We start from the raw sequence: 345,189 nt of genomic DNA on the forward strand, positions 1-345,189 counted from the left end.
AATAAAAGCGTGCTGAATAAAATGTGTAACGCTTGCGCATAAGGCGGCAGTGCAAGATTTGACAGCAATAAACCAGTAATGATCTGCAGGACCAAAGTAATTGCAATTGAATTTATGACCATCAATGCCCCAGACTTTCCGCTGAACCTGTCTTTTGTCACCTTATAAATAATAATATTCAGCAGGAGCACCGCTATGGCCAGATCACGGTGTAAGGAGAAAATTCTCCCCACCCTGCTTAACCAGTTGTCCCGGTCAGCATACATCAGACTTTTGGATACCGCATCGACCGCCTCCCTTACTTCGGTGCCCAAAACGATCTGTACCACTGTGACAACTATTCCCAGAAAGATCAGTAATTTGAGCCAGAATACCTGCGCCATAACCACAGTCGGTTGTTTGTGCATTTGCACTGCATAATGATATGTATAGATCAGGATTGCCAATATCACCAGTGCAAGGAGCATATGTACGGTAACGATCCAGGCGACCAGGTTAGTGGAGACCACAATAGAGCCAAGCCACGCCTGAAAACCCACGATGATCAGATTTAAAAAACTAAGTGCAATTATCCTTTTCGCTGTTCTGCGATAAGTAAAAGAAAAAATCAGCAGGCCCAATAATAAAAATCCCGTCAAAGCGCCCATCAGTCTGTTTACATATTCCGTCCAGGTCTTTGCTGCATTGAATGTCTCCGGCTGCAGGATCGATACATCATGCCTGATGCTGTCTGCAAGCTGGGATTTACCCATTTTGTCAAGCGTCTTTGCGAAACGTTCATTCTTTGCTACCCGTTCCGCTACAAATTTCTCTTTATAATCAGCAGGAAGCTGGCTGACAGAAGTAGGCGGCACATATTGATCAAAACACTTTGGCCAATCCGGACAGCCCATACCAGAACCTGTACTGCGTACGATCCCGCCTGCCAGAATTAGCAAAAGGGTTACTACAATTGTCGTAAGGTTTAGCCTGATAAATCTCTCTTCAGATTTAGGAACCATGTGTAAATGATTAAAAAAAATGAGGTATCTGTTGTAAGTATTTACCTACTGCAGATACCCCATCTTATTATAAACTATTGTACTAGTCTAATTTCGTTTTAGCTGCAGCAGCTTCTTCCTGCTCTTCCCACGCTCTCTGTATACGCTCAGATTCCGCATTTCCCTCAAAATCATGTGGCATATTTGAACTCATAGTTTGTGAAAAAGGTACAGTTTGCGGAATAAAATCTTCTTCAGCTCCAGGTTTACTGTAGTCATATGGCCAGCGGTAAACAGTTGGAATTTCTCCAGGCCAGTTGCCGTGCAGGTGCTCAACCGGAGCAGTCCATTCCAGTGTATTCGCTCCCCAAGGGTTTTGAGGTGCACGCTTGCCCTTAAATATGGAGTAAAAGAAGTTCCATAGAAATGCCACCTGTGCAAGTGCGCCGATGATCGCCGCCCATGTTACGAACACGTTTACCGTTAGCCATTTCTGCATAAACTCAAACTCTGTAAAGGCATAGTAACGGCGGGGTACACCATCCAGGCCTAAAAAGTGCAGCGGGAAGAATACCAGATAAGCCGCGATAAAGGTTAACCAGAAATGCAGATAACCCAATTTGTTGTTCATCATTCTTCCGAACATTCTTGGATACCAGTGATAAACACCCGCAAGCATACCAAAGATCGCTGCAGAACCCATCACCAGGTGAAAGTGGGCAACTACAAAATAAGTATCGTGGAGATTAATATCCAGTGCGGCATTTCCCAGGAATATACCGGTCAGACCTCCGGAAATAAAGAAAGAGACCAATCCAATGGCAAACAGCATCGCAGGGGTAAATTTGATATTACCGCGCCATAGCGTAGCCAGGTAATTAAAAGTTTTAACTGCTGAAGGTACCGCGATAATAAGGGTCGTGATCATAAATACACCCCCGAGCAACGGGTTCATGCCCGTCACAAACATGTGGTGACCCCACACAATAAACGATAAAGTAGTGATACCGATCAATGAATAGATCATCGCGTGGTAACCAAATATTGGCTTCCTTGAATTTATAGAGATGATCTCAGAAGAAATACCCAGAGCAGGCATAATTACAATATATACTTCCGGGTGACCAAGGAACCAGAACAAGTGCTGCCATAAAATCGGCGACCCTCCTTCATTCGGCAAAACCTGGGTACCCATTACAATATCAGAAAGATAGAAACTCGTTCCAAAACTACGGTCAAATATCAGGAGTACAACACCCGCTACCAATACAGGGAATGACAGGATACCCAATATGGCAGTCAGAAAAAACGCCCAGATCGTCAATGGCATTTTCCAAAGGTCCATTCCTTTAGTACGCATGTTTAATACAGTAGTTACATAATTGATACCGCCCATTAAAGATGAAGCCACAAAAAGCACCATACTGATCAGCCATAAAGTCATTCCAAGGCCGGATCCGCTAATTGCCGTTGGCAAAGCAGATAAAGGCGGGTATACCGTCCATCCCGCACTCGCAGGGCCCGTTTGAATAAAAAAGGAGCTCATCATGATCACACAGGCTGAAAAGAAAAACCAGTATGAAAGCATGTTCAGGAATGGCGACGCCATGTCCCTTGCACCCAGCTGAAGCGGGATCAGCAAATTACTGAACGTTCCGCTCAATCCTGCAGTTAACACAAAGAACACCATAATAGTTCCGTGGATCGTTACCAGCGCCAGATAAAAATCGGGTTTGATCCGTCCGCCTTCAGCCCACTTTCCTAAAAAAGTTTCCAGGATAGGGAAAGACTTATCAGGCCAGGCCAGCTGTAACCGGAACAATATGGATAAACACATTGCTATTACAGCCATGATAATACCAGTTATCAAAAACTGCTTGGCGATCATCTTGTGATCCTGACTAAAGATATACTTCGTTAAGAAAGTCTCTTTGTGATGCCCATGATCATCATGGCTATCGTGGTTATGTGTATCGTGTAATGATATAGTTGACATAATGTGCTATTCCAGTATTGTTATTTTTTTAAAGCTATTTGATTTGTATTAACCGCTGAAGTATCCGTTGCAGCCGGAGCAGCAGGCTCAGCTGCCGGTGCTGCAGTTACAGGCATGTTAAATTGCTTTCTCAAATCGTCAGTTAAATATGGAGCCTGTTCCGCAATCCAGGTATCGTATTCTTCCTGTGATACCACCCTTACCTCTTTCTGCATGTTGTAGTGGCCCTGACCACAGATCTTCGCACACAGGAACAAATATTGGAATTTAGGATCATTTGTTTTCTTTTTCATCTCCGCAGTGGTGATCGTCGGCGTAAATTCAAAGAAAGAGGTCATGCCGGGAACGGTGTTCAGCTGAACCCTGAAATGCGGCATATAAAAACTATGTAATACATCCTTACTGGTCAGGATCAAACGGACAGGCTTGTTCACCGGGATTACCATAACATCCGCTACCTGGTCGTCAAGAGATTTCTTGTCGTTAAAATCTATACCCAGTGCGTTGGTAGAATTGATCAGTTTGTAATTTTTAACACCTACCACACCATCGGCTCCCGGATAACGGATAGCCCAGGAAAACTGAGCAGAAGTGATCTCAATGCTGATCGGTTTGTTGTTCGGGTCTTCAACTTTATAGAATATAGACCTCCAGGTCAGGAAACCCATTAACACAAGCACGGTTAAAACCAGAGCCGGAATAATTGTCCATAAACGCTCCAAGGCATTATTGTGCGGATAATAGTATGCTTTTCGTTTACCGGTATTCTTATAAAGATAAGCGAACCCGAATAAAGCAATATGTGTAAGTATAAAAACGATCGTTGTGATGATCAGGGTGATGTTAAACATCTGATCGATCTTTTTACCATGTTCAGAAGCTGCTTCAGGCAACAACATGTTGCCATGAACCGTATATTCCCAGTATACTCCGTATAATCCTACGATCAGAAACAAAGCGAAAAGAAATCCATTTATAGCATTCCAGTTGATTCCTTTAGGTTTATCCTGTGCCTGTCTGGTCAGTTCATACACTTTCAGTGCTTTTCCAATTATTGCGATAAACAGGCACAGCACCAAAAAGGCCAGCACGTAAAAAATTGCCGACTTATAAACCGGGCCCATGTCAACTGGTTTTTCGGCGGTAGCAGCAGCAGCTTCTGCAGCCTGGGCAAATGCACCGGTATTTGCAAACGCAGTCAATATCACTGCCAGTCCCGCTATTGTTTTATTACTTATAAATTTTCTTAGACTCATTTCCTTAAAAGTAGTAACACTGTACTTCTATTATACTATTATTTATTATATGCTGTTCCACCCGTATTACAAGTGGTGATTTAAACTTTCCTGCAAGAAAGGATGATTTTTTGCGATCAGCGGCTTCTTGCTCAATGCCCTCAGAACTGTAAAGGTAAACAAACCTACAAAACCTAGCGCAGTTCCGATCTCAATAAATCCAAATCCGTTCTCACCCTTCTCCACCGCGCCCGGCATGATCATTTGATAATAGTCTACCCAGTGGCCGCACAGCACAACTATCGATACACCCAACAGCACATTTTCCTGTCTCTTATTGTCCCTGTCCATCAGCAGCAATACAGGTGAAAGAAAGTTAAGTACCAGGTTTAAATACCACCAGAATTCATAGTTTTCCCATCTGTTATAAAAATATACAGTCTCTTCCGGAATGTTCGCATAGTAGATCAGCATAAACTGGGCAAACCATACATAGGTCCAGAATATAGAGAAGCCGAAGATGAACTGTCCCAGATTGTGCAGGTGACTGTTGTTTACCCAGCTCATATAACCTGCTTTTCTCAGCAAGATCAGAATGATAGCGATAGCAGCCAGGCTGCTCACCCACATCGCAGCAAAGTTGTACCAGCCAAACATGGTAGAGAACCAGTGTGCTTCCAGTGACATCACGGTATCAAATGCAAATATCGGTGTAGTAAATCCGTAGATCACTAAAAATACACAAGAGTACTTAAAGCTCTTCCTATATGAATTCAGACCACCTTCCACATCCTCATTGTTTGACCATTTTGCCAGAAAATAGGCAAATACACTGTATACAGTCAGAAAAACAAACTGCCTGCCCATAAAGAATGGCACGTTCAGAAAAGACGACTTACCGTCTATCAGTTTATCATAGTTCTCGCTGTTTGGATCAGTAAGACCCTCTGCATGCCAGTGATGATATAAGTTATGTGTATATAAACCAAGTCCTATGACAACCAGTAAGATCACCACCGCAATCGGCAGTACTTTCGCCATGGCCTCAGGTACACGTAGTATCGAAGCAGACCAACCAGCCTGTGCTACAAACTGCACGGCTAAAAAGAAAGCGCCGGACATGCAAACACAAGCAAAGTAATAAGCCATTAATAACAGGTTTGCAAAAGTACGCTCATGCAGAGTCTCTTTAGAAAAACCAAAACCGATAGCCGCTATACCTATAACGATAGCGATTATGCTTAAAGTTTTTGCTTTACCTGTAAACTCAAACTGCTCAGTTAAATTATAATTATGAGTTCCCATTTATTTCTTCTTTACTATTTTGCTTTTTGTAATTCTTGTACGTACAATACCACTTTCCATCTCTCGTCAGGTGACAGCTGGGAGGCATAAGATCCCATCATGTTCACCCCGTATTTAATGGTATGGTAAATTTTTCCCGCAGTCAGGTCTTTCATCAGGCCGCCTCTTGAGGATGCCTTCTCCGGATCATGGAATGAAGGTACCCCGCTAAATTTCTCAATTTTAACCAGATGGCCTTGTCCGTCACCTTTTTCTCCGTGGCAAGGACCGCACATCACCACATAAAGGTGCTGCCCTTTCAGTAAGTTCTCTTCAGTCAGGGGCATTGTGTTTACCAGGTTCACACCTGCAGCCTCATACCCTTCCTTTGTATTCGGATAAATATCATCCTCTACAAACCCAACCGGTGCCGTATGAGCTGGAGGCGTTTGCGCAGTTTGTCCGTTTGCAAAGTTCTTATTTGGCTGGTCCGGATTGTAAGCAAGCGGATCATACATATTCCTTGCATATTCTAAGCCTGTGCTTTCCTTATCCCGGCATGCTGAAAATACCACAGCACTTGCCAGTATACAAAACGAGGCTAAAACTACTTTATTCTTATTCATAGCTAACATACTTCCTTTCATTGTACTTTACTTCCAAAGCACCGGCATCTTTTAATAAACCATCAATTACGCTGTGCTCAGCATTTTCTTTCGCGTCTATCGCAATAATGAACCTGTCATCAGTTGCCCTCAGGTCCATCACCCTTGGTGCCCTTCCGGGAAACAAGTGAGTAGAGGCATAGTAAGCACCGACCAGACTGAACGCGCAGAACAATACTGTCAGCTCAAACATAATCGGAATAAAATCCGGAAGTGCTAAAGCAGGTTTACCACCAATGTTATGCCTCCAGTCAACTACAGACGTCAAATAGATCAGTGCAAATGCAGATGCAGTACCCGTAAGTCCGCAAAAGAATGCGAGTACATCCAGTCTGGATCTTTTAATTCCCAATTTAGCTTCTATGCCGTGAATAGGCATTGGTGTATAAACATCATGTATCTTAATGTTATTCTCCTGCAATTTATCGATGCCGTGCATCATTTCATCAGGATCACCAAAACTGCCTAAAATATATTTGATATTACTCATTGTTATATTTTTGCGTATTCTTCTTGTTTAACACTATCAAACTTATCTAAAGAACCAATGTATTCCGCTACCTGTTCTTTATCTAAGTGACCTTCTTTAATTTGCTCCAGTTTAGCCTGCTCACTTGCGCTCTTCAACAGTAATTTCACCTCTGCTATTGCTATAGAAGGCAATACCCTTAAAAACAGCAGGAACAAAGTGAAGAATAATCCTATTGAACCTATGAACACACTCACATCAACCCATGTCGGATAGAACATCGCCCAGCTTGAAGGGATATAATCACGGTGCAGTGAAGTCACGATAATCACAAAACGCTCAAACCACATCCCGATATTTACTACGATAGACAGGATCCAGGTTGCAGCTATATTTGTACGGATCTTTTTGAACCACAGCAATTGCGGAGAGATCACGTTACAGGTCATCATCATCCAGTACGCCCACCAGTAAGGCCCGGTCGAACGGTTGATGAAGGCATATTGTTCATATTCAGAACCTGAATACCAGGCGATGAAGAATTCTGTCAGATAAGCCACACCAACAATAGAGCCCGTCAGGATGATGATCTTGTTCATCGATTCAATGTGGAACATGGTGATGTAATTCTCCAGCCCCAGCACTTTACGTGCAACCAACAGTAAGGTAAGCACCATCGCAAAACCCGAGAAGATCGCTCCCGCCACAAAATAAGGAGGGAAGATGGTCGTGTGCCATCCCGGAATTACAGAGGTAGCAAAGTCCATGGATACAATCGTGTGTACCGAAAGTACAAGTGGTGTAGAGATACCTGCAAGGATTAGAGACACCGCCTCAAAACGCTGCCAGGTTTTCACATTACCGGACCAGCCGAATGAGAATATAGAATAGATCCTGCGTCTCAGACCTGTAGCACGGTCACGGATCGTTGCGATATCAGGCAACAAACCGGTGTACCAGAACAATAATGAAACCGAGAAGTAGGTAGAGATCGCAAACATATCCCATACAAGCGGCGAGTTAAAGTTTACCCATAGTGAACCAAACTGGTTTGGCAATGGCAGTACCCAGTAAGCCAGCCATGGACGGCCCATGTGAGATACCACATAAGTAGCTGCACAGATAACGGCAAATATCGTCATCGCCTCAGCAGACCTGTTGATCGAGTTCCTCCAGTTCTGACGGAAGAGCAGCAGTACCGCAGAGATCAGTGTTCCTGCGTGACCAATACCCACCCACCACACGAAACCGGTGATGTCCCAGGCCCAGCCCACTGTTTTATTCAATCCCCATGATCCGATACCGAACCAGAAGGTATAGCTCACGGCAAACACCCAAAGCATAGCACCGCAAAGTGCGATTATAAATCCAATCCACCACGCCCTGTTAGGCTTGTTCTCCACCGGCAGCAGAATATCACTCGTAATCTTCGAATACGTGATGTTCTGACCGGTAATTAGTGGTTCTCTTAATATTGATTCCTTATGTCCTGACATAATTTATTTTCTTTTAATATCAGCTATCTGCTTACGCGTGTACTGTTGTATCTGTATTTCTAATTTTTGTCATATAACCTATACCCGGCTGTACGTTGATCTCTTCCAGCACATAGTAAGTACGTTCACTACGCAATGCTTTAGAAACTTCCGAATTAGGGTCATTGCCGTCACCAAATATGATCGCATTTGCAGAACAAGCTTGCTGACATGCCATTTTGATCTCGCCATCTTTCAATGGACGTTTTTCAATTTTGGCCTGCAGTTTACCAGACTGAATACGCTGAATACACATGGTACATTTTTCCATCACACCTCTTGAACGGGTAGTCACATCAGGGTTAAGTACCAGCTGTGTAAACTCATTGTTCAGGTAATTGTCAAAACGTGAATCGTTCCAGTAGTTGAACCAGTTGAAACGGCGCACTTTATACGGACAGTTGTTGGCACAATAACGGGTACCTACGCAACGGTTATAAGCCATATGGTTTAAGCCGTCTGAAGAGTGGGTAGTAGCCAGTACCGGACAAACCGTCTCACATGGCGCATGGTCACAGTGCTGGCAAAGCATCGGCTGATGCACTACGGATACATTGTCCATGTTGTCCAGATGCGCAATTTCCTTTTCTTTGGTCACCGAATTGATGCCATTGCTGTGTGCCCCGTGCTCGCCATGAGCGGCTTCTCCATGACCTTCACCCTCTACATTAAAGCTGTAGTAGCGGTCAATACGGATCCAGTGCATTTCCCTGCGCCTGCGTACCTCGTCCTTACCTACAACAGGAATGTTATTTTCTACGTTACAGGCAACAATACAAGAACCACAACCGGTACAGGCATTCAAATCGATCGCCATCACCCAGTTGTTACCCGGTTTTTCGTATTTATCCCACAGATCGTAAGTCTTATGTTTAGCGTGATCATTTCCGGATCCCGCAGCAGGGTTCTTTTTGTATGCAGTGAAACTAGCTTCACGAATGATGCTACGGCCTTCAAAAGAGTGGTGGGTCTGCGTTTGGGCAAGCTCATCTCTTTTTCCTGTCGCTTCTAATTTTACAGTAGTCGCATATTTAGAGGTACCGTTGGTAAAGCTTACAAAGGGGTAAGCATTGCGGCCTACATCGTTTCCAGCCTTACCGGCCTTGGTACGGCCATATCCCAAAGCGATAGAAGCCGTTCCCTGTGCCTGTCCCGGCTGGATCAGCACAGGCAGTTCAATGGAATAACCTTTATCATCCTTTACAGATACGATATCAAATTCTTTAAAACCTAATTTTTCAGCAAACTTAGGTGCCAGGGCAATGTAATTGTCCCAGGTTACCTTAGAAACCGGATCAGGAAGCTCCTGCAGGAATGCATTATTGGCATATTTACCGTTACGCATACCAGTACTTTCATAAACCTCAAGCTCGATGTCCTTAACCAAAGCCTTGCTGTTGCTTAAGATGGAAGGAATCACCGCTGCAAGAGACAATGAGAAAGCATAAGTCCCCGCTGGTTTAGGCGCCGAAGCAAATACCCCTGTTTGCAGTACGTCTTTCCAGGTCTTACCCAATACAGGAAGTATGGTCGCCTCCCAGTTGTTGCGCACATACTGATAGTATTCTTTAACTGGGGCATTAGACCAGATCAGCAAACTTTCCTCTGCCTGGCGTGAATTGAATACCGGGTTAATGGTCGGCTGTACGATGGAATAATATCCCTCATACGCGTTTGCATCACCCCATGACTCCAGGTAATTGTGGTTGATCGCAATCACATCACAAAGTGAAGACGTCTCGTCCTGTCTGTCAGAGAAAGAAACCTTTAATCCAACTTTAGCCAGTCCGTCAGTAAATGCTTTCGCATTTGCCACATCATAAGCCGGGTTGCTGTCCAGGAAAAATACCGCAGCCACTTCGCCTCTGTTCATCTCGTTGATGAACTCGGCAAATTCTGCGTCATTCCCCGCATAACGTTTATTCGGATTGTCCAGATCGATTGTAGTACCGTAACTACCAATGGCTGAGTTGATCGCGTTTACCAAAATCTGTGTAGACACATCATTTGAACCGCAAACCACCACAGACTTTCCTTTATTCTGTAATAACTCTTTAGCGACTAACTTTAATGCTTTATCCGCAATCACATTATTACCCAAAATACCGCCGGCCAGATTTGCACCGGTGATCGCATTGTATAAGGCAATCAGCGCCGGACCTTCTTCAGACAATTTTATTGGAACACGGGTATCCGCATTGGTACCTGTCATGCTCATACCAGCTTCAAACTGAAAGTGGCGGGACATTTTGCCCTGGCTCAATGACTTCTGGTTCCTGTTGGAAACATATTGCGCAGTAAATTCTTCACCGCTGATCCAGGTACCCAGGAAATCCGCGCCAAAGCTCACGATCAGGTCAGCCTTATCAAAATTATATTTTGGAACAACAGCCTTACCAAAGCTGTTCTCATTTGCCTTAATGATACCTGTATAAGAAATTGCATCATACTGAACATGCTTTGTAGTTGGATAAGCAGCAGTAAAATCAGCAATGACTGCTTTCGTCGAAGGACTGTTTACAGACGAAGAGACGATCCGGATCTTTTTACCGGAAGCCTGGGCTTTACTCAGTTCAGCCTGTACAAATTTGTCGATCTCGGCCCAATTACTTTTAGTCAAGCCATTGCTTCCGTCTTTCTTTACCGGAAACTGAAGTTTGGAAACATCATACAGATCTAAAACTGAAGCCTGTGCCTGCGCATCAGTACCGTTAAAAAAGCCGCCTGCATTGGGATTCGGTTCAATCTTAATTGGTCTTCCTTCCCTGGTTTTCACCAAAATACTCTGACCGTTAAAACTTGAAACATAATAGTTCGGGATGCCCGGAACTACCTCTTCAGGTTTAACCAGATAAGGAATTGATTTATGAATAGGGGCAGTCTGGCAAGCTGCCAGCGTAACTGCGCCTAACCCAAAGCCCAAAGCTTTCAAAAAGTCACGGCGCGGAGTTACTGTACTCAACCCTGCTTCATTTAAAACATCTTCAATTGGAAGTGACTCAGCAAATTCGTTCTTGTTGTTTTCAACAAAATCCGGAGTGTTTTTATACTCTTCTAAGCCTTTCCAGTATTTTTTATTGCTTTCCATTTAAGCTATATTACTGTTTATCGAACGTTCTTTTTATTAAACTCTAATTAATAGTGGCACTTACCACATTCCAAACCACCCAAAGCAGCCGGCGTAATCTTCTCGCCTTTTTTGATCTTCTCATGTGTTTCTATGATCTTGTCATAAAACGCATTTCCTTTCACTTCAAGCTTGGTGTCTTTATGGCAATTGATACACCATTTCATGGTCAGCGGAGAGAACTGATAGATCTCTTCCATGGTGTTTACCGGACCATGGCAGGCAAAACATACCGGCTCATTTGGCTTCAGGCCTTTTTCTTTTCTGATCGCCTCCTCACCTACAACAGTGTGTTGTGAGTGGTTGAAATAAGCAAAGTCAGGCAGGTTATGAACACGAACCCATTCAATTGGCTTCTCTTTTGTTTTATCGTAGGTCATGGTAGCCGGATCGTAACCTAACGCATTATAGATTTTCTGGATTTCAGGTGAGATCTCGCCATCGTATTTCTCAGTCGCCTGAACAGATTTGTGACAGTTCATACAAACATTTGCCGAAGGAATGGTTGCATTTTTCGATTTAAATGCGCCAGCATGGCAGTATTGACAATCGATCTGGTTGGTACCGGCATGGAGCTCATGCGAGAATTTAATCGGCTGTGATGGCTGATAACCAGTATGCACACCTGTATTCCACATACCCATCCAGCCATACGACCCAAGGGCAATGATCAGGCACAATATAAAGAAGAAGACAAACTTCTTGTTCTTAAACATTTTTCTGGTGCCCTCAGCGAAAGAAACCGACTCTTCTTCCGGTAACACAACACCTTGTTTTTGAAGGATAAGGCGCTCCAGCATTTTGATAGCGCGGCCCAATACAACCAACACCACTATAGAAAGAATGACAATGGCAATTACACCGGCAATAGAAAAGTCCGACACACCATCGGAGGCTCCAGTCGAAGCACCACCTGCAGCGCCGGCCGCATCTGTTTTTTTAGGCTCACCTGCTTTTGCATAGGCAATGATGTTTTTAATCTGCTCATCTGTTAAGCGCGGAAAAGCAGTCATCTCGGCGGGAGAGAATTTAGAAGCTTCTATAGCTTCCTTGTCTCCGGCATCAACTAACGCTTTCCAGTTTTTGATCCATTTGATGGCAAAAGCTTCATCCAGTTCGGTCAGTTTAGGGGTCAATGCCGGGCCGGTACTATTACTGGTTAACTGGTGACATGAAGCGCAATTATCCTTAAATAACTTACGGCCCTCCACTACATCTTGTGCCTGTGTTGCAGAAACGGTTAGAACAGAAAGAGCCGCAAACATGAATGCTGACTTCCAAACTCTCCTAACGATCAATGAGATATCCCTCATAATGAGTATTTTATACTATTTTTTAAAAAACTTAATAAACGGAATTGATGTTTAAACTCTGGTACTTCACCAAAACGTCCACAAAAGTAAAATTTATTGTCTTACCAATGACAAAGAAATGACAGTAAATACAATTTATAATCAATCTAAATAGTTCGTTTAATCTGCTTTAAACGAAGAAAATCAGCAATTTTTTAAAGATTGCTGATTCTCATTTTTGGTCAGGTTCCAGACCGCACTTGCGAATTTAAATTACATTTTTAATATCCATGCAAACATAAGCGGAGCTACGATTGTTGCATCCGATTCTACGATGAACTTCGGCGTATGGATATCCAGTTTTCCCCAGGTGATCTTCTCATTGGGTACTGCACCTGAATAGGATCCGTAAGAAGTGGTGGAATCTGAGATCTGACAGAAATAGCTCCAGAAAGGAATATTTTCCATTTCCATATCCTGGTAAAGCATCGGTACCACACAAATCGGGAAATCTCCGGCTATGCCCCCGCCGATCTGAAAAAAGCCTATTCCTTTACCCGCACTGTTGTTGATGTACCAGTCGGCAAGCCAGCCCATGTATTCGATACCGCTCTTCATGGTGGTGGCTTTTATTTCAGACTTCATCACATAAGAGGCAAAGATGTTGCCCATGGTCGAATCTTCCCAGCCCGGCACCACGATCGGCAGGTTCTTTTCTGCTGCGGCCAGCATCCATGAATTTTTAGGGTCTATCTCATAGTATTGCTCCAGATCCCCGCTCAGCAGCATCTTGTACATAAATTCATGCGGAAAATAACGTTCACCAGCAGTATCCGCATCTTTCCAGATTTTATGAATGTGTTTTTGCAATCTTCTGAAAGCCTCTTCCTCAGGAATACAGGTATCTGTAACCCGGTTATAATGGTTTTCCAGCAAGTCCCACTCATCCTGCGGACTCAAATCCCTGTAATTGGGCACTCTTTTATAGTGTGAATGCGCAACAAGGTTCATAATATCTTCTTCCAGGTTCGCTCCTGTACAGGAAATGATCGCGACTTTATCCTGGCGGATCATTTCTGCCAGAGAAATTCCCAGCTCAGCTGTACTCATAGCGCCTGCAAGGGTGATCATCATCTTACCGCCTTCATCCAAATGCGCTTCATAGCCTTTGGCGGCATCCATCATTGCTGCTGCATTAAAATGGAGGTAATTGCGCTCCATAAACTGAGATATTGGTCCTCTTGTTGTACTCATCTTCATCTAAATTTTTTGTTAGCGCAAAAATAGCATAAATTTATAAATCAGGGATTGCGGATACCTTATTTATGAATCCCTCTGGTCTGACCCACAAGTCCTTCAGCTCCCACTCAATCAAAATAAATAGGTTTCTATATCTTAATAAGATAATAATTATATCCACGACCCTGTTATCACCCTGTTAAGACCCTGTTATTACCCTGTCTGGATGTTGTTACTTCTAAACCGTGCTATGACCTTTCTGCCACCAAGGGTAAGGGTGGGTTCAATTATGGTCTCAAAATTGCCATTGAAACTTCCGAAATAAAAACTTTATACTATTTTAGGCAAATGAAGAGAATTTCGCTTTGCACAGTGATGGTCGTGATGGCTGCAAACGTATCCGCACAGAAAAAATTTATTGAACGATATTTATCAGATAAGACAGACTCCTCCCGCCGGGCCAGTTTTATGCCCGTTCCGGTTTTCCGTTATAGCCAGGAGATCGGTGTTGAATTTGGTCTTGGAGCACTTTTCTCTACTTATCTGGACCGCAAGGACCTGAGCAACCGCAGTTCCAATTTTTCAGCTGTATTGTCTGGTTCTACAAAGGGGCAGTACAACATTTCTTTAAAAAGTGACATCTGGACAAAAGGAAATACACACCATTATATAGCAGAGGTAAGATTTAAACGGATGCCGTTTGATTTTTACGGGCTGGGCAACAACACTGCCGAGGCTGACAAGGACAGACTGATCCAGGGGTATGTCAAAACAGCACTTGAGGCGGAAAAAATGCTGTTGCCCCACACGTACAGCGGGGTTTCGGTAGGATTTGAGAATTACCACTATACAGACAAGGAAGCAGGGGGGATTTATTCCACCGACAACACACTCATTCATAAGGTCGGCGGATCGGTGGTCTATGCCGGGATTTCCCAAAGTTACGACACAAGGAATTCGAACAATTACACCACAAAAGGCTTTATGGGCCGCCTTACTTATCAATACGCCCCGGATTTCTTCGGGGGCGAAAACTTCAGCGGAAGTCTGATCCGGGCTAATGTGCGCAGTTTCTGGTCACTGTCACCAAAATTTGTGCTCGGCGTAAATGCCTTGTTCCACAGTGTTCAGGGCAGGAACACCCCTTTTTATCTCTTACCCCAAATGGGAAATGACGAAATGATGCGGGGGTATTATACCGGACGCTACCGGGACAGGAATTTGCTGGCAGGACAGACAGAACTGCGTTACCGCTACAACAACCGGTTTGGTGTAGTTGCCTTTGCCGGAGCGGGACAGGTATTTGACAATGGCGATCTGGGCATTAAAAGTTTCAAGCCTTCTTATGGCGCAGGCGGCAGGTATTTCTTTGATCCGGAAAAAGGGCTGAGCGTAAGGGTGGATTACGGTATTGGCGAGAAACGGGCAAATGAAAAACGCCAGACCGGATTTTACATCAGTCTGGCGGAGGCGTTTTAAAAATTAAAAAGCCATTGCGGTTGACAATGGCTCTACTAATATCAGTATTGTAATTCCTTTTTATTTTTTGAGTTGAGCACGCACTTTTTGCACGAATTCTATCGAAACTTCTGCGATACGGGCAATTTGATCATCAGACAATCCCAATTCGGAAATCAAATTTTCAACGACATCGTGGCTTTTCTGCTGTTGGCCCCTCTTCTCCGCTCTGTCCAGCAACAATTCTTCTATACCCATGGTGGTACTCCTTTCTGTTAAAATTTCTACTTGTTCTTCAAATTTACTGTTTATATCCGGATTTTCAAAACGCACATAATACTTCAAAAAGTTCATCAAGATCCGGACTTTATTCTTTGCTATCTTTTTGACCAGCAATTGCTTTGCCAGGTTTAACTTTACATTCAGCAAAACTTCGTCCCGTGCTTTTGCATCCTTTATTTCTTTGCCTTGCATAGCCGCTCTGGCTGTAAGCACTACCAGGGCAAAAGGGTTCTCACTTGCCTCCAATTCCTGTTATGCTTGAGATGTTATCTTATAGGTGTTGAAAGTGTAACGTATACTGGTCCCCATAAAAGCTGACTCAAAGGTATCTGCTCTTTCTTTTAGGGAACCCTCTGTAAAAATAGCATAAGCAGTGATCGGCCTTTGGTATTTGTCCAAAATTCTGTAGAAATAAGTGAACATCCGGCGAGCAAAGTCTCGTTGATACTGCCCCTGAACCTCAACATGCACCAAGACCCATTCCTCCTGACCAGATCTTGTAAAAACCTTTACCAGCTTATCGATCACCTTTGGGGAATACTCATCATTTTCTGGCGGAAACACCTGTTCTAACTCTTTATCAAGAAATTCAAATCCCCTGCCCAGGTCAAGTTGTGATTCAGCCTCGGGACTTAGAAAACGGAGGAAATCCTCAAATACATCCTCCAAAACCCCCTTCCACAAAATGTCATCTTTTCTTCTCATGATGCAAATATTATCAAATATTGGCAGCAGGCGGTAAATCTATTGAAACAATTGTCTCTAAACATATTCCGTCATATCTATTATACAATAAAGAAGGTGTACTCATCAATAAGTTCACAGCATTTTCTGGAAATGAACAGGTACAGGAGATAATCTGGGCATTAAAAGTTTCAAGCCTTCTTATGGTGCAGGCGGCAGGTATTTCTTTGATCCGGAAAAAGGGCTGAGCGTAAGGGTGGATTACGGTATTGGTGAGAAGCGCGCAAATGAAAAACGCCAGACCGGATTTTACATCAGTCTGGCGGAGGCGTTTTAAAGATCTTTTGATTTTAGAACCATGGTATATCAGTTAAAATCTGGTAGCTCCCATCCTTGAGGTTAAACTTCATAAATTTTCCCGCAACCGGATTTTTCCACAGTTCGCTGGTAAAACTTACATTTTTTGCGTACACAATTTTGCTGGCATCGTCATACTTAAGTGTATCAGCAATGATGTTCAGCTTGGCTTGCACCAACTTCACTTCTCCATAAAGTGTGACGAACTTCTTGTCTTTGTCAAATACGACAGAATCTTTTGCACTATAGGAAACTTTAACATTAGCATCACTAACATTCCCGGGACTTCTAAACAAGCTAGTTTCCGTCACCTCTGGTTTAAAGATTTCGATCATTGAGCCATATCCCTTTCCATATTTTGCTTTTATTTCTTCATTTTCCGTATCTCTGCCGAAACTACTAAAACTCTGTACCCTATTTCTTAGCTGATCTGCGGTTAGGGCTTTAAATTTCCGTTCGGAATATTGTTTTCCTTCGTAAATGAGCAGCAACTTTTTTCCTCTATCGAGGCTTACCCCGCCACCACCGCCACCCGGCACTTTTATATTTATCCATTCGTATCGACTGCCGTCCTGATTTTTCTGGGGATAACGAACATAGATCTTACCTGATGCAAGCGCTTTCCTGCGTACCATCACATTTTCCCTGTCAATTTGAGTGGCGTACTCTATTTTGTTATGGTGGGTGGTGATCTCGAGCTTACCTCCAGCCCCTCTTGTAGTGCTTATAATACGTGGACTGATTTTGGTCAGGATGTCTATCTCATAAGATTTGCCGTCGATGATCACTTCAGAATACTTGCCTGGGGAAACGTCATCGATCATCCAGAGTGTATCGGGAAGGGCGGTTGTAGTGGTGGGTTTTTTGTCTTTTATTTCATTGCCCGGCACTGCAGCTTTTAAAGGAGCTTTTTCTGCCTGGACCGATTTAATCTGTATTTGTTCAGGCCTTTGTTTTGCTGTTGGTTCAAGAATGTTTGCATAGACAATTTGCACGGCAAATGTCCAGATCAGGGCCAGCCCAATGGGCAGCGCCGCGAGATACGTTAACTTCTTCATGTTTTTTGATGGGTTGCTGAAAAGCATCTTGATCCGACCTTTTAGCGGATTCCGGACAAAGCTGTGTGTTAAAGAGGGATTGTTCTTTTTTACTGCGATCGCCAGTAACATGCTGGCGTAGGATGTGCTGCCAATAGCTACAGAGGTTTCTCTGTCTGCTTCGTATTCGTGCACCTGCGCCAGGGCTTTTTCATACAGGTAGATCACAGGATTGAACCACAACAGGGCTTTGCAGACGGCGATGATCATTTTATCAGCGGAATGATAACGGGAAATGTGCACATTCTCGTGGTGCAGGATCACGGCCATCTCTTCATCGCTTAGCTCTTCCCTGTTTAAGAACACATAGTTTAAGAATGAGCAGTTGGTGAAACCTTCCTGTTTAAAAACGACCCTGAGCCTGCCTATCTTTTGATTTATCTGCCGGGTGTGCTTTAACAACTGTAGGGCCTGAGAGGCAGATATCGACAGCATAACGAAGGCGATGAGCCAGTAGGAAACAAAGAGCACTTGTGGCCATTCAATAGCAGAAAGCCATTCATCTTTTGGCGGAGCGGAGGTCTGAATGGCAACGCCAGGAGCAGGGAGATCCGTAAACGTGCCGGTATACACTGCTGTAACTTCTCTGGCCTGGCTGCGTTCATCTGCTGATCTTTCCACCTGAAGCTGCAGCGCAGGAATGACAAAGCTAATGGCCAGCGTACTGAGCAGATAGATCCTGTTGACATTAAAAAAGGTCAGCCGTTGCAGGCAGAAATGATAGAATATATAAAACAGGCCCGAGCAGGCGCTTACTTTTAGCAGGTAGGTGAGCCATTCCATATCATTTCTTGTTTTTGTTGATGAGCGATTGCAGTTCTTCTATATCGGCCGGGCTGAGCGCCTGTTCCTTTACCATAAAAGAGAGCAGACTGGCAGGGGAATTGTCAAAATAACTAGAGAACAATTTCGAAAAGGTGGTACGGGTATAGTCCTCCTTGCTGATGGCAGGAAAGTACTCATAGGTTTTGCCGTACGCTTTATAATGGAGGTAACCTTTTTTTTCTAAAAGTCTGACAATGGAAGAAATGGTATTGTAAGGTGGTTTTGATTCTTCCTCCATTTCCCCGATGATGTCTTTTACAAATGCTTTCTGCAGTTTCCAGATGATCTGCATGATCCGCTCTTCTGCCTTGGTTAATTCTTCCATAACCTAAAGCTATAACTTATATTTCAGTTTTACAACTGTAAAATCAGTTATACAACTTAATGTTCAGTTTATTTGTATAAGCGACTGATAATGAGTAGAAATGTTTTTAAAATAAAAGAAGCTGCTGAGGTTTATCTTAATATTTGATCTTAAAATGCTCCTTGACCTGACCCTTGCGGAAATACACCAGCCCTATCCAAAACAGATCTATGGTAACAGTGACCTCAGGATGAGCTTTGATCTCCTCCCAGGCTTCTTTCATCCCTTCACTCCAGTAGATGTCGTCAAAAATCAAAAGGGAACCTTCATGCACTTTAGGCAGGCACCATTTGAAGTAATCTAATGTGGCTTCTTTTCTGTGGTTGCCATCTATATATACGAAATCAAGCTGGCCTGCCTGGTCAACGACCTTTGGAAAAAGCACGTCAAAATTGCCAACCTGCAGTTCAATATTTTTCAGGCCGAGGTCTTCAAAGTTCCTGGCGGCCACTTTAGCCGTTTCCGGGCAGCCCTCTATGGTAATGATCTTCGCTTCCGGGCAGGCTTTGGACAAATAAGCTGTAGTAATGCCCAGGCAAGTACCCAGTTCAACGATACTTTTTGGCTGGTTTTCTTTTGCAAGGCGATAGATGAGCTGGGCAAGGCCGGGCTTTTTCAATGCGTTCTTTGCTATCTGACTGACCCGTTTTGTCCGGTTCTTATTGAGCTGTGAACCGGCGCCCAGGTCTGTAACCGTGATCACGGAATCGTCATTGAAAAGTTTTTTTCTCTGTTCCTCTATGCTTTTATAGTCGTTTTTGTACTTAAAATCGTAAATTACTTCATCCGTTAGCTTGTATACAAACGGCGAATGGGTGCCATGTCTGCTTTTTGCGGTCAGGCGGTGCTTGAGGTAATCACTGATAAAATTAAAAACCATAGCCGCAAAAATAGACATTCAGATTGTTATCTTTCACGTAAAAGGTTAAGAAATAGGTGGAAAATAGTAAAGAAATAAGTGCCCTGGTAAAATTGCTGGACGACCCTGATCTGGAGATCTATAAGCATGTGGAAGAGCGCTTGCTGGCGTATGGAAATGAGGTGATCGATTTTTTGGAAAATGCCTGGGAACACTCCCTGGATTCTTTGCTTCAGCAGCGCATTGAGAACATTGTCCATAAGATCCAGTTTACCAATGTTAAGGAGGACCTGAACCTGTGGTACCAAAGCGGCGCTTTTGATTTGCTGCAGGGGGCGCTTGTCATCAACCGTTATCAATATCCCGATCTCAATGAAGAGAAGATCATTCTTCAGATAGAAGAGATCAAGCGCGAGATCTGGCTGGGCCTCCAGTATGAAATGAGTTCTATCGAAAAAATAAAGCTCATCAATCATGTCTTTTATAATGTTTACGGTTTTAGCGGCAATACAAAAAATCACCATGACCCGCAAAATTCTTACATCAACCAGGTGCTGGAAAGTAAAAAGGGCAACCAGATCTCACTTGCAATTATCTATTCTACCTTAGCCCAGAAGCTGGACATTCCTGTATACGGCGTAAACCTGCCCCAGCATTTTATATTGGGTTATATTGATGAAAGTAAACGTGAAGAACAGGAATTTGGCGTATTATTTTACATCAACGCATTCAATAAGGGGGCTATTTTTGGAAAACACGATGTAGACCAGTTCCTCCGTCAGTTAAATCTCGACCCGCTGCCGGGCTTTTACGCCCCCTGCAGTAATGTCGAGATCATCAGAAGAGTGATCAGGAACCTGATCTCCGCTTATGAGAACCTGGGTTCCAGGGATAAGGTGGAGGAGCTGAAAGAACTGCAGGACATCCTCATTAACCCGGACTTATAACCATTTATTGGCGGTCATCCAATTTTTCAGTCTTTCAAACCAATCGTCTTTCGTGGTCTTGTTGTTCAGTCCAAAACCATGGCCGCCGCCCTGATAAAGGTGCATCTCTGCTTTTACTTTATTTTTGACAAGGGCCTGGTTAAACAGGATGCTGTTTTCAACCGGGACACCGCCATCGTCGTTGGCATGCACCAGGAAGGTAAGCGGGGTGTTCGCATTCACATGTTTTTCATTAGAAAAATATTCTCTTTGTTCTGCTGTGCCGTTTTTACCGATGAGGTTAATTGCTGATCCCTGATGAGCAAAGGTGCCAAAGGAGATCACCGGGTAGATCAAAATGGAGAAATCGGGGCGCAGACTTAACTTTTCGGGGTTTGGGATTTTTACGTCATCATAATGAACGGTAAGTGTGGAAGCGAGGTGTCCTCCTGCAGAAAAGCCCATGATACCAATTTTGGCGGGATCAATCCCCCATTTCACCGCATTTTTTCTAACCAGGTAAATGGCTTGTTCTGCATCCATCATCGGCCCGATGGATTTGTCTTCCATGATGGCGTCGCTGGGCAGGCGGTATTTCAGGACAAATGCGGCTACACCGGTTTCGTTAAATTTTTTGGCCACGTTAAAACCTTCATGATCTATCGCTAAAATTCCATAGCCGCCACCCGGGCAAATGATCACGGCTGTACCGTTGGCCTTTTCTTTGGCTGGCAAAAAAACGGTCATGACCGGCACAGATACTTTCGCTGTCCTGGTGATATGATCTGCGCCTACAGGCGACACCTCTTTATAATCTGCCGGAGTGGTCTTAGATCCGGGAATTTTTCCTTCGTAAAGACTTACAATTTCCTGGGCCATCAGGCCGCTCGCAGATGTTGTCACCATAAGCAGTGCGATAAAATGCTTCTTCATTAGAATTCCATTAAATATGCTTTTAAAAAGTCATTGATGTCTCCATCCAGCACTGCCTGGGGGTTTGAGGTCTGGTAATTGGTCCGGTGGTCTTTGACCCTTCTGTCGTCCAATACATAACTTCTGATCTGGGAGCCCCATTCTATCTTCTTTTTGCTGCCTTCTACCAGTGCGGTGGCTTCCATACGCTTGCGCATCTCAATTTCATACAGCTGGGATTTCAGCAAACGGATAGCATTCTCTTTGTTTTGCAGCTGTGAGCGGGATTCCTGATTCTTGATAATGATGCCCGACGGCTTGTGGTATAAACGTACCGCGGTCTCTACTTTGTTGACGTTCTGTCCGCCGGCCCCACCGGAACGGAAAGTCTCAAATTCAATTTCCGAAGGATTGACTTCGATCTCTATGGTATCGTCTACAAGGGGGTATACATAAACTGAGGCAAAAGAGGTGTGCCTTCTTGCATTGGAATCAAAAGGAGAGATCCGAACCAACCGGTGCACTCCGTTTTCGCCCTTGAGGTAGCCGTAGGCAAATTCCCCGAAGATTTCAATGGTGACTGATTTAATTCCGGCTACCTCACCCTCCTGGTAGTCCTGCTCGGTTACCTTATAACCATTTTTCTCTGCCCACATCAGGTACATGCGCATGAGCATATAAGCCCAGTCACAACTTTCTGTTCCTCCCGCACCCGCAGTAATTTGCATGACAGCTGGCAACTGGTCTTCTTTTGTCTTGAGCATGTTTTTCAGTTCAAGACCTTCAATGGCGTTTACGCACAGGTCAAACTGCTCATGCATCTCTGCTTCAGTGGCATCGCCGCTTTGCCAAAAATCAAACATGACCTGTGTATCCTCCAGCAGGCCGTTTACCTCCTGCCAGCCGTCTGTCCATATTTTTTTTGCATTGATCTGAGCGATGTGCTGCTCTGCTTTTTTTGGATCGTCCCAAAAATTTGGCTGCAGCGTAAGTTCCTGTTCTATACGGATATCTTCTAAACGGTTATCAACGTCAAAGATACCTCCTCAGCGACGTTACTCTGTCCCTTAAATCCTGAATTTGTTCTTTAGTCATAATGACAAACTTATATAAAATTGCTTTAGTTAAGTAAAATCTTTTCACAAATAGCTCCTTTATCTGTTAAATATGATAATATCGCTCCCCTTGATTATAATGGTAACAACAATTGAATTTCCGGAAATAAAATAAACCGCTACATTTACAAAAACACTTTAATATTATGCTTCCTACAGTAAACTTCACAGAAACCGACGCTTACAAATACCTGGCTGATCATTTCATCAGCATCAACGAAAAAGACTTAAAACAACTCTTTAAAGAAGACGAGGGGCGCTTCGAGAAATTCTCCCTGATATTTGAAGATATCCTGTTCGATTATTCCAAAAACAGGATTGATGATACCACCATTGCCCTGCTGATCCAGCTGGCCAGGGAATGCAAACTGGATGAAGCCATTAAGGCAATGTTCAGCGGCGATAAGATCAACCAGACAGAAGGCAGGCAGGTACTGCATGTAGCGCTCCGTGAACCCGCCAGCGGCGAGATCCTGGTAGATGGCAGAAACGTAGTAGAAGATGTACACCAGGTGCTGGCCAAGATGGAAAAATTCAGCAATGCCATCATTTCCGGGGAATGGAAAGGTTATACAGGTAAAGCGATTACGGATGTAGTCAATATCGGTATCGGTGGTTCTGACCTGGGTCCGGTAATGGTTACTGAGGCGCTAAAGGCTTACAAAAATCACCTGAACCTTCACTTTGTATCCAATATAGACGGTACACACATCGCGGAGACGTTAAAGACGGTTGATCCGGAGACAACACTGTTCCTGGTCGCTTCCAAGACGTTCACTACCCAGGAGACGATGACCAACGCAAATACGGCCCGGGAATGGTTTCTGAGCAAGGGCGCGAAAAAAGAAGATGTAGCTAAACATTTCGCAGCCTTGTCCACGAATGCCAGAGATGTTTCTGCTTTTGGAATTGATACCGCCAATATGTTTGAATTCTGGGACTGGGTGGGTGGTCGCTACTCGCTATGGAGCGCCATTGGCCTGCCGATAGCCCTGAGTATCGGATTTGACAATTTTAAGCAATTGCTGGCCGGTGCGCATGCAGCTGACCAGCATTTTGAAACTGCAGAATTTGAAATAAACATTCCCGTAATACTTGCACTGATCGGGGTTTGGTACATCAATTTCTTTGACGCCGAAACGCAGGCCATTTTGCCATATGATCAATATATGCATCGCTTTGCTGCTTATTTTCAGCAGGGAGATATGGAAAGTAACGGCAAGCACGTGGACCGCAACGGAAAAGATGTTGCTTATGAAACAGGGCCGATCATCTGGGGTGAGCCGGGTACAAATGGACAGCACGCTTTTTATCAGCTGATCCATCAGGGAACGCGTTTGATCCCTTGTGATTTTATAGCCCCTGCCCAAAGCCTGAACCCGATAGGTGACCACCACCCGATTTTGCTGTCAAATTTCTTTGCCCAAACTGAAGCACTGATGAACGGCAAAACAAAAGAGCAGGTAGTGGCTGAACTTCAAAAGGAAGGCAAGAGTGACGCAGAGATTGAAAAACTGGCGCCGTTTAAAGTTTTTGAAGGCAACAGGCCTACGAATTCTATTTTGTTGAAAAAGGTAACGCCTTTTAGTTTAGGCAGCCTGATCGCGTTTTATGAGCATAAGATTTTTGTACAGGGCATCATCTGGAACATTTTCAGTTTTGACCAGTGGGGAGTAGAACTGGGCAAGCAGCTCGCAAAAAGCATATTGCCCGAACTTGGAGATGATCAGGCTGTTTCTTCTCATGACGGCTCTACCAATGGCCTGATCAATCAGTACAAGGCCTGGAGATAGCTTTTGTTTCCAAGATATAATATAGCCCCCATAAATTAAACCTTATGGGGGCTAATTTGTTCTAATACAATAAACTACCAATATAATTTTGTATATTCATTTATGAATATATACTAATGAAAATCCATGTAATATGAACAATCTTAAAAGCTTTTTAATTGCCGCTGCAATGTTTACAGCGGTACAGGCATCAGCCCAGACTGATAAAGAAACTACTATCAAGTTAGTGGAGGCCAAAAATTTAGTGTTCAACGCGACTACCGCTTATCCGTTAGCGAGCGTTGACATCAATGCGATTTTGAGTAAAATGCCGGGAGGGCAATCGGGTTCGGCGATCCAGCTGAGCGGTTCGCGGTACCAGCTGAAGATAGACAAGGAGAGCATCGACTCTGATCTGCCTTATTATGGAAGGGCTTACACTGCCACAAGAGACCCAAATGAATCGGGCATCAAGTTTAAATCTAAAGATTTTGCTTATACGACCGAGAAAAAGAAAAAAGGAAACTACGTCATTACCATTAAACCGAAAGATGCCAAAGATGTACAGAGCATGACGCTCAATGTAACATTGAATGGCTACGCTACATTAAATGTAAATAGTACCAACAGGCAGCCGATTACCTTTTACGGGTACATCGCTGAGTCTCCCAAGCAAGGCGAACTGAGCAAGTAACGGCGAAGGGCTAAACGTTTATTGGCAGCCCGTCATAGCGAGGCACAAAGCAATCCCATCTGGTATGAGGAGATTGTTTCGTGCCTCGCCTATTTTTTACTCGTCAGATTTCTTATTGCTTGGGCACCAGTGCGATCTCAAACAGCTTAGGCCATTTTTTTCCGGTTACAAACAGACGCTTTCCGTCTTTATCCCAGGCAATACCGTTTAAAACATTATTGGATATGGAATAATCGTCCTTAAAATAATCGCCCGGCAGTAATCCGGACAGATTTATTCGCTTTTCTACAATCCCGGTATTGGGATCAATAACAATAACATCGTCCTTGGTGAACAGGTTAGCATACAGCTTACCATCAATATATTCCAGCTCATTGATCATGTCTACGGCACCTTTGTTGTCAAATACATCGATGACCTTTTCGTCTTTATAGGTGTCTTTGTTCATGAAATAAAGGCGGTTTGTGCCGTCAGAAGTGATCAAATGTTTGCCGTCAAAGCACAGGCCCCAACCTTCTCTGCTGGTCTGGTAATTAAATGAATCCAGTTGTTTAAAGGTTTTTGCGTCATATACAAGGCCTACATTGGTTTTATAGGTCAGCATAATGATTTTGTCACCAACCAGCGCAGATCCTTCTCCATAATATTTTTTATCCAGGTCCAGGCGCTTTAAGGCTTTACCCGTTAACGGATCCACCCATCTTAATGTAGAATGTCCCTCCTCGCCTGTGCTTTCTAGGAACCTGCCGCCATGGTAGGCCAGCCCTTCTGTGTAAGAGGTAGTGTCGTGCGGATAGGTCTTCACGATTTTATAAGTGTACTCCTGCGGTTTTATTCCGGAATTCAGCAATACACTTATCGTGGCGGTGTCTTTCAGTCCATCCCTGTCCACGATGGCTGTGATGATCTTATAACCAACAGAGAGTCCTGATGTTTTCAGGACAACCGGTTTGGCGTCACTGCTGCTGCCAGCCGGTTTGCCATCCAGTAAATAAATAGCTGAAGTCAGTTTTTCTCCTTCAGGAAGGTCAAGCTGGACTTTGATGTCTTCACCCAGGCTGATGCTCTGCCCCTGTTCAGGAAGCTTAAAGCTGATCGCTGAAATCTCAGGCTTATCCTTGCAGGACAACAGAAAAAGCATGCTGCACAACAGGAACAGCACCGGTATGATTTTAAAGAATGTGTCGGTATTTTTAACTTGGCCAGAATGCATCTTCTATGTGATTAATTTTATAAAGGTCTTTATTTTCAAAAACAATTGCAATAACGTCAAACCTGATCTCGCCCTGGTGATTGGTTTGTTCTATATAAGCGGAAGAAGCGTATTCAAGCTGCTGCTCTTTCTTCCTGCTGACAAAATCTTCGGGCATTCCGTAATCTATGGAGGAGCGGGTCTTTACTTCTACAAAGATGATGGTCCCTTGCTGGTTAGCAATAACGTCAACTTCAGCTCTTCCGTACTTCCAGTTCATCTTCAAAATGTGGTAGCCCAGATTTTCCAGGTAATCCCTGGCTATTTCTTCGCCGCGTCTGCCCAGATCGTTGTGACTCGCCATCTATTTTAATATAACTGAACCCAGGAATTTGGAGATCTCTTTTTCCACACCTTTGATGAATGAATAGCGCTGCATCAGGATTTCCTGGTTGGTGCTGTCCTCTTCTGTTTTGATTTCCTGCAGCAGGCTCAGGAGCATCCGGTCGACTTTACGCTTTTTTAGATGAAATATGCCGCCAAGGATGGTTGCCTTAAGATTTACCGTTTCGTCTCTGACATAGATCTGGTGCTTATTGTACCAGTTGTCGCTAAGTGTGTAAGGTGAAGTGGAAAGCGTTATGGCCAGGTCCTGGATCTCCCTGTCCTCACTTTTTATAAATTGATTGGCCACAGGCAGATGTCCGTTTTCAATCTCCTCTCTGTAAATATCTATGATCCGTTTGCACAGGGCATCTTCAAAGGTAACGTCAGACAGGTTCTGCATGATGAATGAACCGATGTACATGTTATCGATCTTGTCCCAGTTGACCAGTTCATGCCCGAAGGCCAGAAGCAGACGGACAATTTCTCTTTCCTGAATCTGGTCATTGTCGGGCGCAGCCTCAGGAGCAAGTGCTGCTCCGGGATCCGGATTTTCAAACAGGTTGTCTGGCGGGCCGTCCTGATAAGGGTTTTGAAACTGCTGGGATTGCGCATTGTTGGTATTGCTGCTTTTTTTGAACTTCGCAGCCCTGATCTTATTGAGCTCAGACAAAAGCGTTCTTTCCTCTATCTGCAGCAGACCGCTGCATTCCCGGATGAAAACTGACGCTTTAATGTCATCGGGTATTTTGGCGATGCTTTCGACAATATCGCGGATGATGCCAGCTCTTTTGATCGGGTCTGTACCTGCCTCTTTAAGGAGAATGCTGGCTTTATAGAGTATAAAATCCTTTCGGGTGTTTTCAATGTACTTCTTAAACTCACCGGAACCTACATGGTGCATATAGGAATCCGGATCATGGCCGTCAGGGAAAAGCACCACTTTTACATTGAGGCCTTCCTCAAGGATCATGTCCAGTCCCCGCAGGGAGGCTTTAATCCCCGCGGCATCCCCGTCATAAAGTATGGTTACGTTTTGAGTGAACCTGCCGATCAGCCGGATCTGTTCGGTGGTCAGCGAAGTTCCTGAGGAGGCGACGACATTCTCTATTCCAGCCTGATGCACGGAAAGGACGTCTGCATAACCTTCCACCAGGTAGCAATTGTCTGCATCCCTGATGGCCTTCTTGGCATGAAAGAGGCCATAAAGAACGTTTGATTTGTGATAGATCTCGCTTTCGGGAGAGTTTACGTATTTCGGAACGTTCTTATCCGTCTTGAGCGTGCGTCCGCCGAAACCGATAATGCGTCCTGTAAAATTGTGGATAGGGAACATAACCCGACCCCTGAACCTGTCATACAGTTTGCCCTTATCATTTCTGATGGCCAGTCCGGTCCTTTCCAGGTAGTCTTCCTTATGTCCCGCAGCAACCGAGCTCTGGATCAGCGCATCCCAGACGTCGGGTGAATAGCCCAGCTGAAACTTTTTGACAATATCCTCCCTGAACCCACGCTCTTTAAAATAGCTGAGGCCTATGGCACGTCCTTCTTCGCCCGTCCAGAGCTCATTCGCAAAATAATTTGCAGCATACTCAGAAACAATGTAGAGACTCTCCCTGGCGTTTTGCGCTTCTATATTCTGGGGCGACTGCGCAATTTCCTCGACCTCAATATTGTACTTGTTGGCCAGGTATTTCAGTGCCTCCGGATAGGAATATTTTTCATGGTCCATAATGAAATGGACAGAATCTCCACCCTTGCCGCAGCCAAAACATTTATAAATTCCCTTTGCTACAGAAACATGGAACGAAGGTGTCTTTTCATTGTGAAAAGGGCAATTACCGATTAAACTGGACCCACGCTTTTTTAAAGGCACAAAATCACCTACCACCTCCTCTATACGGGCGGTGTCCATGATTTTGCCTATGGTGTCCTGGTTAATCAACTTGCTTGTACATTAAAATCCGGTGAAACTTTTATTGGACCAGTGGAAGTAAATTGTCCGCCAGCGTCTGGTTTCCCTTAGCGTTCAGGTGCACGCCGTCGGAAGTGAGGATGCCTTTTTCTTTGTCTTCTATATTATTCTCCGCATTGTATGTTTTAAATATAGTCCTCAGGTCGCAAAGCGGCAGGTTGTTTTTTGCTGCGATGTCCCTGATGGCACCTGAATATTTATCGAGGTCAGCATCCATTTCATTGGCATTGTTTTTCTTCTCACCGATCACAGCAGGGGTACACAATACCACTTTGGCTCCGTTAGCGCGGATCTTTTTGATCAGCGCTTCGTAAAAACGGATGAATTTATCATAATCGGTACCGGTTCTGCTGGATTGCTTATGCCACACATCGTTTACACCAATATAGATCACGACTACATCGGGCTTTTTATTCAGCACATCATCTTCCATACGCAGGTACAGGTCATATACCTTATTTCCTCCGATGCCGGCACCTATCACCTCGTATTTGGACGAATCGAGTGCTTTTTTTATGAGATCCACATAACCTCCGGGCTTCACGCCTGCCTGGGTTATGGAATCTCCAAAAAAGATGATCTTTTTAGGCTTCAGGTTCATGGCAGACAAGAGCAGTATCATGGCAAATGCAGAAAATAAGGCTATAGGTTTCAATAAGGTTTTCATACTTATGTTTTTGATTTTATTTACCTCACGAAGTTAAAAAATTACTTGCCTTTTCCAAGATGGTAATCCTTATGTACAATTAAAAAACTTGCCCTTTCTTCTTTCTTGAAGGGATAATCCCAGTTGCCCTGGTAAGTAATTTTGGCTGGCAGTTTCTCTTCCCCAAAGTAGCTGGTTTCGATGTTCATCTGTACATCAAAATCAAACAACAGGTTGCTGTATTTCATATCCACATAACGCCCCAGGATCTCAAAAGTGCGCTTGTCAAAAATGGTCGTCAGCTCCTTGATCATCAGCCCTTTTTTTGTGCTGTTGCTCAGGTCTTTCTTTACCGTCACCTTAAACCAGTAAACCGGTATGGAATCCAGGTAGGTGCCGCTTTGATAAGCATAATCATAATATTGCCGCATATTGGCTGTAAAGATCTGTGTCTTGCTGCCAATGAAGGGCAATCCTTTAATTGGCCTGCCGGGCGCAAAGATCAGGGTCTTTAATTTATCCTTATAGCTTTCATTGGTATCTCCCGCTTTGCCCGCAATCATAGGGCCTTCAGCGACAAATCCGGTCTGGTAAGCATTCATAAAGATGTAGTCGAACATCTCCAGGGTGTACAGCTGGTATTTGCCATTCTTTTTATACACATTTCCCGTATCCCGTTTGGCCAGATACTCCATTTTCTTTACGCCTTCATTGGTATGCCTGATCTTACGGTAAATGCGCCCGTCGACCTTATTCCTTTTGTTGTAAGTATAGATATTGTTCTCTGCGATGAAGTTGTATTTTTTCATGTTCCTGAACGCCTGGTAAAAACTATTGTCGCTGATGATGGCATTGATAAAGGTTTCTACACCAAATTTCTGCGCTTTGATATTGATTACAGAGTCCAGTTGTATGGTTTTAATGGTATCAGGATTGAACCTGTTAATCTCCTGGGCTATACTACTCTGAATATAAAATATCATCAACGCCGCCCAAAGTAATTTTTTCATCTATTTTAATTTTGTATACGGTCGTCATCCCAAATTCATTTTACTGCGTAGCTTTCCGCTGCGCTACAGGTCAGGATGGCGTGTGTATTATCAGGATACATGTATATTCATAGAAAGCTTAATTGCCCAGCTGCTTCAGTGCGATATACGACATTAACCCGGTAGATACCTTTAGCGCATCCTCATCCACATCAAACCTTGGTGTATGTACGGAGTAACAAGTGTCCTTTTCTTTATTGCCGGTACCCAGCCTGTAGAAACAGGCATCGGTAACCTGCGAATAATAGGCAAAATCCTCAGCTGCCATCCAGATGTCCAGATCTATCACATTCTCTTTACCGAGGTAATCTTCGGCGTAAGCACGCGCACTGGCGGTCAGTTTTTCTTCGTTGATCAGGTATGGGTAGCCATCCATGATCCTGAATTCACAGCTGCCGCCCATACTTTCAGCTATTCCTTCTGCCATTTTTTTCATCAGCAGTTTGGCCTCTTTGCGCCATTCTTCGTTGAGTGTCCTGAAAGTACCTTCTATTTTTACTTCATTTGGGATGATGTTGGTCGCACCATTTGCGATCACTTTCCCAAAAGAGAGTACGGAAGGCAGACGCGGATCAGCGTTCCTGCTCACAATTTGCTGCAAAGCTATAATGATGTGCGATGCAATCAGCACCGGATCAATGTTCTGATGCGGCTGCGCACCGTGCCCGCCTTTGCCATGTACCGTCACATAAAGTTCATCAGTGGAAGCCATATAAATACCTGATCTGAAGCCTACTTTGCCGGCGTCGATCAGCGGCATGACATGCTGGCCAACAATGTGCTGTGGCTTAGGGTTTTCAAGCACGCCTTCTTTAATCATGATGCTTGCGCCACCCGGAAGCAACTCCTCTGCGGGCTGAAAGATCAGTTTGACCGTGCCGCCGAATTCAGCCTTCAGGCTGTTCAGTATAAATGCGGTACCCAGCAAAGAAGAACTGTGCACATCATGCCCGCAGGCATGCATCACACCATTATTCTTTGAAGTGTAAGGTTTTTCATTTGCCTCCAGTATGGGCAGGGCATCCATGTCTGCGCGCAGCGCAATGATCTTGTCTGAAGGCAATTCTCCTTCAATCAATCCCACCACACCTGTATTTGCCATTTCCGTAAAAGGAATCCCCCAGTCCGTTAATAGCTTCTTGATAAAAGCGGAAGTTTCATACTCGTGAAAGGACAGTTCCGGATTGGCGTGAATATGCCGGCGATACCCGACTACCTGTTCAAATATATCACTTGAAAGGTGCTGGATCTTATCTTTATTTATCATTTTCGTATTCTAAATTAGGTGCATTAATTTTCTCCCTGAAGATAAAAAGAGTGGGAAATTCGGGCCTGAGCTCATTCATCAGACGCTGCGCCTCCAGCCGGGTTCTGAAATCTCCTGCGCGCAGGTAATAATTGGGCTCCTTGTAGGTGATATAAGTATTTAAAGTCGGGTATAGGGATTTGAATTTGGCCTGCTGACTAAAAACCTCTCTTCTGTCAGAACCATAAAACACCTGTACCCGGTAGCCCACCTGAGAAACCACAGCTCCGGGTTTTACGGTTCCGCTTCCCGAAGGCATGTTGTTCAGCACGATCCTTTTAGCGATCAGGCTGTCTATCATCGGGTCTTTCACTATGGTGACCACTCCCCTGGACTGCGCGAACGCGCCAGCAGCAAAAAAACAAAACACACAGGTAATCGCTATTCTCATGAGCCGGGATTTAAAAAAGAATGCCGGGTTCTTTTTTACAAAACTCGGCATTCTATACGTTTATTACAAATTACAAACCTGCACCATGGCAATTTTTGTATTTCTTACCACTTCCGCAAGGGCAGGGTTCGTTTCTTCCGATCGTAACTTCCTTACGGACCGGCTGCTGAGGAATCGGTTCACGGGTATCTTCCATTTCCGGCATACCTGTCTGTGACGCCTGTGAAAACTCGGGTTTAGACATCTTCAATCTGCTTGGAGCGGGCCTCGGGGCCTGCGCTTCTCTTACGTCATTGGGATCTGTCTGTACCGGAATCCCTCCTTTGAACAGGAAGCTGACCACTTCTTTATTTACCGCATTCAGCATGTTTTTGAACAGGTTAAACGCTTCCATTTTATAAATGATCAAAGGGTCCTTTTGCTCATAAACCGCATTCTGAACAGACTGCTTCAGCTCGTCCATTTCACGCAGGTGCTCTTTCCAGGATTCATCGATCAAAGCAAGCACGATGGTTTTCTCAAATGACTTGGTCACTTCGCGGCCGCCATTATCTATCGCTTTTTTCAGTCCTACCGGAACCTGTATGTGACGCACACCATCGGTAAACGGAACGATGATCTGTTCAATCTGCTCACCACGCTCCGCAAATACCTGTTTCAGGACCGGCATGGCCTGGTCTGTGATCGCATCAGATTTTCTCACGTAAAATGAGGTTACCTCTTCAAATAACTTATCCGTCAGTGGATGAATTCCTTTCGACGCAAATTCATTCTCATCAATTGAAGTATCTGCAGAGAAATTCTTAATCACTTCCAGCTTAAATCCTTCATAGTTACCGGCCTCTTTGTATTCCGATACGATATCTTCAGCAACATCAAACACCATATTGCTCATGTCTACATCCAGACGCTCACCAAACAAGGCGTTTCTGCGTTTAGCGTAGATCACTGAACGCTGGGAGTTCATCACATCATCATATTCCAGCAAGCGCTTGCGGATCCCAAAGTTATTTTCCTCTACTTTCTTCTGTGCACGTTCTATGGATTTGGTGATCATTGAGTGCTGGATCACTTCCCCGTCTTCAATGCCCATTCTCACCATGATGTTAGAGATCCTTTCAGAACCAAATAACCTCATCAGGTTGTCTTCAAGGGACACGAAGAACTGGGACGAACCCGGGTCACCCTGGCGACCGGCACGTCCGCGCAGCTGCCTGTCTACACGACGGGATTCATGACGTTCTGTACCAACGATAGCCAGACCTCCGGCGTCTTTTACGCCAGGCCCCAATTTAATATCCGTACCACGACCGGCCATGTTGGTGGCAATGGTCACCTGACCTGCCTGACCGGCTTCGGCCACAATGTCTGCCTCTTTCTGGTGCATTTTAGCGTTCAGCACATTGTGTTTGATGCCACGCAGTTTTAGCATCCGGCTCAGCAATTCAGAAATCTCAACAGATGTAGTACCCACCAGTACCGGACGGCCCGCTTCTGTCAGTTTTACAATCTCCTCCGCTACCGCATTGTATTTTTCACGTACGGTACGGTACACATAGTCCTGTTCATCCTTTCTGGTGATGGCCCTGTTGGTAGGTATCTCTACCACGTCCAGTTTATAGATAGACCAGAACTCACCGGCCTCCGTAGTCGCAGTACCCGTCATACCGCAAAGCTTATGGTACATCCTGAAAAAGTTCTGCAAAGTAACTGTAGCGTAAGTTTGTGAAGCATCCTCTACTTTCACATTTTCCTTCGCCTCAATAGCCTGGTGCAGTCCGTCAGAATAACGGCGGCCATCCATGATCCGGCCTGTCTGCTCATCTACGATCTTGATCTTGCCTTCGTCAATGATGTATTCCACATCGATCTCAAACAAGGTATAGGCCTTCAGCAATTGATTTACGGAGTGGATCCGCTCAGCCTTGATCGAATAATCACGCATCAATGCGTCTTTCTGAGCGATCTTCTCCTCACTTTCCAGCGATGATTTTTCGATCTCCGCAATCTCGGTTCCTACGTCAGGAAGCACAAAGAAATTATTGTCTTCTCCCGATTTTGTGATCAGTTCAATACCTTTTTCAGTCAGTTCAACCTGGTTGTTCTTTTCATCAATATAGAAGTAAAGCTCAGCATCAACCTTCGGCATGTTCTTGCTCTGATCAGCCATATAATGGTTCTCTGTTTTCAACAAGGTTTGTTTATTACTTCCCTCACTCAAAAATTTGATCAGCGCTTTATTTTTTGGAAGACCGCGGTGTGCACGCAATAACGCCAGGCCGCCTTCTCCTTCTTCAGTTCCGGGCTTGCCTTCATTAATTAACTTTTTTGCTTCATTTAAAGCTTTGGTCACATACTCTTTCTGCGCCGTTACCAAACGTTCAATACGTGGTTTCAACTCATGAAACTCATGCTGGTCACCAAAAGGAACCGGACCTGATATGATCAAAGGAGTACGCGCATCATCGATCAGTACCGAATCGACCTCATCGACCATTGCAAAGTGCAGCTTGCGCTGTACGAGCTGATCAGGGGTCTGCGACATGTTATCGCGCAGGTAATCAAATCCAAATTCATTATTGGTTCCGTAAGTAATATCGGCAAGGTAGGCATCTCTGCGTTCCTGGGAGTTTGGCTCATGCTTATCTATGCAATCCACTTTCAGTCCGTGGAATTCAAACAAAGGACCGTTCCATTCCGAGTCACGTCGTGCCAGGTAATCGTTCACCGTTACAATGTGAACTCCCTGTCCGGCCAGCGCGTTGAGATATGCCGGCAGTGTACTCACCAGGGTCTTACCCTCACCAGTTGCCATCTCGGCGATCTTTCCTTCGTGAAGGACCACACCACCGATCAGCTGTACGTCGTAGTGGACCATATTCCACAATACTTCATTACCGGCAGCTTCCCATTTGTTGGCCCACAGTGCTTTGTCGCCCTGTATAGTGACATTCTTTTTACGGGCAGCGTAATCGCGGTCAAACTGGGTTGCAGTAACTTCGAGGAATTCATTTTCAGTAAAACGTCTTGAAGTTTCTTTTACCACCGCAAATGCTGCGGGTAAAATGCGCTTTAAGATCACTTCCAGTTCTTTATCCCGGTCCTTAGCCAGGACATCTATCTGATCGTACAAAGCAGTTTTTTCTGCCAGTGAGAGCTGGGCGCCCTCAGCTTCAGCCTTTAAACCACTTATTTTTTCATCAATCTCGGCTAAACCCTCAGCGATAACCGATTTAAAATGTACTGTTTTATTACGGAGCTCATCATTGCTTAATGCAGCGAGCTTTGCATATTCTTCATTGATCTGGGCGACTACAGGCTGTATCAGTTTAATATCCCGATCCGATTTGCTTCCAAATATCTTGGTTAAAAATCCTAACATCTCTTATGTTTGTTTATTAATATTATTTTTAAAATACGTTGATTTACAACAACCAGGCCAACAGGCGCTTAAGCCACATTGTCAGTTGTTGGTGTGCCTAATGTTTGTATCACGTCATCCTGAATTTATTTCAGGAGCCCGGAATAGCAGAGGCTAAGGCATGTACGAGATCCTGAAATAAATTCAGGATGACGATAGCATTAGATTAAGGGCTGTTGTTCTTGGGTTTCTCCCTTATAGCGAGGTTGGTAATGGATTGGTTGCAGGACCTGTATTTTGCGATGCGCATGACAGGCAATACTCCGATTGAGGTCAGCTCACTCGAAGATAAAAAGTAAGGATGGTGCTGATCATCAGGCTGGCTCGAACGAACATTTACCAGTTCTGTACCATTGTGCTGTTTATTGCAGTATTTTTCGGTAATGAGCCTTAACCCCTCCACCCGCTCTGCTTTTGCCAGATGGGTCAGACTAAAAAATACAAGGGATAAGGTAACAATATGTCTCATGTTGCGGGCAAATCTAATTTTAATCTTTTACATACCAAAATCTATGCGGTATATTTGCCACCTTATACCAAACTTTAAAATAACATACACTCATGAATATATTGCTATTGGGGTCAGGAGGAAGAGAAAGTGCCTTTGCGTGGAAGATCAGTCAGTCAGAGCTGTGCAGCAAGCTGATCATTGCGCCCGGCAATGGCGGAACTGCCGCATACGGAAAGAACGTCGTCTTAAATCCTAATAACTTTGAAGCAGTAAAAGCACTGGTGCTTAAAGAAAACATAGAGCTGGTGGTAGTAGGGCCGGAAGAACCTCTGGTGAACGGCATCCATGACTTCTTTACTGCAGATGAAGCACTATCACAAATTCCTGTGATCGGCCCTAAAAAAGAAGGCGCTATCCTGGAAGGCAGCAAGGACTTCTCCAAGCAGTTTATGGCCCGTCACAATATTCCTACTCCCGGATCAAGGTCTTTTACTAACGAAACTTTGGAGCAGGGGCTTGCATACCTTGAAAACCACAGCCTTCCCATTGTACTAAAGGCCGACGGACTGGCCGCCGGCAAGGGAGTCTTAATCTGTGAAACCGTTGCTGATGCGCAGGAAGAGCTGAAGCTGATGCTGGGCGGTAAATTCGGACAGGCAGGGGCCCTGGTTGTGATTGAAGAGTACCTTACCGGAATTGAACTTTCTGTTTTTGTACTGACCGATGGTGACAATTATGTCATTCTTCCTGAAGCAAAGGACTATAAGAAAATCGGAATGGGAGACAGCGGACTAAATACAGGTGGAATGGGATCAGTTTCTCCTGTTCCGTTTGCTGATGAAAAATTTCTTAAGGAGGTAGAGCAAAGCATCATCATCCCTACCATCAACGGGCTGAAAAAAGACAATATAGATTATACCGGTTTTATTTTCTTTGGCCTGTTTAAAGTAGGTGACAAGCCGATGATCATTGAATATAACTGCCGTATGGGTGATCCTGAAACAGAAAGCGTGATCCCGAGGATAGAAAACGATATCGTTGAGCTGTTCCTGGCGGTATCACAGAAAAAGCTGAAAGATTATAATCTAAAGATCAGTAAAAAAAATGCGGCTACTGTTATGATTGTAGCTGGCGGTTACCCTGGAGAATACGAAAAAGGAAAGTCGATCTCGGGCATCGATAATGTACGCCAGTCCATCGTATTTCATGCAGGCACTGCCCTTGAAGGTGGTATAGTCAAAACCAACGGCGGTCGGGTGATCGCTGTAACCAGCCTGCAGGACGGACAGTTTGAAGCCCTGCAATCGGCTACCGCAGATGCAGCGCGTATCTATTTCGATGGTAAGTATTTCAGAGAAGATATAGGATTTGATTTGATGTAAATCATCATTCTTTCTGCATAAGTCAGGCCTTATTTTCCTAAAAGCAATCTTGCCTGTGTACCCCACTGGCCAATGAAAAGGTCAGGTTTGCCATCTTTGTTTACATCGCCAACGGCAATTCCCCAGCTTCTGCCTGTTGTAGATTCGGGAATGACTTCATTGGTCACTGATTTAAAATTCCCTTTGCCATCGTTCTGCAGTGCCTGCATCTGCATCGGACCGAAAGGAGGAATTTTGAGCGCACTCAGGATAATGTCTGGATGTTTGTCATGGTTGAAATCAAAAACTGCTCCTGCATAAGTAGAATATTCCTGCTTTGGGATTCTTTTTGCCGTTTCGTCTTTAAAGTTCCCCTTGCCGTCGTTGATCAGCAAACGGGCAGTCGGGTCCTTTTCAAATGGGCCGCCATTGCTGGTCAGGTTAAGAAACAGGATATCTGGTTTTTTATCTCCGTTTGCATCAAACACCAATACTTCCCTGGTGTGTAAAGGAACCGGAAGCTCCAGTTTTTCTGCGTGTTCTGTAAAATGTCCCTTCCCGTCATTAAAGAATAAACGGTTAGGAGGAACCTCGTTTCCTGCAATTAAATCCAGAATTCCGTCACCGTTTAAGTCCGCTAACCTGACTGATTGTGTTTCCCAGCGCAAGGCCGGCAAACCCTCTTTTGTATAATCAATAAAGTATCCGGGTTTTTTCGGGTCGTTGAGCCACAGGAAATTCTGCGGTGTCGGACCGGTATTTCCAACGACAATATCCAGCAGGCCATCTCCGTTCACGTCCCCGATATCCAGGCCATTTGCTTCGCTTTTTGCGGGCAGCCGGTCACTCACATCTCTGAACGTTCCGTCACCATTTCCTAAATAGAACTCATGGTTCTGGTCGTCTTCTGCAACAAAGACCATATCCAGATTTCCATCTTTGTCAAAGTCTCCTGCACGTACGTGTTCTGTATCGTGCTTTTTTTCTGCAAAGACATCTTTCTGCCAGGTAAATTTTCCTGTACCGTCATTCAGGTACAAACGGTTAGGCAGGTTTTCCAGTGCCAATACCGCATCCAGGTCCCCGTCTTTGTCTACATCAGCCAGCACCACATCCAAAGGGTGCGATTCCGGATCAAGGGGTAAATGGGTCGTCGTAACGTCTCTGAAATATTTGCTTTCTGTCTTTTGTGAAAAGGCACTGCAGACAGCGGCCAGGGTCAGGACTGCAGTAATTGCATAGATTTTTCCGTATAAAGAAAGCTGCATAACTAGAAGATCTTATGGTATATAACAACCAAGATACAAATCAGTTTTCAATTCATTATTTCCCCCGCAACTTTTTACCCCTGAGTCTATTATTCAGGCAGTTCATCTACTAATTTTCTATATACTTTCCTTTTCGCCTAATATTGTCCTCAGATACTTACTGATCTTTTATTTAAAAAATTTCAATATGAAACACTCCACATTCAATCAGGCGTTTATGAAGCTATTTACCCTGATTACATTATGCTTTATTGCTTTTGGTTTTACCGGCAGTCTGGGCCTGGACACTTACGCGGTGTACCTCAATGACAAACTCATTCTGAAACACGCTGTAAACCAGCCATTGAACTTAAGAACACTCCAACTGGATAAGGCCACAGCAGATGACCAGCTCCGCATCATCTATACGCATTGCATGGTAAAAGGGGCAGGTACAGACAGAAGCATTGCAGTAAAAAATGAGCAAGGGACGGTGTTGAAAAAATGGGAGTTCCCTAATGCAACCAATGCTAACTTAAGTATGACCATACCAGTAAAGGAATTGTTCAAAATAGAAAAAGCCAATGCGAATCATGACCTCAGGATCTATTATACCGCACGGGAGCTGCCTAAAGGTGAAATGCTGGCACTGATCCGGACGGACCAAAAGTCTATTGCAGGAAATAAATAAAAAATATTTTGATCCGGATATAATAATCGGCAGTTAAGATCGTATTATATACCGAGAGCGTTAATTTAGATAAGCGGTGAAAGATCGGTATGATCGCTCACCGCTTTTTATTTAAATTGCCGTGCTTCCTTGACAGTCGACGTTCCATGAGATGTTAAACTAATTTGCCCTCATTACTACCGATTCAATATCCATTTTTTATATCCCTTGACAAGTGAAAAGCCACACCCTTTGCTCCATTTTGTATCGTATAAAGCTTCCAGTTATTATTGTCAACCTGCTCCAGGCGCCAGCTGTTTGCCGGATCCGCCAGCAGTTTTTTTACGCTCCGCGGAAAAGCGTTGGCAGCCCTTGCATTTTCCCAGGTTCTGATGACTTTGAAGATCGCATCTTTCTGGGGGCAGCTTTCCACATCTTTCTGATTGAGTGTCAGGCTATAGGTAGTTCCAACGCCAACTGAAATGGCCTGGACATGTTCATAATCTTCAAGTTTAGATTTCGCTTTGACCGGGAAATTACCGCCCATACCCACAGGAAAAAAATTGGCATAGGTTACATCTCTGAGGTCTTTGCCCTGGCTGGTAGTACTGCCCCACTCCCTGGTATCCACATCATATAAATTCTTTCCCCCGCCAACATTCCAGATGCTTTGATAATGCCATGAGCCTTCAGACAATGTTGCCCCGGTAAAACGAATATAGGGAACGCCCAGTTGCGCAGCTTTTTCAAACATTTTACTAAAGAAACGCTTGGTCGAATAATAGCCATGTCCATTATTAAACAAAAACTCCTGCCCGTCGAAATCATAATAAGCAAGGCCGTTGATTTTACAGATCTCCGCAAAGTGCTCCGCTATTTCATCCTGCAACTGCATATTTGGAACCACGCCATCGTACCCATAGTTGACCGTGACCTGGAGTTTATAAATGGTATCTCTGCCGGCATGATTTGACGGAGTTGTTTTCCAGTATCCCCGCTTTACATTTAAAAGCCGGTATGGTTTATCTTTGGATACCCCCATATAATGGATCAGTTCTTTACCGATTTTGATCATATTTAAGTTGGCGCAATGGCCTTCCCAACTCGCAATCTCGTCAAGATGTACCGGGTCATCAACAAGAATAACGGTATCTGTTGCACTGATGCTTTTCACCAGCAGACGCTTTTGCTGATAGCACAGGCTATCGCTTGGCATTGGGCTGGCGTCCATAGTGCCCGGTGCCAAAGCAGTGGTTATAGGGGTTCTGCCTATAGTAATGCCCCGTTTGGCCGCCATAGCTGAAAACTCGCTGTGTGAAACATTTCCGCTTGTTAATTTTATTGGTTTTTTCTCAAAATTCTTCCCGTCTATATAACCATTGTTGCCACGGTCAGCCCTTAAAAACCCCTGATCGTACAGACTTATTGCTTTAAAACCAAGTCTTGATGCATAAGAGATGATGCTGTCGTTTAAATTACCGGCGGTAAGTACATCAGGAACAAAAGCAGCAGGATCTTTTATCCATTTTCCGTTAATGGTCGGATGAGGAAGCTTTTCAGCTAAAACAATTTTTTGGATCACATCCAGCAAAGCTGTACTATCCGGACTTCCCCATAGTGCTACAGAGGATCCGATGTAATCCACAGGCAGTGGCTGCACTTGCAGGTGGTTTGGTTTATTGGCCTCCATATTGGGCATCAATGAGAAAAAGATCTCCCTTTCAAAAGACCTGTCCCTGGATTGATAAGCAATGGATATTTGCCCCTTTTTGTCTACCAGGGCTGCGTTACCATACATAATCCTGTACCATGGTTCTTTATGAGCGTAAAAAGCGACATCGCTGATGCCATTTCCGCCCAGTGTAAAAATCTGCCCTTCATAAAGGTCTTTAGGCAAAGGAAAACGCTTCGCATCCGGCGTGTGTATCATGTATTGGAACGGTGCGGCATCGCCGATGGTCTCAGCCAGTCCGCTTATGGTCTTGTCGTTCAGGGCAAGCATGCCAATGGCATAGTTTACCGCAGTACTGGTATCTCTTGCCACACCAATGATTTCACCCAGGAGGTTGTTAATATTGGTATGATAGTTTCCCCACTGGATGACATCGATACTTTTTCGGTTACTGAGCGACAGCAAGGTTAGTTTGAAATATTTCGTTTTGGGCACGATACTGATTTTGGCCACCGACCCATTCTGATATTTCAGCCGTATGGTCTGACTGGCCTTGTTATAGGTCGCACCAGTCGGCTGATAGTAAACTTTCTTTTTACTATCATACAAACTCATCAGTGGCGAGGGTTTGTCAGCAGGACTAAATTCACGCTCAGGCCTGACCGTGATGTTTTTCATGCTGGTGATAAAGCCTTTATTATTGATCCTGATCTTAAAATAATCAGTAGACAAATCTGTTTGACTATAACTTTGTAGCGAAGACCCGCAGGTAATCAGCAGTAAGAGTACCGCGGCTTTCGCCGTGATATTTAAAAAACTAGTTTGCATTTCAGGCATTTATTTGTGTGTATGTGATGAAATGTTTAAGGTACTTAAAAAGTAAAATAAAAGCAGGCGAATAGCTGAATTCGCCTGCTTGCGTTTCTCCTCCGGACCTTCTGCCCTTAAATGAACCTTTAACCGCATCAATAGCGCAGTTGCTGCACTACAAATGCGCAGAAGGACGGAGAAAAATCAATGGATTTTCTCTAAATTGCCTGCATGAACTTCATTTTGACACTACTCCTCAACGCTGGAGTACTATTGGGCATGACCTATATATTACCGACTGTAACCATTAAAAACTTTACAACAGCTGTGCTGGTGGCTTTGGTGATTGGTATACTGAACGCGACATTAGGCTGGTTTTTGAGGTTCCCGCTCAATATTGTCACCTTTGGGCTTTTGTCATTTGTTATCCATCTGGTGGTCACTGCCGTAATGATCAAAATAGCGGACATCCTGTTTTCGGATTTCCAGATCAAGGGCTTCATACCTGCAATCGTCATCGCTGTGGTGATGTCCATTGCCGGAAGTGTTCTGAACTTTGTTTTTTAAGAGATAAACCTGTCCAATTAGAGAATTGATGGCTGTAAACACGGCTCAATCTGGTTGCATTCCTAAACAAAAAAGCAATGGCAATTAAATTGCCATTGCTTTTTTTATACGCCATATTTTCCTTACATGTCTCTTCTCTGAAAAGGTGTATTTCGTTACCTGTCCCGAATTAACTTCGGGAGCTGTGTCCCGGCCTGAGAAGAGAACGGTTACTTTGTTTTACTTGCCAGCACTTCTGCCAGTTTTGTTTGCAGTTCTTCTCCTCTTATATTTTTAGCGATGATCTTTCCTGTCGGATCGATCAGGAAATTGGCTGGGATGCTACGGACACCATATTGTTTCGCAGCGGCATTGTCCCAAAACTTCAGATCTGAAACATGTGTCCAGGTCAATCCGTCCTTTTCAATCGCTTGAAGCCATAGCTCTTTTTTACCAGGCTGATCCAAAGACACACCCAGTACAGTAAAGTTTTTATCCTTAAAGGCATTGTATGCTTTTACTACATTCGGATTTTCGGCCCGGCATGGTCCGCACCATGAAGCCCAGAAATCAAGCAATACATACTTACCTTTGAAATCCGACAGCTTAACGGGCTTATCGTTCACGTCGTTTTGAGTAAAATCCATGGCCACTGCACCTATTGCAGTACTCTTTCCAGCAGCAAAAAGCTGCGCCAGGCCTTTTCCTGCTTTAGTCGATTTTAACTCAGGACTAAGCGCAGCGAATGCCTTCTCTGCCCCGGATGCTTGTTCGGGGTCGCCCGCCAGCTGACCGATAGCCGACAAACTGATATAAGATTTCGGATTATTTTTTGCATAACTCAGATAAATAGGCGGCAAACCCTTTACAATGGTTTCATATCGTTCCTGCAATGGTTTAACTATTGCTTCATCTTTCTTCTGCTCTGCTGACAGCTTTATGTAATCTGCATTTATAGCGTTCAGCTGATCAGTCACAGGTTTGGTCAGGGCTTTTAGTTTTTTATCATCATCATTGATCAAAGAGCCGCTCACGGTAACTTTTTTCAAGGAGTCCGTTCCGCTTAGCTTAATTACTGCAGGTTCAATGTATATCCCGGTGTTATCCAGTATTTCTCCAGGCATGGGAGGTGATACGAAAGGGTTTTTGTTCAGGAACAAATTGGCCCTGACCGGATCTGTAAGCGTTCCTTTAAATGCAAAAGTCCCGTCTTTAACCAAGGCGGAATCTGTGACATCAGCATCGTTGGCTTTGTAAACCAGGTAAACTTTATCACCTGTCTTCAGCCCTTTGATATTGCCGGTTACGCTAAAAGGCTTTTGTGCAAATACTGCTAAAGGCAATAACGCAGCAGCAGTGAATAATAATTTTTTCATTAATTTTAAGTTAGTTTCTATGATTGTTTCAAATGTATGTCAATAAGGACATATAACGTTAATCCGGGTGTAAAATTATAACAGTTTTTGATAGGTACGCCACCACAGATCGGGCATCTCCCCATTTACTGCGGTAGTATAATCATCGTAGCGGCAGGGCACGAGGTGAAAACGCTCGTTTTCAGAGATCCCCGCAGGGTAAGGCACCTGCATCCACCAGCGATCGGACTTCTTGCTTTTTACGAACAGCATTTCTCCTGTCCCGTCACTCAGGCTGGCCCTGTAAATCAGGTAGTGGGACTTTGGCGTTAAAGGGAAGTCCTTCTTGCGGTTATAAAACCCGTCCATAAAGTACCACACCATTTGTGCGAGCAGCATGGCCGTTTGTCCATTGGTATCAAAAGCGGGGTTAAACTCGTAAAAGCCAATGGAGCTGAGCTTATCACTCATCCCGGCATAACGTGCGATGCGGCAGGCCTGTTCTCCGTAAAACCCATTTGGGCCGGCATTGGCGTTGGCGCCTGCATCTGATGACCGGATCGCGCCGATATCGAAGCTGACCATATTCGCGTTGCGGATGACCGGCTCTGTCATGGAGATGTCCTGGGTACATTCTCCCAGGCGGTGCACATCAAAATATAATTTGCTCATAACCTTCAGGCTATCCTGATTCACAAAATAGGTTTGATAACCGATATTGCTAAAGTTAAAGAGGTAATTGGGCTGGTGCAAAAGGATCTTGTTCAGGTAGGTGTCGGATTTGGCGGCCAATCCCTCCTGATCTTCTTCGTCGAGATCAAATTTACTGTCGACAACAACCAGGTCCACTTTTTGTTCCAGCTCTTCATAACCGAGGTACTGTGCATAAGTAAGGTCCTGTCCGCCACCGATGATTACCGGCACAATATTGAGTTTCATCAGTTCGGCGACTACTGTTTTCACGGCCACGTAGGTGTCTGAGATAGTCGCCCCGGCTTTGATATTTCCCAGGTCGACTAACTTACTGTTGTACGCACCCTCATTGAGCACATAAAACTGTGAACGAAAGTAGTCCGGCCCGAGGCCGCAGCCTTCATTATTTACCGCGGCACGGTCATCCTGTACGCCGAAAATTGCGATATCATATTCGTTTTCCACCAGTTCCGGAAACGTATCGGCAAAAAACACAGTCTTCAAACCCAGCTGACTGGTATAAAAACCCGCCTTAGGACTGAACTTGTTTACGTTTAACGGCGAAAAAAAATCTGATAATGACATATCTTACTAAATGTATGGCATCAAATATCTATTTTTGGGCGCATATTTTAATTAACCGTCCTAAAAAAAATGAAATGATATTAGTTACCGGTGCTACTGGATTTTTAGGAGCAGAATTAATACATCAACTCAGCACTGCCAAATATAAAATAAGGGCATTAAAACGTAAGGACTCCTTAATTCCTCCGCTGATCGAAACCAATAAGGACATTGACTGGGCTGTTGCTGATATCAATGATATTTCTGCGCTCGAAGATGCATTTGACGGCGTTACCCAGGTTTACCATTGTGCGGCATACATTTCATTTAACCCCAAAGACAAATCAAAATTACTCAGGGTAAACATTGAGGGAACCAGCAATATTGTGAATTTATGCACCTCCTTTGGCGCAAGACTGGTTCATGTCAGCTCAGTGGCAGCATTGGGAAACGCAAAAAAAGGGCAGCTGATCACTGAAAAAGATTTCTGGGAATACGATTCTAAAGCGCACAGCTATGCCATTTCAAAATACGAAGGTGAAATGGAAGTATGGCGCGGCATCGCCGAAGGTCTTGATGCCGTAATTGTAAACCCTTCCGTAATTATCGGTGCGGGAGCGGGCTATACCGGCAGCGGCGCGATATTTAAACTGGTGAAAGACGGTTTATCCTATTATACAAAAGGAGCGACAGGAATTGTAGACGTTCAGGACGTGGCGAAAAGTATGATCGCGCTGATGAACAGCGGGTTAAGCGGAGAACGCTATACCCTCTCGTCAGAGAACTATCATTACCGGCAGTTCTTTGCCGAGATCGCAAAAGGTTTTGGGATAAAGGCACCTTCAAAAGAAGCCGCACCCTGGATGCTGGGCATAGCCTGGAGGGCTGCCAGCCTTGCTGCTTTGTTTACAGGCAAACCGGCAGCGCTGACCAGCGACGCCGCCCGCAGCAGCACCAACGAAAGTTTATACAGCAACGAAAAGATAAAGCGCACGATCGGGATACAGTTTAAACCCCTTGACCAAAGTATCGCAGAAGTGTGTGCAGCATTGAAAACCTAAATAACCTCATGAAACAAAAAAATATTTACATCATTGATTTTGACAGCACCTTTACCCAGGTTGAGGCATTAGATGAACTGGCACGGATCTCCCTGAGCAAGCATCCTGATAAAGAAGCGATTTTTCAGAAGATAGAAGACCTGACAAATCTGGCTATGGAAGGAAAGCTATCCTTTAGTGAAAGCCTGGCCCAGCGTGTGAAATTGCTTGAGGCCAATGAAGATCACCTGAAACAGCTGATCACCAGGTTAAAGAAAAAAGTATCTGCATCGTTTTCCCGCAATGCGGATTTTTTCAGGAAACATGCTGACGAAGTACTGATCGTTTCCGGTGGCTTTAAAGAGTTCATCACACCCGTAGTGAGCCGTTACCACATTAAAAAAGAAAACATTTACGCCAATACTTTTGTAACCACCGGGGATGGAAAGATCATCGACTACGATCACGCCAACCCATTGAGCGAAGAGGGCGGAAAAGTGAAACTGATGCAGCAGCTGAATTTGGAAGGCAATCTTTATGGCATTGGCGACGGATATTCTGATTTTCAGCTGCGCGAAAGCGGGCTGATCAAAAAATTCTATGCTTTTACTGAAAATATCTCAAGAGAGAGCATCGTCAAAAAAGCAGACCATGTGACGCCAAGTTTTGACGAATTCTTATATGTGAATGACCTGCCCAGAGCCATATCTTACCCTAAGAACAGGATCCTTTGTCTCATCGTCGGAGACGTTGACCCGAAAAGTGTGGAAATGCTGAAAAAAGACGGCTTTTCAGTCCGTCACAAAGATTCGTTTGAAGAAAAATATGTCGCCGACGTGCACATGATGCTACTGGCGGACGGAGAGAAAATGGATCAGGAGAAATTGAAAAGGGCTGTAAAATTAAAAACTTTAGGATACCTGGGCAGCGCAAAACAAAAAGTAGATATTGCTACCTGTACTGAACAGGGCGTCGTCGTGTTTGATGATGTGAAGCACAATCCGCACAACCTCACTTTCATCCCAAAACGGATGATCGATTTTATGAACACAGGCACCACCTACCTGAGTTCCAACTTCCCCAACCTGCAGTTGCCGAGGATCGAGAAATCACACCGGCTGATCCACATCCACAAGAATGTACCAGGTATTATGGCTAAGGTAAACACTATTTTTGCCAAACATGACATCAATATCGTGGGGCAATTTCTGATGACCAATCCGAGTATAGGTTATGTGATCACTGACATTAATGCACAATACGACAAACAATTGTTTAAATCCCTCAAAAAGATCGAGCATACGATAAAATTCCGTGTACTGTATTAACTCTTGAGCGGGGGTTTAGTTACCTTTGCAGGAACTAACTTACTTTAATGGAATTAACACCCCAAATAAAAGACAAACTGAACCAGCTGCAGGAGAAGTATGCAGCAATGGGCCAGGACATGTCTGCCTACCTGGATGGTTTGCTGTATGCTGATTTTTTAACCTATTGGGATTATATCCATCTCGATACGCTGTTGAGTCTTCAAAATCCCAAAACACCTTTCCCTGATGAAGAGATCTTTATCATGTACCATCAGATTACGGAACTGTATTTTAAACTCTCCCTGCATGAGTTCAGCCAAATTGCTGAACATGCTGAGCTGACGACGAAGTTCTTTACAGAACGTGTAAAACGCATCAATACCTATTTTAACGCCCTGGTCACCTCCTTTGAGGTGATGGTCAACGGGATGGAGAAAGAACAGTTTCTGAAGTTTCGTATGTCCCTGTTGCCGGCCAGCGGCTTTCAGTCGGGCCAGTACCGCATGATCGAGATCTGTGCCACCGATTTTGGCAGGCTCATAGACAAAAGCAAGCGGGAAGAACTGGCAAATGCAACTATTGAAGAACAGTTTGAGTACATCTACTGGAAGTTTGGTGCTACAGAACTCGCCAGCGGCAAGCAAACGCTTACCCTGAAGCAATTCATCAGCAAATACGCAGATCAGTTTCTCCAGCTGATCAAAGAACGCAGGGAAACCAATTTTGCAGCACTTTACCATAAACTTGCTGCAAAAGGCGAAGATGTTTCAACCCTGGCTGATGAACTCCGGAAACTGGATCTGTATGTGAATGTGGAATGGCCGCTTTCGCATTACAAATCCGCAGTGCGGTACCTGGAAAGAGATCCTGTAGATATTGCCGCTACCGGTGGTACCAACTGGCAGAAATATTTACCGCCGCGTTTTCAGAAAAGAATCTTTTACCCATTCCTGTGGACGGAAGAACAAATGGAAGAATGGGGCAAAAGCTGGGTACTTAGTGTTCTCAAAACACTTAGAAATGAGGCATAAGCAAATCTTTATTGCAAAATAAAAACACTTTTACAGCCCAATTATTCTTATTTTTACCATCATATATTTTTTACTAAAATGAACGAGACGTTGGACATTACGATCAGCAAGGCTGATCAGAGCAGATTAACGGTAACAGATTTTTCTCAGTTGCCTTTCGGAAAGGTTTTTTCCGATCACATGTTTATTGCGGATTTTAATAACGGAGAATGGTCGAACCTGCAGGTCCTGCCATACGGCCCCGTCCCAATGAGCCCTGCTATCTCTGCCCTTCACTATGGACAAGCTATTTTTGAAGGCCTGAAAGCTTATCGCCAGGCTGACGGCAAAATCAGCGTTTTCAGAGCAGATAAGAACTTCGAACGTTTCAACAAATCGGCACACCGCATGGCGATGCCTTCAATTCCTGAGGAAATTTTCATGCAGGGTATTGCTGCACTGATTGAAATAGATGAGAGATGGGTTCCGGCACAAGAAGGGTATTCACTATATATACGCCCTGTGATGTTTGCTACGGATCCTTACCTTGGAGTTAAGGCATCAGATTCTTATAAGTTTGTGCTGATGACTACGCCAACTGGCCCGTACTACAGCAAACCTCTTACAGTCAAAATCGAAACAGAATATACACGTGCTGACGATGGCGGAGTAGGTTATGCTAAAACGGCAGGGAACTACGCAAGATCAATATATCCTTTTCAGGAAGCAATGAAAGAAGGTTTTGATCAGCTGATCTGGACCGACGCCGCTACTCATGAATTTATTGAAGAAGCCGGAACAGCAAACCTGATCTTTGTGATTGATGGTAAACTGGTAACGCCTTCTGTAAGAAGCACTGTTTTGGACGGGGTTACCCGTGATACGATCATCACCCTGGCTAAAAAGGCAGGAATTGGAGTGGAAGAAAGACGTGTGAGCGTAAAAGAAGTGATCGCAGGAATAGAAAACGGCAGCCTGACTGATGCTTTTGCAGCAGGAACTGCGGCCACTGTCACCCCTATTGGCCAGATTGGCTATGAAGGCAAGCTTTATACTTTAACAGACCCTGCCACCCGTGCCATTTCTGCGGGTATTGCCAAAACTCTGAATGACATCCGCTACGGATTGATCCCTGATGAGTTTGGCTGGAACTGGACGGTGAAATAGTCTTTTATAGATTTTTTAAAAAAGGTGTCTTTTGTAAAGGCACCTTTTTTTATGCGTACGGATTTTTTGGAATATATATCAGCCGGTAGCCTGATTTCTCCAGTTTCTTTAAGAGCTGATCTTCCGGCAGCTCTTTAAACACCACCGCTGACAGAACCTGGCTGGGAATCAGCCTTAACTTAACGGCGAAATCAGTCAGCTTTTTTCTAAGATAGATCGACCTGAACTCCTTGTTTCTATAGGATCTCAGGCTGGTTTCCGCTCCTTTAAAATAAAAATTTGGATTGATTCCTTTGAATGCCACTAAGGGCAGATTTAAGCCCGCTGCAAATTTTTCCAGCTCCCTTTCAGATAATTTATAAACAAAGTTACCAACTGGTTCATAAGAAAACCTGTTCTTCCAGACCTTTGCGGTCAGGCCTTTGAACCCAGACAGGACATTCATTAAAAACAAAAGCAAAGGCATTCTGGAGACGGGATCTTGTGGTTCTATCAAAACTATACCTTTTTTAGCAACCCTGATCATTTCGTATAAAGCGGCATAAGGTCTTGGAAAATGGTGGTAAGACTCTTTACATAGTAAATAATCAAAAGTATTTTGCGGATATGATAGCTGCTCTGCATTTTGAGCACTAAAGTGCTGAATGAGCCCTTCCTTTTTTGCAATGCTTAAAAAATCTGTGTTCAAGTCGCTGGCCGTCACATGGCTGCCCATTTTAAGAATGTAACCGGCATCGAAACCATAGGCATCGCCAATCGTTAACCAGCTCTCATCCTTTGCTTCAAGAAGTGGGTCAATGCAACAAAAAAATAAATGCTGCAGCCACTTTTCAATATGATCAGCAGTGCTGTTTAACTTATGTTTCTGCAAGTACGCTGCTTTGCTCTGCCCTGTTGGAAATTGCCGGTTGTACCAGTCCTCATGCTTTTTATAACTTTCTTTGTTAAACATCTACGCCTGTCATTTTACTACATTACGCGGCAAAAACGGGTAATGCTGGGCAAAAAAAATAAATATTTTTTTCGCTGCGTTTACGCGTTCCGTTACGTAATAGGAGTAAGAAACTTATGTATATTCGTCGCCTGAATTATTTAAATGAGCCCCTCCGGAATGCAAACCACTAAACTGGTAAAAGGTTGTTTAGCCAACGACCGTTCTGCACAGGAAGGCCTTTATAGACTGTTTTATGCCGATACACTGAGACTTTGCATCAGATATTTAAAAACAAATGATCTTGCAAAGGAGGCGTTGAATGCGGGATTTTTAAAAGTATTTCAAAATATCGGCTCATTTGACATGCAAAAAGGGGAAATAGGTGCATGGATAAGGACCATTATGGTTAGAACGTGCATAGATCTTGGTCGTAAGGAACTCAGGTTTTCCACTGACATCAGTGACGACGGGATTGCCGAAAGGATGGCTGTTTCGCCGGAAGTACTGGACAAGTTATATGCGGAAGACCTGGTTTCCATAATCAGAGATCTGCCAAATGCGCTACAAGTGGTTTTCAACATGTACGTTGTAGACGGGTACTCACATAAGGAAATAAGTGAAAATTTAAACATAACGGAAAGTACATCGAGATGGCATCTGTCTGAAGCAAAAAGACAATTGAGAGCCCTGCTTGCCCCCAATGTGACGCCGAATGATCAGCCAACTGAACATAAACGATCTGCAAAATGAAAAATTCAGGATGGAACCATAGGCTTTGGCGCAAAAAACTGGACAGACTTCAGGTCAATGAGGATGCGGAATCATCATGGTCTGAGATGCAGTCAATTCTTGATAAGAATATGCCGGTCCTGCACCATGCCTCAGGCAATGCAGGCGGAAGTACCGTTAAAACCATTGGGAGTAAAATAGTTTCTTTGACCGGGTATATTTTGCCCGCAGCAGCGATGATCTCCATCATTACCTATCTTGCTGTAAAGGAACCCAAACCTGCAAAACCTGCTGCCAGGCCTGACAAAAAGGAGCTGCTACCGGAAAAGGAAACCATAGATACGGCCTTGGATTCTAAACCCGCACCCGAAGAGGGACCTTTCATTAATCCTTCAGGATCAAAAGAAGAAATGGTTATACTTTCAAAAAAAGGAATAACGACTGAACTATTAAAACACGGAGTCCGGGAAACATTGTCCGTAAATGTAGTGCAGAACACCACCGCCAAAAAATTCTTCCCGTCATTAAATGATATACAGCTGATAGTTCCGCTTCTGCCGGATACCTTTTTATATCAAAAACTTTTGATACTGCGGCAACCAAATATCATCGCTGTTAGCCAGAGCGGCAGTGCTGCGGCTGTATCCTCAACCGAGGAAACTATTCTGCGGGCAATAAAAGACCGGCGCAAAAAAAACCGGCCAGTCAAAATAGATAATAGAAAAACTGAACCCGGAAAGATCAAGAAACAACGTGGGTTGAATCTTGCGTCGGGGCTTTCTGCAGGTGCCGGAACAGGAGTAAATATTTACAGATCAGGTACGACTTTCTTTGTGGAAGGTGCGCTCGGCTATGCCCTTAATCAAAGGATCAGCATAAATACCGGTCTCAGAGGGAACACAGCGAGAGCAATCAATGGCGTATATAATTTTGAGAATTATAAGCCCACGGATTCTTCCGCCCAGCATTTGTCTGTTGCAGATTCCAGGAAACTTACAGTTGCCGATGTTCAGCTGAACCTAGAATATAAAATTTCTAAAAGCATAAGCTTCAAAGCAGGGCCGGTGGTCAGGTTTAAGATGAAAGAAACTAATGTGAGCAGTAAACTGGATACTTCTGTATATCATAAAGGTGTGATATATGATCTTCAAAAAATAAATAAAGAGATCAATGGCACACAGACAAGCGGGATCGCTATTGGATTTTCTGCGGAAGTGGGCATCCATATCCGGCAATTTGGTATCAACGCAGGTTATATAAAAAATCTCAAACCGTTCAAGACTGCTAATGCTCTGGGCTCCTACAAAAATGCTGATGGCAGTTTTCAGCTGGGCATTCGTTATAATTTCAAGTAATCGACCTGATTGAGTAACATATCGACAACATTTTTCTAAATTAGGGCATGAAAAACCTTTTACTTTTTTTCACCACCCTATCCTTGTCCATTGGCACAGGCGTCACACAAGCCCAGCTAAAAAAACTTTCGCAGCAGCAGATTTTCAATGGTCAGCCCTCATTGACCAAAAACATGAATTACATAACCGGCTGGGCCGATGACAGCCATTATATCGAAATGGATACTAAAGACCGCAAGGCTTATGCTGTTGATGTCAAATCAGGTGCAAGGTCGCCATATACCCCGCCTCCTAAAAGTGATGTGGACCTGACCATCAGGGACAATGACATTTACATACAATACGGTAAAACCGAACCAAAAAGACTGACCAGCGATACAATTCAGGAAAAGAACCCCACACTTTCACCGGATGGGAAATATGTGGCTTTTACCCGTCAGAATGACCTTTACGCAGTCGAAGTTAGCACAGGAAAGGAGATCAGGTATACCAGGGATGCTACTGATGTGATCTACAATGGCTGGTCTTCCTGGGTTTATTACGAAGAGATCTTAGGCAGGGCTACCAATTATAAAGCCTTTTGGTGGGCTCCTGACAGTAAACACCTTGCATTTATGCGTTTTGATGATACTAGGGTCCCAATGTTCCCGATCAACGGCTCGACAGGGCAGCATGGTTATACTGAAAAAACGAGGTATCCGAAAGCCGGTGACCCAAATCCCCGGGTACGTCTTGGATTTGTACCCGCTAGTGGCGGCAATGTGGTTTGGGCAGATTTCAATGAAAAGGAGGATCAGTATTTTGGTACACCTTACTGGAGTTATAATGGCAGCAACCTGATGGTGCAATGGATGAACCGCGGGCAGGATAACCTCAAATTTTATGCTGTTGATCCGCTCAACGGCGTTAAAAAGGAGATCTACGATGAGAAACAGTCTTCCTGGGTAGACCTGGATTATGATGGCAGAATTGAATACCTGAAAGACAATAAACACTATATATTAAAAAGCGACCGGACCGGATGGGCACACTTCTACCTGTACACACTCGAGGGAAAGCTGGTAAACACGGTAACCAATGGCAAATGGCAGGTGAGCAACCTGGTCCACGTGGATGAAAAAACCAGGACGATTTATTTTACTGCAAGAAAAGAAGCATCGACCCGTACCGATTTTTACAGGATAGGCTATGACGGGAAAAACCTAAAGCGTCTTACCTTCGGAAATTATTCCAATCAGATCCAGATGTCATCCAGCGGATCATATTTCATTACTACATATTCCAATGTATCCAGCCCTCCCAAAAGAACGCTTCTCGATCATAACGGCAAAATCCTTAAAGAACTGGGCGACAGCAAATCCGAAGATTTTGCAAAATATACGTTTGGCAAAACAGAGATGATTACCATTCCTACTGACGACGGGTATCAGCTCCCTGCTTTTATTACCTATCCGACAGATTTTGATCAAAACAGAAAATACCCGGTGGTCATGAGCATTTATGGCGGTCCTAATGCCGGTAATGTCACAGATACCTGGAAGGGTACGGGCATCCAGTGGTGGGCAAATGAGGGTATCATCCAGATCTCGGTAGACCACCGTGCATCCGGTCAGTTTGGCAAGGAGGGTGTTGCCTTAATGCACCGCAACCTGGGTAAATGGGAGATGAAAGATTATACTACCGCAGCCAGGTGGCTAAAAGCAAAACCCTGGGTAGATGATAAAAAACTGCTCATTACCGGACACAGCTATGGTGGTTATATGACTTGCCTGGCACTGACCATGGGTGCTGACGATTTTGACTACGGGTATGCCGGTGCCCCGGTGACCAGCTGGGAACTGTATGACACCAACTATACTGAGCGTTTCATGGACACGCCTCAGGAAAATCCGGAAGGCTACAAAAATGCCTCCGTACTCAGTTACGTAAATAACTACAAGGGTTTGCTGCGCATTATGCACGGGGATATGGACGACAATGTCCACATGCAGAATACCATCCAGCTGGCCGATAAACTACAGAACGCAAACAAGCATTTTGAACTGATGATCTATCCCGGTGGCAGACACGGCTGGGGCGGTGTAAAAACACCGCATGACCGGGCGGAACGTTTCCGTTTTTATTATCAGAACCTGTTGGACAAACCTGTTCCCGCCGAACTGCTCAATTAAACCACAACACATGAAAACACCGGGCTATTTTCTTTTGTCAATGATCATCAGTTTTGCCTTTAATGGACTTGCACAGACCACCTCATCCAAAAACAAATCAAAGAAGACACTGGTCTGGCGAGATGAATTTAAGGGCAAAGGACTTCCTGATTCAACAAAATGGGGCTACGAAGAAGGATTTATCCGCAACAGGGAAAGCCAGTACTATACCAGGGCAAGATTGGAGAACTGTTACATCAAGGGCGGAAAACTGATCCTGGAATCAATAAAAGAAAAATATAAGAATGCAGAATATACTTCGGCAAGTATCAACACACTTGGCAAGCAGCAGTTTGAAGGCGACTTCCGGATTGAGATCAGGGCAAAGATCCCTTCGGGCAAAGGCATCTGGCCCGCTCTTTGGATGATGGGCAGCAATATGAAACAGGTAGGCTGGCCCAAATGCTTTGAATTTGACATCATGGAATTTGTAGGCAAAGAGCCCAATACCATACATGGCACTTTTCACTGGTGGGAACCCGATACCGACCAGTCAAAGCAGCACAAAAGCAAGGGCAGCAGGATCATGTTTGATGACCTTCATAAAAAATACCATATATATGGCCTGGAGCGTAGGGGCGATACCGCAATAGTTTTTGTAGATGATAAAGTTTTTTTTACTATGGCTGCGCCTGCGAATGCATTTAAAGATTCGTTTACTTCACCCGTATACTTGCTTATGAATACTGCCGTCGGAGGGGAATGGGGTGGCCTGATAGATGATTCGATCTTTCCCCAGAAGTTCTATATTGACTATGTAAGGGTCTTTAAACTGGAATAAAGAATTACCTGCGCTGGTTTTGCCTGATCCGGCGTTTTTGCCGCTCTGCCCGTCGCTTTTCTCTGTCGATCTTCATTTTTTCAAATTTAGCAATCTGGCTTTTGATTTTATTTTCCTTTTCTGCGGTTACACCAACGCTGTATTTGATGCCCTGAAAAAGCGTCCGCCATACAAAATTAAAGAAAGAAGCAGTTTTTACCCGCTCATAATGAATTGGGACGCTCAGCAGAACACCGGCCTTGTTTGGATTATCAGAATTGATGACCATGGCGTTCGCGAGAAATGACATAAACCCCTTCTTAACCAGGCGTTCCCTTCCTTCCTCTTTTTTGAGCAGCGCTACTGAAAGCCCGTTAAAGGCAAATGTCAGATTTCCCCTGGCTACACGATCATTGGCTTTGATGTCAAATTCCAGTTTTTTTATCTTAGCCCGCTTCACTTCAACCATACCCAATGGTTTTGTAATGCGGTTGAGTACGCGGCCATCCATTGCCCCCAGCACTCCCTGATAAGAAAATGCACCGTCTGCGGCGTTCAGGTCAAACCTGAATTTCACATCCAGCCGGCCTTTTCCCATCATGTAAGATGTTAAATTGGCAAACATGTAAGGATTCTTCGATTTGGTTTTTTCACTATTGGTAATATTGGTAATGGTCCCTGATGTCTTCTCAAAAGTAATCCTGCCTTTTTGATGGCTCTGTTTATCGTATTCAGCATAGCTGATGTCAACATTGTTCAGATTGAGCTGCTTGACGGTTAGCTGGCCTTTCACTTTTTGCAGCAACTGTTGCGGATACTGCCCCGTCTTGACTACTTTTTCCCTTTCCAGCATATTGTTGTTAAACACTTCGACAAATCCATTGGCGATGTTCATTTCCTTCGCATAAAGTTCCTGTTTGCGCACATAAAGCGGCAGGTCTATCCCTTCCAGGCTCAGATCGCTCATCTCAATATTAAACCTGTCCCTGGCAAAACCGGCCGCCTGCCCAAACTGCAATTCAGGATAGCGGGGTACCACGCTGAAACTCTTAATGTTCAGTTTACCCGATGACCCTCTGAAGTCCAGCTGGTTCAGATTGATGTGGTACAGGCTATCCGGTGTCGCATAAGTATAGTTATTCAGGTTAATGATGATGTCCTTCAATAAATAAAGCCTGTTTTTGTCCCTGGCGGAAACAGAATCTATAAGCCAGTCTTTTAAAGTAATGTTGAGATTTCTGATCGAATCGACCGCGGGAACCGGCAAGTTATTGTTGACATATTTGAAACTGATGTTTTTCAGATCGATGGTTTTTACCCTCAATTCCTTCAGATATTTTGAAATGTAATGATACGGCGAGCTTTGATCATCTCTGGCTTTTGATTCGTTAAAATCAAAAGCCTGGTTAATCATTATCACATCCGGGTTGTCGAACAGCAGGACATCGACTTTTAGTTTTTTGTGCCTCAGTAGCCTCCCAGGATGGAAATTCTTAATCCCCAGCTTCTTCAGTGTAATGTAATATACATTATTTGGTGCTTTCCTTTTGCTGATCAGCCGTTTGAACACACTGGTATCCGGAATGATCTTAACATCACTCAATGAGGCCCTGCCGGTAATCAGATTCATATTGATCCCGGAAAATTCTATCCGGTAAAGACTGTCAGTGGCATCAAGCACAAGTTCCTTTATCTGCGCTTTGACTATGGGTTTCAATTTTGAACTAAAGTACCCGGCGGTGATCATCAACAGCAGGAAGGCAAAAAGCAGGAGACCTGCCACCCACTTCAGGGTATTATAATTCCTTCGCACTTTTTTGATCATAGCTGGACCTTTATCCCCAATATACGTCAATTTTTTTTCTTCAGTTTATCATTTACCTTTTTCATAGCCTGTTCAGGAGTTTTAACCGGAATAGCTCCCAGGCCCACAGTTTCCCGTATCCCGATAAAAACTCCTTTCCAAAGTTCGTTAAAGAACGAAGCCGCCGGAGTCCGGGTAAAGGTAGTTCTGGCTATCCTGGGCGCTTCCCCTTTGTCAGGATTGTTGTTTTTAATCAGAAGGGTATTTGCCAGAAAAGAAAGAAATCCTTTTTTCTTCGGCACCTTACCGTCTTCAGCTTCCGAGAGCAACTTTATTTTAAGGTCTGTGTAATAAAAATGAACAGTACCGGAAGAACCTTTGCTGTTGGCCCGGATGTCAAAATCCGTTTTTTGCATCTCCCCCTTTTCAATCTCTACCAGCCCCATGTTTTTTGCCATCGGATTGAGCACCAGCATGTTCATTGGCCCTACGCTGCCCCTATAATGAAAGGCAGCGTTCTTATCCGTGAGGTTAAAATTGATGCGCACATTTATCCTGCTGGTCTTCATGAGCAAAGCGCTCAGGCTGGCAATGGCATGATTGTTTTTCGCCAGCCGGGAACTGTCATTGGTGAGGTTAGTGATCCTTCCGGTCAGGTTCTGAAAATAGACGGTTCCTCTTTTTTCACTGATGGGATTGTATTCGGTATAGGCCACATCCACATTCCTGATGATCACACTGTCAATAATTGCAGGCACCGGAATCCTGTGGACAGCCACATGAGGAAAGTTTCGCACTTTATCAAAGTTGGGCGGTGGCGGCAATTCCCTGTTTACGAATATACCTGCTTTGGCCGGGCCAATCTTCAGTGACCTCGCATAGAAGCTTCCTTCATCATTCAGTTTCATGAAATCCACTCCCTTCAGGCTGATCTCATCAAAATTAAGGTCATAGCGGTCTTTCCCGTAGGTATACTTCCTGCTAAAAGCGAGGTCAGGATACATCGGGATGAGTTGAAACCCTTTTACCCTGATGGTCTTTTCTGCCACAGAACCCGCTATCGTATCAATCTTCATGGTATACATTTTATCCTTTCCCAAAGATCTGTACCCTGAGAGTACAAAAGCGATGTCCCTGGTATAATAAACCCGGGTACTGTCAAACTGGGACAAAGAATCGATCAGCAGGTCCTTTACATTTACAGAAAGATGCTTTACCGAATTCAGCGGTTTTAACGTACGTCCGTTAACATAGTCAAAGTCTGCATCCACTATTTTGATTGACTTCACATGAACAGACCTCAGCGTTTTCGAGATCAGCTGGTACAGCGTGCGTTCATCTTTTGCCGTATCTGTTTTTTTGGGCACCTGGTACCGGATCATATTGATAGAAGGCTGGTTCAGGAGGATAGAATTCATTTCAATCCTCTTTTTAAAATAAGCAGTCATTACACTGATCCGGTTCAGCTGCAGTTTTTTAAGTTTCAACTGAAACAAATGAACCGGCGCCCGCCGTAAAGACTTAAGCTTATTGAATACCACTGTGTCGGGGCTTAGTGAAACACTGTCCAAAACAGCAGTTCCGGTCAAAAGATTGAGCCTTATGTCCTGAAAATTAATTCGGTACAGATGTTTGGAACCCTCATATACACTGTCTTTTATTTTTTTTGTAAGGAGCGGCTTCCACCTGGCATTCAGGTATAGCGCCCCACCCAATGCCAACAGGATCAGCAAGGCCAGAATACCGCCTGTCCACTTTAATACCCTGTATTTTCCAGATCTCTTTAGTACCATAATAAATCGCTGTATTTGCCATACCCTTGCAATATCAAGGCCACAAATGCGCTTTATAGCTCTTTTGCCCTATACCTCCGCAGATCCACATCATTCACAGAAAAATATCCCTGGGCATTGCCTGATATATTTCCTTCAACATTGACGGGCACACTGGAAAAAAGACCACTCCAGTCGGTTTCCATAAAAACTGAATAAAGATAGGCCGCATATTTTTCAGAAAGCGAGATCTTAAAGATCGTCACAAAATCATCCGGCCCCAGCACAAAGTCCCGTTTTAAATTATTGAGCGGGTAAAGCGAGTTTGGTGACCCCAGATAATGAGTATAGCTGTAGTATTTTGTCTGGTCAAACATCGAAGGATGCCACAGCGGAATGTCCAGGTAAGCGATAAACCACTTATTGGGGTTGATGTATCCGAAAGTATGTTTCGGAATAGTTCCCTGAATGGCAGTTTCCGATAATGGCCGCGTAGACAGAGGAAGGAAATCATCGATGATGTTCACCACCTGCCTTAGCGTATCTACAGCAGTATAGGTCTTGTTGTCATAAATAATCGTAAGCTTATATGCTTTATTATAATTGGCGTCGTTCCTGTTCGTACCCATATATACTCCCGGCGTAGCAGTCTCTTTAAAAACTATATCAAACTTACTGTCGTTCACCACAACCGAGGCATTTCTGACTGGGGCAGGTGCGAGTTCGGGCGATGTCGCCGGCTTGGTAAGCCTGATGTACTGCGAACTCAGCAAAGTATTGATCCCGCCCTCAACAGCCAGGTCATAAACACGAACAGGCTTCAAAAAAGTATCCTTTTCAAAAGAATCCTTCACACAGCCCCCAGTCAGCAGCACTACCAAAATCACTATGCAGATTTTTACGCCGTTCATATTTATAATTTAAAACTATAAGCTACCCATGGGTAAAAGCCGAAGCCGTATTCCACATTACTTTTGCTGTTGCCGGCCGACGAATCGAGGTGATAATATAACGGATTTTTGCGGTTATAAAGGTTATAAGTACCTACCGAAATGACATGCAATAAATTTCTTTTTCCTAAACCCCTGGTCTGCAGCCTATATTGCGCCGAAACGTCAAGCCTGCTGAAATCTGGAAATCTCGAAGCATTTCGTCCTTCATAAATGGGGACGTTCAGTCCATCATGCTGATAATATCCAACAGGTAATGTCAGTGGCCTGCCTGTAGAATAAGTAAAGAACGACTGGAAAGATAATTTGCTGTTCATGTCAAATTTTCCAGTCAGTTTCAGCTCATGCGGGATGTCATAATTGGCCACAAACTTGTTTCCAAAATTAATGCCGGCAATCTTTCTGAAAACCCTGGAATAACTATAGGCCAGTGTGCCTGAAAATCTGCCCTCGGCCCTGGTCACTTCCATCTCCACACCATAAGCGTTTGATGTACCGGCCCTCAGCTGACTCCTAACCGCGGGATTTCGGATGATCTGAGAATGGCCGGTCAGATCCAGCTGATTGGACAATTTCTTATAATACGCATTTGCCTGGAAGGAAAGGCTGCCGGGGTCATACCGGTATCCCACCGAGAAGTGATTGGCGTATTGTGGTTTTATAGCTGCAGATGCCGGCACCCAGGGTTCCAGTGATGAAAAGGCCAGGGTGCTGTTTTGTATGAGCTGCAGATACTGAAAATTAAGGTTGTAGGTGAGGAATATCCGTTGGTCGGGGCTTGGCAGGTAGCTGATATTGATCCTCGGTTCAGGATTGACAAAAGTTTTAACCTCATACTTTTTAAGAGGGTTGCCATTTTGATCGTAAACGTTCCGCTGCTCTTCGGCATTTCCAAAAAATCCGATCCTAAGTCCATAATTCAGTTCAAACGACTTGCCGAGACCTATCTGCTGGGTATAATAAATGGCCGCTTCAACTGATTTGTCCCTGGATATGTTAAATTCAAAATCATCCTGGTCCTTCATTTCTCCGGGAATAAACCGGTGGTAGATTCCCGAGAGCCCAAACTTCATCTGGTTGCTCGGGCTTCTGTAGTAAGTATAATCTGCCTTTAGTGTCAGGTCTTTTATCCCTGTTCGCCACTGGCTTTTTTGGGAAAGCGTATCCGCATTGAGATCCAGCAGGTTGCTGTAATTGCTGTAAATGGCAGACACGTTCAAAAACACCCTTGAGTTAAATATGTGATTCCATCGAAATGTCGAGGTTAGATTTCCCCAGTTGTTGGTATAAGAATTTTCAGAAAGCAGGTTGTCTTTACCGACATAAACAGAGTAAAATATACTGTTGTTATTGTTCAGTTTAAAATTTGCTTTCGCATTGATATCATAATAAACAGAGCTTGGATTGAACAATTTAAACCTGCTTTGAAAAACATCCAGCAGGCTTCGGCGATAGGCGACGATAAAAGAACCCCTGTCTTTTACGATCGGCCCTTCTGCAGCTATCCGTGCAGACATGAAGTTTACACCGCCATTGACATGATACTCCTTGCTATTTCCTTCAGCCATCCGGTTTACAATCACTGAAGACAACCTGCCACCAAAATTGGCAGGCATATAATCCCGGTATACCTGAAGGTTGTTTACCGCATCAGAATTAAATACCGAAACCAGTCCATATAAATGTGATGGATTATAAATTATGGCCTCATCCAGCAGGATCAGGTTTTGATCAGAGTTCCCGCCCCTCATGAATAATCCCGAACTTCCTTCCGTAATGGCTTTTATTCCATTCTGCATCTGCAACCTCTTCATCACATCAGTTTCACCGGCATAATATGAGGCATGGCTCAATTGCTTCGCCGTAAAATTCTGTTCATTGAGCAATATCGGGTTTGGCGTCAGATTGGAGGGTTTGATGACTACTTCTTCCAGTATCTGGGGCTGCAATAACAGCTCCATTTCTTCCTGTATATTTTTGTCCAGGCGAACCATCTTTTGCAGCGTCTGATATCCGGAATGAGACACAAATATCTCGTAATTTCCCTCCGGCACCGAAATCGAATAAAACCCATATTGATTGGTGGTCACGCCTGCTTCGAGCCCCGGAATCTGGACTGTAGCTCCAATGATCTCCTCACCATTGAATTTATCCCTGATATGGCCGTGTATGGTCCAGATCTCAGGCCTGCCGGGGATGATGACAATATCATTTCCGACCAGTTTAAAACGGAGGCCCGTACCAAATAGCACCCTTGAAAGAATGGTCTCAAGAGGTGTTTGGACAAAACGGTAGCCCGTCGTCCTTTTTAAACGGAGCTGATCCGGATCAAATGCAAAGTTAGTGCCTGTTCGCTGTTCCAGTCTTTGCAATGTACCGATCAAAGAGTCAGCCGGAAGATTAATGGTATAGGCACGCTTCCGCGGATCTGTATGCTGGGCAAACAGAACATTGCTAAATAAGAGCGGAAGAAATAACGTTAATACGAGATACAGTCTATTAATTGGCCGATAAAACATAAACATTCTGCTCCTTAACTACCTTACATTGTAAAGATGCAGAAATTACTTCAAGAACGCTGTCTAAAGTTTGATAATGTAGTTTCGCAGTTAATTTTCTGGACTTAAGGTCATCTCCCTTAATGATCAGCGGTACTTTATACACTTTTTTTAACTGGGCAGCGACCTGTTCAAAAGGCATCGCCCGGAATGTAAATTTCTTATCTGCCCAGGCTTTATAATTAGGATCGGTATTGTTCATCCTGCTCAGTTGCTCAGTCTCCGAATTATAAACGCCAAGCATACCCGGGCTCAGCAATACCTGCTCAGCGGCAGTGCTGAGCTTCATAGCCACCTTTCCTTCTTCGACGATTACCGAAGACTGAGTTTCGTTTTTGATCACATTGAAACTGGTACCGATATCCCTGGCCTCAACATCTCCAAGATCTATCCAAAACTGGCTGCCGCTGTGCCTGGTCACCCTGATGAAAACCTCACCCTGCTCCAGTACCAGTTTGCGGTCAGTGTTAAAATTCTCTTTATCGTATTTTATGATGGTTCCCGCATTCAGGCTCAGTTCAGTTCCATCGGGCAGTATCACCCGGGAAACCACATCGCTTTGTGTGGTGCTTACTACTACATATTTACTGCCGGACATAAAATAATAACCTATTGAAATGATCACCAGCACCGCAGCAGCTACCCTATACCATAAACCTGTACTGCCCTTATGTTTTGGTTCCTTCAGCACTTCCGTATCTGCCTGTGACTCCAGTTTATTGTTCAGTGTATTCCAGGAAAGCTGCGGATCGAATCCATTTTTATGGTACAGCTTCTCGATGTTCAGTTGTACCTCAGCAAAATCCTGATAAAGTTTTTCATTGTTTTCTGTCGCTTTTCTCCATTCCTCCAATAACTGTTTATCAGTGTCAGAAATGGTTTGTTCCAGATCATCTATGATCAGGGAATAAATCAATTCTTCGTTTGTTCCGGATTTTTCCATAATGGTAATGGTTAGAGGGCGTTAAGGGTGAAAAGGATGAATAACTGTATGATTACTTTTTTGTTGTTCTCTAAATGTTCTCTGAGCTTCTGGAAGCCATATGTTAAATGATTCTTTACTGTTTTGATCGAAATATTCATCTGCCCGGCTATCTCCTTCTGTTTCAGCTTACCAAACCGGCTAAGGTACATCACCTGCCTGCACCTTTCGGGCAATAGCGCAAGGGCCTCTTCCAGTCCTTTCAGCATCGCTTCTTCGGCATCCTTACGGACTTCATCGTCATCACCAAGCTCTCCCGGGTGCACAGAAAGGTATTTCGCACGCTGCTGCGCATCGATCTTTTCCTTTTTGATGAGGTTTAGCGAGGAGTTCACTACCGATCTGAACAAATAACTTTTCATAGAGTACTGAATATTTAACTGATCTGCCTTATTCCATATGGTGATAAAAACATCATGCACTATTTCTTCTGCAGCCTGGGCCTGTCCGGCATATCTGTAAGCTACGGCAAACAGCTGCTTGTAATATTTTTTATAGAACAGTTCAAAAACCTTTTTATCGCGACCTATGATCGCGTGCAAAAGGCCTCTGTCCTCTTCTGTTAACTGTATCTGCTGCGCTATCGTTTCTTCCACACTATTTCTGCTTTAAGATAAGGACTCCCGATATCTCCGGACTCATGCTTATGGTACTTACCGCAACAAACCACTGTCCTTTCAGGAGATTTCGCTCCTGAAGCGGACTCAATGTCAATGATCCGGCAATCGGCTTATCTAATGCCGGAGACTCTTTTTCCCGGCTGTACAGTTCCTTTATAAAAGAACCCACCGACCCTTTAGCTCCGCTGCGCAGGGTGATCATCTGAGGGACTATGTTTTTGTATTCCAGAGAATAACTCAACGACTTTGATCCCTCCATATAATAACCTGTCAAAACTGCTGTACCTTCAGAATTACTGTTTGTCCCCTTTTTATCTATCCTCGCGATCACAATATATTCTCTTACAGGAGGTTTTATCCGGGCTTCCCCGGCAACTGTGTCCTTTTTACAGGCAAAGCAGCACAAGACAGACAAAACCACAATTTGCAGTGCAAATCCCTTAGCTATACGGTTACTCATTTTAGTATTTTAACGAGAAGCTAAAATACTAAATTCTAACATATTATCGCCGCCTGTTAAAAGGCGTTCATGACATCGATTACCCGGGCAATCTGCATTGGTGTATGGCAATAGGACACCGGCAGGCTCAAAGTAGTCTGATGTATGGCTTCTGATATTGGATAGGCCCCTTTTAGCCTGGTCTTTAATGCTTGTTGATGATGCGGAGGAACCGGATAATGGATCTCCGTTTTTATATTATTTTTCAGCAAATAATCTCTCAGTCTGTCCCTTTCCCGATGTCTTACTGTGTAAATGTGGTATACATCTTCATAATCGGGATGTATAACCGGCTTGATAAAATCATCTTTTAATCCTTCCTGATAGAGTTTGGCCAGTTTCTGTTTGTGGGCATTGATCTGATCCAAAAATTCCAGCTTAAGGGAAAGAAAGCCAGCCTGGATTTCGTCCAGTCTCGAATTGACGCCGATATAATTGTTATAATACTTTTCATGGCAGCCATAATTGCGCATGGCTTTTATTTTCGCGATCATTCCCGGTTCCGAAGCGATCAGTGCACCTCCGTCGCCCAGTGCGCCAAGGTTTTTCGTCGGATAAAAACTAAATGCTCCAAAATCGCCAAATGTACCCGTCTTTTTTCCCCTGAAACTTGCTCCGTGAGCTTGTGCACAGTCTTCGATCACCCGCAGTCCGTTGAGGTCAGCGATTTGCATAACCGCAGCCATGTCACAGGATTTGCCGTACAGGTGAACAACCATGACCGCTTTGGTTTTTGATGTTACCGCCGCCTCAATTTTTAAGGGATCAATATTATAAGTATGGATATCCGGCTCTACAAGAACGGGCACCAGTCCGTTATTGTAGATCGCAAGAATTGTAGCGATATAGGTATTGGACGGCACGATAACCTCTGAGCCTTCCGGAAAATCAAAATATTTCAGCGCAAGCACCAGGGCATCGAGACCGGAAGCAAGACCGGCACAATATTTCCCCCCGCAATAAGCAGCAAACTCCGTTTCAAAAGTACTTACTTTGTCGCCAAGTACAAACCAGCCCTTATCCAGGCTATCTGAAAAACTTTCCTTATAGCCCTCCATAAATTGCTGGTTCAGCAGAAACAGATTCTCATACTCTATCATCATTTATACTGCTACATTTAAACGCATAGGATACGGGGTGTGTATATAATCTTTGGCATCAAAGTATGCTGAAGCAAGCACCATCAAAATAGCGTCTTCACTAAAGCTGTGCATGGTATGCCAGTCTTCCGGATTAATAATCAGACATTTGTCCGGAGAGTCCAGTACAAAACTAGATTCGCCGTGACCATTATTGTTATAAATAACACAATGTCCCCGGATACAAATAGCCGCCTGAATGGTCTCCACATGTCTGTGGCCACCCCTTTCACTTTCATCCACACCATAGATATAAAATATCCTTTTGATGTCAAAAGGCACTACCTTTTCAATAACTGTCAGGTTGCCGCGGGGATCAGTAAATGTTTTCAGGTTAATTAAGGAAGCCATAGATCAGTGCGTTTTTCTTGTAAAAGTTTTTATAATACCCACGTAAGAAGAATAAGATCGTGCGGCCTGGAACTGCCTTTATCCATTGAATGTCATTGGTGAGTTCATAAGAGGGCCCGTGCTGGTTTACCATATTGATCACCTGTTCGGCCTTCGAAAGTGCATCAATGTATGGCCTGTAAATGTGTTTGACCGGGTTCCTTGCAAGGGTGTAATTTTTATCGGATAAGCTATAGCTGTTATCGAGCGTATAGTGAAATCCGTGATAATGAAAAAAAACAAGGTCAAACGAATTGCCACTTGCCAGATCTTTCCCCTTCACTGATTCGCCGCTGTTCTTAAAAGTATACTGCTGAACATTCCAGGGGGCAACGCCACCCCCCAGATGTTTCAGCACATGAACAGTATTGAACCTGTTATGCCAATCGTCAAGATATTTCTGATCTCCAAATTTTCCGTCCTCGAACTGGTTAAAGCACCATTCTATGCACCTGTCTATCCACCAGTTGAGTACTTCAAGCCCCCCGGCCGTGTTCTTGAATGTCATGAACTGCACACAGTAGATGCCGCTGCTGGCAGACTGATCATACCTTTCGGTAAACCGGTGCTCTGTGATGAGCACGGACTTCCCGCCCATTTCATCGATCAGCACCGCCGGATCGCTAAAAAACATCAGATCTGCATCTACATAAGTACAATGGTCCAGATCGTACGTTTCCAGACAGTACTTAATGGTTGAAGAGGCACAGGTCCAGCAATATTCACCCGGCGTCCGTTCAGATTTTATGGCCAGAAGCCGGTCGTTTTCAAACTGTTTCAGACTGATGATGGTGGCATAAGGCAGTCTGAGCCTGCTCAGGACATCAAAACAATGTTTGTCAAATGCAATGATATACAGGTGGAAAGCACCGCATTTTTCTTCCAGGGAATGGTACATGGCCAACCCCCTCGACAGGTACATCGTGTTGAATAAGGTGCAGAATTTAAGCATACTTCGATGAATTGATTAAGTAAAACCCTTTATTGGTTCCCTGGGGCCTGTCGTCTATAAACATTATAGCTTCGCCTTCTACATAAGAAGGAAATTCTGCCACTACCTTATAGCGATCAGAGAAATGACTCAAAAAAAACTCTTTATGAAAAAACCAGGCAGGATAGGATGCCGGGTATATTTCAGGCGGGGCAACCTGCAAGGTAAGCCTGTCATTTGTCGCATTGTTAAAAGCCGTCCTGTCAAACAGGATAAAATCAAAATTATATCCGGCGAGTTTCTCCAGAAAAACATGCGGCTCTTTTAAGTATTGAACGGAACTTGAAAGCAAAATAAAATCTATTTTTTTCCCGGCGAGGCAACTGTCTATGGAACTGTAGAATTTCAATGTATCATCCTCAAAATTTGCCTTCCCGCAAGCCACATAGTGGTCTTGCTCAACAATGTTCCAGCTTGCAAAGGTTTTGTCCGGCAAAAGATCCCTGATCTGGTAATAGGTACTGCCAAGTGAGCCCCCAAAATCAAGCACGTTTAATGGGCTCTTTTTTAAAGCAGCACTAAGCATCAAAAAGGAGGTTAACGCATAAGGGATTTCCTTTTGGTCGAAAATAACCGAATCACGCTCATAAACTGCTTCGCCGCTCTTCACTTTCAGTAGCGCATCGGTTGTTCTTTCCAAAATAATATGTTTATCATAGCCTCCTGCTTCAGCGCTTGCCTTTGCCCATGAGGTATAATCTCCAAACCACCCATATTTATCCTTTGGTATTCTTTTAGACGAGCGCAGGTTTTTAAACATATATTATTTTCAGTTCACTGCATACAGGACAAGGGGGAGCTCAGAAAGTCCTATACAATTCTAAGTTTTTTGTAAAATAACGAAGGCGTTTAACCCTCTGGCCGCTCAGGTCTTGATATCGCTGGTACATGTGTTCACACTGAGTACGCCATGAGTACGGGGTGAGTACGCCCTGAGTACGCCTTTTCCTTAGAAAAAGGGCGTACTCAGGGCGGATTTATTGCCTGGTCAATGCGTATTCATTTAAATGCATATATTATTCAGGCAACATACGAATTGGGCTGCAAGGAACTTGCTTCTCTGCCAATTTGTCATTTATAAATTAATTTTTGTATTTTTGAAGCCCCAATTACTAGGTAACCGTTATGATTGATTTACAGCTGACAGACAAGACACATGATGAAGCACGCCAGGGAGAGGCACTGATCGTTGAAACTCCTATGGTACGGAATGGCCGTAAACTATATATTGAAAGTTATGGCTGCCAGATGAACTTTGCTGACAGTGAGATTGTCGCATCCATTTTATTTGACCAGGGATTTGAGACCACCGGCGACTATAAAGAGGCTGATGTAGTATTCATAAACACCTGTTCGATCAGGGAAAATGCAGAGCAGCGCGTACGCAACCGGCTATCGCAGTTTGGCGTAGAGAAACGCAGAAACCCTAGCCTGATCGTGGGCGTACTCGGCTGCATGGCCGAGCGTCTCAAATCTAAATTCCTGGAAGAAGAAAAATTGGTGGATGTAGTGGTAGGCCCTGACGCCTACCGGGAATTGCCCCAATTGCTGGCCGAGGTAGAAAGCGGACAAAAAGCGATCAATGTACTGCTTTCACGCGAGGAAACCTATGCAGACATCAGCCCGGTACGTCTGAACGGCAATGGGATTACTGCATTTATCTCTATCATGCGGGGCTGTGACAACATGTGCTCTTTCTGCGTGGTGCCTTTTACCAGGGGCAGAGAAAGAAGCCGTGATCCGCATTCTATTTTAGCAGAGGCAAGGCATCTGTTTGAAATGGGTTACCGGGAAATCACTTTACTGGGTCAGAATGTTGATTCTTACCAGTGGAGCCAGCCGAAAGCCGAAAAGTCTGCAAACAATGACTTAGCTGATGACCTGAATACCTTAACCGGTGATGCCTTACTGGATGCTTTAAGCCGGGAAAGCGAATTACCGGCGCATCGTTTAAAAGCCGGGCTGGGCAACGCAGGTGTAAATTTTGCACAGCTACTGGCTATGGTTGCCGAAATTAATCCTGATTTAAGGGTACGCTTTTCTACTTCACATCCGAAAGACATTACAGATGAAGTATTGTATACCATCAAAAAATACGATAACATTTGCAATTATATACACCTGCCGGTACAATCAGGAAACTCCAGGATTCTGGCGTTGATGAACCGCACCTATACCCGTGAGTGGTATATGAACAGGATTGATGCCATCCGGCGCATTATTCCCGGCTGTGCCATTTCCGCGGATATCATTGCAGGATTTTGTACCGAAACCGAAGAAGAGCATCAGGATACCCTGAGCATTATGGATTACGCCAGATATAATTTTGCTTATACTTTCTCTTATTCGGAGCGTCCTGGAACACTGGCTGCGCGCAAATATAAAGATGATGTCCCCGAAGAGGTTAAGGCCCGTCGTTTAGCTGAGATCTTTAAGAAACAACAGGAAGATTCTCTTGCCTGCCTGCAAGAATTTGTTGGGAAAACCGTTAAAGTTCTGATTGAAGGTTTTTCCAAAAAGTCAGACCAGGAATACAGGGGGCGTAATGATGAAAATGCGATGGTAATATTCCCCGTTACAGATTTTGTAAAACCAGGGGATTACGCAAATGTTTATGTAGAACGGTGTACATCGGCAACGCTGATCGGAAGAGTTGTTTAAGAAATGATTAACCTTTCGTCATTGCTTCGTTGTTTCTCTCCGCAATGGCACAAAATATTAAAGAAGTATAAATGGATATACAAGATATAAAAAACCGCTTTGGAATAATTGGAGGTTCTCCCCTGCTTAACCGTGCGATAGATATAGCCAGGCAGGTTTCCCCTACAGATATGTCCGTATTGATTACCGGGGAAAGTGGTAGTGGTAAAGAAGTATTTTCTCACATTATCCACCAGATGAGTGCCCGTAAGCACGGTGCTTTTATTGCGGTGAACTGCGGTGCAATACCTGAAGGAACAATTGATTCTGAACTGTTCGGTCACGAAAAAGGCTCTTTTACAGGTGCTCACGAGGCGCGTAAAGGTTATTTCGAGGTGGCAAACGGGGGAACTATTTTCCTCGATGAAGTTGCGGAATTGCCTTTGGGCACACAGGCACGTTTACTGAGGATACTGGAAAGTGGGGAATACCTGAGGGTAGGCTCATCCAAAGTCCAGAAAACAGATGTGCGTATTATCGCGGCGACTAACGTAGATGTGTACAACAGGGTAAAATCCGGCAAATTCCGGGAAGATCTGTACTACAGGTTAAATACTGTTCCTTTGCGTATTCCTGCCCTGCATGAGCGAAAAGAGGACATCTACCTGCTGTTCAGAAAATTTTCCGCAGATTTTAGCGACAAATACCGGAGTCCGGGCATACAGCTTGAACCGGATGCCATACAGATCCTGAGCAATTACAGCTGGCCGGGAAATGTGCGTCAGCTGAAAAATATAGCCGAGCAGATCTGCGTTTTGGAAAAGGACCGGAACGTGACAGCGGCAGCACTGCTGAACTATATTCCGAATGAAAGCGCCAGCAATCTGCCCATGGCCATTAGCGGCAGCAAAGAGGACTTTTCAGAGCGCGATATTCTTTATAAGGTACTTTTTGACATGAAAAAGGACATGATGGAATTGAAAAAACTGGTAGCAGAAATCATTCAGAGCGGCGGAAATACTGCGCATATCATTGAAGATAATCCGCATTACATCAACCAGCTTTACCAGGAAATCGACCAGCCATCAGGCGGTGAGTTGTCGGCCTTTACCATAAAAAAACCGATCCAGAATAATCCTGTCGATTATAATTACACGCACGAGGCCGAGGAGATTGAAGAATCTTTATCTTTGGTGGACAAGGAATCTGATCTGATCAAAAAGGCCCTGAAAAAACACAAGGGCAAGCGTAAATTTGCTGCGCAGGAACTGGGAATCTCGGAAAGAACGCTCTACAGAAAGATCAAAGAACTGAACTTATAATGAATCTGGCTATGAAATATGTATGTATATTGATCTGTTTACTGACCCTTGGAGGCTGCAAGATCAGTCTAAACGGGGCTTCCATTCCGGATGCTATGAAAACTGTAAATGTAACCATTTTTGAAAATAATGCCCCTTTGGTAGTGGCTTCATTAAGTTCCCAGTTTACAGAAGAACTAAAAACAAGGATCCGTAACCAGAGCAAGCTGAGCATTACTTCAAATGATGCAAATGCGGTATTTTCGGGAAATATAACCGGCTATTCGATCAACCCGGTAGCTTTGCAGGACAGCCGGGGAACCCAGGGCAACAATCAGCCATTGTCAGGTGCAAACAGGCTTACCATCACGGTACAGGTAAAATATGTGAACAACCTGGACGCCACACAAAGTTTCGAGCAATCGTTTGAGCGTCATAAAGACTACAGACCTGCCGGAAGTCCGCAGGCCCAGGAAACTGCTCTGATTAAAGATGTAACGGCACAACTGACCGAAGATATTTTTAACCGGGCTTTTGCACAATGGTAGGTCAATATAGAGATCAATTATTAACTTAGCAGCGTGGAGCAGGAACTAGATACCAAACAGCAGCTGGCAGCATTGATGGCAAACCCTGAGAACATCAGCAGGGAAGACGGGGTTATGCTGGGTGTTCTTGCGGAGAAATATCCTTATTTTCAGCCTCTGCATCTTTTACTGGCAAAAGCTGTTTCTGCAGAGACTGAGCAGGGTACTGAGCTTGCTACGGCATCATTGTACAACAGCGGGCAACTGGCTTACCAGATCATCCACAATCCTGAAAATCTTTCACATACTGAATTTAATGTAGTTTCTTATGCAGCTGATGTCGCTGTGAACGAACCTGAATCCCTTGATGAAGCGGGTATAGATGAAGTTGGCGCCGAACCTGAAGAACTGGTTGATGAGCAGGAAATCTTTGAGGAGATCGGCGAGATCAATATAGACGATTATCGCGGGGAACCGGAAGATGACCTTGTTTTAGATAACATTGTTTCTACAGATTTCTTTGCTTTTCAGGATAATTTTAAAGTAGAAGAAGTTCCCGGCGAAGTACCACAGATCGAAGAATATTCTGAGCAGGCTGCTCTTGAGCAGGAAACTGTGATCAGTAAGTATGATGACGACAAGCTGCCTTATACTTTTTTGTGGTGGCTGGCAAAAACCCGTGCGGAGCACGAGCAGATCTTTCAGCCTTACGCTTCCCCTAAGCAGCACAAGACGACAGTACAGCCAGGCAGTCCGGAAGGTCAAAATGCACCTGCTGAACTTCAGCAGCAATATGTGGAGAATATCTTTCACATGCAGAGTGTCTTTGGCGATGAGGAAAACGGTGAATATGTTCCTTCTGGTTTAAAGCGAAATTCAAAAGGAGATGAGATTATCGAAAGCTTTATTAAAAATGAGCCGCAGATCAGCCCTCCAAAACCTGAACAGATCAACAATGAGAACAAGGCCAGGAAAAGTGCAGAAGACCATAGCGATCTGGTGTCAGAAACGCTGGCCAAAATTTATATAGAACAAATGCTTTACGACAAGGCGATAGAGACTTATGAAAAATTAAGTTTGATGTTTCCAGAAAAAAGCCGTTACTTTGCCGACCTTATTCAATCGATAGAAAAGAAAATTTAATAACCATAACCTCATATGCTTTTTTTAATTATACTGTTAATTATTGTTTGTATTGCCCTTTCATTGTTTGTTTTGATACAAAATCCTAAAGGTGGCGGCCTGGCGACAGGCGGAGCCGGCAGCAACATGTTTGGCGTTCAGCGAACCGGTGATGTTCTGGAAAAAGGCACATGGGTTTTACTGGCAGTTATTGTTGTACTTACCTTGTCGATTACTACCATTTCCAAATCCGGCGGACCATCAGCAGGTGCGGCAGATTCTAAAATACAGGAGCAGCTGGACAAAACACCTAGCCCTTCTCCGCTTGGCGGTGGCGCAACGGCTCCGGCAAATACGCCTCCTCCGGTTACAGACACGACAAAAAAATAAACGATCCGCAAAATATTGTAAAGCCCGGTAAGAATGAATATCTTATCGGGCTTTTTCATGTATTCTGCCACTCTGACACAAAAGCGGTTTACCACAATCCATTAGCTGACAAGGCAGTGTAAATTTGGCAAACAAGCGGGCTTGGCATAAAAACTGATACAGCTTAACTAAGTAGCAACTACTACAAATATTTATATAAACCTTAAAAAAATAAATTAATATCAAGTTATGGCTTTAAACCTTAAACCCATTTCAGGAACAGCAAACAGAGTTATTGTTGAGCCTGCCGCGGCAGAAGAAAAGACAGCTTCCGGAATCTATATTCCAGATACTGCAAAAGAAAAACCATCAAAAGGAACTGTGGTATCAGTTTCTGAAGAAGATTCAGAAGGTAAAAAACCAACAGTTAAGATAGGCGATGTAGTGATTTATGGCAAATATGGCGGCACTGAGCTTCCATATGAAGGTAAGGATTACCTGATTATGCGCGAAACTGACATTTACGCTGTAATTGCTTAGATCGCATCAGGATATTGGCATCAAATATCAAGACCTAATTAAAAACAGTAATTTAAATTTTTAAACCAATAGTATCTCAGTAAGTACCGGCATCAGGCCCTGATACTTAACACCAGATACTACCTTATTACTAAAAACAAAATGGCAAAACAAGTAAAATATAATGTAGAAGCCCGTGACGCCCTGAAAAGAGGTGTGGACATTTTGGCCAACGCAGTAAAAGTAACTTTAGGACCTAAAGGTCGGAATGTAATTATCGATAAAAAATTTGGTTCACCGGCAATTACTAAAGATGGTGTAACTGTAGCAAAAGAAATTGAGCTGAAAGACCCGATTGAAAACATGGGTGCTCAAATGGTTAAAGAAGTAGCTTCTAAAACTGCTGACATTGCAGGTGACGGAACTACAACTGCTACCGTTTTGGCACAGGCTATTGTTACTGCAGGCATTAAAAACGTTGCTGCCGGTGCAAATCCTATGGACCTGAAACGTGGTATCGACAAAGCGGTTACTGCGATTGTTGAAAATCTGAAAACACAGTCGCAAACTGTTGGTGAAGACAACAACAAGATCAAGCAAGTGGCAGCTATCTCAGCCAATAATGACGAAATCATCGGAGCTTTAATCGCTGAGGCAATGGGCAAAGTTGGTAAAGATGGTGTAATCACTGTTGAAGAAGCAAAAGGTACTGAAACCGAAGTTAAAACTGTTGAAGGTATGCAGTTTGACCGTGGTTATTTGTCTCCATATTTTGTAACCAATGCGGATAAAATGGAAGCGGAACTGGAGAACCCTTACATTTTGATCTACGATAAAAAGATCAGCAACATGAAAGAATTGCTGCCGGTATTGGAAAAACAAGTTCAAACAGGAAAACCTTTGCTGATCATCGCTGAAGATTTAGATGGTGAGGCGTTGGCTACTTTGGTAGTGAACAAGATCCGTGGCTCACTGAAAGTTGCGGCAGTTAAAGCACCTGGTTTTGGTGACCGCCGTAAAGCCATGCTGGAAGATATCGCTATCCTGACCGGTGGTACTGTGATCTCGGAAGAAAGAGGTTATAAATTAGAGAATGCTGACCTTACTTATTTAGGTACTGCTGAGAAAGTGGTTATTGACAAAGACAATACTACGATCATCAATGGTGCCGGTGAGTCTGAAGATATCAAGGCGCGTGTGAACCAGATCAAAGCTCAGATCGAGACGACTACATCTGATTACGATAAAGAAAAATTACAGGAGCGCCTGGCTAAATTGGCTGGTGGTGTTGCTGTTCTTTATGTTGGTGCGGCTTCCGAAGTGGAAATGAAAGAGAAAAAGGACCGTGTAGATGATGCTTTACATGCAACCCGCGCAGCGGTTGAAGAAGGTATCGTAGCTGGTGGTGGTGTTGCTTTCATCCGTGCCATCGAGGCGCTGGAAGGCATGAAAGGCATCAATGATGACGAAACTACTGGTATCCAGATCATTCGCCGTGCGATCGAAGAGCCTTTGCGCCAAATCTGCCAGAATGCTGGTATTGAAGGTTCGATTGTGGTACAGAAAGTTAAAGAAGGTAAAGCTGACTTTGGCTACAACGCACGTACAGATGCATATGAGAATTTAATTGCTGCCGGAGTTATTGACCCTACGAAAGTTGGTCGCGTAGCTTTGGAAAATGCAGCTTCAATCGCAGCCATGTTGCTGACTACCGAAGTGGTATTGGCCGATGATCCTGAAGATGCTCCTGCAGGTGCAGGTATGCCTCCAATGGGCGGCGGCGGCATGGGCGGAATGATGTAATATCATAACCCCCAGCTTTAAAAAATGCGAAAGGCCATAGATTTATCTGTGGCCTTTCGCATTTTATCGCTGCTTTGATTTTTATGTTTTAGCTTTGTATGATGCAAAGGGAACAAATATCGGTTTTTGACATCTTCAAAATAGGAATAGGCCCGTCCAGCTCACATACACTGGGGCCCTGGCGCGCGGCGCAGCAATTTACGGCCTCACTAAAAAAACAGGGCTTGCTGGACGAGGTTGCACAAATCAAGATCCTGCTTTACGGATCCCTGGCAAAGACCGGCAAAGGGCACGGTACCGATATTGCTATTTTGCTGGGCCTGAACGGCGCAGACCCGGTGACCTTTGACGTAAATGCCATCGACACGACCATTGCAGACATTAAGAAAGATCATTTATTGGTTTTGAACGGCGAAAAGATCATCTCATTCGACTATGATGAAGACCTGATCTTCCTGTTTTTTGAAAGTCTGCCCTTTCATCCCAATGCGGTTACCTTCCAGGCCTTTCTCGATTCGGAAAAAGCATTTTCTGAAACTTATTATTCGATAGGCGGCGGTTTTGTAGTAAAAGAAGGAGATGCCGGCAATGAAAAAGAACAGGTGGAGCTGCCGTTTCCGGTTGAAAAAGCAAGCGAGCTCCTGCACTGGTGCCTGACCACCGGACTGAAAGTATCTGAAATAGTGATGGAAAATGAGCTGGCCTGGCGTACCGAAACGGAAACCAGGAAAGGCATTGTGCAGCACTTTACAGTAATGAAGGATTGTATGTACAGGGGCTGCCATACTTCGGGTTTTCTGCCAGGCGGGCTGAACGTTGGGAGAAGAGCGGCAGCGCTAAACAAGAGACTGATAGGCAATCAGGTATATACCAATTATGAAAGCTGGATAATGGCGATCAGAAAAGGCGGAAACGGGTTCAATTACATTTTGGATTGGGTAAGCTGCTTCGCATTGGCCGTCAACGAAGAAAATGCTTCATTTGGTAGGGTAGTAACGGCGCCGACCAATGGTGCTGCGGGCGTGATCCCTGCTGTGCTCCAATATTACATTACTTTTTGCGACGGCTTTACTGAGGAAAAGATCATTCAGTTTATCGCGTGTGCGTCTGAGATCGGCAGTATATTTAAGAAAGGTGCAACCATTTCCGCAGCAATGGGCGGCTGCCAGGCAGAGATCGGAGTATCATCGGCAATGGCCGCAGCGGCGCTGACCGAATGTATGGGCGGTTCACAGAGACAGGTCCTAATGGCTGCGGAAATCGCCATGGAACACCACCTGGGGCTTACCTGCGATCCTATAGGCGGACTTGTCCAGATCCCCTGCATTGAACGCAACACCATGGGCGCGATCAAAGCCATCACCGCCAGCCAGCTTGCGCTCCAGAGCAACCCTGATAAGGCTAAAGTAAGTCTGGACGCCGTGGTCAATACGATGTGGGAAACGGCGCTGGACATGAATTCCAAATACAAAGAGACCTCTGATGGCGGCCTGGCAACCAATATCCCGATCAGTTTACCTGAGTGCTAGACATGCAAATGAAAGCCAGGCAGCCAGGCAGGTAAATAATGCGTGGTAATTTTGAACAGATAATGGATCAGCACAGTTGACCCTGTAATCAGGTACAGCACCTTAATGAAGCTGTCACTCAATTTCGCACTTCTGAATTTTGCTGTTAAAACAATTGCCAAAGTGACCAGTAACGGAATGGCCGGAGGGTAAAAGTTAAGGCTTTCTTTCAGATCGCCATGCGCAAGGGCTATAACGGATCGCTGAAAACCACAACCGGGACAATCTGCTCCTGTTAAATACTTGAAAGGACAGGGCAGTAAAAAAATATCCGCCTGATCTGAAAAAGACAGCCAGGCGGATAATACATATATTTTAAACGTCAGCAACTAAGCGTCGGGAGTAGTTGGCGGACTGTTAAAAAAGTCTCTTCTGTTTTGAGCCTCGGCGGCGGACGGCCCTACATATTTCGCATCTCCAAATCCCAGTAACGGGAAGAAAACCATTGGGAGGATGATCATTCCAACAGTATATCCTTCAGACTTGCCAAAGCTTTTGCTCAGCAGGTTGAGCAGCCAAATCCCGAATACAATGTTGACACAGGGGATCAGCAGCCAAAGTATCCAGATCACTGGTTTTCCAACGATTTCGATCATAACAATCGAATTGTAAATGGGAATTATTGCTGCCCAGCCCGGCTTCCCGGCTTTGACAAACATTTTCCATAATCCTGCGTAGGTGATAACAACTACTGCAAGCCAAAAAATCAGCATTCCGGCTCCAAGGCCCGTCCACCAATTGTGTTCTGCATTGTAATCCATAGTTTTAGGAGATTAATTTCTAAGTAAAGTTAATATTTATTGCCAGATATCAAAATTACAAGACATATTTATTCATCTGTTATTCAGCCTGCTACAATTAAATTGGAAGGACTTTCGGCTTTTTATTTGAATGCATCTAAAATCGCAGCGGCTGTATTTACCGCCCAATCCTTATACATTTTTGCCGAAGGATGTAAGCCGTCAGAAGCTACAAGGGTAGTGTCTGTAGCGGCCATCCGGGATGCGGGTGTGATGTCAATATAAGTAATACCCAAAGCCAGGGTCTCCTGTCTGTTCACGGCATTAAAAGCATTTATTTCCGTGGAAATTGCAGCCTGGTCACGGTCACTTGTTTGCGCAAAAGGCGTCACGCTCCAATCCGGTATTGATATCACGAAAACATGCGCTTTATCATTATTTGCAAAGTCTATAGCTGTCTGCAGCAATTGTTTGAACTCTTTGCGGTAGGCCTCAAGGGATTCGCCCCTGTACTGGTTATTGACACCGATCAATAAGGTCACAAAATTAAATTTACCGGCCACACCGCTGGAGCCAATGGCGCTGGTGAGCTCGCTGGTAGTCCAGCCTGTCCTGGCAATGATCCGGGGGGCAGCAACGGCCAGTCCATTTCCACTGAGCTGAGCCACCAGCTGGTTGGGGAAATTCAGGGCCGTCTCTACAGATTCCCCAATGGTATACGAATCACCCAAGGCAAGGTAACTGAGCTTCCCTTTTTCTTTGTTCACATTCAGGGTCGTATCATTTGTGTTGGTATTCCTATTCATTGACTCGGTTTTTTTACAGGCCAGTAATAAGAATAAACATACAAATACTGGAAAAGCTCTCATGTTGTGATATACGCAGCCGGAACCTGCGCAGATCTTAAAATAGTTCCATTTTAAACAGCGATGCGATATGGACTTTTAATCTGCCTTTAACCTCCTCCATATCCAGGGCATATCCCAGCTCCCGCTTCATAGAAGTTACGTCCTTATCGTCAATACCACAAGGGACTATGTTTTTAAAATAATCCAGATCAGCGTTTACATTAAACGCGAAACCATGCATGGTGACCCATCTGCTGCACCTCACACCCATCGCGGAGATCTTCCGGGCTTTCTCATTATCTGCATCCAGCCAGACACCGGTATACCCCGGATATCTCCCGGCCCTGATCCCATACTCATCAAGCGTCAGGATAATGGCTTCCTCAAGTGTTCTCAGATAAAGGTGGATATCCGTAAAAAAATTATCAAGGTCCAGTATCGGATAACCTACGATCTGACCGGGACCGTGATAAGTAATGTCACCGCCGCGGTTGATCTTGTAATAGGTAGCCTGTTTATCTTTCAATCCCTCTTCATCCAGCAGCAGATTTTCCGGACGGCCGCTTTTACCTAAAGTATATACGTGGGGGTGTTCGCAAAATACCAGGTAATTTGGCGTTTGTTTGCTGGTACCGTTCGTTCTGTTTTCAGTTTTAACAGCGACTGTCTGATCAAAAAGATGTTCCTGTTGTGTCCATGCTTTCTGATAATCTGTGAGACCCCAATCTATAAATTCAACATTCTTGTTCATTCATGGTAAAATTTGGGTTCATGGTTTAAGCCACGACATAGCCCAGCATATAATCATCCCCTGTTTTAAAATAATCTACAGTGAGTTCTTTTGTCCCTTCAGGCAGGTCGACCAATGCATTGAGCGAGCCCTGGCGCTTTAATTTGAATGGCCTGATGTGAATGTCCTCTTTAAATTCAAGTCCTTTTCTTCCATTCCATTTGTAAATGGCCTCTTTGGCGCACCAGCATACATAAAGCCCTTCTATATTATTGCCGATCTGTTTTTGTGCCAGCTCAGAATCAGAAAGAAACTTATGCCTGATATTTTTGATTTTATGTTTGATCAGCTCGATATCTACGCCAACGGGTTTGGTCTTGCCAACTATGACCGCAGCATAATCGTAAGAATGACTCAATGAGATGTGATAGCCCAGGTTTGGCAGGTACGGTTTGCCGTGTTCGTCCATCCTGCAGTCAATATATTCAGAGGTATTGAGCATAGTCCTGAGCAGCACCCTCGTACTCAGCCAGTGCAGCAGGCGTTTTCCATTGTTTAACGTAGAGATGATGTCGTGCTCATGCTGTTTCAACTGCAATCCTGCCATCAGCTGCGCTTCAGTCTCTTCGATTTTCCATACCGCAAGCATGGTATCATCGTCAATATTTTTATTAAAAATTACGGGCATCTCTATTTTAGAATACTATGCAAAAGTATCTTAAATTAATCATAATTTCGTCGAAATACTTATTACCTGCAAAACTAAACGCTTAGAACCATTAATGTGAAGGTTTAATAAGCTTCTTGACCCTTATATAACAATACTTACCATTTGAAAAATGATACTTTCCGACAAACGAATATTAGAAGAGATAGAAAAGGGCACAATCATTATTGAACCTTTTGATGCGGAATGCCTCGGCACCAACTCTTATGATGTTCACCTGGGGAAATACCTGGCTACCTACAAAGACCGGGTACTGGACGCTAAAGCCCACAATAAAATCGATCATTTTGAAATCCCTAAGGATGGCTTTGTATTGCAGCCCGGCACATTATATCTGGGCGTTACCCTGGAATATACCGAAACCCACGCACACATTCCTTTCCTGGAAGGCAAATCCAGTACCGGTCGCCTGGGAATTGACATCCATGCCACAGCCGGTAAAGGAGATGTCGGTTTCTGCAACACCTGGACACTTGAAATCTCCTGTGCGCAGCCAGTAAGGATCTATGCGGGTATGCCGATAGGTCAGCTTATTTATTTTAGGGTTGAAGGCGAGATCGCAACGATGTATAATGTTAAAAACAACGCCAAATACAATAACAAAACCACAAAACCTGTGGAAAGCATGATGTGGAAGAATAAGTTTTAGTATATTGTAGCCTTATTCATTAGTGCTCCACCATTATGAAATTCAGGCTGATTCTCCCCTTATTGTTATTAACTCTGTTGATTGCAGTTTTCGCATATAAAGCTGACGATGATCCGTTTAATGCCCTCCTTAAAAAACTGGAGGTATACAATGAGAAGTATCCGCAGGAGAAAGTCCACCTTCACCTGGACAAACCTTATTATGCAATCGGTGATGACATCTGGTTTAAGGCCTACGTGATCAACACCCAGACCTCAAAGCTCTCGGCCATCAGCAGCGCCTTGTACGTAGAACTGATCAATGAAAAAGATTCTGTAAAAAAACAGCTCAAGCTTCCGCTTGTTTCCGGGGTCAGCTGGGGTGACTTTAAACTCCCCGATTCACTGACTGAGGGAAATTACAGGATCAGGGCATATACGCAGTGGATGAGAAATGCCGGTTCCGATTTCTTTTTTGACAAAACCATAAAAATCGGGAACTCCTGGGCAAACAACGTATTCACCAGTACGAGCTATACCTATAGCAAACAAAACATCTCGGAAAAAGTGAATGCCGTGGTCAGATTCACAGATAAAAATGGTCAGGCCTACGCCAACAGCGAAGTAAGCTATGAGGTGATACTGAATTTCAGAAGCATCACTAAAGCCAAAGCAGTCACAAATGACAAGGGTATCGTCAATGTTAATTTTCAAAACAGCCAGCCTTCTCTGTATAAATCAGGTAAGATCGTAGTGACACTGAACCTGCCTGATAAGAAAAAAGTGATTAAGCAAATTCCAATTAAAGCAACCTCAAATGCTGTTGATGTCCAGTTCTTCCCTGAAAGCGGCAACCTGGTAGAAAATCTGCCCTGCAAGGTGGCTGTTAAAGCAGTTAATGCATCAGGGCTGGGAGAAGATATTGAAGGCGTGATCGTAGACAACACCGGCCTGGAGGTCTATAAATTCAGCACGACGCATCTTGGCATGGGCAGTCTTTTTTTAAATCCGCAGCCAGGAAAAACCTATTCTGCAAAAGTTAAATTTAAAGACGGGTCTGAAGGCATATTTAATCTGCCGAAGGTCTCAGCCAGCGGATATTTACTGGCGGTTACCCAAACCGCCGAAAATGTCGTTGCGAAAATTCTTGTAAGCCCAGGTCTGGTCGGTTCAGGAGAACTGAAAATCGTCGCCCAAAACAATAGCAATGTCTATTTCGTATCCAGGGCCGCCCCCAGTAAACAAATCATCACCACCTCTATTCCAAAAAAAGAACTCCCTGCCGGTATCATACAGTTTACCGTTTTTTCGGCGGATAACAGGCCCATTTGTGAGCGGCTGATCTTTGTCAATAACGGCGTAGGTAAAATTGACCTGAAAGTAGCCTCCGCCAAACAAAGCTATACCAAAAAAGAAAAAGTAGACCTGAACCTGGAGGCCGCTATAAACAACAAACCACTTGAAGGCACTTTTTCAATTGCCGTGACCAATACAGCGAGCGTCATTCCAGACGAAGAAAACGAAAGTAACATTTTTACCAGCCTGCTGCTCACTTCTGACATCATGGGCTACGTGGAAAAACCCAATTATTATTTTCTCAAAAACGACACAAAGACCCAGCAGGATCTGGACAACCTGATGCTCACTCAAGGCTGGAGAAGGATTTTATGGAAAAATGTGATCAGCGGCCTTCCGCCGAACATCAGATTTGAACCTGAAAAGACCTTAAAGATCAGCGGTACGATAACCACCTATGGTGGCAAACCCTCTCCAAACAGCAAAGTAAGTTTGTTCTCCTCATCCGGCGGCTTTTTTGCTACGGATACCATCTCTGACGCTCAGGGCAGGTTCAGTTTTGACAACCTCATTTTTAATGACAGCACCAAATTTATCGTCCAGGCCAGGAACGCCAAAAATAAAAAATCCGTTGACATCAAGATGGATGTGGTAGCAGGACAGGTTGTCACAAAAAATAAAAATACCGGAGACATAGAAGTCAATGTAAACGAAGCCCTGTCCTCTTATTTAAAACAAAGTGATAACTTTTTTGAAGAGCTGACCAGGAGAGGTTTACTGGAACGCAGCATTACACTCAAGGAGGTGAACATTGTCGAGAAAAAGAACCCTGCCAAAAATTCTTCCAACCTGAACGGTGGTGGAAATGCAGATGCAGTGATCACAGCTGAGCAACTGCAGAATTGCACAACTTTATCTATGTGCCTGCAAGGCAGGGTAGCCGGTCTGATGATTAGGGACGGAAAGGCGTACCTGCTGAGAAACGGCAATACGCCCATGCAGATCGTGATTGACGGGATGATGGTAGAACCTGATTTCCTCGATAACATAACCCCGTTTGACATAGAGACTATTGAAGTACTAAAATCCATCGGCAACACGGCAATATACGGAATGCGGGGCGGGGGCGGTGTGCTGGTTATCACCACCAAAACAGGTGGCGGCACTGCGGGACTTTCTTCTTTCACCCCGGGGATCATCACCTTCTCACCAAAAGGATTTTATACCGCAAGGCAATTTTATTCTCCTAAATACGAAGTGGCGACCAACACTCCCGATCTGAGGACCACCATTTACTGGACACCGCATGTAGCGACCAAAGACGGAAAAGGAACGGTTAGTTATTACAATGCAGACCAGCCTGGCACTTACAGGGTTGTGGCAGAAGGTGCAGACCTCGATGGAAACCTGGGCCGGGCAGTGTATACTTATGAAGTAAAATAAAAGAAATGAACACGATAAAAGTCACCATAAAGGACCGTCTAGCCATAATTACCCTTGACAGAGGGAAGTCAAATGCCTTAAACAGGGAAATGATCATTGAACTGGAAGATTTGCTGAAGAACATTTCAACAGATCCAAACATCGGCGGGGCAGTCATCACAGGAAAAGACCACTTCTTTTCGGCAGGGCTTGACCTGATCGAACTGTACAACTATTCTGAGGCAGAAGCGGAATCATTCTGGCACTTATTCCTTGGCTTTACCGCTACGATCACCTCATTTAAAAAACCACTGGTAGCGGCGATAAATGGCCATAGTCCTGCGGGCGGATGTGTCATTGCCCTGGCATGCGATTACCGCATTATGGCAGAGGGGAAATACATTATAGGGCTTAATGAGGTTCCGGTCGGGATCATTGTACCAAACAGCATTTTCAGCCTTTACTCATTCTGCCTTGGCCAGGCGGCCGCATCACGCAATCTGCTCGAAGGAAAGCTGTTTAGTCCGGAGCAGGCCCTCGAAGCGGGCCTTATAGACGAACTGGCCAATCCGGCAAGCATACTGACCGCGGCAGAAAGAAAGATCAGAAAATATATGGGCATGGAACAAAACACCTGGAGCCACAGCAAGCTGAACATCAGGAAAGACCTGATTGCTGCGACAAGCGCTGATCAAAGCGAAGAACTTGCCGCCATGCTGAAACAATGGTGGTCCCCCGCTACACGCAGTATCCTGAAAACAATTATTGAGAACCTTCAAAAGAAATAAGCCATGTTCAATCAGCCCATGTTAAGAGATGACGCGCTAAAAGGTAAGACCATAGTAATCACCGGCGGAGGAACGGGCCTGGGCAAGGCCATGGGCACTTACTTTCTTAAATTGGGCGCCAACCTGGTCATCACCAGCAGGAAAGCTGAAGTGCTGAAAAAAACGGCTTCAGAGATGGAAAAGGAAACAGGCGGCAAGGTGCTTGCCGTATCCTGTGACGTGCGGGAATATGAACAGGTGGAACATGTGCTGGCTGAAGCCATTAAAGCCTTTGGAAGGGTCGACAGTCTATTGAACAACGCAGCAGGTAATTTCATATCCCCAACTGAACGGCTGTCTGCAAATGCCTTTTCTACGATTATTGACATTGTGCTCAAAGGCTCTGTCAATTGTACACTTGCGTTTGGAAAACACTGGATCAAAGAAAAGCAAAGCGCCAGTGTGCTCAATATTGTAACCACATATGCCTTTACCGGTTCGGCCTATGTCGTGCCTTCCGCCTGTGCAAAGGGCGGTGTACTGGCGATGACCAGATCACTGGCCGTGGAATGGGGCAGGTATGGCATCCGTACAAATGCCATTGCACCCGGGCCATTCCCTACAAAGGGCGCCTGGGAAAGGTTATTACCTGGTGATCTTGCAGAAAAATTTGACTTTAAAAACCGGGTACCCTTAAAACGTGTTGGAGATCATCAGGAACTGGCCAACCTGGCCGCTTTTCTGATCAGTGATTTTGCTGGATATATCAACGGCGAGGTCATTACCATCGACGGCGGCGAGTGGCTGCAGGGAGCAGGTCAGTTCAACGGACTGGAAGCGGTCCCAGATGAAATGTGGGATGCTTTTGAGCAGATGACCCGATCGGCCAAGGGAAGCTAGGCCCTTACCACCTGATCAGTGCACTCGCCCAGGTAAACCCCGAGCCAAACGCAGCCAGACATACCAGGTCCCCGTCTTTAATTTTACCGGCTTCCCAAGCCTCACACAAGGCGATCGGAACAGAAGCGGCGGTTGTATTCCCATATTTTTGAATGTTGTTGAATACCTGTTCGTCACTTAAACCCAGCAATTGCTGAACATACTGGCTGATCCTCAGGTTGGCCTGGTGCGGTACCAGCAGGTCTATATCCTTTTCAGACAGGCTGTTTGCCGCCAGCGCCTCTCTGATCACTTCCGGAAATTTTACCACAGCCTTTTTAAATACTGCAGGTCCGTCCATATATGGCAATGCGGCGCCGCTCTCGAGCTGCTCTGTAGTCAGAAACAATCCGCCAAGCTCCTGATCGGGATATGCGGGCTTGTCTTTAAGCCATTTGTTGGCATGAGCTCCGGGATAGAACATTGCCAGGATCTCTGCCTCGGCACCATCGCTATGCAGGTGTGTGCTCAGTATTCCCTGATGATCTTTCTGTGCAGGCTGCAAAACTACGGCCCCCGCCCCATCTCCAAAGATGACAGACACATTGCGGCTGCGGGTCTCAAAGTCCATTGCAAAAGAATGCTTTTCACTGCCGACCACCAGGATGTTCTTGTACATTCCCGTTTTAACGAACTGGTCGGCAACGGAAAGCGCATAAACAAAGCCTGAGCATTGGTTACGGATATCCAACGCACCTATTTCTTTCATTTTCATTTCGCGTTGCAGGAGCACACCGCAGCCGGGGAAATAATAATCCGGGCTAAGGGTCGCAAAAATGATAAAATCTATATCCTGAGCTGTAATTCCCGCTCTGTCAATCGCTATTTTCGCAGCTTCAACACCCATAGTGGTGGTGGTCTCTTCCAGTCTGTCGGCAAACCGGCGCTCTTTAATTCCCGTGCGTTCCTGGATCCACTCGTCATTTGTATCCATAAAACGGGAAAGGTCCTTATTGGTATAAACATTTTTAGGCACATAGTGACCTATGCCTGCAATTTTTGAACGCTGCATTATATTTAGGAATTAAGTACAAATTTTAGTCAAAAATAACTTTAACTGCAACATTATTTGAAATTAGCTTATTTTTGCAGGATGTCTACAGAAACAAAAGAAGAAACATTTACACTGGAGGAGATCCTGACCTCGCTGAAAACCGTTCACCGCCTGATTCTCTGGAACGACGATGTAAATACTTTTGACCACGTTATTTATTGTATGATGAAATACCTGGACTATTCAGAACCTCAGGCAGAGAAGATTGCATGGGAAGTACACAACAAAGGAAAGTGTGCTGTTCTGGAAGGTTCTTTTACTGAAATGGAAATTTACCGTAAAATTTTACAGCAGGAAGGGCTGACAGTCTCTGTAGACTAACAAAATTGCTGTAATAAAATAGTTACGCCCGCTTTTTTTAAACTTACTGCACGTTTCTTTGTCCCTTTAATACAGAAATGATAAAAAGAGGAATCGAAATGATGAAATACCCGGGCTTGCTGCTGCTTTTAATACTTACTTTTTGTGCCGGCACGACTGCGCTTAAAGCCCAGACCCCGGGAACCGGAAAAATCAGCGCAAAAGTAGTTGATGCCCAAAACAGTGAGACCATCCCCTTTGCGACAGCAGTAGTGATCAACAGAAGGACGAAGGCCGTGGTCAAAGGCGCACAAACAGATGCAAATGGAAATTTATTGATCACCGGCCTGCCAAAGGGCGTTTTCACTTTTAAAGTAAGTTATGTAGGCTATCAGACCATGGTTAGAGATTCGGTCTCTGTAGCAGATGCTCCGGTAGACTTCGGCACGATCAGAATGAAAGTTTCAAAAGGCACCGTACTGAACGAGGTTAAAGTAACCGGTCAAAAGAGTACCATGCAACTGGGAATCGATAAAAAAATATTTTCAGTAGACCAAAGTTTAGTCAGCGAAGGCGGTTCGGCATCGGACCTGCTTCAGAATGTTCCTTCTGTCCAGTCGGACATAGACGGCAACATCAGCCTGAGGGGATCAGCCGGCGTGAGTGTACTCATAGACGGCAAGCCTTCCCTGATCGCGGGCGGAAACATTGCCCAGATCCTGCAGTCTATTCCTGCAAGTTCCATTGAAAGCGTGGAGCTCATCACCAATCCTTCGGCCAAATACGATGCCGAAGGACAATCAGGCATCATCAACATCGTACTGAAGAAAAACAAGAAACTGGGCCTGAACGGATCAGTTGCACTGACTGCCGGCAATCGTAACAATTACAATGCGAGCACCAATCTGAGCTTTCAGAACAGCAAAGTCAATCTCTATGGAAATTACAGCTACCGCTATGGCAACCGCAATGGAGGCGGGTTCAGCAACATCTTTTATAAGCAGCCAGCCTTAAACACAATCTACGCCAATCAGAATACCAACGGCGAATCACAGGATAAAGGGCACAATGCAAAAGCGGGAATGGATTATTTCATTACCGATAAAAGTGTATTGAGTCTTTCCGGAGGGTTTAACATCAGGGACAATGACAGGAATGAGTTTCTTTCCATAGATCAGCTCGATCAGTTTCAAAATCCCGTTAACCTCAGCAGAAGAAATAATGACAACCTGAGTTCCGGCGGCAGCTATGACCTCAACCTGGATTTCAGTCAGAAGTTCAAAAAACCAAAAGAAGAGCTGACTTTCAATTTTAGTTTCTCTGAAGGGAACAATGACAATAACCAGACCTACAATACCGATGTTTACAACATAAACGGCGAGCCAGTCAATTCATTCCCGAACATTCAGCGCACTGACGGATTCGGATTTAACAGGAATTACAACATACAAACAGACTATACACTGCCGGTTGGCAAGTCAGGAAAGATCGAAGCCGGTTACCGCAGTCAGATCCGGTTTTCGGAAAATAGCACCTATGCTGATCAACTCGATAACCTGAGCGGAGCATATTTTGTGAACCTTGCCCTGACCAACGAGTTTAACAACAAAGACCAGGTGCATGCCCTTTATATAAACTTCCAGAACCAGGTTAAAAATTTCGGATATCAGTTTGGTTTAAGAGCAGAAGACGCGACACTGGACACAAGGCTTGGAACCTATGATGCATTGGGAAACCTGGCCTATACACCGGGAAAAGTCGCTTACAAAAGATTATACCCAAGTGTGTTTCTTACCCAGAAATTTAAAGGGGAGCAGCAAGTGCAACTGAGTTACAGCCGTCGAGTAAACCGCCCGCGCGGCTGGGATACCAATCCTTTTCTGGATGTATCCGATCCGCTCAACTACCGCCGCGGCAACCCCAACCTGAAACCGGAAGATGTACACGCATTTGAGCTCAGCTATAGCAAATTCTGGCCAAAGGTGACCCTGACTTCCAGTGTCTATATGCGTCAGACCAACGACGTTATCCAAAGGGTAAGAACCGATCCGGATGCGCAGGGCATCACCATCACTACTCCTCAGAACCTCACCAGAAATTATTCAAGCGGCCTCGAGCTGATCAGCCGTGTAGATGTAGCCAAATCCTGGAACTTTACCGCCAATGTGAACCTCTACCAAAGCAAGATCATAGGGGTACCCGCATTCGGGGTGGTGGAAAATTCTGGTTTTAGCTGGAATGCCAACCTGACCAATAATATTGTTTTGCCCTATAACATTACCCTGCAGCTGAAAGGCGACTACCGCGCCCCTGAAGTGATGGCACAAGGCAAAAGGAATGCGATGTACGCTGTTGATGCCGGTGCCAAATATGATTTCAAAAACAAAAAATCATCCTTAAGCCTCAATATCAGAGACGTGTTCAATACCAGGAACTGGAGCATGACCACCAATACGAATAGCACAAGCATCGATTTTAAACGCAGGATGCAGGGAACTGTGGCCAACCTGACCTATAGCTACCGGTTCGGCAAAAATGACTTTTCTTTTAAAAAGAAAAGACCTGAACAAGAGTCCCGCGGTGACGAAGAACAATTTTAAATACTAAATGAAACGCTTTATTCTTGCGCTTACGCTCCTGATCTCTACCGCAAATGCTTTTGCATTGGATAAGGGTGCTATATTTGGCAAGGTTGTGGAGCAGGTGGGGGCATTGCCTGTCCCGGCGGCCATTGTCCAGGTTTACCAGGCTAGTTCAGAGCAGCCGCTGATCACCTCCCGTACTGATGATGACGGATCATTTAAGATTAGCCATTTAAAGTATGGGGTCTATTCCGTCAAAGTAAGCTATATAGGATTCGTTCCTTTGGTTGTGAATGACATTATACTTACTGAAAAGGCACCGGAGAAAAGAGTTGGCGTATTGAAACTGGCCGCAGATCAAACCAGCTTGAACGAGGTTACGGTGACCGCTGAAAAACCTCTTGTTCAGTTTGCCGCAGACATGATGACCTATAACGTCGAGAAATCGATCATGGCCGAAGGCAGTACCGCCTCTGATATCTTAAAGAACGTGCCTATGGTCGAAGTGGATCTTGATGGTAACGCTACCATATCAGGGAAGAGAAATACGAGGATCTTTATCGATGGCAAACCCTCTGATTACATGACCTCAAATATCGCCGACTTATTGAGTGTACTGCCTTCCGATGCCATTGAGAAGATCGAAGTAATGACCAATCCACCCGCAAAATATTCAGGAGATGGTGAAGGCATTATCAACATTGTCATGAAAAAGAATTTTAAGATCGGACTTGGCGGTAATGCCGGTACTACGGTTGGCCTGCAGGGCAATACCAATATGAATACCAACGCTTCTTATAAAGGCAAGACCTATTCTGTAAATGGCGGAGCAGCTTACCAGTATAAGATCCGCAAGAATTCCAATCAGAATTACCGCGACAATTTCTTTCCGGATACTGCCTTTTATTATAACAATTTTAATGACAACAGGAATGCGCTGGATGGCGGCAACTACCGGGCTAATTTTGACTGGAACATTACCAAAAAGCAGAATCTGAGGATCTCCACCAATTTTAACAACAACGGCAACAGCAACAACACCGGTGCTTTCAACCACTACCTTGATGAAGAACGTATAGAGCGCAATTTAAGAAACCAGCTGACACTCGGAACAGTGAAAAGCCACAATTTTGTTTTTGACTCTGACTATGAACTGAACATCGACACCAACGGCGGTCAGCTTTCCCTTGGCCTGACCTACAGCGAAAACGACAACATCAATTCAAGATCACTCAACCGGACATTTGAGCCTGCTACCAGGAACCCTCAGCTACAGGAAAATTATAACGGGATTACCAATGACGGACTGACTTTTAAACTGGATTTTAACAAGCCCGTTTTCAAGAAAAAAGACAATATAGAAGCCGGTTTCAGCTACAATTACAGGAACAACAACAATGACCAGCAAATTCAAAACTTCGATTTTGATACCCGGCAATACATCATCAATGATAAACTTAGCAATCAGTTTCTCTATAAAGAGGATATTTTTGCCGGCTATGCCGCCTATAACCTAAGGGGGAAAAAATGGGGTGCCAAAGCTGGTCTAAGGGCTGAACTGACCGATGTTAAATTTGATTTGTCCTCCGGGGAAAAGTACAACATTGATCCGTATTTGAATTTATTTCCGAGTCTTTCTGTTAACAAAAGCTTCAAACAACGCTATAACCTAATGGCCTCCTATAGCGTCAGGGTGAACAGACCGAGAGAAAACTCGTTAAACCCCCAGGTCAACAACAATGATCCGCTAAATATAAACTATGGCAATCCCGACCTTTTACCCGAACTGACCCAGCAGATGGACATGGCTTTTAGCATTTATGGCAAACGCTGGTCCTTCCTTCCCAGACTTGCTTATTCCCGTCGTCAGGCAGTAATAGAAAGGTACAAGACAGTCCTTCAAACCGGTGTAGGGGAAACCACATACGACAATGTTGCGTCAAACAGCGAATTTGGCCTCTTTTTAAATGGAAATTACCGCCCGTATAAAACCATTTCAACAAACGCCAATATCAGTTTCAGCCAGGCAACTTATAAATCCATACTGAACAACTCCTTAAGCAGGACCGGTAAAAACATCAGGGGCAGTTTCGGGATGTCAATGGAACTTCCCCTCAAAACAGCTTTTGAAGGTAATATCAATTATTACAACAACATTTCAGCACAAGGCAGGAATAAAGGCTCGGTCACCACATGGATGGGTGCAAGAAAAGTCTTTTTAAAGAATAAACTAAACGCCCGCATCAGCATTACAGATCCTTTTGGAAAAAGCAACAATTATTCCCTAAACGAGGGCATCAATTTCAGGTCTGAAAATTTCTATACGAGCAATTCGAGCAATGTTACCCTGAGTTTAAACTACCGTTTTACCAGGATCACCAGAACCAAACCAATTCCACCTCCGCCTCCGCCAAAACTTTAGCATAATTTGTATATTGGCGCTATGGAAGAGATCAACCCCTGGATAACTATCGAGAGCCACAAGATCTATGAAAATAACTGGATCGGATTAACCGAACATCAGGTAATAAATCCGTCCGGTGGAAAAGGGATCTATGGTGAGGTTCATTTTAAAAACTATGCAATTGGCATCTTACCTCTGGACGGGGAACTGAATACATGGCTGGTTGGGCAATACAGGTTCCCGTTAAAGGCCTACAGCTGGGAGATCCCTGAAGGTGGCGGCCCGCTGGAGTCCGATCCGCTGGAAAGCGCGAAGCGCGAACTGGAGGAAGAAACAGGCCTGACCGCCACTGAATGGATAGAAATTCAGAGAATGCACCTGTCCAATTCGGTAAGCAACGAACTGGCGATCATCTATATCGCCAAAGGACTAAGTCAGGGAGAAGCGGCTCCTGAAGAAACAGAAGAACTAAGCATACGCAAGCTCCCGTTTGAAGAAGCCTATCAGATGGTGGTCAATGGACAGATCACAGACAGCATGAGTGTGGCAGCGCTGCTGAGGGCCAAAATACTGTTACAGGAGGGCCATTTATGAATAAGTTTCTAGGGTACATCTTTAGCCCGCTGTTTTATTTTTCCTTCTTTTTGACCCTCATCATCTTCCAGCCAATACAGTGGCTGTGCTACAGGCTCGGAGGCTATAAAGCACACAAGATCTCTGTCGACATTCTCAATTTCTTCCTCACTTACTGTGATTTTTTCCTGGGCTCTTCCGTTACATTCATCAATCATCAAAGCCTTCCTGAAAACAGGTCCATTATATTTATTGCCAATCACCAGAGCATGTACGACATCCCCGCCCTGATTTGGTTTTTACGAAAATATCATGTAAAGTTCATTTCCAAGATTGAGCTGACCAGAGGCATTCCTTCGATATCCTTCAACCTGAAATATGGCGGCGGGGCCAATATCGACAGAAAAGACAGCAAACAGGCGGTGTCCGAGATCATTAAACTTGGCCGCAGAATGAAAGAGCATACCTGGTCCACTATGATTTTCCCTGAAGGAACACGGTCTAAAGACGGACGTTTAAAACCCTTCCAGGTAGGTGGTATTGCTACATTGCTTAAGGTTGTGCCCGACGCCCTGATCGTGCCTGTAGCTATTGAAAACTCCTGGAAGATCGTACAATACGGCAGCTTTCCGCTGAGTTTCGGAGAACAGTTAAAATGGACGGTACTCGATCCGATAGAACCGGCAGGAAGAAATGCTGAAGAAGTCACGGCCGCAGCAGAAAATGCCATCCGGACCCAGCTGAAACAAATACCCGCTGACTTACAGGATGCTTAAATATTCTTATTGTCAATGTGCTTAAAGAACTCATCCCTGTAGGTATCACCTATCGGAATGATCTTGCCGCAGATCGAAATCCTGCTGCGTTCTATACTCTCTATCTTATCCAGCGAAATAATATAAGATTTATGTACCCGGATAAACTGCCCGGCAGGAAGGGTTTCTTCCATTTTCTTCATGTTCTGCAGTGTGATTACGCGTTCCGCCCTGGTATAAATAGAAATGTAGTCTTTAAGCCCTTCAATATATAAGATATCATCCAGTTCAATCTTCTGGATCTTATGTTCAGTTTTCACAAAGATAAAATCCTGAACAGTATGATTAGTCGCAGAAAACGGCGATGAAGTAAGCACCGGCTGAGCCGCTGCAACAGGCTCAGTTGTTTTTACCAGGTTATTTACCTTTTCCACTGCTTTGTAAAAACGGTCAAAGGCGATTGGTTTCAGTAAATAATCCGAAACATTGAGGTCGTAGCTTTCCAAAGCATACTGAGAGTAGGCCGTGGTCAATATATAATGGGCTTTGGAATTGGCAATTTTCAGAAACTGTATCCCCGTAAGCTCCGGCATCTGGATGTCCAGAAACACAAGATCAATACCACCGGCCTGCACCAGCTGTAAAGCCTCGATAGCATTTTCTGTCCTCTTAACCAGCTCCAGAAAAGGCACCTTCGAGACATAATCTTCAATAATGTCCAGCGCTAAAGGTTCATCGTCGACTGCAATACATCTTAACTTTGTCATATATCAAGCATTAATTCACTGGTATAATGGGTAGCCGAATTTACAATATTTAATTTATACCTGTCGGGATAAAGTAATTGTAAACGGCGCTCTACATTGTTTAAACCTACTCCCCCCATTTCATCTTTATTGTATTTATTCTTTTTATTGGTGATACTGAAATGCAGTATCTTTTGATTGGCAATAATGTTTATTTTGATGGGATTGCTCGGGTCATTGGCGATTCCGTGTTTAAAAGCATTTTCAACAAAGGATATCAGTATCAGCGGAACAATCTGCTGATCATCTATTTCACCATTCATCGTAAACTCAACCGCAGCTCCATTTTTAAACCGCAGTTTTTGCAACTCTATGAAACTTTGCACATATTCTATTTCCTTCCTTAAAGACACCCAGCTGTCATTGCTTTCATAGATCATATACCTCATGATCTCTGAAAGCTTTAATATGGCATCAGCAGTCTTATCCGACTTTTGGTAGGCCAGCGAATAAATATTGTTCAGGGAGTTGAACAGGAAATGAGGATTTAGCTGGGATTTCAGAAATTGCAGCTCCATTTCTTTACGCTCCACTTCCAGGTTTCGCTGTACACGTTCGTTACCAAACCAGTCGATCGCAAATTTCAGCAATGCGCTTACTACAACAAAAAAACCGGAAAAGAACAGGGACTCCGCCGCGTATCTGGCTATAGAACTGTACTCCAGTGTACCTTTTCCGCTGGTGTAGGACAAAATGATTTCAGGATTCAAACTCGCGATGACGGTCTTGATGATACACATGACCACTATTAAAAGCATAATAGATACGATATAAAGACCATATCTTTTCTGCTCCTTGACCAACAGCGGTATCAGTAGGGTATAATTGATATAAAAGATGGAGATATTGACCAGCCCGGAATATCCATAGATAACAGCAAGTTCCTGCAAGCTGAAAGACCGCCTGTTGAAAATCACCTGTATAGTTAAGATAAGGCCAATAAGCACCCAAAAAATAACATGGACAATAAAAGGCCTCTTATTCTTCATTCCATTTAATATTCATCTATCCAAAATAAAATAATCCGGCCATTGCAGGGCCTTACATTCGACGAACTGGCATTTTTCTTCTACCAAACCGGCAAATAAAACAATCAATTACAAAACTATCCTTTTTAGGCGTTTATCTAGAATAATATACGCTTGGTCTAAAAGATTTTAGCAGGTTTTTTTTTATGATTCTATTTGTTTCATCAAACCGAGAGCAGCGAGTTCTTGAGAACAAAAAAAGACAATAGAATACCCGAAAAACCAAAACAATTATGAAAAAGTTAGCCAATATATCGCCATTTTTATTACTGCTGGTTCCTGTTTTTGTAATGATGTTGTTGACATTCGCTACCAGCAATACAAATAATCAGAATGAAGAAGTTGCCATGAAACCGTCAGCTCCTAAAGTTACTGTATCAAAGGTAACCAGCCTGTTTACAAAATAAAAAGCAGACCAGCTTCAGGGAAGCGGTCCCGATACCCATCAAAGAAAGTTTAGTTTTAGTTAATAGTTAAGATTTGGCAGGAGGATTCCTGCCATTTTTATTTAATTGATATTTAGCGTAAATTCAACTTTGAAGACCAACCGAATCACATGATAAAAATTTACACCATAATTGCCTTCCTTTTTGGATTGGTCCTGCCCCTTACAGCACAGGACAAAGCAGACCTGCAGGCCATTCAAAGAATTCGTAAAGAAGGCCTGGAGCACTCCAGGGTAATGGACATTGCATTTCAGATCACAGATGTGGCCGGCCCGAGACTTACCAACTCACCCGGACTGAAAAGAGCGCAGGACTGGGCGATGAAGCAGTTCAGCGAATGGGGCCTGAAAAATGTACAGCTCGAATCATGGGGGAAATTTGGTAAAGGCTGGCAGATTGACAAATATTATGCCGCCACAACTGTCCCTTACTATCATCCCGTCATCGCATCACCAAAAGCATGGACACCCGGAACCAACGGACTGATCAGATCAGAAGTGATCCTCATTAAGGCAGATACAGTTACTGACCTGGATAAATATAAAGGCAAACTGGCGGGAAAAATTGTCATGTTTGACCAGATGACACTACAACCGCTCCAAAATACTTATAAACCTGATGCAGTCAGACACACTGACTCTGTTTTAAATAAAATGGAGCAGGCCAGCGCCGGGACCCAAAGGCCCCGTCCTGCCGGTGATAACAATATGCGGGCGCAAATGATGAAGATAAGAGCTGTTCGTACTGCCATCAGCGCTATGCTTACAGAAGAAAAAGTTGGACTGGTCCTAACTTACGCAAGAGGCAGCTACGGCACATTCTTTACGAGCAACGGCGCCTCCTACGCACTTGATGCCGGGCCCGTATCTCCTGAACTGGAAGTATCTGCGGAAGATTTTCTGCACATCTTAAGGCTGCTGCGGGCTGGTCAGAAAGTAGAGATGGAAGCTGAAATTAAAACTTCCTTCTATGACCAGGATCCCAACGGCTATAATGTGATTGCTGAAATTCCCGGAACAGATAAAAAACTCAGGGATGAAGTAGTGATGATCGGTGGCCATTATGACTCCTGGCATTCGGCAACCGGCGCTACGGACAACGCCGCGGGAGCTGCCGTGATGATGGAAGTCATGCGCATCCTTAAAACCATAGATTTTAAACCAAAAAGGACAATAAGAATAGCCTTATGGAGCGGCGAAGAACAAGGGATATATGGCTCCAGGGGATATGTCACTAAGCATTTTGGTGATCCAAAGACCGGGGAAAACGAAAAAGTGAGCGCTTACTACAACCTCGACAATGGCACCGGTACGATCAGGGGCATCTATTTGCAGGGCAATGAAGCAGCACGCCCTATTTTCAAAGAATGGCTGGCTCCCTTCAATGATCTTGGTGCGGGGACCATTACCATAAACAACACAGGCGGAACCGACCACCTCTCATTTGACGCCGCTGGAATTCCCGGGTTCCAGTTTATCCAGGATCCTATGGACTACAATACACGAACCCATCATTCAAATCAGGACACCTACGACAGACTGGTTGAAGACGATCTCAGGAAATCCGCCACCATCATTGCCTCATTTGTCTACCATACTTCCGAAAGGGAAAAACAAATTCCAAGAAAGGCCCTGGTTAAGAAGTCAGACTGATGCCCTGATCAGTATTTGCGCCCTATGGATCAACCTTTCCCGACTTCTCTATAAACTCTTTTTGGGGGGCTGCACTGACCCCCAACCCTATCAACCATCTTGAAACCGTTAGAAAAACCGGGCTAAACCTCCCAGCTATCAGCAGATGACTTTAGACAGCCACGCAGACGATAGGCTACATGTCAGTAACTGTGTATGAGTTAGGGGTGAAAAAATAAATTATCAAATATTTTGAAAACTAAAATATTAGTTATAAGTTTATACTAAGATCTTAGTTATACCTGGATATTGCGCAGTATCCGGGATAACGCAAACACTAATACAAAAACTAAAACAAGAAAAATGGAGATTAAAGATTTAACAAAAGCAGAAGAACAGATCATGCAAATCGTATGGCAATTGGAGCGGGGATTCGTTAAAGACGTAATGGACCACTTACCAGAACCAAAGCCGGCATACAATACGGTTTCCACCATCATCCGCATACTTGAAGTTAAAGGGTTTATTGCCCATGAAGCTTTCGGGAAAGCCCACAAATACTACCCTGTTATCAGCAAGGAGGACTACAAACGCCATGCGACGGAAAAACTACTGGGAGGATACTTTGAAAACTCAGTGGAGAGCATGTTCTCCTTTTTCGTCAAAGAGGAAAAACTGGACCTGAGCGATGTGGATGAAATTCTTAAAATGATTAACAAAATTAAAAACAGACCAAGATGAACTGGGCACATTACATCCTGCAAGTCAATATTTACTTAATTGTATTTTATGGCTTCTATAAGTTGTTATTAGCTAAAGAAACTTATTTCATTCTCAACAGGATCTACCTGATCTCGGCCGGGATACTTTCTCTTGCCATTCCTTTTCTCAGGTTTGAATGGTTTATCACACAGCCGGTTGCACAACCGGTGTACATAGGTGTTGATCAGATGTCTGCGTTTATGAGCCAGGTAGCCATCATACAGGATGCTCCGGATAAAATCAGTGCCGGCAGTATATTGGTCACCCTGTATCTTTTAGGGGTATCCGTCTTTATTGTCAAGTTTATTGCCCAGTTATACGCTGTACGCCAGCTTTTAAAGAGGAAAGACAACGGTTCGGCTTTTTCATTTTTCAACAGGCAAGTGGTGGATGAACAGCTTCCTCAGTCGCAGACCATCCAGCATCATGAAGAGATTCACATCCGGCAGCTACATTCAGCAGACGTGCTGTTTTTTGAGGTCCTGGGTATACTGACCTGGTTCAATCCCATCATTTACCTTTACAAGACAACGATCAAGAATATCCACGAATACCTGGCAGATGAAGAAGCCGCCAGATTTCAGGGGGACAAAGAGCAATATGCCATGCTCTTAATGAGCAATGCACTCGGCGTAGCTCCAAGTACATTAATCAATGGATTTTTTAACAAATCACTACTTAAAAAAAGAATTTTCATGTTATATAAAGAAAGATCAAGAAAAGTCGCCATCTTAAAATATGGCCTTTTCGTACCACTCTTTGCGATAGCACTGGTGGCCTCCTCGGCTACCATCCGCAACAACAAAAATATTAAGGAGATTGCCAATGAAATTCCTTTAGGAACACCACTGGAGGCCGTAAAAGAGGTAGTAGAGCAGGCTATAACAGTACCTCATACAGATCCAGAACAATCCTCAATTAAACCACAACCTAAAAATGCATCACGGGAAACAACCGGGGAGCTTATATCCGGCACAGACTGGGAGCCATTTTATAAGTTCGTGATGCGTACTATCCGATACCCCGCAGCCGCACAGGAAATCGATCTGCAAGGCCAGACTGCTATTAAATTTACCGTAAAAAATGGCACTTTAGAGGGGTTGGGGACTGCGTCTAAACCGCTCGGATATGGTCTGGAACCGGAGGTCATGAGGGTTATAGCAAGCTATAAAGATTTTGCGGGCGGCCCTGACGGGAACTACATCATTCCCGTTTCCTTCCGGCTTTCGGACACACAATCTGAGCAAAAAGCAAAAAAAGCTGATGTGAAATTATCCGGATACACTGTGTTGAATGAAGTCGTTATACGTGGCTATAAGAGACAGGAGCCTGTTAATAAAACAGAGACCCTCCTAAACGAAGTAGTGATCACCACTAACGCAGACGAAAGCGGAAAAATTTATGATTTTGTATCCCTGGATGCTGCTCCCAGCTTTCCGGGAGGTATGGACCAGTTTTATGCTTATGTGCTTCGGAGTGTTAAATATCCTCAGGAAGCCAGGAATGCCGGGATCCAGGGAAAGGTATTTCTTTCATTTATAGTGGAAACTGATGGTGATTTGTCAGACATTAAAGTGGAAAGGAAGCTGGGCGGGGGCACAGATGAAGAAGCGATAAGGGTACTGGAAGAAAGCCCCAAATGGGTTCCGGGTGTTCAGAACGGGCAAAGGGTACGTGTAAAATACAACATTCCGATCAGTTTTACTTTTATGCCTAAACAGGATGTAAAGGAACAGCTGGAGGGCAAAGCGGCAGGTGTGCAAACCAATTCCCAAGGGGTCAGAATTGGCGTACCGGGCAAAAACCCGCCATTGTACATCATCGATGGTGTAAGAATGAAATCATCTGAACCCTCAGCGCTGAGCACCATAAAACAGGACGACATCGCAAGTATAGAAGTCCTCAAAGACGAAACCGCAACTAAATTATATGGCGCAGGAGGGAAATATGGCGTCATACTGATCACCACTAAAAAGGGAAAAACAGACAAAGTCTATGACTTTGTGAGCCTGGAGACACAACCCAGCTTTCCTGGCGGCATGGACAAGTTTTACCAGTACCTGGGTAAAGCAGTCAGATATCCTGTAGAAGCACAGAAGAACAACATCCAGGGCAAAGTCTTTCTGTCCTTCACCGTGGAAAAAGACGGCACGCTCAGCGATATCAAAGTCGAAAGAAAGCTTGAGCCCAGCCTGGATGCGGAAGCCGTACGGGTTGTCAAGACATCACCGAAATGGATACCTGGCAAACAGGAAGGAAAGCCGGTCCGTGTGAAATACAACTTACCGATCTCTTTCTCGCTCTCTAAATAATGCTCTTATAACGCAAAGGCCCCCGATATTCATATCGGGGGCCTTTGCGTGTAATTCCCTTGTCTCGTAGTATAAAACTATTAAATATCTTCCTCAGATACAAATTTTGCAGCATAAAAATCTCTGTTCATCCTGGCGATGTTTTCCAGTGATATCCCTTTAGGGCACTCTGCTTCGCATGCACCGGTATTCGTACAGTTACCAAATCCCTCAGCATCCATCTGGGCAACCATGCTCTGTACCCTCCTGTAACGCTCAGGCTGACCTTGCGGCAGTAATGCCAGTTGAGAGATCTTCGCAGATACAAACAGCATTGCAGATGCATTTTTGCAGGTGGCTACACAAGCACCGCAGCCGATACAAGCCGCCGCCTCAAAAGCAGCATCAGCCTGATTTTTTGGAATAGGCAGTGCATTTGCATCCTGGGCATTACCAGTATTGACCGAAATGAACCCCCCTGCGGCAATAACCCTGTCAAATGCGGTACGGTCTACCGTTAAGTCTTTGATGACCGGAAACGCTTTTGCCCGCCATGGCTCAACCACGATGGTGTCACCGTCTTTGAATGAGCGCATGTGCAGCTGACAGGTAGTCACCAGGTCCTTTGGTCCGTGCGGACGGCCGTTAATAAACATTGAACACGAACCGCAGATCCCCTCACGGCAATCGTGATCAAATACAATTGGCTCTTCGCTCTTATTGATCAGCTGTTCGTTCAGCACATCAAACATTTCCAGAAAAGACATATCAGGCGAAATATCCGACAGCTTGTAATCAACCAAAGCACCTTTGGTCTTGTTATTTTTTTGACGCCATACCTTTAGCGTTAAATTCATATTTCCTGTACTCATAATATTGAGATTTTAGTACTTGCTATTTATAACTTCTTTGTGCAACCTTAATGTTTTCAAACTTCAGCTCTTCCTTATGCAGCTCAAAGTTCACACCTTCTTTAAACTCCCAGGCCGCAACGTATGCATAGTTTTCATCGTCCCGCATCGCTTCTCCTTCTTCCGTTTGGTATTCCTCACGAAAGTGGCCCCCGCAGCTTTCATTGCGGTTTAAGGCATCAATACACATCAACTCACCGAGTTCAATAAAATCAGCTACACGGCCTGCTTTTTCCAGTTCAGTATTTAATTCATCGCTCGTTCCCGGTACGCGGACATCCCTCCAAAATTCCTCACGCAGCGCCCTGATCTCCAGTATGGCTTCGTTCAGGCCTTTTTCATTACGGGCCATTCCGCATTTTTCCCACATAATGTGGCCAAGTCTTTTATGAAAGTGGTCTACAGATTTAGTCCCTCTGATATTGATCAGGGTATCCAGAATTCCTTTTGCTTTAGCCTCCGCCTCAGCAAATGCCGGATGATCCGTAGGAATAGCCTTAACCGAGATCTCTTTAGACAAATACTGGCCTATGGTATAAGGAAGAACAAAATAGCCATCCGCTAAGCCCTGCATTAAAGCTGATGCCCCCAGACGATTGGCGCCATGATCTGAGAAATTGGCCTCACCGGCACAGTACAGGCCCGGCACAGTGGTCATCAGGTTATAGTCTACCCAAAGGCCACCCATGGTATAGTGAACCGCAGGATAGATCCGCATTGGCGTCTCATAAGGGTTTTCTCCGGTGATCTGCGCGTACATGTCAAACAGGTTACCATATTTCTCTTTGATCACTTCCGTTCCCAGACGCATACAGGTTTCCTTATCCGGGTTGTGAATACCTGATTTAGAAGCCTCAATACGTCCATAACGCTCTGTATTTGCTTTAAAGTCCAGATAAACCGCCAGTTTAGAGGCACCTACACCATAGCCGGCATCACAGCGCTCTTTGGCTGCCCTTGAGGCCACGTCACGCGGCACCAGGTTACCAAAAGCAGGATAACGGCGCTCTAAGTAATAATCTCTTTCATCTTCAGGAATCTCGGAAGCTTTACGGGTATCATCTTTCTTCTTAGGAACCCAGATCCGTCCGTCATTACGTAACGATTCAGACATCAGTGTCAGTTTACTCTGATGGTCTCCTGAAACCGGAATACAGGTAGGGTGGATCTGCGTGTAACAAGGGTTTGCAAAATACGCACCCTGCTTATGCGCTTTCCAGGCTGCAGTAACATTGCTGCCCATCGCATTGGTAGAAAGATAGAATACGTTTCCATAACCACCCGTTCCTAAAACCACGGCATGCCCGAAATGACGTTCAAGCTCGCCTGTGATCAGGTTGCGGGCAATGATGCCGCGTGCTTTACCGTCAATCTTAACTACTTCAAGCATTTCATGGCGGGTGTACATTTCTACTTTACCCATACCGATCTGACGCTCCAAAGCAGAATATGCGCCCAGCAGCAACTGCTGACCGGTCTGTCCGGCAGCGTAAAAAGTCCGCTGCACCTGTGTACCACCGAAAGAACGGTTGTCCAGCAAGCCGCCGTACTCTCTGGCCAAAGGCACTCCCTGTGCCACACATTGATCTATAATATTTGCACTTACCTCTGCCAAACGGTGCACATTAGCTTCGCGTGAACGGTAATCACCACCTTTGATCGTATCATAAAACAAACGATAAGTACTGTCGCCATCATTCTGATAATTTTTGGCTGCATTGATACCACCCTGGGCCGCTATCGAGTGCGCCCTCCTCGGTGAATCCTGGAAACAAAAACATTTTACTTTATAGCCCATCTCCGCTAAAGTTGCGGCCGCAGACGCCCCCGCGAGGCCTGAACCCACAACGATTACTTCTATGCTTCTTTTATTCGATGGATTAACCAAAGGCACAGAAGACTTAAATTTAGTCCATTTTTGGGTTAACTCGCCTTCTGGTATATTTGAATTCAATTCTGACATAATTCTTTCTTTCTAAAGTTATTTAATAAGCCCCAGGTACATCGCAACAGGCATAGCAGCAAAAATGATAGAGATCAGGATAGAAAACCATACTCCAACTGACTTAATAATTGGTGTATACTTTTTATGGTTCCAGCCTAAAGTCTGAAACGCCGAAGCAAACCCGTGCAGCAGGTGATAGGCAAGAGAGACCATTGCCAGCACATACAACAACACAAGGGCAGGATTTTGGAATGTCTCCACCATTACCGCGAAAAGGTCATGATTGCCATTTACATCCTGAGTAGGAATACCTGTAAACCTGGACTTCACCCAGAACTTAGAAATATGTACAATCAAAAAAATCAGCAGCAGTGTACCCAGCAGGCCCATTGAGCGGGAGTACCATTTGCTGTTCGCCGCTCCGTTATTTACCGCATATCTTTCAGGCCTGGCAGCACGGTTTTGCGCCCAAAGCCTGAAACCCTGGTAAATGTGAACCAGTAAGCCGGCAAACAACACAATTTCCATTGCCCGGATGATCCAGTTTGTGCCCATAAAATGCGCACCCATATTGAAAGTTAAACCACCATCATTGACAAAGATCAGTGAATTGATAAAACAATGCACCAATAAAAAAGAGATGAGAAACAGGCCGGTAATGCCCATTATTAATTTTTTTCCTATAGACGAGGAAAAAGCGTTTCCGAAACTAGCCATTCGTATTTTATTTTTTAATTCTGTTGTGCAAAAGTATTTAATTAAAGAATTAATTTGTAAATCCCAAACATAAAATGCACATAATTAACTTATTTAGAAACATTCTACGATTACACTGGGATGATAAATAAAAAAAGGGACAATTTACATTGTCCCTTTTCCTTAAATATCAATTAAACTTAGTTCACACTATAGGTGAAGGTACCCTGAGGGCCCACTCCCGTAATGGTTGTCATGCCATTTCTTGATTTCGGCAAAGCAATCTCTATATCTTTAGCACTATTTACCGGTTGTCCGTTTACAGTGGTGATCACCACTCCTTTGGGAACTTCCCAGGCATCAAACAATTTCCCTTGCTCAATTCCTGTAACGATCACACCGCTCTTTACACCATACTTGGCTTTAAGTGCCGCAGAAGCAGGGGCAAATGACGCCCCAAGTCTCTCAAAGCTGGCACCTGTAGGTTTATTTGCTGCAACAGCAGGTTTTGTCACGTCCTTGTTTTCCCCTTTCAGGGTAACATTTACGTTTTTCAACTGGCCATCCCTCAAATAAGTAAGCTGTACTTTATCACCAGGGCTTAACCGTCCGATTTTTTCCTGAAGATCAGGTGAATCATAGATCTCTACATCACCTACTTTTTTAATGATGTCACCTTTTTTCAAACCGGCAGCAGCTGCACCGCTGTTTGGCAGAACTTCCGATACGTATAGTCCAGAAATGTCTTTCACCTCCAGTTTTTCTGCCTGATCGGCATCAAGAGGAACAAAGGACACGCCGATATATCCACGTCTTACCGCACCGTACTTCCTGAAGTCATCGAGAATCTTTTTAGCCAGGTTCACAGGAATTGCGAAACCATAACCAACATTCATACCTGTCTGCGAAGCGATCGCCGCGTTGATACCGACAAGCTCACCATTGGCATTGATCAAAGCACCACCACTGTTTCCAGGGTTAATGGCCGCATCAGTTTGTATATACGATTCTATACTGCTATTGGTACGTGCCGGAATCTTACCCGTTCTCTGATACTCTTCATATTCTTCACGGGTTGGTTCACTGTTTCTGGCCAAAATACCAATGCTGCGGGCCTTTGCACTTACAATACCTGCGGTCACCGTAGTTTGCAGATCCAGCGGGAAACCTACTGCCAATACCCATTCACCAATCTGGACGTTGTCAGAATTTCCCATTTTTACAACCGGAAGGTTAGTCGCGTCCACTTTGATCAGTGCAAGATCCGTATTCGGGTCTTTACCGATCACAGTTGCAGTCACCTTACGTCTGTCAGACAGGATAACATCTATTTTATCTGCGTTTTCAACCACGTGGTTGTTGGTCACGATATAACCATCAGGAGTTAGGATCACCCCTGATCCCGATGCCGCTCTCGGAGTGCGCTGCATTCTCCGGCCGCCGCCACCAAAAAAATCTTCAAACATATCTCCGAACGGAGAAGCACCATCATCGCTTGATTTATTTCCATAAGAAGTCCTGATGTGTACCACGGCTGGAGAAACCGCTGCTGCCGCCTCCACAAAATCTACAGCACCTGCAGAAGATATCTTGGGGTTGTTCGCAAAAAGCACTTTCTGTTGTTCCGTAAAGGACAATCCATCGTCATGACGTTCCAGCATCTTGTAACCCCCAATCGCAGCTGCACCACCTATAAATGCAGCCAGCACAATTAATCCTATTCTTTTCATTTGCATTAAATTACACGTTTTACAATCTATCTACTGAAAATAACTAACTTATAAAGCACAGGCCTGGGTCCCGTAGGCTCATGCAATTCTCATATTTACAAGTACAGATACTTTCTTTTTAATCATTTAGTCAAATTTAATACCATATCACCGATATTTGCATCTGTAATACGTCACGAATACTGTTAAAATATGTTAAATGGCTATTACACAGACAAAAAATGGAAATTCACTTCTTCAAATACCAGGGTGCCGGCAACGATTTTATATTAATTGACCACCGGATGGGTCCTTTAAAGGACATTGACAACAACCGCATTAAAATGCTTTGTGACAGACGTTTCGGCATCGGAGCAGATGGTTTGATGTTTTTGACCGCCCATGATTCCTTTGATTTTGAGATGCACTATTTTAACGCGGACGGCAGGCCCGGCAGTATGTGCGGCAATGGCGGCAGGTGCATCGTCTCGTTCGCCAAACACCTGGGAATTATTGACACCGAAACTAATTTTTTGGCAGTTGATGGCCCTCACTATGCCAAAATTTCAGAAAAAGGCGACTGGGTAGACCTGCAAATGATTGATGTAGACACAGTTAATAACGACGGGCCAGCCTACGTACTCAATACGGGTTCCCCCCATTATGTTCTGCAGACCGAAGGGCTTAAAGACTTTGATGTCTATACCAATGGAAAAGCCATCAGGAACAACGAGACCTACAAAGAAAAAGGCATTAACGTTAATTTTGTGGAAGATAAAGGCGACCATCTGTTTGTACGCACCTTTGAACGCGGCGTGGAAGATGAAACTTACGCCTGCGGCACGGGTGTAACCGCAGTAGCCCTGTCAGTGGCAAAGCACAAAGGACAGAAAGGTCATATCGAAACCCCCGTTAACGTACTGGGCGGCGACCTGAAAATAAGCTTTGACTACGACGGAACGAAATTTACAAACGTCTTTCTATGTGGACCGGCCAAGCAAGTATTTGAAGGCGACGTGAATCTCTGATCACCCGCCTTCTGCCAGATGCGCAGCCACGCCGATCTTAATCTCACCAAAAGAATAGTCTCTGCCCAGGCGCTCACGTATCGGGTTCATTTGAAGGGTCTTTAATTCTTTAATGGCCGCCAATATCTGGTCCAGCTTACGGGACCCAATAACATCTTTTGCAGAAATTTCCTGTTTGGCCACATAATGCGCCAGGTGTCCTTCAATAGTACCGATGACCATTTTACGCTCCGCAGCGATCTCAGTAAGGGTCTTTCCGGCTTTGTGCAATTCCAGGGACAGCGCTTTAGTATCTGCTTTAGGCTCCTTGTCAATGGCCTTAGCTGATTTTTTTGGTTTTCCTCCTGTCCTGCCAGCCTTTCCGGCTTTCTTAACCGTAAAATCATGCGTATCTTCCATGGCAAAAACGCTTAACATCCTGGTGCCCCTTGCACCGGTATTGATCAGGCGCTCCACATCCTGCCGCTTAAATTCCCGGTTTTCCATAACAGCAGCAAGCAGTGCCGGTGCCTTCTTCATCTTTTTCAGCTGCTCAAAAAACAGCGACTCCATCTCCAGCAATTCATTTAAAAACTCAAGCACCTGCTTGTCCTGTTTCACCAGTTCCATCCTTTCAAAAATATTTTCGGAGAAAGCCGTAATCAGCGGTACAAAATACTTTTCCGCTGCAAGCACCCTTTCCAAAAGAGCCCGTCGCCCCTCTTCTGTGCGGTCCGCACTCAAACGGCCGATCTGGACCATAAATTTATCTGCGTTTGTCCTGACAGCGATCAGGTCCTTTGACAGCTGCTCTGCCCACTTATGGTGTTTTTGTTTGGCAGACCGGTTGATGTCTTTGGTATAAGAATGTACATGATCATATACATAATTGTCCAATGCGCTCAGATCAAAACACCGCTGCAGGTAAGTCCTTAAAAATATTTCGCTTTCCTGCTCTACCCATTGCTGCAAACTGGCAATTTCCGGTTTGCTTTTAGCAAATGAAGTCACATTCTGGTCCTGACGGATACCTGTACCCCCAATCTGCGACGTTAGTACCAGGCCGTCCAAAGACCTCAGGCGTGACAATGCCACATAGATCTGTCCCGGTGCGAAGGCACTTCCGATGTCAATAATCGCCTTATCGAAAGTCAGACCCTGACTTTTGTGCACCGTAATGGCCCAGGCCAGTTTCAGCGGATACTGCGTAAAGGTCCCCGCAAGATCCTCTTCAATCTCTCCTGTAACTTTATCCGTAGTATATTTTATGTTTTTCCAGGTATATTTTTCCAGCACGATCTTTTCTTTACTCCCATCTGCCCGGACTTCTATCCAATCTGATTTGAGTGAGACCACCGTGGCTATCTTACCGTTGAAAAACCGCTGCTCTCCTGTCGGATCGTTCTTAATGAACATCACCTGCGCGCCGACCTTCAGTTCCAGTACCTGTTCCGCAGGATAGGAAAACTCACTAAAATCATCTTCAATCCTGGCTTTGTACAAATACGAAGGACCACTGAGTTCATCCAGGCTCTGTTTATTCAGCGCATCAGCTTTATTATTGTGAGTAGTTAACGTAATGTACTTATCCTCAAGTGCGGGTTTAAAATCTGCCCTATAATAGGTTTCCAATAACGCAACATCTTCAGCGGTAACCTTATTGTTCCGCAGGTTATTCAGCAGGTCGATAAACACCTGATCGGCCTGCCTGTATATTTTTTCCAGCTCAATGTACACAGGCGGATCCTGCTGCAGGGCCAGGGCATCAAAAAAATACACACTCTTATAAAACTCAGCAAGCAGGTTCCACTCATTGCCTTTCACCACAGGCGGGAGCTGATGCATGTCCCCGATAAAAAGAACCTGTACACCACCAAAACTGGCCGTATTATTTCTCCTGATGTACCTTAGCACCATGTCTATCGCATCCAGCAGGTCAGCCCTGAGCATACTGACCTCATCGATGATCAGCAGCTCCATATCCAGCAGCACCTTGCGCTTTGCAGCATTCATGTTCAGGTGCCGTACAATAGATTTTGGCGTATTGTATTGCTGATCGAAGTGGCTTCCGCCCGCCGAGGGCTGTCTGGGCAAATAAGTCCCAAAGGGCAGCTGAAAAAGCGAATGAATGGTTACCCCGGCTGCGTTGATCGCAGCAATACCTGTTGGGGCAGCGATCACAGCCTTTTTATGGGTGAGGTCTGTCAGGTTCCTGAGAAAAGTTGTCTTCCCCGTCCCGGCCTTTCCCGTCAGAAATATATGTTTAGATGTATAGTTTACAAACCTCGCCGCAAGTTCAGCTGGATTGGACGTTTCAGAATTCAACATAGGCAAAGTTAATAAGAACATACTACTTTACTATAATCAGCGATCAGTCTAAAACTTGTTAAAATGAAAAGATTTTATTTTAACAAAATTTAACACACCTGGTATTTTATTACTAAAGATTTAGTTATACCTTCGGACTACCTAATTGTTCCAAATGAAACTATCCGCTCTCACAACGCTGATACTACTGCTGTGTGCCCCAATGCTGTTTGCCCAAAAGCAGTACATGATTAAAGGCAGTGTAACTGACAGTATGGCGACCTACAAACTGGTCAACACTACGGTCACACTCCTCCACCAAAAAGATTCTACTCTTGTAAAATACACCCGTGCCGATGCTGAAGGAAGTTTTGCGCTGAACAATCTGAAACCAGGTAAATTTATCTTACTGGTCACCTATCCGGGTTATGCAGACTATGTGGAAGAGTTTGCCCTGGACTCAGCAAACAGCAGCAGGGATTTTGGAAAACTTAACCTCATCCTCAAGGCCACCTTGCTGGCCGATGTCATCATAAAGGGCAAGGCCGCGGCCATTAAGATTAAGGGGGATACCACGGAGTTCAATGCCGGAAGTTACAACATCACCCCAAACTCTAAGGTCGAAGACTTGCTCAAACAGCTGCCCGGCATACAAGTGGATAAGGATGGTAAGATCACCGCACAGGGTGAAACCGTTAACAAGGTACTGGTAGACGGCGAAGAATTTTTTGGTGACGACCCCACACTGGTCACCAAAAACATCCGTGGTGACATGGTAGATAAGGTCCAGCTTTACGATAAAAAAAGTGATCAGGCTACTTTCACAGGGATCGAAGACGGCGAAAAAACCAAAACCATCAACATCAAACTCAAAGAGGATAAAAAGAACGGTTATTTTGGCAAAGCAGAAGCAAGCACGGGAACAGACAAATTCTACCAGAACCAGATCATGTTCAACGCATTCAAGGGCAAGCAAAGGATTGCCGGGTATGGTATTTTTGGCAATACCGGCCAAACAGGCCTGGGCTGGAGTGACAGCGACAAGTATTCAGGCAACAACAATATGGAAGTGATGGCCGACGGAGGCATCATGCTATTCAACGACGGCGATGAATTCAGTTCCTGGGACGGCCGCTACAACGGCCAGGGAATCCCTTCGGTAAATAACGGCGGCCTGCACTATGAAAATAAATGGGACAGCGACAAATATGCCTTAAATACCAATTATAAAGCAGGGCAGATGAATGTAGAAGGGACGAGAAATACTTTATCACAAAATATCCTGCCAAACGGGCTGATCAACAACAGCTCCGACCAGGAATTTGACAATCGCATTTTCAGGCAGAAGCTGGACGCCGCCCTTACGATAAAAATAGACTCGACAAGCACCTTAAAGATCAGTGCAGATGGTTCAGTAAACAATTCCAATACCAGCGACAGCTTTACTTCTTTGAGCCTGCGGGAAGACGGCACCAAAATCAATACCGGCGACCGCAGCCTGACAAACGAGACGGACAAACAGGCTTTCAACATCTCGGCATTCTGGACCAAAAAACTGAAAAAGAAAGGCCGGACTTTTTCCCTGATGATCAAAGAAACCATTACCAAATCTGACAGCGAAGGCTTTTTGAACTCAACCAATGAATTTTTCAATACCAGCAACATTTCTGACAGCACCAGGGTCGTCGATCAGCAAAAGATCAATAAAACTACAGGCAGTGTGCTAAACAGTAACCTTACTTATACCGAACCGCTCTCCAAAACTACTTCCCTGATCTTAAATTATGGATTGGGTATCAACAACAGCAGTTCAGACCGCAGGTCGTACAACAAATCAGCTTCCGGGGCTTACGATGACCTGGACCTGCAGTTCAGCAATGATTTTAAACTCGATCAGCTTTCCAATAAGGGCGGTATCAGCATGAACTATACCAGGGATAAAACCACGTTTAATTTTGGAACAAACGTCACCGCCGTCCGGTTCAATCAGCTTGACAGCTACACCGGCAATTCCTTCAAAAGAAATTTCATCAACTGGAACCCGCAGGCCAGGTATTCTTACCGTTTCTCCCAGCAGAAATCCGTCCGGTTCAGTTATTACGGCTATACCAATCAGCCCGGCATTGATGACATACAACCGGTGAGGGTAAATACAGATCCGCTGAACATCAAACTGGGCAACCCGGGGCTAAGACCATCCTACAACAATAGCTTTAACCTGAGCTACAGTTCGTACAAGATCCTGAGCGAGCAGTCTTTGTGGGTTTCTGGAAATTACAGTTTCACTTTCAACCCCATCACGAATAATACCACAACAGACCAGGCTTCCGGTAAAACCACCTATCAGTCGGTCAACCTGAGCGGCAAACGCCCATCAAATTATTATTTTGATCTTTCTACAGACAAGAAAATCAAAGCGCTCGACCTCAGTGTAGGTCTCGATCTGGGCTACAATGGTAGCGTCAACTATAGCCTCACCAACAATGTGACTGCCAATACCAGCAGTAATACTTACAGAGGGGGGTTGAATATTTCCAAATACAAAGAGAAAAAATACAATTTCCGCATTTCCGGAGGCCCTAACTACAACTCCATCACTTCCTCCCTGCAAAACACCAACAACAATGATGGCTGGGGTTTTAACAGCAACGGCAACATCAACATTTACCTGCCAGGTAAAATAGAGATCGGCACCGATGGAAATTACGAGTTTAAAGCAGGCACTGAAACTTTCAATCAGGACCTGAGCCGCTTTATATGGAATGCATTCATCAGCAAGAAGTTCCTCAAAGGAGAAAACCTTAAAGTTTCCCTGTCCGGCAAAGACCTGCTCAACCAGAATATTGGATTCAGCAGGTACGCCAGCTCCAACATGGTTACACAAAACAGTTACACCACCATACAAAGATATTTTCTACTCTCTGTAAGCTGGGATTTTAACAAAATGGGTGGCGCGGCTGCCAAATAATGCTCAGGATATGAAAAACACCATCATCACCATACTTTGTCTGCTTGCCCTGGCAAGCAGTGCATCTGCACAAAACGCCAGGTTCACCACCAGCGGAGTCATAGAATTTGAGAAAAGCGTCAATATGTTTGCGATGATGAAAAAAAACATCAGCGAAAACACAGGATCATTCTGGCAGGAAATGTACGACAGTTACAAAAGGAACCAGCCCCAATTCAAATTGTTAAAAAGTACACTCAGTTTTACCGGAGACAAAACCCTGTTTACGCCTATTGCTGAAAGTGAAGCCGGCGCAAGGAATTACTTTTCCAATGACCCGATGGTTACCCAAAACAATACCATTTATTCGGACCTGACAACTGGATTATTTACCGCCCAAAAGCAAGTCTATGAAGAAACTTTTCTGCAGAAAGACAGCATCCGTAAAATAAACTGGAAGCTCACCAGCGAAATGCGCACCATAGCCGGATATGAATGCCGCAGGGCAAATGCCATCATCCTGGATTCCATTTATGTGGTTGCTTTTTACACCGATAAAATTCCCCTATCCGGCGGGCCGGAATCCTTTACAGGACTGCCGGGAATGATCCTGGGCGTAGCCCTTCCCCATGAGAACATCACCTGGTTTGCAAAGACAGTAGCAGACAAGCCCGTATCGGCGGCAGAACTTAAAGCACCGGCAAAGGGCAAAGCCACAGACTACAAGGGCCTGAGAAAGATCATAGACGATGCCCTGAAGGGCTGGGGAAACTATGCGCGTTCCGCCTTAAAAGCATTTACATTATAGGCAGGGAAACCATCAGTTGACCAGCAATTTATAACCCTTGCCATGTACATTCAGTATTTCGACCCTGGGGTCTTCGCGCAGGTATTTTCTGAGCTTACTCAAAAACACGTCCATACTGCGGCCATTAAAATAATTGTCATCATGCCAGATGCTCAGTAAAGCCTCCTCCCGGGTCAGTACGGCATTCTTTTTCAGGCATAAAAGCTGCAGGAGCTCCGCCTCCTTGGTTGAAAGCTTTTGCTGCTGGCCTTTATAATGGATCATCTGAGTGGTATAATCAAAGGAATAGTCACCAATTTGAAACTGTGTCTGGACAGGTCCGCTATCAGCCGGCTCCTTCACCGCAACCCTTTTCAGCAAGGCATTGATCCTGAGCAGCAGTTCCTCAATTCTAAAAGGCTTAGTGATGTAATCATCCCCTCCAAGGTCATAGGCAGAGGCCTTATCTTCCATCATGGCTTTCGCCGTCGCGAAGATAATGGGCACGTTCTGATCTATCTTTCTGATCTCTTTGCCCAGCGTAAAACCGTCTTTCTTCGGCATCATCACATCCAGGATGCAAAGGTCAAATTCCTGCCTGGTAAATGCCCGTAACCCCTCATCACCATCCACACACAGCACCACATCAAATTTTCCTTTGATCTGCAGGTAATCCTGCAACAGCAGACCCAGGTTTGGATCATCTTCTACCAGTAGGATTCTTTTCATGCGTCGTTAATTTTGGTTTAGAGGTAAGCTGATTTCAAATTTAGTTCCTTTATCCTTCTCACTGTTCACTTTTATGGTGCCGCCCATTTGGTTGATGATGTCCTGAACGTAATTCAGCCCCAGACCAAACCCCTTTACATCATGCAGGTTGCCCGTTGGCACCCTGTAGAACTGATCAAAAATACGCCTGGTCTGGTCCCTGGTCATCCCGATACCCTCGTCAGCGATTTCAATATAAAGATGTCTGGCTGTATTCCTTGTGCTGATGGTGATCTTAGGAATACCGGCACTGTATTTATTTGCATTGTCGATCAGGTTATAGATCACATTGGAAAAGTGCAGCTCATCGCCAGATATGACCGGGTTGACCGCATTGAGCTGCAGGTCCACAATCGCATTTTTCTTTTGCAGCTGCAGGTCCATACTGTCTGTCACGACCAGGATCAGGTCATTTACGTTCAGTTCCTCCTGTTCCAGTTTCAGTTCTTTTTTCTCCAGGCGGGCGATGCTCAGCACCCGTTCTATATGATTGCCAAGCCTTACATTTTCATCATAAATAATCCCCGCCAGCCTGCTGATCCGTTTCCTGTCTTCAACGATCTCCGGGTCTTTCAGTGCCTCGCTGGCAATCATAATGGTAGCCACCGGGGTCTTAAACTCGTGGGTCATGTTATTGATGAAATCTGTTTTCATTTCAGAGATCTTTTTCTGCCTGATGATGGCGTAAATGGTGTAAGCAAAAATAAAGACAAGCACCAGCAGCAAACCTGCCGATGAAGCCATTGTCGCCCACATATTGCCCAATATCAGTGAATTTTTATTGGGGAAGCTGATGAAAAGCAAGCCCGGGTCCCGAAAAATGTCGTTGCCGAATAAAGGAATCTTATACACATTTTTGCCCAGGCCACCATCAGCAGTCTGATGGGCAGCCTGACTATACAACAATGAATCCTTGGTGGCCAGCTTTAGCCAAAAATCGTAGTCCAGATTGATGTTCCTATTCAATAACTCCCTCTTGATCAGCGTATCGAGATTGTCCTTAGGAATCCGCTGCTCAATAGGAACACTTGCCTGCCGCATTTCTTTGGCGACATCTTCCAGGTAATTCAGGCTGTTGTTCTCCAGTACCACAGTATCCTCCATCAGTGCCTCAAGCCCCAGTTTGTATCTTTGCTCGGCCAGCTGGTCTTCCCTTTTAAAACCCCGGGCCAGCTTGTCCGTCACCTGCTCCATCGTTATGGTGATGGGGGTTAAATTTTTCGGATTATAGGCGAGGTACCTGATGCTGTCCGGCAGCTTACCGGGTGCTAAAGAAAATGTTGTGGTTTTTTTGGAAAAGATCGTTGTTTTTTGTGGATATGCCGATGTTTTTGATGGAAATGTCCCCGTTTTATTAGCAGTAATGGTTTGGTTGACATCAATTATGTTGCCCTCCTGGTCAACTCCGTAATCGACCTGAACCTGCATAGATGACTCGCTTTTATTATTGATGTAAGTGATTTGCTGAAAGACATCCTCGGGAATCAGTTTAGGCATTGGAAAACTGACCCTTATCAGGCTGTCCCGCATATTCAGATCCGCAATGATCCTTTCCTGCTGACGCAGTTTACGCTGTGCTTCCTCCGCCCTGAAACGCTCCTTATAATCAACGATTTCCTGTGCCTTATCGCGCACAGCCCGCTCCCGCTCTTTCCTGAGCTCGTAATCCTTTTTTGTAATGTGATTGGCAGCGTACCGCTTCTGTACTTTGCTGGCCACATCATTCAGCGCTTCATTGACATTTTGCTCAAAAAGCTGGGATTTTAGATTGTATGCTTCCCTGATGTAATACAATTGCATTACAAACACACCCAGCAACGCTGCCGTCATCAGGGTGGTAATTATCCAGAGAATCCGCTTCTTCATTATATATAATTACTCAAAATTAACGAAGGAAGCAGAGAAAAGGTTTTATTTAACAAAATTTAACACGTCAGCGGGGTTTTATGAACCGGTATACCTCCAGGAGACAGCAATTGGAAAGGCACAATGAACTTACATACTTTCGCAGTGTGAACTTTATACTTGAATTTATGCCTGAACATACACGGTACATCAATCCGCTCGTCGACTTCTTGCATAATATACAAAATTGAGCAAGGAGGAACAAGCTATTTATAACCAGGATCTAAAACGCAAATGGGATAATGAGGCAGCGCGCATTAATAGTGTAGAGGAGGGAAGGGCTAAGGGGCTTGCTGAGGGACTTGCTGAGGGGGAACATAAAAAGGGAGCTCTCGCAGATACACACTGTCACCGGTCTGTTTTCCATCTGCCGAAGCAAAACTCATATAACAATGCACCGTGTCACCGCCAAAATCCTGCGGCAACCTGAACAGATAAGACAATGCGTACCGGTTGACAGCAGCGCTAACGATCATGGCTTTATTTTTCGAAGCATTATACACAAGAAAACTTGCCATATCGGTAAACTGGCAGGAAGCTGTCTGTTTTTGGAGCAGCCAGCTGAACAGGATCCCGGCATCTCCAACCTCCTCTTCCCCGGGTACCAGCACCGCTTCAGCTCCTTCCGGCGTATCTATATGTCCCCGGCTATAAACCATTTTCGGGAAATTGATGTGCCAGTCTTCCCCCTGTTTAACAAACGCATGCTCCACATTATAGGAATAAGCTGCATTTAAGGCAGATCCCACTTTAGCATAACGTTTAAAGCCGGGGTTTACCAATGGGACAATATTGCTCAAAAAATTATTGAGCAGGCCGAACTTCAGCCGTTCTTCCAGCTGGCTTTCAGACGGCGGCTTCTGACTGATTCTATGAAGCCCGGTCATTACATTCTGGCCTTTGCGCTGGCGCCCCACCACCGCGCCCGTTTTCTTTCTGAACGGGCCAAGCAGCCCGCCTTTTAATATCCCCATAATTTGTTGTTTATCAGCTTAAAATTAATTCATATGCAGGTCTACTGCTGGGTACCACCGGTCAGCAGACCCTTTAACAGGCCATTATTGAAGCTGCCGGTATACACGCTGTTGGCCAGCCGCTTACGGTCTGCGGACACAAAAGACATAAAGGTCTCCGCATGTTTCCCCTGCAGCCCCTCCGGTATTTCCAGCACATCACTCCCGGAAAGCCTGCTACTGCCAAAAAGCGTATAGATTACCTTTTGCTGTTCAGGAAAATAAGCCAGCATCATCACCTGGTCGGTCGACTCAGGCCATGCCATCTGCGGATCAGTACCCCAGTTGTACTGCATCCCCTGTCCTGTCTCGGTGACATGCCAGTTTTCCGCCGGCTTCAAAGTTCCGGCACTTAAAATTACCTTTTCATAATCGATCCCGAAATCAGGATATACCCCTTTAATAATGGTTCTGCGATTGTATTGAACCGCCAGGTTAAAAGCGTTTTTGACCGTCCCCGATGCCTCAACACCAAAACCCACGTTAATAAACTCTTTGAAACGGCTTAAAAATTCGTTGCAGGTCTTCGTCATCAGACGTGCGCTAAGCTGGGATGCCGTTGCCGGTTTAATGGTATAGCCCACCGTTCTGGATACCTGCTGCCCGTTCAGCATATAGTATACGATTTTTCCGACTTTGCCGGAATGTTCACCCTGAGGACCATTTCTTGATACTCCCATAACATAGTTTATAGTAAAGTTAAAGGCACATCTTGCGGCACCCACAATTAAATATAAGATATAAATTGCTAATAATCAATATTTAGCTAATAATAAACTCAGATTAATTTCAGTCAAATAACAGATATATTTCATAGTTAAGATATCATTGGTATATCCTTGGTATATCATTAAAATATCCTTCATATATCTGTAGATATAATAACTATATATCAATAATATTGCAATCATATCTTTAGGATAGGTTTAATATGAAGATTATCTGAATATTACTTGTAATTTATATGCAGTTATACTAAGCTGATGTGAATTAATGGCATAAAAAAAATGCCGCCCTGGTTCTAAGGCGGCATAGGTATTTAATTTGTTTATTTAAAAAAGATCTTTTTAGAAAGGAAGGTCGTCATCCTCACCCGGTGCACTGCTCAGGTCAGCCGGCGGGGCATATTGAGGAGTCGGAGCTGCTGCTGCAGAGGCAGTCAGGGCATTGATACGCCAGACTACAAGACTGTTGAAATAAGAGGTTTTACCCGCTTTATCTGTCCATGGACGTCCGCGCAGGTTAAAAGAAACTTCAACATCATCTCCAGGTTTTAAACTGTCAAACAAAGCTGTTTTATCCTGAAGGGCTTCAAACCTGATGTATTCAGGATAAGTTGGGTTCTCTGCGTATTCTATAATGAGATCGCGTTTTTTGAAAGTTTCACTTACTTGTTGTAAGGCGCCTATCTCATGCACTTTTCCTTTTAATTCCATACTATGTACTGTTTATTCTTGTTGACAACCCAAATCTCTATATTTTTATTGATAACTTCGCACTTTCAACTATGCAAGTTTTCCACAACAAATCGAAGGTGATCATCACCTGTAATAAACGCCTTTCTACTTATTTACAGGAGGAAGTAAAAGCACTTGGCTATACCATTGTAAGGGATTTCCCCACAGGGATTGAACTGGACATCACTCTTTCTGAGTGTATAAAACTGAACCTTAACCTGCGCTGTGCCAGCCAGATCTTATATAATTTAAGAAGTTTTAAAGCAAAAGATCCGGATGAATTGTATGCAGAACTTAAAGACATGCCCTGGGAGGAGCTGATCGATTTTGCAGGTTATTTTTCAGTCACTTCAAACGTGGACAACCCTACCATTACTACGCCGCTCTTTGCCAATTTAAAGGTAAAGGATGCGATTGTGGACCGCATCAAAGAGAAAAAGAACATCCGTCCGAATTCAGGCTCTGATGCCAATAAGGCAGTGATCCATTTGTACTGGAAGGATAGTGAAGCCGATATATTTATTGACACTTCGGGCGAAACGCTCGCTAAGCATGGCTATCGGAAGATCCCAGGAAAAGCCCCTATGCTGGAAGCCCTCGCTGCCGCAGCCGTTCTGAGTACCCAATGGGACCAGAAATCTCCTTTTGTCAATCCGATGTGCGGTTCGGGAACGCTTGCTATTGAAGCGGCCCTGATCGCTACCAACCGCAGGCCCGGCCTCTTTCGTATGAACTATGGATTTATGCACATTTTAGGATATGATGAGGAAGTTTTCTTTGCAGAACGGAGGATCTTAAAGGAACAGGTCATCAAAAATGTTGATCTGCAGATCATCGCTACCGACATTTCTGAGGATGCGATAGATGTAAGCCGCAAAAATGCGAAAACCGCTGGGGTGGATACCCTGATCACTTTTGAGGTCTGCGATTTTGAAGAGACCATCGTTCCTGAAACTGGTAAGGGCGTGGTGGTGTTTAATCCCGAATACGGGGAACGCCTGGGTGTGCATTCCAAACTGGAACTGACCTACAAACGTATGGGTGATTTTATGAAGCAGAAGTGCAAGGGTTATTTTGGTTATATTTTTACCGGCAACCCTGACCTGGCCAAGAAGATCGGGCTGAAGGCTTCACGCAAAATAGAATTTTATAACGGAAAACTGGATTGCCGGATGCTGGAATATGAACTGTATGATGGCACAAGAAGGCCCGAGGGCCTGAGGACGGCCGATTAACACGCAATTGCTCCAAAAGGAAATGCTATGGAACACCTTATAAATAGAACCATCCGGTTTGTACAGGAAAAGCTCAGAGGAGCTGAGGCCGGTCATGACTGGTTTCACATTGAACGTGTATATAAGAATGCACTAAAGATCAATGAGCAGGAAAATGGAGATGTGATGGTGGTTTCGCTCGCTGCCCTGCTCCACGATATTGCTGACAGCAAATTTCACGATGGCGACGAAGAATTAGGACCCCGTATAGCCGGTGAATTTTTACAGGGGATAGGCGTTGGTGATGTCATGATCACGCATGTGCAGCAGATCATTAAAAACCTGAGCTACAAATCCAGTTTAGGGAAGATTGATTTTCATTCAAAGGAGCTGGACATTGTACAGGATGCAGACCGGCTGGATGCCATAGGCGCAATAGGAATTGCACGTGCTTTTACCTATGGGGGCTATAAGAACAGGGTATTGTATGATCCGGCCATAAAGCCTGATCTCAACATGACAAAGGAAGCGTATAAAACTGCTGTAAACCCTACTATAAATCATTTTTATGAGAAGCTGCTCCTGCTTAAGGACCTGATGAAAACTAAAACGGGGACTGCAATGGCTTTACAGCGCCATGAATTTATGCAGCTGTACCTCGATCAGTTTTATTCAGAGATATAAGGGCTTTCGGTGATACTTTTTAATCAGCCTAAAAGCTAATATATTTAGTTTATTACTATATTTGTTAGCAAATTAGAGGGCTATGACGGAAAGGATCAGAAAAAAACTGAACATACTCGCTGATGCTGCAAAATATGATGTTTCTTGTTCATCAAGCGGTTCCAGCAGGAAAAACGACAACAAAGGTCTGGGAGACGCGCATGCCTCCGGCATCTGTCATACCTATACCGAGGATGGACGCTGCGTTTCCCTGTTAAAAATATTGCTCACCAATCATTGCATTTTTGATTGTGCGTATTGTGTGTCCAGAGCGAGCAATGATATAGAGCGGGCAGCGTTTACTATTGAGGAAGCGGTTTCGCTGACTATCAATTTCTACCGCAGGAATTATATCGAGGGGCTCTTCCTGAGTTCAGGCATATTTAAAGATGCCGATTTTACAATGGAACGCCTGGTCAGGGTGGTAAAAAAACTTCGTTTGGAAGAGCGTTTTAATGGGTATATTCATTTAAAGACCATTCCCGGTGCTAGTGAAGAGCTGGTCAGAGAAGCTGGTATGTATGCCGACAGGATGAGCATTAACCTGGAAATGCCTACTGAAGCGGGTCTTAAATTGCTCGCTCCTGAAAAAACGCATGCGGATGTGATCAAACCACTGGCTTATGTCCAGAACCAGATCCTGCAGTTTAGTGAGGAAAGGTCGCTGATCAAAAGCGTCCCCGATTTTGTCCCAGCGGGTCAAAGTACGCAGATGGTGATCGGTGCTACCGCTGAAACAGACAAGGACATCATGCAGACTGCGGATAAATTTTACAGGGAGTTTTCTTTAAAAAGGGTTTATTATTCTGGTTATGTGCCGGTAAGCAGCGACAACAGACTCCCCCTGATAGGCACACAGCCGCCGTTAATCCGGGAAAACAGATTGTACCAGACCGACTGGCTGATGCGGTTTTACGGTTTCCACATCAATGAACTGCTGAATGACGCCAACCCACATTTGGATATTGACATTGACCCGAAGCTAAGTTGGGCACTGCGCAATCTGCAATTTTTCCCCGTGGACATTAATGTCGCCGCGCACAGTATGATTATCAGGGTGCCGGGTATAGGAATAGGCTCGGCAAACAAAATTATAGCGGCGCGCAAATTTGGCAGGTTGCGTATTGACCAGCTGAAAAAGATCGGGGTGGCTTATAACAGGGCGCAATATTTCATCAGGTGTGCGGACAGCCCGTACCAATTGAAAGCATACCAGCATACACAGATCAAGTCATTCATTCTTGCGGAAAGTGAAAGTAAATATGCAAAATTGGGAACTGCGCAACTGACGATGTTTTGAGATGACCTACTTATTTGACGGAAGTTTGGAAGGGCTGCTTTGTGCGGTATTTGAATGGTTTGAGCGAAAGCCGGGAAAAGTGCAATTGAAAACATCAATACATTATCTACCGGATGCCTTTAATGTTCCATTTGATGTGGTCAACGACCGAAAAAAAGCCGACCGGGTATGGAAGGGTTTGCAGAGCAGGCTGCCTGCCGCCTGGCTGAGAAAGTTTTACGCTACCTTTTTATCTGAGCTGCCAGGTGCTTTTCAGCATCTTTTTGAATTTGCCTGTTATGTCTTTTCAAATCCTGCCGGGGCTGAGACCAATTATGGAAATGAGCATGTGCTCAAACTTTCGCAAACCGCAACTATGGTGGAAAGGGAAAAACATAGAATGGAAGCGTTTATACGTTTTCGGCAGCTGGCAGACGGGATATTCTATTGTGGCATCGATCCGGACTTTAACGTATTGCCTCTGCTTGTCAATCATTTTAAAAATCGTTATGCGGATCAGAAATGGATCATTTATGACCTCAGGCGGCATTATGGCTTTGTTTATGACCTGACAAAAGTGGAAGAGTTACACCTCGCCCCTGAGGGCGAAAAGAATTTGAAAAAACCCGGTACAGCCAGGATGTCTGACAAAGAGGAGGAATATGCCGCACTCTGGAAAAATTACTTTAACAGCACTAATATCCCAGCCAGGAAAAACACCAGGCTCCACCAGAGGCATGTACCCAAAAGGTATTGGAAATATCTTACAGAAAAGATTTAAATCTTAAATTTATCTTGTAAATTGCCTTCACCTGGAGGTTATCTGAACTGCGCTCTGTCATGCCGGATTTATTTCAGCATTCCGGCCTGCATAGCTAACCTGCTCATAAGGATAATAAATCTTCTAAAATGAAACTAAGTATATTGGTGCTAATCGCAGCGCTTGCTGTGGGCATAGCTATTGGGTTGGTGAACTTTTATTTCCAGCAAAGCTGGTATGATCTGGCGATCTCGTTTGGTGTTTCATTTGTAATCAGCTACCTGGTCTTTTATTATTTGCTGGAAAAGTATATCTATTCGAAGATCGTGCTCATTTATAAATTGATCCATAACCTTAAACTGGGCAAGGACCTGAAAGATGCGCTGGGGGAATATGTAAGTGCTGACCCGATCAATGATGTGGAACAGGAAGTTAAGGAATGGGCCGGTGCTAAAAAAAGAGAGATCGACATTTTAAAAAAGCAGGAACAGTTCAGGCGTGAATTCTTATCGAATGTATCACATGAGTTCAAAACACCGTTGTTTGCGGTTCAGGGATACATAGACACGCTGCAGGATTGTATAGCTGATGATCCGGAAACAGCCACAAAGTTTCTCAAAAAAGCAGCGGATAATGTGGAAAGGCTGAGCTACCTGATCAATGACCTGGATTCTATCTCTAAACTTGAATCCGGGGAGATACCGATCAATTATCAGAAATTTGATTTTGTGGGGCTGGCGAGGGAAGTCATGGAAGCGCTCGAGGACAAGGCGAAAGCCAGAAACATTAAACTGTCATTTAAAGAAAAATATACTTATCCTGCTTATGTAAACGCAGACAGGGAAAAGATCAGACAGGTTATGATGAATCTCATCGAAAACTCGTTAAAATATGGAAAACCCGATGGATCTACAGCCATAAAAATCTTTGAGCTGCACGATCAATATCTGATCGAGGTGACGGACAATGGCATCGGAATAGATGAAAAACACCTTCCCAGATTGTTTGAACGCTTTTACAGGATCGATACGCACCGGTCAAGACAGGAAGGCGGAACCGGACTGGGACTGGCTATTGTAAAACATATTCTGGAAGCGCACCAGCAAATTATATCGGTGAGAAGTACCCAGCAAATAGGCACCACCTTTGCCTTTACGCTCCAAAAGCTGGGCTAAAAGCCGGACCGCTAAACGAAAAAACTTAACAGTTAACATTAACTTAACATTGCACTCATACTTTTGTATCATATTTTATAAAAAAGATGAATAGCATTTTTAAGTTCTTCACCCCCAGGGACAAAAAATTTCAGCCATTATTTGAGCAGGCAGGAAGTAATGTATTGAAAATTTCAGAAGCTTTATTGCTGGCACTGAGTGCAGGCGATCTTGAAAAAAGGAAAGAACACATTAAGGAAGTAGAGCGGCTGGAACACGTTGGTGACGACATCACACATTCTATCTTTTTAGAACTCAGCAAAAACTTTATTACACCGTTTGACAGGGAGGATATCCATGCCCTGGCGAGTGCGATTGATGACATCGCGGATTACATACATGCTTCGGCCAGCAATATCGAATTGTACAACATTACCAATATCGGCGATGCGATGATCAAGCTTGCTGAGCTGCTGGTGGAAATGTGCACCGACCTGGAAAATGCAATCAGGGAACTGAGGAGCTTTAAAAACATCCGGGTCATTGCGGATGCCTGCGTAAGGATAAACAGCGGAGAAAATCAGGCTGATTATGTTTGTAACCTCGCTATTGCCCGTTTGTTTGAATTTGAGACCAATGCGATAGAGCTGATCAAACAAAAAGAAGTACTGCAGACTTTGGAGATGGCTACAGATAAATGTGAAGATGCCGCCAATGTGCTGGAATCTATTTTGGTAAAGAACGCTTAAACCTATATAAAATGGTAAGTACCTTATTGATTGTTGTAATTGTGCTGGCGATTGCCTTTGATTATATCAATGGCTTTCATGACGCGGCAAACTCCATTGCGACGATCGTTTCTACAAAAGTGCTGTCTCCATTTCAGGCGGTACTTTGGGCGGCAGTGTTTAATTTTGCTGCCTATTTTTATTTTACGGACCACAAGGTCGCCAATACTATAGCCAAGACTGTAGTAGAAAATTTCATTACGCTTGAGGTCATCCTTGCAGGCTTGCTTGCTGCCATTATGTGGAATTTATTTACCTGGTGGTTTGGAATACCGTCCAGTTCTTCTCACACCCTCATTGGTGGTTTTGCCGGGGCTGGTATGGCCAAGGCGGCAGCGTTGGGCGCAAACGTCATGTCTGCGATCAACCTTGCCCCGATCATAAAGGTTGTGGCATTTATAGTCCTGGCACCGGTCATAGGGATGATCATTTCTGTGATCATTTCCATTATTATCTTACACATATTTAAGTATGCGCGGCCTTCTGTGGCTGAAAAATGGTTTAAACGTCTGCAATTGATATCTTCCGCTGCGCTGAGCTTTACCCATGGTGGTAATGATGCCCAGAAAGTAATGGGAATCATCTATGTGGCGATGGTTGCGGGGAATGTACTGCATACCGGAGATGCTATGCCTGAATGGATACCGATCTCTTGTTATGCGGCGATTGCACTGGGTACCATGAGCGGCGGCTGGAAGATTGTAAAAACCATGGGCTCCAAAATTACTAAAGTAAATGCTTTTGAGGGTGTAGCGGCAGAATCTGCTGGCGCGGTGACCCTCGGTATCACTGAGCACTTCGGTATCCCGGTTTCTACTACACATACCATTACCGGATCTATTGTTGGGGTTGGCCTGCTAAAGCGGGTATCTGCGGTAAGGTGGGGAGTTACAGTAAGTCTGTTATGGGCATGGGTACTGACCATTCCGGTATCGGCCACATTGGCGGCCATCGTTTACGGTGTCATCCATTTTTTATTTTAGAATCTCAGAACAACATTCACATCGGGATGGGCCGGGTCGGATAATATCCAGCCTGGCCCGTTTTTAATTAAACGGATGGCCTCTTCGTCATAATCTTTAGAAATGCCTTTGACGGTAACGACGTTAGTTGGGCGGCCGTTCTTGACGATAAATTTGAACACGGCTGTCTGTCCTGGCTTGGTTTCGCCGCTGAAACGGTTGGTTTTGATCAGGTATGCCTTAAACTTATCCCAGCCATTGGAAGGCCGGGCAGAACTTGTATCGCTTATGGAGCTTAAGCCCCTGATGCTGATACTCCCTCTTTGTCCGGGAGCACCTGTATTATTCTGAATATTCAACCCCGCAACTTTGCCCTGAACCAGTTGCTCCACATTCGCAACTGGCACATCCTGTACTTCTTTACCGGTCACGACAAAGCGGCTTCCTGTTGTCTGTTCCCTTGATCTTTTCTGGTAACCACGAATGACAACTTCGTTGGGATTGCTTTTATTTTCCCTGAGGGTCAGGACATTGGATTCATTGACCTTTGCCTGCGCAACTGCATTGTCATAGCCGATATAGGCAGCGGTGATCTGCGGGTTTTTCAGCATGCTATCTGAAGTAAGGGAGAATTCTCCGGCATTGTTTGTAAATGCCCTGATATTGGTTCCTTTGACAAAGATAGATGCGTTTTCAAGCGGTTGTCCGTTTGCCTGGTCAATTACCCTGCCTTTAATCACCGTGCCCGGCGGGCCAATTGTTTTTGCCGGCAAGGAGCTTCTGCTGAGCTGTGCCGCTTGCGGTTGTGCAACTGTTACTGCATCGTTCAGTTCTGTCTTTTCTGAAACAACAGGGGCAGGATATTTAGTGACCATGTTTTTCCTCTTCGCTTTTACAGTTGACGCATATGCGTTGCTTTTCGCGGCTTTAATCGCTTCTTCTACCGCTTTCGATGGTGCTTCGGCTTTCGATGTTTCGGCTTTCGATGCATTCGCTGCTGCAACCTGTGCCCCGGCTTTGATCAGGCTGTCTTTAAATTCTCTGGAGGCAATGGTCACTTCAACTTGTTTAGGTTGTTTAGCCTGTTTGGCCAGCGTATCCTGATAGTTATTTTGTTTCATCCAGAAGATGATGCCGACAGAAACGAATAATACTGCTGCTGTGGCTGCGATACTCAGACGCTGCCAGGTGATGACAGTTGCTTTTTTACTATGATGGTGGGCCGAAACACGCTCCTGCAATTGTTTTTGCAATAAGGAGATGGACTCCAGCGAACGTTTTGGGGCCGTACTCAGACCAGCCAGCGCTTCGGCCACGAAAGGATCTTCAAGCGCTTCGCGCTCTACCTTGTTCATGGCTTTGGCATCCAGCTTACCGTCGAGGTAATCCTCTAAAACTGCAATATCGATCCAATCCTTATTCACTACTATTCCTTTCTATACAAATTTTCAAGTTCCGTTTTCCATTTTGTATGTAACTCTTCACCTTCTGCATATCATAACCGGTGAGGTCTGCTACTTCCTTATAACATTTTTCCTGCAAATAGAACAAGTCTACACTCACACGCTGTTCTTCAGGAAGTGTTTCCATACACTTTTCCATGATGGTGAGCTTAGTTTCTTTTGTATCATCGACATCAAGATGCACAAAATCGGTGTTTTCCACAAAAGAATCTTCAAGTGAAACTGTAGTGTGCCTGGAGTTTTTGCGCAATGCCATCAAACAGTGGTTGCGCGCCAGTACATGCAGCCAACTCTTAAAATTCTGCACTTCGTGAATCCTGAGCTTGACGACCAGTTCTTCAAAGATCTGCATGACTGCATCCTTGCTGAGTTCTTCATCCTTGAGGTAATTGAGGCAAACCCCGTATACCAGGTGCATATACTTGTTATAAAGTGTACCCAAAACAGTCAAATCGCCACTGCTTTTATAACTGGCGACCAAAGCAGCATCGTCCTGCTCCTGTATTTTGGTGTTGTTCTTTATAAACTTCAAGGGGTAGCGTTGTGGTAATTTTCTCAAGTATAAAAATTTTTTTTGAAAGCGCTATGGAATTTATGTCATGCTTACATCATTAGGAAAAACCAAACGTATGAAAAGGCTAATTTTATCGGTATGCATGTTGTTGATTCTGGCGGCTTTCAAGGCTGTTGAATACAACCCGATCACCATTACAGGTATTGTAACAGATCAAAGCAGCGGAGCACCGCTGCCAAACGCAGGAATCTATGTTCCTGTGGCTCCAGATAAGCCCATGAAAAACGCTGGAGTAACTGGTCAAAATGGAAAATACAAGATTACTGTACCCTCCGGAACAAAGGAGCTGACATTTACCGCCATCGGATATCATACTAAAAAGGTAAAAATCACCGGGCGGGTTATTGATGTCGTCCTGACGGCAGTACAAAATGAATTGGATGATGTTGTGATTCGTGGCTACCAGAAACGTGTTAAGGAAAAAACTACCGGAAGCAGTTATATTGTTACTGGAAAAGAGGTACGGGATGTGCCGGTTGCGAATGTGGAGCAACTGGTGCAGGGCAAAGTTGCAGGGCTGAATATCCAGAATAATACAGGTGCTCCCGGACAAAGAGGGAGTATCAGCATCAGGGGCTTAAGCTCCGTCTCACAAAATGATGAAAGCTACACAGCAAAGATCGAAAATGGTTTTAAAAATGCGCTGAACCATCCATTGTCTACTTTCTCCGTTGATGTTGATGCGGCATCCTATAGCAATTTGCGCAGATTCATCAATAACGGCGGTCTGCCTCCGGCTGATGCGGTAAGAATAGAGGAAATGATCAACTACTTTGATTATGACTATGCGCAGCCTGAAGGCGATGACCCGGTAAACATCAGCACAGAAATTTCCAGCGCTCCCTGGAATACCAGCCATAAATTGGTAAAGATTGGATTGCAGGGGAAGAAAATCACCACGGATCGTCTCCCTGCATCCAATCTGGTATTCCTTATCGATGTCTCCGGATCAATGAACCATCCCAACAAACTTCCGCTGCTGGTGTCCTCGTTCAAACTGCTGACTGAGCAGCTCAGGTCCTCAGACAAGGTCGCGATAGTGGTCTATGCCGGTCAGGCAGGAATGGTGCTCCCTTCTACTCCCGGGGACCAAAAAATTAAAATAAAAGAAGCTTTAAACCAATTGAGCGCTGGTGGTTCTACTGCCGGCGGCCAGGGGATTGAACTGGCTTATAAAATTGCTTCAGACAATTTTATAAAAAACGGCAACAACAGGGTGATACTGGCGACGGACGGAGACTTTAATGTGGGTCCAAACAGTGACGATGCGATGCAAAAGCTGATTGAGAACAAGCGCAAAAGCGGAATTTTTCTGACTGTTCTGGGTTATGGGATGGGCAACATCAAGGACAGCAAAATGGAGATCCTTGCTGACAAAGGCAATGGGAACTATGCTTATATCGATAACATTTCTGAGGCCAGAAAAGTATTGATCAGCGAGTTTGGCGGAACGTTGTTTACCATTGCCAAAGATGTAAAACTTCAGGTCGAGTTCAATCCTGCGAAAGTACAGGCCTATCGTCTGGTGGGTTATGAAAACCGCATGCTTAAGGCACGTGACTTTAATGACGATCTGAAAGATGCGGGGGAAATGGGTGCCGGACATACAGTAACTGCCTTATATGAGGTAATTCCGGTTGGTGTGAAAAGCAGCTTTTCGGGGAGTGTTGATGACCTGAAATACCAGTCCGAGAAAAAACCTGTAGTAAGGAACAATAGCCGGGAATTGCTGACGGTGAAAATGCGCTATAAAAAGCCTGACGGAAATGTTAGTAAACTGATCGTCCATCCGGTAACAGATCATATGCAGCCTTTTGGCAGAACATCTGAAAACTTCAGGTTTAGTGCTGCTGTAGCGGAATTTGGGATGCTGCTCAGGCAATCCGATTTTAAACAGAATGCCAGTTTTGATCATGTGATCAGTTCTGCTCAGAATGCGATCGGTAAAGACAATGAAGGTTATCGTGCCGAATTTGTTAAATTAGCAAAATCGGCTAAATTACTGGCCAGAGAATTGCTTACCATTGAGCAAACAAACAAGATTGATGAAAAGAATTAGCATTTACTTTATAGCGGCCACCCTGACGTGTCTGAGCAGCTGCGATGTACAGAGCCAGGCCCAGCTTGGAAAAATCCTGAACCAGATTCCGTCGGGCGGAAACCCGAGCGTAACTGAAATGGGGCTTGGTATTAAACAGGCGCTGGAAATCGGAACCTCAAATGGCTCGGACAGGTTGTCTGCCAAAGACGGGTTTTTGGGGAATCTTGCTGTGAAGATCCTCTTTCCTCCTGAAGCGCAAAAAGTGGAAAAGACTTTGCGCAGCATAGGTTTGGGCGCTTTGGCAGATAATGTGATCACTAGTTTAAACCGCGCAGCGGAAGATGCGGCCAAGGAGGCCAAACCTATATTTATTTCTGCTATAAAGCAGATGACAATTGCTGATGCAACAAATATTTTACTGGGAAGTAAGGATGCGGCTACCAATTATTTTAAACGGGTAACTACTGCTCAGTTAATGGAAAAGTTTAAACCCGTAATCACGGCCAGCCTGAGCAGGGTCGGCGCTACAAAATATTGGGGAGATGCCGCAGGCCAGTACAATAAACTGCCGCTGGTGAAACCGGTAAACACTGATCTTTCTTCCTATGTAGCCCAAAAGGCGATAGATGGGATGTTTATACAGGTGGCCCAGGAAGAACTGAAAATAAGAGAAAACATTGGTGCCAGGTCTACCACGCTTTTACAAAAAGTATTTGGTTATGCTGACCGTCAAAAGTAAATTTTGCTGAGAACTTTTATATGAAATTGAAAATCATATATTTGCATCCAGTAAATTTTATAACTCTTAAAATATGTCAAGGAAACGGGAGAAGACGACCATTATCTTTGTAAACAAAAACCAGAGTTCAAACAAGCCCATACAGGTTCCAAGCGGCCTTATACTGCATTGGAAAAAGTACCTGGGCGGCTTGATGGCGAGTTTTGTTTTTTTATTGGGCATTATATTTTATCTTACTTATAGCAAAGCAACAGTTGAGCTCAGCAAAGCACAACTGGCTGAGGAATTGCAGAAAAGTGCTGAGGAATTGCAGAAAAGCAAGAAGGAATCGGCATCAATTGATACATCTGCCCTTAAAAAGTATTACCTGTCAATAGACAAGAAGCTGCTTACCATAAACAAATATCTGAAGGCGAGAGGGATCAGACAAATCATACCCAATGTAGGGGGTGAACAAAACTCCGATATTCTTTCAACGGCGGAAACTGGTGAATTTTATGATACACATCTGGATAAGATGATCGATTATGTGGCTTTCACTCCTATGGGATATCCGCACACCGGCCTGATCACTTCCGGCTTTGGGCACCGTGAAAATCCGTTTACCGGCGGAGGCATAGAAAGACATAAGGGGCTGGACATTAAGGGAAGGTATGGCGAGATTGTTAAAAGTACGGCCAGCGGGAGGGTCGTCATGGCAGGCCGCCGGGGTGGGTATGGCAATTGCGTGGTGATCAATCATGGCAACGGATTTGAAACCTATTACGGACATCTTTCAAAGATTCTGATCAAGGCCGGCCAGCGGGTAAAAGCGGGGGACAAAATTGGCAGAATCGGGTCGACAGGCAGGTCCACCGGCCCTCATTTACATTATGAAGTACACAGATACGGCAAAATAATCAATCCCAGATCCTTTTTAACACTCGAATAATGTTCAAGAAAACCAAACAGGTAACCGACATCAATCAACAGGAAATATCTACCATAATCGGCGACGGTTTTATACTCACCGGAGAAATCAGCGGTAAATCAGTGATCAGAATTGACGGCAGGATAACCGGAAATGTAAAAGTTGCCAGCGGAGTGATCCTGGGAGAAAAAGGATTCATAGTTGGGGATATTGAAACGGCTTCTGCCATTCTCTACGGGACTGTAAATGGGAATGTTAAAGCCCAGCAACTGGAAATTAAAAAGACAGGGAGAGTTAACGGCGACATTAAAACGGAGACTCTTGAAATCGAAATGGGTGCGCAGTATAACGGCAAGCTGGAAATGAAGCAATTGATAAAAGCCGAAGAAAAAATGGCTGAGCATTAAAACTTTTTAATGCTGATTAAAAAGTCTACTTTTATGCGGTATTAAGTATTATATAAGTTATATTGGATTTTAAAGATTTTAATTTTAACCCTGATTTGTTTGAGGGTTTACAGGCAATGGGGTTTCGCAATGCCACACCTGTTCAGCAGGAAGCCATACCGCTCATTTTAAGCAAGAAAGATTTAATTGCCTGCGCGCAGACAGGTACCGGAAAGACAGGTGCTTACCTGCTTCCGATCATGAACATGATTGCCAATACCGAGATCCGTCACAACAATACGCTGATCCTGGCCCCGACAAGGGAACTGGCGCAGCAAATAGACCTGCAGGTGGAAGCGCTTTCCTATTTTACAAACATCAGTTCGCTGACGGTATACGGAGGCGGGGACGGAATTGCCTATGAACAGCAAAAGCGGTCTATGCGCGAGGGGGTTGACATCATCATTGCTACACCCGGACGGTTGATCTCCCATCTTTCATCGGGAGTTTTGAAACTGGATCAGCTACAGCACCTGGTTCTGGATGAGGCTGACCGAATGCTCGACATGGGTTTTTATGATGACATCATGAAGATCGTGAGCTACCTCCCCAAGCAGAGACAAACGGTTATGTTTTCGGCTACGATGCCGCCCAAGATCAGAAAACTTGCAGGCAACTTGTTAAACCATCCTGAACAGATTAGTCTGGCTATATCTAAACCGGCTGAAGGAATATCACAGCAGGTATACCTTATCGGAGATGAACAAAAAGTGCCTTTATTGACATCTATTTTGAAAAATGGTGATTATAAGAGCATCATTGTTTTTGCCTCTACAAAGGACAAGGTAAAAAATCTTGGTAAGGTTTTCCGGAACCTGGGCCTTAAAGCAGAAGCATTTCATTCTGACCTGGGGCAAAGTGAGAGGGAAAGTATATTGCTCAAATTTAAAAACAAGCAATTGCCCATCATTATTGGTACTGATGTCCTGAGCCGTGGTATTGATGTGGAGGGGATAGACCTGGTCATCAATTTTGACGCTCCCCATGATGCAGAGGATTATGTACACCGCATAGGACGTACGGCCAGGGCTGCTTCTAAAGGAACGGCCATTACGCTGGTCAACAACAGGGATAAGCGCAAACTTGTCAATATCGAAAAACTGATTGAAAAGCAAATTGAAAGGATGCCTTTACCTGAGCATCTTGGTGAAGCCCCTGCCGAAGGGACTGAAGTCTCATCTGCGGCAAGGCCAATGCGTAATGACAAGCCGAAGCGTAAATTCTGGAAGAAAAAGCCTGCAAAAAATACCGGCGCTTAGTCTGAAAACGCTATAATTTCAACGGGGGTTTTGTATCTTTACTTTTATGCAAAACCTACCCCCTTTAGCTGAACGTATGCGCCCGCAGAGCCTGGACGAGTATGTTGGCCAGCAGCATTTGGTTGGGCCTGACGCAGTACTCCGCAAAGCGATACAAAGTGGGCAGCTGCCTTCCATGATCTTTTGGGGGCCTCCGGGTGTAGGAAAAACTACGCTTGCTTATATTATTTCTCAGACCCTGGACAGGCCGTTCTTTAACTTGAGTGCGATAAGTTCAGGTGTAAAGGATATCCGCGATGTGGTCGATAAAGCGGCCCAGCTGAAGGACAGTTTTTTAGGTTTGCCGATCCTTTTTATAGATGAGATCCATCGTTTCAGCAAATCACAGCAGGACAGCTTACTGGGTGCTGTAGAGCGTGGCCTGGTGACGCTTATTGGTGCGACCACAGAGAATCCTTCTTTTGAAGTGATCTCCGCTTTACTTTCCAGGTGCCAGGTATACATTTTAAAAGCGCTGGATGAGGATGAGCTCTCAGGCTTGTTGCAGACCGCTATAAAGCAGGATGTACTGCTCAAAGAAAAAAAAATAGCCATAAAAGAACATGAGGCGCTGATCAGGCTTTCAGGCGGGGATGCAAGAAAACTGCTGAATGTGCTGGAAATCGCAGTGAATGGTATTGGCGGCAACAAAATTGTACTGACCAATGAGAATGTACTTTCCCATGCGCAGCAGAACCTTGCTTTATACGACAAGGCCGGAGAACAGCATTATGACATCATATCGGCATTTATCAAATCGATACGGGGCAGTGATCCTAATGCGGCGGTATATTGGCTGGCGCGTATGATTGAGGGCGGCGAGGACCCCTTGTTTATTGCCAGAAGACTGGTGATCCTGGCGTCCGAAGATATAGGAAATGCAAATCCGAATGCACTGCTCCTTGCTAATAACTGTTTTCAGGCTGTAAATGTAATCGGTTTTCCCGAATCAAGGATCATTTTGTCCCAGGCTGTTACCTATCTTGCCTCGTCTGCAAAAAGCAATGCGTCTTACGAGGCCATAAATAAAGCACAGGCTTTGGTGAAACAAACCGGTAATCTGCCAGTCCCGTTACATATCAGAAATGCACCGACAAAATTGATGAAGAACATCGGCTATGGCAAGGATTATCAATATGCCCACGGTTATGAGGGGAATTTTTCTGAGCAGGAGTATTTTCCGGAGGAACTTAGCGGAACAAAATTGTATGATCCGGGGAAAAATCCTGCTGAAGAAAAACTAAGAGAAAAACTGAAACAGAACTGGAAAAACAAATATAAATATTGATATGCTCTCTACCTTTTTAAATCATCAGTGGAAGGCCTTTTGGAGGTCTAAGAATAAAGGGGGGACCATCGCTGCCCAGATTTTCATGGGCTTTATGGTTCTTTATCTATTGGCCATAGCACTTTTTCTTGGCTTTATGCTGCAGGAAATCATACCTAAAGTCTTTCCGGGGAAAAATATGATGTTCGTTTTTAACGGCTTCATCCTGTACTATTTTGCGCTGGATTTTGCGATGCGCATTCAGCTCCAGGATCTCCCGACGCTAAGTATTGTTCCATATTTGCACTTGAATATTCCAAGGAACAAGATTGTAAGGTTCTTAAATGTACGCGCGGTATTTACGGCCTTCAACCTTTTTCCCCTGATCCTTTTCCTGCCGTTTTGCAGTACGGCCGTTGCCCGGTCCTATGGCCCGCTGACTGCTGTTATGTATTGTATATCGATTATAGGACTCTGCATTTTTAACAATTACCTCGCATTGTACATAAAAAGACTGGCTACTAGCAGCGCTTACCTGATCTTTGTTGTTATGGGCTGCATCGCTGCGGTAGCGTTAATGGAATACTTCAAAGTCTTTTCAATAGCCGGCCTGTCAAATAGCACTTTTATTTTTATTACCAGGAACCCTTTCGCCGCTCTTGTTTTCCCGGTGATGGCGGCTGTGGTTTTTTTGATCAATGCCAGTTACCTCAGAAGAAATCTGTATACTGAGGAACTGACAAACGGTGAAGAGAAAAAGGCCAGCACAGATTATCCTTTCCTGGATAGATTTGGAGAGACTGGTACCCTGATTGCGCTGGAGCTGAAATTGATATTCAGGCATAAAAGGCCACGTTCAGCTGTGATCATGAGTCTGGTCTTTGTCTTTTATGGCTTTCTCTTTTATAAAGAAAAACTTCTGGTTACTGATTCCTTTGCAATGATGATCTTCGCCGCTACTTTTATGACAGGAAGTAACATCAGTATTTACGGACAGTTCATGTTTGGCTGGCAGGGAGCCCATTTTGACGGGCTGCTGGTCAGTAAGGTAAACTTGAGGAAGTTCATTAAAGCCAAGTTTTTAATGTTTACTCTGGCTTCTAGCCTGATGACCCTGGTCGTAAGCCTGTATGGTTTTATCAGCTGGAAAATACTGCTGGTCCAATTTGCGGCGTATCTTTACAATATTGGATTTGGGACGGCGATCATACTTTATTTTGCTACGCGGAATTATAAGGCGATAGATCTTTCAAAAAGTTCAGGCTTTAATTACCAGGGTGTTGGCGCAAGCCAGTTTGTACTGCTATTGCCCTACTTCCTGACCCCTTACCTGTTCTATGCGCCGTTTGCCATTGCGGGCTTTCCTTACCTGGGGCTTGTCTGCATCGCGGTTGTTGGGTTGCTGCTGCTGATCACGCGAAGTTACTGGGTTGAATTTATACTCAGGGAGTTTGATAAAAGAAAATATAAAATTGCCGCTGGCTTTAGAGAAGTACCATGATTGTAGAGATTACGAATTTAAAAAAAGTATACGGCAACAAGACCGTAGTGAATGTTCCTGAGTTAACGATAAATGAAGGCGAGACCATAGGTCTGGTGGGAAACAACGGCGCCGGAAAAACAACCTTGTTCCGGATGGTTCTTGATCTGATCAGGCCTGACGGAGGGGAAGTGCGTTCCAGGGGTGAAAATGTATCTTTCAGTGACAACTGGAAAAACTATACCGCCTCCTACCTGGACGAGGGTTTTTTGATCGACTACCTTACCGCGGAAGAATATTTTATTTTTATCGGAAGCCTGCATAACCTGACTGCGGCCCATGTAATGGATTATCTCAAAAAATATGATGAGTTTTTTAACGGGGAGATCCTGAACAGGGGTAAATACATCAGGGATTTTAGCAAGGGAAATCAGAATAAAGTTGGAATTGCTGCTGCATTGATGCAGGACCCTGAGCTGCTTGTACTGGACGAGCCATTCGCCAATCTGGATCCGACAACTCAGATCAGACTTAAAACGATCATCAAATCTTTAAAACAGGAAAAGAATATGGCTACGCTGATCTCCAGCCATGACCTGAACCATGTGACGGACGTGTGCGACAGAATCATTCTCCTGGAAAAAGGCCAGATCATAAAAGACTTCATGAAAGATGAAAACACACTGAAAGAACTGGAAGAATATTTTTCTGAATAGCAAGCTGTCCTAATTTTGGGTCGATCATGGCCGGGTAATCCCATATCACATCAATTCGTGATGCTAACTTGTTGCTAAATTGTTTGTTGTAATCACAATGCGGCAGCAATTAAAACTGGCATTAGGTTTGAGTAGTGCTCACAGCAAATAAACTATAACATTATGATTACTTCAAAATTTAAAATAGCAACATTCAGCGTAGCACTGGCTCTTGGAGCAGTAACCTTCCAGGGTTGTGATAGCTTGACAAAAACACAAAAAGGAGCGGGAATTGGTGCTGCTACCGGAGGTGTAATCGGTGCGATTATTGGGAAAAAAGCTGGTAATACAGCTGTTGGTGCAATCATTGGGGCTGCTGTCGGTGGAACTGCAGGTGGTTTTATCGGTAAAAGAATGGATAAGCAGGCTGCTGAAATTCAAAATGCAATTCCTAATGCGGAAGTTATCCGTGAGGGTGAGGGTATCATTGTGAAATTTGACAGTGGAATTCTGTTTGGTTTTGACAAGTCAGATCTGACCGCCCAGGCAAAAGCAAATGTGAAATCGCTGGCGGGTTCGTTAAACCAGTATCCGGGAACCGACATTAAAGTGATCGGCCATACCGACAACAAAGGTACAGAAACTTATAACCAGGGACTGTCTGAAAGAAGAGCGGCCGCAGTTAAAGCCTATGCAGTGTCCCAGGGTGTTCCGTCATCAAGGCTGATCACATTAGGTAAAGGGTTCTCTGAGCCTATTGCAGACAATTCTACTGAAGAAGGAAGAGCTGCTAACCGCAGGGTTGAGGTAGTTATTGTTGCAAATGAGCAGCTGAAAAAAGAAGCTGAGCAAAAAAGTTAATAAAACAAGTACATTTACATCTACCTATATATAGAAAAAACCCGTTGTACGTTGTACTTCGGGTTTTTCATTTTTAAATCGTTACAGCACTATTCATAGATATCCTCAAAGTATGCTATTGCCAGCGACTTGATGAGCAGTTCCTGCTCCATCAGGGCATATGAGGGTATGGGTTTTACCAGGTTCCAATGCGGCCACCCATCCTGATCAAGGCCTTCCAGCTCATAAAAACCCATTTCACTCAACAAACGGCAAGTGGCGATGTGCATTAATTCTTCTTTCTGCCTTTTGCTGAATTTACCCGGCCCTTTTCCCAGTTCCTGGACTCCGATCAGGAACAGGATAACTTTCAGGTCAGGTGTATCAGAATCGAATTCCTGTGCTATCTTTTGTTGCAAAATTTTCCATTTTGCATGTATTTCTGCAGGTTTCATATTACAAAGATACGATTAGCGCATAAGCTTTATTGTAATAACAATCACAGTAATAAAAATATATACCCATGAAAATTTATGGTTTAGTAAAGCGATTTATTATTTTTAGCGCATGAAAGAAATCGTAACCGGCTTAATGGCCTATGGTATGTCAGGAAAAGTTTTTCATGCGCCGTTTGTAAATGCGCATCCGGGATTTAAACTACGTGCTGTAACTGAAAGAAACAAAAAAATTGCTGCTGCTGATTATCCTGGAGTGATCAGCTATGATACCATAGAAGACCTGATCGCTGATGAGGCTATCGAACTGATCATCATCAACACACCGAATTACACGCATTATGATTATGCGGAAAAATCTCTGAAGGCGGGAAAGCATATTCTGGTCGAAAAGCCTTTTACTGCAACCAGCACAGAAGCCAAAGCGCTGTTTGAACTGGCTGACAGTGTTGGAAAAAAAATATTCTTTTATCAGAACAGAAGGTGGGACAGCGATTTTACTACAGTACGTGAGGTGATACAAAGCGGGAAACTTGGAAAACTAAGCGAGGTACATTTCCGTTACGACAGATATAGAGCTGCCATAGGGCCAAAAACCTTTAAAGAGGAACCTTTGGCTGCCAGCGGCCTGATGTATGACCTGGCACCACATTTACTAGATCAGGCCATTAGTATTTTTGGGAAGCCGGATTCCTTCTATAAAATCCTTGGTAAAAATCGCAAAGACACGAAAGTTGATGATTATTTCTCCATACACCTGAGTTATCCTGACAGTGTTAATGTATTTGTTCATGCAAATTTATTACTGGTTGATCCGCTGCCTGCTTTCGTCGTAAACGGTTCATTAGGATCTTTACACAAAAGACGCACTGATATACAGGAAGAGCAGTTGCTGAAATACATGAAACTGGACAACCCAATCTATGGTATTGAGGCTGAGGGAAGTGAAGGAAAATTGACACTGATCGATGAAGAGGGCAACAAATCTGTTCAGCTGCTTCCATCTCAAAGAGGAAATTACCTGCCTTTGTTTGAAGCAGTTTACCAGAGTATAGTAAACGATGTGGAATTTCCGGTAAGCCGCGGGCAAGTCCTTACACAGTTGGAAATTCTCGAAGCTTAATGTCTTCAAAGAAAGTTAATTAGAAAAGGACCGGATACCACACCGGTCCTTTTGTAATTTTAAAGGCTGCCCAATAATGCTACAGTAAATTCTGTAGGAACTTCTATATGAGGGATGTGGCCGCAGCCATCAAATTCAATGATCTTGGCACCAGGGATCTTGGCTGCTGTCTGTTTACCTAATAGTTTGTATTGCCCATACAGCGCCTGCTGGTCCGGACTCAGCAACGCTTTGCCAATAACCGTCTTGTCTTCCTTTCCGATAAATAAAACTGTCGGCACCCTGACATTGTAAAATTCATAAACAACAGGCTGTTCGTAGATCATAGTATAGGTCATCGCAGCAACTCTTGCCCACCTGGAAAAATCCGGGCTGTTGGTGACACCACCGGGTATCCTTACCAGTTCTTCATAATTGGCTTTCCATAAGGTAAAATACGAGGACTGATAATATTTTCTGATGCTTTCAGACGTAGCTTTGAGCTCGGTTTTGTACTGCTCTTCTGTAGTAACATAAGGAATAAACCTCCGGTAATCTTCCAATCCAATTGGGTTCTCTAATAGTAATTTATCTGTTCTTTCGGGATAAAGCAATGCAAAACGCGTAGCCAGCATGCCTCCCATAGAATGACCGAGAACACTTGCTCTTTGAATCTTAAGGGTATCAAGCAGCGCTTTATTCCAGCGGGCCATCTGATGAAAACTATAGTGGATAAAGGCCTTTGAAGATTTACCAAAGCCAATCTGGTCAGGTACGATGACCCTAAAACCTCTGCTTGCCAGGGATTTGATCACCTCCCCCCAATAGTATCCTCCAAAATTTTTGCCATGAAATAAGACAACTGTTCTTCCATTTGACAGCTGGGTAGGTGTTACGTCCATATAAGCCATCCGCAAGTCCTGTCCTTCTGTATTGATAGGGAAGTACTTCACGGGATAAGGATACCTGACATTATCCAGTGTGATGGAAATGGTATCGGCTTTCTGAGCAAACACAGGTACAGAAAGGCAAAGAAAGAAAGACAGTGTTAAAAAGTTCCGGAACAAATTTTTTCTTAGCATATTGTTTTAATTTAATTAACAAACAGCGTTGCCTGCTGAAAGTTCTAAAGCTAGCCAATATATAAAACTAAACCCGTATTCCTTTAGCAAGAACACGGGTTTGCAGCTCCATTTTCACGGAAGTTATTTTTTTAATGAGAATGGTATATTTACGCCAAATGTAATGTTGCGTCCCTGGTTGTAAATTCCAAGTGACGGATCTTCATCGCTCAGTCTGCCTGGCTTAAAGCGGCTCAAATGATCATAATAAGCTTTGTCCAGTAAGTTTTTACCCGCAGCATATATGGTTATATCCTGGGTTTTACCGATTCTGAGAGTAGTGCCGATTGCGGCGTTAAGCAGGGTATAACCTCCTGTTGTCTGCTCAAAGCTGTCTATTTTGCTCTGTTTGAAAAAATTATCGATGCCAACTGAAAGGTATGAATTTGATGTGCCGGCAATTTTTGGTTCAAAACGCAGTTCATTTCGTAAAGTTGCGGCCGGTATAAATGGCAATGATTTTTTGGTTGCACGGTTGGTCGCTCTGGTATAAGAGAACCCGTTCTCAAAATGGATAAAACTCACAGGATGTAAAGTTAAGGAAGCTTCAACGCCACGTAAAAAAGCATTGTCCTGCACAAAATTATAGACCGGATAATCCTGTGTGTTTCCTTCTTCATCTTCAACAGGAGTCGTAGTGCCGTCGGTGCTGTAATAGATAAAGTTATCGATAATATTGGCAAAGCCTCCTATACTTGCGCTCAGGTATTGATTTTGATAGTCAAAAGAAGCATCGAACTGATAGCTCTGTTCAGGCTTAAGACCTGTATTCCCTATTTCATAGCGGAATACCCCTTCATGCACTCCGTTTGACGAAAGTTCCGCGATGTTCGGCGCTCTGAAAGCGCTTCCGGCATTGGCTTTGAAACTGAGTGCGTCACTGAATTCATGCGTATACCCTAAGGCTCCTGTTATATGGGAGAAGTCATTGGTAAAGGCATTGAATTCAGCATCTCCGCTAAAGGCTTTACCTGTCATTTTTCTGTAGTCGAACCTTGCTCCCGCATTAAAGGTATCGTTATTCCAGGTTTTTTTAATGAATGCAAATCCACCAAAAGCTTGTGAATCATAATCAGGGATCAGTTGCTCCGCACCTGTTGTATTTAAACTATGGATAAACTCGCCTGAAAGACCAATTACAGGGGCCCATCCCTCCATTTCTTTAAATGAGTATTTTAAATCATAGCTGTAAGTATGGCTGTTCAGAAACAAAGCAAGGCCGTCTGTCCCTGCAGCCTCCAGCTCCCGTCTCTGGTTATGCTGGTAGCCAAGGATTGTTCTCAGGCTACCGCTCCCTAAAAGAATATTGCTGTTTAATGCAATTTTGTAGTGCCTGACGTCCTGTTTTGGAAATGCTAAGGTGCGGTCTTTATTCTGTTCTTCAGTAAATGCGTTACCTGCTTCATCTATAAGCTGGCCGCTTTCATTTCTTGCGGGTTCATAAAAACCAATGTTTGTCCGGAAACTTGAAGCGTTTAAATGTGCGTATCCCCATTTCTTATTCAGGCCAATTTGTCCTTCAAAATTGGTCTCATTGAAGCCTGAATTGGGAACATATTCTGTTGCTGTCTGATAAGAATAGGCATTTTTATAAGAGCCCCGGACTTTATAGATCAGACCGTTTTCATTGCCCTGCAGCATTAATGAACTGCCGGTGAGGCCGTTATTAGTCGCGTAATTAGTTAAGAACTCCCCTCTTAAGGTGCCGTCCGGAGCAGGCAGCCCATCAAGGATATTAATGACTCCTCCAAGGGCGTCTGACCCGTACATTAGACTTGCGGGCCCTTTTAACACCTCAATATGGTCGGCACTATATTGATTAATTTCGATACCATGTTCATCTCCCCATTGCTGTCCTTGTTGTTTCACCCCATCACTTACAGTTACCACACGGTTGTAACTCAGACCGCGGATTACGGGTTTCGATATTCCTGCTCCGGTTGTGATTTGGCTCACCCCGGGCACCCGGGAAATTGCATCAATCAGGTTAGTGGATGGGTGGTATAAAAGCTGGGCCTTAGTTAAGGAAGAAACAGAAGTGCTGTTTTTCCGTTTGTCTGAACTCGAGGCAGAACCTGTAATGATTACTTCCCTGCCTTCAATTACACTGGCTTGTAAAGTAAAACTAAGTATACCGGGCCTGGCAAAATCAATTACTTGTGTGAGCGACCGGTAGCCTACATAACTTACCTGCACCAGAAAACGCCCGCTGGCTGGCAGGTTCTTCAGCGTAAATTCTCCGTTTGAATCGGTTATTGCAGATATACGAAGATCAGGAATTGAAATGGTGGCGCCAGCCAGTCCCGACTGAGACTTTGCATCGGTAACTTTGCCGGTTATCTCGGCTACATCAGCAGCAAAACTGCCGGAAAAAATAAAAAAAGACAATAATACAGCTAAAAAAAGTTGTATACGTTTCATATAATGAAGTATTCAGGGTACGGGTACCCGGTTAGAAAATTTTAGTTAATTGCAAATGGTGATCGGAGCTAGCAGACAGGGGGGCCGCGGAGAGATGTGGCAATTAAGACAATGTATGAGGCGCTGATTACCGGATGATCTTTTACCGTGGATCTGCTTTTCAACATTGTCGAATAACCGATTTGGTCGATATGGTAATCTTTTTCAAAATGAGCTGAGCAAACCAGGCATTTGTGGCTTTCATTTCCAACATGAACCTTATGGGAACATGATTTACCATCCTTATGGCAATAGATTTGTTTCTTTTCATGATGATGAAAAGAACTCCAGGGTGTCAGGGCAATGGCAAACACCCAAAGCAACACGGACGCTATAATGCGATTGATATGTAGGCTTCTATTTTTCAATACTTCACAAAAGTAATCAAATCGTGCTTATTCCTGGAATTGTTGAGTAACATTGCCTTTATATGACCCAAATAGCAAGGGTGCAGTCGCCACAACCGCACCCTCTCCTAACCTAAAACTAAAAACTTACTAATAAGACGTCATTTGACCGAAAAGGTTTCATCAGCTTTGCAAATATTTATCCTTGTAAAGTTGTGGTTTAAATACAAGGCTTCATTTGTTTATTTTTTTAAAAAAAAGCATAAACAAAGAGATTTCTTAAATATATTTGCAGACAAATAATTGTATCTACCTTGGCAAAAAGCTCCGCAGTTTACAAAAACATACTTGTTATCGAGGACAATCATGCAATATTGGATGTCATTACACTGATTTTGCAAAGTGAAGCCTATAAAGTCTACGGCATCAACAATAGTACTGACATGATGAGCAGTATTGAACAGTTTAAGCCTGACCTGATTATTCTGGACATCATGCTGCCGGACGGTGATGGCCGCGAGTTACTAAAGCAAATCAGATCAGATTCTAAAATACAGCATATCGCAGTTCTGATGATATCGGCACGTTATACTTCTGAAAATATTGAGCATGGAGAATATGTTCCTAACGGGTTCCTCGCGAAGCCTTTTGATATTGATGAATTATTGGATAAAATCGAAGGCATTTTATCCGGAAAACAATATTAAACGTTATGAATTCCAACGAGCAGCTCATCCGTCATTTCTACAGTAGTTTTCAAAATAAGGATATCAGAGCCATGCAAGATTGCTATGCGGAGCATACCAGTTTTAATGACCCCGTCTTTGTTGATTTGAATACGGAACAAGTGCGGGCCATGTGGGCGATGCTGCTGAAGAGCGGGAAAGACTTGCGTATTGAATTTAAAAATATCTGCGGAACTGAAACCGGCGGCACGGCGGAATGGGATGCATACTATACTTTTTCAGGCACCGGTAATAAAGTCATTAACCGAATTAAGGCTTCATTTATTATTGAAAACAATAAGATCACCAGTCACAAAGATCAGTTCAATTTTTACACCTGGGCCAGGCAGGCGCTTGGCCTTACCGGCATTTTATTAGGCTGGACAGGTTTTCTCAAAAACAAAATCAGGACAAAAGCAAGAAAGAACCTGGAGAAGTATATGGCTGCTAAAGATAATTAACCTTTCAGGAATTCAATTATAGCCGGTGCAGATAGTTTTTGCTGCTGGCCGTTATGCATATCTTTTAGCGTCAGGATACTGCTTTCCATTTCTTCACTGCCAATAAGTATCACATATGGAATACGTTTATCATCCGCATAGCTCATTTGTTTTTTTAGCTTTGCCGGTGAAGGATACAGTTCAGCGGCGATATTTGCTTTACGGAATTCCTGCAAAAGAGGCAGGGCATATTTTTCTGCCGCTTTATCAAAATTACTGATGAGAACTTTAGTGCCGGCAGCAGCCGATTCAGGAAAAAGATCCAGTTCCTCAAGCACATCATAAATCCTGTCCGCTCCGAAGGATATACCAACACCTGTTAAGCCCTTCAGTCCGAACATTCCTGTCAGGTCATCATATCTTCCGCCACCGCCTATACTTCCCATTGCAACCTCATTCGTTTTCACTTCGAAGATACATCCTGTGTAGTAATTTAATCCCCGTGCCAATGTGATGTCGAGCTCAACATTAACAGCTAAGGATTCGTCCCCAAGCAGCAGCCTCAGGTAATCAAAAGTCTGTTCTATCTCTTCAATTCCCCTTAGCCCGATTGATGAACCAGCAAGCACCTCCTTTAAATTCCCGAGCTTTGTCTTGTTTGATCCTTCTAACAGAATAACTGGTTTTAATTTATCAATATCAGCAGAAGTAAATCCTCTGTCGATCAGCTCTTTGATAACGCCTTCCAAGCCTATCTTATCCAGTTTATCAATAGCAACTGTCATATCAACGATCAGCTCCGGCTTGCCTACAATTTCCGCGATACCCGACAGTATCTTACGGTTATTGAGCTTGATTGTAAAATCTTTTAGCCCGAGGTTACTCAGGGCCTCCTGATAGATCAAAACAAACTCTGCTTCATTCAACAAGCTGTCAGAGCCTACCACATCGGCATCGCACTGGTAAAACTCTCTGTAACGCCCCTTTTGTGGCCTGTCCGCACGCCAGACCGGCTGTACCTGGAACCGTTTGAAGGGCAGTGAAATTTCATTCTGGTGCATGACCACATATCTTGCAAATGGGACGGTAAGATCGTACCGCAGTGCCTTTTCACTAATTGACGAAGTCAGCAAATTTGAATTGGCACTGACTAATAACTCTGGATTTACCTTTGATAAAAAATCTCCGCTGTTTAATATCTTAAATATCAGTTTATCTCCTTCATCTCCGTATTTGCCGGTAAGCGTTGCCAGATTTTCCATAGAAGGTGTTTGTATTTCGGCATAACCATACTTCTTAAACACCGTTTTAATGGTGTCAAAGATATAATTACGTTTTACCATTTCCAGTGGAGAAAAATCCCTGGTTCCTTTGGCTAAAGAAGGCTTGATGTTTGACATGTGCGCAAAAGTACAAAAACTAAAAGGCATAAAAAAAAGGTTGTCTGCATTATGGGCAGACAACCTTTTTTTATTATTCCATTTCTGGGTTAAACCAATAATCTTATCGGTTCTTCCAATAATCCTTTTAATGTTTGCAGGAAAGCAGCACCAGTAGCACCATCCACTACGCGGTGGTCGCAGCCTAAGCTTAGCTTCATGATGTTACCTGGCACAACCGCTCCGTTTTTAACCACAGGAACCTGTTGAATCGCACCAACTGACAGGATCGCGCCATCAGGAGAGTTAATGATTGATGTGAATTCATCAATACCAAACATCCCAAGGTTAGAAACCGTAAAGGTGGAGCCTTCCCAATCTGATGGCTGTAATTTCTTGGCTTTTGCTTTCTGTCCATAAGCCTTAACCTCAGCGGAAATGTGGGACAATGATTTACCGTCAGCAAAACGGACCACAGGAACCAGCAAGCCGTCTTCAACAGCCATCGCTACCCCAATGTTGGTATGTTCATTGAAGCGGATCTTATCTCCACCCCATGAAGAATTGACAGCAGGATGCTGTTTTAATGCAACAGCAACCGCTTTAATTACGATATCATTGAAAGAAATCTTAACCGGAGCAACTGCATTAAGTGCGGTACGTGCTGATATTGCATTGTCCATATCTATACTTATGTTTAAGTAGAAATGCGGAGCAGTAAACAAACTTTCAGCTAAACGCTTGGCAATCACCTTACGCATTTGCGAAACTGGCTTCTCCGTATATTTCTCTTCTCCAATATACTGGGGAATAACCGGAGCAGCTTTTTCTGCAGGGGCACCTGCTTCCGCAGCTTTCGTTACCGGTGCTGCAGCAGGCTTGAAGTTTTCTATATCTTTTTTAATGATGCGGCCGCCATCAGCACTGCCGGAAACCTGCGTAAGGTCAATTCCCTTATCCTTTGCAATTCGTTTCGCCAATGGGGATGCTTTTACGCGCTCACCGTTCCCAGACGAAGCCGGAGCTTCTTCCTTTATTTCGGGTGAAGCTTTTTCAGCGACAGGAGCATCAGATTTTTTATCCGCTGCTGGTTTAGCAGGAGCATCACCCTGGCTTAGGATGCCGCTTACATCAGTCCCTTCCGGGCCGACAATGGCAATGATACCATTTACTTTGGCTGCCTGACCTTTTTCAACGCCTATATGTAATAGCGTTCCCGTCGCATAGCCCATCACCTCCATAGTTGCCTTATCGGTTTCTACATCAGCAAGGATATCATCATCTTTAACTTTATCTCCAACTTTTTTATGCCATTCAGCGATCACACCTTCAGTCATGGTATCACTGAGCAAAGGCATACGGATAACTGTAACACCTTTTTTCTCCAGTTCAGCCTCCGAAAGACCTCCCGCTGATTCAGCAGGAGCATCCTTTTTAGTTTCAGGCTTATTTTCTCCGGCAGGTTTTTCAGCCGCAGGTGCAGCTGCACCTCCTTCTGCATCAAGTGCAGCTTTGTAATCTTCACCTTCCTTGCCAACTACTGCAATAACAGCATCAACAGGAACAGCTTTCCCTTCTTCTACTCCAATGTACAATACGGTGCCATCCCAATAGGATTCCAGATCCATGGTCGCCTTATCAGTTTCCACCTCGGCCATAACATCGCCGCTTTTTACCTTATCTCCAACTTTTTTATGCCACTTAGCCATGACCCCCTCGGTCATAGTATCGCTCATTTTGGGCATTCTAACTATTTCAGCCATTATATTTCTATTGAAAATGCGTTCTAAATTAATCTGTTACGTATGGGTAATCTTGCTGAACATAAACATCAGTATACAGTTCTGAGGCTTCAGGCCACGGAGACTCTTCAGCAAATTTTACAGATTCATCAACGATCTGCTTTACTTTATTTTCAACTTCTTCTATCCATGCTTCATCCGCATATTTCTCTTCCAGGATAACCTCTCTCACCTGCTCAATAGGATCTTTGGCTTTATACTCTTCCAGTTCGTCTTTTGTACGGTATTTAGCAGGATCAGACATAGAGTGACCACGGTATCTGTAGGTTCTCATTTCCAGGAAGGTTGGGCCCTCACCTGCTCTTGCACGCTGAATGGCTTCATCCATTGCATTGTGAACTGCAACTGGATCCATACCATCAACCGGGGCACATGGCATATCAAATCCTAAACCTATTTTATAAATATCAGTCATGTTTGTGGTACGCTCCACAGAAGTTCCCATCGCATAGAAGTTGTTTTCACAAACAAATACCACAGGAAGCTTCCAAAGCATAGCCATATTGAAAGTCTCATTTAGTGCACCCTGACGAACTGCACCATCGCCCATGTAGCAAATGTTAACATTGCTGGTCCCTTTATATTTTTCCGCAAATGCAATACCTGCACCCAATGGAATCTGTCCACCAACAATTGCATGTCCGCCGTAGAAATTATGCTCCTTACTGAACATGTGCATAGAACCACCTTTTCCTTTAGAGACACCGGTCGCTTTACCGTACATTTCTGCCATAATGCTATCGGCACTTACACCCAGGGCCAGTGCATGCGCATGGTCACGGTAGGTAGTGATCATAGAATCTCCCTGCTGCATCGCAGATATAGCGCCTGCTACCACAGCTTCCTGACCAATATATAAATGGCAAAAACCACGGATTTTTTGTTGTCCGTAAAGTTGACCGGTTTTTTCTTCGAACTTGCGCATCAGCAACATCGACTCAAACCACTTCAGATAGGTATCTTTATTTATTTCTACTGCACTCATTTTGGGGTGTTGATTTTTTTTACGAGAGCAAATCTACTTTTTTATTGCAACATATCGAAGCAATTGATTGTAAAAACAACACTAAGGTCAGAAAAATGTGGATAACTTTCAGCAATAACTCCATGACATTTGGATAACATTTGTAAAATGCATAAGTTTGCTACCCAAACAATAAGCCTTAGTGGCGTACGTTTAAGTGTAAGTGCTATTTTACCCAAACTTAACAGTATCACATGATAAAAAAGTTTTTGTTGTCTTCTGCAATTGTATTGTGCGCCGTTTTGGCATTAAACGCGCAAACTAAAACTAAAGAAACGAGTAAACTGGAAGATCCTGATAACTTAGCCTCACAATATTTTTCCCAGGTGATGGGGGTTGCGGTCGATGCGACATCCAATATCAAACTATATAAATTCATCTACGAATGGATAGGCACTCCGTACAGGTTTGGAGGTAACACCGAAAAAGGAATTGATTGTTCAGCCTTTACAAAGGCTATTTACGACAAAGTTTTCAACACTACCATACTCCGCAATTCACGTGATATTTTTAGCATGGTCAATCCTTTGCCAAAGGATGAACTTAAAGAAGGCGACCTTGTTTTTTTTAAGATTAAAAGCAGAAGCATCACGCATATCGGAATCTATCTGGGTGACAACCGCTTTGCCCATGCATCTTCAACCCGGGGCGTGGTGATCAGCAATTTAAATGAACCTTACTACTCGCGCTATTTTTATAAAGGCGGGAGAATCCTGGAAGGCGTTAAAAACGACCTTATGGAGGAATGAGCTTCTATTCTCCGGGAAAGGCCATATTGAACTGAAAAACTAATTAAGCCTCATCTTTAGTGTTTCTCACTAATCCTATACCGGCGAAAAAGAATATAACCCCGATCACTGCTGTAACAATAAGCCCCCGGGTTCCTGTGGATTGGTTCACAAAATTATAGCCGGCATAAATAAGTCCGATTATTCCTAAAACTGTAAGAATAGTTCCAAAGGTTCGTTTTACATTCATAATTTAGATTTTTAAGTAGATCTTCTAACCAATACAATATCTGTGCCTTATCTTATCACATCGTATATTTAGTTTGCAGAGGAATTCCAATTGCTTGCAAATTAGAGCGCCATTAAATTCAAAACAGATGAATTATCGTGCTTAGATGTGGATTGAATCCATTAAATAGTGATAAAATTCTCTATATAAAAGGGGGTGTCCAAAAAGTATGAACACCCCCCCCTTTTATATTTAAGCTGGTTGATTAGTTAAAACGCGGACTCGCCTTTACCAAACCCTTACTATTAGGATTTGCCAGATTTATAAAGTCCACCATGACCTGTAAGCTTTCGTTTTCTACAAAATCAACGCTTTCTTCTTTGGTGATTTTATCGCCCTTTTTAACAGCCGGTAGTCCTCTTGACGCCCTAAGCAGATTGGTTCTTTCCAGATTCTTTGCCTCGAGGCTATCACGCTCTGCTTTCAGTTTAACCTCGTTCAGCGTTACGGCAGTTTCTACCTCACGTTTTTTAAGCTCCGCAATATCCTGTTGCAGCATTTTATAATCCAATGACTTGGCCATTCTTTGTTCGTGAAGTTTCAGTAATTCGTTCCTCGCATTCACAAGATTCGCGACTGGTGTAAAGTTGGATTTTTTAACTTCATCCCATGGAAGGGCCGATTTCTCGGTATCTTCACCTATTTTATCTAAAGGGTAAAGTGAAGGGAACTGGATATCCGGCATCACCCCTTTATGCTGGGTACTACTTCCTGTAACACGGTAAAACTTAGCCATTGTTAAATTGATCTGGCCTAATTGAGGCACCGCATCTTTACCAGGGGCAACAGAACCATTCTTATTCACCAGCGCAGCCAGTCGCTGTATAATATTTGGGCTTACCAGCTGGGTCATATCTATAGAAGACTGCACCGTTCCTTTACCATAAGTCTGAGTTCCCATAATGATCCCGCGGCCATAGTCCTGTATAGCCCCGGCAAAAATCTCAGATGCAGAGGCACTCAATCTATCGACCATCACACCAAAAGGACCACTCCATGCGACTCCTGCATTTTTATCTTCCTGTACATCTATACTGCTTTTGAGGTCCTTTACCTGTACTACGGGGCCTTTATCAATGAATAAGCCCGTAAGATCTATAGCTTCTACCAGAGAGCCCCCACCGTTTGCCCTAAGGTCCATGACAATCGCATCAACTTTGTCCGTGTTCTTTAAAGTATCAATTAATAATCGTACATCCCTTGTGGTACTTTTATAATTAGGATCTCCCGCCCTTGCAGCTTTAAAGTCGGCATAAAAGCCAGGGACAGTGATTACACCTATTTTATAGGCTTTGCCATTAGACTGTATGGTTTTAACTTTTTTCTTGGCAGACTGGTCTTCCATCACTATACGTTCTCTTACCAGTTCTATAATGACTGGCTTGGCTGACATTTCCTGACCTGCGGGAATGATTTTCAATCTCACTTTTGTGCCCTTAGGGCCCTTTATTTTAGCAACGGAACTCTCTATCCTCCAGCCAATGATATCTTCGAACTCTCCGCTTCCCTGAGCTACACCGATTATCCTGTCGCCTGCGCTGAGCAACTTACTTTTGAAGGCAGGTCCTCCCGGTATGATCTCAGCAATTTTTAACACTTCGTTTTCCAGTTGAAGCCTGGCACCAATTCCCTCAAAAGAACGCGCCATATCTTCATTAAACGCTTGTGCATTCACCGGATTAAAATAATTCGTATGGGGATCAATAGTTTCAGTAAACGCGTCCATTACAGTCTGAAATACATCCTGGTTATTGACCTTTGCCGATTGAGATTTCAAATTGGTGTATCTTTTGGTCAGTGTTTCCGCATTCTTTTCTTCTGAAGTACCGGCGATCTTCAAATTTACCAGCTCATATTTTACCCTTTTTTTCCATATGTTGTTAAGGGATGCAGTAGAACTTGCCCATGGCATTTTTTCACGGTCAAAGGTATAGGAGTCTTCCTGATTAAAATTAAATTTAGATTTTGCCTGCACCAATGCAAAGTTTATAAACTCATTATAGCGTTTCAGATACACATTAAATATATAGAAAGGCGCACTCAGGTCCCCATTTCTGAAATCATCGTCCAGCTCAAACCGGAATTTCTCAAACTCCTTGATGTCAGAAGCCAGAAAATAATACTTATAGGGGTCAAGATCCTTGATATATTTGTCCAGAACCAATGATGATATAGAATCATTGATCTTTGATTTTTTATAATTATAGTTCTCGATTAATGTCACTATCTCTTTGCAGACAAGAGCTTGCTTTTCATCCGGCACAATATTGCTTACGCCTTTAACCAGCGGCTGAACCTTAGGAGAAGCTTGACAGGCAAGTACGGCAGCGGTAAAGGTTACCAATAATATTTTCTTCAACATCTCTTTTACTATTTTAAAATCCATTTTTTATAATCCATACTAATATGATACCAATTTCACAAATAAACAGAAAAGAGACAGTAATAATACTGTCTCTTTTCTGTAATCTTACCAAAGATAATTAAATTCCTATAAAAATACATCTGTCAAAAAAACCCTATTTACAACGGTTAGCTGCTGTATCAGGATTTACTCTTTTTTACAGGAATTAAGGCTCTGGCTTCCCTGATCTGGCTTTTAAACTGATTGGTATTAGCAGATTTGGCTAAAATCTCTGCTTTATTAATATCCTTTGAAGCCATTACATATTCTTTTTTTCTAATCTTTACATTGGCGATGCCCAATACAGATTCAATATTGGCAGTACTGCTGCCTATTTGTCTGGCCAGAATTCCCTGCTGGGTATAAAACCAAAGTGACTGCGTAAGTTTATTTGAAGCAAGGTATATTCTGCCGAGCTGGCCATAAGAATCCATTTGCCCTGCCCTGCTCCCTATTTTAGAATAATTTTTCAATGCTACGTTCAAAACCACCTGTTCTGCCTCTGTATAATGTGTAAGCAAATAATGGACATTGCTTAGGCGCATTAAAGCAGATCCGTATCTTGAAAATTGCCTCGCGCTATTGTATTCAAAAGCAGCCTTTCCAAATAAATTTAAAGCTTCGTTATAATCACCGCTGCGCTCATTTTTTTCAGCCTCTGAAAAATAAGTATTGCCGGCATTTTCATCTAAACTGGACACAACAATATTTACAGCACCCGAACCATCCGCGTCTGAAAGGCTATGACTGGTTTGCCCTGCTGCAGTACTCGCTATGATAACAAAAATAATAGCTAACAAACTCTTATTCATAGTGTAAAGATATAACAAAACTGTTAAACAAACACTATTCTATTGCAAACAAGCAATTTATCAAAAATTATATTTTAGGCTCCCAGCCTTTTTCATAATTGCGGGACCAAAGCTTTTGAGCACCGGCATCACCTATAATGTGTCCGTTTTTCGGATCTATTTTTAGATCCCGTCCAATACGCATAGATATATTTCCCAATTGCATAGCAACCACACTTTTATGACCGATTTCCACATCGCAGTTTGGTTTGCGGTTATTTCTTATGGCATCCAGAAAATCCATGACGTGGTAATTGTCCAGCCCAACACTTGGGCTGGCGGTATTACGCCCGTCAATTGCGTCTTCCTTCATTAAGGATTTTACCTCATTGATGAGCTTGCCATTAAGATCATAGATTTTATAGCTGTCTCCACCGGTATCCAGACTGCCTTTCTCACCATAAAAAATAATTCCGCGGTCCTGTTCTTCAACTTTTCTTCCATTTGCACTGCGTCCTTCCCATATCAATGTAACGCCACCGGGATATTCTATATTGGTTATCTGTGTATCCGGAGTCTCCCAATCATCCTTATAGTTGTATCTGCCGCCCATTGAAGAAACACGCACGGGAAAATCTGCTCCCAATCCCCACCTGGCCACATCCACCTCATGTGTCCCGTTATTTAAGGCTTCGCCTGTTCCCCAATGCCAAAACCAATGCCAGTTGTAATGGATCAGTCCGTCTTTATAAGGCATGCGTGGTGCAGGGCCCTGCCAAAGATCATAATCGAGCCAATCAGGAACTTCGGCCGCCTTCAAAAAAGTTGGTTTTCTTGCATTCGTATACCAGGTCTTGGCCATATACACCCTGCCTATTATTCCTTTATGCAATTGCTGTATACCCTGGGTAAGTACAGGAGCTGAACGTCTTTGTGCACCCATTTGTACCACCCTGTTGTATTTACGGGCAGCAGCAACCGCTATTTCACCTTCATGCGGATTATGACTTAAAGGTTTTTCTACATAAACATGTTTCCCTGCCTGACAACCCATGATCGTAAGCGGTGCGTGCCAGTGATCGGGTGTAGCAATATAGATTGCATCGATAGATTTATCTGCCAAAACTTTTCTGCAGTCTTTTTCTGACCGCGGAGTACTTTCCTGTTTGGCGTCCATTACAGTTTTAACAGCTTTTGGTATTGTTCTGGAATCGACGTCACAAACGCAGGAGACTTCTGTGTTCTTCTGACCTGCAAAAACTCCAGCCATTCCATTCCCACGTCCGTTCAGACCGATAACAGCGACGTGGATCCGGTCGTTTGCCCCGATAATCCGTTTATAACTTTTCGCAGTAAAACCTGTTGTACTGCTGCCAAAAAGCTTTTGTCCTACTGTCAAAGCAGCAGTTGTAATGCCCACTTTTTTAATAAAGTCCCGGCGCTTTTCCATACAATGATATTTGGTGTTTAATTTATGAGTTAAGATAAGGCTATTACCATCAATCTATTCAAAACTAACTTATCTGTTACACAAAAGGCTGATCCAGTTTCATATAACCGAGGTGTATCTGATCTTCAATTAAACCGGTCGCGGGACTAATCTGCAGTTTATATTTATTTTTCAAATCAGCCGGCAGCATGTCCGGTATCTCGAAGAAATCATCAATGTCAACACCAAATTTGTCGTCAATATGAGAATAGGCCCCGGTGAATCCTGTATGCTTGTAAAAAGCGGATTCTTTTGCCTGCTGAATGGCCATGGCCTTACTTTGGGCAATTACCAGCATTTTATAATGAAACTCATCAAACTCATTCTCTTTATAGCCGCCCAGATTGAAAAAGAAAAGCTTAAATGGTTGTGCTTCTGTTTGCTCATTTGCCTCAGTAACTTGTATCTGATAGCCGTCAACTGCTGTTACACAACGCCATGCATCCAAATGAATCTTCCCGTTTGCCTCCGGCCAAAAATCAATAATCTCCTGTTTCAAATCATTGATTGAAGTACTTATGCTAAAGAATATATCATGCTGCTCGGTGTGTCTGCCCTTGGGTGTACAGCCTAACATGATCATAAATAATTTAGGAGATGTTGTCATATCACTATTTTATATTTAGCGTTTTGTAAAAATAGAGCAAAACATTTAAAAAAACTGATTTGTTAATATCAAAATAAATTGCATTATGTCATTAATACAGATTCCTCCCGACGGCGGCTCGCTATATGCAGAAACAAATCTCAGCCGGCTTTTCCCTGAACCGCTGAACGCGATCACCTCCTTTCTCTTTCTTGGAATGGCTGTATTCTGGACATTAAAATTAAAGGGAAAGTACAGATCACATCTATTTTTAAGCGTGGCGCTTGGGCTTTTGTACATCGGTGGAATAGGTGGCACGCTGTATCACGGCCTGCGCCAATGGAGTTTCTTTATCCTGATGGACTGGTTACCTATTCTGTTATTATGCATATCCACAGGCGTGTATTTCTTATCCAAATTGATAAAGTGGCAATATGCACTATTGCTGGCGCTGTTCTATTTGATCATACAATTCCTTTTCAGGAATACGATGAAAGTCAATCCGCACCTTTTTATCAATATAAATTATGCAGTTATGGCACTCGTGGTACTACTCCCGGTTGTGGGCTATTTAAATCGTACCGGCTGGCTACATGGAAAGTGGGTTGGACTGGGTCTCATTACCTTTATAATTGCGCTGACTTTCAGAATTGCAGACAAATGGCACCTGTTTGATGTCGGAACACATTTCTTGTGGCATACCTTTGGCGCCGTGGCCTCGTTTTGTATGTTCAACTTCATTTACCTGGTCAATGCCGGAAAAGATGAACGTTGGCCCCGTTAATACCAGGGCAAACAATTAAGACCCTTATTACCTATAAGTGTCGTTTAAAATATTAGCCAGACAAATCCCCCCTTTTAACAACTGCTCATTTAAAAGTCCGACAAAATCAAAGTTGTATTTGTAACTTAATTTATCCTCAGCCTTCGTATTTGCGTAGATTTTGTTGCAGGCCACATATGACCCATAGACAAAATCCTTAAGTGACGTATTCTTCCAGGCGTTCAGCTGGTCCTTTGTCGGATGGTCGATTGCAGCAGCGTACTCTGTATAACTAAGTTCCTGGTACAGGATCAGCGATTCATCCCAGACCCTGTGTAAATTCGACTTCTCTCCAAACCAGGTTACGTATATTTTATTTCCTCCAAGATCGTCTTTTCGGGCCGTATGCATTGGCTGGTTCAGGTCACCTGCCAAATGGATTAATAAGCGCAGGGCCAGCTTTTTTTGATCAGCAGTACTTTTAGCGTCTTTTAGTATGGTTACCATCTCCGGTATCTTGTTATAAACATTAGGTGTCTTTTCTCCATCCAGAAAAGCATTAACTCCCTGTCTGTCCAATCCTTCAGGCAGGTTTACAAAATGCCAGTTATAGAGATAATTGTAAGTGGGATCTGACTTTATAAAATCTCCCCAGTTACTCGCCATAGCTATACTTTCATCACCCAAAATTGCCCTGAGCGCCTTCCTGGCCTTAGCACTTAAATGATTCTCTGCTATTTGTCCAACTATCCGGTGGCCGAGCATCCCCCAGGCACCAGCAGTCACCGGAATGTAAGTGAACACAATGGCAACGATTACAATTCTAAATATGCTGTTGATTTTCTTCATATCATTTAATTTGACCTATAATGGCTGTGGAATACACGTTATCTTTTGTTTCAGCTTCAGGCTGACCTCTCTTTGGTTCCCGGTACTCTCCAGCATCAGTTTCGTTTGCTCACTGTGGTCTATCTTAAAGCTTTTGATGTACTGTCCAATTTGATAACAGCCGGAAATCTTTTGTTTATAGTTAGCTTTGGTATAAGTTCCCGATAAAAAAAGAGTATCTGCCCTGACTACATAAGTTCCTTTTGCGTATTCTCTCCAAACACCCTTATTGTAACAGGAATCTTCATAATAATTAACCCTGGAATAAGTAGTAAGATCGACATAGAATGAATCACAGGTAAATTTGAATTTATGCTGTGTATAATTCAATAACCTGTCTGAATTTGCAATGCTGTCCTGATTCCACACACCCTGTAAAAATTCTGCGCCTTTACCCTGTATATCCGGCAGCCTCGTGCATGCGGTCAGGCTGCACAGCATTAAAAAGTAAAAGCATAGAATACGCATAGCCGGCTTTGCCTATTTCAAACTTCCCACCATATCTTCCGGACGGACCCACTCATCAAACTGATCCGGTGTCAGCAGGCCAAGTTCGACAGCAGCTTCCTTCAAAGTCTTACTTTCCTTATGGGCTTTTTTAGCAATTTTGGCTGCATTCTCATAACCTACATGCGGGTTCAGTGCCGTAACAAGCATCAGCGAATTTTGCAGGTGCTTTTTAATCTCAGGCAAATTTGGTAAAATACCTTCAGCGCATTTATCATTAAATGATACACAAGCGTCTCCGATCAATCTTCCCGACTGCAATACATTAGCTGCAATAACCGGCTTGAAAACGTTCAATTCAAAGTGTCCGTTACTAGCACCTATGCCGACCGTAACATCATTACCCATTACCTGTGCACAAACCATAGTCATCGCTTCAGGCTGGGTAGGATTTACTTTACCCGGCATAATTGATGATCCCGGCTCATTATCCGGAATAATGAGCTCTCCTATTCCGCAACGGGGACCCGAACTCAGAATCCTGATGTCGTTCGCAATTTTCATCAGTGAAACGGCGACACGTTTATACGCGGCGCTTAACTCCACCATGGCATCATGTGCAGCTAAAGCCTCAAATTTATTTGGAGCAGTTACAAAAGGAAGCCCGGTCAGCTCTGCTATCTTTTGCGCAACCAAAATGTCATATCCCTTAGGAGTATTTAACCCTGTTCCAACAGCAGTTCCACCCAAAGCGAGTTCACTCACCATCACCAGTGCATTTTTAATTGCCCGGATACCATTATCGATCTGTTGTACATATCCTGAAAACTCCTGACCCAATGTTAATGGAGTAGCATCCATAAAATGCGTACGGCCGGTCTTTACAATGCCGTTAAATTCAACTGCCTTTTTATGTAAGGTAATACGTAATTTTTCCAGACCGGGAATAGTGACCTCGACTGCCTGTTTATATGCTGCAATGTGCATCGCCGTAGGATAGGTGTCATTTGACGATTGTGATTTGTTAACATCATCATTCGGGTGCAATATCTTTTTGTCATCGCTGAGCTGACCGCCATTTAATACATGGGCACGATTGGCAATTACCTCATTACCATTCATATTACTTTGGGTCCCTGAACCTGTCTGCCAGATCACTAACGGAAACTGGTCGTCGAGACCTCCGTCAATTACTTCATCACAAGCCCTTGCTATCAAATCCGCTTTTTCTTTTGACAAAACTCCAAGCTCGTTATTCGCAAGCGCAGCAGCTTTTTTTAAATAGCCGAAAGCGTGGATGATCTCTTTTGGCATGGAAGCTTCCGGACCAATTTTAAAGTTATTCCTTGAACGTTCAGTCTGAGCACCCCAATATTTATCCGCCGGTACTTGCACCTCGCCCATAGTATCGTGTTCTATTCTAAAACCCATAGTATTCGTTTGTTGTAATTTTTGCAATAATTTATTTATATAACCTACCCGGCTTTATCTGAATATTCCGGGCTGAACTTTATCTTTATTGACAAATTTAGCTTTTTTGGGTTTAAAGCACTGGATTTATATCAGATATTTGGATTCGTTACATAAATCAGTTTTTGCCGTGACAAAACAAGCAATGTTTAAAACTCTTTTGCGTTAAAAGCGTTATAATCCTTAATTTTCGGGCTTCAAACTGTTTGTATAATTCATGACTTATCGCAAAATCTTAGCCGTGGCTGCATTGGCCACTTTTTTATTTATAGCTTGTTCAAATTCCAAAAAAGGAGACACTTTAAAAACTCCGTCCAAGGAACGAACAGCGGATGACGATAAGGCTGATAGCCTGCTTTTAAGATATGATCCGGCCAAAGGCGACAAATGGATTGCTGATTTCGTGTACAATCTGCACAAAAAATCTGGCTTCAACGGAAACATGCTCGTTGCCAGGGACGGAAAGATCCTCTATGAAAAAGCAATTGGCTGGGCAGACTATCTGCACAGGGACAGTCTCAGGATCAACTCTGAATTTGAACTGGCCTCCGTCACCAAAACATTTACAGGTACGGCAATACTACAGCTCATAGAACAAGGCAAGCTCTCCCTGACAGATGATGTTAAAAAGTTTTACCCAAATTTTCCTTATGACGGGATCAATGTTAAGCTACTTCTGACACACCGCAGCGGCATGATGAATTATGTATATTTTATTGATGACATCTGGCGCAAAGAAAGGCGCGATATGAAAAAAGGAGTGTCCAACCAGGATGTCATGCAGGTAATAGCAGACAAAAAACCGAACCCTTATGCCCGGCCTGATACCCGTTTCCATTACAATAATTCCAACTATATGGTGCTGGCCGCCATCATTGAAAAAGTAACCGGCAAATCCTATGCAGATTATATGATGGAGAATATTTTTAAGCCTGCCGGAATGAAGCATACACATGTATATTCCACGACAACCTACCCGAAGATCCCGGTTGATGTCGTAGGCCATGACCGCACCTGGAGGTATTCGGTAGTACAGAATTTCCTGGATGGCCCGGTCGGGGATAAAGGTATTTACAGCACCCTTCACGATCTTGTCTTATTTGACAAGTCACTAAAAAATGGCAGGTTATTAAAAAAACAGAGCCTGGACTCCGCCTACACAGGTCACAATAAAGCGATAAACGGTCATTTTAATTACGGTTATGGCTGGCGCATATTTGATGGGGATAACGGTCGCAAGGTAGTATACCATACCGGATGGTGGCATGGGTTCAGACATATTTACGTGCGTGATGTGCAGAAAAACATAGTAATTATATTTCTGGGGAATCTGACAAATGGCAGCCTGCTGCATTTGGACGAGCTGTATAAATATCTTAAAACACCGATTATTCGCAAAGGTGCTTATTCGGGTTCAGGATCACTGCCCGGAAGCGACGAAGACTAAGAAATTTTATCGAAGGCTATCCCTCTGCTCTTTTTTGAGAGGTAGGTTTTTAGCAGGCTGTTTTTAGGAAGCTCCAGCCTGGGATCTTCCCCCAATATCTCAATTACAGTATTCCGGGCTTCCTGCAAGATCAGCTGATCCTTTGCCAGGTCTGCAAGCTTCAGCTCAAGTACACCACTCTGTTGTGTCCCTGAAATGTCTCCGGGACCACGCAATTGAAGGTCAATTTCGGAAATCTCAAAACCGTTATTGGTCCTTACCATTGTTTCCAATCTTAATTTCCCTTCTTTACTTAGTTTATTTCCTGACATTAATATACAGAACGATTGTTCGGCTCCCCTGCCTACCCGTCCGCGAAGCTGATGCAGTTGAGACAAGCCAAACCGCTCCGCATTTTCTATAACCATTACCGAAGCGTTTGGAACATTTACACCAACTTCTATTACTGTGGTAGCCACCATGATCTGGCTTTTACCGTCAATAAATTGCTGCATTTCAAATTGCTTATCGGTATTGCTCATTTTTCCATGTACAATACTGATCTGATATTGCGGTCTGGGAAACTGATAACTCATTTGTTCTATTCCAGCCTCCAAATGCAGCAAGTCCAGCTTTTCGCTTTCTTTGATCAACGGATAAACAACATAGATCTGCCTGCCTTTTGCGATCTCTTCCTTCATAAAGCCAAACATCCTTAACCGTTGGCCCTCATAAAGATGTTTTGTTTCAATTGGTTTCCTGCCTGCCGGCAATTCATCAATCAGGGACACGTCCAGGTCGCCATATAGGGTCATCGCCAGCGTACGTGGTATAGGGGTGGCAGTCATGACGAGAATGTGCGGCGGGATTATATTTTTTCTCCATAATCTGGCCCGCTGCTCCACGCCGAAACGATGCTGTTCATCAATAACGACCAAGCCAAGATTTTTAAATACGACCCTATCTTCGATCAAAGCATGAGTACCCACCAAAATGTCAATCTCTCCCGATTCCAGCTTTTCATGCAGCTGCGTGCGCTGCTTCTTTGTTGTGCTGCCTGTAAGGATTGCCACATTGACCAGGCGGCCTTTCAGCAGAGCCGTCAATGACTCATAGTGCTGACGTGCAAGAATCTCCGTAGGAGCCATCATACAGGCCTGATAGCCATTGTCATTAGCCAAAAGCATACTCATCAAGGCAACCACTGTCTTGCCACTCCCTACATCACCCTGCACCAATCTGTTCATCTGAATTCCACGTTGCGTGTCCACTCTGATTTCTTTGATCACCCTTTTCTGCGCATCCGTCAATTCAAACGGAAGTATATCTTTATAAAAAGAGTTTAACCTGTCTCCTACCACGCCAAACAAATGCCCTTTGAACCGGAGCTCCCTTTGCTGTTTATTGTGCAGCATTTGCAGTTGGATAAAGAACAGCTCCTCAAATTTCAATCTGCGTTCTGCATGTTTTAATGCGCTGGGATTCTTTGGAAAATGTATGTTCAGCAAGGCCTCACTCCTAACCGGCATCTTATACTTTTCAAGAATATACAATGGAATAGTTTCCCTTATTTCCCTGAGAAATTGTCCGAGGATTGCGGCTTGTAATTTTTGTATCCCTTTACTATCCAGAAAAGATTTTTTCAGTTTATCCGTAGAATGGTAAACCGGCTGAAGCGTTAAATTGCCAGTGACCGTAGCAGGTCTCGGATAATTCTCGAGTTCAGGATGTGAAATACTGTAGGTCCCGTTGAACACAGCCGGTTTACCAAAAACAATATAAACCTTGCCCTTCATCACGTTTTCATCAACCCATTTTAGACTTTGAAACCAAACCAGGTCAATACTGCCGGTATCATCTGTCAGCCGCGCAACTATTCGTCTTTTATGTTTCTCCCCGACCAGCTCCTTGCTGGTAACCCTTCCCAATATCTGGACATAAGGAAGATCCGGGTCCAGTTCATTAATCTTGTAAAACCTGGTCCTGTCAATGTAGCGGAATGGAAAGTGACCCAGCAAATTTTCGCAGGTAAAAATACCGAGTTCCTTTTGGAGAAGTTCAGCCCGTTTAGGACCAACTCCCTTAAGGAATTCTATGGCTGTATCTAAGCTGGATGCAAACAAAGCTCTAAGTATTTTTTCTTTTAAATGTAGCTATATCTTTTATTACGCCCCAGTTAAACATGAGGACTGAAACCAGCAACAATCCATATGCCGCCAGCTTATAGGAATCAATATGCTCATTAAAATAAAAAATGGCAACAGTAAAAGCTATAATCGGATTGATGTAAATGATAATACCAAGCGTTGAAGAAGGAATTCCGATTAAGGCATAAAGACTCAGAAATAGCGGTATGATTGTAAAAACAACAGCAATCACTACAATGTTTCCCCAAAACCACATCGTCGACGGTATTGCGTCATGTCTGCTTAAATAAAAGGGCAGCATCATTAAAACGGCCAGTCCGATCTGGACTGCCAGTACATTCAACTTGTCCAAATGCCTCATCTTCCGCTGAAGAATGAGATAAAGCGCATACAACAGTGCAATCACCACGGACCAGAGCACTTCAACGAAAGATCCTGAACCCAAAAGAACGATACTCAGCAGTGCGATACCCAATGAAATGAGCTTCAACCCAGACAGCTCTTCCTTTAGAAGTATAAACCCCCCAAAAGCAGTAAGCAGAGGGCATACCATATAGGCAAAAGCGGCCGACTGTAAACTCACGTTGTTGACTGCGTAAATAAAAGTATACCAGTTCAATGTCAGGAAAACAGTAGATGCCAGAATTTGGAGAAGGATAGTTTGCTGTTCTTTTTTTGAGATGCCTTTAAAAAAGATCAGGTCTTTCTTAAGCTCTTTCTTTCTGAAAAGCAGAATCGATATCCAGATGAATGCCACGGAGGCAAATATGCGGTAGTACAGGATCTCTTCAGGGGGAAATGCTTTGAGATTTCGCAGCGGGATTGAAAAGAAGCCCCAGATGGACACCGACAATATTCCTGCAAAAAAATACCTGAGGTTAGATCCCGACAAAACTTATACTTTATAAGCTGTCATAGAAATTTCTACATTTACCCCTTTAGGCAGTCCTTTGACGGCAACGGTTTCCCGTGCAGGAAAATTGCTTTCAAAGTATGAGCCATACACCTCATTGACCTCCGCAAAAAGACTCATGTCCGACAAGAAAATAGTTGTCTTAACTACGTCCTCAAAACTATACGAAGCTTCCAGCAAAACAGCTTTTATATTTCTCATGACCTGGTGCGTCTCTTCATGGACGGAAGAGGAGATTATCTCACCATTAGACGGGTTAATGGCTACCTGTCCCGACATAAACAAAAAGCCATTGGCGATCACTGCCTGGCTATAAGGCCCAATTGGCGCAGGTGCATTTGTTGTATTTACAATTTCATTCATTTTAACAGGATCAGGTCAATTAGTTTCCATATTATTCCTGCCAGAAAGACGGTTATTGCCAGTACATTAATAAAATGCATTATTCTAATATTGGTATTAGTCGGCCTGTCTGGGTCGTTTTTTCTAAACAGATACATAATACCACAAACTTAGATAAAAAAAAGAGGGCTTCAAATCTGAAGCCCTCTTTTTTATTGATTTAAAAACTCTTAGTTTCTAGCAGTCTCAACACGACGGTTTTGGATACGACCTTCTTCAGTATCGTTTGAAGCAACTGGGTTAGCTTCACCATTACCTTTAGTTGTAACCTGACTAGCGTTAACACCAGTGTTAACTAAATAAGTTTTAACTGAATTAGCTCTGTCTTTAGACAATTTCAGGTTGTATGCAGCAGTACCTTCGCTAGAAGCGTAACCATTTACAGTTACTTTACCACCGTTTTCACGCAATACTGAAGACAATTTGTCTAGAGTTGGATAAGCTTCAGTTTTCAAAACTGATGAGTTAAATTCAAATTGAATAGTTTCAAAACCAGTTACATTACCAGCCGTAGCAGTAGGAGCAACAGGTGCTGGAAGCGGACATCCTGAACCATCAACAGCAGTACCTGCAGGAGTTCCAGGGCATTTGTCAAACTGGTCAGAAACACCGTCACCATCAGAATCTTTTTTCAAATCTTCGATTGATTTCTCAACGTTAGCAACACGGTTTTTCAAAGCCTCAACTTCCTGACGTAATGAAGGATCTTTCAATTCATCATACATCAAAGCAAGTGGGTTAGCCCAATCCATGTTTGGTTTAGAACTAGAACCTAAAGAGAATTCTAAACCAGCATAGCCGTAAGAGAATTTATCTTTAGAAGTTCCTTTAGCGTAAAGACCATCAAAGTTATCAGCATCAATGAAGTGCATGGTATAACCCAGGTTAAATGATACACGATCAGAAACTTTAAATTTAACACCAGCACCTACAGGAATGTATTGCTCTTTGATATAATCTTTGTCGCCGTCATCACCCCAAGTTCCTTTTTTGTCAACTCCGTTCAATTTAGGATTGTAAACAACCGCACCATAACCAGCAGTTACGAAAAAGTTCATTGCGTTCTCACGGTGTAAGAAATCAACAGAACCGATGTTCACAACACCTCTTAGATCAACAGCATAACCAATTTCAGTTTCGAAATTCTTGATTCCGTTTACTGTTCCTGAAGCGTTAGCATCTTCGTTATCTCCAGAAACTTTTCCACGGAATAAGTTACCTTCTAATCCAAATGCATGGCTTAATTGTTTTCTCAAAGAGATACCGTAACCCAATTCTGGTTTCCAGTTTGTGAAGTCATTAGATCCGCCTACGATGACAAATGGAGATAAAACACCACCATTTACACCTAGAGACCATGTCCTGTACTGCCCGCTACCACCAAATACCTTGGCAGAAGAAGAAGTCATAGTAGAATCCTGTGCGCTAGCGATGGAAGTAGCTCCCATCAAAGCAACAAAAGAAACTGCCAGACCCTTTTTTAAAGTAGAATAATTCATAATTTTCTTTTTTAAGGTTAAACAAATTTTAAATTGTATAATTTTTTTGTGTAGCAAAATTAAACAAATTTTTAATTTCTCAAAACACTTCTGCAAACTCCGTTCCAAAGTTATAAATCATCAATAATTAAACAATTTTACACAAAATCAGCTGCAAACTGCGGGGCTAACATCGGGTCTTTTTTTCAGAAGTCCTTTTTTTAAGACATTCTTGTCAATTATTGCTATACAGCTTAAAAAACAATACTTTTACCAATTCTACACATCAGGATATGCCTATACCAAAGATCATACATCAGACTTTCAAGTCTTCAAAATTACCCTTTTTAACCAGATGGCAGATCTCCAGATTGCGAAAAAAAAATTTAAATTATCAGTATGAATTTTACGATGACCAGCGTATTGAACGTTTTATTTCACGTGAATTTGACCAGAAAACCTTAAATCTCTATCAAAAACTGAACATTGGGGCAGCCAAGGCTGACTTTTTCAGATATGCGGTACTGCTGAAAAGGGGGGGGGTCTATATTGATATTGACAGCACGGTAAACGGAAAACTCGATGACTTTATCCTTCCCGGAGATTCTGCAATCATCTCTTCCGAAAAAAATCCAGGCCTGCTTGTCCAATGGGCCCTTATATTTGAACCCGGCCATCCTTTTTTAAAAAAGACTCTTCAGCTTGTGCTGGAAAACATCAGTAACAACACCTATCCCCATGATGTACATAAAATGACCGGGCCAAGCGTTTATACGAAAGCTGTTAATCAGTGTATCGCCGCGGATCCGGACATTGCATACCGCAGATTAGGTGTTGATTATAACGGGCACTTAAGATTTAAATATCCCTTAAGCAAACTGCTTTACCAAAAAGGTGAACATTGGAAAAAAATGCAATTGACCAGGCCTGTCCTCAAAGAGAATAATCCATAAGCTTTAACTAACCGATCTAAAAAACATGAAAGTTGCAGGCTTCACATTTATCAGAAACGCAGTAATCAACGACTATTCCATCGTCGAGGCCATCAACTCCATCCTGCCTGTCTGCGACGAATTTGTAGTGGCCGTTGGGAATTCTGAGGATGGCACCAGGGCACTCATAGAAAATATAAATTCTCCCAAGATCCGGATCATCGACTCGGTGTGGGACGAAACCCTGAGGTTGGGAGGCGCGGCCTTCGCCAAGGAGACGGACAAGGCATTTTCAAATATTTCCGAAGATGCAGACTGGGCATTTTATATCCAGGGCGATGAATGCGTTCATGAAAATGATTTGCCGCTGATCCGCAAAGAAATGGAAAAAGCACTTTATGAACCTGAGATTGAGGGCCTTTTGTTCAAATACAATCATTTTTACGGATCGTACGACTATATCGCAGAATCCAGGAGATGGTACAGAAGAGAGATCAGGATCGTTAAAAGACATCTGAATGTCCGTTCTTACAAGGATGCCCAGGGATTCAGAATTGATGACCGCAAGATAAAAGTCAAACTCATCGATGCGCACATCAATCACTACGGCTGGGTAAAACCCCCATATGGATTACTTAAAAAAAGGCAAAACTTCAATTTGTTTTACGATGAAAATGCAACTACCGAAACTATACCGGAAACAGCATCTTTTGATTATGGAAATGCCGACCGCCTTATTCATTTCGAAGGCACGCATCCTTCTGTAATGCTGGAGCGCATCCAGGCGGTCAACTGGAAATTTGACTTTGATCCTACCGTGGCTGCCAGGAAATTAAATTTCAGAAGACGTCTTTTAGAAAAGATATACCAGCTCACAGGGATAAGGATCGGTGAATATAAAAATTACAGGATAGTGAGATAACTATTTTTTTTCAAAACCCTGTACAAATTTATACAGATTGAAATCAGCTGATTCCATTTGCTGAGAAATCAGCAGCTGCAATTCTTCCTTACGGATATCTTTCATCCTGAAATTCTGGATTAACCTGAAAGCCTTTTCCGCATAGAGATGCGATTTCATATTGTTCTTTGCAGGCGCAAAATTTTCTATCCATTTCAACAGATCTTCTATTCCTTCATTTTTGTCTGCGACCGTTTTAAATACAGGAACTGCTGATGCGCGCTGATGAAGCATTTTTTTAAGGTTAGCGGCAAATGCCGATGCGCCCTCCCGGTCAGCCTTATTTACTGCAAAGGCGTCTCCGATTTCCATTAAACCCGATTTAATGTGTTGTATTTCATCCCCGGCTTCAGGCACAAGCACAACTATTGTCAGGTCTGCAAGCCCGGCAATCTCAATTTCAGATTGCCCGACCCCTACGGTTTCCACAATGATGTGATCAAAACCTCCGGCCTTCAATACATCTGTCATTTCAATGATCTTAGCCGACAGGCCACCTACCGACCCTCTGGTGGCAACAGAACGGATAAATACATTGGAATTATTAAAGTGAGCAGACATCCTGATCCGGTCCCCAAGCAACGAACCCAAATTAAATGGCGAGGTAGGATCAACAGCCAATATCGCAATCCGCTTGCCTTTCTCAGCAAGTTTTGCGATCAGGGCATTAACAAGTGTACTTTTGCCTGCTCCCGGCGGGCCGGTGACACCGATTATGGAAGTAATTGAGTTTGCCGGTAAACTGATCAGGATTTCCTTGCTCCCCTCCAGTTCATTTTCTACCAAAGTCAATGCCCTGGCCAGTGACAGAAAATCCCCTTTCCTGACTTCAGTTGTGAGTTGTCCGGCCATTTTCATTCTGCTTTTTTACCTGCAAAGAAGCAGAATATATATTCCCTAACAAAAATTAAATGATGTAAATTTGCCGATTATCGACAATAGCCGCAATAATGCATAAAAAAAATCTGACTGTTGCTTTATTAATTTCGACATACAACTGGCCTCAGGCTCTGGAACTGGTATTGCTTGGCATTTCCGAACAAACAAAAATGCCTGACGAGATCATTATTGCAGATGATGGCTCAAAAGACGCCACAAAACAACTTATTGAAAAATTCAGGTCCGACCACAACCTTCCCGTCAAACACATCTGGCATGAAGACAAGGGTTTTAGAAAAAGCCTGATCCTAAATAAAGCGGTCAAAGAGATCACCTCGGATTACATTATAGAGATCGATGGTGATATTATTATTCATCCTAAATTTGTTGAAGACCATATAAAAGCAGCACAGCCAGGATATTTTGTACAGGGAAGCCGGGCAATGATCACAGAAGAAAAAAGCAAGGAGATCCTGAATACAAAAGAAATCAGTTTTTCTGTCTTTTCTTCCGGTCTGTACAGCCGGTTCAATGCTTTGAGGGCACCAATTCTGACTCCTGTTTTTATTTTAGACCCATCCAATCCTTTTCATGTAAAGGGCTGCAATCTTGCTTTCTGGAAAAAAGATTATATCTCGGTAAATGGTTATTTTAACGGATTTGAAGGATGGGGAGGTGAAGATTATGAATTTGCTGCCCGCTTGCTGCACCTGGGTATTAAAAGAAAACGGTTAAAGATGGCTGCTTTGGCCTTTCACATTTACCATAAAATAAACTCAAGAGCCAATACCATTCCTAATGACATAATTTACCGGAAAACACTTGCAGAAAAGCGCACTTATGCAACAGATGGCTATCAGGAAACTTAGACGGTCAGTCCCTGTTTCTCAACCTGTCCTTAAGTCTTCTAAACAAATAGCGTATAAATAATTTCAGTCCCATTCCCTGTCGGATCAGCCTGGATTTATCCCGGGCGAAGGCTATGTCCTCATGCACAGATGAAAACCCACCCATGTTGTAACTCACAATCTCAATTGGGTGAAACTCTCTTTTGTAGCCTGCGTCTCCCCATAGCTTGATATTAAGCGCATAATCTGCAAGGATCTTATATTTCAGCCTGTATCTGTAGTTTTCAAATGTTTTCGCAGGATAAAAGATCGACTGATGATTCATACAATATTTTGCCAGCCTGTAAGGGCTGAATTCTCCCTGCAATAAACCATAAGGATCCGGAGGTATGTCCCTGTAAAAAGGTTTGCTGTTACCGTAGTAAATCGTATCCTCATCAACCAACCTGGATCCCAACTCAGAAAACCCAGGCAATAGTCTATCATCTGATCCTAAAAAATAGAGCCATTTCCCGGTTGCCATGGCCACACCCTTATTGAAAGCATCATAAATTCCCTGATCGGGCTCGCTGATCCATTTGATCTTAAAGGCCGAAAAACCAGACAACACAGACAGAGTCTCGTCCTGACTCCCACCGTCTATTACGATTATTTCGAGTGTTAAGGAAGTGTGCGGCTCAATTGACTTCAAACATGCTGCGATATCTTTTTCAGCATTGCTTGTTGCTATAATGATGCTGATCAAACAGCGTCGGTTCGGTTCGTTTAGCATTTATATATTGCCAGTACTGTCTGTCAGGCTCCCTACTCAAATCTACTTTTTAATTTTGATACCGTATCATTTTGTTACGACAATTCTATTTTAAAGCAAAATAGGTCAATAAATTAACTATGCGTAACTTAGCGGTTTAATTTTTTTGATGAAAACATACTTCAGATTACTTTCTTTTGCGAAACCAATAGAGAAATATGCTATTCCATATGTGATAGCCACCATCCTCGCTACCTTTTTCAATACCTTTAACTTTACATTGCTTTCTCCATTGCTCAATACCATTTTCCTGCAAAAGGACCAGCCCGTAAAAGATCCTTCTCAAACAAATGAAGGCACATCTTCCTGGGATCTGATGGCGACCTATGATAAATATGTGCATACCACTATCGCTAAATATGGTGACTGGTACACGCTTCAAGTCATTTGCGGAATTATTCTTTGCTCAGTATTGTTATCCAACCTCTTCAAGTACATTGCACAACGCTATATGGAGGACCTCCGTGTACACACCCTGTTGAATTTTCGCAAAAGTGTATTCAATAATGTAATGAACCTTCATCTGGGTTATTTCAGTAATGAGCGTAAGGGAGACATCATTTCCAAAGTTGCATCTGATGTACAGGTAGTTCAATTCACAGTTACTAATACCCTACAGGTAGTTTTTAAAGAACCCCTTCAGCTTATATTTTATATTGTTGTCCTGCTTGGAATATCAGTAAAACTGACCTTATTTTCACTTTTGGTCATCCCGATCTCCGGATACATCATTAGTAAAATAGTGAAACGTCTCAAGCACCAGGCCAGGGAAGCACATGAGAGCTTTGCCAAAATGATTGGCTTTCTGGATGAAGCACTGGGAGGAATAAGGATCATCAAGGCTTTCAATTCCACAGAGCGAATAAAAGACAAATTCCACAGTGAAAACGTCTTTTATTCTAACATAAACAGGAAAATGGCACGCAGGCAGCAACTGGCATCACCTGTTTCTCAGACATTGGGCGTATTGGTGATGGTATTCATCGTGCTTTACGCGGGCAAAATGATTCTTACCGGGGGAGATAAATCAGCCCTGAGTCCAGCAGCCTTTGTAGTTTATATCGCAGCGTTTTCACAAGTTATGCAACCCATAAAAGCGCTTACTGATTCCTTTAGCGGAATCCATTCCGGCATTGCTGCCGGTGTACGTGTTCTTGAGCTGATCGATACAAAACCGGATCTGGCCGACAGCAAAGATGCTGTCGAAATCCTGGAATTTAACGATTCTCTCCGCTTTGAAAATGTTTACTTTAATTACGGTGAAAAAGAAGTATTAAAGAATGTGAACCTGACAATAAGGAAAGGGCAGACGGTTGCACTGGTGGGTCCTTCAGGTGGAGGAAAAAGCACAATGATGGATCTGATCCCCAGGTTTTATGACCCCAAATCAGGAAACCTCTTTATTGATGACATCAATTTTAAAGACCTTAAAACGGATAGCATAAGGGCACAGATGGGGATTGTTAACCAGGAATCAATTCTTTTTAACGATACCATATTCAACAACATATCGTTTGCTAAAGCAGGCGCTACCAGGGAAGAAGTCATTGAGGCCGCTAAAATAGCGAACGCCCACGATTTTATCCTCAGTACGGAAGATGGATACGAAACCAATATAGGCGATCGGGGAAACCGGCTGTCGGGCGGACAAAAACAGCGGATCTGCATTGCCAGGGCCGTGCTAGCCAATCCGCCGATCATGCTGCTGGATGAAGCAACGTCTGCACTGGATACTGAATCTGAAAAGCTGGTACAGGAAGCGCTTTACAGCCTGATGAAAAACCGGACTTCGATCATCATCGCCCACAGACTGAGTACCATTCAGCATGCCGATCAAATCGTGGTGATTGATCAGGGTGAGATCAAAGAAACCGGAAGTCATTCACAGCTGATCAAACACAACGGGCTATATAAACGTCTTATCGATATGCAAACCTTCAATGAGGAATAACGAATTAGAAAGAGGTGTAACAATAATACTATGTACTTATAATGGTGCACAAAGGCTTCCTGAAACCATTGCACACCTTGCAGCTCAGGTGGTGAGCCATAACATTAAATGGGAGGTTATCTTCATTGACAATGCGTCTTCAGACAATAGCACAGCTGTAGCACTCGCAGAATGGGAAAAACATAAGGTGGAGGGCGTTGACTTTAAAACAGTTGCTGAAAGCACGCCGGGAAAGTTGTTTGCTTTTCAAAAAGGGATAAATCTAGCTAAATATGAATATTTTGTCATTTGCGACGATGACAACTGGCTAAACCCGGATTATCTAAATATTGCTTTCGGTATCCTTGAAAAAGACCCCGACATTGGTGCGGTCGGCGGGCAAACTATCGCAGTTACAGAAGACAACGCTCCTTTACCTGACTGGTTTGAAACTTTTAAAGAAGGTTATGCAGTAGGCAGGCAGGCTGCGAAAACCGGCGATATCAGTTCCAGAGGCCATCTTTGGGGAGCAGGACTGACTTCCAGAACCTCACTATATCTTGAGGCCTATCAGGAACTTCCCTCCATATTATTGACCAGTAAAGATCAAAAAATTCTATCAACAGAGGATACTGAGTACTGCTTGCGCCTGGTATTGAAGGGTTATCAATTATATTATGATTCGCGGCTCAGGTTAAAACATTTTATTCCGAAAGCAAGACTTACCTTAGCTTACAAGGATGGTCTTTATAAAAATTTCGCCAATGCACATAGTTTGCTGGAGCGATATTACCTTTCCATAAAATTCGGCAGAAACAATAAACTTAATATTGCGGACAAAATAAGACTAACTGTGGTCACACCATTTAGATTTGCGTTTGCTTCTTCGAAAGAAAAAAGAACAAAGCAAAGGGTCATACTCAGCTACCTGCTTCCGTCTATGTTTAAAGCAGATCCCATAACCGCCAAAATCAAAACTTTTATAATGAATGATTAGTTGTTGAGCCCTGTCTCGACAATTTAAAAAATACTATGCTTAAAAAGATTAAAAAAATTGCGGAAAACATCAGGGACCTGCTGAAGTATCCCACCATTCATAAGGAACTCTCCAAAAAAAGAGACCTTTATTTTTTCTTTCCATCATGGTCGTTTGGAGGCGCAGAAAGAGTTCATGTAGATATTATGAGTATCTTTACGAATCCAAAACCACTTTGCTTCATTACAGACAGGTCGATATCAAATGGATTCCAAAAAGAGTTTGAAGCCGCTGCAGACACGATCAATTTGGGTCGCTGGTCCGAAAAAAAACCATTTAAACGGCATCTTTTTAAAAAACTGGCAAAAGCCATAAATTCACAAGAGCACCCCATAGTGTCCGGCTGGTGCAGTAAGTTCATGTATGATTTAATTCCGCTCCTTGGACCTCATGTTCAGGTAATTGACATCATTCATAATTTTATGGATGATGACAAGGGAATAGAATGGTATAGCATTCCGCACATTCCCAGGTTAGATAAAAGGATTCTTGTTGGGAAAGGGTTAGTTCAACAATTTAAAAAATTATATGAGATCAATCACATTCCAGATGAATATCTCAGCAGATTAACAGTCATTCAAAATAAGATTGCGTATGACAATCACTTCCCTGAGAAGGATTATGATGGCATATTGCAAATCCTTTTCGTCGCCCGGAACAGCCCGGAGAAAAGACCTGAGGTACTTATTAGGATTGCTGAAATCTGTTATGAGCTAAATCTCCCATTTGAATTTAAAATAATAGGAGACTTTAAACCAGAAGAAACAGCGGTTCCGCCGAACACCATCCTTATTGGAGAGGTTCACGACAAAACCATTTTGAATAACTATTACAAAGATGCACATCTCTTATTGCTCACCTCACATAGAGAAAGCTGGGGGCTCGTTGTTTTCGAAGGTATGAATATGGGCGTTGTACCGATATCAACCGATGTTGGCGAGCTTTCAAATTACATTTCCATAGAAAAAGAAAATGGAATTCTCATTAAAAATCTCAGTAACGCAGAGGGTCTTGCAATGTTATTTGTTAAAGCGCTAGAATTGTTTGTCAAAAACAGACCTATGTTATCGAAATTTAGCAACAATGCTTTTAATACTATAAAGCAACTTTCCAATGAGCGTGATTTTGACGCCGCCTATAGAAGGGAATTGTCTGTAGAGATTAAATAATATATCAACATGAACCCAAAAATAACAGTTTTTATGGCTGCCTACAATGCAGCAAATCATATCAATGAGGCTATTCAAAGTATTTTAGATCAAACTTTTGAAGACTTTGAATTATTGATTGTGAATGACGGTTCCACAGACGAAACAGTTGACATTATAAATAATTTCAAAGATTCTAGGATCAGGTTACTTCATAATGATAAAAACCGGGGCATACCATACACCAGAAATGTCGGCGTAAACGAGGCCAGGGCTGAGTATATTGCCATTTTGGATAGTGATGATGTTGCTATCCATAATCGCCTGGAAACTCAGTATAACTTCTTTCAGGAACATCCGGCTTTCGCATTATGTGGCGGACATGGTACTGTTATCGATGAAGCAGGCAACCCGGTCCCTGACAACCGCTTTACTGTTCCTATCGGCCCAGACCTGATAAAAATGACACTGCTTTTTAACAATACATTTATCAATTCAACAGTGATGTATAAAACTGCAGTTTTAAAAGAATTAAACGGCTATAACGAGTATGCTTTAGCTGAGGATTATGAGCTATTTATACGGATTTCAGATAAGTATCCTGTAGCAAATTTAGATTCTGTCCTGGTAAAATACAGGATTCATGGTATGAATATTTCCATATTACGTTCCGAACTCAGCCGTACAAAAGTTCGTTCAATCAAAGAGAAGCAACTAACTAAACTTCAAATAACGGCGAACAAAAAATTAACCGACACTTTTTTCAGTTTATTAGAATGGGATTACGGTGCTGTTAATTTCGCTGACTATTTATCTTTTTTCACTAAATTAAAGGCGGCAAACAGATCTTTGAAAAAATATCCTCAAATACCCTTTGAAAAAATGTTATTCAACCGCTGGTTTGAGATTATTTACGAAAAAAAAGCTAAAATGAATGCGCTTTCGTTATTATTGAATAGGGATATTTTTAAATGGTCCTATGTAAGTTTTCGCCAGCTTAGAAAAGCATTTAAACTTTCAATCAGAGGATTCGGTCAATTATCTAAATAAATGTCCGCTAATCTTTCCAAACAATATCCGCAAACAAAAATATTTAAAAATCAGTTCAATGAAAATTGTCAGGTTTCTAGGTGGTTTAGGCAATCAAATGTTTCAATATACTTTGTATAAAGCTTTGCAAAACAGATTCCCTAATGTTAAGGCCGATTTACAAGGTTATAAAGACTACCCATTACACAATGGTTTTGAGCTGGAGCATATCTTTGATCTAAAAATAAACAAGGTCTCCTCATTTACAAGTAACTTATATTACAGTAGAAAATGGACTTACAGGAAACTTAGAAGATTGCTTAGTCTCAAGAATACTTACATCGAAGAAAAAACCCTCTTTTCGTTCGACACATCTATCCTGAATAACCAAAGAACAGCATATTATTGGGGCTATTGGCAAAATTTTGATTATTTTAAAGATATTGCCAACCAAATAAAAAACGATTTTCAGTTTAAACTCCCTCTATCTAATGAAAATCAGCAAATTTTGGAACAGATCAATCTCAAAAATAGCGTTTCCCTTCACATCAGAAGAGGAGACTATCTCAAAGACCCGTTCCTTGGGGGATTATGTGGGCCTGAGTATTATAAACAAGCGATCAGTTACATCCAATCCAATTCAGCGTCTCTCAGTTTCTTTATTTTCTCTGATGACATCCCCTGGTGTACAGAAAATTTACACCTTGATGATTGTACCTTTATTTCCTGGAATAAAGGGTCGTCTAGCTATATTGACATGCAACTAATGAGTGCCTGCAAGCATAATGTCATTGCGAACAGCAGCTTCAGCTGGTGGGCAGCCTGGCTCAACCCGAACCCAACCAAGATTGTCATCGGTCCCAAAAAATGGATAAATGACCCTGATCGGAATGTAATTATGTCGTTTCCTCAAAACTGGATCAGCTTCTAATCCCTTCATTAAATATACAAACGAAAAATATATAATTATGCTAAAAATATTTAAGAGAAGCTCCAAAAAAAAATCGCTGTTTCAGGATCAATATGTCCAGCTGCGGGAACTCGAAAAGGAGACAAAAAAGCGCTTTGCACTGGTAGAGCGCGATTTTTATCCTTGTCTAAATGACAACACCGCAGAAACAGGATTTGACAGGCACTATATCTATCATCCGGCCTGGGCAGCGAGGATCTTAAAAATGACCAATCCGGCTAAACACATTGACATCTCCTCTACCTTGCATTTTTGTTCCATTTTGTCTGCCTTCATTCCTGTGGATTTTTACGACTACAGACCGGCGAATCTGCACCTGGACAACTTCAACTCCCTGGCCGGCGACCTCATGAGTTTACCTTTCGCACCCGGCTCCGTAGAATCATTATCCTGCATGCACACAGTTGAACACGTTGGTCTTGGAAGATACGGCGATCCAATGGATTACGATGGCGATATCAAGGCCATTGATGAATTAAAAAGGGTACTGGCGCCAAACGGAAATTTATTATTTGTAGTCCCTCTTGGGGCACAAGGTATTATCTGCTTTAATGCACACAGAATTTATACAAAGAACCAGGTTTTGGATCTTTTTGCGGACCTCGAACTAAAAGAGTTTGCGCTTATTCCGGAAAATGAAAAAGATGGAGGACTAATCATTAATCCCAGCGAGGAATTACTGGCCACCCAATTTTACGGTTGTGGCTGTTTCTGGTTTACGAAGTAGTCCCTCATAACGTTCCATACAGCCGGCAATAGTACCCATCTTAGTGATCTTGAATGTTTCTCTGATCTCCACATTGGCAGTGATCTTCTCTTCAAATTCAGGGGCAAGTATACCTTCCATCGCCGCTTTGATCTCGTTGATCGCATCATAGATGATCGAGTACCAACGGATATCGATTTGTTCAGCCTCAGCCAGCTTACGCGCTCCCGGCGAAGGGCGCACCTGGAAACCGACAATGATCGCATCCGATGCTGAAGCCAGCAATATCTGATCCGGAGATCTGTCCGACAGCCTTGCTGATTACATTGATCTGGATCTCTTCGGTAGAAAGTTTTAACAAATTCATAATCATATGAGATCAGGTATCCAACTTTTGTCTTATTAGCTCACAATTGGGCCTTCTTTAATAATTTCCAGTAGGAAATCTGCTATAAAAGTTGTAGCAGTACCATGCATATGTGTAACTTTCACGACAGAATTGAGATATATACCCTGTACCTCAAATGAAACAACGACCTGAGAACAGAACACAAAAAGAAAGGGCTAATACAAGCTGATAAATTCAACTGGCAAAAAACTGCAGAGGCCTGCCTCAGCATCTATAAGAAGTCAATATGATACAAAAGACCGCATTGATAACGGGAATAACAGGCCAGGATGGTGCCTACCTCGCTCAAATATTATTGGAGAAAGATTACAATGTCATTGGCCTTACAAGAGGGTATCAGACAGACAACCTAAGGGGGCTTTCCTATTTGGGCATCAAAGAAAAGATAAAGTTGGTTGCCTGCGATTTGCTTGATATTTCCCAGATTATAAAGATCTTACAGCAAGTTGAGCCATCAGAGGTCTATAATCTGGCAGCACAAAGTTCCGTATCTCTATCTTTTCAACAGCCAATAGGTACTTTCCAGTTCAATACAATCAGTGTCTTTAACCTCTTAGAAGCGATAAAATTGGTCGACAAGGCTATCCGTTTCTATCAGGCAAGCAGTAGTGAAATGTACGGAAGAGTCAACAATCTGCCCATTACTGAAATGAGTATCCTGCACCCACTTAGTCCCTATGCGATATCAAAAGTAGCGGCTCATTTTACCTGCATCCATTATCGGGAAAGCTACGGCCTGCACATCAGTTGTGGAGTCCTCTTCAATCATGAATCCTATCTCAGACAGAATACTTTCTTTGTAAAAAAGATCATACAGGATAGCATTAAAATACACAGAAACCAGCTTGATGTACTTAAGGTAGGTAACATAGATATTAAACGTGATTTTGGATATGCTCCCAAATATGTTGAAGCCATGTATCTAATGCTGCAACAGCGGGATCCATCTGATTATTTAATCTGTTCAGGCCAGACAATAAGCTTACGGGAGATCATTTATTATATTTTCGACAAGCTGGACATCCCTCACGATCTGTGTCAAATAGACAACAGCCTTTACAGGCCTGCCGAAATATTAGATATGTTTGGGGACAATACCAAAGCCAAATCAACCTTAGGCTGGAAGTACGATCTAAATATTTATCAGACATTAGATCTTTTACTTAGCGAAGAACTTAAAAATCAATGATCTTGTGAGCATTTATCAATCCAAATCAGTAATTCTGTTTATAATCTTCAACAGATCAGACACAGCGCTGAAAGTCCTGGCACAGATAAAAAACTGGCACAAGCCGTAGCCAATGCAATTGACTGGGAATGCACAGTAAAGACTCCTTTTAAGAATAGTTTCATCTCACAGAATCCAACAAAAAGGCTGTCTGATTTTACAATCAGACAGCCTTTCATTTAATATTATAGTATTGATTACAACTTACGTTTAACCTCTACTTGCTCATAAGCCTCAACAATATCTCCTACTTCAATATTATTAAAGTTCTGGATGTTCAGTCCGCATTCGTACCCTCTTGTTACCTCTTTCACATCATCTTTATAACGTTTCAGTGAGGCCAGCTCACCGGTATAAATCACCACCCCGTCTCTTACAATACGGATCTTACTGTTACGGGTGATCGTTCCATCCAGCACCATACAGCCGGCAATAGTACCCACCTTAGTGATCTTGAATGTTTCACGGATCTCCACATTGGCAGTAATCTTCTCTTCAAATTCAGGGGCAAGCATACCTTCCATCGCCGCTTTGATCTCATTGATCGCATCGTAGATGATCGAATACAGGCGGATATCGATTTGTTCAGCCTCAGCCAGCTTACGGGCTCCCGGCGAAGGGCGCACCTGGAAACCGACAATGATCGCATCCGATGCTGAAGCCAGCAATACATCTGATTCGGAGATCTGTCCCACAGCCTTACTGATCACATTGATCTGGATCTCTTCAGTAGAAAGTTTCAGCAATGAATCTGACAGGGCTTCGATAGAACCATCCACGTCACCTTTGATGATCAGGTTGAGCTCCTTAAAGTTACCGATAGCCAAACGACGGCCGATCTCATCCAGTGTAATGTGTTTCTGAGTACGAAGCCCCTGCTCACGCATCAGCTGCAGACGCTTGTTCGCAATCTCCCTTGCCTCAGTCTCACTCTCCATTGCATTAAACTTATCGCCGGCAGTAGGTGCGCCCTGCATACCCAGTACCTGTACCGGTACGGACGGGCCCGCTTTATCTACTTTTTGTCCGCGTTCGTTAAACAGTGCTTTTACACGTCCGCTATAACTTCCGGCTAAAATAGGATCACCGATTTTCAGCGTACCTGCCTGAACAAGAACAGTAGTCACGATACCACGTCCCTTATCAAGAGTCGCTTCAATTACACTACCTGTCGCACGCTTATTAGGATTTGCGGTGAGTTCCAGTAATTCTGCTTCCAGCAATACCTTTTCCAAAAGCAAGTCTACGTTCAGACCACTCTTACCAGATATTTCCTGAGACTGGAATTTACCGCCCCAATCCTCTACCAGGATATTCATGATAGAAAGCTGTTCACGGATCTTATCTGAATTTGCTCCAGGCTTATCAATCTTTGTAAATGCGAATACCAAAGGCACACCCGCAGCCTGTGCGTGATTGATCGCCTCTTTCGTCTGAGGCATTACTGCATCATCCGCTGCAATCACAATGATCGCAATATCTGCTACTTTGGCACCACGAGCACGCATGGCCGTAAAGGCTTCGTGACCCGGAGTATCCAGGAAAGTAACTTTTTTACCAGTTGGCGTAGTTACCATGTAGGCACCAATGTGCTGGGTGATACCACCGGCCTCACCTGCTACCACATTTGCTTTCCGGATGTAATCCAGCAATGAGGTCTTACCGTGATCGACGTGGCCCATAATGGTCACTACCGGAGCTCTTGGCAGCAAGTCTTCTTCTGAATCCTCTTCTTCAATGATTACATCGCTTTCATCGTCCGGTTTAACGAATTGGATTTCGTAACCGAATTCATCAGCAACAATGGTTAATGTTTCCGCATCCAAACGCTGGTTGATGGATACAAACATCCCCAAACTCATACAAGTAGCGATGATCTTTGTAACCGGTTCATCCATCATGGATGCCAGTTCATTTGCCGTAACAAATTCAGTAACCCTTAAAACTTTGGATTGCAGTTCCTGCTCCATTGCCGCTTCATCAGCAGAAAGGGCAACATCATCTCGCTTCTGACGGCGTAATTTTGCCCGCTGGGCAAACTTACCGGATTTACCGGCACCGCTTAGACGGGCAAGTGTTGCTTTGATCTGATCCTGTATTTCTTTTTCCGTAGGCTCTTCCTTAGGTCCTCCTGCCGGCGCACCCGGTTTACTGTTCCTGAAATTAGGCCTGTTGGCTGTATTGTTTGTATTGTTCCTGAAGTCCGGTCTGTTTCCAACCGGGGCCGCAGGCCTCTGCTGACCAGGCTGTGTGCCTTGTCCTGCCTGTCCGCCTTGCTGAAAACCACCAGGGCTTTGCTGGCCCTGACCTGGTTGTCCTCCCGGAGTCTTTTTGCGTTTACGTTTTCTTTTTGCATCCGCACTGTCGGCAGATGAAGCCACCGGCTGCGATTTGCGATCGGGTGTAACAGGCAGTGTGATCTTGCCAATAATGTTTGGTCCGGATAATTTTACCGAACGGGCCTTGATCACCTCGTTATCATCAGCCTTCACAGGTGCTTTAGGCTCTGGTGCAGCTACCGGCTCTGTTTTAGCAACAGGAGCAGTTTCAATTGGTTTTGCCGCTTCAACCGGTTTAACGGCTTCCGCAGGCTTCGCTTCTTCAACAGCTTTAGGTGCTTCGGCTTTCGCCTCAGTTGCTGCAGGCTGTGGTTCAGCCACCGGTTTTTCTACCTCTTTTGGTGCCTCTTCGGCAACAGGAGCTTTAGGTTCTGCCGGAGCCGCAGGAGCTTCCTCCCTTTTTACAGGCCTTGTTTTAGAATTCAGATCATCAAGGTTGATCTTACCGATTATTTTTACACCTGGCAGCGCGCCTTCTTCTGCTTTATCTTCAGTCTTTTCAGGCTGGACAGGAATTGCAGGTTTTGCAGGAATTTCTTCTTTTGGTTTTTCAACCGGAGGCGTATAAGTATGAAGGTTTTTAATTAAAATTCCCTCATTTTCAAATTCAACATTTTTTCTAGGTGCCTCAGCGACTTTTTCAGTCACTTCAGGCTCATCACGACGGATTTTACCAATAACAATCTGATTGGCTTCTTCTTTTACGATCTTATCGCCCTGAAACTCTTTTAACAATGCATTATACATGTCACGCGAGAGCTTTGTAGTGGGTTTATTCTCAACAGAAAAGCCTTTCTTCTCCAGGAACTCAACGGCCGTAGCAATCCCTACGTTAAGTTCCTTAACTGCTTTAAATAAAATTATTGGTTTGTCGTCTGACATTGATATCCTCTTTTTTCTTTAATTCTTATACAAAAGTAACGTTTATTCTTATTTATTTCATGCGTCGGGCATTAGTTTTTAATTACTGCATATTTTGCTCAAATAAATCAGACAACGCATTATTCAAATTCTGATTTTAAAATGCTCATCACTTCCTTGATGGTCTCTTCTTCCAGATCTGTACGTTTTACCAGCTCATCTACCGAAAGGGCAAGCACACTCTTAGCGGTATCACAACCGATAGCTTTCAGTTCATCGATGATCCAGCTATCGATTTCATCCGAGAATTCCTCGATATCCACATCCTCATCTTCCTCTCCGGCTTCACGGTATACATCAATCTCATATCCGGTCAGTTTACCTGCAAGTTTGATGTTGTGTCCGCCACGTCCTATCGCCAGAGAGACCTGGTCCGGTTTTAAATAAACCGAAGCATGCTTGGTCTCATCATCCAGTTTAATGGAAGTGATCTTTGCAGGGCTCAAAGCCCTTGTAATATATAGCGAGATGTTATTGGTAAAGTTAATTACGTCAATATTCTCATTTTTAAGTTCTCTCACAATACCATGGATACGTGAACCTTTCATACCCACACAGGCACCTACAGGATCAATCCTGTCATCATAAGATTCAACAGCAACTTTAGCCCTTTCTCCCGGTTCACGAACAATTTTCTTGATCGTGATGAGTCCATCAAAAATCTCAGGAACCTCAATTTCAAACAAACGTTGCAGAAATTCAGGGGCAATCCTTGAAATGATGATCTTTGGAGTAGCATTTACCATATCTACTTTCAAAATCACCGCACGGACAGTATCGCCTTTTTTGAAATAATCGGCTGGGATCTGTTCAGTTTTAGGCATCATCAGCTCATTACCTTCATCATCCAGCACCAAAGTTTCTTTTTTCCAAACCTGGTAAACCTCACCGGTCACAATCTCACCAACCCTGTCTTTGTATTTTTTAAAGATCTCATCTTTTTCAAGTTCCAGAACTTTAGACACCAGTGTCTGGCGGGCAGCTAAAATAGCCCTTCTTCCGAAACTTTCCAAAGTGATTTGCTCAATGTAATCGTCACCGACTTCCATATCCGGATCCAGCTGTTTCACTTCGGCAAGCTCAATTTCCAGATCATCATCCTCAGAAAATCCGTCCTCCATCACTTTCCTGGTCCTCCAGATCTCCAAATCCCCGTTATCCGGATTCACGATCACGTCACAATTCTCGTCAGTTCCGTATTTTTTCCGCAGCATACTGCGAAATACCTCTTCCAGCACACTAATCACTGTAGGGCGGTCGATGTTCTTGAAGTCTTTAAACTCCTGAAATGAATCGATTAAATTAATATTGCTCATTTTTTTATTTAAATGAAATTAAAACCTTTGTTTCTGTTATATTATTGAAGTCGATATTGGCTTCAACCAATTCCGCCTTTTTACCTTTTTCTTTTACTTTAGCTTCTATTGTGATGCCACTTTCGGTTACATTCAGCAATTTACCTTCTTTCACCTCCCCGCCTTCGACCTTAACGCTTACTTCCCGTCCAATATTTTTATCATACTGCCTTTTCAGCTTGAGCGGTTCCCCGATCCCCGGTGACGACACTTCCAGGTTATACGCTTTTTCCAGCACATTTTCTTCTTCCAGATGAAAGCCTACATGTCTGCTGATGGCGGCACAATCCTGAATATTGATTCCCTCATCACCGTCAACATGAATAATGAGCTTGTTGTTTGGCAGCATCTTTATATCAACCAAAAACAGCTCAGGTCTGTCTGCGATTTTCTCTTCAACCAGTTCTTTTACTCTTTTTTCTACCTGCATAACCAATTAGCCAATAATAGAAAAGAGGGGACACCTGCCCCCTCCTTATTCCATTAATCTTGCAAAGATAGGAATTATTTTTAAAAATTAAAAATGCGATAATAATCCCTTTAATAGTCAGCTGGAATTCTGGTCCGGCTCCCTGATTAATCGTTAATTCTATCCAGCCTTTGGACAACTTTCCAAAAGGCAGCATAATAGCTCACATTAAATATATAGAAACTTAACAAAGAATCCATATTTTTCAGGCAAAACGTGGACTATAGGTGGACTATACGTGGACTATAGGTGGGCTATTATACAACAGTGTCTTACCCTTGTCTTACTTTGAAAGCAACTTTTGCACAGGCTTTAATTTTATGCTTACGCTGTTTGTCAGGATTCGTTTGGTATCAACAAAACTGGTGTTGAGGTGCGTGATCACTAAATAATCACGACCCCTTACAAATGAAGTATCCGGATAGAAAACAATGGTACTGTCGGTTAGTTTTAGGTGGCCCTGGACAGGCATTTCTTTCAAACTGGTATCTCTTTCAGAAGGCGTTTGCAAAACAGAGATCAATTCGTTGAGTACTGAGTCCGGATATCGTGCATTTTTAAGCTGGGTCAGGCCCGCCTGATCAATACCCCTGAATACAACCGCTGTACTATCGGGCGAAAAATCGATGCTGAGCGTCTTCTGCTCATCAGAAGAACAGCCGGTAAAAAACAACGGAAAGAAGATAAGGATGAAAATGGTCAGGTTGCGCTCAATCATGAAAACTAAATTAAGCATTAGGTACGACAAAATCCAAGAAGCCGGGCAAGGCCCTGAAACAAAAGCGGATGTCCCGTTTCCGGGACATCCGCTTTCCTATAATTGTATATTTCCTGATGATTTAATGAGGTATTACCTGATGATCTCCCTGGAAATCACTAATTTTTGAATTTCAGAGGTCCCTTCATAGATTTGGGTGATCTTGGCATCACGCATCAAACGTTCTACGTGGTATTCTTTTACAAAACCATAGCCTCCATGGATCTGAACTGCCTCTATGGTTACATCCATAGCGACTTTAGAAGCATAGAGCTTGGCCATTGAGCCGGCCAGCGTATAGGGAAGGCCCTGATCCTTGAGCCATGCGGCTTTGTAAACCAGCAGGCGTGCGGCCTCAATCTGTGTGGCCATGTCTGCCAGTTTAAAGGCTATTGCCTGGTGCTCCGCTATTGGCTTGCCAAAAGATTTACGTTCTTTGGCATAAGCCAGCGCAAGCTCGTAGGCACCTGCAGCTATGCCTAGTGCCTGAGCAGCTATGCCTATGCGGCCGCCTTCCAGCGTTTTCATGGCAAACTTAAATCCAAAGCCCTCTTCACCGATCCTGTTTTCCTTTGGCACTTTAACATCGTTGAACATCAGTGAGTGTGTATCCGAACCCCTGATGCCCATTTTATTTTCCTTAGGGCCAATGCTGAAGCCTTCCATGCCCTTTTCCACGATAAAGGCATTGATCCCTTTATGCCTCAAAGACTTGTCTGTCTGCGCTATGACCAAATAGGTGGATGCTGTACCGCCGTTGGTGATCCAGTTTTTAGTGCCATTTAACAGGTAATGGTCTCCTTTGTCTTCAGCGGTGGTTTGTTGTGAGGTCGCATCTGATCCGGCCTCTGGTTCAGAAAGACAAAATGCGCCGATCTTTTCACCAGCTGCCAAAGGCTTTAAATATTTCTCTTTTTGAAATTCGGAGCCGTAGGCTTCCAGGCCAAAGCATACTAATGAGTTGTTGACCGATACCACCACTGAGGCTGAGGCGTCTATTTTGGACAGCTCCTCCATGACCAGCACATAAGAAATGGCATCCATGCCACTGCCATTGTACTTTTCTGATACCATCATTCCCAGAAAGCCGAGCTCCCCCAGTTTCTTTACCTGTTCGGCAGGAAATTTTTGGTGCTCATCTCTTTCAATGACCCCGGGTTTCAGCTCACTCTGTGCAAAATCACGGGCGGCCTGGCGGATCATCGATTGTTCTTCACTTAATTGAAATAGCATAATAATATTATAAAATAATAAGTTATGCCAAATTTATATAATTCTCAATCAGAAATACTATGCTGCCATAGTATTTTTTCTATGCAGCATGATTCCCTATTTCAGCAAGTGGTTGTTGTCATCAGGAAATACGAGTATAGGATGGTATTTTTTGGCTTCCTCAACCGGCAATGAGCCATAGGACATGATGATCAGAATGTCGCCAACCTGGACTTTACGTGCGGTAGCGCCGTTTAGACAAATGGTACCCGAACCCCGTGCCCCTTTTATCACATAGGTTTCAAAACGCTCGCCGTTATTGTTGTTTACGATCTGTACCTTTTCGTTTGCGATGATCTGGGCCGCATCCATCAGATCTTCATCTATAGTGATACTGCCAACATAATTCAGTTCTGCCTGTGTTACTTTAACACGGTGGATCTTCGATTTTAATATCTCGATAATCATGCTGCAAAGTTAGTTAATTTTGTGAATGAAATGGTCTTCTGATCTTCAGCTGAGGATCATATTATCAATAAGCCTGGTCTGTCCTACCCTGGCGGCCACCAGCGCAACGATATTGGACTCTCCTTTGTCAAGGACCGGCATCAGGGTTGCTCCGTCAGCAATTGTAAAGTAATCGAGTTCTACACCCGGGGTGGATTGTATCATTGCCCGGGCTTCCTGCAACAGTTCGGGTATGTTCAAGCTGGCAAAATGATCTCTTACGTAATAGAGGGCCTTACTTAAAACGAGTGCATCCTGCCTGTCTTCCGCACTTAAATGGATATTTCTTGAACTCATGGCCAGCCCGTCTTCTTCTCTGATGATCGGACAGGTAATGATCCGGACAGGCATGCTGAAATAGTTCACCATTTTTTGGATCATCAGGACTTGCTGAAAGTCTTTCTGACCAAAAAAGGCAAGATCGGGTGTTACTGCATCAAACAGCTTCTTTACGATCTGGGTTACTCCCTGGTAATGTCCTTTGCGAAATTCCCCTTCCAGCAGGAATTCTGCGGGGCCCAGGTCTATGTGCCAGTTTTCCGGTTTGGGATACATCTCCTTCACCGGGGGCATAAAGACCAGATCGCATCCTGATGTCCTGAGCATATCCAGGTCGTGTTCGAGCGGACGGGGGTATTTTTCCAGGTCTTTTGGATCGGTAAACTGGGTGGGGTTAACAAAAATGCTACAAACCACAAAATCTGCCTGCTGTTTTGCAAGGTCAATGAGCGACAGGTGACCCTTGTGCAGGGCACCCATTGTCGGCACTAAAGCAATTTTCTGTTTGGCCAATTTAATTGGGCCAAGCAACGACCTTAACGCCGTAATCGTGTTTACAACTTCCAAACCTGCTTATAAAATTTTAGGGGGCAAAGTTGGTTATTTATCCATTCCCAACAAAACATCTTGCGTATTATATTGATAAATGTTATTATTTTGCTTACCTTTGCCCCTTGATAATCTTTTCTTTAACATAAATTTTTATTTACGAATATGGAGATGGCAAAAACGAAGCTACTGATTGTTACACACGAGATGTCGCCTTTCCTTGAACTCACAAAGATTTCTGAAATTACCCGCCAGTTACCTCAGGCCATGCAGGATAAAGGATTTGAGATCCGCATCTTAATGCCAAGGTTCGGGAATATCAATGAAAGAAGGAACAGGTTGCATGAAGTGATACGCCTGTCGGGCATGAACATCATCATCGATGACAACGACAACCCGCTGATCATCAAAGTTGCTTCTATCCCAGCTGCACGCATGCAGGTCTATTTCCTGGACAACGAAGATTATTTCCAACGTAAGTATGTATTCAGAGATAAAGAGAACAAATTTTATGCGGACAATGATGAGCGTACCATTTTCTTTTGTAAAGGAGCGCTTGAGACCGTTAAAAAATTAGGCTGGTCTCCTGACATCGTACATTGCCATGGCTGGATGACTGCTCTTGTTCCTGCCTATATCAAAACTACTTATAAGAACGACCCTACGTTTAAAAATTCAAAGGTTGTTTATTCAGTATATGAGGAATGTTTTTCTGAAAGCCTGAACACTGATCTGTACAAAAAAGCGGTGATGAATGCCATGACCGCGGAAGACACAAAAGTGTTTGAAAAAGCAAACTGCAGTGCCTTGCATATCGGAGCGGTCAGCTACTCGGACGCAGTGGTTTTGGCCGATGAAAAGATTGATGCTGATGTGTTAAAATTTGTTAAAGATTCCAATAAGCCAACTTTAGCTTTTAATTTAACCGAAAATTTCGACAATTTCTATGCTTTATATGAAGAGATTTCGAATGAAGAATTGGTTACAATAGCATAAACTCAGGTATTTAAATATGAAATTTATAAAACAAGACTTATTGACCCTGTTAATAGGTCTTTTTCTTTTTTCCGCGTGCAAAAGCACGAACTCCGTTGGTATTGATCCGGATCCTGATTATGCGATAGCAGGGGACCTGAAGGTTCTTCCGCTGAGTTCGGTCACAGTTGGGGAGGAAGCAACTACCACCACCAGTCTGGGTGTGTACCCGCTTGGATTTATAAAGGCTGACCCGGTTTTCGGAAGTACAGAAGCAAGTATTGTGATGACGGTTTCGCTTCCAAGTTTAGACTATAGCTTTGGAAATGGCGCGATTGTAGATTCAGCAATACTCGTATTGCCTTATGCCAGCACCGTAGATTCATCAAAGATAACCCGTGTTTACGGGGATACGGCAACTTCTGTATATAAATTTAAGGTAGAGCAGCTGGATCAGGACCTTTCTGTCCAGAAATCGTTTTTGAGCAATAAAGAATGGGCTGCAACAGAATATGCCGGTTCCATTAAAGGCAAGCTCAGACCAAACACCAGGACTTCCATCACCGATATCGTACCAGGCAAGGCCGATACAAGCAGGCTGCTTCCTGTCCCTATGCTCAGGATCCCACTGGATTCTACTTTTATACAAAACCACATTGTCAATCTTGATTCGGCGACAAAGTCGAAACTCTCAAAGTTTAACGCGGCTTTTAAAGGCTTGAAAATAAGTGTGGACAAAGCGGAGAGCTCTGGTACAGGCGGTATCGCTTTCTTTGATTTCTCGTCAACTGATGAAACCACAAGGCCGAAAATAGAAATCTATTATAAAAAATTTCAGTCCAACTCCCAGATACAAAGAGATACCGCATTTGTATCCTTTCCTATAGCCCCGGTGTCAGGGCCTGTGGCCGCAACTGTCAGACATGATTATACAGGAACTCCAGTTCAGACGCAGATTGACGTTCCTAATCCGGCAACCCCCTACAAGGTTACTTATCTGCAGGGTGTCGGTGGATTAAAAAATAAGATTTCCTTTACGGACCTTAAAAAATTCGTGGATGAGACTAAGGCCGGGAATCCCAATACAAGGATTGTGATCAACAAGGCTGAACTTGTGCTGAACGTAAGCAGCGGAACAGATGTTGCGCCTTATATACCGGCAGAAAGACTGACGCTTTACAGGCTCGATATAGCCGGCCAGCGTGTAAACCTCACTGATAATATCGAAGGTGTGGGAAATTCACGTAATCCAAGATATGCGGGTTCTCCGGCAGCTTTTGGCGGTTTCTATGACAAAAAGAATAAACGTTATACTTTTACGCTAACAGCCTATCTCCAGGAACTGATAGATGGTACTACGCAGGACTATGGCACTTTTATCGGGTCAAGTTCACTCACACAGTTTGACATCAATTCTTCTATTCGTTCGGGCGCAAGAACTGTTCTTTCGACAAAAGACGCAGACGCTGGTGACAAACCACTGAAGCTTAACATCTATTATACAAAGACCAATTAATTTATTAACAAAGCATATTTCATTAAATTCTCCGGGAATCGTTATTTTCGGGGAATTTTTTTTTAAAAACCTTACGAGCATATGTGTGGAATAGTTGGTTACATTGGCCACAGAGAGGCCTGGCCTATAGTTATTAAAGGGCTGAAAAGACTGGAATATCGTGGTTACGATAGTGCCGGTATAGCACTAGCATCTGATGGAGGCTTGAACATTTATAAGAAAGCCGGAAAAGTCCAGGAACTCGAGAACTTTGCAGATGGGCGCAACCTCAGCGGTACTGCAGGAATGGGTCATACCAGGTGGGCCACTCACGGCGCTCCTTCCGATCGGAATTCACATCCGCATACTTCAAACGATGGTCAGCTTACGATCATTCACAATGGCATCATTGAGAATTATGCCACCTTGAAGGAGGAGCTGATCAGCAGGGGGCATGAATTCAAAAGCGATACCGATACGGAGGTATTGGTCCATCTGATCGAAGAGATCTATAAAAATGAACAAATAGACCTGCTGGAGGCGGTAAGACTTGCTTTGCATGAAGTAAGCGGTGCCTATGCGATCGTTTTGATGGATGCGGCGCAGCCGGACCAGCTGATCGCCGCCAGAAAAGGAAGTCCGATGGTCATTGGCGTGGGACAGGGCGAATACTTCATTGCTTCTGATGCTACACCCATCGTGGAATACACTAAGAATGTCATCTACCTGAATGACAACGAAATTGCTTTTGTAAAACGTAATGAGTTATTGATCAAGCGTTTGGACAATGTGGTCCAGACTCCGTATATACACGAGCTGGAGTTGAAACTGGAAATGCTCGAAAAAGGCGGTTATGAGCATTTCATGTTGAAGGAGATCTATGAGCAGCCGCGGTCTGTAAGAGACTGCCTGAGGGGACGGATCTACCCCAATGAGGGAAGAGTTCAGCTTGGCGGGATAAATGAATATGCGGACAAGCTAAAGAACATTGACAGGATCATTATAGTTGCCTGCGGAACTTCCTGGCATGCCGGTCTGGTCGGAGAATACCTGATCGAAGAATATGCACGAATTCCTGTTGAGGTAGAGTACGCTTCGGAATTCAGGTATAGAAACCCGATCATCACTGAAAAAGATGTGGTCATTGCCATTTCACAATCCGGCGAAACTGCGGACACTATGGCGGCGATCGAGATGGCTAAAGAAAAGGGAGCAACGATCTTTGGCGTATGTAATGTAGTTGGTGCATCTATTCCACGCATCACCCATGCTGGCGCTTATACACATGCAGGGCCGGAAATTGGTGTGGCTTCAACCAAAGCTTTTACAGCACAGGTAACCGTACTGACCCTGATTGCTTTCCATCTTGCACAGCAGAGAGGCACCATGAGCCAGTCCAGGCTGACTGAATTGCTGGCCGAGCTGGATAATATTCCGGCAAAAATCGAAATTGCGCTGAAATCAGACAATCTGATCAAAGAAATTGCCCTCAAGTTTAAAGATTCAAGAAATTGCCTGTTCCTGGGAAGGGGAAGTGGTTTTCCTGTTGCCCTTGAGGGTGCCTTGAAGCTAAAGGAGATTTCTTATATTCATGCGGAAGGATATCCTGCCGCGGAAATGAAACATGGCCCGATTGCGCTGATCGATGAGGAAATGCCGGTGGTAGTGATTGCGACTAAAAATTCTTCTTACGAAAAAGTGATCAGCAATATCCAGGAAGTAAAGGCAAGAAAGGGTATTGTTCTGGCCATCGTCACTGAAGGTGATGTGGAGGTGAGGAAAATGGCAGATTACTGCATAGAGATCCCTGATGCAAACGAGGCGTTCCTGCCATTGCTGGCGACCATCCCGCTGCAGTTGTTATCGTATCATATTGCGGTATTAAGAGGGTGTAATGTAGATCAGCCGAGAAATCTGGCTAAATCTGTTACTGTGGAGTAACCTTAATTTATTTGTGAGTTAACCAGAGACTATTGAATATAGTCTCTGGTTTTTTTAATTAAAATGGCAGGTCTCCCGAAGGATCATCCTGATCTGCATAGTCATTTTCGCTTTTTGGAGTGGTATTCTCGTGGCTGGCAGGGGTTTGTTCAAAGTCACTTTTTCTCCCAAGAATGGTGAAGTTTTCCGCAACTACCTCCGTTACATATTTCTTTATTTTTTCCCTGTCTTCAAATGAACGCGTACGAAGCTTGCCTTCGATGTAAACCAGTTTCCCCTTCTGCAGATATTTTGAGGCTACCTCGGCAAGGCCTCTCCACAATACGATGTTATGCCATTCTGTTTGCTCTATTCTTTTTCCGTCCTTGTTATAGGTTTCTGATGTAGCCAAAGGGAAACTGGCGACAGTTACACCACCATCTAAATGTCTGACTTCGGGGTCTTTTCCCAAATGTCCTACTAAAATAACTTTGTTGATACCTGACATGAAATTTGAATTACTGGTTTATTTGGTCTGCGAATGTCCGGTCATAAAATCTGTGATCACCTTGGGCTGTGGTAATTGTTCAAACTCCCTCAATGAAACCCATTTTATGTCTGCATTCTGATTAAAGTTAATGATATAATTATCTAAAGCAAAAAATTGAACATATATAGTTTGGTGAGTTAATAAATGTTTTTTCTGGTGCAATAACGTTATTTCGCAGTGATCACCAAAGGTATTTTTTATCGCGGTTTCAAATTTTAAAGGCTGATCTGTATGGAAATTTTCAGTCTCTATGAGCGGAAAATCATACAGCTCCTGCCAGATATCTCCTGCAGAACGTTTCTTTACCAATAGGTTTGAGGCTTCATCAGAACAGAAGAAGTAATTAAAATAACGTATGCGTTTCTTTAGTTTTTTTTCTTTGACCGGCAGTTCGTTTATCCTGTTGTTTTTTCGGGCAAAACATCCTTCCTGCAATGGACAGGCCGGGCATGACGGTGATTTTGGCTTACATTGTAATGCGCCAAATTCCATGATTGCCTGATTGTATACCGAGGGCTTCTGCCCGATGATCAGCGCTTGTGCCAGTTCTGCAAATGCTTTCTTACCGGCGGTGCTGTTGATAGCGGCATCAATTCCAAAATAGCGGGATAAAAGCCTGAATACATTTCCGTCGAGCACAGGCCGGGACTCATTGGAAGAAAACGATGAGATGGCCGCGGCGGTATAATCTCCAATGCCTTTAAGAGCGATCAGATCCTTATAAACAACAGGAAATATTCCCCCGTGCTTCTCCTGGATCTCCCTGGCCGTATACAACATATTCCGGCCCCTGGAATAATATCCCAGGCCCTGCCATAATTTCAATATCTGGGTTTCAGAAGCTGACGCAAAATCGGCAACGGTCGGATAATTTTCCAAGAACCGGAGGAAATAAGGCAGGCCCTGCTCTACCCGGGTCTGCTGAAGGATAATTTCCGAGAGCCAGATCACATAGGCATCGGTAGAACCTCTCCAGGGCAGCTCTCTTTTATTGCTCAAATACCATTTTACGATTTCTTCCTGAAAGGTCATATCTGCAAAAATACATTGTTATTATTTGTTTTTGGTAAAACTTGCAATCCACTGATATAAGAGATGATAAATAAATCATCTTTTATTTTCCTATCTCATTAAAAAGCAATACTTTTGCAACCCCAAAACACTTATAAAGTATAATACATTATAATTAAATAATAGAGAATATGACTAAGGCAGATATTATTTCAGAAATATCAACGAAAACAGGAATTGAAAAAGTAGATGTGCAAGAGACCGTTGAAGCATTTTTCAAGGTGATCAAAAACAGCATGATCGGTGGCGAAAATGTATATGTAAGAGGTTTTGGTAGTTTTGTTGTTAAAAAAAGAGCACAAAAAACTGCTAGAAATATTTCTAAAAACACTGCGATCATTATCCCCGAGCATTTTGTTCCAAGTTTTAAACCAGCAAAAGTTTTTGTTGATAAAGTAAAGAACAATTCTAAAAAAATAAGCGTAGAAGCCTAATCCAACCATGCCGAATAATATCCGATATAAACAACTAGGTATAATTGGGGCAATCATATTGCTCATTGCATTTTTGTTTACGCGTGATATTAAAGGACTGGTAAAGCCTAAAGAGGAAAATGGCAAAGGTGGTCCGGCAAGTGCTGCCCAAATGGCCCCGGCCGGCCCAACCCGGGAGATCAGCCTGACGGAGGTCTCTGCTACTGCAAAAAACCTGATCAGCACCAGCCTTGCTGCGGAAATTACTTCCCTGGAGACGACATTTAACGGTGCTTCCGAAAAAGAAAAAGTTCAGACAGCAAAATTACTTGCTCAAAAATGGGATGATGTAGAACAATCTGCTCCAAGCGCCATGTATCTTGAGGTTGTGGCTTTGCAGGAACAAACGTTAGACAACTGGCTGATTACCGGTGACCGCTTTTTAAAAGCTTTTGACAATACAAGGGACAGCTTGCTGCAACCAGCGCTACTGCAAAAGGCTAATACTGCTTTTTCTAATGCCGTGAAAATAGATTCCACCAGTAATGACGCCAAAACAGGCTTGGGCATTACCATTGTTGAGGGCATGGGCATGCCCATGCAGGGTATAGCCATGCTGATGGACGTGGTTAAAAAAGATCCTAAGAACCTGAAAGCCAACATGAGCCTGGGTACATTTGCAATTAAATCAGGACAGTTTGACAAAGCAATAACAAGATTCAACGACATTATCGCCATCAAACCTTCACCTGACGCTTATTTCTATCTGGGTACCGCTTACGAAAATTTAGCTAAAAATACGGAAGCTATTGATGCCTATCTAAAAAGTAAAAAACTTGCCGCCAATCCCACCCTGTCTAAATTCATAGACGACAAAGTACTGGCGCTAAAAAGTAAAAATTAATAAACAGATTTATAAAAATATTTAAATTTCAAAATTATGCCAAGTGGTAAAAAAAGAAAAAGACATAAAATGGCTACGCACAAACGCAAAAAGCGTTTAAGAAAAAACAGACATAAGAAAAAATAGTTTCATTATGTTTTGCCTGACAAACCAGGTTAAGGTCTGATCCTAGCCTGGTTTGTCGGTTGCATAGTTTTTTATTGTCCATGTGTTAATAAGGCTGAAAAGCCTTAAAATCTGTAGCTTTTGGTAAAAGAATTAATTATAGATTCCTCTCCATCGGGAGTAACCATAGCTTTAGTTGAAGACAAGCAACTTGTAGAACTTCATAAAGAACAGATCAATAACAACTACGCTGTAGGCGACATTTATTTAGGCCGCATTAAAAAAATAATGCCGGGCCTAAATGCTGCGTTTGTAGATGTAGGTTATGAAAAAGATGCATTTTTGCATTATTTTGATCTGGGTCCTCAGGTACAATCTTTAATAAAGCTAACTAAAATCAAGCGTAACGGCTCTGTTAATGGCACTTTGCTGGATAATTTCAAGCTGGAAGGAGACATTAACAAAGCCGGAAAAATATCTGAGGTGGTCAGCAAAAACCTTTTGCTGCCTGTTCAGATCGCCAAAGAGCCTATTTCGACAAAAGGCCCCCGCCTGAGCTCTGACCTTTCTATAGCCGGCCGGTACATCGTCCTTGTTCCTTTTTCCAATGTGATCTCTATCTCCAAAAAGATCAAGAGCAATACGGAACGGAACAGGCTGAAGAAGATCATTGAAAGCATTAAGCCCAAGAACTTTGGTGTGATCATCAGAACGGTATCTGAGAACAAAGGCGTCGCTGAACTTCAAAAAGATCTTTTGGACTCTGTAGCCAAATGGGAGAATTTCATTAAAAAACTTCCTGAAGCAGAACCTTCCAAACGGGTTTGGGGGGAAATGGACCGGAGCTCTACTCTGATCCGGGACATTTTAAGTACCGACTTTACCAATGTGTATGTAAATGATCAGAGTCTTTTTGAAGACATTCGTTCTTATGTCCACGAGATTTCTCCTGAAATGGAAAAAATCGTTAAGTTGTACCGCCATAAGGAGCCTGTCTTTGAACATTTTGGTATTGAAAAGCAGATCAAAAACTCTTTTGGTAAAACTGTTAATCTGGCCGGTGGTGCTTATCTTGTTGTAGAGCATACTGAGGCTTTGCATGTTATTGATGTAAATAGCGGAAACAGGACTGCCAGCAAGGAAAATCAGGAGGACAATGCGCTTCAGGTAAACAAAGAAGCGGCAAAGGAAATCGCACGGCAGCTGCGCCTCAGGGATATGGGCGGAATCGTGGTCATCGATTTTATAGACATGCACAAACCGGTCAACCGTAAGGTGCTGTTTGACTACCTGAAAGACCTGATGCTCCTTGACAGGGCAAAGCATACGATCCTCCCGCCGAGTAAATTTGGCCTTGTTCAGATCACGCGTCAAAGGGTAAGACCTGAAATGAATATTGTGACCAGTGAAAAATGCCCGGCCTGCGATGGTACGGGAGAAATCAAAGCCAGTATTGTTTTGATGGACGACATTGAAAACAATCTGACGTATATTTTGCAGGAGCAAAATGAAAAAAACATTACGCTTTGTGTTCATCCTTATATTGAGGCTTATATTAAAAAGGGCTTGATTTCCTTAAAGTGGAAATGGTTCTTCAAATTCGGCCAAAGGATAAAGATTAAAGCCGTCCCTTCTTATAACCTTACAGAATTTCATTTTCTGTCGGCAAAGGACGAAGAAATTAAGTTGTAGCATAGCAGCTTCCGTTTCAAATAAGCCTGATCCCCGCTGGAGATCAGGCTTATTTGTTTTTAAGGTTATTTTTTATGCTTGAATTGAGTAAATTCGACGGTTAAATCACATCAATTGGCTAAAACTAAATCGGCATATTTTTGTCAGAGCTGCGGATATGAATCTGCAAAATGGCTGGGAAGATGCCCTTCCTGCAATGAATGGAATACTTTTGTAGAAGAAATTACAGAAAAGGCCGGGTCTAAGGTTCCTTCCTGGAAAACCGCCTCCGGATCACAACGCCTGAACAAGCCGACGAAAGTCGATGACATCCGGGCTTTAGGTGAAGAGCGGATCCTGACGGGAGACCAGGAACTGGACAGGGTATTGGGCGGAGGCCTGGTTGCGGGCTCTATGGTGCTTATCGGCGGTGAGCCGGGTATTGGCAAATCCACCCTGATGCTGCAGCTGGCGCTAAACATCACCGGGAAAAAAGTATTGTACATTTCCGGTGAAGAAAGTGAACAGCAGATCAAGATGAGGGCCGAGCGCATTACCAATCAGCCGAAAGCAAACTGCTACATTCTTACGGAAACTTCTACACAGAACATATTCAAGCAAATTGAGACCCTGGATCCTGACATCATGATCGTAGATTCAATTCAGACACTGCATTCTGCACACATTGATTCTACGCCGGGAAGCGTTTCCCAGGTAAGGGAGTGCACAGCGGAACTGTTACGCTTTGCCAAAGAAACCAACACCCCTGTTTTCCTGATCGGGCACATCACTAAAGACGGCACCATAGCCGGCCCTAAAATACTGGAACACATGGTAGATACGGTCCTTCAATTTGAAGGGGACCGCCATCACGTTTACCGCATTTTAAGGTCTATAAAAAACAGGTTTGGTGCCGCCGCGGAAATGGGAATTTATGCCATGCACGGTAACGGTCTCAGGGAAGTATCCAATCCTTCCGAAATCCTGCTTTTACAAAGAGAAGAAGACTTGAGCGGAATCGCTATATCCGCTACCCTGGAGGGCGCCAGACCAATGCTGATCGAAACCCAGGCACTGGTCAGCACAGCAGCTTACGGAACGCCTCAGCGGTCTGCCAATGGCTTTGATACCAAAAGAATGAATATGCTGCTTGCGGTTCTTGAAAAAAGATGCGGGTTTAAGCTGAGCACACGGGATGTATTTTTAAACATAGCCGGAGGAATCAAGGTAGAGGATCCCGCCATAGACCTTGCTATTTTAGTTGCCATCATTTCATCGCATGAAGATATATTCATTTCTTCCAAGGTCTGTTTTGCGGCGGAAGTTGGGCTGTCAGGTGAAATAAGAGCTGTAAACCGCATAGAGCAAAGAATATCAGAAGCAGAAAAACTGGGATTTGAAAAGATCTTCATCTCCAGCTATAACCTCAAAGGCCTTATAAATACTAAGTATAAAATTGAACTTTCAGGGGTAAGCAAGATTGAAGATGTTTTTTCCATGCTATTCGGATAACGGTTTAAGCACCCCGTGTGGTGTGTAAAATCGCTTGGGATTTCTACAAATCGTGGAAAAAAATTCCCCTAGCGTATTTTTCATGTAATTTGCCGGCATTTTTATCGTGCTGACTATTAATTGATTAGCTGCAAGTTATTCGGATTCTAAACCTTGGCCTGCCATTTGTATATAGTCACTTGTTAGCAGACAGTGATGTTCGCTGACAAACAATAGGGATGATTATCCTCGTTATCGATAGGTAACGAGGATTTTTTGTTTTATATGGAATTGTATTTATATATTTATTCCATAAATAAACCTCTTAATCCTAAAAAATGATTGTTGTATTCATTGTTATCGCTGTATTACTGATCATAGGGATCAGTTTCTACAACTCCCTTATTGGCAAGAAAAACCAGGTAACTAATGCCTTTTCGGCGATAGATGTGATGCTCAAGAAAAGATTTGACCTGTTGCCCAACCTTGTTGAAACTGTAAAGCAGTACATGCAGTACGAAGGTGACCTGCTCAGCAGAGTGGTCGAACTGCGCGCCAAAGCTGGCAGCGCAAACCTGAGCAATGCAGAAAAGCTGGATCTTGATAAACAGCTGAGTTCAGATGTAAGGGGTATAATGGTCAACGTCGAAAATTATCCGGACCTGAAAGCTAACCACAGCTTCATCAACCTGCAGAGTACCTGGACAGAAAGTGAAGAACAGATTGCGGCAGCCAGAAGGACTTATAATGCATCAGTAACCAATTACAACGATGCGATCATGATGTTTCCGGGAAGCCTGTTTGCGGGCATGTTAAATTATCAGCCGATTGAAGTTTTGGCGAATACCGAAGAGGAGCGAAAAAATGTCAGTGCACGCGACCTTTTTAACAGTTAATGGCCGAACAAATAAGTATCGCTGATGTGTCCTTCGGCGCAACACTGGCGGAACTGGAAGTTCAGCGAAAAAATGTTTCCGCCCAGAGGCTGAAGTCCTATTCGTTTATAGGAGGAGGCATTTTACTTATTGGTATTGGGGTCATTCTTAGTAATCTTGTCCTGGTATTTGGAATTTCGGGTGCCGCGCTGCTGATTGCGGGCATTGTTTTTTTATCTAAAGCCAGCAAAAATTTTAATGACTACAGGCATGGGTTTAAGCAAAAGGTCATTACTTCTGCGTTAAAGTCAGTAGATCAAAGCCTGGAATTTGACTACGAAAATGGCCTGTCTGAACAGGACTTTGTTTCCTCACAGCTGTTTAAACAGCAGCCCGACAGGTATTCCAGCCAGGACCAGATATTTGGCTCAGCCGGAAAGACAAGATTTTCTTTTTCAGAGGTCCATGCCGAGTACAAGACGGAAACCCGGACAAAGAATGGCAAACAAGAGCACTGGCATACAATATTGAACGGCATTGTTTTTTGTGCCGATTTTAACAAGCATTTTAATGGCATAACTGTGGTCAGACCAAAGGATTTTGGCAATGCCATTGGCGCATGGTTCTCGGATAAACTCTCCATCTTTTCGTCGTCAGACCGGGAGCTGGTAAAACTGGAAAACCCTGATTTCGAGGAACTGTTTGTTACCTATTCGACTGACCAGGTAGAAGCACGGTATATCCTGACGCCGGGCATGATGGAGCGCTTGTGCCAACTGGAAGACAAATGCAAGTATACGATCTCCGTATCTTTCATTGACACCCAAATGTTCATTGCATTTCCACTGGACAAAAATTACTTTGAACCCCCTGTATTTAAGAGTCTGCTTGACCAGAAGTCGATCAGCGAAGATCTGAGTGTGATCCGCTTTATGTACGACATCGTCAAAGAACTGGATCTGAATACCAGGATCTGGGGTAAACATTAACCTTTCGCCATAAAAAAAGTCCCTTTCGGGACTTCATCATATTGTTTATCTGCTCAGATTATTTAGATAGGTACATTGATTTGTCTTTATACAGCTTCCTAAAGTACGGATCTTCCAGGTCTTTAATAAAACGGATCGACTCGCCCGTAGATTTCATTTCCGGGCCTAACTCTTTGGTCACCTCAGGGAATTTATAGAAAGAGAATACTGGTTCCTTAATCGCATATCCCTGCAGCTTTCTTTCAATCTTAAAGTCTTTCAGCTTGTTTACACCCAGCATGACCTTGGCAGCAATATTGATATAAGGAACATCGTATGCCTTAGCGATAAAAGGAACAGTCCTGGAAGCCCGCGGATTGGCCTCTATCACATATACTTTTTCGTCTTTAACAGCAAACTGTATGTTCAGCAATCCAATGACATTTAATGCCTTTGCGATCTTTTTAGAATAGAGTTCCATATCACTGATCACCTTTTCAGATAAGCTGAATGGTGGCAATACTGCGAAAGAGTCTCCTGAATGTATCCCTGCAGGCTCGATGTGCTCCATCAAACCAACGATATGCACATCTTCACCGTCACTGATAGAATCCGATTCCGTTTCTTCTGCCCTGTCCAGGAAGTGGTCGATCAGAACCCTGTTGCCGGGAAGGTCACCCAATAGCTTCACCACTGCCTTCTCCAGATCTTCATCGTTGATCACGATGCTCATACCCTGTCCACCCAATACATAACTTGGTCTGACCAATACAGGATAGCCTACTTCGTTTGCTACCACGATGGCTTCCTCTGCATTTTCAGCAACACCATATTTCGGGTAAGGGATATCAAGTTCTTTCAGCAGGTCTGAAAAACGGCCCCTGTCTTCCGCGACATCCATATCATTGTAAGAAGTACCGATGATCCTGATTCCGTTCTCATGCAGCTTTTCTGCCATCTTTAAGGCAGTCTGTCCGCCGAGCTGAACAATCACCCCAACCGGTTTCTCCAGTTCAATGATCTCGCGTACATGTTCCCAGAATACCGGCTCAAAGTAAAGCTTATCTGCCATGTTGAAATCGGTAGATACAGTCTCCGGATTACAGTTGATCATAATTGCCTCAAAGCCAGTTTCCTTAGCTGCAAGTAACCCGTGTACACAAGAGTAATCAAATTCTATACCCTGCCCGATACGGTTAGGTCCTGAACCCAGTACAATGACTTTCTTCTTATCAGAAGGGATGGATTCATTTTCTTCTTCAAAAGTAGAGTAGTAATAAGGAGTCTGTGCGGCAAACTCTGCTGCGCAGGTATCCACCATCTTGTAAACACGGCTGATGCCCAGTGATTTTCTGCGGTCATAAACTTCGTCTTCAGTTACGTTGCCCAGCAAATAAGCAATCTGTATGTCAGAAAAGCCTTTTTGTTTGAGTGTAAAGAAGAAATCCTTAGGAATATTGTTGAGAGAATAGCGTTTAAGTTCTACCTCCAGCTGAACCAGCTCCTGGATCTGCGAAAGGAACCATTTGTCGATACGTGTTACCTTACGGATAGATTCCAGGGGAACACCCATGCTCATCGCATCCTTGATCAGGAATAAACGGTTCCAGCTGGCATGCTCAAGGCCTTGCATGATCTCTTCGATGCTCCTGTTGTGCTTGCCGTCAGCACCCAGTCCGGCCCTGCCGATCTCCAGACTCTGACATGCTTTTTGCACTGCCTCGATAAATGTCCGGCCTATCGCCATGACCTCACCCACAGATTTCATTTGCAGGCCAAGTTCCGTGTTGGCGCCTTTAAATTTGTCAAAATTCCAGCGTGGTACTTTGACAATCACATAGTCCAGCGTAGGCTCAAAATATGCAGAAGTTGTTTTTGTGATCTGATTTTCTATTTCATCCAGGTTGTAACCGATGGCCAGTTTAGCGGCTATCTTGGCAATTGGATATCCGGTTGCCTTACTGGCGAGCGCCGATGAACGGGACACCCTTGGATTGATCTCAATGGCAATGATCTCATCGTTATCAGGATTTACAGAGAACTGTACATTACATCCCCCGGCGAAATTACCGATCGCGCGCATCATTTTGATCGCCTGGTTGCGCATATCCTGATAACACCTGTCCGACAAAGTCATGGCCGGCGCCACAGTGATAGAGTCTCCTGTATGAATGCCCATTGGATCGAAGTTTTCAATAGAGCAGATAATGATCACATTGTCATTACTGTCCCTTAACAACTCGAGTTCATATTCTTTCCAGCCTAAAACCGCTTGTTCTACCAATACCTCATGGGTAGGAGAAGCTTCAAGTCCGCGTTTTAAAGCCTGGTCAAATTCTTCTTTTTTGTGTACGAAACCGCCACCGTAACCACCTAATGTATAAGAAGGGCGGATTACCAGCGGATAACCAATTTCCTGGGCGGCTTCCTTTCCTTCAAGGAAGGAGTTGGCAATTTTTGAGGTCGCTACGCCTACACCAATATCCACCATTAACTGGCGGAAGGCTTCCCTGTTTTCCGTTTTTTCGATCGCGGCAACATCCACACCAATTACCCGGACCCCGTACTTTTCCCAAATTCCGCGTTCAGACGCTTCAATACAAAGGTTCAGTGCTGTTTGTCCCCCCATCGTTGGCAACACTGCATCAATTTTGCGTTCCTGTAAGATCTGCTCAATAGAATCCACCGTCAATGGCCAGAGGTAAACATGGTCCCCGATCACCTTGTCGGTCATGATGGTTGCAGGATTGGAATTGATGATCGAAACTTCAATCCCCTCTTCTTTCAGAGATAAGGCGGCCTGAGATCCGGAATAATCAAACTCACAGGCTTGACCAATGATAATAGGTCCCGATCCGATAATTAATACTGAGCGTATGGAGGTGTCTTTAGGCATAAGGCTTTAAAAAAGTCTAAAGTAAGTATTGGTAAAAATTGCAATTGCTGTAGACCGGAATAGTCTCTGAGATTTTTGTTTGATCATCATTTAAGATCCCCGACTATTCTGTCGGGATGCAAAGTTACGCTTTTGCTCATTAAAAATAAGCTATTTTTTCAAAAAGCCTTTTAAACAGAAAAGCGGGACTTTCATCCCGCTTTTCTGACGTTTTAATCTTATTGCTGAAGCTTGATCTCCCCAACATCTGTGACCGCACTGTCAAGTACAGCTACATTTTCTACCGATGTATCTTTATAAGGCGCCTTGGCTTTAACCCATACGGTATATGTGCCTTTTTTCACATTTGCAAAAGCGAAACTTCCACTGGCGATCTCCGTTTTTAAAGTATCTGTTCCGGCGATAGCCACTACCTGGGTTGCCCCCTCTGCTGGTGAAACTGTTCCTTTAATCCCACCTTCTCTTATAGACGTGAATGCCAGTAAACTCAATGACAAACCCGCTGTTAAAAATCCTAAGCTTTTCATATGAACTTGTTTTTAATTTATGCTACATACTGATTGGTTGAGTAGTTATCTTTCATACTTAGGAAACATTGTTAGTTTATTAAATACAATTCTGCTCCGCAATTGTTTTTAAATTGTTGCAGGGGCTGCTGATCCGTTAGTGTCCTCTCTGAATAAATCCACCTGAATAACCCTTTAGGCATTATTTTGGAACAACATTTGCATCTCTTTCAACATGAAAAAAATACTTGCTTTTTTATTCGCTGCAACCGTAATTTTTACCGGCTGCGCCACCATGCAATCCATTATTAAATCCACATTTCCCTATACGGCAACTTTGGTGATCCCGGCGTCTGCCAAAGCAAATGCCACGGCATCCGCGACTTCAGCGGCTTCAAGTTTTGATGAGATCTTCGGAAACCAGGGCGGCACCAGCTACATCAAGGAAGTAAGGATCGCTTCAGCAAAACTCGACGCCAGCAATCCGGCAGACAAAAGCCTTGGTATGTTCAAGTCTGTAAAACTTTTCATTTCCAATGGCAGCAGTGGCGAGATCATGGTGGCCTCAAGGACAGATGTACAGGAAAATATTGGTTCAAACCTGGTGCTCGATATAGACAATTCCAAATTTCTGGATAACTACATCAAAGGCAACAGCCTGAAAGTAAGGATAGAATATGTACTCAGGAACACCAACACAGCTGACGTCAGCGTTCGTGCAGCATTGAGCTTTACCTCGGCGCCAAACCCGTAATAAAATCTTTACTTTTGCTTCATGCAAATCCTGTTAAGCTCTTTTATGCAGCTGGTTGCTGACCAGTTCAAACATACCACATGGCCCGAATGGATTGGGGTGATCACAGGCTTCATTTGCATCTACCTGGCGGCTAAAGAAAATGTATGGAACTGGCCAATATCCATCATCAGCGTAATCGCCTATGCCTGGGTATTCTTTGACGCCACCATGTATGGCGACATGGCCCTCCAGTTCTATTTTCTTTTTACAGCATTTTATGGCTGGTATTACTGGATCAAAAAAAAGACAGACCATGGCAAGCCCGTTGTTTCACTCAAAAGCAGAGACTGGTTGCTGATCGTTGTCGCCGTCTCCGTACTTTCGGTATTGCTCAGTCTTTTTTTGGATCACTTTACAGATTCCGATGTGCCCTATGCCGATGGATTCTGTACCGCCCTGAGCTTTGTCGCCCAGATCCTGCTCACACGAAAAGTACTGCAAAACTGGATCCTCTGGATCATTGTGGACATTTGTTATGTCCCGCTTTACATCTATAAACATTTAAACCTGAGCGCAGTATTTTACGCGTTCCTGGTGATCATAGCCTTCATGGGCTATCTGGACTGGAGGAAAACCTATCGTGAGCAAACCGCACATTAAAAAGATAGCTGTTGTTGGCCCGGAGAGCACTGGTAAATCTACTATAACTGCCCGGCTGGCCAAACACTACGGAACCCTTTGGGTGCCGGAATACGCCCGATATTACTGCGCGGCGCTGACTGCTCCATGCAACCTGCAGGACGAAGTCAATATGTTTCACGGCCAGCTTGCACTCGAAGACTCCATCCTGGCTATTGCCGATAAGGATCTGATCTTTTGCGACACCACCTTCATTACCGTAAAGATCTGGAGTGACGAGGTCTTTGGGGAGACCCCCGGGATCGTACTCGAAGCACTTCCCCTATATCACTACGACCTTTACCTGCTCATGGATATTGATCTGCCCTGGCAGGAAGACCCCTTACGGGATTTCCCGCATAAGCGTGAACATTTTATGCAGGTATGGCATCAGGAATTGCAATCACTCAACGCCAACTACAGGATTATCGGCGGCGAACAGGATGAAAGGCTGCAAAATGCCATTAAGGTTGTTGACGCGTTCCTGAGATCTCCGGAACCCTGAACATGCCACTTTTGCAGTCTGACTTTTTTTAAATACCTTTGCTTTATCAATAAAGGGGTGCCTTGTTTTTTTTAAAAAAACACAAAAACAGGCTGAGAGTATACCCATTGCAATGCCTGCATTGCAAACACCTGATCCGGATAATGCCGGCGGAGGGAATTAGTTATGGAAATCTATTTAAAAAAACACAAATTGAAAAGATCAATTATCGCAGCCTTAGCTGTGCTGCTTGCGCCTGCTTTCTTAAATGCGCAAACCAAACCTGATGTTAAGTCCAGAAGAGATACCTCGATCAGACTGGATGAAATTATCATCAAAGGCACCAGGGCCAATGAAAAGTCTGCCACCACCTATAAAAACATCAGCAAAGAAGAGATCGAAGCCAACAACTTTGGACAGGATCTACCCTTCATCCTTCAAAACACGCCTGGTGTTGTGGTAACCTCAGATGCGGGAGCCGGCGTGGGTTATACCGGTATCCGGATCAGGGGCAGTGATGCCAGCCGGGTCAACGTTACCATTAATGGCATTCCGTACAACGACAGTGAAAGCCAGGGAACATTCTGGGTAAACATGCCGGACTTTGCCTCCTCCACCGACAACATCCAGATCCAGCGGGGGGTAGGCACCTCTACCAATGGCGCCGGAGCTTTCGGCGGAAGCCTGAATCTGCAGACCGCTGCTCCCTCAGAAAACGCTTATGCGGAGCTGAACAACAGCTACGGTTCATTCAACACCTTAAAGAATACCGTTAAAGTTGGTACCGGACTGATCGGCAACAAATGGAGTTTTGACGGACGTCTTTCGAGAATCAAATCAGACGGCTTTATAGACCGCGCCGCATCCGACCTCAAATCTTATTTCCTGTCAGGCGCCTACTATGGCAAAAAAGACCTGTTCCGTGTCAATGTTTTTGCAGGTACAGAAAAGACCTACCAAGCCTGGAACGGTATACCGGAGTCAAGGGTAAACGGCGATGTTGCAGGGATGCAGGCTTTCATAGACCGCAACTATTTAAGTGATGCCGATGCCGCAAATCTCCTCAATTCCAACAGCAGGACTTACAATTCTTTCACCTACAAAGACCAGACAGACAATTACAGGCAGAACCATTACCAGGCATTATATGCAAGACAGTTCACCGACCAGTTCTCATTCAACGCCGCATTGCACTATACAGACGGACAAGGCTATTTTGAAGAATTTAAATCCGGAGATAAATTTTCCAAATACGGGCTTCCTGATGTGACTGTGGGCGGAACTACTGTTGAAGAGACCGATCTCGTCCGCCGCCGCTGGCTGGACAATGACTTTTACGGGCTTACCTATGCATTCAATTACCAACCCCAGTCTAACCTGAGTTTCACGCTCGGCGGTGCTTACAATGAATACCGCGGAAAACACTTTGGCGAGATCACCTGGGCACAGTTTGCAGGTTCGGTCAGCGAGGATTTCCACTACTATGACGGTAAAGGAAACAAAGATGACTTTAATGTTTATGGCAAAGTAAACTACAGCCCTATAGAAAAACTAAGCCTGTTTGCTGACCTTCAATACCGGAATGTGGGTTACCGGATCAGCGGCAGTGACAAAAACCTGAAGCCGCTTGACTTTGACAACAATTACAATTTCTTCAACCCTAAAATAGGGGCTACGATATTCCTCAACGCGCAAAGCAATGTCTATGCTTCTTACAGCAGGGCCAATAAAGAACCCAACCGTGATGACTTTACCAATTTAAAGACAGGACTTCCTGTACCAAAGGCAGAAAAGCTCAACGATCTGGAAGCAGGTTACCGCTTTAAGAATGACAGGTTTAGTGCCGGGGCAAATGTCTATGGCATGTTCTACAAAGACCAGTTGATCTTTACCGGCGAGATCAACGAATATTCGGATGCCTACCGTCAAAACGTGGACAAAAGTTACCGCATCGGCCTTGAACTGGATGCTTCTTATACCATAAACCCTCAGTTTATCCTGAATGCGAACGCGGCATTCAGCCGGAATAAGATCAAAAATTACATAGACTACGTGCCGGAATATGATGACAACTTTGACATCGCCCGTCTGGTAACCACTACTTATGCGAGTCCGGACATTGCATTCTCACCAGCATCAGTGCTATTTGGTGAACTGGTTTACAAGCCATTCAAAGGTCTGGCAGCAGCCTGGCAGAGCAAATATGTAGGCGGGCAGTTTATGGACAATACCCAGGATGACAGTCGAAAACTGGACGCATACTTTGTCAACAACCTGAGACTGGGATACGATTTCAAACTAAGCGGGATCAAAAAAGTCAACATCGGCCTGCTGGTCAACAACATCCTCGATGAAAAGTATGAAAGCAATGGTTATACCTACAGTTCCATCTACCAGGGCGCCACGACTACGGAAAACTTTTACTTTACGCAGGCGGGAACTAATTTCTTACTTTCGCTCAACCTGAAATTTTAACACCATGAAGAAGTTCATCGAGAAATTACATTTTATCACACACGATATTGAACAGTTGAGCCATGTGCAGCAGGCGCAGGTTGCCTGTGAAACCGGGGCCAAGTGGATCCAATACCGTTGTCTGACCAAAAGTGACGATGAACTCTTACAGGATATCAACACCATTGCAGAGATCTGTGACGACTGGGGCGCCACCCTTATCGTCACAGATCATGTGCACCTCAATGGCAAGGCCGACATACAGGGGTTTCACATTGAGGACATGGATGCGGACTTTATTAAACTGAGGGAGCTGCTTGGCGAAGCCTGTACCATAGGCGGTTCAGCCAATACAATAGCAGGTCTGGTCAGACTTGCACGGGAAGGCGCCGATTACGCAGGCTTCGGGCCTTTTTCCCATACAGATACCAAGCCCAATTACTTTGAGCACCTCGGCATCGATGGTTACCGCGAAGCCATACTGCAGCTTCAGCAAAAACACATTGACCTTCCGGTCCTGGCTGTTGGCGGGGTAACCCTCCATGATGTAGAGGAACTCCTGCAAACCGGTGTTTTTGGCATAGCCGTCTCTTCAGCCATCAACCAGGCCGAAGATATGCGCAGTGCTTATTTGTCATTTTATGACAAGATTATGTAATACCGGGCCCATCAGGCATTAAAATTTCTTTGCGTAAAACTTACATTTGTGCAAAATCTTTCCTGTTGGAAAACTCAGACATTATAGCGCCAAAAATACCTTTTTACGCAGCCCTGTTATACAGAGAGTTCAGATCCTATCTTGGCATGCGTTTCTTCTTCACATTTGCGTACCAAATGCAGGCGGTCATTATTGGCTTTCACATTTACGAACTTACAAATGACAAACTGGCGCTTGGCCTGATTGGTCTGTGTGAAGCCATTCCGGCAATCAGCATCGCATTATACGGAGGCTATGTTGCCGATAAATCAGAAAAGCGCGGATTGCTGCTCAAGATCTTTTCCGGAGTATTCCTCTGCACTGTGATCATGCTCATTGTCACCACCAAAAGCATGCATGCCTATGTCTCCGCCAGTTACATTGTTCCTATCATGTACCTGATGATATTTGGTATTGGTGTCGCCAGAGGGTTCTTCAGCCCGGCCGTATTTTCACTCATGGCGCAAATTGTTCCCAAAAAACTTTACCCCAATTCGAGTACCTGGAACAGTTCCAGCTGGCAGGCAGCTTCCATTCTTGGTCCGGCGGCCGGCGGTATCATATATGGTTATTATGGGATTACCGTCACCTACTATGTGATCATTACCTTTGTGTTTATCTCACTGGTTTGTATCTTCTTTCTAAAATCCCACCCACCCACTTTCATTCCAAAAGAAAGCATTGCAAAGAGCCTGACAGAAGGTGTACAGTTTGTATTTAAAAATAAAATGATGCTGGGTGCCATGAGCCTTGACCTCTTCTCGGTATTCTTTGGGGGTGCGGTTGCTTTGCTCCCGGTATTTGCCAAGGACATTCTGCACGTAGGATCAGAAGGCTTGGGTCTAATGCGTGCAGCAGCCTCTACCGGCGCTGTGGTGACCATGCTCAGCATGACAGTCATCTCGCCCATGAACAAACCATGGCGGAACCTGCTCATTGCGGTTACCGGATTTGGGATCAGCATCATTTGCTACGGCCTGTCTAAAAATTTCTACCTGACACTCGCCTTTTTATTTATGGAAGGAGCCTTCGACAGCGTAAGTGTCATTATCCGTTCTACCATTATGCAACTGCTTACACCCGATGAAATGCGGGGCCGGGTATCAGCGGTCAATACCATGTTTATTGGTTCATCCAACGAAATAGGTGCCTTTGAATCAGGACTTACCGCAAAACTGATGCGGACAGTGCCAGCCGTAGTATTTGGAGGCGGCATGACCATCCTGGTAGCAGGTATTACTTACCTCAAAACCAAAAGTCTGATCAGATTAAGCCTGCAGGAGATCAATGAACAAAAAGCTTAATTTTAGCTCATTGCCTCTTCTTCCACACGCTCACCGATCTGCTGTCTCCACATGGCATAATATAGGCCTTTTTCCTCCAGCAGGTCTGCATGTCTGCCCTGCTCTATGATGTTTCCTTTCTCCAGCACATAGATCCTGTCGGCATGCTTGATGGTCGACAAGCGGTGTGCGATTAAAATCGTAATGTGACTGGTCAGTACCGATACATCCCTGATTGTTGCCGTGATCTCTTCTTCCGTCAAAGAATCCAGCGAAGAAGTTGCCTCATCAAAAACCAAAATATCCGGACGGCGCAACAATGCCCTGGCAATAGACAATCTTTGCTTCTCTCCACCAGAAACCTTCACTCCGCCTTCTCCGATTACAGTATCCAGGCCCTTATCCGCTCTCGCCATCAGGTTCTGACAGGCAGCTTGCTGCAATACCCGCAAACAATCTTCATCACTGGCACCAGGTTTAACAAACTGCAGGTTTTCCCTGATCGTTCCTGAAAACAACTGGGTGTCCTGGGTTACAAAACCTATTTTTTCGCGCAGCATGTCTAAATTAATTTCAGTCCCCGAAGTTCTGTTGTACAGCACCTGCCCTTCGACCGGCTGATAAAGACCCACCAGCAATTTGACCAGTGTTGTTTTACCCGAACCCGACGGTCCTACAAAAGCAATTGTCTCCCCGTTATTTACCGTAAAATTCACATGGTTCAGCGCATTGCTCTTGCCGGACAAATGTTTAAAAGCTACATTGGAAAAGGCCACTGTTTCAATTCTTTCCAATTGGACAGGGTTTATGGGTTTCTGTTCAACCGGTGTATTCAAAATGTTCTTGAAATTGCCCAGCGATATTTCTGCTTCTCTCCAGGCCAAAATCACATTGCCCAATTCCTGCAAGGGGCCAAAAAGGAAAAACGAATAGAATAAGAAGGAGAAATACTGCCCTGGTGTAATGGCCTTGTCAAAGATCAGCATCAGTAATACCACTACCATGGTGCTGCGTACAAGATTTACAGTAGTTCCCTGTACAAAGCTCATGCTGCGTACATATTTAACTTTTCTCAACTCGAGGCCCAGAATTTTATAGGTAGTTTTATTAAGGCGGTCAATTTCCTGGCTTGCCAGCCCAAGGCTTTTCACAAGTTCGATATTCCTCAATGATTCCGTTGTCGACCCCGCCAACGCCGTAGTTTCCGCCACAATGGAACGCTGGATGGTCTTGATCTTCCGGCTCAGAAACCAGCTTAAAAAGCTGATAATCGGAATAGAAGCAGCATAGATCAGAGAAACTTTATAACTGACTGAAAGGGAGTAAACGATCACAAATATCAAACCGATCAGACTCACGAAAAGAATACTGATGAACGAAGTGATGAATTTCTCACTGTCCAGTCTTACTTTTTGCAGAATCCCCAGGGTCTCTCCGCTTCGCTGGTCCTCGAATACCTGATAAGGCAATTCCAAAGAATGCTTTAACCCATCGGCGTACATTTTTGCACCGACCTTTTGCACAATGATATTGGTAAAATAATCCTGAAAGTTTTTGGCAATCCTTGATACCATTGCAGCACCGACTGCCAATCCCACCAGGCCCAGAATACCCCATATGTATTCCGTTCGGCTCAACTCATTATGCCTGTTGATATAACGGTCCAGAATCCTTCCGGTAAAGTACGGGTCCATCAGAGAGAACCCTATGTTAAATGCCGCAAGTACCAGCGCCAGGACGACAATCCATTTATGTGCTTTTAAATATTGGAGCAGTAAATTCATTATTTTGTGGTTAAGCTGGCAAAAATAAATAAAGGGAATGAAGCATTTACCTCATTCCCTTTAAATTACTTATAGATTATAAATCTGGTTTATACCGTCATGATGTCCTTTTCCTTTAGCTCCGCGTGTTTATCAACCTTAATAATATAGGCGTCAGTAATCTTTTGAACCTCCGTTTCACCTGTTTTGATCTCATCATCAGAAACACTCTCGCCTTTCAGTTTCTTGATCTTTTCATTGGCATCCTTACGGATATTACGTACCGTAATGCGGCCCCTTTCAGCTTCTTCCTTTACCTTTTTTACAAGGTCTTTTCTGCGTTCCTCTGTTAGCGGCGGTACCACCAGTCTGATCACCACACCATCATTCTGAGGATTGATGCCGATATTTGCTTCCATAATCGCCCGTTCTATTGGCACCAGCATGTTTTTCTCCCATGGCTGAACGATCAGCGTACGGGCATCCGGGGTATTTATGCTGGCCACCTGGCTCAGTGCAGTTGCACTTCCATAATAATCAACCACGATTCCATCAAGCATTCCCGCCGAAGCTTTTCCCGCACGGATTTTAGTCAGTTCTGACTCGCAATGTAAAATTGCCTTATCCATGGATACCTGTGCATCTTGCAGTTGTTTCTTTATGAGGTCATTCATAACATTTAAATTTATAGCAAATATAAAATTTAGAATCAGTTTTTATCTTACCAGCGTTCCGATCTCCTCACCTCCGGCAATCTTCATGAAGTTACCAGACTTGTTCATGTCAAACACAATGATCGGCAACTTATTTTCTTCGCAAAGGGTAAAAGCTGTCATGTCCATGACGTTCAAACCTTTAGCATATACCTCCTTGAATGAGATTTCAGCATATTTAGTAGCAGCCGGATCTTTCTCCGGGTCAGCGGTGTAAATTCCGTCTACCCGGGTACCTTTCAATACCACATCCGCTTTTATTTCTATAGCACGCAATGCTGCAGCTGAATCTGTAGTAAAATAAGGATTACCGGTACCGGCGCCGAAAATTACCACCCGGCCTTTTTCCAAATGGCGCACAGCCCTTCTTCTGATAAAGGGTTCACAGATCTGCTCCATTTTAATCGCGGTCAGCAGCCTGGTTTTAAGTCCCACCTTTTCAAGCGCATCCTGTAAAGCCATACTATTGATCACCGTTGCCAGCATACCCATATAGTCGGCCTGGGCGCGGTCCATTCCAGATTTCTCCGCACTTAAACCCCTGAAAATATTCCCGCCACCGATAACAATTGCAATTTGAAGTCCTTCGTCATGTACTGCTTTGATGTCTTCGGCATATTGCCTTACTACCTCATTATCAATACCATATTGCTTCTCGCCCATCAGCGATTCGCCACTTAATTTGAGCAGGATCCGTTTATATTTCATGGCCTCAAACTTAGATAAAATTGCAAATAAATGCAATTTATTGTTCTCTCTGCTGTAAGCTGCTTCAGTATTTGTATTCCCGCCCGCCTGCAAATACTCTTTTCAGTTTCAGATCTTCTGAAATCAGTACCAGATCTGCCTTGCCGCCCACCATGACCTCACCCGTCTGTCCAGGAGTGTTTATCAATCTGGCAGGGTACAAAGAAGCCATTTTTAATGCATCAGACAGAGAAATCCCGCAATGCTCCACGCAATTTTGTACAGCCTGTAACAAAGTAATATTAGAACCGGACAAAGTTCCGTCAGGGGTAATGAACTTATCACCGGAAAGCTGGTGCTGATAAGGACCAATATTACATTCCGTAACTGCATCAGTGATCAGGAACAGGCGGGCGCCCATTACTTTATGGCTGATCTTTACCATCGCAAAATCAACATGGCTGCCGTCAGCAATAATGCTGGCCATTGCAGCAGGATGGTTATAAACCGCCGCAGGGAGGTTTGGCGTGCGGTGATGTATCGAAGGCATCGCGTTAAACAAATGTGTCGTGGTCTTAAAACCTTTATCATAAGCTGCAGTGGCCTCCGCATAACCGGCATCACTATGACCGAGCGACAGTATCACATCCTGATCCAGTAAATAACTGATCACCTCGTCATCCTGCAGCTCAGCGGCAACTGTCATCATTTTCACTACCCCGTCCGCATGCTCCATCAGTCGTTTGACCTCATCCAGGGATGCCTTACGGATATATTCTGCAATATGTGCGCCCCTGCGTTTGGCGTTCAGGTAAGGTCCTTCCAGATGCAGGCCCAAAAAACCGACTGCATCCTCACGGTACGCTTTTGCTGCAGTGATGGACTGCCATACGATCTCAGATGTATTTGTAGCCACACAGGCCAGAAAGCCGGTTGTACCCTTATGCACAAGGTCCAGGTCCATTTGCCGCAATGTTTCTGTCTCCGGATATGCTGAAAACAAGTTCCCGCCGCTGCCGTAGATCTGCAGATCAATGAAACCGGCATTTAGAAAAGCCCCTTCACCGTCGATCACTTCACAACCTCCAGGCATCAAATCCTGACTGATCCTGGTAATCTTGCCGTTTTCTATAAATACAGTATGGTCCGTGACCAGCACATCACCATCAAAAAATTTACTGTTCGTTATTGCGATCATAGGGTTTGCATTGTACGGAGTCAAATATATTGTACAGCGTCAAATATAGAAAATAATACACACCTGCCTCGCAATGACGAAGCCTTATGATACAGTGCGAAAGTCTGATAAACAAAAAAGGCCTTCTGATCACAGAAGGCCTTTTCAATATCAAATGAATGCTAAAAATTAAGCGCCCAATTGTACCCTTTTAAATGAAGTTACAGTCAAACCTGCAGCAGTATCATTTAAGAATTTACGGACATCTTTAGATGAATCTTTCACAAACTCCTGATTCAGTAAAGTACTGTCTTTGTAGAATTTGTTCAATTTACCGGCAGCGATTTTCTCAACCATTTCTTCCGGTTTACCTTCCGCGCGGATCTGCTCTTTAGCAATCTCAGTTTCACGTTCGATGGTAGTCGCATCAACATCACCTTTATCCAGCGCAACCGGGTTCATCGCAGCAATTTGCATGGCCACATCTTTACCAGCCTCTTCAGCACCTGTAACAGCCTGGTTTAAAGCAACCAATACCCCTAAGCGGTAATTACCGTGGATGTAAGGAATAACTTTTTCGCCGGAAATAGTTTCAAACTTAGAAATACCGATTTTCTCGCCGATCTTACCAGTGTTTTCAACAATGATATCAGAAACTTTCTGACCATCGATATCCAAAGATAAAAGCTCTTCAAGAGAAGCAGGGTTTTTATCGATAGCAAGATCAGTAAATTTGTTAGCCAAAGCTACGAAATCAGCATTTTTGGCCACAAAGTCAGTTTCGCAGTTCAGCTCAATAACAACACCACGTTTGCCGTCAGCAGTAGCCTTAGCAATCACAACACCCTCGTTAGAATCACGGTCCTGACGTGAAGCCGCTACTTTAGCACCTTTTTTACGTAAATAATCAACGGCTGCTTCAAAATCTCCGTTTGCTTCTACCAATGCTTTTTTGCAGTCCATCATACCGGCACCGGTCTGTTGGCGTAATTTATTTACATCTGCAGCAGTAATTTGTACTGACATCTTAGTTTTCTTTTTTAAGTTATGATTTAAAAATTATGGGTTGTATAGTATTGTTGTAAGTAGAACCCTGCAACGCACCATACAACCCAAATTATTTTACTATTTAAGCTTCTTCGCTTGTACCTTCTTCTGTGGTAGCGTCAGCATCAGCCTCAACTTTTTTCCTTCTTGCACCAGGAGCGGCAGCTTCAGGAGCATCAGCAGCAGCTTTGGCAGCTACAGCTTCTTTTTCAGTTTCCTCATCTTTTTCGCGTTTGCGCTCATCCAAACCTTCTTCAATTGCTTTGATGATCACATCAGTGATTAAAGAGATAGATTTAGTAGCATCATCATTCGCAGGGATCGGGAAATCGATGTTCGAAGGATCAGAGTTGGTATCCACCATTGCAAAAGTTGGAATGTTCAATTTCAACGCTTCGCTAACAGCGATGTGCTCTTTCTTAACGTCAATTAAAAAGATCGCAGCAGGTAAACGGTTTAAGTCCGCAATACCGCCCAGTAAGCTTTCCAATTTGATACGCTCACGCTGGATCATCAAACGCTCTTTCTTAGAAAGGATCGAATAAGTTCCGTCTTTAGTCATCTTGTCGATGTTGGCCATCTTCTTGATCGACTTGCGCACAGTAGCAAAGTTAGTCAGCATACCACCCAACCAACGCTCAGTTACGAAAGGCATGTTTACTTTTTTAGCTTGCTCAGCAACGATTTCTTTAGCTTGTTTCTTAGTCGCTACAAATAAGATCTTACGACCTGATTTTACGATCTGTTTGATCGCTGAAGCAGCTTCTTCAGTTTTAGTTAAAGTTTTATTTAAATCTATAATGTGGATACCATTGCGCTCCATGAAAATGTAAGGCGCCATTTTTGGGTTCCATTTACGGGTAAGGTGACCAAAGTGTACACCTGCATCCAATAAGTCTTGATATGTAGTTCTTGCCATTGTTTTGTCTCCTTAAGATTAACGTTTACTGAATTGGAATTTCTTACGTGCTTTCTTACGTCCTGGTTTCTTACGCTCAACCATACGCATATCACGGGTCATTAACCCTTTAGCGCGCAATGCCGGTTTTTTCTCAGCATCTAATTCAACGATAGCCTTAGCGATAGCTAAACGAACAGCCTCTGCCTGACCTTTGATACCACCACCTGTTACGTTTACATTAACATCATACTGACCAACCAGTTCAGAAACTTCAAACGACTGGTTAACGATGTATTGCAAAGGTAAGGTTGGGAAATATACTTTATGATCTTTACCGTTTACGGTAATGGTACCATTGCCTTCTTTTAAGTAGATACGGGCAACAGCAGTTTTTCTTCTTCCTGAAGTATTTGTAACTGACATTTCTTCTTTAATTAAAGTTTAATGGTTTTTGGTGACTGTGCCGCATGAGGATGTTCTGTACCTGTATAAACATAAAGGTTGGTGTATAATTTAGCGCCAAGTTTAGTTTTAGGTAACATACCGCGTACTGCTTTCTCGATAACACGCTTAGGATGTTTTGCCAATAACTCTTTCGGAGAAATGAAGCGCTGACCACCTGGATAACCAGTATAGGAAGTATAGACTTTATCAGCCATTTTGTTTCCGGTCAACTTAATCTTGTCCGCATTGATAACGATCACATTATCGCCGCAGTCTACGTGTGGGGTGTACTCAGGCTTGTTTTTACCACGGATGATCATAGCGATCTTCGATGACAAGCGCCCCAAAATCTCGCCTTCAGCGTCCACAACAACCCACTGTTTGTTAACAGTTTTTGCATTGGCAGAGACAGTTTTGTAACTTAACGTATTCACTTGCTTGTATTTAATTTGTTAAACAATTATTTATTCCCCCTAAATTTTAGGGACTGCAAAGATAGCGCAAAATATTTAATTGTCAAACACTTGAGCAAAAAAGTTGTTACCCTTTTATAACCTTAAAAACACAAGCTATGGAAACTCAAATTAAACTGGTCCCCGACCCGGATCCTGAAGAAGAGATTTATGAAGACGATGACGTGGGCCTGAACCATGATGAAGACGATGATTTGAGCCTGAATATCGATGATGGCGATGAGGTTGAGGAGTGATTCGTATTGCCCTCAATGGAAACTATAAAGTCTCGCGGAGCGACATTCTTGTTTAAATCTATGCCTATAAAATTGCTGCCAGACCTCCCAAACCTGTTAAAAGCAACAAGGCAAAAGACAACCCACTAGTGCAAATTCAAAATAAAACAAGTGCAAATTCAAAATTAAACTCATGTAAATTTATAAATAGAAGCCGTGCAAATCATAAATTAAGATATCTTTGAGATATGAAAGGCTTTATAACCAGGCAGATTGCCAGCAAGATAGAAGAGCAAAAAACAAAATTCCCGATAATTGCCCTGACCGGCCCCAGGCAATCCGGAAAAACTACTTTGTTAAAAGAATTATTTAGCGGCTACCGATATATATCTTTAGAAAACCCAGATGTACGCGCCTTTGCCACCGAAGATCCTGTTGGTTTTTTAAAACTATACGACCAGCAGGTTATTTTTGATGAAGTACAACGCGTCCCCGGACTTTTTTCATATATCCAGGGCATTGTTGATGACAGCGGCCAAATGGGTCAATTTATCTTATCAGGCTCCCAAAATTTTCACCTGCTAAACAGCATTACACAAACCCTTGCCGGTCGTGTGGCCTTATTTAAGCTTTTACCATTTGATTTTTATGAGTTAAAAGACGCGGGTATTCCAACCTGGTCCTATGCCCAAACTGCAGTCACAGGATTTTATCCCGCCATCTACACCCGCGAAATAAATCCTACCGTATTTTATGCCAACTATCTTCAGACCTATATAGAAAAGGATGTCACCGAGCTGTTAAACATCCGCGACATCAACTTATTCCGTACTTTCCTGGGCTTATGTGCTGCACGGGCCGGGCAATTGTTAAATATAAGTTCCCTGGCAAACGAATGTGACATATCACATCCCACGGCAAAGGCCTGGCTTTCTATTTTGGAAAGCAGCTATATCACTTTTCAGCTGCAACCATATCATCAAAATTTCAATAAACGCCTGGTAAAAAGTCCCAAACTTTATTTTTACGATACCGGCTTGCTCAATCATTTATTAGGGATCAGAACATCACAAGATTTTGAACAAAACAGACTTAAAGGCAATCTCTTTGAAAACATGATCGTTGCCGAATATCAAAAAAGGAACCACCACCAGTATCAGCATCTTGATTATCACTTCTGGCAAGCCAGTAATGGCCGGGAAGTAGATCTATTAATAAAAACGCACAATGGTTTTGATATTTTTGAAATCAAAGCCACACAAACCATTTCATCGGCCCTATTTAAAGAATTAGATTATTTTGAAGAATTAACACCTAACCTAACCATTAAAAAAAGCCTGATTTATGGCGGCGACGAAGACCAGCAACGTACCAGGTACCATGTGATCAGCTGGAAAAATGTATAAGAGAACCTCAGCCCGATGATGTGATTCTAAAATCCGATCCCGATAAAGAAGAGATTTATGAAGACGATGACATTTTTTCCCTTTCTATTGCTTTACCAACCGGCTAAAGGTAAACTCCGTCATGTCCATGTAGCCGGCCGCATCCTTACCCAGCAGCCTCGCCTTACGCTTCTTTCCTTTCACCTGCGGGCAGAGCTTATAAAAAGCCCTGTCCATTTCTAAAGTCTCTTCGCTTCAATCCTGCCACCCTGGTTAAAAATCATTTTTGTCACCTTACCCCGATCGTCTTTCACAAACTCCATATTGGCATGGATCACTTTAAAAAAGAATTTGGAACTGGTTTCAGCGAAGGCTTCAATCCTGGATTGTCCTGTAGCCTGTGCATAAACCTTTTTACCTTCACGGGTAATGGTAAGCACCAGCTTCGGTGTCAGCTGATAATCGCCTAAATAACTGTCCAGATCTTTTTCCGAAACATCAGCCAGTTTGATTTTTTTGGTTTTATTCAATCCTTTGAAAGCGTAGACCGAAGCAATACTGTTGATCAGTTCCTGTATGATCTCCCCATTATCGGAGTTTACCATGATCACCAAACCGTTGCCGCCAGCCAGGCTTCCATAATAACCACTACGGAATCCCTCGTTTGCACCGCCATGCCCGAAATATTTCAGCCCGTTATAATCCTCAATAAAAACACCCAGCGCAGCATCGGGATTCATGTAGGGAGTCAGGCGCAGCGCAGTGGTTTCCCGATCCAGTACTTTAGCCGACCTGCCTTCATAAGCCAGCTGCGTCTCGATGATGTACCTGGCCAGATCTGTAGGGTTCGTCCACAAACCCGCAGGGGCCTGCTCAGGATAAATATGGTATTTGCCTTTGATCTCCTTACCGCCAACATCATAACCCGTAGCCAAAACACCCGGTTTCAGCCCGGCAGGTGGCTGTGCAAAAGTACTGCTCAGCATCCCCATCGGCTTCAAGACCTGATCTGACATATATTTTTCATAGCGTTCCTTGCTGATATCCGTAATCATTAGCTGGGTTATGGTAGTCCCGCCCCCGGAATATTGCTGCCGGATTCCCGGTTCAAAAACCGACCTCACCGCACCTGAATTAGCGGGCTTCTCTCCATTTAAAATCTGGATCACCGAGGGGATCGGAGTTCCCGGTTCATATCCGCCAAAACCATGCACACTCAGCCCTGCGGTATGACTCAACAGATTAGCGGTATTGATCTTTTTCCCTTTCGACAACGAGTCGTAAGGAAACTTCCAGCTGGTTAAATAGGTATTGATGTCAGCAAACAGATCCAGATGCCGGCTGCTAAAAAGCTTCATCACCCCAACAGCATTGAGCGACTTGCTGATTGATGCGGCCTGAAAAAGTGTCTTATCGGTCACGGGAATTTTTGAAGCAGCATCTGCGACACCATAAGCTTTTGCCCAATCTATTTTGTAGTCCTTTATCACGGCAATGCTCAGTCCGTTCACCTTATAGTGCTCCATCCTTTTCTGCAGGTTCATCGGACCAGTATCATCGGTCTGAAGATTTTCTGTCAGGTTATTTTCCACCTGTTTGATACGTTCCTGTACGGTTGACTGGGCAGTTGCGTTATTAAATAGCAGGATAGAAAGGAATAGGGGTAATGCGAATGTTGCAAGGAATGATTTATTCATAATATATTTTAAATGCCTAAATTTAACAAATTAAGATTGTATTGGCAGATTGCTTTTTTTATAGTTTAATTTAGCTATTTTGCTGATAGTTAAATATTTATTAGTTTAGATAAGCCAAATTAAACCAACATGGAAAAAATCTCAACCGAAGTCTATGAAAAAATAGATAACGACCTTTACAATGCAGATGGCGACATCTGGTGGAGACCCGACACTGTACTGCACATCCTAAAAACCGGTGTCAACCCATGCCGCGTCGGTTATTTTAAGAAAGTGCTGACCAGGTTAAATATAGATCCAGCCGGAAAGACGGCGTTGGAAGTTGGCTCAGGTGGAGGGATCCTTACTGAAGAGGTATGTAAATTGGGCTTTGAAACAACAGGAATAGAGCCCTCTGAAAATTCGCTGAATACAGCCATAAACCATGCTAAACAAAGTGGTCTAAACATAAAATATGAGCAGGGTTTTGCAGAAAATCTGCCCTATCCTGATCAATCTTTTGATTGTGTGGTATGTTGTGATGTACTGGAGCATGTAATGGATTTGCCTAAAGTAATTTCTGAAATATCCCGCGTACTAAAACCCGGCGGATTGTTCTTTTATGATACATTAAACCGGACTTTCGTAAGCAAACTGGTCGCCATTAAAATATGGCAGGAATGGAAACGCTGGGCGTTTATGCCGCCTAACTTACACAACTGGGACATGTTCATCAAACCGCAGGAGTTAAAAACCCTGCTGGCCAAGAATAATTTAGACTGGAAAGAGCACAGAGGTTCGTCTCCAAGTGTGCCCGTACCGACGATGCTGGGCTATTTGCGAAAAAGAGCAAAAGGCACATGGAGCTTTGTTGAACTTGGCGAGAAATTTTTTTTGGTGGAGAGCAACGATATGAATATCCTGTACATGGGCTATGCGATAAAAGGAGATTAACGGCTTCCGCATCCCCTCACAATAAACCATGTCTCCGTTTTAATGGACTACGTTTATGAATTAAAAAAATCTGAACAATCTGTGAAGTCGCTTGTTAAAAGCTATACATCAACCCTGACTATTATGGAACAATTCAGAATCGAAGTAGCAGACAATGAAGGACTTGGTCACTTCTACAACATTAAAGCACTGGACAACGATCAATACCAGATCTACAATGACGAACTGGAGCGGATAGGCACCATTGAAATAGATGAAGAAGATCATGAACACTGCAGACAGAGCCTGGATTGCAGGATAGACCTTCCGCTGTTAAACTTGATCAGGGACGAGATCCTGCACCACGACGAACTGGTGCACAGTCAGTGAGCACTGCCGGTAAGATATAATTTTCCATCATTTTATCTACCTGCGGATGGGCATAATAAGCCCCGTATGCAGTAGCAGTAACAACAATAACCAGCGGCTGATCTTTAAAAATGTATATTTTATTACCTCCGTTACCCGCACAATAAAAAGTTTCATATTCCTTATCCGCTACTTTATATTTTTTATTCCAGAACAGGTATCCGTAATACTCACCTGTACGTCCTGTAATTAATCTGTGTTTCGTAAAGGTTTTGCGGACCCATTCCTTAGGAATAACCTGTTTGCCATTCCATTTGCCTTCGTTCTTATATAACTGCCCGTATTTAGCAAAGTCCAGCGCATTCATTTGTATGCTGCCGGCAGTATTGGGCAGATTTTGCGGAGTATATGCCCATTTATAATTGGTAATGGCCAAAGGCTTGAAGAGTTTTTCATCGGTATATCTTTCAAGCCCGCCAGGAATCTGTTTGTTTAAAATATCTCCCAGCAAGATTACCCCTGCTGTAAAATAATGCCATTTGCTTTTGGCTGTCTCACTTGCTGGCAAACTCAGCGTGAATTTCACCCAATCCGGTTGATCATACATATTTTCTTCATTACCTGGCGAGTTCCCATCGTCGTCATCTCCGTTGAAAGCAGAATTCATGCTGAGCAGGTCCCCTACAGACACATTCTCCTTTTCCGGTGAATAATCAGGCAGTGATTTCAGATTGTAAAACTCCTTCAATGTCTGATCTTCATTTTTAAGATACCCATCTCCTATGGCAATGCCGGTCATTGTCGATGCAAACGACTTACCGACAGAGCGGGGATCGTGAAGGGAATCCCTGTCTGAACCGTTGAAATACTCCTCAACAAGCAGCTTGCCATCTTTGATGACCACAATACTGGAAATGTGTTTAAAGAGTCCTTCGTTAATATTACCCTTTAGTTCTTTGATCATACTGACATTAAAGCACTCTTTTGAAACAGGCAGGCCCGGATATGGCTTTATCGGGTTCAGATCAATTTTTGCAATGTCTATACGAACCTTTCTGTGTACCTGCATGTTCAAATGCCCGGAAGCAATGAGATCCCCCGTCTTCAGTCCTGATATATTGATATAAGGCCGCAACTCCATTTTAAATGCATGAGGGCCATCTGTCAGCACACTGTCTCCTCCATTCACCATAAACCGGTTCCACATCGACTGGCTCCACCAACTGCTTTTATCACTGATCAGCGGCTTACTCATTACAGTAACCGTATCCTGAAGCCAGGGCTGTGGTGCCCCGGGCAGTAGATTTGTCTGATAGACCAGCCGGTTATCTACATAAAAAGAAGCCTGGTAGTTACCATGACTGAGCAATGTATCACGATGCATTCCCGGGGCCAGGCGGTGTAAATAATTGGTCATGGAATTGGCCATAAAGCATGTCATAAAAAGATCGCTTTTATTGGTGAGCTCATAAGTCTCCAAAAACTCTGCTCCTTTAAGATCAGGCACAGACACCTGCTTTGAAGAAAATAGAATTTTTCCTACGCTAGACTTATGTATTGAGGAGGTAATTCCGGCATTCTTTACAAGATCTTTTTGCTGACCGAATAGTGCTGCTTTGCAAAGCAGCAGAGCGATGGTTAATAAGAGACAGACACGCATGGGTGATGAATAATAATGTTCTTCATACTGAACTCCGTTAAAATTATCACCAAACTACAGTTATTATTCTGCTTGCATGATTATTGTTTGTAAATTTATCTTTATCATATGGAAAATTTCGACTGGACCTCTTTTACAAAAAAAATAGCGATCAAAGCGCGGCTGTCCGACATTTACAATGCCTGGACGAAGTCAAATGAACTCGAGAAATGGTTTTTAGAAAAGGCCACATTTTTCAATAGTCAGGAAGATGCCATCAGCAAGTACATCAATGCGACAGCGCACATCACCTACGAATGGTTCTGGTTTCTTTATGCCGATCCAATGAAGGGTGTGGTCAAAGCCGCAAACGGAAAAGATTATCTGCAGTTTACCTTTGAAGGTGAATGCCTGGTAGACGTGAAGCTGACCGAAGCAAATGGTTATACCATAGTCGAGCTCAGACACCACAACATTCCGACAGACGACCAGTCCAAACAATTCATCAGACTGGGCTGCTCAAACGGATGGGCATTTTACCTGACCAATCTCAAATCTGTATATGAGGGTGGCATCGATCTGCGCAATAAGGACAAAAATCTCCCTCCGATGATCAACAACTAGAAATGGGGACTCCTGTATTTGGAAAGTTTAGTTCAGCGCCTGTTTCTTAAACTGATTTGGACTGAGCCCTACTTCTTTCTTGAACAGTCTCGAAAAATATGGCAGGTTTTCAAATCCAAGCGTATATGCCGTTTCTGCAATATTTTGGTCTGAACCTTTTAACAGGTTTTTGGCCTCAGAGATCAGAAAGATATGGATCAGCTCGATCGCCGTTTTCCCTGTTTCCTGTTTCAATAAGTCACTCAGATAGCGTGCGGAAATGTTCAGCTGATCTGCCATAAAATGAACAGTAGGCAGGCCTTTGGTCTGCAAGCCCCCCTTATCCAGGTAAACAGAAAGTATGTCATTAAACCTGGAAACCATTTTACCGGAAAGATCCGTCCTGTTGATGAATTGTCTTTTATAAAAGCGCTGTGAATATTTCAGGATGGAATCCAGATGACCGATGATGATGTCCCGGCTGTACTCATCCTGGTTGTTGTAATATTCTGTCTCTATTTTATGGTAAAGCTCCCAAATGATCTGCTCTTCCTTTGGGGACAGGTGTAAGGCTTCATTGGCTTCATAATCAAAGTACCCGTACTTCCTGATCTCGTTGTGCAGCGGATGCCCGTTTAAAAGATCTTCATGGATGTAAATCAGGAAGCCGTCTTCTTCAAATTCCAGGTTTTTCATTTCAATGACCTGTCTGGGCTTTACAAAAGACATAGATCCGTTTTCATGGTCATATTTAGTCCTTCCGTACAGAAATGTGCCGGACCTTAGTTTCTTGAACCCGATCATATAAAAGTCCGTGGTAAATTCCGTTACGCCTATTGTACAGGAATTGTGGCATTGGACCAGGCTGAGCAGCGGATTTTCCGGAGCGGGAAGCCCATTGGCCCGGTGGAGCTCAGCAAGGCTTTTGAAATGTTGCATAACAAAAATATTATGATATAAATCTACACCATTATCGTGGTGCAGATTTATATTTTGGTTTACATTACGTAATGTTTACAAACTGGATGGTGATTACTTCCCATGAGCAGCAGCAGAAACATCTGCCCACTCTTCCCAGGTCGCCAGCCTGTCTGCGTATACCTGTTTCGCCCATGGCAAAGCTACTTTGCCAAGGAACAAGCGCAACGGCGGATTTTCAGCATCGACCAGTTTCAAAACTGCTCCGGCAGTGGCTTCCGGTACACCAAAGATCTCGTCTACCAGGCCCGCCTGGAAATCTGCTTTTACCTGATCGTATGCGGCTATGGGCTCACTGTAAATAGCCGACGCACCGGCCCATTCCGTAGAGAATCCATTTGGCTCTATAAGACTTACTTTGATCCCGAAATCTTTTACTTCTGAAGCAAGGGTCTCACTCAGTCCCTCTACTGCAAATTTTGAAGCATTGTAAATCCCCAATACAGGAAGTGTGGCCACGCCCAGGATACTGGATACCTGTATAATGTGACCGCTGCCTTGCGCCCGCATCACCGGCAGCACTGCCTGGGTCAGCCAGAGCAGGCCAAATACATTGGTCTCGATCTGCTCACGTGCTTCCTGCTCGCTGGTTTCTTCTATGGTGCCAAATAAGCCGTAGCCTGCGTTGTTGATTAATACGTCAATCCGGCCGAAATGCGCTTTTGCCTGGCTTACCGCAGCAAAGCTATCTGCCCTGTTGTTTACATCCAGCTGTATGGGCAATACCGCATCACCATATTTACTCACCAGATCTGCTAATGTGTCTGTGTTCCTTGCGGTAACTATTACTTTATCGCCGCGTTTTAAAAATGCCTCTGCCCAGATTTTACCAAATCCTCTCGAAGCGCCTGTTATAAAAATTGTCTTTGCCATTGTGATATTCTTTTTGATTTAATTACACCACAAAGTTATTTTGGAATGCTGACAAGGATTTATACAAAAGTCTGGAATCCTGATACATTTCAGGTGCTTTATTCCAGTATCTGTACTATTACCGGATAAGACGTGGCTATAATCTGGTAAGGCAATTCTGCGGTTGGGAGCGACCTCCTGTGGGCTTCCTGCGGTTATCGGGCATATATTCTGCGGTTAGAGGTACTTTTAACCGCAGAAGGCACGCGGGAAACCCAGAGGAATTGTGGGGATGGGTATAACTTACTTTTTGTGCAGGCACAAAAGCGTAAACGCAAGTATTATGCTCAGTGCAAAAGGTGCTGACAATAACAGGTAAAGCCGTACATCAGCCAGGTAATGGTTTACAAAGGCAGCGCTGAAAACATTGATCACCCACAGGCTCAGAAAAGCAGCAAAGATCAGGCAGGTCCCGCCAAGGATATAATTGATCAGCGTAAATTCATTTTCCCGATCGAGTTTGGCAATTACCATCGCGCTATGTACAATAACCAGCAGCACACCCAAAATCGCAAAGGAGTAGCTGTTCAGCAGATAAGCCAGAAAATAAGTCAGCGCCAGTGCGATGTTCAGGTAAGAGAGGATTTTTAACATGCTTAAATATACGAAGATGACCGCCTCTTATTTTTACAAAAAACTATTCCATGAGTTTTTTGTTTAACTTTCATAAAATAAAAGATCATGAAGAAAGAAACTAAAATTATAGCAGGTGTATTGGCAGGAGCAGCTCTTGGCGCAGCAGTAGCATTGATATTATCGTCTGATAAAGGCGGTGACATGAAAAACAAAATGACCGATTGGCTTTGTGATCTGATCGATTCTTCCAAAGACAAAATTGCAGACGTAACCGACAGGGTAAAAGATAAGTTTGCTAAAGTTAGTGTTTAATCTATTGAATGAAAATTACTTTTCATGGGGCGGCACGCGCTGTCACCGGCAGTAAACACCTGCTTACACTAAATAACGGTACTCAAATTTTACTGGACTGCGGCTTGTTCCAGGGAATGGGCGATATAACAGACGGATTGAACGAGTCTTTTGGATTCGACCCTAAAGGGATGTCTGCTGTGGTTTTGTCCCATGCTCATATTGACCATTGCGGCCTGCTGCCAAGATTGGTAGCTGAAGGTTTTAGCGGCCCTGTATATTGTACCCCGGCGACTATGGACCTTTCGAGAATCTTATTGATGGACTCCGCGAAGATCCACGAACAGGATGCGGAGTACGCAAACCGCCACATCAAATTGAAAGAAGACCAGGAGATGCCCCTGTATACCGAAGAGGATGTCGTCAAAACACTGAGCCTGTTTAAGGTAGTGGAGTACCTGGAGGATTTTGAAATTACTCCCGGCGTCACTTTACGGTTTACAGATGCCGGACACATTATCGGGAGCGCGGCGGTTCATTTAAAGATCAAAGAGAATGAAACTGAAACCCGTCTGACCTTCAGTGGTGATGTAGGCCGTTATGGTGACCTGATTCTGAAAAGCCCTCAAAATTATCCCCAGGCAGACTACATTATTATGGAATCTACTTACGGGGACTCATTGCATAAAGACCTGGAGCCTATTGAAGAAGCTTTAAGAGAGATCATCAGCGAAACCTGCCTTGTAAAAAAAGGAAAGGTCATCATACCTGCTTTCAGCGTGGGCCGCACACAGGAACTCTTATTTGCCCTGAATGCGCTGGAACTCAAAAAACAACTGCCCGATGTCCGGTATTATGTGGACAGTCCGCTCTCTAAACAGGCCACTGAAGTGTTAAAAAATCATCCGGAGTATTATAACAATGGTGTAAAGCAGGTCATGAAGATCGACAATGATGTCTTTAATTTTAAAGGACTGAAGTTCATTGAAAATGTCGTGGAATCCAAAGCTCTAAATGATGATCCCAGGCCTTGTGTGATCATCTCATCATCAGGAATGGCCGAGGGTGGAAGGGTGCGGCACCACATCAAAAATAACATTGGCAACCGGAAAAACACGATATTGATGGTCGGCTACGCTTCTCCCGGATCACTTGCCGGACAACTGATTGCAGGAAGACATAAAGTATGGATGTTCAGACAAGAATATGATGTAGTGGCAGAAGTGCGCTCCATACAATCCATGAGCGCACATGGCGATTATGAAGACCTGCTGCAGTTTCTGGAGTGCCAGCAACCAAAAGCGGTCAGGCAGCTTTTCCTGGTTCACGGAGAGTATGATGTGCAGCAAAGATTTGCACTGCGGCTGAAAGATCATGGGTTTGATCACGTTGAAATTCCGCAATACCACCAGGAATTTGAACTGTAGATAAAGGTTTCCGTAAGTTTGCAGAATGGACGTATTTGGCGAAGCCCTGAAAGATCAGTTTATAAAACCTCCCGCGGACATTTTGTGGGTGCACAATTCTTATGATGAACCCGAGGAAATGCCTGTGGAGATCTATTTCAGAAATGAAGCGGAAATGCCGGAGCTTGAACTTGAAGCCCTGAAACAATGCAAAGGAAAGGTGCTGGATGTCGGTGCGGGTGTGGGCAGTCATGCGCTTGTTCTCCAAAAGAGGGGCTTTGACGTTACGGGCATGGACATATCTCCCGCTGCGGTAACCATTATGAAGCAGCGGGGACTGAAAAAAGCAATTGAAGGAAATATCCTTGAATATAAGGGCGGTAAATACGACACCCTGCTGTTCATGATGAATGGCATTGGCCTTACCGGCTCGCTGGCTGGATTGAAAGTCTTTCTGAAAACGGTAAAGGACCTGCTGAACCCCGGCGGGCAGCTCATATTTGACAGTTCTGACCTGATGTATCTGTACCAGGAAATCGCATTCCCGCAGCGGGGATATTATGGTGAGGTGAGCTTCCGCTATGAATACAAAAGCGTAAAAGGCAATTGGTTCAAATGGGTGTATGTGGACAAGAAAACACTGAAAGATCTTGCCGCGGAAACAGGCTGGAATGCTGAGGTCATTTTTGAAGATCAGCAAGACCAGTATCTGGCCAGGCTCACCCTAGGGTCCTAAGCCTGTTCTTCCCAGATCATCGCGATATTGATGATCGTCTCTACCGCTTTTTCCATGTCCTGTACCGAAGCCCACTCCTGTTTACCATGAAATGCGTGTTCGCCGGCAAAGATGTTTGGACAAGGCAAGCCCATAAAAGACAGGCGTGATCCGTCGGTCCCGCCCCTGATGCTCTGCTGCTTAGGAACGATACCTGCTCTTTTAATGGCCTCTATACCATTTGCGATCACCTGCGGATATTGATCTAGCACCTGTTTCATATTGCGGTATTGTTCAGTGATCCTGAGCTGGTATGTCGAGTTGGGAAAATCTTCAATGATGTTTTGAACGGTTGCGTCAAGCAGTTCGCCGTATGATTTTAGTTCTTCATCGTCAAATGCCCTGATGATGAACCTTGCCTCTGCCTGCTCCACACTGCCACCTATCGAAACCGGGTGTATAAATCCTTCTTTAAGCTCCGTGGATTCCGGGGAAAGACAGTCTGCAGGCAATGCGGCGATCACATCTGAGAGGATCTTTATCGCGCTTTCCATTTTGCCTTTGGCAAAACCGGGATGCGTACTGACTCCGTTGATGGTCAGGACGGCACCGTCTGCCGAAAAGGTTTCGTCTTCAATGGACCCCAGGGTTTCTCCGTCTATGGTATATCCAAAATCGGCGCCCAGTTTTTTCAGGTCGGCTTTATCTACTCCGCGCCCAATCTCTTCGTCGGGTGTGAACAGGATCTTTATCGTGCCGTGTTTGATCTGCGGATTCTCTGTCAGGAATAATGCGGCCTCCATGATTTCCGCTACGCCGGCTTTGTTGTCTGCTCCCAGCAAGGTGGTACCACTGGCTGTAATGATGTCATTCCCGATCTGGTCTTTCAGGTCGGGATGTTCATTCATTTTCAGAATTATGGAATGATCATCGGGCAGTACCAGGTCCTGTCCCTGGTAATTGGGGTGTATAATTGGTTTTACATTTTTACCGGAGCAGTCCGGGGAAGTATCCATATGAGAACAAAAACAAATTACAGGCACATCTTTCTTTTCACTGTTTGAAGGGATGGTGGCATACACATAGCCATATTCGTCAAGCTGCGCGTCGGTGATCCCCATTTGCAAAAGTTCGGCTGTCAGAACTTTTCCGAGGTCTTTTTGTTTTGCTGTTGAAGGTGTGGTTTCAGAAAGCGGATCAGATTGGGTGTCGATCTGAACGTATTTCATAAACCTGCTTTGAAGCGATTTGTTTTTATTTTGATATTTTAGCATACTCTAATTGAAAAAACAAAGTTATATATAAGATTACGATTTGAGCTTTACTTAAAGAAGATACTTTTGAAAACAGCACTTACTTCATTTCTGGCGCTCTTCCTTTGTTTTAATGCTTTTGCCCAAACCAACTTTAACAAACTCAGTGTCGGTGCGGGTTATGGCCTTACGCAATCTTTTACAGATGTCAACAAAAATGATTTCGCACCGTCAGCGTATGGTACTCTGGACTACTTCTTCACACCCTTTTTAAGTTTAGGAGGAGAACTCCAGTATGGAAAGATCAAGGCCGGCCCGGCGGCTAATGACCCTACCCAAAGGCAGTTTACCAATTCCTATAAAGCAGCATCCTTAAACGCCAGACTGTACCTGGGTGCTTTGGTGGACTATGACCGCAGCAATTTTTTGAATGCGGTAAAGTGGCTTTATGTGGGCGGCGGAGCCGGGATCGTTCGAAACAACATTACCAGGATAACCAGGGTCAATAAATCTACCGGCAATGATTTTCCGGGTAGAAATGCTTCTTTTGAACTCATGGTACCGATAAATGTGGGCATAAGCTATTATTTTCCCAGTCAGTCCGGCAACCACAGGTTTGCCCTCAATTTAAACCTCCAAAGCAATCTTACGATGGGTGAAGGGCTCGACGGTTATGACAATTCCTCTGAAACTTTCAAAGATGGGGTCCCTGACATCTATAATTTCTACAGTATTGGCGTTAAGTACCATTTTGGCTTATTGGGGCTTTCAAAAAAATCGTTATACTAATGGCACCGAAGCGCTCCCCAACCAATTGTTTAGTTTTAATCTTTTCTTTCTTCCTGGCTATGGATGCCTTTGCACAGTTAACGCCGTATGAGATCAGCGGCAAAAAAGAAACCGCGACTTATCATCAGGTCATTCAATATTATAGGGACCTGGACCGTGATTACCCCCAGGCCAAACTGATTACTTGCGGAATTACAGATTCCGGCGAGCCATTGCATGTGCTGGTCCTGTCAAAAGAGCAGGTCTTTGACCCTGTCGCGATCAGGAAAAGCGGCAGACGCATTTTGCTGATCAACAACGGGATTCATCCCGGCGAACCGGAAGGTATAGACGCCAGCATGATGTTGGCCAGAGACCTGCTGAAAAATGATCGCCTGTCCCAAAACACGGTGATCTGTATCATTCCTGTTTATAATATAGATGGCAGTTTTAACCGCACCGGAACTTCAAGGGCCAATCAGAACGGACCGGTTGCTTATGGTTTCAGGGGCAATGGCAGGAACTATGACCTGAACCGGGATTTTGTCAAGACAGACTCCAGAAACTCCCGTGCATTCCAGGAAATTTTTAATACCTGGCAGCCGGAGATCTTTGTAGACACCCATACCAGCAACGGTGCGGATTACCAATATGTGATGACACTGATCCCGACCCAAAAGGACAAACTCCATCCGTTACTTTCAGCTTACATGACCAAAACCATGATCCCTTCACTGTACGAAGGGATGAAAAACAGTGGCTATGAAATGATCCCTTACGTCAATTCTGTTGAAGAAACCCCGGATGCGGGGATCACTGGTTTTTTGGAGTCGCCGCGTTTCTCTACCGGATATACCGCACTGCACAACACCATTGGTTTTATGCCGGAAACGCACATGCTGAAAGCCTACGACAAGAGGGTCGATGCTACCTATAAATTGCTGCAGCATTATATTGACATTGTGGTACGGGATGCTGGAGTCATAGGTGAAAATAAGCGGAAGGCTGATGAACAGATCGCAAGACAAGAGAGGTTTACCCTGGAATGGAAGCTGAACGATAAACTGGCAGACGACATTGAATTTAAGGGCTATGCCGCCAAACAAAAAACAAGTGAGGTAAGCGGACTCGACCGGCTTTACTATGACCGCAATGCGCCTTATACCAAAACGATAAAGCAGTGGAACAACTTTGAACCAGCCGTGGTCATTGACAAGCCTGTTGCCTACCTCATACCTCAGGCATGGGAAAAAGTGATCGGCCTCTTAAAACTAAACCGGGTAAAGCTGCGTCGTTTGCAGCAGGATACAGAGGTTGAGGCAGACCTGTATTACATTGTCGACTATAAAACACAACCGAAGCCTTATGAGGGGCATTACCTGCATTCCGGTGTGAAGCTGAACACGGTCAAACAGAGGCTTCAGTTTTACAAAGGCGACTACGTAGTTTATACGGATCAGCCGGTAAACCGGTACATTATAGAAACGCTGGAACCCCAGGCTACAGACTCGTTTTTCAACTGGAACTTCTTTGATTCCATATTGAGCATGAAGGAGCATTTCTCTGCTTATGTATTTGAAGATACCGCCGCGGAACTGCTAAAAAAAGATCCGGAGCTGAAGGCAAAGCTGGAGCAGGAAAAGGCTAAAAATCCGGAACTGAGTAAAAATGCGGATGCCCAGCTTGATTTTGTCTATAAAAATTCGGATTATTACGAAAAAACCCATTGCCGCTACCCCATTGCCAGACTGGTAAAAGACATTCCATTAAAGCTAAAATAGCATGAATTACATCAACGAGACACCTGTTGCTTCTCTTATATTTTTATTTACGATCATTACCAGTATTTATGCCTTCAGCAACCCTGACCTGTACGGGAAATTCATGCTGAACCCTTATAATGTTTCAAGGCGGCACAGGGTTTATACGCTGATCACCAGCGGTCTCATTCATGCGGACTGGATGCACCTGATCTTTAACATGATGACCTTTTTCTTCTTTGCATTTCAGCTGGAGAGAATTATAGGCTCACTTAACTTCGGCATTCTTTATTTTGTGAGTATGGTAGCCGCCGATATTCCTTCTGTCATCAAACACAAAAATGACATCTGGTACAATAGTCTGGGTGCCTCCGGAGCAATCAGCGCGGTGCTGTTCAGCTACATTTTATTTGTCCCGTTTTCGAGTATGATCATTTTCCCGATTCCTATTCCGATATGGGCGATTGTATTCGGGCCTTTGTACCTGGTCTATTGTGTGTATGCTTCGAGACAGGCAAGAGACCATATCAACCATGACGCGCATTTCTTCGGGGCACTGGCCGGTTTGATATTGACGGTGTTACTGGTTCCGGGAGTAATTCCTCATTTCATAGAACAAATCCAGATGAAGATCGGCTAACTGGTAGCTGGCAAGCTTGGCGGGTTGAAATAACTGATGGGATTTGCAGGATCTTTGATGATCTCAAACAGGGTATGCCCCCAGGGCTTCCAGAAATCCTGTAGTACCTGTGCATAGGTCTTGTGCTGCCAGTAATCGAAAATAGGTTTATTGAGGGTGCCACGAAGCGGCATGGCTTCTATATAAATCGAACCATCAACGGGCATGATCGTATATTCAGGCAGACGGTTGAACAAATAGGCTGAATAGTAAAAACGTGCACAAAGTTCTTCAAACTGCTGTGCGGACAAATTGTTTCCTGCGATCTGGCCAAGTAGTTCCTGATGGTACTTTTTATTGGTGCCATTGTCCTGCAAAACGGCAATGATGCCAAAGTCTTTCAGCTTCAATGAAAAAGTCATGGTATTGATCTCGTCCCTGAAGCTAAAAGGGGTATCTTTTTCTTCAAGAGGTACAATAACGATAGACCAGGGTGTAAAATCCTCAAAGACGACATCCGTATAGATCTTCTGGATCATGGTGTGCAGGTTGCCAAATTTGTGCATCAGCCCCTGGGACATATTTACTCCGTCTGCACTCAGCTGCTGCTGTTTGACTGCGGCATTCATTTCTACATAGATCAGCCCGTACATGAACTTGCCGATCCAATTGAAGATGTCTGTTTCATCCAGCTTAGAAACAGCGGCATAGCCTGCCTTAAAAGCACTGCTGATCCGGTCCTCAAGCGGTTGAATAAAATGTTGCAGTACCCCGGTATCGCAGGGTATGGTCAGACTGTTGTAACTGCGGATACTTTCATCCAACAGTTTGATCTGTTCTTCACCGCTAAAGCCGGCGATTTTCAACAGCCATTCCGGCAGTATCGGGGTTTCAACTACGGGAGCAGTAAAGGTATCCCCGCTTAAAAAACAGTTTTTGTGCTTGAAATCGAAATTCTTAAAAGGCTGATAAATGGTGCTGATCATACTTGGGACAATATTAGGCATATTATTTTTACATTAGCCGGAGCATTCCTTTTTTTAACTTTGTTATTACCAAACACCTACTATGCAGGCTTTTTATCAACCCTACTATCTTGAACTGAAACATCCATTTTCCATCGCAAGGTTTTCCAGGACGGGAACGCCCATTATGCTGCTGAAAATCAGCCACAACGGAGTCGATGGCTATGGTGAAGCATCGATGGTGCCGTACATGGGTGAAAGTGTGGAAACTGCCGAAGCTTTTCTAAAAAAAGTCGACTGGAACAGGTTTGTATATCCATTTAACTTTCAGGAGGTAATCGCCTATCTGGATGGTATAGATGGCGGGCATCCGGCCATCAAAGCAGCGATAGACATTGCATTAAATGACATCAATGGGAAGTTGGTGGGTAAGCCCTGCTACGAGATTTACGGGGCCGCTCCTGCAAAGATGCCGCTCACTTCTTATACGATTGGAATAGACAGTCCTGAAGTGATCCGGGAAAAAGCGGCTGATGCGGTGCAACTGGGCTTTAAAGTTTTGAAAATCAAGCTGGGCAGGGACAATGATAAGGAGCTGATCAATACGATCAGGGAGGTTAGTGACCTGCCATTGTATATCGATGCCAACCAGGGCTGGACAGATAAGGCAAAGGCCATTGACATCATCTACTGGTTGCATGACCAGGGCGCGCTGTTGATCGAACAGCCTATGGACAAATCAAATATAGAGGGCAACGCCTGGCTCACCGGGCGCAGCCCGATCCCGCTGCTTGCAGATGAGGCCGTTCAAAGGCTGGCGGACATGGATAGTTTGAAGGGGGTCTATCATGGCATCAATGTAAAGCTGATGAAATGCTGCGGTATGTATGAAGCGCATCAGATGATCTTAAAAGCAAAGTCTTTTGGTATGAAAGTGCTGATCGGCTGTATGAGTGAAACCTCCTGTGCCACCCAGGCGGGTATAGCGCTGGCTCCTTTGTGTGACTGGGCTGATCTGGACGGGCCATGGCTTACTAAGAATAACCCTTTTGCGGCTCCTGAAATGGCAGAGGGCCGCTATGTCCTAAACCAGTTGCCTGGCTTAGGATTGACGGGTATCTCTGAAGGTCTTTTTACTTCTTAAGTGTATTTCTCATTTCCCGGACCAGCTGCACTTTCAGATAGATAAAGAAAGCCGCTGTAGCCAAAAACAAAGGGATGATGAGGTATTTCTGATTGTTAAAGCACCAGATCATTCCTATAACGGAGATAATAATCGCCAGGTTATAAAAAACGTTCAATGCTATTTTCTTTGCCATAGTGCTAGTACACAGGCATTTCAGGATCAAAAGCCTCCTGCCAGGCCAAAATGCCTCCCTGTAAATTGTAAAGATTGGTCAGGCCCAGCTGCGCTTCCAGCTGCATGACTGCCGCGGCACTTCTTTTTCCGCTTCTGCATTGCATAATTACCGGTTTATCGGTAGCAATCCTGTCAGCTTCTATCAGTATTCCACCCAGTGGAATGTTCTCTCCGTTCAGGTTTGACACTTCGTATTCAAAGGGCTCTCTAACGTCAATCAATTGAAAATCTTCGTTATTGTCTATTTTCTCTTTGAGCTCTTCAACAGTTATTTCCTTAATCATGTTCTTTGATCTTTTATTCAAACTTAGATAAAACTAGGCAAGCATCCTTATAAATATAAAAAAATATTACAAACATTTGAATAACTGATTAATAGATATTTTGTAACAACTGGGTACCTTGGGCGTTTAATAATAAGTCTTTATTATCTTCGGTTATTATGAATAAGATATCCCGTTTTTTCTGGTTCTGCTCGGGGGTGCATGTCCCTACGCTGGAAAAATATCCAACGGAGCACAATAAGTATTTTGGTATCGGGGCAACCATTTTTTTTACGGGATTATTTGCTGCCTTGTCCGGTGGCTATGCCATGTATTTTGTGTTCAAGGGAGATACTGCGGCGGTGTTGTTTGCACTCTTTTTCGGGCTGATATGGGGTCTGGCCATTTTAAACATGGACCGTTATATTGTATCCAGCATCAATAAAAGTGCGTCGACCAATAAACAGATCCTGCAGGCTACTCCACGTATTCTGCTGGCCATTATGATAGGCCTGGTGATCTCCCGTCCGCTGGAACTTAAAATATTTGATAAGGAGATCAAGGAACGGCTCAAGGTAAGCTACCTCAACAACCAGCGCTCCAAAATAGATACCCTGAATATGGCCTTTGGCAATAAATACAAAATTGAGATGGCCAAATTGAAGGAGGTAAAGGCACAAAGGGATTCGATGCAGAGCGCCATTAAAACCGATCGCCAAAAACTCAATTATGAGATCTTCGGGAACAAAACCACTGAAACTTCGGGGATCATGGGCTATGGTCCTTATGCCAAAAGGAAAGAAGGAGAGCTGAGACAGCGGGAACAGGATTTGGACACGCTGTCATCCGAGATCAGAAAACTGGAAAACTTTGTGGATGACCGTAAGCAATTTGACGGCTTGCTTTCAGAAAGATTATATACCGGCAAACAGCTGGACAGCCTGACCAGTATCGCGGGTTTTGCAGACAGGAACTGGGCGTTGGGTCAGCTCAGCTTCAGCCCTAACGGAAAAAGGGATTTAAATACAGCTATAGCCATTACTTTTATCGGACTTTTGTTTGTCTTCTTTGAATGCCTGCCGGTTTTTGTAAAGCTGATGAGCAGCAGAGGGCCTTATGACCATTCTGTACAAAATATTGAAACGGCGCAGATCCATGAATCTGACAAGGATAAAGATTATGAAGTCACTGTAACTGATGACGTGCATGATACGCGGGTTGCCACGGAAGTGACCAGGCGTAAGCAAAGACTAAATCAAACTAACTAACTGATGAAAAAAACCATTTACTTTTTATTTGTACTATTCCTGGCACAACAGGCCAGCGCACAGGACATCAACAAGATTATTACCAGGGAATATGTAGACCGCCTGATCAAAACACTGAGCAGTGACGAAATGGAGGGCCGGGCTACTTTTAGTCCGGGAATAGACAAAGCCGCGAGTTTTATAGAGCAGGAATTTAAAACCATAGGGCTGCAGCCGCTTGAAGGCCAGACAGGCTTCAGACAATCCTTTGAAAAAGATGGCAAGCCTTTGTTTAACGTAGCCGGAATGATCCCGGGGAAATCGAAAGCCAGGGAGATTGTGATTTTTTCCGGTCATTATGACCACCTCGGAATTATTAAGGCTGAAGGCCAGGACAGCATAGCCAATGGTGCGGATGACGACGCATCGGGAACAACTGCGATGATCGCACTGGCAAAATATTATAAAGCATTGAACAACAATGAACGTACACTGATTTTCGTCGCCTTTACCGCAGAGGAGATCGGCGGGTTCGGTGCAAAGTATTTTTCACAGAAACTAAACCCGGATGACGTAGTGGCTATGTTTAACATCGAGATGATTGGCAAGGAAAGCAAGTTTGGCAAGAATGCAGCCTTCATCACAGGCTACGAAAGATCGGATTTTGGTAAGATCCTGCAAAAGAATCTCGAGGGCAGCGAGTTTACCTTTCATCCGGACCCTTATCCTGAACAGAAGCTCTTCTACAGGAGCGACAATGCCACACTGGCCGCGCTCGGTGTACCGGCACATACCATCAGCACCGATCAGATTGATACCGATAAGCTTTACCACACGGTAAAAGATGAGTATTCAAGCCTGGATCCCGAAAACATCCTGGCTACGATAAAAGGAATTGCACAAAGCGCGATCAGTATTGTAAAAGGGATAGATACGCCGACCAGGATTCCTAAACTGAAAAAATAATTATTATTCTAAATAACGCACATGAATGTTTTAAGATCTGCTGGCGTTTCGCTGCTGGCTAAGGCTTTGCTGTTTGCATCCTTCACGCTGCCCGCAACGGCACAAAAACAGGAGACATTATTGCTGAGGAGCCCGGCAATAAGTACAAATAACCTCGCATTTGTTTATGGGGGGGACATCTGGGTTGCTGACAAGGATGGCGGCAATCCCAGGCGGCTAACCATTAATCCTGCGGTAGAACAAAATCCCGTCTTTTCGCCCGATGGCAAGCAGATTGCCTTTACCGGGAATTATGACGGCAATACTGATGTTTATGTGATCCCGGTTGCCGGCGGCGATCCCAAACGGGTTACCTACCACCCCAACAGCGACCTTGTCAGAGGCTGGCTAAACAATGAAGAGTTGTATTTTACGTCTACGCGCGATTTTAATTATGCGCTCAGTCCCAGGATGCACAGTATAAAACTGGATGGTACAGATGAAAAGCCCCTGCCCATGCCTGAGGCGGTTCAGGGTTCCCCATCTGCGGACCACCGCTATTGGGCATACATCAAGAACGGTGATCCGACGGATCGCGCAAATGTCGCCTTTAAACGTTATCGTGGCGGCGGCATGCCGCAAATATGGATCTTTGATACACAGAGTAAAAATATTGAGGTCATTCCGGGAGCTAATGCCAACAATGTAAAACCACAGTGGCTGGGCGATAAAGTATATTTCCTGTCTGACAAAGACCTTACCTTAAATCTTTTTAGCTACGATGTCAAAAGCAAAAAAACTGAGCAATTGACCAGGTTCAAGGATTACGATATCAAATCACTGAATGCCGGCAACGGGGTAATTGCATTTGAGCAGGCTGGAAAGATCCATATCATGGATCCGGGAACCAATAAAATAACAGGCCTGAGCATCAATATCAAGGCAGATGCACCGTATAAACGCCAGCACTATATTGACATGGCTACGGCGGTACGCAATTTTGAAATATCGCCGAAAGGGGTTAGGGTTTTGTTTGAAAGCCGTGGTGAGATCTTTACCGTTCCTAAAGAAAAGGGTGACGCCAGAAACATTACGAATTCCCCGGGCAGCTACGAAAAATACCCGGCCTGGTCCCCTGACGGGAAGTACATTTCTTACCTTTCTGACAAGAACGGCAGCTACCAGCTGGTACTGCAAAACCAGGCTACAAAAGGTGCTCCTGAATACATAGACCTCGGCGGAACACATTTTTATTTTCAACCGGCCTGGTCTCCTGACAGCAAAAAGCTGTTTTATTGCGACAGTCACCTGAACTTGTTTTACATTGACATCGACACCAGGAAACCAGTACTCGTCAAAGCGGATAAATTGGGTTCTCAGACCAACCGGACTTACAATATGCTGATGCCTGCCTGGTCTCCGGATTCAAAATGGATCAGTTATACAGCTACATTGCCAAACACGGTGGGTGCTGTATTTTTATATAACCTGGAAAAAGAAACGCATACGCAGATCACAGATGGTATGAGCAGTGCTTTTGCCCCCGCTTTCAGTAAAGACGGCAAATACTTGTTTTTTGTGGCCAGTACTGACATAGGACTGACCAACAGCGGACTGCACATGTCGGCCTATCAGCGCCCGGTTAGCTTCAATGCTTATGCCCTTATCCTCTCTAAAAAAACTCCTTCATTATACAAAACAGAAAGTGATGAAGAGGCTGTGACTGCAGAAGAAAAAGCGGCAAAGAAAGAAGAGCCCAAAAAGGATGATAAGAAGGCTGGGCCTAAAAAAGATGAAAAAGGAAAGGACAAAAAAGAAGATCCTGTCAAGCCCGCGGCGAAAACAACAGAGATAGACCTTGATGACCTCAGCAACCGGATCATTTCTTTACCAATCACCGCCGGCGGTATTTACCGGCTTGACGGACGTGCTGAGGGTCAATTGCTGTATGTGCGGGACGGAGAGCTGGGCGTTCTTGACCTGAACAAGATGGAGGCAACCGGCCTGGTTCAGGGTGTTGGCGGATTTACTGTGAGCAGCGATGGAAAAACCATGCTCTATTCCACCCGTGGATCCTACTACCTGAATGCCGCTGCACAAAAACCGGCTACACCTGAATCCGGAAAGGTAAAGCTGGATGGCATTAAGGTACTGGTAGACCCTGCCGCCGAATGGAAGCAGATGTTTAACGAAGTATGGCACATGGAAAAGGAATATTTCTATGCTGAGAACATGCACGGCCGGGATTGGCCTGCTATAAAAGTCAAATATGAAAAATTCCTTCCTTACGTAAACCACCGCTCAGATCTGGCTTATCTGTTTAATGAAATGATGGGAGAAATGGTGGTCGGCCACAATTACATTTATCCTGGCGACGAACCTGCTGCGACAGCAATAGGTGTTGGAATGCTGGGGGCCGATTATGAGACGGAAAATGGTTTTTATAAGATCGCAAAGATCTACAACAGGCTGGACTGGAACCCGGGCTTTAAAGCCCCGCTTGCCGAACCAGGACTCAACATTAAAGAAGGCGACTATATCGTAGCGGTAAACGGAATACCTCTGACTGCTAAAACATCAATATACAGCTTGTTTGATTTTAAAGTTGATAAACAGGTGGCCATTAAGGTCAACAGCAAAGCCAGTCTGGATGGAGCAAGAGAGGTTGTCGTGATTCCGATCTCCGTTAATTCGGAAATGGAGCTGAGAAAAATGGAATGGGTAGAAAGGAACCGCAAAAGGGTAGATAAACTGAGCAACGGACAGATCGCTTATGTATATATGCCAAACACGGGACCGGATGGTTATAAATATTTTAACCGGTACTATTTTTCACAAATGGATAAGAAGGCCTTGCTCATGGATGAGCGAAACAATGGCGGAGGCTGGGTGGCAGATTACGTAATCGATCTGCTTAGCCGCGAACTGGTCAGTTACTGGGCCATAAGGGATGGCAAAAGCTTTACCACTCCGGGCAATGGTATTTTTGGGCCGAAAGCCATGCTGATCAACGAGAATGCGGGTTCGGGAGGTGACATGATGCCTTATATGTTTAAAAACAAAGGCCTGGGCAAACTGATCGGCCGCACGACTATGGGGATCCTGGTAGGCATCAGCGGATATCCCCAATTGTTAGATGGCGGAAGTATTACCTCTCCAAATTTTGGCATTTATGATACTAAGGGGAAATGGATCATAGAAAACGAAGGTGTCGCACCGGACATTTTTGTGGAACAAACCCCTAAAGACTTGCTCGAAGGCAAGGATCCGCAGCTGGAACGTACCATCCAGGTTCTGCAGGAAGAAATGAAGACTTATTCTTATCCGAATGTAACCAAGCCTAAAGATCCTGTAAGGGGACAATAAATCCCTTTATAAAGCTTTTTCCATAATATAATCGTTCATTAAGAAACCATTACCAATATCAAGGTCAATGGTTTCTTTTATGATAAAGCCTGCTTTTTTATAGAATTCCGCAGCTTTGTTGTTCCTGTTGACACTGAGTTGCAGGAAAGCGCCATCGGCACGTTTTACCAGGTTCAGCACTTCATTCATCAGCAGCTTGCCTATGCCCCTGCCATGTGTTTCAGGAAGTACATAAAGTTTATGCAGTTTATAGGTTTTTGTAGCTGAGTCCAGAATAGAAAATCCGGCAAAACCAAGGTCTGTGCCATCTTCTTCTGCCATTAAAAAGATATACCCAGCTTCAAACTGCGAGAGCAGCTCGCCTTTGTTGTACATTTTATCCAGCATATATTCAATCTGCTCTACCGAGAGGTAATCTCCGTAAGTCACGTACCAGGTCCTGTGGGCCAGGCCCTGAATGCTTTCAATGTCCTGTTCTTTAGCTCTTCTTAAAATGATCATAACACTTCACTGATAAATAAATAAGGAACATTAAAAGTAAACTCTACGAATCCATCAGCGATCACTTCGAAATCTTCATTCTCGGTCTGCCGCAGGTTGGCGGTTTCAAAATATGCCAGCACTTCAATTTTGAAAATGCTGCCCTTTGGTTTCCAAACCTTAAAGCCTGATTTTATGGCGTACGCTTTTTCTTCAGGGCTGAACACTACTATACTGATCCGGTCGAGATAGCTGCCCAGTTCTCTTAAATTGCTTTTTGCATCAATTACATTAACTGCCGGATATTTTTCGGCAATGAGGTAATCCAGTACTGCATCAAGTTCTTCCGCACCGGCCTTGATGACCTTAGTGTTTTCCTGGAAAAATTCTTCTGTTCCTGCATTCACCACTACATCTATTTTGAGACCAAGACTGATCGTTTTTTCATAAACGGAAGCATTGACGATCAAGGTCGGGCTCCACTCCAGAAGCTGTCCGAGGTATTCTTCGTCAAACCTTCCCAGGTGATGGATGTAAAGGGCTGGCTCTTGTTTTTCTTTTACGATGTGGTGTGAAGACATGGAGCTAAGTTAGCGCCTTTCGCAGTACACTCCAAATTCTGAACATCCCAAGACCAAGGTCTACAAATTGCTGCTGCAAATCATATAATGATGTTTTGGCAGTTGTTTACCCTGGCTATTTCCGTTTGGGGCAATCAGTCCGAGACAGATCAGGAGCGATTTCAGCCTTGTGGGCAGGCATAGGAATGGATTTATCTGTGGCCTTAACATATCCATTTGGCATCCGGACGGGTTCAGGCCTCAAAGCACTATAAGCCGGGGTTTTCACAAAACTGTACGCTTTCAAAACCGGAATACTTATTTGGAGCGTCGTATCGCGCTTTAATTTAAGGGTCTGACTTTTTACTGAAAAGCCAAAGAAAAGCAGAATTGCAGCAGTAGTAAAAATCTTTTTCATACAATGGTTTTTATCTTTTCTTTAGGATGCAAAAGATCCGGGGTTTCCATACGTTTTATAAAACTTCTTGCGTACGCTGACAGATGCATGAGTTGCTTCTTACTTAAACTTTATTGGGAAGTTTTAAATGGAATTACGACATTTAATTAACAAACGGATATCACTATGACAGAAAATAAATTATTGCGAATGGACAATGTCGGCATTGTTGTAGAATCCCTCGATGATGCTGTCTCTTTTTTCACAGAAATAGGCCTGAAGCTCGAAGGGCGGGCCACGATCGAAGGAGAATGGGCGGGCCGTGTTACCGGACTTGGCTCCCAGCACGTAGAGGTTGCTATGATGGTTACCCCTGATGGCCACAGCCGGCTCGAACTTTCACGATTTCTAACTCCGCCTGCCATCTCAGATCACAGGACTGCACCGGTGAACTCACTTGGTTATCTACGCGTTATGTTCACTATCAAGGATATTGACGAGCTGGTATCCAGACTCATCAAACACGGAGCTCAACTCGTTGGCGAAGTAGTGCAATACGAGAACTCATACCGGCTCTGCTATATTCGTGCAAAGGATGGACTCCTGATTGGACTGGCAGAAGAACTCGGTAATAAATGAAGTTGTGTTACCATTCCGAAAAGTTTGCTATACTCCTCTTATGCCTCACCCTCCTATACACTCCATCACCATTTCTCGAACCATCAGAATTCGTATTGCCCTCAATACAAACGATAAAATCTCCATGCAGTGACTCCACAATTCCGCGATGGGCTATACGGCGCATTGACGGAAAGTAAATACCCATGATCATTCCGGGAAGCGGCTCTTTTCTAAATCGTCCCTTGGGAAAGAGTGCCGGACTCCAGGCCGTCTTTGGCTGGGTATAACCCGCCTGACCAAAGCACCAGGAGACAAACGCAGCACACCACGCGACTGTCAACCAGTTTCAGTATCGGACAGATAACAGGAAAAGCGTGAGTGATAGTGTTTGGGCAGGGAGGTTAGAATAAAGAATACCAGGATTATTAACTCGCTACATAATGCTCGATCCTGTTCGCAAAATCATTCAGGTCAAACGGCTTATTGATAAATTCCTCTGCAACACATCCTGACTTGACTTTGCTCAGGTAATTGTTTGCTGACATCATCATCACCGGAATATTATAGGTTTTAATACTGCCTTTTAGTTTTTTACAGACTTCCAGTCCATTACCGTCAGGCAGTTTAATATCCAGTACGATCATATCGGGGTTACGTAGTTGCATTTGCCGCCAGAAATCATTGACGGTTGGAGATACCACCACGTCATATTCATCTTCTGTAAGCATAAATTCGATGACATCTCTGATTGCTGCATTGTCTTCTACAACATAAATACACTTTTTCATACCTCGTCATTTTAACTATACAATTAAACGTTTATATAGTTAACCAATTTGATCTTCAGAAGTTTACAATACTTATCAACTTAGCCGGAGTTATCCACTTTATGGATTATTTGGAGAGCTGCTCTATTGCTGTGCTGAGGTCAGGAAGAAAATTGACCTGCCTGCCATTGTTGCTTTCAAAAATAAAGTCCCTGATACTCTTTCCTCGGTACTTGCTGAAGTCCCCGATAATGACCAGCGGTACCCTGTAGTTGGAGAATTTCTGCAGGATTTCTCCCGCTATGCCGGTCTTAAGATCGAAGAAATCCGGGCTGATGTTTTTTTCATGGAGAATGATCTTGTCAAAGCCCTGGTAATAAAGATCCCCCATCAGCTGTAATCCATCTTCGGGATTGCTGACCAGTATTTCTTCTGACAGGACTTCTGCTGTTTTCGTATTTCCGGTATGGTGTGTTTCTATGGTCATTGTTATTCTACAAAAAAGGGAATATTTGCGGTAGCGACATGGTTATGCCCGTCGCTCACGTAGACAAATAAACGGTAAGCGCCAAGCTTTGTCGGCACAGTGAGCATCGCATTTGTCAGTGAGGTGCTGGTCACCATATCTGGTATGGCCACGGGCCTGCTTTCCCGGTCACCGCCTTGCCCCAGGTCAGTCGCTTCAGGCAGCAGTTCCCAGCGGACAGTTAATTTGTCATTGTCAGGATCTGAAGCGGAAAGTGCTATTAAGTATTTTTCCTGAGGATTGAGATGAATGGAACTGCGTGCACTTTTTCCGTCTATTTTCAGAGAGCTGATGTTAGGTGCACGATTTTGAGGCCATTTACCACTCCATTCATATTGCATCACGTCAAATACTTCTGAGGTTTCTCCAGCTTCTGTAAACAAGCCATACCAGGTAGGTGTCCGCTCCTGTTTCTGGCCCCATAGAAATACATACGAGCCCAGACAATTTTTATCTTTTAATATAGAAGCTTCATACCGTGTTTTATAGACTTCTGCTTTTTCAGTACTGGTTTCTTCTACCGGCGCTCCCCATGATGTTTTGGGGCATTCCCAATGGCCTGTTGGGCCCCATTCGGTAACCAGGTAAGGCCCATTCCATCCTGTGGTCTGCAATTGCTGGGGGACTTTGGCCAGGCCGCCATACACCTGTACAGACAGGAAATCCAGTGCAGGACACTTTGCTTTGATGTGGTCAATTTCTTTTTGATTGATACCAGCGAGCATGGTGGTGGCGGGATGGTTGGGGTCTTCTTCATGGATCATCTTTGCGATGTCATTGACCGCATCCCATACTTTCGGGTTTTTATAGTCCAGGTTCAGTTCGTTGCCAATACCCCAGGCCAGCAAGGCCGGGTGATCCTTGTATTTCTGAACTTCTTTGCGCAGTTTTTCCAGTTGTTTTTTTACCGCGGCGGGATCATCATAGTTGAAGCCATGGCGCTCACGGGCCACATCCAGCCCCATTGTAACAGTTAGCCCCAGCTGCTCTGCCCGGTCTAAATGTGCAGCGCCATTGTCAGTACCCCAGGTGCGGAAAGAATTGCCCCCGGCGGCTTTTAGTTTCTCTGTTTGCGAAGTCCCGCCTGCCCCTTTCACAAAATAGGGCAATCCGTTTCTTTTAAAGGTATAACCTGAGGCCGTTTTGCTGATTTCCACTTTTTGTGGCTTTCCGCTTTGGGGGGCGGCACTTATGGTAGAGGAACTGGCCATCAGGACAGCCGCCGCAAAGCAAGACTTGAGGAGTATTTTCATGTTGGCTTACTTAACTGGTGTGATCGTGATTTTCCTGTATTCAATCGGACCGTGGTCTCCCTGGATGTAGATCGGACCTGGCTCGCCTTCATTGCTGTCCAGCGCACCGCCGGTAATTCCAGGTATTTCCTGATTGGTGATCACTGTTTTGCCATTGACCACCAGGGTGATCATTCTACCCGTTAGGGTGATGTCGAAAGTTTGCCAGGTATTGGGGCCTAATGCAGCAATTTCACTAGGGGCAATAAAGCCATAGACCCCGCTAAACAATACGCTTGCCGGATGCTGCTCTTTTGGACTGTCTTCTATTTGTATTTCATGTCTTCCTCTGAGGTAAACGCCACTGTTGCTTCCTTTCTGATACCTGAATTCTACATGCAGTTTGAAGTCTGTAAATTTTTGATCAGAGATCAGATTGGCCCCTGATCTTGCACTGGTCAAAACGCCGTTTTTTACTTCCCATTGGTTTTGTCCCATTGCTTTCCAGCCGGTCAGGTCTTTCCCATTAAACAGCTCAATGGTTTTACCCCAAACCGGTGCAGCCGTCCTTTTCAAATATGGTGCTTTTACGCCTTTCCAGCTGTAAGTTTTACCCGCACTGGTGGTGATCGTTCCATTTATCCCTGAAGCTGCAAGCTCACCTTTTATGACAAAATCCTGATCACCTGCCTCCCATTGCGGCGGGATGGTGAAACCGAATTTTCCATTGTCAAGGGTAACCCTGGCAACTGGCCTTGCGCTGCCGCTGGCCCCAACAAAATAGCCGACCAGTGTTTTGACTCCTGACAGTTTTACTTCAAGCCATGAAGGTGCGGATTTGCCGTTTTCATCTATGGTAATGTCCCAGCGGCCTACCAACTGAGCTGTATCTGATTCGATTCGAGCAGCTGTGTTTTGGGCATTTACTGATGCGGAAGAGGAGGTGGCGAAACTTGCGGTCAGTAAGCCGCTTATACCTAAAATAAGAAGATTTTTATACATGATTTCTTTTTTCATCATGCAATATAACGAATCTGTCCCTGATTTCTATTCCGGTAAAATGGAACTGGAATATCTGATATTTTATTTAAGTTTGATATTGACCACATATTCAAACCATTATGAAGTTTAGAAACCTGATCATCGTAGCATCGATCCTTTTCGGATTGCCTGGCTTTGCACAGTTGAAAGTTAGTCCGGACAAACATTTTTTACAGACTGCCAATGGCAAACCTTTTTTCTGGCTCGCCGACACAGCCTGGGAATTGTTCCATAAGCTCACTAGGGAGGAAGCTGATCTTTACCTTAAAGACAGGGCCGACAAGGGCTTTACGGTAATCCAGGCGGTGGTGCTGGCGGAGCTCGATGGGTTGAACAAACCTAACCCCTATGGCGACAAGCCCTTGAGCGGCAATGATCCGGCAAAACCCAATGAGGCTTATTTTAAACATGTAGATTATGTGGTAAGAAAAGCAGAGAAGCTAGGATTGATCATTGCTATGCTGCCTTCCTGGGGTGATAAGTGGAATAAAGCATGGGGTGTAGGCCCGGAGATCTTTACTCCGCAGAATGCAGAGGTGTTTGGCGAATATGTAGGCAAACGGTATAAAAATAACGCTATAGTCTGGGTAATGGGCGGAGACCGGAATATTGAGGATCAGAATGACCGGGATATCATCGTGGCTATGGCAAAGGGGATTAAAAAGGGGGATGCAGGAAATCACCTGATGACCTTTCATCCTACCGGTGCCAGAAGTTCTTCAGAATTTTTTAAAGACGACACCTGGCTGGATTTTCACATGTCGCAGACCGGGCATTCCAAAGAATCGAAAAACTATACTTTCAACAGGAAGAACAGGGCCTTGACTCCTGTTCATCCACATGTAGACGGTGAGCCGAGGTATGAAGACCATCCCAATCAGTTTAATCCTGGTAAGTTTGGCTGGATGGATGATTTTGACGCCAGGCAGACCGCTTACTGGAGCATGCTTTCAGGGGCGATGGGGCATACTTATGGAGACCACAACATCTGGCAGTTTTATAATGATAAAAACCCTGTTTCCTGGGCCAGGACAAACTGGAAGATTGCTCTTGGTCATCCGGGGGCATTTCAGGTTGGACTGATGCGGAAGTTATTTGAAACTTACAACTGGCAAAGGCTGGTGCCGGACCAGACCGTGATCGCCAAAGATAATCCGGAGACGGTTGAATATGAAATGGGCTCCATTTCACAGGACGGGGATTTTCTGATGGCCTATCTGCCGTACGGAAGAAAGACAACAATTAATACTAAAAATTTAAAAGGGAGTAAGTTGACTGCAGCTTTGTTTAATCCGAGGGATGGACATAAACTGGTATTGGGAGAGTTTGACAATTCCGGCACAAAAGCAATCGCTCCGCCTTCTGAAGGAAGAGGGAGCGATTGGCTGGTAATTATTGAGCGGAAAAATTGATCCAGTCTATGCTGATCAGGTGCTGGTTTGGCTGAGCATCTTTTACAATAACAAAGTACAGGTCATGACGGCCTGTGGCTGTTGTGCTGATAGCTGCACTCAGTTTCTGATATTTTTCCCAGTTGCCTGTAGTGGTAAAATCTGCCTTGCTTACTATTGGTCCCTTTGGTGAATCCAGGTGCACTTCGATGCTTCCGTTTCTGTTTAATGAGGAATACAGGTAGGTAAGTTTGCCAATACCTTTCAGGTCGATGTTTTTAAACACAAAGTAAGATCCGTTGTGGATGCTGCCCAGTTGTTTCTCACCTTTATCCACATTGTGAAGCAGATCGGCATCTTCTGCCTGAACTTTTGCAGGACGCAGGATCAGTGTCTCCTTTTTGGTAAGCGGGGTAATTGCGCCTCCGTTGTCAGTATAAGAAGCTGAGAAAATATAACGTCCCTGGTCTTTTACAGCAAAGTGTTTATCCAGGGCAGCGCTACCCTGTGCAGGCAATGCGGTGTTTGCTTTTTTAACACCAAGGGATAAAATGTATTTGACAATTTCTGACGCATCTTCTTTGGAGATCTGGGGGTGTGCGCTCATGGCATGCTCGCCCCAAACTCCGCCACCTCCCTTGATGATCTTGTTGGAAAGTTTGTCAACAGCCGTCTTGTCGGTTGCGTACCGTTTAGCAACCCGCATAAATGATGGGCCTACGGAAAGCGCATTGACCTGGTGACAGGCTTTACAGTCGCTTCCTGCAATCAGTGATTTGCCATAGTTGTAAGTTGGGGTGATCTCCTGGTGGCCGACCAGTGATTGGTTGTTCTGGACTTTGGCAATGAAGTTGAGGTCTACCTTGATTTTTTTCTTGTCGATCACTTTGTCTTCATTGTCCTTTACGTCTACTTTATAATTGAACTTGCTTGCTTTTGGAAAAAAGAAAGAAGTATTGCTGCTTGCATTGATCGCAACCTGCGGCAGTGTATTGCCTACTTTAATCACAACAGTATCAATAGTACTCATGCCAGCCATGTCGGTTACTTTTAATGTGGCATTGTACACTCCGTTCTTTTGAAAGGTGTAGCTGACATCCTTTTCTTTTGAGGCGACAGCATTTCCTTCAAAACGCCACTCGTAAGAAAGTTGGTCATCATCGTCGTTATCAAAGCTTTTTGAACTGAACGCTACTTTATATGGTGCAAGACCGATGGTATCTTTTGTCTGTATTTTCGCGATTGGCGCACGGTTCCCTCCATTATAATCAATGCGCACCAAACGAGCATCCACATTGTCAATTCCATAAACAGAACCATATTCCAGCATATACATCGCTCCTTCCGGCCCTATTTCTATGTCAACGGGTCTTCTGAAATCGCCATTAGTTTCCATAAATGGTTCCAGGCGTTTATAGTTCTGGTTTTCATCCAGACGCACTGCGAACACCCAGTTGCGCATCCAGTCGTACATGAACAGGGCTTTGTCGTAGTATTCGGGAAACTTGGTGTTGGATTGTAACCCGGCATTGTAGTGATAAACTGGTCCTCCCATTGCACAACGGCCGCCTTCACCAAGGGCCGGAAACTCGGCTGACCTTCCGTAAGGGTACCAGACCATAGCTTTGGTTGGCGGAGGCAGCACTTTCATCCCGGTATTATATGGAGAGTTGTTGGTTGCTCCGTTGAGATCGAAATACGGTCCTACTTTTAAAGTTTTTCCCTTTCCCCTGCTCGCAAAGTCAAGTTCTTTATAAGGTTTACTGTCTCCGACAAAATATGGCCAGCCATAATTTCCTGCTTTTTTTGCCTGGTTAAATTCATCATAGCCCCGAGGCCCCTGAGGTCCGTCCTGACCGGAATCAGGCCCTACTTCACCCCAGTATACAATGCCGGTTTCGGCATCAACAGACATCCGGTAAGGATTGCGGCAACCCATGACATAGATTTCCGGCCGGGTCAGTGGCGTTCCTTTCGGGAATAAATTGCCCTCAGGAATGGTATAGCTGCCATCTGCTTCCGGATGGATCCTCAGGATCTTTCCGCGAAGGTCGTTGGTATTTCCGGCAGAACGCTCTGCACTATATACCAGCCTGTTTTCAAGTCTGTCTATTGGTGCAAAGCCATCGGATTCAAATGGAACTGTGTTATCGCCTGTCGAGATGTACATGTTCTTTTGTTTATCCCAAGCTATGGACCCCCCTGTATGCGCACTCACTTCGAGGTCAATTGGGATCTCGATGATCACCTTCTCTGATTTCAGGTCCAGTACATTGTCTTTACTGATGGGAATGCGGGAAATGTGTTGCTTGTATTTGCCACCAGCCTCTGCGGTATTGAAAAAGTACAGGTAATTGTTGCTGGCAAAATCAGGGTCAATACCGATTCCAAGCAGTCCGTTCAGGTATTTATCCACTGCTTTTACCGGAAACTTATAGACCAGTGTGGTCTTGCCATCTGCCGGATTATATACAAAGAAATTACCGGCACGCTCTATGAAAAACACCCTGCCGTCTGGTGCTACTGAAAGCTCCATGGGTTCGTTGAGGTCATTGGACAAAACAGTTTTCGTAAAACGGTTGTCTTCCGGTTTTTTTACCGCATAGGATTTGGAATAATCCAAAACCGCATTGTTCCCAATCGCATATTTGATCCCGCCAAGTAAGTGTTTCACAAACAAGGGTTCAGTAAAGCTCTCATCAGTATGGCCACCTCCGGTGTAAAATGCACGCCCGCCGTCAAAATCATGGTACCACGCGATGGGGTGATTATTGCCATTCTCGCCACCTTCATAGCTATTTTCGTCGAGTTTGGCGAGTACTTTGAGATCGCCCTGAATGCTTTTATAATTGTACCATTCGTCGGTACGTTCCCATCTTTTCGGCAATCCTTGTGTAGACACATGAGTATCATCTACAACATCAACGGTAGCTTTGCGGACATTAGGATTACCAGGGTGGCTTTTGAAATAAGCACCAACAAGTTTATTGTACCATGGCCAGTCATATTCGGTATCTGCCGCGGCATGGACGCCCGCATAGCCGCCTCCGGCTTCAATATACCTTTCAAATTGAACCTGCTGGTCGGCATTGAGCACATTCATGGTGGTACTCAAAAACACAACTGCACTGTAGTGTTTCAGGCTATCTTCTACGAAATAATCTGAATTTTTTGTTGTATCTACTATAAAGTTGTTTTCCTTTCCCAATTTTTGAATCGCTGCAATTCCGGCAGGTATAGAGGAATGGTAAAATCCTTTGGTTTTGGAAAACACAAGTATACGGGCTGGTTTAGGAGGCGCCGTACTGACCACCGCAGCAGCGTTTTCCGCTTTTGGTTTGACAGAGCCACAGGAGTAAAGAATGATTGAAATGCAAACTGCAGAAAATACAGTACTGTATAGTTTCGGGTATTTGAATTGAAGCATAGCGATTTGGTTAGTTGGTGTGCTGACCAGTAAACTTAGTAATTATCTCAAAAGCTTAGTGTTAAATTTACACCAATAACTGTCACTCTTTTGTTACAAAAGTGCGGATTAACCAATTGATGCTGATTCAGTTCTTCCTGATAACTTATAGATCGTATACATGATTATCGCTGACGCTATGCTCAGGACCAGGTAACTGGCAGACAAATTCACTTCATCCTTTGCAGGTAAAAATGAAATGATGGTATAGCTCAATGCGGAAACCACCACATAGGTAATACCCCCGGTAAGCCCGCTGGCTATGCCTGCATTTCTAGGAAATTTACTCAGACAGAAGGTAAAATAGTTATTAAATATGTAACCAGCTGTGACGTGGATGATAAAAGCAAAGAAGATTAGGGAATAAAGATTTGAAATAAAACTTATGCTGAGGATCATCAACGCAACAAATAACATTTGCAACACAAGATTGGCCGCCATCTTTTTAAAAAAAGGTCGGTCAATGGTAGCCTTGCCGATAAAGCCACCCACCATCCAGGCAAATCCAAGGATCAGTGAGCTATATCCAGCTACGACCGGAGTTAAATTAAAGTGGTGTTCAATGATAAAAGGGCCAGTCATGTTGTAAATCATGACCATGCTATAAGCCAGTCCCAGCATTATAATACCCAGGGAAAAACTGGTCGTCCTGATCATCTCTATGTACACACTTATGATCTTCTTAAGCGAGAATACGGAAAACTTTTTCAGGGTTTCACCGCTATATATATACTCCAAAATGGCCATGATCACTGCCAGTCCTGCAAGGAGGTAAAAGTTGGATTCCCATCCAAATACCGTTTGCAGATAGCCTCCGACAAAGGGGGCGACGATCGGCCCGGTAGACCAGATGATAGAAAAAAGGCTCAGATAATGCTTCAGCTTGTCTCCTTCATAAACATCAACAAAAAATGCACGCTTGGCTACGATCACGGTGCCGACTGTAAATCCGTGGATGATCCTCATGAGGTAAATGAGATAGATGTTCTGGGTATTGGCAATAACAATGCTGGACGCAGCAAAGACCAGCAAGCAAATCAGGCTCAGCTTATATCTTCCAAAACTATCCAGTATACTTCCAATAAACAACTGAGAGACTCCATAGCTGATTAGGAAGAGGCTTAAGGTAAGCTGCACCTGCAAGCTGCTTACCTGCATCGTTGCTGCCATTGTAGGCAGAGAGGGTATATAAATATCTGTTGCAAAGCCCGATAAAGGGAGCAATGCAAAAGCCAGGATTGCAGAAATGCCCTGATTTTGTTCTTTTATGTACTTTATTGATTTCAACTCTTATGTGTACTAAATTAGTCTGGGCAAATTTACTCTTCAGCAAATCTTTAGCGGCAATCTTTAGAACACCGTTTTGTAATGTTTATTTATAAACCCAGAGCAACATATTTTTTTGCCCGCTTTTGATCAGGTTATCTATTTCGATCATAGTGAGGTCGGCGACGACGGGACAGCCCAGGCTCACCCCAAAAAGGCCGGAAGGATAAATTTCATATTCGGGAACGGGGGTATAAGAATGTAGCACAACTATCCTCTTGTAAGCGTTATTGTTTGTGCTGTCCAGGCCATGCATTTTGTAGTGTATGTTTATTCCCCATTTGCTATACGATCTGATGCCCAGTCTGTACCTGCCAAGTGATGTACAATTGCTATTGACCTTGTTGCTAAAAACAGCCTTAAAAGGTGTACTCCCTCCGCCGTTCCCGTGTGCGCACATTCCCTTGATAACGATCTTTTTCTTTTTAAAATCATAAACAAATAGCCTGTTTCTTCCCGAATGGATGCTCATGTCTACCAGGATACAATAAGAAGTATTCAGCCTGTTTGCGTTGCAGTATTTCAGTGCCTCCGATACCTTTTCCTCTAATTTTTTATCAGGCGAGGAGAGTTTAGCTTCTGTCCCGGAACATGCAGAAAAAGCAAGCAATATTGCCAGAATTGCAGTAAGATATTTCCGGGAGCGTTCCATGGTTCTGTCTAACTAAGATATCAAAAATATTTTCTTGCTGATGTCCTGTTTTCTTTTCCCCATTCGATATGCAGGTGTAATTCAAATTTCACCATCATTAAAAACAAAAACATGGAACAGAGAATCAATTTTTTCGAAAAAGGTCAGGATGCGATCAAAGCGCTTCATGGTATCAATGCTTACCTCACCAAATCTCAAATAGAAAAACCTCTCCTGAATCTGATTTATTTCAGGGTATCGCAAATAAACGGTTGCGCCTATTGCCTGGATATGCATGCTAAAGACCTGCGTGCTGCCGGAGAAACCGAACAGCGTCTTTATGTTTTGGCTGCCTGGCATGAGGCCCCTTTCTATACCGACCGTGAGCGCGCGGCACTGGCATGGGCAGAGGCTGTAACAAAAATCAGCGGAGCAGATGTTCCTGATGTTGTTTACCATCAGGCAAAAGCCCAGTTTTCTGAGGAAGAATTAATTGAGCTGACACTGGCAGTTATTGCGATCAACAGTTATAACCGCATCAATGTTTCTTTCAGAACAGTTGCGGGATCTTATCAGGTGGGTCAGTTCGCTTAAAAAGGCAAGATTCGGATTTTATTCTTTTATAATCCTGCAGACTTTTGACCTGTTCATTTAAATCAAATGTTATGCAAAGTATTTTATCAAGAATTGAATCCATAGATTGGGGGACCGTCACGGAGTCCATGCATGAAAATGGCTATGTGGTGATCCCCCGGTTTTTAGAGAACACCGAATGCGAAGAATTGAAAAGGGAGTATAACAACCCTGAGATTTACAGGAAGACAGTCGTCATGGAGCGTTACCGTTTTGGGCTTGGGGAATATAAATATTACAGCTATCCTTTACCTGCGGTCATTCAGCAAATCAGGGAAAGCATTTATCCAAACCTTGTCCCGGTAGCCAATTCCTGGATGAGTGTATTAAAGATGGACACCCGCTTTCCCGGTACGCTCCGGGATCTTCATTTGCTTTGCGAGGACAATGGTCAGTTTAAACCAACTCCCCTGATCCTGAAGTACGGCAAGGGCGGATACAATACACTTCATCAGGATCTCTATGGGGAGATCTATTTTCCGATTCAACTGGTATTGTTTTTAAATGAACCTGATGAAGATTTTAAGGGGGGCGAATTTATATTGATGGAGCAAACTCCGCGGGCACAGTCAAGGGTGGTAGTGCTTAACCCGAAGAAAGGAGATCTGCTGGCCTTTACTACAAATTTCCGTCCGGTAAAAGGCAGCAAGGGTTATTATCGGGCTAACATGAAACATGGCGTAAGCGAAGTCCGGGACGGTAAACGCTATACTGTTGGAATTATTTTTCATGATGCATTGAGTTAGTTCATTTGGTAATGTTAATTTTATATCCAATTGTGATGACAGACTTATTCAGTAAAGGAACGGCCAGTGAAATTAATCTATTGCCATATGACGGCGAGGTAAATTACTATGGCAGGTTGTTTTCAAGTCAGCAGGCCAGCGATTATTATAATACTTTATTTCATCATATTGAATGGAGAAATGATGAGGCCATTATTTTTGGTAAGCGCATTGTCACTAAAAGAAAAGTGGCCTGGTATGGCGATACTGAATTTGAGTACACCTATTCTAATGTTACTAAACTTGCGCTCCCCTGGACTAAAGAATTGCTGGAGCTGAAAAAGATCGCTGAAGAACAGACAGGCGAAACCTTCAACTCCTGTCTGCTCAATTTATACCATACGGGAGAAGAGGGGATGGCCTGGCATAGCGATGGGGAAAAGGACCTGAAAAAGAATGGCGCAATTGGGTCCATGAGTTTTGGTGCTGAAAGAAAGTTTTCGTTTAAACACAAACAAAATAAACAGATCGTTTCTGTTATTTTAGAAAACGGCAGCCTGCTGGTCATGAAAGATACGACTCAAACACATTGGCTGCACCGATTACCGCCTACGAAACTCGTTACAAAACCCAGGGTGAACCTTACCTTCAGGACTATTATTTTATAGTCCTGCGATCAGTTCATGATTAATGAAAGCACCAGCCTTAGTTCCAGCACCCACGGTTATTGAAAGGCTCCGAAACATGGTAGAATTATCTCCTGCCGCATATATTCCAGGAATACTTGTCTTCTGGAAATCATCTGTTTGGATGTATCCGGTATCCGTCATCTTGCAACCCAGCTTTGCAGGAATGTCACTGTGCTGCTCAAAAGGGATCTTTGCATAAAGTGCTGTCATCTTTGAACTGCTTCCGTCACCAAATAACAATTCATCGAGGAAACCGTCGATATGACGGATTTCCCGTATAGGTGTTTCAATGACATTAATATTGAGCTGGAGCAATTGTTCGCGCTGAGATTCGTTAATGGTTGATGCCCCATTGGTAAACACGGTCAGTTTCTTTGTCCAGTTATTAATTAGCCTGGCGAATTCGAACGCCTGGTCACCATTGACTAAGATACCGGTTTGTTCATTCCTGTACTCATAACCATGGCAGTATGGACAGTGAATGACAGAAATGCCCCAGCAATCGGCAAACCCTTTAATCTCTGGCATGAGGTCTTTTATTCCTGTAGCAAACAGGAGCTTTCTGGCAGCAAAAGCTTGCCCTTCTAAGTTGTAAACTGTGAATCGATCATTTTCACCTTCTACCCTTATCACCTGGCCTTCTATGAATTCTATTGTCGGATATTGCATTACTTGTGCCTTACTTACTCTTGCAATGCTTTCAGGTGTATTTCCGTCTTGTGTAAGAAAATTGTGTGAATGTGGAGTCTGCCAGTTACATGGTCTACCGCCATCAATGATTAGCACATGCCTCATCGCCCGACCTAGTGCCATAGCGGCTGACAGACCCGCATAGCTTCCTCCAATAATGATAACGTCATATTTGTTGTTTGTTTTCATAATTAAGTTTTTTAATAATCAATCCGGAAGGCACAGACAGAACCATTCATCACGCAACAAAGTTGCATAATTATGCTTAAATTAAAGAATACCTTTTGCAACATAGATGCAATAATTTCTGGCTTTATATTGGGTACTGGTTGATTAGCCTATAAAGACAAAGAAATTTCGCAGCAAGTCCGTCATATAGCCAACATAGCAGTATTTCTTTCTTCAGAAATGGCAGGTAAAATAACAGGCGTTACAATCTATATAACCTGCGGTACTGCCAGCGGTCTCAATTACAAAACGACCTCCATATCCTTCAAATAGGTCATTAATTTGGCAACGGTCTTACCATAATATCTTTATAAAAGACAACACTCCCCGGATCGTGGCCCTGTAAAGCAAAGGTTCCGCTAGAAAAAGCTTTACCCCCGGCATTCTGTTTACCAACTTCCTCAGGCTCTGTATATTCAACAACCGTCTTCCCGTTAATCTTGATCGTCACCGTCTTACCCTGAACTTTAATGTATTCTTCATACCACTCATTGTCTTTCACATAAGTTTCCTTTACATCCTGAACACCGTATAAACTACCTGTTCTACGCCAGTCACTTTGCGAATTGTTCACCTGAACCTCGTATCCCTTGTTTGGAAATCCCTCCTGCTGAAATGCAGTATGGATGAAGATTCCCGAATTGGCCTTTGGTTTGGTCATCACCTGAGCCTTAAATTCAAAGTTTTTGAATTCGTGGTTACTTACCGGGCCATCGTAGAACAAGTGGGAAATTGGTCCGGCTACTTTAATCGCTCCATTTTCCACACTAAATGTTTCTGGATTTTGATTCTTTTTCCAGCCATTAAGCGTCTTTCCGTCAAAAAGGCTAATCCAGCCGTCCGATTTCGTCTGCCTAACGGCCAAACACGAGATTAAAAAAAGTGGGATGGCACAAACAGCGATCAGTTTTCTCATTATTTTAATGATTAGGTGTCTAGTTCTTTTGATTTATAAAATTAAAACTATCCGAATTTAAGAATAACATATGAAAATACAGCCATAGTCAGTCAATCTTGACTAAATGTTGGCGAAGCAACCATTTTTAGCATAAAAGAATAAATCACACTTTTTTGGCATTAAAAACTCAAAACAAAAGCACTAACTTATTTTTAAAATAAAAATTACAATAAAAAATCAACAAAACGAATGAAATATCTAATTATCAATACAAAAAATCAAAGAATCTTACAAAGAATGCCTAAAATTCACATCATATCACAAAAAATAATAGTCAAATCATTTATGATTATGAATAATTCGACTTAATTAGATGATTTTAATCACAAAAAATCCATTTTATCTAAAAAAATTGTCAACTATCATAATATTAGATATATTTATGCCAGACAGCGACTAAAAATTCAGATATAATTTACCTATGACAAGAATCTAACCCATAAAAAAGCCCCGCCGGGAGGTCGCATTCCCAGTGAGGCAGATAGTTTTCGATCGCTTTAACAACAAAAAACCTTTTCAAATGTATAAAAATGTACGCTATAAATCCGTAGTCTTTGCAGTATTTTTAATTTCAGCGCTCTTTGGTTTCAACCCCGCAGAAGCCCAAATCAGTTTAAATGCACAACTTCGCACACGGACAGAACTTCGTAACGGATATGGCAATCTCGTTTTATCTGATGCTAAAAAAGCAGCCTTCATTTCGCAGCGCACCCGTCTGAATTTTGGCTACAAATGGGATCTTCTATCCTTTGGTGCAAGTGTTCAGGATATCAGGGTCTGGGGAGCCGATGCTTCAACCATTTCAACCGCCGACGGTAATCGGTTTATGCTCCACGAAGGTTGGGCAGAACTCACACTGGCCAATAAGGCGGACACCAATATTAAGTTCAAATTAGTAGACCAGCTTTCATTTAAAATAGGCCGGCAGGAATTGATATACGACGACTCACGGCTTATTGGGAATCTCGACTGGCTGCAACAGGCACGTCAGCATGATATGGCCCTGCTAAAAATCATGCATCATGGCTGGCAGGTTGATCTTGCTTATGCATTTAACCAAAATTCAGATGCCGGCGGTATAACCAACACCAACTATTTGCCAGGCAATTTACCTGCCTACGTCAAAAATAGTTTTGGTACACTCGTGCCGCTACCGGCTGGTCTTGTTCCGCTTGCCGCAGGCGGCAGTGCTGCCAACAACAGTTCAAAATCAGGAACCCCTGTCTACAGCAATCCTCCTGGCACCAATGGCGCGACACAAAATTATAAATCATTTAGCAGTCTTTATCTAAGCAGAAAATTCAACCAGACCAAAGTCTCAGCCCTGTTTTTCAATGACAGCTTTGGCCGGTACAAACTTGACTCCGCCGGCAGCCTCTCCACAGGTTACGTATACGGACGCCGTTTTGTTCCCGCCAGTCCGGCCGACACCTATAACTATGGAACCAATAGCAGATATACTTATGGCCTGATGGTAAGCCCAACCTTCGGCAATGCTTCAGGCTTTGGTAAAATTGCAGTGCAAGCCGCCTATTATCACCAATCGGGAGATGACAGAGACGGAAACACAATGAATGCATTCCACTATTCCATTGCAGCGACCTATCAAAAAGGACTTTTTAGTATAACACCAGGTTATGACGTACTATCAGGAACCAAAACTACGGACCTGGTCTCGGGCAAAAATAACTCCTTCGACCCGCTTTATGGCACTCCTCATAAGTTCTGGGGATATATGGATTACTTCTATGCCGGCAGCGGATCTCCAAAGGGCGGATTAAACAACCCATACCTCAAATTTAAATATACAGCCAACGCTTTTGCATTAGGGCTTGACCTCCACTATTTTGGATTGAACCAGGACATGAAAAAAGCTGACGGAACGCTCATTGGCAAAAACCTTGGCGAGGAGGCAGATCTCCAGTTGAGCTATAACATGAACAAATTTACGAATATAGAATTCGGTTATTCCATGATGAAGGCCACCATCAACATGCCATATGCCAAAGCACAGGCCATAAACGATGAAGCCGCCGCATCATTTGATAAAACAGGAACCTGGGCTTATCTCATACTTAAGTTTACGCCTGATTTTTTTTACAGCAGGCCCGTAGCGATCAAACAGTAATAAACCAACACTAATCCCAACTCAAATGAATATGGGCCGAAGTCATGCTATGAAAAGGTAATGTTTAAGCTTTCGTTCGTATTAACAGTGACCTTCTTATAGCATTTAACCAGAAGTTCAGAGCCTTTGTGCTTTAATTCGACAGGAATATTTTGAGACCCCAGCATTACCGAAACCGACTTCATCGCACCAAAACCCATATTACTAAATGCAAGTTCCCCCAACTGTAACCTACCATATTTCAAGTTTATAGTGTGGACTTGCTTAGCTCCGATCTTTTTCTGTCTATAACTGCCCCAGCCACTGGCAGATGTAAAGGGTGCTTTAAAGTCTTCAGCACTCCAGGCCGGAGAAAATTTAATATAACCCCTGGGGCCATGATGGTCAAACCCACATGCACTAATGAAAGTCCCATAGCTTGCCATAGCCCGTGCATAATGGTCACTACATTCGATCTCATTAAATGGATTTCGTTTCGAAGCATGGTATCTGTTATGAATAACCCTGGTAAGGATCAGACTTTCTTCAACCATACCTTCAGCCATCAAATGTGCGGCGACCTGGTGCTCAAATCCACTCATACATTCATGAAAATAACCCAGCTGCCAGGTTACATTTTCTCCAAATGGTTTGGGCTCATTATGCGGATTGGTATTCATCACCATACCGCCCTCGCCAGGCAAGGCATATGGTCTGCCTCCTATATATGTATTTAAATTCGTTCTTACTTTTGAAATAAGCCGTCCCTTGACCTCTCTTATGCAATGAACTGACCCACCCTGAGTCCAGCCCTTTATCTTCAGGAATATTGTGCAGCGGGTAGTCCAATGCGAACATGCTTTTGCCCCATACGGGAAAACGAATGGCAGCAATGCCCACAGTCAGCAGGCTTGCTTTTTTAATAAAATCCCTTCTGGTCGATGATGTCTTGCTCATGATAAAATATCTGGCTTTCAAACCTGTTCTTTCAAAACGGAAGTTAAAGAAAAGCACCGAAAGATTTTGCCTTTACACCAAATCCGCCTTACACCAATAACACAGGCGTATCCCAACCCGGGTTGACGCTCTTCAGACCCTGTCAACCCCGAGTGAGGGTCGTGTGCGCTACGGGTGTGACCCGCATGTGAGGTAAGACCAGGGTTAAGGGAGACAAAGTGGTAGTCATGAACAACGGGCCAGCGGCAACCATCAGGGAAATTGTGGAAATCCCATTGAAAAGGTCCCGCAGCAAGAAAAATACTGTACATGATCCAAAGTATATGGAAATTCACGACCGACAGCTGAACCTCCTGATTGATAAGTTTTCTATAGAGGACTACCGCCGGCGGATGGAATCATGCTATGACTTTCGGGAATGTTGTGGAACGGATAAACCATTTTCTAAAGATATAAGCTCCATCAACCAGTGTGCTTATGGGCCTTGAGCAGGTTAAAAAATTGCGTTTTATGGCTTTCGCTAACAGGAATCCGTTCATCACCAATGTGAATTCGATTGCGTTCAATATGTTTAATTTTATCCAGCGCTACAATATATGATTTATGCACTCGCGAAAATTTCGAAGCCGGCAATAATTGCAGGATGTCGGAGAAAGACATTAAAGTCATAACCGCTTTATTTTCCAATACAATGGACAAGTAATCTTTCATGCCGACAATATATTGGATTTGACTAAGGTCAATCCGTTCCGTACGGTATTCCGTTTTCACAAAAACAAAAGAGGGCTCTGCTATAGTTTGATTTTTCATTTCGTCAGCAACCTTATTCACCGCTTTAATCAATCGATCAAAACCAAAGGGTTTTAACAGATAGTCAGACACGCTGTACTCATAACTCAGCAAAGCATATTGGCTCTCTGCCGAAGTAATGATAATTTTAGGCAAATTCATTAAGGCTGCCATTAATTGCATCCCGTCGAGTTCATCCATACAAATGTCCAAAAAGATCAGATCAACTTTACTTCTGTTTAAATAGCTAATGGCGGAAACACCATTATTAAAAGTTGCACGTAAATCTAAAAAATCTATTTTTTCAATATACCCTTTTAGCTTTTCTGCAGCAAGGGGTTCGTCTTCAATTATAATGCAAGTGATCATGCTACATTAGTGGAATCTGTAAACTCACTTTAAAGATAGGTCTTGCAGCTACGATTTCAAAGGTGTATCTTCCCGGGAACAGCAGATCCAATCTTCTTTGCAAAGTCTCTAATCCAAACCCGCCGTCAACAGCTATTTTGGCAGTATCGTCATAAGGATTACTGCAAGCTAAAGTAAGAATTTTGTTCTCCATGGTAATGGCAATCGAAATGGCCTCGTTGCTGTATTTTTTGCTATGATGTTTAAAAGCATTTTCGATGATTGGTATAAGCAGGAGTGGCGGAATGCTGTGATCTGATGCTTGACCGCTAATTCTAAAGTCAATTAGTTTTTCTGCTTTGTATCTTAGCCTGTAAAGGGCTATCACTTTTGCAATATAATCCAGTTCTTTTTGCACGGGCACCAGGTTGCCGGCACTGTCATAAATCATGTACCGCATCATATCAGAGAGGTTAATCAACGATTGTGAAGCAAGTTCAGGGTCACTTCCAATTAGTGAGTCGATATTATTAAGCGTATTGAATAAAAAATGTGGATTAACCTGTGCCTTCAAATAACTTAATTCACTTTCGAGCTGTTTACGTTGCAATTCATTTTTTAATTGCCGGTCTGTAATGCCATTGAGAAAGCTGGCGAACAAAAATCCCAGAAGTCCAAAAAAGCTTAAAAAAAGAAAACTATTGTGATAAAGGACAGCAGTAATTATTTGATCATCCAGCTTTAAATAAACTACCGGCAACCCCAGGATAGCAAGGATTCCTGCCGCGTACCAAAGTTTCTTCCGCTTTGACTTTATAAGGCCTTGATATAAGAAATAAAAAATATAAAACGGAAACAATAACGTGAGCAATAACATAAAAATAGTGGTCCGAACAATACTGTTGCTCAATATCAAATTTGCACCGGAGTCAATAATTAGCGTTTTAAAGCCTACATATATGACAGCATATAAGAACAACCAAAGCAATAGATGGGCGAAAATTAAATACGGTTTTTTCATTTAAGTATAAATTACCTCACTAAGGTCTATCATTTACAAATTCGCAAAGAACAGACTAGACAAGATAGCGGATTTTACCGACCAGTTATGAAGTTTAATCTTCAAGCTGTCAAGTGTTCATTAGATAACATCATATGCCAAACACATTCATAAATTTAGTGCCGTAGGTCCTCCGTCCGTAAGAGCGACTATAAAAAATGCCCCCTTAAAACGATTAATGTAAATTATATAACTTTTTCACAAAATCATGTAAATCCTATGCCTGTCACACAACCTACATTTGTGTCAATAATCGTTTAAACATTATTCAATGAATTATGGAAACATTACAATTTAGAACAAACATTAAATGTGGCGGATGCATTGCGACTGTTACACCATATCTTAATGATGTCCCAAAACTGAAAAGCTGGGAGGTAGATACCGCAACTCAGGAAAAATTGTTGACTATAAACGGAGAGCCTGGACTGGATGAAAATCTAATCATCGATACACTGGAAAAAGCGGGATACCAGGCTGAAAAAATATAATAAACAATTAATCAGTCCAAATTGTTACCTCTTCGGTACGGTTGGATGATCCCGTATTATGACAAGAAATAAATCCATATCGATGAAAGCAGCGTTTTTGCTGGTTGTGTTTTCACTGAACACGTTTACCGGTTTTGCTTGCGCCGTCGGGATGGAGATGAATTTCAACAAAGGCCATCATCAGTCTCAAAACTGCTGCAAGGACGCAGCCACTAAGCTGACCGCAAGTGATAAATTAATACAACGTACTTTTAACACCAGCAAGCTTTCAGTACTTTTTACGATGTTGCCGGATATTACTCCTCCGCAAAGCCTTGCACACCGTTTACCTGCAAATCTTCCAAATACATCTTTCTCAAGGCATTGCCGATCTCCGATAAAGGATGTACGGATTGCGATACAAAGTTTTCAGATTTGATTTAACGTTTAACATTTCCCAGAGGAAACCCTTCCGTTTAAACAATTATTTACTTATTAAATCAAAAAAATGAAAAATGTACTTCTATTAGTTACTTTAATTGTAACAGCCCTTACACAAACTGGTCGTGCCCAACATGTACACACTACAGACAAAACTAAAGATCTATTATCGGCGTACTATAACCTCAAAGCTGCTCTTATAGAGGGAAATACAGCATTTGCTGCGACAAAAGCAGCCGAATTTGCCAAGGTCATTTCTGATACCGATGAAAAGACAGCAGATAAAGCTGCGAAAGCATCCCTTCAAAAACATGCCGATGCGCTGGCAGCAAGCAAGGACCTTAAAAGCCAGCGCAAACATTTCTCAGCTGTTTCTGAGGACATAATTGTGCTGGCCAAAACGGAAAAGCTTTCGGACGCCCCAATTTATCAAATCTATTGCCCAATGAAGAAAAGTAATTGGCTGAGCAACGAGAAAACCATAAAGAACCCTTACTACGGCAGTACAATGCTTACTTGCGGAAAAGTGGTTGCGACAATCAAATAATTTCAACAATACGAATCAAGCTGCCACAAAGCTGGAATCAACATCAAAAGAACTGCTCTCCAGAAACAGATAAGTCATGAAAAATATAATTGTATTTATATTACTAATGGTTCTTTGCGGGACCGTTTATGCACAGCACGAAGGACATAGAAATAAAGCCCCGTCCAAACCGAAAGCAAATGTTTCTCAACCAATCAAAAAAAACTCCGGCACCCAGGTTCAAAACGAAGATGTAAAAGGAAAGAAGATGCATCAACCTAAAAAAGTCCGGTATGACCTGTATGTCAAAGACACGCTCGTAAATTTTACCGGTAAGACGAAAAGAGCAATTGCCATTAATGGCAGTATCCCGGCCCCTGCGCTGGTATTTACAGAAGGCGATACCGCAGAAGTATATGTACACAACATGATGGACGAAGAAACATCTATTCATTGGCACGGCGTATTTTTACCGAACAGGTTTGATGGCGTTCCATACCTGACACAAATGCCAATAAAAGGACATTCTACTTATGTATATAAATTTCCGGTGATCCAGAACGGCACCTACTGGTACCACAGCCACACCAGGGTACAAGAGCAAAGCGGAATGTATGGCGCACTGATCTTCAACAAAGTCAATGAACCCCGAATGCCTGCAATACCGGTTGTGCTGAGCGACTGGACAGACATGGACCCCAAAGAAGTTGACCGTTCCCTCCACAATGCTACTGATTGGTTTGCGATAAAGAAAGGATCCGTACAGAGCTACGCTGAGGCTATTGGGAAGGGCTACCTTAAAACCAAGGTTGCCAATGAATGGAAACGGATGAACGCCATGGATGTCAGTGACGTATATTATGAAAGCTTTCTCACCAACGGGAAGCCAGTGAGCGAATATCGTCAGTTTAAAGCAGGGGACAAAGTAAAACTGCGCATAGTGGATGGCGGCGCCTCGACCTATTTCTGGCTGACCTGGTCCGGAGGCAAGATTACTGTAGTAGGAAATGATGGCAACGACGTCGAACCCGTAGAAGTTGACCGGCTTATCGTAGCTCCGGCGGAGACTTACGATCTGATCGTGACGATCCCCGAAAACATGAGCTACGAATTTCTGGCTACAGCTGAAGACCGTACAAAATCTACTTCACTATGGCTGGGCAGCGGAATGAAGATGCCGGCAAAGCCACTCGGAAAACTCAAATACTTTGAGGGCATGAAAATGATGAATGGGATGATGAAGATGAATGGAGACATGGAGCCTATGGGTATGCAAATGAGCAATCAGCAAATGGACATGAACGTGGTCATGTATCCAGAGGTCACCGGTGTCGAATATGGTATCAAAAAAAGCATCCAGAAAAAGAAAACGGCTATGCCAGTAAAAGAGGAGGCTCATAAAGAACATCATATCGACGGAATGGACATGGGAAACGGTGACCAGCCTGATTTGGTAACCCTCAATTACGCAATGCTGCGTGCCACCGAAAAAACGACGCTGAGGCCAGGTCCGTTAAAAGAGATGCGCTTCGAGTTAACTGGCAACATGAACCGGTATGTGTGGACCATCGACAATAAAACGGTTTCGGAAAGTGATAAAATCCTGATCAAAAAAGGTGAGAACGTACGGATTGTGCTGTACAACAATTCGATGATGCGCCATCCCATGCACCTTCATGGTCATGATTTCCGGGTTTTGAATGGTCAGGGTGACTATGCACCTCTAAAAAATGTCCTGGATATTATACCAATGGAAACCGATACCCTCGAATTTGCTGCCACGGAAAGCGGAGACTGGTTTTTCCACTGCCATATCCTCTACCATATGATGAGCGGGATGGGGAAAATCTTCAGCTATGAAAATTCCCCGCCCAATCCAGAGCTGCCTGACCCAAAATATGCACAGCGCAAACTTTTCAGTGATGACAGGATGTTTCATTTCATGGGAAATATAGGCCTTGAGAGTAACGGCAGTGATGGCGAACTGATGCTGGCTAACACCCGTTACCGTTTGTCAACTGAATTCAGGATCGGTCTGGAATCTCATCACGGCAATGAAATCGAAACCTATTTCGGGCGGTATTTTGGCAAAATGCAGTGGCTCTTTCCTTTCATTGGGTTCGATTACCACCAGAACAGCATGGAAAATGAAATGGAAAACAACCTTTTTGGACAGTCCAGTAATCAAAACAATAGAAAAGCTGTCGTAATCGGTCTTCAGTATACACTGCCTATGCTGGTTACTGCGGAGGCAAGACTGGACGATAAAGGAAAGCTGCGCTTCCAGCTGATGCGTGAAGACATGCCGATTACAGCAAGGTTAAGATTGAACTTGATGGGCAATACCGATAAAGAGTACATGGCAGGACTGCGCTACAATATAGCTAAATACTTTTCCCTCTCTACGCACTATGATAGCGACATGGGCTATGGGGCAGGAATTACCTTGACTTATTAGATCTGATAATTTAAACACTATGGAAGACGATAGAAATTTCAAAATAGCAGTGACATCGACCAATTAACTACAAAAAGTGTTTCCTGTAGGCTTTCGGACTCATTCCTGTTACTTTTTTGAAAGTCCTCGAAAAATGTGAAAGGCTTTCGAAGCCAGTCATCCTTGCAATTTCTATGTATTTTGCCTGGGAGGTCAAGATGAGATACTGCGCCCGCTCGATCCTTTTTTCGTTAATATAGGACAGCGGCCGGGAACCTGTGTACTGCTCGAACAGCCGGGAAAAATATTCTGAATTGAGATGGATCCGTTCAGCCAGAAATTTAACTGACAATGGCACATGCAGGTTCATAACAATGTGGCTGATGGTATCCAGGATCTTGACAGGGATGTGGTCGCGTTCCCTTTGTGCGATGATTTCCGGCGCAGTAAACCGGGAAACCAACTGCAGAAGAATACCCTGGGTTTCCAGGAACTGCGAAGTATTTTGCTGCATGTTTAATTCCTGATACTCCTTATAAAAAATATCTTTCTCATAGATCTTTGGATCGTCTGACCGGTTTATTCCCCGGCCAGGATTAATAGCAGTCAGACGCTCGAAGTTTAAAACATCAACTGGTTTTGCCTCAACTTTGAAGATAGACCTGTTTGAAGCGAATAAGGATTTACCATCTGAGGTCTCTTCAAAAAACTGTACGAAATATTGATTCAGCAACTGCTCACACGACAAATTACACAGTGTAAAACTTGGAATAATATATAGGTAGCCTTCCTCCAGCTTAAGTTTTTTTTCAAAATGCGAGATCTCCCCTTCACCCCCTGTGATGTAATAAATGCGGTGGTAAGGGCTGATCACATTTCTGTAATTCCATTTTGAATCCAGTTGAACGAGGTCAACATTCATCAGAGTGAAGCTGTGGGTCAATATACGTTTGATCATTATAACAATACTATAAAGTCTGTTTTGAGAAAAAAGATGTCTGTTTTAGTCTAATATAAACAAAGTAATACACATTACATTTGATAAGACAAATGATCTTACAATCGATTGTCTTAGAATATATTTGCCAACCAAATAAACATGATGAAACGGAGAACCTTAATTAAAGGCGGTCTTGCAGGACTTGCCACTTTATACACTGCCAGGTCCTTTGCACATTTGCAATCGGCCCGCTTGCCGTCTATAAAAGAAGAGCCTTTCCTCCCCACCTGGGACTCATTGGCACAATACCGTGTTCCCGATTGGTTCAGGGACGCCAAGTTTGGCGTTTGGGCACACTGGGGGCCTCAGTGCCAACCCGAGCGTGGCGATTGGTATGCGCGCGGGATGTACCAGGAAGGCAGCGACCAATATCAATACCACTGTGAAAAATATGGTCACCCTTCAAAATTTGGCTTCAAGGACGTCATTAACGAGTGGAAAGCGGAACGCTGGGATCCCGAATATTTGGTCGGCTTATATAAAAAAGCAGGCGCAAGGTATTTTATGGCCCTGGCCAACCACCACGATAACCTCGATCTATTTGACAGTAAGCACCAGCGCTGGAACTCGATCAACCTTGGCCCTAAGAAAGACCTCATGGCCGGTTGGGCAAAGGCGGCCAAAAGACAGGGGCTGCCACTTGGAGTAAGTGTGCATTCGGCCCATGCCTGGAGGTGGTACGAGACAGCACAGCGATCGGATACGAAAGGCCCGATGGCGGGAGTTCCGTATGATGGGCAGATGACTGCCAAACATGGCGACGGGACCTGGTGGCAGGGTTATGATCCGCAAGAATTGTATGCGCAGAACCATCCTTTGAGCAAGGATAGTCTGAACGACCACGCTATTCACGGTCAGTGGAACTGGGGCAACGGCGTATATCCGCCCTCTAAGGCTTACTGCGATAATTTTTACGACCGAACGCTCGACCTCATTGAGAAATATGATCCCGAACTGGTATACTTTGACGATACAGTTTTGCCGCTATGGCCCGTCAGTGATGCAGGATTACGTATTGCAGCACACTTATACAATAAAAGTATCCGTAAAAACGGAAAGCTAAGTGCAGTAGTTTGTGGTAAAATACTGGATGCTCAGCAGCGAAAATGCATGGTCTGGGACATTGAACGCGGTCAAAGCAATGCAATCGAACCGTTACCATGGCAGACAGACACATGCCTTGGGCAATGGCATTACGACAGAAGGGTTTACGATAATAATCACTATAAATCAGCAAAAACAGTTATCCATACCCTTGTGGATATCATTAGCAAAAACGGAAACCTGATGCTCAACGTCCCGTTAAGGGGCGACGGATCTATAGATGACAAGGAACTTGCCATTGTAGAAGGCATTGGCAAATGGATTGCGATAAATGGTGAGGGAGTGTATGGCACCCGTCCATGGAAAGTGTTTGGCGAAGGCCCGGCTATTGAATCTGTTGCTCCATTGAGTGCTCAAGGCTTTAACGAAGGCAAAGGCAAGCCTTTTGGGCCGGCAGACATACGCTTTGTCGTCAAAGGGAAAACCCTGTACGCAACGTTATTGGGATGGCCATCAGACAATACGGCCCTTGTCAAAACCTTAAAAGCTGGAGCTCATGGAAAAGTAGAAAAAGTCAGCTTATTGGGACATGGTAAAAAACTTAATTTCACACAGACTGCTGACGGGTTAAAGGTGAGTTTGCCAGAACAACCATCAGGAGATATCGCTTTCATATTGAAACTGGAAGGTTCATTTGTTTAAATCAGCAGAATAGAGATGAAGCTACCTCAAATTATTTTCGGCACCAGTGGTCTAGGCAACCTTTACGTGGCACTCCCTCAGGATGTCAAACAGGAGATCATCAGCGAATGTCTGAAACATTCATCTCCTCCGGTTGTATTTGATTCGGCCGGGAAGTATGGTGCCGGGCTGGCCCTGGAATCACTGGGAAAATGCCTCCAAAGTCTGCAGGTAAAACCGGAAGAAGTAGTGATCAGCAACAAATTGGGCTGGCTGCGAACGGAATTAACTGAACCTGAGCCAACTTTTGAACCCGGTGTATGGAAAGATCTGAAATATGATGCGGTCCAGAAAATAAGCTACCATGGTATCCTTGAATGCTACGAGCAGGGTAATCAGCTCCTGGGAGCATATGAGGCCCGGATGGTATCAGTACATGACCCTGATGAATATCTTGCCGGGGCTCAAAATACTGAAGATCTGGACAAGCGGTACCAGGACATCCTTCATGCTTACCAGGCCCTCAATGAATTAAAATCTGCAGGGAAGGTGGATTCAATTGGGGTTGGTGCCAAGAACTGGCAGACCATTCAAAAAATAAGCATGGACGTACAGCTCGACTGGGTAATGTTTGCAAACAGCATGACTGTACACAGCCATCCAAAAGAGTTGGTAAAGTTTATGGAAAAATTGCACAGAAAGGGTGTGCTGATCATCAATTCCGCAATTTTTAATGCCGGATTTTTGACCGGGTCAGACTATTACAACTACCGTGCGGTGAACAGGAGTACCGAGCCGGAGCTCTATAATTGGCGGGATAAGTTCTATCAGGTCTGCGACGCCTATAGCTTATCGCCCGCAGCGGTTTGCACTGCCTTTGTATTTCAGGCGCCCGGAGTTCAAAGCGTTGCATTAAATACGTCGAATCCTGAACGCATAAGCATCAATACGGGACTAAAAGATGTCCACATCCCTGCGGCCTTTTGGCAGGAAATGCGGAGGAACAAATTAATAGATCAAGATTACAAAATATGAAAAAATATTGCCTGGCACTGGATCTTAAAGATGATCCTGAATTGATTGCCGAATATGAACACTGGCACAAAGCCGAAAACGGCTGGCCTGAGATCCGCGAAAGCATTACCAGTTCGGGAATTACGAACATGCAGATCTACCGGACAGGCAACCGCCTGGTGATGATCATGGAAACCAACGATGATTTTTCTTTCGAACGTCAGGCAAAACTCATCGCGTTAAACACCAAAGTGCAAGCTTGGGAGAAACTGATGTGGGATTACCAGCAACCATTACCCTGGGCTAAAGCTGGAGAGAAGTGGCTCCCGATGGATCAAATTTTTCAATTGTAATGGAGAAGAATAAAACATTAGTCTGCAAAACACCTGGTGAACTGGCTTATACAGATGAAACAGTTGGCCCGCTTGCAGCGGATCAGACCTTACTGAAAATTAAACGGATCGGCATTTGCGGTACGGATCTACATGCTTTCAATGGTTCGCAACCCTATTTCACTTATCCAAGAGTTTTAGGACATGAGCTTGCGGCCGAAGTGGTCACCAGTAGTGATCCGAATAATTTTAAGCCGGGTGCTACAGTTACAGTAATGCCTTATCTGAACTGCGGGCATTGCCTGGCCTGCCGCTCTGGCAAAACGAACTGTTGCTCAGCCATGCAGGTTTTCGGAGTACACCGGGACGGGGGTATGGCTGAATATCTGCAGGTACCTACCAGATTAGTCATCAACGGCCAGGGATTAAACCTGGACGAGCTTGCGCTGGTCGAGCCTCTTGCTATCGGGGCCCATGGCATCCAGCGGGCAAGAGTAACTCCTGGAGAATATGTATTGGTGATCGGCGCAGGACCAATAGGCCTGGGAGCAATAGAGTTTGCCAGAATTGCAGGCGCAAATGTCATTGTAATGGATACCAACGCCAGGCGGCTGGACTTTTGTCAGCAAAAGCTGAAGGTAAAGCATATTATTCATGCGCTCTATGATAATGTAATTGAATTGCTGATGGAAATCACGGGCGGAGACATGCCAGCAGTTGTAATAGATGCCACCGGAAATCTGAATGCCATTAACGGTGCGTTCCAATACATGGCTCACGGCGGAAGATTCGTCCTGATCGGCTTGCAAAAAGGAGACATCAACTTCAGCCATCCGGAATTTCACAAGCGGGAGGCCACTTTGATGAGCAGCAGGAACGCTACCGTTGAAGATTTTAACCAGGTGATCTCCGCAATAAAAAATAAGTGGGTTCGCCCTCTGCTTTACATTACCCACCGCTGTACATTCGGAGAGGCCGCCGATGAATTTCAGACCTGGCTGAATCCGGAGAATGGAGTGATCAAAGCGATGGTTACAGTTTAAAAAGAAAATCAAATGAGATTGACCGTAAATATAAAAAATCACCTCATCACACTCCTGGCGGCATGGCCCCATCCACCCCGAAGAAGGTCGTTACAATTGGGCCGGGGCCGATGCAATTGTAGCTTTCGCACAGGAAAATGGGCTAAAAGTACGGGGCACAATTTGTGCTGGCACACCCAGGCACCTAAATGGATGTTTATAAACCAGGACGGCAGCCAGGTAACGAAGGAGATTTTACTCAAACGACTAAAAGACCACATCTATACAGTAGTCAGGCGCTATAAGGGAAAGGTCTACGCATGGGTGTAGTCAATGAAGCCATCTCCGATAATCCAAAAGAATTTTTACGACCGGATAACCAATGATATGAAAACAATATTTACAGTAAAAATCCTGCTATTGTTAACTGCGATAGGTACCTGCACAGCTGTGTACTCCCAGGCACAGACAGACCGCAATAAATTATGGTATGACAAGCCTGCTTCCAACTGGAACGAAGCCCTGCCAATTGGAAACGGTTTCATTGGGGGTATGATATTTGGCCGCCCGGAAAAAGAACGGATACAACTGAATGAATCGACCATATGGGCCGGAGGGCCGAACAGCAATATTGATACTGCGGCCAGGACCAATATAGATGAAGTCCGGCGTTTGCTCGCCCAAAAAAAATACCTGGAAGCGCAGATCGTGGCCAACAGCAAGCTAGGGCCGAAAGGAAACAGCGGCATGCCTTACCAACTTGCTGGTGACCTGTACATCGATTTTCCGGGGCAGACAGAAATCAGTAATTACAGGCGGGACCTGGATATTGGCAATGCTACAGCAACGGTGAGTTACAGCTCTGGCGGTGTGAACTATAAACGGGAATACCTGACTTCATTTACACACAATGTGATGCTGGTCAGGCTCAGTGCTGACCGCCCTGGAATGATCAGTTGCAGGATCACTCTTCAAAGTCCACTGAAAAAATCATTGGCTGTCGATGACAATGGTCTTATTCTAAGCGGAAAAGGAAGTGACCACGAAAACCAAAAGGGTCAGGTCCGGTTCACTGTGATGGCAAAAACAAAGCAAGCCGGAGGTACCAGTATGGCTGACAGTTCCGGACTGGTGATCTCCAAAGCAGATACAGCAGTCGTCTACCTTTCTATGGCCACAAATTTTATCAATTACCATCAGATTTCAGGAAACGATCAGAAAAAAGCACAATCAATTCTTGATGGCGCTTTTAAAAACTCCTTTTCCGGGTTGCGTGCAGCACATCAGCTGTTCTATAAAAAATACTATGACAGGGTAAAACTGAATCTTGGCCACTCTGCTTCTGCAGGTAAGCCAACAAATGTGCGAATAGCAGAATTCGCTGACGGCAACGACCCTCAGTTAGCTGAACTCTATTTCCAGTTTGGACGGTACCTGCTCATCTGCTCCTCACAGCCCGGTTCTCAGCCTACCAATCTGCAGGGATTATGGAACGGCGAGCTGAAAGGTCCCTGGGACAGCAAGTATACGGTGAACATCAACACAGAAATGAATTACTGGCCGAGCGAAGTAACGCAATTATCAGAATTGGGCACACCACTTTTTAACATGATTCGCGATCTGTCAGTTTCCGGACGCTCAGCAGCAAAGACCATGTATGGGGCAAGGGGATGGATGCTGCACCACAATACCGATATCTGGCGCACAACGGGGATAGTGGATGGTGCTTTTTGGGGATTATGGCCTATGGGAGGCGCCTGGCTGACTCAGCACCTTTGGGAACATTATCTGTATACCGGAGACAGAAGGTTTTTGAAACAATACTATCCCATAATGAAAGCCGCAGCATGGTATTACATGGATGTACTGCAAAAAGATCCTGATCATAAATGGATGGTGATCTCACCGTCGATTTCGCCGGAAAACCAATACATCGGAGGAAAGACACCCGTATCGGTTGCTGCCGGTGCGACGATGGACAATCAGCTGGTCTATGGCCTGTTTACTAATTTAATCAAAGCTGCCGCTCAACTAAAAACCGATAAAGCATTTTCTGACAGCCTGCAGAATTATCGGAATCAACTTCCGCCCATGCAGGTCGGCAAACATGGCCAGCTTCAGGAATGGCTGGAGGATTTTGACAACCCCGATGACAAACACCGCCATGTCTCCCATTTGTACGGCCTGTTCCCGGGCAACCAAATCTCTCCTTTTAAGCACCCCAAATTGTTCGCCGCCGCAAAAAATTCCCTTGTTTATCGTGGCGATGTATCTACCGGATGGTCAATGGCCTGGAAGATCAACCTCTGGGCGCGACTACTGGACGGCAACCATGCCTATAAACTGATTACCGACCAGATCAAACCAGTGACAGGCGGCTCAGGCGGCACCTATCCAAACCTGTTTGATGCGCACCCACCCTTCCAGATCGACGGTAATTTCGGCTGCACGTCCGGGATCGCGGAAATGCTCCTTCAAAGTCACGACAATGCACTCTATTTGCTTCCGGCCCTCCCAGATGCCTGGCCAAAAGGCAGCGTTACAGGTATGATGGCCAGGGGCGGGTTTAAAGTGGATATGGAATGGTCTGATCGCAAGATCACCAAACTAGTAGTCCATTCATCCCTTGGCGGCACTTGCAGGATCAGACTAAATCACCAGATAGGCACCCCGATTCTCAAAAAAGCAACAGAGAAAGAAAGCGGATTTTTTAATCAGGCTACCGACATCAAAACACCGCTGATTAAAAATAGCGGAAAAGATCTAAGCATCAACTTACCACAAACCTGGCTGTATGATCTGGATACCAAAGCTGGTCAAACTTATACCATTATCTAAACAATTATGAAAAGATTTATTTGCCTTTTAGTCCCGTTGCTTACTCAGCTTTTTTCAGTTTCCGCGCAGCAACCCGGCCCACCATCTGAAGGTTTTGATGTGATGCGTTCCGGCATCGCTCATGGACGCCTTGACACGATTACCTATGCATCCAAAACTGTGGGAACAAACCGGAAAGCAGTAGTTTATTTACCACCTGGATTCACTGATAAAAACAAATACCCTGTCCTCTATCTCTTACATGGCATTGGCGGTGATGAACTGGAATGGCTGCGTAACGGTAACCCCCAGCACATTCTTGACAACTTATATGCGGCAAAAAAAATTGTGCCGATGATTGTCGTGCTTCCCAATGGAAGGGCAATGCCCGATGACAGGGCAGCAGGTAACATCATGGCGGCAGATAAGGTAGCGGCATTCAGCAATTTTGAAGGTGATCTTCTGAATGACCTCATCCCCTATATTGAGCAGCGATACCCGGTGCTGGCAGACAGAAAATCCAGGGGAATTGCAGGGCTTTCCATGGGTGGAGGGCAGGCTTTGAACTTTGGCCTGGGCAATCTCGATAAATTTGCCTGGATTGGCGGTTTCTCCTCCGCTCCCAATACCAAGCAACCTAAAGAGCTGCTTGCAGATCCGGCCTCAGCCAGAAGCAAAATCAGTCTGCTCTGGATTTCCTGTGGGGATCAGGACAGGCTGCTGCCGATAACTGAGCGTACCCGTGACTATCTGTCCGCAAACCAAGTCCCACACACTTTCTTAAAAGAACCTGGCCAGCATGATTTCAAGGTCTGGAAAAATGACCTTTATCAGTTTAGTCAGCTTTTATTCAAATCCGAAAAATGAGCTGCCACAAGAAATAGATTGATCTGTAAGTCCATGTCATCCTGATCAAATTCCCAGCCGACCGAAACGCTTACGGCTATGGATGCAACTGGTTGGGTGAAACCCCATATTTCTTTTTGAAAATAAAGGAAAAATGGGAGAGGTCTTCAAAACCGACTTCGAGGTAAACCTCAGTCGGTTTTTTCTTTTTCTCGGCCAGGTGATAATAAGCCAGTTCCAACCTTTTGTCGGTCAGCCATTTCTGTGGCGTGGTATAGAACAGTTTTTTAAAATCCCTGTTGAATGTTGACAAGCTTCGGCCGGTCAGGTAGCCCAGTTTTTCCAGAGACATATTGAACATAAAATTACGCTGCATGAAATCGATCAGGTCGATCTTGCCCGGAACATCAAAGTTGGCAAGGACGCTATCCACACTTGGATCGATCAGCCGCAGGATGTTGATCGCCTCTTCAATTTTAAGGGTGGCCAGACTTTCCGGAAACTCACTTTCCACGTCAAAATAGGGGATCAGAGAAGCCAGACAGCTTTCCAATAGCGGATGGTTGCTGAAGCGGTATAATTTCTGCCGGGACGGTGTTTTCTTTTTATACTCAGTCTTTTCATAGAACTTCTTTAGCCGCTCAGTGGACAGGTGCATCACCACGGTTTTGTGTGGCAGGCCATTTTTCGGATAGTTGATGATCGTAGCCAGTTCATTTCTGGGGATTAGAAAAATATCCCCTGTTTTAAAGTTGAAGGTGGAATCTGCCTGAATGATCCTGGTTTCACCAGAAATGAACCATACCAGCATGTGGTCATCAAACATCAGGTCTGATTTGAACAGCTTGTCCTCATAGCTGGAAAGCTTGATGTCTTTGGTCAGGTATTTGGATATATGTTCCATTGTGATAAAGTTATTGGTTTTTGATTACATTCCATCAGATGCACTGCCTGCCATCGGCCTAGTCTGCGTTGAATTCAATTCCTGTCATTTCCCGGGTCAAATCCCATAGCCTTTTGGCACTGCTTTGGTCCAGCGAATAGGCCAGTACTCCATTTTGGTGCAGTTTAGCGTTCGATTGTACAGCCAGGTCTTCATATAGCAGTTCAGCGATATCGGCATCTTCGCAGTATACGCCGCCGATATTGTTGAGCAAGGGACTGGTGGCAGCCCATACCGAAGTAGCAGCACCCTGTGCGATAGTTTTCAGGCCGGCCAATATTTCCGGCCGAATGTTCCCGTTTTCATCAAAAAACCCCATCTGTTTAAACAGTTCGATATCCGCATCTCTAGCCAGTTCTGTTCCTGCAATCGATCCGGGGTGTAAGGAATAGGCCCTTACCTGGTGTGCTTTTGCACGATTATCCAGTTCCAGAGCGAATAGGTTGCTGGCGGTTTTTGACTGTCCATAGCCTAGCAGTGTCTGGTATTCTCTGTGCTCGAAATTGGGGTCATCGAAATTAAAGGGTGCCATATGGTGTCCCAACGAAGAAACATTGACAACGCGTGCACCGTTGGCTTTTTTAAGTGCCGGCCACAGTCTTGCGACTAGCTGATACTGGCTTAGATAATTGGTTGCCAGCTGTGATTCAATACCATGGCTATTTCTTTGGAGTGGTACCCACATGATCCCCGCATTGTTAATGAGCAGATGAAGAGGCCTGCCTGATGCAAGGAAATTTTCCGCAAACGCATCGATGGTGTCAGGCTGGATCAAATCCATTGCCTCTATTTCTACATTTGGAATGGCTTCCAGATTTTTCTTTGCTTTTTCAACATCCCTTGCCGGTACAATCACAGTCGCTCCTGCTGCCGCAAGTACACTGACAGTCTCCAGGCCAATACCTGTATTGCCACCCGTTACGATTGCGATCTTTCCAGTCAGGTCGATGCCTTTGAGAACTTCAGTTGCTGTTGATTTGGTATTAAACCCCGATCCTATCGGGTGTTGTAATGCGCCTTGATAATTGTTCTTTTCCATTTTCTTTTATTAAATGATATAGGGCAAATTTAGGCCGATACGAAAGGGTGTGTTTTGTTCAGAATGTCAATTAATTTTGTTGAGAATGTCAGCCTGATCATTCAGAGATACAGAACCCAAACTACTTTACGCTTGAAAGCAAATTTCAAATTGATGTTAACTTATACCCGGATTATCACTTAAAAACGACGAGTAAATTAAGGACTGGACACAATATTGCCTGAACGTACATCAAGCCGTCAAAAGCTAAATTAACAACTCCTCTAATTCAATTTAACCGTAAAATCTAAATTAACGGGCATTCTTATTTTAGTTTATAATAATAAAAATTGACTCGATCGAATGAACTCTTTTAATCCAGGCACTTATACCAATCAGGGATACTACAAAAGCTTTCAGCCAAACCCAATAAATAGAGCATGGGAACTGAATGACATAGAGGTAATAAATCTCCTTGGTAAAGCAGACAGACAATTGGGACGACTAGACATGTACCCTGAATATATCCCAAATATAGATATGTTATACAAATTTGGTCAACTAGCAATGATCAATATGTAATAAGACGAAAAGGTGTTTAAATATCTCGACGAGACGGATTCAAACTATTTCGTTCCCTTATTCAGATAAAAGTGTGCTTAAAATATTAACTTTCAATCTAACCACCCCATTAAAATTGAGTTGTGCTAGACTTCCAGAGTCATAACCGGAATTTTGCATGTACATGCAACAACTTTTTCTCTTGATTAAATCAGAACCTCACTGAAAACTGATGTTGCTGTTCAGTAAATTTGTACTCGACCGCCCAGCCATACCTGCTATAAATTTGTTCTACTATGGAAAGTCCAAGTCCACTACCTGGTGTCTGACCGGACGCTGTGCTAAATCTCCTGAATAACTTGACGGCATCCAGCGGGTAGTTTCCCGGATTGGAGATGACCAGTTCGGCGACGGAAAGATAAACCATAATTTTAACACCTGGTTCTGTATGCCTTAATGAATTCATCAGCAGATTGGTGAGCATAATCTCAATCAGTATCCTATTTCCTTCAACTATGCAAATGGGATTGATATTAGCTTCAATAGTCCGCCCCTCAAGCAGGTCCGAGAGCAAATCAAGAACCTCTTGAAGCGGCTCGGATATATTAATCTGCTGTTTATCCAGAAATTGCTGGTTTTCTATTTTAGCAAGTAGCAATAGATTCTTATTGATCCTTGAAACCCTGGACAGCGCGTTGTTTGTCTCCTCAATAATCTGAGATTGGGCCGAACTCAATGCGCCGTCCTGAAGCAACAAATCCAGTTTAGACTGAACTATGGCTAATGGAGTTTGCAACTCGTGCGATGCATTCTCCGTAAATTCTTTTTGCTGGCGGAATGCGGCAATATTACTTTCTAACAACTTATTTATACTCGTATTTAACTCCTCAAATTCAATGACATTTCCTGGCTCAAAGTGCACGGTTGTGTTGCTGGTGAGATCAAATGCTTTGATTTTTTCCAGAGTTTGGTAAAACGGCCGCCAAAGCCGACTGGATATCTTGTGGTTAAGCCATACAAATCCGACCAATATAAGTGCGAAAAAAAAACCGTTAAAAGAGTGATCGCACCGATAATGAGGTAGCTGTCTTCTCGGCCGGCCTCAGCTGTTAAAATAATATTATGCTCATCCAACTCGTACTGCCACAGTTCACGGATTGCAAGATAATAAACAGGAATACTGCAAGCCAGTACGATTCCTGCATATACGGTGAACTGTTTTAGTGATTTATTCAGCAATTTATTCATACCTCCCATTTATATCCGTTGCCGTACAATGTCTTAAGATAATTACCTGATCCTGCTTCTGTCAGCTTCTTTTTTAGATTCTTAATGTGCGCATAGATGAAATCATGGTTATCCAGCATATCTGCCAGGTCTCCAGACAGATGTTCCGCCAGGGCACTTTTAGAAATCACCTTATTCTTATTGCCGATAAAAAAAACAAGCAGTTCAAGTTCCTTTTTAGTGAGCGGAACCAAAACTTCACCTACATAAACAGCCTTGGCCAGCAGATCAACTTTCAAATCCCCTTGCAGAACAACATTGGAATTACCGAAGTTTCTTCGGCGGATAACTGAAAATATCCTTGCTGCAAGTTCCGAAAGATGAAAAGGTTTTGCCAGGTAATCATCAGCACCGAGCTCCAACCCCTTTATCTTATCTTCCAGTGAGTTTTTAGCAGAGATAATTATTACGCCGTCTTCTTTATGCTGCTGCTTCAATTCATCCAGGATCTTCATCCCGCTGCCTCCAGGGAGCATCAAGTCCAGGAGGATGCAATCATACTGATGTGCTCCGATTTTATCCCAGGCCTCATGATAATCCATTGCCAGTTCGCAAAGGTAATTCTGCCCGGAAAGGTAACTCACCATGCTTTTTGCAAGCTCGGGCTCGTCCTCAATGATCAACACTTTCATATGATTAAAACCTTTTGATAAAATTAAGGCTAATTCTGCCATTTTTGATATCCCGGACTAACGATCATGTCTTGCACATTTCCATGAAATATTTTTTGTTTAAGATAAGGATAAAGCAGGTAAGAAATTTTAGTTGATAAAATTCCTGTTCCTGTGCCCATTGCCACCACGTAGCCTGCCACTCCATACCATACCGACTTATCTTTAAATTCCTTGGTGCAGAAATTCCGCACTCATAAAGGCAAAAGAGGTATGGCCAGATGGAAATGAATTTGAAACAAAGCTATCCTCCAATTTTGTGGAAAATCTGTTGATACTATTGATGCAGACCACCATACTTATAAAGATCATAAGCGGTCTGATAATTTGCTTTTGCCTGATCAATTACATTTTTAGATAGTCTATCAGGTTTTTGGGTGTCGTCAGATTTAAGATACAAAAAAGTCTCTACTTTCTGCTGAGGCCCTAAGATGACCAGGCTGTCGTTTTTCAAGTAAGCCAGTTTTTGATAAGTGCCTAAAACTGCCCTTGGCTGAAAAGCGGGGTCCAGTACATTGCGGCCATAAAGATTGCTTTCATAGTTCCAGCCCAGCAGGCTGAACAGGGTTGGATAAAGGTCAATCTGAGAGCACATTTTGCTGATGACTTTCCTGCCTTTTTCCGGAAGGTTCACAATCACACAGGGAATATGGTATTTGCTGATCTCAATCTCGTTTTTCCCCGCGCTTCCGGCGCAATGGTCGGCGACAATAATTACTACTGTATTTTTATACCAGGTTTTCTTTTGGATTTCTTTCAAAAAGTGATCTATTGCATAATCGGTATACCTCACAGCGGCTTCACGGGTACCGGGCTTCCTATTAATTTTCCCTTCCGGAAAAGTAAAGGGTCTGTGATTGGAGGTCGTCATGACGAAATCGTAAAATGGCTTTCCTGCCTGATAATCTTTATCCGCACCGCTGACTACCGCTTTAAACAAGTCTCCGTCACTGATTCCCCAGGCATTTTCAAAATGGACTTCCTGGTCTGGGATTACCGTTCTTTTTGTGCGATAAGTATCACCGATCTTCAGGTTCCGGCCACGATCTGTGATATTAAATCCATTACTCCCGAAGTATTCATTCATGTTGTCAAAATAACCATCGCCACCATAATAAAAGGTCCTGGTATAACCTGCCTTTTGGAATATGTGGCCGACTGTGGTGAGGTTCTGATTGTCCTGCCTCCTCACGATACTGCTGCCCGGCGTAGGTGGTATTGCTAAACTTAATGCTTCCATTCCCCTTACAGTCCGTGTCCCGGTGGCATACATATTGGTAAATATCAGGTTCTTATCAGCCAAAGAATCCAATGCAGGCATCAAGTGCCCGGTGTTGCCAAAATGTTCCATAAAATCAGCACTCAAACTTTCCACCGTGATCATGATCACATTGGGTTTATAAAATTTTCCATCGCTTTTGATGGCCCTTTTGATGGAATTGCCTTTGCTGAGAAAAGTGCTGTGTTGTTCCTGCAATTCTTCCCTGATCAGCTTAAAGGCCTTGTCTTTGGGCAACAATGAATAAAAGTCATTGTAGTTCAGTTCATTGTTTTTAAATGCAGAAAAGAATGAATAGATACCCGCCTTGGAAAGTTCATTTTCGTAACGGTTGGCACTGGATTCTGCATAAGCATTGCTCAGCAAAAACGGATAAGAAACCGTCATGGCGAGCATAATGACAGAAATCAACAACCGTCTTTTAAAAGGCATTGCTGACTCAAATGACAACTGGAAAATTTTCATTCTCTGAAATAGCCACATCACCAAAAGAACCAGGGCCAGCACACCTCCAATTAATAATGGCAAGGGGTAAGATTCGTTAATGTTATTGACTACTTCATAAGTGTAAATGAGATAATCAACTGCAATAAAATTGAAGCGGCTCTCAAATTCCTGCCAAAAAGTAAGCTCAGCAAAGAAGGAGAAAAACGAGATCAGCAGTACAAGGAACAGACCGCTGTAAGTAATGACCTTATTTCCTATTGAGTTTGACCACTTAGCGGGTAAAAATAGCAGATACAAATTGTAGACCGCTGTCAGCAACAAAGCAACTCCCAGGTCATAATCCAGTCCTAAAAGAAATATCCTGAAGACTCCCGCAGCACTAAAGTCAGCTTTGGAGAGGGAAACGATAAACAGCCCTGTCCTGATCAGGAAGGATGTAACAAGAAAGACTATAATAAAAGAGAACAGGACCATGTACCTGCTCCTCAAAATCCGGTTAAACATATATATTCTATATATGCAAACTTCGGTTTGAATTTAGTAGAAATTCTGAATTTCAGCTAATACAGCCCTTAGACCGGCAAATCTAAAACTTATAACTGTAACCCACCTGAATACCTGTGTTTCCAGATAATCTATACTGATCAGGCTAAACCCGTTGCTCCTCACCTCTCTTTTTGGGTTCAGTGTATTGAACAAGTCTACTTCACAATCACGTTGACCGGGAGATTTAGGTACTCCAATCACGTCGTTATAGTAAGTATATAGGTCGACAACACTAATCTATTACCGGAGCTCTTTTGTGAGTGGATTTTATCCTCCAGTTTATTGCTGCGCATCATTTCTAAATCGGCAATGTGTACGTAGCATTCGGCTTGGACCTTGTGCTTTCCTGCCAATCAATGCAACACCCAATTTAGGTAGAAAAATTTGTAAGGAAATGTGGACTTTTCCGACAATACGGATAAAAGCTTTATGAAAAATCTTAAAATCCCATCTTTGATTATGGCAGCAGTGCTGTCCATCGCCTTTACTTCCTGTAAGAAGTCCGACCACATTTCCCCAATGGAATCCTTTGAAAAAACAACAGTGAGTATAGAAAACATCCTGGACTCAAAACCACTTGTAGAATCGGGGACCTTTCAGGGCACAGGATCTCCTGCATTGATTCTTCCGGGCCAGTCTGTGGCAATCACCTTTTCAGCCGCCAAAGGCGAGGCCATTTCCTTTGTCAGCATGTATGGCGCGTCAAATGATTTATTTTTCGCTCCGGAGAACCCAGGCATTTTGGTTTACGACAATGACGGCAAACCGGTGGAAGGAGACGTTTCGTTGCTGGTCAAACTATGGGACAATGGTTCCAGGGTAAACCAGGCACCCGGAAACGCAGTAAACCATCCCGGAACGGCAGAGAGTAAGAATATAACTGAAGTAACCGAATCAGATGCGCAGGGCAACACCTATCTGTCTGCAGATAAGCTGGTAAAAGCAAGTCTGAAATATACCGGAAACTCGCAGTTTACCCTCACCCTGGAAAACATTTCAGGCGGTACTGCCAATGAAACCCCACTGAGCCCAGGAGTATGGGCAGTTTCTTATATCGCAGGGGGAAACCTGCTTAATCCTACACCTTTGTTCGAAAAGGGGCAATCTACAAACAGTGCCCTTACTGCTATTGCAGAATCCGGCAATAATGAGCCACTCAAGGCCGTCACCTCAAGTCGTACCGGAATATTCACTCCTTTATCCCCTGTGCTGTTGGTAATTTACAATGGCATTGAAAATCCCCTGTACAAATTAGGCGAGAAAGACAGAGGAGAAGGGTTGAAAGACCTTGCCCAAAAAGGTGATGCCTCGGTTTTGTCTGCGTATCTGAAAGGTAAAAACGGCATTCAATCGGTTTACGTACTACCCGCCCCTAATACTACCGTCCTGTTGCCTAAAATAAATGGACAGCCCGGAGGATCAGTATCTCAGGAAATTCAGGTTTCCAAAGGTGACAGGCTCGCAATTGCTACCATGTATGGCTTTTCCAATGACTGGTTCTTCGCCACCGGAGCCGAAGGCATCGATCCATCCAAAAAAGGAGATCTCTCGGAGGGCATAGGCCTGTTTAACAATGGTACGGCAACCGACCAGTTTCCGGGAGCCGGAGTTACACAATTCAACCTGGCGGGCACTCCCTTAGCGGAGAGCACCCCGATTTCCGCTGTTCCGAATCCAAACGCCTTTACCACTTTACCCGCAATAAATCAGATCATCAAAGTCACCCTCAAATAATTATTAAAGTAACCTTGATATGAGAAATTTAAAAAGCATATTTTTATCACCACCTTGAGTTTCCTTGCCACCACACCAGGTATCTGGAAAGTTACGGACGGGATGCCTGTTAGTGACTTTTTTGTTGTAAAAGACCTGGCCTTTCTTGCAATATCCCCCCAGGTGATCGGATCGCATCAGGTCTCTTAGAAAGAAAGCCGGCAAGCAGCTAAGGGCTGTCCCGGCTTTCTTGTCATTCAATATTTAAACCTGGTAAATGCAGTTAAGGATCACCAGGGTACCCAGCGCCAGAACGGCCAGGTAACTATACTTAAAAAAACGACCATTCTGCATTCTGGAGTTAATAAACCTTCCTGCAAGTATTGCAGGAACCAGCGCTGGAAGCGACCACAGGAAATACTTCAGCACACCTGCATCCAGCAATCCCGCCTGCCAGTAGCCTGCTATACTGATCAATCCCACGATAAAAAAGTAGGCTTGTAAAGTAGCCCTGAAATTTACCGCTGTCCAGCGGCGTTTGGCCCCATAGATGACTAGCGGCGGCCCGTTGATGCCGTAGGCGCCACCAAACACGCCAGACAGCATCCCGCAAACCAGTAACCACCATTGGCTATCTTCCTTTAGCGCTTTGAGCTCACTTCCCTTTAAAAGATAGACTGAAAACGAAATCATCAGCGCTCCAAGAATTAGCTTGACCACCATTTCCTGGGCATGTACCAGGAGCCATAATCCAAGCGGAACCCCAATCAGGGCATACAGAATCAGGTAAGCCGCACTTTTCAGGTAAACTTTCTTGCGGTCCTGGGCGACAACAAAGGCAGCCACAAATACTGAAACCAATACAGATAATGGAACAGCCGCATTTAACGGCATAACCATAGAAAGTAATGGAACGGCAATCAGGGATTCCCCAAATCCGAAAGCTGAACGGAACAGGGCAGCAATCATAACGATCAGAGAAACAATCAAGACAGTCGGGAACAGATGCATCATCGATTTCGGCCTTTAAGGAGCTTATCTACCGAAAAAGCACCAGCCCCGGTACACATTATGGAAATAAGCCCTGCAATATACAGCAAATTAATCTCATATCCCGGCGGGCCAAATAAGGGGCCCTCAGGCGATAGCCCGATCGTTTTTACGGAACTGAAGCCGTAGTGAATGTGAATGGTAAACATGGCCACAAGCATGATGCATATCAGCGGAATGGCGGTAAGCACCACTGAATAACCAAAGAAAATAAACAGGCCGCCCAGCACTTCTATTATCGAAATCGCCCAGGCCATAAAATGCGGGAATGGGACCTCAAGTTGAGTGAGCAGTTTTTCAAAACCGGAAGGGGCGCCCTTGGATAACTTCACCCAGCCATGAGCGATAAAACCAACGCCGATGATTAGCCGCAGAATTAACGGAGCTGCCAGTTGATATTTTTCGTTTGATATATTGATGATTTGAGTTTTCATAATTGATTGGATTTTGTTGAAAATACATAAAAAGTCCATTCCGCCCGGTAATGTACGAGCGGGAGTAGTGGACAGACATAACGAAGAAAATCTCAAATCAATAGCGTCCGGTTCCTCAGATAAATCGGAACCTTACTGGGAGTTTCTAAACTGAATGCTAAGGAAAAGTAGGTTTGACAAACCGTGACAGGCAGATACCCGGCCCCAAACTGTTGGTTTGAAGTGAAGAGTAACCCCTTTTTTTGCGTACGGGAAACTTTGCTCTCACTTGCTAAAGTGATCTTGCCGGTCGAAGGGCAGCTCATGGCCGAAATTCTTCTCAGGTTTTGCTTATAGCTTTGTTCCTGATGAGGCAACAAGGCATTGCTAATCGCCGTTCTGAGAGGGCAAAAGCTAAAGATAATGAAGCCCGCAATCAGCAGAACTGTTCCAGTAAGTGAACCTTTGGGGCGTAGATGCTTATAGCTGAATGTTGCCCTCATTAGTTGTTGGCCAGATGATCGTCGATGCGTTCCCGTAATTTCTTTTTATAACTTTCATTAAGCTTGAGCGCTGCTGGCCCGGAGCTTAACAAATTCCTGGCCATTTGGTTAATTAACTTACTCTGCTTCATGAACGTTACGCAGATCGAGCATCCGGCAAGGTGAATTTTCAGTTCAAGTTTTTCCCGCATAGTAATTTTACCGATCTGCTGCTTTTCTATCAGGTAGGTAGCTTTTCTGCAATTGTAGGCTATGCTTTTCAGCTGTGCTGGGTCAATCATTTTCATATAGCTTTATATCCAGTTTTTCTGAAGGCAGGATCTTAAGTTTACTTTTGCCCGGTGAATGATTACCCAAAAGTTGGATGAGCTGAGTTTCAATGACTGGCAAATCATCTCGGTAGATTCATCATCGATGTGTTTCATTGTAAATACTGAAAGCCAGATGGACGGCAACTTGTCCATGCAAGCCTTGAGAATCTTTTGAAACTCCTTATTTTCAAGTGCGTCGACCTGCTCTATACCAAATGCGGCCGGACGGTGCTGATTATTCCAGTGCCCATCTTCCTGATCAAAAAAATCATGATCCATGTTCTCTGACTCAAGCATGGAACCCTTTTTTGCAAAACCAGACCCTTTGGAACGGTAAACGTCAACGATCTTATTTTTTAAGATAGCAGTCAGCCAGGTCTTTTCAGTACTTCGTCCTTCAAATGCCCTGTACTTTTCCAGGGCAGCTAAAAACGTTTCCTGAACCAGATCGCGAGCCAGTTCCTGGCTGTTAATCCGGACCAGCGCAAAGCCATAGAGGTAGTCAGCATACTTATCTACCCACAGATGCGGGTCTGACGGACCGGTTTTAAAGTTGGATATTTCTGATCGGGTTGTTTGCATAGTATATTACACTGCCAATATTGGCCCTTAGTCGGACGAGGAAAGCAATCCTTACAAATATTTAAAATTTCTGTAAGGAATTTTTCAGCAGCCCGACAAAGCAACAAATCTTGAAAACAATTTAATAAAATTATGGAACACTTAAACCCTGGGAAAAGCCTCAAAAGTATTATTTTATGCAGCAAAATAAAGCTGAACTATTCGCTAAGCCTGTATATACATATTCTCGTCCTGACACTAGGCTTTGCCCTAACAGTAGAAGCAAATGCCAGGCAATTATACTCGCCTTTTCAAAGTGAATCGCCTGCAGACACCATAAAAATGTATTCCGGTGTTCCTTTAAAGCCTGAAGATATCTCTCCCTTGCTGATTGGTGAACAAATACCAATGGTGAAGCTCCCAATGATTTCAGGCGAGTCCTTTGACCTCAACAAAGCTATTGCAAAAAAACCGACGATCCTGGTGTTTTACCGCGGAGGCTGGTGTCCTTATTGCTCCAAACAGCTTTCGGGATTGCAGGAGATCGAAAAAGAGCTGACAACTAAAGGCTATCAAATCATTGCGATCAGTACCGATAGTCCGGCCAACCTTCGCAAAACTCTGACCAAAGAAAAACTATCCTATATCCTCCTATCCGATGCTGACCTAAGCGCAGCCAAGCGTTTTGGTATCGCTTTCAAAGGACCAAAAAATTACGACAGCTTCCTCGCTGAAGCCTCAGGGGGCAAAAACATAAATAAGCTATTGCCTGTCCCCTCAGTTTTTATTGTGAACAAGAAAGGGACTATCCTTTTTGAATACATCAATCCAAATATTACCCAAAGATTGAGCGCTGGTCTGCTGAAGGGCGCAGCTTCAGTACTTCTGTCAGAAATGTAAGTCGTCAAGCCCGATCTAGACTATCAGGCCGTTGCCCCAGTCCTGATCCAACAAGGAACTCCCGCAATTCCACATCTGATATTGTCGAAGTTACTTTCGTCATAGAAAAGTTAATAAAAAAGGCTTTTCAATTTTATTCCCATGCTTGTATACAGTGGATCGTTTTGTGGTCTCAAAGAGACCAATTTCAAACTTTTTTAACTCTATTCTCACCCCCCAGTAGGCCGGAGTACCACATCTTCGCGCAAAATATTTATTATCTTTAATCAACAAACAGAGGTCAATGTTAAACTTATCACGCGGAGAATATCAGGGTACTGTAAGCAACAGGGTTTCAAACGCTGGCTGGCTGATTGGTATAACCGAGTACCACCGGGAAGTTTCGAAACCCCTATTGCACAGCCACGAGAACCCGCATCTGAGTTTTGGCCTTAGCGGACAGATGGTCGTTGGCAGAAAATCGCATTCAGGGGTGAACAGTAATATGGAACAATTCTCCTATGTCAGGGCAGGCGAAGAACATCAGATATTTTTGGTTAGCCCGACCGGAAAAAACATCAACCTGGAGCTGGAACCGGAATTTCTGAAGCGTTATGAACTTCAGGAAGGTGATTTTGAAAAGTTAACCGGAACGCCCGGTGCATCCTATATTATGCTGCAACTGTACAAGGAACTACACTTCCAGGATCATCTCTTTAGCGACAACATTGATGGATTACTTCTCAGTTTGCTCCAGCCGCAATTGTTAACCATAAGAAAGGGAGCCCCTCAATGGACAGTAATAGCGCGCGAGCTGCTCTGTGATAACTGGAATAGCGAAATCTCTCTACAGCAAATTGCCTTGGCTGCCGATGTCCATCCTGTAACCATATCGAAATATTTTGCCCGGTATTTCGGCTGCAGCCTGGGAGAATACCGTAGAAGGCTGAAAATCGAACGGGCGCTTCAACTGATGAATTGTTCGGATATATCTTTCACCGAGATCGCCTATACCTGTGCCTTTTTTGATCAAAGCCATTTCATCAGGGCATTTAAGGAAGCAACCGGCCTTTCCCCAAAGCAATTTGTGAAATAGCGCAGCGCTAATTTCATCCTATTTTTTGCAACCAGTGCCAACTATTTTTGTGCTGATTAAACAATAAACACAATGAAACACATTACGGTAATTCTTGCGCTTTTTGCCCTCATGAACCCCGCAGCTACGCAAAACTACATTCAACAGATTGACAGTTTAGTTACCCTGAGGGGTAACGAATATGAGCTGTCCGGAAATGTTTTGGTTGCCAAGAAGGCAAAAATCGTTTACCAGAAGTCAACCGGGATGGCCAATACCGCAAGCAAAACTCCCATTACTGCTGCTTCTGCCTTTACCTTGGCCTCAGTCTCTAAACTGTTTACGTCCGTGGCAATATTGCAGCTCAATGAAAAGGGCAAACTGCACCTGGATGATCCGGTAAAAAAATATATCCCTGAACTGAACAACGGAGCCATCACAGTCCGGCATCTGCTGACCCACACATCCGGACTGGCCGATTACCAGATCCTTGAAAAACCATACTTTCAGGATACCAGCAAAGTATTCACCCTTACTGACATCCCATCAGCAATTAACAATGATACTAAAGCTTTCCGCAGCGCACCCGGAGAAAAATGGAGCTATTCTAATCCCGGCTATAACTTACTGGCGCTGATCGTTGAGAGAATTGCTAAGACCACCTTTTCTGACTACCTAAGCAAGCAAATATTTAAACCCTCCGGGATGCTGCATACCTATATCACCACCCCACTGATTAAGGTTAATGACCCTGAGCGGGTGTCGGGTTATGATTATTTGCAATTTGCACCCTGGGTATTACAGAGGGCGGATTCATTAAAACATAATCAGATAGAGTTGCTGCATATTGATGGCTTGGTGGGGATGGCCAACGTGGTCAGCACAACGCAGGATCTGCTCAACTTTGACCAGGCACTGTACACGGGAAAAATTCTTAAACACGCAACGCTGGAGAAAGCATTTACCCCAATCAAACTCAACAACGGGACGCTAGCTGAAATGGGCTGGAAAAACAACATTTCCAATTTTGGTCTGGGCTGGTACATACTGAAGGATGCCCGCTTAGGCAAAGTTGTCTTTCATACAGGTGGAATGCCGGGAGCAGTAACAGCTTTCATCCGGAACATCACCAAGCGCCAGACTGTTATCGTGCTTAATAACGTCACCCACCGGAGCACACACGGCTCTGCTATGAGTTTGATGTATCTGATGAACGGAGGAAAAGCCCAAACAGATAAAAAATCCGTAGCGAACGAATTTACGCGAATACTGCTAAAAGGCAGCCTTAATGACGCTTGGGCAAGATTAAATACGATCAAGGCAGATACCGCTAACTTTTCACTGGATGAACAGGAAATGAACATGGCTGGCCTGGGAATGTTCTTTAACAATTTTAAAGCACAGGCAATGGAAGTGCTGAGATTGAACACCGTTTTATATCCAAACAGTCCAAACGTATACGACAGCCTCGCAATGGTATTAGCTGACACAGGCGACAAGCAAAATGCAATTCTAATGTACAGAAAGGCCTTAGCGCTTAATCCAAAATTAAATAGCGCGATCACTGGATTGAAGAAGTTGAACGGTGATTGATTACTTAGATTTTTTAGTGTCTGAACATACATAGTTCAGGACTACGTTTAACCTGGGCATTCGAACGAAAAATTGCTGAAGTTAGGGGGCTACTTTTAGATGCAAGCTCGACCCTACAGATTATAAAGAGATAAAAGCAGAGTGTGAGGCTGCAACCGCACGCATTTAGACACTCTTTCTTCGGTCAATTTTTCAGCTTGCTTGGTACCGAAGAAGTTTAATAAAGCTCTGTCATATGCAATGGTATCATTGATTGCCATAACTGTATCTTCTTAAGATTGTCAACCATCTTTGACCCGTATATGTTAAGTGTTACCTGTTTAATTTTTAGATTATAAACTTGTAATGGTCGGTTAGCTTGCTTACAACTAGCAAACCCAATGCAAACGATTGCTAATACTTGGCTAATTTTCATGTTGAGCGATTTAGACAAACTAATATACATCAAATAGATTATTCTTCATATATCTAAAGGATAGGCAGATGAAGCCAGGCTGATTAAGCCTAGCTGAATGATTGGTTAGCTTACTCGATGTCGAAGTTAGTCGGTTTACTTAGCCAGTAAACGACAATAATATCCTTAACGTTTTCCATAAAAGCGAACTAAATAGCAGTTCTTGATTGAAGCTCCGTTTGAATGCGCTGAAGTTGGTTCTTCATCGATATAAACATGATAGCAAAAACACCTGTCATGCCTAGTTGCTGGTATTTTCCATGTGCCATAGCAAGGTATGTCCCTGATATTAATATAATCAATAGACAACAGAATACAATTGTACTTGACCAGGTTAATAATTTCTTCCGCTTAGTTAACCTCTCAATAGTCCACACAGACAGTTTGTTATCCATAAATTTTGAATTAGCGTCAATTAAAGATAGGGAATATTTGCCATAACCTGAACTGCTTGTTTTATTCGACAGGATATCGATATGCTCACCAACCTGCGAACGGATCGAAGGTGCCAAAGAAAAAGTTGACCCCGAACAATTAGCTGATATCTCCTTTTTGGATAATGGCGAGAACATTAGGTGCCGTAAAGCTTAAAAGCCAAATTACCCAGCAGGTAACCCTATTCGTTCTGGTATTTATTGGATGGTTTTCAAACTCGTCGAAGATCAATTGATATTTACCAGTGGAAATCAAAACACGTTGCATAATAATAAACGAAGCAATGAACAGGGTGAGAATAACCACTCTAACATAAGGATATATCCCATTAAAGTTAGGATACACCATCAGCAAAACGAAACTCACTGCACTGGTTATTGTAATTAACACAAGAAATAAACTTCTGTATTCTGTAATCCAGCTTTCAGGTTTATCCTTATAAAAGTAAAGGAATGAAAAGTAATAGAATTTGAGATACTTCATATAATGCTTAATAAATATAACAAACAACACGCTGAAAAACAAAGCATAGCGAACCTAACCTCGCGAATTGAGGTGAAAAGATGTCCTTGATAATCACATTCTTCGTCTGTATATTTACTATACCAACCAAATCGTATGAAAACGCTCTTCTTGCCCTTTATAACATCATTGTTCGCCATTAGTGGCTTTGCACAGGACACCTTATTAAGATCCTCTCTTGAACCTGTATTAAGACCATCTTACAATATAGGAAAATCAAAAGATCCAGAGATATACCCGGCAGACAGTATCCCGCTGTTCGTTATAAAAGGAGGTGGTAAAAGTGAAAGGATTCGCCCTGCTAAAATACTGGAAGTGGAAACAAAGGGTAACAACCTCTACAATGCAATCCCTTCTGGATTCATCAAGGAGATTTTCATCTTAGGGGGAAAATCAATGCCTGGGAAATACAGGAAAGAAGGCACCCATCTAGTTTGGGAGATTTATCTTATCAACGACAAAGCTCGTGAAGCCTTTAAGTTTCTAAAAGACAAAGGTTATACCAAATGATGCATATACTTACTAATTAATCCGATAGATTCATTATAAAAGCGTCCCCAGACACGTTGCTGAACGTAGATCACCGAACATTCCAAGTAGTAATAAAAGGCACTAATCAAATTCATATCGTTAAGACTTTTTATATTTATAAATGATCTTTCAATTCCTCTTTGAGCCTATGAAAGTAACTGATCTTTCGCTTGAGATGTTCTTCTTCGGATGTTTTTGGGTTGACTGTTGGTGTGGAGATATTATCACTGTCTGTAATTTTGATTGTCACTTCATCACCGATGGCTAGTTGTTGATTATGCCACGTCAGATATGATTCATCTGTAGAGTCTAAACCGCCAACATTAATCTTAAGATCTTTGTAGTTGTCCACACTGCTATTTACCCAGGTTGTTATCACTGAAACGACTCCGAACTCTGATGTAATGCCCGCAGTTGTTACTAAGCGATCGTTAATGTATATTTCAAACGAAGGATTCTTCATACGATGTGAGAGTTTGTAATGGCAATAATAATCAAAATTAGCAGAAGGAAAAGCAAGTATAGAAAACATCAATAGCAACTTTATTAAATTCCTGGTGGCGATGCCGATCAGCCTAGCACTATTCTGGCTTCGTCGAATCTTCTGTCATAATGAAATACTTCGTAAATCAACCGGGCTAAAACAATTTTAATCTCCAGTGCGTCTTTAAAACTGGTCAAGTCATAAGTATAAACCCAATTTCCATCCATTAATATAAATCCCAGAGCCTTGAATTTGTTAATGTCGGAAAGCAGATATTGGTAATCATTCGTTCCATCAGTTTGAGAGCAGATCTGAATATGGATCATATCATCGCTTTTGGTAAAGTCGGCATATACATCGGGAGTAGATTTGAAGTAAAATTTAAAACCGCTAATCTCTCCGTTTACGAGACTGAAGATCGCATCATCTATCTCCTGACTGTCGTATGAAGGTGTGACTGGAATACTTTTCAGTTCTAGAATTTTATCTTCATAGTGTTTTATTCGATGTTTCAGATAGTCGCCGCCAACATATTCGGGATCGGCCAACATTTTCCTGCAATTGTCAATATACATTTGATGTTCACGTATACGGCTATACAATGGATTTTCTAATCTCTTAAGTGTATCAAGCGTTCGGTTAACCTTCCGCAATGCTCTTTGATGATAATGCGCATATAGATAGTCTGCTTCTTTAACATATTCTGCTATCTGTTTTTCCAGTTCCACTTTCTCCATCTCATAAGACTCAATTGTTTCTTCAAGATCTGATTTCATATCATTCAACTATGTCCTAATATAGCTATATGTGGCAACTACCGCAACGAATGTGTAAATAGTTATAAAAGAGCCACAATCTCTCTGGCTCTGCACATAATGTAATCACTGACTTATGTTATCTTATATAAGGTCAATCAGTATCAGCAATCGCATCAAGACCGGTACTATGGCAATGTAAAAAGCACCTGCATCATTTGCTTTCAATGCTTTTGGTGTTTGAAAGAGTCCCCATAGGCCTCACCAACCGGGTAGGTCTTATCCTCGGCTTCTTGTTTAAGCTTATTAGACAATTGTAATAGTCTATATGGAAGTGCTGCTTAATAGATGTTACAAGGAAACTGATTACATCTTTCTTAGATTATTGTTCAGCAGTCAGCCTCTGCAAACCCTTTCGATCTCTTTGCTCTCTGGACACTCGAATCCCAAAACTTAGGATATATTCGCTTCCCACTAGCGTATACAACCTTCTGATTGTTGTACCTTATTATAAGGTTGGGGTTTCTTTTTACGCATTTGGTTCTCTTAAGTTGAGTTAAATCTCTGGCATAAAAGGTAAAATTGCAACCATTGACTACCGAAATCGGTTGTCGGCTAGCCCCTATCTAATCAATTTGGCGGAAACAAAACAGCCTCTCCGGTTAAAGAAAGGCTGTATAACGTGTTTAAAGTCGTATAAGTGGTCTCAAAGACACCGATTTCAAACTCTTTTTTTGAAGATTTACAGCTAATTATTGAGATTCTAGGTCGTGAGGATGGATTTTAAATATCTTCGACGAACGGATTTCAAACTATTTTGACAATTATTTTGACTAAAAGGTCCAGAGGGGGTGGGTTTCGTTACTCTCTCTCAAAAGAAAATGAGCTTTCGGTAAATTAAACGATATTTATACCCCAACCAATTCAATAGTAATATAAATAAGGATGTCACATACACTTCGTTACGAGATTTTAGAATCATTACCAGCTTATGGGCCGATGTATATTCCTGTTAGTGAAAATAATGAGGCATATTATTCAGAAGGCTTTGTGGTTCGTTTTTATACTTCTGAAAATACAAATTGGGTTGGAAACTTTGAGCCGGGGTGGATTGGATTTAATGCGGTTTATGAATTTGAGCATGATCCTTCTATTTTGGTAATTGCAGGGGGTACTTGCTATTTAATGAATCCTGATCTTGAGAAGCCTATTTCAATATTTGGAACGCAGTATGAAACGGTTACAAAGACCTTGAACCGAAGGCTTATTCTTCAGGATTCTACCTGTCTAACAGTATTTGAGGCAGATGGAGAATATTGGCACTCAGAGAGAATTTCTTGGGATGGAATTAAAGACTTAACTGTTGAAGGAAATCTAGTAAGTGGGGTAGCTTATGAACCCACTGTCGACTCTGATGAATGGGTAGAATTTGTTGTTGATCTTGAAAAACGAAATGTCAAAGGTGGAAGCTGGTGCAATCCAACTGCTAAAAAAGTGCAATTGATGCATAAAAATCAACAAGCAAAACGAAGATGGTGGAAAATCTGGTAGCTAAATGAGAGTACAAATTATAAGCGATTTACACCAAGAGTTTGGAATCTCAGATTTGACATTTGACAATGCCGATCTGATCGTTTTAGCCGGAGATACCAACCTTGGCACCAAAGGCATTGAATGGGTCAAAAAATTCATCGCCCGCAAGCCTGTGATTTATATTCTTGGCAATCATGAATATTATAAAGGTTCTTATCCCAAAACACTGCACAAAATTGTTGAAGCATCAAAAAACTCCAACATTCATGTTCTTGAAAACGAAAGAATTAAACTAGATGGAATCTGGTTTCATGGCACAACACTATGGACAGACTTTTCTTTGTTTGGAAACCCTGTTGAATATGGGAACATCTGTCAGGCAAAAATGAATGATTATAAGCAAATCCGCAGAGACCCATCTTACTCAAAACTGAGAACTGTTGACACCTATAAAATCCACCAGTTTTCAAAATCATGGTTGCAGGAGAGCCTTGAGGAATGCCGAAATGAAAAGAATGTTGTCATTACCCATCATGCGCCAAGTATAAGATCGGTGCCTGAGGTTTACAAAAATGACCCCGTCTCATCTGCTTATGCTTCTGATCTTGAAGAGCTTGTTAAAAAGTACCGCCCGCTATATTGGATACACGGACACATTCATACCCCAGCAAGATATAAAATTGATGAGACCGAGGTGATATGTAATCCGCATGGATACATTGATGAGCCATATAATGGCTATAATAAGCAGCTGATCATAGAAATACCATAACTAAAACTGATACATTTCACTTGTTCAAATCGAACCATTTTTACCCAAATCAGCCCTAAAATTCGCCTCTTTTCTAGCCACTTAACACAAAAAAAACCAGGGCCTGTGTAAAAACGCTGGCAAAAGTCGTGGGCGACGCAAGGGAAACCTGAACCGTTTAATAGATGATTTTGAGACTTTTTATTAATTTGAGAAGGAATCAAGGCAAGGATATAGGGTAAAAATTGAACCGCCTTCTTGATTAGAAACGTTAGATCATGATCCAATCATAGTACAACGATATAATGTTTGAGGATAACAACAGGGTTAAATTATCCATCAGACGAATTGAGCGTAAAAAAATTAAAAGTTATTTATTTAGCTTAGTGTATCAGTGTTCTTGCAAGCAATTATGCTTCAGTTAACCCTGCAAAACGTCACGTGCAAAATAAAAAAATCTGTTCCCTCGATGTTAGATATATTCAAAAAACACATACGCAAATTTACAACAGTAACTGACGAAGAATTTGAAGGAATCAAAAAATTCTTTGACACGAAAGAAGTGGCTAAAAAGGAAAATCTATTAGCGGAAGGACAGATTTGCAGGCATCATTACTTTGTATTGGATGGCTTATTGCGAAAGTTCTACATCAACGAAAAAGGCACTGAACAAACCACCGAATTTGCCATAGAAACCTGGTGGCTAACCGACAATTTTGCCTATGAAAATCAACAACCTACGGCGTTTTATATTCAGGCAGTAGAAAAATCAACAATACTTTATCTCACGCAAGAGAAACAGGAAAAATTATTAAGGGAATTCCCGGTAATGGAACGCTATTTCCGTTTTGTTTACCAAAGGGCTTATGCAGCGGCTCAAAAGCGCATCCAATTTCTTTTTTCTTTTTCAAAAGAAGAATTTTATTTTCAAGCTATTAGAAATCATCCCGAATTTGTGCAACGAGTTCCTCAATACTTAATCGCTTCATATCTGGGTTTCACTCCCGAGTATTTAAGCGAAATTCGAAAGAGAACTTCTTCTTAAACCAGTTTAAGTTTTTTCATTTTCTTATTATACAATTTTGCATTGAACAATTTTAAAAGATTATACAATGCAAAAACGATTAAACATTAAGGAAGTTTCTCCAAATGCACTAAAAGCGATGATTGGTTTAGAAATTTATCTATCTAACGCTTCTATAGCTAAGACAAACAAAGAACTTATAAAGATTCGTGCTTCACAAATTAACGGTTGTGCCTATTGTATCAACATTCATACGCAAGACGCAATTAAAAATGGCGAAACAAATCAGCGTATTTTTCTATTGAATGCTTGGAGAGAAGCAGAGGGCATTTTTACGGAAGAAGAAAAAGTAGTGTTGGCAATAACCGAAGAGATAACATTAATTCATCAAAATGGATTGTCAGATGAGACTTATTCAAGCGCTCTACAATTTTTTAGCGAAGCTCAAATTGCAGATATCATAACAGCTGTAATTACCATCAATATTTGGAACAGGGTTGTACTAAGCACTCACCTACAGATTGGACAAAGTCTTGCATAGGGATTTTTTATAAAAATCTTAGGCTTGAATATCTGTGATTTTTTTACATATAGGATGTTCTTTTAATATGGCCCTTGCAAAATGAGATGTCAAAAAAATTGAGCGTTAAGGCGATTTAAGTGCCCCAACAAGGCTCGAACCAAAACATGCCTCCATTTTGCTCTATCTAACGATTTGAAAATCAACTGAAAATAAAAACGTCCTTCACGATATCATGAAGGACGTTGGTGGTCTCAAAGACACCGATTTCAAACTATTTTTTGGAAGATTTACATCTGATTATTGAGAGATTCTGTGGCGTGAAGAGGGGTTATAAAATATCTCGACGAGACGGATTTCAAACTGTTTTGAGATTTTCGTCTACTCCTCACTTGCCTTTACTAAAACTGGATAATCTCGATTAAATCTGGACTTTTAACCTTTAGATACACTAACATTAGCTTGGCTTTATCGCCAAATTTAAAAAAAGTGGCCTGAGAGAATTGCTTTTGCGGTCGCGGGACAATAAAACTCGAACTCTTTTATAGCTGATTTGCATTGTGCTGCGGATTTAGAGAATCAATCGTTATAGTTTTGAAAATATATTGGAAGTGCCTTTTTTATTAGATCGTCCTAATCTTAAATGCTTAATGTCAAATTTGAAAGGGATGAATGGCTCAATGTTGTTTGCATAATTCCAAAACTCTTGATTAGGCTCTGTAAAAGGAAAACATAAACTTGCGCTAACACAGCTATTCTTTGTTATCCATATTAAAAAATTTGAAATATACTGTTGATCTGGCAGTTCCTCTTTAGTATTGGGATCGATTAGTTTAAAATCATAGGATATTATTAATTCAATTGGACCGAGGTTGTACTTGGGCAAAGGCTGTTCTTTTATTAAAAAATCTATGACTCTTGGCAAATCTTTCTTGGTCAACGCCCATTCTGTTTTAGTTTGTTTTAAAGGAATGTTTGCCGGATATAAATAACCAACAGGTTCAGTTTTTCCTTCACCAAAGACCTTTGTCACTTTTGTTAATACCTCTTCTGCCAATTCAGGTTGTTCACCATGTTCTTCATCGGCAGTGTAACCAACCATATAAACACTGTTGGGACTTTCAATATCAGCAGTAGTACAGGTCATCAAGAAGTTTTCTATATTTTTCCAAACCTTTTCTATTTTTCCTCCGATAAGTGCTTGAGTAACTCTGCTTATTGGGAGTTTGTAAATAATATAAGGGCGTTGGGCTAACATATTGATTATTGAAACTCTAAGTTAAAAAAGAAACCCCAATAAAAAAGCCTCCAAATTTTTATCCAAAGGCTTTTCATCATTACAAAGGAGCTCAACGGCAACGTGGGTCAAAAATTAAAAATTTGGCCCACGTTAATTGCAGTGTGGACAAAAAAGCCGTAACTTGGCCCATATGTTGTTACGTTAACTATAGAATGAGCAAAATAAGTAATATTCCATCGTTACCATTACCACAAGAAATTGAAACAAAGGCAGTCTTAAAAAAACTTAATACTGTTCGGGCTGCATTAGCAGGGCTAAATGGCGTGGCAGAGAGCATTCCAAATGAAAGGATAATACTCAATACACTTTCCCTACAGGAAGCGAAGGATAGTTCTGCCATCGAAAATATTGTTACAACACACGACGAACTCTATACAAGTGACGGTATTAACCGTCAATTTACAAGCCATGCTGCAAAAGAGGTATATAATTACGCCCACGCGCTACTAGAAGGCTTTAAACAAGTGAAGGACAGCGGTTTAATTACGGTTAATAATATTCTAAAGTTGCAGGCACTTCTGGAGGAAAATGATGCCGGGTTTAGGAAAGTTCCTGGAACATCCTTGAAAAATGACCAGACTGGAGAAACTGTTTACACCCCACCACAGGAATTGGATGAAATCATCAAACTAATGAGGAACCTTGAATTATTCATTAATGACGGAGAACTTACCGATCTTGATCCGGTAGTTAAGATGGCGATCATACATCACCAGTTTGAAAGCATACACCCGTTCTATGATGGAAACGGGCGCACAGGCCGTATTATAAATATTCTATATCTCGTAAAAGAGAACCTACTGAAGTTACCTATTTTATATCTGAGCCGATACATTAACCAGAACAAGGCAACATATTATCGTCTATTACAAGAAACCCGGGAATCCAATCATTGGGAACCATGGATTCTTTACATGCTTGATGCCGTCGAGGAAACCGCTGTCCAGACTTCATTTATAATTAGGGAGATAAAAAAACTCATGGCTTCTCACAAGCAAAAGATCAGGTCGGAACTACCAAAAATCTATTCACAGGATTTAATCAATAGCTTGTTCAAGCACCCTTACACAAAGATTGAGTTTATAAGAAATGATTTACACATAGCCAGAAAAACCGCAGGAAGATATCTTGATCAGCTATGCGAAAAGGGATTGGTTACTAAGAACAAAATTGGCAAGGAGAATTATTATTTCAATAATGACCTGATAAGCCTTTTAATTAATGTGGGGAGTCTTAAGAAAGAAAACACTAACCGTATTGTAATTAGAACAGAGCAAAGTTAGCTTGACAATATAGGTCAAAAAGTAGGAAATTGACCCGCGTTTGTTAAACATGGGCAAAATTTGTAAAAATTGATCCCTATTGATAAAAAGGTGACTGGAATCGAACCGCCATGAAATGTCTTTAAATCCACTTTTTACCTTAGATTTTTAAAATTACCTCTGAAATTCCAGTTTTTAGCTAAAATTTATCGAACCCCAAGGAATAGAGGCTTCCTCTATTTATACCTCCCTAATAAACAAACATTTACGCTAGAAAATGATAACGGGAATAAAGTTTTAAAACCTTTATTCCCGTGAAGTGGTCTCGACGGGAATCGAACCCATATCTAAAGTTTAGGAAACTTCTATTCTATCCGTTGAACTACGAAACCATTAACCTTTCAAACAATATGCTTAAAAAGCAGCCGCAAATATAACAATAAAACGCTTTGTTTAAATAGCACATTAAACAATTTTGCGAGGATCAGGCTTTTTACAGGCGATTATTTCACCTCAGATTGCGGTTTACACAAGATTTGGCTCCCAGCCCCTCAGTCAAGATTGCTTATATAAATCAGCTTCTTCATTCAATGCTACTATTTTACTTTTGCACATTTCCCTAGTCGCCGTTAAAAAAGCTGAAACCCGATCATATAGTTCCTCCGCATCTTGCCCATCTACAGAAAAATCATCCTTATAGCGTGCCTGAGAATAACTTTTAATCAGGACATCAAAAAGCCTTTCATCATCATTCCTTCCAGTAACAAACATTTTATAAGGTATTTCAGAAAACCAAAGACTTAGGCGGAGCAGCCGATGTAAATTATGCATTTCCAAACGATAGGCAATATGCACTCTAATTAATGCAATGCAACATTGCTCCATTGCTTGATGAAGCATGAACACGCAAACTTTATATTGGCATTTTGCTAAACACCCGGCTGCTCCCTGCAAAAAACCGTCTGCCAATGGCAAACGGCGATCAAAGTGCTTTTGGGCTTTCTCTGCAGCCTGTAGAGGAATAAAGGATGTATTAAAATCAAACTCCTGTAAACCATTGTGACTGTATAACAACTGTCCCGTTGTATAAACGCCCATAAAAAAACGGCTGTTCGCTTTAATCGATTCTGTGACAGCATCTTTACTGTGGCAGAGAATGGTAACTGTTCCCTGCCTATAATGCGTATTGGTGTAGTCCTGCACTTCATGATCAATACGCATAGCGCCCTCAGTAACCATCAATAAAGCATAATGCCCACTCCGATCCGATGTTGTGTTGACAAAACAACCGTTGACCTCACTTGATGAAAAACGCCGGTTAAAACAAATGATTTGCAATGGTTCAAACTTTTTTGCAAGCGACAGAATGAGCTCCTTAAAATGTGTTTCATGCAGTGGGTTGGATACGCTGTTTTGTTTCATAATTTTTTAATTTCTTTGGATCAAATCTTCGAAAAGAACCTTTCGTAACCAACCACAGCCGGTTGTATCTTACAACTTCATACTTGTTGTTTACTGTCATCGCTTTTAATTATATTTGTTCATATGGAAACAACGACTAAGCCCAATTCGCCTCATATTGGAAGGAAGATTGGCCGCATTCGCGAATTACGAGGAATGAAGCAAGAAACGCTGGCAGTTGAGCTGGGCATTAGTCAGCAGGCGGTTTCCAAGATTGAACAAAGTGAAAAAATAGAAGAAGAATTGCTCAATCAGGTAGCCAAAATATTGGGCCTTTCCGCAGAAGCAATTAAAAACTTCAACGAAGAGGCTGTATTTAATATCATAGGAAATACCTTTACTGATAGCAGTTCGAATAACAATAATTATTTATGCTCAATTAATCCGCTTGACAAGGTAATCGAGCTTTACGAACGCCTCCTGCAAAGCGAACGTGAAAAACTCGAACTACTAAAAACTAAATCTTAGTCATACCCCAAACATTCAATAATTCCGGTGGCAGGAAATGAATTTTCAAACTACCTAACCACGCTGCCGTTGTTATGCTTATCAACAGGAGCCACAAAAGCCAGTCTACCCTCCGCATCTTCAGACATCAGGATCATCCCTTGTGATACAATTCCTTTGATCTCTCTCGGAGCAAGGTTTACCACCAGGCTTACTTGTTGTCCGATGATATCTTCAGGCTTATAATACTCTGCAATACCGGATACAACTGTGCGCTGATCTATTCCTGTATCTAAAGTAAGTTTCAGCAGTTTCTTGGTCTTCTCGACTTTTTCAGCGGCAATGATCGTCGCCACCCTGATATCTACAGCACTAAACTGATCAAAATCAATATTTTCCTTTGCAGGAGCAACAACCGCCGTAGCCGCGATATTATCCACCTTACTTTTATTCAGCTTATCTATCTGCGCCTGTACTTCTTCATCCTCAATCTTCTCAAACAGTAAAACCGGGTCGTTCAACTGGTGACCACGGTGCAGCAAATTGGCCTTACCCGCATCTTCCCACATATGACCGCCATAGTTCAGCATTTTCATTAGCTTATCTGCGGTAAACGGCAGGAAGGGCTCGATCAGAATTTCCAGCGTAGCCGCTATCTGCAAACTGATGTTCAGAATGGTACGTACACGGTCTTCATCTGTTTTAATCACCTTCCATGGCTCAGTATCCGCCAGGTACTTATTCCCGAGACGCGCGACATTCATTACTTCCGATAAGGCCTCTCTGAAACGATAGTTTTCAATAGAAGCGCTTATTTTAGCAGGGAAAGCTGCCAGCTCATCCAATACCTGCTGATCTTCAGGGGTGATGTGCATACACATCGGCACCTTACCATCAAAATATTTATGGGTAAGCACCACTACACGATTGATGAAATTGCCAAATACAGCAACCAGCTCATTGTTATTCCTGGCTTGAAAATCTTTCCAGGTAAAATCATTGTCTTTTGTTTCAGGTGCGGTCGCAGTCAGAACATACCGCAGCACGTCCTGTTTACCTTTAAATTCCTCCAGATATTCATTGAGCCAGACTGCCCAGTTTTTTGAAGTCGAAATTTTCTGCCCCTCGAGGTTCAAAAACTCATTTGCCGGTACGTTATCCGCTAAAATATACCCCCCATGGGCCATGAGCATGGCCGGGAAAATGATGCAGTGGAATACAATATTGTCCTTACCGATAAAATGCACCAGTTTGGTTTCCTCATCCTTCCAGTATTCTTCCCAGCTCCCTTTCTCGACCTCATTCTGGTTGATGTAATATTCTTCGGCCATCGGGTTCCATACATCCAGACGGGCATATTCAAACAATTCTTTGGTAGCAGAAATGTAGCCTATAGGCGCGTCAAACCAGACGTAGAGCACCTTGCCTTCGGCATCTTTAAGCGGAACCTTAATCCCCCAGTCCAGGTCCCTGGTCATTGCTCTTGGCTGCAAACCCGAGTTCAGCCAGCTTTGGCATTGGCCGTACACATTTGGTTTCCACTCCTTGTGGCTTTCTATATATTTTCTTAATTGATCTTCATATTTATCGAGCGGCAAAAACCAGTTTTTGGTTTCTTTTCTAACCGGCGGCTCTCCGGACAATGTAGATTTTGGATTGATCAGGTCAGTTGCATTTAAGGTGCTGCCGCAGTTTTCGCACTGATCACCATAAGCATTTTCATTTCCGCATCTCGGGCAAGTCCCGGTAATGTACCTGTCTGCCAGAAAAGCCTGCGCTTTTTCATCATAATATTGCTCAGTAATCTCTTCAGTAAACACCCCTTTTTCATACAGCGTTTTAAAAAAGTCAGAGGCCGTCTGGTGGTGCATTAAGGATGAAGTCCGGTGATAAATGTCAAACGAAACCCCAAACTCTTTAAAAGAATCGCCTATGATTCTGTGGTATTTATCTACGACCACCTGTGGGCTCACCCCTTCTTTTTTGGCCTTGAGGGTAATGGGCACGCCGTTTTCATCAGATCCACAAACAAATTTGACGTCTCTTTTATTTGAACGGAGGTACCTTACATAGGTATCGGCAGGGAGGTAAACTCCAGCCAAATGACCAATGTGTACCGGTCCGTTGGTATAAGGCAAAGCGGCCGTAACGGTATATCTTTTTATTTTACTGCTATCCAAAACTATTTTTATTATTTTGGCAAAGATAAGTCTTTTACTAATGATTCAACAGCCGGCATATTTAAAAAAGGGTGATAAAATTGCAATAGTCTGTCCTGCCAGCCGATTGCCCAAAAGCATAGATAAAGCAATAGCTATTTTCCGGTCCTGGGGACTGGAAGTAGAGACAGGGCAAACCGTAAGTGCCGAACACCACCAGTTTGCCGGTGATGATGCATTAAGAACACAAGACTTGCAGCATTATTTAGATGACCCTGATACTAAAGCGATCATTGCCGGAAGGGGTGGATACGGTACCGTAAGGATCATTGACGAGCTTAATTTCAGGAAATTTACGGCACAGCCCAAGTGGATTGTGGGCTTTAGTGATGTTACTGTACTGCTGTCCCACATTTATGCTGTGTTTGGCATCCAGAGCATACATGCACAAATGCCTTATACCTTTAATGAAGCCACACCGGAATCTCTGGAATCTTTAAGGAAAGCATTGTTTGGAGAAAAGATCGAATACAACTACAAGGCAATCACCCGATCTAATGACATTACCTCTCCGCCGCTTGTGCCAAACAGACCCGGTGAAATGAGCGGCATCCTAATTGGAGGCAACCTGACTTTACTAGTTATGGTACAAGGTTCTTCATCTGAAATGGATTACACAGATAAAATTCTTTTTATAGAAGACGTTGGAGAAAGGCCATCATCAATTGACCGCATGATGCGGATGCTGAAACGCAGCGGCAAGCTGGCAAAGATAAAAGGCCTCATTGTCGGCGCATTCAATGAACTTCCTGAAGAAAAAATACCATTCGGACAATCCCCGGAGGAGATCATCTGGGAAGTTGTAAAGGAATATGACTACCCGGTTTGTTTTAATTTCCCGACTGGACATATTGAAGACAACAGGGCGATGGTGCTGGGGAAGTCCTTATGGATTCCTATCGAACAGAAGTCGTAAAGTTTCACCGTAGAAATAATGCGCATAATTAAGTTTTATGCGTACATCTGTATCATAAAAGCAGGATAATTTCAAAAGTCCGCAATTCCAACCTTGCCTGTGGTTGCCCCATTATATTTTCTGAAAGAAATACAAAATTAATAAATAGGTCTTCTGCTTCTAGTAAAACAAAAGGGGATATCATAATTTATGATATCCCCCCTCTTTTGTGAAGTATTTAAATACGTTTTAGTGATCGTCTCCAGGAAACTTGGTCCGGTGATAACCCCTATACCTGAATAAGCTTTTAGGAGAATCCGAAAAGACCGCATCAAAGGCTATTGAATCCGTTACGGCTTTCGATACAGCGCCAATAGCTCCGTTTTTGATGACTTGACCATTTTTAATATCAACCGTCACTTCGAAATAAAGTTCGTCTGCGGCTGTAGCAGAAAAAGTTTTGTTATTTACATCCACGTTGACCTTGGCTTTTAGTCCATAAAAACTTTGAGAATCGTCAAGCCACATTACTGTTGATGAATTATCTGCTGTATTATAACTCGATAGGCTATAATATGGGCCAAAAGGTGTTTTAATAGTAACATCCCCATTTGGTTGAGTGACTCGCTCTTCTACCTGTACCCACCATTCTCCAGACATATCCTGAACGGCCGTGCCGCCTGCAACCTCGTCCTTTTTGCAGGATGAAAATCCTACAACTAAAAAGGAAAGTATAAATATATATTTTTTCATATGCTTTAACTTAGATTATTGTTTAGTAAATGACCTGCTTTGTGCGCCATAACCCGCATTAGTAAGTGCCCAAGAATACCCTCCCGCCATAGTTGCAACGGTAGATTTAAAAGGACCAACTGCAGAATCCTGCTGTGGAATCTGAATAGACGACCCACTTGGATTTATGCCTATCACCACATCTGTGTTGCCTACAGCTCCACCAGGGTTGGTAATTGTGTAAACGCCCGGAGCCACTTTCTTCCAAACCGCAAACGTTTCAAATCCTGCCCGTTTGTATGACCCGGAATAATCATTGGCTGCCGCATCTGGTTTGGTGTCATATACAACCACGTACCTTGGAGATGTTGCCGAAAATCCGTCAGCATTAGCCGCAGAATAATTTAAGGTGTACACCCCAGCAGCGCCGGTATTGACCGCGCCATCGATTTTTACATCAATTGCCGCATCACCAACACTGGCCTCTGCACCCGGATCAGTAAATGTTCCACCCTTCGCTACATACATGTACTTGTCTCCTTTCACTTGGAGAATAGGAAATACTGTGACTTTTGATATACCAACCATTCCTTCGGGATAATCAAAGGAATCCTTCTTGCATGAAAATAATGACATGCTTAGAAGTCCTATTGCTATTATATTTAAATATCTTTTCATGATTCTATCTTAATTTAAAACTACTACTTGCCCCACCATACTTTGGTGGTGATAGGAACTTCAGCTGGCGTATTGCTATTTCTGTCCGTAGAAGAGGAAGGAAAAACCAACCGTTTAGGGAACCTTCCGCCAGTTACGCCGTTTTTGGCATATACCCATTCGCCACCATGGTCTATGGTCCTCTCTGGGTCAAGAGGTGTAGGATCTGGTTCTGCGCGGTATTTAGGATCTGTAGAATAAACCGCACTGATTCGAGGATATCCAGTCCGCTGTTGCTCAAAGAAACCTTCCAATGCATGCGAGCCAGGGAATGAAGCCCATTTCTGAACAATGATTTGCTCCAATTTTTCTTCAAGAGAACCCCCGGTTTTATATGCATAAGCGGCAGGAATATCACTGTCCTCAAAACCTGCCGCAGCAAATGCTTTGGACACTCCCGAAGTATACTTCTCTTTGGCTCCAGCACCACCGGAATATCTTTCCAAAGCTTCAGCCTGCATAAAATCAGATTCGGCAGCGGTAATGAACCAAACAGGATCCGTAGCGCTTTGTGCAGCGACCGTAGCGCTCGAATACGTTGGCTGTTCTGCGGTAGTTGCGGCAAAATCGCCTTGATGAATACCAACCGGTGTAAGGGTGCCGAAATAAGTCGAACCTCTAGGATCATCATATCTATCCAGAAAACTGGTAAAGGTAATGCTAGCCCTGATATTCGTCGTAGTGTTCAGCCTTCTGATGTTGTATTCATAAAAAGGATTACTGTTATTAGGCGTTCCTTCAAATTCTGCAATTCCAGCATCTTGCTCAAGGAAATTTGCACCTTCAGCATATAATTTGTCGATACCAGCTTTTGCCTCAGCAGGTTTTGCATTCACCATTCTCAAGTACATCTTTAATTTAAGTGTATTTGCAAATTGAACCCATGTATCCATATCTCCACCAAAAAGGAAATCTGTTTTCTCCTGCGAGGCGGTCAATGTTCCACTTTGGAAGTCTTTAGCCAATGCAGCGTCAATCTCTGCTAATAAGCCAATATAGATACTATACCCGTCATCAAATTTAGGCTGAAGGTTTGCACCCCCCTGAAATGCTTCTTTATATGGCACCTGATCATAAAGATCTACAAGGACCTGATAGGTATACGCCTTTAACGCAGTTGCCATTAAATTATATTTCCAATCGCTCCTTGCTTGTGCCTTTTGGATCGCCAGATTGTAGTCCGCTAAGGCTCCCGCAAACAATTCATTATATGAGCCATTCAAATCAAACCTGGTTAAATTGTAAGTATCGATGGTCTTGTATTGATTGGAGGCAAAAGACTGTGTCCAATACTGCGACCAAATCCCACCTAATATGGCCAGCTCACCTCCCACTCTACCTGCAGTAGACAAAGTAGCAGCAGGAAATAAAACTTCAGGTGATGCTTCTTCAACGCGGGGGTTATTTGGGTCTTCGTTAATGTCTAGTGTTTTCTTACATCCAAACGTTAAGAAAACTAAGGCCGCTAAAACCAACGGCTTATATTGTATATTTAATTTTTTCATCGTTCTTGAGATTAAAATGTAACTTTTAGCGCAGCTCCAAAGAATCTTACCGGTGGAGCGGTTCTAAACTCACCAAATTCACTGGCTAAATCAACACCCTGATTGGAAACTTCCGGATCAATGGTTCTATTAGATTCAGGCAACCAGGTCAATAGGTTTCTTCCGAAAAATGTAAGTGAAGCTTTGTCCGCCAAAATTTTTGAGGCGATTGATTTAGGTAATGAATATGACAGCGATACCTCTCTCAATTTTAAGAATGTTTTGTCCAAAATACGGTTGTTGTAAACCAGGGCTTTATTCGTCGTTGGATAATAATAATCATCGATCTTGCCTTCAGTAATAGGCGTCATGTTTTCTGTATATCCCGTCAGGTTACCATTTGCGTCCACCAGCTTTTGCACAGAATTAGGGACAATAAATGGCCTGCGATCGTTAAAAGTACTCTTCACGTCCGCCCCGACAAAGTTCAGCAAATCTGCTGTTCCAGAATAGAACACACCACCTTTTTGATAATCAAGCGTAAAGCCTAAACTGAATGCTTTATAACTGAAACTATTGGTCAAACCCATCGAGAAATCTCTTTGAATGTCTCCGTAATTTTTATTTTCAGGAGAAACTATTGGAAAACCAGTAGCATCTACAACGATTTTACCATCCGGTGAATATTCCGGACCAGGAGCCTGGAAAACACCAAGTGGTTTTCCTTTTATAGCAACCAGTTGTGCATCATAAGCAGAGTTGATCACCACTTTTTCTAATCCCCCTGGAAGGTCCAGTACCTCGTTTCTTTGTCTGCTAAACGTATACGTCATGTCCCAGTTGAAATCTGTCGTTTTAACCGGTTTTAGATTCAATGCCGCTTCAATACCTCTTACACGAACCTTACCAAAATTTAAGTACTGGAAAGTATAGCCTGTAGATGGATCAATAGGAACCGGCAAGATCTGATCTATCCTGTCTCTATTGAAATAAGAAACATCTAAACCAATCCTGTCACTCAAAAACCTGATATCAGCTCCAAATTCATATTCTTTCACACGCTCAGGCTTCAGCTCAGGATTGTTCAATACGTTTGAAATGGAATAACCCGGAACTCCTGAAACCGGGAATAGGATATTACCAAAACCCAATGGAATATTAGTGGCATTCAATACATTGTATATTCTGTAGGGATCGGTATCACTACCTGTTTCTCCATAACTAGCCCTTAATTTTAAGAAACTAATTGGGGTAGATTTCAAATCAATAGCTTCTGATACCACATAGGCCAAACTCGCTGCAGGATAAAAATAACTGTTTTTCCCCGTTGCCAAAGTAGAAGACCAATCATTTCTACCTGTTAACGTTAAGAACAGACTGTTTTTATACCCAACTGTACCGGTTACGTATGCACCAAATAAACGCCTGTGGATTTGACTTTCACTACTTCTTGGTTTATTTGCTGAATTACTTAAGTTGTAAAAGCCTGGTACCGCAAGGTCCTCAATACCGGTGATTAAAATTCTAGAGCCTCTGTCGTTAAAGTTGGCGCCAATAAGACCATCAATATCGAAATCGCTCGACAGGGTTTTCTTAAAAATCACGTTGAACTTTGAATCGTATTCAAAGGTTTTGAAAGATTGCTCGATCACGTTACCTACATCAGCTGCGCGACTTTGACCTTCAACGTTTCCACCATCGTTATAACTTCCTGGAGTTGGGGCATTTTTATTGTGCCAGATTTTAGCTCCGGAATTATCCACATCTGCTCCTTGCTGGAATTGCAGGGATAACCAATCGTTAATTTTGTAGCCAAAATTTACGTTTCCATATACACGATCATTTTGGTAACGTGCTCCGTTCTCATATAGTGAGTAGTACGGGTTTTCAGCATATGGAGTAAAATAATTATCTACGTTGAAGAACTTGTTTTTATAGTCTCTCAAATCATGGATAGGAATGTCATTTGGAATCTGAATGATATCCTCGTAAAAAGAAGATCCAATTCCAGAAATAGACTGACCTTGCGCAATAAACTTCTGACTCTTGGCTACGTAATTAACCGATCCGTCCATGGTGAAGTTACCGGCCTTAGTAGACGCCTTTAACGTAAAGTTATTTCTTTTATAAGAATCATTATCTGAAGGAAGATATCCATCGCTATATACATTGCCATAAGAGAAATAGTAGGTAGACTTTTCTGTACCTCCACTTAATGCGATATTATTGTTAAACTCCGTACCGGTAGTTAAGGCATCTCTTACGTTGTTTTTGATGAAAGAAAAAGGCTTCAGCAACTGAGAATTATCAACAATTGCTCCCCATGGCCTAAGTTGACCATCGAACTTAGGACCCCAGTTTCCGTTTTCAGATTCAATGAACGTACCGTCCCAGCCCTGACCGAAAATATCTTGCGGTTTCCAGACATTGGCAACTTGCGTTAGGGTAGTCGCATGCGAAAAGTCAACAACCGTTTTACCCTGTGCACCTTTTTTAGTGGTGATTAGGATTACACCACTCGAACCACGTGATCCATACAATGCAGTTGCTGCAGATCCTTTAAGGATACTCATGCTTTCAATATTGTTTGGATTGATGTCATTGGCATTGTTACCAAAATCGTAATTGTCATCAGAGCCAATGCTGGAATTATCCAAAGGAACACCATCAATGACATAAAGAGGCTGATTGCCGCCAGTGATTGAAGTAAAACCTCTCAGGATAACTTTGGTTGATCCGCCCGGTGAACCAGATGTATTTGAAATGGTAACGCCGGCTACTTTACCCTGCAAACCACCCAAAAGACTAACCGCTGCAGATTTATTTATTTCTTCTGATTTTACCGTTGTTTCAGCATATCCGATCGTTTTCTTTGCCCTGGTAATACCAAGAGCGGTCACCACCACTTCGGTTAATGATTTCGAATCCGTTACCAGCACGATGTCTGCGACATTTCCTGAAATCGCAACTGATTGAGTCGCATAACCAAGATAAGAAAATTCTAATGTTGTAGCCCCTGATGGCACTGAAAGTGCATACTTACCATTTGAGCCAGTTTGAGTACCAATTTTTGTACCCTTAACTAAAACTGTTACTCCAGGAAGTGGCTGCCCATCATCCTTTCCTGTAACCGTACCAGTAATTGTTCGGTCTTGCGCCATCGCAGAGCCTGCGACGAACAGCAATATGAACAAACTTTGTAAAAGTTTTTTCATAAAATATAAAATTTAGGTTAGTTAATAATGGGCTAAATATACCGATTTTAGTATGCAAGCATAATTATTTTATAATGATGAAATATTATATGACAATATTATGACAGATTAGCGGACTCGATACTGACACGTTTACCAAGTTTCGCCAAACAATATTTCCATTAGTTCATAAAAAAAGAATATTGTTCTGACTAGGCGTCACAATGCGGATTTTCACCAAATATTTAACTTTCTTTAACATCTAAGATATCGATTGTAACGAAATAGACGTTGAATCTGCCTTGCAAATCTATAGCTTTGAATATCTGACAATTAATCGATCTGAAAGACCACACCTCACTCCACCAAAAAAACAGCATTCATAAACATCTGCTTTCCATTCTCCCAAAAAGACCTGAAAAGAATGTCACTGCCAAGGTACACCACACTACCCTTCCCCATTTTCTGAACCCCAAACAACATCCCGTTATTCAGGCGCTTCAACACAGATTTGCCCGCTATACCGGCAACATAGCTATTGGCCTTCAGCGTCCCGACACTCCATTCCCCGCCCAGCGGCTCATAGATCTTGTCATCGGTCTTTAACGCATGATAGTAACTGCCCAATCCCGCAGCCAGCGGATGGCTCTGGTCCAGGTCAACCTTAAATATTGCCCCCGGAATGGTATTGGAAAGATCATCCTGGTTACGTTCACCGTATTTACGTGCCGGTTTTAGCTTAGGATCTTTTATAACCTCCTTGATTTTAATCTCATAAGGCTTCTTACCGGTGAAACCTGAAATTGCATTTTCAAACAGTACCAGTTTCCCTCCTTTGTTTACCCAGTTTTCCAGTCGCAGCGGCAGATCATCCTCATAAGTACCATCAGGAATGATCAATACATTTATTTTATTGATATCCAGATTGTCCAGATTTTGAATATTGACCATAGTCACCTGATGGCCCAGTTCCTGCTCAAAAAAATGCCAGATTTCACCCACCCCCTGAGCTGAGGTAGCATATCCGCCTAAAACCGCAATTTTCGGAACGCTCAATACCCTATATACAGATGAGCCAAAGTCCTTGCCTTTATCCACATATCCGCTGGCAACCACATAGTTCGTCAACTTCAGTTCCTTCACGATACCGTCAATCTTCCCGGTCAGGCCCTTCACGGTTTTCTCATTTTCGGCCCTGTACACCAGCAGCGTTCCTGAAGAAAAGCTGCGCGTCCCAATCGTAAAGCCTTCCTCAGCCACCCTGACCTTTACCCCCGCCTTCTGCAAAGCCAGCAATACACGGGCATCTTCCGCTGAACCCCAGTCAAAGATCCAGGCATAAGGTTTATCAGCCAGTAATGCCGGCGTGGCCCTTTCTTCAGGCGCACCATACATTCCTTTCAGCGCTTCTTTTAACGCATAGCTCTTTAACCCGTACACATAAGGCAGGGACCAGGCTGTAATGTCATAAGTATTTGAATCCCGGATTTCCGTTTGCGGCTCAAACAGCACATTGGCCAACACTGCCGCCGGCTGCTGCAGATTTACAATCAGGTCATTCCGTTCTATTTTAAAACCCTCTGTTTTTTTGTTTTCATAATTGAAACCCCGGGCATTTCTTTCTCCGCCAAAAGCATATTCAATCCCATTCTTTTTTAAGAGTGCCGCCAGCGTTTTGATACGCTTCAGGTTTTGAGCTTTAACCACATAAGCCTTATAAATACCAGGAGGTGAACTGACCGACCGTTCAAAATACAGCTTAAACTCAGCCACCAGTTTGTCTGCATTTTTACTTACTGTTTCGAGTGTGGCCAAACCCGTGGTGTAATGATGGTCAATCCGGTCTTTGAGCGTCAGCGTATCGCCATCAATGGTGATGACCGCCAGACCTGCACCAATTCCCCCCTGCTCATAGGTCATACCCACTGCACCATTATATAAAGGATACGTATCCCCATAAGAAGGGTAGAGCAGATCAAACCGTTCCTTAGTAAAATACTGCCAGCCCTGCTCATCAAAATATTTTGCGTTGTTCTTGCCTACCGTGATCTGAAATGCCCTTTGCCATGGAGTCACATCCACATGAATGGGTTCTGCCGCCGGAGCAAAATAATAAGGTTCATTATAGTTTTGCTCATGGAAATCAACATGGACTTCGGGCATCCACTGGCGGTACAGCTTCAGCCTTTGCTGGGTTTCCAGCTGCGTCTGCCAGGCCCAGTCCCGGTTCAGGTCAAAATAATAATGATTGTACCTGCCGCCCGGCCAGGGTTCATGATGCTCCCTTGCCATGGGGTTCAGATTGGGCTTCCTGCCGCTCACTCCGTTAAAATAATTGAGGTACCGTTCCCTGCCATCCGGATTCAGGCAGGGATCAATGATCACCACCGTGTTTTTCAGCCAGCCCCCGATCTCCTTTGTCTTGCCCTCACTGAGTGAAAACAAGGTCCTCATCGCCGTCTCACTGGAACTGGCTTCATTGCCGTGCACATTATAACTCAGCCACAATATGGCCGGATGACTTCCCGGCTTCAGTTCCCGTCTTTCCGCCCTGCTCAGGCTCAGGTTGTTTTCCCTGATCTGCTCCAGCCGGTCCATATTCTCCTTTGAAGAGATGACCGCCACCAGCAACTCCCTGCCCTCATAGCTTTTGCCATAGCTGATGAGTTGTATATTCTTGTCCCTGTCCGCGATATATTTAAAATAGTCCACGACCTTATCTGTCGCCGTAAACCTGCTGCCCAGCGGATAGCCCAGGAAAGCATCCGGGGATTTAACCTGGGCATCCGCAGCATTCCGGATGCCGCTGACTATAACCAATAAGGAAATCAAAAACCATTTCATATCAGATATTAATGTACAAAATACTGAAGATAATTTTTTGTTTATCTTTCATAAGATATATTTGCTGCGTGTTAATCGCAGTTACCAGGTTAACCGGGCCGTCATTGCGAGGTACGAAGCAACCTCTGTGCTATTAAGATTGCTTCGTACCTCGCAATGACGAATTGATTATCAATACTTTCCCACATGAGCACTATAGACTCCCTGTATCAGCGTTTTTTAAAATACCCGTCCATCTCTACAGATACCCGGAATATTGCCCGGGAATCCATCTTTTTTGCCCTAAAGGGCGATAACTTTGACGCAAACACCTTCGCCGAAAAAGCGCTGACCAGCGGGGCAGTCTACGCCGTCATCGACAACATTGCCTACAAGACCAGCGACCAGTGCATCCTTGTTCCCGATGTGCTGACCACCCTGCAGGACCTGGCCAGGCACCACCGTTCGCAACTCAACATTCCGGTCATCGGACTGACCGGTACCAACGGCAAAACCACCACCAAAGAGCTGATCAATACCGTGCTCTCCGAAAAATATAAAACCTTTGCCACCAAAGGGAATTTAAATAACCATATCGGTGTCCCCTTATCCGTATTGTCCATCACCGGAGAGACCGAAATTGCGGTGATCGAAATGGGCGCAAACCATCAAAAAGAAATTGAATTTTTGTGCGGCATTGCCCAGCCCACACATGGCCTCATTACCAATGTAGGCATGGCGCACCTGGAAGGATTTGGCGGATTTGAAGGTGTAAAAAAAGGCAAGGCCGAGCTTTATGCCTGGCTGAAACAACACCACGGCTTCGCGTTTATCCACCGCGACAACCCGTACCTGCTGGAAATGAGCGCCGCTGCCGGTCTTAATAAAGTGGTCTATTACGGTTCTGAATCTACAGATGCGGTACATGGCAAATTACTAAAAACAGATCCTTTAATTGAACTTTCCTGGGCTACGGCAAAGGGTACATATTCAGCATCTGTTAATTTAACAGGCGCTTATAATTTTGAAAACGCAATGGCCGCCATTTGTATCGGGCAGTTCTTTGAACTGAGCCCGGAACAGGTCAACGCCGGTCTTTCCGCATACCAGCCAAAAAACAACCGCTCCCAACTCACGAAAACCGAAAGCAATACTGTGATCTGTGATTTTTACAACGCCAATCCGAGCAGTATGTCAGCAGCGCTCAAAAACATCTCGCTCTTAAACTCCCGGCACAAAACTGTAATTATCGGGGATATGTTTGAACTGGGTGATGAGTCAGCGGTACAGCACGGCCTGATTGCCGGCGAAGCCGCAGCACTTCATGCCGATGAACTGATCCTGATCGGCAAACATTTTTATGCATTAAAAGATAAATATAAGGGAACGTTCTTTCATACACCGGAAGAAGCCGGAGCATATCTTCAGGCAAATCCTGTAAAGAACAGCCTGGTCCTGCTTAAAGGATCAAGAGGAATGGCACTCGAAAAGTTACTTCCGCTGCTCTAAACTGACCACTTTAATCCCCGCGTCACTGATCTCCTTCAGTGGATTATCACGCATGTTCTGTTCAATGGCAAGCTCATACTTACCAGCTGCCGGAAACCTGTAATTGGTCAGCAGCGGCATTACATAAGTATATAAATTTCCGGAACCCGAACCATTCCATTGTCCGTCAGGCTCTGCCAGCTTATATTCATAACGCCGGGTCTGTTTCTTTTGATCGCCACCTTTGATCTCAAAAAGAACAAAAATGTTGGCGTATTTATAATCACTGGTATGACGAAGTTTGAAATAGATGCTGACCGGTTTGCCGGCATCTTTGATCTCGATGACCGTCTTCACTTTATTCGCATAATTCCAGTTGCGCGCAGGCATAGACATATTACTGTCCACGATCGTGTTGGCGTCGCAACCGCTAAACAGCGCGATCACTACCCCACAAAAGAAAATTAAAGCACGAAAATTATTCATTCTTAGGCTTATCCTTATTTTTCTTCCTCCGGTTTTTATTCCTGTTCCTGTTGGCAGAAGGCTGCCCCTCCCTTGGCGTCTGACCTTCAGCAATTGGCGAAGCCATCCCGCTCTGAGCAGCACCCTCTCTCTGATCTGCCAATGGCTTGTTTCCAGGCTGCTGGCCTCTGCCCTGCGGGTTCGGCCTGTTTTGACCGCTTTGCCCGGCCTGTTTTGGCTGTCCCTGCCTGCCTTGCGGAGCCTGCCCGCCTGCTTTCGCCTGCTGCTGCCCGCCCGGTCTGGCCTGCTGAGGTTTTTGTCCTTTTTCAGGTCTGCCGCTATTGTTCCTGTCGTTATTACCGCCTTTATTCCGGTTATTTTTATTTTTGTTACGGTTCTTATCGTCCAGCCTGGTCAAACTGTCCTGACCAACCACATTCTCGTAATCAGGTGTTTTTTCAACTACCGTTACCGGTGTCAGCGCTGTGGCTTCCTCTTTCAGGCTAACCGGTTTCTGACCACGCTTGTTCATCGCCATGATCTCTTTCACCCGGTCGACTTTCAAGGGGATCCAGTCCTCTGTATTTGGATAAGCAAACCACATCACCTTTTTGAAGATGTCTGTTTTCTGGTGACGGGCCACGCCAATCTCCGTTTGCAAGCTGTCTATGCGATCAGGAATATCCTTGAGCGCATCCAGATAAGTGTCCAGCTCATAGTTCAGGCAGCACTTCAGTTTTCCGCATTGCCCGGCCAGCTTCAGTGTATTCAGCGAAAGGTTTTGATACCTTGCCGCAGCGGTCGACACTGTTTTAAAATTGGTCAGCCAGGTAGAGCAGCACAACTCACGTCCGCAAGATCCAATACCCCCTAGTCTGCCAGCTTCCTGGCGCATGCCGATCTGGCGCATCTCGATCCTGATGCGGAAAGTTTCCGCCATTTTCTTGATCAGTTCCCTGAAATCCACACGTCCTTCGGCAGTATAAAAGAAAGTAGCCTTTGTTTTATCTCCCTGGTAATCTACATCGCTGATCTTCATGGAAAGGCGCAGGTCCAGAGCAAGGGTACGCGCCTTGTGCATGGTTTCCCATTCCAGTCCTTTGGCAATTTTCCATTTCTCCACATCAGCCTCTGTCGCCTTGCGGTACACCTTGCGGGTCACCTGGTCAAGCGGGGTCTTTCTGCGCTTCATCTGCATCCTGACCAGTTCCCCGGTCAGTGATACATGGCCGATATCGTATCCGCCAGTAGCGCCTTCAACAGCAATCAGCTCGCCTATTTCCAGATAGATGTTGTCATTGTTCAGGAAAAACTCTTTCCTTGCACCTTTAAATTTAACTTCTATGACCTGAAAAGGTTTATAATTAGATGGCATGTCCAAATTAGACAGCCAATCGTGAACATCCATTTTTCCGCAGCCGCCTGTAAGGCATGAGCCATTACTTTTGCATCCTGCGGGGGCGCAACCGCCTCCTGTAGAACAACTTCCACATCCCATAATTAATTGTATATATGTTGAGTCCCTTTCGGGAACGTTTTAAACTTGATTATTTTTACCAGTTGTAAAGATACATCTAAAAACAGAATTTTCGGGTTCGCATTTCTTTCTACATGATAATGAGCAGTTTCCAGTTCTGAAATGATCGCTTCTGCCATGGATAGGGTCAGCACATGGGCCGATAGTTTCTTTGCCGTGTCCATCGCGCTCACCGGCAGCTTTACCAGCTCATCTGCCCCGCTGATCAGCAAAGCGCATTCCCGCAGAAAGCTGATGCCGTACCTCAAAAAATTCTTTTGGTTTTCCCTGCCCCAGCCAGCGATCTGGTCTACAAGCACGGTCATATCCAGTACCCTGTTGCCGTAGCCCATTCTCAGCCACTCGGCAAAATGGTCTGCGTTTTCATTGTGCGTAGTCACGACCAGCTGTTTGGCCTCTATCAGATTCCCGTCTGCCAGAAAGCTGTATTCCGTTGCCTGGTTTTCAGAAAGGCCCTGCGTTTCCATCAGGAAAGTCTCTATTACGGCATGGGGAAGTTTAGGTATTTTAACGATCTGTGTGCGCGACAACAGCGTAGACAGGATCTGTTCCTGGTTATTGGCCACCAGCAGGAACAAGGTATTTTGCGGCGGCTCTTCAATGATCTTGAGCAAAGAGTTCCCTTCTTTGTCCAGGTATTCGGGCAGCCACATGATCAGTACCTTGGTCTGTGCTTCAAAGGCCTTATAGCTTAGCTTTTTGATGATGTCGTGACACTCCGCAATATTGATATTTGCCTGCTTGTTCTCTGCACTCAATTTTGATCTCCAGATGTCCATGTCGAAGTACGGGTCTTCGAGCAGCATGCTCCGCCATTCGTCCAGCACGTCAACGGCTGTCTTTACATCTTTTGAAGCAAAAAAAGGATAAGAAAAATGCAGGTCAGGATGGATGTAGCGGCCGTATTTCCGGCAGGAAGAGCACTCCCCGCAGCTGTCATCAGTCTTTTTATCCAAACAATTGATATATTGCGCATAGGCAATGGCCATGGGCAGAGCCCCGCTGCCATCGCAGGAGAGGAACAGCTGGGCATGACTGACCCTGTTCTCTGCTACAGTCTGGATCAGCTGCCGTTTAATCTCGTCTTGTCCTATGATGTCTTTAAATTGCATTTGGTGCAAAGTAATAAATTTTAAGTAATATTTGCATTCCGCTGCTGTTGCCCCATCTTCCATATGATGTTACGCTGACTTTTAGATGTGTAGTACATCTGTTCATACTGAGTGCAGGCTGAGTACACATTGAATGCACGGTGAGTACGCCTTTTCTCTAGGAAAAAGGCGTACTCAGGGCGTACTCACCCCGTACTCAGGGCGTAGTCAGTGTGGACAGATGTACCAGGCAGGAAGAACTCAATTAGGTTTACTATCTTTGGAGCTTTATAACTAATCTCCGGAATTACCGGAGCCAATGTGGAATATGCCGAGAATACTAGCCTTTGACTACGGAACCAAAAGAATCGGAATTGCGGTAACAGACCCCTTTCAGATCATTGCTACCGGGCTTGATACCGTTCATCCAAAGGACATTGTCGAATATCTGAAAAAATATTTAACCGCGGAACCCGTAGAGGCTTTTGTTTTTGGAGACCCTAAACAAATGGACGGCTCTCCTTCTGAAACCGCCCAGCATGTAAAAGGTTTTGCTAAAACTTTGAGAAAGACTTTTCCGGATATTCCACAGCACTGGATCGATGAACGGTTCACTTCTAAACTGGCCCATCAGGCCATTATGCAGAGTGGACTGAAAAAACAGGAGCGGAAAAACAAGGAGCGGGTAGATACGATTTCGGCCACGATCATATTGCAATATTTTATGGAACAGCCCCGTTAGAGAGAGAACATGAGCCTGATTAATGACGACATGCAGCAGTTGCTGCTCAACTACTGTGAACCTGAAAATACCCTGCTGCAAAAAATAGACCGGGAAACCCACCTCAAGGTGCTGATGCCCCGGATGCTGTCCGGCCATTACCAGGGCCGTGTGCTCAGCTTGCTCAGCAAAATGATCAGTCCTTCCAGAATATTGGAAATCGGGACTTTTACCGGATATGCAACCTTGTGCCTGGCCGAAGGTCTCGGCGCTGACGGGCTGATCTATACGCTGGACATCAATGAGGAACTGGAAGAGCGGGTACGGGGCTATTTTGCCGAATCACAGGATGAGGAAAAGATCCGGTATATTATTGGCGATGCTACTCAAACGGTGAACACGCTCAACGAGATTTTTGATCTGGTGTTTATTGATGCGGACAAGAAAAACAACGGCACTTATTATGACCTTATTTTTGACCGGGTAAGGCCTGGCGGGCTCATTGTTGTAGACAATGTGCTCTGGAGCGGTAAAGTTCTCCACGCCAATCCGGACAAAGACACAAAAAATATTACTAATTTTAACGACAAGATAGCGGCTGACAACCGTGTAGAAAAACTCATCCTGCCGGTGCGGGATGGTTTGTTTATCATCAGAAAAAAATAATTCTTAATGAACCAAAGAAACTCCGCCCTGTTTAGTCAGATCATTGCCACCGGCTTGCTTATCGTATTTTTTTCTGCCTGCAAATCGAGGCAGTACAGCCGCAACAACAAGAAAATAGAAAAGTCGGCGACAAAATCAAATCCCGACTTTAAGTCGCGCACGACGGTTACTTACATTGAAGATTTTAAAGGGGTGGCAGTTGAGGAGATGAACAAGTACGGAATTCCGGCCAGCATTACCCTGGCACAGGGGATCATTGAGTCAGGGAGCGGCAACAGCAGCCTGGCCAGGTTTGCCAACAACCATTTTGGCATTAAGTGTACGTCTGACTGGAAGGGTAAGGGCTATTACAAGGATGACGACAAAAAGGACGATTGCTTCAGGGTGTACAAAGATGCCCGGGAGTCGTACCGGGACCATTCGGAGTTTTTAAAGCGGAAGCGGTACAGTGCTTTGTTTGAGCTGGATAAAAATGACTATAAAAACTGGGCGTTCGGTCTGAAGGCCGCTGGTTATGCAACAAACCCTAAGTACCCGGATATGCTGATCAATATCATTGATAAGTATAAACTGTACCAATATGACCAGCCGGAAACAGAGACGGAAAAGCTCAACCGGGAAGACAAGGTGTTTACGGAGATCAATGCAAATATCCCGCAGGAAAAGAAAAAGTTTACGCCGGTGGAAACGCCGCCTTCTAAGCAGGTGCTGAAAACACCGGATACGCTGAAGATCTCTGCGACGGTAGTCAATAATGACATTCCTCCGGCACCGGTATATGTGCCTTCGTCAAGGGCCGGGTCTGCTGTTAAGGCGGGAGTGACGCAGGGAGATAGCACTCCGGTCACTGCGCCCGCGACATCACCGGTATTAACTGCAACCTTACCGATGCCGGCCGATAAAACCTATACTGTACAAAAAGGGGATACGCTGTATAACATTTCCAAACGCTTTAATGTCGCTGTCGATGAAATCAAGGTTTTGAACAGTTTAAGTGATGCCGCGATTAAAATAGGGCAAAAACTGGTGCTGGCTAAATAGACGTTAAATAATGTTAACGTTTGACTGCACATATCGTTATATTGTAGTTTTGTATTTCCAATGAGATTTTACAACCTGCTGATGCTCCTTTGTTTCTGTGCTTTGCATGCTGCTGCCCAAAACGGCACGGTGCAGGGCTTTGTTGTGGACAAGGACACCAGATTGCGTCTGGCGAAGGTTTACATCTACAATGCCACCAAAGATGAGGGCATCTATAATACGCCTAAGGGTGAGTTTGCGATCAGAGCGGCCGTTGGCGATACCTTGTTTGCCGTGCTTCAGGGATATGCTGTGGATACACTTGTGCATAATGGACAAAAGTCGGTTTATTTTCAGTTGAAGTCCCTGGGCATTAACCTAAGGGAAGTTTCTATTCTTGGTAAAAAACTGACACCTCTGGAAAGGTATACTGAAGCCCAGAAGGAATATAAGTATAAGCTGGAAAAGGGTAAGGCCAAAGATCTCCTCAACCTGGGGACGAGCGGGGTTGGGCTGGGCATTGATGCCATTTACAATTTATTGAGCCGGGAGGGTAAGAATGCCCGTCATCTTCAAAAAATCCTGGAACGGGACTATAGGGAGGCTATTATTGATTACAGGTACAACCCGGATTATGTAAAAAGGGTATTGCAGATCAGTGAAACGGAAGCTGATGATTTTATGCACCAGTACCGCCCTACTTATGATTTTATTCTGAGTGCCTCGGATTATGATTTTGTGGTGTTCCTGAGAAACAGTTATGCCAGCTATAAACGCAATCCGGCAGCGTTCAGGCTGCAGCCGCTCCCCAAAATAAAGGTCGAAGAATTCTAGGGCTTTTGTAATTTGTTTAGCATTAAACTTTTAATAAGTCAGTTTTTTGTTTTTCTTTGTAGGAATGAAGAGTTTTAATATCTGCCTATTATTATCTTTTATCAGTGTATCGTCCTTGTTTGCGCAGGAGACCGATACCATTCCTATCGATACCATTCCTATTGAAACCAAAGGATTGGAAATCAAACTAAAACGCAGCCCGTTGCCTGTAAGGGTGGGTACGCTGACGTTTAAACCCATCAGAATCGCCCCGGTGGTGGTGGATGAAAAGGTGAATTACTGGAAAACAGCGACTCAAATCGGGATTGATGTAAACCAGGGTGCATTTTCAAAAAACTGGAGGGCAGGGGGTGTAAATTCACTTGCTGTTGGGGGAATGTTAAATTACAAAACGGCATACAGTAAGGAAAGTTACAGTTTTACCAGTGAGGTGAGGCTGGAATATGGTAAGGTTAAAAATAAAGATCAATTGCAAAAGAAAACCCGGGACAGGATTTTCTGGGACAATAAAGGTGGCTTACAGCTTTCAAAAAGTTGGTATTTCTTCGGATCGGTAACCTTTGAGTCGCAGTTTGACAGAGGTTATTTTTATTATAGGGACCCGAAACAGAACAATGAGGAGAAGGCGGACCTGATCTCTAAGTTCATGGCACCTGGTTATCTTACAGAATCGATTGGTTTTGAATACAAGCCTGTTCCTTATTTTTCTACACGGATCGGTACTGGTACAGCCAAGCAAACGTTCATGCTGGACACCGCGGTGATCAATCTGGCAAGAAATCCGGGCAATTTTGGTTTGAGGCCGCCTAAGGACGGCAGGCCGGCCCAGACATTCAGAAATGAGCTTGCTTTCCAGGTCACCAGTACTTTTGGCGAAAAACAGATTTTCACCAATGTCTTTTTATATGCCCGTTACAACATGTTTATTCCCTATGACAGGCCTTTAGCGCACGTAGATCACCGCTTGGATGTCACCCTGAAATCAAAGATCAACAAGTTCATGAATGTGACAATAAACGGTGTTGGCCTGTTTGACAAAGATTCTGATCCTGAAGTTCAGGCCAGTCAGAACCTTTCGCTGGGATTTGGCTTTACTTTTCCAAGATAATACAGCCGGGACGGTATTGGTTCCAAAATCGATTACACAATTATTACCCTTTGATTCCGCCAAAATTAATAACTTTGGGGTCTTATAAATATTGACCAATAAGCAGTAAAAGAAGATGTTTGAAAATTTACAGGATAAACTAGACCGTGCATTTAAAGTTTTAAAAGGACAAGGAAGCATTACTGAGATCAACGTGGCTGAAACCATGAAGGAGATCCGTAAGGCTTTGCTGGATGCCGATGTAAATTATAAGACAGCCAAGAGCTTTACGGATGATGTGAAGGAAAAGGCCCTGGGCTTGAATGTGCTTACCGCGGTTTCCCCGGGTCAGTTGCTGACCAAGGTAATGAACGATGAGCTTGCCGCGCTGATGGGTGGTGAGGTGACGGAGCTTGATCTAAAGAACAATCCTACAATTATATTGATTGCCGGTCTGAACGGTGCGGGTAAAACTACTTTTACAGGAAAGCTGGCAAATTTCCTGAAGGCTAAGGGCAAGAAACCTTTGCTGGTTGCAGGTGACATTTACCGTCCGGCAGCGATTGACCAGCTAGAAGTCCTGGCTGAACAGATCGGTGTCCCGGTATATGCCAACAGGGATTCTAAAGATCCGGTGGACATTGCGATGGAAGGTATCGCCCAAGGTAAAAAAGACAACAACAATGTCATCATTATAGATACTGCCGGCCGTCTGGCGATCGATGAGCAGATGATGGACGAGATCGCTGCGGTAAAGGCAAGCACCAAACCGCATGAGATCCTCTTTGTCGTGGATGCCATGACCGGACAGGATGCTGTGAATACGGCAAAAGCTTTTAATGACAGGCTGGACTTTACCGGTGTGGTGCTGACCAAACTGGACGGTGATACACGCGGTGGTGCTGCGCTTTCTATTAAATCTGTGGTCAACAAACCGATCAAATTCATCGGTACCGGCGAAAAGATGGAGGCCCTGGATGTGTTCTATCCGGAAAGGATGGCTTCACGTATTTTGGGCATGGGTGATGTCGTTTCTTTGGTGGAACGTGCGCAGCAGCAGTTTGATGAGAAAGAGGCCGCTGAGCTTCAAAAGAAGATCCGCAAGAATAAGTTTGATTTCAACGATTTTTACAACCAGATCCAGCAGATCAAGAAAATGGGTAATATGAAAGACCTGATGGGCATGATCCCTGGTGTTGGAAAAATGATGAAGAATGTGGAGATCGAGGATGATGCTTTCAAAGGTATTGAGGCGATCATTCAGTCCATGACTCCTTTTGAAAAGGAAAATCCGGACAGCATTGTCCAAAGCAGAAAAATAAGGATCTCTAAAGGCTCGGGTACTTCTATCGAAGAGGTGAGCAAGCTGATCAAGCAGTTTGAAGACATGCGTAAGGTCATGAAGCAGTTCTCTAATCCTGCGGCAGCAGCTAAGATGATGAAAAACATGCCGAAAATGCCTCAGGGCAGGATGTAATCTTTATTGTTAAAAATAAATTTCTTTTTGTTTACCGCTGGTCGTTTGAAGTGGTATAGTTTAGGCAAATTAATTTTTGTTGGAAATTATGCTGGTAAAAACTTATGGCAGCGCCGTTTTTGGTGTGAATGCACTGACCATTACCCTGGAGGTGAGTATAGGTGGCGGGAACAGGTACCACATTGTTGGCCTGCCCGACAATGCGATTAAAGAAAGTCTGCGAAGGATAGAAAGCGCGATTCAGTCTGCGGGGCTGAAAATGCCGAGGCAAAAGATCGTGATCAACCTGGCTCCTGCTGACATCAGGAAAGAGGGCTCTGCTTATGACCTGCCTATTGCGATCGCAATTCTGGCTGCATCAGAGCAACTGGAAACCGCGGAGATCGGGAATTATTTCATTATGGGTGAACTTTCGCTGGATGGGGGCTTGCAGCCGGTTAAAGGTGCGCTGCCGATTTCTATTCAGGCCAAGAACGCCGGATTTAAAGGTTTTATATTGCCTAAGGACAATTCCCGTGAGGCGGCCATTGTGAGTGATCTGATGGTATATGGCATGAGCAACCTGATGGAGGTCGTCGATTTTTTTAACGGCACATCACAGCCGGCGCCTGTGGTCGTCAATACCAGGGACGAGTTTAATAGTCATGTAAACAGCTATCCGCATGATTTTTCAGATGTGAAAGGCCAGGAAAATATCAAAAGAGCTCTGGAGATTGCCGCTGCCGGAGGTCATAACCTGATCCTGATTGGCCCGCCTGGTGCGGGCAAGACGATGCTGGCGAAACGGCTGCCAACGATATTGCCGCCTTTAAATCTTCATGAGGCTTTGGAAACGACCAAGATCCATTCTGTGGCGGGAAAGCTGGGAGCGGCTGATGCTTTGATGACGGAAAGGCCATACCGCAGTCCTCACCATACCATTTCAGACATCGCCCTGGTGGGCGGCGGCGCAAATCCACAGCCGGGTGAGATTTCACTGGCCCATAATGGTGTACTTTTTCTGGATGAGCTCCCTGAATTCAAGCGCAGTGTGCTGGAGGTGATGCGCCAGCCGCTGGAAGAGAGGAATGTGATCATTTCACGTGCGAAGATCTGTGTGGAGTATCCGGCGAGTTTTATGCTGATCGCGTCTATGAACCCCTGCCCCTGCGGCTTTTTCAATCACCCGGAAAAGGAGTGTATTTGCGGGCCGGGCGTGGTGCAGAAGTATTTGAGCAAGATCTCCGGACCGCTGCTGGACCGGATTGACCTGCATGTGGAGGTGACGCCGGTTAATTTTACCGAGCTTACTTCGGCTCTGGAAGCGGAGAAGAGTGCGGACATCAGGGATCGGGTGATCAGGGCAAGAGCAGTTCAGGACCTGAGGTTTGAGGCCAGCAATGCGGTACATTACAATGCACAGATGAGTCCTAATATGGTGAGGAACATTTGCAAGATCAGCGACGCCGGCCAGGTGCTGATCAAAAAGGCCATGGAAAAACTGGGCTTATCGGCCAGGGCATATGACCGCATATTGAAGGTATCCAGGACTATTGCGGATCTGGCCGGGAGTGAGGTAATTGCGCTGGAGCATCTGGCGGAGGCGATACATTACCGCAGCCTTGACCGGGAGAGCTGGGCGGGTTAATCCTTGTCGTTTTCGCTGAAACCGGGGTCCTCATCTTCGTCTTCCTCTTCGGGAACGTAGGCAAGAATCGCCTGTCCAATGGCGTTGATCTCTTCATTGGGTTCAAATAAGGGAGTCGCGGTTTCGGGATCAAGTTTGAGCCATTGAAGGTCCGTGTCTTTTTGAATGTGTGCGAACTCTTTACCGTCCTTATAGATGACGTAGACGTCGTTTCCTTCCGGAAACACGGCGTAATCGATATGCGCTACCTGGATGTCGAATGGTTCTTGCATGTGTCTTTATATTTCTTTAAAGCGCTTAGCGCAGGGTTGAATAATTATAAAACTGGAGTTTGCCGGTGCCCCTGGCCTGGATCTTTACGGAGTCAGTGCCATTTGCCCCCTTTAGTGCCAGGTTGAGGTTGTTGATGCCTTTTTGCAGCGGGATCCTGGCGTAGCTGATCTGGCCGGGCAGGGTTTGCCAGTTGCGCGTGTCTGCCTTCTCAGATAACAGGCTATACAGCTGTACCCCAAAACCGAGCCCTTCCAGCAGCGCATTGTCCTTGCCGTTCTTTCCGCTTTTTTTAGCGCTTGCCTTTATCGCGTACTCGGCTGCCTTCTTTACCGCAAGACGTGTGAGGATTTTGCCCATTTCTTTGGCAAACCGCTGATCCAGTGTTTTAAAGGCCAGTTCGTTGATGTCTTCAGTTTTTTCAAGTGTGGCTTCGGTCTGCCCGTTGCTGACAGTGGCGCTGCTGTAGTGCTGGGGGCGGGCAACATATTTTGGGTAAGTGGCTCTTAAACTCTCGACCGAGTTCAGGTCAATGTCATTATTGCCGTAGCTCGTGTTGTAAGGGATAAAGATGGTTCCTGTTGCATTTGTGAAGACGAGACTGCCATCGTTGCTTCTGATCAGGGAAAAGAAAAATTCCTGCTGCTGTTTGACAGGTGCCAGCCCGTTCTCCCAAAAAACGATCATCTCCCCGCCTTCTGACAGCGGTTTGGCCTGGTATTTAAATCCGAACAATTCTTCGAAACGCGCAAGTTCCGATTTAAAGCCATTGAGATCGGCTGTTCTCAGCACGTCCTCCTGAAGTGTTTTGGGCATGGTGGTCCCATACCAGGTTTTGTCTTTACTGTTCAGGTATACTTCGGCTGCATTGCGGTAGGCAATAAATGCATTATTTACATCTCCGTCACTTTCGTAGATCAGACCCTGCAGCATCAGTGAAAATGCGTCTTTGGAGTATCTGTTGCTTTTGTTGTTAAACTTATCGTCCTGTTCCTGTGATTGCAGGCTGATGCGCCGGGCTTCTACTACTGCGTCTTCTTTTTTTCCCAGATGGAGGTAGTTCAGCGCTTTGTAGTAATGGATCATGAATTTCTCAAAATCTTCGCCTTTGTAGGTTTGTGTCATGGGGTTTACCAGCGTCCCTACTATCGCATCAGCAGTTCCGTCAAGTCCACTTTCCAGCAGTGAATCTGCCTGGTTAAAGTAGGTATTGCTGTCTTCAAATGCCCCCATCAGCTGACAGGTCCGTCCTTTCTCCATCAGGTAAAGCAGTTGGTTCCTGGGCCTTTGCAGCAGTTTGTTCTTGTTCAGCTCTGTATTGGCCTGCAGGTAATTTCCTTCGGAGATCTGCTTGTAATAGCCCGCTATCTTTTCATTGTAAGACGCGCAGCCGCACAGAAAAAATACCAGGCAGAGAAGACCTCTGCTAGTTTTTAACATATTTAGTGATCTTTTTATCACCGATCCATACCACTTCATTGGTTTGAATGTCTGTCAGTTCGAGATTCACCTGATAGTATACCACTTTTTGTTTCTTATGTGCGTCTACAATGGAGTTGATAGAGCCCTGCAGGATATAGTCGGCTCCATTTTCCAGACCAAACTTCTTCATGGTAGATACTGAAGCGTTGTCCTGCTGATCTGCTTTTTCTGCACGCAGTTCTTCTCTTTTTTTGCCGCCCTGTACCAGCCGAACGCGCTCGCTGGAAATAAAGGTTTGCTCGACATCTTTTACGAAAGTCTCGGCATCGATGTGCTCATGGCTTTTGTTTTGCACCAGTCCGACCACTACGACCGGTCTTTTCCCTTTTTTTTCTTCCAGATGCGTGGAGATCCATTTGCCGGCCAGGATGCTCTGGGTCATCTCCTGGGCTACGAGCCTGGAGTCTGTGTTGTTCCAGTTACCGCTGATGTCAACGGTGTCGTTGGTATTGATCCTGGTTACTTGTCTTGAACATGAGGAAATCAATATTCCGGAAACTGCAAGGGCAGTAAGGGCTATTATTTTTTTGAATTGCATTTTATGATAAGTTTTCTTGAAATTTCGTATTACCAGCCAAGCCAAAGGTTGCTGTGCCTCCAGCTGCGCCGGCCCCAGGTATGGTAACCAAGGCCGCCATAGCCCCAATTGTTATATGCCGGGTAATAATTCACTGAAGGGTATAGCCATGAGTTCTGATAGTTCTGCTCCCTGCGGAGTTTTCTCCGTTCTTCCCGTGCCTCGTACCAGTCATATGCTTTATAGGTGTTCTGCAGCGTGGTCCCTTGTGTACTGGTTAAAGAGTCTGCTGCATTCATATATTTTGCCCGGCTGCTTTCGTATCGCGGGTTCTGATCGGGAGCCAGGCTGGCCTGCTGTCCCCGGCTTGTCAGGGTAAAAACCGTCACGGCTGTCAGAACTGTGATTATCAATTTCATTTTCATAAGTATAAAATTTATTTTCTTCGTTATGAATGTTGAACTAAAGGCAAAATTACTAAACTTTTTTTCTGATTGCTGCATTGGAATACAATCACAGTGTCAATAATCGAGTTAAAAAGTGTTAAAGTAAAGACAGGAAAAACAGGAAAAGGTTACACCAGATTAAAAATCAAACTTCAGACGGACACCTGTTCCCATCAGGCGAAGGTTCTCTTTAGAAACTTCTTTCATAGGGATCTTCATAAAAGGCTCGACGGACACGGATTTGGATTTGGAGATCTTTTGTTTATAGCCAAAAGAGAAGTTATAGAACCCCAGGTATTTGTCATTGCTCACTTCCGCTTCAGGGGCTTTTTCCGTCGTCTTTTCTGTAACCATAAACGTGGTAAAACTGTCTTTACTGCCGGCAGCAAATGATGCTTCCCGCTCTACAAGTTTTTGCTCTACATAGCTATTGTTCTGCTGGTGCCTGATCACGGCAAAGGCCGAGACACCAACGTTTGCATAAAGTTTTTTGCTAAAATGATATTTTACTTCAAAAGGGATATCGATACCGGAGATTTTCGCCTCTACAGACTCCAGGTCTTTTGTGGGACGGGCAATGGTGTTGTAGCCGGACGGACTGCTCATCATCTCTGCCGGGGAGGAAACATCTCTGGATGCGGCAAGTTCATTGTACGAGATTCCTGATCCCAGAGAGATCTTATCTGATACGGCGTAATCCATGCTGACTCCGTAACCCATGTTCAGTCGCCTGGTGTTGCCAAATGAGGGCGCGACAAGGACCCCCATTTCCCATTTGTTCTCTTTTACAGTTGCGATGGCCAGTGGTTTGCTTTCTTTGCCGGCAATGCTTTCGTTGTTGAGGAATTCCTGGAAAGAGTATGCCTTTTTTTCCGGGGTTTCTTTTGCTGACGGGGCCACGGACTTATTAGCAGCCACAGGGTCGGCAGCTACAGGATTGGATTTAACAGGCTCAGCCGCTACAGAAGAGATTGCTTCAATCTTTGCGGCAACCCCGATGCGGGCTGCGGGCTGCTGAACCGGGACTTTCGTGTTTTCTGATACGACAGCCGCCTCTGCCTGCGGGGAGCGGGAAACCGGCGCTGTCTCATCTGGAGTTTCCGCCGGTGTTATTGTTTTCTCAGGTTTCGGGCCATTGTATCTATAAGGACTGGTCTTTGCAATCTGCACAGCTGGCTTGTCTGATTTTTTGAGGATAAAGAAATACAAGCCGGTTGCAATGAATAAAATTGCCGCGGCGCTGCCTAAAGGAGCCAGCCAAAAGATCAGGGGTCTCTTTTTTTCATCCTGAGCTTTAAATTTCTCCCATGCGCCCGGAACATAGGATTCCTCATGGCCCATCAAACTGTCCTTGATATGAGCGATCAGCTCATTTTCTGATGGGTCCATTTGTTTAGCTGGCTGCATATGAGTTAATTGATGTCTTTGAATACAATTCTCTTAGTTTACTTTTTGCCCTGGTCAGGTAAACCCTGCTGGAGCTTTCAGGAATGTTCAGCATTTTTGATATCTCATCGTGAGAGAATCCCTCTATTTCGTACATGTTAAAAATGAGTCTGTGTGTTTCAGGGAGGGCGTTCAGTAATTTTAAAATGTCCTGCACATTTAATTTTGACAGGGCGCTGACCTGTGTGAGCGGCTGCTGCTCATCTGCAATGTCATCGACATAAAGATGAGTCTTTTTTGTTCTTAAAAAATCTATTGCGGTACGGGACGATATTCTTGCGATCCAGCCTTTGAAAGCTTTTTGCAGTTCGCCGTTTTCTTTTGGAAAGCTAAACTGCCCAATGCTCTTAAAAATTTTTATAAATGTATCATTTACGAGCTCTTCAGCATCATTTCTATCGTTTACATAACGCAAAACAACACCCATAAGATATCCATAAAATGATTTGTAGATCATTTCCTTGCTTTTGTTTTTATTTTTTAAACACCCTTCTATAGCGTCTTCAAGACCGAGCATTCTTTATGATGTCTGTTAAGCATTGATTTGATGATTTTTTAAACAATAACGCAAAGACGAGCTTCATTATTCTTTAAACGGCTTGCCCGAAAATAAGAGTTTTCGTACGGGCATTTTTTCCGGGCAGCCGTTTTATTCTTTTTATTTGTGTACAAAGACTTCAACACCGAGCTTGGTGTTATCGGTCGCTGCTACCAGACCTTTTACCCAAACTGTGTAGATCTTGTTTGCCTCGATTTTCACGTCGGCAATGCTGGCTGCAATTGCTCCGCCGTCTTTGTTCTTAACGTTAAAAGTAACTTTTTCGGCCGGATCAATGTCAACAAAGTCGGTATATCCTTTGAAAGATTTGTCGGTGAAAAGGTCTGTATCTTTTCCTGCTATTGCTAAATTAAGGGCCGGTGCATCCGGACTAAGGTGAACAAAACGAACCCTTGCTTTGCCCGTTGCAGGTGCAGTAAGGTCGTCTTTGATCAGCAGAAATTTTATCGTTTCAAACTTATCGTAAGCGAACAGCGAATATCCTTTTTGCGGCTCCAAAAGGAAATCTCCTGTCAAAAGGGCTGTTGAGGTTCCCTTTTTGGCAATGAGCAGCCTCCTGGTTCCAGAATAGAGGTTTAAATAATCGATCTTATCGGTATAGCCAAAGTCTTCATTATTTGCCTTAACGTTTTCTACATAGAAGTCGAGTTTTTCATTGGTAGGCGAAGCATGGATCACGCTTAGCCCCGAAATTTGAGGCGGGGTGAAGTCATCATCGTCTTTGGAACAGGCCGCCAGCGTAACAGACAGCGTCGCCAGGGCGATAAAAGTTCTGGATATGTTTTTAAGATTTGTCAAGATGTTCATGATTATAATTTTAAAGAATACGATTGAGTAGTGGCCACTAACTCTTTTTTCTCAAAACGAGGGAAACTGTCAAAACGCTACAGCAGGGATAATAATTTCTTATGCTATTCAAAAAAAAACTCCCCGGAGCGCCTGGCCCTGGGGAGTTCTGGTGTAACTGCCGGTATTTTAAACCTATACTGCGTATGTTAAATCAGTTCAACGCTTCTGCTTACAAATGCCGTAAGTTCCGCGCCGGTAAGCATTCCCTGAGCTAATAAGGCAAGGTCTACTGCTTGTTTGGCAAGCACGGATTTGGTCTCTTCGTTCTCAGCGGAAAGGATTTTGCTGATAAGCTTGTGATTGCCATTGATGGCAACTTTATAACTGTCGGGCATATTGCCATAAAAACCCATGCCGCCGCCCATAGCTGCCATGTCTTTCATCCGACGCATGAATTCGTCCATAGTCACGGTAACGGGCAGCTCTTCCGGATGTAGTCCGACGATTTCAACGGTATATCCCGGTTTTGTAATGGCCTTTTCGAATACTTCTTTAACCAGTTTAGACTGATCTTCTGTTAATACAGATTCGACCTGGTCTTCTTTGTCGATCAGCTTGCTGGCTACACTTGAGTCTACGCGTTTCAATGCGGTTTTTTCTAATTTTTGCTCCAAATGGCTTACAAAGTGATTGTCAATAGGGGAATCCATCAGCAATACATCATAGTCCTTTTTACCGGCTGACTGGATAAAGCTATCCTGCTTTGCAGGGTCATTTGCATAGATATATACGACCTGCCCGTTCTTGTCGGTTTGTATATCCCTAACTTTCTCCCGGTATTCGTCCAGGGTATAGTGTTCTTTTTTTGTATTGGTGAGCAGGGCAAAATCTTTGGCTTTGTCATTAAATTTCTCTTCGCTCACCATTCCGTATTTGACGAACAGGCCAATGTCGCCCCACTTCTCTTCATAAGCCTTACGGTCCTTGTTAAAGAGTTCCTGAAGTTTATCTGCCACTTTCTTGGTGATGTAGCTGTTTATTTTTTTGACGCTGCTGTCTGCCTGCAGGAAGCTTCTGGAAACATTCAGGGGAATATCCGGTGAATCTATTACGCCATGAAGCAACATCAGGAATTCTGGCACGATGTCCTTTACCTCATCAGTAATAAATACCTGGCGTGAGAATAATTTGATTTTGTTGCGCTGCATGTCGAAATCATTCTTCACTTTAGGAAAGTACAGTACTCCGGTAAGGTTGAACGGGTAATCAACATTGAGGTGAATCCAAAAAAGCGGGTCTTCTGAGAAAGGATACAGTTGCTTGTAAAAAGAAAGGTAATCTTCGTCTGACAAATCTGCAGGTGCTTTTGTCCAGATTGGATTGGTGGTATTGATGATATTGTCTGATTCAACACTTTTATATTTTGGTTTGCCTTCTTCGTCTTCGCCATCCGGTTCCTGTTCTGTTTTGGTTCCAAATTTAATCGGCACAGGCAGGAACTTTCCATATTTATCAAGGATTCCTTCCAGCTTATGTTTTTCCAGGAATTCTTCTGACTCTGCATTGATGTGCAGAATGATGTCTGTTCCGCGTATTGTCCTGCTGCCTGCGGTGATCTCGAATGTTGTGCTGCCATCGCACACCCATCGCGCAGCCTCTGATCCTTCCTGATAAGACAGGGTCTGGATTTCTACCAGATCGGCAACCATAAAGGCGGAATAGAAGCCCAGACCGAATTTACCGATGATCTCATTGGCATCTTTGGCGTCTTTAAACTTCTCTACAAATTCGCTGGCGCCAGAGAAGGCCACCTGGTTGATGTATTTTTTGATCTCTTCAGCAGTCATCCCAAGGCCGTTGTCGGAAATGGTAATGGTCTTGTTGTCTTTATCAACTGCCACCTCGACCAGCGGCTCGCCAAGCTCGCCGCTATACTGGCCGAGTGCTGCCAGGCGTTTGATTTTTTGTACCGCATCAACGGCATTTGATACAAGTTCTCTTAAAAAGATCTCGTTGTCTGAATACAGGAATTTCTTGATGATCGGGAAAATGTTCTCCGTGTGAATGGATATGGTTCCTTTTTCTTCTATGCTCATATGTTAACTCATTTTTAAGTACATAGCACCCCTATCAATGCTTATTCCAAACTGGCTTTGTTGTCAAATTGACAGCTTTTTAAAAAGAAATATTTATATTGGAGTTTTCTAACTCACAGAGATGAACGCATCTAAATTAAAAATCATGCAGGTAATCCATATTGCATTTTGCGCTGCTATAACCGGATTCGCTATAGTTGCCCTGATTATGCGCAAGGAACGGATACACCTTGACCTGTCGCTTGACAATAATGATCCATATTTTCCGCTGTTCCCCGTTCTTGCTGTAATATCAGTGGCTGTGGGCTTTTACATGTTCAACAAACAGATCAGATCAATGGATCCTATGCTGGGTGGTGATGATAAAATTGCCGCTTATCAGACTGCATTTATCTTACGCTGTGCATTTATAGAAGCCCCGGCTTTATTAAATGTAGTCGGCTTTTTAATTTACGGGAATATGGTCTATCTTATTGTTGCTGCTGCGGTTTTAGTTGTATTTATACTTACCAGGCCTACTAAGCAGCATGTAATCGATACTACGGGACTCCAGTTTCCGGATACTGAAAAATTATAATGCGGTGATATATTTCTGCGTACCTTTGCCGCTGAATGGAATATAATGTTCATACTTTGCCTAATGGCATACGCCTGCTTCAGGTGCCTTCTGCTTCAGCGATCTCTCATGCCTGTATCATCATCAACAGCGGCTCAAGAGATGAAAGCGAAGAAAAAGCCGGGCTGGCACACTTCATCGAGCACCTGATCTTTAAGCGTACGAAAAAAAGAAATACCAATCAGATCCTCAACAGACTTGAAAGTGTCGGGGCTGACCTGAACGCGTATACGACGAAAGAATACACTTGTATTCATGCTTCGTTTCTAAATCCTTACCTGGACAGGACACTGGAGCTTTTTAATGACATCGTGTTTCATTCTACCTTTCCTGAAGATGAAATGGAAAAAGAGAAGGGTGTAATCCTCGACGAAATCGCCTCTTACCTGGACCAGCCTGAGGAGGCCATTTATGACGATTTTGAAGACCTGGTTTTTGCGGGGCATTCGCTGGGACGTAATATTTTAGGCAGTATAGAGAGTGTAAGCAGGCTCACTCAAAAAGACATTCATCAGTTTATTAAGAACAATTACCATACGGACCGCATCGTTATAGCCGTGCTGGGTAACTATTCTCTGAACAAAGTAATAAAAACGGGTTCAAAATATTATTCAGAGATTCAGGCCAATCCATATACTGTGACGAGGGCTGCCCCTGGAAAAGCGGCCGTGGTAAATGAGGTCCTGAATAAACCCATTCAGCAGGCGCATGCGGTACTCGGAACCCAGGCTTATTCACTCCATCATCCTTATAAGACGGGGTTGCTATTGTTAAATAATTTGCTTGGGGGCACGGGTATGAGTTCTATATTGAATCTTCAGATCCGGGAAAAATACGGAATAGCCTATACCATCGAAACCGGGTACAGTCCCTTGAGCGATACCGGTATTTTTACACTTTATTTTGGCACAGACAAAGAAAAACTGGATAAGGCCTGGGCTCTGATCTTTAAAGAGTTTAAGAAAATTAAGGACAAACCCTTTACTGAGGCCCAGCTGCAAAAGGCTAAAAATAAATTTATCGGTCAAATAGCCCTGGGTGAGGAAAACCGGATCGGTCTGATTATATCGATGGCCAAGAGTCTGATCGACTATGATAAAATTGACGACCTGCAAACCGTTTTCAGTAAAATCCAGGCTGTTAATGCCGGGGATTTGGTCAATATTGCTAACGAAATACTGGATCCGGGCAATCTTACTGCCCTAACTTTTTATCCTATAGGGTAATTTTGTACCTTTGTACCATGAAGTTACCCATTGTAGCATACGGCGACCCGGTTTTAAAGAAAGTCTGCACTCCGATTGAGGAAAGCTATCCAGGCTTGCAGGAATTAATCAGTAATATGTTTGAGACGATGTACAACGCCAGTGGCGTTGGTTTGGCGGCTCCGCAAATTGGATTACCAATAAGATTATTTATCGTTGATACCGCTGCTGGTGACGAAAAGGATAAGGACCGTTATAAAAAGGTATTTATCAATGCTCAAATTCTGGAAGAAACCGGTGAACCCTGGGCTTTTAATGAGGGTTGCCTAAGTATCCCTGACATCCGGGAAGATGTAATGCGCAAGCCGAATGTTAAGATCAGGTATTATGATGAGAACTGGAAGCTGCACGAAGAAGAGGTGACCGGCATGCCCGCACGGGTTATCCAGCATGAATATGACCATATTGAAGGAACCTTGTTTACTGATAAGTTAGGTCTTTTAAGAAAAAGGATGCTGAAAAGTAAACTGGATGCAATTTCTAAAGGGAATATTCATGCTGACTACAAAATGCGTTTCCCGAATCAGAAAAGAAGACGGTAGTTAGTTGTCTGAGTTTTTACTCTTATCTCCTTTAAAGATAGATTGCATCAGCTTGCCCCAGGCAAAGGGATTCAGCAACGGATTGGTCTGAACCATATTCTTGTTAAGCGCCCGGTCATGGTTTAAACGATAGTTGATGCTCTGGATCTCCCCGCCGTCTCTGGAAAGGGACTGGATCATTCCGCTTATACTTTCCTGTGAGAGGTTTTTCAGCGCGATCGCATAATCATCGTCTGCGATCTTCATCGCCATGAAATCTCTTGTAAACTCCTCTACTGTAGCCCACGGATAAACACGAACTGTCGGCAGGTTGATGATATCAGCCTTCAGCCTGATCATCGCGGTATATTTAGTGTCGTTAATTTCTGCGGGTATGGGAAGCAGCAGATCCCTGTATCCTACGGCGGTGTAAAGAATGGTATCTCCGGGATGTGCGATGAAAGAAAAGAATCCTTTGTAATTGGCCCCGTACCTCTGGCTCTTATTGGTCAGATTCGTTACGGTTACGTAAGGCACTGCATAATTGCTATCCACATCCGTTATGATCCCGGAAAATTGAATCAATTTCTTATCCCCGGTGGTTTGCTGAGCAAAGACCGGTGTAATGAAAAGAAGCAATATAATGGTTAACAAATACTTCATCATGCAAACATAGCTGTATTTATAAACACAGTAAGTTAAATTTTGTTAAATGATTTATACTTCTTCTGCTAAATTAACGGATACGACTGAAGTAATTTCAGGAACAGCTTTCATAATTGCCTGTTCAATTCCTGCTTTCATGGTCATGAAGCTCATCTTGCAGGATCCGCAGTTACCCAATAATTTTAATTTAACTACTTTATCTTCTGTTATCTCTTCTATGGCAACATCTCCTCCATCTGCCAGTAAATACGGACGGATGGTCTCTAATGCCTGCTCAACTTGTTCTGTTAAATTCATTGGTTATGTTTTAAAGTATAAAAATAGTAAATTTTTAGCAATTAGCAGTTTGTGCGTTATTAATAGCTACCTGCTGTGCAATTCTGCCTGCTATTTCTGAAAAGGACTGCGAGAGTCTGCTTCCTGTTTCCAGCGCAACCGGGGCTCCGCTATCTCCTGCCTCCGAAATACGCTGAACGATAGGGATCTCTCCGAGGAATGGCACATTAAATGTTTTCGCCAATTCCTTTCCGCCGTCTTTTCCAAATAAATAGTACTTATTGTCCGGAAGCTCTGCCGGAGTAAAATAAGACATGTTTTCAATTACTCCCAAAACAGGAATATTGATTCCGGCCATTCTAAACATGGCCAGTCCTTTGCGTGTATCCGCAAGGGCGACTTGTTGGGGGGTAGTGACGACTATCGCTCCGGCTATCGGAAACCCCTGTGTGATCGTGATGTGGATATCACCGGTTCCCGGCGGCAAATCCACGATCAGGTAATCCAGCTCGCCCCAGTCGGCATCGTTGAATAATTGTTTTACTGCATTTGAAGCCATCGGTCCACGCCATGGCACAGGCTGGTCGGGATCAGCAAAAAAACCAAGAGAAAGAATCTTTATGCCGTATTTTTCTATTGGAAGTATTAACGTTTTGCCGCCTTCTGCTTCTCTTGCACTTGGCTTTGCTCCTACCAGGTCAAACATGGTAGGCACTGATGGACCATAAATATCTGCGTCAAGCAGTCCGACTTTAGCTCCGTCTGCGGCTAAAGAAAGGGCAAGGTTACTGGCAACAGTAGATTTTCCTACGCCGCCTTTTCCTGATGAAACAAGTATAATGTTACTAATGTCTTTTAATCCCGTAGTGTCCATTGGCTTGGTCACTCTTGAGGTCACATTGATATTTACTTCTGCTTGCTGACTCACAAAATGTTTGATCGCATTTGTACATGCATTTTTTAGCATCTCTTTCATCGGGCATGCCGGCGTAGTGAGCTCGAGGGTAAAACTGACATTATTGTCCTCTATTTTCAAATCCTTGATCATGTTTAAAGTGACCAGGTCTTTTTTAAGGTCCGGATCTTCAACATTACCCAAGGCTGCTAAAACTTGTTCTGAGCTAATTATCATTGTCCAAAATTAACTAAAACTGGCTGAGCATTCCTTATCCCTTGCAAGAATATTGCAAAAAGGTGATAACCAGACTGGTATTTGATCAACAATGTGCAGAGACAGTGAAATATATCAGGAATGGCTCAAACAAAACAGATCAGCAATTGGTTGAGATTAGGGTTTTTAAATGTATTTTTAGCGCGAAATAAACATTTGTATATAACGTTTTAGCAATTAATATCTATTTTACAGCATGCATCTTCCAAAAATAAACATCCCTAAAAAATACATTAAGATTGGCGCATGGGCCTTAGGGATATTTTTTGTGCTTTGTGTAATATTTGGTACGGTTGCTTACAGCAAAAGAGAAGCATTATTAAAAAAAATGATGTCCAAAGCTATTTTAAAGGCAGATGAAGATTTTGGACTTCAGGTAAAAATTGCTGAGGCCGGATTTACCGGTTTGAGTATGGTACACATGAAAAATATTTCCGTTGTGCCTAAAGACAGGGATACGCTCACAACGATCAGCGACATGACGGTCGGTGTCAAGCTATGGCCTTTGATTTTCGGTGATGTCAAATTGTCACAGGTGATTTTGAACACAGGATCGGTGAATGTAGTATTCAAAGATTCTCTGAGCAACCTGGATTTCATACTAAAACGCAAAAAAAAGAACAACAGGGAGTCAAAATCGAAAATAGATCTTGGGGATCTGGCACACAACCTCTTAAATCAGCTGCTCTATAAGATTCCGGACGACATGGAAGTGAAAAACCTCATACTTTCGGTAAATGACAATGATACTGCAAGAATTAAGTTTTTTACCCGCGATGCAACGATAGTTGACGGGGAGTTGAAGTCTGTGATCATTGTAAACGATAATGCCGCAACATGGCACCTGAACGGAACTTTAAACCCTGGAAGCAAGCAGCTCGACATTATGCTGTTTGCTGACAACAAGCCGGTAGAACTGCCTTATCTGAATCATAAACTGAATACAAAATTTAGTTTCGATACGGTCAGGACCCAGATGAAAAATGCCGGTTACAGCGGTGACGATTTTAAGATTGAGGGTTCCTGGTCGATAAAAAATCTTTTGATCAACCACCCCAAAATAGCCGCCAATGATATTGTTATTCCGGATGCAAAAATAGATGCAGATGTATTGATAGGACCAAATTACGTGGCTCTCGACAGCTCATCGACTGTGTTCCTCAAGCAGGCCTCTGTACATCCGTACCTGAAGTATACCTTATCGCCTAATAAAATCTATGAAGTGAAACTGCTCGCTCCCGAACAGGATGCCCAACAATTATTGAATTCATTTCCGATAGGGCTGTTTGAATCCCTGGAGGGCTTAAAGGTTAGTGGTAAGATCAGGTATGACCTCTCTTTTTATCTGGATAGCGCCATGCCCGATAGTGTTAAGTTTTATTCGGGCCTGACGCCGACTAATTTTAAGATCCTGAAATGGGGCAAAACTAATTTGCAAAAAATCAACAAAGAGTTCATTTACACGCCCTATGAACGTGGAAAACCTATGCGAAACATTGTGATCGGGCCTTCTAATCCAAATTTTACCCCTTTATCGGAGGTGTCAAGTAATTTTAAGAATGCAATTCTGACTTCTGAAGATCCTTCTTTCTTTACACACAAGGGATTTGTTCAGGAGTCTATCCGTAAATCCTTTGCCGTAAATTTTAAAGAGAAACGCTTTGTAAGAGGGGGCAGCACGATATCCATGCAACTCGTAAAGAATGCTTTTTTAAGCCGTCAAAAGACACTGGCCCGTAAAGCGGAAGAAATCTTAATTGTCTGGCTGATAGAAAATAATCACCTCATCAGCAAAAATAGGATGCTTGAAGTTTATTTCAATATTATCGAAATGGGCCAAAATGTATATGGGATCGGAGAAGCCACAAGACATTATTTTGGAAAAACTCCTGCTGAGCTGAATATCGGGGAGGGCATTTTCCTGGCCAATATTGTTCCGCGGCCAAAGATTGCATTGTATAAGTTCAGAGGAGATGGCGGGCTTAAGGATTATCTTTATCCTTATTTCAGGTACATCGGAAACATTATGGCACGACGTGGTCTTACTCCTCCGGACAGTTCCGGATATGGATTTTACAACGTACATCTACGTGAGGGTCTTAGGCAATATTTGCTGCCTGATTCCGCAGAGATAGATACCAATTCCTTTGATTCGGAAGACCCGCTGCCTGCGATCGAAACACAGGATGAGTCCAAAACTCTTTTTGACAGGCTTTTCGGAGGTCCAAAAAAAGACACTATACCGAAAATAACGATCACATCTGATACTGTAAGGAAGAAGACACGCAAAGAACTTAGACAGGAACGAAGAGAGCAGCGAAAGAGAGAGCAGGAATTACAAGAGGCTCTGGACAAGCAGAAAAAGGAACAACCTTAATCTATTCTAATGAATAAAATTCAAATAGCAGGGAAGGAGTTTGAAATACTGCTCGAAAATGATCAGATCAGCAAAAGGACACGCTTAATCGCCATTCAGATAGATGTTGATTATGAGTCGCGCTGCCCTGTTTTTATAGGTGTTTTAGACGGTAGTTTCATTTTTATGGCAGATCTCTTAAAGGAAATACATGTTTCTTGTGAGATCGGATTTATAAAGGTCTCTTCCTATAGCGGCACGGAAAGCACCGGAAAGGTTAAAAAAATCTTTGGTCTGCCTGAATATCTTCACAATCGTGACGTCATCGTGGTAGAAGATATAGTGGACACCGGGCTTACGCTGAACTACATTCTGACAGAAATCCATAAACAAAAGCCGTCTTCAGTAACCGTTTGTACCTTGTTATTGAAGCCCGGCGCTTTGAAGACCAGGATTGAGGAGCCGGAGTATGTTGGCTTTGAGATCGGAAATGAGTTTGTAGTTGGGTATGGCCTGGATTATGATGGCCTGGGCAGAAACCTGAAAGATATTTACAGGTCCAAAACTGTTGCGGTTCCTTAGCCTTAATGCAATATTTTTTTCTCAATTTTGCAAAAACATATATTTAACTAACAATGACCATACACAAAGAAGGTTATACCACCATCGCATTATCCCTGCTTTTCATTTTTATATTAAATGCATTTATCGATTATAAATTCGCGGATATCGCATGGTTAAGGTGGTTAGTCTACATATTCTCTCTTGCACTATTTGTCATTGTCCTTCAGTTTTTCAGGAACCCAAGCCGTTCTTTTACTTCAGGTGATCGTCTGGTGATCTGTCCGGCAGACGGAAAAGTTGTGGTTATCGAGGAAACAGAAGAGCCTGAATATTTTAAAGACAAAAGGCTGCAGGTATCTATATTTATGTCACCTGTTAATGTTCATATCAACAGAAATCCTATTTCGGGGGTTGTTAAATTTTTCAAGTATCATCCCGGAAAATATCTGGCTGCCTGGAATCCTAAATCCTCTACCGAAAACGAGCGCACAACTGTAGTTGTTGAGCATAAAAATGGCACCCCGGTATTGTTCCGGCAAATCGCTGGAGCTCTTGCCAGAAGGATTGTATGGTACGTTAAAGAGGGTGATGTTGTTGAACAGGGCAAAGAATTCGGTTTCATTAAATTTGGATCAAGGGTAGACATATTCCTGCCATTGGGAACTAAGGTTAACCTCGAGCTAAATCAGGTAGTAAAGGGAGGCATTACCGTTTTGGCTGAACTGGCTTAACCTGAGGCGTTTTTGCTGTCAGTGATGGACCGTTGTGTCGGGTAGGCAAAATTTGATCCATACTGTTCGACGATTTCAATCAATTTAAAATTGATTTCTTCCTTTACAGTGACATACTCATTGTGCTCCATGTTTATGACCAGGTATAGCACCTGGACATTTAATCCTGAATCTCCAAAATTATCAAGAGTTGCGTAGCCGTCTCTTGTATTTGGATTGCTGGTCAAATAATTATTAATGGCTCCCAGTATTTTCCTTATGTCTTCAGCCTTTGTCTCATAGGTAAGTCCTATATGAAAATTTACCCGTCTGAAATCCCTTAGGGTTACATTTTCCAGCACGCCATCAATCATCGCTCTGTTTGGTATTACGATGGTTGTTTTGTCTGGGCTGGTTAGCCATGTGCTCCTGAAGCCGACCTTTTGAATGGTACCTTCGATGCCGTCGACTTTAACGACATCCCCTACTGTGAATGGTTTATCTAAAAATATAGTGAAAGAGCCAATCAGGTTCTCTAAGCTTTCTTTGGCCGCCAGAGCAATTGCAATACCGCCAATCCCAAGGCCTGTAATCAGTGTGAGCACATTAATTTCAAATACAAATCCTAAAAGCACGAAAAAACCCATAAAGCAAATGAGTGTTTTGGTCAGCTCCTTTAAAAATGGGATTAACTGATCGTCCGCCTTATTTGAGGTTAAGGATGCTCTGTATTTTAAAACATGTGCAATAAAATCGATTATCCTTAAAATGATCCAGAATACAGAAAGAATAATCAAAAATAGAAATATTTTATCAATAAAATCTCCTATTGTGATGTTGAGCTTAGGTTTCAGGCGGTGCCATACCACGACATCAAGTGGGTATTTCAGTTGGTTTATGGCAATATAAAAGGTGCAAAATGTAATGAACGATTCGATTGGTTTTAAAAGCAGGGAAACAAATGTATCGTCGTTGATATCCCGTGCAAATTTTTTGAAAACGGTGAAAAGCAGCAGGCTCATCAAGCGGGATACAATTCGTTTGAAAATCAATCCTAATAAAATAAACCCAGCTAAAAAGCAATATTGTTTTACTGTATTGCCCCAAAATATTTGTTCAAAAATGTTATTTTCCATATGACTGAGTCAATTGTTTAATGTGGTTTGCTGTTCTACAGCGCCTGTGAAAAATATGCACAAAAAAACCTCCCGGGTTTAAATCCCTGGAGGTTAATATTGTTTAGAGTTTAATAATTTAGACTCTTTTAGATTTGATACGGGCTGCTTTACCAGTTAACTCGCGCAGGTAGAATAATTTTGATCTGCGCACTTTACCGTGACTGTTTACTTCAATTTTAGCGATGTTTGGAGAATTGATCGGGAAGATACGTTCAACACCAACACCATTAGACATTTTACGAACGGTAAATGTTTCATTAGCGCCAACACTATTGCGCTGTAACACTACTCCCTGGTAAATCTGAATACGTTCTTTATTACCTTCGCGAATTTTATAGTGAACACTCACTGTATCTCCTGATTTGAATGCAGGAAACTCATTTTTTGCGATTACCTGCTCTTCAACAAATTTTACTAAATCCATGATTTTAAGCTATTAAGCCGACTTTTTATTGTTTAAAATCGGACTGCAATATTAAGGATTTTATTTTATAAAAAAAAGTGAATTTTATTTTTTTCCACATTCTTTATTATTTCCACAAATTCCGTGTGTTGAGACGGCATTCAATTTAAAGGTTTCTGATCATCTCCGGGTCTGGCTTTTGACTCTCTTATCAGTACGTCTAAGCTTTTGGATTCGATTGGAAAATTGACAAGTCCCCCTTCTCTTAATTTAAACTGCTTTTCTAATTTTCTCACTAATAAATAAGGAATGTCTGCCTTATCTCCAATATTTATCTTTCTGTAATTGTGAAAAGTATTAAACGAGATACCCAGTTCTTCAGGAATAATTTTTAATGCCGCTTTATATTCTGGCAAGTTCAATTTATTCATTTCCTCGTCTATTTTATATTTTCTTTGCTTTTTCATGTAATTAAATTGATTAGGATAGAATAAGTTATTTTTATCTGATTCTTCTTTTTGGTTCTTTCGCCGAAAGCTCTTTAAACGAGCTTCCTTTGATGATCTTATTTAACAATTCACCCACTTTAAGCTCGAAAAATATTTCGAATCTCAGAACCTTTTCATGGGGAATATCCTGCCGGTCGTTTATAAGGATATTCCGATAATTGTGAAAGGTATTAAGCGAAATCCCGATCTGTCTTGGAATCCACCTCACTGCCTCTCTGTGTTCATTCATGTTCATCTTTAATAAACAATCGTTGATCTTGTATTTCCTCAGATCTCCATCTTTAATTGTCTTTTTCTTCATTCCTGTTTAATTTTAAATATTAAATTATACTTACTTTTATAAAATAAATATGGGCAACACCATAATATTTTAGTGCAAAATTACTTAATTTTTTATGGAAAATCAAATTACAACCTAATTTTTTTATGCATTTAAAAAATATTGTCGACGGAATTCTTAAAGAAAAAAGCAGGCCCATGAGCTGGCTTGCCGACGAAATGGGAAAAACCTTCGACGGACTCAAACTCAGCCTTGTAAAAGGCTCGATAAAGTATAATGACATTATAGAAATGGCAAAGACGCTGGAGGTCTCACCTGCTGTTTTTTTCCAAACAGAAACCGTTTATGCAGACTATCATAACGGAGGATCTGTTTTGGCAGAAACCAAAGAAAATTATGGAGATTTAAAAGGTAACTTAAAGAATTGCAAAGAGATGCTGGCTGCTTTAAAGGATCAGCTCAAAGATAAAGAAATGATCATTTCTCTTTTAAATAAGGAGGCTTAATCATTCAGCAGATCGGGGCGGCGATCCTGAGTCCGGATCAGGGCTTGTTCGTGTCTCCACTCATTAATTTTGGCTTCATGTCCACTTAACAGAACATCCGGCACCTTATGTCCGTTCCAGTCTGCAGGACGTGTATAGACCGGGGCATCCAGAAGGTCTCCCTGGAAGCTATCTGATAACGCAGACGTTTCGTCGTTAAGCACTCCGGGAATCAGTCTTATGATTGCGTCCACAATAACCGCGGCAGGCAACTCTCCTCCAGACAGAACATAGTCCCCGATTGAAATTTCTCTCGTCACAAACAGATCTCTTATCCTTTGGTCTATGCCCTTATAATGACCGCAAAGGATCATTATGTTTTTCTTGCCGGAAAGTTCATTGGCGATGGTTTGATTAAAGGTTTTTCCGTCCGGGCTCATAAATATGATTTCGTCATATTCCCGTTCCGACTTTAATTCTGCGATACATTTTGCAAATGGCTCAATTGACATGACCATGCCGCTGCCTCCTCCGTAGGGGTAATCATCTACACTTTTCTGTTTGTTGGCGGCATAATCTCTCAAATTATGAACAAAGATCTCAGCAATGCCCTTTTTCTGTGCTCTGAGTAATATAGAGTGAGCAAAGGGACTATCCAAAAGGTCTGGTAACACAGTTATAATGTCAAAACGCATATTGCAAAGATAAGGATTTAAGGGTTGATGTAAATGTCTAACAGTCCATCGGGAAGATCTACAGTCAGCGTTCTTTCATCTTCATCTATCTCGATAATCATATCGTCGTTCAGCGGAAATAATATCTCTGTCTTTTTATGAGAAATCGTGGCGACAAATTGCTGGGGGTACTCGTTAACTTCAATGATCTCACCCAATTTTCCGTGGGTTTCATCAATAACGACAAACCCTTTCAAATCGTTGTAGTGGAAATCTTCGTCTGACCGGTCGGGCATTTTAGACAAAGGGAGGTATATTTTTTTCTTTAGCAAAGCCTGGGCTTTATCAATATGGTCTACATCTTCAAGATAAAGATTTCCTGTGTTATTGGAATGGAGCTTATATGACGAGACAAAGAACGGAACCATCTTTCCGTTGTGGTCAGCAAAAATCACATCCAGCTCTAACAGTTCGGGAGCGTCGTATTCAAAAAACAATTGTATCTCCCCCTTTAAACCCTTGGTTTTTGTAATGTATCCGATATAAAATGCTTCTTCTATTTTCACTGCTTTTTGCTTTAGATTTAAAATAAGCCCGGCTAATTGCATTGTCTATTACCCATGACTTAAAAAGAAAATAGCGAAGGAGCATTTCTATGAAAGATCCTTCGCTATTCTACGGCACAATAAAGTTACTATGCGTTGTCTTCTTTGCTTTCTTCTGTTGCCGTTTCTTCAGCAGCAGGAGCTTCTTCGGTTGCAGCTTCAGCTACAGGGGCTTCTTCCACAGCCACAGTTTCTTCAGTCGCAGCCTCAGCTACAGGAGCCTCTTCTACAGCTGCAGTTTCTTCAACTGCAACTTCTTCTTCAGCTACAACTTCTTCTACCGGTGCATTTTTAATTGCAAGTGCAGCAGCACGATCAGCATTTTTCTTAGCCTCAGCAGCTAAAGCAGCTTTCTTAACATCATCTTTAGATTTAGTTAAGCTTTCTTTTTTGCCTTCAATTTTTTCACCTTTAGCACTCAGCCACTCTGCAAATTTAACTTCTGCCTGTTCTGCGGTTAAAGCACCTTTTTTAACACCGCCTTCTAAGTGTTTTTTGTACAAAACACCTTTGTAAGAAAGGATAGCGCGACAGGTATCCGTAGGCTCAGCACCTTTGTTTACCCAGTCTAAAGTTTTATCAAAATTAAGGTCGATGGTAGCAGGATTGGTATTTGGGTTATAAGAACCTAAACGCTCAATAAATTTACCATCTCTTGGTGAACGGGAATCCGCTACCACTACGTGGAAAAAAGGCTTGCCTTTTTTACCGAATCTTTGCAATCTGATTTTAGTTGCCATTCTCTTTTATATTTATGTATTCAACATAGTTCCCGGAGCTTCGTGCTTGCGGGGTTGCAAAAGTAAGTAAAATACTAATGATTAACAAGATGCAATAATTTTATCTTCATTTTGCTCAATTATATTCTTAAATGGGGATATTTGCGCCATCAAAACCAGGACAACACCTTTAGACAGAGCAATTGCCCTTTAAAATAAAATATGATGAGAATAGCGATAGACATGGATGAAGTGTTAGCCGATCCAATATATAAATTTATACAGCTTTACAACCGTGATTATGGTGTACCTCTTGACCTTATTCTTGAGCCTGGAAATGAAATTTATCAGCATGTTCCCGAACACGCAAAGGATAAATGGTTTGATTACATTAATGAAGAAGGATTTTTTCGTGATCTGAAGCCCCTGGATGGAAGTATTGAAGCAGTAAAGAAACTCCAGGAGAAATACGATGTTTATATCGTATCTGCTGCTATGGAATTCCGCAACTCACTTGTAGACAAATACGACTGGCTGGCGGAGCACTTCCCTTTCATCACCTGGAGAAACATTATGTTTTGCGGAGACAAAATCGTTGATGTTGATGTGATGATTGACGACAGGGCAAAGAATTTCGTTGGCTTTAACGGCCGGAAACTCTTGTTCACGTCACCTCATAATCTGCTGCTTACCGACTATGAACGTGTCAATAATTGGCAGGAAGTATTGGACAAACTATTGTAACATTCATTGCGAATTAACATCAAAGTATTAAAATTTATATAAGATGTTAATTACAACAACCAATACAGTCGAAGGCAAAAAAGTAGTTAAGTACATTGGCCTGGTAAGTGGCGAAACCATTATTGGCGCCAATATTTTTAAAGATCTTTTCGCAGGCATACGTGATATCGTGGGCGGACGGTCAGGCTCTTATGAACAAGTCCTGCGGGAAGGAAAAAATACCGCAATTAATGAGATGCAGCAATACGCCGCCGCCATGGGCGCCAATGCCATTATTGGCGTTGATCTGGATTATGAGACCGTCGGAAGCGGAGGAAGTATGCTTATGGTAGCCGCAACAGGCACAGCGGTAATTATTGAATAATTAAAAATGCCCCAAATGTCAGACGATTTTTGGGGCATTCTATATCTGGTCTTTTAATTATAATGACAAAATCTCTACTAGTTTTAACCAGGCCGGACTTATTTCCTTCGCATCTATATGCTTAATTGCATGATCAAACGGAGTGAACAGGATTTCTCTGTTTTTCAGACCGACCATTTCTCCCGATTGACCGTGCAGCAATCCTTCAACAGCTGCCACGCCTAACCTGCTTGCAAGAACCCGATCCATGCAGCTTGGCTTTCCGCCGCGCTGGATATGCCCCAAAACCGATACTCTGATGTCGTATGATGGAAATTTCTTTTTCAAAATCTCGCCTACATTAAAGGCCCCGCCTACTTCATCCCCCTCAGCAACAATGATTATCTTAGATGCTTTATCTTTACGTCCGGTCTCCAGCCTGGTCACCAGACCTTCTACCCCCATGTTTGCCTCGGGAATCATTATTGCTTCTGCACCAACGCCTATTCCGCTCCTCAAAGCAATAAGACCGGAATCTCTGCCCATCACTTCGACAATAAACAACCTGTCGTGAGATTCAGCTGTGTCCCGTATCTTATCAACAGCGTTGATAACAGTGTTAATCGCAGTGTCATATCCGATCGTAAAGTCAGTTCCTTCCAGATCATTATCTATGGTTCCCGGCAAGCCCACCACTGGGAAATTAAATTCTTTTGTAAACAGATTACCCCCTGTAAAGGTTCCGTCTCCCCCAATTACAATGAGTGCATCGATATTATGCTTCTTCAATTGTTCATATGCCTCCAGCCGACCCTCGACGGTGCGAAAGGCATCACTCCTTGCCGTTTTTAAAATAGTTCCTCCACGTTGAATGATATTGGCCACAGATTTTCTATCCATTTGGATAAAATCTCCATTGATCAGTCCTTCGTAGCCTCTTAAAATTCCCGTTACTTCTAAATCGTAGTAAATTGCCGCCCTAACTACTGCCCTAATGGCAGCATTCATTCCGGGAGCATCGCCTCCAGATGTTAATACACCTATGTTCTTAATTTTATTCATTTGGTTTTTTCAGCTGTTTTAAATT

322 protein-coding genes, 1 tRNA gene and 2 pseudogenes (1 of these 325 cut by a window edge) are annotated in these 345,189 nt (G+C 43.6%); 149 read left to right on the forward strand and 176 right to left on the reverse strand.

Annotation, left to right across the window (positions count from 1 at the left end; translation table 11 throughout):
- The 10 genes from QEP08_RS15715 to QEP08_RS15760 form a co-directional block, all read right to left on the reverse strand.
- Window positions 1-1,001 carry the 5' portion of a COX15/CtaA family protein gene (locus QEP08_RS15715; RefSeq protein WP_285059454.1) on the reverse strand. The gene continues 67 nt to the left of window position 1, outside the view, so the window shows 1,001 of its 1,068 coding nt (coding positions 1-1,001); the start codon lies at window positions 999-1,001; the stop codon falls past the left edge of the window.
- Window positions 1,002-1,083: 82 nt separating this feature from the next.
- Window positions 1,084-2,976: a cytochrome c oxidase subunit I gene (locus QEP08_RS15720; RefSeq protein ID WP_285059456.1), complete on the reverse strand. Its 1,893-nt coding sequence runs from the start codon at window positions 2,974-2,976 to the stop codon at window positions 1,084-1,086.
- A gap of 20 nt (window positions 2,977-2,996) precedes the next feature.
- Window positions 2,997-4,232, reverse strand: coding sequence for a cytochrome c oxidase subunit II (locus QEP08_RS15725; protein WP_285059458.1), 1,236 nt, complete (start codon window positions 4,230-4,232; stop codon window positions 2,997-2,999).
- A gap of 66 nt (window positions 4,233-4,298) precedes the next feature.
- Window positions 4,299-5,516 (reverse strand): quinol:cytochrome C oxidoreductase, encoded by a 1,218-nt coding sequence (locus tag QEP08_RS15730; protein WP_285059460.1) that lies wholly within the window; start codon window positions 5,514-5,516, stop codon window positions 4,299-4,301.
- A 14-nt stretch (window positions 5,517-5,530) separates the two neighbouring features.
- Complete coding sequence (locus QEP08_RS15735) at window positions 5,531-6,121, reverse strand: c-type cytochrome (RefSeq protein ID WP_349019045.1); 591 nt, start codon at window positions 6,119-6,121, stop codon at window positions 5,531-5,533.
- A complete protein-coding gene (locus tag QEP08_RS15740) occupies window positions 6,114-6,650 on the reverse strand; it encodes a DUF3341 domain-containing protein (RefSeq protein WP_285059463.1) in 537 nt (178 codons plus the stop codon). The genes QEP08_RS15735 and QEP08_RS15740 overlap by 8 nt, the downstream gene beginning before the upstream one ends.
- 2 nt (window positions 6,651-6,652) lie before the next feature.
- Window positions 6,653-8,125 carry an NrfD/PsrC family molybdoenzyme membrane anchor subunit gene (gene nrfD / locus QEP08_RS15745; RefSeq protein ID WP_285059464.1) on the reverse strand — a complete coding sequence of 491 codons (1,473 nt, stop codon included), beginning with the start codon at window positions 8,123-8,125 and terminating at the stop codon, window positions 6,653-6,655.
- Window positions 8,126-8,156: 31 nt separating this feature from the next.
- Window positions 8,157-11,252, reverse strand: coding sequence for a TAT-variant-translocated molybdopterin oxidoreductase (locus QEP08_RS15750; protein ID WP_285059466.1), 3,096 nt, complete (start codon window positions 11,250-11,252; stop codon window positions 8,157-8,159).
- Between the two features lie 47 nt (window positions 11,253-11,299).
- Entirely contained in the window at window positions 11,300-12,604 is a 1,305-nt protein-coding gene (locus QEP08_RS15755; RefSeq protein WP_285059467.1) for a c-type cytochrome, read from the reverse strand.
- 252 nt (window positions 12,605-12,856) lie between these two features.
- On the reverse strand, window positions 12,857-13,837 hold the full coding sequence (locus QEP08_RS15760) for a deoxyhypusine synthase family protein (RefSeq protein WP_285059469.1): 981 nt from the start codon (window positions 13,835-13,837) through the stop codon (window positions 12,857-12,859).
- Between the two features lie 333 nt (window positions 13,838-14,170).
- Here QEP08_RS15760 and QEP08_RS15765 point away from each other — a divergent pair, with 333 nt between their 5' ends.
- A complete protein-coding gene (locus QEP08_RS15765; protein WP_285059471.1) occupies window positions 14,171-15,301 on the forward strand; it encodes a BamA/TamA family outer membrane protein in 1,131 nt (376 codons plus the stop codon).
- Between the two features lie 60 nt (window positions 15,302-15,361).
- Here QEP08_RS15765 and QEP08_RS15770 read toward each other — a convergent pair whose 3' ends face one another.
- The 5 genes from QEP08_RS15770 to QEP08_RS15795 form a co-directional block, all read right to left on the reverse strand.
- Window positions 15,362-15,754 carry a hypothetical protein gene (locus QEP08_RS15770; protein ID WP_285059474.1) on the reverse strand — a complete coding sequence of 131 codons (393 nt, stop codon included), beginning with the start codon at window positions 15,752-15,754 and terminating at the stop codon, window positions 15,362-15,364.
- A gap of 60 nt (window positions 15,755-15,814) precedes the next feature.
- Entirely contained in the window at window positions 15,815-16,267 is a 453-nt protein-coding gene (locus QEP08_RS15775) for an RpnC/YadD family protein (RefSeq protein WP_285059476.1), read from the reverse strand.
- A gap of 329 nt (window positions 16,268-16,596) precedes the next feature.
- Entirely contained in the window at window positions 16,597-18,483 is a 1,887-nt protein-coding gene (locus QEP08_RS15785) for a M56 family metallopeptidase (RefSeq protein WP_285059478.1), read from the reverse strand.
- 1 nt (window position 18,484) lies between these two features.
- Window positions 18,485-18,850 carry a BlaI/MecI/CopY family transcriptional regulator gene (locus tag QEP08_RS15790; protein ID WP_285059480.1) on the reverse strand — a complete coding sequence of 122 codons (366 nt, stop codon included), beginning with the start codon at window positions 18,848-18,850 and terminating at the stop codon, window positions 18,485-18,487.
- Window positions 18,851-18,986: 136 nt separating this feature from the next.
- Window positions 18,987-19,787: an O-methyltransferase gene (locus QEP08_RS15795; protein ID WP_285059482.1), complete on the reverse strand. Its 801-nt coding sequence runs from the start codon at window positions 19,785-19,787 to the stop codon at window positions 18,987-18,989.
- A gap of 38 nt (window positions 19,788-19,825) precedes the next feature.
- On the opposite strand from QEP08_RS15795, the gene QEP08_RS15800 reads away from it, so the two are divergent.
- Entirely contained in the window at window positions 19,826-20,695 is an 870-nt protein-coding gene (locus QEP08_RS15800; protein WP_285059484.1) for a transglutaminase-like domain-containing protein, read from the forward strand.
- Here QEP08_RS15800 and QEP08_RS15805 read toward each other — a convergent pair.
- Together QEP08_RS15805 and prfB are read right to left on the reverse strand one after the other, a co-directional pair.
- Entirely contained in the window at window positions 20,690-21,607 is a 918-nt protein-coding gene (locus QEP08_RS15805; protein ID WP_285059486.1) for an alpha/beta hydrolase, read from the reverse strand. The two genes, QEP08_RS15800 and QEP08_RS15805, sit on opposite strands and share 6 nt — an antisense overlap.
- Window positions 21,607-22,681, reverse strand: a protein-coding gene (prfB, locus tag QEP08_RS15810; RefSeq protein ID WP_285059488.1) for a peptide chain release factor 2 whose coding sequence is annotated in 2 segments (ribosomal slippage) — window positions 21,607-22,620 and window positions 22,622-22,681 — 1,074 coding nt in all. Because the reading frame shifts where the segments join, the coding sequence is not laid out codon by codon here. The genes QEP08_RS15805 and prfB overlap by 1 nt, the downstream gene beginning before the upstream one ends.
- 166 nt (window positions 22,682-22,847) lie before the next feature.
- Between prfB and pgi the strand changes: the two genes are divergently transcribed.
- Window positions 22,848-24,494, forward strand: coding sequence for a glucose-6-phosphate isomerase (gene pgi, locus QEP08_RS15815; RefSeq protein ID WP_285059490.1), 1,647 nt, complete (start codon window positions 22,848-22,850; stop codon window positions 24,492-24,494).
- Window positions 24,495-24,627: 133 nt separating this feature from the next.
- Window positions 24,628-25,167, forward strand: coding sequence for a DUF4251 domain-containing protein (locus QEP08_RS15820; protein ID WP_285059492.1), 540 nt, complete (start codon window positions 24,628-24,630; stop codon window positions 25,165-25,167).
- Between the two features lie 112 nt (window positions 25,168-25,279).
- Here QEP08_RS15820 and QEP08_RS15825 read toward each other — a convergent pair whose 3' ends face one another.
- From QEP08_RS15825 to QEP08_RS15865, 9 genes are all read right to left on the reverse strand, one after another.
- Window positions 25,280-26,380 carry a glutaminyl-peptide cyclotransferase gene (locus QEP08_RS15825; RefSeq protein ID WP_285059493.1) on the reverse strand — a complete coding sequence of 367 codons (1,101 nt, stop codon included), beginning with the start codon at window positions 26,378-26,380 and terminating at the stop codon, window positions 25,280-25,282.
- A complete protein-coding gene (locus QEP08_RS15830) occupies window positions 26,361-26,723 on the reverse strand; it encodes a YraN family protein (RefSeq protein ID WP_285059496.1) in 363 nt (120 codons plus the stop codon). Before QEP08_RS15830 ends, QEP08_RS15825 begins: the two co-directional genes overlap by 20 nt.
- The gene (gene dnaG, locus QEP08_RS15835; protein WP_285059498.1) at window positions 26,724-28,688 is read right to left on the reverse strand and encodes a DNA primase; all 1,965 of its coding nucleotides are present in this window, start codon (window positions 28,686-28,688) and stop codon (window positions 26,724-26,726) included.
- Between the two features lie 31 nt (window positions 28,689-28,719).
- On the reverse strand, window positions 28,720-29,385 hold the full coding sequence (locus QEP08_RS15840; protein ID WP_285059500.1) for an SGNH/GDSL hydrolase family protein: 666 nt from the start codon (window positions 29,383-29,385) through the stop codon (window positions 28,720-28,722).
- A 41-nt stretch (window positions 29,386-29,426) separates the two neighbouring features.
- The gene (locus QEP08_RS15845; RefSeq protein WP_285059502.1) at window positions 29,427-30,374 is read right to left on the reverse strand and encodes a hypothetical protein; all 948 of its coding nucleotides are present in this window, start codon (window positions 30,372-30,374) and stop codon (window positions 29,427-29,429) included.
- A gap of 118 nt (window positions 30,375-30,492) precedes the next feature.
- Window positions 30,493-31,680: a M20 metallopeptidase family protein gene (locus QEP08_RS15850; protein WP_285059503.1), complete on the reverse strand. Its 1,188-nt coding sequence runs from the start codon at window positions 31,678-31,680 to the stop codon at window positions 30,493-30,495.
- Window positions 31,670-32,110, reverse strand: coding sequence for an SPOR domain-containing protein (locus QEP08_RS15855; protein WP_285059505.1), 441 nt, complete (start codon window positions 32,108-32,110; stop codon window positions 31,670-31,672). Before QEP08_RS15855 ends, QEP08_RS15850 begins: the two co-directional genes overlap by 11 nt.
- Before the next feature lie 70 nt (window positions 32,111-32,180).
- Window positions 32,181-35,492 carry a preprotein translocase subunit SecA gene (gene secA / locus QEP08_RS15860; RefSeq protein WP_285059508.1) on the reverse strand — a complete coding sequence of 1,104 codons (3,312 nt, stop codon included), beginning with the start codon at window positions 35,490-35,492 and terminating at the stop codon, window positions 32,181-32,183.
- Between the two features lie 205 nt (window positions 35,493-35,697).
- Window positions 35,698-36,000, reverse strand: coding sequence for a hypothetical protein (locus QEP08_RS15865; protein WP_285059511.1), 303 nt, complete (start codon window positions 35,998-36,000; stop codon window positions 35,698-35,700).
- A 92-nt stretch (window positions 36,001-36,092) separates the two neighbouring features.
- Here QEP08_RS15865 and purD point away from each other — a divergent pair, with 92 nt between their 5' ends.
- Window positions 36,093-37,364 carry a phosphoribosylamine--glycine ligase gene (purD, locus tag QEP08_RS15870; protein ID WP_285059513.1) on the forward strand — a complete coding sequence of 424 codons (1,272 nt, stop codon included), beginning with the start codon at window positions 36,093-36,095 and terminating at the stop codon, window positions 37,362-37,364.
- Between the two features lie 29 nt (window positions 37,365-37,393).
- On the opposite strand, the gene QEP08_RS15875 is transcribed toward purD, so the two are convergent.
- Entirely contained in the window at window positions 37,394-38,611 is a 1,218-nt protein-coding gene (locus tag QEP08_RS15875) for an FG-GAP repeat domain-containing protein (RefSeq protein WP_285059515.1), read from the reverse strand.
- 187 nt (window positions 38,612-38,798) lie between these two features.
- On the opposite strand from QEP08_RS15875, the gene QEP08_RS15880 reads away from it, so the two are divergent.
- Complete coding sequence (locus QEP08_RS15880; protein ID WP_285059517.1) at window positions 38,799-39,281, forward strand: hypothetical protein; 483 nt, start codon at window positions 38,799-38,801, stop codon at window positions 39,279-39,281.
- 184 nt (window positions 39,282-39,465) lie between these two features.
- Here the strand turns inward: QEP08_RS15880 and QEP08_RS15885 are convergent, their stop codons facing one another.
- Window positions 39,466-41,760: a hypothetical protein gene (locus tag QEP08_RS15885; RefSeq protein ID WP_285059519.1), complete on the reverse strand. Its 2,295-nt coding sequence runs from the start codon at window positions 41,758-41,760 to the stop codon at window positions 39,466-39,468.
- 213 nt (window positions 41,761-41,973) lie between these two features.
- On the opposite strand from QEP08_RS15885, the gene QEP08_RS15890 reads away from it, so the two are divergent.
- Window positions 41,974-42,309: a phage holin family protein gene (locus QEP08_RS15890; protein WP_285059522.1), complete on the forward strand. Its 336-nt coding sequence runs from the start codon at window positions 41,974-41,976 to the stop codon at window positions 42,307-42,309.
- A gap of 209 nt (window positions 42,310-42,518) precedes the next feature.
- Here the strand turns inward: QEP08_RS15890 and QEP08_RS15895 are convergent, their stop codons facing one another.
- Both QEP08_RS15895 and QEP08_RS15900 read right to left on the reverse strand, forming a co-directional pair.
- A complete protein-coding gene (locus QEP08_RS15895; RefSeq protein WP_285059525.1) occupies window positions 42,519-43,664 on the reverse strand; it encodes a TlpA disulfide reductase family protein in 1,146 nt (381 codons plus the stop codon).
- A gap of 75 nt (window positions 43,665-43,739) precedes the next feature.
- Complete coding sequence (locus tag QEP08_RS15900) at window positions 43,740-44,921, reverse strand: formimidoylglutamase (protein WP_285059526.1); 1,182 nt, start codon at window positions 44,919-44,921, stop codon at window positions 43,740-43,742.
- 74 nt (window positions 44,922-44,995) lie between these two features.
- On the opposite strand from QEP08_RS15900, the gene QEP08_RS15905 reads away from it, so the two are divergent.
- The 4 genes from QEP08_RS15905 (at window position 44,996) to QEP08_RS15920 (ending at window position 49,427) form a co-directional block, all read left to right on the forward strand.
- The gene (locus QEP08_RS15905) at window positions 44,996-45,961 is read left to right on the forward strand and encodes an NAD-dependent epimerase/dehydratase family protein (protein WP_285059529.1); all 966 of its coding nucleotides are present in this window, start codon (window positions 44,996-44,998) and stop codon (window positions 45,959-45,961) included.
- 8 nt (window positions 45,962-45,969) lie between these two features.
- Complete coding sequence (locus QEP08_RS15910; RefSeq protein ID WP_285059531.1) at window positions 45,970-47,268, forward strand: HAD-IB family phosphatase; 1,299 nt, start codon at window positions 45,970-45,972, stop codon at window positions 47,266-47,268.
- 47 nt (window positions 47,269-47,315) lie between these two features.
- Complete coding sequence (locus QEP08_RS15915) at window positions 47,316-48,281, forward strand: tryptophan 2,3-dioxygenase family protein (RefSeq protein ID WP_285059533.1); 966 nt, start codon at window positions 47,316-47,318, stop codon at window positions 48,279-48,281.
- 78 nt (window positions 48,282-48,359) lie between these two features.
- Window positions 48,360-49,427, forward strand: a complete 1,068-nt coding sequence (locus QEP08_RS15920; RefSeq protein ID WP_285059535.1) for a branched-chain amino acid aminotransferase — start codon at window positions 48,360-48,362, stop codon at window positions 49,425-49,427.
- Between the two features lie 49 nt (window positions 49,428-49,476).
- Here QEP08_RS15920 and QEP08_RS15925 read toward each other — a convergent pair whose 3' ends face one another.
- The gene (locus QEP08_RS15925; protein WP_285059537.1) at window positions 49,477-50,379 is read right to left on the reverse strand and encodes a class I SAM-dependent methyltransferase; all 903 of its coding nucleotides are present in this window, start codon (window positions 50,377-50,379) and stop codon (window positions 49,477-49,479) included.
- A gap of 159 nt (window positions 50,380-50,538) precedes the next feature.
- Between QEP08_RS15925 and QEP08_RS15930 the strand changes: the two genes are divergently transcribed.
- Genes QEP08_RS15930 through QEP08_RS15945 form a run of 4 tightly spaced genes read left to right on the forward strand, consistent with a single transcriptional unit; the run spans window position 50,539 to window position 55,436 of the window.
- Entirely contained in the window at window positions 50,539-51,111 is a 573-nt protein-coding gene (locus tag QEP08_RS15930) for an RNA polymerase sigma factor (protein WP_285059539.1), read from the forward strand.
- Window positions 51,108-52,445 (forward strand): hypothetical protein, encoded by a 1,338-nt coding sequence (locus QEP08_RS15935; protein ID WP_285059541.1) that lies wholly within the window; start codon window positions 51,108-51,110, stop codon window positions 52,443-52,445. The genes QEP08_RS15930 and QEP08_RS15935 overlap by 4 nt, the downstream gene beginning before the upstream one ends.
- 47 nt (window positions 52,446-52,492) lie before the next feature.
- Window positions 52,493-54,616: a S9 family peptidase gene (locus tag QEP08_RS15940; RefSeq protein WP_285059542.1), complete on the forward strand. Its 2,124-nt coding sequence runs from the start codon at window positions 52,493-52,495 to the stop codon at window positions 54,614-54,616.
- Window positions 54,617-54,626: 10 nt separating this feature from the next.
- Window positions 54,627-55,436, forward strand: coding sequence for a glycoside hydrolase family 16 protein (locus tag QEP08_RS15945; RefSeq protein ID WP_285059544.1), 810 nt, complete (start codon window positions 54,627-54,629; stop codon window positions 55,434-55,436).
- A gap of 4 nt (window positions 55,437-55,440) precedes the next feature.
- Here the strand turns inward: QEP08_RS15945 and QEP08_RS15950 are convergent, their stop codons facing one another.
- Genes QEP08_RS15950 through QEP08_RS16000 form a run of 11 tightly spaced genes read right to left on the reverse strand, consistent with a single transcriptional unit; the run spans window position 55,441 to window position 67,880 of the window.
- The gene (locus tag QEP08_RS15950) at window positions 55,441-57,240 is read right to left on the reverse strand and encodes a hypothetical protein (protein ID WP_285059546.1); all 1,800 of its coding nucleotides are present in this window, start codon (window positions 57,238-57,240) and stop codon (window positions 55,441-55,443) included.
- Between the two features lie 26 nt (window positions 57,241-57,266).
- Window positions 57,267-59,012 (reverse strand): hypothetical protein, encoded by a 1,746-nt coding sequence (locus QEP08_RS15955; protein WP_285059548.1) that lies wholly within the window; start codon window positions 59,010-59,012, stop codon window positions 57,267-57,269.
- Window positions 59,013-59,065: 53 nt separating this feature from the next.
- Window positions 59,066-59,902: a hypothetical protein gene (locus tag QEP08_RS15960; RefSeq protein WP_285059549.1), complete on the reverse strand. Its 837-nt coding sequence runs from the start codon at window positions 59,900-59,902 to the stop codon at window positions 59,066-59,068.
- Between the two features lie 2 nt (window positions 59,903-59,904).
- Window positions 59,905-62,460, reverse strand: coding sequence for a TonB-dependent receptor (locus QEP08_RS15965; RefSeq protein WP_285059551.1), 2,556 nt, complete (start codon window positions 62,458-62,460; stop codon window positions 59,905-59,907).
- A complete protein-coding gene (locus QEP08_RS15970; RefSeq protein ID WP_285059553.1) occupies window positions 62,441-63,442 on the reverse strand; it encodes a FecR family protein in 1,002 nt (333 codons plus the stop codon). Before QEP08_RS15970 ends, QEP08_RS15965 begins: the two co-directional genes overlap by 20 nt.
- Before the next feature lie 11 nt (window positions 63,443-63,453).
- Complete coding sequence (locus tag QEP08_RS15975; RefSeq protein ID WP_285059555.1) at window positions 63,454-64,077, reverse strand: RNA polymerase sigma factor; 624 nt, start codon at window positions 64,075-64,077, stop codon at window positions 63,454-63,456.
- 1 nt (window position 64,078) lies between these two features.
- Complete coding sequence (locus QEP08_RS15980; RefSeq protein WP_285059558.1) at window positions 64,079-64,561, reverse strand: CHRD domain-containing protein; 483 nt, start codon at window positions 64,559-64,561, stop codon at window positions 64,079-64,081.
- 56 nt (window positions 64,562-64,617) lie between these two features.
- On the reverse strand, window positions 64,618-65,703 hold the full coding sequence (locus tag QEP08_RS15985; RefSeq protein WP_285059559.1) for a DegT/DnrJ/EryC1/StrS family aminotransferase: 1,086 nt from the start codon (window positions 65,701-65,703) through the stop codon (window positions 64,618-64,620).
- Entirely contained in the window at window positions 65,704-66,090 is a 387-nt protein-coding gene (locus QEP08_RS15990) for a sugar 3,4-ketoisomerase (RefSeq protein WP_285059562.1), read from the reverse strand.
- Complete coding sequence (locus QEP08_RS15995; protein WP_285059564.1) at window positions 66,074-67,081, reverse strand: glycosyl transferase; 1,008 nt, start codon at window positions 67,079-67,081, stop codon at window positions 66,074-66,076. The genes QEP08_RS15990 and QEP08_RS15995 overlap by 17 nt, the downstream gene beginning before the upstream one ends.
- Window positions 67,074-67,880, reverse strand: a complete 807-nt coding sequence (locus QEP08_RS16000) for a methyltransferase, TIGR04325 family (protein WP_285059567.1) — start codon at window positions 67,878-67,880, stop codon at window positions 67,074-67,076. The genes QEP08_RS15995 and QEP08_RS16000 overlap by 8 nt, the downstream gene beginning before the upstream one ends.
- A gap of 365 nt (window positions 67,881-68,245) precedes the next feature.
- Here QEP08_RS16000 and QEP08_RS16005 point away from each other — a divergent pair, with 365 nt between their 5' ends.
- The 8 genes from QEP08_RS16005 (at window position 68,246) to QEP08_RS16040 (ending at window position 76,930) form a co-directional block, all read left to right on the forward strand.
- Window positions 68,246-69,781: a MiaB/RimO family radical SAM methylthiotransferase gene (locus QEP08_RS16005; RefSeq protein ID WP_285059569.1), complete on the forward strand. Its 1,536-nt coding sequence runs from the start codon at window positions 68,246-68,248 to the stop codon at window positions 69,779-69,781.
- Between the two features lie 71 nt (window positions 69,782-69,852).
- The gene (locus QEP08_RS16010) at window positions 69,853-71,082 is read left to right on the forward strand and encodes a sigma 54-interacting transcriptional regulator (protein WP_285059571.1); all 1,230 of its coding nucleotides are present in this window, start codon (window positions 69,853-69,855) and stop codon (window positions 71,080-71,082) included.
- A gap of 11 nt (window positions 71,083-71,093) precedes the next feature.
- Window positions 71,094-71,609, forward strand: coding sequence for an LptE family protein (locus tag QEP08_RS16015; RefSeq protein WP_285059573.1), 516 nt, complete (start codon window positions 71,094-71,096; stop codon window positions 71,607-71,609).
- Between the two features lie 33 nt (window positions 71,610-71,642).
- Complete coding sequence (locus QEP08_RS16020; protein ID WP_285059575.1) at window positions 71,643-72,731, forward strand: DUF8458 domain-containing protein; 1,089 nt, start codon at window positions 71,643-71,645, stop codon at window positions 72,729-72,731.
- 15 nt (window positions 72,732-72,746) lie between these two features.
- Window positions 72,747-73,100, forward strand: coding sequence for a preprotein translocase subunit SecG (gene secG / locus QEP08_RS16025; protein ID WP_285059578.1), 354 nt, complete (start codon window positions 72,747-72,749; stop codon window positions 73,098-73,100).
- A gap of 228 nt (window positions 73,101-73,328) precedes the next feature.
- On the forward strand, window positions 73,329-73,619 hold the full coding sequence (locus QEP08_RS16030; RefSeq protein WP_285059580.1) for a co-chaperone GroES: 291 nt from the start codon (window positions 73,329-73,331) through the stop codon (window positions 73,617-73,619).
- A gap of 141 nt (window positions 73,620-73,760) precedes the next feature.
- The gene (groL, locus tag QEP08_RS16035) at window positions 73,761-75,401 is read left to right on the forward strand and encodes a chaperonin GroEL (RefSeq protein WP_285059582.1); all 1,641 of its coding nucleotides are present in this window, start codon (window positions 73,761-73,763) and stop codon (window positions 75,399-75,401) included.
- A 101-nt stretch (window positions 75,402-75,502) separates the two neighbouring features.
- The gene (locus tag QEP08_RS16040) at window positions 75,503-76,930 is read left to right on the forward strand and encodes an L-serine ammonia-lyase (protein ID WP_285059875.1); all 1,428 of its coding nucleotides are present in this window, start codon (window positions 75,503-75,505) and stop codon (window positions 76,928-76,930) included.
- On the opposite strand, the gene QEP08_RS16045 is transcribed toward QEP08_RS16040, so the two are convergent.
- The 5 genes from QEP08_RS16045 to QEP08_RS16065 form a co-directional block, all read right to left on the reverse strand.
- Window positions 76,927-77,298 (reverse strand): DUF2752 domain-containing protein, encoded by a 372-nt coding sequence (locus tag QEP08_RS16045; protein WP_285059583.1) that lies wholly within the window; start codon window positions 77,296-77,298, stop codon window positions 76,927-76,929. The two genes, QEP08_RS16040 and QEP08_RS16045, sit on opposite strands and share 4 nt — an antisense overlap.
- Window positions 77,299-77,730: a DUF5684 domain-containing protein gene (locus tag QEP08_RS16050; protein ID WP_285059585.1), complete on the reverse strand. Its 432-nt coding sequence runs from the start codon at window positions 77,728-77,730 to the stop codon at window positions 77,299-77,301.
- Window positions 77,731-77,852: 122 nt separating this feature from the next.
- The gene (locus tag QEP08_RS16055; protein ID WP_285059586.1) at window positions 77,853-78,515 is read right to left on the reverse strand and encodes an SGNH/GDSL hydrolase family protein; all 663 of its coding nucleotides are present in this window, start codon (window positions 78,513-78,515) and stop codon (window positions 77,853-77,855) included.
- Between the two features lie 97 nt (window positions 78,516-78,612).
- A complete protein-coding gene (lipB, locus tag QEP08_RS16060; protein ID WP_285059588.1) occupies window positions 78,613-79,308 on the reverse strand; it encodes a lipoyl(octanoyl) transferase LipB in 696 nt (231 codons plus the stop codon).
- A 25-nt stretch (window positions 79,309-79,333) separates the two neighbouring features.
- Window positions 79,334-79,975: a 4'-phosphopantetheinyl transferase family protein gene (locus QEP08_RS16065; RefSeq protein ID WP_285059590.1), complete on the reverse strand. Its 642-nt coding sequence runs from the start codon at window positions 79,973-79,975 to the stop codon at window positions 79,334-79,336.
- Between the two features lie 151 nt (window positions 79,976-80,126).
- On the opposite strand from QEP08_RS16065, the gene dcd reads away from it, so the two are divergent.
- Genes dcd through QEP08_RS16085 form a run of 4 tightly spaced genes read left to right on the forward strand, consistent with a single transcriptional unit; the run spans window position 80,127 to window position 85,026 of the window.
- Window positions 80,127-80,663, forward strand: coding sequence for a dCTP deaminase (gene dcd, locus QEP08_RS16070; RefSeq protein ID WP_285059591.1), 537 nt, complete (start codon window positions 80,127-80,129; stop codon window positions 80,661-80,663).
- A gap of 35 nt (window positions 80,664-80,698) precedes the next feature.
- Window positions 80,699-83,380, forward strand: coding sequence for a carboxypeptidase-like regulatory domain-containing protein (locus tag QEP08_RS16075; RefSeq protein WP_285059592.1), 2,682 nt, complete (start codon window positions 80,699-80,701; stop codon window positions 83,378-83,380).
- 5 nt (window positions 83,381-83,385) lie between these two features.
- Entirely contained in the window at window positions 83,386-84,147 is a 762-nt protein-coding gene (locus QEP08_RS16080; protein ID WP_285059593.1) for an enoyl-CoA hydratase/isomerase family protein, read from the forward strand.
- A gap of 3 nt (window positions 84,148-84,150) precedes the next feature.
- Window positions 84,151-85,026, forward strand: coding sequence for an SDR family oxidoreductase (locus QEP08_RS16085; protein WP_285059594.1), 876 nt, complete (start codon window positions 84,151-84,153; stop codon window positions 85,024-85,026).
- A gap of 4 nt (window positions 85,027-85,030) precedes the next feature.
- Here QEP08_RS16085 and QEP08_RS16090 read toward each other — a convergent pair whose 3' ends face one another.
- Window positions 85,031-86,077, reverse strand: coding sequence for a 3-oxoacyl-ACP synthase III family protein (locus QEP08_RS16090; protein WP_285059595.1), 1,047 nt, complete (start codon window positions 86,075-86,077; stop codon window positions 85,031-85,033).
- An 81-nt stretch (window positions 86,078-86,158) separates the two neighbouring features.
- Here QEP08_RS16090 and QEP08_RS16095 point away from each other — a divergent pair, with 81 nt between their 5' ends.
- From QEP08_RS16095 to QEP08_RS16115, 5 genes are all read left to right on the forward strand, one after another.
- Complete coding sequence (locus QEP08_RS16095) at window positions 86,159-86,440, forward strand: ATP-dependent Clp protease adaptor ClpS (protein ID WP_285059596.1); 282 nt, start codon at window positions 86,159-86,161, stop codon at window positions 86,438-86,440.
- Window positions 86,441-86,517: 77 nt separating this feature from the next.
- Window positions 86,518-89,019, forward strand: a complete 2,502-nt coding sequence (locus QEP08_RS16100; protein ID WP_285059597.1) for a TonB-dependent receptor — start codon at window positions 86,518-86,520, stop codon at window positions 89,017-89,019.
- Between the two features lie 7 nt (window positions 89,020-89,026).
- On the forward strand, window positions 89,027-91,423 hold the full coding sequence (locus QEP08_RS16105; RefSeq protein WP_285059598.1) for a TonB-dependent receptor domain-containing protein: 2,397 nt from the start codon (window positions 89,027-89,029) through the stop codon (window positions 91,421-91,423).
- Window positions 91,424-91,444: 21 nt separating this feature from the next.
- Window positions 91,445-91,999, forward strand: coding sequence for an NUDIX domain-containing protein (locus QEP08_RS16110; RefSeq protein ID WP_285059599.1), 555 nt, complete (start codon window positions 91,445-91,447; stop codon window positions 91,997-91,999).
- A complete protein-coding gene (locus QEP08_RS16115) occupies window positions 91,996-92,754 on the forward strand; it encodes a lysophospholipid acyltransferase family protein (protein ID WP_285059600.1) in 759 nt (252 codons plus the stop codon). Before QEP08_RS16110 ends, QEP08_RS16115 begins: the two co-directional genes overlap by 4 nt.
- Here QEP08_RS16115 and QEP08_RS16120 read toward each other — a convergent pair.
- Both QEP08_RS16120 and QEP08_RS16125 read right to left on the reverse strand, forming a co-directional pair.
- Window positions 92,751-93,500, reverse strand: coding sequence for a LytR/AlgR family response regulator transcription factor (locus QEP08_RS16120; RefSeq protein WP_285059601.1), 750 nt, complete (start codon window positions 93,498-93,500; stop codon window positions 92,751-92,753). The genes QEP08_RS16115 and QEP08_RS16120 overlap by 4 nt on opposite strands.
- The gene (locus tag QEP08_RS16125) at window positions 93,497-94,528 is read right to left on the reverse strand and encodes a sensor histidine kinase (RefSeq protein WP_285059602.1); all 1,032 of its coding nucleotides are present in this window, start codon (window positions 94,526-94,528) and stop codon (window positions 93,497-93,499) included. Before QEP08_RS16125 ends, QEP08_RS16120 begins: the two co-directional genes overlap by 4 nt.
- Window positions 94,529-94,800: 272 nt before the next feature.
- Here QEP08_RS16125 and QEP08_RS16130 point away from each other — a divergent pair, with 272 nt between their 5' ends.
- The 4 genes from QEP08_RS16130 to QEP08_RS16145 all read left to right on the forward strand — a co-directional run bounded on the left by QEP08_RS16130 (window position 94,801) and on the right by QEP08_RS16145 (window position 99,718).
- Window positions 94,801-94,974 (forward strand): hypothetical protein, encoded by a 174-nt coding sequence (locus QEP08_RS16130; RefSeq protein ID WP_285059603.1) that lies wholly within the window; start codon window positions 94,801-94,803, stop codon window positions 94,972-94,974.
- A gap of 149 nt (window positions 94,975-95,123) precedes the next feature.
- Window positions 95,124-96,665: a M28 family metallopeptidase gene (locus tag QEP08_RS16135; RefSeq protein WP_285059604.1), complete on the forward strand. Its 1,542-nt coding sequence runs from the start codon at window positions 95,124-95,126 to the stop codon at window positions 96,663-96,665.
- 342 nt (window positions 96,666-97,007) lie between these two features.
- Window positions 97,008-97,385 carry a BlaI/MecI/CopY family transcriptional regulator gene (locus QEP08_RS16140; protein ID WP_285059605.1) on the forward strand — a complete coding sequence of 126 codons (378 nt, stop codon included), beginning with the start codon at window positions 97,008-97,010 and terminating at the stop codon, window positions 97,383-97,385.
- On the forward strand, window positions 97,382-99,718 hold the full coding sequence (locus QEP08_RS16145; RefSeq protein WP_285059606.1) for a TonB family protein: 2,337 nt from the start codon (window positions 97,382-97,384) through the stop codon (window positions 99,716-99,718). Before QEP08_RS16140 ends, QEP08_RS16145 begins: the two co-directional genes overlap by 4 nt.
- Before the next feature lie 80 nt (window positions 99,719-99,798).
- Here QEP08_RS16145 and QEP08_RS16150 read toward each other — a convergent pair whose 3' ends face one another.
- The 4 genes from QEP08_RS16150 to QEP08_RS16165 all read right to left on the reverse strand — a co-directional run bounded on the left by QEP08_RS16150 (window position 99,799) and on the right by QEP08_RS16165 (window position 104,979).
- Entirely contained in the window at window positions 99,799-100,569 is a 771-nt protein-coding gene (locus QEP08_RS16150) for a succinate dehydrogenase/fumarate reductase iron-sulfur subunit (protein WP_285059608.1), read from the reverse strand.
- 22 nt (window positions 100,570-100,591) lie between these two features.
- Window positions 100,592-102,571, reverse strand: coding sequence for a fumarate reductase/succinate dehydrogenase flavoprotein subunit (locus QEP08_RS16155; RefSeq protein ID WP_285059609.1), 1,980 nt, complete (start codon window positions 102,569-102,571; stop codon window positions 100,592-100,594).
- A gap of 18 nt (window positions 102,572-102,589) precedes the next feature.
- Window positions 102,590-103,270 carry a succinate dehydrogenase cytochrome b subunit gene (locus QEP08_RS16160; RefSeq protein WP_285059611.1) on the reverse strand — a complete coding sequence of 227 codons (681 nt, stop codon included), beginning with the start codon at window positions 103,268-103,270 and terminating at the stop codon, window positions 102,590-102,592.
- Window positions 103,271-103,449: 179 nt separating this feature from the next.
- The gene (locus QEP08_RS16165; RefSeq protein WP_285059612.1) at window positions 103,450-104,979 is read right to left on the reverse strand and encodes a trypsin-like peptidase domain-containing protein; all 1,530 of its coding nucleotides are present in this window, start codon (window positions 104,977-104,979) and stop codon (window positions 103,450-103,452) included.
- A gap of 221 nt (window positions 104,980-105,200) precedes the next feature.
- On the opposite strand from QEP08_RS16165, the gene dapF reads away from it, so the two are divergent.
- A complete protein-coding gene (gene dapF, locus QEP08_RS16170) occupies window positions 105,201-105,986 on the forward strand; it encodes a diaminopimelate epimerase (RefSeq protein ID WP_285059613.1) in 786 nt (261 codons plus the stop codon).
- Here dapF and QEP08_RS16175 read toward each other — a convergent pair whose 3' ends face one another.
- A complete protein-coding gene (locus QEP08_RS16175) occupies window positions 105,987-108,293 on the reverse strand; it encodes a helix-turn-helix domain-containing protein (RefSeq protein WP_285059614.1) in 2,307 nt (768 codons plus the stop codon). It abuts the gene before it with no gap.
- A gap of 154 nt (window positions 108,294-108,447) precedes the next feature.
- Here QEP08_RS16175 and QEP08_RS16180 point away from each other — a divergent pair, with 154 nt between their 5' ends.
- Both QEP08_RS16180 and QEP08_RS16185 read left to right on the forward strand, forming a co-directional pair.
- Entirely contained in the window at window positions 108,448-111,240 is a 2,793-nt protein-coding gene (locus tag QEP08_RS16180) for an outer membrane beta-barrel family protein (RefSeq protein ID WP_285059615.1), read from the forward strand.
- A gap of 10 nt (window positions 111,241-111,250) precedes the next feature.
- Window positions 111,251-112,027, forward strand: a complete 777-nt coding sequence (locus tag QEP08_RS16185; protein WP_285059616.1) for a GLPGLI family protein — start codon at window positions 111,251-111,253, stop codon at window positions 112,025-112,027.
- Window positions 112,028-112,039: 12 nt separating this feature from the next.
- Here QEP08_RS16185 and QEP08_RS16190 read toward each other — a convergent pair whose 3' ends face one another.
- From QEP08_RS16190 to QEP08_RS16210, 5 genes are all read right to left on the reverse strand, one after another.
- The gene (locus tag QEP08_RS16190) at window positions 112,040-112,735 is read right to left on the reverse strand and encodes a response regulator transcription factor (RefSeq protein ID WP_285059617.1); all 696 of its coding nucleotides are present in this window, start codon (window positions 112,733-112,735) and stop codon (window positions 112,040-112,042) included.
- A gap of 6 nt (window positions 112,736-112,741) precedes the next feature.
- Entirely contained in the window at window positions 112,742-114,640 is a 1,899-nt protein-coding gene (locus tag QEP08_RS16195) for a sensor histidine kinase (RefSeq protein WP_285059618.1), read from the reverse strand.
- A gap of 320 nt (window positions 114,641-114,960) precedes the next feature.
- Window positions 114,961-115,653, reverse strand: coding sequence for a DUF6266 family protein (locus QEP08_RS16200; RefSeq protein ID WP_285059619.1), 693 nt, complete (start codon window positions 115,651-115,653; stop codon window positions 114,961-114,963).
- Window positions 115,654-115,694: 41 nt separating this feature from the next.
- Entirely contained in the window at window positions 115,695-116,372 is a 678-nt protein-coding gene (locus QEP08_RS16205) for a DUF6266 family protein (protein ID WP_285059620.1), read from the reverse strand.
- Window positions 116,373-116,759: 387 nt separating this feature from the next.
- Window positions 116,760-117,128: a DUF3127 domain-containing protein gene (locus tag QEP08_RS16210; RefSeq protein WP_285059621.1), complete on the reverse strand. Its 369-nt coding sequence runs from the start codon at window positions 117,126-117,128 to the stop codon at window positions 116,760-116,762.
- A gap of 71 nt (window positions 117,129-117,199) precedes the next feature.
- On the opposite strand from QEP08_RS16210, the gene QEP08_RS16215 reads away from it, so the two are divergent.
- The 7 genes from QEP08_RS16215 (at window position 117,200) to QEP08_RS16245 (ending at window position 124,050) form a co-directional block, all read left to right on the forward strand.
- Window positions 117,200-118,384: a THUMP domain-containing class I SAM-dependent RNA methyltransferase gene (locus QEP08_RS16215; RefSeq protein ID WP_285059622.1), complete on the forward strand. Its 1,185-nt coding sequence runs from the start codon at window positions 117,200-117,202 to the stop codon at window positions 118,382-118,384.
- Window positions 118,385-118,411: 27 nt separating this feature from the next.
- Window positions 118,412-119,047: an HD domain-containing protein gene (locus tag QEP08_RS16220; protein WP_285059623.1), complete on the forward strand. Its 636-nt coding sequence runs from the start codon at window positions 118,412-118,414 to the stop codon at window positions 119,045-119,047.
- Window positions 119,048-119,129: 82 nt separating this feature from the next.
- On the forward strand, window positions 119,130-120,386 hold the full coding sequence (locus QEP08_RS16225) for a putative DNA modification/repair radical SAM protein (RefSeq protein WP_285059624.1): 1,257 nt from the start codon (window positions 119,130-119,132) through the stop codon (window positions 120,384-120,386).
- A 1-nt stretch (window position 120,387) separates the two neighbouring features.
- Entirely contained in the window at window positions 120,388-121,146 is a 759-nt protein-coding gene (locus QEP08_RS16230; RefSeq protein WP_285059625.1) for a TIGR03915 family putative DNA repair protein, read from the forward strand.
- A gap of 128 nt (window positions 121,147-121,274) precedes the next feature.
- Window positions 121,275-122,300, forward strand: a complete 1,026-nt coding sequence (locus tag QEP08_RS16235) for a sensor histidine kinase (protein WP_285059626.1) — start codon at window positions 121,275-121,277, stop codon at window positions 122,298-122,300.
- An 86-nt stretch (window positions 122,301-122,386) separates the two neighbouring features.
- Entirely contained in the window at window positions 122,387-123,028 is a 642-nt protein-coding gene (locus QEP08_RS16240; protein ID WP_285059627.1) for a DUF47 domain-containing protein, read from the forward strand.
- Window positions 123,029-123,039: 11 nt separating this feature from the next.
- Window positions 123,040-124,050 carry an inorganic phosphate transporter gene (locus tag QEP08_RS16245; protein WP_285059628.1) on the forward strand — a complete coding sequence of 337 codons (1,011 nt, stop codon included), beginning with the start codon at window positions 123,040-123,042 and terminating at the stop codon, window positions 124,048-124,050.
- On the opposite strand, the gene QEP08_RS16250 is transcribed toward QEP08_RS16245, so the two are convergent.
- Both QEP08_RS16250 and QEP08_RS16255 read right to left on the reverse strand, forming a co-directional pair.
- Window positions 124,047-125,453 (reverse strand): carboxypeptidase-like regulatory domain-containing protein, encoded by a 1,407-nt coding sequence (locus QEP08_RS16250; RefSeq protein ID WP_285059629.1) that lies wholly within the window; start codon window positions 125,451-125,453, stop codon window positions 124,047-124,049. The genes QEP08_RS16245 and QEP08_RS16250 overlap by 4 nt on opposite strands.
- Entirely contained in the window at window positions 125,446-126,024 is a 579-nt protein-coding gene (locus QEP08_RS16255) for an RNA polymerase sigma factor (protein ID WP_285059876.1), read from the reverse strand. Before QEP08_RS16255 ends, QEP08_RS16250 begins: the two co-directional genes overlap by 8 nt.
- A 97-nt stretch (window positions 126,025-126,121) precedes the next feature.
- On the opposite strand from QEP08_RS16255, the gene QEP08_RS16260 reads away from it, so the two are divergent.
- From QEP08_RS16260 to QEP08_RS16300, 9 genes are all read left to right on the forward strand, one after another.
- On the forward strand, window positions 126,122-128,125 hold the full coding sequence (locus QEP08_RS16260) for a vWA domain-containing protein (RefSeq protein ID WP_285059631.1): 2,004 nt from the start codon (window positions 126,122-126,124) through the stop codon (window positions 128,123-128,125).
- Entirely contained in the window at window positions 128,112-128,846 is a 735-nt protein-coding gene (locus QEP08_RS16265) for a DUF4197 domain-containing protein (RefSeq protein WP_285059632.1), read from the forward strand. Before QEP08_RS16260 ends, QEP08_RS16265 begins: the two co-directional genes overlap by 14 nt.
- 73 nt (window positions 128,847-128,919) lie before the next feature.
- A complete protein-coding gene (locus QEP08_RS16270) occupies window positions 128,920-129,777 on the forward strand; it encodes a M23 family metallopeptidase (protein WP_285059633.1) in 858 nt (285 codons plus the stop codon).
- Complete coding sequence (locus QEP08_RS16275; protein WP_285059634.1) at window positions 129,777-130,163, forward strand: bactofilin family protein; 387 nt, start codon at window positions 129,777-129,779, stop codon at window positions 130,161-130,163. Before QEP08_RS16270 ends, QEP08_RS16275 begins: the two co-directional genes overlap by 1 nt.
- A 62-nt stretch (window positions 130,164-130,225) precedes the next feature.
- Window positions 130,226-131,461 carry a DEAD/DEAH box helicase gene (locus tag QEP08_RS16280; RefSeq protein WP_285059635.1) on the forward strand — a complete coding sequence of 412 codons (1,236 nt, stop codon included), beginning with the start codon at window positions 130,226-130,228 and terminating at the stop codon, window positions 131,459-131,461.
- Between the two features lie 46 nt (window positions 131,462-131,507).
- Window positions 131,508-132,788: a replication-associated recombination protein A gene (locus QEP08_RS16285; protein ID WP_285059636.1), complete on the forward strand. Its 1,281-nt coding sequence runs from the start codon at window positions 131,508-131,510 to the stop codon at window positions 132,786-132,788.
- Window position 132,789: 1 nt separating this feature from the next.
- Window positions 132,790-134,268: a DUF5687 family protein gene (locus QEP08_RS16290; RefSeq protein WP_285059637.1), complete on the forward strand. Its 1,479-nt coding sequence runs from the start codon at window positions 132,790-132,792 to the stop codon at window positions 134,266-134,268.
- Entirely contained in the window at window positions 134,265-134,963 is a 699-nt protein-coding gene (locus tag QEP08_RS16295; RefSeq protein WP_285059639.1) for an ABC transporter ATP-binding protein, read from the forward strand. Before QEP08_RS16290 ends, QEP08_RS16295 begins: the two co-directional genes overlap by 4 nt.
- Window positions 134,964-135,125: 162 nt before the next feature.
- Entirely contained in the window at window positions 135,126-135,803 is a 678-nt protein-coding gene (locus tag QEP08_RS16300; RefSeq protein ID WP_285059640.1) for a YiaD family glycine zipper/OmpA-like lipoprotein, read from the forward strand.
- An 89-nt stretch (window positions 135,804-135,892) separates the two neighbouring features.
- Here QEP08_RS16300 and QEP08_RS16305 read toward each other — a convergent pair whose 3' ends face one another.
- Window positions 135,893-136,237, reverse strand: a complete 345-nt coding sequence (locus QEP08_RS16305; RefSeq protein WP_285059642.1) for a hypothetical protein — start codon at window positions 136,235-136,237, stop codon at window positions 135,893-135,895.
- Between the two features lie 112 nt (window positions 136,238-136,349).
- On the opposite strand from QEP08_RS16305, the gene QEP08_RS16310 reads away from it, so the two are divergent.
- Window positions 136,350-137,360, forward strand: a complete 1,011-nt coding sequence (locus tag QEP08_RS16310; RefSeq protein ID WP_285059643.1) for a Gfo/Idh/MocA family oxidoreductase — start codon at window positions 136,350-136,352, stop codon at window positions 137,358-137,360.
- Window positions 137,361-137,419: 59 nt separating this feature from the next.
- Here QEP08_RS16310 and QEP08_RS16315 read toward each other — a convergent pair whose 3' ends face one another.
- Both QEP08_RS16315 and QEP08_RS16320 read right to left on the reverse strand, forming a co-directional pair.
- Window positions 137,420-138,421 carry an alpha/beta fold hydrolase gene (locus tag QEP08_RS16315; RefSeq protein ID WP_285059644.1) on the reverse strand — a complete coding sequence of 334 codons (1,002 nt, stop codon included), beginning with the start codon at window positions 138,419-138,421 and terminating at the stop codon, window positions 137,420-137,422.
- Window positions 138,422-138,544: 123 nt separating this feature from the next.
- A complete protein-coding gene (locus QEP08_RS16320; RefSeq protein ID WP_285059645.1) occupies window positions 138,545-140,881 on the reverse strand; it encodes a TonB-dependent receptor in 2,337 nt (778 codons plus the stop codon).
- Window positions 140,882-141,581: 700 nt separating this feature from the next.
- Between QEP08_RS16320 and QEP08_RS16325 the strand changes: the two genes are divergently transcribed.
- Together QEP08_RS16325 and QEP08_RS16330 are read left to right on the forward strand one after the other, a co-directional pair.
- Window positions 141,582-141,974, forward strand: coding sequence for a response regulator transcription factor (locus QEP08_RS16325; protein ID WP_285059646.1), 393 nt, complete (start codon window positions 141,582-141,584; stop codon window positions 141,972-141,974).
- A 5-nt stretch (window positions 141,975-141,979) separates the two neighbouring features.
- Window positions 141,980-142,453 (forward strand): nuclear transport factor 2 family protein, encoded by a 474-nt coding sequence (locus QEP08_RS16330; protein ID WP_285059647.1) that lies wholly within the window; start codon window positions 141,980-141,982, stop codon window positions 142,451-142,453.
- Here the strand turns inward: QEP08_RS16330 and hisS are convergent.
- The 3 genes from hisS to pdhA all read right to left on the reverse strand — a co-directional run bounded on the left by hisS (window position 142,450) and on the right by pdhA (window position 146,598).
- Window positions 142,450-143,832, reverse strand: coding sequence for a histidine--tRNA ligase (hisS, locus tag QEP08_RS16335; RefSeq protein WP_285059648.1), 1,383 nt, complete (start codon window positions 143,830-143,832; stop codon window positions 142,450-142,452). The two genes, QEP08_RS16330 and hisS, sit on opposite strands and share 4 nt — an antisense overlap.
- Before the next feature lie 89 nt (window positions 143,833-143,921).
- Window positions 143,922-145,574 carry a dihydrolipoyl dehydrogenase family protein gene (locus QEP08_RS16340; protein WP_285059649.1) on the reverse strand — a complete coding sequence of 551 codons (1,653 nt, stop codon included), beginning with the start codon at window positions 145,572-145,574 and terminating at the stop codon, window positions 143,922-143,924.
- Window positions 145,575-145,602: 28 nt separating this feature from the next.
- A complete protein-coding gene (pdhA, locus tag QEP08_RS16345) occupies window positions 145,603-146,598 on the reverse strand; it encodes a pyruvate dehydrogenase (acetyl-transferring) E1 component subunit alpha (protein WP_285059650.1) in 996 nt (331 codons plus the stop codon).
- 233 nt (window positions 146,599-146,831) lie between these two features.
- Between pdhA and QEP08_RS16350 the strand changes: the two genes are divergently transcribed.
- Window positions 146,832-147,386, forward strand: coding sequence for a C40 family peptidase (locus QEP08_RS16350; RefSeq protein WP_285059651.1), 555 nt, complete (start codon window positions 146,832-146,834; stop codon window positions 147,384-147,386).
- Window positions 147,387-147,429: 43 nt separating this feature from the next.
- On the opposite strand, the gene QEP08_RS16355 is transcribed toward QEP08_RS16350, so the two are convergent.
- The 5 genes from QEP08_RS16355 to QEP08_RS16375 form a co-directional block, all read right to left on the reverse strand.
- Complete coding sequence (locus QEP08_RS16355; RefSeq protein ID WP_285059652.1) at window positions 147,430-147,615, reverse strand: hypothetical protein; 186 nt, start codon at window positions 147,613-147,615, stop codon at window positions 147,430-147,432.
- Between the two features lie 244 nt (window positions 147,616-147,859).
- Window positions 147,860-150,040 carry a carboxy terminal-processing peptidase gene (locus QEP08_RS16360; protein WP_285059653.1) on the reverse strand — a complete coding sequence of 727 codons (2,181 nt, stop codon included), beginning with the start codon at window positions 150,038-150,040 and terminating at the stop codon, window positions 147,860-147,862.
- A gap of 158 nt (window positions 150,041-150,198) precedes the next feature.
- Window positions 150,199-150,870 (reverse strand): hypothetical protein, encoded by a 672-nt coding sequence (locus QEP08_RS16365; RefSeq protein ID WP_285059655.1) that lies wholly within the window; start codon window positions 150,868-150,870, stop codon window positions 150,199-150,201.
- 67 nt (window positions 150,871-150,937) lie between these two features.
- Entirely contained in the window at window positions 150,938-152,299 is a 1,362-nt protein-coding gene (locus QEP08_RS16370) for a Gfo/Idh/MocA family protein (RefSeq protein ID WP_285059656.1), read from the reverse strand.
- 76 nt (window positions 152,300-152,375) lie between these two features.
- Window positions 152,376-152,945: a DUF1543 domain-containing protein gene (locus tag QEP08_RS16375; protein ID WP_285059657.1), complete on the reverse strand. Its 570-nt coding sequence runs from the start codon at window positions 152,943-152,945 to the stop codon at window positions 152,376-152,378.
- An 85-nt stretch (window positions 152,946-153,030) separates the two neighbouring features.
- Between QEP08_RS16375 and QEP08_RS16380 the strand changes: the two genes are divergently transcribed.
- Entirely contained in the window at window positions 153,031-153,708 is a 678-nt protein-coding gene (locus QEP08_RS16380; protein ID WP_285059658.1) for a hypothetical protein, read from the forward strand.
- A gap of 27 nt (window positions 153,709-153,735) precedes the next feature.
- Here QEP08_RS16380 and QEP08_RS16385 read toward each other — a convergent pair whose 3' ends face one another.
- From QEP08_RS16385 to fumC, 3 genes are read right to left on the reverse strand one after another with little or no spacing between them, the layout of a single operon-like run.
- A complete protein-coding gene (locus QEP08_RS16385) occupies window positions 153,736-154,536 on the reverse strand; it encodes a S1/P1 nuclease (protein ID WP_285059659.1) in 801 nt (266 codons plus the stop codon).
- Between the two features lie 15 nt (window positions 154,537-154,551).
- Window positions 154,552-155,016 (reverse strand): fumarate hydratase, encoded by a 465-nt coding sequence (locus QEP08_RS16390; protein WP_285059660.1) that lies wholly within the window; start codon window positions 155,014-155,016, stop codon window positions 154,552-154,554.
- Between the two features lie 39 nt (window positions 155,017-155,055).
- Complete coding sequence (fumC, locus tag QEP08_RS16395; RefSeq protein WP_285059661.1) at window positions 155,056-156,453, reverse strand: class II fumarate hydratase; 1,398 nt, start codon at window positions 156,451-156,453, stop codon at window positions 155,056-155,058.
- Between the two features lie 256 nt (window positions 156,454-156,709).
- On the opposite strand from fumC, the gene QEP08_RS16400 reads away from it, so the two are divergent.
- The gene (locus tag QEP08_RS16400) at window positions 156,710-157,939 is read left to right on the forward strand and encodes a serine hydrolase domain-containing protein (protein WP_285059662.1); all 1,230 of its coding nucleotides are present in this window, start codon (window positions 156,710-156,712) and stop codon (window positions 157,937-157,939) included.
- Here the strand turns inward: QEP08_RS16400 and recG are convergent.
- The 5 genes from recG to QEP08_RS16420 all read right to left on the reverse strand — a co-directional run bounded on the left by recG (window position 157,936) and on the right by QEP08_RS16420 (window position 162,879).
- Window positions 157,936-160,041, reverse strand: a complete 2,106-nt coding sequence (gene recG, locus QEP08_RS16405) for an ATP-dependent DNA helicase RecG (protein ID WP_285059663.1) — start codon at window positions 160,039-160,041, stop codon at window positions 157,936-157,938. The genes QEP08_RS16400 and recG overlap by 4 nt on opposite strands.
- A 4-nt stretch (window positions 160,042-160,045) precedes the next feature.
- Complete coding sequence (locus QEP08_RS16410) at window positions 160,046-160,957, reverse strand: EamA family transporter (RefSeq protein ID WP_285059664.1); 912 nt, start codon at window positions 160,955-160,957, stop codon at window positions 160,046-160,048.
- Window positions 160,958-160,960: 3 nt separating this feature from the next.
- Window positions 160,961-161,341 carry a RidA family protein gene (locus tag QEP08_RS16415; protein ID WP_285059665.1) on the reverse strand — a complete coding sequence of 127 codons (381 nt, stop codon included), beginning with the start codon at window positions 161,339-161,341 and terminating at the stop codon, window positions 160,961-160,963.
- On the reverse strand, window positions 161,338-161,478 hold the full coding sequence (locus QEP08_RS20885) for a DUF6728 family protein (RefSeq protein ID WP_349019046.1): 141 nt from the start codon (window positions 161,476-161,478) through the stop codon (window positions 161,338-161,340). Before QEP08_RS20885 ends, QEP08_RS16415 begins: the two co-directional genes overlap by 4 nt.
- 72 nt (window positions 161,479-161,550) lie before the next feature.
- Entirely contained in the window at window positions 161,551-162,879 is a 1,329-nt protein-coding gene (locus tag QEP08_RS16420) for an OmpA family protein (protein ID WP_285059877.1), read from the reverse strand.
- A gap of 272 nt (window positions 162,880-163,151) precedes the next feature.
- On the opposite strand from QEP08_RS16420, the gene QEP08_RS16425 reads away from it, so the two are divergent.
- Window positions 163,152-163,811 (forward strand): glycosyltransferase family 32 protein, encoded by a 660-nt coding sequence (locus QEP08_RS16425; RefSeq protein WP_285059666.1) that lies wholly within the window; start codon window positions 163,152-163,154, stop codon window positions 163,809-163,811.
- A gap of 25 nt (window positions 163,812-163,836) precedes the next feature.
- The gene (locus QEP08_RS16430; RefSeq protein ID WP_285059667.1) at window positions 163,837-164,712 is read left to right on the forward strand and encodes a glycosyltransferase family protein; all 876 of its coding nucleotides are present in this window, start codon (window positions 163,837-163,839) and stop codon (window positions 164,710-164,712) included.
- Here the strand turns inward: QEP08_RS16430 and meaB are convergent, their stop codons facing one another.
- On the reverse strand, window positions 164,713-165,603 hold the full coding sequence (gene meaB / locus QEP08_RS16435) for a methylmalonyl Co-A mutase-associated GTPase MeaB (protein ID WP_285059669.1): 891 nt from the start codon (window positions 165,601-165,603) through the stop codon (window positions 164,713-164,715). It abuts the gene before it with no gap.
- 98 nt (window positions 165,604-165,701) lie between these two features.
- On the opposite strand from meaB, the gene QEP08_RS16440 reads away from it, so the two are divergent.
- Window positions 165,702-166,499 (forward strand): glycosyltransferase family 2 protein, encoded by a 798-nt coding sequence (locus QEP08_RS16440; protein WP_285059670.1) that lies wholly within the window; start codon window positions 165,702-165,704, stop codon window positions 166,497-166,499.
- 4 nt (window positions 166,500-166,503) lie between these two features.
- Here QEP08_RS16440 and QEP08_RS16445 read toward each other — a convergent pair whose 3' ends face one another.
- Complete coding sequence (locus QEP08_RS16445; protein WP_285059671.1) at window positions 166,504-167,223, reverse strand: glycosyltransferase family 2 protein; 720 nt, start codon at window positions 167,221-167,223, stop codon at window positions 166,504-166,506.
- A 175-nt stretch (window positions 167,224-167,398) separates the two neighbouring features.
- Between QEP08_RS16445 and QEP08_RS16450 the strand changes: the two genes are divergently transcribed.
- From QEP08_RS16450 to QEP08_RS16475, 6 genes are read left to right on the forward strand one after another with little or no spacing between them, the layout of a single operon-like run.
- A complete protein-coding gene (locus QEP08_RS16450; RefSeq protein WP_285059672.1) occupies window positions 167,399-169,240 on the forward strand; it encodes an ABC transporter ATP-binding protein in 1,842 nt (613 codons plus the stop codon).
- Window positions 169,230-170,216, forward strand: a complete 987-nt coding sequence (locus tag QEP08_RS16455) for a glycosyltransferase (RefSeq protein WP_285059673.1) — start codon at window positions 169,230-169,232, stop codon at window positions 170,214-170,216. Before QEP08_RS16450 ends, QEP08_RS16455 begins: the two co-directional genes overlap by 11 nt.
- 35 nt (window positions 170,217-170,251) lie before the next feature.
- Window positions 170,252-171,424: a glycosyltransferase family 4 protein gene (locus tag QEP08_RS16460; RefSeq protein WP_285059675.1), complete on the forward strand. Its 1,173-nt coding sequence runs from the start codon at window positions 170,252-170,254 to the stop codon at window positions 171,422-171,424.
- Between the two features lie 9 nt (window positions 171,425-171,433).
- The gene (locus QEP08_RS16465; RefSeq protein ID WP_285059676.1) at window positions 171,434-172,453 is read left to right on the forward strand and encodes a glycosyltransferase family 2 protein; all 1,020 of its coding nucleotides are present in this window, start codon (window positions 171,434-171,436) and stop codon (window positions 172,451-172,453) included.
- Between the two features lie 25 nt (window positions 172,454-172,478).
- Window positions 172,479-173,363 carry an alpha-1,2-fucosyltransferase gene (locus QEP08_RS16470; RefSeq protein WP_285059878.1) on the forward strand — a complete coding sequence of 295 codons (885 nt, stop codon included), beginning with the start codon at window positions 172,479-172,481 and terminating at the stop codon, window positions 173,361-173,363.
- Between the two features lie 37 nt (window positions 173,364-173,400).
- Window positions 173,401-174,129: a DUF268 domain-containing protein gene (locus tag QEP08_RS16475; RefSeq protein ID WP_285059677.1), complete on the forward strand. Its 729-nt coding sequence runs from the start codon at window positions 173,401-173,403 to the stop codon at window positions 174,127-174,129.
- Between the two features lie 15 nt (window positions 174,130-174,144).
- Here QEP08_RS16475 and QEP08_RS16480 read toward each other — a convergent pair.
- Window positions 174,145-174,472 (reverse strand): annotated as a pseudogene (locus tag QEP08_RS16480) (translation initiation factor IF-2); the annotation flags it as partial.
- A 271-nt stretch (window positions 174,473-174,743) separates the two neighbouring features.
- On the opposite strand from QEP08_RS16480, the gene QEP08_RS16485 reads away from it, so the two are divergent.
- Window positions 174,744-175,706, forward strand: coding sequence for a GDP-mannose 4,6-dehydratase (locus QEP08_RS16485; protein ID WP_285059678.1), 963 nt, complete (start codon window positions 174,744-174,746; stop codon window positions 175,704-175,706).
- Between the two features lie 236 nt (window positions 175,707-175,942).
- On the opposite strand, the gene infB is transcribed toward QEP08_RS16485, so the two are convergent.
- The 7 genes from infB to panC form a co-directional block, all read right to left on the reverse strand.
- Complete coding sequence (infB, locus tag QEP08_RS16490; protein ID WP_285059679.1) at window positions 175,943-178,966, reverse strand: translation initiation factor IF-2; 3,024 nt, start codon at window positions 178,964-178,966, stop codon at window positions 175,943-175,945.
- A gap of 119 nt (window positions 178,967-179,085) precedes the next feature.
- Window positions 179,086-180,321 (reverse strand): transcription termination factor NusA, encoded by a 1,236-nt coding sequence (nusA, locus tag QEP08_RS16495; RefSeq protein WP_012780319.1) that lies wholly within the window; start codon window positions 180,319-180,321, stop codon window positions 179,086-179,088.
- A 4-nt stretch (window positions 180,322-180,325) separates the two neighbouring features.
- Entirely contained in the window at window positions 180,326-180,790 is a 465-nt protein-coding gene (gene rimP / locus QEP08_RS16500; RefSeq protein ID WP_285059681.1) for a ribosome assembly cofactor RimP, read from the reverse strand.
- Between the two features lie 322 nt (window positions 180,791-181,112).
- Window positions 181,113-181,547 (reverse strand): hypothetical protein, encoded by a 435-nt coding sequence (locus QEP08_RS16505; RefSeq protein WP_285059682.1) that lies wholly within the window; start codon window positions 181,545-181,547, stop codon window positions 181,113-181,115.
- A 132-nt stretch (window positions 181,548-181,679) separates the two neighbouring features.
- On the reverse strand, window positions 181,680-182,819 hold the full coding sequence (locus QEP08_RS16510) for an acyl-CoA dehydrogenase (RefSeq protein WP_285059683.1): 1,140 nt from the start codon (window positions 182,817-182,819) through the stop codon (window positions 181,680-181,682).
- Window positions 182,820-182,915: 96 nt separating this feature from the next.
- Complete coding sequence (gene panD, locus QEP08_RS16515; RefSeq protein ID WP_285059684.1) at window positions 182,916-183,266, reverse strand: aspartate 1-decarboxylase; 351 nt, start codon at window positions 183,264-183,266, stop codon at window positions 182,916-182,918.
- Between the two features lie 45 nt (window positions 183,267-183,311).
- Window positions 183,312-184,151, reverse strand: a complete 840-nt coding sequence (gene panC, locus QEP08_RS16520; protein ID WP_285059685.1) for a pantoate--beta-alanine ligase — start codon at window positions 184,149-184,151, stop codon at window positions 183,312-183,314.
- Window positions 184,152-184,304: 153 nt separating this feature from the next.
- Between panC and QEP08_RS16525 the strand changes: the two genes are divergently transcribed.
- The 3 genes from QEP08_RS16525 (at window position 184,305) to glmS (ending at window position 188,544) form a co-directional block, all read left to right on the forward strand.
- The gene (locus QEP08_RS16525) at window positions 184,305-185,129 is read left to right on the forward strand and encodes a glycogen/starch synthase (protein WP_285059686.1); all 825 of its coding nucleotides are present in this window, start codon (window positions 184,305-184,307) and stop codon (window positions 185,127-185,129) included.
- Window positions 185,130-185,145: 16 nt separating this feature from the next.
- Entirely contained in the window at window positions 185,146-186,624 is a 1,479-nt protein-coding gene (locus QEP08_RS16530; RefSeq protein ID WP_285059687.1) for a DUF4270 domain-containing protein, read from the forward strand.
- A gap of 81 nt (window positions 186,625-186,705) precedes the next feature.
- Window positions 186,706-188,544, forward strand: coding sequence for a glutamine--fructose-6-phosphate transaminase (isomerizing) (gene glmS / locus QEP08_RS16535; RefSeq protein WP_285059688.1), 1,839 nt, complete (start codon window positions 186,706-186,708; stop codon window positions 188,542-188,544).
- Window positions 188,545-188,602: 58 nt separating this feature from the next.
- Here the strand turns inward: glmS and QEP08_RS16540 are convergent, their stop codons facing one another.
- Both QEP08_RS16540 and mutY read right to left on the reverse strand, forming a co-directional pair.
- On the reverse strand, window positions 188,603-189,031 hold the full coding sequence (locus QEP08_RS16540) for a single-stranded DNA-binding protein (protein ID WP_285059689.1): 429 nt from the start codon (window positions 189,029-189,031) through the stop codon (window positions 188,603-188,605).
- A gap of 18 nt (window positions 189,032-189,049) precedes the next feature.
- The gene (gene mutY, locus QEP08_RS16545; RefSeq protein WP_285059690.1) at window positions 189,050-190,105 is read right to left on the reverse strand and encodes an A/G-specific adenine glycosylase; all 1,056 of its coding nucleotides are present in this window, start codon (window positions 190,103-190,105) and stop codon (window positions 189,050-189,052) included.
- 170 nt (window positions 190,106-190,275) lie between these two features.
- On the opposite strand from mutY, the gene QEP08_RS16550 reads away from it, so the two are divergent.
- The 6 genes from QEP08_RS16550 to QEP08_RS16575 all read left to right on the forward strand — a co-directional run bounded on the left by QEP08_RS16550 (window position 190,276) and on the right by QEP08_RS16575 (window position 196,592).
- On the forward strand, window positions 190,276-190,578 hold the full coding sequence (locus QEP08_RS16550) for an HU family DNA-binding protein (protein ID WP_108552488.1): 303 nt from the start codon (window positions 190,276-190,278) through the stop codon (window positions 190,576-190,578).
- 7 nt (window positions 190,579-190,585) lie between these two features.
- A complete protein-coding gene (locus QEP08_RS16555; RefSeq protein ID WP_285059692.1) occupies window positions 190,586-191,461 on the forward strand; it encodes a tetratricopeptide repeat protein in 876 nt (291 codons plus the stop codon).
- A 246-nt stretch (window positions 191,462-191,707) separates the two neighbouring features.
- Window positions 191,708-193,258, forward strand: a complete 1,551-nt coding sequence (locus tag QEP08_RS16560; RefSeq protein WP_285059693.1) for an Rne/Rng family ribonuclease — start codon at window positions 191,708-191,710, stop codon at window positions 193,256-193,258.
- 114 nt (window positions 193,259-193,372) lie between these two features.
- A complete protein-coding gene (radA, locus tag QEP08_RS16565) occupies window positions 193,373-194,749 on the forward strand; it encodes a DNA repair protein RadA (RefSeq protein ID WP_285059694.1) in 1,377 nt (458 codons plus the stop codon).
- A 317-nt stretch (window positions 194,750-195,066) separates the two neighbouring features.
- Entirely contained in the window at window positions 195,067-195,624 is a 558-nt protein-coding gene (locus tag QEP08_RS16570; protein WP_285059695.1) for a LemA family protein, read from the forward strand.
- A complete protein-coding gene (locus QEP08_RS16575; RefSeq protein ID WP_285059696.1) occupies window positions 195,624-196,592 on the forward strand; it encodes a DUF3137 domain-containing protein in 969 nt (322 codons plus the stop codon). Before QEP08_RS16570 ends, QEP08_RS16575 begins: the two co-directional genes overlap by 1 nt.
- A gap of 58 nt (window positions 196,593-196,650) precedes the next feature.
- Here QEP08_RS16575 and carB read toward each other — a convergent pair whose 3' ends face one another.
- On the reverse strand, window positions 196,651-199,467 hold the full coding sequence (carB, locus tag QEP08_RS16580; RefSeq protein ID WP_285059697.1) for a carbamoyl-phosphate synthase large subunit: 2,817 nt from the start codon (window positions 199,465-199,467) through the stop codon (window positions 196,651-196,653).
- A 218-nt stretch (window positions 199,468-199,685) separates the two neighbouring features.
- Window positions 199,686-199,994: a peptidase associated/transthyretin-like domain-containing protein gene (locus tag QEP08_RS16585; RefSeq protein ID WP_285059698.1), complete on the reverse strand. Its 309-nt coding sequence runs from the start codon at window positions 199,992-199,994 to the stop codon at window positions 199,686-199,688.
- A 214-nt stretch (window positions 199,995-200,208) separates the two neighbouring features.
- On the opposite strand from QEP08_RS16585, the gene QEP08_RS16590 reads away from it, so the two are divergent.
- The 6 genes from QEP08_RS16590 (at window position 200,209) to QEP08_RS16615 (ending at window position 206,326) form a co-directional block, all read left to right on the forward strand.
- A complete protein-coding gene (locus tag QEP08_RS16590) occupies window positions 200,209-200,727 on the forward strand; it encodes a hypothetical protein (RefSeq protein WP_285059699.1) in 519 nt (172 codons plus the stop codon).
- A gap of 21 nt (window positions 200,728-200,748) precedes the next feature.
- The gene (pnuC, locus tag QEP08_RS16595; protein WP_285059700.1) at window positions 200,749-201,369 is read left to right on the forward strand and encodes a nicotinamide riboside transporter PnuC; all 621 of its coding nucleotides are present in this window, start codon (window positions 200,749-200,751) and stop codon (window positions 201,367-201,369) included.
- Window positions 201,350-201,892, forward strand: a complete 543-nt coding sequence (locus tag QEP08_RS16600) for an ATP-binding protein (RefSeq protein WP_285059701.1) — start codon at window positions 201,350-201,352, stop codon at window positions 201,890-201,892. The genes pnuC and QEP08_RS16600 overlap by 20 nt, the downstream gene beginning before the upstream one ends.
- 192 nt (window positions 201,893-202,084) lie before the next feature.
- Window positions 202,085-204,346 (forward strand): TonB-dependent receptor, encoded by a 2,262-nt coding sequence (locus tag QEP08_RS16605; protein WP_285059702.1) that lies wholly within the window; start codon window positions 202,085-202,087, stop codon window positions 204,344-204,346.
- A 4-nt stretch (window positions 204,347-204,350) separates the two neighbouring features.
- Window positions 204,351-204,983, forward strand: a complete 633-nt coding sequence (locus QEP08_RS16610) for a thiamine phosphate synthase (protein ID WP_285059703.1) — start codon at window positions 204,351-204,353, stop codon at window positions 204,981-204,983.
- Between the two features lie 65 nt (window positions 204,984-205,048).
- Complete coding sequence (locus QEP08_RS16615; RefSeq protein WP_285059704.1) at window positions 205,049-206,326, forward strand: MFS transporter; 1,278 nt, start codon at window positions 205,049-205,051, stop codon at window positions 206,324-206,326.
- Window positions 206,327-206,328: 2 nt separating this feature from the next.
- On the opposite strand, the gene QEP08_RS16620 is transcribed toward QEP08_RS16615, so the two are convergent.
- The 8 genes from QEP08_RS16620 to rplM form a co-directional block, all read right to left on the reverse strand.
- Complete coding sequence (locus tag QEP08_RS16620; protein ID WP_285059705.1) at window positions 206,329-208,089, reverse strand: ABC transporter ATP-binding protein; 1,761 nt, start codon at window positions 208,087-208,089, stop codon at window positions 206,329-206,331.
- Between the two features lie 89 nt (window positions 208,090-208,178).
- On the reverse strand, window positions 208,179-208,742 hold the full coding sequence (gene frr, locus QEP08_RS16625) for a ribosome recycling factor (RefSeq protein WP_285059706.1): 564 nt from the start codon (window positions 208,740-208,742) through the stop codon (window positions 208,179-208,181).
- Between the two features lie 42 nt (window positions 208,743-208,784).
- Window positions 208,785-209,489 carry a UMP kinase gene (pyrH, locus tag QEP08_RS16630; protein ID WP_285059707.1) on the reverse strand — a complete coding sequence of 235 codons (705 nt, stop codon included), beginning with the start codon at window positions 209,487-209,489 and terminating at the stop codon, window positions 208,785-208,787.
- Window positions 209,490-209,553: 64 nt separating this feature from the next.
- Window positions 209,554-210,666: an N-acetylglucosamine-6-phosphate deacetylase gene (nagA, locus tag QEP08_RS16635; protein ID WP_285059709.1), complete on the reverse strand. Its 1,113-nt coding sequence runs from the start codon at window positions 210,664-210,666 to the stop codon at window positions 209,554-209,556.
- A 168-nt stretch (window positions 210,667-210,834) separates the two neighbouring features.
- Window positions 210,835-211,671 (reverse strand): translation elongation factor Ts, encoded by an 837-nt coding sequence (gene tsf / locus QEP08_RS16640; protein ID WP_285059711.1) that lies wholly within the window; start codon window positions 211,669-211,671, stop codon window positions 210,835-210,837.
- Between the two features lie 103 nt (window positions 211,672-211,774).
- Window positions 211,775-212,611, reverse strand: a complete 837-nt coding sequence (gene rpsB / locus QEP08_RS16645) for a 30S ribosomal protein S2 (protein ID WP_285059712.1) — start codon at window positions 212,609-212,611, stop codon at window positions 211,775-211,777.
- An 18-nt stretch (window positions 212,612-212,629) separates the two neighbouring features.
- Complete coding sequence (gene rpsI / locus QEP08_RS16650) at window positions 212,630-213,016, reverse strand: 30S ribosomal protein S9 (protein WP_285059713.1); 387 nt, start codon at window positions 213,014-213,016, stop codon at window positions 212,630-212,632.
- Window positions 213,017-213,027: 11 nt separating this feature from the next.
- A complete protein-coding gene (gene rplM, locus QEP08_RS16655) occupies window positions 213,028-213,471 on the reverse strand; it encodes a 50S ribosomal protein L13 (protein ID WP_285059714.1) in 444 nt (147 codons plus the stop codon).
- A 137-nt stretch (window positions 213,472-213,608) separates the two neighbouring features.
- On the opposite strand from rplM, the gene QEP08_RS16660 reads away from it, so the two are divergent.
- Window positions 213,609-213,746: a hypothetical protein gene (locus tag QEP08_RS16660; protein ID WP_285059715.1), complete on the forward strand. Its 138-nt coding sequence runs from the start codon at window positions 213,609-213,611 to the stop codon at window positions 213,744-213,746.
- Window positions 213,747-213,973: 227 nt separating this feature from the next.
- The gene (locus tag QEP08_RS16665) at window positions 213,974-215,131 is read left to right on the forward strand and encodes an ATP-binding protein (RefSeq protein ID WP_285059716.1); all 1,158 of its coding nucleotides are present in this window, start codon (window positions 213,974-213,976) and stop codon (window positions 215,129-215,131) included.
- A gap of 84 nt (window positions 215,132-215,215) precedes the next feature.
- Here QEP08_RS16665 and QEP08_RS16670 read toward each other — a convergent pair whose 3' ends face one another.
- Window positions 215,216-215,347, reverse strand: coding sequence for a hypothetical protein (locus QEP08_RS16670; protein ID WP_285059717.1), 132 nt, complete (start codon window positions 215,345-215,347; stop codon window positions 215,216-215,218).
- Between the two features lie 2 nt (window positions 215,348-215,349).
- A complete protein-coding gene (locus tag QEP08_RS16675; protein ID WP_285059719.1) occupies window positions 215,350-216,807 on the reverse strand; it encodes a serine hydrolase in 1,458 nt (485 codons plus the stop codon).
- Between the two features lie 129 nt (window positions 216,808-216,936).
- Here QEP08_RS16675 and ubiG point away from each other — a divergent pair, with 129 nt between their 5' ends.
- Together ubiG and QEP08_RS16685 are read left to right on the forward strand one after the other, a co-directional pair.
- Complete coding sequence (gene ubiG, locus QEP08_RS16680; protein ID WP_285059720.1) at window positions 216,937-217,740, forward strand: bifunctional 2-polyprenyl-6-hydroxyphenol methylase/3-demethylubiquinol 3-O-methyltransferase UbiG; 804 nt, start codon at window positions 216,937-216,939, stop codon at window positions 217,738-217,740.
- Window positions 217,741-217,863: 123 nt separating this feature from the next.
- On the forward strand, window positions 217,864-218,109 hold the full coding sequence (locus QEP08_RS16685) for a hypothetical protein (RefSeq protein WP_285059721.1): 246 nt from the start codon (window positions 217,864-217,866) through the stop codon (window positions 218,107-218,109).
- Here QEP08_RS16685 and QEP08_RS16690 read toward each other — a convergent pair.
- Entirely contained in the window at window positions 218,063-219,748 is a 1,686-nt protein-coding gene (locus tag QEP08_RS16690; RefSeq protein ID WP_285059722.1) for a serine hydrolase domain-containing protein, read from the reverse strand. The two genes, QEP08_RS16685 and QEP08_RS16690, sit on opposite strands and share 47 nt — an antisense overlap.
- Before the next feature lie 108 nt (window positions 219,749-219,856).
- On the opposite strand from QEP08_RS16690, the gene QEP08_RS16695 reads away from it, so the two are divergent.
- Window positions 219,857-220,351 carry an SRPBCC family protein gene (locus QEP08_RS16695; protein ID WP_285059724.1) on the forward strand — a complete coding sequence of 165 codons (495 nt, stop codon included), beginning with the start codon at window positions 219,857-219,859 and terminating at the stop codon, window positions 220,349-220,351.
- A 27-nt stretch (window positions 220,352-220,378) separates the two neighbouring features.
- On the opposite strand, the gene QEP08_RS16700 is transcribed toward QEP08_RS16695, so the two are convergent.
- The 3 genes from QEP08_RS16700 to QEP08_RS16710 form a co-directional block, all read right to left on the reverse strand.
- On the reverse strand, window positions 220,379-221,269 hold the full coding sequence (locus QEP08_RS16700) for a helix-turn-helix domain-containing protein (protein WP_285059726.1): 891 nt from the start codon (window positions 221,267-221,269) through the stop codon (window positions 220,379-220,381).
- Between the two features lie 93 nt (window positions 221,270-221,362).
- Window positions 221,363-222,181 (reverse strand): SDR family NAD(P)-dependent oxidoreductase, encoded by an 819-nt coding sequence (locus QEP08_RS16705; protein ID WP_285059727.1) that lies wholly within the window; start codon window positions 222,179-222,181, stop codon window positions 221,363-221,365.
- Window positions 222,182-222,463: 282 nt separating this feature from the next.
- Complete coding sequence (locus tag QEP08_RS16710; RefSeq protein ID WP_285059728.1) at window positions 222,464-222,814, reverse strand: hypothetical protein; 351 nt, start codon at window positions 222,812-222,814, stop codon at window positions 222,464-222,466.
- Between the two features lie 87 nt (window positions 222,815-222,901).
- On the opposite strand from QEP08_RS16710, the gene QEP08_RS16715 reads away from it, so the two are divergent.
- Genes QEP08_RS16715 through QEP08_RS16725 form a run of 3 tightly spaced genes read left to right on the forward strand, consistent with a single transcriptional unit; the run spans window position 222,902 to window position 225,229 of the window.
- Window positions 222,902-223,108 (forward strand): YtxH domain-containing protein, encoded by a 207-nt coding sequence (locus tag QEP08_RS16715; RefSeq protein ID WP_285059729.1) that lies wholly within the window; start codon window positions 222,902-222,904, stop codon window positions 223,106-223,108.
- An 8-nt stretch (window positions 223,109-223,116) separates the two neighbouring features.
- On the forward strand, window positions 223,117-224,514 hold the full coding sequence (locus QEP08_RS16720; RefSeq protein ID WP_285059730.1) for an MBL fold metallo-hydrolase RNA specificity domain-containing protein: 1,398 nt from the start codon (window positions 223,117-223,119) through the stop codon (window positions 224,512-224,514).
- 25 nt (window positions 224,515-224,539) lie between these two features.
- On the forward strand, window positions 224,540-225,229 hold the full coding sequence (locus tag QEP08_RS16725; RefSeq protein ID WP_285059731.1) for a class I SAM-dependent methyltransferase: 690 nt from the start codon (window positions 224,540-224,542) through the stop codon (window positions 225,227-225,229).
- Here QEP08_RS16725 and pepT read toward each other — a convergent pair.
- The gene (gene pepT / locus QEP08_RS16730) at window positions 225,226-226,482 is read right to left on the reverse strand and encodes a peptidase T (protein ID WP_285059732.1); all 1,257 of its coding nucleotides are present in this window, start codon (window positions 226,480-226,482) and stop codon (window positions 225,226-225,228) included. The two genes, QEP08_RS16725 and pepT, sit on opposite strands and share 4 nt — an antisense overlap.
- Window positions 226,483-226,548: 66 nt before the next feature.
- Between pepT and QEP08_RS16735 the strand changes: the two genes are divergently transcribed.
- From QEP08_RS16735 to QEP08_RS16745, 3 genes are read left to right on the forward strand one after another with little or no spacing between them, the layout of a single operon-like run.
- Complete coding sequence (locus QEP08_RS16735; protein WP_285059733.1) at window positions 226,549-227,250, forward strand: outer membrane beta-barrel protein; 702 nt, start codon at window positions 226,549-226,551, stop codon at window positions 227,248-227,250.
- Window positions 227,250-229,010, forward strand: coding sequence for a M14 family zinc carboxypeptidase (locus QEP08_RS16740; protein ID WP_285059734.1), 1,761 nt, complete (start codon window positions 227,250-227,252; stop codon window positions 229,008-229,010). The genes QEP08_RS16735 and QEP08_RS16740 overlap by 1 nt, the downstream gene beginning before the upstream one ends.
- Before the next feature lies 1 nt (window position 229,011).
- Window positions 229,012-229,629 (forward strand): rhomboid family intramembrane serine protease, encoded by a 618-nt coding sequence (locus QEP08_RS16745; RefSeq protein WP_285059735.1) that lies wholly within the window; start codon window positions 229,012-229,014, stop codon window positions 229,627-229,629.
- Here QEP08_RS16745 and QEP08_RS16750 read toward each other — a convergent pair.
- Window positions 229,626-230,615 (reverse strand): hypothetical protein, encoded by a 990-nt coding sequence (locus QEP08_RS16750; RefSeq protein WP_285059736.1) that lies wholly within the window; start codon window positions 230,613-230,615, stop codon window positions 229,626-229,628. The two genes, QEP08_RS16745 and QEP08_RS16750, sit on opposite strands and share 4 nt — an antisense overlap.
- A gap of 61 nt (window positions 230,616-230,676) precedes the next feature.
- On the opposite strand from QEP08_RS16750, the gene QEP08_RS16755 reads away from it, so the two are divergent.
- Window positions 230,677-231,717, forward strand: a complete 1,041-nt coding sequence (locus tag QEP08_RS16755; RefSeq protein WP_285059737.1) for a dipeptide epimerase — start codon at window positions 230,677-230,679, stop codon at window positions 231,715-231,717.
- Here the strand turns inward: QEP08_RS16755 and QEP08_RS16760 are convergent.
- The gene (locus tag QEP08_RS16760) at window positions 231,707-231,892 is read right to left on the reverse strand and encodes a DUF6358 family protein (protein WP_285059738.1); all 186 of its coding nucleotides are present in this window, start codon (window positions 231,890-231,892) and stop codon (window positions 231,707-231,709) included. The two genes, QEP08_RS16755 and QEP08_RS16760, sit on opposite strands and share 11 nt — an antisense overlap.
- A gap of 4 nt (window positions 231,893-231,896) precedes the next feature.
- Window positions 231,897-232,214 carry a rhodanese-like domain-containing protein gene (locus tag QEP08_RS16765; protein ID WP_285059879.1) on the reverse strand — a complete coding sequence of 106 codons (318 nt, stop codon included), beginning with the start codon at window positions 232,212-232,214 and terminating at the stop codon, window positions 231,897-231,899.
- Between the two features lie 161 nt (window positions 232,215-232,375).
- Between QEP08_RS16765 and QEP08_RS16770 the strand changes: the two genes are divergently transcribed.
- Genes QEP08_RS16770 through QEP08_RS16780 form a run of 3 tightly spaced genes read left to right on the forward strand, consistent with a single transcriptional unit; the run spans window position 232,376 to window position 237,754 of the window.
- Entirely contained in the window at window positions 232,376-233,464 is a 1,089-nt protein-coding gene (locus QEP08_RS16770; protein ID WP_285059739.1) for a DUF4407 domain-containing protein, read from the forward strand.
- Between the two features lie 3 nt (window positions 233,465-233,467).
- Entirely contained in the window at window positions 233,468-234,409 is a 942-nt protein-coding gene (locus QEP08_RS16775; RefSeq protein ID WP_285059740.1) for a M20/M25/M40 family metallo-hydrolase, read from the forward strand.
- 21 nt (window positions 234,410-234,430) lie between these two features.
- Window positions 234,431-237,754, forward strand: a complete 3,324-nt coding sequence (locus tag QEP08_RS16780) for a S41 family peptidase (RefSeq protein ID WP_285059741.1) — start codon at window positions 234,431-234,433, stop codon at window positions 237,752-237,754.
- A 6-nt stretch (window positions 237,755-237,760) separates the two neighbouring features.
- Here the strand turns inward: QEP08_RS16780 and QEP08_RS16785 are convergent, their stop codons facing one another.
- The 3 genes from QEP08_RS16785 to QEP08_RS16795 all read right to left on the reverse strand — a co-directional run bounded on the left by QEP08_RS16785 (window position 237,761) and on the right by QEP08_RS16795 (window position 239,212).
- Window positions 237,761-238,255: a GNAT family N-acetyltransferase gene (locus tag QEP08_RS16785; RefSeq protein WP_285059742.1), complete on the reverse strand. Its 495-nt coding sequence runs from the start codon at window positions 238,253-238,255 to the stop codon at window positions 237,761-237,763.
- Complete coding sequence (locus QEP08_RS16790) at window positions 238,252-238,815, reverse strand: thiamine pyrophosphokinase (protein ID WP_285059744.1); 564 nt, start codon at window positions 238,813-238,815, stop codon at window positions 238,252-238,254. Before QEP08_RS16790 ends, QEP08_RS16785 begins: the two co-directional genes overlap by 4 nt.
- Before the next feature lie 115 nt (window positions 238,816-238,930).
- Complete coding sequence (locus QEP08_RS16795) at window positions 238,931-239,212, reverse strand: hypothetical protein (RefSeq protein WP_285059745.1); 282 nt, start codon at window positions 239,210-239,212, stop codon at window positions 238,931-238,933.
- A gap of 165 nt (window positions 239,213-239,377) precedes the next feature.
- Between QEP08_RS16795 and QEP08_RS16800 the strand changes: the two genes are divergently transcribed.
- The gene (locus tag QEP08_RS16800) at window positions 239,378-239,830 is read left to right on the forward strand and encodes a VOC family protein (protein WP_285059746.1); all 453 of its coding nucleotides are present in this window, start codon (window positions 239,378-239,380) and stop codon (window positions 239,828-239,830) included.
- Between the two features lie 7 nt (window positions 239,831-239,837).
- Here the strand turns inward: QEP08_RS16800 and QEP08_RS16805 are convergent, their stop codons facing one another.
- The 5 genes from QEP08_RS16805 to QEP08_RS16825 form a co-directional block, all read right to left on the reverse strand.
- Complete coding sequence (locus QEP08_RS16805) at window positions 239,838-240,152, reverse strand: C40 family peptidase (RefSeq protein WP_285059747.1); 315 nt, start codon at window positions 240,150-240,152, stop codon at window positions 239,838-239,840.
- Between the two features lie 85 nt (window positions 240,153-240,237).
- Window positions 240,238-240,600 (reverse strand): response regulator transcription factor, encoded by a 363-nt coding sequence (locus QEP08_RS16810; RefSeq protein ID WP_285059748.1) that lies wholly within the window; start codon window positions 240,598-240,600, stop codon window positions 240,238-240,240.
- 106 nt (window positions 240,601-240,706) lie between these two features.
- Window positions 240,707-241,066 (reverse strand): DUF4180 domain-containing protein, encoded by a 360-nt coding sequence (locus QEP08_RS16815; protein WP_285059749.1) that lies wholly within the window; start codon window positions 241,064-241,066, stop codon window positions 240,707-240,709.
- A 2-nt stretch (window positions 241,067-241,068) separates the two neighbouring features.
- Window positions 241,069-242,358 carry a glycoside hydrolase family 2 TIM barrel-domain containing protein gene (locus QEP08_RS16820; protein ID WP_285059750.1) on the reverse strand — a complete coding sequence of 430 codons (1,290 nt, stop codon included), beginning with the start codon at window positions 242,356-242,358 and terminating at the stop codon, window positions 241,069-241,071.
- 6 nt (window positions 242,359-242,364) lie between these two features.
- The gene (locus tag QEP08_RS16825; RefSeq protein WP_285059751.1) at window positions 242,365-243,339 is read right to left on the reverse strand and encodes a 3-keto-disaccharide hydrolase; all 975 of its coding nucleotides are present in this window, start codon (window positions 243,337-243,339) and stop codon (window positions 242,365-242,367) included.
- A gap of 119 nt (window positions 243,340-243,458) precedes the next feature.
- Here QEP08_RS16825 and QEP08_RS16830 point away from each other — a divergent pair, with 119 nt between their 5' ends.
- Window positions 243,459-244,790, forward strand: coding sequence for a glycoside hydrolase family 140 protein (locus QEP08_RS16830; RefSeq protein WP_285059752.1), 1,332 nt, complete (start codon window positions 243,459-243,461; stop codon window positions 244,788-244,790).
- On the opposite strand, the gene QEP08_RS16835 is transcribed toward QEP08_RS16830, so the two are convergent.
- The 3 genes from QEP08_RS16835 to QEP08_RS16845 all read right to left on the reverse strand — a co-directional run bounded on the left by QEP08_RS16835 (window position 244,771) and on the right by QEP08_RS16845 (window position 250,213).
- Entirely contained in the window at window positions 244,771-248,196 is a 3,426-nt protein-coding gene (locus QEP08_RS16835; protein WP_285059753.1) for a ThuA domain-containing protein, read from the reverse strand. The genes QEP08_RS16830 and QEP08_RS16835 overlap by 20 nt on opposite strands.
- A gap of 108 nt (window positions 248,197-248,304) precedes the next feature.
- Window positions 248,305-249,522 carry an MFS transporter gene (locus QEP08_RS16840; RefSeq protein ID WP_285059754.1) on the reverse strand — a complete coding sequence of 406 codons (1,218 nt, stop codon included), beginning with the start codon at window positions 249,520-249,522 and terminating at the stop codon, window positions 248,305-248,307.
- Window positions 249,523-249,607: 85 nt separating this feature from the next.
- Window positions 249,608-250,213 (reverse strand): murein L,D-transpeptidase catalytic domain-containing protein, encoded by a 606-nt coding sequence (locus QEP08_RS16845; protein WP_285059755.1) that lies wholly within the window; start codon window positions 250,211-250,213, stop codon window positions 249,608-249,610.
- A 111-nt stretch (window positions 250,214-250,324) separates the two neighbouring features.
- Here QEP08_RS16845 and QEP08_RS16850 point away from each other — a divergent pair, with 111 nt between their 5' ends.
- The 3 genes from QEP08_RS16850 to QEP08_RS16860 all read left to right on the forward strand — a co-directional run bounded on the left by QEP08_RS16850 (window position 250,325) and on the right by QEP08_RS16860 (window position 252,218).
- A complete protein-coding gene (locus QEP08_RS16850; RefSeq protein ID WP_285059756.1) occupies window positions 250,325-250,786 on the forward strand; it encodes a carboxymuconolactone decarboxylase family protein in 462 nt (153 codons plus the stop codon).
- A 71-nt stretch (window positions 250,787-250,857) separates the two neighbouring features.
- A complete protein-coding gene (locus QEP08_RS16855) occupies window positions 250,858-251,571 on the forward strand; it encodes a 2OG-Fe(II) oxygenase (protein ID WP_285059758.1) in 714 nt (237 codons plus the stop codon).
- Between the two features lie 35 nt (window positions 251,572-251,606).
- Window positions 251,607-252,218 (forward strand): alpha-ketoglutarate-dependent dioxygenase AlkB family protein, encoded by a 612-nt coding sequence (locus QEP08_RS16860; RefSeq protein WP_285059760.1) that lies wholly within the window; start codon window positions 251,607-251,609, stop codon window positions 252,216-252,218.
- Here the strand turns inward: QEP08_RS16860 and QEP08_RS16865 are convergent.
- Complete coding sequence (locus QEP08_RS16865; RefSeq protein ID WP_285059761.1) at window positions 252,213-253,118, reverse strand: NAD(P)/FAD-dependent oxidoreductase; 906 nt, start codon at window positions 253,116-253,118, stop codon at window positions 252,213-252,215. The two genes, QEP08_RS16860 and QEP08_RS16865, sit on opposite strands and share 6 nt — an antisense overlap.
- A 316-nt stretch (window positions 253,119-253,434) precedes the next feature.
- The gene (locus QEP08_RS16870; protein WP_285059763.1) at window positions 253,435-254,073 is read right to left on the reverse strand and encodes a 3-keto-disaccharide hydrolase; all 639 of its coding nucleotides are present in this window, start codon (window positions 254,071-254,073) and stop codon (window positions 253,435-253,437) included.
- 562 nt (window positions 254,074-254,635) lie between these two features.
- On the opposite strand from QEP08_RS16870, the gene QEP08_RS16875 reads away from it, so the two are divergent.
- Window positions 254,636-256,243 carry an alginate export family protein gene (locus tag QEP08_RS16875; protein WP_285059764.1) on the forward strand — a complete coding sequence of 536 codons (1,608 nt, stop codon included), beginning with the start codon at window positions 254,636-254,638 and terminating at the stop codon, window positions 256,241-256,243.
- A 47-nt stretch (window positions 256,244-256,290) separates the two neighbouring features.
- On the opposite strand, the gene QEP08_RS16880 is transcribed toward QEP08_RS16875, so the two are convergent.
- Both QEP08_RS16880 and QEP08_RS16885 read right to left on the reverse strand, forming a co-directional pair.
- Window positions 256,291-256,926 carry a hypothetical protein gene (locus tag QEP08_RS16880; RefSeq protein ID WP_285059765.1) on the reverse strand — a complete coding sequence of 212 codons (636 nt, stop codon included), beginning with the start codon at window positions 256,924-256,926 and terminating at the stop codon, window positions 256,291-256,293.
- Window positions 256,883-257,179 carry a twin-arginine translocation signal domain-containing protein gene (locus tag QEP08_RS16885; protein WP_285059767.1) on the reverse strand — a complete coding sequence of 99 codons (297 nt, stop codon included), beginning with the start codon at window positions 257,177-257,179 and terminating at the stop codon, window positions 256,883-256,885. The genes QEP08_RS16880 and QEP08_RS16885 overlap by 44 nt, the downstream gene beginning before the upstream one ends.
- A 227-nt stretch (window positions 257,180-257,406) precedes the next feature.
- Here QEP08_RS16885 and QEP08_RS16890 point away from each other — a divergent pair, with 227 nt between their 5' ends.
- Complete coding sequence (locus tag QEP08_RS16890) at window positions 257,407-257,667, forward strand: hypothetical protein (protein ID WP_285059769.1); 261 nt, start codon at window positions 257,407-257,409, stop codon at window positions 257,665-257,667.
- Here the strand turns inward: QEP08_RS16890 and QEP08_RS16895 are convergent.
- Window positions 257,642-258,337 carry a LytR/AlgR family response regulator transcription factor gene (locus tag QEP08_RS16895; RefSeq protein WP_285059771.1) on the reverse strand — a complete coding sequence of 232 codons (696 nt, stop codon included), beginning with the start codon at window positions 258,335-258,337 and terminating at the stop codon, window positions 257,642-257,644. The two genes, QEP08_RS16890 and QEP08_RS16895, sit on opposite strands and share 26 nt — an antisense overlap.
- 1 nt (window position 258,338) lies before the next feature.
- Window positions 258,339-258,926, reverse strand: coding sequence for a sensor histidine kinase (locus tag QEP08_RS16900; protein WP_285059772.1), 588 nt, complete (start codon window positions 258,924-258,926; stop codon window positions 258,339-258,341).
- A gap of 728 nt (window positions 258,927-259,654) precedes the next feature.
- Between QEP08_RS16900 and QEP08_RS16905 the strand changes: the two genes are divergently transcribed.
- From QEP08_RS16905 to QEP08_RS16920, 4 genes are all read left to right on the forward strand, one after another.
- Complete coding sequence (locus tag QEP08_RS16905) at window positions 259,655-259,867, forward strand: heavy-metal-associated domain-containing protein (protein WP_285059773.1); 213 nt, start codon at window positions 259,655-259,657, stop codon at window positions 259,865-259,867.
- 82 nt (window positions 259,868-259,949) lie between these two features.
- Window positions 259,950-260,285 carry a hypothetical protein gene (locus QEP08_RS16910; RefSeq protein ID WP_285059774.1) on the forward strand — a complete coding sequence of 112 codons (336 nt, stop codon included), beginning with the start codon at window positions 259,950-259,952 and terminating at the stop codon, window positions 260,283-260,285.
- 69 nt (window positions 260,286-260,354) lie between these two features.
- On the forward strand, window positions 260,355-260,834 hold the full coding sequence (locus tag QEP08_RS16915; RefSeq protein ID WP_285059775.1) for a DUF3347 domain-containing protein: 480 nt from the start codon (window positions 260,355-260,357) through the stop codon (window positions 260,832-260,834).
- 76 nt (window positions 260,835-260,910) lie between these two features.
- Window positions 260,911-263,271: a multicopper oxidase domain-containing protein gene (locus QEP08_RS16920; RefSeq protein ID WP_285059776.1), complete on the forward strand. Its 2,361-nt coding sequence runs from the start codon at window positions 260,911-260,913 to the stop codon at window positions 263,269-263,271.
- Between the two features lie 67 nt (window positions 263,272-263,338).
- On the opposite strand, the gene QEP08_RS16925 is transcribed toward QEP08_RS16920, so the two are convergent.
- Entirely contained in the window at window positions 263,339-264,208 is an 870-nt protein-coding gene (locus QEP08_RS16925; RefSeq protein WP_285059777.1) for a helix-turn-helix domain-containing protein, read from the reverse strand.
- A 141-nt stretch (window positions 264,209-264,349) separates the two neighbouring features.
- Between QEP08_RS16925 and QEP08_RS16930 the strand changes: the two genes are divergently transcribed.
- From QEP08_RS16930 to QEP08_RS16960, 7 genes are read left to right on the forward strand one after another with little or no spacing between them, the layout of a single operon-like run.
- Entirely contained in the window at window positions 264,350-265,996 is a 1,647-nt protein-coding gene (locus tag QEP08_RS16930; protein ID WP_285059778.1) for an alpha-L-fucosidase, read from the forward strand.
- Between the two features lie 15 nt (window positions 265,997-266,011).
- Window positions 266,012-267,010, forward strand: coding sequence for an aldo/keto reductase (locus QEP08_RS16935; RefSeq protein WP_285059779.1), 999 nt, complete (start codon window positions 266,012-266,014; stop codon window positions 267,008-267,010).
- Window positions 267,007-267,342, forward strand: a complete 336-nt coding sequence (locus QEP08_RS16940) for an L-rhamnose mutarotase (protein ID WP_285059780.1) — start codon at window positions 267,007-267,009, stop codon at window positions 267,340-267,342. Before QEP08_RS16935 ends, QEP08_RS16940 begins: the two co-directional genes overlap by 4 nt.
- Window positions 267,342-268,364 (forward strand): zinc-binding alcohol dehydrogenase family protein, encoded by a 1,023-nt coding sequence (locus QEP08_RS16945; protein WP_285059782.1) that lies wholly within the window; start codon window positions 267,342-267,344, stop codon window positions 268,362-268,364. Before QEP08_RS16940 ends, QEP08_RS16945 begins: the two co-directional genes overlap by 1 nt.
- A gap of 12 nt (window positions 268,365-268,376) precedes the next feature.
- Window positions 268,377-268,673, forward strand: a complete 297-nt coding sequence (locus QEP08_RS16950; protein WP_285059783.1) for an endo-1,4-beta-xylanase — start codon at window positions 268,377-268,379, stop codon at window positions 268,671-268,673.
- A 57-nt stretch (window positions 268,674-268,730) separates the two neighbouring features.
- Complete coding sequence (locus QEP08_RS16955; RefSeq protein WP_285059784.1) at window positions 268,731-271,181, forward strand: glycoside hydrolase family 95 protein; 2,451 nt, start codon at window positions 268,731-268,733, stop codon at window positions 271,179-271,181.
- Window positions 271,182-271,187: 6 nt separating this feature from the next.
- On the forward strand, window positions 271,188-272,027 hold the full coding sequence (locus QEP08_RS16960; protein WP_285059786.1) for an alpha/beta hydrolase: 840 nt from the start codon (window positions 271,188-271,190) through the stop codon (window positions 272,025-272,027).
- Between the two features lie 76 nt (window positions 272,028-272,103).
- Here QEP08_RS16960 and QEP08_RS16965 read toward each other — a convergent pair whose 3' ends face one another.
- The 8 genes from QEP08_RS16965 to QEP08_RS17000 all read right to left on the reverse strand — a co-directional run bounded on the left by QEP08_RS16965 (window position 272,104) and on the right by QEP08_RS17000 (window position 278,959).
- The gene (locus QEP08_RS16965; RefSeq protein ID WP_285059788.1) at window positions 272,104-272,910 is read right to left on the reverse strand and encodes a helix-turn-helix domain-containing protein; all 807 of its coding nucleotides are present in this window, start codon (window positions 272,908-272,910) and stop codon (window positions 272,104-272,106) included.
- Window positions 272,911-272,968: 58 nt separating this feature from the next.
- Window positions 272,969-273,988: an SDR family NAD(P)-dependent oxidoreductase gene (locus QEP08_RS16970; RefSeq protein WP_285059789.1), complete on the reverse strand. Its 1,020-nt coding sequence runs from the start codon at window positions 273,986-273,988 to the stop codon at window positions 272,969-272,971.
- A gap of 751 nt (window positions 273,989-274,739) precedes the next feature.
- On the reverse strand, window positions 274,740-275,390 hold the full coding sequence (locus QEP08_RS16975) for a sensor histidine kinase (protein ID WP_285059790.1): 651 nt from the start codon (window positions 275,388-275,390) through the stop codon (window positions 274,740-274,742).
- Between the two features lie 17 nt (window positions 275,391-275,407).
- Window positions 275,408-275,776 carry a hypothetical protein gene (locus QEP08_RS16980; protein WP_285059791.1) on the reverse strand — a complete coding sequence of 123 codons (369 nt, stop codon included), beginning with the start codon at window positions 275,774-275,776 and terminating at the stop codon, window positions 275,408-275,410.
- Window positions 275,773-276,447, reverse strand: coding sequence for a response regulator transcription factor (locus tag QEP08_RS16985; protein WP_285059792.1), 675 nt, complete (start codon window positions 276,445-276,447; stop codon window positions 275,773-275,775). Before QEP08_RS16985 ends, QEP08_RS16980 begins: the two co-directional genes overlap by 4 nt.
- A 29-nt stretch (window positions 276,448-276,476) precedes the next feature.
- The gene (locus tag QEP08_RS16990; protein WP_349019047.1) at window positions 276,477-276,680 is read right to left on the reverse strand and encodes a hypothetical protein; all 204 of its coding nucleotides are present in this window, start codon (window positions 276,678-276,680) and stop codon (window positions 276,477-276,479) included.
- Between the two features lie 83 nt (window positions 276,681-276,763).
- Complete coding sequence (locus QEP08_RS16995) at window positions 276,764-278,716, reverse strand: LTA synthase family protein (RefSeq protein ID WP_285059793.1); 1,953 nt, start codon at window positions 278,714-278,716, stop codon at window positions 276,764-276,766.
- Between the two features lie 33 nt (window positions 278,717-278,749).
- On the reverse strand, window positions 278,750-278,959 hold the full coding sequence (locus tag QEP08_RS17000; RefSeq protein WP_285059794.1) for a hypothetical protein: 210 nt from the start codon (window positions 278,957-278,959) through the stop codon (window positions 278,750-278,752).
- A gap of 228 nt (window positions 278,960-279,187) precedes the next feature.
- On the opposite strand from QEP08_RS17000, the gene QEP08_RS17005 reads away from it, so the two are divergent.
- Window positions 279,188-280,492, forward strand: a complete 1,305-nt coding sequence (locus tag QEP08_RS17005; protein ID WP_285059795.1) for a spondin domain-containing protein — start codon at window positions 279,188-279,190, stop codon at window positions 280,490-280,492.
- Window positions 280,493-280,537: 45 nt separating this feature from the next.
- Complete coding sequence (locus QEP08_RS17010) at window positions 280,538-280,681, forward strand: DUF417 family protein (protein ID WP_285059880.1); 144 nt, start codon at window positions 280,538-280,540, stop codon at window positions 280,679-280,681.
- A 54-nt stretch (window positions 280,682-280,735) separates the two neighbouring features.
- On the opposite strand, the gene QEP08_RS17015 is transcribed toward QEP08_RS17010, so the two are convergent.
- From QEP08_RS17015 to QEP08_RS17030, 4 genes are all read right to left on the reverse strand, one after another.
- Window positions 280,736-281,485 carry a sulfite exporter TauE/SafE family protein gene (locus tag QEP08_RS17015; RefSeq protein ID WP_285059796.1) on the reverse strand — a complete coding sequence of 250 codons (750 nt, stop codon included), beginning with the start codon at window positions 281,483-281,485 and terminating at the stop codon, window positions 280,736-280,738.
- Window positions 281,482-281,955 carry a DoxX family protein gene (locus QEP08_RS17020; RefSeq protein ID WP_285059797.1) on the reverse strand — a complete coding sequence of 158 codons (474 nt, stop codon included), beginning with the start codon at window positions 281,953-281,955 and terminating at the stop codon, window positions 281,482-281,484. The genes QEP08_RS17015 and QEP08_RS17020 overlap by 4 nt, the downstream gene beginning before the upstream one ends.
- A gap of 481 nt (window positions 281,956-282,436) precedes the next feature.
- Window positions 282,437-282,724 carry a hypothetical protein gene (locus QEP08_RS17025; protein WP_285059798.1) on the reverse strand — a complete coding sequence of 96 codons (288 nt, stop codon included), beginning with the start codon at window positions 282,722-282,724 and terminating at the stop codon, window positions 282,437-282,439.
- A gap of 6 nt (window positions 282,725-282,730) precedes the next feature.
- On the reverse strand, window positions 282,731-283,330 hold the full coding sequence (locus QEP08_RS17030; protein ID WP_285059799.1) for a sigma-70 family RNA polymerase sigma factor: 600 nt from the start codon (window positions 283,328-283,330) through the stop codon (window positions 282,731-282,733).
- 132 nt (window positions 283,331-283,462) lie between these two features.
- Here QEP08_RS17030 and QEP08_RS17035 point away from each other — a divergent pair, with 132 nt between their 5' ends.
- The 4 genes from QEP08_RS17035 to QEP08_RS17050 all read left to right on the forward strand — a co-directional run bounded on the left by QEP08_RS17035 (window position 283,463) and on the right by QEP08_RS17050 (window position 288,777).
- Window positions 283,463-284,209 carry a peroxiredoxin-like family protein gene (locus QEP08_RS17035; protein ID WP_285059800.1) on the forward strand — a complete coding sequence of 249 codons (747 nt, stop codon included), beginning with the start codon at window positions 283,463-283,465 and terminating at the stop codon, window positions 284,207-284,209.
- Window positions 284,210-284,492: 283 nt separating this feature from the next.
- Window positions 284,493-285,284 carry a helix-turn-helix transcriptional regulator gene (locus QEP08_RS17040; protein ID WP_285059801.1) on the forward strand — a complete coding sequence of 264 codons (792 nt, stop codon included), beginning with the start codon at window positions 284,493-284,495 and terminating at the stop codon, window positions 285,282-285,284.
- 72 nt (window positions 285,285-285,356) lie between these two features.
- Window positions 285,357-286,856, forward strand: coding sequence for a serine hydrolase (locus QEP08_RS17045; RefSeq protein ID WP_285059802.1), 1,500 nt, complete (start codon window positions 285,357-285,359; stop codon window positions 286,854-286,856).
- A 1,507-nt stretch (window positions 286,857-288,363) separates the two neighbouring features.
- Window positions 288,364-288,777: a hypothetical protein gene (locus QEP08_RS17050; RefSeq protein WP_285059803.1), complete on the forward strand. Its 414-nt coding sequence runs from the start codon at window positions 288,364-288,366 to the stop codon at window positions 288,775-288,777.
- A gap of 136 nt (window positions 288,778-288,913) precedes the next feature.
- Here the strand turns inward: QEP08_RS17050 and QEP08_RS17055 are convergent, their stop codons facing one another.
- A complete protein-coding gene (locus tag QEP08_RS17055) occupies window positions 288,914-289,261 on the reverse strand; it encodes a hypothetical protein (RefSeq protein WP_285059804.1) in 348 nt (115 codons plus the stop codon).
- 107 nt (window positions 289,262-289,368) lie between these two features.
- Window positions 289,369-290,058, reverse strand: coding sequence for a hypothetical protein (locus QEP08_RS17060; protein ID WP_285059805.1), 690 nt, complete (start codon window positions 290,056-290,058; stop codon window positions 289,369-289,371).
- A 924-nt stretch (window positions 290,059-290,982) separates the two neighbouring features.
- Here QEP08_RS17060 and QEP08_RS17065 point away from each other — a divergent pair.
- The 4 genes from QEP08_RS17065 to QEP08_RS17080 all read left to right on the forward strand — a co-directional run bounded on the left by QEP08_RS17065 (window position 290,983) and on the right by QEP08_RS17080 (window position 293,886).
- Window positions 290,983-291,588, forward strand: coding sequence for a hypothetical protein (locus tag QEP08_RS17065; RefSeq protein WP_285059806.1), 606 nt, complete (start codon window positions 290,983-290,985; stop codon window positions 291,586-291,588).
- A 4-nt stretch (window positions 291,589-291,592) separates the two neighbouring features.
- The gene (locus tag QEP08_RS17070; protein ID WP_285059807.1) at window positions 291,593-292,342 is read left to right on the forward strand and encodes a metallophosphoesterase; all 750 of its coding nucleotides are present in this window, start codon (window positions 291,593-291,595) and stop codon (window positions 292,340-292,342) included.
- Window positions 292,343-292,790: 448 nt separating this feature from the next.
- Window positions 292,791-293,366: a Crp/Fnr family transcriptional regulator gene (locus tag QEP08_RS17075; RefSeq protein ID WP_285059808.1), complete on the forward strand. Its 576-nt coding sequence runs from the start codon at window positions 292,791-292,793 to the stop codon at window positions 293,364-293,366.
- 67 nt (window positions 293,367-293,433) lie between these two features.
- On the forward strand, window positions 293,434-293,886 hold the full coding sequence (locus QEP08_RS17080) for a carboxymuconolactone decarboxylase family protein (protein ID WP_285059809.1): 453 nt from the start codon (window positions 293,434-293,436) through the stop codon (window positions 293,884-293,886).
- A gap of 565 nt (window positions 293,887-294,451) precedes the next feature.
- Here QEP08_RS17080 and QEP08_RS17085 read toward each other — a convergent pair.
- Entirely contained in the window at window positions 294,452-295,123 is a 672-nt protein-coding gene (locus QEP08_RS17085; protein ID WP_285059810.1) for a hypothetical protein, read from the reverse strand.
- A 194-nt stretch (window positions 295,124-295,317) separates the two neighbouring features.
- Here QEP08_RS17085 and QEP08_RS17090 point away from each other — a divergent pair, with 194 nt between their 5' ends.
- Window positions 295,318-296,448 carry a Fic family protein gene (locus QEP08_RS17090; protein WP_285059811.1) on the forward strand — a complete coding sequence of 377 codons (1,131 nt, stop codon included), beginning with the start codon at window positions 295,318-295,320 and terminating at the stop codon, window positions 296,446-296,448.
- A 299-nt stretch (window positions 296,449-296,747) separates the two neighbouring features.
- Here the strand turns inward: QEP08_RS17090 and QEP08_RS17095 are convergent.
- Window positions 296,748-296,819 (reverse strand) — tRNA-Arg (locus QEP08_RS17095).
- 163 nt (window positions 296,820-296,982) lie between these two features.
- A complete protein-coding gene (locus tag QEP08_RS17100; RefSeq protein WP_285059812.1) occupies window positions 296,983-297,849 on the reverse strand; it encodes a HEPN domain-containing protein in 867 nt (288 codons plus the stop codon).
- A gap of 123 nt (window positions 297,850-297,972) precedes the next feature.
- On the opposite strand from QEP08_RS17100, the gene QEP08_RS17105 reads away from it, so the two are divergent.
- The gene (locus QEP08_RS17105) at window positions 297,973-298,356 is read left to right on the forward strand and encodes a helix-turn-helix domain-containing protein (protein ID WP_285059813.1); all 384 of its coding nucleotides are present in this window, start codon (window positions 297,973-297,975) and stop codon (window positions 298,354-298,356) included.
- 50 nt (window positions 298,357-298,406) lie between these two features.
- Here the strand turns inward: QEP08_RS17105 and metG are convergent, their stop codons facing one another.
- The gene (metG, locus tag QEP08_RS17110; protein WP_285059814.1) at window positions 298,407-300,515 is read right to left on the reverse strand and encodes a methionine--tRNA ligase; all 2,109 of its coding nucleotides are present in this window, start codon (window positions 300,513-300,515) and stop codon (window positions 298,407-298,409) included.
- Between the two features lie 40 nt (window positions 300,516-300,555).
- Here metG and QEP08_RS17115 point away from each other — a divergent pair, with 40 nt between their 5' ends.
- On the forward strand, window positions 300,556-301,470 hold the full coding sequence (locus tag QEP08_RS17115; RefSeq protein ID WP_285059815.1) for a S66 peptidase family protein: 915 nt from the start codon (window positions 300,556-300,558) through the stop codon (window positions 301,468-301,470).
- A gap of 228 nt (window positions 301,471-301,698) precedes the next feature.
- Here the strand turns inward: QEP08_RS17115 and QEP08_RS17120 are convergent, their stop codons facing one another.
- The 5 genes from QEP08_RS17120 to QEP08_RS17140 form a co-directional block, all read right to left on the reverse strand.
- Window positions 301,699-302,202: a lipid-binding protein gene (locus QEP08_RS17120; RefSeq protein WP_285059817.1), complete on the reverse strand. Its 504-nt coding sequence runs from the start codon at window positions 302,200-302,202 to the stop codon at window positions 301,699-301,701.
- A gap of 15 nt (window positions 302,203-302,217) precedes the next feature.
- Window positions 302,218-302,859: a DUF5011 domain-containing protein gene (locus QEP08_RS17125; protein ID WP_285059818.1), complete on the reverse strand. Its 642-nt coding sequence runs from the start codon at window positions 302,857-302,859 to the stop codon at window positions 302,218-302,220.
- A 23-nt stretch (window positions 302,860-302,882) separates the two neighbouring features.
- A complete protein-coding gene (locus QEP08_RS17130) occupies window positions 302,883-304,403 on the reverse strand; it encodes a SusD/RagB family nutrient-binding outer membrane lipoprotein (RefSeq protein ID WP_285059819.1) in 1,521 nt (506 codons plus the stop codon).
- Between the two features lie 11 nt (window positions 304,404-304,414).
- Entirely contained in the window at window positions 304,415-307,597 is a 3,183-nt protein-coding gene (locus QEP08_RS17135; protein ID WP_285059820.1) for a SusC/RagA family TonB-linked outer membrane protein, read from the reverse strand.
- Between the two features lie 336 nt (window positions 307,598-307,933).
- A complete protein-coding gene (locus QEP08_RS17140; protein ID WP_285059821.1) occupies window positions 307,934-310,420 on the reverse strand; it encodes a M14 metallopeptidase family protein in 2,487 nt (828 codons plus the stop codon).
- Between the two features lie 186 nt (window positions 310,421-310,606).
- Between QEP08_RS17140 and QEP08_RS17145 the strand changes: the two genes are divergently transcribed.
- Window positions 310,607-311,908, forward strand: coding sequence for a UDP-N-acetylmuramoyl-tripeptide--D-alanyl-D-alanine ligase (locus tag QEP08_RS17145; protein ID WP_285059822.1), 1,302 nt, complete (start codon window positions 310,607-310,609; stop codon window positions 311,906-311,908).
- On the opposite strand, the gene QEP08_RS17150 is transcribed toward QEP08_RS17145, so the two are convergent.
- Genes QEP08_RS17150 through QEP08_RS17160 form a run of 3 tightly spaced genes read right to left on the reverse strand, consistent with a single transcriptional unit; the run spans window position 311,891 to window position 315,001 of the window.
- Window positions 311,891-312,373 (reverse strand): gliding motility lipoprotein GldH, encoded by a 483-nt coding sequence (locus QEP08_RS17150; protein ID WP_285059823.1) that lies wholly within the window; start codon window positions 312,371-312,373, stop codon window positions 311,891-311,893. The two genes, QEP08_RS17145 and QEP08_RS17150, sit on opposite strands and share 18 nt — an antisense overlap.
- On the reverse strand, window positions 312,366-313,850 hold the full coding sequence (gene ricT / locus QEP08_RS17155; protein ID WP_285059824.1) for a regulatory iron-sulfur-containing complex subunit RicT: 1,485 nt from the start codon (window positions 313,848-313,850) through the stop codon (window positions 312,366-312,368). Before ricT ends, QEP08_RS17150 begins: the two co-directional genes overlap by 8 nt.
- Window positions 313,851-313,852: 2 nt before the next feature.
- Window positions 313,853-315,001 carry a DNA polymerase III subunit gene (locus QEP08_RS17160; RefSeq protein ID WP_285059825.1) on the reverse strand — a complete coding sequence of 383 codons (1,149 nt, stop codon included), beginning with the start codon at window positions 314,999-315,001 and terminating at the stop codon, window positions 313,853-313,855.
- A gap of 307 nt (window positions 315,002-315,308) precedes the next feature.
- Here QEP08_RS17160 and ruvX point away from each other — a divergent pair, with 307 nt between their 5' ends.
- From ruvX to QEP08_RS17195, 7 genes are all read left to right on the forward strand, one after another.
- The gene (ruvX, locus tag QEP08_RS17165) at window positions 315,309-315,722 is read left to right on the forward strand and encodes a Holliday junction resolvase RuvX (protein ID WP_285059826.1); all 414 of its coding nucleotides are present in this window, start codon (window positions 315,309-315,311) and stop codon (window positions 315,720-315,722) included.
- Window positions 315,723-315,731: 9 nt separating this feature from the next.
- Window positions 315,732-316,367: an O-methyltransferase gene (locus tag QEP08_RS17170; protein WP_285059827.1), complete on the forward strand. Its 636-nt coding sequence runs from the start codon at window positions 315,732-315,734 to the stop codon at window positions 316,365-316,367.
- Window positions 316,368-316,373: 6 nt separating this feature from the next.
- Window positions 316,374-317,408, forward strand: a complete 1,035-nt coding sequence (locus tag QEP08_RS17175) for a glucosaminidase domain-containing protein (RefSeq protein ID WP_285059828.1) — start codon at window positions 316,374-316,376, stop codon at window positions 317,406-317,408.
- Between the two features lie 60 nt (window positions 317,409-317,468).
- Complete coding sequence (locus tag QEP08_RS17180; RefSeq protein ID WP_285059829.1) at window positions 317,469-318,221, forward strand: hypothetical protein; 753 nt, start codon at window positions 317,469-317,471, stop codon at window positions 318,219-318,221.
- Between the two features lie 64 nt (window positions 318,222-318,285).
- Window positions 318,286-319,329: a DUF3078 domain-containing protein gene (locus tag QEP08_RS17185; protein ID WP_285059830.1), complete on the forward strand. Its 1,044-nt coding sequence runs from the start codon at window positions 318,286-318,288 to the stop codon at window positions 319,327-319,329.
- Window positions 319,330-319,444: 115 nt separating this feature from the next.
- Entirely contained in the window at window positions 319,445-320,785 is a 1,341-nt protein-coding gene (ffh, locus tag QEP08_RS17190) for a signal recognition particle protein (RefSeq protein ID WP_285059831.1), read from the forward strand.
- 88 nt (window positions 320,786-320,873) lie between these two features.
- A complete protein-coding gene (locus QEP08_RS17195) occupies window positions 320,874-322,412 on the forward strand; it encodes a YifB family Mg chelatase-like AAA ATPase (protein ID WP_285059832.1) in 1,539 nt (512 codons plus the stop codon).
- On the opposite strand, the gene QEP08_RS17200 is transcribed toward QEP08_RS17195, so the two are convergent.
- The 8 genes from QEP08_RS17200 to htpG form a co-directional block, all read right to left on the reverse strand.
- Window positions 322,409-322,684, reverse strand: coding sequence for a hypothetical protein (locus tag QEP08_RS17200; RefSeq protein ID WP_285059833.1), 276 nt, complete (start codon window positions 322,682-322,684; stop codon window positions 322,409-322,411). The genes QEP08_RS17195 and QEP08_RS17200 overlap by 4 nt on opposite strands.
- 25 nt (window positions 322,685-322,709) lie before the next feature.
- On the reverse strand, window positions 322,710-324,122 hold the full coding sequence (locus QEP08_RS17205) for a COG3014 family protein (RefSeq protein WP_285059834.1): 1,413 nt from the start codon (window positions 324,120-324,122) through the stop codon (window positions 322,710-322,712).
- Window positions 324,109-324,702 (reverse strand): penicillin-binding protein activator LpoB, encoded by a 594-nt coding sequence (locus tag QEP08_RS17210; protein ID WP_285059835.1) that lies wholly within the window; start codon window positions 324,700-324,702, stop codon window positions 324,109-324,111. The genes QEP08_RS17205 and QEP08_RS17210 overlap by 14 nt, the downstream gene beginning before the upstream one ends.
- 29 nt (window positions 324,703-324,731) lie before the next feature.
- On the reverse strand, window positions 324,732-325,100 hold the full coding sequence (locus QEP08_RS17215) for a hypothetical protein (protein WP_285059836.1): 369 nt from the start codon (window positions 325,098-325,100) through the stop codon (window positions 324,732-324,734).
- Between the two features lie 165 nt (window positions 325,101-325,265).
- Window positions 325,266-326,516: a hypothetical protein gene (locus QEP08_RS17220; RefSeq protein ID WP_285059837.1), complete on the reverse strand. Its 1,251-nt coding sequence runs from the start codon at window positions 326,514-326,516 to the stop codon at window positions 325,266-325,268.
- A 4-nt stretch (window positions 326,517-326,520) separates the two neighbouring features.
- Window positions 326,521-327,090: an RNA polymerase sigma factor gene (locus tag QEP08_RS17225; RefSeq protein WP_285059838.1), complete on the reverse strand. Its 570-nt coding sequence runs from the start codon at window positions 327,088-327,090 to the stop codon at window positions 326,521-326,523.
- A gap of 141 nt (window positions 327,091-327,231) precedes the next feature.
- Window positions 327,232-327,939, reverse strand: a complete 708-nt coding sequence (locus tag QEP08_RS17230) for a DUF4397 domain-containing protein (protein ID WP_285059839.1) — start codon at window positions 327,937-327,939, stop codon at window positions 327,232-327,234.
- Window positions 327,940-328,127: 188 nt separating this feature from the next.
- A complete protein-coding gene (gene htpG / locus QEP08_RS17235; RefSeq protein ID WP_349019048.1) occupies window positions 328,128-330,017 on the reverse strand; it encodes a molecular chaperone HtpG in 1,890 nt (629 codons plus the stop codon).
- A 121-nt stretch (window positions 330,018-330,138) separates the two neighbouring features.
- Here htpG and QEP08_RS17240 point away from each other — a divergent pair, with 121 nt between their 5' ends.
- Genes QEP08_RS17240 through def form a run of 3 tightly spaced genes read left to right on the forward strand, consistent with a single transcriptional unit; the run spans window position 330,139 to window position 332,440 of the window.
- Window positions 330,139-330,594 (forward strand): hypothetical protein, encoded by a 456-nt coding sequence (locus QEP08_RS17240; RefSeq protein WP_285059840.1) that lies wholly within the window; start codon window positions 330,139-330,141, stop codon window positions 330,592-330,594.
- A 35-nt stretch (window positions 330,595-330,629) separates the two neighbouring features.
- Window positions 330,630-331,859: a M16 family metallopeptidase gene (locus QEP08_RS17245; RefSeq protein WP_285059841.1), complete on the forward strand. Its 1,230-nt coding sequence runs from the start codon at window positions 330,630-330,632 to the stop codon at window positions 331,857-331,859.
- A gap of 17 nt (window positions 331,860-331,876) precedes the next feature.
- Window positions 331,877-332,440 (forward strand): peptide deformylase, encoded by a 564-nt coding sequence (def, locus tag QEP08_RS17250; RefSeq protein ID WP_285059842.1) that lies wholly within the window; start codon window positions 331,877-331,879, stop codon window positions 332,438-332,440.
- On the opposite strand, the gene QEP08_RS17255 is transcribed toward def, so the two are convergent.
- From QEP08_RS17255 to QEP08_RS17265, 3 genes are read right to left on the reverse strand one after another with little or no spacing between them, the layout of a single operon-like run.
- A complete protein-coding gene (locus QEP08_RS17255) occupies window positions 332,441-333,085 on the reverse strand; it encodes a peptidase associated/transthyretin-like domain-containing protein (RefSeq protein ID WP_285059843.1) in 645 nt (214 codons plus the stop codon). It abuts the gene before it with no gap.
- A 51-nt stretch (window positions 333,086-333,136) separates the two neighbouring features.
- Window positions 333,137-333,382, reverse strand: coding sequence for a NifU family protein (locus QEP08_RS17260; RefSeq protein ID WP_285059844.1), 246 nt, complete (start codon window positions 333,380-333,382; stop codon window positions 333,137-333,139).
- Between the two features lie 34 nt (window positions 333,383-333,416).
- Window positions 333,417-334,493, reverse strand: a complete 1,077-nt coding sequence (locus tag QEP08_RS17265; RefSeq protein ID WP_285059845.1) for an Mrp/NBP35 family ATP-binding protein — start codon at window positions 334,491-334,493, stop codon at window positions 333,417-333,419.
- A gap of 235 nt (window positions 334,494-334,728) precedes the next feature.
- Between QEP08_RS17265 and QEP08_RS17270 the strand changes: the two genes are divergently transcribed.
- From QEP08_RS17270 to QEP08_RS17280, 3 genes are read left to right on the forward strand one after another with little or no spacing between them, the layout of a single operon-like run.
- Entirely contained in the window at window positions 334,729-336,909 is a 2,181-nt protein-coding gene (locus tag QEP08_RS17270) for a transglycosylase domain-containing protein (RefSeq protein WP_285059846.1), read from the forward strand.
- Between the two features lie 9 nt (window positions 336,910-336,918).
- On the forward strand, window positions 336,919-337,470 hold the full coding sequence (gene hpt / locus QEP08_RS17275; protein ID WP_285059847.1) for a hypoxanthine phosphoribosyltransferase: 552 nt from the start codon (window positions 336,919-336,921) through the stop codon (window positions 337,468-337,470).
- Window positions 337,471-337,523: 53 nt separating this feature from the next.
- Entirely contained in the window at window positions 337,524-338,183 is a 660-nt protein-coding gene (locus QEP08_RS17280; protein ID WP_285059848.1) for a phosphatidylserine decarboxylase family protein, read from the forward strand.
- On the opposite strand, the gene QEP08_RS17285 is transcribed toward QEP08_RS17280, so the two are convergent.
- From QEP08_RS17285 to QEP08_RS17300, 4 genes are all read right to left on the reverse strand, one after another.
- Window positions 338,180-339,298: a mechanosensitive ion channel family protein gene (locus tag QEP08_RS17285; protein WP_285059849.1), complete on the reverse strand. Its 1,119-nt coding sequence runs from the start codon at window positions 339,296-339,298 to the stop codon at window positions 338,180-338,182. The genes QEP08_RS17280 and QEP08_RS17285 overlap by 4 nt on opposite strands.
- Window positions 339,299-339,416: 118 nt before the next feature.
- Window positions 339,417-339,764, reverse strand: a complete 348-nt coding sequence (rplS, locus tag QEP08_RS17290; RefSeq protein WP_131593363.1) for a 50S ribosomal protein L19 — start codon at window positions 339,762-339,764, stop codon at window positions 339,417-339,419.
- 140 nt (window positions 339,765-339,904) lie between these two features.
- Window positions 339,905-340,210: a hypothetical protein gene (locus QEP08_RS17295; RefSeq protein ID WP_285059850.1), complete on the reverse strand. Its 306-nt coding sequence runs from the start codon at window positions 340,208-340,210 to the stop codon at window positions 339,905-339,907.
- A gap of 34 nt (window positions 340,211-340,244) precedes the next feature.
- Complete coding sequence (locus tag QEP08_RS17300) at window positions 340,245-340,553, reverse strand: hypothetical protein (RefSeq protein ID WP_285059852.1); 309 nt, start codon at window positions 340,551-340,553, stop codon at window positions 340,245-340,247.
- A 125-nt stretch (window positions 340,554-340,678) separates the two neighbouring features.
- On the opposite strand from QEP08_RS17300, the gene QEP08_RS17305 reads away from it, so the two are divergent.
- Window positions 340,679-341,038: a hypothetical protein gene (locus QEP08_RS17305; RefSeq protein WP_285059854.1), complete on the forward strand. Its 360-nt coding sequence runs from the start codon at window positions 340,679-340,681 to the stop codon at window positions 341,036-341,038.
- On the opposite strand, the gene trmD is transcribed toward QEP08_RS17305, so the two are convergent.
- The 3 genes and pseudogenes from trmD to QEP08_RS17320 form a co-directional block, all read right to left on the reverse strand.
- A complete protein-coding gene (trmD, locus tag QEP08_RS17310; protein WP_285059855.1) occupies window positions 341,035-341,712 on the reverse strand; it encodes a tRNA (guanosine(37)-N1)-methyltransferase TrmD in 678 nt (225 codons plus the stop codon). The genes QEP08_RS17305 and trmD overlap by 4 nt on opposite strands.
- 17 nt (window positions 341,713-341,729) lie before the next feature.
- Window positions 341,730-342,257 carry a ribosome maturation factor RimM gene (gene rimM, locus QEP08_RS17315; protein WP_285059856.1) on the reverse strand — a complete coding sequence of 176 codons (528 nt, stop codon included), beginning with the start codon at window positions 342,255-342,257 and terminating at the stop codon, window positions 341,730-341,732.
- Window positions 342,258-342,490: 233 nt separating this feature from the next.
- Window positions 342,491-343,036 (reverse strand): annotated as a pseudogene (locus QEP08_RS17320) (30S ribosomal protein S16); the annotation flags it as partial.
- A gap of 201 nt (window positions 343,037-343,237) precedes the next feature.
- On the opposite strand from QEP08_RS17320, the gene QEP08_RS17325 reads away from it, so the two are divergent.
- On the forward strand, window positions 343,238-343,759 hold the full coding sequence (locus tag QEP08_RS17325; RefSeq protein WP_285059857.1) for a 5' nucleotidase, NT5C type: 522 nt from the start codon (window positions 343,238-343,240) through the stop codon (window positions 343,757-343,759).
- Between the two features lie 43 nt (window positions 343,760-343,802).
- Window positions 343,803-344,123: a heavy metal-binding domain-containing protein gene (locus QEP08_RS17330; protein WP_285059859.1), complete on the forward strand. Its 321-nt coding sequence runs from the start codon at window positions 343,803-343,805 to the stop codon at window positions 344,121-344,123.
- A 57-nt stretch (window positions 344,124-344,180) separates the two neighbouring features.
- Here QEP08_RS17330 and pfkA read toward each other — a convergent pair whose 3' ends face one another.
- Entirely contained in the window at window positions 344,181-345,164 is a 984-nt protein-coding gene (pfkA, locus tag QEP08_RS17335) for a 6-phosphofructokinase (protein WP_285059860.1), read from the reverse strand.
- Window positions 345,165-345,189: the final 25 nt, after the last annotated feature.

The organism is Pedobacter ginsengisoli (genome assembly GCF_030244015.1).
Classification (GTDB): Bacteria; Bacteroidota; Bacteroidia; order Sphingobacteriales; family Sphingobacteriaceae; genus Pedobacter; species Pedobacter ginsengisoli.

Coding starts and splice junctions, on each gene's coding strand:
- QEP08_RS15720 (WP_285059456.1), bottom strand. CDS start 2,976: ATGTCAACTATATCATTACACGATACACATAACCACGATAGCCATGAT.
- QEP08_RS15725 (WP_285059458.1), bottom strand. CDS start 4,232: ATGAGTCTAAGAAAATTTATAAGTAATAAAACAATAGCGGGACTGGCA.
- QEP08_RS15730 (WP_285059460.1), bottom strand. CDS start 5,516: ATGGGAACTCATAATTATAATTTAACTGAGCAGTTTGAGTTTACAGGT.
- QEP08_RS15735 (WP_349019045.1), bottom strand. CDS start 6,121: ATGAATAAGAATAAAGTAGTTTTAGCCTCGTTTTGTATACTGGCAAGT.
- QEP08_RS15740 (WP_285059463.1), bottom strand. CDS start 6,650: ATGAGTAATATCAAATATATTTTAGGCAGTTTTGGTGATCCTGATGAA.
- nrfD (WP_285059464.1), bottom strand. CDS start 8,125: ATGTCAGGACATAAGGAATCAATATTAAGAGAACCACTAATTACCGGT.
- QEP08_RS15750 (WP_285059466.1), bottom strand. CDS start 11,252: ATGGAAAGCAATAAAAAATACTGGAAAGGCTTAGAAGAGTATAAAAAC.
- QEP08_RS15755 (WP_285059467.1), bottom strand. CDS start 12,604: ATGAGGGATATCTCATTGATCGTTAGGAGAGTTTGGAAGTCAGCATTC.
- QEP08_RS15760 (WP_285059469.1), bottom strand. CDS start 13,837: ATGAGTACAACAAGAGGACCAATATCTCAGTTTATGGAGCGCAATTAC.
- QEP08_RS15765 (WP_285059471.1), top strand. CDS start 14,171: ATGAAGAGAATTTCGCTTTGCACAGTGATGGTCGTGATGGCTGCAAAC.
- QEP08_RS15770 (WP_285059474.1), bottom strand. CDS start 15,754: ATGCAAGGCAAAGAAATAAAGGATGCAAAAGCACGGGACGAAGTTTTG.
- QEP08_RS15775 (WP_285059476.1), bottom strand. CDS start 16,267: ATGAGAAGAAAAGATGACATTTTGTGGAAGGGGGTTTTGGAGGATGTA.
- QEP08_RS15785 (WP_285059478.1), bottom strand. CDS start 18,483: ATGGAATGGCTCACCTACCTGCTAAAAGTAAGCGCCTGCTCGGGCCTG.
- QEP08_RS15790 (WP_285059480.1), bottom strand. CDS start 18,850: ATGGAAGAATTAACCAAGGCAGAAGAGCGGATCATGCAGATCATCTGG.
- QEP08_RS15795 (WP_285059482.1), bottom strand. CDS start 19,787: ATGTCTATTTTTGCGGCTATGGTTTTTAATTTTATCAGTGATTACCTC.
- QEP08_RS15805 (WP_285059486.1), bottom strand. CDS start 21,607: ATGAAGAAGCATTTTATCGCACTGCTTATGGTGACAACATCTGCGAGC.
- pgi (WP_285059490.1), top strand. CDS start 22,848: ATGCTTCCTACAGTAAACTTCACAGAAACCGACGCTTACAAATACCTG.
- QEP08_RS15820 (WP_285059492.1), top strand. CDS start 24,628: ATGAACAATCTTAAAAGCTTTTTAATTGCCGCTGCAATGTTTACAGCG.
- QEP08_RS15825 (WP_285059493.1), bottom strand. CDS start 26,380: ATGCATTCTGGCCAAGTTAAAAATACCGACACATTCTTTAAAATCATA.
- QEP08_RS15830 (WP_285059496.1), bottom strand. CDS start 26,723: ATGGCGAGTCACAACGATCTGGGCAGACGCGGCGAAGAAATAGCCAGG.
- QEP08_RS15840 (WP_285059500.1), bottom strand. CDS start 29,385: ATGAAAACCTTATTGAAACCTATAGCCTTATTTTCTGCATTTGCCATG.
- QEP08_RS15845 (WP_285059502.1), bottom strand. CDS start 30,374: ATGAAAAAATTACTTTGGGCGGCGTTGATGATATTTTATATTCAGAGT.
- QEP08_RS15850 (WP_285059503.1), bottom strand. CDS start 31,680: ATGATAAATAAAGATAAGATCCAGCACCTTTCAAGTGATATATTTGAA.
- QEP08_RS15855 (WP_285059505.1), bottom strand. CDS start 32,110: ATGAGAATAGCGATTACCTGTGTGTTTTGTTTTTTTGCTGCTGGCGCG.
- secA (WP_285059508.1), bottom strand. CDS start 35,492: ATGTTAGGATTTTTAACCAAGATATTTGGAAGCAAATCGGATCGGGAT.
- QEP08_RS15865 (WP_285059511.1), bottom strand. CDS start 36,000: ATGAGACATATTGTTACCTTATCCCTTGTATTTTTTAGTCTGACCCAT.
- purD (WP_285059513.1), top strand. CDS start 36,093: ATGAATATATTGCTATTGGGGTCAGGAGGAAGAGAAAGTGCCTTTGCG.
- QEP08_RS15875 (WP_285059515.1), bottom strand. CDS start 38,611: ATGCAGCTTTCTTTATACGGAAAAATCTATGCAATTACTGCAGTCCTG.
- QEP08_RS15880 (WP_285059517.1), top strand. CDS start 38,799: ATGAAACACTCCACATTCAATCAGGCGTTTATGAAGCTATTTACCCTG.
- QEP08_RS15885 (WP_285059519.1), bottom strand. CDS start 41,760: ATGCAAACTAGTTTTTTAAATATCACGGCGAAAGCCGCGGTACTCTTA.
- QEP08_RS15890 (WP_285059522.1), top strand. CDS start 41,974: ATGAACTTCATTTTGACACTACTCCTCAACGCTGGAGTACTATTGGGC.
- QEP08_RS15895 (WP_285059525.1), bottom strand. CDS start 43,664: ATGAAAAAATTATTATTCACTGCTGCTGCGTTATTGCCTTTAGCAGTA.
- QEP08_RS15900 (WP_285059526.1), bottom strand. CDS start 44,921: ATGTCATTATCAGATTTTTTTTCGCCGTTAAACGTAAACAAGTTCAGT.
- QEP08_RS15905 (WP_285059529.1), top strand. CDS start 44,996: ATGATATTAGTTACCGGTGCTACTGGATTTTTAGGAGCAGAATTAATA.
- QEP08_RS15910 (WP_285059531.1), top strand. CDS start 45,970: ATGAAACAAAAAAATATTTACATCATTGATTTTGACAGCACCTTTACC.
- QEP08_RS15915 (WP_285059533.1), top strand. CDS start 47,316: ATGGAATTAACACCCCAAATAAAAGACAAACTGAACCAGCTGCAGGAG.
- QEP08_RS15920 (WP_285059535.1), top strand. CDS start 48,360: ATGAACGAGACGTTGGACATTACGATCAGCAAGGCTGATCAGAGCAGA.
- QEP08_RS15925 (WP_285059537.1), bottom strand. CDS start 50,379: ATGTTTAACAAAGAAAGTTATAAAAAGCATGAGGACTGGTACAACCGG.
- QEP08_RS15930 (WP_285059539.1), top strand. CDS start 50,539: ATGCAAACCACTAAACTGGTAAAAGGTTGTTTAGCCAACGACCGTTCT.
- QEP08_RS15935 (WP_285059541.1), top strand. CDS start 51,108: ATGAAAAATTCAGGATGGAACCATAGGCTTTGGCGCAAAAAACTGGAC.
- QEP08_RS15940 (WP_285059542.1), top strand. CDS start 52,493: ATGAAAAACCTTTTACTTTTTTTCACCACCCTATCCTTGTCCATTGGC.
- QEP08_RS15945 (WP_285059544.1), top strand. CDS start 54,627: ATGAAAACACCGGGCTATTTTCTTTTGTCAATGATCATCAGTTTTGCC.
- QEP08_RS15950 (WP_285059546.1), bottom strand. CDS start 57,240: ATGATCAAAAAAGTGCGAAGGAATTATAATACCCTGAAGTGGGTGGCA.
- QEP08_RS15955 (WP_285059548.1), bottom strand. CDS start 59,012: ATGGTACTAAAGAGATCTGGAAAATACAGGGTATTAAAGTGGACAGGC.
- QEP08_RS15960 (WP_285059549.1), bottom strand. CDS start 59,902: ATGAACGGCGTAAAAATCTGCATAGTGATTTTGGTAGTGCTGCTGACT.
- QEP08_RS15965 (WP_285059551.1), bottom strand. CDS start 62,460: ATGTTTTATCGGCCAATTAATAGACTGTATCTCGTATTAACGTTATTT.
- QEP08_RS15970 (WP_285059553.1), bottom strand. CDS start 63,442: ATGGAAAAATCCGGAACAAACGAAGAATTGATTTATTCCCTGATCATA.
- QEP08_RS15980 (WP_285059558.1), bottom strand. CDS start 64,561: ATGAGTAACCGTATAGCTAAGGGATTTGCACTGCAAATTGTGGTTTTG.
- QEP08_RS15985 (WP_285059559.1), bottom strand. CDS start 65,703: ATGATGATAGAGTATGAGAATCTGTTTCTGCTGAACCAGCAATTTATG.
- QEP08_RS15990 (WP_285059562.1), bottom strand. CDS start 66,090: ATGGCTTCCTTAATTAACCTGAAAACATTTACTGATCCCCGCGGCAAC.
- QEP08_RS15995 (WP_285059564.1), bottom strand. CDS start 67,081: ATGCTTAAATTCTGCACCTTATTCAACACGATGTACCTGTCGAGGGGG.
- QEP08_RS16000 (WP_285059567.1), bottom strand. CDS start 67,880: ATGTTTAAAAACCTGCGCTCGTCTAAAAGAATACCAAAGGATAAATAT.
- QEP08_RS16005 (WP_285059569.1), top strand. CDS start 68,246: ATGATTGATTTACAGCTGACAGACAAGACACATGATGAAGCACGCCAG.
- QEP08_RS16010 (WP_285059571.1), top strand. CDS start 69,853: ATGGATATACAAGATATAAAAAACCGCTTTGGAATAATTGGAGGTTCT.
- QEP08_RS16015 (WP_285059573.1), top strand. CDS start 71,094: ATGAAATATGTATGTATATTGATCTGTTTACTGACCCTTGGAGGCTGC.
- secG (WP_285059578.1), top strand. CDS start 72,747: ATGCTTTTTTTAATTATACTGTTAATTATTGTTTGTATTGCCCTTTCA.
- QEP08_RS16030 (WP_285059580.1), top strand. CDS start 73,329: ATGGCTTTAAACCTTAAACCCATTTCAGGAACAGCAAACAGAGTTATT.
- groL (WP_285059582.1), top strand. CDS start 73,761: ATGGCAAAACAAGTAAAATATAATGTAGAAGCCCGTGACGCCCTGAAA.
- QEP08_RS16040 (WP_285059875.1), top strand. CDS start 75,503: ATGCAAAGGGAACAAATATCGGTTTTTGACATCTTCAAAATAGGAATA.
- QEP08_RS16050 (WP_285059585.1), bottom strand. CDS start 77,730: ATGGATTACAATGCAGAACACAATTGGTGGACGGGCCTTGGAGCCGGA.
- QEP08_RS16055 (WP_285059586.1), bottom strand. CDS start 78,515: ATGAATAGGAATACCAACACAAATGATACGACCCTGAATGTGAACAAA.
- lipB (WP_285059588.1), bottom strand. CDS start 79,308: ATGAACAAGAATGTTGAATTTATAGATTGGGGTCTCACAGATTATCAG.
- QEP08_RS16065 (WP_285059590.1), bottom strand. CDS start 79,975: ATGCCCGTAATTTTTAATAAAAATATTGACGATGATACCATGCTTGCG.
- dcd (WP_285059591.1), top strand. CDS start 80,127: ATGATACTTTCCGACAAACGAATATTAGAAGAGATAGAAAAGGGCACA.
- QEP08_RS16075 (WP_285059592.1), top strand. CDS start 80,699: ATGAAATTCAGGCTGATTCTCCCCTTATTGTTATTAACTCTGTTGATT.
- QEP08_RS16080 (WP_285059593.1), top strand. CDS start 83,386: ATGAACACGATAAAAGTCACCATAAAGGACCGTCTAGCCATAATTACC.
- QEP08_RS16085 (WP_285059594.1), top strand. CDS start 84,151: ATGTTCAATCAGCCCATGTTAAGAGATGACGCGCTAAAAGGTAAGACC.
- QEP08_RS16090 (WP_285059595.1), bottom strand. CDS start 86,077: ATGCAGCGTTCAAAAATTGCAGGCATAGGTCACTATGTGCCTAAAAAT.
- QEP08_RS16095 (WP_285059596.1), top strand. CDS start 86,159: ATGTCTACAGAAACAAAAGAAGAAACATTTACACTGGAGGAGATCCTG.
- QEP08_RS16100 (WP_285059597.1), top strand. CDS start 86,518: ATGATAAAAAGAGGAATCGAAATGATGAAATACCCGGGCTTGCTGCTG.
- QEP08_RS16105 (WP_285059598.1), top strand. CDS start 89,027: ATGAAACGCTTTATTCTTGCGCTTACGCTCCTGATCTCTACCGCAAAT.
- QEP08_RS16110 (WP_285059599.1), top strand. CDS start 91,445: ATGGAAGAGATCAACCCCTGGATAACTATCGAGAGCCACAAGATCTAT.
- QEP08_RS16115 (WP_285059600.1), top strand. CDS start 91,996: ATGAATAAGTTTCTAGGGTACATCTTTAGCCCGCTGTTTTATTTTTCC.
- QEP08_RS16120 (WP_285059601.1), bottom strand. CDS start 93,500: ATGACAAAGTTAAGATGTATTGCAGTCGACGATGAACCTTTAGCGCTG.
- QEP08_RS16125 (WP_285059602.1), bottom strand. CDS start 94,528: ATGAAGAATAAGAGGCCTTTTATTGTCCATGTTATTTTTTGGGTGCTT.
- QEP08_RS16130 (WP_285059603.1), top strand. CDS start 94,801: ATGAAAAAGTTAGCCAATATATCGCCATTTTTATTACTGCTGGTTCCT.
- QEP08_RS16135 (WP_285059604.1), top strand. CDS start 95,124: ATGATAAAAATTTACACCATAATTGCCTTCCTTTTTGGATTGGTCCTG.
- QEP08_RS16140 (WP_285059605.1), top strand. CDS start 97,008: ATGGAGATTAAAGATTTAACAAAAGCAGAAGAACAGATCATGCAAATC.
- QEP08_RS16145 (WP_285059606.1), top strand. CDS start 97,382: ATGAACTGGGCACATTACATCCTGCAAGTCAATATTTACTTAATTGTA.
- QEP08_RS16150 (WP_285059608.1), bottom strand. CDS start 100,569: ATGAGTACAGGAAATATGAATTTAACGCTAAAGGTATGGCGTCAAAAA.
- QEP08_RS16155 (WP_285059609.1), bottom strand. CDS start 102,571: ATGTCAGAATTGAATTCAAATATACCAGAAGGCGAGTTAACCCAAAAA.
- QEP08_RS16160 (WP_285059611.1), bottom strand. CDS start 103,270: ATGGCTAGTTTCGGAAACGCTTTTTCCTCGTCTATAGGAAAAAAATTA.
- QEP08_RS16165 (WP_285059612.1), bottom strand. CDS start 104,979: ATGAAAAGAATAGGATTAATTGTGCTGGCTGCATTTATAGGTGGTGCA.
- dapF (WP_285059613.1), top strand. CDS start 105,201: ATGGAAATTCACTTCTTCAAATACCAGGGTGCCGGCAACGATTTTATA.
- QEP08_RS16175 (WP_285059614.1), bottom strand. CDS start 108,293: ATGTTGAATTCTGAAACGTCCAATCCAGCTGAACTTGCGGCGAGGTTT.
- QEP08_RS16180 (WP_285059615.1), top strand. CDS start 108,448: ATGAAACTATCCGCTCTCACAACGCTGATACTACTGCTGTGTGCCCCA.
- QEP08_RS16185 (WP_285059616.1), top strand. CDS start 111,251: ATGAAAAACACCATCATCACCATACTTTGTCTGCTTGCCCTGGCAAGC.
- QEP08_RS16190 (WP_285059617.1), bottom strand. CDS start 112,735: ATGAAAAGAATCCTACTGGTAGAAGATGATCCAAACCTGGGTCTGCTG.
- QEP08_RS16195 (WP_285059618.1), bottom strand. CDS start 114,640: ATGAAGAAGCGGATTCTCTGGATAATTACCACCCTGATGACGGCAGCG.
- QEP08_RS16200 (WP_285059619.1), bottom strand. CDS start 115,653: ATGGGGATATTAAAAGGCGGGCTGCTTGGCCCGTTCAGAAAGAAAACG.
- QEP08_RS16205 (WP_285059620.1), bottom strand. CDS start 116,372: ATGGGAGTATCAAGAAATGGTCCTCAGGGTGAACATTCCGGCAAAGTC.
- QEP08_RS16210 (WP_285059621.1), bottom strand. CDS start 117,128: ATGGAATTAAAAGGAAAAGTGCATGAGATAGGCGCCTTACAACAAGTA.
- QEP08_RS16215 (WP_285059622.1), top strand. CDS start 117,200: ATGCAAGTTTTCCACAACAAATCGAAGGTGATCATCACCTGTAATAAA.
- QEP08_RS16220 (WP_285059623.1), top strand. CDS start 118,412: ATGGAACACCTTATAAATAGAACCATCCGGTTTGTACAGGAAAAGCTC.
- QEP08_RS16225 (WP_285059624.1), top strand. CDS start 119,130: ATGACGGAAAGGATCAGAAAAAAACTGAACATACTCGCTGATGCTGCA.
- QEP08_RS16230 (WP_285059625.1), top strand. CDS start 120,388: ATGACCTACTTATTTGACGGAAGTTTGGAAGGGCTGCTTTGTGCGGTA.
- QEP08_RS16235 (WP_285059626.1), top strand. CDS start 121,275: ATGAAACTAAGTATATTGGTGCTAATCGCAGCGCTTGCTGTGGGCATA.
- QEP08_RS16240 (WP_285059627.1), top strand. CDS start 122,387: ATGAATAGCATTTTTAAGTTCTTCACCCCCAGGGACAAAAAATTTCAG.
- QEP08_RS16245 (WP_285059628.1), top strand. CDS start 123,040: ATGGTAAGTACCTTATTGATTGTTGTAATTGTGCTGGCGATTGCCTTT.
- QEP08_RS16260 (WP_285059631.1), top strand. CDS start 126,122: ATGAAAAGGCTAATTTTATCGGTATGCATGTTGTTGATTCTGGCGGCT.
- QEP08_RS16265 (WP_285059632.1), top strand. CDS start 128,112: ATGAAAAGAATTAGCATTTACTTTATAGCGGCCACCCTGACGTGTCTG.
- QEP08_RS16270 (WP_285059633.1), top strand. CDS start 128,920: ATGTCAAGGAAACGGGAGAAGACGACCATTATCTTTGTAAACAAAAAC.
- QEP08_RS16275 (WP_285059634.1), top strand. CDS start 129,777: ATGTTCAAGAAAACCAAACAGGTAACCGACATCAATCAACAGGAAATA.
- QEP08_RS16285 (WP_285059636.1), top strand. CDS start 131,508: ATGCAAAACCTACCCCCTTTAGCTGAACGTATGCGCCCGCAGAGCCTG.
- QEP08_RS16290 (WP_285059637.1), top strand. CDS start 132,790: ATGCTCTCTACCTTTTTAAATCATCAGTGGAAGGCCTTTTGGAGGTCT.
- QEP08_RS16295 (WP_285059639.1), top strand. CDS start 134,265: ATGATTGTAGAGATTACGAATTTAAAAAAAGTATACGGCAACAAGACC.
- QEP08_RS16300 (WP_285059640.1), top strand. CDS start 135,126: ATGATTACTTCAAAATTTAAAATAGCAACATTCAGCGTAGCACTGGCT.
- QEP08_RS16305 (WP_285059642.1), bottom strand. CDS start 136,237: ATGAAACCTGCAGAAATACATGCAAAATGGAAAATTTTGCAACAAAAG.
- QEP08_RS16310 (WP_285059643.1), top strand. CDS start 136,350: ATGAAAGAAATCGTAACCGGCTTAATGGCCTATGGTATGTCAGGAAAA.
- QEP08_RS16315 (WP_285059644.1), bottom strand. CDS start 138,421: ATGCTAAGAAAAAATTTGTTCCGGAACTTTTTAACACTGTCTTTCTTT.
- QEP08_RS16320 (WP_285059645.1), bottom strand. CDS start 140,881: ATGAAACGTATACAACTTTTTTTAGCTGTATTATTGTCTTTTTTTATT.
- QEP08_RS16330 (WP_285059647.1), top strand. CDS start 141,980: ATGAATTCCAACGAGCAGCTCATCCGTCATTTCTACAGTAGTTTTCAA.
- hisS (WP_285059648.1), bottom strand. CDS start 143,832: ATGTCAAACATCAAGCCTTCTTTAGCCAAAGGAACCAGGGATTTTTCT.
- QEP08_RS16340 (WP_285059649.1), bottom strand. CDS start 145,574: ATGGCTGAAATAGTTAGAATGCCCAAAATGAGCGATACTATGACCGAG.
- pdhA (WP_285059650.1), bottom strand. CDS start 146,598: ATGAGTGCAGTAGAAATAAATAAAGATACCTATCTGAAGTGGTTTGAG.
- QEP08_RS16350 (WP_285059651.1), top strand. CDS start 146,832: ATGATAAAAAAGTTTTTGTTGTCTTCTGCAATTGTATTGTGCGCCGTT.
- QEP08_RS16355 (WP_285059652.1), bottom strand. CDS start 147,615: ATGAATGTAAAACGAACCTTTGGAACTATTCTTACAGTTTTAGGAATA.
- QEP08_RS16360 (WP_285059653.1), bottom strand. CDS start 150,040: ATGGATTTTAAAATAGTAAAAGAGATGTTGAAGAAAATATTATTGGTA.
- QEP08_RS16365 (WP_285059655.1), bottom strand. CDS start 150,870: ATGAATAAGAGTTTGTTAGCTATTATTTTTGTTATCATAGCGAGTACT.
- QEP08_RS16370 (WP_285059656.1), bottom strand. CDS start 152,299: ATGGAAAAGCGCCGGGACTTTATTAAAAAAGTGGGCATTACAACTGCT.
- QEP08_RS16375 (WP_285059657.1), bottom strand. CDS start 152,945: ATGACAACATCTCCTAAATTATTTATGATCATGTTAGGCTGTACACCC.
- QEP08_RS16380 (WP_285059658.1), top strand. CDS start 153,031: ATGTCATTAATACAGATTCCTCCCGACGGCGGCTCGCTATATGCAGAA.
- QEP08_RS16385 (WP_285059659.1), bottom strand. CDS start 154,536: ATGAAGAAAATCAACAGCATATTTAGAATTGTAATCGTTGCCATTGTG.
- QEP08_RS16390 (WP_285059660.1), bottom strand. CDS start 155,016: ATGCTGTGCAGCCTGACCGCATGCACGAGGCTGCCGGATATACAGGGT.
- fumC (WP_285059661.1), bottom strand. CDS start 156,453: ATGGGTTTTAGAATAGAACACGATACTATGGGCGAGGTGCAAGTACCG.
- QEP08_RS16400 (WP_285059662.1), top strand. CDS start 156,710: ATGACTTATCGCAAAATCTTAGCCGTGGCTGCATTGGCCACTTTTTTA.
- QEP08_RS16415 (WP_285059665.1), bottom strand. CDS start 161,341: ATGAATGAAATTGTAAATACAACAAATGCACCTGCGCCAATTGGGCCT.
- QEP08_RS20885 (WP_349019046.1), bottom strand. CDS start 161,478: ATGTATCTGTTTAGAAAAAACGACCCAGACAGGCCGACTAATACCAAT.
- QEP08_RS16420 (WP_285059877.1), bottom strand. CDS start 162,879: ATGAATTATTCTACTTTAAAAAAGGGTCTGGCAGTTTCTTTTGTTGCT.
- QEP08_RS16425 (WP_285059666.1), top strand. CDS start 163,152: ATGCCTATACCAAAGATCATACATCAGACTTTCAAGTCTTCAAAATTA.
- QEP08_RS16430 (WP_285059667.1), top strand. CDS start 163,837: ATGAAAGTTGCAGGCTTCACATTTATCAGAAACGCAGTAATCAACGAC.
- meaB (WP_285059669.1), bottom strand. CDS start 165,603: ATGGCCGGACAACTCACAACTGAAGTCAGGAAAGGGGATTTTCTGTCA.
- QEP08_RS16440 (WP_285059670.1), top strand. CDS start 165,702: ATGCATAAAAAAAATCTGACTGTTGCTTTATTAATTTCGACATACAAC.
- QEP08_RS16450 (WP_285059672.1), top strand. CDS start 167,399: ATGAAAACATACTTCAGATTACTTTCTTTTGCGAAACCAATAGAGAAA.
- QEP08_RS16455 (WP_285059673.1), top strand. CDS start 169,230: ATGAGGAATAACGAATTAGAAAGAGGTGTAACAATAATACTATGTACT.
- QEP08_RS16460 (WP_285059675.1), top strand. CDS start 170,252: ATGCTTAAAAAGATTAAAAAAATTGCGGAAAACATCAGGGACCTGCTG.
- QEP08_RS16465 (WP_285059676.1), top strand. CDS start 171,434: ATGAACCCAAAAATAACAGTTTTTATGGCTGCCTACAATGCAGCAAAT.
- QEP08_RS16475 (WP_285059677.1), top strand. CDS start 173,401: ATGCTAAAAATATTTAAGAGAAGCTCCAAAAAAAAATCGCTGTTTCAG.
- QEP08_RS16485 (WP_285059678.1), top strand. CDS start 174,744: ATGATACAAAAGACCGCATTGATAACGGGAATAACAGGCCAGGATGGT.
- infB (WP_285059679.1), bottom strand. CDS start 178,966: ATGTCAGACGACAAACCAATAATTTTATTTAAAGCAGTTAAGGAACTT.
- nusA (WP_012780319.1), bottom strand. CDS start 180,321: ATGAGCAATATTAATTTAATCGATTCATTTCAGGAGTTTAAAGACTTC.
- rimP (WP_285059681.1), bottom strand. CDS start 180,790: ATGCAGGTAGAAAAAAGAGTAAAAGAACTGGTTGAAGAGAAAATCGCA.
- QEP08_RS16505 (WP_285059682.1), bottom strand. CDS start 181,547: ATGATTGAGCGCAACCTGACCATTTTCATCCTTATCTTCTTTCCGTTG.
- QEP08_RS16510 (WP_285059683.1), bottom strand. CDS start 182,819: ATGCTATTTCAATTAAGTGAAGAACAATCGATGATCCGCCAGGCCGCC.
- panD (WP_285059684.1), bottom strand. CDS start 183,266: ATGATTATCGAGATATTAAAATCGAAGATCCACCGTGTTAAAGTAACA.
- QEP08_RS16525 (WP_285059686.1), top strand. CDS start 184,305: ATGGCAAAAACGAAGCTACTGATTGTTACACACGAGATGTCGCCTTTC.
- QEP08_RS16530 (WP_285059687.1), top strand. CDS start 185,146: ATGAAATTTATAAAACAAGACTTATTGACCCTGTTAATAGGTCTTTTT.
- glmS (WP_285059688.1), top strand. CDS start 186,706: ATGTGTGGAATAGTTGGTTACATTGGCCACAGAGAGGCCTGGCCTATA.
- QEP08_RS16540 (WP_285059689.1), bottom strand. CDS start 189,031: ATGTCAGGTATCAACAAAGTTATTTTAGTAGGACATTTGGGAAAAGAC.
- mutY (WP_285059690.1), bottom strand. CDS start 190,105: ATGACCTTTCAGGAAGAAATCGTAAAATGGTATTTGAGCAATAAAAGA.
- QEP08_RS16550 (WP_108552488.1), top strand. CDS start 190,276: ATGACTAAGGCAGATATTATTTCAGAAATATCAACGAAAACAGGAATT.
- QEP08_RS16555 (WP_285059692.1), top strand. CDS start 190,586: ATGCCGAATAATATCCGATATAAACAACTAGGTATAATTGGGGCAATC.
- QEP08_RS16570 (WP_285059695.1), top strand. CDS start 195,067: ATGATTGTTGTATTCATTGTTATCGCTGTATTACTGATCATAGGGATC.
- QEP08_RS16575 (WP_285059696.1), top strand. CDS start 195,624: ATGGCCGAACAAATAAGTATCGCTGATGTGTCCTTCGGCGCAACACTG.
- carB (WP_285059697.1), bottom strand. CDS start 199,467: ATGCCTAAAGACACCTCCATACGCTCAGTATTAATTATCGGATCGGGA.
- QEP08_RS16585 (WP_285059698.1), bottom strand. CDS start 199,994: ATGAAAAGCTTAGGATTTTTAACAGCGGGTTTGTCATTGAGTTTACTG.
- QEP08_RS16590 (WP_285059699.1), top strand. CDS start 200,209: ATGAAAAAAATACTTGCTTTTTTATTCGCTGCAACCGTAATTTTTACC.
- pnuC (WP_285059700.1), top strand. CDS start 200,749: ATGCAAATCCTGTTAAGCTCTTTTATGCAGCTGGTTGCTGACCAGTTC.
- QEP08_RS16610 (WP_285059703.1), top strand. CDS start 204,351: ATGAAGAAGTTCATCGAGAAATTACATTTTATCACACACGATATTGAA.
- QEP08_RS16620 (WP_285059705.1), bottom strand. CDS start 208,089: ATGAATTTACTGCTCCAATATTTAAAAGCACATAAATGGATTGTCGTC.
- frr (WP_285059706.1), bottom strand. CDS start 208,742: ATGAATGACCTCATAAAGAAACAACTGCAAGATGCACAGGTATCCATG.
- pyrH (WP_285059707.1), bottom strand. CDS start 209,489: ATGAAATATAAACGGATCCTGCTCAAATTAAGTGGCGAATCGCTGATG.
- nagA (WP_285059709.1), bottom strand. CDS start 210,666: ATGATCGCAATAACGAACAGTAAATTTTTTGATGGTGATGTGCTGGTC.
- tsf (WP_285059711.1), bottom strand. CDS start 211,671: ATGTCAGTACAAATTACTGCTGCAGATGTAAATAAATTACGCCAACAG.
- rpsB (WP_285059712.1), bottom strand. CDS start 212,611: ATGGCAAGAACTACATATCAAGACTTATTGGATGCAGGTGTACACTTT.
- rpsI (WP_285059713.1), bottom strand. CDS start 213,016: ATGTCAGTTACAAATACTTCAGGAAGAAGAAAAACTGCTGTTGCCCGT.
- QEP08_RS16660 (WP_285059715.1), top strand. CDS start 213,609: ATGGAAACTCAAATTAAACTGGTCCCCGACCCGGATCCTGAAGAAGAG.
- QEP08_RS16665 (WP_285059716.1), top strand. CDS start 213,974: ATGAAAGGCTTTATAACCAGGCAGATTGCCAGCAAGATAGAAGAGCAA.
- QEP08_RS16670 (WP_285059717.1), bottom strand. CDS start 215,347: ATGGACAGGGCTTTTTATAAGCTCTGCCCGCAGGTGAAAGGAAAGAAG.
- QEP08_RS16675 (WP_285059719.1), bottom strand. CDS start 216,807: ATGAATAAATCATTCCTTGCAACATTCGCATTACCCCTATTCCTTTCT.
- ubiG (WP_285059720.1), top strand. CDS start 216,937: ATGGAAAAAATCTCAACCGAAGTCTATGAAAAAATAGATAACGACCTT.
- QEP08_RS16685 (WP_285059721.1), top strand. CDS start 217,864: ATGGAACAATTCAGAATCGAAGTAGCAGACAATGAAGGACTTGGTCAC.
- QEP08_RS16690 (WP_285059722.1), bottom strand. CDS start 219,748: ATGCGTGTCTGTCTCTTATTAACCATCGCTCTGCTGCTTTGCAAAGCA.
- QEP08_RS16695 (WP_285059724.1), top strand. CDS start 219,857: ATGGAAAATTTCGACTGGACCTCTTTTACAAAAAAAATAGCGATCAAA.
- QEP08_RS16700 (WP_285059726.1), bottom strand. CDS start 221,269: ATGCAACATTTCAAAAGCCTTGCTGAGCTCCACCGGGCCAATGGGCTT.
- QEP08_RS16705 (WP_285059727.1), bottom strand. CDS start 222,181: ATGGCAAAGACAATTTTTATAACAGGCGCTTCGAGAGGATTTGGTAAA.
- QEP08_RS16710 (WP_285059728.1), bottom strand. CDS start 222,814: ATGTTAAAAATCCTCTCTTACCTGAACATCGCACTGGCGCTGACTTAT.
- QEP08_RS16715 (WP_285059729.1), top strand. CDS start 222,902: ATGAAGAAAGAAACTAAAATTATAGCAGGTGTATTGGCAGGAGCAGCT.
- QEP08_RS16720 (WP_285059730.1), top strand. CDS start 223,117: ATGAAAATTACTTTTCATGGGGCGGCACGCGCTGTCACCGGCAGTAAA.
- QEP08_RS16725 (WP_285059731.1), top strand. CDS start 224,540: ATGGACGTATTTGGCGAAGCCCTGAAAGATCAGTTTATAAAACCTCCC.
- pepT (WP_285059732.1), bottom strand. CDS start 226,482: ATGCTAAAATATCAAAATAAAAACAAATCGCTTCAAAGCAGGTTTATG.
- QEP08_RS16740 (WP_285059734.1), top strand. CDS start 227,250: ATGGCACCGAAGCGCTCCCCAACCAATTGTTTAGTTTTAATCTTTTCT.
- QEP08_RS16745 (WP_285059735.1), top strand. CDS start 229,012: ATGAATTACATCAACGAGACACCTGTTGCTTCTCTTATATTTTTATTT.
- QEP08_RS16750 (WP_285059736.1), bottom strand. CDS start 230,615: ATGCCTAATATTGTCCCAAGTATGATCAGCACCATTTATCAGCCTTTT.
- QEP08_RS16755 (WP_285059737.1), top strand. CDS start 230,677: ATGCAGGCTTTTTATCAACCCTACTATCTTGAACTGAAACATCCATTT.
- QEP08_RS16760 (WP_285059738.1), bottom strand. CDS start 231,892: ATGGCAAAGAAAATAGCATTGAACGTTTTTTATAACCTGGCGATTATT.
- QEP08_RS16770 (WP_285059739.1), top strand. CDS start 232,376: ATGAATAAGATATCCCGTTTTTTCTGGTTCTGCTCGGGGGTGCATGTC.
- QEP08_RS16775 (WP_285059740.1), top strand. CDS start 233,468: ATGAAAAAAACCATTTACTTTTTATTTGTACTATTCCTGGCACAACAG.
- QEP08_RS16780 (WP_285059741.1), top strand. CDS start 234,431: ATGAATGTTTTAAGATCTGCTGGCGTTTCGCTGCTGGCTAAGGCTTTG.
- QEP08_RS16785 (WP_285059742.1), bottom strand. CDS start 238,255: ATGATCATTTTAAGAAGAGCTAAAGAACAGGACATTGAAAGCATTCAG.
- QEP08_RS16790 (WP_285059744.1), bottom strand. CDS start 238,815: ATGTCTTCACACCACATCGTAAAAGAAAAACAAGAGCCAGCCCTTTAC.
- QEP08_RS16795 (WP_285059745.1), bottom strand. CDS start 239,212: ATGAAAAAGATTTTTACTACTGCTGCAATTCTGCTTTTCTTTGGCTTT.
- QEP08_RS16800 (WP_285059746.1), top strand. CDS start 239,378: ATGACAGAAAATAAATTATTGCGAATGGACAATGTCGGCATTGTTGTA.
- QEP08_RS16810 (WP_285059748.1), bottom strand. CDS start 240,600: ATGAAAAAGTGTATTTATGTTGTAGAAGACAATGCAGCAATCAGAGAT.
- QEP08_RS16815 (WP_285059749.1), bottom strand. CDS start 241,066: ATGACCATAGAAACACACCATACCGGAAATACGAAAACAGCAGAAGTC.
- QEP08_RS16820 (WP_285059750.1), bottom strand. CDS start 242,358: ATGAAAATACTCCTCAAGTCTTGCTTTGCGGCGGCTGTCCTGATGGCC.
- QEP08_RS16825 (WP_285059751.1), bottom strand. CDS start 243,339: ATGTATAAAAATCTTCTTATTTTAGGTATAAGCGGCTTACTGACCGCA.
- QEP08_RS16830 (WP_285059752.1), top strand. CDS start 243,459: ATGAAGTTTAGAAACCTGATCATCGTAGCATCGATCCTTTTCGGATTG.
- QEP08_RS16835 (WP_285059753.1), bottom strand. CDS start 248,196: ATGCTTCAATTCAAATACCCGAAACTATACAGTACTGTATTTTCTGCA.
- QEP08_RS16845 (WP_285059755.1), bottom strand. CDS start 250,213: ATGGAACGCTCCCGGAAATATCTTACTGCAATTCTGGCAATATTGCTT.
- QEP08_RS16850 (WP_285059756.1), top strand. CDS start 250,325: ATGGAACAGAGAATCAATTTTTTCGAAAAAGGTCAGGATGCGATCAAA.
- QEP08_RS16855 (WP_285059758.1), top strand. CDS start 250,858: ATGCAAAGTATTTTATCAAGAATTGAATCCATAGATTGGGGGACCGTC.
- QEP08_RS16860 (WP_285059760.1), top strand. CDS start 251,607: ATGACAGACTTATTCAGTAAAGGAACGGCCAGTGAAATTAATCTATTG.
- QEP08_RS16865 (WP_285059761.1), bottom strand. CDS start 253,118: ATGAAAACAAACAACAAATATGACGTTATCATTATTGGAGGAAGCTAT.
- QEP08_RS16870 (WP_285059763.1), bottom strand. CDS start 254,073: ATGAGAAAACTGATCGCTGTTTGTGCCATCCCACTTTTTTTAATCTCG.
- QEP08_RS16875 (WP_285059764.1), top strand. CDS start 254,636: ATGTATAAAAATGTACGCTATAAATCCGTAGTCTTTGCAGTATTTTTA.
- QEP08_RS16885 (WP_285059767.1), bottom strand. CDS start 257,179: ATGAGCAAGACATCATCGACCAGAAGGGATTTTATTAAAAAAGCAAGC.
- QEP08_RS16890 (WP_285059769.1), top strand. CDS start 257,407: ATGAACAACGGGCCAGCGGCAACCATCAGGGAAATTGTGGAAATCCCA.
- QEP08_RS16895 (WP_285059771.1), bottom strand. CDS start 258,337: ATGATCACTTGCATTATAATTGAAGACGAACCCCTTGCTGCAGAAAAG.
- QEP08_RS16905 (WP_285059773.1), top strand. CDS start 259,655: ATGGAAACATTACAATTTAGAACAAACATTAAATGTGGCGGATGCATT.
- QEP08_RS16910 (WP_285059774.1), top strand. CDS start 259,950: ATGAAAGCAGCGTTTTTGCTGGTTGTGTTTTCACTGAACACGTTTACC.
- QEP08_RS16915 (WP_285059775.1), top strand. CDS start 260,355: ATGAAAAATGTACTTCTATTAGTTACTTTAATTGTAACAGCCCTTACA.
- QEP08_RS16920 (WP_285059776.1), top strand. CDS start 260,911: ATGAAAAATATAATTGTATTTATATTACTAATGGTTCTTTGCGGGACC.
- QEP08_RS16925 (WP_285059777.1), bottom strand. CDS start 264,208: ATGATCAAACGTATATTGACCCACAGCTTCACTCTGATGAATGTTGAC.
- QEP08_RS16930 (WP_285059778.1), top strand. CDS start 264,350: ATGATGAAACGGAGAACCTTAATTAAAGGCGGTCTTGCAGGACTTGCC.
- QEP08_RS16935 (WP_285059779.1), top strand. CDS start 266,012: ATGAAGCTACCTCAAATTATTTTCGGCACCAGTGGTCTAGGCAACCTT.
- QEP08_RS16940 (WP_285059780.1), top strand. CDS start 267,007: ATGAAAAAATATTGCCTGGCACTGGATCTTAAAGATGATCCTGAATTG.
- QEP08_RS16945 (WP_285059782.1), top strand. CDS start 267,342: ATGGAGAAGAATAAAACATTAGTCTGCAAAACACCTGGTGAACTGGCT.
- QEP08_RS16950 (WP_285059783.1), top strand. CDS start 268,377: ATGAGATTGACCGTAAATATAAAAAATCACCTCATCACACTCCTGGCG.
- QEP08_RS16955 (WP_285059784.1), top strand. CDS start 268,731: ATGAAAACAATATTTACAGTAAAAATCCTGCTATTGTTAACTGCGATA.
- QEP08_RS16960 (WP_285059786.1), top strand. CDS start 271,188: ATGAAAAGATTTATTTGCCTTTTAGTCCCGTTGCTTACTCAGCTTTTT.
- QEP08_RS16965 (WP_285059788.1), bottom strand. CDS start 272,910: ATGGAACATATATCCAAATACCTGACCAAAGACATCAAGCTTTCCAGC.
- QEP08_RS16970 (WP_285059789.1), bottom strand. CDS start 273,988: ATGGAAAAGAACAATTATCAAGGCGCATTACAACACCCGATAGGATCG.
- QEP08_RS16980 (WP_285059791.1), bottom strand. CDS start 275,776: ATGAATAAATTGCTGAATAAATCACTAAAACAGTTCACCGTATATGCA.
- QEP08_RS16985 (WP_285059792.1), bottom strand. CDS start 276,447: ATGAAAGTGTTGATCATTGAGGACGAGCCCGAGCTTGCAAAAAGCATG.
- QEP08_RS16995 (WP_285059793.1), bottom strand. CDS start 278,716: ATGTTTAACCGGATTTTGAGGAGCAGGTACATGGTCCTGTTCTCTTTT.
- QEP08_RS17005 (WP_285059795.1), top strand. CDS start 279,188: ATGAAAAATCTTAAAATCCCATCTTTGATTATGGCAGCAGTGCTGTCC.
- QEP08_RS17015 (WP_285059796.1), bottom strand. CDS start 281,485: ATGATGCATCTGTTCCCGACTGTCTTGATTGTTTCTCTGATCGTTATG.
- QEP08_RS17020 (WP_285059797.1), bottom strand. CDS start 281,955: ATGAAAACTCAAATCATCAATATATCAAACGAAAAATATCAACTGGCA.
- QEP08_RS17025 (WP_285059798.1), bottom strand. CDS start 282,724: ATGAAAATGATTGACCCAGCACAGCTGAAAAGCATAGCCTACAATTGC.
- QEP08_RS17030 (WP_285059799.1), bottom strand. CDS start 283,330: ATGCAAACAACCCGATCAGAAATATCCAACTTTAAAACCGGTCCGTCA.
- QEP08_RS17035 (WP_285059800.1), top strand. CDS start 283,463: ATGGAACACTTAAACCCTGGGAAAAGCCTCAAAAGTATTATTTTATGC.
- QEP08_RS17040 (WP_285059801.1), top strand. CDS start 284,493: ATGTTAAACTTATCACGCGGAGAATATCAGGGTACTGTAAGCAACAGG.
- QEP08_RS17045 (WP_285059802.1), top strand. CDS start 285,357: ATGAAACACATTACGGTAATTCTTGCGCTTTTTGCCCTCATGAACCCC.
- QEP08_RS17050 (WP_285059803.1), top strand. CDS start 288,364: ATGAAAACGCTCTTCTTGCCCTTTATAACATCATTGTTCGCCATTAGT.
- QEP08_RS17055 (WP_285059804.1), bottom strand. CDS start 289,261: ATGAAGAATCCTTCGTTTGAAATATACATTAACGATCGCTTAGTAACA.
- QEP08_RS17060 (WP_285059805.1), bottom strand. CDS start 290,058: ATGAAATCAGATCTTGAAGAAACAATTGAGTCTTATGAGATGGAGAAA.
- QEP08_RS17065 (WP_285059806.1), top strand. CDS start 290,983: ATGTCACATACACTTCGTTACGAGATTTTAGAATCATTACCAGCTTAT.
- QEP08_RS17070 (WP_285059807.1), top strand. CDS start 291,593: ATGAGAGTACAAATTATAAGCGATTTACACCAAGAGTTTGGAATCTCA.
- QEP08_RS17075 (WP_285059808.1), top strand. CDS start 292,791: ATGTTAGATATATTCAAAAAACACATACGCAAATTTACAACAGTAACT.
- QEP08_RS17080 (WP_285059809.1), top strand. CDS start 293,434: ATGCAAAAACGATTAAACATTAAGGAAGTTTCTCCAAATGCACTAAAA.
- QEP08_RS17085 (WP_285059810.1), bottom strand. CDS start 295,123: ATGTTAGCCCAACGCCCTTATATTATTTACAAACTCCCAATAAGCAGA.
- QEP08_RS17090 (WP_285059811.1), top strand. CDS start 295,318: ATGAGCAAAATAAGTAATATTCCATCGTTACCATTACCACAAGAAATT.
- QEP08_RS17100 (WP_285059812.1), bottom strand. CDS start 297,849: ATGAAACAAAACAGCGTATCCAACCCACTGCATGAAACACATTTTAAG.
- QEP08_RS17105 (WP_285059813.1), top strand. CDS start 297,973: ATGGAAACAACGACTAAGCCCAATTCGCCTCATATTGGAAGGAAGATT.
- QEP08_RS17115 (WP_285059815.1), top strand. CDS start 300,556: ATGATTCAACAGCCGGCATATTTAAAAAAGGGTGATAAAATTGCAATA.
- QEP08_RS17120 (WP_285059817.1), bottom strand. CDS start 302,202: ATGAAAAAATATATATTTATACTTTCCTTTTTAGTTGTAGGATTTTCA.
- QEP08_RS17125 (WP_285059818.1), bottom strand. CDS start 302,859: ATGAAAAGATATTTAAATATAATAGCAATAGGACTTCTAAGCATGTCA.
- QEP08_RS17130 (WP_285059819.1), bottom strand. CDS start 304,403: ATGAAAAAATTAAATATACAATATAAGCCGTTGGTTTTAGCGGCCTTA.
- QEP08_RS17135 (WP_285059820.1), bottom strand. CDS start 307,597: ATGAAAAAACTTTTACAAAGTTTGTTCATATTGCTGTTCGTCGCAGGC.
- QEP08_RS17140 (WP_285059821.1), bottom strand. CDS start 310,420: ATGAAATGGTTTTTGATTTCCTTATTGGTTATAGTCAGCGGCATCCGG.
- QEP08_RS17145 (WP_285059822.1), top strand. CDS start 310,607: ATGAGCACTATAGACTCCCTGTATCAGCGTTTTTTAAAATACCCGTCC.
- QEP08_RS17150 (WP_285059823.1), bottom strand. CDS start 312,373: ATGAATAATTTTCGTGCTTTAATTTTCTTTTGTGGGGTAGTGATCGCG.
- ricT (WP_285059824.1), bottom strand. CDS start 313,850: ATGGGATGTGGAAGTTGTTCTACAGGAGGCGGTTGCGCCCCCGCAGGA.
- QEP08_RS17160 (WP_285059825.1), bottom strand. CDS start 315,001: ATGCAATTTAAAGACATCATAGGACAAGACGAGATTAAACGGCAGCTG.
- ruvX (WP_285059826.1), top strand. CDS start 315,309: ATGCCGAGAATACTAGCCTTTGACTACGGAACCAAAAGAATCGGAATT.
- QEP08_RS17170 (WP_285059827.1), top strand. CDS start 315,732: ATGAGCCTGATTAATGACGACATGCAGCAGTTGCTGCTCAACTACTGT.
- QEP08_RS17175 (WP_285059828.1), top strand. CDS start 316,374: ATGAACCAAAGAAACTCCGCCCTGTTTAGTCAGATCATTGCCACCGGC.
- QEP08_RS17180 (WP_285059829.1), top strand. CDS start 317,469: ATGAGATTTTACAACCTGCTGATGCTCCTTTGTTTCTGTGCTTTGCAT.
- QEP08_RS17185 (WP_285059830.1), top strand. CDS start 318,286: ATGAAGAGTTTTAATATCTGCCTATTATTATCTTTTATCAGTGTATCG.
- ffh (WP_285059831.1), top strand. CDS start 319,445: ATGTTTGAAAATTTACAGGATAAACTAGACCGTGCATTTAAAGTTTTA.
- QEP08_RS17195 (WP_285059832.1), top strand. CDS start 320,874: ATGCTGGTAAAAACTTATGGCAGCGCCGTTTTTGGTGTGAATGCACTG.
- QEP08_RS17200 (WP_285059833.1), bottom strand. CDS start 322,684: ATGCAAGAACCATTCGACATCCAGGTAGCGCATATCGATTACGCCGTG.
- QEP08_RS17205 (WP_285059834.1), bottom strand. CDS start 324,122: ATGTTAAAAACTAGCAGAGGTCTTCTCTGCCTGGTATTTTTTCTGTGC.
- QEP08_RS17210 (WP_285059835.1), bottom strand. CDS start 324,702: ATGCAATTCAAAAAAATAATAGCCCTTACTGCCCTTGCAGTTTCCGGA.
- QEP08_RS17215 (WP_285059836.1), bottom strand. CDS start 325,100: ATGAAATTGATAATCACAGTTCTGACAGCCGTGACGGTTTTTACCCTG.
- QEP08_RS17220 (WP_285059837.1), bottom strand. CDS start 326,516: ATGGACCCATCAGAAAATGAGCTGATCGCTCATATCAAGGACAGTTTG.
- QEP08_RS17225 (WP_285059838.1), bottom strand. CDS start 327,090: ATGCTCGGTCTTGAAGACGCTATAGAAGGGTGTTTAAAAAATAAAAAC.
- QEP08_RS17230 (WP_285059839.1), bottom strand. CDS start 327,939: ATGAACATCTTGACAAATCTTAAAAACATATCCAGAACTTTTATCGCC.
- htpG (WP_349019048.1), bottom strand. CDS start 330,017: ATGAGCATAGAAGAAAAAGGAACCATATCCATTCACACGGAGAACATT.
- QEP08_RS17240 (WP_285059840.1), top strand. CDS start 330,139: ATGAACGCATCTAAATTAAAAATCATGCAGGTAATCCATATTGCATTT.
- QEP08_RS17245 (WP_285059841.1), top strand. CDS start 330,630: ATGGAATATAATGTTCATACTTTGCCTAATGGCATACGCCTGCTTCAG.
- def (WP_285059842.1), top strand. CDS start 331,877: ATGAAGTTACCCATTGTAGCATACGGCGACCCGGTTTTAAAGAAAGTC.
- QEP08_RS17255 (WP_285059843.1), bottom strand. CDS start 333,085: ATGATGAAGTATTTGTTAACCATTATATTGCTTCTTTTCATTACACCG.
- QEP08_RS17260 (WP_285059844.1), bottom strand. CDS start 333,382: ATGAATTTAACAGAACAAGTTGAGCAGGCATTAGAGACCATCCGTCCG.
- QEP08_RS17265 (WP_285059845.1), bottom strand. CDS start 334,493: ATGATAATTAGCTCAGAACAAGTTTTAGCAGCCTTGGGTAATGTTGAA.
- QEP08_RS17270 (WP_285059846.1), top strand. CDS start 334,729: ATGCATCTTCCAAAAATAAACATCCCTAAAAAATACATTAAGATTGGC.
- hpt (WP_285059847.1), top strand. CDS start 336,919: ATGAATAAAATTCAAATAGCAGGGAAGGAGTTTGAAATACTGCTCGAA.
- QEP08_RS17280 (WP_285059848.1), top strand. CDS start 337,524: ATGACCATACACAAAGAAGGTTATACCACCATCGCATTATCCCTGCTT.
- QEP08_RS17285 (WP_285059849.1), bottom strand. CDS start 339,298: ATGGAAAATAACATTTTTGAACAAATATTTTGGGGCAATACAGTAAAA.
- rplS (WP_131593363.1), bottom strand. CDS start 339,764: ATGGATTTAGTAAAATTTGTTGAAGAGCAGGTAATCGCAAAAAATGAG.
- QEP08_RS17295 (WP_285059850.1), bottom strand. CDS start 340,210: ATGAAAAAGCAAAGAAAATATAAAATAGACGAGGAAATGAATAAATTG.
- QEP08_RS17300 (WP_285059852.1), bottom strand. CDS start 340,553: ATGAAGAAAAAGACAATTAAAGATGGAGATCTGAGGAAATACAAGATC.
- QEP08_RS17305 (WP_285059854.1), top strand. CDS start 340,679: ATGCATTTAAAAAATATTGTCGACGGAATTCTTAAAGAAAAAAGCAGG.
- trmD (WP_285059855.1), bottom strand. CDS start 341,712: ATGCGTTTTGACATTATAACTGTGTTACCAGACCTTTTGGATAGTCCC.
- QEP08_RS17325 (WP_285059857.1), top strand. CDS start 343,238: ATGATGAGAATAGCGATAGACATGGATGAAGTGTTAGCCGATCCAATA.
- QEP08_RS17330 (WP_285059859.1), top strand. CDS start 343,803: ATGTTAATTACAACAACCAATACAGTCGAAGGCAAAAAAGTAGTTAAG.
- pfkA (WP_285059860.1), bottom strand. CDS start 345,164: ATGAATAAAATTAAGAACATAGGTGTATTAACATCTGGAGGCGATGCT.